Raw genomic sequence first — 453,782 nt, forward strand, 5'->3', positions numbered from 1 at the left:
CGTTCGATTCGGGAGGAAATCGATGCCTTGCGGGTGCTCGGCATCGACCCGGTTCAGCGTCTGGTGGTTCCGCGGCTGCTGGCCATGCTGATCGTCGCGCCGATGATTCTCGCGACCGTGATCCTGGTCGGTATTGGCTCGGCTTACCTGGTGGCGGTCACATTTGGCAATGTCAGCCCGGGCAGTTTCTGGTCCTCCTTCGGTACGTACGCAACGACTACCGATCTGTGGTTCGCCCTGTTGAAGGTGTTGGTCAGCGGGATCCTGGTGGTGATCATCAGTAGCGTGCGCGGCATGGAGACGCGCGGCGGTCCGCTGGAGGTCGCGGAGTCGGTGAACGCCGCGGTGGTGCTGAGCATCGTGGCCAGCGTGTTCGCGGTGCTGGCATTGACGCAGCTGCAGAACATGTCCGCGACGGGGCACTCGGCATGACGGTCTCGGTTGCGCGTCCGGCATCACCTGATTCGACGCTTCCGGCACCATCGTTGCTGGCGCGCACCGTGGTGTCACCGATCGAAAACTGGCTGACCAATCTGGGGCGCTTCGTCATCTTCGTGGCACAGTCACTGTGGTTCTTACCTGCCACGTTAAGGGTTTATGGAAAGCAGACGTTACGCGTCTTGCACAACCTCGCATGGGGGCGCGGTGTGCTCGTCCGCGGTGGCGTGGTGTCGACGATGCTGCTTTTAGGATTTGCCATCGGCGCCGTCATGGCCATCGAGACATACGCCGGACTGGATACCGTCGGCTTCGGCGCGCTCACCGGGGCTGTCGGCGGTTTGGCGAGTGTGCGCGAGATGGCGCCCATCGCGGCCGGCGTCGCGTTCGCGGCACAGGCGGGTTGCCGTATGACGGCCGAGGTCGGCGCGATGCGGGCATCGGAAGAGCTCGATGCTCTCGAGGCGCTGGGCATCCGCTCGATTCCCTTTGTGGTGGGCACGAGGCTGGCGGGCGGGATGATCTGCGTGGTACCGGCCTTCCTAGTGACTCTCTTGCTGAGCTTTATGGTCAGTCGATTGCTTGTGACCGTGATCAGGGGCCAGTCGGTAGGAACGTACAACCACTATTTCGTTCAATTCATTGACCCGCGCGACATCCTGTTCGCGACCATCAAGGTTCTGATCTTCACGGCAGCGGTGACCGTCATCCACTGCTATTACGGGTTCTTCTCCAGCGGTGGTCCCTCCGGGGTGGGGGTGGCCAGCGGCCGGGCGGTGCGGGCCAGTCTCGTGGTCATTATTTTGCTCGACATGTCCGTGACGATTGTACTGTGGGGCTTCGTACCGTCCTATATTTTTCGGGGCTAATAATTCCGTGAGAAATAGAGTGGGACGCCTTTGTATGCGTTCCGCTCTATTTCGTTTCTAGACGCTCTCTACTGGCTCGGAACGACATGAACGGTGAATGCCCCAGGAGCTTCGGCGGTCGACATGGACGCATCGAGAAGTCGGCTCACATCGAGTGTGGCAAATGCACTTGCGGTCGCTTGCATGGGCGGAAGTAGAGGGTTGGTAAAGTTATACATATTGAGATTTGTGTCATCGGAGAATTTGATCAGACGATTGATCAGTGGTTTGGTGCCGTTCTCGAGGTATTCGGGATAGTCCCCCGCGTAGAGCAGCGCGATGATGGTTTCCACCATGGTCTGAATCTGTCGGCCCAAATCCATCGTTGGTCCTGCCATGTTTGGCAGCACCGCCTCGACGGTCCCGGTGTTCTGTAGCAGCGTCTGAGTTTGGCTGAGGATATTGCGCAGCTGGTCCTTGTTGTTGGCGATGTCCTCGCGCAGCTTGGCGCTTGAGTTGGCGATGAGCGGTACCACCGACGCGTCGGAAAGTGCGGTGTTCAGCTCCTCGATCACCGTGTTGATCCGCGTCGGTTCGAGGTCACGCAGCAGCCGGGTGGCCGCCACGATCTGTTCGCCGATGGCGCCCGCGACGGTCTTGTCGTCGGCGACAATCTGCTGGCGGTCGGCGAGCACCGGGCCGCTGTCGCTGTTGGGTTTGATCGACAGGTATGCCTCGCCGAGTACGGACAGGCTGTCAATGCGAAATGCGCTGTCGACCGGCAACCGCACGCTGTCCGGGTACCAGAACCGCACGGATACACCGTCCGCGGCAGGTTGCACACGTGCCACCTCGCCGATGGGTACTCCCCGCAGCAGCACCCGGGAGCGCGGCACCAAACCGTTCGCGTCGCGGACGACGAGCGTGGCCTCCATCCGGTTCCTGGCGGTGCTGAACCACGAGATCCCTTGCTGCCAGTAGGCCGCCAGCGACCCTACGAGGATGGCGAGGAGTGCCGCGATGGAGATGACGTTGCGTCTCATTGGCCTGCTCCCAGTGCCTTTCGTGCGTATTGGGTTTCCGCAGTGGTCCCGTCGGGATTGGTGACCCGCGTGATGTCGACCCTGGGGTCGGCGATGAAGGGCAACAGCGCCTGGTTGGTGAATCCGTCCAGCTGCCAGCCAAATTGGACGGGGTCCACACCCGATGCGCCGAACTGCTCCAGTGCGTTCGACGTCGAATCCATCACCGGGATCAACCAATATCCGTTCTTCACGATGTCACCCATGCCGGGGATGATGCGGATGATCAGATCGGCTGACTTGTCGAAGCGCTCCCAGTAGGTGACACCCTCCTCGGTGAAGAGGGTCTGGATGTCCTCGCGATGCTCGCGGGTGATCTGCCCGATCTGACTCAGGCTGTCCAAGCTGCGATCGATCTGGTCGCTATTCGATGCCACGCCTTTGAGATTGGACGTCAGGATGGCGGCGGCCCTACGGGACTCCTCCACCGACTTGGGCAGGTTTTCCTTGATGCGCTCCAAGGATCCCTGCAATTGCTGGATCGACCCACCGCCGATGAACGACGACACCGTGGTCAGCATATCCTCGACCGATGTCGCGGGAAGCGTGTGGTCGGCGGTGATCAGCCCACCCTCGGTGAGCGGCGGAACCGTGTTGGCTGCCCCGGATGCCCGGGTGAGCCGGATGTACGGATCTCCGAGCACGGTTTCCTGGATGATGGCCGCGTTCGCGTTGTCGGGGACCTGCGCGTCCGAGTTCAGCAGGACCGTGACGTTCGCGACGCCATCGCCAAGCCCGATGTCGCGGACCGAGCCGACGTCCACGCCTTCGAACGTCACCTTGGCGCCGGTCGGTAGGTTGAGGGCGTTGGCGAATTGGATGGTCGCCGCGAAGCCGTTTGTCGAGATGTCCGGCATCCTGATTCTCGCCGGATTCACCGAGCAACCCGAAAGCGCCACGGCAGCAAGGATTGTCAACGCAGCGATCGGCCTTCTCACGGTGGGTTACCTTCCTTGAGTACCTTGACGAGGACGTCGATAGTGTTGATCTCCTCGGGCACGCCGTAGAAGTACCCGCAGTGGTCCTCGCCGTTGGGGGCGACACGGGAACACACCATTCCGTTGTCCTGCGGCCCGGCATCGACCCGACTGGATTTCACCGGTTCCGGACGTGCACGCAGCCGGTAGTAGAACCCTCGGACGCCGTCCGCGATGTTCGGCAGGGTTCCTGCGTACGTGGTGAAGACGCCCGTGTGCTCGGAGAGCAGGCGAAGGCTGTAGGCGGCGGTGTCCAGTGAGGCCCATACTTCGCCGCGGTACTCCGTTGCCATGTCGTATGCCATCCGCGTCAGCGTATTGACCTGTGGCCCAAGGATTCCGTACAAGGTGGGCATAAGGGTGCGGGCGGAGACCGAAATGACGGGCAGCGCATGCTCCAGCACCGTGTTCATATCGCCGGAGTTCGCATTGAGGTTCGACAGGGAATCCGAGGCACTCTTGAGCAGATTGTCAAGGGATGGGGGTTGCGCGTCCATGGCGCCGACGATGTTGGTGAGGCTGTCGCGGATGACGGCCCCATTGCCCTTCAACTGGGTGCTCAACGATCCGAGGGTGCGGTCGAGCTTTTCCCCTCGTCCCTCGGTGGTGAGCTGGTTGAGTAGCCCGGTCATCGCGGCCGCATTCTCGGATATCGTCTTGGCCACCGCCGTTCGCTCCAAGGGTATGCAGGAGCCGGGGGAGAGGCGGCCCGTGGCCGAGTCACCGTTGATCAGCTCGAGGCTGCGATCGGCGAGGATGGACGGTGCACGACTGACCGCGGTCACCAGTTCCGGGACGGTGGCATCGGTGTCGATCGAGAAGTTGACCCGCACCGACATGGTGTCGGACACCACGCCCTCAATCTTCCCGATCCGCACACCCTTACGGGTGACCGGATTGCCTTGGTACAGGCCGGTGGCGTCGGAGAGCACAGCGCAGTAGCCGGTGATCTTCGGCGAGCGATCGAGCAGTCCGCAGGCCGACGAGGAGACGAGCAATCCGGCTGAGAGCGCCACCGCAAGTATCGCTCTGGCGGCGGGCGTCCCCGTGGCCATGCTTCGGGTCAGCATGAGCGACCCGGCATGGGGACGCAGAAATCTGACGCAAGGAGATGGTCTTCGATGGGCTGGGGGCCCTTCGGGGAGATCATGCTTCGTATGTCATTCACGAAATTGCCTAAATTCCAGATCATTCGGGGAAAATCGGTGTTGACGACGTTCAGTGCGTTGGTGGTCCGCTGGAGTATGTCGAGCAGCCAGTCGCGGTGCGAATCGTAGAAGTTCGCCACGCCCATCAACGTCTTGACGGCCTTGAGTAGTGGCGGCAAGGCCTGCTGGAGTTGAACTTTCACATTGTCTACTATCGTGATGAGGATTGCCGCCTTGTGCAGCACGTCGTTGAAGAACTCCTGATTGGCGGCGGCCGTGCGCGCGATTTCCTGGCCGACATCGAGCATCGTTTGCAGCTGGCTCTTTTGGTGCGTGACGATGTCGGATACCTTCCGCATGGCATCCACCATGGTGGTGATGCCGTTGGGGTTGGCGTCCATCATGGTGGACAGCCGGTCGAGGCTCGAGCCCAGTTGGCTGACGTCGATGTCCTTGACCTTGTCGGTGCCGCTGCCCAGGAGTTCGGGCAGCCGATATGGGGGGCGGGTGCGCAAAGCAGGGATCGCGTTATTTCCCAACGCCTTATCGCCTGCAGAGATCAGATCCACGTAGTAGCCACCCGCAGCGGTGATCATGCGGATTTCCACCGATGTCTGATCGCCCAAGTAGATGTCATTGTCGACCGACAGCTGAACCGTGACGGTGTCATTGACCAGCCGTACAGAATCGACCTTACCCACGGGCCATCCCGCTACCTTCACTTCATCACCCGGCCTGATCGCCGCGCCATCGGTGATGGTGAAGCTGACGGGGCGATGCCCGAGCTGCCAGACATACGTGGTGCCCAGGACGGCGACGATTACGGCGATCAGTAGGCAGACCAGCACACCAATGACCTTGTGGCGTCTGTCCTGCCCGGTAAACCGATGACCCATGCGCGCGCCTACCGTCGGCATAGCGTCACCTGCTGACCGCTCATGAATACCTTGAGCGTCGGCGGCACGGCCATGATGCCGTTGAGGCAGCCGAAATCGCTTCCCCCGTCGTCCATGATGGGTTTGAGGCCGTTGTAGAAACCGGGAAGTCGCTCGAAGAACTCGGGGACGCGATACAGATTGGCGCGCAGCACATCGAATTTGGCGTTGAAATCTGTTTTCTCGTCTCCACGGAAGAGTGATGTCATCCGGTTGGCGGCGATGGCGAAGTTGGGTCCGTACTGCGCGAGCTCGATGAACTTGTCTTGTACGGAACTCAGGCTCAGCACCATGTTGCTGATGTTCTTCAGGACCTGAAAGAGCTTCTCCGACTTGCCCTGCGCATTCTGGGCGGTGACAGATAGGTTCTGTACCAGCGTCTTGAGTATCTCCTGCTTATTGGCGGCCTTGTCGGCGATACTGCTGAGACTGCCTAGGAGATCGGCTGTGCCCGTGCCGTCTCCGTTGATGAAGGCGGTGAGCTTGTCGGTCAGGTCGTTGACGTCGGCAGGTTCGAGAGTGCGAAAGACCGGGGCCAGCCCTTGGAAGATCGCTGTGATATCAAAAGATCCCGTTGTCTGTCCTACGGGAATCCGGGAGATCGACTGCGGATTAGGGACGTTCTCGTCGCTGATGTCGATGAATCGGACACCGGCCAGGTTCTGAAACTTCACGGCCAGGTGGGTTGCGGTGGTTACTGTTTGGCTCTTCGCGAGCTCCAGCTCGACCTGGGCGAGGTTGACGTCACCCGCACGGATGACCTTGATGGAGTTCACCTTGCCCACCGGTACGCCGTACCGACGGACGTCGGATCCGGGACGAAGACCGGAGACGTCATCGAATGTTGCGGTGTACTGGGTGGTGTCACCCGCTATCGGGTTGCGGATGCCATTGACAATGAGCACGTACGCCAGCGCCGAGCAGAGCGCCGCGACCAGTAGACCGATGAGCGGTTTCTTGACTGAGCTCATCGGCCGGCCCCCGGCAGCTGGGCGTGGGCATACTGCGGGCCGGTGTCCTGCATGTTAGTGGGATCCTGTGGCCCGGCATCCGGTTGACCGGGGGGATATGGTTCCCCGGCGGCTGCGGGTCCACCGGTTCCGTTCGGCCCGGTCGAGAGCGGGGGAAGCGTCGACTGGAAGACGGGCAGGGGCTCGAGCATCACGCGAAGCTTGACGGCCTTGGCGCCTTCGTCGCCCGGGTCGGCAGCGGAGTACGCCGTCTGCAGTCCCGCGAGCAACCTGTCGATACGTACACCGCCGCGGGAGAACTCGAGCTGCGTGCTCAGCGAGTCGGCGAAGGATCTCGCGATCTCGGTTGCCGGCCCGGCCGCGACCCGTGGGCGCGCCAAGGCCACGGCGGCAGGCCCTATCACGCCTTCGCCCTGGACCAGGGTGAGACAGGCCAGCACATCGGGCCATCGGTCGATAAGAGCTTCGCGGCCTTTGAGCGTGTAGAAGTTGTGTTGTGTCGTGAGGATGGTCTCCGTCAGATTGGGCATGGGTTGCAGCAATGTGCCCAACTTCCGCATCGTCGTTCCGGCGTCCACGGTCTGGGTCTGCAGGAGCAGATTGGTGAAGACGAAGCCGGTCTCGATAAGTGGCATAAGGGCGTTTGTGTATTGGGCGGCGCGAAGGATCGACTTGACCATCGTGTCGGTGACGACACCATTGACGACGGTCGAAGCGTTACTCAGCAGTTGTGCCATGGTGGCATTGACTTCGGGGCCTCGGTCAATCCGCTGCCCGTCAGACAACGGGCTTCCGGAGCCTCGCGGTATCAGATTGACGACGGACTTTCCCAACAGGTTCGCGGGGCGGAAGTCATAGCCGAGCGAGTCGTTGAGTCCCTGGGCAACGTCTTTGTCGACACCCAAGGTCAACTCGGATACCGCGTCATTGCGGGTAACCGATGTGACAGTACCCACGACGACTCCGCGCAACATGACCGGGGAGTGATCGCGAATACCCTGCCCGACAACCGGTGTGGACAGCGTTACTTCGACGGTATGTGAGGGTTTCCACCGTGGCATGACGGTGATACCGACAGCCACCGCAGCAGCCAGAGCGACAACCGCCACACCGGTGCGCCGCATGACCCGGCTCTGATGCTGCGCGTTCCCCGCTAACAGTTCGGACATCTGGTGACTACTTTCCCGCTCTCATTGCCGAGTCGACTCCGCCGACATCCGTGATGATCCAGTTGTCTTTCGAATTGATGGTCACCGTGTACGTGGCGGTGGACTGAACTCCATTGGGCGCCTGCACATTTTTGGTCATCACGCTGAGAAAGCTATTGACCACGAAGGTCCCGTCACGCTCGGAACGGACCGCTGAGGTGATCGGAGTGGGGGCGGACACCCACTGGAGGGGGACGATGATCTGTTCCATGGACGTTGCGGCATCCTTGAGCTTCTTGGTGAGCTCCGGAGATGTGTTGGCGGTCAGCCGCTTCGTCCAGGCTTGCACGTCTTTGTAGTCCATATCCGCGGCGCCGCGCGAGTAATCGAGTGCGATCTGTTCGGCGCGCTGTCGGGCGCTCGCGGCGTCTTGCATCGACGCCAGGGCGGCGCGCGCTTCGCGTGCCGATCGCTCGCTGTCGTGTAAGGACCAACCCAACACGCCGATGCTTGCAGCGGCGACGACAGCGAGCACCGAGAGGATCAGTGACCGCCGCAAGAGAATGCTGAAGACGTGCAGCGGCACGCTGCCGTCGTCTCCTTCGGGCTTCTCGACTTTCTGGGGCGATTCCTCATCGGAATCGGCCTCGATCGGCTCTTTATTCTGTTCTACCACAGTGGAATCCAGCTCCGCACTCACTGGGTGTGTCCTGTCGGGGAGGCTGCCCGCTGGTACGAGTCGATCACCTCAGCAGAAATCCTGCCGTGGGCCGCGACAGTATGGCCGTTGCGCCTAGCCCAGTCACGAATGGCTTCGCTTCGGCGGCGGTCGATGGTCGTGCGTCGCCGCCGGCTGATCTTCGGGCCGCGATGTTCCTGGGATTGCATTCTTCGGGCTTGCCTTATCCATACTGATAGTTCGTCGCGCAGCCGTTCCGCGTTCTCGGACGACAGATCTATGTGGTAATCGACGCCGTCGAGTTCGAACTCAACAGTCTCGTCCGCTCGCGCCGCGCCGTCGAGATCGTCGACGAGAGTGACGGTTACGCGCTTCGCCATGTTCGAGGCCTCTCCTTCGGGTAGTGCGACGGAGACGGCCAAAGCCGGAAGCTCTGGCCGTCTCCGCGGCTCTGTCTAGGCGAGGTCGTCTGCTGCCTTGCGGGCATAGATCGCGTAGAGAACGGCGTCCTCGGCCTCTTCGATCGCCGAGAGCGCAACCTCGATTGCGTAGGACGCATCGTCCTCGGCGAGGTCGGCTTCCTGCGCGGCGAGCTTGGCGTCGAGCTTGGCTTCCTTGGCGCTGAAGTCGCTCTTGACCTTCGAAACATGGCTGTTCCAGCTGTTTTTCAAGTCTGACCATGCGGAGCTGGCCTTATCCTCGGCGGAGTCCACCTTGGCCTCGACGTTTTCGTGGTGAGCCTTGGCCTTGGCCTTGGCAGCGTCGACGTCCTGCTGAAGGTCGGCCTTGGCCTTGCCCTGCGCGGCCTCTAGGTGTTCTTGTCCCTGCTTCGCGCGGTCAACGAGGCCGTTGAAACGGTTCTTCAGTGTCATGTTTGTTCCTTAACTCGTAGAGGATTTCGTGAATTGGTGGAGAACTAGACCCAGACGGGATCGGAAGAGCCCTGCGGACCAACCACCGGGTAGCCCCCGAGGCCTTCCCAGTGGCCGGGTGTCTTCGAATAGGTGATGCCGGGTTCCAGACGCACATGCCTTCCGAAGGCGGAACTCAACTCCAGACCATCAGGCAAGATCGCCTGGTGTTCGGGCTTCTTGAGTGACTCGGTGACGTAGTCCGGGTCGAAGACACCGAGCTCGGAGTACCACATGGAGAACCGTGACAACGACGTCCGCACGTGGTAGCTGCCACCGTGCTTTGCCCGGAGTATCAGTGCAGCAAGAACTCCCGCACTGGTGAGGTACCCGGCCAGGTAGTCGTTGAGGATCACGGTAGGTGGCAGCAGCGGCTTCTCGGGTGACCCTTCCAGCGTCGTATAACCCGTGACGCAGTTGGCATCCATGTCGAAGCCGCCGCGATCGATCCATGGCCCGTCCCAGCCGAAGCCGCGGACTGACGTATAGATGATTCCCGGCCTGGCGTCCGCGACCGCCTCCGGCGAGAATCCGAAGTTCGCGATCTTGCGCCCGCGGTAATTCTCGACGAATACATCGGCACCCTTGATCAACTGCAGGGCCTGATCCCGATACTTCTGCTGGTTCAGGTCCGACCATGTGGACCGGGCACCGAGATGGCAGTCCTCGACCAGGGCCTCATATTCCACGGCGGGGTTGGACAGGTCGAGAACCTGAGCACCCTGTTCGGCAAGTACACGTCCGACGACCGGGCCCGCGATGACGTGTGTCATGGCGGCCACCTTGATGCCCGACAGCGGACGGTTGGGATTGGTCAGCGCGGGCAGCTCGGGATCTGAATCGCCGATCTTGACGATTTCGATCATGGGCGTCTGGGCCAGATACTGGCCCTGCGGATGTGCGTACCATTCCTCGGGAGTCCGACACATCGCGCCGATCATGCCCTGCGCGCCGGCCGCATCCTCCAGATCCTGGGCATTCCACTGACTGATCGCCTGCCCCACCGACTTCGCGTCGAACCCGGATTTGAGGAGGCCCAGCCATTGCAGGAGAGCCTTGGGGTAGACCGCGGTGGGCAGATACCACCGATCGTCTTTGGTGGGATAGATGCTGAACCCGAACGGGTTTGCCGTCGCGGCCGCGGGGAGCATCGCATACCCGCCGACAGTCGGCGCGAAGTTATAGGTGGGATTGATGTGGGCCACCGCGCGCCGCAGATCGACAGAAAGGTCCTGTGCTGGTCCGCCCCGCAGGCGGTACAGGATCTGGGTGGCGACTGCGGGTGCCATCATGCCCATGGACATGATGGCGCCCAATCGATGATTGCTGGGGAGGATGGGGTCCTCTCCAGTGAAGGTCACTTGACCGCCGGTGTCAGCGATGTTCAACTGCAGACCCTCAAGCAGGTTTGCGAAATCTCTCGAGATGTCGGGCGCGGCAGTCAGATCACGCTGGATAGGTACAGATGTCATTACTCGTGCACTCTCCTGGTAGCTGTGAGTTCGATGGGTTGCGTGTCCGATTAGTTCTCGAAGCGGCTTTCGATGAAGTCCGTGACCTGGCCGGTGCGGCGCTTGAGCTGAATGGCATCGATGACCTGCGCGATGCCGATGGCAATGAGCCAGATTCCGGAGACCAGCGCCAATGTGGCGATCGAGTCGGCGGGATAAACGATCAGGACGATGCCGCCCAGGCTGAGCACAACCCCGAGTAATACGGACCAGCCGCTGCCCGGCGCCCGTGTGGCGAAGCCGGCCACGATGCGCCCGATGCCGGTGATGATCCAGCCTGCGCCGATCCAAACTGCCAGGAGCAGAACAGATTCCAGCTGATCGCGCAGGCAGATCACGCCGAGGACGATGGACAGGATGCCCGTGATGACGTTGACGAACCGGGTCCAGCCCCGCAGGTGCGGTGCGAACGCGAGGATGATCTCCACCAGGCCGCTGAGCAGCAGGTAGATTCCAAAGAAGACGCCGAGAACCAGCAGAGTCTGCCCTGGCCATGCCAAGACGATGGCGCCAGTTGCGATGGCGGCAACTCCCAGGCCGAGGACGTAGAGCCAGGCATTCTTTGCAAAACGCTTAATCGGCGAATCTTCCAGATCAGTTGCTGTATCGGTCATTTCTTACCCTTCTCGAATGTTCTGAACTCAGATGCCCTAAAAAGTGGGGAAGGTTGACGCTCGTTCCCCGCGCTGGCACTCAGGCTGTATCCGCGCCGAGGCCGCCGTACCGAGCAACTGCACTAGCGAGGCACCGCCGCCTGGGGAATGTGCGCGCCTGGTGAACAACAGATATAGCGAATGTGGCGCATCAGCCCTCCCTTGTTGTCTTGCAGCCCAATCCAATTACGCTTATGTGGCTAATTGTCTCGGCTGCTGAAGTTATCACGCGCCCTGGCGGCGCGCTCCGCGATAATATTTCCAATCCAGCAACACTGTGTTTCGGAAACAGGAACAATTCAGCCCCGGCGAAGTACTCAAACTGGGTAACGCTCGTATATTGTTTCGACGTGAGTCACGGCCGTCCAGATGTCTACGACCTGAGGTGTTTTGTCGCGGTCGCAGAGAGATTGAGCTTTACCCAGGCGGCCAAATCGCTTTGTGTGTCACTTCCGCCGCTGAGCAGACGGATTCGCGATATGGAAAATGCGCTGCAGGTACGGTTGTTTATTCGTGATACCCGGCGTGTTGAACTGACCAAGGACGGTGCTCGTCTGGTTCCTGTCGCGCGGCATATTCTCTCGCTCTTTGACGAGCTTCCGAGGCTTGCCATGGAACGCTCTGCATGGAACTCTGTGCGCTCGATTGTTTGTGGAGTGCCCCCACTTCTCCATCCTGAGCTGCGTAAAAAGCTGATCGATATCGAAGTGCGCGTCGATGAGACTGCGTTCGCCGCTGTACCGCAGTTGACCAGCGATATTCTGGTCGGAGTCCGACGCGGGGAGCTCGCTTTTGGACTGATCCGGCAGCCCTTAGACACGATGGGTCTCATGGGCGAGGTGGTCCATGAAGAAGAAGTGGGCGCCCTGCTGTCGAGGTCCGAGTACGGATCCAGACAATCAATTTCCGCTGCGGAATTATCCCAAATGACCTATGTGAGACCCGCGGGCGACGTGGGGGCGGAATTCGGTCAACAACTCGAGCTCGATCTGGGGGCAGCGGGAATTCTGCAGTCTGCCGCGCGATCCGATCATGGGTCCGGTCCTCAGCTTATTGCCTTGGGCATCGGATTTACGCTCGCACCTTTGTCCATTTTCAATAGTGCTAAAGCATATGCTCCTAAAAGGGAAGTATGGCTTCCGATTCGTGATCTGGAAATCTCGATTGCGACCTGTCTTGTATGGCGTCAGGATCTGCCCGAAACCGATCCGGAGCTATACGAAATTGTAAAGGTGGCCCGATCTGTATTTAGTTCGTACTGCGTGCACTGAGTATGCAAATAGCAAATGGGCGAATCTGATCGTGCTATAGGTAGCTGCCGACGAGTGCGCTAAAGGGCTGGTGTCTGGTCCCGGTGTCGGAAACCGCGTTGCGCATACCGCTCCGCATGTCTGTCGTAGAACCTTATAGTCACACTGTGGAGTTCAGCACAGTCAGACCGTCGAGTCAAGCTGATCTGGGAATTGTTGTTACCAAATCCGAAACAAAGAAACACGGGCGACGACACACCGCGGATGACTTGCTGGACGCGGCCCTTCCGACGGTTGCCGCGGTGGGATTTGGGTCGGTCACGATGGAGCAAATCGCCGAGGGCTCCGGTACGACAAAACAGACTCTGTACGCCCATTTCGGCAACAAGGACGCGCTGCTGGAAAAGCTTTTCGACCGTGAGTACGCCCGGGTGTGGGACGCGGTCGGGGCGGCGGTGGAGAACAGCTACGACCCCGGTGACCCCACCGAGTCCTTCCGTCTCCGAATTGCACCCATCTATGCGTACGTTGCCGAGCATCCCCATGTCCTGCGGTTGCTCCTGGACCCGAACAGCCCCAACGGCCATCGCGGCGGACAGGCCATCGTCAACGAAACAATTCGCCGCGGACTTCTTGAAGCGGCGTCGACCACGTCCTATCTCGATGAGAGGGCCCGCGTAGTCGCGCTGACGTGTGTGCCGATGATCGCGGCGGTGGTTTCGGCCAACATGAAGGCGGTGCTGGATTCGGGGGCGGACTCGGCCATGGCGGCAGAGTTGACCGCAACGTTCCTTGGGGGCGGCATCCGCGCCGCCAACGCACTCATTGCCAGCTGGGGAAGTTAGGCCCCGCATTGGTGCCCCGGGTGATTTCGTGAATCGAACCACGGTGATTCCCCAACTGTGCGGATCCGGGGCCCAGCGACGTGATCGTTGGGGCGTCCTAGTGGGGGATCAAAGCAGCCCGTGCGCGCGTAGATCGGATATGTACTTGGCGATGAGCGCGCGGTCGATATGTGGAATGTCGGCGCTGTCGCCGTCAGTCCCGATCCTGTAGTCCCGCACTGCTTTGCGGAACATGTCGGTGGGTGTATCGGCGCCGCGCCGCGGGTGACCCGGCGCGCGATAGGCGTCTAACAGGGGGAGCACCGAGCTGCGTCGTAGCTCGTCGGGCAGGCTCCGTAGCGCCGTCTCGAAGCGAGACAGCCATTCGTCGTAATCGTCGATGATGTCGATGGTGTGACCGTCTTCGATAAGCCAGTCGACGAAGGTGTCTACGGATATGCCATCGTCGTGCGGGTTCATAACGTCGTACGACCGGAATCCCTCGGCGTTGGCCAGACCCAGAGTGGTGATCGCCTCGGTGACGAAATCTACCGGCAGCCCTTCGTAGTGCGCGCGTGGACGGCCTCCGTCGGCGCCTCCTTGGTAGAAGCTGCGCGGTGCGATTCCGGTGAGTACGAGGCTCAACAGCATGCGGGTAAAGGCGTCGGTGACGTTGAGCTGACCGCTGTACAGACGGTGGGTGAGGATCATGTCGGAGCGGAAGACGCTGACCGGCATGCCGCACAAATCGTGAGCCTCCCGCAGCAGCACCTCCCCGGCCCACTTGCTGTTGGCATAACCGTTGGCGTAACCCGCGCCGATATGGCGGGTCGGGCTCACCGTGCGGATATCCCCGTCCTCCTCGAAGTCGGGCACCGCCATGGCGACGGCCATCGTCGACAGGTAGGTCACCGGCTTCATTCGCGTGGTTAGTGCCAAGCGGATAATCTCTGCTGTGCCAAAGACATTGGGGCCGAAAAGCTGATTGTAAGGGAGCACATGGTTCACCAGTGCGGCCGGATGGACGATCTTGTCGACCTCGCGAGCCAACTGTTCCCAGGTCGCGTCATCTACCCCGAGACGAGGCTGGGCGATATCGGCGGCCACCACCCGCAGATGTCGCTGAGCCAGCGCACGGAATTCGTCGAGCAGTGCCTGATCAGTGTCGCCGTACGCGTCCTCAAGACGGGCCAGCGCGTCGTCGTTGTCATCACCGCGGACCAGACAGATCAGTTTCCCATCGGACGGTGCCAACCGTTGCAGCCACTCCAGGCAGAGGAACCTTCCGAGATACCCGTTGGCGCCGGTGAGGAGAACCGTCTTCACTACGCCGGACGGCGCGGGAAGTGTGGAGGCCCCGCTGAGCGTCTCGGCGTCGATGAACTTGTCGAGAGTGAGTTCCTTGGCGTTGATGACGGTCGCATCCGACCCGTGCACGCTGGCCGCGGTGGCGGTGTTACTTTCGCGTGCGGCATCGATGTAGACGGCGAGCTTGCGCAGATCGGCCGAGGGGCCGGTGATCACACCGACAGGCACTTCGACGTCGAACAGATCGCGCAGCAGGTTGGAAAAGGTCAGCGCCGACAGCGAGTCTCCGCCGAGATCGATGAAGTGGTGGTCGGGACGCACCGCGTCCGAGGACATGCCGAGCAGTGCCTGGGCGGCCTCGGTGACGGTCTCGATGACCGGTCGCCGCTGAGCGGTATCGCGCAGCTGCCGTAGCTCTTGGACGCGGGCCTCGGCGAGGTCGACGTACAGCTGCTCAAGCCGATCGCCGTAATGCTCGATCATCTTGGGGCGTATCGGCTTGCCCACGGCCGCGAGCATGCCGCTCTCGATGGTGAACGGGGTGGTCTCGATGATGAAGTCGGCGGGAAGTTCATACGAGTGCAGGTGATTGGCGCGCGCGGTCCGCTGTAGCGACTCCCGGATCGAGTTCTTCATGTCGATGGGCGAATTGGTGTAACGCTGCAGTGTCTCTTCGGTGGGCACGATGACCGCCAACAGGTATGCGCGTTCACTGTTGCCGTAGACAAAGATCTGGCGAACCAGCGGCGCGCCGACGTACACCGTCTCCAGATTTGCGACCGCGACGAACTCGCCCTGGGCGAGCTTGATGACGTTGTTGCGCCTGTCCACGTACACCAGCTCGTCGGGCGCGATCTCCGCCATGACGTCGCCGGTTCGGTAATAGCCATCGGCATCGAATACCTCGGCGGTGACCTCGGGGCGCTTGTAATAGCCGGGCGTCGCGGTGGCGCTCTTGACCAGCAATTCGCCACGCGGATGGGGCTTATCGGTGGTGTAGTACCCGAGCTCGGGGACGTCGACGAGTTTGTAGTCGAGTACCGGCGGACGGGAGATCTTGCCGTCCCGGAACACGCCGCCCACCTCGGTCAAGCCATACAGATCGAGTAGGTGGAAGTTGAGGGAGGACTCCAGGAAGGTCTTCATTTCGGGGGACAGCGGCGCCGTGGCGAGCATGCCCGCGATCACACGCCCACCGAGAACGTGCTCGCGCAGTTCGGTTTTGGCGGTGCGGTCGGCAGACGCGGCATCGGCTCCGTCGGCCATGAGTGCGTCGACACGGGTTTGGTAATGCTGGAAGAGCATGTCGACCACCCGCGGCACCACGCCCATGTGAGTGGGGCGCACCAGCTGCCAATCCTCGAAGAGCGTGGATAGATCGCTCTCCGGAACGAAATAGCACGTGCCGCCGGGAATGAAGGCGGTCAGTAGCCCAACCCGGCCCGCGAGGTGGTTGAGCGGCAGGAAATTGACGTTGATGATCGGGGTGTCCCGGTTGGGGGCCGCACCCGAGGACCAGAAGCGGGTCACCGTCCACTCGGTGAACATCGCACCCTTGGGCGCCCCGGTACTGCCGGAGGTGTACATGATCAGCGCCGTACGCTGATCGTCTCCGCCGGTGTACAGCACGGGCTCGGGCAGCTGCCGCCCCTTCGCGATAATCTCCGCGAGCGGCTCGACGACGACCTCCATACCGGCTGCCCGCAGACGGTCCCTTGCCGCGGTGAGCTTCTCGCGATGATCATCGGTCTCCGGCCGGTAGTCGAACACCACCACACGCCGCAGATCCGCAAGCCCCAGTGCTGCCTCCACCGCGAAGTCGAGACTGTCGGCGCTCGCCGCCACCAGCCGGGGGCTGGTCTCTTCGAGCATCATGCGCAGCTGGGTCACCGATGCGTTGTGTTGCAGCGGAATCGACACCGACCCATTCATGAGCGTGGCAAGGTCGAGGGTGACGTAGTCGGGGCTGGAGAAGCCGATGGTGGCAACGAAATCATCGGCGCCGACGGTGTTGGGGCCGTGCTGCCACTCGGCGAGAATGGCCGAAATGTTGTCGCGGAGCTCTCCATAGGTGATGGTCTCGAAGGCAGGGAGCAGCCGATCGACCGTGCGGCCCGTGGTGGGGTCTACGACCGATTCGCGTGACCGGAATCCCATGACCGGCCGGTCGGCGTAGCCGGTCAGTAGCGCGTGCAGCACCTGCGACAACCGCAGGCCGGGCGCCAGCAGGGAATCCATCACCTCCAGGTCGGGGATGGCCGCCTGAAATTGGGGGTCGGACTCGAACAGCTCCGCCACGCGAGCCGCCGCACCAGCCGTCATCTGCGGCTCACTTTCTGTTGCTTGAGGATGGCTGGTTTACCGGTCCGGCAGTGGACGCTCGACGATAACGCTGCGGCCCAGTGGTTCCCGTTCACGACGCTTAGCAGCCAGGTACACCTGAGCCGTTTCATCGGCAACGGTGGCCCAGTCGAAGTCCGCGGTGAGCCGAGCCCGTGCCGCGACGGCCCGTTCGGCGGCAGCGACGGGGTCATCGAGGGTGCGTTTGACCGCATCCGCGATGCCTGCCACATCGCGCGGGGTGAAGGACAATCCGGTCTCGCCGTCGATGACGGCTTCGCCGAGCCCGCCGACGGTTGAGGTCACCAGGGGAGTGCCGGCGGCCGCGGCTTCCAGCGCCACGATGCCGAATGGCTCGTAGTGGCTGGGCAACAAGATGGCGTCGGCGCGATGCAGCCATTGCAGCAGTCCCTCGTGGTCCAGGTTGCCGAGAAACTGAACCGACTTGACGACCTTGTGCTTGCGTGCCTGTTCGAGTAGCCAATCCTGTTGCGTGCCATCACCCGCGACCGCCAATACCGTTCCGGGGTGCGAGCGGCGAATCTTGGGTAGTGCCGCGATGGCGTCGTGGATGCCCTTCTCGTACTCGAGCCGTCCGACGAAAAGCAGCACCGGCGCGGACCCGCCGGAGGGCAGTCGGGGAGCGAACACCCAACGAGTGACATCAATTCCGTTGCGAATGACGTGCACCTGCGGCAGTTCCGGCCCGAACAACCGGCTTACTTCGTCGAGCATCGAGGCCGAGCACGTGATCAGCGAGTCCGATTCGCGCGCCAGCCACCATTCCACTGAATGCACCTGCCGGCTGATGCGTCCCGATACCCAGCCGCTGTGCCGCCCGGCCTCGGTGGCGTGCAGCGTCGACACCAGCGGCACGTCGAAATGCTCGGCCAGGGTGATCGCCGGGTGAGCCACCAGCCAGTCGTGGGCATGAACCACATCAGGGCGCCAATCGCCGGACCCCTTGAGGGCCAAGGCCAGTCCGGCGCGGACCATCGCATGCCCCATCGCCAGCGTCCAGGCCATCATGTCGGTGCCGAAATCGAAATCGTGTGGATCCTCGGCGGCCGCGACCACCCGGACGCCTTCGGAAATCTCGTCGGAGGTCGGGTGGCTTGCCGGGTCTGTGCCTGAGGGGCGACGGGTAAGCACCACCACGTCGTGTCCGGCCGCAGCCAGCTCGGTCGAGAGGTGGTGCACATGCCGGCCCAGCCCGCCGATGACCACGGGCGGGTACTCCCACGAAACCATCAGAATTTTCATCGATGAGCCTCTCGGGCGAAGATCGTTTTCATCGCGGGAGCCTCCGAGCATCAAGCGCGCCGAACAGTCCGTCCGCGCGGTTCCAACCGTCCGCCAACCGGATTGCCGCATCGTGCCGTCCGCCGGCCAGTGCGTCGGCAATCTCACGGGTGGCGTGTGCGTGCAGATGGGCGCGGTAGCGCGCATAGTCGGCGGCCGAATCCTTACTGACCATGAACGGCCAGTCGCTGGACACGGTCAGCAGTGCCTCGCGCAGGATCTGGTCGGCAACCCGATTTCGGGTATGCGGTGCGGGTTGTTCACCCAGGGCCTTGTCCACCGCGGTGAGGGCGGTGTCGACCACCTCGGTGTTCAGCTGCACGAGGTCGGCCACCTTCTCGCCGTTCCACACGTGCCAGTCCTTACCGGAACCCCATGAGCTGGCAGGTAGGTCGAAGGGCTTGCCCACGTAGCCCCGTTCGCGGGCCTGCTCCAGGGTGCCCACGTGAATACCGGCTTCGGGCAGGGCCCTTAGCACACGTTCGAGCCACATCGGCCCCTCGTACCACCAATGGCCGAACAGTTCGGTGTCGAAGGCGGCGATGACGTGCGCGGGCCGCCCGATGCGGTCGGACTCGGCGATGAGGCGCTGGCGCACCGTATCCACGAAGTCGCGGACATGGACATCGATGGCGGCGTCGGCGCGCTCGGGGTCATACGGCGCCTTGGCTTCCGGGGCCACGTTGCGTCCGGTGACTCTGGCGGGCTTGAGGCCGGTGTCGTGGTCGTAGGTGTGGAAGTCGCGGTATGCGGCATGGCCGGGATACCCCGACTTCGGTGACCACACGCGGTAGCTCACCGTCAGATCGCGGCCGAAGGCGACCACGTCGGAGTCGCCCACCGGGCGTCCCAGTGAGGTATCGCCCTGAAGGGACGGGCCGTCCACCATGAAGTGGTTGACCCCGGCGGCCGCGTAGCCCTCCTCCATGCCCGGGGCGTAGGCACATTCGGGCGCCCAGATGCCGGTGGGTGCATGCCCGAAACGCTGTGCGGCATCGGCCAAACCCTCGCGCAGCGCGAACTCGCGCAGCCGGGGGTGTAGCAGTGGCTGGAACGGATGCGCGAGTGGACCACCGAGCAGCTCAATGGCCTTTGCGTCGATGAGACCGCGTAACGGGCCGCTGCCGCCATGGCGCCAGTATCGGTCGAATTCGTCGAGAGCGTCTGTGGCACTGCGGTACTCGCGAACGCCAAAGGCTCGCAACATCTCCGGGCTGGAAGCAGTGCCGGGCTCCGCGTCGGTACTTGTGATGGTGGCCGCCTCGAAGGCGCGCAGCCGCCAGTTGGCCAGCCAGCTGTGCAGCCCGGTCAGGCAGTGTGGGTCGTCGAGCTGCGCGGCCACCACCGGGGTGATGCCGAGGGTGACGAGGCTCTGCCGGCCCTCGGCCGCCAGCGTCCGTAGTGCCTTGAACAGCGGCAGGTACGACGCCGACCAGGATTGGTACAGCCATTCCTCGCCGACGGGCCATCGCCCGTGGTTGGCGAGCCACGGTAGGTGCGTGTGCAGCACCAGGGTAAATAACCCTGGAACAGCACGATTCTCCGTCACGCGATCACCGGTCTATCACCGCTATTGAAACCAGATCCAGACTCTGGTCGATGTCGCGTTCCCCCGCGTCGACGATCTCAAAGTCTTCGGTGGTCAAACCCGTGATGTCTGCGAGCAGGTCTTGCGGCCACGGCGCGCCGGCGACTGCGCGCTCGATCTGCGCGTCGATGATCGAACCGCCGTACTTGGCATCGAGTTCACGAAGCCGTGGCCCGTGAAAGACACCATAAACACCGTTAACCGTAAACCCGTTGTCCACAAGGAGTTCGGTGAGCTCTGCGGCATTCAGCTCGCGGGTGTGGAACGGGTTTAGCGGGGTATCGCGCCCGGGGGAGAAGGTGATGCGATTCGGGGTGCTGATCAGCAGCGAGCCGCCCGGGCTGAGCACACGCGCGCACTCACGAATGAACTGGCCTTGATCCCATAGGTGCTCGATGACCTGGAAGTTCACCACCACATCCACTGCGCCGTCGACGAGCGGCAGGTCGGTCAGGTTTCCGGCGCGCATGTCCACGCGGGGATAGCGGGTCTTGACGTGCGCGATCGCGGACTCGTCATAGTCCAGCCCAATGACGTGCTCGGCCACGCCCGCCAGCATGTTGGCGCCGTAGCCCTCACCGCTGCCTGCCTCCAACACCCTGCGGCCCGCACAGAGGCTGCTGAGCTGCTCGTACACCACTTCGTGGCGACGAAACCAGTAGTTCTCCTCGGCGATCCCGGGCACGGTCCGCTCCCCGGTCAGCGCCAGGGCGTCCGGGTCATCGGCTGCTGAGCCGCTTGCGCGAAGACGGTCAGCCGGGGGCGGGTCGGTCAGGTGCGAGTTCATTGTTTGGCAGGCTATCGGGTGAACGCCGTGTCTTAATACTGGTGGCCCAGATCACAGGCCGGAAACCGGGAGTGAACCGGTTATGGTGTACGGGCGAACTCCGTATATTACCCGTGAGTAACTTTGTTCGCCGGATTAGTCACGAAACGTGACAGTGCGACCGGCGTAGTACGGGCGCGCACGGAACTACCACGCAGATAGCTAGCAGACAGCGAAGAGGAAGGACGATCGGAGACTTATGACGAACATCGCGGTCCTGATCAAGCAGGTCCCAGACACCTGGTCAGAGCGCAAGCTCACCGACGGTGACTTCACGCTCGACCGGGAAGCCGCCGACGCGGTACTCGACGAGATCAACGAGCGTGCCGTCGAGGAAGCGCTGCTCATCAAGGAGCGCGAGGGTGGCGACTCCGTGGTGACCGTCGTCTCGGCAGGTCCGGAAAAGGCCACCGAGGCCATCCGCAAGGCTCTGTCTATGGGTGCCGACAAGGCCGTTCACCTGCTCGACCCGGGCCTGCACGGGTCCGATGCCATCCAGACCGGCTGGGCCCTGGCCCGCGCGCTGGGTCAGGTCGAGGGTGTCGAGCTGGTCATCGCCGGTAACGAGGCCACCGACGGCCGTTCGGGCGCCATCCCCGCGATCATCGCCGAGTACCTGGGTCTTCCGCAGCTGACGCACCTGCGCAAGCTGACCGTCGAGGGCGGCGTCGTCAAGGGCGAGCGCGAGACAGATGAGGGTGTCTTCGAGGTCGAGGCGACTCTGCCGGCCATCGTCAGCGTCACCGAGAAGATCAACGAGCCTCGCTTCCCCTCCTTCAAGGGCATCATGGCCGCCAAGAAGAAGGAAGTCGCCGTACTGACCCTCGCTGAGATCGGGGTTGAGGCCGACGAGGTGGGTGTCGCGAACGCCGGTTCGACCGTGCTGTCCTCGACCCCCAAGGCCGCCAAGACCGCGGGCGAGAAGATCACCGACGAGGGCGAGGGCGGCACCAAGGTCGCCGAGTTCCTGGTTGGCCAAAAGATCATCTAAGACTGCCCACATACGAGACGAGAGAGAAAACACAGATATGGCTGAAGTACTTGTGCTCGTTGAGCATTCAGAGGGTGCGCTGAAGAAGGTGAGCGCCGAGCTCATCACCGCTGCCCGCGTCCTGGGTGAGCCCTCGGCCGTGGTGGCTGGTCCGGCCGGCACCGCCGCGCCGCTGATCGACGGTCTCAAGGAGGCCGGCGCCGCCAAGATTTACGTCGCCGAGTCCGACGTCGTCGACAACTACCTGGTGACTCCGAAGGTCGACCTGCTGGCCTCGCTCGCTGAGACCGCAAGCCCCGCCGGCATCCTGATCGCCGCGACCACCGAGGGCAAGGAAGTGGCCGGTCGGCTGGCCGCACGCCTGGGCTCGGGCCTGCTGACCGATGTCATCGAGGTGCGCGAGGGCGGCAAGGCCCTGCACTCGATCTTCGGTGGCGCGTTCTCCGTCGAGGCCCAGGCCAATGGCGACGCCCCGGTCATCACCCTGCGTCCGGGTGCCGTCGAGGCCGCACCGGCCGCCGGTGCGGGCGAGCAGGTCACCGTCGAGGTGCCCGCGCCTGCCGAGAACGCCACCAAGGTCACCTCGCGCCAGCCCGTGGTCGGTGGAGATCGTCCGGAGCTCACTGAGGCCAACATCGTCGTGTCCGGCGGTCGTGGTGTCGGTAGTGCTGACAAGTTCAGTGTGGTCGAGGAGCTCGCCGATTCGCTGGGTGCCGCTGTCGGCGCCTCGCGTGCGGCGGTCGACTCCGGGTACTACCCGGGTCAGTTCCAGGTGGGCCAGACCGGCAAGACGGTGTCGCCACAGCTGTACGTGGCGCTGGGCATCTCGGGTGCCATCCAGCACCGCGCCGGTATGCAGACCTCCAAGACCATCGTCGCGGTCAACAAGGACGAGGAAGCCCCGATCTTCGAGATCGCCGACTTCGGTGTGGTGGGTGACCTGTTCAACGTCGCACCGCAGCTCACCGAGGCCGTGAAGGCTCGCAAGGGCTAATTACCCCCACAATGGAGCCCTGGAGCCGCCCCGCCGGCGACATCCAACCTCAGGGGGCGGCTTACGGTACGCCACTGGACAATCCAGAGCCTCGACCACCGCGTCGAGTGCCCTGGATAGTCCTTTCGGCGTTTCTGGGCATCCTCGTCGTGGGGCTGGTGGTTGCCGTCGTCGTCATTGGATCCCAGCGCAGCATCACGGGCATGGCCATCAGGGCGCCGGGAGAGTCCCCGATGGCGTCGAGTCGCGCGACGGTGCCTCCCGTGTCGACCCCGGGGGTGATTCCTCCTCCGAACGGGTCGCAGGGGCCGCTCGGCGGCGCGACGTATGGGCCGGGCGAGAAGCTTCAGCCCATCTCGATGCCCACCTACGTAGCGTTCGATTTCAACCTGCCCGCGGGATGGGGGTGCCTGCATACCGATAACAAACCGCTGGACAAGCGCGTCACGTGCATGGACGAAGCCAACAAGGGGGGAGCGGCCGGCTGGATCGGGTCGAGCCGGTGTGCAGACGGGTGCGGACAATCCACGCAGAACAAGGTGCGCGCGAAACTGCCGGTCGATGCGCAATCCTGGAAGCCGGTCGACGATGTCACGTCGTATGCCCGGATGACGGGCACCCTCGGAAACGGTATGCGTGTGGTCCGCGTCGCGATGACATGCGCCTTCGCATCGGCTTCCGGCGGATCCCGCGACACCCTGGCGGTCGCCATGCTCACTGGCCCGCCCGAGACCGAGGACACCCTGCAGAAGATCGCGAACGAACTACGTGGGCGAGTTCCGGCCTAGTGCCCGTTGCGCAGCTGCCTGCGTGAGGTGATGCCGCGCTTGGCGAACACCTTCCTCAGATGCCATTCCACGGTGTGAGAGCTGATGAACAACTGGGCGGCGATCTCCTGATTGGTCAAACCCTGACCTGCCATCCGGGCGATCTGTGCCTCCTGAGCCGTCAGTGCTTGGGCAGAGGCAGAAGACGAACTGGCGGAACGTTTCCGCACTTTCGCGCCCGTCGCGAGAAGCTCACGCTGCGCCCTCTCGGCGAAAGCCTCGGCGCCCATACCGACGAAACTTTCGTGGGCCACCGCGAGTGCCGTGCGGGCGTCGGCTCGCCGATGGCAGCGGCGTAACCATTCTCCGTAGATGAGGTGCGCACGGGCGAGGTGGACGGAAATCCTTGTGTTGGAAAGCCGTTCGATGGCCTCGCGGTAGCAGGCGTCCGCGTCATCGTCGACGGCGAGCAGCGCCCGGGAACGTGCCACCATGCCAACGGCCCAATCGCTATCACCGGCCAGCGCCCGCTCTTCCAGTTGGCCGAGCGCCTTGGCGGCGGTGTCATGTTCGCCGCAGCGTGCGGCCGCCTCGATCAGTTCGGTGAGGCACCAGCAGTACAACCCGAGATCCTCGTGCTCGCAGGCCCTTCGCGTCGCGTGAAACGCGAGCTCGTAGCGACCGAGGCCGTTGTTGAGGACGCCTGCCGCATAACCCATTGCGCCGAGCAGCCGCCCCTCGCCCCTGGCTGCGCCATCCCGCATGGCGGCGTCGATGAGTGGTACCGCCTCGGGTTCCGTTCCGCGCCAGGCCGCCAGGACCAACGAGTGATACCTGATCGGTGTGTGGCCTGTTGCTGCGGAGATGGTGTCGGCCTCCTGGACAAGCTCTGCTGCCGCATCAAGCTCGCCGGCATGCACGTGCACTCCGGCGCGATAGATCAGTGCCGACGGGAGAACCGACAGCGCGCCGACGTCACGGGCGATTTGTACCGCGCGGGTTGCCAGGTGGTGCCATATCTGGTCGTCCCACACCTCATGTGTGGCTGATTCGAGGGCAATGGGGAACGCGTGCCACATCCAGCTCGTGTTGCCTGGACGGTCGGCCTCACGGCGGATCAAATCGAGGGCATCGCGCAACGTCTGGGCACTTGCCGCCGCGCCGTCGGTGATCCGCATCGCCAGGCCGTCGAGCAGAAGATCAGTCGGCCGTGGAGGCTGTAACCCGGGCGGTGCCAGCCGTGCGGGTTCGGCCACCTCGACCGCGCCACCGCGCGGACAGAGCCGGCCGCCGTACATCGCCGCCCCCACCGCGTCCAGATAGGTTTCCCGGGCCAGGTCGTCGTCCAGATTCTCCAAGCCCTTGGCGGCATCCAGCAGGCCGATGGCGGCGTCGGACACCGTCGTGGAGCCGTCCGTGCACACCCGGCTTTCCGCGAAGGCGATCTTCGCACGCAGCCGTGCGGCTCGTGCCCGCGCCAGCGGATCAAGGGGAGCCATGTCTGCGATGGCGAGCAGCTCGCGGGAGGCGTCGTAGGCCGCCGCATCGTGCTTTGCCTGGGCCGCGGCCAGCGCGCGTAGCCCGCGGAGCACCGGATCCGAGGTGAATTCGGTGGCTCGTTGCAAAAAGGCTGCAGCCGCCAGAATGCCGCCTCTGGCCTCGGCACGGCCGGCCGACTGCTCAAGTTCGGTGGCGATCGTTTCGTCGGTGCCCGCCGCAGCGTGTGCGCGATGCCACGCGCGGCGATCCGGATCGGTTGCCGGATCTGTGGCCTTCGCCAGAGCGCCATGAATTCTCCTGCGCTCCAACGGCTCCGCGTTTCTGTAGATGGCGGACCGCACCAATGGATGGCGAAAGCGGACCCGCGTGCCCACCTTGATCAGATCGGCGGCCTCGGCGGGTGCGAGTGCATCCATCGAGATACCAAGCCGTTCGGATGCGCGCGCCAGTAGCGCCGCATCGCCAAGGGAATCGGTCGCCGCGGTGAGGAGCAACGTTTGCGTCTCGGCGGGCAGCTGCTGGACCCGCCGTAAAAAGGCCTGCTCGATATGTCCGGCCAGGGGACCGCCGTCGGGCCACCCGAATCCACCCGCGAGTTCCTCCGCGCTCAGACCCCGGGGCAGCTCCAACAGGGCAAGTGGATTGCCCCGTGTCTCGGCCACGATGCGGTCGCGTACCCGGTCATCGAGGAGCCCCGGAATCGCAGAGTCCAGCAGTGCGCCGGCGTCGGGCGCCCGCAGGCCGCCCACCATGAGCTCCGGCAGTCCGGTGAGTTCATCCTCGGTGCCGCCGCGCACCGCGAAGAGCACGGCTGCCGGTTCGCCCGCCAATCGCCGGGTGACGAAGGCCAGTGTCTGCAACGAGACTCGGTCGAGCCACTGGGCGTCGTCGACCACACACAGCAGGGGCTGATGTTCGGCCGCCGCAGCCAGCAGGCTCAGCACCGCCAACCCGATCAGAAAGCGGTCGGGCGCAGGCCCGCTGCTTACCCCGAAGGCGATGTCGAGCGCCTCCCGTTGTGGGCCGGGCAACGCCTCGCGGTGGTTCGACAGCGGCACACAGAAATGTTGCAAACCCGCGAACGCAAGTTCCATCTCGGATTCGACGCCCGCGGTGCGAACGACGCGAAATCCCTGCGCCTGTTCGATCGCGTGCCCCAGGAGCGCGGTCTTGCCGATTCCGGCTTCACCCCTTAGGACGAGTACCTGACTGGGGCCCGACCGCGCGACAGCGATGAGTCGCTCGAGTGACGCGCACTCGTGTGCTCGACCGCGCAAACGCGATCCCGGGTAACTGTTGACCAAGTGCTCCGCCGAATCCGATGAATAGGGTGGAAGTTTACCGAGCAGCCGATCCGCCCCGACGACTACGTGCTTTCCAGGGTTCGAATCCCGCGCCGAGCTGCGAACGTTGTACGCGAGACGAGAAAGGTAATCGCACAATGAAAATCACAGTTGTTGGTGCCACCGGCCAAATCGGTTCCCGGGTGGTTTCTTTGCTCACCGCCGACGGACACGAAGTGGTGGCGGCATCGTTGTCTTCCGGCGCGAATGTGTTGACCGGCGAGGGGCTGGTGAACGCGCTCACCGGATCGAATGTGGTCATCGACGTTGTCAATTCTCCGTCGTTCGAGGACGGGCCGGTGATGGACTTCTTCACCGCCTCGGCGCGCAACCTCGTTGACACGGCGAACCAGACGGGCGTCGGTCACTACGTCGCACTGTCCATCGTCGGCGCGGACAGTCTGCCGGACAGCGGATATATGAGGGCGAAAGTGGCGCAGGAGAACATCATTACCGAATCCGGATTGCCATACACGATCGTACGAGCCACTCAGTTCCAGGAATTCGCCGAGGCCATCACCGACACGCTCGTCGTCGGAGATGAGGTTCATGTGCCCGATGCGAGAATTCAGCTGATCGCCGTCGACGATGTGTCCGCACAGGTGGCCCACGCCGCGGAGGCCGAGCCTCGCAACGGCGTCATCAATATCGGTGGGCCAGAGAAGCTTTCGTTCGCCGAGATGGCGCAGGCGGTGCTTGACGCGCGCGGTGACGACAAGCCGGTGGTGATCGACTCCGCCGCTACCTACTTCGGGACTCCCGTGGACGACTTCAGTTTGGTCACCGGCGATGACGGCGTGCTGACGTCGACGCGATTCGCCGATTGGATGGCTCGCCGGTGATGGCGAACGACGACCTGATGAGTGCACTCACGGTGCTGCAGACCGTGACGCCACCGGCGATCCCGACCGACGCCCACGTGGTGACGGTGGAGATCGAGTGGCCGGCCGGTAGCCCCGGTACGCCACCGCATCGTCATCCGGGCGGTCCGGCGTTCGGATACGTGGTTGAGGGAGAGATGCTCTTCGAACTCGAGGGCCAGGCGCCGCGAGTGGTCAAGGCCGGGGAAGCGTTCTGGGAGCCGGGCGGTGACGTCATCCACTACTCGGATGCCAATAACCGCGCGGACTCGGTGCTGCGCTTCGTGGTCACCATGATGTGCACACCCGGCGAACCCATGTTGGTGCTGGTCGAGGAGGAGGAACTTCGGCAGCGCGCCGGTGGGCGAGTGCCCGCGTAGCTTCCGTTAGCTCCGCGTTTGCCTTGGGGATTTACTGACGCAAGCACGCATTTGGCGTACTGAACGCCGCTATTAACGGATCGTGCATGGACACGACACGCTTCCGATGCCGTTCCGCCGCATAACTCCGCGAATCTCGCAGTCATGAGTACAGCTTCAGTTCTCATCGCCGCAGATCAATCCATCTCAGACGTAGCGGGGGAAACCGGGGAAGCTCCATTGGGTCCTCGGTACACCCTGTTGCTGTCGAACGATCCCGCCGATATCGATGCCGTGCAACGGCTTCGATACGACGTGTTCAGCAGCGAGCCGGGATTCCAGCTCGCGAGCACTCCGGCTGCGTTCGAGGGACGCGACGCCGACCGCTTCGACGAGCACTGCGATCACCTACTGGTACGCGAGGACACCTCCGGTGACGTGGTGGGCTGCTACCGGATGCTGCCTCCGCCCGGTGCTATTGCCGCTGGCGGACTGTACAGCGCAACGGAATTCGATATCAGCGGACTCGACGCGCTGCGTCCACAGCTGGTGGAGATGGGGCGCGCGGTCGTGCGGGGCGATCACCGCAATGGCGCGGTTGTGCTGCTGATGTGGGCCGGAATTCTGGCCTACCTGGACCGCTGCGACTACACCTACGTCACCGGATGCGTATCGGTTCCCATGCAGGACAACCCGGAACAGGCGCCCGGCAGCCAGGTGCGTGCCGTGCGCGACTTCGTCATGAAGCGGCACGCCGCGGCGCCGGAGTACAAGGTGCGCCCTTACAACCCGGTCGTCGTCGACGGGATGGGCCTCGATGACATCACCCCACCCGCCAAGGTGCAGGTCCCCGCGCTGATGCGCGGATATCTGCGGCTGGGCGCGAAGGTTCTCGGCGAGCCCGCGCATGATCCCGACTTCGGCGTGGCCGACTTCATGGCACTGCTCAACAAGGACGAAGCCGATGTGCGTTATCTCAAACGGCTGAGGTCCGTGGGGGCGGCGTCAGAAATCGGTGCGGCGGCGGCCGGCCAGGAATAGTGATGGCACCCGAATTCGCTCACGCCTGGTTGCCAAAGGCAACCTGTGATGACAGCTGCATGCGGGCCACTCACATCGACGAGCCAGGGCGGCTGACGCGAACCCTGCGAACCACGACGCGGATCGCCATGGCGATCACGTTGTTGACCCTTGCACCGCTGCTGGGGATACCTCTTCCCGGGCGGGTGCGCTGGCAGCGCGGCTATTGCCGGTTGATGCTGCGCTGCCTTGGCGTGCGCATCTCCGTCTCCGGCGGTCCGATCCGCGATATCCGGGGCTCCCTCGTGGTCGCGGGTCATGTGTCCTGGGTCGACGTGTTCGCCATCGGCGCGGTGCTGCCGGGGTCGTTCGTCGCCCGGGCAGACCTGATCGATTGGCCCGGCCTGGGCGTCATCGCCCGGATGATGCGGGTCATCCCGATCGAGCGGGGAAACCTGCGCAGCCTGCCGCGGGTGGTCGACACCGTCGCGGCGCGGCTCCGGGCCGGTCAGACTGTGGTGGCATTCCCGGAGGGCACCACCTGGTGTGGTCGTGCGTACGGGTCATTTCGCCCCGCAATGTTTCAGGCGGCCATCGATGCGCAGCGGCCGGTACAGCCGCTGAGGTTGACGTACCACCACCGCAGTGGCGAGCTGTCGACCGTGCCGGCCTATGTCGGCGAGGACACCCTGATGGCGTCCATCCGCCGGCTCACCGCGACGCGGATGACCGTGGCGCATATCCAGGTGGCAGGGCTGCAATTGCCCGGTGAGAGCCGCCGTGATCTGGCCGCCCGCTGTGAGACCGCTGTTCGGGCCGGTGACCGAATCCCGCAGATCCACAGCCACCCGGAGCACCCGGAGCCGATCGCGGCCTGACGCGATTGGACGAGCCCACCTGGGTGGGACCTATCCTGGATGCGTTATGTCTGCTGCTCGAACCCCAGCTGAAGGTCTTCGCCCGGATGGCGCATCCGCGGTGTACCTAGACCACGCCGCTACCACCCCGATGCGCCCCGCTGCCATCGAGGCGATGGCAGCCACCATGGCACGGACCGGGAACGCCGCTTCATTGCACGGATCCGGGCGTGATGCGCGGCGGCGGGTGGAGGAATCACGGGAGTCGATCGCCGCGGCCCTGGGCGCCCGACCGTCGGAGGTGATCTTCACCGCCGGTGGCACCGAGAGCGACAACCTCGCCATCAAGGGCATCTACTGGGCACGCCGAGACGCGGACGCGCGACGGACGCGCATCATCGCCAGCGCTGTGGAACATCATGCCGTGCTTGATGCGGTGCAGTGGCTCGCCGATCACGAGGGGGCCGAGGTGACATGGCTGCCGGTGGACGACGCCGGCACCGTTACTCCCGCGGCATTGCGCGCGGCCCTTACCGACCATGACGACGTTGCTCTCATCACGGCGATGTGGGCCAACAACGAGGTTGGCACCATCAATCCCATCTGTGAATTAGCTTCCATCGCCGCAGAATTCGACGTTCCCATGCACAGCGATGCCATCGGGGCGGTCGGCCAGCTCGATATCGACTTCGCCGTTAGCGGACTGTCGGCGGTGAGCGTGGCCGCGCACAAGTTCGGCGGCCCGATGGGGGTCGGCGCGCTGCTACTGCGACGTGAAACCGCCTGTGTTCCATTACTTCACGGCGGCGGACACGAACGAGATATCCGTTCGGGTACCCCTGACACCGCAGCCATCGTGGCGATGTCGACTGCACTCGTGGAAGCCGTTGCGGAACGGTGCGAGGGTGCCGCCACCCTGAAAACACTGCGGGACGAGCTGATCGCGCAGGTGCTGACCCGGATCGAGGGTTCTGTCCTCAATGGTGCGGCCGGCGGCGGCAGATTGCCCGGAAACGCGCATTTCACCTTTGCCGGATGTGAGGGCGACTCCTTGTTGATGTTGTTGGACGCCAACGGTATCGAGTGCTCCACCGGATCGGCGTGCACGGCAGGCGTGGCGCGCCCCTCGCATGTGCTCATCGAAATGGGTATCGATCCCGAAGTCGCACGGGGATCGTTGCGATTCACGTTCGGGCACACCTCCGTTGCCTCGGATGTGGTACGTGCGGTCGAGGCCTTGCAGGTCGCCGTTCCGCGTGCGCGGGCAGCCGCCCTCGCCAGTGCCGGGGGCCGGTCATGAGGGTGCTTGCCGCCATGAGCGGGGGAGTGGACTCCTCGGTCGCGGCCGCGCGCATGGTGGACGCCGGACACGATGTGGTCGGCGTGCACCTGGCACTGTCGGCGGCACCCGGCACGTTGCGCACCGGCTCCCGCGGATGCTGTTCGAAAGAAGACGCCGCCGATGCCCGCCGTGTCGCCGATATGCTCGGAATCCCTTTCTACGTCTGGGATTTTGCCGATCGATTCAAAGAAGAGGTCATCGACGACTTCGTCGAGGCGTACGCCGAGGGGCGTACACCTAATCCGTGCGTGAAATGCAACGAGAAGATCAAGTTCGCGGCGCTGGCCGATCGTGCCATCGCGTTGGGCTTCGATGCCGTTGCCACCGGCCACTACGCGCGGCTGCGGGACGGCAGGTTGCGCCGCGCGGTGGACGAGGACAAGGACCAGTCCTATGTACTAGGGGTGCTGACACCGCAGCAGCTGAGCCGTGCACTGTTCCCGATCGGAGACAGTTCCAAGCCCGATATCCGGGCCGAGGCCGAGCGGCGCGGTCTGCTCGTCGCGAACAAGCCTGACAGCCACGACATCTGCTTTATCCCCTCTGGAGATACCCAAGCGTTCCTGGGTGCACGTATCGGCGTGCGGCGCGGAAACGTCGTGGACGCCGACGGAAGTGTGTTGGCCACCCATGCGGGGGTGCACGAATTCACCATCGGTCAGCGCAAGGGGCTCGGGCTGGTCGGCCCTGCGGCGGACGGCCGTCCCCGCTACGTCACATCGATCGACGCCGAGACCTCCACCGTTCGCGTGGGAACCGTTGAGGACCTTGAGATTTGGGAGTTCGGGGGTGAACCTGTGGTGTGGACCGCCGGTCAGGTTCCGGCCGGGCCCATCGAGTGCCAGGCGCAGGTCCGGGCACACGGATCGGTCGTGGATGCGGTTATCGACCCTGCGGCCGAGCGGATTCAGGTCCGGCTGCGTACCGCCCTGCGGGGTGTGGCGCCCGGGCAGACGGTGGTGCTCTACCGGCCCGATGCCGAGGGTGACGAGGTGCTCGGCAGTGCCATCATCACGCGCGACTAGATGTCCTAGATCCCGGCGGAGCGCATCGCGATAGCAATGCGCTCGGCGACATACTGCCGTCCCGGCGCGGTCGGATGCATCGGAATTCCTTCGTCGCCGGCGCCGGTACCCGTCATCGACACGTAGCGCTGGAAATCGGCCGCGCACACGCTGTGGTCGCTGCTGGTCGCCGGGATGACGGGAGTGAATCCCGCCTTCGAGGATTCGGCGACGATCGTGTCGTTGAGCTGACGCTGCAGACCATTGAGGAAGGCGATGGTTTCTTGGGTGTTGATCAGCCCGACCAGGCATCCCTTGGCATCCGGGGGGAGGATCGGCAGGTAGCCGACCGTAAAGACGCGCGCATTCGGAGCGGCTTGTCGTATGGCGGCGTACGCGCCCGTGAGCTTCGGGCCCACCGAGGAGACATTGGCGCTGAACTGGGCCTTCTTCTCCGGAGGGCAGCTCAAGGCGAACAGGCAATCGGTGGCGATCTGCTCGAAGCCGGCGTCGTTGCCGCCGACGGATACGATCGCCACCTTGGTGGCGGGGGACAGCCCGGTGTTCTGCGGGCCGCGGGTGGAGGGCGTGTAGACGTCGGTGGAGAGGGCGCCCACACAGGAGTAGTCGGCGAATGTCATCTGGGGGAATGACGTGGCCACCAGATGCGCGACGTTATCGGTCGCCTGATTGCAGGCGGTGCCAACGGGGCCGGTGATACCGGCGGCGTTCGAACCCGCCGCCATGAACGAATCTCCTATCGCGACCAGCTGGGCACCAGCGACAGGTTCGGCCGACGCGATCGAGGAGCCGGCCACTGTGGCCGCCAGCACTGTGGCCGCCAGCACCGTGGCGATGCCGATCACCGTCGAGAGCGTCTTTGTCGCGCGCATGTATTCGTCTCCTCCCGCCGGCCGGCAGGCGGCCCCGATCAATGGTACTGAACGGCATATCGCCGTTTGCCCACGTCGGCGTTACGGAGAGTTACACCTTGGCGGCCTTGCGTTCGGCGCGCCGGGCCTGACGCTCCAGATACTTTGCCTTGACCACCTCGAAGTCGGTGGCGGTCTTCTTGAGGTCGGTGATCAGGCGGTCGAGATCTTCGCGGTACCACTCGCCCTCGCCGGTGATGTCGTCGCGCTCGAAGATGCGCCACTTGCGCAGGACCGGCTGGACGACTTCGGCGAGGTGCGACTGCGGGTCGTAGACGCCGCCGGTAGCGATGGTGACGGCATTGCGGCGGAATCCGGGGATCGTGTAGCCGGGCATCGTGAAGTTGTCCAGAACCTTGTGAATCGACTTCACGGCCTGGTTCGGCGCGATCTCGAGACCGGCCTCGACCATGTTGCGATAGAAGATCATGTGCAGGTTCTCGTCATTGGAGATGTGCTTGAGGAGTTCCTGGGCGATGGGCTCGGCACAGGCGACGCCGGTGTTGCGGTGTGAGACGCGGGTGGCCAGCTCCTGGAATGACACGTACACCACCGAGTCGAACAGGCTGTCGGCGAACATGTGACCGCCACCCTGACGGTTCTGGCCGGGGGAGAAGCCGCGGGTCATCTGCTCCACACGCAGCTTCTCCAGTTCCACCGGATCGACCGAGCGGGTGACGACGAGATAGTCGCGGATGGCGATGCTGTGACGCTGCTCTTCTGCCGTCCAGCGGTTCACCCAGGTGCCCCAGGGGCCGTCCATGGTGAAGTTCATCGCGATCTCGCGGTGATATGCGGGCAGATTGTCCTCGGTCAGCAGGTTGGTGACCATGGCGATCTTGGCCACCTCGGAGAGCTTGCACTGCTCGGGATCCCAGTCCTGGCCACCCAATGCCTTGTAGTTCTTGCCTTCGGACCACGGGATGTAGTCATGCGGGTTCCACTCTTTGAACACGCCGAGGTGGCGGTGGGTGTTCTCCTCAACCACGGGCTCGAGCTCGTGGAGCAGCTCGCGATCGGTGAATTCTTTCTGCGGCATGGATGCGGTCCTCGCGGTTAGTTATCTGTGTCTGGAAGCGACACTTATATTTGACGGGGTGGCCGCACGCGCCTCTAGTGACAAAGGTCATCGATCCGGGGTGGAAAGTCCCTCCTGCCACTGGTTCCTGAACCGGACGCAGAGTGCGAGCCTGACGCGGAAATCGCCGCGAAATCCCGCGTCAGGCTCGCGCTCGATTCCGATGGGCGACGGGCAACCCGGGCCTGTACTTTCAACGGCTATGAATGGCCTCGTGGACCGGTACCTCCGGATCTCTGAGCGGCAGTCGACGTTGGGGCGGGAGGTACGCGGCGGAATCGTCACCTTCTTCGCGATGGCCTACATCGTCGTGCTCAACCCGCTCATCATCGGTGGGGAGCCGGGCCGCGCGCATAACGCCGACGTGCTGGGCCATGTGTTGCCGGTGGGCCAGGTAGCGGCAGTGACGGCGCTGGCCGCCGGAGTGATGTCGATCCTGTTCGGGTTTATCGCCAACTACCCGTTTGCGCTTGCCGCCGGGCTGGGCATCAACAGCCTGCTCGCGGTGTCGTTCGCCTCGCAGATGAGCTGGCCCGAGGCCATGGGATTGGTGATCGTCGATGGCCTCGTCATTGTGGCGCTGGGCATCTCCGGTTTCCGCACCGCGGTATTTCATGCCATTCCCGGCGAGCTGAAGGCGGCGATCGCTGCCGGCATCGGGTGCTTCATCGCGTTCATCGGTTTCGTGGACGCGGGTTTCGTGCGGCGGATCCCCGACGCCGCGAACACCACGGTGCCGGTCGGTTTGGGAATCGACAACTCGGTGGCCACCGTTCCGACCCTGATCTTCGCCGCGGGTGTGCTGCTGATGGGAATCCTGGTGGTGCGCAAGATTCGTGGCGGACTGCTCATCGGAATTGTGGTGATGACGGGGATTTCCATGATCGCGCAGGCGCTGACCGAGCGTGGTGCGCAGCCCGTCGACACCAACGGATGGAATCTCACCGTGCCGGACTGGCCGTCTTCCGCGGGCGGCATCCCGGATCTGAGTCTGCTCGGTCAGGTGGACATGTTTGGCGCGTTCACTCGGGTGGGTGTGCTGTCGGCCACGGTGCTGGTGTTCGCGCTGGTGCTCTCGAACTTCTTCGACGCGATGGGAACCATGACCGGTCTGGGCAAGGAGGCTGGGCTGACCGACCAACACGGCACACTGCCGGGTATCGGGCGGGCACTGTCGGTGGAGGGCGTCGGTGCGGTCCTTGGCGGTGTCTCGTCCTCGTCCTCCAACACCGTGTTCGTGGAGTCCGCTTCGGGCATCGCCGAGGGCGCCAGGACCGGGCTGGCCAACGTGGTGACCGGTCTGCTGTTCCTGGCAGCCATGTTCTTCACCCCGCTGTATTCGGTGGTACCGCTGGAGGCCGCGGCGCCGGCGCTGGTGGTGGTGGGCGCCATGATGATCGGCCAGCTCCGCAGCATCGACTTCACCCGGTTCGACTACGCGCTGCCCTGCTTTCTGACCGTAGTGACCATGCCGTTCACCTACTCGATCGCCAACGGCATCGGTGTCGGGTTCATCAGCTGGGTGGTGCTCGCCGTCGCGTCCGGTGAGCGCGGCGCTCGACGTCGTGCCGTGCATCCACTGCTGTACGTGGTGGCCGGATTGTTTGTCGTCTACTTCGCCAAGGGGCCGATCGAGTCGCTCATCACCTAACGTTCAGCATGTGAATGTATGGGCGAACGGAACTGGGGTCGGCTCCTGGCCGGGTCAAGAGGCACGTGCCGCAATCGAGATCGTGGTGGCCGAACTGGCGCTGCCCCACATCGTGGAGCTGCCTGCGCGCGGCGTGGGTGCCGATCTGATCGGCCGGGCCGCGGCCCTGCTGGTCGACATCGCCGTCGATGTGTCACCCACCGGCTACCGGACTACCGCCCGGCCCGGCGCGGTCGTGCGGCGGGCCCGCGGATTTCTGGACGAGGACATGGATGCACTCGAAGAGGAATGGGAGCGCGGCGGGTATCGGGGTAGCGAACGCGTGGTGAAGGTGCAAGGCCCTGGCCCGGTAACGCTGGCCGCACAACTGGAACTTCCCAACGGTCATCGCGCGATCACCGATCCCGGGGCGGTGCGGGACCTGGCGGTATCCCTGGCAGAGGGGCTGGCTCAGCATCAAGCCACGTTGTCTCGCCGGCTCGGTGTCCCTGTAGTGGTACAGCTTGATGAACCCTCCCTGTCTGCCGCGCTGGACGGCAGGCTGTCCGGAACCAGCATGTTCTCGCCGGTGCATCCGGTCGACGTGCCGACGGCTACCGCGTTGCTGAACCAGTGTGCTGAGGCGGTGGGCGGTGAACTGGTGGTGCATTGTTGCGCCGCAGATCCGCCCTGGGAACTGTTGCGTGGCGCGGATATTCGTGGGATCGCGGTGGATGGCGCATATCTGATGGATGCGCAGGCGCTCGATGGACTGGCCTCGGTGCTGGACACGGGGAAGATCGCGCTGCTCGGTGTGATTCCCGGCTCCCCACCGTCGGTGCCGATATCGTCCGACGTGCTGGCAACTCGCACCGCGGCGCTCGCGGACAAACTGGGCTTCGGGCGTGCCGTGCTGCGGGATCGCATCGGCATCAGCACCGGATGTGGGCTTGCCGGTTCAGATCTTCAATGGGCGCGTACTGCAACCGAATTGACGCGCAAGGTCAGCGATTTGATCGACGCCGACCCGGACGCGCTGTGATGGATGTCTATCAGGCCATCGCCACCCGCCGCGATGTGCGCGCCGAGTTTACCGGGCAGGTTGTCGACGACACTACGTTGATGAAGCTGCTGCAGGCCGCGCACCGCGCGCCCAGTGTGGGGAACAGTCAGCCATGGGATTTCGTGGTGGTGCGCGACTCGCAGACACTGGAGAAGTTCGCGGCGCATGTCGCCGAGCAGCGCCAAAGATTCGCCGACAGCCTTCCGGAGGAACGACGAACCACCTTTGGCCCCATCAAGATTGAAGGCATCTGCGAAAGCGGTACCGGTGTGGTGGTCACCTACGACCACGGCCGTGGTGGCCCGCATGTTCTAGGCAGACACACCATTGCCGACGCGGGCCTGTTCTCGGCGGTGCTCGCCATCCAAAACCTGTGGCTTGCCGCGGTCACCGAAGGGGTCGGCGTCGGCTGGGTTTCCTTCTACGAGGAACAGTTCTTGGCCGAATTAATAGACGCACCAACGCATATCAGGCCGATCGCCTGGCTATGCGTCGGACCGGTGCGTGAGTTCGCCGAGCGCCCAGACCTAGAGCGCTTCGGCTGGCGTAGCGGGCGCCCCCTGGAGGACGCCGTGCACTGGGGCCGCTACCGGGTTACCTAGCGTCCCTTGAAATCGGGTTCGCGCTTCTCGAAGACCGCGCCGATGGCTTCCTGCAGGTCCTCTGATGGCAGGAACGCGGCGTTCCAGGTCGAAACGTACTTGAGTCCGTCGGCGACGATGTTCTCGCGTTCGCGCCCCAACACATCCTTGACACCCTGCACCACCAGCGGGGGGTTCGCTGCGATCTCGGCGGCAGTGGCGTGCGCGGCCGCCAGCGTTGCCTCGGGAGTGTCGAACACATCGTTGACGAGTCCGATTTTCTCGGCCCGAGCGGCGTCGATGTCCTTGCCGGTGAACGCCAATTCGCGCAGGTGGCCGTCGCCGATGATCGGTGGAAGACGATGTAGTGAGCCAATATCGGCCACGATCGCCACCTTGGCCTCCCGCACGCTGAACTTCGCCTCGGCGCTCGCGTACCGGATGTCGGCGGCCGCGATGAGGTCGACGCCGCCGCCGATGCACCAGCCTTGTATCGCAGCGATCACCGGCTTGCGGCAGTCCGCGACGGCGGTCACCGAGGCCTGTAGCCGGCGTATCTCGTCGAGGAAGTCGGTGCGTGGTTTGGCCAGTGCCTTCTCGGCCAGCAGCGGCATGAACGTACCGGCCATCGCGGGCAGGTCCAATCCGTAACTGAAGTGGGAACCGGTGGCGGCGAGCACAACCGCCCGCACCTCCGGATCCGCGTCGAGCTCGGTGAAGATCAGCGGCAGTTCCCGCCAGAAATCGGGTCCCATCGCGTTGCCCTTGCCGGGCCCGATGAGGGTGACCTGGGCGATGTGCCCGGTGGTCTCAACGGTGAAGGCTTTCCAGTCGCTGGCCGATGAGCCGCTTGCGCGAAGAGAATCAGACATGGGCGTGAGCCTACGGGTTCAGGCGGGTAGCAGGCCCTTGCGGTCCTCGCGAAGTTGCTTGACCACCGACGGCCACGACATTGCCCAGGACTGCACGTCATCGCCGGACTGGCTGGTCATGAAACCGCGAATGATGCCGACGAGCACGGTGCGGTCGCCGACGTGCGTGTACACCGGACCTCCGGAATCGCCCTTGGCGATCACCGGGCCGTTAAACCTGAACCATCCGTTGCCAAGTCGCGTCACCGATCCGCATGCATCGCCCGTGGTGAAGCCGGTGCGGCAGACAGGCATTCCCACGTCGGGAGCGACTGTGTCGTCACGTTCGAGCCGTTGACCGTTCGCCAGGACGTCGTTGACGGGCAATCCGTCATCGATCGAGATGGCCTCGTAGTCGATGGTGTACTCGTTCTCGTACACCGGGCCCTCGGGGGGACGGTTGTCGTGGGCCAGGATCTTGTGTCCTACCGCCGCGAAGTCTCCGTTGCGCACGACGCCGTCACCGTTGAAGCAATGCCCGGCCGTGATGCCCACGCGAAGACCGGGATCGACGTAACCGAGCGTGCAGCTCAGCGTGCCCTGGTAGATGAGCATGCCGGGATACACCAGCGGCGGGTCGGCATGTGCAGGTGCGGGGTTGGCGGCGGGAAGCGCGCACAGCACAGCGACGATGGTCGTTATCCATAAGAACTGGCGCATGGCGGCTAGGGGACAACCATTCTCGCGGGACCGGACGGGCGGTCATCGGAGGGCGCCGGAGGCAGGACCATCGGCGGCGCCTGCGGATTGACGGCCACGGGGCTCGCGGTCTCGGGGCGGCGCGTAGCCGCCGCAATGTCATCTCGGATCTGCTGTTGCACCGTCGGCCAGGACAACGCCACGGTGGACTCCCGGCGGGTCTGGTTAGCGGTGAAGCGCGCGCTCACGATGCCGACGATGGCGGCGTTGCCGGGCGAGGTCACGGTGTAGACGGCGCTACCGGAGTCGCCGTGGTCGGCGGGCAGGCCGTCCACGAGGAACCAGCCATTGCCGATTCCGGAGATGGAGCCGCACGCTTCGCCGGTGGTGATCCCCACTCGGCACACCGCCAGGCCGTCTCGGGGGACGACAGCGGCATCCACCCCGAGACGCAGTCCGTTGGGCAGCACGTTGTTGATCGGCACGCCCTCGTCGAAGGCAATGCCCTCGTAGTCGATTCGGTAGTCATCGCGGGCCAGCGGCCCTTCGGGCTTGATATTGGACTGGGCCACCGCGAGCTGCCCGATGTGGACGCCGTCGCTGGTGAACACCGGTCCATTGCCGCCACAGTGACCCGCGGTGACGCCGACGCGGGCGCTGGGATCCACGAAACCGAGGGTGCAACTCAGCGATTCCCTGCCGGGTGGGCGTTGGATGATCTCCATACCGGGGTAAATCAGCGGGTCCGCATGTGCCGCAGCCGGGTTCGCCAGGCCAAGACCACTCAGCACGGTGAGCACAGTGATACACGCAGCCAACCGTCGTCCCCGCAGGTCGGTCTGCCGACCGTTGTCGCCGACACTGGTCACGCCGTAGCTCTCTGTCTGCCACGTTCACCGTCAACAAAGCCCGACCAGCGTTAGGAGAGCACGCGGCACGACTCTCCGTGTCGCTATGAGCCTATGCGAATTGGGTGTCTTGTGGTGCAGGAAGTGCCGTCGGTGGTGGTGAATCCGCAGGTGGCGGGGGAGCATCGGGTGATTTTTCGAGGTCTTCTCGTAATTGATTGAGGACGGTTGACCAGGAAATCGCGGTGGTTTGAACCACACCGGTGTCAACGCCGCGGGTGGTTCCACGGGCGATTCCGACGATGGCGCCGTGTCCGGGCGAGGTGATCGAGTACACCGGGCTGCCCGAGTCGCCATGGTCGGCGGGTAGTCCGTCAATCTCGAACCAGCCATTGTTGACCGTGGTGACGGTGCCGCAGGCCTCGCCGGTGGTGACGCCGTTACGGCAGACCGGCAGGCCGGTCTGCGGCTGGATCCCGCTGCCTCGCTCAAGCCGAATCCCGTTGGGGAGTACGTCGTTGATCGCTACGTCCTCGCGGAATTTGATGGCCTCGTAGTCGATCAGGTACTTGGTGCCGTCGATTCGCTCGCCGTCGCTGAGGTTCGAGCCGGCGATGACAAGGACGCCGATGAGTTCGCCTGCAGAGTCGTACACCGGGCCATCGGTATCCATGGCGCAATGGCCCGCGGTGAGACCGAAACGTGCGCCGGGATCGACGAAACCGAGCGTGCAGCTCTGGGTTCCCTGGATGATCTCCATCCCGGGAAACACGAGGGGACCATCGGCGAGGGCCGGTGGCGCCAGGGTGATCGCGGTCAGCGCGGCTGCGCCAAGGGCACTGCACAATCTATTAGCAACAGACAATTTGCATCCCAGCCTGTCTCTGTGAGTGGTAGGCAAAGCGTGAACTGAGTGTAGGGATTGTCCAAGGATCAGTCGCGCTGATCAAGCAGCTTGATCAGCCTCTTGGTGGCGATTAGTCGGTACGAGGCATCGAGAAGCTCGGCAACCTCGTCCCAGTCGACATCGGCGGTGCTGAAATCCAGTCCGAGCCAGCCGTAGGGCCCCATGTAGGCCGGGTAGTAGAAGCGTTCGTCCTGCAGGAGCGCGGGGCGCTCAGAATCGTCCACCTTGACCAGCACCGAGTATGGGTAGGCGATCATTTCGCCCCGGGTCCCGCCCTTGGCGTTCCCGCCGAACATCGCGAAGATCTTCCCGGACTTGAAGACGGGTCGGCCCCAGGAGATCTGTTCGGTGGCTTCGGGCAGTGCGAGAGCCAGCTCGCGTAGCTCTACCAGACCCGGATCGTCCTCGGTGAACATAATCGGGTGTGTGCCCATGGGCACATCGTAGGGTTCGGGCGCTGTCGGGTGGGTCCGTTAGCCTGCGGGTATGGATCCCGATATCCAGCGCCAATGGGGTGAGCTGGCCGAAGAGGTGCGCGGCCACCAGTTCCGCTACTACGTCAAGGACGCCCCCGTCATTTCCGACGGCCAGTTCGACGCACTGCTGAAGAGGCTCACGGCGCTGGAAGAGCAATACCCGGAGCTGCGCACTCCGGATTCGCCGACGCAGCTGGTGGGCGGGGCAGGGTTCGTCACGGAGTTCAGATCCGTGGATCACTTGGAGCGAATGCTGAGCCTGGACAACGCATTCAGTTCCGAGGAGCTGGCGGCCTGGGACGCACGGGTCCGTGGCGATATCGGCGCGGAACCGGAATACCTGTGCGAGCTGAAGATCGACGGCGTGGCGCTGGCGCTGGTCTACGAGAACGGTGTGCTGGTGCGGGGGGCCACCCGTGGGGACGGGCGTAGTGGTGAGGACGTCACCCTGAACGCCCGGACCATTGAGGATGTTCCGGAAAGGCTCACCGGTTCAACGGAATACCCGATACCCGCGCTCCTGGAAGTGCGCGGCGAGGTGTTTTTCCGGCTGGAGGATTTCGAGGCGCTCAATGCCTCCCTGGTGGAGGAGGGCAAGCCGCCGTTCGCCAACCCGCGTAACAGTGCCGCGGGCAGCTTGCGGCAGAAGAACCCGGCCATCACCGCCAGACGCCGGCTGCGGATGATCTGTCACGGGCTGGGCCGTGCCGAGGGCTTCGCGCCGGAAAGCCTGCATGATGCCTATTTGGCGCTGGGGCAGTGGGGATTACCGGTATCCACTCACACCACCAAGGTGCGGGGCATCGCGAAGGTCCAGGAACGTGTCGACTACTGGGCCGAGCACCGTCACGATGTGGAACACGAGATCGACGGCCTGGTCGTCAAGGTCGACACGGTGGCGCTGCAACGTCGCCTTGGCAGTACGTCCCGTGCCCCGCGCTGGGCCATCGCGTACAAGTATCCGCCCGAGGAAGCGACGACCGAACTTCTCGACATCCGGGTGAGCGTGGGCCGCACCGGGCGGGTCACACCCTTTGCGTACATGACCCCGGTGAAGGTGGCCGGATCCACGGTGTCGCTGGCGACTCTGCACAACGCGTCCGAGGTCAAACGCAAGGGTGTGCTGATCGGCGACACCGTGGTGATTCGCAAGGCCGGGGACGTCATCCCGGAAGTGCTAGGGCCGGTCGCCGATTTGCGCGACGGTTCGGAACGTGAATTTGTCATGCCCATAACATGTCCGGAGTGTGGCACCACACTGGCCCATGAGAAGGAGGGCGACGCCGACATCCGCTGCCCCAACGCGCGTAGCTGCCCGGCGCAGCTGCGTGAGCGGGTCTTCCATGTGGCGGGGCGTGGCGCCTTCGATATCGAGGCGCTCGGTTATGAGGCGGCGATCGCGCTGCTTTCGGCCGGGGTTATCGAGGACGAGGGCGACCTGTTCAGTCTCAGCGCCGATGATCTGTTGCGCACCGATCTGTTCACGACCAAGAATGGGGCGTTGTCCGCCAACGGAAGCCGGCTGCTGGATAACCTGGATAAGGCGAAACAACAGCCGCTGTGGCGTGTGTTGGTGGCGCTGTCGATCCGCCACGTGGGCCCGACTGCGGCGCGCGCCCTGGCCACCGAGTTCGGTGAATTGGAAGCCATCGAGGGAGCGTCCGTCGAACAACTGGCTGCGGTCGAGGGTGTGGGAGCCACGATCGCCGCGGCCGTGGTGGATTGGTTCACCGTTGACTGGCATCGCGCCATCGTCGACAAGTGGCGTGCTGCGGGCGTACGCATGGCCGACGAGCGCGACGAGTCGATACCGCGCAATCTGGAAGGCTTGTCGATTGTCGTAACCGGTTCGCTCCCAGGATTTTCGCGTGATGAGGCCAAGGAGGCCATCATCGCCCGCGGCGGCAAGTCCGCGAGCTCGGTGTCCAAGAAGACGGCCTTCGTCGTCGTCGGTGACGCGCCGGGCTCCAAATATGACAAGGCCGTTGAGCTGGGGGTGACGATCCTCGACGAGGACGGCTTCCGTGCGCTGCTGGCCGACGGGCCACCCGAGCCGCCAGCGTCGTGACGCCAGCCGCCGAGTGTGAAGCTATGGCGAGAAATCTCTCGGTATCCCGCCATGACTTCACGCTCGGTGCTCATCAGGGTTTCGGCGGCACCGCCAGGTCGAACACCCGCAAATCACCGTAATCCTTTGAGGAGAAGTGGGTTTCGACCCACTTCTGGACCTCGTCGGCCACCCGCTCGGTATCGCCATCCTTCTGCGGTTGTTCCTCCTGCTTGTCCTTGTCCTTGACGGACTCGGCATAGAACTCGACGGTGCCATCCTGCGTGTAGTCGATGAACTGCTGCAGGGTGATGGGGTTGTCGCGTCCGGAGAACCCGCCGATCGCCATCACGGGCGCGTTGGTCTCCAACTGGATGGGTGCGGCCGTGCGGGTATTGGTCGTCGCCACCGGCCACCGGGCGTCGGAATCTCTGATCAGCGCCGCCAGGGCGGGATCGAGCGGCTTGGGCTCCCGCCCGCCGAACTTGTCGTCGTCGGGCATCGCCGGGCCGGAGGTGGACAGCCCGCCGACCTTGGGCGTGGTGACGTTCGCGATGGTGAAGGCGATCGACCCGCCCAACGAAACCGCAAGGGCCAGTATGGCAATGGCATAGCGCAGCCGGGCGTTGCGCTCGAGCGCGCCACGTGCGAGGGCAATGGCCGCGGCGATACCGCCGATCAGCAGAACCCAGCGCAGCCACGGTAACCAGGCAGGTATGCGCCGGAGCAGGACGAACGCCATGATGGTGGCGCTGAGCGTGAGCGCACTGAGCCCCAGCTTGCCGAGCCGTTCGGACCGGTGCCGCCAGACCAGGACAGTGCCAATGGCCAGGGAAGCGGCAATAGCGGGGGCCATGGCCGAGGTGTAGTAGGGATGGAACTGCTTGGCCATGTAGCTCAGGATCACGTAGTTGGACACCATCCAGGTGCCCCACAGAATGAGCCCTGCCCCTGCGGGATTGGTGGTGATCGCGCGCAGGCGGCCCAGCCAACCCTCGGTCTGTGGGGTCCTGCTGACGAGGGCGAGTCCGAGGATCAGTGCGATGAGCGCCGTGGGTAACAGCCACGCGATGTGGTCGGCCTGGGTGTCCTGGAACAGACGGAAGATGCCCGGGGTACCGGAGAACGAGGGTCCGCTTCCGCGGCCGCCTTCGCTCATTCCCTTCGAATCGTCGCCGAGCAGGCGATCCAGTCCGTTGTAGCCGACTGCCAGGGTCCATTCGCTGTTGTCGGTGGAGTTGTCGACGTACGGACGGCTGGCCGCAGGAGTCAGTGCGACCGCGGCCATCCACCATCCCGACGAGACCAGCAGAGCGGCGCCGGCACCGAGCAGATGTACGAGCGTTGTCTTCCAGGGCCATTTCGCCGACACCAGATAGGCGAGGAGCAGCGCGGGAGCCACCAGCAGCCCTTCCAGTGTCTTGCACAGGAACGCGAACCCGATGCCCACGCCGGCCAGCGCCAGCCACCCGGCCGCGGCCCGAGAGCGCTCGGAGTCGATTGCGCGCGTGGTGAAGTATGCGGCCACCACCATGCCGAACACCATCGGTGCGTCGGGGTTGGAGTGCCGGAACATCACCGAGACCACGGGGATCAGCGCGAATAGGGCCGCCGCGAGCAGACCTGCGCCCGGACCGGCCTGGCGCCGGACTGTGGCGCGTATCAGGGCGGCACTCACAATCGCCAGCACAGCGTGGGGAATCAGCATGCTGGCGCTGGAGAAGCCAAAGATTCTGGCGGATAACCCCATCAGCCAGAGACCACCGGCGGGCTTGTCGACCGTCACGTAATTCTGCGGATCGAAGCTGCCGAAGAACCAGGCTTTCCAGCTTTCGCTGCCCGATTGGACGGCCGCCGCGTAGAAGGCATTGGACCAACCGTTGTGGCTGATGCCCCAGAGGTACACCACAGTGATCGTCAGCAGAATGGCGGCGAAAATGAGTCGTTCACGAGTCCTGCTCATGGACGCGTCGATATCAGTCACGCCAGTGAGTGTGCCGGGCGATTCCGGGAGACGGCTGTACCGTTCCTGTGAACCGGCCGCTACCGCACCAAGGTTGCGACGATGCCTGCCAGATAGCCCAGACGGGCGACCTCCGAGGGCCGGAACTCCGGGCCGCCGGGACGGCCCAGCACCACGGCGGTGTCACCCGAACCCAGCGGTGCGGCCGCCAAGGTGGTGTCCATGTCCTTCCAGAGTTGCGGTACCCATTCGGCAGCGCTGTCGAGGACCTGCGCCCGGCTCAGCGGTAGCCAGGGGGCCGAGGTGGCCTGGGTTTCCGGGGCCCCGGAACTTCCGGCCACCCGAATGAAGCCGGCCCCGTCCTGCCGCACCACGGTGCACCAATTCGAGCGCAGTACATGCGGTGCCTCTTGTGCGAGCACCTCGAGGCGGGCGGATGCGGCGGCGGCAGCCACCCTGTCGATGAGTTCCAGCTCGCGATGCGCCTCCAGAAGGCCCGTGTGCGGGCGGATGGAATGCACATGCACGCCGTTCAGCGCTTCCGCGGCCGTGATCAACGAATCGGGCATGGCCCCGGGCGGCAGGTCGATGACGAGGTCGTCGATGGCATAGCCCGGACCACGCTCGACGACGTCGAGGGACAGGATGTCTGCGCCCACCGTGCCGAGAGCGACGGCGACCGATCCCAGACTGCCGGGACGGTCGGCAAGCTGCAAGCGCAGCAGATAAGACGGCACGTCCAACACTGTGGCACAGGTCAGGCAGTGCCGCCCTCTAGGCTGTCTAGCCGTGAGCGCCATATCCCGTGACGAGGTCGCGCACCTGGCCAGACTGGCCAGGCTTGCGCTGACTGACGCTGAGCTGGACGGATACGCCGGGCAACTCGATGCGATCCTCGGCCACGTCAGCCAGATCAGTGCCGTTTCCACCGATGAGCTCGATGAGGTCGACGCGACGAGTTCTCCGCTCGATGCGGTCAATGTCACACGGCCCGATGTGATTGCCGATTGCCTGACTCCGGATGAGGCGCTGGCACAGGCTCCGCGGGTGGCAGAGGGGCGTTTCGCGGTGCCGCAGATCCTGGGGGAAGAAGCGTGACCGATCTGATCAGGCAGGACGCCGCGTCTCTGGCCGCGTTGATTCATTCAGGCGAGGTGTCATCCGTTGAGGTGACACGTGCGCATCTGGATCAGATCGCCAGCACCGACGAGACCTATCGAGCCTTCCTGCATGTGGCGGGAGAGCAGGCCCTCGCCGCCGCCCAGGACGCCGACGACGCGATATCGGCCGGTTCGGTGCCGTCGCCGCTTGCCGGCGTTCCGCTGGCGCTCAAGGACGTCTTCACTACCAGGGACATGCCGACCACCTGCGGGTCCAAGATCCTGGAGAACTGGGTTCCGCCCTACGACGCCACCGTCACCGCGAGGTTGCGTGCGGCCGGGATTCCGCTTTTGGGCAAGACGAATATGGACGAGTTCGCGATGGGTTCCTCCACCGAGAACTCCGCGTATGGGCCCACCCGCAACCCGTGGGACATCGAGCGAGTGCCGGGTGGCTCTGGCGGTGGTAGCGCGGCCGCGTTAGCCGCCTTCCAGGCACCGCTGGCCATCGGTACCGATACCGGCGGCTCGATCCGTCAGCCCGCGGCGCTTACCGCGACTGTCGGGGTCAAGCCCACCTATGGAACGGTTTCTCGTTACGGCCTGGTGGCCTGCGCGTCCTCACTGGATCAGGGCGGGCCCTGTGCGCGCACGGTTCTGGATACCGCGCTGCTGCACCAGGTGATCGCCGGGCATGATCCGCGTGACTCCACCTCCGTCGACGAGGCGGTACCCGATGTCGTGGCCGCCGCTCGCGCCGGTGCCACCGGTGACCTCAAAGGCGTTCGCGTCGGAGTGGTCTCGCAGTTGCGGGGCGACGGGTATCAGCCGGGCGTGATGGCATCGTTCGACGCGGCCGTCGAACAGCTCACCGCGCTGGGCGCCGATGTGGTGGAGGTGTCCTGTCCCCACTTCGAATACGCCCTTCCGGCGTACTACTTGATCCTCCCGTCCGAGGTGTCCTCCAACCTGGCTCGGTTCGATGCCATGCGGTACGGCATGCGCGTCGGCGACGATGGAACGCACAGCGCCGAGGAAGTCATGGCGCTCACCCGGGCTGCGGGCTTTGGTCCAGAGGTCAAGCGGCGCATCATGATCGGCACGTATGCGCTATCCGCTGGGTATTACGACGCGTACTACGGCCGGGCGCAGAAGGTGCGCACCCTGATCAAGCGTGATCTGGAGCAGGCCTACGAACAAGTGGACGTGTTGGTCACCCCGGCGACGCCCACCACCGCGTTCCGGCTGGGGGAGAAGGTTGATGACCCGCTGGCCATGTACCAGTTCGATCTGTGCACCCTGCCGCTGAACCTGGCCGGGCACTGCGGGATGTCGGTGCCCTCGGGGCTTTCGGCCGATGACGGGCTCCCGGTGGGGCTGCAGATCATGGCTCCCGCACTCGCTGACGACCGGCTGTACCGGGTAGGAGCGGCGTACGAAACGGCGCGCGGCCCGCTGCCGTCGGCGCTCTAGGGATTCACAGGTAACTATTAGCGTTCTGTACGCGCGCTGGCCGTAAGGGCTGTCATATTTGCATATATGCATATGAGAAGTCCGTATGGCGGTGCGTTGATCGCCGCCGGTGTGGTGGCGGCGATACCGGGCGTGGGGGCGATTTCCCAGGCCGTGCCGGCTACGCAGCAGGTAACGGTTCGATGCTCGGTGCAGACCGACACCACCTGCGATCATTCCGGCGATCCGCACCTGACCGCGCGACCGAACCCGGACAACGTGGTGCCGCGGGCGACCATCCCGCAGACGAAGACCCGTCCCAGCACCGTCTTGCCGCGACAGTGACGAGCATGCAGAAGGTGTCGATCCGTCGGATAGCCGCAGTGGGTGCGTGCGCGATGGTTCTCACCGGTGCGGTGTGGACGAGCCGCATCGTGGTTCCCGAGTCAGTGGTCCAGGTGAAACCGGCGGATTGCGGAGGATCGGTGGACCGTGACTGTCTTCCTCTCGGGGAACGTCACCTGTCGTCGGCGCCCGACCCGGGGAACGCTCCGCCGCCCGCCACCATCGTGACGACCAGGCCGGGCCCCACGACGGTGCGCCCAGGGCGGTGAGGTCTGGCCCCTGGGGCTAGGTTGGCATCCGTGGCAGCGGCGCCGAAGCGAGTAAAAGTCAACAGTGGTGTGGTTGAAGGCTTTGTGCGGCGAGGCATGCGCCGTTTCCGCGGGATTCCCTACGCCGAACCTCCGGTGGGGCCGTTGCGGTTACGGGCGCCGCGTCCCGTACAGGCATGGGAGGGCATCCGGCGCTGCACGAGATTTGGCGCGGTGCCGTACCAGCCGAAGGTGTTCACGCCGCAAAAGCGGCGCAGTGAGGACTGCCTGTCCCTCAATGTGGTGACGCCGCAGGAATTGCCTGATGGTCCGCTGCCGGTGATGTTCTACATCTACGGCGGTGGGTACTTTCTCGGCTCCAGCGCCTCGCCGCCCTATGAGGGTTCGATACTGGCGCGCCGCGGATGCGTCTACGTGTCGGCGAACTATCGGGTGGGCGCACTGGGCGCCTTCGATCTGTCCTCGCTGTCCGATGCCGAGCATGTCATCGAAAGCAACGTGTACCTGCGTGATCTCGTGCTGGCCCTGCAGTGGGTCCGTGACAACATCCGCGCTTTCGGGGGCGATCCGGACAATGTGACCATCTTCGGCGAGAGCGCGGGTGGCAGTGCTGTCGAGACATTGATGGCCACCCCGGCCGCTGCGGGGCTGTTTCATCGCGCGATTATCCAAAGCACCGCCAGTGGCCTCGCCGCCCATGCTGGCGCGATCGCGCATGACGCCCGCCGTTTCGCCGAACTGCTTGGCGCCACACCCGATAATGCGGCGTCAACGGTGATCAATGCCTCGCCCAAGCAACTGCTGCGCGCACAACGCATGTTGATCGCCGAGGGCGGATTCCCGTTCGGTCCTTCAGTCGACGGTGATTATCTGCCCAAGCCTCCCGTGGAAGCCATGGAACATGGTGAAGCGCAACGAGTTCCACTGATCATCGGCAGTAACGCCGATGAGGCCAGGCTTTTCACGAAGGTGATCAAGGCGATGCCGCTGTCCGAGCCCGAGCAGCAGGACATTCTGGCGCGCGGTGGGCCCGGTTATCGGGAACGGATCCTCGCGGTCTATCCGGGATATCCGTCGAGGGAAGCGCGGTTGCGGCTCGCGGGGGACATGTTCTTCACGTCCTCGGTGTGGCGGATCGCCGCGGCGCATCAACAGTTCGCGCCGGTGTACGTCTATCAATTCGACTATGCGCCCTGGACTGTGCGGGCCGCCGGTTTGAAGGGGTCGCACGCTACCGAGCTGTTGGCGGTCTTCGGCAATTATCGCGGTCCGGCCGGGCCGCTGTTGGCCGGCAGCCTCACGCTCCGGGATGCCTCACGTGTCGTTGACGACGTGCAACAACGCTGGGTGGCTTTCGCGCGCAACGGCGTTCCGAGCGAAGACTGGCCGCTGTACCGCGGTCCGGACTGGCCGGTGATGGTCTTCGACCGTGAGACACGTGTCGAGCGGGACCTGGGCGCCGACCGTCGTGGGGTGTGGGCCGGGTTCATGCTGAGCGTTCCGAGTCGCCTGCCGAAGGCTCCGTAGCGCTGCCGTCTCACCGGCTCACGGGCATGATGGGGGCTATGCGTATCGGAGTGCTTACCGGTGGAGGAGACTGCCCAGGGCTCAATGCCGTCATCCGTGCGGTGGTCCGAACCTGCGCCAACCGCTACGACTCGCAGGTAGTCGGATTTCAGGACGGCTGGCGCGGTCTGCTGGAGAACCGGCGCATCCAGCTGGCCAACGACGACCGCAACGATCGGCTGCTGACCAAGGGCGGCACGGTGCTCGGCACCGCGCGCACCAATCCCGACAAGCTGCGTGCCGGGCTGGACCAGATCAAGCAGACTCTCGATGACAACGGGATCGATGTGCTCATCCCGATCGGCGGGGAGGGCACGCTCACGGCCGCCAGCTGGCTCGCCGATGAGAACGTGCCGGTGGTGGGGGTGCCCAAGACAATCGACAACGATATCGATTGCACCGATGTCACTTTCGGGTTCGATACGGCGCTGACCATTGCCACCGATGCGATCGACCGGCTGCACAGCACGGCCGAATCTCACCAGCGCGTCATGCTGGTGGAGGTAATGGGCAGGCATGCGGGGTGGATCGCCCTGCACGCCGGGCTGGCCTCCGGTGCCCATATGACGCTGATCCCCGAAGTGCCGTTCGACGTGGAAGAGGTGTGCCGCCTGATCAAAGGCCGCTTCCAGCGGGGGGATTCGCATTTCATCTGTGTGGTGGCCGAGGGCGCCAAGCCGACCGAGGGCTCAATGGAGTTGCGCGACGGGGGAATCGACGAGTTTGGGCATCAGCGGTTCACCGGTGTGGCCCAGCAGCTGGGGGCTGAAATCGAGAAACGCATCAGCAAGGAGGTCCGCACCACGGTGCTGGGCCATGTGCAGCGCGGTGGCACCCCGACGCCGTTCGACAGGGTGCTCGCTACCCGGTTCGGCGTGAACGCTGCGGACGCGGCTCACGCCGGCGAGTACGGGGTGATGGTGTCGCTGCGGGGCCAGGACATCGGGCGGGTGCCGTTGTCGGAGGCGACTCGCCATCTCAAGCTGGTCCCGAAGAATCGCTACGACGACGCGGCCGCCTTCTTCGGCTGAGAAACGTGCCCGTATTCCGGTGTCAGATCCACCGCTCGACGGCGGCCACGGTATCGGTGGGCACGGTGTTGAAGCAGATCTTCGCGTGCGGTGCGTGCGCGTGGACCACGTTGAGCACCGTTTCGAAGAGCTCGAGGTTCGACGGCATGGCGCGTATGCCCGCCCCGATGATCACGCAATCCCACCGCCGGGCGTCCAGTGCCCTCTTCAGCTGTGCGGTGACCTCGTCGGGCATCAGGCCGATCAGGCACAGTTCGGCGGTATAGCCCTCGGCATTGAGGGTCGTGGCAGATTGGTCCAAGCCCTTCTGGATGTCGTCGGCAGACAGGCCCGTGTCGGCGAACTCGGACATGCTGAAATCGATCAGGTACGGATCGATGCCGATGACCACCACGCTGCCGCCCATAACGGCGACCGTACCCGCGAACAGACAGATAATGCGTGCATCACCTGCGTTTTCTGTGCAACAAGCGTCTGCTCGGCCGGCAAAGCCGACCCATTAGGATCGCAGCATGACAGAACTGCTGGACTACGACGACGTACTGACCCGATACGAGCCGGTGCTCGGCATGGAGGTCCACGTCGAACTGTCCACAGCCACCAAGATGTTCTGTGGCTGCCCGACCGCGTTCGGCGCGGAGCCGAACACGCAGATCTGCCCGGTCTGCCTGGGCCTGCCGGGCTCGCTGCCGGTGGTCAACGAGAAGGCCGTCGAATCGGCCATCCGTATCGGACTGGCGCTGAACTGTGAGATCGCCCCGTGGGGCCGGTTCGCCCGCAAGAACTACTTCTACCCGGACCAGCCGAAGAACTACCAGATCTCCCAATACGACGAGCCCATCGCGTTCAACGGTTACCTCGATGTTCCGCTGGACGACGGTACGACGTGGCGGGTGCAGATCGAGCGCGCTCACATGGAAGAGGACACCGGCAAGCTGACGCATATCGGTGGCGAGACCGGCCGCATCTCCGGGGCCACTGAATCCCTGCTCGACTACAACCGCGCGGGAGTGCCGCTCGTCGAGATCGTTACCAAGCCCATCGAGGGCACCGGGGAACGAGCCCCGGAGATAGCCCGCGCATACGTGACGGCACTGCGGGACCTTTTGCGCGCCTTGGACGTTTCCGACGTGCGCATGGATCACGGGTCGATGCGCTGCGACGCGAATGTGTCGCTGATGCCCACTGGCGCCGATGAGTTCGGTACCCGTACCGAGACCAAGAACGTCAACTCGCTCAAGAGCGTTGAGGTAGCGGTCCGCTACGAGATGCGCCGTCAGGCAGCTGTTCTGGATGCGGGCCAGGAAATCATTCAGGAGACGCGGCACTTCCTCGAGCAGGACGGCTCCACGAGTGCGGGGCGCCGTAAGGAGACTGCCGAGGACTACCGGTACTTCCCGGAACCCGACCTGGAACCGGTGGCACCCAGTGCCGAGCTCATTGAAAGCTTGCGCGGCACCCTTCCCGAGCTGCCCTGGCTGCGGCTGGGGCGCATTCAGCAGGAATGGGGTGTCTCCGACGAGGTGATGCGCGACCTGGTGAATAACGGTGCCGTCGAACTGGTGCAGGCTACCGTCGCCGAGGGGGCCGGCAGCGAAGAGGCACGCTCGTGGTGGGGTAACTACCTGGTGCAGCAGGCCAATTCGCGCGAGATCGAGCTGCCCGAGCTTCCCATCACGCCGACGCAGGTGGCCGCCGTTGTCGCGTTGGTCAACGATGGCAAGCTGTCCAACAAGTTGGCGCGACAGGTGATCGACGGGGTGCTCGCCGGTGAGGGTGAGCCCGAGCAGGTGATGACCGCCCGCGGGTTGGTGGTCATGCGCGACGATTCGGTGATCCGGGCCGCCGTCGACGAGGCACTTGCCGCCAATCCCGATGTCGCGCAGAAGATCCGCGATGGCAAGGTGGCGGCTGCGGGCGCCATCGTCGGTGCGGTGATGAAGGCCACCAAGGGTCAGGCCGATGCCGCGCTGGTCAAGGACCTGGTTCTGGCCGCCTGCGGCCAGGGCTAGCTAGTCCAGGTCGTCGTTGGCGCGGGGGAATCCGCCGCCCTTCGGGAACAACGGGAACACCACGTCCTCGGTGTCGGTGGCGGTGCCGAAGTCCTTGTTGATGGAACCGCCCCAGACGTTTCCATCAGCCGAGAGCTTCAGCGCCCGGACGTGACCGTGCTGCTCCTTTTGGCGGAGCACTTCGGGGTCGCCGGTGACCGCGCCGGTCTCGGGGTTCTGGCGCACCACCACGGTGGTCTGGTTGAACACCAGGTTGACCATCACCGAGCTGTCCAGGGCGGCGCAACCGGCCACCCCGGGCTTATCGGGCCAGGTCCACACCGTGGAGATCTTGCCGTCCTTGGTGAGCTTCTGCAGCCGATCGCCCGCGGGCGCGCGGTCGGTGACATACAGCGTGCCGTTGGCCGCATCCACGCACATGGCGCCGCCGTCGCCGAGGCCGCTTATCGCGGTCGTCGGTGCGGCCTGGTCGATGGTGGTGGGCTGTTCGATGCGGATCACCTTGCCGGCCAAAGAGTTCGGATCATTGGCTGCTGCCGCGTTGCCGCCGGTGCCGGTCTGTACCACCAGCGTGGTGGGGCTGATGAACGCCAGCGATCCCGCATTGCCGTTGGGGCCCTTGGGTATTCCGGTGAGGATTTCCTTGGGCACGTCGCCGTCGGCGACACGTATCACCCGGTTGTCGGTGGGGGTGCTGATGTAGGCGTACATCAGCCGGTCCTGCTGGTAGGAGGGGGAGAGCACGATATCGGACAGTCCGCCATCCCCTGACGGGTCGACGGGAATGGTCGTCTTCACCTTCGGCTCGGCGCTGGTCGCGATTTCCTTGATGGCACCCGTTGCGCGCTCGGCGACCAATGCCGTCTTGCCGTCACTGCCCATGATGAGCCCACTGGTGGCTTCCAGGCATCCCTGCATCACACCGTCGGCGGGGCACTGCTTGGGAAACGGCTTACCCGGCAATGGTGGGGGCGGGGTCGTCGTGGTCTGGGCCACCCCGCGCCGGGGAACCTCGGTGAACGGCTCATCTTGGGTGGGATCGAACCGCACACATCCTGATAGCAGCGTCACCGTCCCGGCCAACGCCGCCACCGAACCGACAATCAGTCTTTTCCCCGATGGCTCATTGGTTGGTCCCGTCGCGGGATTTGGCCGAATGTCGCCGGCCCTGCGGCTCCGGCAGCGAATGAGCATGCCCGCAAGATTACGGACCTTACGGCGTTGCTCGCCACATTCGGGCCTCCAATGGACTTACGCTGGGGCCGTGACCGGTCATTCGGACGATCCGCATGTGTGGCGTAAGCCGCCAGAGCTGGTCGACCCTGAAGACGATGTGCCGTCGGCCACCTATGGCGGCGATTTCGAGACCACGGCAATCCCGCATTACCAGGCGGAGAAGCTGACGAGCTCCCACGATGTGAAAGAGGTTGGACCGTTGTACGATCCAGCGCCGCTGCCCTATGCCGAACCTGCCACCACGCAAATATCTTCTGAGGCGGTGCAGGCGCGACATGCCGCGCCGTGGGGCACTCAGGACCCCACGGGTGACCGTCGTGGCACGCAAGATCTCGGACTGTTGTTGCTGCGTGTCGGCGTGGGCGCGGTACTCATCGCGCACGGGCTGCGCAAGGTTTTCGGCTGGTGGGGCGGGACCGGACTCAACGGTTTCGAAGCAACACTGAGTGACCGGGGTTTCAAATACGCCGACATCCTCACGTATATCGGCGTCACGGCGGAGCTCGGCGCCGGGGTACTGCTGGTTCTCGGCCTGCTCACGCCACTGGCCGGTGCGGCCGCGCTGGCCTTCATGGTCAACGTGCTGCTGTCCGACATGGTGTCCGACAAGGCGAACCGATACGCGATCTTTTGGCCCGATGGGCACGAATTCGAGCTGTTGATGATCGTCGCGATCCTCGCGGTGATCCTCGTCGGCCCTGGTCGGTACGGGTTTGATGCCGGACGTGGCTGGGCCCGCCGGCCGTTCGTAGGCTCCTTCGCCGCCGTACTGCTGGGTCTGGGTGCCGCGGCGGCCATCTGGGTGTTCCTCAACGGAACAAATCCGCTGGCCTAAATCCGCCCTTCCGCGCCCACACGCCGCGTTGTGCGTCGGCCACTGGAGGAATGCGTCGTCCCCCCCGGAGTTCGCATCCGGTGCAGCAGGTCAATGCTCGTTCGAGCTTGTTATGGAATCCAGTGCCTGAAGGTGCTATCTCAACGAATTCCGCTCATGTTGGGCGAAAACTCAACGGAAACCGTATTCTGCTCGCATTCCGCCGAGCAGGGAGACGCGTATGAGTTCAGACACCCCCGTCGAGAGCAAGGGGCTCAAGGGCGGCGCGATGGGGCTGCTGTCCAGCGTCGTCGTTGGGCTCGCCTCTACGGCACCGGCCTACAGCCTGGCCGCCACCCTGGGTTTGATCGTCGCCAGTGGCGGCGCGCTGCTGGCCGGGGTCAAGGCGCCCGCCATCGTGCTGATCTCGTTCATCCCGATTTACCTGATCGCGGTGGCCTATCAGGAGCTGAACAAGGCCGAGCCGGACTGCGGCACCACCTTTACCTGGGCGTCGCGCACCTTCGGGCCGATTGTCGGATGGCTGGGCGGCTGGGGCATCATCGCCGCCGATGTCATCGTGATGGCCAACCTGGCTCAGATCGCGGGCGCCTATTCGTTCACGTTCGTCGGTGATCTGGGGTGGACGGCGGCGGCGACTCTGGCCGATAGCACCCTGTGGTCGACAGTGGCGGGCGTTCTGTGGATCGTGATCATGACCTACATCTGCTACCGCGGTATCGAAGTCTCGGTGCGGCTGCAGTACGCACTCTTGCTGGTCGAGATGGTTGTTCTGGTGGCCGTGTCGATCATCGCGTTGATCAAGGTCTACGCCCATAACGCCGAGACCTACTCGCTGCTGCCGTCGTTGTCCTGGTTCTGGCCCGGGGGCATGGATTTCGGCACCGTCATCGCACCCGCCGTGCTGACGACGATCTTCATCTACTGGGGGTGGGATACCGCGGTGGCCTGTAACGAGGAGTCCGATGACCCGGGACGCACGCCCGGGCGCGCCGCGGTGCTATCCACGTTCCTACTGCTGGCCACCTATGCGCTGGTCAGCGTGGCAGCCGTGGCGTTCGCGGGCGTCGGCACCGAGGGGATAGGCCTGGGCAATCAGGAGAATGCCGCCGATGTGTTCAAGGCCATCGGTCCTGAACTGTTCGGCGATAGCTTCCTCGGGCATGTGGGGATGCTCTTGCTCTCCGCCTCCATCCTGACGTCGGCCTCGGCCTGCACCCAGACCACGATCCTGCCGACTGCCCGCACCACCTTGTCGATGGGTGTCTACAAGGCGCTGCCGGATTCGTTCGCATCGATCCACCGCAGGTATCTGACGCCCACCACCTCCACCGTGGCGATGGGTGCGGTCTCGATTGCGTGCTACGTGCTCTTTACGATCATCAGCACCAATCTGCTCACCGCCCTGATCGGATCGGTCGGCCTGATGATCGCCTTCTACTACGGTCTCACCGGCTTCGCGTGTGTGTGGTTTTACCGTCGGACACTCACGCAGAGTGCGCGCAATTTCATGATGCGTGGTGCGATCCCGCTGCTCGGCGGAATCGCGCTGACGGTCATCTTCGCCTACGGGTTGGTTCAGTACGCCAAGCCCAGCTGGCTCATCGATGACGCCGGTAACAACGTCACCGTCTTCGGAGTCGGGGCCGTGGCGGTGGTCGGTATCGGCGCGCTGGTGCTCGGCGTCGTGCTGATGCTGCTATGGCGGGTGGCGGCGCCGCCGTTCTTCCAGGGGGCGACGCTGCCACGGCGCAGTGCCGATCTGGTGCTGGCTCCCGCCGGGGCCACCACCCATTTCGGCCTGCCCGATGCGGTCGAGGCACAGCAGACCGTCATCGCCGGCGACCTGTCCAACCTTCCGGAAGGGGAGGTCGCGGTGAATCCGCACACCGGTGAGGAATTCAGCAGGGATTAGAGCGAGGCAAGTGCCGTGCCGGCCGCCGCGGCGGCGTCATAGTCGGGAATCCAGTTGCCGGTGAGGATTTCGACGAGCTGTGCCGCTTGCTGCTGCGGAGTCAGGTCGACGGCGCGATAGACGTGCCCGGACTGACGGGCATTCCGTTGAACTCGGGTGGTGCGATCACGCCGCAACGACTCGTACACGGCCAGCCGCCGGGGGACGTCAGCAGCCGAGGCGCCCGCCAACACGGTGGCCATCACGACGGCGTCCTCGATCGACATGTTCGCGCCCTGGCCGAGGTGCGGGGTCATCGGATGCGCGGCGTCGCCCAGTAGCGCGACGCGATCGGTGGTCCATCGGCTCAATGGCCTCCGGTCGTACAGGCCCCAGCGGAAGGTCTCCGCCATCGCCTCGACGACGCGCTGTACCGGCCGATCCCATCCCGCGAACTCGGCAGCCAACTCCGTGACATCGCCGGGGGCGGTCCAGGATTCCTCTGCGTCGAGATTGCTCGGGGTGAAGGCAACCACGTTGAGCAGCCGGCGTTGGGAGACCGGATAGATCAGGAAGCTGCGCCCGGGACCGAGCCACATCTGCATGCTGTCCAGATCGACCGCGCCACCGAGGCGTTCCGCTGGGATCAAGCCGCGATAGGCCATGATGCCATCACTGGACAGCTCAGCCGGGTCGGTCACTACGCGCTGCACCACCGAGTGGATACCGTCGGCTCCCACTGCGATGTCGGCATGCTCCTCGGAACCATCGGCGAAAAGGATGCGCACCTCGTTGCCCGTCTCGATGATGTCGTGGCAGGGGCGCCCGAGATGAACGGTTCCCGCGGGCAATGCGCTCAACAAGGCTTGTTGGAGTTCGCCGCGGTGTACGGGCAGGGAGGTCACCGGGCGATCGGGGCTTACCGATGGCCATGCCGTGGGCACCGGCACGCCCTCTCCCTGCCACGTGTGCCAGAGCGTGCGCGCGATCGGGGTACCCACAGCGCGCACGCGCTCGCCAAGGCCCACCGCGTCGAGTGCGCGCAGACCGTTACTCGCGACGACAACGCCCGCGCCCACCTCGCGCAGTTCGTGCGCCTTCTCATAGACGACGACGTCGATCTCGTTGGCGCGCAATGCCGCTGCTGCGGTCAGCCCGCCAATTCCGGCGCCGATGATCGCTACTCGCATGAGTTCGTCCTTCCCTGGGCTTCGTGGCATAACGTTAGCATGCTAACTATTGTCATGCTAACCCTTAGACTGTTGGGGTGTCAGGACAACCGAGTGGAAACAGTGCGCGCGAGATAGAAGAGCTTGTCGCGGCCACGGATGCGCTGTACTTCGCGATGCGCCGGGGGCGAACGTCGCCCTCGGGTATTCAGGCGGGGATGAGTCGCTCGCAGCTTGAGCTGATGGCGCCGCTGCTCGACCGGGATTCGATGTCCGTGAGTCAGCTCGCCGGGACGGCAGGAGTGGCGGTGCCGACGGCCACCCGGGCACTCAAGCAGTTAGAAGAGCGAGGGGTGATCCAGCGCGCTCGTTCGTCATCGGATGACCGTCTGGTCCTGGTGGGCTTGACCTCTACCGGGCGTGCACAGGTCATTAAGGCGCAAGCGGCCTTTCGGGCGCGGCAGCACGGGGTCTTCGCGGAACTGGCCAGTGCCGATCGCCGTGCCATGATCGCCAGCCTCACCCGGCTCGCGGCGCTCATCAACGACAACGTTGACGCGCGGTTCTAGCGTTTTGCGAAAATAATTCGATGCCAGTCCTTTTCGGCGCTTCCGGTGATATCGCTCATGACGTGCTTGATGGTGAGGTACTCCTCAAGGGAGTAGTCGGACATGTCCTTGCCGAATCCGGACGCACCGAATCCGCCGTGCGGCATCTCGCTGACGATGGGGATGTGATCATTGATCCATACGCAACCCGCCTTGATCTCCCGCGATGCGCGCTGCGCACGGTAGACATCCCGTGTCCATGCCGAGGCGGCAAGACCGTAGGCGGTGTCGTTGGCCTGCCGCAGGGCGTCGTCATCATCGGTGAATGAGCGCACGGTGAGCACCGGGCCGAAGATCTCGTCGCGGTAGGCCTCCGAGGTTTCCGTGACATCGGCGATCAGCGTGGGCCGGTAGAAGGATCCCGGCAGATCGGGAGCGCTTGCACCGGTGACGATTCGGCCGCCCTGAGCGGGGGAGCGGTCCACGATGCTCGATACCTTGGCGCGCTGGGCGGCCGAAATGAGCGGTCCGATATCGGTAGTGGGGTCCATCGGATCGCCGACGACGACCCTGCTCATCAGCTCGCCGACCCCGGCGACGAAGTCGTCGTACAGATCGCGGGCGACGATGGCCCGCGTTGCGGCCGTGCAGTCTTGGCCGGAATTGATGATCGCTCCGGCGACGGCCCCCTGGATTGCGGCATCCAGGTTGGCATCGTCGAACACCACGAAGGGGGCCTTGCCGCCCAGCTCCAATTGTGTTCGATGGCCATGAGCTGCCGCTGCCGCCATCACCTTTCGGCCGACGCCAGTGGACCCGGTGAAGGTCACCAAATCCACGTCGGGATGGCCGGCGAGTGCGCCACCGGCGCGATCGCCCCGCCCGGTGACGACGTTGAGCACGCCAGGAGGCAGCCCGGCCTCGACGGCCAGGCGTGCCAGGGTCAGCGTGGTCAGGGGTGTCAGCTCGCTCGGTTTGATCACCACCGTGCATCCGGCCGCCAGTGCGGGCAACACTTTCCACACCGCCATTTGCAGTGGGTAGTTCCAGGGGGTGATGGTGGCGACCACCCCGGCGGCCTCCCGGCGGATGCTGGAGGTGTGCTCGGCCGAGTATTCGGCGGTCGCCTTACCCTCCAGATGTCTTGCCGCACCGGCGAAAAACTCGACATTATCGATGCTGCCGGGCACGTCGAACTCGGAGGCCAGCCGTACGGGTTTGCCGGTCTGGGCGACCTCCTCGGCCACCAGCGTGTCGGCATTGGCGGTCATCACGGCAGCGAGTTTGGCCAGGACATTCGCGCGGTCGACGGGTGTCGAGGAGGCCCAGCCGGGCCCGGCGGCCCTGGCCGCCGACACTGCTGCATCCACATCGGCGGGCGTGGCGAGGTCAAGTTCCGCGACGGTCGCACCGGTTGCCGGGTTGATGACGCGGTGCGCATCGCCATGGGTCGTGACGGGGCGGCCATTGATCCAGCTGCTGGGAACGATCACCTGGCCACGGTATCGAAAACCGATGCCGAAATCCACGGATTCCATCGTTAGCAGCTTATTTATTGAGGTAATTCGTCGTAAAATGTTGCATAGAACGATGAAATCCGTGCACAATCAGCGCGTGGCCAACACGAAACGACGTTTGTTGCGGGTCGCGGATTCGGGTAACGGCTCCGCGGCATTCCAGCTCGATGATGCGTCCAAGGCGATCGTCGAGGAGCTTCAGCAGGACGGTCGGCGTCCGTACGCGACCATCGGCAAGACGGTGGGGCTCTCGGAGGCGGCCGTGCGGCAACGCGTGCAACGCATGATCGACGCCGGTGTCATGCAGATCGTGGCGGTGACCGACCCCATGCAGCTCGGGTTCGCGCGCCAGGCCATGATCGGCATCAAATGCTCGGGTGACACCACCGAGGTGGCTGATCGTCTGGCAGAACTGGATGCCGTCGACTACGTGGTGCTGACCGCCGGAACCTTCGACGCGATCGTCGAGGTGGTCTGCGAGGACGACGACGACCTGTTGGTCCTGCTGAACAAGCAGATCCGCGCGGTGCCCGGCGTGACGTCCACGGAAACCCTGGTCTACCTGAAATTAGTTAAACAGCAATACAATTGGGGCACACGGTGACAACCGTCGATGTAGCACAGGATATTTCCGGCGACCTGCAGCAGAAGGCGTCCCGCCATCTCTGGGGTCACTTTGCCCGGCACGGTGAGGGCATCTCCGTGCCCATCATCACTCGCGGTGAGGGGGTGAGGATCTGGGATGATCGTGGCAAGAGTTACCTCGACGGCCTTTCCGGATTGTTCGTCGTACAGGCCGGGCATGGCCGCGCCGAATTGGCGCAGGCCGCGGCCCGGCAAGCCGAGAAGCTTGGCTTCTTCCCGCTGTGGTCCTACGCCACCCCGACCGCGATCGAGCTGGCCGACCGCATCGCCGGGTACGCCCCGGGCGACCTGAACCGTGTCTTCTTCACCACCGGTGGAGGGGAAGCGGTGGAGAGTGCGTGGAAGCTGGCCAAGCAGTTCTTCAAGCTGACCGGGAAACCCGGTAAGCACAAGGTGGTTTCGCGTGCCATCGCCTATCACGGAACCCCACAGGGCGCGCTGGCCATCACCGGCCTGCCGGCATTCAAGGCGCCCTTCGAGCCGCTGACCCCGGGCGGGTTCCGCGCGCCCAACACCAACTTTTATCGGGCACCGGAGCCGTATGCGCACGATGCCAAGGCATTCGGGCGTTACTGTGCCGACCGGATTGCCGAGGCGATCGAATTCGAGGGACCCGATACCGTCGCGGCGGTGTTCCTCGAACCCGTGCAGAACGCGGGCGGTTGTTTCCCGCCGCCGCCGGGCTACTTCGAGCGGGTGCGCGAAATCTGCGACGAGTACGACGTGCTGCTGGTGTCCGACGAGGTGATCTGCGCCTTCGGTCGCATCGGATCGATGTTCGCCTGCGAGGATTTCGGATACCAGCCGGACATCATTACCTGTGCCAAGGGCATGACATCCGGATACTCGCCGATCGGGGCGATGATTGCCACAGACCGTCTGTTCGAGCCATTCAACGACGGAAAGACGACTTTTCCGCACGGATATACCTTTGGTGGACATCCTGTTTCGGCAGCGGTGGCGCTTGCCAATCTCGACATCTTCGAACGTGAGGGACTCAACGACCGGGTGCGTGAGAACGCGCCGGTGTTCCGGGCCACCCTGGAGAAACTTCACGACCTGCCGATCGTCGGTGATGTGCGCGGCGAGGGGTACTTCTACGGGATCGAGTTGGTCAAGGACAAACAGAGCAAGACGACGTTCAACGATGAGGAGAGTGAGCGGCTGCTCCGCGGTTTCCTGTCCTCGGCGCTCTGGGATGCGGGCCTGTACTGCCGCGCCGACGACCGTGGCGACCCTGTGATTCAGCTGGCGCCACCGCTGATTTCCGGGAAACCGGAGTTCGATGCGATCGAGGAGATTCTGCGTGGCGTGCTCACCGAGGCGTGGGCCCGGTTATAGGTATGAGAGTCCTCATCGTGGGTGCCGGGGGAGTGGGCAGCGCGGCCGCGTTCATCGCGGCCCGTCGAGAGTTCTTCGAGACGCTGGTGATCGCGGACTACGACATGGCACGGGCGCAGGCGGTGGTGGATCGTCTCGGCGATCCACGGTTCGCGGCGGCCCGCATCGATGCCTCCTCGGCTGACGATGTCGCGGCGCTATGCCGCGAGCATCGAATCACCCATGCGCTCAACGCGGTTGATCCTCGATTCGTCATGAGCGTCTTCGGGGGATGTTTCGCCGCAGGGGTCACCTACCTCGATATGGCGATGAGCCTGTCGCATCGCCATCCCGACAGGCCCTATGAGCTGCCCGGGGTGATGCTCGGTGACGAACAGTTCGCCGTGGCCCAAAAGTGGGAGTCCGCGGGATTGTTGGCGTTGGTGGGCATAGGAGTGGAGCCGGGTCTTAGCGATGTGTTCGCGCGGTACGCCGCCGACCACCTGTTCTCTGAGATCGACGAGCTGGGCACCCGGGACGGCTCCAACCTGGAGGTACAGGGTCACCGGTTCGCCCCGTCGTTCTCCATCTGGACGACCATCGAGGAATGTCTCAATCCGCCGTTGATCTGGGAACGCGATAGGGGGTTCTTCACCACAGAACCCTTCAGTGAACCCGAGGTTTTCGACTTCCCGGGAGGTATCGGCCCTGTCGAATGCGTCAATGTCGAGCACGAGGAAGTGGTGCTCATGCCGCGCTGGGTGAACGCCCGGCGGGTGACGTTCAAGTACGGGCTCGGTGCTGAGTTCATCAATGTGCTGCGCACTCTGCGTCTGGTCGGGCTGGACAGCACCGACCCGGTGAGCGTTCACGCCAAGGGCGGCGATGCCGCCGTCAGTCCACGCGATGTGGTGGCGGCGTGCCTACCTGATCCGGCGGGGCTGGGGCACCTGATGCGCGGGGCCACGTGTGCGGGTCTGTGGGTCACCGGCACCGGTAAGGACGGCAGACCGCGCGAGGTCTATCTGCACCACGTCGTCGACAACGAATGGACGATGGCCCGCGACGGCGCGCAATGTGTGGTGTGGCAGACCGCGGTGAACCCGATTGTGGCCCTGGAGCTGCTCGCCGAGGGTGCGTGGAGTGGCTCGGGTGTGTTGGGGCCGGAGGCCTTCGACAGCGTGCCGTTCCTGGAACGACTCAATACCTTCGGCGCGCCGTGGGGCATGCAGGAGCGTGTGGCCGCTTAACCCCGCTCGAGCCCCTGATAGGGATTCGGCACCCGGCCATTGCTGGCCGCCGACAGGATGGGCAGCGTCGAGAAGGTGACCGCCGGCAGCCGCAGCGAGGTGCCGTCCACCAGCTCTGCCCGTGCCCAGGCGTGCTTGTCGAATCCGATCCCCTTGACCTGCGTCCAGGGCAGCTTTCGGGTAGTGGTCAGTGTTCGTACCTGCACCGATTGGGTGTCGACCGCTGTCTGATACCGGAAGACCGTGTAGGAGAAGACGACGGGGATTACCAGCAGCGGCGCGAGGATCGGGAGGTACAGGACGAATGGCAGGATGCCGAGGGCCAGAAACCCGGACATGAAATGCGCCATCGGCGACGTCCTGATGACTGTGCGCTTCTCCTCGGTCATCAGCCCATTGTCGCCGACGGTGAAGCCATGGCGAGAATTCGGCCCAGAACCCGCCGTGGCTTCACGCTCGGCGAGCCGCTCTTAGCAGGGATTTGACTCGGACCTCCGGAAACGACTACCGTACGCGGTGTGAACAACCCCGCCTTGCTCGTAGTAATCGGTATGCGCGTCGACGCGTAGCCCGAGTCCAAGGCAACTCGCGCACACTCGACGCGCAACCCTCGTACAGCAGACCGCTGGCGGGGGTTTTTTGTTGCCATAGGTTTTCGGTACGGACACAACAGGGTTTTAGAACAGTAAGGACTGAGCACCATGAGCGCACCTGCAAAGCCCAAGCCGGCTTCTGCTTCTGGGCTGGCCCCAGCGGCAGCTCCGGAATCGAACACCGTCGCACCCCAGCGCGTCACCGGCGCGCAGTCGGTAGTGCGGTCGCTTGAGGAGCTCGGCGTCGAGGTCATCTTCGGCATTCCCGGTGGTGCGGTGCTGCCCGTGTACGACCCGCTGTACGACTCGGTCAAGGTCCGGCATGTCCTGGTGCGGCACGAGCAGGGTGGCGGGCACGCCGCCAGTGGGTACGCACATGCCAGCGGCAAGGTCGGCGTCATGATGGCCACCTCCGGCCCGGGTGCCACCAACTTGGTCACCCCGTTGGCCGATGCGCAGATGGACTCCATCCCGGTGGTCGCGATCACCGGGCAGGTGGGACGGGGCCTCATCGGCACCGACGCCTTCCAGGAAGCCGATATCTCCGGCATCACCATGCCGATCACCAAACACAACTTCCTGGTGAACAACGCCGAGGACATCCCACGGATCATCGCCGAGGCCTTCCACATCGCCCAGAGCGGTCGACCCGGCGCGGTCCTGGTGGATATCCCCAAGGACGTCCTGCAGGCGCAGACGACATTCAGCTGGCCGCCGCAGATCTACCTGCCCGGCTACAAACCCGTCACCAAGCCGCATGGCAAGCAGGTCCGTGAGGCGGTCCGGCTGATCGCCGCCGCCAAGCGTCCGGTGCTGTACGTCGGTGGCGGCGTCATCCGCGCGGACGCTGCACCGGAACTCAAGGAATTGGCCGAATTGACCGGCATCCCCGTCGTCACCACCCTTATGGCGCGCGGTGCATTCCCCGACAGCCACGAGCTGCACATGGGTATGCCCGGGATGCACGGCACCGTCGGCGCGGTGGCAGCACTGCAACGCAGTGATCTGCTGATCACTCTGGGCGCGCGTTTCGATGACCGTGTCACCGGGCAGCTGGATTCATTCGCGCCGGACGCCAAGGTAATTCACGCCGACATCGACCCCGCCGAGATCGGTAAGAACCGCCACGCCGATGTGCCGATCGTCGGGGACGTGAAGAACGTCATCGCCGAGCTGACCGAAGCCATCCGCAATGATCGCGCGACCGGCGCGACCACCGACCTGTCCGAATGGTGGGAGTACCTCTCGGGTATCCGCTCGACCTACCCGCTGGGATACGACGCACAGCACGACGGCAGCCTGGGCCCGGAGTTCGTCATCGAAACGTTGGGCAAGATCGCCGGACCCGACGCGGTCTACGTGGCGGGCGTTGGGCAGCATCAGATGTGGGCCGCCCAGTTCATCAAGTACGAGAACCCGCGTACCTGGCTCAACTCCGGTGGCCTGGGCACGATGGGCTTCGCGGTGCCCGCGGCCATGGGTGCCAAAATGGCGCGGCCCGAGGCCGAGGTGTGGGCCATCGACGGTGACGGCTGCTTCCAGATGACCAACCAGGAGTTGGCCACCTGTGCCATCGAGGGCGTGCCCATCAAGGTGGCGCTCATCAACAACGGCAACCTGGGCATGGTGCGGCAGTGGCAGACCCTGTTCTACGGCCAGCGCTACTCGCAGACCGACCTGGCGACACACTCGCGTCGCATCCCCGACTTCGTGAAGCTGGCCGAGGCGCTCGGCTGCGTCGGATTGCGTTGCGAGCGTGAGGAAGATGTAGCGGACGTGATCAATCAAGCGCGGGCCATCAACGATCGCCCGGTGGTCATCGACTTCATCGTCGGTGCCGATGCCCAGGTGTGGCCGATGGTCGCGGCAGGCACCAGCAATGACGAGATCCAGGCGGCCCGGGGCATCCGGCCGCTGTTCGATGATGATGAAACTGCGGAGCAGGAAGGGTCACGATGACCAGCACCCACACCCTGAGCGTTCTGGTCGAGGACCGTCCCGGTGTGCTCGCCCGTGTTTCTGCGCTGTTCTCGCGGCGCGGCTTCAACATCGCGTCGCTGGCGGTGGGCCCGACCGAACTCAAAGGTATTTCGCGCATGACAATCGTCGTGACCGTCGACGATTTTCCGCTCGAACAGGTCACCAAGCAGCTCAACAAGCTCATCAACGTGATCAAGATCGTCGAACAGGACGAGGAGAATTCGGTTGCCCGCGAGCTGATGCTCGTCAAGGTGCGGGCCGATGCGACGGTGCGCGCGCAGGTCATCGAAGTGGTGAACCTGTTCCGCGCCAAGGTGGTGGACGTGTCGCCGGAGTCGGTGACCATCGAGGCGACGGGCACTCAGTCCAAGCTGGATGCTCTGCTGCGGATGCTCGACCCGTACGGTATTCGGGAGATCGTGCAATCCGGCGTGGTCGCGCTGTCGCGTGGCCCGCGGTCCATCGCCGCCGCGAAGTAATACTTAAAAGAGAAGGTAAGAAGGGAAAAGCACTGTGGCAGTTGAGATGTTCTATGACGATGATGCGGACCTCACCCTGATTCAGGGGCGCAAGGTCGGTGTCATCGGGTACGGCAGCCAGGGACACGCGCACTCGCTGAGCCTGCGCGACTCCGGCGTCCAGGTGAAGGTCGGTCTGCGCGAGGGTTCGAAGTCGCGCGAGAAGGTGACCGAGCAGGGCCTCGAGGTCGACACTCCCGAAGCGGTCGCCAAGTGGGCCGACGTCATCATGATTCTGGCGCCCGACACCGCGCAGGCGCAGATCTTCACGAACGAGATTGAGCCGCACCTCAAGGACGGCGACGCGCTGTTCTTCGGGCACGGCCTGAACATCCACTTCGGTCTGATCAAGCCCCCGGCCAACGTCACCGTTGCCATGGTCGCCCCCAAGGGACCCGGTCACCTGGTGCGTCGCCAGTTCGTCGATGGCAAGGGTGTTCCCGCGCTCATCGCCGTGCACCAGGACCCCAAGGGTGAGGGCCAGGCGCTCGCGCTGTCCTACGCCAAGGGCATCGGTGGCACCCGCGCCGGCGTCATCAAGACCGACTTCAAGGAAGAGACCGAGACCGACCTGTTCGGTGAGCAGGCCGTGCTCTGCGGTGGCACCGAGGAACTGGTCAAGACCGGATTCGATGTCATGGTCGAGGCCGGATACGCCCCCGAGATGGCGTACTTCGAGGTGCTGCACGAGCTCAAGCTGATCGTCGACCTCATGTACGAGGGCGGCATCGCCCGCATGAACTACTCGGTGTCTGACACCGCGGAGTTCGGTGGCTACCTGTCGGGTCCCCGGGTCATCGACGCAGGCACCAAGCAGCGGATGAAGGACATCCTCAAGGACATCCAGGACGGCACCTTCGTCAAGCGCCTCGTCGCCAACGTCGAGGGCGGCAACAAGGAGCTCGAGGGCCTGCGCAAGGAGAACGCTGAGCACCCGATCGAGGTCACCGGTAAGAAGCTGCGCGACCTGATGAGCTGGGTCGATCGGCCGATCACCGAGACCGCCTAGTTTCTCGCTGTCTCAAAGCCCCCGGCATGCCATCGCGTGCCGGGGGCCTTTGCGTCTCTTAGCGGTTGATGCGCAATGGGAATGGTGTCATTCGACTATGCGACGGTAGTCATGCCGGGGTTCGGTGGATACTGGAACTCGATGACCACCTCCCGTTCGACCTCCGTCGCTTCCCGGCTAGTCGCCCCCGCCGCTGTCGCGGGCGTGACGACAGCGGGTTGTGTGGCCGTGTGGTTCGGTGACCCGACAACGCCTGGGGGAGTGCTCCCGCTCTGCCCGTTCAAGGCACTCACCGGTCTCGACTGTCCCGCGTGCGGCGGTCTGCGCATGGTCTATTCGGTGATGCACGGCGACGTGCTCGGTGCGTTGCACTACAACGCGGTTGCCTTGGTGGCCTTGGGATTTCTCACGGTGTGCTTCGTCGCATGGACGCGCAGCCGCTGGCGGGGCGAGGCCGACTGGAATCCGCCATGGCTGCGCGGATGGGTGCCGGCGATCATCGTGGTGGTGTTCGTGGCCTGGTTCGCCATCAGGCTGATTCCGATCGCACCGTTTACCGCACTACGGGTGTGACTCCCTACGCGGACTGCTCCATAAGCTCGCGAGCATTCTCTCCCAACGTAATACCGTCATCGCCGATGAACAGGCGGGAGATCTCGCGGGCCAGCGGCTCGAGTGTGAACGGTACGAAGGCGGGCTGCGCAAGTCGCAGGAGCATCGCCAGCACCGGGTCGGCGATTCGGGGAATTCCCAAATGGCGCCGTACCTTTGGCGGCACCACCGCAACGGACGGCACGGCGGTGATGAGGGTGATCGCGGCGACCGCTGCCGCTGTCAGCCCGCCGAAGCCACGTGCGTTTCTGATCACCGACAGTGCGAATCGCATGCCGCCCGGCACAAAACCCTTCACCATCCGGTACTCGGATTCGATTGAGGCGTAGTAGGCCTCCACCTCCTCGGAGGTGACCGGCACCGTGTCCGGATCGGCCCCCATGAGCTCGGCGAACGTCTTGACCTCTGAAAAGAATTGGTCGCGTTCGGCTTGGGGGAGGCGCCGTGGGATAAGGCGTCCGGGTGCGGGTGTGTTCTCGTAGATCCGCAGCGCCGCATGCATGATCGTGACGTGGGCGAAGAGGACCAGCGCCGGGCCCTGCGCGTCGTAGGGCCGGTCGGTGCCGGGAATGACACCCTTCATATTGCGGTGGTAATGGCGTAAGTGTGCAGAGAGGGCATCAGCGCTCGCGGTGTCGCCGAAGATAATCGGTATCGGGACTCCGGCCGTGCGCTGAATGCGTTTGACGGTGTCATCGAAGTCGATCTGGTTGCGCTTGCTCTTGGTGAACACCGGATCGTGGTTGATCTCGACGGCCTGCAGCCCCTCGTGGCTGCCCTCTAGGAGCGCGGTCACCAGGACGATCATCGGTGCCACGGAGGGATGCAGAAACACCTTCCAGGTCACCGAGCCAGGGCCGAAATAGCCGTAATCAGGGCGTCCGTCGGGGCCGGTGCGTTGACCGGCAGGAGTTGGGCCGTCCCCGCGGCGCCAAATCCGGGCCTTGGCATCACCTCGTGGCGGCATACCCGCCGAGCGTGGTGTTGTGGCGTGTGTAGCTGTGCTTGGCATCGTTGCCTCCCAGGGAGCGGTTCACTTCCCCCTATTGGAGACGTTAACAACGCCAGTTGTCAACAGTGGTGGCGCAACAGTTATGGAAGTGGCCCAGCTTTGCAATCTCGGCCGGCTACCGGCGGTTGGCGTCGATCAGGTCCAAGCCCAGTGCGGTGGCCTGGTGAATGACCGCTTTGCCGTCGCGGCGGCTGCGCACCAGCCGCGCCTGCCGCAACGCCGAAGTGTGTTCGGATGCTGACGCCGGGCTGATACCGATGTCGCGGGCGATGTCGCCCGTGGTGTGCTCCTCGCCCAGCACGCGCAGCACAGCCGCTCGGGTAGACCCGAGTATCGCTGCGAGTGAGTCAGATTCGGCGCCGACAGCGAGATTTAGGTCGATCGGCGCCGGGTAAGCCAGGACGACTGGCTGGTCGCCGAGCTCGCCGACTAGCGGTGGCCCCGCCCAGAAAACGCTGGGTGTCAACACGAGTCCACGGCCGCGCAAATCGATGGTGTGGCGCTGTGGGCTGTCGATCTCCAGGCAATCGCCATTCCATCGTGCGCCGGGGACGATTTTGCCGAGGGTGGCCCGCACGCCGTGGCGCGCCATCATGCGCCCCTGCCTGACAAGTTCAATCTGATGGTTCGCTTGGATATCGGGCCAGTAGGGTTCCAGCACCGCTCTATAGGCGTTCTTTGTCGTGCGCCCCAACGCCACGTTGGCTGCGCGATCGCCGGCGATGGCGTGCCGGAGATAGTGTGGCGCACCGGGACCCTCGGTGGGACCGCGTCCGAACGCAGCCAATTCCGCATGTGCTTGTTGCTGAGTCAGCTCTTGGACGGACTGCATACCCTCATCGAAATTGTGGCCAAGCACCGTTGGCGACAATGACCACGAAAAGTGGCTCACCAGTGCTCGTTCTGGCGGCGCCGATATGGGGAATGCCGCCAGCGCGTGACAACGCCACCGCTCGCCCCACGGTGTGCGAATACCGCGCCGCAGCGCTCGCGCTGCGAACTTCATCTCCAGCAGGGGAGCGGGCATTGGCAGAAACCGCGTCAAAGCAAGGTCATTCGCGGTGAACATGAGTTGCAGCACGCTGGCCTACAACCCGCTGCGGACCGCTTTGACGAGCATCTCAACACAATATGCCCTTATCTTTCGGTAGACCCCTGAAACGTCGCGTTGCCTGGAATCGTGCGGAGCGCTCACCGTGTGGTGAACGTTTCGGTGTCGGTCGAAACGTTTCTGCTGTTCGCGGGCGTCGCGGTTCAATCAACCAAGCGGACACCGGCGGGCGAGGAAGCCGATCGGTGGCGCATGTCGAGCGCTGGGTAGGCCAATGGGACGCCCGCTGGTTGCCCTGACGACTCACGAGAGGGGGCAGTCATGAACGTTAATCCCAGCAGGACATTGTCGTCCTTGGATCTGCTCGACGACGATGAGCACGTCCAGCTTGCTGCGTGGGGTAACCAGGCGGTATTGAAAGAGCGACCGGAAGCGGGGCTGTCGATTCCGGCGGTGTTCGCCCAGCAAGTAGAGCGTGCTCCAGAGGCGCTGGCGCTGACTTTCGAGGGCCGGTCCATGACGTATCGCGAGCTCGACGAGGCCGCCAATCGGTTGGCGCACTTGCTTGCGGGGAAGGGCGTGGGCCCGGGACAGTTTGTGGCGCTGCTCTTTTCGCGATCAACCGAGGGGATTGTGGCGATCCTTGCGGTGCTCAAGTCGGGAGCGGCGTACCTACCGATCGATCCGGCGCTTCCGGCCGCCCGGATCGAGTTCATGCTCGGCGACGCGGCCCCGATTGCCGCGGTCACCACGGCAGCGCTGGCTGACAAATTGCATGGGTTCGGGGTGCCCGTGTTTGACGTCGACGACCCCGCCGTGTGCACCCAGCCCTGCACGGCGCTACCGGCGCCTGCTCCTGATGATCTAGCCCACGTCATCTACACCTCGGGCACCACCGGTGTTCCCAAAGGTGTTGCAGTGACTCAACACAACGTTGTCCAACTATTCGTCGATCTGGAGATCGGTGTGGAACTGGCGCCGGATCAGGTGTGGACGCAGTTCCATTCCTACGCGTTCGACTTCTCGGTGTGGGAGATCTGGGGTGCGTTGCTGCATGGCGGCCGACTGGTGGTGGTGTCCGACGCGGTGTCGCAGTCACCGGAGGATTTCCACGCGTTGCTGGTCGACGAGGGTGTCACAGTGTTGAGTCAGACTCCCTCGGCGGCAGGCACGCTCTCACCGGATGGGCTGGAGTCGACGGCGTTGGTGATCGGTGCGGAGCCGTGCCCGCCCGAGCTGGTCGATCGGTGGGCTCCGGGCCGGGTCATGGTCAATGTCTATGGGCCGACAGAAACGACTATGTGGGCGTGTAAGAGTGCGCCCTTGAAGGCTCCGTCGGAGGGTCGGCCGGTGCCGATCGGCTCACCGGTGGCACGGGCAGCATTCTTTGTCCTCGACGGGTGGTTGCGGCCCGTGCAGGATGGGGTGGTCGGCGAGTTGTATCTGGCGGGCGCCGGGGTCGGATCCGGCTATTGGCGCCGTGGGGCGTTGACTGGGGCGCGTTTTGTGGCCTGTCCTTTCGGGAGCCCGGGCGACCGGATGTATCGGACCGGGGACTTGGTGTCGTGGGGGACCTGCGGGCAGCTGGAGTATTTCGGCCGGGCCGATGAGCAGGTGAAGATTCGCGGGTATCGGATCGAGCTGGGTGAGATTCAGGCCGCACTGGCGTCGCTGGATGGGGTGGAGCAGGCGGTGGTGATCGCCCGCGAGGACCGCCCCGGCGACAAGCGCCTCGTCGGGTACATCATGGGGAGCGCCGATCCGGTCGAGGCCCGCACCGCGCTCGCGGAAAGGCTGCCGGCATACATCGTTCCGGCCGCGGTGGTGGTGCTGGAAACGCTGCCGTTGACGGTAAACGGCAAGTTGGACAAGCGCGCCCTGCCCGCACCCGAACATCGCAGTGTCGGTGCGGATTACCGGCAGCCGTCCACTCCGGTCGAGAAGGTTCTGGCCGGCATATACGCCGACGTGCTGGGTATGGATCAGGTCGGCGCCGACGACTCGTTCTTCGATCTCGGTGGCGACAGCATTCTGTCGATGCAGGTGGTGTCGCGAGCGCGGGCGGCCGGGGTGTTGTGCCGGCCACGTGACATCTTCGTCGAGCAGACGGTGGCCAGGTTGGCCCGAGTTGCGACGCTGGCCGACAGCGAGACAGGGGTCGTCGATGAGGGCATCGGACCGGTCGCGGCGACCCCGATCATGCACTGGCTGCGCGGCTTGCAGGATCCCGGTGGCTGGGTGGCCCAGTTCAATCAGACGGTGGTGCTGCTGGCCCCGGCCGGTACCGCCGAGACCGAGATAGTCGCCCTGCTTCAGGCGCTGTTGGACCGGCACGCCACCTTGCGACTCCGCGTGCGGGAAGATGCGGCCAACAATGATGACGGCTGGTCATTGCACGTGCCCGACAAGGGGGCCGTCGATGCCCGTGCGTGCATTCGCACCGTTGAGGTGTTGTGTGACGAGGCCTTGGTGGCGGCGCGTTCGAGGCTAGACCCGGCGGCCGGGATGATGCTCAGCGCCTTATGGGCGCCCGACACGGGCCAGCTGGCGCTGATGATTCATCACCTCGCCGTGGACGGGGTGTCGTGGCGAATCATATTGGAAGACTTAAATATCGCGTGGATGCAGCTTCGCGACGATCAAGACGTGATACTGCCTGCCGGAGGGACATCGTTTGCACGGTGGGCGTCGCTGCTCGAAGAGCACGCGCGTGGCGCGGATGTGGTGGAGTTGGCCGATGCCTGGCGACGGGTGTCCGGGGTTCCCGCGGCGTTGCCTGCGGTGCAACCCGGCCTGGATACCTATGCCACAGCCGGCTCGTTGTCGGTATCGCTGGACCCCGAGACCACGAGGTTGTTACTTGGTGAGGTACCGGCGGCATTTCATGCCGGAGCGCAAGACATTCTGCTGATTGCGTACGGATTGGCATGGAACGAATTCCTGGGTACAGCCGGGACGCCGATAGGTATCGACCTTGAAGGCCATGGCCGAGCCGAAGAACTCATCGCCGATGTTGACTTGTCACGCACGGTGGGATGGTTCACCACCAAGTACCCGGTAGCACTGTCTGTGGGTGCGCTGCCGTGGGCTCGGGTAATCGACGGCGGATCGGCCCTAGGCCCGGTTGTGAAGGCAGCCAAGGAACAGCTTCACGCACTCCCGGACCCCCTGACCTATGGCCTGTTGCGCTATCTGAATCAGGACGTCGACCTATCCGGCCCGGACCCAACGATCGGATTCAATTATCTTGGGCGCCTTGGTGCCGGTGCTACCGATATTTCCGATGGGTTGTGGCGGATCAGCCATGAGAATTTGTCGTCGAGCGACGTATCTTCGGCGGTATCGATGCCCATGACGCACACCGTGGAAGTCAACGCCGGCATCTTGGAAACACCTGCGGCGACCGGTGCACGTCTGCGGGCGAGCTGGACGTGGGCGCCTTCGGTGTTTGACGCGACTCAGGTACGGCGATTGAGCCGGTTGTGGTTCGAAGCTCTCACGGGGATGTGCACTCATGTTCGCAACGGCGGTGGGGGACTGACGCCGTCTGACATCCTGCCCGCCCGATTAACGCAAGACCAGATCGATGAGCTGGCGCACCGGCATCACATCGCTGACGTGCTGCCGCTCACCCCGGTGCAGCAGGGCCTGATGTTCCACTCCACCATCGCGGCGACTGCCGGCGATTCCGTGGTGGGTTTGCCGGTCGGTGATATCTATGCAGTTCAGCTGGATATCGCCGTCACCGGCGCCCTCGACCCGCCCCGGCTGCATGACGCGGTGAACGCCGTGGTGCAACGGCACCCGAACCTGGCGGCTTGTTTCAGCACCCAGTTCGGTGAGCCAGTACAGATCATTCCGGCGGATCCCGTGATCTGTTGGCAGTACGCCGAAATCGGATCCCATGAGGAGGTCGATCGACTGTGCGCCGCTGAGCGTGCCGCTGTGTGCGATCTCGTTGACAAGCCGACTTTTCGGGCAGCATTGATGCGCACCGAAGGAAACAAATACCGGTTCGTTCTGACCTTCCACCACGTGGTGGTCGACGGGTGGTCGCTGCCGATTCTGTTGCGGGAGATTTTCGCACATTACTTCGGACAGCATCTTTCGGCGCCGGTGCCATACCGTAGTTTCGTCAGCTGGTTGGCCGACCAGGATCGTGATACCGCACGCACGGTGTGGACTAGGGCGTTAGAGGGTTTCGGGACGCCCACTCTCATCGCTCCGTCGGCGACTCCGGGGCCGCGCGGCGTCGAATCGTATCGTGTGTCGGCCGAGATTACCCAGGCCCTGGGCGAATTGGCACGGTCACAGCACACCACGGTCAGCACGGTCCTGCAGGCGGCGTGGGCGCAGCTACTCATGGTGCTCACCGGTCAGCACGACATCGCGTTCGGCACTGTGGTGTCGGGCCGCCCGGTGGGGTTGGCCGGATCCGATGCGATGGTGGGGCTGCTCATCAACACGGTGCCGGTGCGGGCACGTGCCACGGCGATCACCACGGTGGCCGAACTGCTGCGGCAGATGCAGAGCGCCCACAACGACACCCTGGAGCATGAACATCTGGCGCTCAACGAGATTCATCGCCTCTCTGGTCATACCCGGTTATTCGACACCCTGTTTCTATATGAAAACTATCCAGTGGACACCGCTGCGTTCCTGGGCGCGCAGGAGTTGGCGATCACCGAGTTCATCAGCCGCGAATACAACCACTACCCGCTGTCGGTGATGGCGCTACCCGGCGGCGAGCTGGGTCTGCGCGTCGAGTACGACACCGCCTTGTTCGATGTGGCCGGTATCGACGCGTTGGTCGAACGGTTCCGGCGGATTCTGGTTGCCATGACCGTCAGCCCCACGCAGCGGGTCCGGTCGATCGATGTGCTGAAATCCGATGAGCATGATCGTCTCGACAGCTGGGGCAATCGGTCGGAGTTGACGCGGCGGCCACCGGCCTTCGGTTCTATCCCGGAAATGTTCGCCCGCCAGGTCGACCGTGCACCGCAGGCAGCGGCGCTCTCGTTCCGGGGCCGCTCGATGACCTACCGCGATCTCGACACGGCCGCCAACCGATTCGCGAACCTATTGGCCTCATTCGGTGCCGGACCGGGAGAGTCTGTGGCGCTGTTGATTCCACGTTCCGATGCCGCCGTCGTCGCGATCCTGGCGGTACTGAAAACGGGCGCTGCCTACCTGCCGATCGATCCGGGCGTGCCGAGGGCCCGGCTGGAATTCATGCTCACCGATGCCGCACCCGTCGTCGCCGTGACGACGGCAGAACTTCGCGTCCGCTTGGCCGGATCGAGTGTGCCCGTTGTCGATATCGACGATCCCGATGTCCATCACCGGATGAGTGTCGCGCTGCAGGCGCCGGAGCCGGAGGACATCGCATACACGATCTACACCTCCGGTACCACGGGTGCCCCGAAGGCCGTGGCCATTACGCACCGCAATGTCATCCAACTGCTGGAGTCGCTGCCTACGAACTTGCCCTCGGGGCCCGGTGAGGTGTGGTCGCAGTGGCATTCGCTGGTTTTTGACGTTTCGGTGTGGGAAATCTGGGGTGCCCTGCTGCACGGTGCACGGTTGGTGGTTGTACCCGAGTCGGCGACGGGCACACCTGCGCGCCTACACGATCTTCTGGTAAGCGAAAAGGTCAGCGTTCTGCACCAGACACCCTCTGCGATAGCGATGTTGGACCGGGACGGCTTGGACAACATGGCGGTGGTGGTGGCAGGCGAACCCTGCCCGACTGAGGTGGTAGATCGGTGGGCATCGGATCGCCTGATGCTCAACGCCTACGGCCCCACGGAGGCGACGATCTATGCCGCGATCAGCGCGCCGCTAGTGCCTGAAACAGCCCTGGTGCCCATCGGTTCGCCGGTTACTGGCGGCGCGACGTTCGTTCTCGACGACTGGTTACGGCCGGTGCCACCCGGTACGGTCGGCGAGCTGTATCTGGCCGGGAGGGGAGTGGAAGTCGGTTACATCCGTCGGGCTGGATTGACCAGTTCACGTTTTGTGGCATGCCCGTTCGGGGACCTGGGAGCACGGATGTACCGCACCGGAGACCTGGTGCGGTACGGCGAAAACGGTCAGCTGCAGTACTTGGGGCGCACTGACGAGCAGGTCAAGATCCGCGGATATCGCATCGAACTCGGTGAGATCCAGGCGGCGCTCGCCGAGCTGGACGGCGTGGATCAAGCGGCGGTCATCGCCCGTGAGGACCGACCCGGTGACAAACGTCTCGTCGGCTACATCACCGGAATGGCCGACCCGGCCACGTTAAGAGCCAAACTGGCGGGGCGACTTCCGGCGTACATGATCCCTGCCGCGGTGGTCGCGGTAGGGGCAATGCCCCTGACGGTCAACGGCAAGCTCGACAAGCGCTCACTGCCCGCACCCGTATATCAAGACACCGCCCATTACCGGGCGCCGGCGAACGCATCCGAGCGGACCATCGTCGATATCTACGCCCACACGCTCGGTATTGAGCAGGTGGGAAGGGACGACTCCTTCTTCGACCTCGGCGGGGACTCGATCTCGGCAATGAGAGTCATCGCTGCGCTCAACACCGCTCTCGGCGCCGACCTCGCGGTGTGGACGCTCTTCGAGGCGCCGTCGGCGCGAAGCCTGAATGCCCATCTGAGCGGCGCCGCGTGCTCGGTGGCAACGGCCGAAACCACGGGACCGAGCTTTGCGTCCGTGCACGGCCGGGCAGTGACCGAGGTGCGGGCAAGTGATCTCATGCTCGACAAGTTCATCGATGACGCAACGCTTGTGGCCACTCCCTCCCGACCACGTTCGAGCGGCAGCGCCCGGACGGTGCTGCTCACCGGAGCCACCGGGTTCCTCGGTCGCCACCTGGTGCTGCACTGGTTGAAGGAGATGGAGCGTGTCGGCGGCGCGCTGATCTGCGTGGTGCGAGCTCCCTCGGATGAAGACGCGCGGCGGCGTCTCTACAGAACTTTTGACAGCGGCGACGCCGAGCTGGTGGCACGCTTCGAAGAGCTGGCCGCCAACCGGCTGGAGGTTATCGCCGGCGACAAGGGTGAGCCCAATCTGGGACTGAAACATCAGATGTGGCAACGGCTTACCGCATCCGTCGATCTGATCGTCGATTCGGCGGCTTTCGTCAATAGCGTCCTGCCATACAGCGAGCTTTTTGCGCCCAACGTCGTCGGTACCGCCGAGTTGATCCGATTCGCACTCACCACGAAGCTCAAGCCGTACACATTCGTGTCGACATCAGATGTCGGTCGTCAGATCGACGCGCCGAGGTTCACCGAGGCTGCCGATATTCGAGATATCAGTCCCACGCGGACTGTCGACAGCAGTTACGCCAACGGGTATGCCAACAGCAAGTGGGCCGGCGAGGTGCTCCTCCGGGAGGCGCATGACAGGTGCGGGTTGCCGGTGTCGGTGTTCCGCTCAAGCATGGTGATGGCCGGCACCAGCTACGCGGGCCAACTGAACGTGACCGATACGGTCAGCCGGATGGTGCTGAGCATCATGGCCACCGGTGTCGCCCCCGAATCGTTCTACCGGCTCGACGCTCACGGGAAACGACAGCGTGCACATTTCGACGGGCTGCCGGTGGAATTTGTCGCAGAGGCCATTGCCACATTGGGTGCTCAAGTCGTCGACGGGTTCGAGACCTATCACGTGATGAACCCGCACGACGACGGCATCGGGATCGACGAGTACGTCGACTGGTTGATCGGGGCCGGTCATCCGGTTGAACGCATCAGTGATTTCGGAAACTGGCTGCTGCAGTTCGAGGCCGGACTGCGCGCGTTGCCGGACCGGCAACGTCAGGGTTCGGTGCTGCAGATGCTGATGCTGTTGAAGCAGCACGGGCCGCTGCGGGCGCCGGAGCCGGCACGTGGTTCCTACGCTCCGGCCGACCATTTCCGGGACGCTGTGCGACAAGCGAAAATTGTTTCATACCAGGATATCCCACACATTTCAGCGCCGATTATCGTCAAGTATGTCACCGATCTTCAGCTACTAGGATTGTTGTAGCCGTGCGGACGAGAGCGCGGCGGTGGCAGCAATATCTAGATGCGGAACCGCATGGGGATGCTCAGCGGCCCGCGGATGGCTGGTGTGTCGCGCCAGCTCACCGGACCGGTGATCACCGGTCGGCGTGCCAAGATCTCGCGAAGGGCGACCGTGGCCTCCAGCCTCGCCAGCGCCGAGCCCAGGCAGTGATGCGCGCCATACCCGAAGGCCAGCGGCGGTGTGTTCTTGCGGTCTAGCCGGAATTCGGCGGGATCGGCGAACACCTGCGGGTCGCGGTTCGCGGCCGCGATCGCGATGAGTACCGTCTGGCCCTCCAGAATCGTGGTCCCGCCGAGGTCATGGTCCTGGGTCGCCACGCGCGCGGTGCCTTGCACAGGGCCGTCAAGTCGGAGTAGTTCGGTGACGACTGCGGGGTCGTCCGGGTCTATGTGATCGGCCAGCCGGGTTCCGTCGGCGCGCTCCGCGAGCAGCCGAAGCATGCTTGCCCCCAAGAGATTTGCCGTCGTCTCATGACCCGCTATCGCGATCGTGAACGTCATGGTGACCACGTCTTCCAACGACAGATCGGTATCGGATGCGATCAGGCTGAGCAGATCGTCACCGGGATGCGCGCGCCGATCCGCGGCCAGGGGTAGCAGCTCGGTAGCGAGGCTCGCCCCGGCCGCGGTGCCGGCCATGACGGTCTCGACGTCGGCGAAGGCGCCCAGCATCTGAATGATGATCGGAGATTCCTCGCGAAGGACCGCCGACGATGAGTCATCCAGGCCAAGCCATTCACCGATGATGGCGATCGGTAGCGGCAAGGCGATATCGGTCATGAAATCGAAAGGCTCTCCTGCCACGTGGTATTCGATGACGTGAGCGGTGATGGACTGCACGCCCTCGCGTAGGCCGGCAATGAATCCGGGGGTAAATACGTCGCGGACAGCGCCCCTGAGTTCGGTGTGGTCCGGTCCGTCGGCGAAGAGTATGTTTCTGCCGAAGTTGGACAGATCGAGGTACTCAGGGGCCGATGCCCGCATCTGAGGGCTGGCGAGTGGATCGCTCGACCAGCCGGCGCCGCCCAGTACCTCGCGGGCCGGGCGATAGCCGAGAACCACCCAGGTGCCGGCTTTCTCGTCCCATACCACGTCGCTGCGAGCTCGGAGGTTTTCGTAGTAGAGGTACGGATCCCTTGAGTCCCAGGGGATCCGCGGTGCGACGGGGTTAGCGGTGGTCATGGTGATCCAATCCGAAGGGCAGGCCGCGGTCACGGACCCAGGCGACATGCTGTTTACCTAGTGGGGAAACGGGTTCGGCAACACCGTCGAGGTCGTCGAGTAGCGCTCGGGTGTGTGCGGTCGCGTTCAGCGTTGCCGACAGGGCGCTGATATTGAGATTGATCCTGGCCAGGAAAATCAAGTCGCTGGGTATCGACATCTGATGCAGCGTCTGGAAATTGAGCAGGGACCGGGTGCCATTGTTCGACACTTCACGCGTGAATGTCACGGGTTGATCGGCGCGGATGTCTTGCACGGTCGACCCGAGCCAGTCAAAGATGTCCTGTTCGGAAAGTGGAGAATCGATCGGGAAATAGCCGGCGTCGACCATGAGCTGGCGCAGATCTCCCCGGCGTTCCTCGGCAGCCGCGCGAATCATCTGCACGAGCCGGTAGCGCAAGGTCTCGGGCACCACCTTGATGCAGCCGAAATCGACGAAGCCGACCGACCCGTCCATGCCGAATCGATAGTTCCCCGGATGTGGATCGGCATGAAACAGATTGGCATGCCGAAACGACCCGGTGCTGAAACGCCAGATCGTCTCCACCCAAATGTCTTTGAGGTCCTGATCGGCCTGTTGAGCCGCCGCCCAATCCAGTCCGTCCAGGTATGTCATGGTGAGTACCCGATTGCCGGACGCTTCGGAAATCACCTCGGGTATCCGGATAAACGGATGGTCCCGGTACAGCTTCGCAAAGGTCTGAATGTTGGCGGCCTCGTGCCGGTAGTCCAACTCCTCGGAAATGCGTGCGGCCACTTCGTCCGCCATCAGGCGATGGTCCAGCTGTGGCCTCGGTCCCGCGATTCCTGTCGCGAAGCGCAGAAAGGTGGCCATCAGCTCTGCGTTCGATAGATCGTTCCTAATAGCATGTGCCACACCGGGATACTGGATCTTGACCGCAACCGGACGCCCATCGTGAAGGGTCGCCCGATGCACCTGGCCGATCGATGCCGCGGCGATCGGATCATCGCTGAATTCGGAGAACAGGTCCTCGATCGACCGGCCGAGATCCTCTTCGAGGGCCTGGCGCGCCAACAACGGATGCATGGGTGGTGCGTCGGCTTGCAGCCGCGTCAGCGCGTTCTGATACGGAGACAGCTGGCTGTATCCGTGGGATGCGATATCGGCGACGGAGAAGATTTGGCCGGCCTTCATGAGGACGCCTTTGGAGTGCCCGAGCAGTTCTGTGTAGCGCTCGGCGGTGCGTTCGTGGAACCGTTCGACGGCTCCGGTATCTCCGGCCTTTTCGCGTAGGCCCGCCACGAGTCGTCCGCCTGCGGCGCGGGCGGTAAAGCCGGCCAGTGGCATGGTGCGCCGGATTCGGCCGTGGGGGATCGGGCTGGATGTCGCAGGCTTCGCGGCTCCGAGGTTGTCGCTCATAGCTGGGCACCGACCTTTGGTTGTTCCCGGGGTTCCAAGCCGAAGGGCAGTCCACGTTCACGTACCCAGGCCACATGCTGAATGCCCAGGGGGGTACTGGGCTCAGCGACACCGGTCATGTCCTCGACGACGGCGCGCGCGTTCACCGTGGCTTCGAGTTTCGATAGCGTCGACCGCACGCCGAGCGGAACCCGGACGAAGTAGATGAGGTCGGGCGGCAGCGCAATACGGGCAGAAAGGGAATCGGGGCTGCTGGTATCTAGCGTGGCCAGGTTTCGGCTGATCAGCTGGGCGTTGTAGGTAACGGGTTGCGGGCCAACAACATCCGGGTTGTTCTGATCCATCCATCGGTGCACTTCCTCCGTCGTCATGGTGGTTCCGGCGGCGATGAACCCGGCTTCCGTCATGACTGCGTGAAGGTCCGCTGTGCGTTCCTGCAGGTTGGCGACGATCATCTGCAGCCATGCGAGACGAAGGCGCTCGGGAATGACCTTCACGGAGCCGAAGTCGACGATCCCGATGGAGCCATCCAGGCCGAACCGGTAGTTCCCCGGATGCAGGTCCGTGTAGAAAGCCGACGCATGTTGCAGGGGTGACAGACTGAATCTCCACAATGCCTCTCCCCAAATGTCTTTGAGGTCCTGGCTGGATTCCTGAGCCTGAGCCCAGTCGATTCCGTCAACGTAGGTCATGGTGAGCACCCGGTCGCTGGACAGCTCCGGGAGGGCCTCCGGCACGCGGATGAACGGATGCCCACCGAACAGCTCGTGGAAAGCGGTGATGTTGGCGGCCTCGCGGCGATAGTCGAGTTCCTCCGCGATTCGTTCCGAGATGTCTCGTGCGGTGGCGCGCAGATCTATCGCGACACTGCGGCCGAGCAGTGACAGGAAGGTCCGGAGGAAGGTCGTGACGAGTTCGGTGTTGGCAAGGTCATCCTGGATCGCCTGTGCCACACCGGGATATTGGATCTTCACGGCGACCTCACGGCCGTCGTGAAGGACGGCACGGTGGACCTGGCCGATGGATGCCGACGAGATTGGCTCATCGGTGAACTTCGCAAACGCCTGGTCGGTTGGCAGTCCCAGTTCCGATTCGAGGATGCTGCGTGCCAACGCGGGGGCCATGGGCGGCGACTGGGTCTGGAGCCGGGTCATTGCCCGCTCGTACGGGGAGACGCGGCCATCGCCGAGAGCGCTGCTGTCGATGCTGGAGAAGATCTGGCCGGCCTTCATGAGCACGCCTTTGGAGTGTCCGAGGAGTTCGGCGTAGCGCTCGGCGGTCTCCTCGTGAAAGCGATCGACGGCTCCGGTGTCACCAGCTTTTTCGCGTAGGCCCGCGACGAGCCGTCCTCCTGCGGCGCGGGCGGTGAAGCCGGCCAGCGGCATGGTGCGCCGGATCCTGCCCCTGGGTACTAGCTCCTCTGCCATGGCTGCCTCCTACCGGTGACCCATCCGAGCTGTTAAAGTACTCACTGAGTCACACTAAGTGATTACTTTGGAGGCGTCAATGGGTGAGATTTCCACCAAGGAGCGCCTGGTCACCGAGGCCATGCGGTTGTTCGGCGAGCAGGGATACAAGGCCACCAGCGTGGCGCAGATCGAGAAGGCCGCTGGCCTCACGCCGGGTTCGGGCGGGCTGTATCACCACTTCAAGTCGAAGGAGGCGCTGCTTGAGGCCGGTATCGACCGTCAGCTCGATCGGCGCAGCGCTATGCGTGACATCCGCGCACTCTTCGGCGGTCTCGGAGACCTGCGTAATGAACTGACCATGATGGGGCGCTACATCCTGGCGATCCTGGACGAGGAATCGCAGTTGTTGCAGATCGTCTCCAGTGTGCCGTCTGGCCGGCCGGCGCGGCTCGATGACGCCTACGCGGCGCTGTTCGACAGCCTGTACGGAGAACTGACCGACTGGGTACGGGGCTGGGCGCCCGGCATCGGTAAGCAGGACGCGGAATCGATTGGGGTACTTGGTGTCAATGCGCTCCTGGGCAAGCGTGCGACCAACGCGGTGTTCCGGCGGCCCGGTCTCGATATTGCCGACGAGGACTACATCGCGGAATGGACGGCCATGCTGGCCACGAGGATCGAATCGCTGCGTTAGTCTCCGCCGGTGGCCTTGACACCGGAGACCGTACCCGCCGCGCCCGTGGTCCCGCGCAGCCGAATCGTCATTGCCTCCATGGTGGGCACGAGCATCGAATTCTTCGACTTCTATATCTATGCCACCGCGGCCGTGCTGGTGTTCCCAACATTGTTCTTTCCCAAGGGAGATGACACCGCCGCGCTGCTGTCCTCATTCGCCACGTTCGGATTGGCCTTCGTCGCCCGGCCGGTCGGATCCGTGCTGTTTGGACACTTCGGCGATCGGATCGGACGCAAGGCCACGCTTGTTGGATCACTGATGACGATGGGAGTGGCGACCTTCGCGATCGGGCTGTTGCCCACCTTCGAGGCCGTGGGCTACTGGGCTCCGGCGCTGCTGTCGCTGCTGCGCTTTTGTCAAGGTCTGGGATTGGGTGGGGAGTGGTCGGGTGCGGCGCTGCTGGCGACCGAAACCGCCGAGGAGGGCAAGCGGGGCTGGGCAGCGATGTGGCCACAGCTCGGTGCCCCGATCGGCTTTTTCTTCGCCAACGGCACCTTCTTGGTATTGATGCTCGTCATGGGCTTCGATGCCAAAGCTGCTGCGGCCAATCATGCGTTCTTGTCCTGGGGTTGGCGGGTTCCCTTCCTGGCCAGCGCGGTTATCGTGGTCGTCGGGCTGTACGTGCGGCTCAAGCTCACCGAGACGCCCGTGTTCACCCAGGCGGTCGCCGAGGGCAAGAAGGTGCGTGCACCGCTGGCAGAGGTGGTCAGTACCTCGTGGCGCCAGCTGGTGATCGGCACCTTCGTCATGCTGGCCACGTACACAATCTTCTACGTCGTGACGACCTGGGCGGCATCGTACGGAACAGGGAAAGTGGTCGACAAATCCGGGGTCAAACTCGCGATCAGTTACGTCGACTTCCTGCGGATGCAACTGATTTCGGTGTTGTTCCTGGCCGCGTGTGTGCCGATATCCGGTCGGCTGGCGGACAAGTATGGCCGCAGGCCGGTGCTGCTGACGTCCACTGCCGGAATCATCGCGTTCGGGCTTTCGTTCGGCTGGTTCCTGAACCCGGCGACTGTGGACAAGACCATGATGCTGGCGTTCCTGAGTCTGGGAATGGCATTGATGGGCTTGTCCTTTGGGCCGATGAGCGCCTTGCTGCCCGAGCTCTTTCCGACGAATGTGCGTTACACGGGGTCGGGGATCGCCTACAACTTCGCCTCCATCATCGGCGCCGCCGTCGCGCCGTTCATCGCGACCTGGCTGGTGCATGACGTCGGCGTTGGCTGGGTGGGGGTGTACTTGGCGGTCGCCGGAGTGCTGACTTTTGTGGCTCTGCTGACGGTGCGTGAGACGCGCGGTGTCGATCTCGCCGAAGTATGAAATCACTTCTGTCCCAATAACTTCACTGGCAACAATTGGCGGCTAGTTGTCGGTGGGCGTCTTTAGAGTTGGCACATGAGTTCGATTGAGATGTTGAAGGTGACGGCCGCAGCGGTCGCTACCGAGACATTCGATGACCTCAACTGCGCGGAGCGGCTCCGGGTGTTGGCGGATCTGGAAACGATTCAACGCCAGCTCCTGTCTGCCTCCCACACCCTGACCGCGGGAATCGTGGCGCAGGGTTCTCCCATTGAACTGGGCGGCACCTCCTTTCCTGACGTCATCTCACGGCGGCTGCGCATCAGCAAGGGTGCGGCCCGTCGCCGCATCGCTGACGCACAGCAGTTGGCGCCCCAGCGGGCCTTAACAGGTGAGCGGTTGGCGCCGGTGCTGCCGAATATGTCCGCCGCGTTGAGTCGGGGTGACATTGGCGAAGAGCATGTCCGGATCGTCCGGCAGTTTTTCGACAAGCTCCCTGCGGTAGTCGATGCGGTGACGCGCGAGGCTGCAGAGGTTCGGCTCGCCCAGATGGCGGCCCAGTTTGGACCTGAGCAGCTGCGCATCGGCGCTGAGCGGATGATGGCGTTGTTGAACCCGGATGGGGAGTTCTCCGATATCGATCGGGCGCGACGCCGCGGCCTGACGATCGGACAGCAGGGCTTTGATGGCATGTCTCCGATTTCGGGGTTGTTGGATCCGGAGACGCGCGCTTGCCTGGACGCAGTCTTCTCGAAGTTGGCCGCACCCGGTATGTGCAATCCTGCCGACCAAACACCTGTGGTGGAGGGCGATCCGGCGCCCGAAGCTGCTGAGCGTGATACCCGGACCGGTGCGCAGCGCAATCACGACGCGGTCAAGGTGATGTCGCGCATGGCGTTGAGCTCCGGTGAGCTGGGAAGTCACCATGGCCTGCCGGTGACCGTCGTGGTGTCCACGACTCTTGCCGAACTCGAGTCGGCTGCGGGCTATGCCACCACGGGCGCCGGGGCGGCATTGCCCATGCGGGACCTGATCAGGATGGCTACCCACGCATACCATTACCTCGCGGTTTTTGGCGATGACGGCCGGCCGCTCTACCTGGGTCGCACCAAGCGGATCGCCACTGCGGATCAGCGAATCATGCTGCACGCCAAGGATCGTGGTTGTTCTGCTCCTGGCTGTGCAGTGCCCGGGTATCTGTGTGAGGTGCACCATGTCGATGAATGGGCCGATGATTATGGGCCGACCGACATCGACAACCTGACTTTCGCCTGCGGACCGCACCACCGGCTCATCAAGCCCGGCGGGTGGGTCACCCGTAAGAGTCGGCGCACCGGACGCACCGAATGGATACCGCCGCCACATCTGGACTTGGGCCACACTCGCACCAACGACTTCCATCACCCGGAGCTGTTTGCCGATAGCGACTAGGGTCGCTGTGTGGCTGTGCTGTGTAGTCGTCGCGGGTTCCTCCTTTCGGGTGCAGTTGCGTTGACGGGTCTGGCATTGTCAGGGTGCGCCGGCAAGAAGACCGGACGCATCATCAGCCGGGGCAGTAGCGTTGCTGAGTTCGCCAGAAAGCTCCCGGACCCTGCCGAGCTGCAGCGGCGCTGCCGGGTGGTGTCGATGTTGGACGCGTTGGTCGAGGGAAAGCCCGTCGCTAAGGGGGATATCGGCACTGTTTACCAACCGAATTGGCGTCCCGGCGATGATCTCGTCAAGTACGCGGATGGAGGCGGCAACGAGTGGTCGATCATCTTCTCGGTGAAGGACGGCGTCTTCATCCGCGGGTTCGACCACGAGTCCGATCTGAGCACCTATAACGAAGACGGCTACTGGCCGGGCCTCGTCGGCGACCTGCCGGAGCCCTTCACATCAGATCTGAAAAACCCCGATTTGTACGACTATTACGACGGCGCGCCACAAATGACCGTCTGTGTCTGGCGCGGTCCCACGGACGTCGCATGGCATCACGGAAATCCGGAGCCGACGCAGTGGGGCTACCAGGGCTACGGAGGTGAGGGCTTGTTCGAGCCGCTTGTTGACTGGCGAGCATCCAAGGAGCTGGACTGGTTGTACCCGGCGAAGGGCCACGTTCTACCGGAGCCCGCTGTACAGCAGGTCATGAAACAGGCGCCATTGACTGACGAGCTTGCGCGCGCATTTCACCCCAGCCCGGACATCGCCGCGCTGCATGCCGAGGCGCGGCGGATCGGGTACTAGACCAGGTGTGATGTAAGCCTCGTCCTGGTCGGCACTAGGCTATGGCGACGTGAGCGAACGTCCAGTCGTGCTGATTGCCGACAAACTTGCCCAGTCGACCGTCGAAGCACTTGGTGATGGTGTGGAGGTGCGCTGGGTCGACGGCCCGGATCGCCCCGCGCTGCTGGCCGCGGTACCCGATGCCGACGCCCTCTTGGTGCGCTCGGCCACCACGGTGGACGCCGAGGTGTTGGCCGCGGGCACCAAGCTCAAGATCGTCGCGCGCGCCGGCGTCGGACTCGACAATGTCGATGTCAAGGCCGCAACCGCCCGCGGCGTGCTGGTGGTCAATGCACCCACCTCCAACATTCACAGCGCCGCCGAGCACGCCGTCACGCTGCTGCTCGCTACCGCACGGCAGATCCCGCCCGCGGACGCCTCGCTCAAGGCGCACACCTGGAAGCGCTCGTCGTTCAATGGCGTCGAGGTGTTCGGCAAGACCGTCGGCGTGGTGGGCCTGGGCCGCATCGGTCAGCTCGTCGCGCAGCGCCTCGCCGCGTTCGGGACGCACATCGTCGCCTACGACCCCTACGTCTCGGCCGCCCGCGCCGCTCAGCTCGGTATCGAGCTGTTGACCCTCGACGAACTTTTGGGTCGCGCAGATTTCATCTCGGTGCACCTGCCCAAGACTCCGGAAACCGCCGGGCTCATCGGCAAGGACGCACTGGCCAAGACCAAGCCGGGCGTCATCATCGTCAACGCCGCACGCGGTGGGCTCATCGACGAGGCGGCGCTGGCTGACGCGATCCGTAGCGGCCATGTCCGTGGCGCCGGGCTCGACGTCTTCGCCACCGAGCCGTGCACCGACAGCCCGCTTTTCGAGCTCGAGCAGGTAGTGGTGACCCCGCACCTGGGCGCCTCGACCAGCGAGGCGCAGGACCGCGCCGGTACCGACGTGGCCGCGAGCGTGCAGCTGGCCCTGGCGGGCGAGTTCGTACCCGACGCGGTCAACGTCGGCGGGGGAGTGGTCAGCGAAGAGGTCGCCCCGTGGCTGGAGGTCGTGCGCAAGCTCGGCGTGCTCATCGGTGCCGTTTCTGAGCAGCTGCCCACGTCGCTGTCGGTCGACGTTCGTGGTGAGCTGGCCTCCGAAGATGTTGCCGTGCTGAAGCTTTCAGCGCTACGCGGGTTGTTCTCCTCGGTGATCGAGGATCAGGTGACCTTCGTGAACGCTCCGTCGATCGCTGAGGAGCGCGGCGTGAGCGCCGAGATCACCACGGCCACCGAGAGCCCCAACCACCGAAGCGTGGTCGATGTGCGCGCCGTCTACGCGGACGGCTCGGTGATCAACGTCGCCGGCACCCTATCCGGCCCGCAGCAGGTGCAGAAGATCGTCCAGATCAACGGCCGCAACTTCGACCTGCGTGCCGAGGGCGAGAACCTCGTCATCAACTACGCCGACGTGCCCGGTGCGCTCGGCAAGATCGGCACCGTGTTGGGCGCCGCCGATGTCAACATCCAGGCCGCGCAGCTGAGCCAGGACGCCTCCGGGGCGGCAGCCACCATCATCCTGCGTATCGATCGCAGCGCACCGGATGCGGTGCTGGACGAGATCCGTGCCGCCGTCGGTGCCACAACCCTTGAGCTGGTTGATCTTTCATGACGAAACTTGCGATCATCGCTGGCGACGGCATCGGGCCTGAGGTTATCGGCGAGGCTGTCAAGATTCTCGATGCGGTGCTGCCCGGCGTCGACAAGACCGAATACGACCTGGGTGCCCGCAGGTACCTGGCCACCGGTGAGCTGATGCCCGATTCGGTGCTTGACGAGCTCCGCGGCCACGACGCGATCCTCCTTGGCGCCATTGGCGATCCATCGGTCCAGAGTGGAGTGCTGGAGCGCGGTCTGCTGCTGCACACCAGATTCGCACTCGATCATCACATCAACCTGCGTCCGGCCAAGCTGTACCCGGGCGTGACGGGACCATTGGCCGGCAACCCGGCCATCGACCTGGTCGTGGTGCGCGAGGGAACTGAGGGGCCGTACACCGGCAACGGCGGTGCCATCCGGGTCGAGACCCCGCACGAGGTCGCCACCGAGGTCAGCCTCAACACCCGCTTCGGGGTGGAGCGCGTGGTGCGCAACGCGTTCCAGCGTGCCGAGGCCCGCAGCAAGAACCTGACGCTGGTGCACAAAAACAACGTGCTCAAGTACGCCGGCTCACTCTGGACGCGGACGGTCAACGAGGTGGCCGCCGAGCATCCGGACGTGCAGGTGTCCTACCAGCACATCGATGCCGCCACCATTCACATGGTGACCGACCCGGGCCGGTTCGACGTCATCGTCACCGACAATCTGTTCGGTGACATCATTACCGACTTGACGGCCGCCGTCACCGGTGGAATCGGTTTGGCCGCAAGCGGAAACATCGACGGTTCGGGTAAGAACCCGTCGATGTTCGAGCCCGTGCACGGTAGTGCGCCCGATATCGCGGGCCAGGGGATCGCCGATCCCACCGCCGCAGTCGTATCGGTTTCGCTGCTGCTGGATCACCTCGGCGAGATCGAGGCAGCGGCCCGGGTGGAGAAGGCCGTCGAACAGCATCTGGCCACCCGTGGGCAGGAGAAGCTGTCCACCTCGGCCACCGGCGATCGGATCGCCAGCTTCCTCTAGTCCTCATCGAGTGCGAGCCTCACGCGGAAATCCAGCCGGAAATCCGCGCGAGGCTCGCACTCGGCGTTTAGCGGGCGGGCCGTTCCAGCTTGACCGGCACCAAACCGACTGCCGCCAGGGGAAACAGTGCGCAGATGGCGAACGCTGCCGAGAAACCTGCCACCGTGGCCACCGCACCGAAAACCGGCGGTGCCACCGCGGCGGCCAGCAGCTGACCGGTGTTCTGCGCGCCCAGTGCGCGGCCACTCCAGAACGGTCCGGCGATCTCCGCGATCGACGTGTAGGCCAGGCCGTTATCCGACACGGTGATCACCGAAGCCACGAGCATGACGACGACGCTGATCGACCAGTCCAGCTGATTGGTGAGGGCCAGTAGCGCCATGGTCGCCGACGCGGCAAGAGCGATGAGACGGATCGGCCGCATACGCGAGCCCCAACGGTCGGACCACATTCCGGCGACGACCCGGCCGAGCGCGCCCACGACCTGTGCGACGGTGACCATGATGCTTGCGGCGCCGATGCTCCAGCCTCTATCGGTCACCAGCCACACCAGGGTGAAGGTCCACACCACCACCTGGGGGACCACCAGCAGTACCGAGACGCCGTGGATGAGCCACAGCACCCGTGATCCGCGATAGGGATTGGCCAGGTGTTCCTCGGGAGCCTCCGCGCGAGGGAGGCGGGGTGGGTCGATGATGCCCACCAGGCACACCGCCGAGGACACCGCGCATACGACCGCTGGGAAGATCAATGCCGTTGCAACACCGTGGCCTTCGGCGATACGGGGAATGACCAGGGCGCCCAGGGCAACCCCCAGCGGTTGCGCCATCTGGCGGATGCCCATCACCGTGCCTCGCTGATTCGGCGGAAACCACCCGACCACTACGCGGCCGCTGGCCGAGTTACATGCTGCTGCGGCAGCTCCTCCCAACAGCAGGAAGACGCCCGTGATCACCAGTGACGGCGCCTCGGCCGCGGCGAATGCGGCCAGTGCCGTCAGCGCCAGACCGCTCACCAACGCGATCCGCTCGCCGAACCTGTCGATGAGCGCGCCCCACGCGATGAGCGTCAGCACCATCCCGAAACTGGGCATCGCCGACAGCAGTCCCGCGTTGGCGAGGTCGAGTCCGCGCTCGGTGTGCAGGGCGGGTATGAGGAATGCCACACCGTTGATGAAGACATTCGCACCCGCCGTGGACCCCAGGGCAATGGCCAGCATCGCCCAACGGCGTGTTGTACCAACCTCATCGACACGAACCATGACCGTCATGGTTCCACATTCATCTCAAATTGTTGAACTATTGTCTCAATATATGAGACTGCCTAACTGGCCGTCGCGAGCTTGTCATGCTGCCGGTACGTGCGGTCGCCACCGGTCTGGGCCATGCCGCGCGAGACGATCTGACGCCGCGCAAAGTGACCAAATTCCTCGCTGATGCGTGTCATGCCAGGCAGCACATTGCGGCGTTCGAAGAACCAGTTGACCACCGACGTCCCGAGGACCGCAGCCTGCATGGACTTGCTGTCGATAAGCCCCAAGTGATCAGCATGCGTCTTCCCGAGGATGAGACGGCTGTAGGACGACAGGTATGCACGGGACAGCCGCATGAACACCGGCTCGTCCTGTGTGGATCCGTGTAGCGCCTGCGTCAGCGAGTACGAATCCTCGTCGGGCAGGAACTCGGTATCGGCTTCCAGCCAGAACAACCGCCAGGTGTCCTCCTCGCTGGTGGGTACGAGCTCGGGGTGAATTCCCATGAGCTGTCCCACGTATCGCCAGAAATGGAAGACTGCCTCGCGCTCGGTGTCGGAGAAGCTCATGCCCATGGCCTGACATCCCGCCAAGTTGGCCAGCGAGAAGAGCATCAGCGTCCCCGCCATCTGAATCTGGTTGATCGGGGTGTCCCAGTTCTCGTAGTCCCAGTCATCGCGCCGGTTCATGGCGCCGCGAACCAGCGCATGCATCAGACGGACCCGAGGAATTCCCTTGAAACCGGCGGCGAATCGCTCAAGTCCGCCGGGGGAGGTGACGTCGATGAGCCATTGCGCCGTCTCGTGCAGTCGACGGGGAGCCGCGGCTTGCAGATTCAGGTTGCCGGTACCGACCAGGGGTTTATCGGCACGGGACGAGAGGTAGCCCCCGGTGAGGGCAAGGCCGGGCAGTGCCAAGCCCAGCCCGACGACTCCGGTGCGCATGCTGACCCGGGCGGCCAGCTCAAGCTTCGCGTCGTCGAGCCAGTAGGGCCGGGCATCCACCTGTGCGAAGAACGCAACGAGTTCCTCGGGGGGATTGTCGACCGATTCGATGCCGGATTCCAGGGCCGTCTCGAACATCCGGCGCCCCTGACCTGCTGGGAACCGCGCGAACATCGCGACCACCGCATCGGCGAGCGGGTCGCCGACGTGCGCGTACTGGCGGAAGGTTTCCCGCTGCTCGGCGGTCGCGCGGATGTCCCGTCCGGCCAGGAAGCGAGTGAACACATTGAACGGAAACTCGCGAAGCTGCGGCGGGTTAGGGAGCTTCTGCCAGTTCGAAGCCATGGGTGAGGTCCTTTCCTCGTTGAAAGCGTCCATCTGGTGACACGACTCACCATCTGGTGAGAATCATCACCAGAAAATGTCGTGAGGTCAAGGACCACAGTGCGACAATCGGCAGATGCCATCCCGGACCTATGGCGGCGCTACATCCGGTGAACGACGCGCACGGCGACGCGCGGCGCTCCTGGACGCTGCTCTGGACCTGGTCGCTGCTAACGGCGTGAAGGGGCTGACGGTGCGCGGTGTATGCGCCGAGGCCCGGCTCAACGATCGGTACTTCTACGAAAGCTTCCGCAGCACCGATGAGTTGGTCCTCGCGATGCTGGACGAACAGATGCTCGCGGGCTCGGCCGCCATTATCGAAGCCATTGCGAAGAGTTCGACGTCCAACGATCCGGTGGTACGCACACGTGCTGCCGTGGGCAGTGGCCTGCGGTTCCTTACCGCCGATCCACGCCGGGGCAGGCTCCTGGTCGAATCGCAGGCCACCGAAGGGCTGGCTGCGCGCCGACGCGATCTGGTCAAAACGCTGGCGCAGGTGATGGCCGATCAGGGACGCGTGCTCCTCCCGGCCGATGACGCGCTGGACCCGGATCTGGACCTGGCCACGTTCACACTGGTTTCCGGTGGGCTGGACTTGGTGACCACGTGGTTTCGCGGCGAGCTCGACATCACCCACAGCCGGTTGGAGGATTTCCTGGTGGCGTTGGTCACTCGGGCCAACATCCGGGAGGACCAACACGAGGACCAACACGAGGACGCCGAAGAAGCCGCAAAGCCTGGCAACTAGGCTCATATGAATGCGCCTAGGACGTATTGCCAGCCCAGACGGTGTCGCCTTCGTCAGTATCGAGGGAGAAGACGGCTCCGAGACCGCCCGTGAGATCGCCGAGCATCCCTTTGGGACGCCCACCTTCACGGGGCGGCAGTGGCCACTCGCCGATGTCAGGCTGCTGGCGCCGATCCTTGCCAGCAAGGTAGTGGCGATGGGCAAGAACTACGCCGCCCACGCTGCCGAAATGGGCAGTGCCCCTCCGGAATCCCCGGTGATCTTCATCAAGCCCAACACCTCCATCATCGGCCCGGGTCTACCGATCCAGCTGCCGCCCAGCGCATCCGAGGTACACCATGAGGGTGAGTTGGCCATTGTGATCGGCCGGCCGTGTAAGGACGTCCCCGCCTCCCGTGCGGCCGAGGTCATCCTCGGATACACGATCGGCAACGACGTGTCGGCGCGCGATCACCAGCGTGCCGACGGCCAGTGGACCCGCGCGAAGGGGCATGACACGTTCTGCCCACTGGGGCCCTGGATCGTCACCGATCTTGACCCCTCGGACCTGGCCATCCGCACCGAGGTCAACGGCGAGGTCAGACAGAGCAGCCGCACCTCGCTGCTGTTGCACGATGTCGGAGCGATCGTGGAGTGGGTGTCCGCTGTGATGACGCTGCTGCCGGGTGACGTGATTCTTACCGGAACGCCCGAGGGCGTCGGACCCATCGTCGACGGCGATACCGTCAGTGTCACCATCGAGGGAATCGGCACGTTGGCCAACCCCGTTGTGCGGAAGGCGAAGTGACCATGAGTGACACCACTGGATCTGACCGGGTCCGGGTTCGTTTCTGCCCGTCGCCGACGGGCACCCCGCATGTCGGGTTGATTCGGACCGCGCTGTTCAACTGGGCGTACGCGCGACACTGCGGAGGCGACTTCGTGTTCCGCATCGAGGACACCGATGCCGGCCGCGACAGCGAGGAGAGCTATCTGGCGCTGCTGGACGCGTTGCGGTGGCTGGGCCTGGATTGGGACGAGGGGCCCGAGGTGGGCGGGCCGTATGTGCCCTACCGGCAGTCGCAGCGCAAGGAGCTGCACCTTGATGTGGTGCGCAAGCTGCTCGAGTCCGGGGATGCCTACGAGGCATTCTCCACCCCCGAAGAGGTGGAGGCCCGTCACCTCGCTGCGGGGCGCAACCCCAAACTGGGGTACGACAACTACGACCGTGACCTCACCGATGAGCAGCGTGCGGCATTCCGGGCAGACGGGCGCAGCCCCGTTATTCGCCTGCGAATGCCCGACCACGACATCACCTGGAACGACCTGGTGCGCGGGGAGACCACCTTCGCGGCGGGCGTGGTGCCCGATTTCGCTCTGACCCGCGCCAACGGAGATCCGTTGTACACCTTGGTGAACCCGGTCGACGACGCGTTGATGAAGATCACACACGTGTTGCGTGGCGAGGATCTGCTGCCGTCGACGCCGCGGCAGATCGCCTTGTACGAGGCGATGATCCGGGTGGGAGTGGCGGATTCGATACCTGTGTTCGCACATCTGCCGTCGGTGCTGGGTGAGGGCACCAAGAAGCTGTCCAAGCGCGATCCGCAGTCCAATCTTTTCCTGCATCGCGACCGAGGGTTCATTCCCGAGGGGCTGCTGAATTACCTTGCGCTGCTGGGATGGTCGATCGCCGACGATCACGACATCTTCAGTCTGCAGGAGATGGTGGCCGCCTTCGACGTCGCCGACGTCAACTCGAATCCGGCGCGGTTCGACCAGAAGAAGGCCGACGCCATCAATGCCGAGCAGATCCGGCTGCTGGCCCCCGAGGAGTTCGCGGCGCGGCTGCGGACCTTCTTCGCCGCGCATGGGTACGAGCTCGGGCTCGGGGACAGCGCCTTCGCGGTGGCCGCAGATCTGGTGCAGACGCGGGTCGTGGTGCTGGGGGATGCCTGGAGCCTGCTGAAGTTCCTCAACGACGACGTGTACGCGATCGACCCGGGATCGGCCCGCAAGGAATTGGGAGAGGCCTCGCTGCCCGTGCTGGATGCGGCGATCGGTGTGTTGGAGTCCATCGATGCATGGAGCACCCGGGCCATCGAAGAGGCGCTCAAAGGCGCGCTTATCGAAGGGCTCGAACTCAAACCCCGGAAGGCATTCGGGCCGCTGCGCGTCGCGGTCACCGGTGCGACCGTGAGCCCGCCGCTGTTCGAATCGATGGAACTACTGGGCTCCGACCGCACCCTGCAGCGGTTGCGAAACGCGCGGACCTGGGAAAATAAGGTGCAGAGCCAAACCGATTCGGGTTAATCGCCGTTGGTTTGGTAGTCTGCTCGTCGGCTCCAAAGTCCGCGGTCAGCGCGCTGACCTGCGGTTCTGCGAGGCCAATGGGGTATGGTGTAATTGGCAACACAGCGGTTTCTGGTACCGCCATTCTAGGTTCGAGTCCTGGTACCCCAGCGCAAATCATTTGCACAACAAGTGATTTGGTGTGATGCACGCCGGTGAGCTAGACTGTCAAGTCTGCGCGCCTCGCGCGTTGCACGGAATGTTCTAGCCCCCGTCGTCTAGCGGCCTAGGACGCCGCCCTCTCACGGCGGTAGCGTGGGTTCGAATCCCATCGGGGGTACCAGCTCTCAATGCGAAATCTATAGCCAGCTTTCGGCGCGGTAGTCGCCCAACATGCGCAACGCTTCCTCGGTCAGTTCGGGATGGCGTCCCCGCAGGGTCCAGATCACAAATTTGCGCGCTTGATGCGCGCCGGCCTTCTTGACGTCCACCTCGATATCGAGGGTTTCGGCGCACAACTCACGGATCCGATCGTCGTGCTCTCCGGTCGTCTCGCCGGTATCGAGGTGGTGGACCAGCGCGTCGCTCAATGGTCGCTTGATTTTTTTATGCCGCAGACCCTCGCGAAAAGAGTCGAACGCATCGCGTACGAGCTGGCCCACCGCCGTACCTACTGCTGCGGCGCCGTCGACCCGCCGAGTGGCATCGCGGGCAGGCCGAGCTTGCGGTGATCCCAGGACCGGATGCGGGCAGGTCGCACCCGGACGGCGATGCGCTTGTTGAGCATCGCCTCGACGATGGGTTTCATCTCTTCGGTGTACGGCGCGGTGTAGCGCTCGAAGACGCTGATGCCGACCTCGAAGAGTTTGTCCGCGTCCTCGACGATCTCGGCCTGGCCTTCGATCGATACCCCGCGCAGCGTGTCGTAGGTGAGTCCGTCTTCGATGAGGCAGGTGATTCTCGGATCGCGTTTGAGGTTGACCACCTTCTGCGACTTGGCCTTGGTCTCGAACCACAGCTCGCCATCGATCACGGCGTACCACATGGCCACCAGGTGCGGCTGACCGTCGGCGCCGATGGTGGCCATGGTCGTGGTGCGCGAATTATTGATGAAGTCGGTGATCTCTTCGTCGGACATGACGATCTGCGAGCGCTGATTGCTTCCCATAATCGGAGCTTAAAGCCGGGCAGTTATGGCCTCGGAGGCGGCAACGAGATCGGCGGCCCAGCGTGCTCCTGGCCGGCGGCCCATCCGATCGATAGGCCCGGAAACCGATATCGCGGCAACGACATTGCCGTGCCGATCGTGAACGGGCGCCGATACGCTGGCGACTCCGGCCTCGCGTTCGGCCGCGCTCTGCGCCCAGCCCCGCTTGCGCACGTCGGCCAGGGCCCGGTCGGTAAACGTCGCGCCGGGGAGTACCGCCGCCTGAGTGGCCGTATCACTGTGGGCAAGCAGTACTTTGGCGCCAGATCCGGCAGACATGGGCAGGCGTGAACCGACCGGCACGGTATCGCGAAGCCCCGCCGGCGGTTCGAGCGCCGCCACGCATATGCGTACCGTGCCTTCCCGGCGGTAGAGCTGCACGCTCTCGCCGGTGATCTCACGCAGTTTCGGCAGCACCTGGGCGCTGGCGCTCAGCAGCGGATCGTTGACGTGCGCGGCGAGTTCGGTCAGCCCGGCACCGAGCTGCCACTGCCCGGCACTGTCGCGGGACAGGAATCGGTGCACCTCCAGCCCCGCTGCCAACCGGTGGGCGGTGGCGCGGGGGAGTCCCGTGCGTTCGCACAATTCGGCGAGTCCGCAGGGAGAGTCGCCGATGGCGGTCAAGACCTGCACCGCTTTGTCGAGAACGCCGATACCGCTATGCTGTCTCACGGAACGATACTAGCGTTCCAAATAATGAGACGCAATGAGCACGGAGCCAATGATGACTAGTGTCCAACAGCCCCGGACCCTGGCAGAGAAGGTCTGGGACTCCCACGTAGTGGTACGTGGAACCGGTGAAGGTGAGGCTCGCGAGCCCGACCTCATCTATATCGATCTCCATTTGGTCCATGAGGTGACCAGTCCTCAGGCCTTCGACGGTCTGCGGCTGGCGGGGCGCCCGGTGCGCCGGCCGGATCTGACGATCGCGACCGAGGATCACAATGTGCCGACGATTGATATCGACAAGCCGATCGCTGATCCCGTGTCACGCACTCAGGTAGAGACGCTGCGACGCAACTGTGCAGAATTCGGCATCCGCCTACACCCGATGGGCGATGCCGAACAGGGCATCGTGCACGTGGTCGGTCCACAGTTGGGTTTGACCCAGCCGGGCACCACTGTCGTGTGCGGCGACAGTCACACCTCCACGCACGGAGCATTCGGAGCGCTGGCCATGGGCATCGGGACTTCCGAGGTCGAGCATGTGATGGCCACGCAGACCTTGCCGCTGAGGCCATTTCGGACCATGTCCATCAACATCGACGGACCCCTCCCGACCGGTGTTACCAGCAAGGACGTCATTTTGGCGGTCATCGCGAAAATCGGCACCGGTGGCGGTCAGGGGTATGTCCTGGAGTACCGAGGGCAGGCCGTCGAGGAGATGTCGATGGAGGCCCGAATGACTATGTGCAATATGTCTATTGAGGCGGGCGCACGGGCGGGGATGGTCGCTCCCGACGCGACGACATATGCCTATCTCAAGGACCGTCCACACGCGCCCAAGGGCGAGCTGTGGGATGCCGCTGTGGCCGAGTGGGACTCGCTGCGCACTGACGATGGCGCCCGGTTCGACGCCGAAGTGCATATCGATGCCAGTACTTTGACGCCTTTTGTCACCTGGGGCACCAATCCGGGTCAGGGGGTGCCCCTGAACTCCGAGGTTCCCGATCCAGAGCAGATGGTCGACGAGGAGGAGCGGCTGGCTGCCGAGAAGGCGTTGACCTACATGGATCTCACACCGGGTACCCCGATGCGTGAGATCCCGGTGGACACCGTGTTCGTCGGATCCTGCACCAACGGGCGGATCGAGGATCTGCGGGCGGTGGCTGATGTGCTGCGGGACCGGAAGGTGGCCGACGGGGTCACCATGCTCATCGTTCCCGGATCGATGCGGGTGCGCGCGCAGGCCGAATCCGAGGGGCTGGGCCAGGTATTCACCGCTGCGGGTGCTCAATGGCGTCAGGCGGGCTGCTCGATGTGTCTGGGCATGAATCCCGATCAACTGTCTCCGGGACAGCGGTGCGCCTCGACGTCGAACCGAAACTTCGAGGGGCGCCAGGGCAAGGGTGGTCGTACGCACTTGGTGTCCCCGGCCGTTGCCGCGGCCACCGCGGTGCGGGGAAAGCTCTCATCGCCAGCTGATTTGGCAAAATCCGCGCTCTAGACCTGCAGGGAGAGGAAATAGTGGAGGCATTCGACACTCACACCGGAATTGGTGTGCCGCTGCGTCGTTCCAACGTCGATACCGATCAGATCATCCCGGCGGTGTACCTCAAGCGTGTCACCCGAACGGGTTTCGAGGACGGGCTCTTCGCCGCCTGGCGTAACGATCCCTCGTTCATTCTCAATCTGGAACCGTTCAATCGGGGCAGCGTGCTCGTCGCAGGGCCCGATTTCGGCACCGGATCGTCCCGCGAGCATGCCGTGTGGGCCTTGATGGACTACGGATTTCGAGTAGTACTGTCGTCCCGTTTCGGAGACATCTTCCGGGGCAACGCCGGTAAGGCCGGTCTGCTTGCAGGACTGGTGGATCAGTCCAACATCGAGCTGCTGTGGAAACTGATCGAGCAGAATCCAGGTTTGGAACTCACTGTGAATCTTGAGGATCGGACAGTGACCGCTGGAACAGTGGTGGTGCCGTTCGATATTGACGACTACACCCGGTGGCGGCTCATAGAGGGATTGGACGATATAGGCCTTACGCTGCGAAAAGTCGACGAAATTACGGCTTTTGAAGCGTCGCGACCGAAGTTTAAACCCCGTACTTTGGAGCCTTCTGAGTAGCTGATTGGGCCCCCTTGGGGGGCAAGGGCATTCCTTTTGGTCGGCATATGGCCTGGCGAAAAGCTCAGAGAATTTTGCCGAAATTACGCGTGGCACTTGGAAATCAGGTGCAGTTGGGTTTACCGTGTTCGAAGTCGGTTCAAAGTGGACCACTGGCTTCGGAGGGTTTTACATGAACAAAGCAGAGCTCATCGACGTTCTGACACAGAAATTGGGCTCGGATCGCCGGCAAGCCACCGCCGCGGTGGAGCACGTCGTCGACACCATCGTTCGCACCGTGCATAAGGGTGAGAGCGTGACCATCACCGGATTTGGTGTTTTCGAGCAGCGCCGCCGTGCCGCGCGCGTCGCCCGTAACCCGCGCACCGGTGAGACTGTCAAGGTGAAGCCGACGTCGGTTCCGACGTTCCGTCCCGGTGCACAGTTCAAGGCGGTTGTCTCTGGCTCGCAGAAGCTTCCGGCCGACGGTCCCGCTGTGAAGCGTGGATCCACCGCCGCCCCGGCCAAGCGTGCCGCCGCCAAGAAGGCCGCCCCGGCCAAGAAGGCTCCTGCCAAGAAGGCCGCTCCGGTCAAGAAGGCAGCGGTCAAGAAGGCTGCTCCTGCCAAGAAGGCTCCGGTCAAGAAGGCCGTGACCAAGGCTCCCGCCAAGAAGGCCGCGACCAAGGCTCCCGTGAAGAAGGCAGTGGTCAAGAAGGCCGCTCCCGTCAAGAAGGCCGTGACCAAGGCTCCCGCCAAGAAGGCCGCGACCAAGGCTCCCGCCAAGAAGGCTCCGGCCAAGAAGGCTCCCGCCAAGAAGGGCCGCAAGTAGTTTCAGACAACATCGGGTCCCACCTCAGGGTGGGGCCCGATGTTGCATTTCCGAGGAAGTGCGGCAGTCAGCTATTGCACGTCAGGGGGCTAGTCCCCATACGCATTTCCGGGGAGTGCGGTAGTCAGCTATTGCACGTCAGGGGGCTAGTCCCCATACGCATTTCCGGGGGAGGGCGTGCCTCTCAGCTCCCGGTGGGCAGTGGGCTGGCCAGATGATCTGCGGCCAGCAGCTTCTGGCCGTGCATCGACAGCACCCACATGCTGCCCTTGCGGTTACGTGACTTGTCGGGGCGGATGCCGTCGCGATCGGCCCACCATTCGATGAGATCCGGGATGACCCGTCCCTGAGTGCATACCACCCGTACGCCGTCCGATCCGGCGATTTCGAGAATTCTGCGGTGTGCCCGCTTCCGGTCGGCCCAGTAGGCCTCTTCACTGAGCGCGGGCTCGCTGTAGATCACCGTGTTCAGTTCCTCGGCAAGCGGTTCCACGGTCTGTCGGCAGCGTAAACGATCGGCAGCGTGAATGGCGCTCGCGCCGAATGCGAGTAATTGGCTGGTAAGCGCCTCGGCCTGGGCGCGGCCTTTCTTGTCCAGTGGCCGGAGGGCGTCATCCCCGGAATAGCGTTCCTTTCGCCCTGCTTTTCCGTGGCGCACGATGATTAATGTCCGAGTGTCAATGTCATGCTTTGCGAAGTTTCGCAGCACTTTCCGGTCGACGGCGTAGCTGACGGTCTTGATTGCCCGTGCTATCGGCAGCCATTGAATCTCATCGACTTCATGGTTGGCCTCGAACTTGCCGTCCAAAGCTTGTGCCGCCCAGTATTTGACGCGTTTGGTTCCCTGCGCCACCGGATAGCTCACCGACGGCAATCGTCTGCCGAGCCGCGCGGTGAATCCGGTCTCTTCGGCGATCTCACGGACCGCGGCGATTGCCGCCGTCTCACCAGGGTCGAGCTTTCCCTTGGGTAATGACCAATCGTCGTACCGTGGGCGGTGCACCAGTGCTACTTCGATGGCGCCGGCAGTGTCATCCTGCGCAGGGTTTTCCTGGTACCGCCAGAGCGCGGCTCCGGCGGCAAGGACCGCCGCACCGGTCCGGGTGGTCGGATCGGGCACGAAAGCTCCTTCGGGGGAGAGTTGTTCAGGCGGAAGAACCTGGCTAGCTCACGTCTGCGAGCGATGCCGTTTCATCATTTCGACCTGATGGTCGCGTACCTCCTCGCCGTCCGCAGGCGAGGCCAGCCACTGGCCGTCGGACTGCAGTTCCCAGCAGCGGGTTCGGGAGTCCAACGCGGAGGTGAACATGTCGTCGAGCTGTGCGGTGAGTTTCGGATCGGTGACGCGTGCCAGGACCTCGACACGTCTGTCCAGATTACGGTGCATCATGTCCGCGCTGCCGATCCAGAATTCGTCGATGGCGTTGAAGTGAATGATGCGCGAATGTTCAAGGAACCGGCCGAGAATGGATCGCACGGTCACGGTGCCGGAGTATTCAGGAACTCCGGGCCGCAGCGCGCAGATCCCGCGCACCACCACCTCGACGGGAACTCCCGCCTGGGAGGCTCGGTACAGCGCATCGATGACCTGCTCGTCGACCAACGCGTTCATCTTCAACCGGATTCGGGCGTCTTGTCCTGCCCGATGCGCAGCGATTTCATGGTCTATGCGGTCGATGATCCCGGCGCGAATTCCGTGCGGCGCCACTAACAGGTTGCGGTAGGAGACCTTCCGCGAGTACCCGGTGAGGGAGTTGAACAGGTCGGTGAGATCCGCACCGATCTCGGGTGCGCTGGTGAGCAAGCCGACATCCTCATAGAGCCGGGCGGTCTTCGGGTTGTAGTTTCCCGTACCGATATGGCAGTACCGGCGGATGGCAGAACCCTCGCGGCGTACCACCAGCGCTGTCTTGCAATGGGTCTTCAGGCCGATCAAGCCGTAGACCACGTGCACACCGGCATCTTCCAGCGCGCGGGCCCACTTGATATTGGCCTGCTCGTCGAAGCGCGCCTTGATCTCCACCAGGGCCACCACCTGCTTACCGGCCTCTGCGGCGTCGATGAGTGAGTTGACGATGGGAGAGTCGCCGGAGGTGCGGTACAGCGTCTGTTTGATGGCCAGCACCTGCGGGTCGGCGGCCGCTTGCTCGATAAATCGTTGCACGCTGGTGGAAAACGAGTCGTAAGGGTGATGCACGAGCACGTCACCGTCCCGCAGGGTGGAAAAGATGCTCTTCGGGGTCTCGCCCTGACCGAACGCGGGATGGGTCGCCGGTACGAACGTCGGGTCCTTGAGCGCAGGACGATCCACGCCATAGACCTGCCACAGGCAGGACAGGTCGAGCAGCCCGGGCACCTGCACCACATCACCCGGATGCACGTCCAGCTCGCGCAATAGCAGTTCGAGCATGTGCTCGGTCATATCGTCGGCGACCTCGAGCCGCACCGGTGAACCGAACCGCCGTCGGGCCAATTCCCGTTCGAGTGCCTGCAGAAGATCCTCGTCGCGGTCTTCCTCGACCTCGAAATCTGCGTTCCGCGTGATGCGGAACGCGTGATGCTCGACAACTTCCAGGCCCGGGAACAGCGCCGACAGGTGTGCGGCGATGAGTTCTTCCATGGGCAGGAAGCGTGAGGTGTGGGCGGCCTGCGCGGACTCGGCTCCGTCGGGGCTGCGCAGCCTGACGAATCGATCGACATTGTCAGGCACCTTGATTCGGGCGAAATGCTGCCCGCCCGTCTCGGGAACCTGGACGGTGATCGCCAGGTTCAGGCTCAGGCCGGATATATAGGGGAACGGATGCGCCGGGTCGACGGCCAGCGGGGTCAGTACCGGGAAGACCTGGTCGGTGAAATATGAGGAGAGATAACTCCGCTCGTCCTCCGATAGGTCGGCCCAGGTGACGACGAAGATGCCGTTCTTGGCGAGCTCGGGCCGTACCGAGTCGCTGAATACCCGGGCGTGCTGGACCGAGATCTCCTGTGTGCGCTCGCCAATCAGTTTCAACTGCTCTCGTGGCGACAGGCCGTCGGCCGAGCGCACCGACAATCCCGTCTCGTCACGGCGTTTCAGACCGGCGACGCGGACCATGTAAAACTCGTCCAGATTGGACGCGAAGATCGCCAGGAACTTGGCGCGTTCCAGGATGGGCAGGGATTCGTCAGCTGCCAGGGCGAGCACGCGGGTGTTGAAATCCAGCCATGAGAGCTCCCGGTTGAGGTACCGGTCTTCGGGCAGCTCCTCGGCCGACGCGATCGTGGTTGCGGCCGGGGGAACGCTGGGTGTGGTCACCCTTGTGATCATAGAGTTACTGGACCGGCTCAGAGTGGTAGTGCGGCCCCCAGCTCGCGGGCTGCGGCCAGATCTTCCAGGGTGTCCACGTCACAGCGCAATCCGGGCCAATCCCCGGCGAGCTGGACGGCTCCTGAATCACGGTGCCGCTGTGCCGAATCGATTCCGAACAACGGGTTCAGATCGCCGTCGGTGCTGAACAGTGCCGCAGTGCCGGTGCCGTGCCGGTCTGCGACAAAACTGCGCGAATGACTTCGCGCGGCGTGCATCGCGGCCGCGAACTCCTGGGCCGTGACCGCCGGAAGGTCGGCCTGCAACACAACAAGATTCGGCGACGACGCGCGCAGCTGCGTGGCGGCGCTGCGCAATGCGTTGTTCAGCGGATCGGGGTGATCTGCGGACGTGTCATCGAAGATGAACCGCGCCCCGGCCTGTCCCGCCGCCGCCTTGGCTGCCGGGTCGGGACTGATCACCGCGACGGTACGGGCGGCGGTGAAGGCCACAGAAATGGCGTGCGTCAGCATGCCCAGCACCAGCCGTTCCCGGTCGGGTGCGGTAAGCGAGGGTGCCAGGCGGCTCTTCGCGGTCGCCAAGTTCTTGACCGCGATGATCACGCCGAAGTCCGTGCCAGCCCGTCTGCCCACATGCTCCATGGTGCCAGCCCCGGCTAGGGTGTCTGCCATGGCCACGGCTGCGGTGATGGGTGCTGGTTCCTGGGGGACCGCGTTGGGCAAGGTGCTTGCCGACGCAGGTCACGATGTCCGGTTATGGGCACGCCGATCCGAATTGGCCGATGAGATCAATGCGACGCACCGGAACTCGGTGTACCTCAGTGACGTGGATCTGCCCGCCTCGATAGTCGCCACAGGGGTGGCGGAAGAGGCCCTCCACGGCGCCGAGTTGGTGCTGTTGGCGGTGCCGTCGCAGTCTCTGCGCACCAACCTGACCCCCTGGGCCGACCTCATCGAACCTGGGTCCTCGGTGGTAAGCCTGGCCAAGGGCATCGAGGTGGGCACGCTCATGCGGATGAGCCAGGTCGTCACGCAAGTGCTGGGCACCGATCCGAGCCGGGTCGCGGTGCTGACCGGCCCGAATCTGGCCAGTGAGATCGCCGCAGGCCAGCCCGCCGCCACCGTCATCGGGTGCACCGACTCGACCAGGGCTGTCGCCCTACAGCGCGCGTTCTCCACGCGCTACTTCCGCCCCTACACCAACGCCGATGTCGTGGGCTGCGAGGTGGGGGGTGCGTGTAAGAACGTGATCGCCCTGAGCTGCGGCATGGCTGCCGGGGTCGGGTTGGGGGAGAACACGATCGCCACGATCATCACCCGTGGCCTGGCCGAGATCACCCGGCTGGGGCTGGCTCTTGGCGCCAGCCACACCACCCTCGCGGGTTTGGCGGGCGTGGGTGACCTGGTGGCCACCTGCACCTCGACACATTCGCGGAACCGGACCTTTGGCATGCGGCTGGGCAATGGTGAGACGCTGCAGGAGGCGCGTAACGCCGCCGGCGGTAGGGTCGCGGAGGGAGTCACCTCGTGTGAGTCCATCCTGGCGCTGGCATCGAGCTACGACGTCGAGATGCCGCTCACCGAGGCTGTTCATGGCGTCTGTCATCGCGGACTGAGCGTCACCGATGCCGTCGCTCAGTTGTTAGGGCGCAGTACAAAACCGGAGTAAGCACATGCCAGAGCCAGGGATTTCGACCCGGGCCGTTGTGGCCGCCACCGCTGAACCTGTTGCGGGCCAACCGTTTCTTGCGGGGCCGGTATTCGCCTCCGCGTACCACCTACCGGTACCCGAGGACGACTCGCTGGACACCTACGGGCGCGCGTCCAATCCCAGTTGGAGACAATGGGAATCAGGCTTGGCCGCACTCGAGCGCGCCGACAATGCACTGGTGTTCGGCTCGGGTATGGGCGCGATCGCCTCGACGTTACGAGCATTGATCCGTCCCGGGCAGACGCTGGTGGTCCCGGAGGACGGGTACTACCAGACACGGCGCTACGCGACGGAAAACCTTGCAGCGATCGGTATCAACGTGATCGCTGCCAGGTCGGACCAGATTGTCGCCGCTGCTGCGCAGGCCGATGTGGTGGTGGCGGAGACCCCCTCAAATCCGAGGCTCGACGTCGTCGATCTGGCCCTGCTGGCCCGCGAGACGCATGTAGGCGGTGGTGTCCTGGTGGTGGACAACACCACGGCCACCCCGATGGGCCAGCTGCCTCTGGAGTTGGGCGCCGACCTGGTGGTCGCCAGCGCGACGAAGGCGCTCTCGGGCCACAGCGACCTGATCGCTGGATACGTCGCGGGTTCGCGTGAAGATCTCATGTCGGCCGTTGCACAGGAACGGTCGCGAGCCGGCGCGATCTTGGGTCCGTTCGAGGCCTGGCTGGGGGCCCGCAGCCTGGCCACCGCCGGATTGCGATTCGAGCGCCAATGTCAGAACGCGATCGCGCTGGCGACGATGCTGCGCGAGCATCCGGCGGTGGCATCAGTGCGGTACCCGGGGCTTGCCGGCGATCCATCCCATCCCGTGGCATCCGCCCAGATGAGCCGGTTCGGTTCTTTGGTGTCGATAGAGCTGGCCAATGCCGCTGCCGTACATGCGCTGGTGCACGGCAGCGAGTTATTGGCGGCCTCGACGAGTTTTGGTGGTGTGCACACCTCGGTGGATCGCCGGGCGCGCTGGGGAGACGCGGTTCCGGAGGGATTCGCCCGGATCTCTCTGGGCATTGAGGACACCGACGATCTGCTGGCCGACATCGAGACCGCGCTCGCAGCCGGTACGGTCTGACACTGTGAATGACTCCCGGATCAAGGTCGCGCTCGTCTTCGGTGGACGGAGCAGTGAGCACGCGATCTCCTGTGTGTCCGCCGGCAGCATTCTGCGCAATCTCGACCAGGACACCTACGAGATCGTCGCGGTCGGGGTCACCCCTGAGGGGGGCTGGGTACTCACCGATGGCGACCCCGCGCAGCTGGCGATCAGCGACCGCACGCTGCCGCAGGTCACGGATGCATCCGGAACCGAGCTGGTACTCGCCACCGATCCGCGTCGTGCCGGCCAATTGGTGAACGTTGATTCGAGCGCCGCGGGCCAGGTACTGGCCGCGGTGGATGTGGTGTTCCCGGTGCTGCACGGGCCCTACGGCGAGGACGGCACCATTCAGGGACTGCTGGAGCTGGCCGGGGTGCCCTATGTGGGTGCTGGTGTGCTCGCGAGTGCGGCCGGTATGGACAAGGAGTTCACCAAGAAACTGCTGGCCGCCGAGGGACTTCCGATTGGCAAGTACGCCGTGATCCGTCCGCGTGATGCCACGCTGACCCTGGATCAACGAGAGGATCTGGGGTTGCCGGTGTTCGTCAAGCCCGCTCGGGCGGGCTCGTCGTTCGGCGTCTCCCGGGTATCGGCCTGGGCGGAACTGCCTGCTGCGATTGCGCACGCGCGCCAGTTCGACCCGAAGGTGATCGTCGAGGCCGCCATCATCGGGCGGGAACTGGAGTGCGGTGTACTGGAATTCCCCGACGGGGACATCCGGGCCAGCGTGCTCGGCGAAATTCGCGTCGAGGGCGTCGATGAGGTTCAGACGGGCGTGGGTGCCTTCTATGACTTCGAGACCAAATACCTGGACGACACCGCTGAGCTTGACGTGCCGGCCAAGGTCGATGACGACGTGAGCGACCAGATTCGTGAGTTGGCCGTAGCGGCCTTCCGGGCGATCGATGGCCAGGGTCTGGCCCGCGTGGACTTCTTTCTCACCAACGACGGCCCGCTGATCAACGAGATCAACACCATGCCCGGATTCACCACGATTTCGATGTATCCCCGGATGTGGGCGGCCACGGGCGTGGACTATCCGGCGCTGCTGGATGCAATGGTGCGCACCGCGCTGGCACGGGGCACCGGGCTTCGATGAGCACTCGCGCGAAGACCATGTAGCGGGTGAGCGCTCGCGCGAAGATCGTGTAGCGAGTGAGCGCTCGCGCGAAGTTCGTCTAGCGAGGTGGGTCAGCGGGGCAGCGGCACCGGGTCGGGTTTGACGGCGGGCAGCGCCTTGGCGATGGCGTCAGACATCTCGATCAGCGGCTCCGAACCCAAACCATCGGGCATGGTCAGCGCGATATAGACGCCGCGGTCCACGGCGAACCAGGTGGTGGTCGCAATGGCGGCGTCAGTGACCCGAAACCACTGCACGGAGTTGATCTGCTCTACGGAGGTCCCCACGGCGAACTCGGCCGGTCGGTCGACACCACAGCGTGCGACCACCGAATCCTTGCCCCGGCGCCACGCGGCGGTGGCAGGCGGTTTGGGCTCGACGATCTGTGTTCGCTTCCAATCGCCTGCCATGTTGCCTGGGTATGCCCTGGTCATATCTATGCACAGCGGTGAATTAGCCTGTGTTGCAGGAATATTTGTGACCGCCATGGGTTTCTTGTCGTCCTGGAACTGTGCGAACTTCAGGACACCGAAGAGCACGGCGAGGGCCGCGACCGCTCCGAAAACCGCGATACCGATGAGGAGCTTGCGTGGCGGGCCGTCTTCGGATTGCACGGGCCTACACTAACCGAGTGCCAAATCTGGGTGATACCGGCGAGTTCGGTGTGATAAGCCGGCTCACCGCGGGTCGCGTGCCGGGCGCCGACATTGAACTCGGCCCGGGTGACGACGCCGCAGTGGTCCGTGCGCCGGATAGTCGAGTTCTGGTGTCGACGGATATGTTGGTGCAGGACAGACATTTTCGGCTGGAATGGTCTTCGCCTTCTGATATCGGCCGAAAAGCGGTGGCGCAGAACGCGGCAGATATTGAGGCCATGGGTGGCCGGGTCACGGCCCTTGTGGTCGCGGTCGGCACGCCCGCCGAAACCGATATCGCGTTCCTTGATCAGCTCAATGAGGGAATCTGGGCCGAAGCGGCGCGGGTCCAGGCCTCGATCGCGGGCGGAGATCTGGTGTCCGCGCGCGAACTGGTGGTCTCGGTGACGGCGCTCGGTGATCTTCAGGGGCACGCACCGGTGACTCGCAGCGGAGCCGGCGTGGGGGAAACGGTGGCCGTCTGTGGTGCGCTCGGCACCTCGGCGGCGGGCTTCCGGTTGTGGCAGGACGGGATTGATCAGTTCCCTGAGCTGCGTCAGGTGCACCTGGTGCCGTCGCCGCCGTACGGGCAGGGACGTGTCGCCGCGCTGGCCGGAGCGACGGCGATGACGGACGTCTCCGACGGGCTGTTGGCCGATCTGGGGCATATTGCGATATCGAGTGCGGTACACATCGATCTGAGCTCGCCGAGTCTGGAGCCGTATCTGGTGGCGGTGGCGGGGGCCTCGGGGTTACTCGGGGCCGATCCCTGGGAATGGATCTTGACCGGCGGGGAGGACCACGCGCTGGTTGCGACCTTTCCTGGGAACGTCCCCGCAGGCTGGGTCGCGATCGGTGAGGTGAGGGCGGGGGACCCCGCTGTAACGGTCGACGGCGTTGCGTGGACGAAGCGGATGGGATGGGACTCATTCGCCTGACGTCTTCGCGCAAGCGGCTCATCCGTGAGCTAAGTTGACTGTTCGTGACTGCCCGACCCCTCGCCGAGCTGGTTGATCCCGGCTGGGCCGATGCGCTGGAACCCGTTGCCGATCAGGTGACCAAGATGGGGGAGTTTCTGCGCGATGAGAACTCTTCAGGTCGCGGATACCTGCCCGCTGGGGCAAATGTGTTGCGCGCCTTCACTTATCCGTTGGACGATGTTCGGGCACTCATCGTCGGGCAGGATCCATACCCCACGCCCGGGCACGCCATGGGCCTGAGTTTCTCGGTGGCCGCCGATGTGCGACCGGTGCCGCGCAGCCTGGCCAACATCTTCGAGGAGTATCAGAGCGACCTTGGCTTGCCCAAGCCAGCCAGCGGCGATCTCACCCCGTGGTCACAGCAGGGCGTGATGCTGCTGAACAGGGTGCTGACGGTACAGCCGGGCAACCCCGCCTCGCATCGAGGAAAAGGCTGGGAGATAGTGACCGAATGCGCGATCCGGGCGCTGGTCGCACGGGACACACCCTTGGTCGCCATTCTGTGGGGACGTGACGCGGCGACGCTCAAGCCGATGCTGGGGCCCGGCGTGCCCACTGTCGAATCGGTGCATCCCTCGCCGCTGTCCGCCTCGCGCGGGTTCTTCGGCTCTAAACCATTCAGCCGCGCCAACGAACTGCTCGCCGGATTGGGCGCCCAGCCGATCGACTGGCGGCTGCCGTAATGCGTTGGTCGACGGGCGCATTGACGGCGGCGGGTGGCCTGACGGCAGCCCTGGCGACCGGTGGTGCCGCGCTGCGTACCCCGGCCGTGGTAGACCGGCTCAACGCCTGGGCGGCCCGCCGTCTCACGGAGGAACAGCGGGCCGACCCGTATTCGGCGATCCTTCCGACGCCGATTGCCGGCGACGACTTCTACGGCGACCCAGGTGATTTGAGCCTGCTGGCGCCGGGCGAGGTCATTCGTGCCGATCGGGTCTCGCCGCGGCTTCCCTTGCGCAGGGCGACCATGCAGCGAATCATGGTGCGTTCCACCGATACCGCAGGCAATGCCGTCCCGGTGACGGCGGCATTGATCGAACCGGATCGTCCGTGGCATGGCCCCGGTGCACGTCCGGTGGTGGTACGTAATCAGGCGATCAACTCCCTGGGACTCAAATTCACACCGTCGTATCGTCTGGCGCATCTCTGGTACCGGGATAACCCACCGATGTTCCCGTTCCTGTCCGCGCAGAATTACGCCGTGCTGTTCCCGGATCACGAAGGGCCCCGGATGTCGTATGCGGCCGGGAAGATGGCGGGGCATGCGGTGCTGGACTCGGTGCGTGGAATGATTTCGGAGCGGCCGGATCTCGCTAATTCTTCGATTGTCATGCACGGATATAGCGGTGGCGCCATCGCCACCGTGTGGGCCGCGCAGCTGCAGCCGACATACGCACCGGAGCTGCGCATCGCGGGTGCGGCTGCAGGAGGCACCCCTACCGACTACGCCCTGCTGCATGGCAGCATGAATCGCGGTCTCGGCGCAGGACTTTTCGCCGCTGCCATCATTGGGCAGGCTCGCGAGTTCCCGGAGTTGGCAAAAATTTTCGGCGACTTCGCGCTCTACGGTGCGATTCGGGCCAAGGACTTTCCCCAGCCCCCGCTGGCCGCGGCGGGTCTGCTGCGATTCGACTTGGACCTGCTCTCGGCGATCGAGGCACCATTCGAATCGGAGCTGGGGCAACATGTTATCCGCGCCAACAGGCCGGGGGAACTCACACCCACGATGCCGGTGCTGCTCTATCACGGCTCGCGCACCAAGGCGATCGGTGATCTCTTCATTCCCGAAGAAGGCGCCCTGGCGCTGCGCGATACCTGGCGCGCCAACGGTGCCGATGTGGACTACTGGGCTCTGCCCGGTGAACACATCACGGCAGATATGTTCGCGATCCCGTGGGTCGTGAACTGGATTCGCAAGAAGCTATTGGGATGAGCGCGTGCGCGATGAACGTCGAAGTCGGCCAGGTCTTACGGCCAGACGGGCTTGCGCTTGCCGACGAAAGCGTCGACACCCTCGATGCCCGTAGGACTGACCGAGGCCTCGGAGATACTGATCTGCTCCAGGTCCAGCTGTGCGTCCAGGGTGTTGTTCGCGCTCAGGCGCAGCAGCCGGCGGATGCGGTTCTGGGCTTCACGCGGACCGGCGGCGAGTTTCTCGGCGGCGGCCACGGCGGTTACCTGCACCTCATCATCGGACACCACGCGGCTCAGCAGCCCGATGGAGAGCGCCTCGGGTGCCTCGACGACGCGATCCGTCAGCAGGATGTCCGCAGCACGCGCCTTACCGACGACACGGGGTAGTGCCCACGACATGCCGCCGTCAGAGGAGTACCCGATTCCCGGGTAGGCGGCGCGCAGTTTGGTCGACTTGCCACCGATCGCGATATCGGCCAGCAGCACCAGGCTCAGCCCACCACCGGCGGCCCACCCGTGCACGGAGGCTACCACCGGACGATCTGCGGCATCCACCGCGCGCACGAACTCATGTAGGCGCCCCGCGAGGTCGTTGAGCTTGGCGGCCCGGTCCTCGGCGGCGGCGAAATCACGCACATTGCCGCCGGCGCAGAAATTGGCCCCGCTACTGGTCAGCAGGATCGCGCCCACCTCGGCGGGCAGATCCTGCAGGACGGGAACCGCAGCGTCGACTCCGGCGAAGTCCAGCGAGGTACCGGCCGCCGCGGTGGCGATGGTGATGTGCAGAACGCCGTTGTGAACGGCGACGTAGTCAGCAGACTGCGAAGGCGTGGAAGACACGGTGGTCACGGCCTATGCGCTGCGGACGACCTTGCCGGCCTTGATGCAGGAAGTGCAGGCGTTAACGCGCTGCTTGTTGCCACCCGGGGAGGTGACGGCGTGCACCGTCTGGATGTTCGGGTTCCAGCGACGGTTGGTACGCCGGTGCGAGTGAGAAACCGACTTGCCGAAGCCGGGTCCCTTGCCGCACACGTCGCAGACGGCAGCCATAGTGAAACTCCTCAAGTTCGCGATTACGGCCGCCTTCTCAGCTCTTCGCGCAAACGCTCATCACGAAGCCAGAGCCGGGGCGGCCCACAACCCTGCAAGGATAGCCTGACCGGCCCGTGAACTCCAAAATAGGCGCCGATGGGCTCTCCGCCAGCGGGGGATCCCCAGCTTGGGCGAGACCATTCAACTCTGTCGCCTTCGATAGATAGGCTTTCTCACATGCAGCTCTCGGTATTGGACAGCGCTGCGCTGCTCCATTGGGCGCGGGCCTCAGTCGACGGGCTGATCGCCCGCAGCGACGAGATCAATCGGCTGAACGTCTTCCCGGTCGCCGATGCCGATACCGGTACCAACATGCTGTTCACCATGCGTTCGGCGGTGAACGCTGCCGAGGCCCTGGGGGAAAGCGGCACGGTCGCGCAGGTCGCTGCGGCGCTGGCGCGGGGCGCAGTACATGGCGCCCGTGGGAACTCGGGGGTCATCCTGTCGCAGATTGTGCGTGGGATCGCCGATGCCGCTGCCGACCACGACGCCATCGGAGCCGAGGTGGTGCGCCGGGCGTTGAGACAGGCGTCGCAGTTCGTGATCGCTTCGATGAGTACTCCGGTCGAGGGCACGATTGTGTCGGTGCTGGCCGCTGCCGCCGAGGCAGCTGATCGAGCCGCCGCCGATAGCGCGCATGCCGACGATCTCCCCAGCCTCGTCATCACCGCCGCCGATGGCGCGGTGGCCGCCCTGGAGAAGACGCCTAATCAGCTCGACGTCCTTGCCGACAACGGTGTCGTCGATGCCGGGGCTCGCGGTCTCGTCGTCATCCTCGACGCCCTGGTGTTGGTGGTGGCCGGGGAGCTGCCTACGCGCCGTGAGTACAGCCCGTCACCACCGAAGAACGCTCCCTCACAGGTGTGGGTGGCAGGACCCGGGCGCGGTTCGGGCGGCCTGAACCTGGATCCGCCACGGGAACTGCCGCCGGAGTTCGAGGTGATGTACCTGTTGTGCGGGTGTGATGAGCTGCAGATCGCAGATCTGCGATCGCAACTCGACGGGATGGGTGATTCCATTGCCATCGCCGGAGACGGTGACATGGGGTACTCCGTACACGCACACGTGAACGACGCCGGGGCGGCCATCGAGGCCGGGATGAAGTTCGGTATTCTGCAATCGATCCAGATCTCCTCACTGCGCGGTGACGCCGGTGGGGGACATCACGATGGGCGTCACCGGCATCGCCGGGTGTTAGCGCTCGCGGAGGGTGACGGTGCGGCCACGCTGTTCTCCAGCGAAGGTGCCCAGGTGTTGCGCGTCGATGAACCTCCCGCGAGCGCGAAACGTCTGCTGGATGCGGTAGTCGACAGCGGCGCGCACCAGATCATGGTGCTGCCCAATGGATTGATGTCGCCTGAGGAACTGGTGGCGGTCTGTGCCGCGGCGCGCGGCTGGGGGATCACGGTCATTCCGCTGCCCTCGGCGTCCATGGCACAGGGGCTGGCCGCGCTGGCCGTGCACGATCCAGAGCGCATGGCAGTCGATGACAGCTACACCATGGCGCGGGCCGCGGGAGCTACCCGGTTCGGATTGGTGCGGGTGGCCACCGAGCGTGCGCTCACCTGGTCCGGAACCTGCGAGCCGGGAGATGCGATGGGCATCATCGGCGACGAGGTGCTCGTGCTGAACCACGACGTAGCCAATGCCACAAAGGCTTTGGTGAGCATCATGTTGTCCTCCGGTGGAGAGCTAGTGACGGTGCTGCTGTCGGACAAGGCGGATGAGTCCCTTGCCGATGCATTGATCGAGCACACCCGATCGCACCACGGCGGTGTCGAGGTGATGATCTATCGCACCGGGCAACACACCGACGTCGTTCACGTTGGTGTGGAGTGAGAGGTCATAGCAGGGGATAGATGGCGCAACTTTCCGATCGTCTCGATCATGTATTGGGGCACAAGGCATCCGACGTTCTCGACGCTGAGTTCGGTCTGCTGACCGTCGAAGACCTACTCCACCATTACCCACGCCGATACAGCACCGATTTCAGTCTGCGCGACGAGCAGGACGGTGAACGTGCCAAACCCGGTGAGCACACCACGCTGGTGGGGTTCATCACTTCCGCGGAACTCAAGAGTATGCGCAACCGCAAGGGGCAGTTTCTCTCAGTCATGTTGGGAAGCGCCCCGCATGCCGTGCAGGCCACGTTCTTTCATCCGCACAAGGTGAAACGCGATCTGCAGGTGGGCAATCGGGTGATGCTCTCGGGCGCGGTCGGGGAATTCCGGGGTAAGCCTCAGCTGACCCATCCCGACTATCTGGTGCTGGAAACCGCACTCGGTGAGAGCACCGAAGCGCGAGGGAGTACTGCGCTGCGCGGTATCGCCGGAACAGCGCGCGATGCGTCTACGGCCATCTCGGCGTTCGAGCGCAATGTGTTTCCGATCTACCCCGCGACCAAGAATCTGGAAAGCTGGGACATCTACCGGTGTATCGACCAGGTGCTCGTCCAGCTGGATCCGGTGCCCGAGGCATTGCCGGAAGACGTGCTAGCAGAGCACAACCTGATGTCCCTGGACGAAGCGCTGCACAAGATCCACATGTCGGAGGACGCTTCAGAACAAAAGCAGGCGCGCAGGCGCCTGGCATTCGACGAGGCGCTGGGCCTACAGCTGGCGCTGGCCGTACGGCGCGGCAGTGATATCGGGTCGGCGGGCCCGTCGATGCCGCCCGCCACCGGGAGGCTGCGCGAGGATTTACAGCGCCAGCTGCCGTTCGAGCTCACCGAGGGGCAGCAGCAGGTTGTCGCCGAAATTGGGGACGACCTTGCCGGGGTCAAGCCAATGAACCGGCTGCTGCAGGGTGAGGTGGGTTCCGGTAAGACCGTCGTCGCGCTGCTCGCGATGATGCAGGCCATCGACGCCGGGTATCAGTGCGCACTCTTGGCTCCCACCGAGGTACTGGCCGTTCAGCATGCTCGCTCGTTGCGCGCGATGCTCGGATCGTTGGCCACCGCAGGCGAACTCGGGGCGCCCGATGACGCGACCAGCATCGCATTGCTCACCGGGTCGATGTCACCGGCACTCAAGAAGCAGGTCAAGGCCGATGTGGCGACCGGACTTGCCGGCATCGTCATCGGGACCCATGCGTTGCTACAGGACTCAGTGGATTTCCACAATCTGGGTCTGGTCGTCGTCGACGAGCAGCACAGGTTCGGTGTCGAACAGCGGGATCGGTTGCGGGCCAAGGCCCCCGAAGGGATCGTGCCGCATCTACTGGTGATGACGGCCACCCCGATCCCGCGCACGGTGGCGCTCACAGTGTTCGGCGATCTGGAGACCTCGACACTGCGGGAGCTGCCGCGTGGGCGCCAGCCCATCACCACTACCGCGGTGTTCACGCGCGAGAAACCGGGCTGGCTCGCGCGCGGTTGGGAGCGGATTGCCGAGGAGGTGGCCGCAGGCAGGCAGGCCTATGTGGTGGCCTCGCGTATCGACGCCGACGATAAGGATTCGGGGCCGGAGGAGGCGGAAGAGAAGCGTCCTCCGCCGGTGCCCGTCACCGAGTTGTACGAGACGATTCGTGGCTCGCTGCTGCCGGGCCTGCGCATTGGACTGCTGCACGGTCGGCTGCCGTCGGAGCAGAAGGATGCCGTCATGACGGCGTTCAACGCGGGCGAGATCGATGTTCTGGTGTGTACCACGGTGATCGAGGTCGGCGTGGACGTTCCCAATGCCACCGTGATGCTGATCATGGATGCGGACCGATTCGGCATCAGCCAACTGCACCAGTTGCGCGGTCGCGTGGGCCGTGGCGGCAACAAGGGTTTATGCCTCTTGGTAAGTCCCTGCAGCCCTGCGGGTTCGGCGGGGCGGAGGCTACGTGCGGTGCAGGACACCCTGGATGGGTTCACCCTGGCCGAGCTGGACCTGCAGGAGCGGCGCGAGGGCGATGTGCTGGGCCGCGACCAGTCCGGCCGCGCGGTGAATCTACGGCTGCTTTCGCTGATGGATCACCGCGACATGATCGAGACCGCCCGGGACATGGCGGTGCGGGCTTGTGCCGAGGATCCCGCGTTGACGCGACAACCGGCGCTGGCGGGTATGGCCCAACGTTTCCTGATCGCCGATCAAATCGAGTACCTGGACAAATCGTGAGGAACCGCACCGTTCTCATCGTCGCGATCGCTGCGGCGATCGCGGTGGTGGTGGCATACCAGGTTTCGGCCAGATACCGGCTCCAACGTGCGAATGCCGTTGCCGGGCAATCGAATATGCCGACTCTGACCCCCGGGCAAGATCCGCTGAGCGGTGTGCCCCTGGTGGCCAAGCGTGTACGGGGCACGGACTACCAGCGCGCCGAGTTCGGCGATGCCTGGTCCGACGACACGGATGCTCCGGGTGGACGCAATGGCTGTGACACCCGCAACGACATCCTGAATCGCGACCTGACTGACAAGAGCTTCGTGTTCACCCGGAGATGCCCCAATGCGGTGGGTGCCGGCATGCTGCACGATCCCTACACGGGAGCGCAGGTGGCGTTTTCTCGCGGGCCGAAAAGCGGTGAAGCGGTCCAGATCGATCACATCGTTCCGTTGGCGTACGCGTGGGATATGGGCGCACGGGACTGGCAACCCTCGATGCGCTGGCGCTTTGCCAACGATCCCGCCAATCTCATCGCGGTGCAAGGCCAGGCCAACCAGGACAAGGGTGATGCGGGGCCCTCGGGATGGATGCCGCCGAATAAGGCGTTCTGGTGTCAGTACTCCATGCAGTTCGCGGAAGTGGTTCGTGGATACCATCTTTCGCTCGATGAGCGGTCGGCAAAAACCATCCGCGAGTCAGCACGCACCTGCCCGCACTGACTCCTGCGGGCTTAGGTTGGTTCCGGCAAATGCCGTAGGACGAAGAACGGATGTCTCTCCGGCTCGGGTGTTCTGCGATGGAAGGGGAACAGTCCGAGTCTGATTGCGCGTTTTCGCGCAAGGCGGTGACGCTGAGCCGCTGCCGCTCGAATGGACCTACCTGTGCGGGCCGCGACATCGCCATCAGTCAGCGTTGGGTCACCGAGGAGTGCTCTCTCGGCGGCCGACCAGTGCCTGGACTCGGTCATGTCCGGCTACGGAGCAGATTCCCGGACCGCCGACTTGCCGCGTACTCCCGGCTGTAGAGAGATTCCCTGTCGTAAATGCCCAATCTGCGTCCCAGCACCGGGAGGGTGCGGGTAAGCCACGCTATGAGCTTTGTGGTTCCGGTGGCGAATGGCAGCATCTGCATGAGGGCGGCCAGGAAGTCCTGATCGGTATCGATCCGCGCGATCCGCCATTCTCCGCCCTCTTTACGGAGGATGTACCTATCGACGCCACAGCCGCGAACAGGCTTGCGTGGCCACGGGATTGTGTTGCTCCAGAAGAATTGTGTAGATCCCGAGTACGGGAAGGCCGCTCGTACCTGACCGTTGAAGAAGTCGTAGTAGGGCAGATGAGTGTCTGTTCCGTCCCATGGATAAAAGCCGAGTTCTCGTGCGAACAGATAGCCGAATCGCGCGAAGTCGCCGGTGTAGCTGCGGCCGTGAAATTCCAGTTGGCCTGTGTTGGACATGGTCCACACCAGGTCTTCGGCCCAGCAATCCTCGAGTGCTTCGGGGGAGTCGTCGTTCCACGCCGCGAACCACTTGCGCCAGAACTCTGCAATCCCTTCCAGCGGGAAACCGGCGGCGACGTACATGTCTTCCTGCTCCTTGCAACGACGCAGAAATGGTTCGACGAGTGCTTCGGATTCGGCGACCGGCGCGTGAACCCGGCCCGGGGGAGCCTTTATGCCCCAGTCCGAACGGGACGAATTCTGGTTTCTCGACTCGGTGTTGGTCACGTCGTTTCTTTCTGTGATGGCTTGTGCGAGAGGTCTTTACACTTTGGTGATGGTGGCGGGCACGCCGCCCTTGACTAACGTCGATAAGCTGAAGAACTGTTGGGGTTGCCAGCCTGGCCGCAGATGCAGGCGATAGCGCTGGAAGATGATCGTCAACAAATACTGAGCCATCATGTAGGCCATACCAGTGCCCATGCAGTGATGTGGTCCGGCGCCGAACGCTTGGAAGGCCAGACGTGGACGCGCAGTGACCCGGTCTTGATCGAAGAATTGCATCGGGTCGTACACCTCAGCGTTCTCGCCCCACCACCGCGGATCGCGGTGAACCACGTATAAAGAAGTTGCTACCAAGGTGTATTTGGGGATGGGATAGCCCCCGAGTTCGGTGTCCTCCATCGCGTATCTCGGGTTGATAGGGGCGCCCTGGAGCCGTTGTCCCTCATCGAAACATGCTCGTGCCCAGGGTAACTTGGGTAAATCGTCGGGCGTAGGCATGTTTCCGCCAAGAACCGCGATCTCCTCGTAGAGGCGCTCCAGGTGTTCGGGATGTTGCAGTAGTAGCGCCAGCGTCCACGACATCGATGCGACGATCGTTTCGTAACCACCACCAATCGCCGACATGATCTCCGAATACACGTCGATTTCAGTCAATGGCTTACTGCCGTCGCTACGCGCGGCGAGCAATATGTTGAGCAGGTCCGCATCATCGGTGGGATTGGCGCGTCGGTCTCGGATCATCTTGCGGATGGTTCGCAGGAGATGAACCCCGGACACCGTCAGATTTTCCTTGCCGCGTAGCGGGAAGATGTTCGGCGGCGTCGCCAGAAATAATCCGGACGCGATGGCGCGCATCACCGATCGGGTCGCGGTATCGGCATGTAGGACTTCGTCATCGGACAGTCTCGTCGAGAACATGGCGTACATGAATGCCGGGAGCACGATCTTCGGTAACTCGGCTTGAAGGTTCACCTCCTGGCCGGTACCAGCGAGTGCGAGCCATCGGTCGACGCGATCGGAGAACACCTCCACGAACTTGTCCGACACCACCGCGAGGTGCTTCTTGCCGAACATGGGCATGAGCTTTTTGCGTCTGTCGCGAAGTGCCTGGCCTTCGAGGACCTGGACTGGACAGCCCACGGTCGTTACTGCCTGTTGAATTCGCCGGCCTTGGAGCGGAGCAGACATGCTGTATTTGAGTTCGGTGTCCTCCATGAACTCGCTCACCAGGTCGGGGTGGTTGGCCAGGACTAACGGATGTATCGGTAGCGGCACCCGATAGATGTCCCCATATCTGTGATGGCAGTCCTGCAGGAATTTGTACGGGTTGCGTGCCATGGGAATCGCGGAGCCGATGAAGGGCAATCCGACGGGACCGGGTGGAATAGGCCGGTCGCGGCCGCGACCGGTGAGCAAGCTGAAGGATGCACGGAGTGGCTTGCGGGTGGGCCAGAACGGATCGTCCTTCAAGGACGCGATCACCGCACGACGGCCGGTGGCCCACCGAGGTGACGGCACCGCTTGAGGTCCATAACCATTGTCGACCGCTTCGGCATTGTCGTTGCGGCGGTGTGCCGGGCAATGGGGCGCAGCACTAGTCAACATCAGTCCTTTCCGCGCTGGATCTCAATGGCCCCCGAGGGGCAGATCTGGCTGGCTTTAGTTGCATCGTCAAGTAATTCGTCATCGGCCGTACCGGTCACGGCACTTGTGCCGTCGGTGTTCTCCATAAACAGCCGCGGATAGGAGCGGTAGCAATATCCGGCGCCCATGCAGACGCCGTCGTCCACCGTGACGGAGAAGAGTTGTTCCTGCATGAGACATTGAACTGTAGATGTAACAGTGTCTCTACGTCAAGAGGTAACATCATCGACCGTGGATCTAGGCGCGATGTGGTCACAGTGGTCTTCTGGGCAGGTAGCCCCGGGGGATGAGGAGCGGGAGCGGCTTCTCGATGCCGCGCGTGCAGAGTTCGTCGCGCACGGTTTCCGCAGGGCGGCCGTGGCAGATATTGCTAAGCGGGCCAAGGTTTCTCGACAGACTCTGAACCGCCGGTGCGGTGATAAGGACGACATGGTGTCGTCTGTCGTCGGTCGTGAGGTGCTCCAGTTCTTTCTCCAATTGGCGCCGCTACTGGATATGGGTGACAAGGTCGAGGACCAAGTTGTCGAGGTATTCGTCACCGGAATGCGCGAGTGTCGGGTAAATCCGGTGGTCGCGGCTCTCAAGGAATACGAGGCCGAATCAATGTCGCTGAGACTGTTCGAGACCGAACACGGCAACTATCAGGTGGCCCTTTCGGTTCTCGCCATGCGATTGATGGGGGACGGGTATCCCGAAGCGGGCGCTAAGCAGGCTGCCGAACTCATCATGCGGATTACCGCGACTCTTTTGCTGGCCCCGTCGAAGGTTCTGCGCGCGCAGACGGATGACGAGGCGAGGAATTTCGCCGTCACCTACTTCGTTCCGGTGTTGAGGGCGGCGCGTTCCGTTACGGAATGAGGCGTGCCCTCACGGGCATGTTGTTCGACGCTTGTGGTGGCCCTGGTGAAGGCCCATTGGCGCCGGGCGGAGGGTGCTCAACGTCATCTTCACTGAATATGGCCTGATTCGGGTGTCACTCGCGGAAGTGGTTCGTGGATAACATCTTTCGATCGATGAACGGTCGGCAAAAGTCATCCGTGAGGCAGCGCAGACCTGTCCACAACCGTTGAATCTGTGGTAAACAGGGACGGGAGCGCGAACAGGTGGTGGTTGTGAATGAAGAGAGTTCAGTGGGGCTGGCTACTCGCCGTCGCGGTGGCGTGCGCACTGTTTAGTTCGCCCGTCGGTGTTCCGTCCGCGGCAGCGGCTGCGTGCCCCGACGTTGAGATCGTGTTCGCGCGGGGCACCTTTGAGCCCCCGGGCGTCGGCGGCACCGGCGAAGCATTCGTCAGCGCGCTGCGTGCGCGCACCAAGGGCAAGTCGGTGGAGGTCTATCCCGTCGAATATCCCGCGTCCTTGGCCTTTGCCACGGCGGCTGATGGCGTCATCGATGCCAGTAACCGCGTCAAGGACGTCGCTGCGCGGTGCCCGAACACCAAGATCGTGCTGGGCGGTTTCTCGCAGGGTGCGGCCGTCGTCGCCTACACCACGGCAGACGTGGTCCCCCCGGGCTTCGAGCTGCCGGAGGGGATCACCGGGCCGATGCCGCCTGAGGTGGCCGACCATGTCGCGGCGGTGGCGCTGTTCGGCAAGCCGTCCACCGGATTCCTGCAACGCATCGACAACACGGCCCCTCCGATCAATATTGGGCACCTCTACGCGGCGAAGACTGTCGACATGTGCGTCCCCGAGGACCCGATTTGTTCCCCGGATGGCAGCGACAACACCGCGCACGGCTCGTACGGAGACAACGGGATGACCAACCAGGCCGCCGATTTCGCGGCGCGGGCCATTAATTCACCCGCGGAATCGGTTACCGCGTCTGGATAAGTTCGATCGTCGCCTCGATCACCGCGATATCGGACGCCCCCGGCACGAGGATGAATTCGTCGAGCCCCGCCTCCTCGGCTCCATCGAGGGTGCGGTTAAGTGCGTCGGCCCCGAAGTTGGTCAACGTCTTCGGAACGTTCTCGGCTATCTGAGGTCCGAAGATCGCGAGGTAATCGCTGGTGAACTGTTTGAGTTCGGACTCGGCATCGCGGATGCCCAGTGTGTAGAAGCACCCGCTCGACAGCAGTGGTGGTTCGGTGTGACCGGCCTCCTGCCATGCCGCGCGTGCGGCCCCGGTGGAGTAGGCAAGCTCGGAGGGCGCCCCGGAAACGCTGAAACCGGTGATGCCGTCGGCCCACTGTGCCGCGCGGGCCAGCGATTTCGGACCGATTGCGGCCGCGACGATGGGAGGGCCGCCGGCCTGAACAGGTGCGGGGCCCACCGGGTCGGCGCCCTCGAACGGGGGTTCACCCCGCCAGAGCCGCCGCAGCTCGGCCACCTGGTCATCGAGGCGCTGGTGGCGTCGATCGAAGGATGCGTCCAACGACCGGTAGTCGTGTTCACGTCCGCCAACACCCACGCCCAGGGTGAACCGGCCCTCGGACAGCACATCCAGCGTCGCGGCTTGTTTCGCGACCAACGGCACCGGATGCGCTGGCAGCACAGAGACATTCGCGAGTATCCGGATGCGTTCGGTGACTGCCGCGGCCGCCGCGAGCGTCACCCACATCTCCTGGTTGTGATATGAGATCCGCTCACCGGAGGAGATCGTGGAGAACGATCCCTCCTCGGCGAGGCGGGCCCAGGTGATCGTCGACTCGCGGGTGTAGTGCCGGCACATGAAGGGCAGGGCAATGCCGATATCCATACCGGCAGCCTAGGAGTACTCGCTACGGTTACGTCGTGAGCCCTTTACGCGACCTCGCCCTGCGTGTCAGCACCGCCGCGACACCGCACATTCCCCTGGTAATTCGACGAGCCATGGCCGGTCGCCAGGTGATCGTCGATGGCAACATCCTTGACCCGTCGACCCAGCTGCTGTTGCGCGGAATGGAGCTCATGGGGGAGGGCGAGATCACCAAGGGCGACGATGTCGAAGCGAGTCGCGCCAACATCCGAAAGCAGTCGGCGCTGCTTTCGTTCAGCACCCCCGTCGGGCAGGTGCGCAACTTCTCTATTCCCGGCCCTGCCGGACCCATCCCGGTTCGGCACTACCGCCCCGTCGTCGAGAACACCGGTGCCGTGCTGGTGTTCTTCCACGGCGGCGGCTGGGTGATCGGAGATCTGGAGACACATGACCAGGCCTGTCGACAGACTTGTCGTGATGCAGGTGTGCCGGTGTTGTCGGTCGACTACCGGCTGGCTCCTGAACATCCGGCGCCTGCCGCGGCCGAGGACTGTCTGGCGGCCTATCTGTGGGCCGTCGAGCATGCCGGCGAACTCGGCGCCGCACCCGACAGGGTCGCGGTGGGCGGTGACAGCGCCGGCGGCAATCTCGCCGCCGTCGTTTCACAGCAGGCGCGTGACACCGGGGCACAGCTGCCGCTGCTGCAGTTCCTGATTTATCCGGCCGTCGATTTCACGGTGCGCCGGCCGTCCCGTGATCTCTTCGCCGAGGGCTTCTTCCTCACCAAGGCGGCCATGGACATGTTCGAAGGTCACTATTTCGACGGGTCCGATGTGGACAAGTCCGACCCCCAAGTGTCACCGATTCTGGCCGCAGACCTGGCGGGGCTGCCGCCGGCGCTCATCACGACCGCCGGTTTCGACCCGCTGCGCGATGAAGGCAACGAGTATGCGGAGAAGCTGCGGGCCGCCGGAGTGCCGGTGGACCTGCGGGTACAGGGTTCGCTGATTCACGGCTTCTACAACATGGCCCGGCTGCGCGGGGCGCCAGCGGCGGCCGTGGACGAGCTGACCTCGGCGCTGCGCGCACACCTGTCTCGCTAATTTCTGCCCGGTAGGCTGTGCGCGTGGCCAAACCGAAGCAACCTCCTAGCTACGACCTCAAGAAGGCGGAGCAGCGCCGAAGCCAGCTGATTCAAATCGCGCTCACGGCGATCGTCGTGTTGTTCGCCGCGGGGCTGGTCGGTTTCATCGTCGTCAAGAACAAGAAGGACCCGGGGCCGCCCGCTCCGCCCGCGGGTGAGGTCAAGGCGATCGAGGTGGTCACCCCGGGGCCGGCCAAGCTCATCACCAAAGAGGGAACCACCGACCCCAAGGTCGTTCTCACGCTGATCGAGGATCCGATCTGCCCGGCGTGCGCCATGTTCGAGCAGGAATTCGGGCCCACCGTCAAGAAGCTCATCGATACCGGTGCGGTGCGGGCCGACTTCAACATGGTCGGGATCCTGGATGTGCCCCGGCTCAAACGTGACTATTCATCACGGGCGTCGGCGGCGGCCTACTGCGTGGCCGACCAGTCCGACGAGCTGTTCCTCAAATTCCACTCCGTGCTCTACGACCCGAACAAGCAGCCCGATGAGGTCAACGCCAAGACCTGGCACGACGACAAGTGGTTGATCGATCAAGCCAAGGCCGTGGGCGCGTCCGATGCGGTATCCAAGTGCATCAAGGACAAGAAGTACATCAACATGGTCAAGGAGCTCGGTCCGAAGCTCAACATCCAGGCCACGCCGACAATCCGGATCAACGGCAAGGACTGGGAGATCGGGAGAGACACCAAGCCGGCAGATCTGATCAAGGCCGTCACGGACATCACCGGACCTGTTCCGGGCCTGACGTGACGGTCCGCCCCGCGACTGCCTGGTACGTCCTGGCCGCCGGAGCGGCCGGGCTGGCCGCCGCGCTGGCCCTCACCATCGAGAAGATCGAGATCCTGCTCGACCCGGCGTATGTCCCGTCCTGCAGCCTGAACCCGGTCATTTCCTGTGGTTCGGTGATGACGACCGAGCAGGCCTCCGCCTTCGGATTCCCCAACTCGCTCATCGGCATCGTGGCATTCACGGTGGTGCTGGTGACGGGTGTGCTGGCGGTCGCCGGGGTGGAGCTGCCGCGCTGGTACTGGGGCGGTCTGGCGATCGGAAGCCTGCTGGGGGCCGTCTTCGTCCATTGGTTGATGTTCCAGAGTCTGTATCGGATCGGCGCGCTGTGCCCGTACTGCATGGTGGTCTGGGCGGTCACGATTCCGCTGCTGGTAGTCAGTGCATCGATTGCTTTGCGGCCATTGAGATCTCATCGCTGGGCGAGGGTTCTCTACCAATGGCGATGGTCGCTGGTGGCTTTCTGGTACGTCGCGGTGATCCTGGCGATTATCGAACGATTCTGGGATTACTGGATCACACTCGTCTGAACCGAATTGTGAACTTGAGCGGACGCGCGTTCGCTCAATCCTCACGGTACGGTCTGTGACTATGTTCTCGAAGGTTCTTGTCGCCAACCGCGGTGAGATTGCGATCCGGGCATTTCGTGCCGCCTATGAATTAGGTGCCGCGACCGTCGCTGTCTACCCGTATGAAGATCGCAACTCGGGTCATCGGCTGAAGGCCGATGAGGCGTACCAGATCGGCGAGAAGGGGCATCCGGTCCGCGCCTACCTGTCGGTCTCCGAGGTGGTCAATGCGGCCAAGAACGCCGGCGCCGACGCGATCTACCCCGGTTACGGATTCCTGTCGGAGAACCCCGACCTGGCCGCGGCATGTGCCAGAGCGGGTATCACCTTTGTGGGTCCGCCCGCGGACGTCCTGGAGCTGACGGGTAACAAGGCCCGCGCGATCGCCGCCGCGCGTGAGGCGGGCTTGCCGGTGCTGGCGTCCTCACAGCCCTCGGCCTCGGTCGAGGAGCTGTTGACAGCCTCTGAGTCGATGGAGTTTCCGGTATTCGTCAAGGCGGTAGCCGGCGGCGGTGGCCGTGGCATGCGCCGGGTCGCCGAGCGGGAGCAGCTGCGTGAGGCGATCGAGGCGGCCAGCCGGGAGGCGGAGTCGGCATTCGGAGACCCGACGGTCTTTCTGGAGCAGGCCGTCATCAATCCCCGGCACATTGAGGTGCAGATCCTCGCGGACACCGCGGGTAACGTCATCCACCTCTATGAGCGCGACTGTAGTGTGCAGCGGCGCCACCAGAAGGTCATCGAGCTAGCCCCCGCCCCCAACCTGCCCGCCGAGCTGCGCGAGCGGATCTGTTCGGACGCTGTCGCTTTCGCCCGTCACATCGGATACAGCTGCGCCGGCACCGTCGAATTCCTGCTTGATGAGCGTGGCAATCACGTCTTCATCGAGATGAATCCGCGGATTCAGGTGGAGCACACGGTGACCGAGGAGATTACCGACGTGGACCTGGTGGCGAGCCAGCTGCGCATCGCCTCTGGCGAGACGCTGGACGACCTTGGCCTGCACCAGGAAACGTTGGCGCCGCCACGCGGATTTGCCCTGCAGTGCCGGATCACCACCGAGGACCCGGCCAACGGTTTCCGCCCCGACACCGGTCGCATCACTGCCTACCGCAGCCCGGGCGGCGCGGGTATCCGCCTGGACGGTGGGACGACGCTGGGTGCCGAGGTGGGCGCGCATTTCGATTCGATGCTGGTGAAGCTGACCTGCCGTGGGCGGGACTTCCAGACCGCGGTGGCGCGAGCCCGCCGTGCCGTCGCCGAGTTCCGTATCCGTGGTGTCGCCACGAATATCCCGTTCCTCCAGGCGGTTCTGGACGACCCGGACTTTCGGTCGGGACATGTCACGACGTCATTCATTGAGGAGCGTCCGCAGCTGCTGACGGCGCGATCCTCGGCCGACCGTGGTACGAAGATCCTGAATTACCTGGCCGACGTCACCGTCAACAAGCCTCACGGAGCCAAGCCCTCGAAGGTGTACCCGCATGACAAATTGCCGGCGGTCGATCTGTCGGCGCCGCCGCCGGATGGTTCGCGTCAGCGGCTGTTGGCCCTGGGCCCTGAGGGATTCGCCAAGGCGCTGCGTGAACAGAAGGCGGTCGGTCTGACCGACACCACCTTCCGCGACGCGCACCAGTCACTGTTGGCCACCCGGGTGCGTACCACCGGCCTGCTCGCGGTCGCGCCATACGTGGCGCGGCTTACCCCCGAGTTGCTTTCGATCGAGGCCTGGGGCGGCGCGACGTACGATGTGGCGCTTCGCTTCCTGAAGGAAGACCCGTGGGAGCGGCTTGCCGAGCTGCGTGAGGCTGTGCCGAACATCTGCCTGCAGATGTTGCTGCGTGGTCGAAACACCGTGGGATACACGCCATATCCGGAGACGGTGACCAAGGCATTCATTCGCGAGGCGACCGCGACCGGGGTGGATATCTACCGAATCTTCGACGCGCTCAACAATATCGAGGCTATGCGTCCGGCCATTGACGCCGTGCGCGAGGTCGGCGGCTCGGTGGCCGAGGTGGCCATGTGCTATACCGGTGACCTGTCCAACCCCGGCGAGAACCTGTACACGCTGGACTACTACCTGAAGCTCGCCGAGCAGATTGTCGACGCGGGTGCCCATGTGCTCGCGATCAAGGACATGGCGGGCCTGTTGCGTCCGCCCGCCGCGGCGACTCTGGTGACGGCGTTGCGGTCGCGGTTCGACCTGCCGGTGCATGTGCACACGCATGACACTGCGGGCGGGCAGCTGGCGACCTACCTGGCGGCCTGGCAGGCCGGCGCCGATGCGGTGGACGGTGCCGCGGCACCCATGGCGGGCACCACCAGCCAGCCGTCGTTGTCGGCGATCGTGGCAGCGGCCGCGCATAGCGAATACGACACCGGCGTGTCACTGACCGCGGTATGCGACCTGGAACCGTACTGGGAGGCGCTGCGAAAGGTATACGCCCCCTTCGAATCCGGGCTCCCGTCACCGACCGGCCGGGTGTACACGCACGAGATTCCCGGCGGTCAGCTCTCGAACCTGCGTCAGCAGGCCATCGCGTTGGGCCTGGGTGACCAGTTCGAGGAGATCGAGGCACGATATGCCGCCGCCGACCGGATGCTCGGACGTCTGGTGAAGGTGACCCCGTCCTCCAAGGTGGTAGGCGACCTGGCGCTGGCACTGGTGGGTACCGGTGTGAGTGCCGACGAATTTGCCTCGGATCCAGGACGTTTCGATATCCCGGAGTCGGTGATCGGATTCCTGCGCGGCGAGCTGGGTGACCCGCCCGGCGGCTGGCCCGAGCCGTTCCGAACACGCGCACTCGAAGGTCGCGGTCCCGCTCGTGCGGAGGTCGAGCTCACGGCAGATGACGCGGCACAGCTCGATGGCGACAGCGCAACGCGGCGGGCGGCGTTGAACCGCCTGTTGTTCCCCGGACCGACCAAGGAATTCCTGGCCCACCGCGAGCAGTACGGTGACACGTCACGGCTTTCGGCCAACCAGTTCTTCTACGGCCTGCGGTACGGGGAGGAGCACCGCGTCAAGCTGGAGAAGGGCGTCGAGCTGCTCATCGGGATCGAGGCGATCTCGGATGCCGACGAGCGCGGTATGCGGACCGTCATGTGCATCCTCAATGGTCAGCTACGCCCCGTGCAGGTGCGTGACCGGAGCATCGACAGCGCAGTGGCTAGTGCCGAGAAGGCCGACCGGACCAATGCTGATCATGTGCCCGCGCCCTTCGCAGGTGTGGTGACGCTCAATGTGGTGTCGGGCCAGGAGGTTACGGCGGGGGAGACCATTGGCACCATCGAGGCCATGAAGATGGAGGCCTCCATCACCGCGCCCAAGGCGGGAACCGTCGCACGGGTGGCGTTAACTGAGACCTCTCAGGTCGAGGGTGGGGATCTGCTGGTGGTGATCAGCTGACCCGGATCATCGCCGGTGCCGCGGGAGGACGCCGGATCGCGGTGCCGCCTAAGGGAACCCGGCCCACCACGGATCGGGTGCGGGAAGCGCTGTTCAGCATGCTGCAGGCGCGCTTGGACTTCGACGGGATCGCGGTCCTCGATCTGTTCGCAGGCTCCGGTGCACTGGGCCTTGAGGCGCTCTCACGCGGTGCGGAACACGTGACGTTCGTGGAGTCGAACGCCGCCGCATCGAAGGTGATCTCGGCCAATATCGCGACGGTGTGCCTGCCCGGTACTGAGCTGCGGCAGTCTGCGGTATCGGCGTTCCTGTCGACATCGCCCAACCGTGCCTACGATCTGGTCCTTGCCGATCCACCGTATTCGGTTTCTGCCGAGGAGGTTTCGGCTCTGTTGTCGCGCCTGACCGATCATTGGGTCAACGACGAGGCTCTTCTGGTACTCGAGCGTGACGCGTCGGGGCCCGAGGCGGTGTGGCCGGATGGCTGGGAGGTGACCTCCCGCAAGTACGGGGGAACGCGGCTAGAACTGGGATCTCTGTAACCGTCCAGGTAATCCACAGCGCGCGTTCACCTATCGGGCGCACACTTCTGCCCATGACCCCGCTGCAGCGGTACATCGCCGAAGAGATCGCCACCGACCATGTCGAGGGGCTGCTGACGCGCCGTGAGGCCATACGTCGGCTGGCGTTTCTGGGTGTGGGCACCGCCGCCGCGAGCGCGCTCATCACGGCCTGCGGCAGCGACACCAAACCTGACAACAAGCCCGTCACCGCTCCGACATCGGCGTCCACTCCGCCGCCCCCGGGTAAGGACAAGACGGTCGCGACGGAGCCGAGTACCTGGAGTGGGCCCCACGGCACGCTCCAGGGGGCATGGGCGCCGGCAGCCCAGCCGCGCGGCTCGGTGCTGGTTATCCATGAGAACAAGGGCCTCAATGATTGGGTCGGTTCCATCGCGGGACGGCTTGCGGGCATCGGATATTCGTCGCTGGCCATCGATCTGCTGTCGGAGGAGGGCGGCACGTCGACGTTCAAGGACCCGGCCGAGGCGACAGGGGCGCTGGGCAAGGTGTCGCCGGAGCGCTTCGTCGCAGATCTGAAGTCCGGTGTGGATGAAATTCTGCGCAGGGTGCCCGGCAAGCCCGCCGGCGCGGTGGGATTCTGTTTCGGCGGTGGCCTGGTTTGGCAGCTTCTGGCGTCGGGGGAGCCGAGGCTCGGCGCGGCTGCGCCGTTTTACGGGCCCCTTCCTGAAAACCCGGACTTTTCACGGTCGAAGGCGGCCGTCCTGGCCTTCTACGGTGAGCTCGACAAGCGGGTTACCTCGTCGAAGGATCAGGCGGCCGCAGCGTTACAGCGGGCGGGACTGGTTCACGAGATTGCCGTGGAGCCCGGCGCCGACCATGCCTTCTTCAACGACAGTGGGCCGCGCTACCACCCCGGCGCGGCAGCGGATGCTTGGCAGCGCCTCACCGCCTGGCTCGGCCAGCACATCGGCTAAATGGCGCCTAGGCTGCTCGTCATGTGGTGTAGAGCGGTAGTTGTCGCCGTGGCCTCCGGCGCGGTATCGGTGGCTGCTGCCAGTCTCGCTCTGGCCGATGATGGGGATGCGCCGGCGCCGCCCGTGCCTTCCTCGCCCGTGGCGAACCTCTTGCCGGGAGGGTCGAGGGCTCCGATAGGTCCATCGGATGCCGGAGACGCGTTGTCCGCCGGACTACCGGCACCGATTGCGGGACTGGGATCCCCGGGTGGTCCACTCTCCGCGCAAGGCCCGTTGCTATCTCCCAACGGTCCGTTATCGGCTAACGGCCCCTTGACGGCGGCGGGTGGCCCACTGTCGACGGATGGTCCCGTGCTCTCGCCAACCAGCCCGGTATCACCGCTCAACGAGATCTGTGGGTCCGGCAATCTCCTGAAGTCCGTGACGGACAGGTTCGCCGGCGTCATCCCGGACAGCACGCTGGCGTCGATGCAGAACCAGCGCCCGGTCGGCACCGGCAAGTGCCCCGCGACTGTCCCGCCCGACGATCAGGCTCCGGCGGCCGATCAACCGGGAAGCTAGTCCCTTAGCTAATCTGCACTGCCAATCCCAGCGGCGGCGCGGTTCCTGTCTTCGCGGACCATTCTGATTCCCGATCGAGACGCTTAACAACCATCCGGACGCTCCTTGATTCGGTCTGCTCCGAAACGTCCGTCCCACCCTTGATTTTGGGTCGCACCGGGAGCATCATCACATTTCCGATATGGAATGAGTCACAGTCAAGATGGCGGTGATCGTGTGATGGGGGTAGCCGATCGGCTATCCGAGGCTGGGCGTGTGAACGGCCGTGCGCTGAGTTAGCCAAGTAACGGGTATCGGCAACGCAAGGAGTTTGACGTGGTGGTCCGGGGTATCAAGGCGTTTAAGAAGATCATGCAGACAACATTTGATCCAGAGCTGGTGATTCCGGAAGACGTCAGAGTGACAGAATTTACCGGCGATAACAGTTTGTCACGGAAAGACCTTCTTCAGCATCCGATTCCTGCTGGTTCCTTGATATGGAAGTACTGGGGGCGCTTTGACGTGATGTATTTCGGCAGCGGCGTGCTGGGTCCCATTGCGGGGGCATGGCCGCAGATGGGGAGAGCGACCGCGGGTTCCGTTCTTTTCAATGGTGACAGTTCTTTCGGCGCACGTGCCAAGATATATAAGAAACGGCGCCAGAGATCCCGTGAGTACATTTATGGCTCGGTATACGACGCTCCGGAAGAGGCCAAGAAGTACGGGCTGAAGACTCGGAATATGCACAAGTCCGTCAAAGGCACTCTGCAGGAAGGCACGTTTCACGCTTTGAATGCGGAAACCTTCTATTTCGCGCACGTGACCTTCTTTTATCACCATTTGATAGTGGTAACCGAGCGTCTGCATTTCGGCGGGGCCATGCCACGGGCGGTGAAGGAGCAGATATTCGAGGAGTCCAAGGAGTGGTACAGCATCTGGGGGGTAGACGATAGTCCTCAGCCGGATACGTACGATGATTTCGAGCGGTATCTGGAAAACATCGAACATAACCATTTGGTGAGCTCGCAGGTAACTCAGCTCATGCTGGAGCAATTCACGGAGCGCAGCCTGGCTCCGCGGTGGTGGCCTCCGGTCATGAAGAAGTTTGTGTGGCCCTGGCTGGTGGGGCGGCGGCAAGTCGTTGTCAGTAGCTATCCGCCTCATGTGCGGGAGCTGTTCAACCTAGAGTGGACCCCCGAGGACGAGGACATGCTGCGCCGCTTTACGGACATGTATCGGCGGTCCTACGCGGTTCTTGAGCGTCTCCTCCCGCTGAAGTTTTTCTACTTGCCGATCGCGCTGAGGGGCTTTGAGCGGGAAGGGATCGATCCACGCAACATCACCGTGGAATCCGCACAGCGAGCACTGCGGGAGAGCCGAGCCCGCCGTGCCACGCGAGAAAGTGCACCAATAGACGAGGCGAGCGAGGTGGTGGCTTCCGGCTGACAAGTTTCTGGGCCACCGTTTCACCCCCGGCCGCAATCAACGGGAAGCTTGCCGCTCAGCTAATCTGCGTGAGTGGGTTCAAAAGGGTGGATATCACTGAGCGCAATCGTCGCCGTCCTGGTGCTCGGGCTGTCGTACCTTTTCGGTCAGGCCTACTGGAGTACGCGCGCGATTGTGGGAAATCCCGAGCCTGCGCATGATCTGCCCGCTTACGCCGAACTTCTGGTGCCGGTGCATGCCGAGCGTGCGGGTCAGCTGCCTCGCCCCGAGAATGCCGCCAGGTGGAGCGTGGACGGCATCAAACTGCCCGAAGGGCACCTGATTGTCAGTCCGACAGGCCGTTCGCTGGCTTGGGTGAGCAACGCGGCGGTGGTGGACATCCAGTCGCTGTGGTTGCGGCTGGCCGGCCGTTTCGATCGAACAGGGCTGTGGCCCTTGGCATCCCGTGGACTGAGTGGCGACCTGCGCCGCCCGTGGGCGAACCCCGACGACCTGCGGCACTTCGCGGATCCGGCGGATGTCAATGCGGTCGACGCTAAATCCTTCCTTGCCAAAGAGGTCTCATCGGCCGGCTCCGATCCTGAGGCTACGGCCGTCGACGTACCCGTCGCGCCCATCACGCTGGAGCAGCGCACGCAGCCGCCCCAGCGTGCGGTCGCTTTGACCGGGGATCACCTGGAGCAGGGCTCGCTGCTGATGCTGGTGCCTACGACACGTCCGGCCGACGCGCTCAATGCCCTCGGCTGGACTCACGGTGTGAATTACGACGTTTCCGAAGCGGAGCTATCGGCCGTTCTCCGATCGTGGGAGGACCGGTTCGGGGCGGTGCTGACGGCGGTGGATTTCGATGCGATCGACGTGGAGGTGGCGCGTCCACCAGGTGCCGATCTTTCGGTGCCGGTGGGCTATGAGCACTATGGGTTCTGCCCGGACAACATCGATCAGGGCGCGGGCACCTTGAGCGCCTACGCGCGGGGCATCACCGGCGCGCGAACGTGGAGCTTCTGGCGGGATTAGCGCTACCGACGTGGCCTGCGAAATCTTCTGCAGGAGAGATCAACACATGATTCAGTGTCATCCGATCATGGTGTCGAATTAGTCTGAACGTGATTATCGGAGACGTTGGCGGGAGGGTGCAGATGCATTACGGCGGTGCGGTGGTGACGGGTGGCGTCGTGTTGGCTGCCGTGTGCCTTGTCGGCTGCTCGTCGGGCGGGGGCTTGCGGCATGACGCGCAAGCGAACAATCCGGTATCCAGTTCGGCACCCGGTGTGCCCGCCGCCGGACCACGTGTTGTGGTGGATGGAGTTGCCCGATCGGTGGAGAGTCGGGTGGAGTGCGTTACCGCGGCCGATATGACCTTCGTGAACATCGGCAGCGTGAGCGATGGGATTGCCGCCACGCTTGCGGCGGGCGGGACCCCAACGCTCAAGAGCCTGACTCTTGGTGTCATTGATGGCCACCCAGTGACCTATCACTCGGGGCATGGTGCGAGCGAACCCACGGTGACGAAGTCTGGGCAGTTCTACAAGATTGCCGGCGCCGCGACGGCAGGCCTGAGCACGCCTGCGACCTTTGAACTCGAGTTCACCTGCCCAATCAGGAGATAACAGAATCATCGTGAGCCTGTAACGAGCCGCACGAATCGCCGCCTATAAGTCCCCGCCGCCGTCGCAGAGGAATACCCTTAGCGACATGACTACAAGTGTCGGGCAGGACCTCGTCAAGCATCTCTGGAAAACGGCGGTGGTATCAGGAGTTCTGGCGGTAATCGTTGGCGCCGTGGTACTGATATGGCCTCAAGTCACCGTGCTTGTCGCCGCATACGCTTTCGGCGCATATCTCGTGATATCAGGTATCGCCCAGGTCGTCTTTGCCTTCACCCTGCCGGTGTCATCCGCTGGCATGCGGGTGCTGTTGTTCCTCACTGGCGCAATTTCCTTCGTCCTTGGTGTGCTGTGCTTCAAAGATGAGCTGAATTCGATTCTGCTACTGGCCATCTGGATCGGCGTCGGCTGGATCGCCCAGGGCATCGCGGGCACCATCACGGCCATCGGCGACAGGGACCTCCCCGGGCGTGGCTGGCAGATCTTCAGCGGGATCATCTCGACGATCGCGGGCATCGTGCTCATCGTCTATCCGATCAGCTCGATCGTCACCCTCACCCTCGTTGTCGGTATCTGGCTCATTGTGATCGGTGTGCTGCAAATCGGAAGCGGCATCGGCATTCGCTCGGCCACTAAATCGTCCGCATGACGGGAGCCGTCTGCCCGGGCTCGTTCGATCCGGTAACCCTCGGGCATCTGGATGTCTTCGAACGAGCCGCGGCGCAGTTCGACGAGGTCATCGTCGCGGTGTTGGTCAATCCCAATAAAGCGGGCATGTTCACCATCGACGAGCGCATCGAGATGATTCGCGAGGCCGCCGCCGACCTGCCCAATCTGCGCGTTGAATCGGGGCAGGGTCTGTTGGTGGACTTGGTCAGAGAGCGCGGTTTCAACGCGATCGTCAAGGGACTGCGTACCGGCACTGACTTCGAGTACGAACTCCAGATGGCTCAGATGAACAAGCACATCGCGGGGGTAGATACCTTTTTTGTCGCTACCGCCCCCGCCTATTCGTTCGTTTCGTCCTCGCTTGCCAAGGAGGTGGCCACCTACGGGGGAGATGTCTCGGCGTTGCTGCCTCCGTCTGTTCATGAACGACTTCTCGGGAAACTGCGTGGCCAGGCACAATAGAAAACGGGCCGCGCAGAAATAGCCGACACACCGGTCAGCTAGCACGGTCACAGCAGTCACACCAGGCACACTGGTAACAGTGGAAACTCGCGTGAAGGGTGTAGCCGTGTACCGAGTATTTGAAGCGCTCGACGAACTGGGCGCCATTGTGGAAGAAGCGCGCGGTGTTCCGATGACCGCCGGATGCGTCGTGCCTCGTGGCGACGTCCTGGAACTCATCGATGACATCAAGGACGCCATCCCCGGCGAACTCGACGACGCACAGGATGTCCTCGACGCCCGCGATTCGTTGCTGCGTGAGGCCAAGGAGCATCACGAGACGGTAATCGGCAAGTCGAATGCCGATGCCGAGCAGACACTCAGCCATGCCCGCAACGAGGCCGACCGGCTGCTGGCCGACGCCAAGGCGCAGGCTGACCGCATGGTTGCCGAGGCGCGCAACCACGCCGAGCAGACCGTCAACGAGGCACGGGAAGAGGCGGCCCACACACTGGCCAACGCCAAGCGTGAACAGGAAAGCACCGTCGCCCGTGCCAAGGCGGAGGCGGATCGCCTGGTCGATTCGGGTAATGCGTCCTACGACAAGGCCGTGCAGGAGGGCATCAAGGAGCAGCAGCGCCTGGTGGCTCAGACCGAGGTCGTGCAGGCGGCCAACGCCGAGTCCACCCGACTGATCGACGCGGCCCATGCCGAAGCCGACCGGCTGCGGGGCGAATGCGATATCTACGTTGACAACAAACTTGCCGAGTTCGAGGACTACCTGAACGGCACGCTGCGCTCGGTGGGCCGTGGGCGTCACCAGCTGCGTACCGGCGCTGGTACTCACGACTACGTGCAGCGTTAATATTAGGTCTATGCCGGGACCTTTTGTTCTTGATGTCCTGGCCCTTGGGCTTGGGCGGCGTCCCGGGTCGATGCAGGAGATTGAGCGCACCGTTGCGAGCCCGGTGCGCATCGGCAACGACCTGATCGCGATTCCCGAGGGCGCGGACGTGGATATGGATCTGCGGGTGGAATCGGTTTCGGAGGGCGTTCTCGTCACCGGAACGATCGCCGGGGATCTCGCTGGGGAATGTGTACGCTGCCTGGGGCCGGTTACTGGCCATGCGGATGCGTACCTCACCGAACTGTTCGCGTACCCGGACAGTCGGACCGAGGCGACCACCGAGGAAGAAGACATACACCGTGTCGTCGACGGCCTCGTCGACCTCGAACAGACCATCGTCGATGCTATCGTGCCCGACCTGGAGCTGACGCCGGTGTGCCGGCCGGATTGCCCAGGGCTCTGCCCCGATTGCGGAATCGCTTTAGCCACAGCCGAACCCGACCATCAGCACGACAAGATTGACCCGCGGTGGGCGAAGCTCGCCAACTTCGGTGACGACCAGTGAGTTCTGCCCCAGCAGATCGGTACGACGATCTGCGCGCCGCGATTGGTGTGCGGGTCGGTGACGATCTGCTCACTCTGGCGCTCACACACCGCAGCTACGCCTACGAAAACGGTGGCCTGCCCACCAACGAAAGGCTGGAGTTCCTCGGGGATGCCGTTCTTGGACTGACGATTACCGAGACGCTGTACCACACCCACCCCGACCGCCCGGAGGGCGATTTGGCGAAGCTGCGTGCCAGCATCGTCAATACCCAGGCGCTTGCGGGGGTGGCACGTGGCCTGACCGATGACGGGCTGGGCGCACATTTGTTTCTCGGCAAGGGTGAGGAGAACACCGGCGGTCGCGACAAGTCCAGCATTCTCGCCGATGGCATGGAGTCGATTCTCGGTGCGGTCTACGTGGAATACGGGTTGGAGGTCGCCCGCACGGTAGTACTGCAGTTGTTCGGCCAACTGCTGGAGACCGCGCCCAAGCTCGGCGCCGGTCTGGACTGGAAGACCAGCCTGCAGGAACTGACCGCGGAAAAGGGCTGGGGCGCACCGTCGTATGCCGTCACCTCAACAGGGCCCGATCATGACAAGGAATTCACCGCCACCGTAGTGGTCAATGACACCGCGCACGGGGTGGGCGTCGGCCGCTCTAAGAAAGAGGCCGAACAGAAGGCCGCCGCGGAGGCGTGGACGGCCATTAGCAGCGATGAGCCCCTTGGGGGAAGAGCCGATGGTAGCGATGAGCCCCTTGGGGGAAGAGCCGATGGTAGCGATGAGCCCCTTGGGGGAAGAGCCGATGGTAGCGATGAGCCCCTTGGGGGAAGAGTAGAAGATACGGCGGGTGCCTGAGCTTCCTGAGGTGGAGGTGGTCCGCCGCGGATTGCATCATCACCTTGTCGGCAGGACCATCGCGTCCGCGTCCGTGCACCACCACCGGGCGGTGCGCAGGCAGCCTGGAGGTGCTGTCGAACTGACGGGACTGCTTGCCGGACAGCAGATCAGCGGTACCGGTCGCCGGGGCAAGTATCTGTGGCTCACGCTGGGCGAGGGGCAGGCACTGGTGGTCCACCTGGGGATGAGCGGCCAAATGCTCATCGGACCCATTTCCAGGCCACAGCATTTACGTATTGCCGCGACGCTCGACGACGGATCGGTGCTGAGCTTCGTCGATCAGCGCACCTTCGGCGGCTGGATGGTGACCGATATCGTCACCGTCGACGGAAGCGAACTTCCCGAGCCGGTCGCGCATATCGCGCGGGACCCGCTCGATGAACTATTCGACGTATCGGCCGTGGTTACCCGGCTACGCGGTAAGCACACCGAGATCAAGCGCGCGCTGCTGGATCAGACCGTGGTGTCCGGTGTCGGAAACATCTACGCCGACGAGGCACTCTGGCAGGCGCGTGTACACGGCCGCCGCCTCACCGATGGCATGACCCGCGCCAAGCTCACCGAGGTGCTCGATAGCGCGGCGGGCGTCATGCGTCTGGCGCTCGCGCAGGGTGGGACCTCATTCGACGATTTGTACGTGAATGTGAACGGCGAATCCGGCTACTTCGAGCGCTCTTTGGAGGCGTACGGACGCGAGGGTGAGCCGTGCCGCCGCTGCGGACGTGCTATGCGCCGGGAGGCGTTTATGAACCGGTCGTCGTACTTCTGCCCGAGCTGTCAACGGCTGGTTGAAGCCCGTAAATAGCGCGTCAAGAGCCCCGACGGACCCGTCAGGGACGCGTAAAGAACGCAGGTAGTGCCCTTAGTGGGGATCATGATTCCTGCGTGGTTGATTTCTGGTACCTGGTCCTGACGGTCGTGGGCTTCGTCTTGTGCGTAGCCGTCGTACGCGGATTGCAGGCGCATTCGTGAGCATCAATGCCGTGATCGATTCGGTGCTGATCGTCTTGTCGGCCGCGCTCGTCGTGTATTTGGTGGTCGCGCTGCTCGACCCGGAAAGGTTCTAACGGTGAATTCCGCTCTGGCGGCCGGTCTTCAGATCGGCTTCGTCATCTTGGTGCTCGCCATCGCTTATGTCCCATTGGGGGACTACATGGCGCGCGTCTTCACAGGCCCTCATTCTCTTCGCGCAGGCGGGTCATCGACCGTCAGGCACTCGCTCGTCGAGCGTCTTATCTACCGCACCGGACGGGTGGATCCGGAGACCGAGCAGACCTGGGTGGGCTACACCCTGTCACTGCTGGGTTTCTCGTTCGCGAGCGTGATCTTCCTCTATCTGCTGCAACGCATCCAGGGGGTCCTGCCCCTCTCGGGTGACCTGGGCGCGGTGAGTCCCGCGGTGGCCTTCAACACCGCCGTCTCGTTCGTCACGAACACCAACTGGCAGTCGTACACACCCGAGACCACCATGACCAACCTGACCCAGATGGTCGGGCTGGCCGTACAGAACTTCGTTTCTGCTGCAGTGGGCCTGGCGGTCGCGGTCGCACTGATTCGCGGCATTGTGCGCACGACGGCCGGGGGAGAGCTCGGCAATTTCTGGGTTGACCTGGTGCGGGCAAGCCTGCGGATCCTGCTGCCGCTCTCGTTCGCCGTCGCACTGATCTTGTTGTCGCAGGGCACTATTCAGTCTCTGTATACGCACTTCACGGCGACGGGGCTGGACGGTGCGGCGCAACACATCGCCCTGGCCCCGGTCGCCTCGCAGGAGGCCATTAAGGAAGTCGGCACCAACGGCGGTGGCATTCTGGGCGCCAACTCGGCACACCCCTTCGAGAACCCGACACCCCTGTCCAATATCATCGAAATACTCGCCATCCTGATCATCCCGGTCTGCCTGACGCGGACCTACTCGACGATGGTGGGGGACAAGCGTCAGGGCCTGACCGTCCTGTCGGTCATGGCCACGCTCTTCGGCGGCATGCTGGCCTTTGTCACGTGGGCGGAGTCCACCCCGCGTGGTGTCGCCGCACAGGCGGCCGGCGCCATGATGGAGGGCAAGGAAGTCAGATTCGGCATCCCCGCGTCGACATTGTTCGCGGTATCTACCACTGGAACCTCCACGGGCGCAGTCGATTCTGCCCATGATAGCTTCACGGCGGCCGGTGGTGGCGCATTGATTCTGAACATGCTGTTCGGCGAGATCGCGCCCGGTGGCGTCGGCACCGGCCTGTACGGCATCCTGGTGCTGGCCATCATCGCGGTGTTTGTCGGTGGCCTGTTGGTGGGCCGCACTCCGGAATTTCTGGGCAAGAAGATCGGCCGGCGCCAGATCACCATGGCCGCACTGTCCGTGCTTGTCATGCCGGCGCTCGTGCTCATCGGTACGGGCATCTCGGTGGCGCTGTCCACGACGCCCGGGTACCAAGGAAACAGCGGTGATCCGGGCACCCCACAGTCCATACATGGCTTCTCCGAGGTGCTGTACGCCTACGCCTCGGCCGCCAACAACAACGGCAGCGCCTTCGGTGGCCTCACGGTGACCAGCCACTGGTTCCAGGCCTCGCTCGGCGTGGCGATGTTGTTGGGCCGCTTCCTGCCCATCATCTTCACCCTGGCGCTGGCTGGATCGCTTGCCACCCAGCAGAAGACCCCGGCATCGGCCGGAACCCTGCACACCCACGGCCCCATGTTCGCCGGATTGCACACCGGCACAGTCCTCTTGGTGGCCGCACTCACCTTCTTCCCGGCCCTGGCGCTGGGACCGATCGCCGAGGCAGTTCTATAGTGTCCAAGAGCTCAAATAGGGTAGTAAGTACCGGAGTCTTCGACCCCATCCAGTTGGTCAAGGCGCTACCGCTTGCCGTGCGCAAGCTCGATCCCCGGCACATGGCTCGCAATCCGGTGATGTTCGTCGTCACTGTCGGCTCTGTGGCCACCACGGTGCTCGCTGTGCTCCATCCGTCGATCTTCGCGTGGGCCATCACGGCCTGGTTGTGGTTCACGGTGGTATTCGCCAACCTGGCCGAGGCCGTCGCCGAGGGACGCGGGAAGGCGCAGGCGGCGAGCCTGCGAGAGGTCAAGCGCGACACCGTGGCCCGCAAGTTGGTGGGGGATGGCAACGGTAACGAGACCGAGGAAGAGGTGCCTGGCAGCGTGCTGCGACCGGGAGACCGGGTCGTGGTCGAGGCGGGACAGGTGATCCCCGGTGACGGCGACGTGGTGGAAGGCATCGCCACGGTCGACGAGTCGGCCATCACCGGTGAATCGGCGCCCGTGGTGCGGGAATCCGGCGGCGACCGATGTGCCGTCACCGGTGGCACCACAGTGCTGTCGGACCGGATCATCGTGCAGATCACCGCGGCGCCGGGTGAGTCCTTCGTCGACAGGATGATCGCGCTCGTCGAGGGTGCTTCGCGCCAGAAGACTCCGAACGAGATCGCGCTGAACATCCTGCTGGCCTCGCTCACCATCATCTTTCTGTTGGCGGTCGTCGCACTGGGACCGATGGGAAACTACGGTGGTGAGCAACAGGATCCGATCAAGCTCATCGCCTTGCTGGTCTGCTTGATCCCTACTACCATCGGCGCTCTGATGTCGGCGATCGGCATCGCGGGCATGGACCGGCTGGTGCAACACAACGTCCTTGCTAAGTCGGGCCGCGCGGTGGAGGCGGCTGGTGATATCGACGTCCTTCTGATGGACAAGACGGGCACCATCACCTTTGGCAACCGACAGGCGACTGAATTCATTGTTGCGCCGGGTATTTCGTATGACGCCCTCGCCCAGGCGGCGCGGGCTTCCAGCCTTGCCGACGAAACCCCCGAGGGCCGCAGCATTGTGGAATTGGCCGCGGAGGCGAGCGAAGCGACGGGGGAAAGAAGCGGCGAGGATTCGATCGAGGGCGATTTCGTGGCTTTCACCGCGGCCACCAGGATGAGTGGGTTGGATACCGTCGCGGGCAGGCAGATCCGCAAGGGTGCCTCCGATGCGGTGTTCACCTGGGTGGCAAGCCTTTCCGGCGTTCAGGAAGACGACCCTGCGGTGGTTGCGGTACGAAAGTCCGCCGACCACGTGGCCAGTGAGGGCGGCACGCCGCTGGTGGTCGCCGACCATGACAGCACAGGCACTCGCTTGCTGGGAGTGATCCGACTCTCCGATGTGGTGAAACCCGGTATGGCCGAAAGGTTCGCCCAGATGCGCGCCATGGGCATCCGCACCATCATGGTGACCGGAGATAACCCCTTGACCGCTAAGCAGATAGCCTCTGAAGCCGGCGTCGACGACTTCGTCGCGGAGGCCACTCCGGAAGACAAGCTGGAGCTACTGCGTAAGGAACAGCAGGCTGGACGCCTGGTCGCGATGACCGGTGACGGTACCAACGACGCTCCGGCGCTGGCACAGGCGGACGTGGGCGTGGCCATGAACACCGGCACGTCGGCAGCCAAGGAAGCCGGGAACATGGTGGACCTGGATTCTGACCCCACCAAGCTCATCGACGTGGTAGCCATCGGTAAGCAGCTGCTGATCACCCGCGGTGCGTTGACCACCTTCTCACTGGCCAACGACCTCGCGAAGTACTTCGCGATTCTGCCCGCGCTGTTCAGCGGCATCTACCCGCAACTGAACTCGCTCAACATCATGCGACTGGCTACTCCGCAATCAGCGATTCTCTCGGCGGTCATCTTCAACGCCCTCGTGATCATCGCGTTGGTTCCTTTGGCGCTCAAGGGCGTCCGATATCGGCCGGTGGGGGCCGGGGAGCTGCTGCGGCGAAACCTGTTGATCTATGGCTTCGGTGGCGTGATCGTTCCCTTTGTGGGGATTTGGCTGATCGATCTGGTCGTGCGTTTTATACCGGGAATTGGGTGATCTGGTGAACAAGGTTGTGATCGCGTGGCTGCGTCAGAGCGTGGCAGGCCTGGTGGTGCTGCTGGGACTGACCGTGATCCTCGGCATCGCATACCCGTCCTTCGTATGGGTGTTCGGACGCATCGACTCCAGATCCGCGGAGGGCTCGCCTCTCACCGACGGTAACGGCTGTGTAGTTGGTTCCGCACTTATCGGCGTGGACCCGCAAGCTGGATCCCCTGGGCCGGGTGCGGACCCCTTCTTCCACACCAGGGCCAGCGGTGATCCCGCCGCGGGGGCGCCGTCCAACCAGGGACCGAACAGCGAGAAGCTCACGGTGGATATCAACACTCGTCGTGCCACCATCGCTCAACGCGAGAGCGTCGATTCCGCACGGATTCCCGCCGACGCGGTGACAGGATCGGCTTCGAGCCTGGACCCGGATATCAGCCCGGAGTATGCGGCGTTGCAGATACCGCGGGTGGCGGCGGCCACCGGATTGAGCCAGGCTCGCGTGAAACAGCTCGTGGATGTACACACGTCCTCGCGGCAATGGGGCATCCTGGGAGAGCCGCGCGTCAATGTCCCCACGCTGAACGTGGCACTGGGCCTCACCGGCCCGCCCTGCCGATGAAGGAGAGACGGTGCCTGACGGTCTTCGCGCGCGCGGGACTTTACGGATCTATCTTGGGGCCGCACCCGGAGTAGGGAAGACCTACGCCATGCTCAACGAGGCTCACCGCCGGGCAGGACGGGGCACCGATGTGGTCGCGGCAACAGTGGAGACCCATGGCCGGTCCAAGACCGCCGAGCTGCTCGACGGTTTGGAGCTCATTCCGCCCAAGGAGACGACCTACCGCGGGACACTTATGCACGAGCTGGATGTCGACGCGGTACTGGCACGCAGGCCGGCGCTGGTACTCATCGACGAGATGGCGCACACCAACGCTCCAGGCAGCCGGAATCCGAAGCGGTGGCAGGATATCGACGAGATCCTCGATGCCGGGATCGACGTGCTGACCACCATCAATGTGCAACATCTGGAAAGCCTGAACGATGTCGTCGAGCAGATCACCGGGATCGTACAGCGCGAGACCGTGCCCGATGCAGTGGTGCGCCGTGCCGAGCAGGTTGAGCTCGTGGATATCACGCCGGAGGCATTGCGGCGCAGGATGGTTCACGGCAACGTCTATGCGCCTGAGAAGGTGGGCTCGGCACTGAGTAATTACTTTCGGACAGGCAACCTGACGGCTCTGCGCGAGCTGGCGCTGCTCTGGCTCGCGGACCAGGTGGATGCCGCACTCGCCAAATACCGGTCGGACAACAGGATCACCAAGACCTGGGAGGCGCGTGAGCGCGTCGTGGTCGCGGTCACCGGTGGGCCCGAATCGGAGACGCTGGTACGCCGGGCCAGTCGCATCGCCGCCAAATCCAGTGCCGAACTCCTGGTGGTGCATGTGGTGCGTGGCGACGGACTGGTCGGGGCGTCGACAGCCGTCATGGCACGGGTACGCCGGTTGGCCAACGATATTGGGGCTTCGGTGCAGGCTGTCACCGGAGACGATGTGCCGCAGACATTGCTCGACTTCGCTCGTGGTGTCAACGCCACCCAGCTGGTCATGGGCACCTCCCGACGCTCGCGGTGGGCCAGGATCTTCGACGAGGGTGTGGCCGCGGCTGTTATTCGCGACTCTGGCGCCATCGACGTACATATGGTGACGCATGGACAGACCCGGTCGGCGCCGCTGCGCAGCTGGTCGGTACCGGCGGAAGGGCGCAAGCGGCTTGTGGTCAACTGGCTCGCGGCGATCCTGGTGCCCGCGGCCACCGCATTGTTCATTCACTTCTTTGACGCCGCGCTCGGGTTAGGTAGCAAGAGCGCTCTGTTTCTCATTGCGGTGCTGGGTGTTTCACTGCTCGGTGGTGTATCGACCGCGCTGGTGTCCGCGGTCATCTCCGGCTTGCTGCTCAACTACCTGTTCGTCTCACCGCGGTACAGCTTCACCATCGGAGAAACCGATAACGCGCTGACCATCTTGATGATCATGGTGACTGCCGTCGCCGTCGCGGCCTTGGTCGATGCGGCCGCCACCCGAGCGCGGCAGGCACGCCGGGCGGCCCGGGAAGCGGAACTGTTGGCGCTCTTCGCCGGTGGCGTCCTGGTGAATTCGGACCTCTCGGCCCTACTGGAACGGGTGCGCACCACCTACAACCAGACGGCGGTGAGTCTGCTGTGCGCCGAGGGACCGGCCGTTGCGAGTGTGGGCGAGCAGCCACCCACGCGGGAGTCGGAGGCCGACTCGGTGTTCCGGGTGGACGATGGCGCGTACGCATTGGCGCTCAATGGGCCACCGGTGCCATCCACCGATGCGCGGGTGCTGCAGGTGGTCGCCGGAACCGCGGTGGGTCTGGTTCGTTCGGCACGCCTGGCCGAGGAGGCGTCGCAGGCCTCGGCTCTGGCCGAGGCCGACCGGTTACGTCGGGCGCTGTTGTCGGCGGTGAGCCATGACCTGCGTACACCGCTCGCTGCGGTCAAGGCCGCGGTGTCCAGCCTGCGCAGTCCCGATATCGAGTTCTCGCCCGAGGACACCGCCGAACTGCTTGCCACCGTGGAGGAATCGACCGATCAACTCACCGCTCTGGTGGGCAATCTGCTGGACTCGTCGCGGCTCGCAGCCGGGGTAGTCAAACCTCGTGCGGTGCCGGTGTACGTCGAGGAAATCGCGCACCGGGCGCTGTTGGGTACCACCGAGAACGACCGCAAGCGGGTGCACCTGGACTTGAACGGTGCGGTGGTTCGGGCAGATCCGGGCCTGTTGGAGCGCGTATTGGCCAACCTTGTCGACAATGCGCTGCGATACTCACAGGCAGACGTGCGGGTCGACTACGAGGAGGTAGAGGACCGCACGCTGGTGATCGTCGCCGACCACGGGAAGGGGCTGGAAGCGTCAAAACGCGGTGCGGCCTTCGATGCCTTCCAACGTCTCGGCGATCGTGATAACACAGTCGGTGTGGGGCTTGGTCTTTCGGTGGTAAGGGGTTTCGTGGAAGCAATGGAGGGCACGGTGAACGCGACCGACACGGCCGGCGGCGGTCTGACCATGATCGTCGATCTACCCAGTGCTGGTTTCTCCGCTGCCGGGGGGTTCCGGTGACGCGAGTACTGGTGGTGGATGACGAGCCGCAGATCCTGCGCGCCCTGCGGATCAACTTGTCGGCGCGCGGTTACGACGTGGTGACGGCCTCCTCAGGGGCGGGTGCCCTGCGCGCTGCCGCCGAGACTCAGCCCGAGGTGGTGATCTTGGACCTCGGGTTACCGGATATGGATGGCACCGAGGTGCTGGCCGGGTTGCGCGGCTGGACCGAGGTTCCGGTGATCGTGCTCTCGGCGCGCACCGATTCGGCAGACAAGGTCGAAGCACTCGATGCGGGTGCCGACGATTACGTGACCAAACCCTTTGGCATGGATGAGTTCCTGGCCCGGCTGCGGGCCGCGGTGCGCCGTGGCACACCGGACAGCGCCGAGCCGGTGGTCCATACCGAGACCTTCGACGTGGATCTTTCCTCGCACAAGGTGATTCGCGACGGCAGGGAGGTGCACCTGACGCCCACCGAATGGTCGATGCTGGCGGTGCTGGTACGCAACCGCGGGAAGCTGGTAGGTCAGAAGGAACTGCTACACGAGGTCTGGGGCCCCGCGTACAGTTCCGAAACTCATTATTTGCGTGTGTATCTGGCGCAGCTACGACGCAAGCTGGAGATCGATCCGGCTCATCCCAAGCATCTGCTCACCGAAGCCGGAATGGGATACCGCTTTCAGGAGTGACGCGGCGAGACGGCTAGAAGGGCGGACGCCCGAGGTCGATCTGCTGGACGTCCGGATCGCACCCGGGCCGGTAGTTGGGGACCAGCTTGCCGTAGCTTGCCTTGAATTGATCCGCGCCGATCTGCTCGACGGTTTCCGGCTTGGCGAGCAGCAGGTAGATGCCCATCGGTGTGATCCGCTTGGTGAAGCAGGTGTCCACGACCGTATAGGTCTGCCGCATCGCCGATGTCGGCACTATCTTGGGCTCACCGGGCGGGATGTACACCAGCTCCTCGATGCGGGGAGCCCAGGAACCAGACAACAACTGCGCCCGTACCTCGCTGTACGGACGCAGCAGAAGCGACTCTAGCGTCACCACGGGCTCTGCCGCAGCGTTTGGCGCCAAGAAAAATGAAGCACCGCTAATCGCCGCGGCCATCATGGCGGCGGCGATTACATAGCATTGCGGGCGTGACGTCATTATGGGTAGAGCGTACGGGCAATCGCCGCTACACGGGACACAGCTCGCGAGGTGCGCAGGTGCTGATCGGGTCGGAGACCGTCGACGGGGTATTCACTCCCGGAGAGCTCCTCAAGATCGCCCTCGCGGCCTGCAGCGGAATGTCCAGCGACCAGCCTCTCGCACGCCGCCTCGGCGAGGACTACCAGGTGCGGATCGACGTCAGCGGCCCCGCCGATCGAGAGCAAGAGCGTTACCCGGTACTCGACGAGAAGATGGTCATCGACCTGAGCGCACTGACGCCCGAGGAACGTGCGCGGGTGCTCACCGTCGTGGAACGCGCCGTCGACCAGGTGTGCACGGTCGGACGCACCTTGAAGGCCGGAGCCGAGGTGAACTTCGCGGTGGACGACCGCTCCGACGAAGACGGTTAGCAGATGTCGGACATCCGTTTATCCGCGTGGGTGCACGGCCACGTCCAGGGCGTCGGGTTCCGCTGGTGGGTGCGATCCCGTGCTCTTGAACTCGGCCTGACCGGATATGCCGCCAACACGCGCGACGGGCGGGTGCACGTCGTCGCGCAGGGGGGCAAGGCCGCGTGTGAACAGCTTCTTGCCAGGTTGAACAGCGGGGAAACGCCAGGTCGCGTAGATCTTGTGGTGGATAGCTGGCAGGAGTCCGGCGAGCCCATCTCCGGGTTTACCGAGCGTTAGCGCTAAGACCGGTATTCTGGCCCGCTGTGCACCTCAAGAGTCTGACGCTGAAGGGCTTCAAGTCCTTTGCTTCGCCGACGACTCTGCGCCTGGAACCGGGTATTACCTGTGTCGTGGGGCCCAACGGTTCGGGTAAGTCCAATGTCGTGGACGCCCTGTCCTGGGTGATGGGCGAACAGGGCGCCAAGGCCCTGCGCGGCGGCAAGATGGAAGACGTCATCTTCGCGGGTACGTCGACCCGCGCGCCGCTGGGGCGCGCCGAAGTCACTCTGACGATCGACAACTCCGACCACGCGCTGCCGATCGAATACTCCGAGGTCTCGATTACCCGTCGGATGTTCCGGGACGGCGCGGGCGAGTACGAGATCAACGGCCAAAGCTGCCGGTTGATGGACGTGCAGGAACTGCTGTCCGACTCGGGTATCGGGCGTGAAATGCACGTCATCGTCGGGCAGGGGCGCCTGTCGCAGATCCTGGAATCTCGACCGGAGGATCGCCGCGCCTTCATCGAAGAGGCGGCCGGTGTACTCAAGCACCGCAAGCGTAAGGAAAAGGCGGTCCGCAAGCTCGAGTCGATGGCGGCCAATCTGGCCCGGCTCACCGACCTCACCACCGAATTGCGCCGTCAGCTCAAACCCCTTGGCCGCCAAGCGGAAGTCGCGCGCCGTGCTGCCACGGTGCAGGCCGATCTGCGAGATTCGCGACTGCGTCTGGCTGCTGATGACCTGGTTGCTCGTCGGGCGGATTTCGACGGAACCAACGATGCCGAGACGACGCTGCGCAAGCAACACTCGGAGATCACCGAGAAGCTGGACGTGGCGACCGCGCTGCTGGCCGAGCATGAGACCGCACTGAACGAGCTGATGCCGCAGGCCGAGCTGGCCCAGCAGACCTGGTTCAGGCTCTCCGCGCTCGCCGAACGCGTCAGCGCCACGGTCCGGATCGCTGGTGAGCGGGCCAGCCACCTCGATGACGTGGTGGCCGCGCCGACGGGGCCGGATCCAGAAGAGCTTGAGGCACAGGCGGAGCGCGTCGCCGAGCAGGAGCGGTTGCTGATCGCCCAGTTGGAATCCGTGACCGAACAGCTGGCCTTGGCGAAGGCCGAGCTGTCCGCGAAGGAGGCCGCGGTCGCCCAGGCACAACGGCAGCATCTGGCTGCCGTCGCCGCCGAGGCGGATCGTCGCGAGGGCCTTGCCCGGCTCACCGGCCAGGTCGACACGATGCGCACCAGACTGGAATCGATTGACGGCCAGGCGCAGCGACTCACCGAGGCAATCGGGGAGGCGACACTGCGCGGCGAGGCCGCGCAGACCGAATTCGACACCGTCAAGGCGCGCGTGGCCGCGCTGGATCAGGGCGAGGTCGGGCTGGACGAACAGCACGAGCGCTCGGTCTCGGCGTTATCGATCGCCAATGAACGCGTCGCAGAATTGCTGTCGGCCGAACGCCAGGCAGAACGGCAGATCGCCTCGCTCAAGGCGCGTATCGATGCGCTGGCCATCGGTCTGGAACGCAAGGACGGATCGGCCTGGCTTACCCAGAATCGCAGTGGGGCTGGAATTTTCGGGTCGATCGCACAGCTGGTCAAGGTACGTCCCGGCTACCAGGGGGCCATCGCGACAGCGATGGGGCCGGCCGCCGATGCGGTGGCCGCGGAGAATCCCGCCGCGGCGCAGGCGGCTGTGGCCGCCCTGAAGGCCTCCGACGGCGGGCGCGCGGCGATCGTGTTCGGGGAGTGGCCCGCGCACACGCAGGTACGCCCCGCGGTCAGCCTGCCTCCCGGTGCGCACTGGGCGGCCGACTTGGTCGAGGCGCCCGAGCGGCTGGCCACGGCGGTGTCGGCGATGCTGGCCTCGGTGGTGGTGGTCGATGAGCTCGGCGCCGCGATCGAGGTAGTGCTGGCCAACCCGCTGCTGCGGGCCGTGACCATCGACGGGGACCGGGTAGGTGCCGGGTGGGTTGCCGGCGGATCCGATAAGAAGCAGAGCACCCTGGAGGTCCAGGCCGCCATCGAGGCTGCGGGAGAAGAGCTGCGGGCTACCGAGATTCAGGTGGGTGAGATCTCCGCCGCGTTGGCCGGCGCGCTCGACGAGCAGACCGTGCGTCAGGACAACGCCGAGCAGGCCTTGGCTGCCCTCAACGAATCCGACGCGGCCATCTCCGCGGTGTACGAGCAGCTGGGCCGTGTCGGGCAAGACGCCCGCCTTGCCGCTGACGAGGTGAGAAAACTTACCCTGCAACGCGATCAGCTCGAGCTCGGCCGCGCCAAGACCATGGAGGAGCTGGCCGAGGTCGAGTCCCGGTTGCGCAATGCCGAAGAGGCGCCCAACCTGTTTGACGACGAGCCCATTGATCGCGACGATATGGCCATCGAGCTGGAAGAGGCGCGTTCGATCGAGATCGAGGCGCGGCTGACGGTACGCACCTCCGAAGAGCGAGTGAATTCCGTTCGTGGTAAAGCTGATTCGTTGCGCCGCGCCGCGACGGCCGAACGCGAGGCGCGAGCACGCTCCGAACGGGCGGCGGCGGCCCGGATGCGGGCGGCCGCTGTCGCGGCCGCTGTGGCCGAGACAGGACGTCTGGTTGCCGCCCGTCTTGAACATGTGGTGGCCACCGCGTCCGCGCGCCGGGATCGGCTCAGTGCTACCCGCGCGCAGCACACATCGGCGCTCGGCGCCGTGCGTGACCAGGTCCGTGAGCTCAGTGCCGCCCAGGCTCGTCTCACCGATGCGCTCCACCGCGACGAGGTCGCCAAAGCCCAAGCGGCGCTGCGTATCGAGCAGCTTTCGGAACAGGTGCTCGAACAGTTCGGTATGGCCGCCGACGACTTGATCGCCGAGTACGGCCCGCATGTCGAGCTGCCGCCCACCCAGCAGGAGATGGACGAATACGAGCAGGCTCGTGAGCGTGGGGAGCAGGTGAGCGCCCCGCAGCCCATGCCGTTCGACCGGGAAACCCAGGAGCGCCGCGCCAAGCGTGCCGAGAAGGACCTGCGCGAGCTGGGCAAGGTGAATCCCCTTGCCCTGGAGGAGTTCGCGGCGCTGGAGGAGCGCTACAACTTCCTGTCCACACAACTAGAAGATGTCAAGGCCGCCCGCAAGGATCTGCTCGATGTGGTTGCCGACGTGGACGAGCGTATTTTGCAGGTGTTTACCGAGGCCTACGCGGATGTGGAGCGCGAGTTCAGGGGCGTGTTTTCATCGCTATTCCCTGGCGGCGAAGGCCGGTTGGTACTCACCGACCCCAATGACATGCTCACCACCGGTATCGAGGTGGAGGCGCGGCCGCCGGGCAAGAAGGTGAAGCGCTTGTCACTGCTCTCCGGCGGAGAGAAGTCGCTGACCGCGGTTGCGATGCTGGTGGCGATCTTCCGGGCGCGGCCCTCGCCCTTCTACGTCATGGACGAGGTGGAAGCCGCGCTCGACGATGTCAACCTGCAGCGCCTGATCGGTCTGTTCGAGCAGCTCAGGGAGAAGTCGCAGCTCATCGTCATTACCCACCAGAAGCCGACGATGGAGGTAGCCGACGCGCTCTACGGCGTCAGCATGCGTGATGACGGCATCACGCAGGTGGTCTCGCAGCGCATGCGTGGGCTAGAGACCCAGCTCGCGGGACAAGACACCTAGCGCCTCAGCGCGTTTGGCAGGATCGCCGAGCACCTGGATGGCCACCTGGGTGGCGCCGGCATCCCGATGCTCCTGCAGACGCGTCACGATCTGTTCCAGAGTACCGTAAGCGACAAGCGAATCCACCAGTTTGTCGCTGCCGGGCCTGGCCAGATCCTCCTTGCTGCCCGCGAATCGCTCCAGCATGGTTAGGTAGTTGGTCAGACCGAGATACATGTCCAGGGCCTGGCGGCCGATCGCCCGCGCCTCCTCGGCATCGGTGGTGAGTACCACCTTCTGCTCAGGGACGATGATCGCGCCCGCTCCCAGAAGCTCACGGGCCCAACGGGTATGCGACGGCGGTGTGAGATATGGGTGTGCGAGTGCCGAGCGTTCAGTGGCAAGCTTGAGCGATTTCTCCGCGAGCGCGGCCAGGCCCCGGCCCTCCCGGGGAACTCCGGCCTCGTCGAGCACGTCGAGATACTCGACCAGCCCGGAGTACGGCTTGTAGGGGGCGCCGCTGTCGATCTCGGGGTGGCCGGCACCGATACCGAGAATGAAACGGCCGGGGTGAGCGGCTTCGATGCGCTGCCACGATTGACCGGCTTCCCGCGCGGGCGCGGACCAGATGTTGACGATCGCGGTGACGATCCGGATGCGCTCGGTGGCACCAAGAAGCGGTTCAACCCATGGCAGATCAGCGGGGGGCGAACCACCCAGCCACGCGGTATCGAAACCAAGATCTTCGACGGCGCGCAAAAGATCTGCGTCCACCGTCGCGTAGTGAGTGAAGAACCCGTACGGGGCGAACTCCGGTGTGGTCACCTCACGGCGAACGCACTCACCCGCCGCTGATATTCCCCGGGGCTACTTGTCGGAACCGCAGGTGCAGTTGGATCCACACTGACAGTCGGTGCAGGTGCAGTTCGGGTTGTCGCAACTCCCTGCCTTCTCGGGTGCGACGGTCTCATTGCTAGTCATGCATATGATGCTACGCCCGACGGGCTAATTCCTCGGCGGTTCCGAAACGTTGGTGCGCCACCAAATGGCCGCGCCAACCGCCGCCAAGCCGAGAACGAACAACCATGGCCAGGCACCGTGCAGGTACACCCAGCCGGAGATCGCTCGCTGAATCTTTCCGGCCGCGTTGACGATCGGGTCATCCGGGTTGCCATTGGCGTGGAACAACCTGACCTCGTAGCTGCCGTAGTAGCCCACGTAGGCGCCAACCACAAGGAGGATGGCGCCGCTGATCCGGTTCAAGTAGGGCAGGGCACGGCGCATGGCGTTGAGCAGCACCGTACTGGCCAGTGCGGTGGACACGGCCAGCGTGCCCACCACGAGGGTGATACCGGAGGCGTATGCCAGGTAGACCATGACACCGTCGAACAGGGAGCCACTCTCGAAGGTGGTACTGGTCACCGCAAGGAAGGGGCCGATAGTGCAGGACAGCGAGGCGACCGCGTATCCCACGCCATAGCCGAACATCGAGCCCAGCCGGGTGGTGGGAGCGTTCGCATCGAGCACCTTGGGCATGAGTGCGATGATGTCGCGGCCCGCCAGCAGCCACAGTCCGAGAATCACCAGGCCGATTCCGAAAACCACTGTCACAAAAGGCAAATAACGCTGCACCACGGACGCCACCGACACCGTCAACAACCCGAAGACGGTAAAGACCGCGACGAACCCGGCTGCCATGACCACGGTGGCAATGACGGCGCGGCCAAGCGCCCGCGACTTCCCGATCTCGGCACCGGATCCGCGCACCACGAGTGCGAGGTAGACCGGGAGCAAGGCGAAACCGCACGGGTTGAGTGCCGCGATCAGCCCGGCTGCGAAGGCCAGAGATGTCAGGTGAGTGCCTTCACCCGGTCGCTGAGCTCCTGCTCGGACATCGATGACGTCGGATTGTTCACAAAGTCCGAGGTGCCGTTGGAATTGATGAACAAGTACGCCGGTTGCCAGGGCACTCCGAACTGCCGCCACAACGAACCGTCGGCATCATTGAGGTTCGTGAAGTGGAGGTTATAGCGCGAGATGAATCCCTCCATATCTCCCACGGAACCGCGGCCGGAGATGCCGACGAAGGTGACGCGCGGATTAGCCGCGGATACCGCACTCACATGCGGTCCCTCGCCGTTGCAGAACGGGCAATACGCGGCCCAGAACCACAACACAACCGGCTTGCCCTTGAGGCTGGCCCCGTTGAAGGGTGCGCCCGAGACGGTGGTACCGGTGAAATCGAGTAGGGAATCGGCGCGCGCGGTGGGCGCTCGGACGATGCCGGCCGATATCAACAACACAGCGACGGCGACCGTAAGAGTCCTCGTCAGTGCCCGAATCCGCTGGGCTTGAACCTTCTGGGCCCGAACCTTTTGGGCTTGAACCTCCTGGGCCCGAAACTTATTACGTCCCCCGAATTGGATATTCATGCCAAGAACCTCCTGGGACGAGAAGTGACTCCCGCAGTGTATGACGGGTTTCCTCCGTTTAGCGGGGACTTGAACGGGGACGCAGTGAAATTCGCCGGAGACCCGCGATCGTGTTGACGTCCGCGCAGTGCATGGCGATGCGTAGCTCGTCGAGGAACTGTTCGAGCCAGGCGATCACCGCCTGCGGTGATTGCACCGCGGGCGCCAGGAGGGGCAGGGCGACGGACACAACGCTCGCTCCCAGCGCGATCGCCTTGGCGGCGTCCATGCCGGTGCGTATGCCGCCCGAGCCGATCAGGGGTAGATGCGGCAGCTCGGCATGCACCTCGACGAGTGCCTCAGCGGTCGGGATGCCCCATTCGGCGAGTTCAGGTGAGGTAATGGTGCCGAACCGGACGAACTGCTCGACCCGCGCCCATGATGTGCCGCCCGCACCCGCGACGTCGATGGCTGCCAGTCGGCATCCGCCGAGGCGGCGCGCTGCGGCCCCGCTGATCCCGTGACCGACCTCCTTGAGTAGCACGGGGAAATGGACAGCATGGGTCAGCTCTGCGAGCCGGTACACCTGACCGGCGAAATCGGTATCGCCATCGGGCTGCACGGCCTCCTGCAGCGGATTGGTGTGCACTGCCAGCGCATCCGCCCCGACCCGCTGCACCAGGTCGTTGAGTTGCGTGGCGGCGGCGATGTTGCCGAGCTGCGCCAGCCCGATGTTGCCGATGAGCAGGATGTCGGGTGCCACCTCTCGCACCGCGAAGGTGCCGGCGCTCTCGGGGTCGACCAGCATCACCCGTTGAGAACCGAGCATCATCCCGATACCCAGCTCTTGGGCGGCGGCCGCGAGGTTGCGATTGATGGTTGCCGAAAGTTTCGCGCCGCCCGTCATGGCGCCGATGAGGACGGGAGCGGCTAATCGCTTGCCCAGAAACTCGGTGGACAGGTCAACCCGGGCGAGGTTGGAGTTCGGCAACGCCATATAAGGCAGGTCGAGTCGTTCCAGGCCGGTGGTTCGAGTGACGTACTGCACTGGATCGCTCAGGCAGGCGTCAATGTGGCGCTTCTTGCGTTCCTGTAACAATGCCCTGGTGCCTCTTGAAGTGTGGATCGCCGTAGCGATCGTCGCCGTCGTGGTTGTTGCCGCATTGGTTTTCGGACTGGTGCGTTACCGCTCCCGTCGTATCAGCCTGACACGTTCCGACAAAAACACCGGGATCACCCAGGGCGCCACACCGGCCGACCGTTCCGGCGGGTACACCGCCGGCTCCACCATCACCTTCAGCGAGGGCGGTGCGCAAGCAACCCCGGTGCCCAGCGTGGGCGATGACGCCGAAGTACCGCGGGACGCGCCCCGGCGCACCATTTCCAATGTCGAGCTGCCCGAACCGGCCCCGGAACCCGAGCCTGTCGCGGCACCCGAACCTGAACCCGAACCTGAACCTGAACCCGAAGCCGCCCCCGAGCCGGTACCCGACGTGCCTGAACCGGAATCGGAACCCGCACCGGTACTCGACGAGATCGCGCCGGTGGCGGGACGCCTCGATCGGTTGCGGGGACGGCTGGCCAGCTCGCAGAACGCTGTGGGCCGCGGTCTGCTCGGGCTGCTGGGCGCCGGAGACCTCGACGAGGAATCGTGGGAGGAGGTCGAGGACACCCTGCTGATTGCCGACCTCGGCACCGCAGTCACCACCTCGATCGTGGACCGGCTGCGCAGCGAGATGGCGGCACGCAGCGTGCGCACCGAGCCGCAGGCACGCGCACTGCTGCGCGAGGTGCTTATCGACGAGTTGCAGCCCGACCTCGACCGGTCGATCAAGGCGTTGCCACACAATGACAAACCGTCGGTGCTGCTCATCGTCGGGGTGAACGGAACGGGTAAGACCACCACCGTCGGCAAGCTGGCCCGCGTGCTGGTTGCCGACGGACGCCGGGTGGTGCTCGGGGCCGCCGACACCTTCCGGGCCGCAGCGGCCGATCAGCTGCAGGCCTGGGGGCAGCGCGTGGGTGCTCAGGTGGTGCGCGGCGCTGAGGGGGCCGATCCCGCATCGGTCGCGTTCGATGCTGTCGACGCCGGGATCCGGGAGGGCGCCGATGTCGTGGTGGTCGATACCGCCGGACGACTGCACACGAAGACCGGCCTCATGGATGAGCTCGGCAAGATCAAACGTGTCGTAGAACGCCGCGCCGAAGTCGACGAGGTGCTGCTGGTTCTCGATTCCACGATCGGGCAGAACGGTTTGGCGCAGGCGCGTGTGTTCGCTGACGTGGTGGACATCACTGGCGTGGTGCTCACCAAACTTGACGGAACAGCCAAGGGTGGCATTGTTTTTCACGTACAACGTGAACTCGGCGTGCCGGTGAAGCTAGTCGGCCTCGGAGAGGGGCCCGACGATCTCGCTCCGTTCGAGCCGCCGGCCTTCGTCGACGCCCTGTTGGGATAGCTCGCCGGTCATCCCTGGTCGCTTCGCGCGCCTCGGGACGCGCAAGATTCCCCAGCCCGCCAAACCGGTAACAGGCGCGAAACACACGCGCGCCCTCTTGGAAACATCCGCTGCGCACTCTGCATGGGCAGAGTTCAAGCTTCAAGATCCCCGAGAGGAATGCCGCTAGTGGATGGTTTCCCAACAATGGGTGTCCCGAATACCGGGGATACCGCGTGGATGCTGGCCAGCGCCGCGCTGGTGTTATTGATGACACCCGGCCTGGCCTTCTTCTACGGCGGCATGGTCCGCGCGAAGAACGTGCTCAACATGATCATGATGAGCATCAGTGCGATGGGCCTGGTGACCGTGCTCTGGGTGCTCTACGGCTACTCGATGGCGTTCGGGAACGACGTCTCGGGCCTATTCGGCAACCCGACGCAATTCTTCGGGCTGAAGGGTCTCATCGGCGGCAATGGGGCGGACGCGGTGGCGGCCGACCCGGCCAATGCCGTTGATGCGGTCGCCGCCGTCCATATCCCACTGGTGGGCACCCTCCCGGCCACGGTGTTCGTGGCTTTCCAGCTCATGTTCGCGATTATCACCGTTGCCCTCATCTCCGGAGCGGTGGCCGACCGGTTGAAGTTCGGCTCCTGGCTGCTGTTCGCGGGTCTGTGGGTGACCCTCGTGTACTTCCCGGTCGCGCATTGGGTTTTCGCATTCGATGGCGCGGCCGCCGAGAAGGGCGGCTGGATTGCCAACCAGCTCAAGGCAATCGACTTCGCCGGTGGTACTGCCGTGCATATCAATGCGGGTACCGCCGGTCTGGTGCTGGCGCTGATCCTCGGCAAGCGCAAGGGCTGGCCCGGTACGCCGATGCGCCCGCACAATCTGCCGTTCGTCATGCTGGGCGCCGGTCTGCTGTGGTTCGGCTGGTACGGGTTCAACGCCGGCTCGGCAACCAGTTCCAACGGTTTGGCAGGGTCGACGTTTGTGACCACCACTGTGGCCACCGCCGCTGCAATGCTCGGCTGGCTACTTACCGAGCGCATTCGTGACGGACACGCCACTTCGCTGGGTGCCGCCTCGGGAATCGTGGCGGGCCTGGTGGCCATTACGCCGTCCTGCTCGTCGGTGAATGTAGTTGGCGCCCTTGCTATTGGGGTCATCGCGGGCATTCTCTGCGCGCTCGCCGTTGGGCTGAAGTACAAGCTGGGATTCGATGACTCGCTGGACGTTGTCGGTGTGCACCTTGTCGGCGGTATCGTCGGCACCCTGCTCATCGGTTTGTTCGCCGCACCCGAGACCGGCGCGGCTGTGGCCGGTCTGTTCTATGGCGGCGGACTGGAACAGCTGTGGCGCCAAGCCGTTGGCGCCGGGGCGGTTCTGCTCTATTCGGCAATTGGCACCGCTATCGTTGCTGTCATCGTGAAGTACACCATTGGCCTGCGCATCAGCGACGAGGGAGAGGCGGCAGGCGCCGACGAATCCCAACACGCTGAAGGTGCATACGACTTTGTCGCGCTGGGAAGTGGTTCGGTCATCGGCCGCCACAGCAGCTCAGGCAACTCGGACTAGGGAGAAAGAGGAAGACATGAAGCTGGTCACCGCGATCGTCAAACCGTTCACGCTGGAAGATGTCAAGACTGGTCTGGAGCAGGCCGGCATCCTCGGCATGACGGTCAGCGAGGTGCAGGGCTACGGCCGGCAGAAGGGCCACACCGAGGTGTATCGCGGCGCCGAATACTCGGTCGACTTCGTGCCGAAGGTTCGCGTCGAGGTCGTGGTGGACGACAGCGCCGTCGACAAGGTGGTCGAGGTCATCGTGACCGCCGCACGCACCGGCAAGATCGGCGACGGCAAGGTATGGGTGAGCCCCGTTGACTCGGTGGTGCGGGTGCGCACCGGCGAGCGGGGGACCGACGCTCTGTAGGGCTTGGGCCCTCTGACCGCTCGAAACGATAAACGGAACGGTAATCACATGGGCGCCGCAACGGACCTCGTGGCCGCTAGGGCGCAGCTGCTCGGTGATGGCAGTCGGCTCAACGCCGGTGCGATTCGTGAGGCGATGACCGACCTCAATGAGCTGTGGCTGACGGCCAAGGCCGCCGAGGTCGGCATCACCGACTCCAGTGGCTTCGCCATCGTGGCACTCGGTGGCCTGGGCCGACGAGAGATGCTGCCGCACTCGGATCTGGATCTGGTACTCCTGCACGACGAGAACATCGCGTCGGAGACTCTCAGTGAGGTCGCCGACGGCTTGTGGTACCCGCTGTGGGACGCCAATATTCGGCTCGATCACAGTGTCCGTACGGTTGCCGACACCTTGCATGTGGCCGGGCAGGAGATGTCGGCGGCGCTGTCGCTGCTCGATGCCAGGCACATCGCCGGGGACGCGCAGTTGTCCAGCCTGATGATCGGCGGGGTGCGCCAGCAATGGCGTTCGCAGATCCGGACACGACTCGACGAGCTGATCGAATACACGCACGCGCGATGGCGGCGCAGCGGCGAGATCGCACACCGCGCCGAACCTGATCTGAAGTCCGGCCGCGGCGGTCTGCGTGACGTTCAGCTCCTGCGCGCGTTGGCCATTGCTCAGCTCACCGACAGCGGCCTGGCGAAGTCGTTCGACGGCGCGCATTCGGTCATCCTGGATGTCCGCACCGAATTGCATCGGGTCTCCGGGCGAGAACGCGACCAGCTGCTGGCCCAGTTCGCCGACGAAATTGGTGCGGCGCTGCGCGTCGGCGACCGGTTCGATCTGGCCAGGATGCTGTCCGACGCGGCCCGCACCATTAGCTATTCGGTGGATGTCGGACTGCGCGCGGCCGCCAATGCAATTCCCCGGCGGGGTATTTCGGTGCTACGGCGCACGGTCCGACGTCCGATCGATGAAGGGGTGGTGGAGCATGCCGGGGAGGTGGTGCTTGCCCGTGACGCCCGCCCGGAACGCGACCCGTCGCTGATCTTGCGTGTGGCAGCGGCATCGGCGACCACCGGTCTACCGATCTCCGCGTCCACATTGGGTCGGCTTGCCGAATCCGCTCCCGAGCTTCGCGCACCATGGCCTCGAGAGGCACTCAAGGACCTGCTGGTGCTCCTGGAGGCCGGTCGTCACGCGGTGGCCACCATCGAGGCACTGGACCGAACTGGGTTGTGGGGCAGGCTTTTTCCTGAATGGGGCCCGGTGCGGGACCTGCCGCCGCGCGACATCGTGCACATCTGGACCGTCGACAGGCATCTGGTCGAGACGGTCGCGCAGGCGAGTGCGTTCACCACCAGAGTCTCTCGGCCCGATCTGCTAATTCTCGGTGCGCTGGTGCATGACATCGGCAAGGGCCGCGGCGGTGATCACAGCGTTGTCGGCGCGGAGCTGGCCGTGCAGATCGGCACCCGGTTGGGTATGTGGCCCTCCGACGTCGAGCTGCTGTCCAAGATCGTGCGCTATCACCTTCTGCTGCCCAACACCGCGACGCGGCGTGACCTCGCCGATCCGGAAACCATTGACACCGTGGTCAACACGCTCGGTGGTGATCTGCTGCTGTTAGAGCTGCTGCAACAGCTCGCCGAGGCAGACTCGCTGGCGACCGGCCCCGGGGTGTGGGGCGATTGGAAGGCGTCGCTGATCGGGGAGTTGGTGCGCAAATGCCGGATGGTGATGCGCGGTGAGCAGCTTCCCGAACCCGATCCCATTGACCCGGAACTGCTTTCGTTGGCAACCGACGGGGGAGTGCAGGTACGGCTAGTGCCCGCGGGATCGCCGCACATGTACACCGTGAGCATGATCGCGCCGGATCAGCGCGGGCTACTCTCCAAGGCCGCAGGGGTGCTCTCGCTGAACTCATTGCGCGTGTTCTCGGCCTCGGTGGCCAGCCATGCGGGATCGGCGATCAACACCTTCGAGGTATCGCCGCGGTTCGGTTCACCTCCGGCTGCCGGGTTGCTGCGTCAGCAGCTGATCTCGGCTCTGGACGGCGATACCGACATCATCGCGGCACTCGACGAGCGCGAGCGGGAGTCCGCCCAGTTCGGAAGCGGCCTCGTCGGGGATGCCACACCTGCGGTTCCCACCAATTACGCGCCCGCGCCGCCGCGCATCCGCTGGTTCGAGCCCGCCGGGAACGTCGATCAGCAGATCGTGGAGATTCGCACCTCGGACGCGCCGGGGCTGCTGGCGCGCATCACCGCGACCCTGGAGCGGCACGGCGTGGATATCGCGTGGGCCAGGGTCAACACGCTGGGTTCCTCGGTGGTCGACACTTTCTGTCTGAGCACCGGACCGGAGCAGGCGGTACTGGAGGCGGCCATCGCCTCGGTGTTGCCGGCGGCCGCACCCGAACCGAAGAAGGCGGCCAGCTAGCAGCAAAAGGCCTAGCAGCAAAAGGCGTGGACAACACGTTGTAGACCGATCACCGAACTCATCGTCCCGGCGGGGCCAAGATAGGCTGGTCCACGTGTTTGAATCGCTGTCTGACCGGTTGACCGATGCCCTTGCTGGCCTACGGGGCAAGGGACGTCTGTCCGAAGCCGATATCGATGCGACGTGCCGCACCATTCGGCTGGCGCTGCTGGAAGCCGATGTCGCGCTGCCCGTCGTGCGCACCTTCATCGGGCGCATCAAGGAACGTGCCAAGGGAGCCGAGGTTTCCGGTGCGCTGAACCCGGCGCAACAGGTCGTCAAGATCGTCAACGAGGAGCTGGTCGGCATCCTCGGCGGGGAAACCCGTCAGCTGGCCTTCGCCAAGACCCCGCCGACCGTTGTCATGCTCGCCGGTCTGCAAGGTGCCGGTAAGACGACCCTTGCCGGCAAGCTCGCGAAATGGCTTAAGGGACAAGGACATACACCACTTCTGGTGGCCTGTGACCTGCAGCGCCCCGGGGCGGTGAACCAGCTCCAGGTGGTCGGTGAGCGCGCCGGAGTCGCCGTCTACGCACCCCACCCGGGCGCCGCGCCCGGTGGGCTGGAGGTCGGCTCGCTCGTCGGCGATCCGGTGGCGGTGGCCCGCGATGGTCTCGCCCACGCCAAGGCTCAGCACTTTGACGTGGTGCTCGTCGACACCGCGGGCCGTCTCGGCATCGATGCCGAACTGATGGACCAGGCGGCCCGGATCCGTGAGGCCGTCGATCCCGACGAGGTGCTGTTCGTCCTCGACGCCATGATCGGTCAGGACGCGGTGAGCACCGCCGAGGCCTTCCGCGCGGGTGTCGGGTTCACCGGTGTGGTCCTGACCAAGCTCGACGGTGACGCCCGCGGTGGCGCCGCGCTCTCGGTGCGTGAGATCACCGGTACCCCGATCTTGTTCGCGTCGACCGGCGAAAAGCTTGAGGACTTCGACGTCTTCCACCCCGATCGGATGGCAAGCCGCATCCTGGGCATGGGCGACCTGCTGTCGCTCATTGAGCAGGCAGAACAGCATTTCGATGCCGAGCAGTCTCTGGCCGCCGCCGAGAAGATCACCTCCGGAGAGCTGACGCTCGAGGACTTCCTGGAGCAGATGCTCGCGATCCGCAAGATGGGACCCATCGGCAACTTGCTGGGCATGTTGCCCGGCGCCGGCCAGATGAAGGATGCGCTGGCCGCCGTCGACGACAAGCAGCTGGACAGGGTGCAGGCCATCATTCGCGGGATGACACCCGCCGAACGCACCGATCCGAAGATCATCAACGCCTCGCGGCGGCTGCGGATCGCGAACGGTTCCGGGGTCGCGGTCTCGGAGGTCAATCAGCTCGTGGACCGCTTCTTCGAGGCGCGCAAGATGATGTCGTCGATGGCGGGCCGTATGGGCATGGGGGCCATTAATCGCAAGAGCAACCGCAAGGGTGGCAAGAACACCAAAAAGGGCAAGAAGGGCTCACGGGGTCCCACCCAGCCGAAGATTCGGGGCGGATTCCCGGGGATGCCTCCGGGCATGCCGGCCGGATTTCCCGATCTCTCCGGGATGCCGGAGGGGCTCGGCGAATTGCCACCCGGTCTGGCCGATATCGACATCTCGAAGCTGAAGTTCCCCAAGAACTAATGGCCGCGTGCGCCCGATTGCACGTCAGGGGCCGAGCTCTTCCGTCCGAAGAGCCGATCGATCTGTGGGTGCATGACGGCGTCATAAGCCGGGAACCGATCGCGGGTGCCGACACCATTTTCGACGGCGGTTGGCTGCTGCCCGGACTGGTCGACGCGCACTGCCACGTCGGTGTCGGGCCGCACGGTCCGACCTCGCTTGATGAGGCGGTCGCGCAGGCCGAGACAGAGCGCGACGTGGGCGCACTGTTGTTGCGTGACGCCGGATCCCCGGTGGACACCCGCGGTTTCGACGAGCGAGAAGACCTGCCGCGCATCATCCGCGCGGGCAGGCACCTGGCCAAGCCCAAGCGCTACATCCCCGGACTGCCCATCGATATCGAGGATGAATCGCAGCTTCCGGAAGCCGTGGCCCTACAAGCGCGTTGGGGCGACGGCTGGGTGAAGTTGGTGGGGGACTGGATTGATCGCTCCGTCGGTGACCTGGCTCCACTGTGGTCGGACGAGATCCTTGAACAGGCCATCGACGCCGCGCATGCCAACGGTGCGCGCGTCACCGCGCACGTCTTCGGCGAGGAAGCGCTGCCGGGCCTGGTTCGCGCCGGGATCGACTGCATCGAGCACGGCACCGGCCTCACCGATGACACCATCGCCCTGATGGTTGAGCATGGCACCGCGCTGGTTCCAACCGTCATCAATATCGAGAACTTCCCCGGAATCGCCGACTCCGCGGCGAAATACCCGGTCTATGCCCAACACATGCGCGACCTGTACGCGGGGCTGCACTCAACCTTCGGGAACGCATATGACGCCGGAGTTCCTATTTACGCGGGCACCGATGCCGGCGGCGGGATTGCACACGGCCGCATCTCCGATGAGGTCGCCGCGCTCACACGTATTGGCATGGATCCCACCGATGCGCTGGGCGCTGCGTCATGGCGTGCCCGGGAATGGCTGGGACGGCCGGGACTGGAGCACGGCGCACCCGCCGATCTCGTGGGGTATCGCGAAGACCCGCGCGCTGGTGCGCATGTGCTGTCGCGGCCGGACCTCATCGTGCTACGCGGCCAGGTCAGATAGGGTCGCGTCATGCGTTTTGCTGTGGCATTGATGATGGGCCTGGGCCTGCCGATGGTGATGCCCGCTGCGCCGGCGCATGCCGACGTGTTGTGCTCGGAGTTCATGGGGATGGACGGGGGCGCCAAAATGGCGGCGGTTCAGGAGGCGGCCGTGGCCGGCAACGCGGTGGCCCAGATCTCACCCAAGGACGCCGTCGCACTGGCGATCGCTATGTGCCGGGTGCGCGTGGGCGAAACAGTGCTTCAGGTGCTCAATTCCAAGGCTTAGAGCGAACCGACAGTGACCTGACCGTCGTTGGCGAAGCCCCAGTCGAACAGGCTCGCGGCCTGATCCCAGTAGGTCGGGCCGCCCTCGTGCACCAGGCCATACATCATCGCCACGACGAGCCGCTTGCCGTCGCGCTCGGCGGCCACGACGTAGGTCTTGCGAGCGATATCGGTGAAGCCCGTCTTACCGCCGATCACTCCTGGATAGCGATACATCAGCTCGTTCTGGTTGTGCAGGACGCGACCTGGAAAGTCGGCAGTCGTCTGGCGGGTGATATCCGCGAACACCGGATTGGCCAGTGCCGCACGGAAAATCACGGCCAGATCGTGCGGGGTGGAGCGCATGTCCATGCCCGGCGCATCCAGTCCGGAGGGGGAGGCGGTGTGCGTTCCCGTCGCTCCGAGCGCCGCCGCCTTCGCATTCATCTTCTCGACGGCCGCCTCGCGGCCGCCCAGCATGTGGGCGAGCGTGTTGGCGGCGTCGTTGCCGGATTCCAGCAGCGCGCCGGCGAGCAGATCATGGGTGGTGTAGACCTGCCCCGCCTTGATGCCGACACAGTTGCATTCGGCGTGGGAATCGGCGGCATCTGCAACCACGGTGGCGTCCAGGGGCAACTCGTCGAGCGCCACCAGGGCCAGTAGGACCTTGATGGTGCTCGCGGGTGCGTGCGTCGCATTGGGGTCGCGGGCGGCGAGAATCTGGCCGGAGTCCAGATCTGCCACCAACCATGCCTGCGCCGGCCCCTCAGGTGGCGTCGCAGCCGTATCCGCGTGGGCCACACTGGCGCCCGCGAGGGCGAGGAACAGGGCGCTGAACACCGCGAATGCGCGATAGCCAAGGAATGGCGGCAAGGAAGACATCGGCTCCGAGACTAGCGCGGAGGGTATCGGGAACATAACCGGACTGCGGTCCGTTTATACGGTCATGACGAACGAAGTTCAGTTTGGTTTGGACACCTTTGCCGATGTCCCCGCGGGGATGACCAATCCGCAAGCGATCCGCGCGGTGGTGGAGGAAGGCGTGCGTGCCGACGAGGTAGGCGTCGATATCTTCGCCATCGGGGAGCATCACCGCACCGAATTCGTAGGGGAGTCCCCGGAGATGATGCTGGCCGCGATCGCGGCGCGCACCGAGCGGATCACCCTCGCGACCGCCGTCACGGTGCTCAGCACCGACGACCCGGTGCGGGTGTATCAACGATTCGCGACCCTCGACGGAATCTCCGATGGCCGCGCCGAGGTGGTGCTCGGTCGGGGGTCGTTCACGGATTCCTTTCCGCTGTTCGGATACGACCTTGCCGACTACGACGAACTCTTCGAGGAGAAGTTCGATCTCTTGGCCAAACTGCTGCCGGGGGACCCGGTGACCTGGTCGGGAAAGCTGCGATCCTCGTTGGACGGCGTGGACGTTTTCCCGAAAACCGCCGAGGGTCTGCGGGCGTGGGTGGGGGTGGGCGGATCGCCGGAATCGGTGGTTCGCAGTGTGCGCTACCGCATACCGATGATTCTGGCGATCATCGGCGGCGACCCGATGCGGTTCGAGCCGTACGTGGACCTCTACCGTCGCGCCCAGGACCAGCTGGGGGTTACCGAGCCGATGCCGTTGGGCATTCACAGTCCCGGGCATATCGCCGAATCCGATGAGGAGGCGATCGCGCAGTATTGGCCGGGGTTCCGGGAATTGCGCACCACCATCGGGCGCGAGCGTGGTTGGCAGCCTCCGCGGTACGAGGAGTATCTGGCCGAGGTGAAGTCCGGCTCGCTTTATGTCGGCTCGCCCGACACCGTGGCGGCCAAGGTGGCCAAGACCATTCGTGGTCTCGGTGCTGACCGGTTCAGCCTGGTGTACCAGGCCTCGCAACCCGGCCTGGGCATGCAGAACGTCGAGTTGTACGGCGGCGAGGTCATTCCGCGGGTGCGGGAACTATTGGCCCGCGACAAGGTGGGAGCCGCCTAAGCGAAGTTGTATGTGGCCAAAGCCTTCGCCACCACCTGGCCGGTGGTATCGGACACGGTGACCTCGATATGGGAGAGCCGCTTGCCGCGGTGGACCACGTGGCCCACCGCGGTGAGGTCGGTGGCGTCGGCGGCGGACACATAGTTGACGGCCAGCGAGGCCGTGGAGCCGCCGAGCTTTTCGGGTGTCGCGTCGTCGGCCCACGCTGCCGCCATGGCCGCGGTGTCGGCGAGGGTCGCGATCGCGCCGCCGTGCACGGTGTGGCCCATGGTTGCCAGCTCGGGCTTGTACGGCATGTTCAGCACCGCCCGATCATTGCCGATTTCGGTCAGCACGATGCCGAGATGCTGACACAGCGGGGAGTTCGGGACGAATTGCGTGATGATTTCGGTCCGAGTGGGCATGCTCACAAGCTATGACATCCGCGTGGACCCTCGACGAAGTTTCCGACCGCCTGCAGATCCAGCAGCTCTTGGTCGATTACGCGACCGCCATCGACACCCGCCAGTTCGACGACCTGGACGAGGTGTTCACCAATGACGCGTACATCGACTACCGCGCGATGGGTGGCGTCGATGGCGAGTATCCGGACGTCAAGGCGTGGTTGACGCAGGTGCTGCCGGCATTCCCGATGTATGCACATATGTTGGGAAACATCTCGATCCGTTTCGACTCCGAGGGCGGCGCGGAGCGGAGCTCGGCCACCGTGCGCAGCTTGTGTTTCAACCCGATGGTTCCGGGCGGGGACACCGAACAGGTACTTTTTCTTGGACTTTGGTACGACGACGAGGTGGTGCGGACACGGCACGGCTGGCGGCTGACGCGACGCGTCGAGACGAAGTGCTTCAACAGGTTGATCTAGACCGCCGACAGGATTTGGGCTGGTAGGCCACGCTCTGGCACAATGGCAAACCGTCCGTTACGCGGCAGCATTGATGCTCTTGGCATAAGCGCTCATCGCCAGCCGTCGGCGGTCAGACCCACGCGAGGCAAAACCGGATCGTGCATGTCCGCACGTGTCGCCGAATTGCCGCGTGATAACTCAAGGAGAAGTTGTAGACATGGCTGTCAAGATCAAGCTCGCCCGCCTCGGGAAGATCCGCAACCCGCAGTACCGCATCCAGGTCGCCGATGCGCGCACCCGCCGTGAAGGCCGTGCCATCGAGGTGATCGGCCGGTACCACCCGAAGGAAGAGCCCAGCCTCATCGAGATCGACTCCGAGCGCGCGCAGCACTGGCTGTCCGTCGGCGCGCAGCCGACCGATCCGGTGTTGGCTCTGTTGAAGATCACCGGTGACTGGCAGAAGTTCAAGGGCCTCCCCGGCGCCGAGGGCACCCTGAAGGTCAAGGAGCCCAAGCCCAGCAAGCTGGAGCTGTTCAACGCCGCCCTGGCCGAGGCCGACGGAGCCCCCACGGGTGAGGCCATTCAGCAGAAAAAGAAGAAGGCCCCGAAGAAGGCCGAGCAGGACGAGACCGCCGCCTCTGCCGAGGCTCCGGCCGCGGAAGCCGCCGAGGCTCCTGCTGAATCTGCTGACGCCGCAAGCGAATAGGACCTCAGATGAGTTCTGTCGTGGTCGACGCCGTCGAGCATCTGGTACGAGGAATCGTCGATAACCCCGATGATGTCCGCGTTGACCTGGTGACGAATCGTCGCGGCCGCACGGTAGAGGTTCACGTCCACCCCGACGATCTCGGAAAGGTGATCGGCCGGGGCGGGCGTACCGCCACCGCGCTGCGCACCCTGGTCGCGGGTGTGGGTGGCCGCGGCATCCGGGTCGACGTGGTGGATACAGACCGGTAGCTCCGATGGAGCTTGTAGTCGGGCGTATTGCCAAGGCGCACGGCGTCACCGGCGAATTAGCGGTAGAGATCCGCACCGACGATCCAGACGAACGTTTCGCCGCCGGCTCGGTGCTGAATGGTCGGCTGCCCCGTGGCGGTGGCAGCCGTGAGTTCATCATCGAATCGGTGCGTGAGCACAGCGGACGGTTGCTGGTCAGATTTACCGGGATCTCCGATCGTGACGCGGCAGATGCCTTGCGCGGCACCCTTTTCACGGTGGACACCGCCGATCTGCCGGAAATCGAGGATCCTGACGAGTTCTACGACCACCAGCTCGAGGGGCTGACGGTGCGGACTCGGGACGGTGCGGCCATCGGGACCGTTTCCGAGGTGTTGCACACCCCGGGTGGTGAGCTCCTTTCGGTGAAGCCCGGGAGCGGGGACAGGCAGGACGAGATTCTCGTACCGTTCGTCTCCGCGATCGTCACATCGATCTCCCTGGTGGACAAGATGATCGAGATCGATCCGCCAGAAGGCCTGTTGGACCTGTCGTGAGAACCCCGGCATGAAGATAGACGTCATCACGATCTTCCCGGACTATCTGCAGCCGGTGCGGCAGTCCTTGCCGGGCAGGGCCATTGATGCAGGGCTGGTTGACGTCGCGGTGCATGATCTGCGGCGCTGGACACACGATGTGCACAAGTCGGTCGATGATTCGCCCTATGGCGGCGGGCCCGGCATGGTGATGAAGCCGACGGTGTGGGGCGATGCCCTGGACGAGATCTGCACGCCGGAGACACTTTTGGTGGTGCCAACACCCGCCGGATATCCCTTCACCCAAGAGACCGCCCGTCACTGGTCCACCGAAGATCATCTGGTGATCGCGTGTGGACGCTATGAGGGAATCGATCAGCGGGTCGCCGACGACGCCGCTACCCGGATGCGGGTGCGCGAGGTGTCGATTGGCGATTACGTGCTCAATGGCGGGGAGTCAGCGGCGCTGGTGATGATCGAGGCGGTGCTGCGACTGGTTCCCGGTGTGCTGGGCAACGCGCTTTCCGCGCAAGAAGATTCACACTCCGAGGGAATGGCCAGCCTCTTGGAGGGACCGTCCTATACCCGGCCGCCGAGTTGGCGGGGGATCGACGTGCCGCAGGTGCTGCTCTCTGGTGATCACGCCAAGATTGCGGCCTGGCGGGCAGAACAATCACGTCAGCGGACGGCGCAGCGGCGCCCTGACCTACTCGGCTTCGATTCGCCCGCCGGGGAACATGGCGGCGACGGCCTGAGTTAGCGTGTTGCGCGCCGTCACATCGTTGGCGGTCTGCAGGGATGACACCACCACGATGAATCGCCGATCGGGGCCTACCACCCCCGTCGAAAGATGCATCCATGCGGACCCGACACAGCACATCCAGCCCTGCTTCACCGCGACAGGTTCACCGGGAATGCCGTCCGGGATCCCGAAACGCTGGGGATAGCCGTCGATGCCGTTGGGCGTTGAGCGGGCGAGGTCGTCCATGATGATGTTCGCGCGCTCGGGAGGCAAGCCGCCGGCGCCGGAGAGCAGCATGTCGTAGTACTGCACCAGGTCGTTTGCGGTGCTGATGGTGTTCCACCACATCCCGTCCGAAGGCACGTTGGTGGAGGCGAGCCCGTATCGCGCGGCGACGCGGGTGATGATCGAGTTGCCGCCCCCACGCTGCCAGAAGATTTCGGCGGCGCTGTCATCAGAGGACTGCAGCATCCGGTCGAAGGAGACGCGATCCGCGGGTGTCAGGGTGACGTCGCCGGTCGATTCCCGCATCAGCAGGTCGTCGGCGATGAACAGCTTGGCCACCGAGGCGATGGCAATGGTGCTGTTGTTGCCATTGGAGACCACGGCGCCGGAGGAGCGGTCCTTGATCACCGCGGTGAGCACGGCGCCGGCACTCTTGGCCTGGGCAGTTGCCGTGGTAGTGCGCTCGGGCAGGGTATCGAACGAAGGAGGGGTTTCCACCGCGAAGACCGGCGGTGGTTCGGCGGGAGCGCTCACGACCGCCAGCACAGGGGTAGCTGGATCGCTGCGTACCGATGCCACACATCCCGAGGTCAGGGTGGTCGCCGCGGTGAGTGTCAAGCCCACCAACAGGTGCTGGCCGCGCATCACATAGACCCCCTCCGCGGTCAGACTTTGCTTTTGTTACCTGTGTGGCAGGTGTTCCGGTCTCGGTAGCTTACTAGTACTGTCTGGATGGCCGCTGCCCAAGGGGTACCCGGGTGGGCGATTTCACTGGAAGGGTCCCTGTCTGGCACAATTGACTAGCTGTCTGCTGGCGTTTGGCCAAAGACCAGACAGAGCCAAGCAATTACTGATCGGCTGAGGTGCATACCCCGTATGCGACCCGGCCGCGCGATTGAGTCGAGAGACCAAGAGGGAAGTACACCGATGAACACGTTGGACTTTGTCGACCAGGCGTCGCTGCGCCAGGATGTGCCTGACTTCCGTCCCGGCGACACCGTCAACGTGCACGTCAAGGTGATCGAGGGCTCCAAGGAGCGCATCCAGGTCTTCAAGGGTGCCGTGCTGCGTCGCTCCGGTGGTGGCGTGGGCGCCACCTTCACGGTCCGCAAGGAGAGCTACGGCGTCGGCGTCGAGCGCACCTTCCCGGTGCACTCGCCGAACATCGACCACATCGAGATCGTGACTCGCGGTGCGGTCCGTCGCGCCAAGCTGTACTACCTGCGTGAACTGCGCGGCAAGAAGGCCAAGATCAAGGAGAAGCGCTGACCGAGTCGGCGCTTTCGTGACAGTACCGGTGTCCGGAGAATCAGGGTCGTCTGAATCGTCCGCGCAGACCACCGCCGACACTCCCGAAGCCGAACCAGCCGCTGAGGCGTCGTCCGCCGCGTCGTCGAATGACGAAGACAGCGGCTCCGGGATGCTCAAAGAGGTCGGCGTTCTACTGCTGATCGCTCTCGTGCTCTACTGCATCACGCAGAATTTCATCGCCCGCCCGTATCTCATTCCGTCGGAGTCGATGGAGCCGACCTTGCACGGCTGCCGTGGTTGCACCGGTGACCGGATCATGGTCGACAAGGTGGTGTTCAGGTTCTCCGATCCGGAGCCCGGTGACGTGGTGGTGTTCAAGGGGCCGCCCGAGTGGAACGGCAATTACCGGTCGATCCGATCGGACAACACCGCCGTCCGATACCTACAGAACACCCTGTCCTTCATCGGTGTAGTACCCCCCGACGAGAACGACTTGGTGAAACGAGTCATCGCTACCGGTGGGCAGACCGTGGAATGCCGCTGGGACACAGGCCTAACAGTCGATGGCAAGAAGCTCAACGAGCCGTATCTGGATCCGGAGACCATCGGTCCTGGCAGCGACATTGACCCCGCCAACGCCTGCTGGAGTTTCCAGTTCGGCCCGGTCAAGGTGCCGGAAGGCAAGCTATGGATGATGGGGGACAACCGGACCCACAGTGGCGACTCGCGCGCGCACTGCCAGAGCCTCGAACGGGACGCCAGACCAGGGATCGATGAGCGTCAGAGGGTCTACTGCACCGGAGATCCGAACATCGGCACCGTGCCCGTGGATAACGTCATCGGCAAGGCGCGATTCATCGCATGGCCGCCCGGACGGTGGGGCGGCGTCGCATCGGTGAATCCCCAGACGTAGCTCTAGCGGTATGACTACCAGCTGGCCACCGCGCACGGTGATTCGCAAGGCATCCGGATTGCGGACCCTCGAATTGACGCTTGACAGAGTGGGTTTGGGACCGGTTGCCGGTGTCGACGAGGCCGGGCGTGGAGCCTGTGCGGGGCCGTTGGTGATCGCTGCGTGTGTGCTGGGTTCAAACCAGCGGAAAAGCCTTGCCGCACTCGATGACTCGAAGAAGCTCAGCGAGAAGATGCGCGAGACGCTGTTTCCGCTCATTTGCCGGTATGCCGAGGCGTATCACGTGGTGTCGGTGCCGGCAGAAGAGGTGGACCGCATCGGTGTGCATGTGGCGAACATCGAGGGAATGCGCCGGGCGGTCGCAGGTCTGGGCCTCAAGCCGGGGTACGTGCTGACCGACGGATTTCGGGTGCCGGGCCTGCCGGTGCCCTCTCTGCCTGTGATCGGTGGCGACGCCTCAGCGGCGTGTATCGCTGCGGCCAGTGTGTTGGCGAAGGTGAGTCGGGATCGAGTGATGGTGGACATGGATGCCGATCACCCCGGGTACGGATTCGCGGTGCACAAGGGGTATAGCACTGCCGTCCATACCGAGGCATTACAGCGTCTGGGACCGTCCATTCAGCATCGACAGTCGTTCGTGAACGTGCGCAATGCTGCCTTGGGGAAGTTCGCCGATGAGCCGCTTGCGCGAGGAGAATCGGGTAAGCGATGAGCCGCTTGCGCGAAGAGAATCGGGTAAGCGATGAGCCGCTTGCGCGAAGAGAATCGAGTACAGGGGGGATAATGGACAGTCTATGAGCGCTGAAGACCTCGAAAAGTACGAAACCGAGATGGAACTCTCGCTGTATCGCGAGTACAAGGACATCGTCGGGCAGTTCAGCTACGTGGTGGAGACTGAGCGACGATTTTACCTGGCCAATAGCGTCGAGGTGATTCCGCGGAATACCGACTCCGAGGTGTACTTTGAGCTCCGGCTTTCCGATGCCTGGGTGTGGGACCTGTTCCGCCCCGCGCGCTTCGTCAAACACGTGCGCGTGATCACCTTCAAGGACGTCAACATCGAAGAGGTAGACAAGCCCGAGCTGCGCCTCCCGGAGTAGATCTCCGAAAGACGCAGCTCGGCCGATCGTGGTTTACGGGATGCTGACGCAACCCACGTTGTCGACGCACCCACTGCCGCCACCGGGGCCGCCGTGACCGCCGCCGACGCCGGGGATATTGCCTCCGCCGCCCTCGGGTCCGCCCCCTCCCGTGGGACCGCCCGGGATGCTGCCGCTCCCGCCTCCCGGCCCGCCGCCGCCTGTGGGACCGCCTGGGATGGCGCCGGAGCCGCCCTCAGGACCGCCGCCCCCGGTCGGGCCGGGTGCCGGCGTGCCTTCCGGTGCACCGCTGGGTGCAGGGATGGTCGTCGTGGTGGTTGTGGTGGTGGTCGTCGTGCTGGTGCTTGTCGGACCGTTGTCGGTGCTGGTGCCGCATCCGGAAAGTGCCGCGCCAAGGACGATGACACATCCGGCAAAGACCTTGGTGGGCTTAACTATTCGTGTTTTCATCTGACGCTTCCGATCTAGATGTGGGGGGCCTCTTTGATCTTGCTGTTCTCGTTGCCGAGCGTCTTGCAATAGGCCATCGCGGAATTACGCGCTGCCGTGGTTTGCAGCCCGCTGGGGTCTTGCTGGTTCTCGTCCTTCAGCATCTTGGTGACGGCTTCGTTCTGCGTGCCCTCGTCTTGCGTGAGGTATTCCTTGCACGTGGTGTCGCCACCTTGGTTGATGACGCTGGAACAGCCCGCCAGCGAGATGGCCGCGGCGATGCCGACGGCCACTGCAAGCTTCTTTGATATGGACGGAATCACTAGGGTCCCTTCTGTCGTGGACTGCCGGAATCGGTTGTTACTCATCGCCGGCCACTGACAAGGCGCACGAGAAACAAGAGAACGCACGCGCCTGCCAGCGCCGTGACAAATGTCAGAACCCAGCCGAAGCCATAGGTGCCGACGTCGAGCAGGTTCAACAGGAATCCGCCCAGCAGCGCGCCCACAATTCCCACGATGATGTTGAGCAGGAGCCCTTGCTGGCCGTCGGTGCCCATGAGCTTGCTGGCCACCCATCCGGCGAGTCCGCCGATGACGATCCATGCGATCCAGCCGATGCCAAAGCCGAGGTGGGCTGCCGCAACATCAGCGGCCATAGGTGAAATCATGTGTGGTTTCCTAATTCTCGTTGGAGTGGGGGCGAGCTGCTACGACGATCTGCGCTACTTCTCGGCGTCCTCGCGGGCCTGGTGCACGGAAGCCTCGGCGCGGGCCTTCTCTGCCTCTGCTTCCTTCGTGGCTACCTCGCGCTGAGCCTCGGCCTTGTCCTGCTGTGCCTGGCCTTCACGCTCCAGCGACTCGTCGTCTGTGAGCTTGCCGAAGGCCTCCTTGGCCTTGCCCTTGACGTCTTCGACGACGCCCTTGATGCCGGCCTCGATACCGCTGTCCTTGTTGTCATCGCTCATGTGTCGCTCCTTGTCAGTGCGTGTGTGCGGTGCAACCGCCCGGTGTCACCTCGTGGTGAGGCGATAAATCCACCGTACCAAGGGTTGTGTACTACGTAAACTACCTAGTAAACAAACAGGTGCTGGCCAGGCGTTTAGCCGGCAGAGGTACCGTCGTGTGGACGGCGAAGCCGCCACGGGGACGCCGTCATGGCCCGGGCCCAGAAATACCCAGCGGGAGTGACGGACGCAGTGGACGAGACGGAAAACCGAACAGGTGCAGGCAACCCCGAGGGTCGCCGGCCACGATCGCTGACTCGTGCCGAGATCCTCGATACCGCGATTGAGTTGGTCGACCGTGACGGGTTGGATCAGCTCACCATGCGGCGGCTTGGTTCGGCCTGCGGTGTCGAGGCGATGGCGTTGTACCGCCACGTACACGGCCGCCAAGATCTGCTCGGCGGAATTGTCGACCACCTGGTGGAGAAGCTCTACGACGATCAGCTCGCAGCGCGTCGGCAGGAAGACGGTTGGCAGGACTATCTCGTCAGGCTCGCGCATGGAGTGCGGGCGATTGCGATCGAGCATCCGCATCTGTTTCCGACATTGGCGACTCGCCCACCCGAGGCCCCCTGGGTCCGGCCGCCGCTGCGGAGCATGAAGTGGATGGAGACCTTCCTGGACACGCTGATCTCCTACGGCTTCGATGATCGCAGCGCGGTGACCGCCTATCGCGCGTACACCACATTCCTGCTGGGTCAGCTCCTACTGGAGGTGTCGGCGCGCGGAGTTTCGTTGAGCGCAGTGGAAGACGAGCTGCCGGAGAAGACTCTGCGGAGTTTGTCGAACTATCCGAACCTGAAACGGATGCAGAAGCAACTCAGCGAGAACCACAGCGCGACAGAGTTCGAAGAGGCACTCGAATCGCTCCTTGATCGGCTCGAAGGCAACGCACCGGACTAGGTTGTGCGGCGATTCCTTGCCACTGGTCCGTCTGGACCTGACAGATTTTGGCCACTGTGACGGGAATTACCATCCAGCGGAACACCGTTCGAGTTGCGAAAGTGGTGCGCCTGGCCCATTCTCTGCCGATGGGTATTTTGCTGATGAGGGCGATGGCGATGGTCGTACCGGTGATTGTGGTTGCCCTGCCGCTGGACTCGCCGGATGCGGCCGTGTCCGAGCCTCAGGTGCACTGTGCGCCGTCCAAGGCGAGTAAGGCTGTCTGCGCCGCGACGGATGATGTCGAGATCAAGTCGGCTCCCAACTCGAAGGATCTGCCTGGGCCCGCGTCGGGTGCGATAGGCAAGGTTGCACCAGTAGTCCATCCGGTCAAGATGTGGAGCTAGTGAGCTAGCTGCGCTAGCGCAGGAGGCGCTCGACGACTCGCTGGATGTATTGCTCTAGTTCGGCGATGTTGGCCTTGTGATACGCCGGATCCGGCACGAGGACGAGTGACATCGCGGTTCGTATCAAGACATCTGCGACAAAGCCCGCGGCCGAAGTCGGGTAAAAGATCTTGCAGCTGTGGATCAATGCCCGAATGTGGATAACCCTCATCCGTGAGGTATCTGGGCAGAGCATGTGTCGGTATCCGTACGGATGGTGATGGCATGACAACCAGCACACGTGCACAGATCGGTACCCGTGGAGAGAATCTCGCCGCCGACTACCTCAGAGGTGGCGGGTTCGCGATCCTCGATCGCAATTGGCGGTGCCGCTACGGAGAACTCGACATCATCGCTGCCGATGGCGAGGTGCTGGTCTTTGTCGAGGTGAAAACTCGAACCGGCCGTGCGTTCGGAACGCCCGCGGAGGCGGTGACGCACGCCAAGCTACGTAGGTTGCGGCGGCTGGCGGGCATCTGGCTCGCGGCGCAGGGCGGTTCATGGCCATCAGTGCGGATCGATGTCATCGAAATCTGTTTGGGCGGCTCCGCTCCTGAGGTCACTCACATTCACGGGGTGAGTTGAGGTGGCGTTAGGGAGAGCGTATTCCGTTGCGGTCAAGGCGGTAACCGGCCAGATGGTGGAGATCGAGGCCGATATCAGCGCCGGACTCCCCGGAGTACATCTGGTTGGACTGCCCGACGCCGCACTGCAGGAATCCCGTGACCGAGTACGTGCGGCAATCACCAACTGCGGGTTCACCTGGCCGGCTTCGCGCCTCACCTTGGCTCTATCGCCCGCGACGTTGCCGAAGATGGGGTCGGTGTATGACCTGGCGCTCGCCACCGCCGTGTTATCGGCCAGTAAGGCGATTCCGCCGACGAGGTTGGAAAAGGCCGTGCTACTAGGGGAATTGGCTCTCGACGGCCGGGTCCGCCCGATCCGCGGTGTACTTCCGGCGGTGTTGGCGGCCAAACGCGACGGGTGGCCCACCGTGGTAGTACCCCAGGCGAATCTTGGGGAGGCGGGGCTGGTCGACGGTATCGAGGTATTGGGTGCTCAGACCTTGCGGCAACTGACGGCCTGGCTGTGCGCAGACGGTGAGTTGGATCCGGTAGTGCAGGTGGACATGCCATGTGAGACCGACATTCCGGATATGGCGGACGTGGTCGGCCACACCGACGCGCGATTCGCAGTCGAGGTGGCGGCGGCAGGCGCACACCACCTCATGCTGACCGGGCCGCCCGGCATCGGTAAAACCATGCTGGCGCAACGCCTGCCGGGTCTACTGCCACCGCTGACGGATGGCGAGGCGCTTGAGGTGACGGCTATCCACTCGGTGGCGGGCCTGTTGACAGCACAGCAGCCGTTGATCACCCAACCACCATTTGTGGCGCCGCACCACACATCGAGCGTCGCCGCGCTCGTCGGCGGTGGCTCCGGCATGGCCAAACCTGGAGCTGTGAGCCGAGCCCATCGCGGTGTGCTGTTCCTCGACGAATGTGCCGAGCTCTCGACCCCTGCGCTGGAGGCGCTACGTACGCCCTTGGAGGATGGGGAGATTCGGTTGGCGCGGCGTGACGGTGTCGTCGCCTACCCGGCTCGATTTCAGCTGGTGCTGGCCGCTAATCCGTGCCCATGTGCACCGGCGAATCCACGGGATTGCACATGTCCCTCTCAGCTGCGCCGTCGGTACCTCGGTAAGTTGTCGGGTCCACTTCTGGATCGGGTGGATCTGCGCGTCAGGATGCACCCGATCAGCCAAGCCGCTCTGAACGAGGCTGCTGAAGGCACAGCCCTCGTGCGTGAGCGTGTGGTGCTGGCTCGCGACCGGGCAGCGCGTCGATGGTCGGAGTACGGTTTTCACGTCAACGCCGATGCCCCTGGTCCGCTGTTACGCAAGGAGTTTCGACTGTCGAGGACAGTCATGGAGCCGCTACGTAGTGCTATGGAGCGCGGGCTCATCAGTGTTCGTGCTTTGGATCGTTGTCTACGGGTCGCGTGGACACTAGCCGATCTTGGCGGGCGTGATCTCCCGGGCACCGAGGATGTGAAGCTCGCATTGACCTTCCGCGACAAGCGATGAGCGGCGCACCGGCCGACTGGGCCTACCTGTCACGTGTGGCCGAGGCGCCGAGTGCGGAACTTGAGGCCATGGTATCGGTGTTTGGCGCGCACGAGACCGCCGAGCGCGTCCGGCGCTTAGATGTACCGGACGGGTTGCGGGCCATCGTGCGGGCCCGGCACGATATCGACCGCAGCCGCGAGGACCTGCAGGTTTTGTCTCGGCTGGGCGGGCGTCTGGTGACACCCGACGACCCGGAATGGCCGGGCTGGCAATTCCAGGCTTTCGCAATGGTCGACACCAAGCGGATGCCCAGTGGGCGAGCACCGCTCGCACTCTGGGTAATTGGTGAGCACTCCCTGTCAGAGGTTACGTCGCGGGCCGCGGCACTCGTCGGTACCCGCGCCTGTACCGGCTATGGCGAGCATGTGACGGCCGAACTCGCAACAGGTCTGGTGGCCCATGACATGGCAGTGGTCTCCGGTGGCGCGTTCGGGATCGATGGTGTCGCGCATCGGGCCACGCTGGCCTCCGAGGGCATTACGATCGCGGTGCTCGCGGGGGGTGTGGACGTGCCGTATCCGGCCGGTCATTCCGGGCTGCTCTACCGAATTGCCCGGCACGGACTGGTGATCAGCGAGTATCCGCCGGGCGTGCGTCCCGCGCGATACCGATTTCTCATCCGAAATCGTCTGGTGGCAGCCCTCTCCGGTGCGACCGTGGTGGTGGAGGCCGGCATACGCAGCGGAGCCGCCAACACCGCCGCCTGGGCGCGCGGGCTCGGCCGGCCCGTTGGTGCGGTACCCGGGCCGATCACGTCGGTGGCGTCGGCGGGCACCCATATTGAGATAGCCGAGCGCGGGGCGCGGCTCATTGGCTGCGCCCAGGATGTGATCGAGTTGGCAGGTCGATTGGGTGAGTTCGCACCTGATCCGGAAAGAACCACCAGTGTCGTCGACGGGCTGGGCGAGGACGAGAAGCGGGTCTACGACGCACTTCCCGGCCGTGGTGGCGCCTCAGTCCAAAAGCTGGTCGTCGAATCGGGGTTGAGCGCGACCCGAGTGCGGGGCGCGTTGGCGATGCTCGAGCTTGAGCAGTTGGTAGCGGACTCGGACGGTGACTGGAAGATCACCCGCCGCGGCCGGTTGCGGCAGACCTGAGGGCAGTGCAGCGAAGCGGCGCAGTCTGAGCATTTCCTGTGAACGGCAGGGCATACGGGATTCAGGTGCGCAGCTGCATCACTCAGCAGGTGAAATAGATTCCACTGCTATATCTTTCGGCGATGTACCGTACCGGCAGCTCGGTGAGGCGAGAGGTGCTCGAGTTTGTGGTGGCCGTGGATGGTTGCCAGCTGATTGCGGGTTGACGTTGCAGCATCCGTGGATTCCAGGCATATTGGAATCGGGTGCTTTCAATGTTGCGACGCTCATCGGAGAGGTCTGCTGGCGCCGTCATGGTCGGTTGCGGGGTTGGTAAGCCGACGAATTCGCTTCCGGCAGTGCGCATATCGGCGAATCAAGGAAGTGCTCTGACCCCCTCGCGAGTCGACCTCTGGTTGAATTAATTCAACTCTGTGTTGAAGATCACAGCATACCCATACCCCGGTAGGGTATGAAGGAAATATGAGATCTGATCCGAAGTCCGCCTGGAAGGCGCTCGAAGAGGGTAACCAGCGTTTTGTTGGTGGTTACCCGCAGCATCCGAGTCAGAGTGTTGTGCGTCGCGCCGAGCTGGCCAATGGTCAGAATCCGCATGTGCTGTTGTTCGGCTGCTCTGATAGCCGGGTGGCCGCGGAGATCATTTTTGATCAGGGCCTGGGTGACATGTTCATCGTGCGTACCGCCGGTCAGGTGATCGACTCGGCGGTGCTGGGTTCGATCGAGTATGCGGTGGCGGTGTTGGGGGTGCCGCTGATCGCGATCCTGGGGCATGACTCCTGTGGCGCGGTGGGCGCCACGGTGGCGGCCCTGGACACCGGTGAGGTACCGGATGGGTATATCCGTGATCTGGTGGTGCGGGTGATGCCCTCGATTCTGGGTGGCCGCAAGGACGGGCTGACCCGGATTGATGAGTTCGAGGCCCGCCATGTCGAAGAGACCGGTATCAAGCTGCTGCAGCGCTCGCAGGTGGTGGCCGATGCGGTCAAGGCCAAAAAGCTTGCCCTGGTGTATCTGACCTACAAACTCGCCGACGGACGCGTCGTTCTACACGGCCACGTCGGCGACATCGATAAGCCCTGAGTTGGCCGCCATGAGTCAGAAGAGCGGTAGCGGTTCCGCAGCTGTAGAGATCGGACCTGAGGACGACATGGAAATCGACAATCGCAAGGGTGGCGACGCGGCGTCCAAGACTGCCGATGCGGTGATAACCCGTGAGGCCGCAGTCGGTGGCGAAGCGCGGCTCTCCTGGTTGCTTTCCGGGCTGGCCGGAATGGTTGGTGCAGTGGCCTTCTTGCACAGCGCAGGCTACTTCGTCACGTTTATGACCGGAAACACCGAGCGGGCGGTGCTGACGTGGTTCAAGGTCACGGACAAACAGCAAGTGGCGGGTGCGGGCCCGATTGCCGCCATCTCGATGATCGCGGCCTTCCTGTGCGGGGTCATCGTGGCGTCTTATTGCAGGCGAAAATTTTGGAAGAACCACCCGCACGGGGCGACCGTCCTGACGACCTTCGGTCTTCTCGCTGCGGCGGCTGTCGACTTTTATCAGGACCGGAGTTTCACGGCGAACATCGACGTGCACTTCACACCGATTTTGCTGTTGGCCTTCGCGATTGGAGCTTTGAATACATCGTTCGTCAAGAAGGGCGAAACGGCTATTCCCTTGAGCTATGTGACGGGGACGGTCGTCAAACTGGGGCAGGGCATCGAACGGCATCTTTTCGGCAAGGGCTCTGTCTTTGAATGGCTTGGGTACGCAATGCTTTATCTGTCCTTCATCTTGGGCGCTGCCACCGGCGGGGTCATTGCGTCGCTCTATAGCGGGTCCAAGGTAATACTCATTGTCGGATTGATCTGTGGAGCAACGACTTTAGTTACCTTCTTCCACTCCGACCGAAAGACCATTCTCGGTTGAGCGGTGCCGCGATTCTTGCCGTTTCGCTCCGTTGATCGATGTACCGGATCAGTTGTTCCATCAAGCTAGAGAAAGGATGCACGTTATGGAGCCTGGATTTCAGATATACGCCCACCGGAAGGCCGAGCCGGACAGTCCCATCGAGCGCATGAACGACCTCGTTACGGCGATGATCATTGCGGTCCTTTTCATCTCGCTGGGGATCGCCAAATTCGGGCCCCTCTGGGGCATCAACTACTGACTATCGCAGGGACACCACTTTTACCCGGAGTAGCGCCTAGACGCTGTTTCGAGTCAGGTCAGCCATACCATTCGAACGCGACAAACACCGCAAGCACGATGAGAATCACGTTGACGGGGGCCAGCTTCCATTCGTTACGGCGAACGTGAACACCAAAGGCCCCCGCCTGCAACACCGCGAGGCCGGCTGCGGCAAGCGGGCTCAATACCGGGGCGATCCCCGTTGCATGAGGGAGCGCCACGCCGATTGCGCCGAGCACTTCCAATCCGCCGATCGCCTTGACGACGTTGGGGGTGAAGTCGTTAGCCCAGGCCAGGTTGGGATTGGCGGCGATCCTCTCGTGCGGGGTGAACAGTTTGAACAGACCCGCGCCGAAGTGCACCACGGCGAGCACGCCGGCACAGATCCACAACCAGGTATCCATCGCGTCAGTATGCCCGCCCGTAACGGTGGCGTTTAGCGATCACGATAAAGATCATGACCGCTGTGCGGAAGTCCTCACCACGGTTGCCGGTGGGTGGGGGGATGATGGTTGTAGAGGAAGGATGTGGCGGATTTCGTGACTGAAGCCGGTGAGCTGACGCGGCGCCCTCGTGGCCGGCCGCGCAAAGGCGGGGAAGGAGTGTCGGCCGACGCAATCTTCACCGCGGCGCTACAGGCCTTCGCTACTCACGGCTATCAGGGCATGTCGATGCGCACCCTCAACCGCGAGCTGGGGGTGAGCCACAATCTGCTGCATCAACGGTTTTCGTCCAAGGAACAGCTCTGGTACGCCGCCATCGACTGGGGATTTCAGGCGATCGTCGACAAGGTTCTGGCGGACGACGACGAGAGCTTGAGCTCCTCCGAGCGGATCAAACGATTCATCAAGATGTTTGTGATCTTCGCTGCCGAACACCCCGAATTGATCCGCATCATGGACATCGAGGCGGGCCAGGACAGCGAGCGGCTGCAGCACATCTGTCAGTCCTATGTCATCCCCATGCAGGAACGGCTCGGCCCGGTCTACGAGGAGGCGGTCAAGGCGGGAGAGCTCCGTGATGTACCGCTCCAGACCAGCTTTTTTCTCATCACGTCCGGCACCGCAGCCTTGTTCAGCAGCGGGGCGCTGGCACGGACAGTGTTCGGGGATGCCGTGTTCGATCCGGAGCAGGTTCAGGCTCACGCCGAAGCCGCCGCCGAGCTGATCGTCAGGGGCATGTTGCCGTGATGGAGGCGCCCATTCGCAGTGATTCCTCCGTATAGTCAAGGCAATTGACATAGAGGATTCGACGCAGGAGGCGATATGGCACGCCCGCTACACGAGTTGCAGGTGGTCCGGACCGAGCAGGTGACTCCCCATATCACCCGGGTGGTGCTCGGCGGTAACGGATTTGATGGTTTCGAGGCCACCTCAGACACCGACAGCTATGCCAAGCTGGTATTCCTTCCGGAGGGCTACGACGGGCCGGGTCCACGGGATATCGACCAGGCGCGCGACATGCAGGCCACGGTGCGCACTTACACCATCCGCTGGGTAGATGCCGACCGCCGCGAGATCGCCATCGACTTCGTAGTGCACGGCGATACCGGCGTGGCCGGCCCATGGGCTGCGCGCGCCACACCCGGAGACAGGCTGTACGTGACCGACTCGCACGGCGCGTACTCGCCTGACCCCGCCGCTGACTGGCATCTGCTGGCAGGCGACGAGTCGGCCATCCCGGCCATCACCGTCGCACTGCAAGCACTTGCAGCGGGTGACCGCGCCAAGGTGTTCATCGAGGTTGCCGGTCCGCAGGACGAGCTCGAGCTCGATACCCGCGGTGATGTCGAGATTGTCTGGGTCCACCGCGGCGCCGGTGCCGACGAGGTCGATGAGAACCTGGCGGGGGATAACGCCCCGTTGATCGCGGCCGTGCGCTCTGCGGAGTGGCTGCCTGGGCAGGTGCAGGTGTTCATCCACGGCGAGGCTCAGACCGTCATGCACAATCTGCGGCCATACATTCGCAAGGAACGCGGTGTCTCACCAAAATGGGCCGCGTCGATTTCGGGCTATTGGCGTCGCGGCCGCACCGAGGAGACTTTCCGCGTGTGGAAACAGGAGCTGGCGGCCGCCGAAGCTACCGTGAGGGAGTGACGCCGCAGCTGACCGCGATTCTCGACGAGTTCGCCGAACATCTGGCGCTGGAGCGCGGGCGGTCAGTGCATACTCAGCGCGCCTATCGCGGAGATCTCACCTCATTATTCGATCACCTGTCGGCGGCCAATCCGGAAGCCACCCTGGCCGACCTGTCCCTGCCCGTGCTGCGGTCATGGCTCGCCGCGCAAGCTCGGCAGGGCGCGGCACGTTCCACCGTCGCGCGGCGTACCTCGGCGGCGAAAATCTTCACTGCCTGGGCGACCCGCCGCGGGCTACTGGAATCAGATCCCGCGATTCGCCTGCAACAACCTAAGTCTCGTCGCATCCTGCCCGCGGTGCTGCGGCAAGACCAGGCAGCCGCGGCGATGGAGGCAGCGCATTCCGGTGCCGAACAAGACGATCCGATGGCATTGAGGGATCGGCTGATGGTCGAGATGCTCTACGCCACCGGGATCCGCGTCAGCGAGCTGTGCGGCCTGGATGTCGACGATATCGACCGGTCGCGAAAAGTATTGCGTGTCTTGGGTAAGGGCGACAAGGAGCGCACCGTGCCGTTCGGTGGCCCTGCCGCTGATGCTCTGACCGCCTGGCTGGACCGCGGTCGGCCACATCTTGCCAATTCGGGTTCTGGTGCGGCGCTGCTCCTCGGCGCGCGTGGGCGGCGCATCGACCCGCGCCAGGTGCGCACCGTGGTGCACCAAACCATGTCCGCCGTGCCCGGTGCTCCCGATATCGGCCCGCACGGGTTACGGCACAGCGCCGCAACGCATCTACTCGAGGGCGGAGCGGACTTGCGCGTGGTTCAGGAGCTGCTCGGGCACTCCACGCTGGCCACCACTCAGCTGTACACCCATGTCACCGTGGCGCGCCTGCGGGCCGTCCATGATCAGGCACACCCGCGAGCGTGACGGCGTCACGCGGTCTCGCGTGGCCTCTTTCTCCATCGGCACATCCGGGCGGGGTTGACGCGAACCGCCCAGCGCAGCCGTCGCGTACGGCGGGTCCTGGCCGTCATATCCGCTTTCTCTTGTCGTGATTGCTTGCGCATCACGCGGTTCACCTCGCGCTGGTAGTAGCTCATCGATCCGTTACCACCTGATGCCCACAGCGCTAGCACCACTAACAGCAGAAGCACGACGGCGAACCCGGCTCCCGTGGGCACGGCTGTTACTCGCGATTCCAAGAGTGCGGTGTGACGACGCGAACCTTCAGGGGGCCAAAGTTCAGCTCATACCTGCCGCGCGTGAGACGTCCTGTGCCGAGGTGCATCTCCAGTGACGTGTGCGGCCCAACGGTTGTCGATATGTCACAACTGCACATGTGGTTCACCTGCCTCCCGCGGCCACGAGGTGACCTTGATCGGGCCTACCCGCGGCCGTAGCGCTGTCGGGAATCCGGTCGCGACTGCCGGCTCGGTCGTGCACCACCACGGGCCACCAGAACCAGCGGCCTAGCAGGGTCGCGATGGCGGGCACCAGGAACGACCGCACAATCAGCGTGTCAATGAGCAGGCCGAGGCCGACGGCGGTGCCGAGCTGAGCGATGTTATGCGCAGGAGCGACGATCATCGCAAACATGGTGAACCCGAACACCAGACCCGCGGTCGTCACCACACCGCCGGTATTGGCCATGGACCGGATGATGCCTGTCTTGATACCGGCGTGTAGTTCCTCCCGGAACCTGGCCACCAACAGCATGTTGTAGTCGGCGCCGACGGCGACAAGGAACACAAACGACAGTGGGGCTACCGACCAGTGCAGCGGATTGCCGACGAGGTCCTGCCAGACGAATACGGTCAGGCCCAGTGCCGACACATAGGACAGCGCCACCGTCCCGATAACCACCATCGCGGCGACGAGGCTGCGCAGCAGGATCAGTATCACGCAGAACACGAAGGCGAACGCCGCCACGGCGCTGGTGATGAAGTCCTCACGCGTGAACGCCTCGATGTTCAGCAGGGTGCCGCCCGGCCCGCCGATGCTCACCGTGCTGCCCGCCAACGACGTGCCCTTGATGGCCTGTAGCGCCGTCGGGATGATCTTGGAGCTCAGTTCCATGGCTTCCTGGCTGAACCCCTCTCTTTCCGGGGTGACGACCATCCGCGTGACCTTGCCGTCGGCTGAGAAGAAGTACGGCATAGCGCTTTTGAAGAGCGGGTTCTCAAATGCCTGTGTGGGTATGAAGAAGGAGTTGTTCGGGTCACCGGCCGTGAAGCTCTTGCTCAGGTCATCGGTGAACGCGGTGATCTCGGTGACCTGGGGCAGCAGAACCTGCAGGGTGCTCTGCAGCGGTGCGACAACCGCGTTGACCTGGGTGATGAAGTCCTTGAGACCCGGCAGCTGCGAACCGAGTGCCGGAAGTGTCTGCGCCAGCGCTCCGGTTCCGTTCACCAGATTGCCGACGAGCCCGTCGAAACGGTGCAGGTCGTCGAAGAGTGAGAAGCCGGTGAGTGCGGCTTGGCAGTAGTCGTTATCCCGGCAGTTGGGGATCCCGCCGATGAAGTCCTCGGCGGGTTTGGCGGTCCCGCGCAGCGAGTCGACCTTCTGCACGACGGCGGCCAGGCTGGTGCGTAATTCTGTTGCACCCGAATGTATCTGGGTGGCCCCTACCGTGCCGGTCTGCAGCGCCTGCTCAAGGCCCCGCACCGTCAGTGACAGCTGACCTACTCGGCCGCTGAGCGCGGTGAGATCTTCGATGCGCTGCTTGAGCAGATTGGTCATCTGGGTCAGCCGTCCGCCGACATAACCTGCCTGCGCGGGCAGCGTCCCCAGTTCCAGTGGGGCGGCCAGCGGCCGGGTGATGCCTTGTACATTGCTGATTCCGGGAATGTTCAGCACGGCGGTGCTCATTTTTGCGATGGCGATCAGGTCGGCCGAGTTGCGCATATCGTGATCCGATTCCACGATGAAGACACTGGGCGACATGATATTCGGCGGAAGGTGGCGGTCCGCGGCGGCGAAGCCCACATTGGCAGGGGAGTCGCTGGGCTGGGCCTGCCGCTCGTTGTAGCTGGGCCGGAATCCGGGCACAATCAGAAATGCGATCGCCAGGACGGCCAGACTGCCCGCCAGCACTGGCCCCGGCCACCGCACCACGTAGGTGGCGATGCGTCTCCACCGGCGCTGTGACTTCTCTTCGCGCGGTTCGAAAAACCCGAATCGGCTGCCCACGGCCAGTGCTGCGGGTGCGAGGGTCAGTGCTGCGGCCAGGGTGACCACGACCGCGACGGTGCAGGGCAGCCCGGATGTGCTGAAGATGGCCAAGCGGGTGAAGACCATGCAGGCCGTCGCTCCGGCGACGGTGAGTCCCGAGGCGATGATGATGTGCTGTACGCCGGCAAGTGCCGTGTAGTACGCGGTCACCGGGTCTTCGCCGGCCCGGCGTGCCTCCTGGTATCTGCCCAAAAGGAAGATGCCGTAGTCGATTCCGGCTCCCAGCACAATCACGGCCAGCAATGCCGATGCAAAGATCGATACCCCGATGACCTGGTGCTCACCCAGGAACGCCACGATCGGGCGCCCGACGGCGAGTCCGGCGCCCGCGACGAGGAGTGGCAGCGCAATGGTTATCGGCGATCGATACACCACCAACAAGATGAGGCCGACCAGCCCCGCACACGCGACCAGCAGGATCAGTATCGAATCGTTGATCGACACCAGTTCGTCGTTCACCACCGCGGAAGGGCCTGTCAAGTGCGCGGTGATTCCCTTGGGCGGTGGGTATTGGGCGATGAGCTGGCGAATCTTCGCGGTGGACTCCATGGCCAGGGCAGTCCCCATATTGCCCTTGAGATTGATCAGGACGTAAGCGGCCTTCCCGTCAGCACTCTCGTTGGCCGGTGCGAACTGCGGGTCCGACCACAGGTCCATGGACGAGTTGACATGCTTCTTGTCCTGGTTGATCCGGTCGAGGATCGATGAGTAGTACTGATGCGCTTCGGTGCCGAGGGGTGAGTCTCCCTCGATAAGCAGGTAAACGAAGTTGTTGGTCCCAGCCCCGCCGAAATAGTCGCCCATCTTCGAGATGGCCTGTACGGAGGCGGCGTCATCGGGCAGGAAGGAGCGGGCGTGCTGCTTGATCACCGTCTCCAGCTGGGGCACAGCGAGATTCAGAATGCCGGCGGCGCCGAGCCACACGACGAGAACCGGTACCGAGAACCGGTAGAGCAACCGGGCCAGAAACGGCCGCGCGGGCGCGGGCGCTACGTCGGCTCGGTGTGCCCACAGCCTGTCCCATATCTGCACCCGAAACTTGTCGAGGAGATTCATGCCACAGTCACCTGGCAGGAGACGGCCGATGCATCGGCCACGCTTTGATTACGTATCAGCCCGTTGATGGTGATGCGGCACGACATTTGTTCCGAATTGGATTGGGCGACAAGGCCCACCGGGACGACAAGTTGTTTCGCGTGCAGGGTCGTCTGCCAGGGCAGTGTGCCCGACACTTCGCGTACCGCACCGTCGACGTCCAGATAGGACGCTTTGACCGTGCTGCCCGCCGGCCCATCGAGCCGGTACTCGACGACCTTGTCCCGCGGCTTGCCGATTTCCGGGGGCTTGAATGAATGGCCGATGGCGGGGTCGGGGATCTCGCTCAGGCGCAGATGGGCGATGTATGCCCCTGCGATACAGAGTGTCGCTATCGACACCAGATACACCCATACGCCACGCATTCGGAGCTCCTCATTGGTCCGTTGGTGATCGTTGACGTTAACTGGCCGATCGTTAATTTAACAGTTGGTCATATCAACATCACACCGATCGGTCTACTGTGATGCGGGGCACACCAATACTCGGCACTGAGTGGCTCGGAACTGGTACAAGGGACTGGTGACACGGGCAGGCACCAAGGGCATGCCCCGCGCCGAGCGGGAGCAACAGATCCTGGATGCCGCATGTCAGGAGTTCGGTCGCAGTGGGTATGCGGGCATGTCCCTGGCGGCGGTGGCGTCGGCCGTCGGAGTGTCCAAGCCCATGGTGCTGGCGTATTTCGGATCCAAGGAGCAGCTCTATGTCGCGTGCGTACAGCGCGCGGGAGCAATCGTGGGTGACCACATCGAGGCGGCAATGGAGGCAGCCCCGCCCACACTCGCGTTGCCGCGCGCTGTGCTGCAGGCTGTGTTTCAGTCCCTCGCGCCGCGCCCCTCGGACTGGCTGGTCATCTGGGATCAGACCCTGCCCGAGGAGAGCGAAGCACTTGCCGCGGCCCGGGTCGCCAGAACACGGCTGGCCGCACTGGCCGGCCAGGGTGTGGCGGCGGTGGGAAGTGCGGCCACGCAGCTGCGCGACCCGCAGGACATCGGGGTGCTCACGCAGGGCTGGATGGGGATGGTCGGCGCCATGATCACCTGGTGGATCCGGCATCCCGAGCAGAGTGCAGAGCAGATGGCCGAGCGTGCTAGTCGGCTGATCACCATCATCGCCAGTGCCGGGGTATCCGAGGCGGAGTCGCCCGACGGGGCTGCCGCGCCACGGCCCGGCAGGCCCGTGCGCGGCTCCGGTTCCGGGCAGCCACTCAATGCGGCATTCGACCTTTTCGGTCGACGTTGGGCAATCCTGGCACTGTGGGAATTGCGCTCCGGCACAAAGACTTTCTCGGAGTTGAGGCGGGACATGGGAGGAGCGGTAGAGGTGTCGAGTGCCGTGCTCACCACACGTCTCGAGGAATTGACCGCCGCACATATCGTGCGGAGCCGGGACGGGGAGTACTCGCTGACGGCGGTGGGCAAGGCGCTACTCGTTGCGCTGGCCCCGCTGGAATTGTGGGCAAGAGCCTGGTCGGTATCGGTCCGATGACTACAGTGCCAAGCATGCGCGCCGGAATTCTGGTGGCGGCCACCGCCGCTGTGTTGAGCCTCGGAATCATGGCACCGGGAACGGCGCTCGCCGATGTGTATCCGCCGTGGTGGGTGTGCATGGCCAACGGCGGCCAGATGCGCGCGTTCTACCAAGTGGTGACCGAGCAGGACGCGCTCGACCGTTTTCACGATGCGGTTTTCAGGCTGTCGCAGGCCACCGGAAAACCCGCGCACGTCGATATTTGTCAGCCCGCGTAAGCGGCTTCAGTCATGCGCTAGCGGCTTGAGTCGCAACGGTGTCGAGGCTAAAAGTCCCAGCGGGTCCAGATAGTCCGCGCCCGACGCGGGGCCGCGCAGGGCGCCCCAGTGCAGGCACGCCGCCCCGGGGCAGCCCGGATGCCCCGGCAGCAGTCTCCCGATGACCGTGCCCTCTGTTACTCGCTGACCAGGCTTGACCAGTGGGGTGACCGGCTCGTAGGTGGTACGCAGGCCGCCCGCGTGCTCGATCGAGATCAGCGGCCTACCGGCGAGCGATCCGGCGTACACCACGATTCCCGGTCCGGCCGCAACCACACGCTGATCGGGGGTGCCGGCCATATCTACCCCGCGATGGCCTCGGTTCCAGCGCTCCGCAGGAGCATTGAAGTACCGGGTTATCGCAGCTCGTGGGCGTAGCGGCCAGTTGAATCGGTCGCCTGCATCCCCCGGGGTGGCGGCCGCCAGAGGGGTGGCGGCCACCACCAGAGTGAGGATCAGGACAGGACAGCTGAACCCTCTGAACCACACGATGTCATCGTGACCGGACTGTGGCGGTGCGGGAAAGAGTCGATTCGGCTCTGTGGATAACCGCCGGGTCCCTGGCGCGATGCTGCGACGCGTGGCGAAAAGCACTCGTCGAGGCATGTAAACTCATCACCGCAACTCGCTTAGCGGGTTGACTTCGCGCGTCTGCACACGACTTCGTGATCAGCATGCCGGGCGGTCCTGTTCTTGAGCTTCTGAGGACGGGTTCCGGCAAGCAGCGGGCGCTAGGGCTCAGGATCACCCGATCCCGGGCGACAACCGACATAAAGGAACCATGGAATCATGGCTGTAGTAACAATGAAGCAGCTGCTTGACAGCGGCGCGCACTTCGGGCATCAGACCCGTCGTTGGAACCCCAAGATGAAGCGGTTCATCTTCACCGACCGCAACGGCATCTACATCATCGACTTGCAGCAGACACTGACCTACATCGACAAGGCGTACGAGTTCGTCAAGGAAACCGTCGCCCACGGTGGTTCGGTCATGTTCGTCGGAACCAAGAAGCAGGCTCAGGAGCCGATCGCCGAAGAGGCGACCCGCGTCGGCATGCCTTATGTGAACCAGCGCTGGCTGGGCGGCATGCTCACCAACTTCTCGACCGTGCACAAGCGGCTGCAGCGCCTCAAGGAGCTGGAGGCCATGGAGCAGACCGGCGGCTTCGAGGGACGCACCAAGAAGGAAATCCTCATGCTCACGCGTGAGAAGAACAAGCTCGAGCGCAGCCTCGGCGGTATCCGGGATATGCAGAAGGTGCCTTCGGCGATCTTCGTGGTGGATACCAACAAGGAGCACCTCGCTGTTGCCGAGGCCCGCAAGCTGAACATCCCGATCATTGCGATCCTGGATACCAACTGCGATCCCGATGTCGTCGACTACCCGATCCCGGGTAACGACGATGCGATTCGCAGCGCTGCGCTGCTCACCAAGGTCGTCGCTTCCGCGATCGCCGAGGGCCTGCAGGCTCGCTCCGGTCTGGCCGGTGGCGACGAGAAGCCAGAGGCCGCCGAGCCGCTCGCCGAGTGGGAGCAGGAATTGCTTGCCTCCGCCGTCGCAGAGGCCCCGGCCGCTGAGGCTGCAGAGGCTCCTGCCGCCGAAGCCGCTGCTACCGAGAGCGCCGAGACCACCGAAACCACAACCGAGGAAGGCTAAATGGCGAATTTCACTGCTGCCGATGTGAAGCGGCTCCGGGAACTGACCGGTGCCGGAATGCTCGACTGCAAGAACGCCCTGGCCGAGTCCGATGGTGATTTCGACAAGGCCGTCGAGGTGCTGCGCATCAAGGGTGCCAAGGACGTTGGCAAGCGTGCCGAGCGTGCGACCGCCGAGGGCCTCGTCGCCGCGCGTGACGGTGTGCTCGTCGAGCTGAACGCAGAGACCGACTTCGTCGCCAAGAACGCCGAGTTCCAGGGGCTCGCCGACGCCATCGTCGGTGCGGCCGCGGCCGGCAAGATCGGCGATCTGGACGCCCTCAAGGCCGCGAAGGTCGAGGACGGCCGGACGGTTGAGCAAGCCATCGCCGACCTTTCCGCCAAGATCGGCGAGAAGCTGGAGCTGCGCCGGGTGGCGTACTTCGACGGCACCGTGGAGACCTACCTGCACAAGCGTGCAGCGGATCTGCCGCCCGCGGTGGGTGTGCTGGTCGAGTACACCGGATCTGGTACGGAGGCCGCGCACTCGGTCGCATTGCAGATCGCCGCGCTCAAGGCCAAGTACCTGACGCGTGAGGACGTTCCGGCCGATGTGGTCGAGAACGAGCGTCGCATCGCCGAGGAGACCGCGAAGTCCGAAGGCAAGCCGGAGCAGGCTCTGCCCAAGATCGTCGAGGGTCGCGTCAACGGTTATTACAAGGATGTCGTGCTGCTGGATCAGGCATCGGTGTCCGACAGTAAGAAGACCGTCAAGGCTTTGCTTGACGAGGCCGGTGTCACCGTGACCCGCTTCGCGCGGTTCGAGGTTGGACAGGCTTAGTTTTTTGGGCGCTTCGTCCAACCATATTCGGCCCCGCCAGGATTCGTTCCTGTGCGGGGCCGAATTGTTTGTGCGCTAGCCTCGGGCAATGCCAGCTGTCGGGCGATATGCCAAAGGGGAGGCCAAGCGCCGGGAAATCCTTGATGCTGCGCTGACGGTGTTGGAGCGCGACGGGGAGGCGGGCGCCTCGATGCGCGTCATCGCCAAGGAGGCCAACATCAGCCTGGCCGGGCTGATGCACTACTTCCCGACGCGGGACGTGATTCTCACCGAGATCCAGCGCGGCGCCGATGCCACATTCGAAGAGCGGTACCGGAACTCGACAGCAGAGATCGATCCGGGTGAGGTGCTGGCGCAGGCCATGCTGGACAAGGCGAGTAAGCCCGGCTCGGGGACGGTGTATCTGTCGCTGGCGGCCGCCGCGGCCGTCGATCCGCGGCATCCGGCCGGGGCGTACCTGCGCGACCGGTACGAGAGGATGCGTGCCCGCATCGCCGACTACGTGCGGGGCCGTCAGGCCGACGGCACGGTGCCCGCGCATGTCGACGCGGAATTTGCGGCCACCGCGTTGATCGCCGCCGCCGACGGCATTCAGATCCAATGGATGTCGGACCCGTCGATCGATATGGGTGAGCACATGCGCCGGGTGTGGGAGCAGCTGCTGGACTAAAACCATACGGTGTATGGTTTTAATCATGAAGTGGTGGAGCGCCGTCATGGCATCGGCAGTCGTGTTCGCGGTGGGGTTGACCGCCTGCAGCCCGCGGCAGGAGGGCGCGGGGGATGACTCCGCGTGGGACCGTGGCTTCTATTGGGGCACTGCGACCGCGGGCTACCAGGTGGAGGGGAGTGCCCCGGATAGCAATTGGCGCCGCTACGTCGATCGCACCGCGGGCATGCCCGCGGTGGCCGATAAATCCAACCCCCTCGCGGACGGGCCCGTCGACCCGTACCGGCAGGCTGACGATTTCCGGCACCGGTACGCCGAGGATATAGCTAACGCACATGCCATGGGCGTCAATACATTTCGGTTTGGACTGGAGTGGTCGCGGGTCATGCCCGAGCCGGGCAAGTGGGACGAGAAGGAACTCGCGTACTACGACTCCATTGTCGCCACGCTGCGTGAGAACGGCATGACGCCGATGATCACGCTCATGCACTGGGTGTACCCGGGCTGGGTGTCCGATAGCGGCGGGTTCATGAACAACGTCGGGGCATTCGAGGACTTCGCCAGGGCGATCACCAAACGCTATGCCGGGCAAGGGGTGCTGTGGGTCAGCATCAACGAACCGCTGGCCTTCGGAGCGATGGAGGTACGCACCGGCGCGATCAAGCCCGACCAGTTCGATGGATTCCTGGACCGGGTTGCCGAGGCTCACCGCGCGGTGTACCGGGCCGCTCACGAGGCGGACCCCAAGGCCAAGGTGACGACCAACGAGGCCTATATCCCGCCGGATGTGTTGGCGCAGTTCGCAGGTTTCGGGGTGAAGGGCATCGAGGGATCGTTCTTCGACCGGGTCGCCGGCAGCCTGGATTACCTGGGGTTCGACTATTACACCGGTACTGCGGCAGATAACCCCGCCTCGGCGCAGAGCATGGCTGCGCGCTGGAACATCAAACTGCAGCCCGAAGACATCTACTACGTATCGCGGCATTACGCGCAGCGATACCCCGGGCTGCCGATCTACATCGTCGAGAACGGGATGGTCACCGATAACGGAAAACCGCGGTCGGATGGCGTGACCCGGTCGCAGTACCTCAACGACACCGTCTTCTGGCTGCAGCGGGCCAAGGCCGACGGCATCCCGATCATCGGATACAACTACTGGTCGTTGGTCGATAACTATGAATGGGGAAGCTACCGGCCACGTTTCGGCTTGTACACCGTCGACGCGCTGGGCGATCCGGCGCTGAAGCGAGTGCCCACCGATGCCGTCCAGGCCTACACACAGATCACCCGGGACGCGGGCACATCACCCGGCTATCGCCCGGTGATCCCGGCCGCGAAATGCTCGACGACGGTGGGGCAGGACAGCTGTGCGCCACTCGATCCGAAGGGGCCGACGGTTCCGCTGCGTTAACCGCTGAGCAGGAAGTAGCGGTCTGGGTCATCCGGTACCACCTCGGGGTTACCGTCGACGGTGATGTCGGCGCGTTCCGCGGTGGGATCCTGGCGGAAGTGCTGGTCTTCGGCGTCAATCCACAGTCGCCAGAACTCACGGAGCTCCGCGCCATCGCGAGCCTCGGCGCGGCGACGGCGGGTTGTCTGGTCGGTCTGTACCCAGATCAGCGAACTTAACTGGCCAGCAGCTGCCGAGCGGCCGGACCCGACGCCCTCGAGAATCAGCACCGATGGTGGTGGGCACTGCTCGTGCGGGCCGAACTCACGGGTCTCCCAGTCGTAACGTCGATACTGGGCAGTCTTGCCGTGCGCCCAGGGCGTCAGCACCTGCTCCTGGAACCGGGGCCACCAACCGAAGAACGTGTCCCAGGACGCGAAGTCATCGGTGTGCAAGACCACCGTCGACGGGGTTGTCGCCGACAGTGCGGTGTGTAATCGCGCAGCAAAGGTACTCTTGCCGGCGGCGCCCCTGCCGTCGACGGCGACGACGCGCACGGCACCGCACTGCGGCTCGCTCTCATTGATGAGTCCGGCCAGCCACGAGAAGCTCCGTAGCCGGGCCGGTGTCGCCATGGCGCGAGCTTACTGGTGCTCGGCTAACCTGTTGCGGTGGACTGGACTGAGCTAATTGGCAGCATGGCCGGTGTGCTGTTCGTCGTCCTTGCCGTCCGCCAGAATATTTGGACCTTCCCGGTGGCGATCGTCAGCTCTCTGTTCTACATCGTGGTCTTTGCCCGGCAGACCCTGTACGCCGATGCTGCCCTGCAGATCATGTTTATTGCGCTCGCCGTGCAGGGTTGGTATCTGTGGCGCTGGGGGAGCCAGAGTCGTCACGGGGTGGCAGTGCGGCGGACGCCGGCATGGGCATGGCTGCCCTTGGCAGTGTCCTTGGCAGTCCTGGTGGCGGGACTCTACGCATTCCTGGTCACCTTCACCGATTCCAATGCCCCTCAGCTTGATTCGGTCATCACTGGGTTCAGCGTCGTATCCCAATTCATGATGAACCGAAAATGGGTAGAGAATTGGGCCCTGTGGATCGTCACCGACGCGTTCTCGGTGGGTGTCTATCTATTCAAGGGCCTGAACCTCACAGCGGGCTTTTACGCGTTCCTGACCGTGATGGCCGCGGTCGGCCTGTGGAGCTGGCGAAAAGAGCTGCGGCCGACGGCGGTCGCCGACGCGATATGAATAACCCGCCCCTTTCAACATATATCGGACAGGGGGGCTTGCGGCAAGACCCCGGTCATACCGCACAATCGCAGGCTGAATATCGCAGACTGAATGTCAGATGCCATGAATTAGAACGAAAACGGGGAAAATCCGGTTGACGACATACGAAGAAGAACTGGAATCCGAGCGGGAGTACATCGCCGGACTCTACGAGCTGCTGGACGCCGAACGTGCGCGCGTCAAGGGGCGATACCGCAGCGCCCTGCGCGGGCCGGTCGATCAGCAGAACGGCGCCGCGATGGTCGAGCGCGATGACGAGGTGCGCGCACTGGCCCGGCAGGCTCAACGCTTGGATGTCGCCGATGACGGGCTGTGCTTCGGCCGGCTGGATACCCTCACGGGGGAGCACTCCTACGTCGGACGCATCGGCCTGCTCGACAAGACGAACGACTATGAGCCGCTGCTGATCGATTGGCGGGCCCCGGCGGCGCAGGCTTTCTATACCGCCACGGGTGCCAACCCGGAAAACACCCGACGGCGACGCCAATTCCGGACTCGGGGACGTCATGTTGACGCGTTCGCCGACGAGACCCTGGGGCGGCCGGACGGTGAAGACCGCGACGGTGAACGCGGGAGCATGAGTGATGCGGCGCTGCTCGCGGCGGTCAACGCACCGCGCGGCAATGGGATGCGCGACATCGTGGCGACCATTCAGGCCGAACAGGACCGGATCATCCGGCTGGATCATCCTGGCGTGCTGGTCATCGAGGGTGGCCCCGGCACGGGCAAGACCGTCGTGGCATTGCACCGCGTCGCCTACCTGCTCTACACCCAGCGCCAGCGGATGGAACGCCACGGCGTGTTGGTTGTCGGCCCGAATGCGGCCTTCCTCAGCCATATTTCGAGAGTGCTGCCGTCGCTGGGTGAGACCAATGTGGTGTTCTCGACGGCGGGAGAGCTGTTGCCGGGTCTGAAGGTCACGGCAGAGGATGGGGCCGATGCGGCGCGGCTCAAGGGCTCGTTGCAGATTCTCGACGTGCTCGCGGCGGCGGTTGCGGATAGGCAGCGGACCCCTGTGGAGCCACTGAGGATCCAGCTCACCGACGTGGCGGTGAACATCGACGTCGATATCGCGCAGTGGGCCATCGATGAGGCGCGTGCGAGCAGGCTTCCGCACAACGAGGCGCGGGCCGTCTTCACCGATGTCCTGACGTGGGCGCTCACCGAGCGGGCGATCCCGCGCATCGGCAAGGGATGGCTCACGCGTGAGGACCGCAAGGCCTGGGAGCATCTGCGTGCGGAGCTGTTGGACGAATTAGGGGATCACGAGGGATTCGCCGCCGCGCTCGACGATCTGTGGCCGACGTTGACACCTGAGACGCTGTTGTCGGAGCTGTACACCTCACCGGAACGGCTGCGCGCTGCCGGTGCGGACCCGGCACTGGCACGGACTGTCGGTGACGCCTGGACGGTCTCAGACGTACCCCTGCTCGATGAGCTGGTCGATCTGGTGGGCCGCGATAAGGCGGCGGAAGAGGCCGCCGAACGCGAACGCAGGGCCGAGGCCGAGTACGCCTCCGGTGTGCTCGACATGATGACCGGCCGCGAGGACATGATGGACGACGAGGATCACCTCTTCGCCACCGATCTGCTCGGTGCCGAGGACCTCGCGGAACGCTTCACCGAACGCGATACCCGCGACCTCGTCGAACGTGCGTCGGCCGACCGGGACTGGACATACGGGCACATCGTGATCGATGAGGCACAGGAACTGTCCGAAATGGACTGGCGAGTGTTGATGCGCCGGTGCCCGAGTCGTTCGTTCACCGTGGTGGGGGATCTGGCTCAGCGCCGATCGGTGGCCGGCGCCACTTCCTGGGATGCGATCCTGGCTCCGTATGTACCGGGACGCTGGCTGTACCGGCCGTTGTCGGTGAACTATCGCACTCCCGCCGAGATCATGGCCGTCGCCTCGGCGCTGCTGGCAGAGTTCGCGCCGGGTACCCAGCCGCCCGAGTCCGTTCGTTCATGTGGCGTCCTGCCCTGGTCCAGGCGCCTTGCCGAGGACGAATTACCAACAGCCATTGAGGAATTCATACATGACGAGGAATCTCGGGATGGCACGAGTGTAGTGATCGGGCCGCCGGGCGTGCCGGGTACGGTGCCCGCTTCGGAGACCAAGGGCCTGGAGTTCGACGCCGTCCTGGTGGTGGCACCGGAACGAATCCTGGCCGACGGCCCGCGAGGCGCGGCCGAGCTCTATGTGGCGCTCACTCGCGCCACCCAACGTCTTGGGGTGCTGCACGTGGCGCCGTTGCCGCAGGCCCTCGTCGGCCTCACCGAAAGCACAACCGGCGCGGGCTCGGTTCGCCGGGTCGTGCCAACGAGCGTCGCCCAATAGGGCAGGATAGACACCGCCGTCGCGGCCTTCCGATGAGCCGCTTGCGTGAAGAGCGGAAGCAGGCCCGATGGCTGTGCTTTGTGCACCGGCTATGTCGAACCCGTACCGAGGAGGCGTGATGACTCGCGATGTGAGCCGCACCGGATATAAGCGGGTGCTGCTCAAGCTCGGCGGCGAGATGTTCGGCGGGGGAGCCGTCGGCCTTGACCCCGATGTGGTCCACAGGGTGGCCAGCCAGATTGCTGAGGTAGTCCGCAGCGGTGCCGAGGTCGCGGTTGTGATCGGCGGCGGCAACTTCTTCCGCGGCGCGCAGCTGCAGCAGCGCGGCATGGAGCGGACGCGCTCGGACTACATGGGGATGCTCGGCACCGTTATGAACAGCCTTGCGCTCCAAGACTTCCTGGAAAAGGAAGGCATTGTCACACGTGTGCAGACCGCCATCACGATGGGGCAGGTCGCCGAGCCGTACATTCCGCTGCGGGCCAGAAGGCATCTGGAGAAGGGACGCGTCGTCATCTTCGGCGCCGGTATGGGACTGCCGTACTTCTCCACCGACACCACCGCCGCACAGCGTGCTTTGGAGATCGGCGCTGAGGTGGTGCTCATGGCCAAGGCGGTCGACGGCATCTTCACCGATGACCCCCGCGCCAATCCCGACGCCGAGTTCCTGCCGGAGATCACGCATCGCGAGGTCATCGACCGTGGCTTGCAGGTCGCCGATGCCACCGCATTCAGCCTGTGTATGGACAACCGGATGCCGATCCTGGTGTTCAACCTGCTTACCGAAGGCAATATCGCCAGGGCGGTCGCAGGTGAGAAGATCGGAACGCTGGTAACACCATGAAACGGTGGTAACACCATGATGGGAGATCAATCGTGATTGACGAGGTTCTTCTCGATGCCGAGGAGAAGATGGAAAAGGCCGTGGCGGTCGCCCGCGATGACTTCGCGACGATTCGCACCGGGCGTGCCAACCCCAGCATGTTCCAGCGGGTAGTCATCGACTACTACGGCACGATCACCCCCATCACGCAGGTCGCCGGCATCAACGTGCCCGAGGCCCGCCTGGTGGTCATCAAGCCGTACGAGGCCAATCAGCTCAAAGCCATCGAGGATGCGATCCGCAACTCGGACCTGGGGTTGAACCCGAGCAATGACGGCAGCATCATCCGTGTCGCCGTCCCACAGCTCACCGAGGAACGTCGCCGTGAGCTCGTCAAGCAGGCCAAGGGCAAGGGCGAGGACGCCAAGGTGACCTTGCGCAACATCCGGCGTAAGGCCAATGACGAGCTCAACCGGATCAAGAAGGACGGCGAGGCCGGCGAGGACGAAGTGGGCCGCGCGGAAAAGGACCTGGACAAGACCACGTCCCAGTACGTGACCCAGATCGACGAGTTGGTGAAGCACAAAGAAGGCGAGTTACTGGAGGTCTAGGGGCCCCGGTAATGACGACCATGGGAGATACCGACGCAGCTCCGGCCCCCGGCAGCCCTGCGCCCCCTTCGGGGGCGAAGTCCCGAGCCGGCCGCAACCTGCCCGCCGCCATCGGTGTTGGCGTTGTCCTGGCCGCCCTGATCATTTTCTCGCTGCTGTACCAGAAGGAGATCTGGGTCGGCATCATCTCGGTCTTCCTCGGGATCGCGATGTGGGAGGTGACCAAGCGGCTGCGCCAGGCCGATATCTCGGTGCCGTTCATCCCGCTGTTCTTCGGCGGGCAGGCGATGATCTGGCTGACCTGGCCGTGGGGCACGGCCGGTGCACTGGGCGCTTTCGGCGCAACCGTCGTGGTCTGCATGATCTGGCGTCTGGTTGGGCACGGCTTGAACCAGCAGCCGGTGAACTATCTGCGCGATGTCGCCATCACGGTGTTCGTTGCCGCGTGGATCCCGCTGTTCGCGTCATTCGGCGCGCTGCTGGTCTACCCGGAAAACGGTGCGGAACAGGTGTTCTGCCTGATGCTCGGTGTCACATTCTCCGATATCGGCGGCTACGCGGCGGGTGTCTTGTTTGGCAAGCATCCGATGGCGCCCGCCATCAGTCCCAAGAAATCCTGGGAAGGCTTGGCGGGCTCACTATTGGTGGGAACGACCGCGTCGACCCTGGCGGTGACGTTTCTGCTCGGGCATCATCCGTTCGTCGGTGTTGCCCTGGGCATCATGCTCGTCATCACCGGAACGCTCGGCGACCTGGTCGAGTCCCAGGTGAAGCGCGACTTGGGTATCAAGGACATGGGCACGTTGCTCCCGGGACACGGCGGCATCATGGACCGGCTCGATTCCCTGCTGCCCTCGGCCGTCGCCACCTGGATTGTGTTGACTCTCTTTATCTAAGCTGCGTTCGCGGCGGCGGCACGTCGGTACAGCTCCGTTTGATAGATCCCGCTCACCGTTGCGGCAATAAGGACTGCGGCCGCGACGCAGACCCCTCCGCACAATCCGAGTACGCCGGAGAGCGCTCCGCCATTCACTGCGGCTGCACCAAATAGCAGACCCACGCCGGGCAGCACCAGCACGAGGGTGAAGACACGAAGACCTATCTGGGCCAGGACGTTCTTGGCCCACAGGTGCCTGAGCATGTTCTTGGCGGCCTTGATGGCGCCTACGGTGCCGACGTCTTGCAGGACCATTGCCGGAAGCACCTGGAACGAGGCCGCGCGCCACATGAGGTCGAGAAACCGTCCGATGAAGAGCACGTGCAGGACGTTTCCGACATATAGGAGATTCTCGTCGACGACACCTATACCCCAGGTGACGGCGGTATCGACGAGAGCCCAGGGCAGCAGCCGTTTGCGGTAGTGGACGGCCGTCGAGAAGCCGTTGGCAACGCTCAGCGCTCTGCCCTCCAGCGCGTCCTTGGCATGCGCGATGAGAGCCGTGAGCCAGAACATCACGAGATACACGAGGATGGCGTAATCGACGGTCAAGGCAGCACGGACGAACTGCGGCGCGGTCTTGTCGATGTTCGGCGGTAGCAGCAGGCCCAGGGCTACCAGAACCACGATGAACAGCATGGCGGTGAGGGCGGCCGCGACGGGGAACAGTACGAGCGCCTTGTGGCGGCGCAGGAGGCGTATCGAAATTCGGAATATGTCCCACGATGTCGCCAGAGCGTTGGATGAAGCCACCGAGTCCCCTGATAATTCGTTACCTTGTTACACAAGTTATCAGTGTGACGCGTGAGGTGTAAGGAAGCATGACATGTGCCCGGCGCGCCGGTGCTGTTTTAACGACGTTTAGCGAGTCTTGAGCGCTTGCCGCAGGTCTACTCCGGCGAACGGTCCCGGCACCTGACCGTCCACCGTGAACCGGTACAGGGCCGTCTGGAAAATCCCGGTCAGCGCTGCACCGATGATGGACGCGGCCAGGATCCACAGCACGCCCAGTGCTGCGAAGACGCCCGTCACGGCGCTCACATTCGCCGCGATCCCCAGGTAGACCAACCCGATTCCGGGCAGGGTCAACATTGCGGTGAAAAAGTTCAGTCCCACAATGCCCACGACGTTCTGGCCCCAGGCGTTCTTGAGTGTTTCCTTGGTCTTCTTGACGGCATCGATGGCGCCGAGGTTCTGCAGCACGATCGTGGGCAGCACCTGGAAAGAGACCACGCGCCACGCGACCTCGAGGAATCGCCCGATGAACGGCACCCTTTCCTCGACGGCGCTGATGATCCAGGAGACGACGCCGGTGATGAGAACCCAGGGCAGGAGACGCCCGCCACGCTGGGCCGCCGCCGAGATGCCCGCGGCGACACCCGGATCTCCACCCTCCAACGCAATGTTCGCCTGCGAAATGAGTGCCGCCTGCCAGAAGGTCGTGACGTACATCAATACGAAGTACCCGATGGCGAAGACGGGGTAAAAGAGCGGCGGTACCGAATCTCCGGTCGTCGCGGGCAGTAGCAGGACTCCGAGGGCCACCATCCCGATCAGCACCAGCAATGCGGTGAGCCCCGACAAGATGGGGAAAACGGCGAGCTCCTTGCGCGAGCTCAGTACCTTCGCGGATGTCTTGAAGATTTGCCACGCTGTCGACAGCGTACTGGTGAAGGCCATCAGATTCCCCCTGGTCATTGACTGATAGTGAGGCCCAAGATACCAGTGTGGTAGCTGCTCAGCCTGGTGGCTGGTTTGATGGAAATATGTCTCGCCGCGATGTCTATATTCCCACGCCTGACGGGCAATGCCCCGCAACCCTGCACGTGCCGGATGAGCCCGGACCCGCCGTCATCGTCTATCCCGACGCAGGTGGCGCCCGCGAGGTCATGCGGGAGATGGGGGACCGGCTCGCGGCGCTGGGATACGTGGCACTGGTGCCCGATGTCTACTACCGCGAAGGTGACTGGAAACCATTTGATCTGGCGACCGCTTTTGGAGACCCGGAGGAGCGTGCCCGTGTCTTCGCGACGATGGGGACGCTTACCCCCGACCGGATCGATGCCGATGCGGGCGCCTTTCTGGAGTTTCTCGCCCTGCAGCCCGAGGTGACAGGCAACACCGTAGGACTGACGGGCTACTGCATGGGCGGTCGGATCTCGTTGCGGGTGGCGGCGACTCACGCGCCCAGGGTGGGTGCGGCGGCCTCCTTCCACGGTGGCAATCTCGCCAATGCCGAGGACCCGAACAGTCCGCACTACCTCGCCGACCGCATCACGGGTGTCGTGCTGGTCGCCGTCGCGGAGGAGGACGCATCCTTCCCGCCCGTGCAGGAGCAGCTGCTGGCCCGGGTGCTGACCGATGCCGCGGTGCGGCACACCATCGAGACGTATCCCGCCAAGCACGGGTTCGCCGTCACCGACAACGCCACCTACGACAAGGAGGCGGCCGAGCGACACTGGCGAGCCCTCGAAGGGCTCTACGGTTCACACCTGGGGATCTAATGCTGTTCGAGCCAAGGCTGCGGGCCGGAATCCACGACGACACCATTTCGGTGGCCTACCGGCGCTGGAAGCGTCCGCAGGTGAAGGTGGGCGGTCGTTACCGTGTCGGCTCGGACCGCATTCGTTCCATAACCGAATTCGACTTCATCGAGGTCGATGCCGTCCGGGAGATCACCGCGCGCGATATCGACGATGCCGATGCACTGTTGGCCGGGTATCCCTCGGCCACGGCGGCGCGAAGCGATGTCGGGGCGAGTGGATCTGATCCATTGTACCGCTTGGCATTTCACAAGATCGTGATGGCCGACCCGCGAGCGGAGCTGGCCTCCTCGGTGGCGCTCTCGGACGACGACGTCGCGGACATCGACGCGCGACTGGATCGGATGGACCGCAGCGCCACACCCGGGCCCTGGACCCGTGAGGTGCTGAGAGAGATCGCCCGGCGCCCGCAGGTGCGGGCCAAAGACCTCGAATCCTGCTCGCGGTGGCCCGATGTGGCGACCTTCAAGGTGCACGTGCGCAAGCTCAAGAACTTGGGTCTGACCCTGAGCCTGCCCGTGGGCTATCGGCTCTCACCACGCGGCCAGGAGTACCTCGCCCGTTCACGGGGCTAGCAGCTGAATTCCCGACCGGTCCCGTCGGTCGGGGTGACCTCTTTCAGGCAGCCGAACGGCCCGATTCCGGCGTCGCTGATCCGGATGGCGGACCTTGTCTTGGTGTTCTCGCAGAACAATCCGGAAGTCTCGCTGCGGCAACCGAAGTCTCCGAATGTCAGGCGGCCACCGTAGTCGAGTGGGTTTCCGTCACCGCTTTGGAAGGGGCCGGGGTCGCCGTGCAGTCCGCCCACCGTGACCTGGTGGCCACGGAAATCGGTCCACCCGCCGACCCAGTTCCCCTCGGTGTCGGCAGGCCGCTTCGGCGGGTTCGTGAGGTTGACCAGGCACGATAGCGTGTCCGGCTCGATGTTGCTGGTCATGCACCGCGTCTTGCCCGACGGAGTCTTGAACGCGACGTTGTCGCCGAGGTCGGTCTTCTGGCCGTCCTGGCTGGTAGCCGAGTGGAAATTGGCGACGTCCACCGGCGCGCCCTTGGAAATCCATTGCGCCACAGCGTCATACGGCGCACCTGCCACGGGTTCCGGTAATTCGACGGGAGTTTTCGTGGTGGTCGAGGTGGGAGCCTTGCCTGTGGTGCTGCTTGATGGCGGCGCACTCGATGAGGGAGCGGTCGGAGAGACCGATGCCCCCTTCGAGCATCCGGCGACCAGGAGCAGTGCTCCCAGCATGGTCAGACCACCGAGTAACAGGGCACGCATGCAGCCAGGCTAGCTGGCCGCCACCGGCTGACAGGTAGGCGCGGCGGCCACTACCTCGATTGTGGAGTCCTCGTGAGTCGTGGCGGGTCGGCTGGCCCGCGCGTTCAGCCAGCAGGCGAGTGCACCGAGCACCAGGCCGATACCGATGCCGACATCGCCCCGCTGGCCGAGGATCGCCCACGACAACAGGCCCGATAGGGCCGGGATGACGCAGAACAGCATGGCCACCGCGGAGGCGCCGAACCTGCTGACGGCGTGGACATATGTGGAGATGCCGATGACCGCACTGAACACCACCATTGCGCAGACTGCCCAGGTGGCCTTCCAGGGGTCATGCACAGCGGTCGGCGTCAGCAGGGCCAACACACCGGCAGGCACCAGCCCGGCGATGTTCTGGATGGTGCAGTTGGCGCGGAAATCGACATCGGAGCAAAAACGCTGCTGATAGACCCCGCCCGCGGCCAGGCCGAGTAATGCGACCAAGAGCAGCACCAGCACCGTGTCGACGCCGCCCGTCGCCAGCAGCCGGCTGGCGCACGCGGCCAGCACTGCCACGATGCCGAGTGCCAGGGCCAGGATTCGCCACCCGTTGAGCCGCTCACCGAGAAACAGGGCAGCCAGCACCGCTGTGACAACAGGATTCATCGAAATGACCACCGCGCCCAGTACCGCTGGCGCCCCATGCTCCAGTGCCTCGTATAACGCGCAGAACTGCACGGCCTGCATCAACAAACCGGTGATGACGACATGCCCGAGCTTGCGACCGGTCGGCCAGGCCGCTTTGGCCAGCAGGGCCCAGGTGGCGACTATCAGACCGGCGAACGTGAAACGCGCGACCAGTACCAACATGGGCGTCATGGCGGATACCGCGAGCGCACCAAGCGGGTAGCCCAGTGCGTAGAGGAATGTCAGCATCGACGCGAACCACATCGGCATCTTCTGCATGACAGCCATGGTCGCCGGTCCGGACGGTTGATGTCCAACGATAATTACTGATCAGAATCAATCAGTAAACGTGATCGATTGATATCAGCAGTACCCGCCAGAGCGGTATTCGACGTGCGACTGAGGAAATATTGATCAAATATCGTGATCGGACTACGGTGGCGATATGGCCAGTTCGACCCTCGACATCGCGCCGCTGCGGTCACTGGTCGCGGTCGCGGATTGCGGCGGATTCCACCGGGCCGCAGCCGTGCTGCACCTGACCCAATCTGCGGTGAGTCAACATGTGCGCAAGCTCGAGGCCGCGATCGGGGAGCCGGTGGTCCGGCGTTCGGGACGAGGTGTGGTGCTCACCGATCAGGGTGCCCAGCTGCTGGCGCATGCCCGTCGCATTCTCGCCGCGCACGATGCCGCGGTAGACGACCTGATTGCCGGTCAGGAGCGCACGCTGATTCTCGGGGTCACCGAGCACGGCGCGGACTTGATATTGCCGAGCATCACCACGGCGCTGCGCAGTCACCTGCCGGACTGGTCGATGCGGGTGCGGTTCGATCGCAACGTCTATCTCGCCGAGTCCGTCGACCGGGGAAGCATGGACCTGGCGGTGATTCTGGACGGGTCGGGCCTCGATCGTGCCAACGCGGTGGGTACGGTTCGCCTGCAGTGGGTAGCGGCGCGTGGTTACAAGGCGAGTTCCGCTGGGCCCCTGCAGATCATGACCTTCACCGAACCATGTACCTTGCGCGCGCCCATGTTCAGTGCGCTGCACACACTGGGCCATCGGTACCAGGTTGTCGGTGAATCACCGGATTTGTCGGGGCTGTACGCGGGCCTGCGCTCGGGGCTGGGAATGGCGCTGCTGCCCATCATCGGTTGGCTGCCCGACGGCATCGCTCCAGTGGAGGCCATGCCCGCGGCGAACCTGGCGACCCTCTCGGTCGTCGGCCGCCGCGGGCTCGACCCCGCTGTGTTTGCAGCCGTGGAAGATGCTGCGCGCGAGGCTCTTTCGGGTGAGTCCGCCGCTATCGCCTAGGGTGTTTACCCGGTGGGCTTACGCTCCGCACGCAGTACCGTATCCGCTATATCGAACTCTTCGTCGTCTCGGGTGAAGGTGCGATTGCGCGACTCGGCGACAAGGACGCTCCACTGCTCCGGATCGAGGGTGTCGGCGATGTCCTCGGCGGTGAAGTACCAGTCGGGCAGGTCCGGGCGCCCGATCGCCGCTTGGATGTCCGAGGGATGGTGTCCGACAATCAGCAATGTGCCCCCCGGGGCTACTGCTGCGGCCAGCGTCGTGAACACGGGCTCACGCAGCTTTGTCGGCAGGTGCATGAAATGTGATGTCACCAAATCGAATCGACGACTCGGCTGCCATGTGGTCAGGTCGGCCTGCATCCAGGTGATCCTGGTGGCGAGCTCGGGGTCTGCCCGGGTGGCATTGTCTGCGGCACGGCGCAGGGCGGTCTCCGCGAAATCCATTCCGGTGACCTGCCAACCCTTCTGGGCGAGCCAGATCGCGTCACCGCCCTCGCCGCAGCCGGCATCGAGCGCGGTGCGTGGCGGCAAGGTCGAAATCTCATTCACCAGTTGCGGATTGGCATTGCCGCTCCATAGCGCGTCATGCGACCGATAGAACTCATCCCACGACTTCTCGTCGGATGGCGGGTTGTGGTGATCAGACATGTTGTAACTCCTGGGCGTCTGCGACCGCGAGGTCGGCGTTGATGATGGCGGCGACCTCGGTTCCGGCGGCCGCCGATGTGATGACCTGCGCCTTGACGTCGGTGACGTTCCCCGCGGCATAGATCCCCGGCGCTGCGGTGGCGCCTCTGGTGACCGGCAGATACGTCCCCAGTAGGTAATCCCCGAGTCGCATGTCCTGCGCCGTGAGTCCCACGGGCGCAAGCATGTCGATGCGTGCCGATACCACCGTCGCGACGACCAACGCATCACACGGAACCGTGCCGCCGGCTTCCAGCTCCACCCCGGTAAGTGCGTCATCGGTGATCTGCAGCCGAGTCACCGGTCCGGCGACCACGCCGACGTCTCGGCGGGCCAATTGCTCGGCGTCATCGGGTGACAGGGGAAAATCGTTGTGTCGCACCAGGGTGACGTCAGCGCTGAGCTGGCGGAAGATGAGGGCATGATGCACCGCCAGGGGGCCGGTGCCCAGCACCACGATGGCGCGATCGCGCACTTCCCAACCGTGGCAGTAGGCGCAGTGCAGGACGTCACGGCCCCAGCGCTGCGCCAGTCCCTCGATATCGGGTAGTTCATCCACCGCTCCCGTGGCCACCAGGACCCGGCGGGCATGGACCATCGTGGTGGTGCTGTCCGGCATATCGACCGCCACGTCGAAATGGTTGTCCGCGTGGGATACCGACGTGACGCGCGCGTCGCGGAAGGCCGCGCCGTACTGTGCGGCCTCACCGCGTCCGATACCGAACAGCTCAGCGGGAGCCGTCGACTCGCGCCCGAGGTAGTTGTGAATCCGATCCGCCGGCGCGTTACGCGGGTGGTGATCGTCGATCACGACGACCGACCGCCGCGACCGAGCGAGAGTGATGGCCGCCGACAAGCCCGCGGCACCGCCACCGATGATGGCCACATCCCAGAGTTTGTTCATGACACCACTATTGGGCCGCATCTGCGAAACACGCAAGCTTTCTTGCCAAAGTGGCAATTTAGTTGTCACTATGGTCGGCGTGGACGATCAGATTCAGCGGCTAGAGGCCGTGCTCGATGCCCTGGGGCCGCGGCTGCGGGCTTTGCGCCTGCATCGTCAGGTCACCTTGGCGCAATTGTCCGAAACGACGGGCATTTCCGAGAGCACGCTGTCCCGCCTGGAATCCGGTCAGCGCCGACCCACCCTGGAACTTCTTCTGCTCCTTGCCGAGGCGCACCAGGTGCCGCTCGACGAGCTGGTGAACGCACCCGCGACGGGGGATCCGCGCATCCATCCCAAACCGTTCAAACGACATGGATCGGTCTACCTACCGCTTTCCCGCCGACCCGGCGGGGTGCAGTGCTACAAGCAGATCATCCCGCCGCACTCGCCGAAGGGGGAACCGAATCTGAAGGTCCACGAGGGCTATGAGTGGATGTATGTGCTCTCCGGGAAGGTTCGCCTGCTACTCGGTGAGCTGGACCTGATCCTGCCCGCCGGTGAGGCTGCCGAGTTCGATACGCATATCCCGCATTGGTTCGGCAATCCGACCGACAAACCCGTCGAGGTTTTGCATATTTTCGGCCCGCAAGGGGAGCGGATGCATGTGCGGGCACGTTCTGGTTCGGGGATCTAGCATCGGCCTGGGATACTGAATCGGTTATGTCTGCCGACAACAAGCCCTTGCCGCTGGTCTTCGACGCGCCGCGCCGGGCCATGCCGCCGCGTCACCTGGCGGATATGACCGCTGCCGATTGTCGTGACGCTGTGTTGGCCCTGGGGCTTCCGGCGTTTCGTGCCAAGCAGATCGCGAACCAGTACTACGGACGGCTGGTGGGCGACGCGGCGGCGATGACGGACCTGCCGGCGGGTGCGCGCGAGGGTGTGGGTGCCGAGCTGTTTCCCCCACTGCTCAACCCGCTGCGCCAGGTGGCCTGTGATTCCGGTGACACTCGAAAGACCTTGTGGCGCTTACACGACGGCAGCACCGTCGAATCGGTTCTCATGCGCTATTCCGACCGCAATACGCTGTGTATCTCCTCTCAGGCCGGGTGCGGTATGGCCTGCCCGTTCTGCGCCACCGGTCAGGGCGGGCTCACGCGCAACCTGTCGGCCGCCGAGATTCTGGAACAGGTCCGTGATGCCGCGGCATCGTTGCGCGACGGCGAGCTGCCGGGTGGGCCCGGCCGGTTGTCCAACATCGTCTTCATGGGCATGGGCGAGCCCCTGGCCAACTACAACCGGGTACTCACGGTGCTGCGCAAGATCACCGCGCCGCCCCCCGACGGTTTCGGCATATCGCAGCGCGGTGTCACGGTCTCGACCGTGGGACTGGCACCGGCCATTCGCAAGCTGGCCGACGAGGGGCTGGGGGTCACGCTCGCGGTGTCGCTGCACTGTCCCGATGACGAGCTGCGCGACACTCTGGTGCCGGTCAACACCCGGTGGGCGATCGGTGAGGTGCTTGATGCCGCGCGCTATTTCGCCGATGTCACCGGACGGCGGGTGTCCATCGAATACGCGCTCATTCGCGATGTGAACGACCAGCCCTGGCGTGCCGACCTGCTGGGCAAGAAGCTACGAAAAGCGTTGGGCCAGCTCGTTCACGTCAATCTGATTCCGCTGAACCCGACGCCGGGTAGTCAATGGGATGCCAGCCCAAAGCCGGTTGAGCGGGAGTTTGTGCGACGCGTGCGCGAGCAGGGAGTCTCCTGCACGGTGCGTGACACCCGTGGTCGGGAGATCGCCGCCGCATGTGGCCAACTGGCGGCGTCCGAGCGCTAGTTAGCGGATGCGGCCCGAGCGTCGGCCGAAGTAGTCGTTCGCAGTGAACGCCAGCACGATGACGGCGAAACCGACGCAGAAGATGTCTTCGACCTTGCCGACGTGATTGCCCTTGAGCAGCAGCAGCAGGAAGGCCGCGATGGCGAGGCCCAGGATGTGGAAGACGCGAGGGTTCTGCCCCGAAAGCCCGGGCCCGAACGCTGCGGACGGCACGTCCTCGACGTCGACTCCGTCGTGCTTGACAACCTCAGTCGTGGCCACCGCCAGCCCTCCAATCTCAGACGTCTACTACAGCCCATAGTCTGCCACGCCCATCTGCTCCCAGGTTCAGGCGGCACCCCCGTGCCACGGGGGATTTAGAGAAGTGACACTTGTGGTGACACCAAAATGGTGTCACCATGACATCATGGATTTGCAACCGTATGTCGACGCGGTGCGTCAGGAACTCGTCGTGGCTGCGCGGGCCGGAGGGGTGCAGGCGGAGGAGCTCGCGGATCGGCTGACCGCCCCGCTGGAATCGGCGTTCCGGCTCGCACTGCTGGACGCGCTGTCGGCGGCGGCAGAGCAGATCACGCAAGAGCTCGCGCCCGCTTCCGTCGATCTGCGGCTGCGTGGCCGCGAGCCGGAATTCGTGGTGAGCCGGCCGGTGGATCAGCACGCCGAACCAGCCGTCGCGATCGACGAGAGCGCCGGCACCTGGCGAGTGACGCTGCGGCTACCGGAAAGCCTGCGCGCCATCGTCGAGTCCGCCGCCGGGAACGAGGGAGTCTCGCTCAATGCCTGGCTGGTACGCGCCGCCGCGGCTGCGGCCAAAAAGTCTTCTAGCTCAACAACATTCGGCACAGGCCGCACCATCAGCGGCTGGGTCCGCTAACAAGGAAAGGGAACACCATGACTGCTCTGCCGGAATTCGAAACGCTTGACCCCATCGCCGCGAAGGTTGAACTCGCCCGCGGCACACTTCAGATCGTCGCGAGCGAGCGCACCACTACTGTTGTGGACGTCCGGCCACGTGATGCCGCCAAGGCGTTGGACGTCAAGACCGCCGAGCGCACCAAGGTCACCTTCTCCAAGGGGGTGTTGACTGTGCTTTCTTCACAGGGGCTGACCTTCCGCACCGGCACCATCGACATCATCATCGAACTGCCTACCCAGTCCATCCTGGACATCGCGGTGGCCTCGGCCGAGGTGCGCGCCGACGGCGCGTTCGGCGATGTGCAATTCCAATCGGCAAGCGGTGACTTGGTGATCGACACCATCACCGGCGATGCCCGCATCAACACCGCATCTGGTGGGGTATCGATCCGTGAACTCACCGGTGATGCCGGCTTCAACACCGCTCGCGGGGAGCTCGCCGTGAAAGAACTGCGCGGCAACATCACGGCGGCGTCGTCCTCGGGATCGGTGACCATCGGATCCGCGGTTGTCGGTGGACTGATCTTCGACACCGCCAGTGGCGATACCTCCATCGGTATCGCGACGGGCACCGCCGCCCGGCTGCAGATCGACACCGCCAGCGGGGTGCTCACCAACTCGCTGGACTCGGTGGAAGGGCCATCGGCGGGGGACGAGAAGTTCCTCGTGAAGGTGCGCTCGGCCTCCGGTGATGTCGAACTGCACCGTCCGGTGGGGGTCTCGGGCTAGCGCAGGCCGCACAATATCTAGGTGACACGTAGTTCAGAGGTCTGTCGGGTGCTCCTGCTTGGCAGCACGGGGTCCATCGGGACCCAGGCGCTCGAGGTCATCGCCGCCAACCCCGATCGCTTTGAGGTGGTCGGCCTGGCGGCCGGCGGCGGCAACATCGACCTGCTGCGTCAGCAGATCGTCGGCACCGGGGTTACCAACGTCGCGGTGGCCGACGAGAGTGCCGCCGAACGGCTCGGCATACCCGTATTGAGTGGGGCAGGTGCCGTCACCGAGCTGGTGGAGAACACCGAGGCCGATGTGGTGCTCAATGCGCTCGTCGGCGCTCTGGGACTGCGTCCCACCCTGGCCGCGCTGAAGACAGGGGCACGACTGGCGCTGGCCAACAAGGAGTCCCTGGTGGCCGGGGGGCCGCTCGTCACCAAGGCCGCCGCGCCCGGTCAGATCGTCCCGGTTGACTCCGAGCATTCCGCGCTCGCGCAATGTCTGCGCGGCGGAAGTCGCGGTGAGGTCGCACAGCTGATCCTGACCGCGTCGGGCGGACCCTTTCGGGGCTGGACCGCACAACAGCTCCAGGACGTCACACCCGAACAGGCCGGTGCGCATCCCACCTGGTCGATGGGACCGATGAACACCCTCAATTCGGCCTCCCTGGTCAATAAGGGGCTCGAACTCATCGAGACGCATCTGCTGTTCGCCGTGCCGTATCGGCAGATCGGCGTCGTCGTGCACCCGCAGTCGATCGTGCACTCGATGGTGACGTTCACCGATGGGTCGACGCTGGCGCAGGCCAGCCCGCCCGATATGAAACTGCCCATCGCCCTGGCGCTGGGCTGGCCGGACCGGATACCCGCCGCGGCCCTGGCTTGCGACTTCAGTACCGCCTCTACCTGGGATTTCGAACCACTTGATGCCCGGGTTTTCCCCGCCGTGGAGCTGGCCCGCAGCGCGGGAGAAGCAGGGGGATGCATGACTGCTGTCTACAACGCCGCCAACGAAACCGCGGCGGCCGCCTTTCTGGACGGACGTATCGGATTCAGGTCCATCGTGCGAACAATTGCCGATGTACTCGATGCGGCAAGCCAATGGGAGGGAACCTCCGCAGAACCCGCTACCGTTGACGATGTACTCGATGCGCAGAGCTGGGCTGACCAGCGGGCTGCGCAACTCATCTCCGCGGAGGAAAATCGAACCTGATGGCTGCGTACGTGATCGGAATCGCGCTCTTCGCGCTGGCGATCTTGGTGTCGGTGGCGCTGCATGAGTGCGGGCACATGTGGGTGGCGCAGGCCACCGGCATGAAGGTGCGCCGCTACTTCGTGGGATTCGGTCCGACGCTGTGGTCGACCAAGCGCACGAGCAACCGGCCGAATAAGCAGGGCGCCAACGACGTTGTCGAATACGGCTTCAAAGCCGTCCCGTTGGGCGGCTTCTGTGATATCGCGGGCATGACCTCGGTGGAAGACCTCACTCCGGAAGAGTCCGACCGCGCCATGTACAAGCAGAAGGTCTGGAAGCGGGTCGCGGTGCTGTTCGCCGGACCGGCCATGAACTTCCTCATCGGCATCGTGGTCTTCTACGGCGTCGTCCTGTTCTGGGGCCTGCCCGACAACAACGCGCCCACGCATCCGGAGATCAAGCAGACAAGCTGTGTGGCACCGCAAAAGAGCGCGGATCCCAAGGACATGGCGACGTGCAGCGGGGAAGGGCCGGCGGCTCTCGGGGGCCTGCGCGAGGGTGACCAAGTACTCGCCGTCGCCGGCAAGCCGCTCAGCACATCCAGCGACATGGTTTCCGCCATTCGAGAGCTGCGCGGTCCGCAGGTGTTCGAGATCGTCCGCGATGGCAAGCAGCAATCGCTCCTGGTGACCGTCACCGAGACGCAGCGCTGGGATGAGAAGGCAGGCAAGCTCATCTCGGTGGGTGCCGTCGGTGCCTCACTGGGCACCTATGTGCCGCAGAAGCACTACAACCCGTTGACCGCGGTTCCCGCGACCGGGAACCTCATCGGGACGGTCGCCGTGGAAACCGTGAAGGCCATCGGGAAGATCCCGACCAAGGTCGGCGCCCTCTGGGACTCGATCACCGGCAGCGAGCGGGCGATGGACACTCCGATGAGCATCGTCGGCGCGAGCCGCATGGGCGGCGAGACAGTAGAGCACGACATGTGGATCATGTTCTGGATACTGTTGGCGCAGCTCAACTTTGCGCTCGGCGCCATCAACTTGCTGCCGTTGTTACCGTTCGACGGTGGACATATCGCGGTGGCTACCTACGAGAAGATCCGCAACATGATCCGGTCGGCGCGCGGCCTCACGGCGGGCGCGCCAGTCAACTACATGAAGTTGATGCCGGCGACCTACCTCGTCCTGGTGGTGGTTGTCGGTTACATGCTGCTGACGATCACCGCCGACATCGTCAATCCGATTAGACTTTTTCAATAGCGATCCAATTGGAGGATCACATGACCAGCCTGGGCATCCCGAGTGCGCCGCCGCCGACACTGTCGCCGCGGCGTAAGACACGTCAGCTCATGGTCGGAAACGTCGGGGTGGGCAGCGATTCGCTGATCTCGGTGCAGTCGATGTGCACCACCAAGACTCACGACGTGAACTCGACCCTGCAGCAGATCGCCGAGCTGACCGCCTCCGGCTGCGACATGGTGCGTGTCGCCTGCCCGCGGCAGGAGGATGCCGACGCGCTCGCCGAGATCGCGCGCAAGAGCCAGATCCCGGTGATCGCCGATATCCACTTTCAGCCCAAGTACATCTTCGCCGCGATTGACGCCGGCTGCGCCGCGGTGCGCGTGAATCCGGGGAACATCAAGGAGTTCGACGGCCGCGTCAAAGAGGTCGCCAAGGCCGCCGGTGACGCGGGGATCCCGATCCGCATCGGTGTGAACGCCGGCTCGCTCGATCCGCGCATTCTCGGTAAGTACGGCAAGGCCACGCCGGAGGCGCTGGTCGAGTCGGCACTGTGGGAGGCCGGCCTGTTCGAGGAGCATGGTTTCGGCGATATCAAGATCAGCGTCAAGCACAACGACCCCGTGATCATGGTCGCCGCCTATGAATTGCTGGCCTCGCAGTGCGACTACCCGCTGCACCTGGGTGTTACCGAGGCCGGCCCGGCATTCCAGGGCACCATCAAGTCGGCCGTGGCGTTCGGCGCGCTGTTGTCCAAGGGCATCGGCGACACCATCCGGGTATCGCTTTCTGCGCCCCCCGCCGAGGAGGTCAAGGTTGGCAACCAGATCCTGGAGTCGCTCAACCTGCGGCCGCGCGGGCTGGAAATTGTGTCCTGCCCATCCTGTGGACGCGCGCAGGTAGACGTCTACACGCTGGCCAACGCGGTGAGCGCAGGCTTGGAGGGGCTGGATGTGCCGCTGCGCGTGGCGGTCATGGGCTGTGTCGTCAACGGACCGGGGGAGGCCCGCGAGGCCGACCTGGGCGTGGCATCCGGCAACGGCAAGGGGCAGATCTTCGTGAAGGGCGAGGTCATCAAGACCGTGCCGGAGGCGCTGATCGTCGAGACGCTCATCGACGAAGCCATGCGTCTGGCCGAGGAGATGGGCCTGGAGAACGGCACGGAGATCGGAACCGACGGAACTCCTACAGGCCAGCCGGTCGTCACCGTAAGCTAGACGAAGCTCGGCGTAACGGGACACACGGGAGCGATTGCCGATGACGACAACACTGCCGGCGCCTGGAGCGCCCGGTGCAGCGTCGTCCGACGCGGTTCGTGTGCTCGGGTTATCCGATACCGAGGCGGTACGTGCCGTCCTGGATCTCGACCCGGTGGCATCCTGCATGCTTGCCGCTCGCGTGGAGGCCCGGGGCGCCGATCCCACGGCGATCGGCGGCGAAATCTGGTCGACGGGAGCGTTGACGGACTCGCTGTGCTTCGTCGGCACCACGATCATTCCGTTGGCGGGTGGGCCCGCGGCCACCCGGCTGTTCGCCGAACGTGCCATCGAGCAGCACCGGATCTGCCCTTCCCTGGTCGGCCCGGCCGATGTGGTTCTCGACATGTGGTGTCATCTCGACCCGGTCTGGGGGCCTGCGCGCGAGGTTCGCGCCTGTCAGCCGCTCCTGGCGATGCTCGATGCGCCGACAAGTGCCGTTGACCCCGCCGTACGACAGGTGCGTGCTGAGGAGCTCGACCAGTATCTGAACGCGTCGATTCAGATGTTCATCGGCGAGATGGGTGTCGACCCGCGTAACGGCGACGGAGGCCGCGGGTACCGACGGCGGGTGGCCGGTCTCATCGAGGCGGGCAGGGCGTGGGCACGTTTCGAGGATGGACGGGTCATCTTCAAGGCTGAGATCGGATCGCAATCGCTGTCCGTCAGCCAGATTCAGGGTGTGTGGGTTGACCCCGAGTTTCGTGGCCGCGGACTCGGTACCGCGGGAGTGGCGGCGGTAGCTGCGGCGGTCCGCCGCGGCGGGCGGATCCCGAGCCTCTACGTGAACAGTTTCAATGAGGTGGCCCGTGCGTCCTATGCCAGGGCGGGATTCACCCGTATCGGCACGTTCGCGACGGTTCTCGTTAGCTAATCCCCCTTACACCCGTGTGCCTGCGAGGTTTTGAAGCCTCCCGGTCTTAGCATCGACCCGATGTTCAGACGTGTTTGGTCCCTGCCGTTGTTCGGCACCGCGCTACTGGTGGCCGGGGCGGTTGCGTGTACCCCACGCCCGGATGGGCCCGGGCCGGTGGCAGAGAAGTTTTTCGAGGCATTGGCCAGTGGTGACACCGCCTCGGCCGCGAAACTGACCGACGATCCGGATGGCGCGAAAGTGGGTCTGGATCAAGCATTCTCGGGCCTGCAGGCGACGTCATTCAAGGCCGCCGTGAACGGATCGCAATACACCCAGGACACGGGCAGCGCCGATGCGACATATATCTGGCAACTGCCCAAGAAGCGCACCTGGACCTACAACGGGCGCCTGGAGATGCTGCGTACCGGCGGCAGTTGGCAGGTGCGCTGGGCGCCGAGCGATCTGCACCCCAAACTCGGTGAGCGCCAATTGCTCTCGTTGCGTACGGATCCGGCCAAGCGGGCAACGGTCAACGAGGCGGGTGGCACAACGGTCCTGGCCCCGGCCAACCTGTACAAGATCTCATTCGATGCGTCGCAGGCCGGTAAATCGCTGATGAGCACCGCCACCGCACTGGCTGACGCGATTCGGCCCTACGACGACCAAATGAACGCCGCGTCCCTCGCCGAGCAGGCGAGTGCGCAAACCTCGCCGATGAACATCATCACGCTGCGCAAGGATGATTGGGACAAGGTGTCCATTGCGCTGGAGACCCGGCCGGGAGCATTGCGGCCCGGTGTCGTGATGACGCCGATTGCCGACCTGCTGCCCACCGATGACACCTTCGCGCCCGATATCGTCGCTCAGGTCAAGAAGGCAGTGCTCGACGAGCTGGACGGTGAGGCCGGCTGGCGGGTGGTGAGTGTCAACCAGAACGGTGTGGACACCGCGGTGCTCAACGAAGTGAAACCCACTCCGGCACCGTCGAAGACGATCAGCTTGGACCGCGCCGTGCAGAATGCCGCGCAGAACGCCGTCAACTCGCGCGGTCAGAAGTCCATGATGGTGGTGATCAAGCCGTCGACGGGGGAGATTCTGGCGGTTGCGCAGAACGCTGCCGCCAATGCGGATGGACCGCTGGCCACCACAGGGCTGTTCCCGCCCGGATCCACCTTCAAGATCATCACCGCGGGTGCCGCACTCGAGCGCGGGATGGCTACTCCGGACACCATGCTGGGCTGTCCTAAGCGAGTAACCATCGGAGATCGCAGCATCCCCAACTACAACGAGTTCGATCTCGGTACGGTGCCCATGTGGCGGGCCTTCGCGAATTCGTGTAACACCACCTTCGCGAAACTGGCCAGCGAGATGCCCTTGGACGGTTTGACCGTCGCCGCTTCGCAATTCGGCATCGGTCCCGACTACGACGTCGCGGGCATCCCCACCATCTCCGGGGATGTGCCGCCCACCGTCAATCTGGCTGAACGCACCGAGGACGGTTTCGGCCAGGGCAAGGTGCTGGTCACGCCCTTCGGCATGGCGTTGGCCGCCGCGACCGTCGCCAATGGTAAAACGCCTGTACCGCAGCTTATTTCGGGTCAGACCACCGGAATCACGGGTGAGCGGCCGGCAGTGACTTCGACAATGATCGACGGCCTGCGCGGGATGATGCGCGAGACGGTGCTCAGCGGTACCGCGATGGATCTCAAGGGCGAGGGTTCGGTCTTCGGGAAGACCGGCGAGGCCGAGTTCCCGGGCGGATCACATGCCTGGTTCGCGGGGTATCGCGGTGATATGGCGTTCGCGACACTGATCGTCGGGGGCGGCGGCTCGGAGGCCGCGGTGCGGGCCACCCGGGTCATGTTCCAGTCGCTGCCGCCGGATTACCTGGCCTAGCCGGGACTCGACGCCAGGACGCAGAACTCGTTGCCCTCGGGGTCGGCGAGCACAATCCAGCTCGAATCACCCTGACCGATGTCAATCGGGGCCGCGCCCCGCGCCAGGAACCGATCCACCAGTGCTTGCTGGTCGTCACCCCGAAAATCCAGGTGCAATCGGTTCTTGGCCACCTTCTGATCGGGGTTGGCCAGGAAGAACAACGAGGGCGGATGCCGGTCGGGCTGGAAGACCTCCACGTCTCCGTCGCCGTCGATCGAATATGGCCATTCCAGCGCGTCGGCCCACCATCGGCCCAGTGTGGCCGCATCATGGCAGTCGATCACAATCGCTTCTAGTGTGAGTCCGGTGGACAAGCCCATGAAGCCGATTGTGCGCGTTGTCGCTAACGTTCCGCCAGAAGATTACGAACTACCATGTAGTAAAACAGCATCCAGGGAGGATCGAGAGCTTGCGCAGAGCATTTCGGAGTGTGCTTGTGGTGACCGGGCTCGCCAGCCTCCTGATGAACATGGCCATCACCGCACCAGCGACCCTCGGCCACGCAGCGGCCGCATCGTCCAGCGGAGTGGCGTCCGTCTCACCCACGCCGGGGCAGACGGTCGGGGTGGCCATGCCCGTGACGATTCATTTCGCGGCCCCTGTCGCTGACCGGCCGGCCGCCGAACGAACCATCAATTTCTCCGCGTCGAAGGTTCCGGCCGGGGTCTTCAGCTGGGTCGACGATGCGACGGTCCGTTTCACTCCCAGCGAGTACTGGCCCGCGCACTCGACCATCACCGTGTCCGTGAACGGTGTCAGTGGGATGAAGTACAAGTTCCAGACCGGTTCGGAGGTGCTGGGTATCGGCAGCATCAGTGCCCATACCTTCACGGTCAAGATCGACGGCACCGTCATGCGCGAGATGCCCGCATCGATGGGAAAGCCCAAGCACCCCACACCGGTCGGTTCGTTCACGGCCCTGGAGAAGCAGAGTCCCGTGGTCATGGACTCCCGGACCATCGGCATTCCGCTGAACGATCCGGAGGGTTACAAGCTGACCGTCTACTACGCGGTCCGGGTCACCTGGGGCGGCGTCTACGTGCACAGTGCCCCGTGGTCGACAGGAGCGCAGGGTAATTCGAACGTCAGCCACGGCTGCATCAACCTGAGCCCCGACAACGCGTCCTGGTATTACAACACCGTCGGCATCGGCGACCCCATCGTCATCAACGCGTAGGGGTCTCTACGGGCCCGCTACGCTGCCTTCATGACTGTGCCTGATTCTCTTCGCGCGGGTGGCTCATCGCCGCGTGCCGCACTGCGTCCGGGAACGCTGTCCCCCGAGCGCCAGGTTCCCGTGTCGATTGACCGCCCCGAGTACGTGGGCAAGTCCGAGGTCGCGGAAGCCATCGGGGAGCCGTATGTCCAGACACCCGAGGTGATCGAGAAGATGCGCGTCGCGGGCAGGATCGCGGCGCAGGCACTGGCGCTCGCCGGCGAGGCCGTCGCCCCTGGCGTCACCACCGATGAGCTGGACCGGATTGCGCACGACTACATGGTTTCCCAGGGTGCATACCCGTCGACCCTGGGGTACAAGGGATTCCCCAAGTCATGCTGCACATCGCTCAACGAGATCATCTGCCATGGGATACCGGATTCGACCGTGATCGAGGACGGCGACATCGTCAACATCGATGTCACTGCCTATATCGATGGTGTGCACGGAGATACCAACGCCACGTTCCTGGCCGGGGATGTCTCCGAGGAACACCGCCTCCTGGTCGACCGGACCCGGGAGGCCACCATGCGGGCCATCAACGCCGTCAAGCCGGGCCGGGCCCTGAGCGTCGTCGGCCGGGTGATCGAGGCCTACGCAAAACGGTTCGGATACAACGTGGTTCGCTCCTTCACCGGTCATGGCGTGGGCCCGACGTTCCACAACGGACTCATCGTGCCGCATTATGACGACCCCAACCTGGACATCGTCATCGAGCCGGGCATGACGTTCACCATCGAACCGATGATCAACCTCGGATCGCTGGACTACGAGATCTGGGATGACACCTGGACCGTGGCGACCACCGACAAGCGATGGACCGCGCAGTTTGAGCACACCATGGTGGTCACCGACGACGGAGTAGAGATCCTGACTCTGCCATGACCTGCGCCGTGTCCGGCGCAACATCCGGCGCGCTGCTGGTGGGGGGCGTCAGCTCCGACGCCGGTAAGAGTCTGGTAGTCACCGGCCTGTGCCGGTTATTGGCCCGCAAGGGGATTCGTGTCGCGCCGTTCAAGGCGCAGAACATGTCCAACAACTCCGTGGTGACGACGGACGGCGGCGAGATCGGTCGCGCCCAGGCATTACAGGCGCGCGCGTGCGGGCTGGAACCATCGGTGCGGTTCAATCCGGTGCTCCTCAAGCCCGGCAGTGACCGCACCTCGCAGCTGGTAGTACGCGGGCAGGCGACAGGAAACGTCAGTGCTCGTTCCTATATTGAGCATCGCGAGGAATTGCGACAGGTGGTCGCCGAGGAATTGCGGGCGCTGCGTGCGGAATTCGACGTGGTGATCTGCGAGGGCGCCGGCTCGGTCGCCGAGATCAACCTGCGGGCAACAGATATCGCCAACATGGGCCTGGCGCAGGCCGCAGGGCTGCCGGTGGTGCTGGTGGGCGATATCGACCGGGGTGGTGTATTGGCGCACCTGTTCGGGTCGGTGGCCGTGCTCGAGCCCGCGGACCAACGACTCGTCGCCGGATTCATCGTCAACAAGTTCCGCGGTGATCCCACGCTGCTGGAGCCGGGGCTGGAGCAGCTCGCTGTGCTGACTGGGCGAACCACGTATGGTGTGCTGCCCTACGACGACCAATTGTGGCTCGATGCGGAGGATTCGGTGTCTGTAGTGGCGTCGGCCCACGTGGGGCGCCCCGCTGCCCCGGTCGGGCAGGAATGGCTGCGGGTGGCCGCGGTACGGCTGCCCCGAATCTCGAATTCGACCGATATCGAGGCCATCGCGTGCGAGCCGGGGGTCATCGTCCGGTGGGCGGCCGATCCCGCCGATATCGCCGACGCCGATGTGGTGGTGGTCCCGGGTACCAAGGCCACCGTGGCAGATCTTGCCTGGATGCGGCACAACGGCATCGCCGATGCGGTTGTCGCACACGCCCGTTCGGGTGGGCCGGTGCTGGGTATTTGCGGTGGATTCCAGATGCTCGCCGCCACGATCGACGATCGCGTCGAGTCCGGCGCCGGCACCGTCGAAGGGCTGGGCCTGCTCGATGTCGACATTGCCTTCGAACCTGCCAAAACCCTGCGCCGCTGGCAGCCGCCGGGCCTGACCGGATACGAGATCCACCACGGAATCGTCACCCGGTCAGCAGTGGCGCCGTGGCTGACCGACTACAACGAGGGCGCCGTCGACGGTGCGATCCGGGGCACCCATTGGCACGGGGTATTGGACAACGACGAGTTCCGGCGCGCATGGCTCACCGAGGCGGCAATCGCGGCGGGACGTTCCGGATTCACTGTCGCGGCGGACACCAATGTCGGCGACTGCCGCGCAGCTCAACTGGACAGATTGGCTGATCTCGTCGCCACCCACGTCGACGTAGGTGCTCTCCAAACGGTGTGGGAAGGATCCGGGCGTCCGCATTCTGGCCCGTCATACCCGGTAATTGCGGCGCGGGTCGAATAGCCTGTGCGGGTGCATCGGGGCCTCAGGAACATCACAGCTATCGCAGCATCCACGCTGGCGCTTGCGGGTTGCACCCAGACGGTGCCGGGTACGGCCACGTGGCCGGGGGCGCGGATCGCGCAATCGCTGCTCACCGCCGATGAGTTGCCGCAAGGCACCAAGTACGACAGGGTCGTCGCCGATCTGGGACCCGTGACCGTCAACAACCAGCAGGTTGTCGGTGCAATGCCCTCGAATCCGCAGGGGTGCGCGGACGGTTTGTCTCCCAGGTTGGCCAACGCCGGCAGAGCAGGACCCGAGAACACCGCGCGGTATATCGCCCGGTTCAACGGCGCGAACATCATCATCAGCCTGTTGCGCGACACCATCGACCTGGCCAACGTCAAGGATGTGGCGGCCCGGTGCGCGAAATACGACGTGTTCTTCGACAAGAATTCGCCCGGAACGCAGATGATCACCGAGCCGGTACAGGGCGGGCCCGTCGGCGTCCTCACCTACAAGCAAACAATGATCATGCCCAAGGGCAGCACGTCCCGGTACATGGCGTTCGCGAATGTCCAGGGGGTGGCGATGGTGGCGACATCCTTCGACCTGCGCGATCCATCGGTCAAGGCCACTGCCACCATGCCCCAGACATTCCTGGATATCGTGGCCAAACAGGTCGACAAGATTGAACGCACTTAACAGGTTCGGGCGAAAGTTTCGTGAAAGGGCTGGTTAAAAGCCCAACCGGATCGGTCGTACTCAGGTACCGTGCGCCCATGCCCAAGGTCTTCGCGCAAGCGGCTCATCGATGAGTCCGACGCCTGAGCTTCGTCGCCCGCGCCCGGGGCCCCCACCTGCGCGCGACGGTGAGTTGCATCAGGTCGTCACGATTGACGGCCGAACGGTGCAGGTCAATGTGTCGGGGCCCGATAAGGGAACCACCGTCGTCATGCTGGCCGCGGCCGGGCACTTCGCGCTCAGTTATCGCTCGGTATGCGAGCGGCTGCACACCGCGGGCCTGCGTACCGCGGTGATCGGTCACGACCCGCATCTCCACGCCAAGGCCATCACCGGAGTGCTCGACGATATCGGCGTCAAGGTGGCGCTCTTGGTGGGGGACCGTGCCGGCGGTGAACTGGCCTGGGATCTGGCGGCCAGCAAACTTGACAGGTTCATCGGTCTGGTGGCGATCGACCGCGGACATCCGCGGGTGGCCGACCGTGCCGGGCTGATCCGCGATAAGCACTGCCCGCCGGTGGAGATCAACACCACGGTCTTGGTCACCTCGGACGCCACCCGGGCCATCGCCCGCGCCAGCCAGCGCTTCGTATACGGCGACTACCGGATTGTCGAACTGATGGGGCGCCGCTCGGCGACGCGCGACCTCACTCCGGAGCTGGCCGCAGAGGTGGTGCTGCGCAGCAGCTCATGGTGAGTTAGCTGCTCGCCTCGTACCAGTCCAGCCAGGAATTCAGCTCCTGGTAGGCCCGTGCGCGTGGGTCCATGACCGATAGGAACACATCGTGTTTGGCGTCGGGGATGGGGATGACCCGTTGCCGGTTGCCGATACACCCCGCCCAGCGCGCAATTTGCCGAACATCCAGGACCGCGTCGCCGTGCAGTGCCGCCGCGGGGTCGACATCCCCGGGGAGGCTGCGATCCGAGCGCAGGATCAGGTTGGGCACGCCGACATCCAGGCCGCGGTGTAGCTCGGCATGTCCACGCCGGATGGCACTGATCCACCCGAAGCGCACCGGGAACCCGCCGATTGGCTTCCACTCCAGGTTGTAGTCGAACTCTCCGTGGAAATCCTTGTGCAGACTCGCGCCGTAGGCGCCCTCGTGCGGTAGCGGGATCGCCTGTTTGGCGCGAAACCGCGAAATCGCGTTGACGGCCGCGGTGGTGCCGCCGCTGCGCAGAAGGGCACGGCCCTGAAGATCCAGCCAGGGGCTGTTGAGAACGAGGCCCGCGATATCGCCAAGGCCGTCGGCCATCCGCAGACGGTTGAGCCACAGCGAGACGATCAGACCGCCGGCGGAGTGCCCATAGACGAGTAGCGGTGCGGCCGCCTTCTGTCCCTCGATCTCCCCGGTGGCGATGTTTACCGCGGCGTTGAGTTCGGCGTCGTAGAGCGACAGATCGCTGATGAAGTGCGGCGTCTGGTGCGCGTGGCGAGAACGTCCGCATTTGCGCAAGTCCAGCGCGAAGAAGCGATAGCCGCGCGCCAGGAAATGTTTGGCAAGCTCGGTGTGGAAGAAGTAGTCGGTATATCCGTGCACCATGAGCACCGCACGTCCGGTATCCGGCTGACGTTCAGGACGCACCAGTGTGGCGGTAATTACACCTTCGCCGTCAGGGTCAATGCCCAGTTCAATGGTCTGACGAAGGTAGCCATCGAGGACATCGGATTCCCATGTCACGGGCATAGCCTAGTTGAAGGAATGACTTAATTACCCGCGCGATAACCTGTGTGTACTCCCCGGTAGTGGCGAAGCGTTGCCACTCCATCAGATTCGAAAAGGACAGTGAACGGTGTCAAAAGCGCAGGTGGAGCAGACAGACGTTGCCCTGATTGGATCAGGCATCATGAGCGCGACGCTCGGCGCCTTGCTGCGGTTGGTCGAACCGGACCTGTCGATCACCTTGATCGAACGCCTCGATGCGGCCGCTAGCGAAAGTAGCGACCCGTGGAACAACGCGGGTACGGGTCACTCGGCGCTCTGCGAGCTCAACTACACGCCGCAGAAGGCGGATGGCTCGATCGACATCACCAAGGCCGTCACGGTCAACGAGCAGTTCCAGGTATCGCGCCAGTTCTGGGCGTACGCCGTGGAGAACGGTGTGCTGCCCGACGTCCGTGGGTTCCTGAACCCCATCCCGCATGTGAGCTACGTGCACGGAGCCGAGAAGGTCGAGTTCCTGCGTAAGCGTCACGACGCCCTGGTTGGTAACCCGCTGTTCGCGAAAATGGAGTTCATCAACGACGACGACGAATTCGCGCGGCGCCTGCCGTTGATGGCGGCCGGACGCGATTTCTCCGATCCGGTGGGATTGAACTGGAGCCAGGATGGCACCGACGTCGACTTCGGCGAGCTGTCAAAGCAGTTGGTCGGCTTCGGAGTTCGCAGCGGCACCGGTGCGATCTTCGGCACCGAGGTTCGCAATATCAGCCGCGAAAGCGACGGCGGATGGATCCTCAAGCTGGTCAACGGACGCACGGGCGAGAAGCGCAAACTCAAGGCCAAGTTTGTGTTCGTCGGGGCCGGTGGCGGGGCGCTGGGTCTGCTGCAGAAGGCCGGGATCCCGGAAGCCAAGGGCTTTGGCGGATTCCCGGTGAGTGGCGCGTTCCTGCGCACCAACAACATCGACCTCACCGAGGGACACAAGGCCAAGGTGTACGGCTTCCCGCCGCTCGGCGCTCCGCCGATGTCGGCGCCGCACCTGGACACCCGTGTGATCAACGGAAAGGAATGGCTGCTGTTCGGGCCGTTCGCCGGATGGTCGCCCAAATTCCTCAAGATGGGCAAGATCACCGACCTGCCCGCATCGGTGAAGCCCAACAACCTTGCGTCGATGATCGGCGTTGGCCTCACCGAGTTCAAGCTCGCCACCTTCCTGCTCAGCCAGCTGCGTCTGACTCCGGATGACCGGATCGACATGCTGCGCGAATTCGCGCCCAAGGCACAGCGTTCCGACTGGGAGCTGATCACCGCAGGTCAGCGTGTGCAGGTCATTCGGCCGGCCAAGGGCAAGGGTGGTGCGCTCGAGTTCGGCACCATGGTGCTCAATTCGGCCGACGGCAGCATCGCCGGCTTGCTCGGCGCCTCTCCGGGTGCGTCCACCGCGGTGCCGGCCATGCTGGACGTCATGCAGCGTTGCTTCCCTGACCGGTTCGCGAACTGGATGCCCAAGCTCAAGGAAATGATCCCGTCGCTGGGTATCAGCCTGTCGGATGAGCCCTCGCTGTTCGGTGAGGTATGGGACTGGGGCACACAGGTTCTCGGCCTGGAGTCGTGACGCCGCCGGCCGTGCCGGCACAACCGCGGTGGTCTTGGTCGGCTGACCTGGACGCCACGACGCTCTATGGACTGCTGCGGCTGCGCGCCGAGGCGTTCATCGTCGGTCAGAACTGCGCCTATCAAGATCTCGACGGTCGCGATCTCGAACCACAGACTCGGCACTTTTGGATCACGAACGAGGACGACGATGTCGTCAGTGGTCTGCGGGTGCTTGTGGATCCAGAGGGCGGGGGCTTCTGGATCGGCCGGGTGTGTACGGCGGCCGGCGAACGTGGCCGTGGGCATGCGGCGCGATTGGTCCGTGCTGTGCTGGCCGAGATCGGCGATGCGCCCTGCCGATTGAATGCGCAGGCCCACCTGAGGGATATGTATGGCAAGCTGGGTTTCGTGGTCTCCGGTGACGAATTCCTCGAGGACGGGATACCGCACGTGCCCATGACCTGGATGGCCGGGAAATGACCAGCACCACAGGCGTTCCCGGATACCCGCTCAGCGCGATAGTCGGGCACGACCAGTTGCGGTTGGCGCTCGTACTTTCTGCGGTGCGCCCCGATATCGGCGGAGTGCTGATCCGCGGAGAGAAGGGTACGGCCAAGTCGACGGCGGTGCGCGCCCTGACCTCGGTGCTGGGTTCTGTCGATGGCGGGCGTCTGGTGGAACTCCCGATTGGCGCCACCGAAGACCGGGTCGTCGGATCGCTTGACCTGCAGAAGGTGTTGCGCGACGGCGAACACGCTTTTTCCCCAGGGCTTTTGGCGCGGGCCAATGGCGGCGTGCTGTACGTGGACGAGGTCAACCTGCTGCACGACCATTTGGTCGACGTGATCCTCGATGCGGCGGCAATGGGGCGGGTGCACGTGGAGCGTGACGGCGTATCCCATTCCTATGACGCGCGATTCGTACTGATCGGCACCATGAACCCCGAGGAGGGGGAGTTGCGGCCGCAGCTGCTGGATCGCTTCGGATTCGCGGTGGATGTACACGCGTCCCGGGAGGTGCCGGTGCGGGCCGAGGTCATCCGTAGGCGACTTGCGTACGAGGCAGACCCCGCCGGGTTCGTCTCGCGTTACGCATCGGAGGAGGCTGAGCTGGCGGCGCGGATCGCCGATGCCCGGCAGTTGTTACCCCGGGTCGCCTTGCCCGACGCGGAGTTACAGCGCATTGCGGCCCTGTGTGCGGCCTTCGATGTGGATGGGATGCGCGCCGATCTGGTGGTGGCCCGTGCCGCCGTCGCGCATGCGGCATGGCGTGGTGCCGAGGTGGTCGGCGAGGCCGATATCAGGGTGGCCGCTGAGCTGGCGCTGCCGCACCGGCGGCGCCGAGATCCGTTCGACGAGCCGGGCCTGGATCCGGAGCAGCTCGACCAGGCGATGCGCGATAGCGCGCCGCCGCAGGATCAGGATCCCAGCGGGGATGACCCAGACCCCGATCCGGATGGTCCCGGTGGTGGCGCACCCGAGCCTTCCTCGGATCCAGCCAAAGCCGATGACTCCCAGCAGGATTCAGTGTCTACGCCGGCGCCGTCTCGGCCCAGCCCGGCGCCCTCGGCGACTTTTCGCGCCAAGACGTTCCGGGTGCCGGGTGTTGGCATGGGCGCCCCGGGACGACGTTCCGCGGCGCGCAACCGCACCGGCAAGGTGATCGCGCCGAGCCCCGATGAGGGATTCGGGGTGCACGTGATCGGCACGCTGATGTCCGCGGCGGGCCGGGTGACCGAGCCTGGCAGGCTACCCAAACCGGTGCTCTCCGATGTGCAGTGGGCAATCAGGGAAGGGCGCGAAGGCAATCTGGTGATTTTTGTGGTCGACGCCTCCGGGTCGATGGCGGCACGCCAGAAGATGTCGGCGGTCAGCGGAGCCACCTTGTCGTTGCTGCGAGATGCCTATCAGCGACGTGACAAGGTTGCGGTCATCACCTTCCGCGGTCAGGAAGCGGCGATGCTGTTGGCGCCGACAAGTTCGACGCATATCGCGGGGCGCAAGCTGCAACAGTTCGATACCGGCGGTAAAACGCCGCTGGCACAAGGGCTTTTGGCGGCGCGCGATCTCGTCTCCCGCGAGCGTGGCCGTGATCCGCATCGCCGCGCCCTCGTCGTGGTGCTCACCGACGGACGCGCTACCGGCGGTCCGGACCCTTTGGGTCGGACTCGTCGCGCTGCGGGAATGCTGCGCGCCGAGCAGGTCGCTTGCGTGGTGGTCGATTGCGAGACATCCTTCGTGAGAATGGATTTGGCGGTAACGCTGGCTCAACAGCTTGATGCACCGGTGATCCAGCTGGACCATCTGAATGCCGACCGGCTTGCCGGCGTGGTCCGCGGCGCCACTGCCGCCGCGTGAGATAGCGGAGGAGGCTCGATGCCACAGGGACAACCGCTGGTGGTGCCAGAGGACGGGCTCACCACGAAGGCGCGCCGTAATGCCCCGGTGCTTGCGGTGCACACTGGCGCCGGAAAAGGCAAGTCCACCGCTGCCTTTGGTATGGCACTGCGTGCCTGGCATCACGGTGCGGACGTCGCGGTGTTCCAGTTCGTCAAGAGTGCAAAGTGGCGAGTGGGGGAGGAGTCGGTCTTCGGTGAGCTCGCCAAGCTGCATGATGAGCACGGGATCGGCGGCTCGGTGCAGTGGCACAAGATGGGGTCGGGCTGGTCCTGGTCACGTCGGGCAGGTACCGAAACCGACCACGCCGCCGATGCCGCCGCCGGATGGGCCGAGATCGCGCGGCGACTGGCCGCGGAGGAACACGGCTTTTACGTGCTCGACGAATTCACCTATCCCCTCAAGTGGGGCTGGGTCGATATCGACGAGGTGGTCTCGGTGTTGCGGAGTCGCCCCGGCATGCAGCATGTCGTGATCACCGGACGTGATGCACCACAGCAGCTTGTGGATGCTGCCGACTTGGTGACCGAGATGACCAAGGTCAAACATCCGATGGACCAGGGCCGCAAGGGCCAACGCGGTATCGAATGGTGATCGGACGGTAGGGCGTGGTGGCCACTAGCGTTCCCGCGATCGTGATCGCCGCGCCCGCGTCGGGCAGCGGAAAGACCACGGTGGCCACAGGTTTGATGGGCGCGCTGCGGCGCGCGGGGCACCGCGTGGCGCCGTTCAAGGTGGGGCCGGATTACATCGATCCCGGATATCACAGCCTGGTGACCGGCAAGCCGGGTCGCAATCTCGACAGCGTGCTTGTGGGCAGCGATCTGATCGGACCACTCTTCGGGCACGGCTGTCACGGCGCTGACATCGCCGTAATCGAAGGAGTGATGGGGCTTTTCGACGGCCGGATCGGCGATGCGGAGGGTTCTACGGCCCAGATCGCGGCGTTGCTTGGGGCACCGGTGGTGCTGGTGGTAGACGCGAAGGGATACAGCCAGAGCATGGCTGCACTTCTGCATGGTTTTGTGGCGCATGCAGCCGAGGCGGGGATCAGGATCGCCGGTGTCATTCTGAACCGGGTCGGGTCACCGCGGCACCGGGAGATCCTCACGGCGGCAGCCGACCGTGCCGGACTTACCGTACTCGGGGCGTTGCCGCGTACCGAGGAGATATCTGTTCCATCAAGACATTTGGGACTGGTGACGGCTATCGAGCATGGCCAGGCCGCACGTGACGCGATCGAGGCCATGACACAACTGGTCGGCGCCCATGTCGACATACCCGCGATTGTCGCCGCCGCCCGCAGTGACGTGACGGCCCCCGCGTGGGATCCGGGAGAGGCCGTCGGCGCCCGGGTGGTCGGGGAGCCTGTGGTAGCGCTGGCCGCCGGTCAGGCGTTTACCTTTGGCTACGCCGAATATCGCGAGTTGTTGGCTGCGGCGGGCGCGGCGGTGGCCGAGTTTGACCCGCGCCGGGACGCGCTTCCCGACGAGACCTCGGCCCTGGTGCTGCCGGGTGGTTTTCCGGAACAGTTCGCCGCCGACTTGTCGTCCAATGAATCACTACGCCAGCAGGTTCGTGACATGCCGGGGCCGATTCACGCCGAATGCGCGGGGCTCACCTACCTGTGTAACGACCTCGATGGCGTGCCGATGTGTGGGGTGATCGACGCGCATGCGCGCTTCACCGACTCACTTTCCCTCGGATACCGAGACGCGGTGGCTGTCACCGGCTCCGTCCTGTTCGACGAGGGAGAACGGTTGAGCGGGCACGAGTTTCATCGCACCACGGTCGACTACCACGACGACGCTGCGTATCGCGCCTGGGCCTGGAGCACCTCCGACGGTATCCGTCGTGAGGGCGTGGTGGCGGGGGATGGCCGCATCCACGCCTCATATCTGCACACGCATCCGGCAGCGCACCCTCAGGCGGTCGCCAGATTTGTGTCGCGGGCGACGAGGTAGGGGCATAGACTGCGACTCTGAGCCGAGGGGGCATCGTGACAGATCCGCAGAATCCAGAGATTCCACATCCGGGCTACCCGCCCTATCAGAGTCTGTCTTACCCGCCACCTCCGCACTATGCGCCCGTCCCGGCGCAGTATCAACCGCCATACGGCGCACCCGGATATCCCTACCCGCCGCCCGCAGTCAACATCGCGATGTACGGCCCAGCGATCCCACGGAAGAGTTCGGGTGTCGCGATCCTGCTCTCGTTCCTCTTCGGGCCACTTGGGATGCTCTATTCGACGGTCAGTGGTGGACTGATCATGCTCGGGGTCAACTTCATGATCTTCATACTGGGGTTTCTCTCGGCTGGTCTCGCGTGGATCCTATGGTTCTTCACCTGGATCGGCGGCATGGTCTGGGCCTACACGGCTGCCGAAGAACACAATCGTCGGATTACGCCCCCATACCGCTGACGCATACGCCTCAATCTGCTTGTGGCAGCAGAAATAACTGTGACAGAAGGTGTTTCGGGGACAGCGGGTCCGGAGCCCGGAGCTGCGTAAATTTGCCTGGTACCATCGTTGACATGCAAGGTTGCGGGGTGCCCAAATACCGACTGTGCTCCGCGGTCGTGCTGGCGATCCTGTGCTTGTTCGCCGGGGGCGCTTGCTTGCTGTCCAGCGAGAGTTCGGACTTAGTACAAGCGGCGACCTCGGTATCGTTGTATGACACTGCCGAGGTTCATCATTGGGAACCGGTGCAGCACGGCATGGCCATCACCCGTGCTCGCTACGGGCTGGTTGTGCAGCCGGTCTGGCTGCCGCTCACCGTGTCGGTCTTTGCATTTGGTGGCGCGGCGCTGCTGGTCCTGTTGATGACACGGCGTAGCGCGTTACTTTCGCATGCTTCGGATAATGCTGGCTGGCAACGACTTTTGTATTTGGGGATCAATCGGCGCTGAGGGGCCGCTGAGACGGCAATTGCTGCCGTCTTGCGTGTATCAAACCTTCACTAGCCGTGCGACGCCCGTTACCGGGTGCATGGGCGGCTCCGTATCTGCTGATTGGACCGGTTCTTGTGGCGACTTCTGCCCCTGTCTATAGACCCTCGTTGTTTGTGAACGTGCGACACCGTGTGCTGGCGCCTCCCTCTCCTTCCCCGGTGGCATCCCGCTTGCGCATGGAATGGCGGATTTCATGATTGCCCGCCTCATAAGTACAGGCTTCTTCATGGCCGCATGTGGGCTCACAGATGCGGCCACGGCCTTCGCAGAGCCAAAAGATATGGCGCCGCAGCAATACTCGAGGGTCACCCGGGACGGATGGCATCTGGAGATCCGGCTGGACAACGAACGTGTGAATTCCGTGCCCAACCTGGCGGCGGCCACGAACTCACGCGAGGCCTTCATTACGCTCTCGGGCACGGCAACCGCGACCGGTGGCACCAACCCGATCACGGACAGCCTCTTCCTCATCGGCTACCAGCTCGGCTGCCAATCCGATGTGTCATCGGGATTGCAGATCGGCGGATCCGCCGGTGTCGCACCGTCGGTGAACGTCGGCGTGCTTCCCTTGCAAACGGTCGGAGTGGGAGGCAGCGCTGGAGTGAGCGGATTTGTGCAAACCGTGGTGCAACCGGGCGTCATTGTGAACTTGCCGCTGGGCAATATGGTTCTGTCGCGGGGTAATACGGCAGCGTTGGATTTGGACAACGTCCATGTGAAGGCGGATGCCTGCGGAGGGGATGTCACGGTCCGGTCCTTTGCTTCGTTGCGTGTGTCCACCGAGACCGGTCACACCGAATTCGCCATCTATGGCGACCCGATCAAGATCTGATGATGAAATTCATCTGCGGGGCAGCAGTATTGGCATGTTCGTTGTGCGGGACACCGGTAGCTGCGGCGGACCCGCTGCCGATAAACCCGATGCCCGCCGTGCCGGTAACAGTGCCCGGGGGTGCACCCAATAATCATGCGGCCCTGCCGTCGCAGCCATCCTTTGGACTATCGCCTCCGCCACAGCGCGGTACCAAGATATCGGCGGGGCTCGGCACGGGGTATACCGCTCGAATCGGCGCCGGGATGACATCCGGGCAGTTGGAGGACCCGCGTGGGATAAGCGAAGGAACGGCTCCATGATTCGAGCATTATGTGTGGCCACGATCTTCATCGGGCTTGCCGTTGTGCCCACCACACCTGCATCGGCGGAGCTGCCGTCGCCTCATCCTGCTCCCTATGGCCCGGTTGTCGCTCCAGGGCAGTTGCCTGCGTTGAACATGTCGCGCGGGACCCGGCTGCCGGCTTCGATGTCGGGGTCGCGTGGGCCGCAGATGTCCGGTGGGTTGGACGGGGCTGGAGCATCCGGCGGGGTCAAGGTGAGCGCTGGGTTCGGAGACGGGAAGCTGGGTAGACCCTGAATGTTGGTCAGGTGAGCCCTCTGCTCTGACATCCTGCAGCTGGTCTCGTCGGTAGGCGCGTGTTGCGGCTACGTCGGCGCGCCAATCAGCGGACTGTCTGTCATACTGATCGATAATGAAAACCGTTACCATCATGGCTCAACCGGCCACCTCGATGCGTGATCGAGAGTAAGTTTCGTTAAAGAGCCGCGGCGCGCGATGAAACGTGACTCAAATACATTGAGCGGAAAGGCGATTGGCTGATGGTATGGCACGGACTGTTAGTGAAGGCCGCATCAACGGTGGCAACCGGTGCGGTGGGAGTCGCCGCCTACGAAGTCATGCGCAAGACCGCGGCCAAGGTTCCGGTCCGCGACGCCAGTGTCGTCGTCACCGCCTGGGGTTTGCGGGGTGTGCGTAAGGCCGAGGAAGGCGCCGAGCGCGCACGATTGGCGATCGGCGATGTCGTCGCGGAGGCGCGGGAGCGCATCGGGGAAGAGGCGCCGCCGCCGGTGGTGGGGGAAGCCGGTCACGACCACGAGCACTGAGCCGCACATGGTCACCGTCGTGTCGGACGCGGCCGGACGTCTGCGTGCTATCGCGACCGAGCTCAGCGGCGATGTGCGGCGGGCCGTGCTGATCGAGGATACGCTGCAGCATGTGCAGGGAGTGCGTGCCGTGCACGCATACCCGCGCACGGCCGCGGTGGTGGTGTGGTACTCGAAGGCAAGTGGCTCGGCCGACGACATCATCGCCGCACTGGCCGGTGCCCTCGATGCCCCGTTACCGGAATCGCTGACCCGGGAACCGCATTCGTCCGATGTGCGCAATGGTGACGTGCTGCGCATGGCGGTAGGCGGTGCGGCCCTCGTGGTGCTGGGAGTCCGTCGGTATCCGCTGCGGCGGCCGCCGCTGCTGGGGCCCACGGGCCGGCTATTGGCAACGGCAGTCACGATTTTCAGCGGCTATCCGTTCCTGCGGGGTGCACTTGCCGCACTACGCAGCGGCAAATCGGCAGGCACAGACCTGTTGGTGTCGGCGGCCACCGTGGCCAGTTTGGTGCTGCGCGAGAATGTAGTTGCCCTGACCGTGCTGTGGCTGCTCAACATCGGCGAGTATCTGCAGGATCTCACGCTCCGGCGTACCCGTCGCGCCATCGCGGATCTGTTGTCGGGCAGCCAGGACACCTCGTGGGTGCTTCTGCGCGATGGCACCGAGGTCCAGGTCGCCACGGCATCACTGGTGGTCGGCGATGAGGTGGTGGTGCACGAGCAGGTGGCCATTCCCGTCGACGGCACGATAGTGCATGGTGATGCCATCGTCGACCAGTCGGCCATCACTGGCGAGACCTTGCCGGTCAGTGTCGTGGCCGGGGGACAGGTGCATGCGGGTTCGGTCGTCATGCGCGGCCGCATCGTCGTGCGCGCCGCAGCCGTCGGCGGACAGACGATCATCGGCCGGATCATCACCCGGGTGGAGCAGGCGCAGCGTGACCGGGCCCCGATTCAGACTGTCGGGGAGAACTTCTCGCGACGATTCGTTCCGGCCTCGTTCCTGCTGTCGCTCGGTACCCTCGTGGTGACGAGGGATGTGCGGCGCGCGATGACGATGCTTTTGGTGGCCTGCCCGTGTGCGGTGGGCTTGTCCACTCCCACCGCCATCAGTGCGGCCATCGGCAACGGAGCCCGCAGGGGAATCCTGATCAAGGGCGGTTCGCATCTGGAACTGGCCGGACGAGTCGACGCGGTTGTGTTCGACAAGACCGGGACGTTGACCATCGGACGGCCGGTGGTCACGAATATCGTCGCCTTCAAAGAGGGTTGGGAACCGGAGCAGGTGCTCGCGTACGCGGCGAGCTCCGAGATCCACGCTCGGCATCCCTTGGGGGAGGCGGTCATTCGCTCGACCGAGGAACGCCATATCGTCATCCCGCCGCACGAGGAGTGTGAGGTGTTGGTCGGCCTGGGGATGCGGACCCGTGCCGACGGACGCACCCTCCTGTTGGGCAGCCCTGCGCTGCTGAGCAAGGAGAACGTCCGGGTGACCCCGGAGGCCGACGAGTGGGTGGCCAAGCTGCGCCGCCGCGCCGAGACCCCGCTGCTGCTGGCGGTGGACGGCGCCCTCGTTGGGCTCATCAGTCTGCGTGACGAGATCCGTCCGGAGGCCGCCGAGGTGTTGGCGGCACTGCGGTCATCGGGTGTCAAGCGGGTGGTCATGCTGACCGGCGACCACACCGAGACGGCGCGTGCCGTGGCGGAGGAACTGGGAATCGCAGAGTGGCAGGCCGAGGTGCTTCCCGAGGACAAGCTCCAGGCCGTGAGCCGGCTGCGCAGTGACGGGCATGTCGTGGCGATGGTCGGCGATGGTATCAACGACGCGCCCGCACTGGCGGCGGCCGATATTGGAATTGCCATGGGACTCAACGGAACCGATGTGGCAGTGGAAACCGCTGATGTCGCCTTGTCCAGTGACGACCTGCGTAAGCTGCTTGACGTGCGCGCTCTGGGCGGCCGGGCCGTGACCGTTATCCGACAGAACTACGCGATGTCGATCGCCGTCAACGCGATCGGGCTGGTGGTGGGTGCCGGAGGTGCGCTCTCGCCGGTTCTCGCGGCGATACTGCATAACGCGTCTTCGGTCGCGGTCGTCACCAACAGCTCCCGCCTCATCGGCTATGAACTCGTCTCTGGCCGTTCGCTCTCGTCGACGCAACACCGGCAGCCGCCGGTGGATCCACCTCCCGCAGCGCCCTGACTTTCAGTTAGAAATAATTGTGCCAGAAGGGATTCAAAGCTCTACCTGGGGCCGGTAGGGCCCTGAACCAGGGGGAGGATTACGTCGTCGACCATGCGGCGCATGTACGTCTCGTCGATGACAGTTCTTTTGAGGGCGGCGGTGAGGCTGAGGCCCAGCGGTATGTCGTAGACCAGTGAGAGGTCGCGGTCGCGGGCTATCTCGCCGCGTTCGACGGCGCGGGCGAAGACGAGTTCCATCCGCTTCTGGGTTTGCGACACCAGCAGGTCGTCCAACGCCGCCGCCAATGTGGAGTCGTTGACGGCCTCGGCGATGATACCGGCCAGCAAGTTGCCCGTGAGGATGTCGTTGTCGCCAAAATCCCTTGCCTCGTAGAGAGCATGCAAGTCGCCGCACAAGCTCCCGGTATCCGGAACGTCGTCGAGCTTCCCGAGTGAGGGGCGCCCGTGCAGGATGGCATCGGCGGTGAGCGCAGCCTTCGACGACCAACGCCGGTAGATGGCTGCCTTGCCCACACCGGCACGGGCCGCGATCACGTCCATGCTCATCGCGTCGTAGCCCTGCTCGGCGAGCACGATGAATGCCGCCTCCAGGATAGCGAGGTCCAACGACCTGTTCAGCCGTCCGGGAGTTCGTTGTCGTTGAATAGCAGTATTTTTCGTCATGGTGTTCGCGCAGTGGTGTAGTTGCGGAGGTTGAGCGGCCACCAGAACCAGCGGCCCAGCAGTGCGGCGATGGCCGGGGTCATGAAGGACCGCACGATCAGTGTGTCGAAGAGCAGTCCGAGGCCGATCGTCGTTCCGAGCTGCCCCACGATGCGGAGGTCACTGACGATCATGGCGCACATGGTGAACGCGAACACCAGGCCCGCGTTGGTCACCACCTTGCCACTGCCGCCCATGGCCCGGATGAATCCGGTCTTGAGCCCGCCATGCAGCTCTTCCTTGAAGCGTGCGATCAGCAGCAGGTTGTAGTCCGAGCCCACGGCCAAAAGGATGATGACCGACAACGGCACCACGAACCAATGCAAGTCCATACCCAATAGATCTTGCCAAATCAGCACCGACACCCCGATGGATGCGCCCAGTGACACCGCCACCGTGCCGACGATGACGAGCGCCGCGACGACGCTGCCGGTGACCAGCAGCATGATGATGAAGATCAAGCACAGTGACGCGATGCCGGCCAGGATGAGGTCGTACTTCGCTCCTTCCTGCAGGTCCTTGTTTGCGGCGGCGGTTCCTCCCAAGTAGACCTTGGCGTTCTCCAGCGGAGTGCCCTTGATCGAATCCGCCACTGCCTCTTTGATATTGCCGACGGTCGAGATTCCCTCCACGGAGGCCGGGTTCCCTTGATGGGAGACGGTCATCCGGACGGCCTTCCCGTCGGGGGACAGGAACATCTTCAATCCGCGTTTGAAGTCGGCGTTCTCGAACACTTCGGGCGGCAGGTAGAACGAGTCGTCGTTCTTGGCCTGGTCGAAGTATTTACCGATCAGGGTGGAGTTCTTGGTGCTCTCATCCATCTGATTCATGATTCCGGACATGGTGCTGTGCATGGTCAACAGCGTGCCGTGCATGGACTTCATGATGGCGATCATGGGGGGAAACTCAGCGAGCATGCGCGGCATCAGGACATCGACCTTGTCCATGTTCACCAGCATGCCGTCCATATCTTCCACCATCGCGTCGACACCGTCGAGGGCATCGAACACCGTCCGGCTCGCCCAGCAGATCGGGATATCGGCGCAATGTTTTTCCCAGTAGAAGTAGTTGCGAATCGGCCTGAAGAAATCGTCGAAAGTGGCCATCAGGTCGCGCATGTCGTGCATCTTGCCTTGCATGACCTTCATCTGTCCGGTCATGTCGTGCATGATGTCGGTGAGTTCGCGCATCATGTCGTACACACGTTCCATGGTGCCGATCAAGGTTCCCATTTGATCGGCCATGGTCAGCATGTCGGCCATGCGGTCCTTCATGTACTTCATATTCTGGATCTGTCCTGCGCCCTGCAGACCGATCTGGAACGGTATCGAGCTGTGTTCGATGGGCGTCCCCAGCGGCCGGGTGATCGCCTGGACTCGGCCCACCCCGCGGGCATGGAATGCGGTCTTCGCGATTCTATCGATGACCAACATGTCGGCCGGATTGCGCATATCGTGATCGGCTTCGATCATGAGCATTTCGGGGTTCATCCGGGCGGGCGAGAAATGCCGTTCCGCGGCGGCGTAGCCGACCTTCGAGGGCACGTTATCCGGCATGTACTGACGGTCGTCGTAGCCCGGGGTGTATCCCGGCAGAGTGAGTAACCCGATGAGTGCAATCCCAATGGTCACAATGAGAATCGGCCCCGGCCAGCGTACAACCGCCGCACCGATACGCCGCCAGCTGCGCTCGTCGTGTTTGCGTTTCGGCTCGAAGAGCCCAAAGCGGCTACCGACCGCCAGTACCGCGGGAGCCAGGGTGAGTGCCGCCGCGACGATCACGAAAATGACCAGCGCACAGGGCACGCCCATGGACCGGAAGAGTGGCAGGCGCGTCAAGCTCAGGCACAGGGTCGCGCCCACGATTGTCAACCCCGATCCCAAGATCACGTGCGACACGCCGGAATACGCGGTGTAGAAGGCCTTCTCCCGGTCTTCTCCGGACTGGCGTGCTTCGTGATATCGGCCCAACAGGAAGATCACGTAGTCGGTGCCTGCGGCGATGCCCAGCATCGTGACCATGCTGACGGCATAGGTCGACAGCCCGATCACATTGAGATTGCCCAACGTGGCGACCACTCCCTGGCCCGCCATCAGTTCCACCGCGACGACCACCAGCGCCAGAAACATCGTTATCACCGAGCGGTATACGAAGAGCAGCATCACGACGACGACGCCCACTGCGATGAGCGTGGTCTTCTGCATGCTCTTGTTGCCGGCCGTTCCCGTGTCCGCGCTTGCGGCAGTGCCACCGGTGACGTACGCCTGTACACCATCTGGGCCCGGGGTTTCGGCGATGATTGTGCGGACGGCATCGACAGATTCATTGGCCAGGGTGGTGCCTTGGTCTCCGGCCAGGTTCACCTGAACGTAGGCGGCTTTCCCGTCGGCGCTCTGGGCCCCGGAGGCGGTAAGTGGATCACCCCAGTAGTCGGAGATGTGTTGCACGTGAGCCGGATCGGCCTTCAGCTTTTTGATGATCTCGTCGTAGAAACGGTGCGCCTCGTCCGCCAGCTCCTGCTTTCCCTCGAGCACGATCATCACTGAGCTGTCGGAGTCGAACTCCCCGAACACCTTTCCGGTGTGCATCATCGCGATCATCGAGGGAGCGTCCTTGGGAGACATGGATACCGAATGTGCCTTGCCCACTTCATCAAGGGAGGGCGTAACGACATTGAGGATGATGGCAATGCCCAGCCAGAAGAGGATGATCGGGATCGACAAGGTTCGGATAATCCGCGCGATTCGTGGAGGCCGCACGGCGTGATCGCCGCCGCCGTGCCTCATGCGGACTTCACCAGGCAGTAGATGTAGGCGTTGTGCTCGTTGGAAACTCGTTCCACCTTGACCTCGCCGTTGACGATGATTCGGCAGCCGATGCGGTCGCCGTCACCTTGGGCGACGATGTTTCCGCTCAATGACGGCAAGATCGAGACGATCTTGAACGACCAGGGCAGCTGCACGGCGTCGACGCGTGTCGGCTGCGCGTCCTCGTTGAAGTAGTTCACATCGGCCATGGCCCCAGGTTCTCCAAATACCTCGTATACGAGTGTCTTTGGGTTGTACGGGACGGCATCCTTCGCGTTGTTGTCGGCAGAGGAGATGAAGGAGTCCGAGCCGAAAATCCCGCGGACCCGGAGTACCGCGAATCCGCCCACCGCCAGTATCGCGGCGATCAGCAGTGGCATCCAGATCCGTCGTATCACACGAAGCATCCCAAACCCCTTTGCGCTCAATATGATTGGCACAGCACTGACGGTCTTATGTTTTGGGACTGCCGCAGCTGGTCGAGATGGGCGTCATTGCCCCACGCGGAACTTAAGTTCCGCGTGATGGTCGGGACGGTACCCCACTTCGGCTCGGCGCGCGACACGGGCGAGCTAACTATGGGGCTGCGCGGAGCGTCCTGATTCCCCCAGCGGCCGCGGCATGCCCGCGGAGGCTGCGCGGGGACTCGGCGTGAGGTGAACGCCGCCGGGATCTTGGGGCGCCTGGTCACCTCACCAGTCACAAAAATAATGACAAGTATGCGCGGATCTTGATCCGGCGCCGTATTGGATCTTGATCGACGGAAGGGGGCGGGGAATTTAGGCTCACGGTGAGTAAATAGCATAAATATTTCATAGAGATGATCACGCTAAATATTCTCCTAATGTGAGCCGTTCGCAAACTATGGAAACCGCTGTGAATATTCTGTGCAGCAGAGCCGGAGTGCATGAAAGATGTTTGTTATCAACATAACAGGTGTAACAGTGGACGCCGCGATGTCGGCTGTATCGCCGGAAAATGTCGATGTGGCGAATAGTTACGGACTCTGTTTCAATTGTGAATTTCTTGTTTCCCGGCTATCAATGGGCTGTTAATGCGGCGGGAAGTGGGCGCTTGAAAGAGGCCATTGTGCGATGTCGCGAGACGGCTTGATGCGGGGCAATGTGATCCTGATCTCCCGAGTCGCGAATTACTTTCGCGCACCTTATCTTTAGATCTGTCGGGTTCTACTGCTAGTTGTCTCCGGTTCTACTACCAGGCAGGTTGTCGTGTGCGAGGAGGACGTAGCAAGATGAAAAACGCGTCTGTGACCCCAGTTGCAGTTATCGGGTTGGGGTGCCGGCTCCCGGGTGGGATCGAGTCACCCGAACAGTTCTGGCAGGCGCTGCTGCGGGGTGAGGACTTCATTACCGAGGTGCCTCCCGCGCGGTGGGACTTGAGCGAGTACTACGACCCCGAGTCCGGTGTACCGGGTAAGTCGCCCTCCAAGTGGGGTGCCTTCCTGGAAGACGTGGGTGGTTTCGACGCGGACTTCTTCAGCATCAACGAGCGTGAGGCCGTCTCGATCGATCCTCAACATCGCGTTTTGCTTGAAACGTCCTGGCAGGCAGTGGAACATGCGGGTTTGAACCCTCGGACGCTCGCGGGTTCGCAGACCGGGGTGTTCGTCGGGGTGACTCATAACGACTACCAGCTTGTGGCCGCGGACGCGGGAGATCTCGGCGGTGCCTATGGATTTGCGGGTACGAACTTTTGCATGGCATCGGGCCGTATCTCGTACGCACTGGGAGTGCACGGACCGTCGTTGACGGTCGACGCCGGATGCGCCGCGGGATTGGCGACGGTGCATATGGGATGCCAAAGCTTGGCGGCCGGCGAAAGTGATCTGGTACTGGCCGGCGGAGTCAACCTGGTCTTGGAGCCGCGCAGGTATGTCGGGGCCTCGCAGCAGCGCATGCTGTCTCCGACCGGACGCTGCCACACCTTCACGGGGGAGGCAGATGGCTTCGTGATGTCCGAGGGCTGCGTCATGATCCTGCTGAAGCGGCTGGACGATGCGGTGCGGGACGGCGACCGGATCTTGGCGGTCGTGCGCGGTACGGCATCAAATCAGGACGGGCGCACGGTGAATCAGTCGACTCCATCCTCGGATGCACAGGCGGCCGCATGTCGCACGGCGCTGGCCGCCGCGGGCATAGACGCCAACACTGTCGGGCTGATCGAGGCGCACGGTACGGGAACGCCCGTGGGTGATCCCATCGAGTACACGGGCCTGGCTCAGGTGTACGGAGTTGACGGGCCCTGCGCGGTGGGATCGGTGAAGACCAACTTCGGACACACCATGTCGGCGGCCGGTGCGCTGGGGCTGATGAAAATTGTTCTCGCGGTGGAGCATGGCATCGTGCCGCCGAACCTGCACTTCACGGGGATTCCCGACAAGCTCACCGGACTCAAGACAAACCTTTTTGTGCCGCAATCGGCCACCCCGTGGCCGGGCCAGACTGAAGGCCCTCGGCGGGCGGGGGTATCGGCATACGGAATGTCGGGCTCGAACGTCCACGCGGTGGTGGAACAGGCACCATCCGTGGCGCCTTCTGTGGCTCCTGTAGTGGAATCGCCTCTCGGATCGCAGCTCATCTTCCCGGTGTCCTCGACGTCTGCTGATGAGCTACGCCGAACTGCGGGCAGGTTGGCCGAATGGGTGGCCGAGCGCGCCGACGTCGCGATTACGGACGTGGGGTACACCTTGGCGCGCCGAAGGGCGCACCGGCCGGTACGCGCCACCGTGGTGGCCACCGGCGTCGACGAACTGGTGGCCGCGCTGCGCGCGGTAGCCGACGACGAAGCTCCCCATCAGGCCGCAGTTGCCGAGGATGACCGCGGTCCGGTGTGGCTGTTCTCGGGACAGGGCTCGCAATGGGCAGGCATGGGGGCTGAATTACTCAGCAAGGAACCGGTATTCGCCGCGACCATCGCCCGCCTCGAGCCGCTGATCGCTGCGGAATCCGGATTCTCGGTGACCGAGGCGGTCTCGGCGGCGGAGACGGTTACGGGTATTGATCGTGTCCAGCCGACGTTGTTCGCCATGCAGGTCTCGCTGGCCGCCACGATGGCCTCCTACGGTGTGAAGCCCGGAGCGGTGATCGGGCATTCGATGGGCGAGGTCGCCGCGGCCGTCGTGTCCGAAGCGCTGTCGCTGGAAGACGGTGTCAAGGTCATCTGCCGTCGTTCCCAATTGATGCTGCGGATCTCGGGCGCCGGTGCCATGGCGTCCGTCGACCTGCCGGCTCAGCAGGTCGTCTCCGAGCTGGCTGATCGGGAGATTCACGATGTGGTGCTGGCCGTGGTCGCTTCGCCGCAGTCCACAGTTGTGGGCGGAGCCACGGAAACGGTTCGCCAGCTGATCGCCGAATGGTCGGATCGCGGTTTGATGGCCCGCGAGGTGGCCGTCGATGTCGCATCGCATTCACCACAAGTCGATCCGATTCTGGATGACCTGGCCGACGCCCTCGAAGATCTGACACCGCGGACCCCCGTTGTGCCGCTGTATTCTTCCGTCGCATTCGACCCGCGCGAAAAGCCGATCATGGACGCCGATTACTGGGTGGACAACTTGCGTCACACGGTCCGCTTCGCAGCTGCGGTGCAGGCGGCGCTGGATGACGGGTATCGCGTTTTCGGTGAGCTGGCACCGCACCCGCTGCTGGTGTATCCGGCGGAACAGACCGCGCGCAGCGTGGACATCCCGATGGTCGCGTTGGCTGCTATGCGCCGCGGGCAGGAATTGCCGCATGGCCTCCGAGATTTCGTGGGAGACGTGTATGCGGCGGGCGCCGTGGTGGACTTCTCGGTGTTGTATCCGTCCGGGCAGCTGGCGGATGTGCCGCTGCCCAGTTGGACCCGCCAGTCATATCTGTTGGATCTGTCCGCACAGACGCAGCCGGGCCAGGGCGGTCACACCGTGGCCGTTCACCCCCTGCTCGGCGCACATGTACGGCTGACCGAGGAGCCGGAGCGCTACATCTGGCAGGCCGATGTGGGCACGGAGGCGCAGCCGTGGATCGCCGACCATCAGGTCCGTCATGTCGCGGTGTACCCAGGTGCCGCCTACTGCGAGATGGCGCTCTCGGCGTCGGCCGCCGTGTTCGGTGAAGACGCTGTGGTCGAGGATGTTTCGTTTGAGCAACTGCTGACGCTGGGAGAGGCGACGCCGATCTCGGCGACGGGCACGGTGAAGTCCCCGGACGTGATCGAGTTCGTGGTGGAAACCCATGACGACGGTGATACCGCCAAACGCGCCACGGCAGTTTTGGGCCGTGGCGGCGCATCCGACACACCCGTGACATACGACCTGGCGGTCTTGCGCGCGGAGCACCCTCATCAGGCGGCGGGCGACGAGCTGCGAGAATCGTTCGACGACAGGGGAGTCCAATACGGACCGGCGTTCCAGGGCCTGGCCGCGGCATACCGCGGCGACGAGTCCGTCAGGTCGGTGCTGGCGGAAGTCTCGCTGCCCCGGTCGGTTCGGGCGCAACAAGGCAGCTACATCGTTCACCCCGCACTTCTGGACGCCTGCTTCCAATCCGTGATTGCGCTCCCGGATGTCCAGGAAGCCAGCAAGAACGCGCTGCCGCTCCCCAAGGGTGTGCGCAGTCTGCACGCATACGAATCTGCGCGTTCCACCCGGTACTGCTACACCAGGGTGACCCGGGTGACCGGGAATGAAGTGGAAGCCGATATCGATCTGCTGGACGAGCACGGCGCCGTCCTGGTTGCCGTGCGGGGCTTCCGCTTTGGCGCCGGAGCCTCCGATGACGAGCAGCGTGACCAGCTGCTCAATAACCGGCTGCTGGCGATCGAGTGGCAGCAGCAGCGTTTGCCCGAGGCCGTATCGAACGCGCCGCGCCGCTGGCTGCTGGTCAGCACCGGTGAGACCGTGGACCCGTGGGCGACGGAGCTGATCGATTCGCTCAAGCTCCGCGACAGCGAGGTGGCACTGATCCAGTGGCGCCCGAACACCGATCGTGTTGCGGCGCTGAAGCTTCTGTATGACCAGCTGGAGGCCGGTGGATTCGACGGCGTGCTCGTCGTGACGGCCCCGGAGGTCGATGGCGGTGCGGATCGGCTCGCCATGCAAGGTGCGGACCAGGTTCGCCATCTGGTGCGGATAACCCGGGAGTTGGTGGACCTGCCCGGCGAGCCGCCACGGCTGTATGTGGTGACGCGCAACGCACAGACCGTCGCACCCGGCGATGTGACCAACTTGGAGCAGGCCGGATTGCGGGGCTTGGTGCGTGTCATCGGCGCCGAGTACCCACACTTGCGTGTCACCCACATCGATGTCGACGGCCACACGGCAGCCCAGAATGTGGCGGGGGAGCTGGTCTCCGGTTCGGAGGAGGACGAGACCGCGTGGCGTGATGACCACTGGTACCGGGCGCGTCTGAACCTGGGTCCGCTCGGCCCCGACGATTGGCGCAGTACCGTTGCGACACCGAACAACGAAGGCGTGCGGTTCGAGGTTCGTACGCCCGGTGATCTGGAGTCGCTCGGATTCGTCGCATTCGACCGGGTCGCGCCCGGGCCGGGACAGATCGAGGTATCGGTCACGGCCACCAGCATCAACTTCGCCGACGTGCTGAATGTGTACGGCCGATACTCGAGTTTCGAAGGCCGGCAAGAGCTCGGCGTCGACTTCGCGGGCGTGGTGACGGCTGTCGGCACGGGAGTGACCCAGCATCACGTCGGTGACCGGGTCGGCGGTATGACGACCACCGGCGCCTGGAGAAGTTTCGTCGTGGTCGATGCGAACCTTGCCGCGACCCTTCCGGCGGAGGTGCCCGATAGGGAGGCGGCCGCTGTCCCGGGTGCGCATGTCACCGCGTGGTACGGGTTGCACGAGCTCGCGAGGATCTCTGCACGCGACAAGGTGCTGATCCATTCCGGCACCGGTGGTGTCGGGCAGGCGGCGATTGCCATCGCGCGTGCCGCGGGGGCAGAGATCTACGCCACCGCGGGCAGCACGGAACGACGGGAACTGTTGCGTAGCTGGGGAATCAAGCACGTCTACGATTCGCGCAGCACGGAGTTCGCCGAGCTGATCCGCCGCGATACCGACGGCTACGGGGTCGACATCGTGCTCAACTCGCTCACCGGCGCCGCACAGCGGGCAGGTGTGGAACTGCTGACCTTCGGTGGACGCTTCATCGAGATCGGCAAGCGCGACATCTACGGAGATACCCGGCTGGGGCTGTTCCCGTTCCGCCGCAACCTGTCGTTCCACGCCGTCGATCTCGTCCTCGTCGCGAAGACGCGGCCGGAGGCGATCTACCGCACTCTCACCGCTCTGTATCAGCAGATGGCGGACGGCGTGCTCCCCTTGCCGGAGATCTCCTCATCTCCATTGCAGGACGCCGCCGAGTCGATCCGTGTGATGGGTGCCGCGGGACACACCGGAAAGCTCGTTCTGGACCTGCCGAAGGCGGGAGAGGTCGACGCGGTGATCCCGGCGTCGCATGCGCCGGCGTTCCGCCGGGAGGGTGCGTACGTGATCACCGGTGGCCTCGGCGGACTGGGCTTGTTCCTGGCGAGGAAACTGGCAGCGGCCGGGTGCGGGCGGATCATCCTCAACGGTCGCAGCGCCCCGAAGCCCGAAGCGCTGGACGCCATCGAGCAGATCCGGCACAGCGGCGTCGAGATCGACGTGGTGCTCGGTGATATCGCGGAGCCGGAGACGGCACAGCGTCTGGTGGCTGCCGCCACGGAGACCGGGAAGCCTGTGCGCGGCGTGCTGCATGCCGCGGCGCTGGTGCACGATGCCACGCTCGCCAACATCACCGACGAGCTGATCGACCGTGGTGACTGGCGGCCCAAGGTGCATGGTGCCTGGAACCTGCACGAGGCCACCGCCGATCAGCCGCTGGACTGGTTCTGCTCCTTCTCGTCGATCGCGGCGCTGGTGGGCTCACCGGGGCAGGGTGCCTACGCCGCGGCCAACAGCTGGCTCGACGGATTCACGCACTGGCGACGTGCACAAGGACTGCCGGCAACCGTCATCGCCTGGGGTGCCTGGTCGGAGATCGGGCAGGGCACCCACCTGGCGGAGAACGCGGACGCGGCCATCCGGCCGGACGAGGGAGCCTACGCCTTCGACACGGTGCTTCGGCACAACCGGGCTTACACCGCCTATGCGCCGATGGCCGGGATATCGTGGCTGGCAGACTTCGTCGAGCGCAGTCCGTTTGCGCAGGCATTCCGGGATGCAGGTCAAACTCAAACGGAGACAAACAAATTCCTCGACGAGCTCAACGCGCTGCCACGTGAGGAGTGGCCGACTCGGCTCCGGAAATTGGTCGCCGAGCAAGTTGGCCTGGTGCTGCGTCGATCCATCGACCCGGACCGGTCCCTTCCGGATTACGGCCTGGACTCGTTGGGCAATCTGGAAATTCGTACCCGTATCCAGGCGGACACCGGCGTCCGTATCGGTCCGGCCGATGTGTCGACAGTGCGCTCATTGGCGTCGCATCTGTACGACAAGTTGGCCGAGCAGGAATCCGAAGTCGCATCGTCATAAGGGGATTGAAAATGCGTGGTGGACCAGTAACGGTGTCGTTGACCGACAAGTGGGAACCCTCCTCGGGGTCGGTGATTACCTGGCAGCCTTCACCGGCGTCATACGCGAAGGCACTCGAAGCGCCGGTCAGCGAGATACCGCCGAGCTTCATGCAGGTGCAGCATTTGCGCACGTACCTGCGGCAGGCGGCGAAGGGGCTCGACTTCTCGAGGGTGCTCGTTTTCACGCTGGATATGCCGGGCCGGTGCGACAAGCGCGCCATGGGTCACGTGATCAACGCGCACCTGCGGCGCCACGATACGTACCGGAGCTGGTTCTCACTCGACGAGGAACAGAACATCGTCCGGCGCACGATCGCCGATCCGGCAGACGTGGAGTTCGTTCAGGTCAAACTGGGTGAGATGACCTCCGACGAAGTGCGGGAGTTGGTGGTCTCGGAGACCCCGGACCCGTTCCGGTGGGACTGCTTCCGTTTTGGAATCGTCCAGAGCTCAGGCCATTTCACCTTCTATTTCAGCGTCGACCATCTGCACCTGGACGCGACCTTCGCGCGTCTGCTGATCATGGAGATCCTGATGGGATACAAGGCGCTGGTCCAGGGCGGCGCCCCGATCGAGCTTCCGCCCGCGGGCAGCTATGACGATTACTGCATCCGCCAGCACGAATTCCTTTCCGGATTGACCCCCGACTCCGAGCCTGTGCGTGATTGGGTTCGGTTCGCCGAGAACAACCGTGGCAGCCTCCCGGATTTCCCTCTGCCACTGGGGGATCACTCGGTGCCCTCCGGGACCTCGATCATCACCGAACAGCTGTTGGACGAGCAGCAGGCGCTGACGTTCGAGTCCATCTGTGTGGAGGCGGGTGCCCGGTTCATCGGCGGTGTGATGGCGGCGCTCGGATTCGCCGAGCGTGAATTGACCGGCACCGATACGTATTATGGGATCACCCCGAGTGACGCCCGGGCGGAAGCCGATATGTTCACGACGGGTTGGTTCACGGGGCTGGTCCCGATAGCGGTGCCGGTTGACGGGACGTTCGGTGCTGCCGCCGTGGCGGCACAGGAATCCTTTGACCGCGGCAGGCAGCTGGTGAATGTTCCGTTCTACCGGGTGCTGGAATTGGTGCCGGAGCTGAACTGGCCCCGGCCGTACCACCCGATGATCAACTTCTTCGATGGTGGCGCTCCGCCACTTTCGCAGTTGTTCACCAACCCGCTGCTGGTCAGTAATCCCATCGGACTTTACGCGGAGAGCAAGTCGGTCTACCAGCTGACGATCTTTATCTCGCGTTTCCCGACGGAGACGACGCTGATGATCGCGTACCCGGAAAACCCCATCGCCCGGGAATCGATCACCCGCTACGTAGACCTCGTGAAGTCCATATTCACGCGGGTCTGCCAGCAGAATGACGTTGTGCCCGCGCGGTAGTCATGTGGACCATCGTTTTGTTGATGGCACTGGGGGTGAGCGTTGAGCCCACCCGGCTGGGACTGACGGTCGTGATGCTCAACAGGCCGAGACCGCTGTTGCAGCTGTTCGTCTTTCTCTGCGGTGCTTTTGTGATGGGGTTAAGCCTGGGGCTCACATTGCTGTTTGTCCTGCGCGTGTCACCGATGGGTAATTCAGACGTCTCAGGGCCCTACATCCAAGTCGCGCTTGGTGTGCTCGCGTTGTTGGTGGCGGCGGTGTTGGCCATCACGGCTTCGATGCATCGGCCCGCCGCGGCGCCACGTGCGCCGCGGTCAGGTTTCGCGGAGAAGCTGACGACGCGAGTCCGTGGCTTCTTGCGGAACAACTCATTGTGGGTGGCAGGGGTCAGTGGACTGGGAATTGCCTTGCCGTCGGCGGACTTTCTCGCGGTGATCGCACTGATCCATGCCTCGGGCGCCACGCAGCCCATACAGTCCATGGCGCTGCTCTTCTTCAACGCGGTGGCCTTCTCGATGGTCGCGCTGCCGCTGCTGAGTTATGCGGCCATGCCGGCACGGACTTACGAGATGGTGTCGTCCCTGCACACCTGGGTTCGGTCGCGCCGACGGATCGACGTCGCGGGGATTGTGGCAGTCCTCGGTCTGATCATCCTCACTCTAGGAGCGATCGGGATTCTTCGGGCGTGACACCAGAGGACAGGCTCATCACGGAGTTCAGCAACTGCGGACAGTCGCTGAGCGACTTGAACGCAATCGGTTCCCCCGGAGAAGCACGGCTGCTAACCGCTACTCACCATGGGTTGCGGTAGTCGTCATCCTCGTCATCCGCGGGGTCATCGCTCTGCTGAACAAAGTTGCGCCACTCGTGCTGGATCTGGCGGTTGCAGTCTTCCTCGATGCGCCTTTGTACGTCGGCGGGGACGCTATTGCCGTAGTCGGGGTTCTCATCGAGCCAATCGACGACCCGCTCAGCAACCAAGGCGTGAAATCGCTCCCGGAAACGCTCGGCGTCCTTAGACTCCTGTAGCTCCGCTTGGGGATCTGCCAAACTCGGCGGCAGCTTTCCGTGGCGGAGCGCGTACACCACATCATCGGGCAGATGTGAAAGATCAGCCATCCCTACACCGCCTGTGCGGGCCAGCCTGGCGTGGATACCGGGCTTTTGTCGATCACGGGCTGGCGTTCAATGCATCGGTTGTCGGCGGCGTGGCTGTCACCGTCATAGCCCCTGTAGGTGGCGTACCAATCCCCGAACACCGGCACCGAGGGGGCACGGGCGGGGCCTTTCTGATTTGTCGGGGGCGGAGTACCCACGCGGTGATAACGCAACGTGATCCCAGTTATGCCGGGTGCGTCTTCCTTCATGGGATTGATCGACACGTACGAGCAAATGAAGGCGGTCACGGTGTTATCGGGGTGTTCCTCGAAGCTCAGCACCCGCCGTGTGGTGTATCCGTAATAGGGCTGGTACACCCCTAAGGTTCTACCGTTGGTCTGGCGGTCAGCTTGCCGGTAGCCCGGGTAGGGGGCATCTTCGGGTCGGCTGAAAAGCTGTACTTGCTCTGACTCCATGAAGGCGCGGATGAAGGTGCCATCGGGGCTCATCAAATCCACTGCCGGGCTGGGTGTCCAATGCTCGGAAAACTGAACCAGATCCGGCACCTGATACCCCGGCGGCGTCGGCGACGTGGATGTCGCCGCGGGTGTGCTAGTGGGTGAGGAGCCGGTGCAGCCGGAGACGACAGCCAATGCGAGCGCTATTGTCGCGGCCAGCAGCATACGGGGGGCGTGGGTTCTCATCAGCGCGGCGGTTCGATGGACGGTGGCCGATCCACGGGCAATGGCGGGGCCTTGTAGGGCTCTTCGATGTTGGTCTCCGTTAGTCCCCACTGATATCCGTTGGTGCCGTTATTCCAATCGCCCAGCGGCAGCTGATTGAACTTGTCGGCGAAGGCATCGTTGTATTTGTTGATGGTGTCCCAGTTGGGTTTTCCTTGTGGGTCAACAAAATCGACAGGCCCGCCGGGCGTTGGAACATTGCGGAATTGCCCGATGGCGTCGGGGTTGGTTGCGAGGTATCCGCTGGTAAGGCTGTATTGGTGATACGGTCCGCCGACCGTGCCCTTGAAGTCGTTTTGGACTGCGGTCATCGCTTGTTGCCATTCGTTGTCGGAGGCACCGGGGCCCAGGCTGCCGAGTACTTCGAGTTTGGCTTGCGGGTTTACCGCATCGATCCCCAGATTGATCCACGAGGCCGCTTCGCTGCCGACTCCCGGAATCAGTTTCAAGCCGTTGGTGATGACGTTTTTTGTGCTGTCCCAGTCGGCGCCTGCGTTGCCGAAGTTCTGGATGTCTTGCCAGCGTTGCTGATCTTTGAGGGTGTTCAAATGTTCGACATCGGCGGTATTGATGGCTTGGGTGATGTTGCCCGCCGCCTGGGCCAGGCTGGATCGCGGGTTTTCTCCGTACTCGTGGGCGAAATAGTTTTCCCACCCGGCAGCGACCACGTGTAGAGCTTTGGAGGCTACCGGGTCGGTGTTGAACACCTTGGCCAGGTTCGTCAAATCGCGGGTGGTATCGAACGCGTCGATGGTGCCGCCATGGATGCCGGGTGCCTGTACATCGACGAGGTTCCCGAAGAACGGGGTCAGGTTCGCGACCATGGTGCGGGTCAATTCGGGGTTGACCCGGCCCAACGCGTGATCGCCCCCATCAACGCCCAAGATTTTGACGTTCTCGGACAACAGATGGGCGGTGGCGCTGGCTGAGGCAGCCGCATTCTGCCCTTCCAGGCCCGGTGTGTGCGCGGCTGCTCCTTGCCAGCCGAACATGTCTTTGACCCCGGTCTGGCCGGCCTCGAACTTGTGGGTGGCCAAATCCAGAAACGCCTGGTTGCCGCCGAAATGGCCGTCGGTGGCTCGGCTCATCGCCGCCGCACCGGCCTCCAGACGGGCACGAACCTCCGGGTCCTGTACCGCACCCGGTGCGGTTTGGGCGTGATCGGCAGCGGTCAGGAAATCGGTCACCGCCTGGTGATCGACATTGGCATTGGTAATCATGCCGTTGAGGACCTTGTTGACCTCATTGTTGGGTGTCCAGCCATCGGCTGATTTCCCATTGTTTTGGGCCATGTCGATGACATCGACACCCTTATTCATGGCGCCAGAAATCTTCGCAGACTGACTCAGTAGCGCTCGATCAACATCCGAACCTTTCGCCAGCGCTTTGTTGCTGGGGTCCAGCATCTTGTTCAATGCGTTGAACTCCGATAGCGGCACCATCAGTACCCTGGTGCCGGGCTTTATGTCGTTGGTCAGCAGACCGTGCACTTTGTCGGGCAATGTATCCAAGCCTCCATGGCTGCCCAATGCAGTCTGCAAGCCGGGGTTGCCCATCATCCGGATACCGTCACCCATGGCGCCCTGCAACCCGTACTTCTCCATCGCCGAGTTGATGTCCTGCACCGATTTGCCGTTCATGGATTCCATGAACGATTTGAGGTAGTCGTACTGGCCTTGCGGCATATCGGCCGGTTTACCCTCGGCCAACGCCGCTATCTGCTCGGGTGTCCATCCCGTCAACGCCGCCCGCGCCCGGGCAATCTGCTGCGGCGTAGCCTTGCCATCGGCGATGGCCTTGCCATCATCGATGGCTTGCTGCCCGCCCACCAATCCGGCCTGCAGGGGAGCCGACGCGCTGATGTCGTTCTTGGCGGCCACAATCGCATTTTTGGTGTTCGTGTCAGCGGTACCAAGCTCATTGGCGAGCTTCTGCAGATTCGTGGTTCCGGTGTCTGCTTCGTTGCCTCGCTCTTTTTTGAGCCTGTCCATCTCAGCCTGGGCATCTTCGTCCGTCCAGCCGACAAGCATCAGAACCGTTTTGCCCATGTCGTAGTTGAACTTGTCGGTGACCTTCCAGTCTTCTGACACATCGAAATTGTCGTCCTCGAAGCCCTTGCCCTGGGTTCGCAGGCTGTCGATCATCGGCTGCATGGTGTTTTTGCCGTTCTCGTAGGCCTTGGCTAGCGCCTCATACCCGGCTGCGATCTTGCGGTCCTGCGCTAATTCGCGGTCCGCACGCCCATCACAAGCCCTTTGGGTGTCGCCCTTCCAATCCAGCCCGTAGACGGCGTTGCGGACCTTCTCGGCCTGCTCCAGCATCTTGCGGCCGACCTCGCGCGTCGGGGCGGCCAAATCGCCCAACGGGGTCGCGTTCGCCGCGTACACCTTGCTCTTTTGCGGACGCCCCACCGCGTGTCCTCCCCAGTTACCAATTCAGTTCAGTAGTCAAAGTCCTGGCGCGTCATGTCGCCGAGTTGAGATCGCCCATCGCCGTCATCGACTTGCCCACCTGCTTCGTCAGTATTTCCTGTCGCTGTGCAGGCGGAAATATTTGATCAACCAACTGGAATGCGGTCACCGCGCCGCGGATCAGACCGGCCATCTTCTCGTAACGGCCTCCGATCACACCCAGCGAATCAGTGACCGATTCCTTCACTCCTGTCAGCGCTCCGGCTGTCTCGAATCCGCCCAGCCCGCCGCTGGCGCCTGAGGTATCCGGTGACTGAATGCCCGCTACCGCCGTCTTCGCCCCGTCGATGGTGGCAGCGCCAGCGTTAACATTTTGAGGATTCACCTCTAGCCCGGCCATATACGTCCCCTCCGCAGTGAGTGAGCTACTTAACTGGACACTACTACACCTCGGCAAAATGCTGGTTAGCTACGAGCCAGACGTAGGCGCCCCCGCTAGCGACCAAGAGGAGAGTCACGAACGGCTGGATCTAGCCGAGCAGCACCGCGAGCGCGAAGACGCCGATGAGCACCGCCGCGGCAAGAGCATCACGCCACCCGGGATAGATGGGGTGCGCGGAGATGCGGCCCGCACCGCCGCGTGCGGTGATGGCGTCACCCATCTCAGTGGCACGGCGCAGCGAGACGACCATCGCGGCGGTGCAGAGATCGATGACTTCCGCACGCCGAGAGGGCTTCTCCGGCTGCGGCGGCTGGAGTCTGCGCGCGGCTGCTAACAGCCGGAACTCTTCGGACAGCATGGGGAACATCCGGAATGCCAGGGAAATGGTGACCGCCCAATCATCGACAGGCACCCGCAGGATGCGCAGCGGCCGACACAAAAGCGCTACTGCGGGAGCGATATCGGCGACCTGGGTGGTCCACGAGATCACCGCGCCGAGGCCGATCAGGACCAGGCCCAGCGATGTGACGCGCAGGAAATCTAGAAAGCCGCCGACGCCGATGGTGGCGGGCCCGAGCTTCAGCTCGGGAGCGCCCCCGTTGACGATCGTGAACAAGCTGCCCGCCACGACGAGCAGCCCTACCCAGCGCGGAACCGACGGGATGCAGGTGGGGGAGATCCCGGCGAGCCCGGCCGTGACGAGAATGAGCAGGGCAACAAGCCCGATCGCCGTCCAGGACGGCATGACGGTCAGCAACAACGATATCGCCAACACGGCAATGAGTTTCGTCCCAGCCCAGAGCGCGTGGACGGGCGACGGTCCGGGCACCGGCCGCATCAGCATCAACGGGCGTCGCTGGCTCATTGAGCGGTCACCAACTCACCCTGTTCGAGACGAATGGTGCGAGGACACAGCGGGGACAGGCTGTCGGTGTCGTGGGATATCACGATGACCGCCTGCCCCTGGTTGCGGATGCGCACCAACAGATCGATGAGGTCGGCCTGTGCGTCGACATCCAGACCCGCCAGCGGCTCGTCGAGAATCAGCAGCCGTGGCGAGCGGGCCAGCAGTCCGGCCAGGGCGACCCGCCGCAGCTGGCCGCCGCTGAGCCGATCGATAAGCACCCCGGCAATGTTCGGATCCAGACTGACCGAGGCCAAGGCCCGAGCAATGCTGCCGGTGTCGGAGGCCGAGTATCCGGCCAGTGCGGCCACCGCGGCCCCGGCGTGCCCACGCAGGAGTTGCAGTCTGGCGGCCTGGAAGCACAACGCCACCGCACCAACCTGTTCCGAGGCGGGCCGGCCGTCGAGCAGGCACTGTCCCGTTGAGGGATCCAGCAGGCCCGCCATGATCCAGGCCAGGGTGGACTTGCCGGAACCGTTGCTGCCGCAGAGCAGTATCCCGTCGCCGGCATGAACCTGAAATGAGACGTCTCGCAAGACGGATTGTGACCACAGGGTCCCCGCCGCGTAGTCGAAAGAAACTCCCCGCACATCGAGAATCGTTTCAGCGCCGACAGATTCGATGGGGGATGGGCGTTCCGCAGGCTCACGGGTGCCCGCGTTGCCGCCGCGCCCGAGTGACACCACCCGATCGGCGGCATTCGCCTCCTGTGGGTAATGCGTGATGTGCACCAGCCCCAGACGGTGGTGGGCGGTAAGTCCGTCGAGCACGTTGATGAGTGTCTGCCTGCCACTGTCGTCGACCATGGTGGTCACCTCATCGGCGATCAGGAGAGCGGGTTCCCGGGCGAGCGCCGAGGCGACCGCGAGCCGCTGTAGCTCTCCGCCTGAGAGACCTGCGGTGTCCCGATCACCCATCCCGCTCAGACCCACCTCGCCAAGCAGGCTCTCGATATCGATCTCGCGGTCGTGCGGCAGCCCCCAGACGATGTCGTCGCTCACACGTAGCCCGAGCACCTGACTCTCGGGGTGCTGCAGGACCAACGCGGTCCCACCCACCTGGCCCAGCCCGACGCCCGCGGGGCGTTCGATCCTCCCGGTGGTGGGGGTGATGCCCGCCAGAATGCGCATGAGGGTGGACTTGCCGGAGCCGTTTGCGCCGGTCACCGCGATGTGTTCGCCGACGTCGACGCTCATAGAGACCGGGGCCAGGGCATCCCGGTCGGCTCCGGCGTATCGATAGCCGGCGTCGGTGAGCACGGTCGGCAGCGGGCCGGGCGGAGCGTCCTCGTGTGGAGCGGGCAGCGTGCCCACCGATGCTAGGTCGGTCACTTCCTCGAGCCGGCGCAAGACAGGAGTCAGGACCCGCCATCCGAACGAGGTACCGAAGATGACGATGAGCCATACCGAGACACCAAAGAACCAGGGCCAGTGCACGATCCAGCCCTGCACGGCATGATCCAATCCCATTGCGGCGCTGCCGAGAAGGGGAACGCCACTCAGCAGCGTCGCGAACCCGCCAACATTGGCGGCCACCGCACCCAGAACAACCTCACGCAGATTTCTCAAAGCCGCGAACACGCCGACGCAGAAGGACGAGACCAGCACACCCCACAGCGCCGCGACAGCCAACATGGTTGCCGCACCGCGATTTCGGCGCCTGACCTGACCGGCAATCGCGCCCATGTATGCGCAGGTCAGCGCCGAAACCAGCCCGCCGAAACCGGCGATCAGAAAGCTGATGAGGCCAGCGGCGACACATGCGGCCAACGCCACCCGGATGCGATGCCGGTAACAGAGCACTCCCATCGGGACGGCCCCCAGCCAAGCGAACACCACCGCACCCGGCAGCACGATGGAGACCACGGCGATGGCCCCCATGAGGGCAGCAGTCATCGCGGCCTGGGCCAATTCCGCGGGTTGCATACGGTTCGGTTGCACTGGGACCGATTAGAGCATGGCTAACCCAGCCCCGTGATTCACGTCCACGTAAACTCGCGCGGTGACTCATGACGCCTACCTCGTCGGCCTTCGCCTCGCGGGACGCAAGGTCGTGGTCGTCGGCGCCGGATCCGTCGCGCAGCGGCGCCTCGGACTGCTGATCGCCAGCGGCGCCGATGTCCACGTGATCGCCCCCAGCGCCACTCCGGCTGTCGAAGGCATGGCCTCGATCACCCTCAACCTCAGGCCGTACCAGGACGGCGATCTGGAGGGGGCGTGGTACGCCATTGCCTGCACCGATGACGCGGCCGTCAATGCCGCGGTGGTGTCCGAAGCAGACCGGCGTCACGTCTTCTGTGTCCGGGCCGATTCCGCCCGGGAGGGCACCGCCGTCACTCCTGCGTCCTTCAATCACGACGGCATCGCGGTCGGTGTCTTGACCGGTGGACAGCACAAGCGGTCTGCCGCCCTGCGGTCGGCCATTCACGAGGCGCTGCAGCGCGGGCTCATCACCGAAATTGCCGAAACCAGACCGGAGGGCGTGGCACTCGTCGGCGGGGGACCGGGTGATCCTGATCTCATTACCGTGCGTGGGCGCCGGCTTCTGGCCCAGGCCGATGTGGTTGTCGCCGACCGCCTCGCGCCCGCCGAACTTCTCGCCGATCTAGGTCCCCACGTCGAGGTCATCGACGCCGCGAAGATTCCCTACGGCCGCGCGATGGCCCAGCAGGAGATCAACCGGGTGCTCATCGAACGGGCACAGGCCGGCAAGTTCGTCGTCCGTCTCAAGGGCGGAGATCCGTTCGTCTTCGCCCGCGGCTACGAGGAGGTCCTGGCCTGCGCCGAAGCCGGCGTCCAGGTGACCGTCGTACCCGGTGTGACCAGCGCAATCTCTGTTCCGGCGGCGGCCGGGGTGCCCGTCACCCATCGTGCGGTCAACCATGAATTCGTGGTCGTCAGCGGACACGTCGCGCCGGGACATCCGGAATCGTTAGTCAATTGGGATGCGCTCGCTGCCTTGAAGGGGACCATTGTGTTGCTGATGGCCGTCGAGCGCATCGAGCAGTTCGCGAAGGCTCTCATCGAGGGGGGACGACCTGCGGATACCCCGGTATTGGTGGTGCAACACGGCACTACTGATGAGCAACGCGTGCTACGTGCGGACCTTGCCAGTGCGCCGGAGCGCATTCGCTCGCAGGGTATTAGGCCGCCGGCGATCATCGTCATCGGCCCCGTTGCTGCTTACGGCACCCCCTCGGCGTGAGAATGTGACCTAAGGGCACGTTAAGAGGACGGTAAGGTGTCCTCCATGCCTGCCCTCAGCGTCGAGCAGCTCACTCAAAAGGCGCGAGAATTCCTGCCTTCCCGGCACTATCTGTATGCGGTCATCGCGATCGCCGGTATGCAGTTTCTGGCGACCATGGACGGCACCATCGCGGTTGTCACGCTGCCCAAGATTCAGGCCGAGCTGCACCTCAATGACGCCACCCGAAGCTGGGTCATCACCGCATACATGCTGTCCTTCGGCGGCCTGATGCTGCTCGGCGGACGGCTTGGTGACACCTTCGGCCGTAAGCGGGTATTCATCGGCGGCATCGCGTTGTTCACCCTCGCTTCGATCGGGGTAGGCCTCGCGCAGGAGGACATCGGTCTGGCCATTTTCCGTCTCATCCAGGGTGTGGGCGCGGCCGTTGCATCGCCCACGGCGCTGGCGCTCATTGCGACGACCTTCCCCAAGGGGCCGCTGCGTACTGCCGCTGTCGGGGTGTTCGGCGCCATGACGGGTGTGGGTTCGATCGCCGGACTGATCGTCGGCGGCGCGCTGGCCGAGGTCTCCTGGCGTTTGGCCTTCCTGATCAACGTGCCGGCGGGTGCGCTGATGATCTACCTCGCCGTGCGGTCACTGACCGAGACAGAGCGTGAACCGATGAAGCTGGATGTGGCAGGTTCCGTGCTTGCCACGCTCGGCTGTACCGCCGCGGTGTTCGGATTCACCCAGGGGCCCGACCGCGGCTGGGACTCGCCGTACACGATCGTGTCGCTGATCGTCGCCGCCGTGCTCCTGATCGCGTTCCTCTTCGTGGAACGCACCGCCGAGAACCCGGTGCTGCCCTTCAGCCTGTTCACGGACCGCAACCGGGTCGCGACGTTTGCAGCTATCTTCATGGCCGGCGGTGTGCTGTTCACCCTCACCATCACCATCGGTCTGTACATGCAGGATCTGATGAAGTACAGCCCGCTGCGGACTGGAATCTCTGCCATTCCGTTCGTCGTCGGCATGGGAATCGGGTTGGGCCTGTCCTCCCAGCTTGTCACCCGATTGGCGCCGCGGGTGCTGATCCTGTGTGGTGGGGTCGTCGTGTTCGGCGCGATGCTCTACGGCTCGACAATCGACCGGACCATCGCGTACTTCCCGGATTTCTCGACGGCCATCTTCGTCGGCGGACTCGGTATCGGCACCATCGTGGTGCCGGTGATCTTGTCCGCCATCACCGGAGTGGATGCCGACCGCATCGGGCCGCTGTCCGCTATTTCCCTCATGTTGCAAAACTTGGGTGGGCCAATCGTTCTGGTGATCATCCAGGCGATCATCACCTCGCGCACGCTCTACTTGGGCGGCGCCAAGGGCCCGGTGCAGAACATGAACCAAGCGCAGCTGCACGCCCTTGACCACGGCTACACCTACGGCATGCTGTGGATTGCCGGGACAGCCGTGCTGGTGGGGGTGGCAGCGCTGTTCATCAGCTACAGCGCTGCCGATGTCGCGCATGCGCAGAAGGCGCAGAGCGCGCACGACCAGGGGCTGGACGAAGAACTACCGGCCTAGCAGTCCTGCGGGGTGTAGTCCCCGGCGCGGAACAACAATCCGTTGGTGACGGGGATGCCGTCATTGACGGTGATGTGACACGACATTCGGAACACGCTCGCAGGCCCGGCCGCGGTCACGCGAAGCACCGGCGGAGCTCCGTTGAGTGTCACCGTGCGTTCCCAGTAGTACCCGGCGAACGTGTGTCCGGACTCCTCCCGGAGCTGATTCCCGTCTTGGTACGAGACGGTGAAGTCGGCATTGCCGATGCCGATGGCCGACAACGAGTACTTGACGGTGACAGGGGCGGCGTCGGCCGGTGCCGCGACTCCCACACCGAACATCGCCACTGCCGGAATGATCGCCCACGCACGCATGCGCTCGATGCTAGCCGGAGGCTTCGGCGGCGCGCCGATATGCTGTGCAACCGTAACTGACGTTCTTCGCCCGAGAGGCTCATCAATGATCACCCGGCTCTCCGAGCTATTCGTACGCACGCTGCGCGACGACCCGGCCGACGCCGAGGTTCCCAGCCACAAGCTGCTCATCCGCGCGGGCTATGTGCGCCCCATCGCGCCGGGTGTGTACAGCTGGCTACCGCTCGGCCTTCGGGTCCTCCGCAAGATCGAGAACATCGTTCGCGAAGAGATGAATGCCATTGGCGGCCAAGAGATCTTGCTGCCCGCTCTGCTTCCGCGCGCGCCCTACGAGACCACGAACCGATGGACCGAGTACGGCGATTCGCTGTTCCGGCTCAAGGATCGGCGCGACAACGACATGATGCTCGGCCCCACCCACGAGGAGCTGTTCGCGCTCACCGTGAAGGGGGAATACAGCTCCTACAAGGATTTCCCGGTCATCCTCTATCAGGTCCAGACCAAGTACCGGGACGAGGCGCGTCCGCGCGCGGGCATCCTGCGTGGGCGCGAATTCGTCATGAAGGACTCCTACTCCTTCGATACCTCCGACGACGGGCTCAAGACGGCCTATCACGCCCACCGCGAGGCGTACCAACGGATCTTTGGCCGGCTCGGCCTGGACTACGTGATCGTCGCCGCCACGTCTGGAGCCATGGGTGGTAGCGCGTCCGAGGAGTTTCTCGCCGAAAGCCCCACCGGGGAAGACACTTTCGTACGGTGTGTGGAATCCGGATACGCCGCCAACGTCGAGGCGGTCGTCACACCGGCACCGCCGGCACGGCCCGTCGAGGGACTTCCCGAAGCCGTCGTGCATGAGACGGGTGACACTCCGACCATCGCAACGCTGGTGGACTGGGCGAACTCGGCCGATCTCGGCAGGTCCGTGACGGCGGCCGACACTCTCAAGAACATTCTGCTGAAGGTGCGTCAGCCCGGTGGCGAGTGGGAGCTGCTCGCCGTGGGTGTGCCCGGGGATCGTGAGGTTGACGACAAGCGCCTCGGCGCCGCGCTGGAGCCCGCCGAGTACGAACTGCTCGGTGATGCGGATTTCGCCAAGCATCCGTTCCTGGTGCGCGGATACATCGGACCGAAGGGATTGATCGCGAACGGTGTGCGCTACCTGGTCGATCCGCGGATTGTGGAGGGCACCAGCTGGATTACCGGTGCCGATGAGCCGGGTAAGCACGTGGTCAACCTTGTCGCCGGCCGAGACTTCACCCCCGACGGCACCATCGAGGCCGCCGAGGTGCGTGACGGTGACCCCTCGCCCGACGGTGCCGGGCCGCTGATGTCGGCGCGCGGGATCGAGATCGGCCACATCTTCCAGTTGGGCCGCAAGTACACCGACGCATTCACTGTTGACGTGCTCGGTGAGAACGGCAAACCGGTACGGCTCACCCAGGGCTCCTACGGCATCGGCGTCTCGCGGCTCGTGGCCGTCGTCGCCGAACAGCAACACGATGAGCTCGGGCTGCGGTGGCCCGCCGCCGTCTCGCCGTTCGATGTGCACGTCGTCATCGCCAACAAGGACCAGGCCGCGCGGGCCGGGGCCGAGGAGCTTGCCGCCGACCTGGATCGGTTGGGTCATGAGGTGCTGCTCGACGACCGCACCGCTTCTCCTGGGGTCAAGTTCAAGGATGCCGAGCTGCTCGGTGTGCCCTGGATCGTCGTGATCGGCCGCGGTTGGGCCGATGGCACTCTTGAGCTGCGTAATCGGTTCACCGGCGAGGCGCAATCCATCGCGGTGGCCGATGCTGTGGCGTCGGTCACGGCGTCGATTCGGTAGGCGATAGGGTATTGGTCATGCCGTCTTTTAAGCTTGCCCCGTTGGTCGAAAGCGATTTCGACACAAGCGATTTCGTGTATACGTTCTCCACGCCGCTGCCGAGAGACGCGGCAACGGTGTGGGCCGAACTCAATGGTGAAAGCCCGCTGCACTGGTGCAAGGCCATCAACAAGATCAGCTGGACTTCGCCGGAGCCGCGGGGCGTGGGCTCCACCCGCACCGCCAAGCTCGCGCTTCCCGGCGCCGCGGTCAACGAGCGGTTCGTCCTGTGGGAGGAGAGTCCCGAGCGGTACCGCAATGCGTTCACCGTCGAAACGGCGACCTTCCCGGGCACCAAACGGTTCGGTGAGCTCTACGAGGTGGTGGGCACCGCGACGGGCTCGCTGTTCACCTGGAGCTTCTTCATCGAGCCGTCCCTTGGCTTCACCCGCCACCTCAAGCCGGTGATCCGTCGCGGGCTGTCCGGTCTGATCACCGACACCCAGAAACATTTCGCCTAGGTTTCGGGCCCTCCCGGGAACGCGACGCTGGCGGGCGTGATGTCGGCGGCCACTCGCCACCGGGCCGCGCGGATCGCGCTTTCGGTGAGCATCCGTACCGCGAATCCGCGGTCGTCGCCGTTGTCGGCCTGCTCGGCGACCGCGCGCCAGCGCGCCGCGGTGTCCGCCTCAACCTGCAACGCCAACTTGGTGGCATCGGCGGGGGTGTTCACCGGGAACGGAACCGTGTAGCCGGCTGCGGCTACCGGTGCGGCCACGGAGCGGCCATGCAGCTTGGCGATGCACTCCTCGCGGCACTGCCGGTGCTCGATGAGGCACTCGGTGACCAGCCAGTTGTTGTCGGGCACCGAGTGCGCCGACACCAGCCCGTACGCGTAGATGGCTGCGTGCTCGTTGGCCAGGGCGTCGGCCAATGCGGTGTCGTCGGCCGAGGAAGCCGGCTGCGGTGTGGGTTCGGTCGTTGTCATGGCAGGTCAACCCCGGCCGCCGAGGCGCAGGCGGCACTGATCGAAGCCAGCAGTCCGGCGCGATATCCGCTGTATTTGGTTGCCAGGTCCATCGCTGATCTCGATGAGCCCTTGAGTTGGGTTTTGATCTGCTCGAGCTGCGGCGGTGCTGCCGGCGATGTTGTCGTGGTGCTGGCCGCAGGCGTGGTTGTGGACGCGCCCGGGACGCGGGCGAGCTCTTTGGTCAGCGCGACGCCGTGCGCGCGACGGATTGCCGCGACGGCTGTCAGCGCCGGGGCCAGCTCGGCATCGGCGGTGGCCGCGGCGGCCGCCGATGTGGCATCGCGCTGGGCGAGCTCGAGCTGGGCGAGTAGGTCGTCCACCTCGGGTTTGGCATCGGGAGTCTGCTGGCACGCGGCAGCCACGACGACGACGCCGAGTGCAGCGCCGCCGATCAACAGGTCGCGGCGCGACAGGCTTCTGGGCATTCGCTCATCCTGCCAGTGCGCGCGGTTAGCGCATGACAGCCCTCGCCGGGCGTAAGGTGGAGTGCTGGTCAGGACGAGAGTCCGGCTAGTGTGTGCAAGCTGAACCGCCCGACAACTCAAGATGAGGAGCCACAAACGCCATGGGGCTGCCATCCGATGACCAGGTGATCGAGCTGCTCGTTCCCGAGTTCTCCCGGTCAGGCGTCGACATCGAGAGTGCCGTCGTCAATGAAATGACGGTTCCCGCCCGCATCACGGTCGTTGTCGACTCGGATTCCCCGGTGGACTTGGACGCGGTCGCCGCGTTGAGTCGCACCGCATCGGCATTGTTGGACGAGGCGGACACAGGCTGGGAAGCCTACGAGCTGGAAATCACCACACCCGGAGTTGACCGGCCGCTGACCACGCCGGTGCATTTTCGACGCGCCCACGGCAGGCTGGCGCAGATTCGCCTCGCCGATGGTGACGATCTACTCGGCCGCATCGGCATCGCGAACGATGACGGGATACAAGTGGTGGTGCGTAAACCGGTCAAGGGCACCGGCTGGACCGTGCGAGATCTTGCGTTCTCCGACATCGAGAGCGCCGTCGTGCAGGTGGAGTTCACAACGCCCAACCCGCAGGAACTCAATCTGGCTGGGGCAGCCGAAACTGGAGGTGGCGCATGAATATCGATCCCGCAGCGGTAAATCTGATGGCTGCCGATAAGGGCATCACAGTCGATGAGGCCATCGACATCATCAAATCGGCGCTGCTGACGGCCTACCGCCACACCGACGGGCATGAGCCCAACGCGCGTATCGAACTCGATCGCAAGACGGGTGTGGTCCGCGTTCTGGCCCGCGAGACCGACGAAGACGGCAATCTCATCACCGAATGGGACGCCACGCCTGAGGGATTCGGCCGGATTGCGGCCACCACCGCACGGCAGGTATTCCAGCAGGGTGTGCGCGACGCGGAGAACGAGCACAAGTTCGGTGAGTTCTCCACGCGCGAGGGCGAGATCGTCGGCGGAGTGATCCAGCGCGATGCCCGGGCCAATGCGCGCGGGCTTGTCGTAGTCCGCATGGGTAGCGAGACCAAGGGATCCGAGGGGGTCATCCCGGCGGCCGAGCAGGTGCCGGGCGAGGATTACCGCCACGGAGATCGGTTGCGCTGCTATGTCGTTGGCGTATCCCGGGGCGCGCGTGAGCCATTGATCACGCTGTCGCGGACGCACCCGAATCTGGTGCGCAAGCTGTTTTCGCTCGAGGTTCCGGAGATCAGCGATGGTTCTGTGGAAATTGTCGCGGTGGCCCGTGAAGCGGGTCACCGGTCCAAGATTGCCGTGGCCTCGAAGGTTTCCGGGCTCAACGCCAAGGGTGCCTGTATCGGACCGATGGGGCAGCGGGTGCGCAACGTCATGAGCGAGCTCGCCGGCGAGAAGATCGACATCATCGATTACGACCCGGATCCCGCGCGGTTCGTCGCGAACGCCCTCTCACCCGCCAAGGTGGTGTCGGTGTCGGTCATCGATGAGGCGGGTAAGGCTGCCCGCGTCATCGTCCCCGATTTCCAACTGTCCCTGGCGATCGGCAAGGAGGGGCAGAACGCCCGGCTCGCGGCGCGTCTCACCGGATGGCGCATCGACATCAGAAGTGACGCAGACCCCGAAAACTAGCACCGCGTAGGACTGCATAGCGGTAGGTACTGACCAAAGTCCCTATCGGCACATAACTTGCATCTCGTATACAAGTTATGTGCAACTAACGCGATTCACCGACCTGGGTCTGCGCATTGTCATGCGGCTGGCCACTGAAGGGCCTGGCGCTCAGCTGCACACCGGTGATCTTGCCGCCCAACTTTGCGTGCCCTATACGCATGCCACGAAAGTCGTTGCCCGGCTTTCGGAAATGGGCGCAATTGAGTCCATCCGCGGACGCCATGGGGGAGTGCGCATCACGCAAGGCGGGCTCGACCGCCCGGTGGGATCGTTGGCCCGGAAATTGGAGCGCGACGGCGAGGTCGTCGACTGTGAGGGCCCCGTGCCCTGTCCCCTCCGGCGCAACTGTCGCTTGCGCGGTGCGCTCCGCTCGGCGCAAGAGGCATTCTTCGCCGAACTCGATCAGTGGACTGTAGCCGAAATCGCCGGTCCAACAATGGAAAGGAAGTAGCCACGTGCTATCAGCAGAGACACTGGCAGTCATCCGTCAAACCCTCCCCGCGGTGGCGGGGGCGATTGACGAGATCACACCGTTGTTCTACTCCAAGATGTTCGCGGCGCACCCGGAACTGCTCCGCGATCTGTTCAATCGGGGCAACCAGGCGGCGGGGGAGCAGCCGAAGGCGCTCGCCGCATCCATCGCGTCGTTCGCCGGGATGGTACTGGAAGGTAATGGTGCCCAATATGATTCGGTGCTGGACAGGATCGCTCACAAACATGCCTCGTTGGGAATTGTTGCCGAACAGTATCCGATCGTCTACGAGCATCTGTTCGCCGCGATCGCCGAGGTGCTGGGGGACGCGGTGACCGAAGAGGTTGCGAAGGCCTGGAGCGAGTTTTACTGGCTCATGGCCAATGAATTGATCGCGCGCGAGATGGCGCTGTACGGCGCTGCGGGGGTTGCGCCGGGCAAAGTGTGGCAGCAGGTCAGGGTGGTACGCCGCCAGCTGGAATCGGCAGATGTGGCCGGGTTCGAGTTACGTGCGGTTTCCGGTGACTTGCCGAGTTTTCTTCCGGGACAGTATGTCTCGGTACAAATTACGTTGCCGGATGGCGCGAGGCAGATTCGTCAATACAGTTTGTCGCGTGGCACCCATGAGGGTGACTGGCGTATTGCCGTCAAGCGAATCAGTGGTGGTGATACTCCTGCGGGTGAGGTGTCGAACTTCATCTACGACAATGTCTTCGAGGGACAGCAGTTGCGGGTGTCGGTACCTATGGGCGAGTTCACCCTCGACGATTCGACGGATCCGTTGGTCCTGGTATCCGCAGGCATCGGCTGCACGCCGATCATGGGAATGCTGCAAGAGCTCGTGGCCATGCGGTCGCCGCGAGAGGTCGTGGTCCTGCACGCCGACCAGTCGGCGGCCGCGCACGCTTATCGACACGAGTTGGCAGATCTCGTGGGCCGACTGCCCGCAGGCCGGCTGCACACGTGGTACGAACGGGCACATGTGGAGCTTTCCCCGCACGGCATCGGTCGCATGAGCCTGGACCGACTGCCGCTCAACCGGCTATCTACGGTGTTCGTCTGCGGCCCCCGGCCGTTCATGTCGGCCATCAATGAAGACCTGGTGTCTCTCGGGATCCCGCAGGAGCAGATCAATCACGAGCTGTTCGGACCATTGGCTTCGGCTATGGCATGACACGCATAGACGTTGTTGTAGCCGCGCTTGCCGCATTCTGGTTGGGCCTGGTGGTGGCGATCTCGTTCATCGAGGCGCCACTGAAATTCCGGGCGCCTGGGTTGACGATCCAGGTGGGACTCGCGATAGGCCGGGTGGTGTTCCGTGCGCTCAACGCGGCGGAATGTGTCCTGGCGTCGGCCCTGGTAGTGCTGATGGTGGTGGGCGATCTTTCCACCGCTGCAGTCGCCGCGGTAACCGCGGCATGCGGGTGTCTTGCCATCCAGTTGGTGGTTGTGCGGCCGGCCATGATGCGACGAACCGATGCGATCCGCGAGGGAGCGGAGTATGCCGGGCGCAGCCGCTTACACCTGGCCTATGTCGCGGCCGAGTGCATCAAGGCGCTGGTTTTGATCGGTGTGGTGGTGCTCGTCGCGGCAGGGGTTCGATGACCGGAATACAGCCTTGTCATTCGAGGCTGTGGCCCGATTCATAAATAAGGTGTCGCGGACGGTAGACTAAGCCGTGATCCAGCGCGAGACTTCGGTGTTCGCACCTGCCCAGACCGGTAAACCGGTACGGACATGTGTTGGCTGCCGGGGACGAGAGTTGGCTGCAGATCTGCTTCGTGTGGTTGCTACGGATGATCGACGCGTTGTTATCGACACCCGTCGCAGACTGCCTGGCCGGGGTGCGTGGTTGCATCGGTCGGAGCAGTGTTACCACCTGGCGGTAAAGCGGCGAGCGTTCGCGCGAGCGCTCCGGATCAGCGGAAACCCGGATACCTCCGCGGTTTTCGAACTTGTTGAGCAATACCAAGAGATTGGCAACGACAAACAATGAGCACACCGTGAAGCGTCGATGATGATCGTCCATCACAGCTAACACGAGGCACGGCGCCTGAAGCCGCTGCCTCGCAGACAGGAGAGCAGTGGCAGGCAAGGCCCGGGTACACGAGTTAGCTAAAGAACTCGGTGTGACCAGTAAAGAAGTTCTCGCCCGACTGAGCGATCAGGGCGAATTCGTTAAGTCCGCATCCTCGACGGTGGAAGCCCCCGTCGCGCGGCGTCTTCGTGAGGCATTCGGTGGTGGCGATAAGCCCGCTGCCGCCGCATCCAATGGCGCGTCCACCGAGACGGCGGCCCCTCCGAAGAAGACCGAGAAGACCGAGAAGACCGGTCCCAAGCCCGGAGCGCCCAAGCCGGCACCGAAGAAGGTTGCTGAGCCGGTTGTCGAGGCGCCCCCTGCGCCGGAACCTCCGGCGGTATCCGCACCTGCACCCGCCGCACCAGTGGCTCCCAAGCCGAGTGCCGCGACGCCGCCGGCAGCGGACGCACCGGCACCAGCACCTGCGCCGGCACCCCGTCCAGGTGCGACGCCGGGCCCCAAGCCCGGCGCTCCCCGGGCGCCGCGCGTCGGCAACAACCCGTTCTCCTCGGCACAGCCGGTCGAGCGTCCGGCACCGCGTCCTCCGGCGCCGCGTCCCGGAGCTCCCCGTCCCGGTGGAGCCTCGCCAAGTAACATGCCCCCGCGCCCGTCTCCCGGCTCCATGGGTCCGCGCCCGCCGCGTCCCGCTGGTGGTCGTCCGGGTGGTCCCGGTGGTGGCCGTCCCGGTGGTCCCGGCGGTGGTCGTCCCGGTGGTCCCGGTGGTGGCGGCGGCGGTAACTACCGCGGCGGCGGTGCCGGTAGCGGCGCTCCAGCTGGTGGTCCTCCCGGCGCTGGTGCCGGTGGCTTCCGCGGTCGCCCGGGCGGCGGTGGTGGTGGCCGTCCCGGTCAGCGCGGTGGTGCGGCCGGTGCGTTCGGCCGTCCCGGTGGTGCCCCGAAGCGTGGTCGCAAGTCGAAGCGGGCAAAACGCGCCGAGTACGAGAACATGCAGGCGCCGGTCGTCGGGGGCGTGCGGTTGCCGCACGGCAACGGCGAGGTCATTCGCCTCGCGCGTGGTGCTTCGCTGAGCGATTTCGCAGAGAAGATCGACGCCAACCCGGCTTCGCTGGTGCAGGCGCTGTTCAACCTCGGCGAGATGGTGACCGCCACGCAGTCGGTGGGCGACGAGACCCTGGAGCTGTTGGGCGGCGAGATGAACTACGTCGTCCAGGTCGTGAGCCCCGAGGACGAGGACCGCGAGCTGCTGCAGTCCTTCGACCTCACCTATGGCGAGGACGAGGGTGGCGAAGAGGATCTGGAGATCCGTCCGCCGGTGGTCACCGTCATGGGCCACGTCGACCACGGCAAGACCCGACTGCTCGACACCATCCGGCAGGCCAACGTCCGCGAGGGCGAGGCCGGCGGCATCACCCAGCACATCGGTGCCTACCAGGTCTTGACCCAACTGGACGGCAACGAGCGGCTCGTCACCTTCATCGACACCCCGGGTCACGAGGCGTTCACCGCCATGCGTGCCCGTGGTGCCAAGGCCACCGATATCGCAATCCTGGTGGTCGCCGCCGATGACGGCGTCATGCCGCAGACGGTGGAAGCCATCAACCACGCCCAGGCGGCCGATGTGCCGATCGTGGTCGCGGTCAACAAGATTGACAAGGAAGGTGCCGATCCGGCCAAGATCCGGGCACAGCTCACCGAGTACAACCTGGTTGCCGAGGACTTCGGTGGCGACACCATGTTCGTCGACATCTCGGCCAAACAGGGCACCAATATCGACGCCCTGCTGGAAGCCGTCCTGCTGACCGCGGACGCGGCACTGGACCTGCGCGCCAACCCCGATATGGAGGCCCAGGGTGTGGCGATCGAGGCGCATCTGGACCGCGGTCGCGGTCCGGTGGCCACGGTGCTCATTCAGCGCGGCACCCTGCGTGTCGGCGACTCGATCGTCGCCGGGGATGCGTACGGCCGCGTGCGGCGCATGGTCGATGAGCATGGCGAGGACGTCGAGGAGGCGCTGCCATCGCGTCCGGTCCAGGTCATCGGTTTCACCTCGGTGCCCGGTGCCGGCGACAACCTGCTTGTCGTCGACGAGGATCGCATCGCCCGGCAGATCGCCGACCGCCGTAGTGCGCGCAAGCGCAATGCGCTGGCCGCCCGTAGCCGCAAGCGAATCAGCCTGGACGATCTGGATGCCGCGCTGAAGGAAACCAGCCAGCTGAACCTGATCCTCAAGGGCGACAACGCCGGTACGGTCGAAGCCTTGGAAGAGGCGCTGCTCGGTATCGCGATCGACGACGAGGTGCAGCTGCGGGTCATTGACCGCGGTGTCGGTGGTGTCACCGAAACCAACGTCAACCTGGCCTCGGCCTCGGATGCCATCATCATCGGCTTCAATGTGCGGGCCGAGGGCAAGGCGACCGAGCTGGCCAACCGCGAGGGCGTGGACATCCGGTACTACTCGGTGATCTACCAGGCCATCGACGAGATCGAGAGCGCGCTCAAGGGCATGCTCAAGCCGGTCTACGAAGAGGTCGAGCTGGGCCGCGCCGAGATCCGGGCACTGTTCCGTTCGTCCAAGGTCGGCAATATCGCCGGCTGCCTGGTCACCTCGGGCATCATCCGGCGCAACGCCAAGGCCCGACTGCTGCGCGACAACATCGTGGTCGCCGAGACGGTCTCCATCTCCTCGCTCAAGCGGGAGAAGGATGACGTCACGGAGGTCCGCGACGGTTACGAGTGCGGTTTGACGCTGACCTACAACGACATCAAGGAAGGCGACGTCATCGAGGCGTACGAACTCCGCGAGAAGGAACGGGTCTAAGGTGGCCGATCCGGCTCGCGCACGGCGACTGGCGAAGCGGATCGGGGCCATCGTCGCCTCGGCGATCGAGTACGAGATCAAAGACCCGAGGCTGACGATGGTCACGGTCACCGATACCCGGGTGACCAACGATCTTCACGATGCGACCGTGTACTACACCGTGATGGGGCAGACTCTGTCCGACGAGCCGGATTACGCCGGCGCGGCGGCTGCGCTAGAAAAGGCAAAGGGTGTGCTCCGAACCAAGGTGGGTGCCGGGACAGGGGTGAGGTTCACGCCCACCCTGACCTTCGTGCTCGACACCATCGCCGATACCGCGCGGCATATGGAGGAACTGCTGGACCGGACGCGTGCGGCCGATGCCGCGCTCGCCGAGGTCCGGGACGGAGCCGTGCATGCCGGTGACGCCGATCCCTACAAGGCGTCCCCCTCCGAGGAACCCGCACCCGACGAGGACGATGAGCGCCGTCCCGATTGAGACGGGTGCCGTGGGGGCACGCGTCGACGTAGAGGGCGCCGTGGCGCTCCTGGCCAAGGCCAGGAGGGTGGTGATCATCTGCCACGTGCACCCCGACGCCGACACCGTGGGCAGCGGGTTGACACTCGGACAGGTGTTGGTGGCCAAGGGCGTTGACGTCCAGGTGAGCTTCGGAGCACCGGCGTCGCCTCCGGAGTCGGTGGGAACCCTGCCCGGGGCAGAGCTGTTGGTCCCGCCGCACGAGCTGCGCAGAGACCCGGATCTGGTGGTCACGGTCGACAGCCCGAGCGTGCGGCGGCTCGGTCAGCTGAGCCAACTGGTTGAGGGCCCGGCACCGGTGCTGGTCATCGATCACCACGTGTCCAATGAACTCTTTGGTACGGCGAATTACGTTGATATCGAGGCTGATTCGACCACGATGATGGTGGCTCGACTGCTCGATGCCTGGGGGGTGGATATCACCCCCGAGATGGCGCACTGTTTGTACGCCGGTCTGGTCACCGACAGCGGGTCTTTCCGCTGGGCCACCGCGCAGGGGCACCGGCTGGCGGCCCGGCTACTGGACTTGGGTGCCGACGGTGTGAACATCACCCGGGCCTTCATGGATTCACACCCATTCGTCTGGCTGCCGATCTTGTCGCGCGTGCTCGGCACCGCGCAGCTGATTCCCGATGCGGTCGGGGGCGCGGGACTGGTGTATGCCGTTGTCACCCATGATGTGTGGTCCCGCGCGCGCACGGAGGAAGTCGAGTCGATCGTCGACATCGTCCGCACCACCACCGAAGCTGAGGTCGCGGTGGTGTTCAAGGAGATCGAGCCCGAGCATTGGTCGATATCGATGCGGGCCCGTTCCGCGGTGGACCTCTCCGCGGTAGCGGGCACCTTCGGTGGCGGTGGACATCGGCTGGCCGCCGGGTTCTCGGCGACCGGCCCGGTCGACGAGGTGGTGGCGGCGCTGGTTCGCGCCCTTGACTGACGCCACCGGCGCGGCCGGAATGTCTGGGCTGGCCCGTCGAATCATCGCTTTGGCGGTGCCCGCGTTGGGTGTGTTGGCGGCCGAACCGCTGTATTTGCTTTTCGATATCGCCCTGGTGGGCCGTCTGGGGGCGGTGCCCTTGGCGGGTTTGGCCGTCGGCGGCCTGGTGCTTTCGCTCGTCGGAACGCAGTTGACCTTCCTGTCGTACGGCACCACTGCCCGCGCTGCACGATTGTTCGGCTCGGGCGATCGCCCGAGCGCGGTCCACGAAGGTGTGCAGGCGACATGGTTGGCACTCCTTATCGGGGCAGCCCTGGTCCTCATCGTGAATGTGGTGGCCGCACCGGTGGTTCGTGCCATCGCCGCGGCACCCGACGTGGCCGCTCAGGGTCTGACATGGGTGCGTATCGCCATCTTCGCGGCGCCCGCAATTCTGGTCTCGCTCGCCGGCAACGGATGGATGCGGGGAGTGCAGAACACTGTCAGGCCGCTGCGGTATGTGATTGTCGGCTTTGCGGTTTCGGCAGTGCTGTGTCCGGTGCTGATCTACGGACTGCTCGGGGTGCCACGAATGGGTGTGGTAGGGTCTGCCGTCGCCAACCTGGTGGGGCAGTGGCTGGCCGCGATCCTCTTCTTGTGGGCCCTGTACGCCGAGCATGTTCGGCTCCGGATGGATCCTCCGGTGCTGCGCGCGCAGTTGGTGCTGGCGCGTGATCTGCTGGTGCGTAGTCTGGCGTTCCAGGCCTGTTTCATCAGTGCCGCGGCGGTGGCCGCACGGTTCGGGGCGGCGGCGCTGGCGGCGCATCAGGTGGTCTTGCAGATGTGGAGTTTTCTTGCGCTGGTTCTTGATTCACTTGCCATCGCGGCGCAGACCCTCGTCGGTGCCGCGCTGGGAGCCGGTCGGGTACCGGAAGCCAAGTCCGTGGCGTGGCGGGTGACGGCGTTCTCGCTGGGTTTTGCGGCAGTACTGGCGGCCCTTCTTGCCGTCGGCGCTCCGGTCTTGCCGGGACTGTTCACGTCCGATGCCACTGTGCTGCATCAGATAAAGGTGCCGTGGTGGTTCCTGGTGTGCCAGTTGCCGATTTCGGGTCTTGTGTTCGCGCTGGATGGGGTGCTGCTGGGTGCTGCTGACGCTCGGTTCATGCGTAACGCCACCATGACCAGCGCGCTGTGCGGGTTCCTGCCGCTGGTGTGGTTGTCGCTGGCCTTCGGATGGGGGCTCGCCGGAATCTGGTCCGGGCTCACCCTTTTCCTGGTGCTGCGGCTGCTGTTGGTCGGATGGCGCACAGCGTCGGGTCGCTGGGCCGTGCCGGGCACCGGCTTGTGATCAGCTCACCGGCGGGTACTGCGGATACTGCGGCTGCGGGTATCCGGCCGGTGGGTAGCCCTGGTATACCGGCGGCTGGGCAGCCAAACGTCGAATCTGCTTGATCTGACTCATATTTCCGAAGATAGCGACCCAGTTCATGACCAGGATGGACAGGAAGCTCCACCACCCGGCGGCCAGATTGTGGGTCTGTGCGTCGCTGTAGGCGGCCTCGCACTGCTCAAGCGTTCCCGTGATCGTGTACGTCCGGGTGCTGAACATGATCAGCATCCCGGTGTGCTTGGTCAGCCGCACCTGAAAGTACCTGGGCGCAGCGGTCGGATATTGCTGTGGATACGACATGATTTCTCCCCCTGGTCGTGTAGCTCACCCGATGATATCCGGGGTTTGCCAGCACTTGGCTATGTGATCCAGGTCACTTGCGGAGTATTCTGGGACACGCTGGATGAGGAGGTGTTTCGAATGAATCTTGATCGATTTGCCGTGTGGACCGGCTACTTCCTTGGGCTGGTATCGGTGACGATCACCGCGTTGGGGCTGGCGGCGTTGGCCTCCGGACACCACGGCTGGGGAATGGTCGCCGCCATCGCGTTATTGGTCACCGCAGGCCTTGGATTCGCGGTGGTTGGCGGCACGGTGCACCACGACCACAAAGTCCACAAGGAGACCCCGCATCTGATGTAGGGGTTACGGGCCGCCTCGGCGGACGTTCGTAGAATGTGGACTGACCATGCGCAGTATCGATCGAACGGAGCCGCCGGGCAGATGAACATCCCCGCCGGTTTCCGCATCGTTCGTGAGATCACGGAGGTGGCGGCCGAGGTCGTCGCGGCCGGTCCGCCGCCGCTGCCGTCCTTCGCCGGCACCCGCTACGGGCTACGCCCCGTGGATCCCGAGGGTACGGACCCGGAGCTGCTCAGTGAATGGTTCTCCCGTCCGCATCTGCGGGAAACCTGGGACCAGCCGTGGTCTGTCATGCAGTGGCAGGAGGATTCCTCATACCGGCTGGCCGGCCACTACTCGCGGCCCTGCATTCTCTCGGTGGACGGCGTCGAGGCGGGTTACGTGGAGATGTACCGCGCCGCGCGGGACGAGATCGCCCGGATCTACGACTCCCATCCGCATGACACCGGATTTCACATAGCGACAGCGTCCACCGAACACCTGGGGCGCGGCGTCATCTCCGAGTGGATCCGGCTACTGCCGTTCGCGGTGTTCGCCGCCGACCCCGCATGTTGCCGGATGATGGCAGAACCAGCGGCCGGCAACCCCCCGATCCGCAAGGTACTCACCCGGCTCGGGTGGGTTGGGATGGGCGAATTCGATATTCGGCCGGACCGCCGGATCGCCCTGTATCGCTTCGAACGTTAGGTGTTCTGGCTGCGACCGCGCGCCATGATAGCCGCGCGACGTTCTTCCACGCCCTCGGCGATGGAGTTCTGCTCGATCCACCGATGGGCGTCGTCGAGGGCCACCTGCAACCCGTTGCCGACCAGCTCGGCCTCGATGCGGCGGTAGGACGCCAGGAGTTCACGCACCGCGGGCTGGTTGTTACCGGCGATTGTCGCGGCGAGCCGCTTGGCCGCCGGTAATAGCTCCTCATGGGCAACCACCTCGGTGATCAGGCCGGCACGCAACGCATCCTCGGCGGACAGGTAGTCGCCGGTGAGGCTCATCCGCCGTGCCAGCCCACGTCCCACCGAGAGCGGCAGCAGGGTGGTCAGCCCCCAGGTGGGCAGGATTCCCACACGTGCGTGAGTATCGGCGAAACGTGCCTTCTCCGAGGCGATCAAGATGTCGCAGGCCAGCGCCAGCTCCAGGCCACCGGTGACGGCGGCTCCGTTGATGGCGCCGATGACGGGCTTGGACAACTCTGGCCACCACGGGTCGAGGGTGTCGGCACGGTCGCCGCTGCCCAGTTCCTTGAGGTCGACACCTGCGCAGAACACCGGGTCGGCGGCGGTCAGGATCATCACGTCAATATCGTCGTCGGCGTCGGCCGCGGTGACGGCCTTGACGATCTCCTCACCGAGCGCCTTGCTCAGTGCATTGCGGGCCTGTGGCCGGTTCAGCGTGATAGTGCAGATCCGGTCTTCGGTCTGCGTCAAGAGAATCTGTTCGGTCATGCGTCGATAACCTCCTTGGCGATACGTTCTGCGTGGACGGAACGGCCTCCGAAGAGTGCCGAATTGCTAACGGCTCGTTTGTAATACAGATGGGCGGGGTGTTCCCAGGTGAATCCGATGCCGCCGTGGCTCTGGATGGCTTTGGCGGTTACCTCTACCGCACCCGCCGATGCCACCTGTTGGGCGATGCTGGTGGCCAGGGCGGGATCGTCAAGGTTCGGATCGTCATGTGACCAGGCTGCGTGATAGGCGGCACCACGCACGTTCCCCGCCGCCGCGGCCATATCGGCGAGGCGGTGTTTGACCGCTTGGAACGAGCCGATGGTCCGACCGAACTGAATTCGGGACTTGGCGTATTCGGTTGTCACATCCAGCATGTGGGCGGCGATTCCGGCTTGTTCGGCCGCCAGTACGGTTGCGGCCACATCGAATGCCTTGGTCACGACATCCGAGCCTCGACCCTGCTCGCCGACGACGCGAGCGGAAGCGGAGTCGAAGTGGATGTTGGCCTGACGTCTGGTCAGATCCAGGGTGGCCAGGGAGTGCCGGTCGACACCCGGTGCGTTCCCGTCGACTGCGAAAAGTGTTGGACCCGAGTCGGTATCGGCGAGCACCAGAATCACGTCGGCGGTGGCCCCGTCGGGAACATGCTCGGTGTCGCCGGTGAGCTTCCATCCGTCGGCGTCGGACTCGGCGGACACGGTGATCGCGTCGGCCAGCCGGGTGCGGCCACCGGCCAGCGTGATCGTCTTGTCGCCGGAGGCCAGCGCGGGCACCCATTCGGCAAGGGCGTCACCGTCGCCGCTGGCCGCCAGCGCGGTGGCGCCCAGCGCCGCACTCGATATCCACGGCAGGCATGCCAGCGCGCGCCCGAATTCCTCTGCAACGATGGATAATTCGATAACACCCAGGCCACCGCCACCATGCTCTTCGGGCAGGCTCAGTCCCACCACGCCCAGCTCGGAGCCCAGAGTGTGCCAGGCGTCCAGGTCGACGGTGCCGGCCTCGGCGATCTGGCGCACATGCTCGGGTGTCCAGACACGTTCGCACCAACTACGCACGAGCGAACGCAGGTCGCCGTGCTCTTCGGTGAACTCGAATTCACTCATCCGCGGGGCACGTCCTTCCATGCTTTGTCGGTATCAACCCGGATATCGCCGGGTAGTCCGAGAACGCGTTCTCCGATGATGTTGCGCATCACGTCGGAGGTGCCGCCCTCGATGGTGTTGGCCTTGGACCGCAGGAACGCCCACATGGTGTCGGCGCGGCGATCGTCCTCAACGACGCGTCGCATGTCGTAGGAGGCGTACAGGGTTGCCTCAATGCCCAGCAGCTCGACGCAGAAGTCGTAGATCTGCTGGTTGAGCTCTGCGCCCATCAGCTTGCCGATCGACCCCTCCGGTCCCATGGGGGCGTCGTCCTGGGCGGCGATCCGCATCTGTGTGCCGTAGCGGTTTCCCTCCGAGCGCACGAACAGATTCGTCAGCTTGGCCCGTAGCTCCGGGGTGTGCAGATCGGGTCGCTGCTTCCAGAGATTCAGCGCGTTGCCGATCGAACCGCCGCCACGGCCATGGTCGAACGCCCCGCCCAGCGCGCTGCGCTCGTTCATCAGCGTCGTCATCGAGACCCGCCAGCCATCGCCTTCATTGCCCAGGCGATATGCGTCCGGGATGCGGACATCGGTGAGGTACACCTCGTTGAACTCGGCGTCACCGGTCATCTGGCGCAGCGGACGGACCTCGACGCCGGGATCGGTCATATCGACCACGAAGTAGGTCAGGCCGCGGTGTTTGGGCACGTCCGGATTGCTTCGCGCCACCAGAAGCGCCCAGCGCGCCTGATGGGCGCCCGAGGTCCACACCTTCTGGCCGTTGATGACCCAATCGTCGCCGTCACGCACCGCTCGGGTGGCCAGGCCCGCGAGATCGGATCCGGCACCGGGCTCACTGAACAGCTGACACCAGAGCTCCTCACCGGTGAACAGCGGACGCAGAATCCGCTGGGTCAGTTCGGGCTGTCCGTGTGCCAGCACGGTGGGGGCAGCCATGCCGTACCCGATCACGTTGATAAACAACGGGTCTGGCATGCCCGCTGCGCGCAGGATGGTGTCGGAGACGGATTGCAGCGCGGGTGGTGCGTTGAGACCGCCCAGGCCAACCGGGAAGTGGACCCAGGCCAGGCCCGCGTCGTAGACGGCGCCGAGCAGCTCGGTGACCGGGGTGGAGGCAGGGGGATGTGTGGCGAGAACCTCGTGCGCGGCGGCGGCGAGCCGGTCGCGTTGCGATGAACCGCTCGTGTGAAGAGCGTGGGACCCCGCGCTAGACGGCTCCGATGACGTCACTGGCATGACTTACGTATACACGCGCATGCAAACTAACCAGTGGGTGGGGCATGGCGTCTTCCGCATTGTCTTCCTACTGTCATAGATATGTGCAGGAACATCACCGAACTACGTGGACTGGAACCTGCCGCGACCGACCAGGAGATTGAGGCGGCGGCGCGGCAATACATCCGCAAGATCAGCGGGATTCAGAAGACTTCCGATGCCAACAGGGAAGCGTTTGAGCACGCGGTGGAGGAGGTGACGGCCACGACGATGCGTCTGCTGGCGTCATTGCCGGCGCGTCGGCAGCCGCCCAAGACGGTGCCTCCGCTGCGGCGTCCGGAGGTACAGGCCCGCATCGCGGCGCGGGGCTAGCGCGCCGAGCGCCGACTCGGCTAGAAGCGATAGGCGGGCGCGAGAATGTTTGCGACCCGGCGGTTTTCCACGAGACAGCCGGGGCCGTCGGGGGAGTACTTCTGAGATGCGTAGTACAGCGACTGCTGGACCACGCCGTAACTCGTCTTGAAGGTGATCATGCAGGACACCCACCACTGGTTGTTCCAGTCCGTCGGTTTCATGATGTTGTACTCGGCCGCGCGGTGCCCCTGGATGGTCGTCTCCACGCCATCGGCAGGCAGTGAGTCTTCATAGGTGCGCCATACGATCGCCTCGACGGCCAACTGGTAGTTGTTGCGCGAGTCGTACCGGCAGCGCAGGCCCTCTTCGGGAGCGGGCGGCGTCTGATCGAGGCCCGCTGCGGCGATGACCGAGCCGGGGATGTCATAGCAGGGATCGAACGGGCGAGGATCTGTCACCGGGACGACCGGCCACTTGATCGTGGTGGTGGCCCCGGTGTTCGCGGGGCCGGTCATGGGTGCCGTGGAGAAACGCAACTGAACCGGTGCGCTCATCGAGACGTCGGCTGGGGCGGTGCGCAAGACCGCAAGACCGCTCAGCACCAATGCCATCAGGGCAGCGCCGACTCCAACTCGGGCAAGGCCTACCCGTTGGCCCATACGAATCCACCTCAATCTGATTGCCCGCGGTGCGCCGAAGTCTAGCCGTGCGTATCGCGGTCTCCTACGGAACACCGAAAACACTAGAACACGTTCTAGTCTCGGAGTAGCGTGACGCCATGGCACGAATTGGCAATTACGCGGACGACGATGTGGCCGGCTGGCTGATGGGTTCACCGGAGATGGCGCCAGGCTTTGCCGGATTTTCGGACGCGGTGTACAACCGCAGCCGGCTTCCGCTCGGCGTACGAGAGCTCGCACGCATGGCTGTGGCCTTCGCGAATGAATGCTCCGTCTGTCAGAACACCCGCTTCGTTCAGAGTGGGGAGCTGGACGGCGATTTCTATGCGGACGCCGACCAGTGGCGCACCTCGCCCCGGTACAGCGAGACGGAGCGAATCGCCGCCGAGTTCGCGCACCGCTTCGCGACCGATCACGTGGGGCTGCGTGAGGACGAGGAATTCTGGGAGCGGGCGCGCGAGCACTTCGACGACGGGCTGTTGACCGACCTGGCATTGTCCTGCGCCTTCTGGGTGGGAAGCGGACGTGCACTCCGGGTTCTCGACGTGGGGCAGAGTTGCAAGATAAACCTGTAGGTACATTGGCCGGATGACGCAGGAACGTGAGCCCACCTTATGGGCCATCAGCGACCTGCATGTCGGACAGTCGGCCAACAAGTCCGTTCTCGAAGAACTACATCCGGCCTCACCCGAGGACTGGTTGATCGTCGCCGGTGACGTCGCCGAGAAGACCGACGACATCCGGGCGGCGCTGGATCTGCTGCGGCGCCGGTTCGCCAAGGTGATCTGGGTACCGGGAAACCATGAGCTCTGGACGACGGCGCGCGATCCCATGCAGATATTCGGGCAGTCCCGCTACGACTATCTGGTCAACATGTGCGACGAGATGGGCGTCGTCACACCGGAGCATCCATATCCGGTGTGGATAGAACAAGGTGGTCCCGCGACCATCGTGCCGATGTTCGTGTTGTACGACTACACATTTCTGCCGGAGGGGGCCGATACCAAGGCCGAGGGACTGAAGATCGCCCGGGACCGCAATGTGGTGGCAACCGATGAGTTCCTGCTTTCCAGTGAACCTTTCGCGACTCGTGATGCCTGGTGCCGGGACCGGTTGCGGTACACCAAGAAGCGGTTGGATGATCTGGACTGGATGACGCCGACGGTCCTGGTGAACCATTTTCCGCTGGTGCGCGAACCCTGTGATGCGTTGTTCTATCCCGAATTCTCACTGTGGTGCGGCACTACCGAGACTGCGGACTGGCACACTCGCTACAACGCGCTGTGCTCTGTGTACGGCCATCTGCACATCCCGCGGACCAGCTGGTATGACGAGGTGCGCTTCGAAGAGGTCTCGGTTGGATATCCGCGGGAATGGGCACAGCGCAAACCGTATTCATGGCTTCGGCAGATTCTTCCTGTCCCGCACTATCCGCCCGGCTATCTCAACGAGTTCGGAGGTCATTTCGAGATCACCGAGCAGATGAGAGTGGCGGCCAAGCGGTTCCGTGAACGGCTTGCCAAGGAGCGTGCCAGTGACTGATGAGCTTCTCGCGCGAAGAGGCGACAATACTGACCAGTTGATCGCCGCGGTGGTTCCCGACGTGCTGTCCTCGGCCGAGCTGTATGAGGATCCGCCCGGATTGGAGCCGCTGCCCGAAGAGGAACCGCTGATCGCCAAATCGGTGGCCAAGCGGCGCAACGAATTCATCACCGTGCGGTACTGCGCGCGGCAGGCCCTCTCGGTGCTCGGCGTGCCCGAAGGGCCGATCCTCAAGGGGGACAAGGGACAGCCACTGTGGCCCGATGGGGTGGTGGGCAGCATGACGCACACGGAGGGATTCCGCGGTGCGGTGGTGGGACGCGCGGGGGAGGTGCGTTCGGTGGGGATCGACGCCGAACCGCACGACGTGCTGCCTAACGGTGTGCTCAAGTCGATTACCCTGCCGGTCGAGCGTGAGGAGCTCGCGGTATTGCCCGAGGGTACGCACTGGGACCGATTGTTGTTCTGTGCCAAGGAAACGACCTACAAGGCGTGGTTCCCGTTGACAACTCGCTGGCTCGGCTTTGAGGACGCTCACATCACGCTTGACCCTGATGGGACATTCACATCGCGAATCCTGATAGACGGCAGGGCTAATGATGGCAGTGTGTTGTCGGTGTTCGACGGGCGATGGATCATCGACAAGGGTTTGATCTTGACCGCGATTGTGGTGCCGTGACCGATCCCTTGGATCGTGCGGGCCTCGTGATTGTCGACAAGCCCGCCGGGATGACGAGCCACGACGTGGTATCGCGGTGCCGGCGACTGTTCTCCACCCGCAAGGTAGGGCATGCCGGGACGCTCGATCCGATGGCGACGGGGGTGCTGGTGATAGGCATCGAACGTGCCACCAAGATCATGGGACTGCTGACGCTGACCACCAAGTCGTACGCGGCCACCATCCGTTTTGGGCAGAGCACCAGCACCGATGATGCCGAAGGTGAGGTGCTGCAAACGGTTTCGGCCTCTCATGTCGCCGATGAAGATGTTGAGGCGGCCGTGGCCCAGCTGCGTGGGGACATCGAGCAGGTGCCGTCCTCGGTCAGTGCGATCAAGGTCGACGGACAGCGCGCATACAAGCTGGCGCGGGAGGGGCAGCCGGTCGAGCTGGCGGCCCGGCCCGTGAATATCTCGAGGTTCGACGTGCTGTCGGTACGCCGGCAGGATGCTGGGTATGTCGATGTGGACGTGGAAGTCGATTGCTCCTCGGGGACGTATATCAGGGCACTGGCCCGCGATGCCGGTGCCACGTTGGGTGTAGGTGGACATCTGACGGCATTGCGCCGTACCAGGGTCGGCGATTTCATGTTGGAGCGTGCGCGCACGCTCGAGGAGTTGGCTGCGGACGCGACGTTGACCCTGGACCTGGATACCGCGTGCAGGCAGGGATTCCCCCGGCGTGATCTCGGTGCCGCGGAGGTCGACTCGGTGCGCAACGGGAGGCCGCTGTCGGCCGCCGGTATCGAGGGCACCTACGCGGCGGTGGATTCCGACAATCGGGTCATTGCGTTGTTGGCGGATAAGGGTTCTCGGACTACGTCGGTCGTGGTCCTACGCCCGGCGAATCTGTAGCGGTCAGTCGGTCGGTCGGATCCACCGGCTCGGCGGGTGCAATTCCCTGGGCATCCACATCATGGGCTGCCGGTCGGCGAAATGCGGATCCAGCTCGGGGTTACCCGGGAAGCGGCCTTCGCCATCGGGCCAGAGAATCTGCAGGTACCGCACGTGGTTGGTCCGGTTGAACCACAGTCCGAACCCGAATTCGTTGTGATACCAACTCGGATCGATGGGGGAGAGCTTCACCTGGTAGTCGTCCACCTCGGGCAGCGCGAGGACATCCTCGAATGTCTCCCCGATCTGCAGAACCCGGCCTTCTCGTGCCTGCTTGGCAACAGCATTGAGGGCGCGCTGCATCATCGTGATGTCGTTGACTCCGTAGATCGCGAGCTCGGGCAGGCGCATGGTGTGCCACAACCCCACGGTGTACGCGAACGGCGGGCTTTCCTCCGACGATGTGGGGCCGATTCCCAGTGCGCTCCAACCGTATTCGGTGACACTACCGATAATGTCACGATCGCTGTCGTTGTAGCCGTGGCGGTCGCCGTAGTCGACGCACAGAAGGCACTCACACGCCGTGTGATCGGCCATTTCAGTCGAGTACAACCCAAATTGATTGCGCTGCAGGATTTCCCAGCTCTAGCTTCTTCTCGCCGTTGGTGTCATCGATGGACACTGAGATGGTTCCGGCGAAGTCGCGTCGCTCGTCGACCGTCACACGGGCATCCAGTGCCACCCCGACGGTGTCGAAGTAGCGCAGCATTTCCGGATCTGAATCGGAGATCCGGGCCACCACGCCGGTGTCGCCGTTGGCGCAGTCCGACAGCTGGCGGGCGGGGGGAGTGGGCACCTGCCCGTCAGGGCCGGGAATCGGGTCGCCATGCGGATCGCGCTGGGGGTGACCGAGCTTTGCGTCGATCTTGGCCAGCAGCAGATCCGACACGGCGTGCTCGAGTACCTCGGCCTCGTCGTGCACCTCGTCCCAGCCATAGCCGAGTTCGTTGACCAGATAGGTCTCCAGGAGCCGGTGCCGGCGCACCATAAGTACCGCGGCTTTCCGTCCCTGGCTCGTCAACGTGACGGCGCCGTATTTCTCGTGATCCACCAGACCTTGGTCGGCCAGCTTGCGGATCGATTCGGATGCGGTGCTAGCCGACACGCCCATGCGTTCGGCCAGCATCTTGGTGCTCACCTTCCCGCGCGACCACTCCTGCGCGGTCCAGATCACCTTGAGGTAGTCCTGCGCGACCGTCGTCAGGTCGATATCAGTGGATCCGGCGGGCCGGTCGGATCGAGTGGGGCTCACGATGCTTAGCCTAACCAGGCAGCGACAGACGAAAGGCAAGTCGGCCTTCTCGCATCTTCCGAAGTAGGCTTTAGGCCGTGCAACGCTGGCGCGGGCAAGACGAAATCCCGTCCGACTGGGGTCGGTGCGTCCTGACGATCGGTGTGTTCGACGGTGTACACCGAGGCCACGCAGAACTCATCGGACGCGCGGTGAAGGCCGCACGTGAGCTCAATCTCAAGAGCGTGCTGATGACCTTCGATCCGCACCCGATGGAAGTGGTGTTTCCCGGAGCCCATCCTGCCCAGCTCACGACCTTGACCCGGCGCGCTGAGCTGGCAGAGGAACTGGGCGTCGACGTCTTCCTGGTGGTGCCGTTCACGCCCGAATTCATGAAGCTCTCACCCGAGCGATACGTCCACGAGCTGCTGGTCGAGCGTCTGCACGTGGCCGAGGTGGTGGTCGGGGAGAACTTCACCTTCGGCAAGAAGGCCGCCGGTAACGTCCACATGCTCAAGAAGGCGGGCGAGCGATTCGGCTTCAAGGTCGACGCCGTCTCCCTCGTAACCGAGCATGCGGTCACCTTCTCCTCGACATACATCCGGTCCTGTGTCGACGCCGGCGACATGGTGGCGGCCACCGAAGCCCTTGGCCGTCCCCACCGGGTCGAAGGCGTCGTGGTCCGCGGTGACGGGCGAGGTCGGGAACTGGGGTTCCCGACAGCCAACGTGGCGCCGCCGATGTTCGCCGCCATTCCCGCCGACGGCGTGTACGCGGCCTGGTTCACGCTGTTGGGACACGGACCGACCATGGGCACCGTCGTCCCCGGTGAGCGCTACCAGGCGGCCGTCTCGGTGGGGAGCAACCCGACGTTCTCCGGCAAGGCCCGCACCGTCGAGGCGTTCATCATGGACACCGCGGCAGACCTGTACGGCCAGCATGTGGCCGTCGATTTTGTGGCACGGGTGCGCAGCATGGAGAAGTTCGCTTCGGTGGATGAACTCGTGGAAGAAATGGGGCGCGACGCCCAGAAAGCCCGCACGATTTTGGCGCGGGGCTAACCCGCCGGTAGACTCCAACTTCGGTGTGAGCTGCAGTTCGCGGTGGCCCACCAGAAACATTCGACGCGAACCCCAGTGTATGGAGAAGCTTGCCGTGGCATTGACTACCGAGCAGAAGAAAGAAATCCTCACTCAGTACGGGGTGCATGAGACCGACACCGGTTCTCCCGAGGCCCAGGTTGCGATGCTGACCAAGCGCATCGTCGATCTGACCGAGCACCTCAAGACTCACAAGCACGACCACCACAGCCGTCGTGGGCTGCTGCTGCTGGTCGGCCGTCGCCGCCGTCTGCTCAAGTACATCGCAAAGGTCGATGTCGCGCGCTACCGCTCGCTGATTGAGCGCCTGGGCCTGCGCCGCTGACTTTGGCTTCTCCTCGACTGGGTCGCTCTGGAATCTCAGGTGCGATATCCATCGCTCTTATCGTTGTCGGCGCGGCCCTGCTGTCGGCATGTTCGATGGCAGCCGCCACCGATGACTTGGCGGTCGGCGACTGCGTCGACCTCAGTGGTTCCGATCAGCACGCCAAGATGATCAAGGAGCCGTGCGGCAGTCCCAAGTCCAATTTCAAGGTCTTTGCCAAGGCTGCGACGGATGCGGATTGCCCACGTGATGCCGACTCCTCCTACTACGCCAAGCGCGGTTTCGGTCGCAAGAGCCAGGCTCTGTGTCTGGACATCGACTGGGCGGTCGGCGGCTGCATGAGCGTCCCCGATAAGGGGGACGGTGACCCCGTGCGTGTTGACTGCAACGACGGCAACGCTCAGAACAGGAAACGCGTCACCCAAGTCCTGCAGGAAGTCTCGACGGCCGACGAGTGCATCACCGGACTTGGCTATCCCTACGTCGACCGTAACTTCACCGTGTGCGTGGAGGAACTGCCCTGATCAAGCTGCATGGCCGCAAACGCCGCAGGTGATAGGGTGTCTGGGTTGTCATGCTGGTCCCGCCGGGTAACGGGCGGTCTTCGGTAGTGGCTGCCGGGTTCGGAGCTTGTGCGCTTCGCGCACGTGGTTCATCGATACCCCGGCCGCTTCGATCGAACGGCCGTGGCCGATCACCTTCCGGGTCCACTTCGCGCTGGTACGTCCGCGCGCTGACCGCGTGATGGCGCATATGCCCAAATACAGCCACGTGCTGCCAACTGAGAACGTATGAGAGGTATTTCAGAACCCATGTCTGCTACAGAAATTGAAGAAGGCGTCTTCGAGTCCACCGCGACCATCGACAACGGCACCTTCGGCACCCGCACCATCCGGTTCGAGACCGGGCGGCTGGCCCAGCAGGCCGCCGGCTCCGTCGTCGCCTACCTGGATGACGAGACCATGCTGTTGTCGGCCACGACCGCCAGCAAGAGCCCCAAGGACCATTTCGACTTCTTCCCGTTGACCATTGACGTCGAGGAGCGCATGTACGCCGCGGGCCGCATCCCCGGCTCGTTCTTCCGCCGTGAGGGACGTCCCTCTACCGACGCCATCCTGACCTGTCGTCTCATCGACCGGCCCCTGCGCCCGACCTTCGTCAGCGGGCTGCGCAACGAAATCCAGGTTGTGGTGACGGTGCTGAGCCTGAACCCTGCCGACCTGTACGACGTGCTGGCCATCAACGCCGCGTCGGCATCCACCCAGATCGCCGGCTTGCCGTTCAGCGGCCCCGTCGGCGGTGTCCGGGTGGCCCTGATCGACGGCCAGTGGGTCGCCTTCCCGACAGTCGAGCAGCTGGAGACGGCAGTCTTCGACATGGTGGTCGCCGGTCGTAAGACTGCCGACGACGTGGCCATCATGATGGTCGAGGCCGAAGCCACCGACAACGTGATCGCTCTTGTAGAAGGCGGAGCGGTGGCTCCCACCGAGAGCGTGGTCGCCGAGGGGCTTGAGGCCGCTAAGCCGTTCATCGCTGCACTGTGCACCGCACAACAGGAACTGGCCGAGAAGGCCGCCAAGCCCGTTGGTGAATACCCCTTGTTCCCCGACTACCAGGACGACGCGTTCGCCGCCGTCGCGGCGGTGGCCACCGAGCCCCTGTCCCAGGCCCTGTCCATCGCGGGTAAGGCTGAGCGCGACGATAAGACCGACGAAGTCAAGGTCGAGGTTCTCGGCCGTCTGCAGGAGGGCTTCGACGGCCGCGAGAAGGAGATCGGCGCGGCATTCCGTTCGCTCACCAAGAAGCTCGTGCGCCAGCGCATCTTGAAGGACCAGTTCCGCATCGACGGCCGCGGTGTCACCGACATCCGCGCCTTGTCGGCCGAGGTCGCCGTGATCCCGCGGGCGCACGGTAGCGCGCTGTTCCAGCGTGGCGAGACCCAGATCATGGGCGTCACCACCCTCGACATGGTGAAGATGGCCCAGCAGATCGATTCGCTGGGGCCGGAAACCTCGAAGCGCTACATGCATCACTACAACTTCCCGCCGTTCTCGACCGGTGAGACCGGCCGCGTCGGCTCGCCGAAGCGTCGCGAGATCGGGCACGGTGCCCTCGCCGAGCGTGCGCTCATGCCGGTGCTGCCGAGCGTCGAGGAGTTCCCGTACGCCATCCGCCAGGTCTCGGAGGCGTTGAGCTCCAACGGATCCACCTCGATGGGTTCGGTCTGTGCCTCGACCCTGTCACTGCTGAATGCCGGCGTGCCGCTGAAGGCTCCCGTGGCGGGTATCGCCATGGGCCTGGTGTCCGATGACGTAGAAGTCGAAGGGCCGGCCGGCGTAGAAATCCAGCGTCGCTTCGTTGCACTCACCGACATCCTGGGCGCCGAGGATGCCTTCGGCGACATGGACTTCAAGGTCGCCGGCACCAAGGACTTCGTCACGGCCCTGCAGCTGGACACCAAGCTCGACGGCATCCCGTCGCAGGTGCTGGCCGCCGCGCTGTCGCAGGCCAAGGATGCTCGCGCCACCATCCTCGAGGTGATGGCCGAGGCCATCGACGCTCCCGACGAGATGAGCCCGTTCGCACCGCGTATCACCACGATCAAGGTGCCGGTCGACAAGATCGGTGAGGTGATCGGGCCCAAGGGCAAGATGATCAACTCGATCACCGAGCAGACGGGCGCCAGCATCTCCATCGAGGATGATGGCACCGTGTTCGTGGGCGCCTCCAACGGCGAGGCAGCGCAGGCTGCGATCGACATGATCAACGCGATTGCCAACCCGCAGCTGCCCAAGATTGGTGAGCGCTTCCTCGGAACGGTGGTGAAGACCACTGACTTTGGAGCTTTCGTTTCCTTATTGCCGGGCCGTGACGGACTGGTGCACATCAGCAAGCTCGGTAAGGGCAAGCGGATTGCCAAGGTCGAGGACGTGGTCAAGGTCGGCGACAAGATTCAGGTCGAGATCGCCGACATCGACAACCGCGGCAAGATCTCGCTGGTTCCGGTCGGCGATGATGACACCGCGGACGCTTCCGCCAGCAATAACGGTGTGGCCGAGGCCAAGCCGGCAGATGCCGTCGCGGAGTAGCGTTCCGAACGCGGTACGCCGCACGGTCCTTCCTGGTGGTCTCCGAGTGGTCACCGAGGCAATGCCCTCGGTGCGCTCGGCGTCCGTCGGGGTGTGGGTCGACGTCGGGTCACGCGATGAGGGGCGCAGTGTCGCCGGTGCGGCGCACTTCCTCGAACACCTGCTGTTCAAGTCCACGCCCACACGGTCGGCGGCCGATATCGCACAGTCGATTGATGCCGTCGGCGGTGAGCTGAACGCATTCACCGCACGCGAACAGACGTGTTACTACGCACACGTGCTGGACTCCGACCTGGAGCTGGCGATCGATCTGGTTGCCGACGTGGTGCTGCGCGGGCGATGCGCGAGTGAGGACGTCGAGGTCGAGCGCGACGTCGTGCTCGAAGAAATCGCGATGCGTGACGACGACCCTGAGGACCTGCTGGGGGAGGCTTTCCTCGGGGCGCTGTTCGGTGACCATCCGATAGGCCGCAGCGTGCTCGGCAGCTCGGAATCGATATCGACGATGACACGGGCACAATTGCATTCGTTTCACGTACGGAGATACCGGCCCGAACGCATGGTGCTGGCGGTGGCCGGGAATGTCGAGCACGATCGCGTAGTGCGGTTGGCGCGCAAGTACTTCAAGTCGCATTTGGACTCATCGGTGACAACGGTGGCGCCACGCAAGGGGAGCGGCCGAGTCACGGCCAAGCCGGGACTGGAATTGGTATCGCGCGATGGTGAACAGGTGCATCTGTCGCTGGGCGTGCGTACTCCGGGACGTGGTTGGCAATACCGATGGGCGCTGTCGGTGCTCAACAGCGCACTGGGCGGCGGGCTCAGTTCTCGCCTGTTCCAAGAGATCCGTGAGCAGCGTGGGCTGGTCTACGCGGTGTACTCGACGGTGGATACCTTCTCCGACACCGGCGCATTGTCGGTGTACGCGGGCTGCTCGCCGGAGCGGTTCGACGAGGTGTGCAAGGTGACCTCGCAGGTACTGGGGTCGGTGGTCGAGCACGGTTTCACCGCAGCGGAGATCGACCGGGCCAAGGGCGCCCTGGCGGGTGGACTTGTTCTGGGGCTTGAGGATTCGGCATCCCGTATGAACAGAATGGGCCGCAGTGAGCTGAACAACGGTAAGCACCGCACAATTTCGGCGACCCTGGACAAAATCGCCGCCGTGACGGCCGACGAGGTCAATGGCATCGCTCGTCAGTTGCTCAGCAGCTCGGCGGGGGCGGCGGTGGTGGGCCCCTATCGGTCCAAGCGGACGTTGCCACGCGCACTGCGAACGATGATTGAATCCGCACGCTAGGTGAACATCGGCAAGATATTCTCTAGCTGATGGCCGTCAACGCGATCCAGCGCGTCAGAGAACTGGCGGCTGGCAGATACACGGGGATCGCGGCCGCGGTCATCCTCTTGTCGTGGTTGGGTTTCGCGTTCCTCCCGCAACATGGGACCAGCCACACGCAAACACCCACTACCGAGCATATGCACGGCATGGACCACGCGAGCATGGCACCGATGGCCACCCCGATCGTGCATCAGCCTGCGCTGTGGGTCGCGATGGTCTCCTGGATCGTCATGACCGTCGCGATGATGGGACCGGCCACGTTGCCTGCGGTCCAGTACGTCGAGCAGAACACTCCGCGGGGTCGTGGGCGCGCGCTGGCGCTTTACGCGGCAGTCTGGCTCTCGCTGTGGACGGCCGTTGGCCTCCTCATCACCCTCGCGCTACCGGCGGCCGCCAACGCCAACCGATGGTGGGTCTTCGCGGGTGTGCTCCTGATTGCTGCGGTCTGGCAGCTCACCCCCGTGAAATGCCAGGCGCTCGGCGATTGTCACCGGTCGACACCGCTGACGCCCGGCGGATGGCCGGCGGCCAAGGGCCTCATGCGGTTCGGTGTAGTCAGTGGGTGGGCGTGCATCCGCTCCTGCTGGGCCATGATGCTGACGATGGCGGTGGCGCCCTCGGCGCACCTCGTGTGGATGGTGCCGTTGACGGTTGCGGTCACGTGGGAGCGATTCACCGGGTATCCCCGCCGGACGGCACGGATTCTTGCGGTCCTTTTTATGGTGACGGCTGCCGCGGTCGGGATCTTCGCGGCCGTCCCATAGGGTTCGGGCATGGATATCAACGGCAGCGTCGCCATTGTCACCGGAGCCGGTTCGGGAATCGGACAGGCTCTCGCCTGGGGTCTGGCGGATGCGGGTGCCAAGGTCGTCGCCTCCGATATCGACGGAGATGCCGCTCTGCGTACCGCCGCCGTGGCGGACCCGTTGAACATCATCGGACAACAAGCCGATGCCAGTTCCGTCGCCGATATCGAGAATCTGGTCGCCTTGGCGGAGAAGGAATTTGGCCCCGTTGACCTTTACGCCGCCAATGCCGGTGTCGCCGGTGGGCTCGGTCTCGATATCGGGGAAGCCGCGTGGGATCTCACCATCGACGTGAACCTGCGCGCGCATATCAGGGCCGCTACTGCGCTGGTTCCTGGTTGGCTGGAACGCGGACACGGCTACTTTCTGTCGGTTGCGTCGGCGGCCGGGCTGCTGACACAGATCGGTTCACCCGCCTACTCGGTGACCAAGCACGCGGCCCTCGGGTTCGCTGAGTGGTTGTCGATCACCTATGGCGGCAAGGGGATCGGAGTGAGCTGCTTGTGCCCGATGGGGGTTAAAACCGCGCTACTGGACGGCCTCACCGAGTCCGATGACCCGGATGTGCAAGTGGCAGGAACCTCGATCACTGCCGCAGGCGAGGTGCTCGAACCGGCGGCGGTTGCGGCGATGACACTCGACGCGATCCGTGCGGGCACCTTCCTAGTGCTGCCGCATCCGCAAGTGCTCGACATGTATCGGCAGAAGGGTGCCGACTACGGCCGATGGATCGCTGGCATGCGCCGCTACCAGGGTGTACTCGAAGAGCAGCTCAAGCCCCGGTAACGCTACGGCAGCGCAGCATGCTGTGACTTACATCACATACTTGCCATAGCTGTGACTAACTTGTCCCTTGTCGTATCACGCCCTCAGCCTGCTAACGTTGACGTAACTTAGTAATTCGTCAACGAAAATGAGGGTGGTATCCGCACACATGGCAGTCAATAACCCTGTTGACGTTGTGGTCATCGGAGCGGGCATGGCGGGCCTGGGTATGGCCGCCAGATTGCGCCAGGCCCGGATGGAAAGCCTGCTGATCCTCGAACAGGCGCCTGAGGTTGGCGGTTACTGGCAGCGCAGCTCATTCGCTTCCGTCATCGGAGACGAATTGGCCGTCCAGCAGTCGTATGCGTTTTCACCCAACACGTCCTCCCGTTCGGTGTGGGCCGGCCGCGACGGTGTGCTGTCCTATCAGCGCGACCTCATCGCGCGGCATGACCTCGAGCCGGTGCTGCGATTGCGGCATCGCGTGACGGCACTTGCCTTCGAACCCGCCAAGGCCACCTGGCGGATCACGGTGGCGGGTAAGAAGTCGATCGTCGCACGGCGCGTCATCCTGGCGATTGGCGCCGGAACATCACCGGTGCCACCGGAACTCGACGGTATCGAGCAGTTCGACGGCCCCGTCTTGAGCACCGCGGACTGGGACCCCGACTTCGATTTCACCGGCCGTAATGTCGCGGTGATCGCGGCGGGGTCCAGTGCCGTGCATGTGGTGCCCGAACTGGTCAAGAAGGCGGCGCGCGTGCGGGTGTTTCAGCGCACCCCCGACTGGGTGCTGCCACGCTGGGGTGGTGAATCGTCGAGCGCGGTCGGACGCCTCCTCTCCCGCGCGTCGGGATCCATTGCGGGACGGGTGGCGAGCCGCTCGCACGAGGCGCTGCGCCGCGGTCTGGTGTGGCGCGGCGTGGGCACCCGGTTAGTGGAGGCGGTGGCCGAAAACCACCTCAACCGCAATGTGAAGGACCCTTGGCTGCGTCGCAACCTGTTGCCGGCGTACCGTGCCGGCAGCCGCCGGATCCTGTTCTCCGATGACTTCTATTCGGCGGTGCAGCAAGACAATTGCAAGCTGGTGCCGTGGCCCGTCACGGGAGTGAGCGCCATCGGGGTGCGGTCGGCCGATGCCATGACCCACAAGGCCGACTGCCTGGTGTTCGCGCTCGATGCGCCCGAGGTGCTTGTCGAAGCGCCCTTCGCCATCAGGGGGGTGGACGGCTCCACACTGGATGAGCATTGGGGTTCCCAGCCGAAGGCCTTCCGCGGTGTGAACGTGCCAGGATTCCCCAATCTGTTCTTGCTCAGCGGCCCCGGTTCCGGGTCCAACGCGTTGGCAGGCCTTTCGCATATCGAGGCGCAAATCGATTATGTGACAGCGTCTTTGTCATTGGTTGATTCATTGGCGTTTGTCTCCATCGACGTACGCCGGGAGTCTCTTGAACGTGAGCAGGCGGGTGCGACGAGACGGTTCGATCGAACCACCTGGCGCGATGGCGCGTTCCGCTGGTACAAGCCTGCTGAAACCGTTGCCAGCGAGCTCTTCCCGGGCACGACAAGTGAATTCCGGCGCGCGCTAGCCGAAGTCGACGCCGCCGACTACAAGATCCTCACCCAACAGGAACTCGATTCCGTCAATTCCGCGAAGTTAGGGGTAGCCCAATGACCGCCGTACTCCCAGACGAGCTGACCAGAGAGAACACCAAGGACATCTCGAAGAACGACGAGTTCTTTGAGAATGTTCTCGTCAAGATCAAGGCCAGGCAGTGGACACTGGCGGACTTCGATTGGGACAAGCCCGGGGCCGAGACCATCAACCCCGAGCAGTTTGACGATCTCAAGCAGTTCATGTCGGATTTGGTGTGGATCGAGCACATCGGCGGCCGGATGATGGGCACACTCGGTATCACCGCGCCGAGTGACACGCTGCGGGAGATTTACAGCTACTTCCACGCCGAGGAACAGCGGCACGCCAATGCCGAGATCGCATTGATGCGCCGGTGGGGCATGCTGGAGGAGGGTGAAATTCCGCCGCAATCCGGGGATATCAAGGCGCTGTTGCAGGCGCTACGCGGGTTCGACAACCTGGGTGACCGGCGTCTCCCATTCGTCTACATGGCCACCGTCATCCCGTTCTTCGAGGTGGGACTCGATGGCGCCGTGCTGAAATTCCTATCCGGCGAGGTGGAGGATCCGCTGTTCCACGAGGTGTTCGCCAAGATCAACTCTGACGAATCACGCCACCTGGCAATCGGTTTCGCGGTCATGGACATGCTGGGCACCCGCAAGTTCTCCAGGATGCTGGTGGAGGATGTGGCGCCGCTGCTCAAGCCGGTGACCATCGTCCGTGCTGTCGGGCTGGCCAATCCTCACGTCATCCGGTTCGCGGGGTTCCTGACCCGGGTGGGTGACGCGATGAGGAACATGGGTATCGACACGATTCTGATTCAGCGTGCGTTCGATCGTTATGCGGAGTCGGGCGGCCGGAAAAGCAGCAACGCCAGCCGGTTGCCGATCTTCCGGGTGCTGCGGTACCCCATTGTCAACAGCACCTACTTCACCGACTTCGATCATCCCCTGCATAAGGTGGGGCGCGCGGTGAATAGGTTCAACGACAAAGTGCCGTATCGCAAGAAGATCAAGACGCCGACATGGACCAACGACCTCACTGCCGAGACGGCGGTGTAGCTCTAAATCAGCAGTTCCGCCGGGTCGGTGAAGGACAGCTCAAGATCCTCGGCGACATGCGCGTTCAGCAGTGCACCCTCGTGTGTCGAGAGTCCCTTAGCCAGTGCGGCATCCTGGCGGCAGGCCTGCCGCCAGCCCTTGTCTGCCAGTGCCAGCACATACGGCATGGTGGCGTTGGTCAAGGCGAAGGTGGATGTCCGTGGCACCGCGCCGGGCATGTTGGCCACGCAGTAGAACACGCTGTCATGTACCGAGTAGGTCGGTTCGTCGTGGGTGGTGGGACGCGAGTCGGCGAAGCAGCCTCCCTGGTCGATCGCGATGTCCACCAGTACTGAGCCCGGCTTCATCTGGGCCACAAGTGAATTCGATACGAGTTTGGGTGCTTTGGCGCCCGGGATGAGTACCGCGCCAATCACCAAGTCGGCTCGTTTGACGGCGCCCTCCAGCTCCAAAGTGGACGAGTACCGAGTCCGGACGGTGCTCCCGAACTCGGCATCCAGTTCACGCAGTTTGTTGAGGTTGACGTCGAAAACCGTGACGTGAGCACCCATTCCGGCGGCGATCCGCGCGGCGTTGTATCCGGCGACACCCCCGCCGAGGACCACCACGTCGGCAGGTCCGACACCGGGGACGCCGCCCATCACCAGGCCGCGGCCGCCCACCGGAGTCATCAAGTGGTAGGCGCCGACCTGCGCGGAGAGCCGTCCGGCCACTTCACTCATCGGGGCCAACAGGGGGAGTGCGGCCGATCCGTCTGAACTGACGGTCTGCACGGTCTCATAGGCGATCGAGGTGGCTTCCGACTTCAGCAGCGCCTCCGTGCATGGCAATGATGCGGCCAAGTGCAGGTAGGTGAAGAGAGTCTGGCCGCGGCGCATCAGGGCGTATTCGGGTTCGATCGGTTCCTTGACCTTGAGTAGGAGATCGGCCTCGGCCCAGATTTGTTCGGCGCCGTTGATGACCTGTGCGCCAGCGGCTTTGAAGTCCACATCGGATATCGAGGAGCCCTCGCCCGCGCCGGCCTGGATGATCACCTCGTGGCCGCGGCGGGTCAGCTCGGCCACACCCGCCGGAGTGGTGGCTACGCGGTACTCGTTGTTCTTGATCTCGGTCGGAATTCCTACGCGCATCTTCTTCTCCTGTTCAAAACTAAGTCTCACGTTCAAGTGTGAAGAAGCGTCGATAAAGGCGCAATATTTGTGTGGAAGATTCGGTATATTGCAAAAATGGCCGCAAAATCACCGGAATCTCGGTTCGACATGCCACCCGCGCCGAATGATGTTCGGCGGGCGGATCTCGATGACGTGGACCGCCGCATTCTGATGGAACTGCACGACGACGCACGAATACCCAACAGCGCGCTCGCCGAGGCAGTGGGAATCGCGGCATCCACCTGTCACGGACGGGTTCGGCGTCTTCAGGAAACCGGGGTGATCCGTGGATTCTTCACCGACATCGACCCGGCCGCTGTCGGCCGACCACTGCAGGCGATGATTTCGGTCAGCCTGCAGGCCAACGCGCGGGGAAAGATTCGTACGTTCATCCGGGATATCCGTGAGCTGCCACAGGTTATCGACGTGTACTTCCTGGCGGGTGCCGACGACTACATCCTGCACGTGGCGGCCCGCGACACCGAGGACCTGAGGTCCTTCGTGGTTGAGAAACTCAACGCACAGCCCGATGTCGCGGGCACGCAGACGTCATTGATCTTCGAGCATCTACGCGGGGGAGCTCCGCTATAGACGTCGCCGGTCAGCTGATGGCCGGGGCAGGGTCCTCGACAACATCATTGGCGTTGCCGTCTTGGCCCACGATCCCGTTCTCATCCACCTCGTACACGTGCGCTTCGGCGATGTTGAAGAACGTGCCGACCACACGCACCCGCCCGGACACCACGGCCCCGGCGAGGATTGGGTGGTGAACGAGGCGTTCCACCTGGATTGCCACGTTCACGACGCCGAGCTGATCGACTTCGTTGAACCCGTGTGCCTCGGCGCTGGCTCGTGCCGGGTGGTGTTCTTGGAATGCGATGAGGCTGTCGCGGGCGTAGTCGAGCCAGCGTCCCACCGGAGTGGTGGGCGTATCGGTCGATTCGGTCAGCAGTGCCTTCATCGCCCCGCATGACGAATGCCCGCACACCACAACTGAACTCACGTTCAATTGGTTGATCGCGAAGTCGAGCGACGCGTCCACCGAGCCATCGGCGGGATCGGTAGGCACCACATTGCCCACATTGCGGATCGTGAACAGGTCGCCCGGTCCACTGGCGGTGATGACATTGGGCAGGATGCGCGAGTCGCCGCAGGTGAGGAAGAGCGCATCGGGATCCTGGTAGTCGGCCAGCTCGCTGACATGGGGTCGCAGCGCACCGGAACCGCGGCTGTTGTACTCGTTGATGCCATCGATGATCGATGCGCCCGCGCCGTCGTTCTCGCTGCGACGCCACGACCGCCACGGCACCAAACCAACAGCGCGCGAAACGAAATGCCGCTGCGGTCGGGTGGTGTGGGCGTGGTGCAGCTTGGCGTGTGAGGATTCGACGATCATCACGGTGCCGCCGGCGGCCTCATGGGCGCGCTTCCAGTCGGAGATGGCCTCCGAGATGGCGTGGTCGACGTAGTCGGCATTGATCGCCAGCGTGACGTGTGCACCCGGCGGAACTGTGCTGAGCGTCTTGGTCAGCCGGGGCAGTGACAGGAAGCTCAGCGTGCCGTCGAGCTCGACATGCCACTGCCGCGATCCCTCGGTGCCGAACGGGCGGGCGTCCATGTGCGCCCGCATGACCCGGCCCACCAGGATGCCGATGGCCACCACGAGCCCGATGCCGACACCTTCGAGCAGGTTGAGGAACACAACGCTGATCATGGTGATGGCGTAAACAGCCAAATCGCCTGTGCGCCAAGCGAGCTTCATATGAGCCAGCTTGACCAGCTGCACACCGATGACGATCAGCAGCCCGGCGAGCGCGGCCTTGGGGATGAGCTGCACCACGCTGCTGAACAGCGAGGCGAACAGTAATACCCAGAAGCCGTGCAGGATGGCCGAGGCGCGGGTCTTCGCGCCCGCGGCGACGTTGGTCGAGCTGCGGACGATCACGCCGGTGATGGGCAGGCCGCCGAGGAAGCCGGACACCATGTTGGCGCTGCCCTGGCCGATCATTTCCCGATCGAAGTTGGTCCGGGGTCCGGTGTGTAGCTTGTCGACGGCGACCGCGGACAGCAGTGACTCGACACTCGCGATGAGGGCGATGGTCAGCACACCCAAGAGCACTCCGGCCCAGTCGCCATTGGCTGGTCCTGTCAGGGTCGGCAGGCTGAGCGCGTCAAAGAAGTCACCCGACAGGGAGATCCGTTCCGCCGGCGAGTTGGTGAGGACCGCGAAGGCGGTCGCGGTCACGATCGCGATCAGAGCGCCGGGGATCATGCGAATCTTGGGGGGCAGCTTGGGCCACAGCAGCAGGATCGCGATCACCAACACGCCGATGATGACGTCGGGCAGATGGTGGTTGAGGACGCCCTGGGGCAGCGCCTTGAGGTTCTGCCAGGCAGAGCTCTGCGATGTGCCGCCCATCAGGACGTGTATCTGCTGTAGTGCGATGGTCACGCCGATGCCGCCGAGCATGGCGTGCACCACGACCGGTGCGATGGCGAGCGCGGCACGGGCGATCCGGCTCAGTCCGAACAGGATCTGCAACAGGCCCGCACCAACGGTGATCAGGCAGGTCATCTGCCAGCCGAACTTGTTGATGAGCTCGGCCACTACGACGGTCAGGCCGGCGGCCGGGCCGCTGACCTGAAGCGGTGAACCGCCGATGGCGCCGGCGACGATGCCGCCGACCACAGCCGCGATGAGACCCGCCATCAGCGGGGCTCCGGAGGCGATCGCGATACCGAGCGAAAGCGGCAGCGCGACGAGGAATACGACGAGGGAGGCCGGGAGGTCGTGCCGCAGATTCTGCAGTAACGACGGCTTCGAAGCCTGCTCGGTGACGGAAGTCGTCATGACAGTAAGCCCTATCGGGAAGAAGGGTCGCGGCAGCTGCAGCTAAACGGGCGTGCGCGACAAGTGGATAGATCAGTGAACGAGACGCGTATGACGGCGTCGTTGCCGTCACGGGCACGGCTCAGCGTCGATCTATCCCGAGGGTGATAAGGCGTTGTCGTCCCAAATTATCGGGCGCTCGTGAGAATACGAAGCCCCGTGAGACCAAGAGTGCCAACAGGGTGGCACCTAACAGCGCCGTCATGACGAGTGCGGCCGGAACCGGTATCGAGCTGGGTTGATGGCGGATCCGCGTAGCGGTCGCGGTCAGCGGGCTCTTGACGTGCTCATGGGCCTCTTCGGGTAGCAGGTTCGATGCTGGCGAAGTTCCGATGACCGCCGTTCGCCACCCGAACATCTGCCCATGTGTGGCCGGTCCGAGGAAGCAGAGGGCCGCAAGGAGTGCGATGGCGACGCCCCCCAGACGCGCGTATCGCTTGCGGCCCGACATGGGTTCTAGAGTACCAGTGGATGCCTCAAACTGGACGTATCGCAGCTAGGGATATGTTTCTGAGAGGAACCTGAGAGTGCGGCGTGACCCCGGCAAATGGTTGCCAGAGCGGTGACCACCATCACAACTGGTTGCTCGGCCGAGGAGGATTACACCCGATTGCGCACCCAAAAAAAGGCTCAACCAGGAGTTGACATCGGTGCCTGGCAAATCGATCGAGTGATAGACATTTCGTAGCTCGAGTAGATGCCGAGTGGCGTCCCGGTGAACTTCCGCCGGTTCGGCAACATGGGCGTCCTGATGCCGTCGGTTTCGGCACGCATAGTCGGGCGCCGCATCTGCCGTCTTAGCGCCGAGGATTAGGGTGACCGGCGTGACTAATATCGCGACCGGAGTGCTCGGAGCGCAGGGCAAGGTTGGCCAGGCCATGTGTGAGGCCGTTGAGGCGGCGGACGATCTGGACCTGGTGGCCGCCGTCGACAAGGACGACTCGCTGGAGGCGCTCACTGCGGCACGCGTCGTCATCGACTTCACCCATCCCGACGTCGTCATGGACAATTTGAAATTCCTGATAGGCAACGGTATTCATGCCGTTGTGGGCACCACCGGCTTCACCGACGAGCGGTTGGACCAAGTGCGTGGTTGGTTGGCGGACAGCCCGGGAACGGCGGTGCTGATTGCCCCGAACTTCGCGATCGGTGCCGTGCTGTCGATGAAATTCGCCCAGCAGGCCGCCCGATTCTTCGAATCGGTGGAGGTCATCGAGCTGCATCATCCCAACAAGGCGGACGCTCCCTCGGGGACAGCGACGCGAACGGCACGTTTAATCGCCGAGGCGCGCAAGGGATTGCCGCCGAGCCCCGATGCCACCAGCACAGGTATCGAGGGAGCTCGCGGCGCCGATGTCGATGGGGTACGGGTGCACGCGGTGCGAGTCGCCGGACTCGTCGCCCATCAGGAGGTGCTGTTCGGGACCACCGGTGAGACGTTGACCATCCGCCACGACAGCATCGACCGGTCGTCTTTTGCGCCGGGTGTGCTGTTGGCGGTGCGTAATGTCGCGGCTCGGCCCGGCCTCACGATCGGCATCGAGCCCCTGCTGGAGCTGTAGTGTCCGCCGCAGCCCGGATCAAGATCCTCATCGCGCTCATGTGCGCGGCGATGATCGCGTACTTCCTGATCCTGGGTCGGATGGGTGTCGCATTGATCCAGGCCGGGAAGCCCGCGGCGATCGGCATGGGTATCGGCGTGCTGATTCTTCCGTTCATTGGTCTGTGGGCGATGATCGCCACTCTCCGTGCGGGTTTCGCACATCAGCGTCTCGCAGGCCTCGCCACAGAGATGGGGCGTGATCTCGATGTGAGCACCCTGCGCAGGACGCCGTCGGGGCGCGTCAATCGCGAGGACGCCGATGCACTCTTCGCGACCGTGAAGGCAGAGGTCGAGGAAGAACCCGACGATTGGGTGGGGTGGTACCGGCTGGCGCGCGCGTATGACTATGCAGGGGACCGGGGCCGCGCGCGCGAGACCATGCGCACCGCCGTGCAGATGCAGCAGGACGCGGCCGGATGAGCCGTCTGCTGGTGGTGCACCACACCCCGTCACCGGCTACCCGCGAGCTGTTGGATGCGGTGCTGTCGGGTGCGACGGACCCCGACATCACCGGGGTCGAGGTGGTCACCAGGCCCGCTCTTGCCGCGACGATCCCCGACATGCTGGACGCCGACGGCTACCTGTTCGGCACCACCGCGAATTTTGGGTACATGTCCGGTGCCCTCAAGCATTTCTTCGACACCGTCTACTACCCGAGCCTGGACCATGTCGCCGCACGCCCTTACGGCCTGTGGGTGCACGGCAACAACGACACGGTGGGCGCGGCGTCCGCGGTGGACAAGATCGCGACCGGGCTGGCGCTGGAGAAGGCGGCCGATGTGCTTGAGGTGGTTGGGCCGATCGACGCATCCGTGCGCGAGCAGGCCTATAACCTTGGCGGCACGCTCGCCGCGATCTTGATGCACTGAGGAGACTGGCATGCCCGGACTTGCTGAACTCGCCCTGGGGGCCGCACCCATCGCCGGGGGTGCCTTGCTGGGAGCGGTAGCCGGCAATCTCAAGCCCCCGGACTTCCGCGCGTTGATCGCCAAAGACCTCGATCTGCTCGATCGCATTCCCGAGGAGCAGACCGAACGTCGTGCCGCATTCCAGCGCACCATCGATCACCGGATCGACGATCTGATCGCCAGCACCGATCGGGGCCGTTCGCTGCGCGAGGCCGCTCTCTCCTACGGCGGCAGCTGGCGCGACATCCTGGTGTTCGTCGGGGCTGTTCTGTTCACCGTGATCTGGTGGAACATCGAGCACACCCGGACCAACTGGCTGGTCATGTTCCTGGTGATGCTGGCGTTGACCCTAGTGGCAGGCTTCTATGCACTGCGCACGACGCTGCGAGGCCTGCAGGTCCTGGGCGGAAGATTGCGACATCGATCTCAGGGATCCTCGGAAACCCCATAGCCGGCGGGCTTGTCATCCGGTGGCAAATTCGAATCTGTCATATTCGGAATAGTCTGTTAAATCGGCCATCGGAGATTACGCGATATTAATAAAGCCGAATCTCTGGATATTCGGAATATCCACCTGGTGGACATAGAGTATGGCTTGTCTATTCAGTCCATACGAAATCGGAATTCGCCTTGAACGCCACATTACGCACGGCCGAAACCGTTGACATTCAGCGGATGCTCTCGGCGGCAGAGTCGGAATTGAACCACCTGCGCAAGTACACGACCATCTGGTACGTGGCCTGGCTGCGGGGTGGCCTGGACGTGGCCGCATTGAGTGCGGCAGCGACGGCCTTACAACGCAAGCACCCTTTCCTTGCGGCACGGGTCGATCCCGTCGGCCGCCGCTTTCGGGTCACCACCGAGTCCGTCCGCGCCTCCGTGGTGTCCGTGCGGGCTGAGCCGCTCGATGATGTCGCAACACTGCCAGTGCTCTCGCTCGATGACGGAACGTTCGCGGTCCTGGTCCATCCGCGGGAAGCCGGCAGCGCGGTCGCGGTGGGAGTGGATCATTCGATCGCGGACGCACGCCTGACCTATGTGTACTTCTACGAATTGTGGGAGCTCTATACCCGGATCGTGATGACAGGCGAGGCTCCCCAAACGCAGCGCCAGCCGATGCCCGTTTCTCCGGAATCCGCAATGGAGGGTCGGGGCCTGCGGCGAACGGCCCTTCCGGACAAACACTGGTTCGGTGCCACGGTCTGGGGCGGCCAGCAGCCGAAAGGCCCCACCGCGCCGCGAACCGTGCTGGGGTGGAAGCAACGCTTCGATTCAGAGGTATCCGCCGCGTTACGTGCGGCAGCGCGGCAACGTCACACGACCGTGAACACGCTCATCACCGGTGTCATCGCACTCGCGGAACGCGCGTTGATCCCTGCCGGCGACGACGAGCCGGTGAACCTGGGATTCGAATCGCTCGTGGATTACCGCAAGCACCTGACACCTCCCGCCGAACTCGGTGAGATTGCCAACGGAATCATGATCGCGCGAAGCCAAGTGACGGTCCGCGTGAACGATGACCCTGTGCGCATCGGCGCCGACGTGGCGCGTCAAATCAATGAGGATATTGACAGCGGATTTCTGCTGCAAAGCGTGCACCACATCGGTGACGGATTCCTGGCGGGCCATTTCGGGCCATTCATCCGGATCACCAATCCTGGAATTCTGCCCATCCCGTCCTTGCCGACGGACCTGATCCTGGAAGACTTCGACGCCCAGCTGACCACACCGCGAACCACGAACACGGGTGGTGCATCCGTGCCGCAGGCATCCCGCTACGAGGTCTACTCCATCGGCGACGAGTTCACCATCGTGTGCAAATTCCCCGCCGGATCGCTTACCGATGCACAGGCGGGCGCGCTGCGCGCAGACATCGTCGCGCGAGTGGAAGCACTTGCCAAACAGTAGGAGGTGCTGTGTGCCGGGTGCTCTCGGTGCGTCGGGGACCGGGGATCGTCGTAGCCGCGAAGTAAGCTAGCTGCGTGCCCGTACCCACTCCTTACGAGGACCTGTTGCGTCTCGTGCTCGACCAGGGCACACCGAAGTCGGATCGCACCGGCACCGGCACTCGCAGCGTCTTCGGCCACCAGCTGCGGTACCGCCTGGACGACGGCTTCCCGCTGATCACCACCAAGAGGGTGCATCTGAAATCGGTGATCTACGAACTGCTGTGGTTCCTGCGCGGCGAATCCAATGTCCGGTGGCTCCAAGAGCACGGCGTCACCATCTGGGACGAGTGGGCATCGGAGGCAGGAGAGCTGGGCCCGGTGTACGGGGTGCAGTGGCGGTCTTGGCCCACCCCGTCGGGGGAGCACATCGACCAGATCAGCGCTGCGCTCGACCTACTGCGCACCGATCCCGATTCGCGCCGCAATATCGTCTCGGCCTGGAATGTCGGCGAGATCCCACAGATGGCGCTGCCGCCCTGTCACGCGTTCTTTCAGTTCTATGTGGCCGGCGGCAAGCTGAGCTGCCAGCTGTATCAGCGCAGTGCCGACCTGTTCCTCGGTGTTCCGTTCAATATCGCCAGCTACGCGCTGCTCACCCACATGATGGCGGCGCAGGCGGGGCTCGGGGTGGGCGACTTCGTGTGGACCGGTGGTGACTGTCATATCTACGACAACCACGTGGAGCAGGTCACCGAACAGCTCAGTCGCGACCCTTATCCGTATCCCAGACTGATTCTGGCGCAGCGTGATTCGCTATTCGACTACGAATATGCGGACATCACGGTCGAGAACTACCAGCATCATCCGGCCATCAAGGCGCCTGTCGCGGTATGACGGGAACCATCGGGCTGATCTGGGCACAATCCCGTGACGGCGTCATCGGTGCGGGTGGCGCCATACCGTGGCGGCTACCGGAGGATCAGGCGCGCTTCAAACGAATCACCATGGGGCACACGGTGATCATGGGGCGCAAGACCTGGGAGTCACTGCCCCCCAGTGTGCGGCCGCTGCCAGGTCGGCCCAATATCGTGCTGACTCGGGATGCGTTGTTCGAACCGGATGGCGCGTTGGCCGTCGGATGCGCCGATGCCGCGCTGGCTGCTTCCGATGAGGCTCCCTGGGTCATCGGAGGCGGCGAGATCTACCGGCTGTTCCTGCCCTTGGCGCGGCGATGCGAGGTGACTGTGGTGGACGCGGATGTGCCGGGCGATGCCCTTGCGCCGGAGCTCGACGAGAGCTGGGTGGTCGAGGATTGCGCTGGTGACAAAAGTGAATGGCAGACAAGTGCATCCGGATTGCGATACCAGTTCCTGAGTTACCGGAAGGTCGACGTGTGAGGCGTGTGCTCCTCGGGGTGGCCATCCTGATGGCCACCGCGGTGCTGATGCTCACCGGCTGCAGTCGCGTCGTCGACGGAACCGCATCGGCACCCGCGGAAGCCGCGGGCTGGGGGAGCAGTCAGGGCGCTGGCGTGACGGTCGGCGGTGCCGGTGACGTGGCAGCGGGAATTACCGTGTTCGTCGATTTCCAATGCCCGTTCTGTCAGCGATTCGAAGCCGAATACGGCGAGGAGATCACGAAGTATGTCGCCGAAGGGCGGCTGCAGGTGGTCTATCGACCGGTGAGCTTTCTGGACCCCATCTCGGCCAGTGGCGACTACTCGTCGCGGGCGGCGGCCGCCCTGTTCCTGATCGACGAGTCCGGCGCCCCGGACGCCGTGATCCTGGGCTTCATCGGTGAGATGTTCCGAAGACAACCGGCCGAAGGCATCGGGAACCTCACCAATATGCAGATCAGTGACATTGCCGGCGGGGCCGGAGTGACGGGCGATGTGCTGCGCGAGATTTCATCTCTTCAGGTCACCGACGCCGATCGCCAACGGACGGCGGGCAATGAGCAGCAGCTGGCAGACCACGGCCTGGGCGGCGTACCTGGCGTCGTCGACAGCTCGGGGGAGATGGTTGACCCGTCCGGCCCCGACTGGTTGGCCCGCCTCCTGGGAGCCCGGTGAGCCGCTCGACGTTGAACATCGCGCAGGCGCGTCGCGTCGCGATCGCGGCGCAGGGTTTCGCCGGACCGCCCGTGACTTCGGTAACCCGCGCGCACCTGCGCAAGATCATCTCCAGAATTCAGGTGCTGCAACTGGATTCGGTGTCGGTCGCGGTGCGCGCCCACTATGCGCCGGTGTTCAGCAGGCTCGGGCCCTACGATCGCACGCTTCTCGACGACGCCGCCTGGAGTCACAGCGCGCGCGTGCCACGGCTGCTCATCGAGTATTGGGCACACGAGGCGGCGCTGATGTCCATCCAGGACTGGCCGCTGATGCGATGGCGTATGCGTGAGTATCGGCATGGGCGATGGGCGCGAAAGTTTGTCGAGGAGAATCCGCGCCTGGTCGACGAGGTGCTCGCCGCCGTCGCCGAGCTCGGGCCGTGCACGGCCGGACAGATCGAGGCATACCTAGAAAGAGAAGCACCGAGCCGCAAGGGTCCATGGTGGGACCGTAGCGAGACCAAGTGGATCGCCGAAGCCCTGTTCTCCTCGGGTGAGCTGACCACCGACAAACGTATTGGGTTCTCGCGGCATTACCAGCTGGCGCACAAGGTGATTCCCGCCGATATCTACCAGCGCGAAGTCTCCGACGAGGAGGCAGTGCTGGAACTCACGCGCCGCGCGGTGCGCGCGCTGGGCTTGGGGACCGAGACTGACATTCGCGACTACTTCCGGCTCTCGGCGGGACAGATCAAACCCGCACTGGCCGCGCTCGCCGACGCGGGCGACGTGGAGAAGGTGGTCGTAGACGGATGGACTGCGCCGGCATATCTGGCTGCCGGGCAGACGATTCCACGCGTCGACCGGGGCACTGCGCTGCTGTGCCCCTTTGATCCGCTGATCTTCTTCCGTCCCAGGGTCGAGCGGCTCTTCGACTTTCACTATCGCATCGAGATCTACACACCGGCACCCAAGCGGCAGTTTGGCTATTACGTCTGGCCGTTTCTGCTCGACGGGCATCTCGTTGGCAGGGTCGACCTCAAGGCCGACCGGACGGCCGGGACGCTCAATGTCGTCGGGGCGTTCGCGGAACAGGGGCAGGATCCGTCGCGCATCGCCGGGCCTTTGGCCGAACAGCTCCGCACGATGGCGTCTTGGCTGGGGCTTGAGGGCGTCGCCGTCGGGAAGCGCGGTGACCTGGTCAAGCCTCTTGGCGGGATCCTTCGAACGACACGGTGACCAGGTCGGTGACCTTCAGCGATCCCATCGCCATCGAGAACGGCTTCACCTGGTAGGCCCGCTGTGATACCTCCGTGGTGAGGCTCAGCTGCTGGCTGTCGCCGTCCTCGGCAACGGCAAGGCCGACATCGACAACGTGGGTTACTCCATGAATGGTCAGGGAACCATGCATGCGGTAGCCCTCGGCCGCCTCGGTGATCTTCTCGGCATGGAATTCGATAGTGGGAAATCGCTTGGCGTCTAGTGTCTTCAGCGCGTTGGCCCGCACTACCGCCTTCTCCGGCACGGTCAGCGGAGTCAGTCCGCCCTCGCCACTGTCGACCCGCAGGGAGTTCACGTCGACAACGAGGCGGGCGGAGGATGGCTGGCCGTCGGTTTCGTCGACGCAGATGGTCCAGGAGTCCATGACGATCGTGAGGCGGTGACCCATGCGTGCCGCGCGCCCGGTGACGCCGGTGCGCAGGGTCAGCGTGCCGTGCTCGGGTCCGAGTGTCCAGGAGCTCACCGGCCGATCGTAAAGGGTGCCGCCTATCGGGCAGGCCGGGAGCCGACCGGCAGCGGTTTGCGCCACTGATCGGCGTGCACTTCGATCCTGGCCTTCCCCGACCCGGACCACGACGTGTTCAGGCCGAAGTGCTGCGCCAGCTGCACAATGCGGCGGCCCACGACCGCATCGGTACGTTCGTGAACCTGGGCCTCGGCGCCCGGGTCGCCGCGCTGATACGCCTCCAGCAGGCCTGTCGGCAGCCCAGGGTGGGCGCGAAACGCGCTGTACCCCAAGTAAAGAATCGGATTGTCGGCGGCAAGGCGCAGCGCATCTTGCTCGTGGAAATACGTGTACGCCCATTGGTGGTAGCCGTACCAATCGGGCGGGTCCGGATTGATGGTGCGCTCGCCGTCGATCTCGGAGGTGGCGCAGGTTCTGCAGCAGGCGAAGCACATGCGCGCGAGGATGCCCTCGGTTTCCAGCTGGGTGAACGTGTACTGGAGCCGGCCGTAGTCGCCGGTGTCGGCCCACGTCGCCTGTTCGGCGAGGCGTTCGTTCCACATCGCGTGCACCAGTGCCGCCGCCTCGTCCGGATCGACCTGGCCGGAATCGTCCAGCCACTCGGCGACAGACTCTTCTACCTGGTCTCGTGACCAGAAGCCGGCGACGAGGTACTGGCGGATGAAGCCCCGCAGCTCATCTCGATCGCCAGTTTGCCATTCGAGGATGCGCACACGTCAAAGCTAGCTTGGGGCGTTGCGGAATGCATCTCGAGACCGTCGGCGGACTTGTGCCGGTGATCGGTTGGCCACGACCGCCGATAGGGTGTGGCGCGTGGCAGAGATCGTGCCGCTGCGCGTGCAGCTGATAGCGAAGACCGACTTCATCGCACCTCCGGATATCGACTGGAGCACCGATGCCGATGGCGGCCCGGCGCTTGTCGAATTCGCAGGCCGGGCCTGCTATCAAAGCTGGTCCAAGCCCAACCCGCGCACCGCCACCAACGAGAGCTATCTGCGCCACGTTATCGAGGTGGGACATCTCTCGCTGCTCGAGCACGCCTCGGTCACCTTCTACATCACCGGAATCTCCCGGTCGTGCACGCACGAGCTGATCCGACACCGCCACTTCTCCTACTCGCAACTCTCGCAGCGATTTGTCCCCGAGGCGGATTCCAACGTGGTGCTGCCGCCTGCCGTCGAGGACGATCCAGAGCTGGTGGAGCTGCTGCGCAAGGCCACCGATGCCAGCCGTGCGGCCTACGTGGAGCTTCTGGAGAAGCTGGAATCCAAGCTCGCCGACGTCCCCAATGCGGTGTTACGGCGCAAACAGGCGCGACAGGCGGCCCGGTCGGTACTGCCCAACGCCACCGAGACCCGCATCGTGGTCACTGGGAACTACCGGGCCTGGCGGCACTTCATCGCGATGCGCGCCAGCGAGCACGCCGACGTGGAGATTCGCCGGCTGGCGATCGCCTGCCTGCGGCAGCTCGCTGACCTGGCGCCGTCGATCTTTGGCGACTTCGACATCGCAAACCTCGCCGATGGCACCGAGGTCGCCATCTCCCCGCTGGTTTACGAGGGATAAGACACACGGGTCACGGCATATTCACTTGGTTGCGGCGGGTATTCTCATGCCGTGACAGCAGGTGAAACAGTGACGCGGCTCGGCACCGTGCTCACCGCGATGGTGACTCCTTTCGATGCCGATGGCGCCCTTGACGTCGATACCGCGGTCCGGCTGGCCGCGCACTTGGTCGACGCCGGGTGCGATGGCCTCGTGCTCTCCGGCACCACCGGTGAGTCTCCCGTGACGTCCGACGCCGAGAAGCTGACACTGCTGCGCGAGGTGGTGGCCGCCGTGGGCGACCGCGCGAGTGTCATCGCCGGGTCTGGCACCTACGACACCGCCCACAGCGTCAAGCTCTCCCGTGAGTGTGAGGCCGCCGGGGCCGATGGGCTGCTGGTCGTCACGCCGTACTACTCGCGGCCCTCACAGGCGGGACTACTGGCGCATTTCACCGCAGTCGCCGACGCGGTGAACGTGCCCGTCATCTTGTACGACATTCCGCCGCGCTCGGTCATCCCGATCGACTTCCACATCATCCGTGAGCTCGCCGCACACCCGAACATCGTGGCGGTCAAGGATGCCAAGGGCGATCTGCACGGGGGCGCCCAGATCATCGCCGGTACCGACCTCGTCTACTACTCGGGTGACGATCCGCTCAACCTGCCGTGGCTGTCGGTGGGAGCAGTCGGATTCGTCAGCGTCATATCGCATTTCGTCGCGGGTCCGCTGCGCGAGCTGCTCGCTGCCTACAACGCCGGCGATGTCGAGACCGCCCGCAAACTCAATGCACAGGTCGCGCCGGTGACCGAGGCCTGTAGGCGTCTGGGCGCCGTCGGAGCTGTGAAGGCCGGACTCCGGTTGCAGGGCATCGAGGTGGGCGATCCCCGCTTGCCGAATGTCCCGCCGAGCCCGGAGCAGATCGAGGGATTGGCCGCGGATATGCGCGCTGCCGGGGTGTTGTAGGTGGCTCTCACCCCACCCGAGAACCTGCGCGCGCCCGGAGTGCTCGCCGATGGTGCGCTGCGCGTCACGGCACTGGGCGGCATCAGCGAAATCGGCCGCAACATGACGGTTTTCGAGTTGCGCGGCCGGCTGCTCATCATCGACTGCGGAGTGCTTTTCCCGGGCCATGAAGAGCCCGGCGTGGACCTGATTCTCCCGGACATCCGCCATATCGAAGATCGCCTTGACGATGTCGAGGCGCTGGTCCTCACGCATGCGCACGAGGATCACATCGGGGCCATCCCATTTCTACTCAAAATGCGTCCCGATATCCCCGTTGTCGGTTCGGCTTTCACGCTGGCACTGGTCGAAGCCAAGTGCCGGGAACACCGCATCACCCCGCGGTTCGTGAAAGTTGCCGAGGGGCAGCGGTCCACCCACGGCGCCTTTGAATGTGAGTATTTCGCGGTTAACCACTCCATTCCGGACGCCCTCGCCATTGCCGTGCACACCGAGGCCGGAACCGTCCTGCATACCGGCGATATCAAGCTCGATCCGCTGCCCCCGGATCGCCGCCCGACCGATTTACCTGGACTGTCCGGGCTGGGAGACCGCGGAGTCGACCTCTTCCTGGTCGACTCCACCAACTCCGAGATTCCGGGGGTGGGCCCGTCCGAGAGTGAGATCGCCCCGACGCTCAACCGGCTCATCGAGACCGCCCGCGGACGAGTGATCATTGCGTGTTTCGCCAGCAATGTGGCGCGGGTGCAACAGATCATCGACGCCTCGGTGGCACACGGCCGTCGCGTCGCACTCGTGGGCCGATCGATGGTGCGCAATATGGGCATCGCACGCGATTTGGGCTTTCTCGATGTCGATGACCGCCATCTCATCAACGTGGAGGCTGCGAACGAGCTTGCGCCGCAACGGGTTGTGATGATCACCACCGGTACACAGGGTGAGCCGATGGCTGCGCTGTCACGAATGGCACGAGGCGACCACCGCCAGATCACACTCACCACCGATGATTTGGTCATCTTGTCCTCCTCGTTGGTACCCGGCAACGAGGAAGCGGTCTACGGCGTCATCGATTCCCTCGCGAAGGTGGGCACCCGGGTGGTAACGAACACGCATGCGCGGGTACATGTTTCGGGCCACGCCTACGCGGGAGAGCTGCTCTACCTGTACAACGCGGTGCGGCCACGCAATGTGATGCCGGTGCACGGCACCTGGCGGCATCTGCGCGCCAATGCGGGGCTTGCCGTCAAGACCGGTGTGGATGATGACCGGATCGTGTTGGCGGAGAACGGTGTGAGCGTCGACCTGCACAATGAGCGCGTCCGCATCTCCGGCCGGGTACCGGTGGGCAAGATGTTTGTCGACGGTCTGGTAGACGGAGACGTATCCGATGCCACTGTGGGGGAGCGCCTGGCCCTGGGTGGCGGGGGATTCATTGCGATCACCGTCGCGGTGCGCAGTGACGGGCGTACCGTCGGCAGGCCGCAGCTGTTCTCGCGCGGCTTCTCCGATGACGCCAAGGCACTCGACCCGGTGACCGAACTCGTCATTGCGGAGCTGAATTCACTTGCCGAACAGTCGGTTACCGATACCGGCCGCATCGCGCAGGCTGTGCGGCGCGTGGTGGGCAAGTGGGTCGGCGAGAAGTACCGTCGCCAGCCGATGATCGTGCCGACCGTGCTGACTGTCGGCTAGATCTTTTCGGCGAGCACGGTCCGTTCCAGTTCGGTCGTCGAGAGGCCGCGTCCGGCGGGTATCAGATAACGCTCCCGGAAATCGGCACCGCTGACATCCTCGAGCACCCGCCAGCCGTATTCGGCGAGCAGGGGTGCCACCGCACCGGGTGCGAGGCCGAACATCCATACCTGGCTGCGCATCCGAAACCGTTTGTACAGCATGGTGTTCCCGTGCAGGTTCGAACCGTCGATGAAATCGCGTTGCACATAGGTGAAGGCGAGGCGGCTACCCGGTATCGCTGTGCTCAGGTAGTCGAGTGTCGACCGGACCGCGGGCTCGGGAATGTACTGCGTGACGCCCTCCCAGATGAAGAAGGTGCGGGCGGTGACATCGTGCCCGGCCCGGCGTAGCGCGTCGGCCAGATTGTCGTGCTGGAATTCGACAGGAACGAGGTGAACCGACGGCGGTAGCGTGCCGACCGCCCGCTGGATCGCGCGCCGCTTGGCCGCGATATTCACCGGCTGATCGACCTCGAACACCGGTATCGGTGAGGCTCGGGCCAGCCGGCATCCCCGGGTGTCCATTCCAGCACCCAGATTGACAATCGCTTCCAATGTGCCCGTCCACGAAGCGAGTTGGTCATCGATGTAGCGCTTACGACACACGAAGATCGACCAGGCGCCCTGGCCGCTTCGTTCACCGAGCCCGATCAACAGTTTCCGCAGCCCCGTCCATGCCGTGGCACGGACAAACCACCGCAATCCGGCGGGCAGGATCCGTGCCGCCAGATCGTCATCGACGATCCGGGACTCGCGCGGCTCGTGCTGCTCGATCGCCACGATGGCCATGGGGCCGTATGCGGTCTGTGCTGCGGGGTTTGTCCGTGTCATGTCTAGCGCCTGTTGGTGAACCCGGCGTCGACAGGGAGCGCGACACCGGTGACGTACCGGGCGTCCTCAGACACCAGCCAGGCCACCGCGTTGGCCATGTCCTCGGGAGGCATGAGAACCACTGGCAAGGCGTGGCCCGTATCGGACATACCTTCGGGCGCGCCGTTGGCGAACAGTTCCTCCGTCACCGGGTTCACCAGCATGGGTGTCGCGACACCTCCCGGGTGAATCGTGTTTACCCGAATATTTTGTGGCGCAAGCATGTTCGCATAGGACCGCATGAGCCCGACCAACCCATGTTTGGCGGCGGTGTAGGCCAGCCCGCCGGGGGTGTTCATCACCATGCCGGTCAGGCCGGCCACCGAGCTGGTCAGCACGATCGAACCGCCGGCTCCGCGTTCCACCATCGACGGCCGGGCGACCTCGATCGTGTGATAGACCCCGGTGAGATTGACGTCGAGCACGTCGGTCCAGCCCTCCTCGCCGCTCTCGGGAGTCAGGGTGGCGATGCCCGCGTTCGCGACCACGATGTCGACCGGCCCGAGGGCCTCGACACCGGCATCGAAGGCCGCTTGCAGCGCAGCCCGGTCACGCACATCGGTCTCGTGCGCCGAGATGGCGCGCCCCAGGGCATCGACCTCCTTGACCGTGACGTCGAGATCCTGGGTGGTCGCCATTGGGTACTCGACCGAGGGGATCTGTGCGCAGATATCGACCGCGATGATGTTGGCTCCCTCGGAAGCCAGCTTGATCGCGTGGGCGCGGCCCTGTCCGCGAGCCGCGCCGGTGATAAAGGCGACCTTGCCGTCTAGCTTGCCCATATCAGTGCGTCAGATCGCCCTTGGCGGGATCGCCTGCTGGAAGTGATTCGGCGACAACGATTTCCGGAGCTTGGCTGAGCAGCGGACCTACTTTGCCGAACATCGCGGTGACGGCGGGCGCTTTCCCGTGTTCGGCCAGCGCCTCGTTGCTCGCCCAGGATTCCACGAAGACGAAGCGATCATGTGCCTCATGCAGCGAGTAGAGATTGCAGCCCGGCTCGTCGTGGACCTGGGGGATGGTCTCAAGAAGCGCGGTGCGAACGTCGTCGCGCTTGTCCGGCTGGGGATACAGGAACGCCACCACAGTGGGCATGGAACACCTCTCGTCGTTGGGAGTCGATCGAATTCCACCGTACCGAAACAGTGTCGAGTGGCCGTCGGTCGATAGGCTGTGCGGGTATCAAGGGAGGGATATGACCGATCAATACCCTGCGACAGGGCTACCGATCCGCACCGAAATTGTTCTTACCGAGGACGGGCGGGGCAAACTTGCAAAGGGGGCCCTCCACACGGTGGCACGTTCACGGGGCATCTGGATTCTGCTCGTTGTAGCCGTGCTGTACGTGGCCTTCTTCTTCGTTTTTGTTGCGGTTCCCGCCGGTGTGGTGATCCTGATCGTCGTGGTTGCGGCGGCAGCCCTCATCGCGTCGAGAATTCGCTTTCGTACTCGGCTTTCCATGCAGGCGATACCTGTCGGGACGGTGCAGCGCGCCGAGTTCGGAGTGTCGGATTTCACGTTCTGGGTACTGCGTCCAACGACGAATGCCCTACTCGGGCAATCGTTTCTGACCACTCGGCTCATGATCCTGCGTGACTACGCCGAGATCAAGAACGTGGTGGTGAACGACAACGCTGTGGGCATCTTGTTCTCGGCTCGGCCGGGAACACGTGAAGCCTTCCCCCGTGAACTGTTTCCCGACCAAGCACTCGTGCTGATGTCCCGCTACACCAAGGTCACGGGGAAGTGGTCGCCTCCACTGGCACCGACGAATTGACCCAGACCGAGTACTCGTCGAGTGCGGCATTGAGACGCTCGCGATCGACACGCGTGCCGATCTGTTGGGCCCCGACCAGGACACTGAATCCGATGCGGGCCAGTGTGTCCGCCCGGCCGGGCTCGAACCCGGCCTCGATGTAGTGCTTGGTCAGATGCTTGTGCCGTACCTGGTCCACGCGGTGCTGTGCCGCGGCGACATAGCGGTCCGCCATCGCCCAGGCGCGAATGGCCTTCTCGACCTCGTGATCTGCTTCGCGCGCGGCTTGTTCCAGTACGGCCAGCCGTTCTCGCGGGTTGGCTACCTCGTCTACGCGTCGGCGCTGTGCGGTAGCGACGTCGTTCTCCCAGTAGTCGATGACGGCCCGGTAGAAGCCGGCGCCGCTGCCGAAGTGGTGGTACAGCGAGCCTGTTGTCACGCCGATCCTTCGACATACCGCCGTCGTGGTGAGCGCAGGTTTCCCGCCCGCGGCCAGTAGTTCGAACGCGGCAGTGAAGTAGTCATGACGGGAGACCTTCTCGGTCATGTATCCGACCATAGATGAATCTACGTGCGAGGGGACGGTGAAAGCTCAAAGGTAGCTGCGCCTATTTGGATGGGCTTTTCAGTTAACTATTTGTGTATGATTTATCAAGTGGTACTGCACGCGAAATGCGTAGTGCAGCGATACTGGGAAACAGGGGAGGTACAAGCGATGTCGCAAAAGTGGTTTGCGATGGTGGGCGCGGTAGCAGGTTTGGCGATGTCGGTGGGGGCGGCGTTGCCCGCTGCGGCGGACCCGCCGAAGAATCCGTACCCGGATACCAGCAAGTACGCCAAGCTGGATTTCGAGGGGTTCCGTATCGCCGACAAGCCCGGCCTGTGGTTCTCCACGCCGTTCGGCCTGGACTGCGGGATCTGGGAGGACAGCAGCTTCGGATGCACAGGTGCCATATCGGGTGCCCCCGGCGGCGCCAACCAGGTTGGCTGGTTCAGGGGAGAGTCTGCGGCGCACTTCGATAACACAGGGCAGCCGCGGTTCTCGTCGGGGCAGGCACAGCGTGTGTTGTCGGCCAACAACTACATCGAACTCGGCAGCACCCGCTGCGCCACGACGCCGGAGAACAACGTGTACTGCACCGGTGGCGGCAACTATGCGAGTTACTCGAACCAGTTCATGGTGTCACCCGGCAAGACTTGGCTGGGCGCCCAGAATTAGGCGCTGACGCGTGGGGCGTGCGGCACCGGGCATCCCGCCGGTGTCGCCGCCGTCGCATCGTGGTGGGTGTACGACGTGTCGGTCATCCCGCCCAACGTGGCCAATGCCTGATTGACCACCGTCGCCGACCGCCACAGCAGCTCGCCATTGCGTTGTCGTGCACGGTGTTTGGCGCCGGGCAGTCTGTCTGTCAGGCGCCGGAACTGGACATTGGCGTGCACCGCTATGCCCGTCAGCGTGGTCCACGGTTGCAGCCGGGCGTCGTGCAGGGGAGTGGCGCGCACGAGTGCTCGCACCAGATCTTCACCGCCGTAGTAGGCGGCGATCCCGAGAACCGGAGTGAAGACCAGCCGGCCAATGCGTCCCGCAACTCCCTTGTCCACGAAGCCGAATGCCGCACTCATCATGACGTCGGTCCATTCGGAGGGGCCACCGGCATAGGCGACCATGTAGTCCATCGTCTCCATCCCCTCGGTCACGGACTTGGGGATCAGTTCCTCGGCTACACCGAAGACGTAGGCGATGTACGCCCAATACATCACGGCGGCCTCAAGATCGGCCATGCTACGAGTGCGGCCGTGCTGATGGTCGATCAGCGGCGGGATGAGCCCGAAGGTCATCGCGGCCCCCATCATCATGGAATTGGAAATCGGGTTGCCGTGGTGGGCGAATTGTTCGTCGCCCCAGGAGCGCCGGAGTCCGGCACGTACTTGTGCGTGCATCAGACGCACCAGGACGGTTTCCTTGAATGGCTGCGAAAAGCGTTCCAGAGCACCGCGATAGGTCATCTTTCGGAACCACGCGGTGGTTTCCAGGTTGCGGCGCAGGGTGTCGTTGACGAATCTGCCGGTCGCGCCGGTGGCGTAGGCGACCTCATCGCCCACAAACGTGCCGAAGGTATCTCCAAAGCCCATACCGAACTTGGCCGCCAGCGAGGAGTTGTTCCACAACTGGCGCCCGCGTTCCCAGAGCGCCGGGTCATACCACGCGGGTGGATTGTCGAGTTGCTCGAACAGCGCGACAAACTCTGCGGGCGGATTCTCGACCGATTCAATGCCATGGTCCAGGGCCCGGGTGAGCATCGCCCGGCCCTGGCGAGCGGGCATCTTGCGGATGCGGTCCACGACCGCGTCCATCAGTTCATCACCCTGCCAGAGGTGGTCGGCGAGCAGTCGGGTGCGCGGCGTCTCGTGGGGGATCTCATGGAAGTCCATCCACGGGGTCAGGATGTCACTGCGCGATTGAGTCCACATGGCATCGAATCGCAAGCGCGCAGGTGCAGGGCGTAGATCCATGCCTGCCCGCCAGTAGTAGTCGTTGGGGTGCGTACTGGTCGTCGATAGGGCGCCGTTGCCACTCATGAGGACAGGCTAGCGAGCACCGGGGCATGTTGGCAACACTCATTGTCAAGTGTCTGGCCGGTTTTCCCACGCCGAGTCGACGGCGTCAATACAATCGGCCTCGCTATTTTGCTGACTCAGTAACCACGAATATCGGGAGGGGTTGGAATGCGGCTGCGGACTCGGTTGGCGGGCATCATCGCGCTGACGCTGGGATTTATCGTCGGATCGTCGGCCGCCGCGATGGCGGATCCGGACATCTCGGGGGACCCGAATCCGTATCCCGACGTCAACAACATCACCAAGTTCAAACAGGCCGACTTCGAGCCCTTCCTGCGTGATGACACGGACGGGGCGTGGTTCGCGACGCCGCGCGGGTTGACCTGTGCGATCTGGATCGACGGGAGCTTCGGATGCAACGGTTCCTTCCCCGGGGCACCCGTAGGCACCAACCAGGTGGCCTGGTTCCCGGGCGATTGGCGTGCCCATTTCGACACGGCCAGCGAGCCGCAGTTCACTCCGGCGACACGTCCGCCGGTGCTCACACCGGGTAACTACTTCAACTACCGTGCCGTCAAATGTGCCGTCACGAAGGACGAGGGCGTTTACTGCTTCCGGGGTCATTCGGCCAGCAGTTACAACGGCGACCAGTTCTACATCGCCGCGAATCAGTCCTGGCTGGGCGAGACCAAGCCGCGTCCAGACCGCTAGGCCGGGTTCTCAGGTCACGAGGCGGTCTCAGGGCGGCCTCGCGTAGGTGACAAAACATTTGCTTACTAGCGGTTTTAGCCGTGTTGCAGATGGTGCGGATGTGACTGTTGCGACTAGGCTGTCGCCCATGGCGAGTAAGACTGTCAGCCGTTCGCGCAGCCGGAACACCAAATCGGGACCCCGGTCGCGTAACACCGCGCCGACCCGTCGTCCGGCACCGCGCCGCCGCAATCAGCGTCGTAACCAGCACTGGACGACGCCGCTGGTGGCGTTGGGGCGCGGGGCGCGCACGGGGTGGCATGCCTGCGCCCATGGTGTCGGGTCGTTGTTCCGGTCGGTGGGCCGGGCTCGTGACATCGAGCATGGGCACCGGCGCGACGGTATCGCGCTAGCGTTGCTGGGCCTGGCCTTCGTGGTGGGTGCGAGCTCATGGTTCCACGCCGCCAAGCCGGTCGGCGGCTGGATCGACGATGTCTTCCGTGCGGTCGTGGGTTCCGGTGTCGCGCTGGTTCCGATCGTCGCTCTTGTCATCGCCGTGTTCTTGATGCGCACCGAGCCGTACCCGGAGGAGCGTCCGCGCCTGCTACTGGGCTTCGCCATGGTCGCGCTGCCGATCCTCGGTTTGTGGCATTTGTTCGCGGGTTCCCCCGATTCTCCCGAGGGTCGCTCAGCCGCAGGCGGATTCGTCGGCTTCGTGATCGGCGGACCGCTCGCGCAAGGCCTCACCGCGTGGATCGCCGCCCCGCTGCTCGTGATGGCGATCGTTTTCGGCGTACTGTTGCTGACGGGCACCACGATTCGCGACGTCCCGGACACGCTCCGAAACATGTTCTCTCCCCGCGAGTATGACGAGTGGGATGAGGAAGATCTGGACTCGGATTGGGACGAGGAGGATCAGGAGCCGGAAGACGACTATGAGGCGACTCGCGAATTCACGCGCGGGGCAACGCCGATGGAGAACTACCCGCTGGAGGAAGACGCAGCCGCGGCCCCCGAGCCGCCCGCTGCACCGGCACCCAAGCCGGTGCCTGTGGTCAAGCCGACCAAGAAGTCCAAGCCGAAACCGCAGATGCCCGTTGTCGATCGGGTAGTCGAAGGCCCGTACGTGCTGCCCTCCCTGGATCTACTTATCGCGGGAGACCCGCCGAAGGAGAGCAGCGCGGCCAATGACGACATGATCGCCGCGATCACCGGAGTGCTGGAGCAGTTCAAGGTCGACGCCGCGGTCACGGGCTTCAACCGGGGCCCCACCGTCACGCGCTATGAGGTCGAGCTCGGACCCGGTGTCAAGGTGGAGAAGATCACCGCGCTGCAACGCAATATCGCGTACGCGGTGGCCACCGACAGCGTGCGCCTGCTGGCGCCGATCCCCGGTAAGTCCGCGGTGGGCATCGAGGTGCCGAATACCGACCGGGAGCTGGTGCGGCTGGCCGATGTGCTGACCGCACCCGAGACCCGCAGGGATCACCATCCGCTGTTGATCGGCCTGGGTAAGGACATCGAGGGCGACTTCATTTCCGCCAACCTGGCCAAGATGCCGCACTTGCTGGTGGCCGGTTCCACCGGTTCGGGTAAATCGAGCTTCGTCAACTCGATGCTGGTCTCGCTGCTGGCACGCGCCACCCCGGAAGAGGTCAGGATGATCCTGATCGACCCGAAGATGGTGGAACTGACGCCCTACGAAGGTATTCCGCACTTGATCACCCCGATCATCACCTCGCCGAAGAAGGCGGCCGCCGCCCTGGCGTGGCTGGTGGAGGAGATGGAGCAGCGCTACCAGGACATGCAGGCCAGCCGGGTCCGGCACATCAACGACTTCAACGCAAAGGTGCGCTCCGGCGAGATCACCACACCGTTGGGCAGCCAGCGTGAGTATCGTCCGTACCCCTTCATTCTCGCCGTCGTCGACGAGCTCGCCGATCTCATGATGACGGCGCCCCGTGATGTCGAGGACGCCATCGTGCGCATCACCCAGAAGGCACGCGCGGCCGGAATCCATTTGGTACTGGCAACCCAGCGCCCGTCGGTGGACGTCGTCACTGGTCTGATCAAGACGAATGTGCCCTCGCGCCTTGCCTTTGCGACATCATCGCTGACGGACAGTCGCGTCATCCTGGACCAGCCCGGTGCCGAGAAGCTCATCGGTATGGGCGACGGATTGTTCCTGCCCATGGGGGCGGGGCGTCCCATCCGCATGCAGGGCGCGTTCATCACCGACGAGGAGATCTCGGCAGTCGTCAACGCTGCCAAGGAACAGGCCGAGCCCGACTACACCGAGGGCGTGACTGCCGCCAAGGTCGGCGGCGGCCCCGGTAAGGACGACGTCGATCCCGATATCGGTGACGATATGGACGCCTTCTTGCAGGCCGTCGAGCTGGTGGTGTCGAGTCAATTCGGCTCGACCTCGATGCTGCAGCGCAAGCTGCGGGTCGGCTTCGCCAAGGCGGGCCGCCTCATGGACCTGATGGAGACGCGCGGAATCGTCGGCCCCAGTGAGGGATCCAAGGCGCGCGAGGTCATGGTGAAACCCGAGGATCTCGGCAGCGTGATGGCCTCGATCCGTGGCGGTGGGGGAGCCGACGAGGAGGACGAAGACGACGGCGGAGTGCCCGAAGACTTCTAGGTCCCGGGTGTCTTTCCTGGGTGCCGATTTGTGCGAGCCCGGGCGTGGCGACGACGGTCTCCTCCATTGCTATAGCAACAAAGGAGACCTTGGCGAGTGCTTCCCTGAGTGTGCGTAACGTGCTCCGGTAGGCGGGGAGCCTGTTGGGTTTTCATCACGCAGGACTGGATACGGACATTAGCCACAATTGCGCGGGTCGGCGCGGCGGCAGTAACTATTTTTCCGAGTCATCAGCAACTTCTAACCAATGGGCTATCCCTGTTGTCCGAGAAATTCCGGTGCCATAGGGCGGCTGCGCCTGCGATCGTGAGTTTCTCATTTACACAGCTAAATAGGCATAAATCTAGTTTTGTGCTATTGCGTTGCCGACTCAGTGAGACGATCAGAGCGCTTGTAGTATGGATAAATCCCGCTGTCAAGGCCTCGGCGGAGTGACGATTGACACACCATTCAGCAAATTAAATTCCCTTGGATGGCGGCTGACATTGTGGGAGTGTTCCTCCCCGAGTGGCGTGTGACTTAGATCGCACGGATGCTGACATGTGGTTCTCGCCATAGTGGAAGGCTGCTTGTATGAGGCTCTCGAGATCGCGTCTGGACAAATCTGCAGCTAATGCAGCCGATGGCGGATGGGCGGACAGCCCGCTGGCGCCGCTAGTTCCCGGATCCCCCCTGTTAGGGAGCATCCCTGCGTTCCGCCGGGACATTCTCGAAGCGACCCGGATCGGGTGGGAACGCTATGGGGGAGTGGTCCGCTACCGTCTTGGCCCATTGCAGGTTTACTGCGTCTCGGACCACCAGCTTGCCGCCGAAGTACTTGCCAACACGGCTGTTTACGGCAAGCTCGGCAACACCAGCCCGCTGCGTTTGGTGTTGGGGCAGGGGTTGTTGACGACCGCCGACCATGAGCACTGGAAACGCAATCGCCGGATGATGCAACCCCTTTACTCGCGGCCCAGCATCGCGGGGATGTACTCCACGATGGTTGAGTGCGTGCAGGCCATGCTTGCCGATCTGGCGGAGGTTTCCCGAAGTGGAGCTGCCGTGGACATCCATCCAGTCATCACCCGGACGACCCTGGATATTGTGTCGCGCTGCATGTTTGGCATGAGGGCAGCCGATGCTGAAATTATCGTTACACCGGAATCGGTCGAGGAGATCCTGACCTACGCATTCAACCGGCAGCAGAATCCATTCAGTCCCCCGTTGGTCGTGCCGACTCCGGCCAATCGGCGATTTCGGGAGTTGATGGGTTCTTTCGACGATTTTGTGTATGGGCTGATTCGGTCGCGGCGGCGGGGGCCTGGGTCGGGAGGTGACCTGCTTGACATGCTCCTCAATGCGCGGGATGCCGACACCGGAGAGGGGCTCAGCGATATCGAAATCCGGGACGAGGTGATCACGACCTTCGCCGCGGGCCACGAGACGATGGCACAGACCCTGACCTGGGCGCTATATCTGCTCTCGCAGAACGACAATGCGCGCGAAGTGCTGGAGGCGGAAGTAGATAGCGTGCTGGGCGGCCGCCTGCCCACGCTTGATGACCTGGCGCGCCTGCCCTACGTGCAGCAGGTGGTGAGCGAGGCGTTGCGGCTCTATCCCTCTGCGCCAATCCTGCCGAGGCTGGTCAGTCAGGACACCGTACTCGGGGGCTATCGGATCCCCAAGGGCGCGCGGCTACTGATCAGCGTCTTCAATATCGGGCGTGATCCCGAGCAGTGGCGCGACCCCGGACAGTTCGACCCTGCTCGTTTCATTGGAGACAAACCAGCTGGGGTTCACCACCGTGCGTATGCGCCGTTTGGCGGTGGCCCCCATGTCTGCATAGGTAAGCATTTCGCATTGATGGAGGGCCAGCTGGTGTTGGCTGCGCTCATTCAGAACTATCGGTTCGAACACGACTCCGGGCACCGAGTGGAGATGTTGTCGAAGATAACGCTCCGCCCCAAACATGGTATGCGCCTGGTGATATCCCCAAGAAGGTCGTTGACGGGAGCCATCCATGTCGGTTAGCGGCGGCGTCTTGGTGGGCGGCATTGATCTGGGCGATCCGGTGCTTACACAGATCGCGCGGCAAGGACTCCAGGATGTGGAGCGGCGGTTCGCCATTGAGCTGGATGACTACGACGGGCGTGTCCTGGACGCAGTGTCGCATCTCTCGCGGGCAGGCGGGAAGCGCTTCCGCTCTCTGTTCACGTTACTGGCGGCGCAGTTCGGACCCGGTGCCGACGATCCTCAGGTGGTGCTAGCGGCGGCGATGATCGAGATCGCTCATTTGGCGACGCTCTATCACGATGACGTGATGGATGGCGCGCTGGCGCGCCGCGGCGTGGATTCAGCGAATGCGATGTGGAACAACAAGATCGCGGTTCTCGCAGGCGACTATCTGATTGGTCGTGTACTGCGGATCGCGGCCGCCTTGGGGGAGCATGCGATGGACATCATCGGTGTGACCTTCACGGAGCTGGTGGCGGGGCAGATGCAGGAGACGATGGGGGCTCCTGCGGAGTCAGATCCGGAGGCCCATTACTGGATCACCATTCGGCGCAAAACAAGCGTGCTCATTGCGGCCGCAGGTCAGTTGGGCGCGCAGTTTGCCGGTGCCCGTAAGGAACATGTCGACTGTCTGTACCGATTTGGCGATCTGCTCGGAACGATGTTTCAGATCTCCGACGACATCATCGACGTCTCTTCTGATTTCGAGCAGTCAGGCAAAGCCATCGGTACTGACTTGCGGGAAGGGATCATCACCCTGCCGATGCTCTATGCCATGCGTGATGACAGCCCTGCCGGCCGGCGGCTGCGTGAGGTACTCCACGGGCCGATCGACGACCCGCGTCTCGTCGATGAGGCACTGTTTCTCATTAATGAGGCGCAAGGAGTGAAACTCGCTGCACAAAAGCTTGTTGAACTGGGCGGCCAGGCGCAGAGCCACTTGTTACAACTTCCGGAAAATCCTGCACGCCAGGCATTTTCGAATCTCATTCAGCATATGGCGACTCGTGTCGCATAACCGCAACGGATGCCCGCGCTAGGAGAGTGATCACACAATGGTTCAGCTCGCCCACGAAGAGGCGCCGACATCATGGCGTACTCGTCTGCGGTACTCCGTACACATCCGTCGTCCAGAGTTCCTCTCCAGCACCGTCGCAACCATTCTGGTTGCCGGGTTTCTCAGCGCACATTCGTGGACGGACCTAGTGTCCCTGCCATTCTTGGCTGCTGCGGTGCTGGTCATTCAGGGCGAACAGATATGCAATATGGTGAACTGCCTGGCTGACCGCGACCAAGACCTCGCGCACAAGTCGCGGCAGGCCACTGCGGTGTTCGGTTTGGGTGAAACGCGCGTACGGCGTGAAATCAACGCCACTATTGTGCTCTGCGTAGCGCTCGGGTTGTACCTGATGTTCACCACCCGGCACTGGGATCTGGTTGGTATTGGCCTGGTGGCATTGTTCTTTGGAACCCAGTACTCGTTGCCGCCGCTACGGCTGAAAGGCCGGGGGATCTGGCAGATTCCCGTGCTGAACATCACCCTCACGATCGTGCCTGGGCTGATCGTCATTCGTTCATTGCCGTACTCGATCGAATGGTTCACGCTTGTGGCGATTTTCGGAATGGGTCTGACTCTCAACGGCGTGATGGTGGCCAAAACAGCCGAGGACATTCCCGAGGACGAGCAATTTGGTGTGCTTACTTCTGTTCGCGCTCTTGGTCTTACCCGTGCGTTCGTGCTAGGAACCGTTCTGGTAGGTCTTGGCGCCGGTCTGGTCACGTGGGCGGTGCTCGAGCTTGGCGGATTCTCGTGGGCGCTGCCGCCGTATGGACTCGGTGTCGGTATTGCGTTGGGGGTCAACGCCAGCATCTTGCGGCGCGTGATCGGTAAGCCGGTCGCCGACGGTGTCGACGTGGTGCGCTCATACACGAAGTACTTGCCGTACTATGCGCCAATTCTGGCCTGGTCGACCGTGATACCCGCCGCCTACGTCCTCATCAGCAGATAGTTACGCAGGAGAACACCATGCTTACAGCACCGTCGGTGCCCTTTCTCGACCTCTTGAGTCGGGACTTCGATCTCGCCTCGGATGAGGTTGATCGGGCCCGCGAGCAGTATTGGTTCGCGCAGAGTCCACAGGGTCCGGTTGTTCTGCGCTATGAAGAATGCGCCGAGCTTCTCAAAGATCCTCGCCTGGGGCTTGACGGTCGCCGATTCCTGCGTATGAACGGGGTCACGTCAGGTCCGATGTATGACTGGTGGATCGCGACGGTGCGTAACACCCCACAGGAAGACCACCTGCGTCTACGGTCCGTGGCCGCTCCGGGCTTGAGCCCCAAGCGAGTGGAGGCGCTGCGCCCAGCGTTGCGGACATTGGCACAGAACCTGGCTCAGGATATGCCGGGCGACGAGATCGTCGACTTCGCGGAGCGATTCGGATCCCCCTATGCCAGCGGGGCAATCGCGCGCTTGCTGGGTGTTCCGGATGGCGATCATGAGATGTTCCGATTGGTGTCGAAGGATGCCGGTCTGGTGTTCGTGTGGAGTGACCTGCCTGCGGTGTTGCCGATCATTGATCAGGGTATTGAGCAGCTCAAGAAGTACATCCATGGTCTCTTTGAGTTTCGTCTGCGCGAGGCTGGTGAGGATTTCGTATCGTTCCTTGCCGCAGAGGTTTCCCGAACGAACTTGCTGAGCAGGGCAGAAGCGGAGGGGCTTGTCCTGGATATCGCCTGGGCCAGTCAGGAATCGGTGGCCCGTCAGCTGGGTCGGGCGCTGATCGCATTTCACCGCCACCCGCGGCAGTGGGAGTTGGTTCATCGGAATCCGGATCTGATCGGCCAGGCGGTCGACGAGGTGCTGCGTTTTGCGCCGCAGATCCGTGCGATTTTCCGCTTCGCCACGGAGCGGATCGACTACCGTGACCTCACCCTTGAACCGGGCCAGTTCATCATGTTCTGCCCGCCGAGCGCGACCCGGGATCCGAGAGCGTATGACGGTGCGGGCACCTTCGACATTCTGGCCAAACACCAGAAGCGCCAACTGATTTTCGGTGGTGGGATATTCCGTTGCCTCGGCTCCGGCTTGGCCCGAATCGAATTGGAGGAAGCACTGGTGGCATTGATGCAACGATTTGCCTGCCCAGTACTGCCCGACCCGGCCACGTGGCGGGCGGCTCTGCCGATGGTCAACATTCGCGACGCCTTGCCGATTCGTTGGGAACGGCGCAGCAATGACTGACGACGTGGTGCTTCTGGATGACGCGGGGCGCGCGTGCGGCATCGCACCCAAGGCGACCGTGCATGACAACAACACTCCACTGCACCTTGCCTTTTCCTGCTATCTGTTTGATCCGTCATACCGGTTCGTGCTCCTTACCCAACGCGCCTGGAGTAAGCGGACCTGGCCGGGGTTCTGGTCCAACAGCTGCTGCGGACATCCGCCTCCGGGCGCGGATATCTCCGAATCGGTCATTGAGCGGGTGCATTACGAGCTCGGTGTCCAGATGTCAGCGCCGCAGCTGGCACTGCCAGACTTTCGTTATCGGGCAGCCATGGAGAACGGCGTGGTTGAGAACGAAGTCTGCCCGGTCTATGTGGGCACGATCGCAGAGGTCCCGACTCTGAACCCGGACGAAGTGGCCGGTTACCGATGGCTGCCGTGGACGCAGCTGTGCGACGAAGTGCTCGCCGGTACCCGCCCGGTGTCACCATGGTGCAAGTTGCAGGTCGCCAAGCTTGCGCAAATACGAGACTTACATTCTGGTTCAAGGGAATTGGTGCCATTCCAGGCTAGTGGGCGCACCACGACGCGGACCGTTACGGTGCGCCATAATTTCGAGACCGCGCATCGGCTGCCCATCCTCGGCGGAAAGTGCGTCAACCTGCACGGGCATTCCTGGTGGACAGAGATTACGGTGGCCGGGGCACTGAACGAGGAAGGGATCCTCGTCGACTTCGGGATACTCAAGGCGCGGCTGCGGGACTGGATCGACGCCAATCTTGATCACGGCGCGATGCTCGGACACGCGGACCCGCTTGTGCCCGCACTGCGCGCAGAGCGATCGAAGCTCTTTCGATTTGGCCTCGATGCCCCATCGCACGGTTTGGAGTGGCCCACGGTCGAGAACGTATCCGAACTGCTGGCCCGGGTCACCGCGGGATTCATCGCCGAAGCCGGTTGGTCGAATGTCACGGTCCACCGCGTCAAGGTGACGGAAACACATGTCAATGCCGCGGAATTGACCGAGTCGCCGTCGTGGAGCGCATGAATAGAGAGGGGAGCACAGTTCGATGATCGATGTGGAGAAGGTGAAATCCGCCGTTACCGATCTACTGCTGGCGACTGGAGTCGGCAATGACGAGCACACGGAGGACACTCCAGGACGGGTGGCCAGGGCCTGGGCGGAATCGCTTGCCGGATACGACGAGGACCCCGCCGTCCACCTGCGCCGGCGCTTTCCGGCGCCGAGCGATCCCGGTCTGGTGATCGTGGCTGGGATACGGCTCGTCTCCACGTGCGCACATCATCTGCTGCCCATCACCGGGGTCGCGACTGTTGCCTACCGGCCCTGTACAGGTAGCGAGGTTGTCGGCCTCTCGAAGCTGGCTCGGGTGGTCCACGGTTATGCGCGGCGCCTGCAGGTGCAGGAGCGTATCGGATACCAGGTAACAACCGCAGTGCAAGAAGAACTTTCACCGGTCGGCGCCGCCTGCTTCATCACCGCTGCCCACGGCTGCATGGAGACTCGAGGAGTCAAGGAGCCAGCCAGCGTCACCACGACACATGCGATGTCGGGTCAGTGGGTACCTGGCCACCCCGACGTTGTGGCGGTGCTCGCCGAGCACGCACAGATACGACGCTGAGTCACTACTCGTCTCGCCGCAATGCGATGGCATCGCCCACGTCGAAAGACGTGAATCCCTCGGGCGCGGCGATCTCCACGATCGGCTCGTCGCGGTTGTCCCATTCCAAACGCAACGCCGTGCTCATCACCGCATGCATTTCGTACATGGCTGTGATGTAGGTGAGCTCCAGGATCTCCTCGTCGGAGAGGTGGGTCTTCAGCGCGGTAAACACCCCGTCGGGTACTCGGCCGCCGTCCAGCACCAGGCAGTCGGTGTAGGCCAGCACGGCGCGCTGCACCGGGGTGAAGCAGTCGGCGGTGCTCCACGACGGGATCGCCGCGATCATCTCTTCCGTGATGCCGACAATGCGGCACGACTTGCAATGCTGGGAGAAGACGAACTGGCTGCGGCGTGCCCAGCCGGCCCGGGTCTGCCCGAGCTCACGCAGCACCGGGTCCAGCTTGCGATCGGGGCTGCGGTAGAACGCGAAACCCTGGACCGAATGCTTCAGGGCGTCGGGTACCAGCGCAAAAACCGTCCACCAGTCACCCGGTGTGCCGGTGGTGGTTCCCGGAGCGGTGACCGGATCGCGGTCACCGAAAATCTGGTCGTACATGCGATGGACAAGTCGGTCGTCGGTTTCGGCGCGGGACACTTGGCGCAGTCGTGGCATGCCTCGATCATGGCCGACGATCGTGCCCAGAAGGCGCCGATACGCGGAATCAAAGGTGGACGAGCATCCGGGTATTGCCCAGCGTGTTCGGCTTCACGTAACTCAGGTCGAGGAACTCGGCCACACCGGTGTCGTAAGACCGGCACATTTCCTCGTATACCTCGGCGGTCACCGGAGTGCCGTCGATCTCGCGGAATCCGTGTTTCGTGAAGAAGTCGACCTCGAAAGTCAGCACGAACACCCTTTTGAGTTCCAGGTCCCGCGCGACATCGAGCAGGCGGCTCACGATCGCATGCCCGACTCCCGCACCCTTGAGGCGGGGATGCACCGCGATGGTGCGTACCTCGCCGAGATCCGACCACAACACGTGCAGGGCGCCACAGCCGACGATCTCCCCGTTGAGGTCGGCCACCCAGAACTCCTGGACCGCCTCATACAGCGTCACCAGGTTCTTCTCCAGAAGGATGCGCCCGGCGTAGACGTCGATAAGGGCCTTGATGGCGGGCACATCGGAGGTGCGGGACCGGCGAACGGTCACTGGGGGGGCCGTGTGATCCGGGTTCCCTGAGATGCCGGATGTGCCATCAGCGCTCATGCGTGAACAGTAGCCAGCTCCAGAACAGATAGGGTGTTTGACGTGCCGATGCCACCGGAAACCCAGCCTGATTCCGAGGCTTCGGCTGCGCCGGTGCCGCTGCTGAACATTGCCAACATCCTGACGGTGCTGCGCATCGTGCTGATACCGGTGTTCATCGTCGTCCTGTTCACCGAGGGCGGGCACCAATCTTCCTGGCGCATTGCCGCTTTCGGCGTATTTGCGCTGGCCATCGCCACCGACCGATACGACGGCGTACTGGCCCGTCGCTACGGGCTGGTCACACCCTTCGGCCAGCTCGCCGACCCGATCGCTGACAAGGCGCTCATTGGTGCGGCGCTGGTGGGACTGAGTGTGCTCGGTGATCTTCCGTGGTGGGTGACCACGGTCATCCTGGTGCGTGAAATCGGGATCACGGTGCTGCGCTTCTCGGTGCTCCGCCATGGCGTGATCCCGGCAAATCGGGGCGGCAAGCTCAAGACCATGGTCCAGTCGTTGGCCATCGCCGGCTATCTGGTGCCGTTGACCGGGTATTGGCACACTGCTGCGGTGGTCCTCATGGGGCTGGCAGTGGTCCTCACCGTTATCACCGGCATCGACTACCTGGTGCAGGCGCTACGTCCTCGTCCCAAATCTGCATAACCCGGGCTCAGTCAGGCGAATGTGACACCAGTCAGCTCCTCGGACACCCGCCATAGCCGCGATGCGTTCTCATTGCTGCGCAACGGTTTCCACAGCCTTTGCGCCCCAGGAGGGCCACCCGCGTTTCCGGGCCACTGCGGACCGTAGAAACCGCCGTCTGTGACATCCGGTGCGACGGCGGCCATCAGGGCGGGGAGTTTTGCGCTTGTCACGGTCCCCACGACGAGTCCGCGCGCCGAGAGCCAGCGAATCATGCGCACCTCTGTGGTGTCCCTGGCGCGTCCGACCTCCGGCCGGGCCGCCAGGAGGCTGGTCGGGGCCACGCCTGGATGAGCGATGTTGCTCGCGATCCCCCATCCCGCGGCGCCGCTGAGGCGGCTGAGCTCGAGACCGAACAACCCGCACGCAATCTTTGATTGCCGGTACGCGCGCATGCCGTCGTATTCACGCTCCCAATTCAGGTCGTCCCAGTTGATCTCGCCGCTACGCGCCGCGATGCTCGTCTGAGAGACCACGCGCGCACGCCCGGTCCGCAGAAGAGGGAAGAGGTGTCCGGTGAGAGCGAAATGGCCCAGATGATTGGTGCCGAACTGTAGCTCGAACCCGTCGGCCGTGATCTGCCTCTCGGGTGGAGTCATGACACCCGCGTTGTTGATGAGCAGGTGGATCGGAGCTCCAGCAGCACGCAGTTTCTGTCCCAGGGCAGCGATCGACGCCAGCGAGGACAGGTCTAGTTGCTCTAGCGTCAGTTTCGCCTCCGGATGCAGCTCGCGAATCGTTGCGACGGCCGCTTCGCCCTTGCTCAGGTTTCGGACCGGCATGACCACCTCGGCACCTGCGGCGGCGAGTTCGGTCGCGATTCCGAGTCCAATTCCGTCACTCGCTCCCGTAACCACCGCTCGCTGCCCGGAGAGATTGGGCATGGTGATATCGGACGATTTCTGAGGCACGGCTACTCCTGACGTTGACCTGTGATGTGGACCTGTTCTGGCACCTGAGACGAGCGTCCCTGATGTCACGCGAGTTATCCACGGACTGATGATCAGTGGCTCAGCGGCGCGGTGCGGGAGAAAATGCACGCATGATCGATCGCGCGGCACTGGCCGACTTCCTCCGTACTCGCCGCGAGGCGCTACAGCCGGAGGATGTGGGGCTTCCTCGTGGGCAGCGTCGTCGGACCCGCGGGTTGCGACGGGAGGAGGTTGCGGCGCTGTGCCACATGTCGACCGACTATTACGCGCGCTTGGAGAGGGAACGCGGTCCGCAGCCCTCGGAACAGATGATCACGTCGATAGCGCAAGGGCTCCACTTGTCACGTGATGAGCGCGATCATCTCTTCCGGCTCGCCGGACATCAGGCGCCCTTGCCGGGCGCGGACAGCCAATACATCAGCCCCGGTTTGATGCGAATTTTCGACAGGCTCGCTGCCGATACCGCGGCCGAGATCGTCACAGAGCTGGGCGAGACGCTGCGGCAGACGCCGCTCGGCATGGCCCTCGTCGGGGACTTGACCCGGTACGCCGGTCCAGCGCGGAGCATCGGATACCGGTGGTTCACCGACTCGTCAGTACGCGCCGTGCATCCGCCCGAGGATCATCTGTTCTACTCGCGCATGTACGTTTCGGGGCTTCGGCGAGTCCTGGCGATGCGTGGCCCCGGCTCCAGAGCCGCTCGCTTCGCGGAGTTACTCAACGCTCAGAGCGAGCAGTTCCGCACCCTCTGGAAAGAACACGAGATCGGTGTTACACCGAAGGAAATCAAGCGATTTCAACACCGTGACGTCGGATTGCTTGAACTGAACTGTCAAATCCTGCTGGACCCGGTGGAGTCAACCTCGCTGCTCGTCTACACGGCGGTACCGGGCAGTGAGAGCTACGAGAAGCTGCAGCTCTTGTCGGTGATCGGAGGAGGGGCGACGTCCGGTATTCATGCTGGGAAAGCCGGAACACTCGATACCCCACTGGATTAACCCGTCTGTAGGTTCTCACGGCAGTGGTGACTTGCGGGCCTGGGTTTCTCACGAACTTGGCCACGGGGAACCCAGCCACCTCGCCGAGAGGGTCATCTGGCACTCGGGGGCGTTTGGGTTATCCAGTCGGCGACGTCATTGATGACTTGTGCGTCGACGTGGTGTGGTTCTCGGTAGCTGGCCGGTGTGGAGATCTGTGTTCCGGTGAAGAAGTAGTGATCACAGTCAGGGTAAATACACATCCGCACGTTGGGATGGCCAGCCAGCGCGCGCTGCCATGCACGCAGATCCTCTGTGGTGACTTGATAGTCGCGGCCGCCTTGCAGGAACAGCATGGGCAGTTCGAGCTGAGCCGCGGTGCTGAGGGGCTCGTGGGCGCGTAGATCGAGCCAGTAGGCCGCCGGAACCGCGAAGGGCAGGTCGCGGGCCGGTGTCGATTCGGACAGGTTCTCGTCATCGACGATGGCGGCTTGTCGGATGAGCTCGGCCACCATTTGTTCAATGACGGCATTGGGTGGGGTGTCGAGTCTGGCGAGGTATTGCAGTTGGCGAAGGGCAGCATGGTGGATGGGTTGCGCGGCAGCAGCCAGGCAGATCAGGCCTGCGAGAACGGGGTGGTGCAGGGCGATGCGGGGCGCAACTGTGGCGCCTTGGCTGTGTCCTAGAAGGAAGATTCGCCGACTCTGGAGGGCGGGATGACAACCCAGAAACGCGATCGCTGCTGTTGCGTGAGTGAGGTATTCGTCGGCGACGGTGAAGCTGGACTGAGCAGCGACCGTAGCAGGGTGGACGTAGGTGACTTTGTCGAAGCGCAGGGTGGCAATTTCGTGGGTGGCAAGGCCCCAGGCGAGGTCTTTGAACGGCTTGTTCGGACCGATGGTGCTGTCGCGGTCGGTGAGCCCTGAACCCGGCAGTAGGACGACACCTGCCACCGGCGCATCGCAGCTAGGGAGGCACAGCGTTGCCGGGACAGCCAGCCCAGCCGGCCCGATGGTCACCTCGGATTCGGTGAACACCGAGGGCGATCCGTAATTAGGTGTAGTCCATAGGTCTGGACCTGGGCAGCCCGTCGGTTCACGCACCGGCGGTGGATGGACGGATGTGACGCGACACGTGGAGTTGACAGTCGCGCACAGGTGAAAAGGTCGATACTCGCAGCGTACGGCGATCGTCGCGGCCCTGCCGCTTTGTGCCTGACTGACTGCGGTCAGAACGCGTAGGAAACCACCAAGACAACTATCGAAAACCCAAGCATGCTCAGGCAATTCAGCCAGAACTCCTGTTTGAGGAACTTGGCGCGGTAATGGGCGTAACTAGCGCACACAAAGTAGGCGACAACTCCAGCGTTCGCGGCGAAGCCGACTCCGGGGTATTTCAGCCCGAGAACAAGACCGGCGGCAGCCAAGAGTTTGATGACGACGAGTGTCCACCACCAGTCGCGCGGAAACCCCACTCCATCAAGGCATTTCTGAATGAACACTGGCGGCCGGACTGATATCAGGGCATCGCCGAAGAGGGCGAGCGCCAACAGTGCGGTGAGCCACCAGAAGTGAGGTGTTCCGATCATTTTTTTCCTCCTGTGTGTGAGATGACAAAACCGACGACATCTCGTAGCCGGTCGATCGATGTCTGCATGTCGACGGCGCCGTTGTTCATGGTCATAATGATTCCCAGATACGCGAAATAGATGACCCGAGAGCCTTGCTCGGCCTCAGCGCGGGTGAGCCCGGTGCGCAACAGCACCTCTTCGATCTCGGCCACGAGGGATTCCGCGAGGTTCTGAAAGATCGCTGATTCGTGCGAGCCGCGAGCGATAATCGCTGCGTATTCACCTGAAAGCTCTCGATCACGTGCGAAATAGTTGATGAACGGTTCAAACACGTCCATCGCATCCAGAACGGAACCGGAGCCGCGGACAGCGCGACGGTTCGCGCTCCGCCCATCGTGCACGGCGCCAATCCAACCGTCGAAAATGGCGACGAGTAGCGCGGCCTTATCGCCCACTGCCATGACAGTCCCCGTGCTGACTTCCGCATCGGCTGCGATCTGGCGAACGGTGGTCGCGCCGAATCCTTGCTCCCGAAAGAGTCTTTCGGCCGCAGCGAGCACCCCGAGGCGCGTCGACTCCCGCTTCTCGGACCTAGACTGAACATGTTCAGTGAACATGTTCAGAAGGTTATCACCGGCGACTAGCTCGGGGAAACTGGCCTCCACATAGGTTCGGAGACATAGGTCACGTGACCTTCATGACTATTGACATCGGGAACCTCCGCGTGCGCGGCAACGTTGAGCAAGGCAGACTCAACTACTACGCGGTATGGACGCCGACGTTCAGGACGCAAAGGAGAAGGACATGGCGCTGTTGCTTCGAGAGGCCATCGGCGACACCCTGCGGCACGCTCGATCCGGGCAGGGGAGGACCCTGCGTGAGGTGTCGGATTCCGCCCGTGTCAGCCTCGGATACCTGTCCGAGGTGGAACGCGGTCGCAAGGAAGCCTCCAGCGAGCTGCTGGCCGCGATCTGCGGCGCGCTTGAGGTCCCGCTATCAGCGGTGTTATCCGAGGTCAGCGAGCGGATGGCCCGTCGCGAGGCACCCGCCGCGGCTCCACAGCCCGCGGCGACATCGGCAGCCCGCTCGCTCAGCGGGATCGATGTCGCTACCAAGGTGGTCATTCCACAGGTTCGCGCAATGGCGGCCGCCTAACTACTGTGGCGGTCGCATTGTTTTGCGCCCCCGTAGGGGGTGTGGGGATCGGCGTGCAACAGATAGGTTGGGACCCACGCAGTCGTAGGCAGCGACGACTACCGGCATCCAAGCAGAAAGCGGATCGATCTCATGGCTAACCCGTTCGTCAAGGCGTGGAAGTACCTGATGGCACTGTTCAACGCGAAGATCGACGAGAACGCAGACCCCAAGGTGCAGATTCAGCAGGCCATCGAGGAGGCCCAGCGGAACCACCAGGCGCTCTCGCAGCAGGCTGCGTCGGTGATCGGGAATCAGCGTCAGCTGGAGATGCGGCTCAACCGTCAGCTCGCTGATGTCGAAAAACTTCAGGTCAACGTTCGTCAGGCCCTGACTCTGGCAGACCAGGCCACCGGCTCGGGTGATGCCGCGAAGGCGACCGAATACAACAACGCCGCCGAGGCGTTCGCCGCCCAGCTGGTCACCGCAGAGCAGAGCGTCGAGGACCTCAAGGCGCTGCATGACCAGGCGCTCGCCGCCGCGGCCCAGGCCAAGAAGGCCGTCGAGCAGAACGCGATGATGCTGCAGCAGCGCATCGCCGAGCGGACCAAGCTGCTGAGCCAACTGGAGCAGGCAAAGATGCAGGAGCAGGTGTCCGCCTCGTTGCGGTCGATGAGTGAGTTGGCTGCCCCGGGTAACACTCCGAGCCTGGATGAGGTGCGCGACAAGATCGAACGCCGCTATGCCAACGCTCTAGGCTCGGCGGAGCTGGCGCAGAACTCGGTGCAGGGACGCATGATCGAGGTGCAGCAGGCCAGCGTGCAGATGGCCGGGCATTCGCGCCTGGAGCAGATCCGCGCTTCCATGAAGGGTGAGGCCCTTCCCGCGGGTGGCACCGCGACGCCGGCGCCCGCGACGGCACCCGAGCAGGCCAACCCGGCCAATCCCCTGGGCCAGTAGTAGCTTCTCTTCTTCAATCGGCTTCCGTCCGCCGAGTGTGAGCGTTGTCGCTCGCACTCGGCGGATTTTGTTATAGGGGATATTCGTACTCGGCGACCGCGAAATTTTCGGGCACAATGTCAACATGACACCCCCGCCGCCCCGCCGCGCCGCGGTGCAAGGAGGCTGGGAGCAGCTGCTGCGCCGCGTAGCCAACAACGTCAATGACCTTGGCGAGGAACTCGCCGCCCGCATGCGTGCGATGTCCGACAAACGCGAGAAGCTGCTGCGGAAACGGCTGCGGGCCAAGCGCTGGAGTATCCGCTGGGCGCTGGCCTGTGCGGCCGGCCTGCTTGTCACGACGGTGCTCGCCACTACCGGTGCGCCCCCATGGCTGCTGATCATTCCGGCGCTACTCACCGCTGGCTGTGCCATCCCGGCGACGTATCTCTTTGTGCGGTACCGCTTCCTCAAGGCTGAGCCGTTGCCGCCACCACGTCCCGGAGTGGAGCGACGGCTGCCGCCGCTGGGTTCGGCGGCACGCCCGCCCATGGCCGCTTTGGATGCCGCCGAGCGTGGGCTGTTCTCGCTACTTGGAGTGGTGGAGCGCGGCAACATGATTCCGGATAGCGAGGGGCGGCAGATTCTTGCGGCGGCCAACCAGGCTGCGTACGTGATGGCCGCGACCGCCAAGGAAGTGGTGTCGATGGAGCGGGCCGCATCTGAGGCGCCGCACACCCGGGAGTATTTGCAACCGACCATCAAGGCGTTCACCGCACAGCTCGACACGGGTGTGCGGCAATACAACGAGTTGGTCACCGCGGCAGCGCAGTTGGTCTCGGCCGGAAACGGCGGGGCGGTCATGGCATCGCCGATGTCGCGCGGCCCGCTCTTCGAAGATCTGGTGTCGGCCACCGATCGCCTTACCGGCTGGGCGGGGGCGCTCGACGAGCTCGGCCAGCTGTCAGGGTAATCCCCGATCTTTCCCTGATCTTCGGGTTCCGGGGTTCCTCAGGTACCAATTCGCCTGCCAGGCTTGCTCTATCGCAGCAAGTCGAGAGAACGGTGGGTATCCGTGTTGTGGAAGATCATTGGCGTGTTGCTGGTCGTGTGGCTGGCATTCCTTATAGTGGGCGCCATCTTCAAGCTCTTGGTCCCGATACTGGTGGTGGGTGTGCTGATTCTCGGCGGTGTGATGCTGTACCGCGCGGTGGCGGATGCGGACAAGACTCAACTGCCATGAGGCTCAGAGTTTCGGGCGCAGAGCGGGGAGCACGGTTCCGAGGATGCCGCGGACGAGGCCCTTGGCAATGTTCCAGACGTCGGCGTAGTCACGCCAGAGCGTGACCTTGCCATTGTCGGAGAGCTCGGCGACACCGCAGACCCAGAACGCAATATGCACCGGGCCCACGATGACGACGTCGGTGCGTTCGGTCATCACCGTGTTGTCTGTGGCGGTGATCCGGTGAATCCTGACGTCGAAACCGGCGCCCGGCAGATTCAGCGAGGACAGTGCCCGCATCACCGTGGCGCGCCCCCGGACCGTGGGCAGGCCCACATTTTCCCAGCGAACGGCGTCGTCGAGCAGCGCATCGAGGGCCGCGAGGTCGCTGCGGCGCATCGCGTCCCAGAATCCCTCGACAATCCGGATGGGGGCAGTGGTGCTGGGCGTGTCCGTCATGGGGCAACGGTAAACACGCACCGCGGATTAGAGAAGGGGTGTGGCGGGATATCGGGCTGCGGCCCAAGGCGGGTCGGACCGGTTCGTAGGCCGCCTAGCGGTCAGAAACTTGGGCGGTCAGAAACTTGGCCGCAGTGCGGGAAACGGGATGCCCACCAATCCTCGGAGCGTGGCCTTGAACATGTCGAACATGTCGAAGTAGTCGCGCCACAGGGTGATGGTGCCCTGGTCGGAGACCTCGAAGACGCCGCAGACCCAGAATTGCAGGCGCAGCGGGCCCAGGACGATCGCATCGTGGCGTTCGTTCATCACGGTGTTCCCGTTGGTGGTGGTGCGGTGGATCTGCACCTCGAAACCGAACCCCGGGCGTTTGAGCGGCTCGAACACCTTCAGCGCCGCACGACGTCCGTTGATCGTCGGTAGGCCCACGTTCTGGTAGACCAGATCCTCGGCCAGGACACTTTCTGCGAACTCGGTGTCACCGTTCTGGGCGGCTTCCAGGAAGCGGGTGACGGTCTGTGCCGGGGTGAGCGCGGCCAGTTCCAGCGTGCTGTAGGTCATGCGTTTCACGGTAGTCCGAATCGCTGTGACAGGGTAGGGCGGTGCGTGTCGCCGTGGTCGCCGGTCCCGATCCCGGGCATGCCTTTCCTGCCGTCGCGTTGTGCCTGAAATTCGCCGCCGCCGGTGACGATCCGGTGCTGCTGACGGGTACTCGGTGGCTGGATCAGGCTCGTTCGGCAGGTCTGGAGTCGGTCGAGCTTCTGGGGTTGCAGCCGCGGGCCGGGGACGACGACCTGGACTCCGGAACCAAGATCCATCAGCGTGCCGCATACATGGCGACGGCCAATGTTGATCAGCTGGGTGAACTATCGCCGGACCTGATCATCTCCGACGTGATCACTGCCTGCGGTGGCATGGCTGCCGAGTTGCTCGGTGTGCCGTGGGTGGAGCTGAATCCGCATCCGCTATATCTACCGTCAAAAGCTTTGCCGCCATTGGGAAGTGGGCTGTCTCCCGGGGTGGGGCTGCGTGGCCGGCTGCGCGATGTGCTGATGCGCAAGATGACCCAGAAGTCGATCAACGAGGGACTGCGTCAACGTTCCCAGGCGCGGGTCGGCATCGGATTGTCCGCCAGAGATCCCGGGCCTGTGCGACGGCTGATCGCGACGCTGCCGGCACTGGAGGTGCCGCGCCCCGACTGGCCGGAGGAGGCGGTACTGGTCGGGCCGTTGCACTGGGAGCCCACAGAGGTTGTGCTGCAGCCACCCTCGGGCTCGGGACCGGTGGTTGTGATCGCACCGTCGACGGCCTTTACCGGGGCGGAGGGGATGACCGAACTGGCATTGCAAGCCCTGGGATCGGCGGGCGCGCGGGTGGTTGTCTCTGCGCTTGAGCCGCCGGCGTCGGGACTGCCGCCGTGGGCCATCGCGGGGCTAGCGCGTCAAGACCTACTGCTGGCCGGGGCTGACCTGGCCATTTGTGGTGGGGGACATGGCTTTCTGAGTAAGGCGTTGCTGGCTGGAGTGCCCGCGGTGGTGGTTCCCGGTGGCGGCGACCAGTGGGAACTGGCGAATCGTGTTGTCCGGCAAGGTAGTGCCGAGCTGGTCCGTCCGCTCAACCGAGATTCACTGGTCGAGTCGATTGGCCGTGTTCTGGGGGAGCGGCGCTACACCGAGGCCGCTCGCCGGGCCGCCGCTGGTGCCGTCGACGTCAAGGATCCGGTACGGGTGTGCCAGGACGCGGTGGCGGCCCTAAAGTGACCGTGTGCGTCTGACGGAATTTCATGAGCTTGTCACCGGTCGATTCGGTGCGGTCTACGGCTCGTCCGTGCTGGTCGACCACGTGCTGACCGCGATGGGCGGACGCACCGCGGCGCAGGCCGTCGAAGACGGGGCAGAACCCCGTGACGTGTGGCGGGCGCTATGTGCCGACTTCGACGTCCCGCGTGATCAGTGGTGACATTCGGCCAATCTCGCCGGCACTGACGGCCAGGCCGTTTCGGTGCGGAATCCGCAGCCGCGGTGTCATCGCCCCCATCCGTCTGTCGTCGCGGTGTGGTCGTCCTGGCCTGACTCGTGCGGGCCGCGACACGCCATTCGGCGCGCCTCCTTGAATCGAACAGGTGTTCGCTTTACGGTAGTCATGTTCGAGCACGATGGTTATGCGAACCAAAGGCGGTTTGGGCAGGTCAAGCTCACTTGTCGGACCCCTTGCCTAGCGTCTCCCTCAACCGATCGGGAACCCGATCTTCGAACACACCGATACGAAACGGAGAACACCATGGCGCAGGCACCGGATCGCGAGAAGGCTCTCGAACTCGCGCTCGCACAAATCGACAAGAGCTTCGGTAAGGGCTCGGTCATGCGGCTGGGCGACGAGGTGCGCCAGCCCATCTCCGTGATCCCGACTGGATCCATCGCGCTGGACGTGGCACTCGGCATCGGCGGCCTGCCCCGTGGCCGTGTGGTCGAGATTTACGGGCCGGAATCCTCCGGTAAGACCACCGTCGCGCTGCACGCGGTCGCCAATGCGCAAGCCGCTGGCGGTATCGCCGCATTCATTGACGCCGAGCATGCGCTCGACCCGGAATACGCCAAGAACCTCGGTGTCGACACTGACTCGCTGCTCGTGTCCCAGCCGGATACCGGTGAGCAGGCTCTGGAAATTGCCGACATGCTGGTGCGTTCCGGCGCCATCTCCCTCGTCGTCATCGACTCGGTGGCCGCGCTGGTACCGCGCGCCGAAATCGAGGGCGAGATGGGCGACAGCCACGTCGGTCTGCAGGCCCGCCTGATGAGCCAGGCCCTGCGGAAGATGACCGGTGCACTCAGCAACTCGGGCACCACCGCGATCTTCATCAACCAGCTCCGTGAAAAGATCGGTGTGATGTTTGGTTCGCCCGAAACCACCACGGGTGGTAAGGCTTTGAAGTTCTACTCGTCGGTTCGCCTTGATGTGCGTCGTATCGAGACGCTCAAGGACGGCACCGATGCGGTGGGTAACCGCACTCGCGTCAAGGTGGTCAAGAACAAGGTGTCGCCGCCGTTCAAGCAGGCCGAGTTCGACATCCTCTACGGCAAGGGCATCTCCAAGGAGGGGTCGCTCATCGATATGGGCGTGGAGCAGGGCTTCATCCGCAAGTCCGGTTCCTGGTTCACCTATGAGGGTGAGCAATTGGGCCAGGGCAAGGAGAACGCCCGCAACTTCCTGTTGGAGAACGCCGATGTCGCCAACGAGATCGAGAAGAAGATCAAGGAGAAGCTCGGTATCGGAGCGGTGCTGACCGATGACGAAGTTGTCCCGGCCCCAGTCGACTTCTGATTCCCCTGCCAGGGAATCCCTAGACGAACTGCGATCCCGGGTCGCGTCGGTACCCGAAGCCCCGACGCGTGAACCGGTTGACTCGCGGGACGAGCAGGCGTGGTCATATTGCCTTCGCCTGTTGACAAGTCGGGCGCGTACCCGCGCCGAGCTGACCGAAAGGCTAACTCGGCGCGGGTACCCCGATGAGGTTTCCGATCGAGTTATGGAACGGCTAGCCGCCGCCGGACTGATCAACGACGCCGACTTTGCAACCCAATGGGTACAGTCCCGGCATACCTACGCCGGAAAAGGCAAGCGTGCCTTGGCCGCAGAGCTTCGGACCAAGGGAGTGTCTGCCGAGAACGCCGCCGCAGCACTCGCGCAGATTGACGGAGACGCAGAGCGCTCGCGCGCGGCGCAGCTTGTCGCCAAGAAACTTCGGTCAGAAAGCCTTGATGACGGCGGAATCAAGGCGGCGCGACGATTAGTGGCCATGCTCGCGCGCCGTGGATACGGCCAATCCATGGCCTATGACGTGGTGAAGAACGCCCTTGCTTCCGAACAGGACCGCCGTAACGTCGGGTGACGACTGACGGCGCCGTCTTAGAGGCCGAACGGGCGAGCCGGGGGATTGGGCGGGGGGTCGCCCTCATCCGGTGCGTTGGATCGCATGCTCATCGATGCTTCGGCTGTCGGCGACTGCACACCGGGTAGGCACGGGACCTGCCGGGAGATCGTCTTGAATGGCCCGATCTCGGTGTCTTCGTTCAGCATGGGGAGTGGACCGCAGTTCCCCTTGAAGTGTGCGTCCATGGTGAACGGAGTCGGATTCACACAGGTGAGATTCATTCCGACCGGCGTCGCGACCTGCAGGCAGTCGAAGTTCAACGGAGCTCCGTAGGCCACCGGCGCACCCGTGAGTGCCGCCCCCGCGCACGCCGCTCCGAAAACGGCAGACACGCCAACGGCCAATACGATGTTTCGCATGGGACTTATGGTAACGAAGTGATACCTGTTACGTAATACTTGGATTGTGATAGTTGAGTAAGAATCGGCCCTGTGATGCAGCTGTGAAAGTTGATCACGTGTTTTTGGCGTAATGGCGCGCGGCTTTTGCCCTATTCCCACAGGTCGCCATGGAGTGCCACCGGCGAGCCCCGTTTTTTGACGTGTCGTAGAAGAACAACACGCACTGCGGGTGTGCGCACTGTTTAATCCGATCGGGAGACTCGGCCAGCAAGGTGAGTAGGTTGTCGGCGGCGAGCCAGCCGGGAAGCCAATGTGATGCGAGAACCTCAGCCGTATCGACCGGTCCGTCAGCGGTCAGGCGACGGCGGATCGCTCCGTGGGATAGCACCGTATTGATTCCATCGATCTGGGAATCCTTTACCGCGCGGTAGATGGCGTCACGTGCGAGGACCAAGGCCTCTCGGGTCTTGTCGTTGGCCACGCACCGCTCGTGAAGATTGTTGGTGTGCAACCAGATTGGTAGACCGTTGGCAGTGGTGAGCAGATCTTGTGGTCCATCGCCGCTCATCCACCGGGTATTCAGCAGATCCAGTGCGAGCGGTTCGCCGAGGTGGGGACGTGGATCGGACATGGCCTGAGGCTAGCCGCCTCCTTTCTGGGTGGGCGCGTCTCCCACATTCTAACCGGTAAAGATAAATAGATGGTTGACAAAGCGGACTCGTGAGAATTACGGTCTAACCGTCAATATATATTTACTGGTTAGGGAGGATTTTCATGGGAGCCGCCATCACGCCCCGTGTCGTCACCGGTCATGTCGGACTCAACGTCAGCGATCTGGAGCGATCGGTGGCGTTTTACCGGCGAGCGTTCGGATTCGACCAGCTCGCGGCGAGTATCGACGGCGCACAGCGATTCGCGTTTCTCGGATTCGACGGCACCCCGGTGCTTACGCTCTGGGAGCAGAGCAGTGGGGAATTCTCGGCGGCCACACCGGGCTTGCACCATTTGTCCTTCCAAGTGGATTCCGTGCAGGAGGTGCAGGACGTGGAGGAGGTACTGAAGGAATTGTCGACGGTTTTCGCACGCGACGGCGTGGTGGCGCATCAGGAAGGTGCGTCATCGGGTGGGATTTTCTTCGCCGATCCCGACGGGATCCGTCTCGAGGTGTTCGCGGCAACAGGGGTCGAGCGGCATGAGGCACCTACGGCCGATGCGCCGACGTGCGGGTTCTTCTGAGATGATCTATCACTCCGGCGAGCTTGCCGTCCAGCATCGAATGGGGCAGTCGGACAGCGCCATTCGAGTGGGCCGGATAATTTCGGCGCAGATCACCGAGGTTGCGGCGGCCTTTCTTGCGACTCAGCCGCTGGTGTTCGTGTCGGCCCGGGACGACGGCGGCAGGATGTGGGCGAGTCAGATCGTGGGGCCGCCGGGGTTCGCGCATGCCACCGACGCCCGAACCATCGCGATTGACGGTGTGCCTGTCCCGGGCGACCCACTGGCCGAGCCACTTCGCTCGGAGCGCAAGATCGGCATGATCGCATTGCAGCCGCAACGGCGGCGCCGGATGCGCGTCAACGGTACGGCTGTGCCGGCGGGACGGGGCCTTATCCTCACTACCGAACAGGTGTATTCCAACTGCCCCAAGTACATCGCGCGCCGCGACGTCTCCGGGATCGGCGCCGGATTGCCCGGGTCGCCGCGCCACACGACCGCGCTAAACAACGAGCAGCAAGGGACGGTCGTGACAACGGACACCTTCATCGTCGGCACTGCCGATGGAGAAGGCAACGCCGACGCATCGCATCGTGGCGGGAATTCCGGCTTCCTGCAGGTGCTTTCGCCGAACGAACTACGCTGGCCCGACTACGTGGGGAACTCGATGTTTATGACACTGGGGAACCTGCATGTCGATCCCCGGTGTGGTCTGCTGATCCCGAACTGGCACACCGGATCGACCCTGCAGCTCACGGGGACCGCGCGCCTCAATTGGGACGAGGGCACCTTCGCCCCGGGTGCACAGTGCTCCGTTGACTTCACCATCGACGAGGTTGTCGAGACCGTCAATGCCAGCCCATTGCGTTGGAGCGAAGCTGAACCTTCACCCGCTAATCCGCCTCTCTGACAAGGAAAGACACATCATGCGCCCACCGTTGCCACCGTTCGACATCGATTCCGCCCGCGAGAAGGTGCGGGCCGCCGAGAATGCCTGGAACACGCGCGATCCCGAGCGCGTCGCGGCCGCTTACACCGAGGATTCGGTGTGGCGAAACCGCGACGAGTTCATCACCGGGCGCGCTGAGATTGTTGCCTTCTTGAGCCGTAAGTGGGCCAAGGAGAACGGGTACGCGCTGCGCAAGGAGCTGTGGGGGTTCCGGGAGAACCGGATAGCGGTGCGTTTCCAATACGAGTGGTATGACGAGACCGGGCAGTGGTGGCGCAGCTACGGCAACGAATTATGGGAGTTCACCGCGGAAGGGCTGATGTCACGGCGCGAAGCCAGCATCAATGACACTCGGCTCGCCGAAGAAGAACGCCGCATCTTCGGCCCCCGCCCGGCCGGTGACGAATCGCCACTACCGATCCGGTGACTACTCGCCGTAGTCCCGTCGCAAGTCTGTGTGTGCGGGATCCACACCGCGTGTCTCGAGGAGATCTTTGGTGGCCAACCCCGGTTCGGGTTGTGCGTGGGGAACCTCCAAGAGGCTCTTCTTCTTGCGGCCTTCCCGTAGCTGCCGCTCGATGTTGGTGGCCAGTGACGACAGCGCGAAGTTGATGACGATCATGATGATCGCGACCACGACGAGCGCCGGCAGATAGTTTCCGTAGTACGACGCCGAGCGGATGCCCGAACGCACCACCTCGATGTAGCCGAATGCATAACCCAGCGCAGAGTCCTTCAGCGCGATGACCATCTGGGAGATGAGAGCGGGCAGCATCGCCGCAATCGATTGGGGGAGCAGGATCAGCCGCATCATCTGCGACTTGCGCATGCCCAGTGCCACGGCGGCCTCGGACTGCCCCTTGGGTAGCGACTGGATGCCCGAGCGCAGGATCTCGGCGATAACTGAGCCGTTGTACAGCGACAGTCCCGTCACCACTGCGGCGAATGCCAGATACTCGGACGGAAAAATGGCCTGCTGCCCGTACAGGTAGTACGAGAACACCATCAAGATCAGCACGGGGATCGCGCGGAAGAATTCGACGAGGGCGCTCGAAATCCACCGCACCGCGCGGTGTTCGGAGAGCCGGCCGATGCCGAGCACCGCACCGAGAATCAGCGCGAAGACGATCGACAACGCGGCCGCGGTGATGGTGCCGAACAGCCCGGGCAGGATGTACGTCGTCCACGTGTCCAGATGCAGGAAGGGCGACCACTTTTCGGCCGTGAGCTGTTCATTGGCGACGAGGGTCCAGATCACCCAGGCCGCAGCCCCGCCCACCACGACCGTGAACGCGACAGCGATAATCCGATTGACCGCACGGGCCTTCGGGCCGGGTGCGTCATACATGACGGTGGCACTGCCGGTCATCGCTTCACCGCCAACCGCTTCGCGAAGTATCCGAAGGTCAACCCGATCGTCAGCGTGATCGCCATGTAGCCCGCCGCGATGACGAGGAAGATCCAGACAATCTGGTCGGCGAACAGCTCGATCTCCGATCGCATCAGCAGGGCGGCCTCGGCGACCCCGATCGCGGAGGCGATCGAGGTGTTCTTCACCAGCGCGATCAGCACGCTGCCCATGGGTGCCAGGACCGACCGCATGGCCTGCGGTAGCACGATGAGCGTCAAAACCCTCCAGAACGGCATGCCTAGGGAGCGCGCCGCCTCGGCCTGGCCCAGCGGAACAGTGTTGAACCCGGAGCGCAATGTCTCGCACACGAAAGTTGCTGTGTACAAGGAGAACCCAAGAACAGATAGCCAGAAGTTGTTGTTTTTGATGAAGTTGGAGTTTTCGGGCGCCAGTGCGATACCGAGATTCTGGTAGAGCCCCACCGAACAGAACAGGATGATCAGGGTCAGCGGGGTGTTCCGGATCAGGTTGACATACCAGGTGCCGAAGATCCGCATGATCGGCACCGGCGAGACCCGGCATTCCGCCAGGAGTGTGCCCCACACCAGTGCGCCGACGGCCGAGAAGAATGTCAGCTTGAGGGTTGTCCAGAACGCGGGCCACAGCTGTGGCCCCATGTTCGCCCACAGCACGTTCATGTGGCCTCACAAGCCTTGTCGGCGACGGGCTTGGCGCTGGTGATCTTCTCGATCGCGGCCAGTGAGGGGTCGGGCAGCAGGCCGTAGGTGCCGCTCTCGGCGCGCTTCTCCCAATCGTCGATGGTGCTGTTGCCGAGGGCCTCCCGCAGATCGGCATCCCAGGCCCCGCTGGCGATCATCTTGTCGAGCGCCCGGTCGATGGCCTCGATGGCGGCGGTATCACCCTTTGCGAGACCGATCCCGTACACCTCCCTGGAGAACGGGTCGCCGTTCTTCTTCTGTTTCTTGGGTTTCCCGATGCACAACGGCTTGCTCAGCTCGTAGTTCATCTGAATCAGCTTGAACTCGCCCTCATAGCGCTTGGCGTACCCGGCCAGGATCGTCTCGTCGGTGGTGAGGGCATCGACCTTGCCCCGTCGCAGCGCCTCCACGCAGGAGGAGTATGAGTCGAACTCCTGCAGTTGGGTGCCGGTCAGCAAGTTCTTCACGTTCTGCGCGGGCGTCGATCCGGATACCGAGCACAGCTTCTTGCCCCGGTTCAGGTCGTCCAACGTGGTCAGTGAGTCATCCGCCTTGCGCACCAGAAGTCCCTGGTAGGTAATGAGATACGGGCCGGCGAATGACACCTTCTGGCCTCGGCTGTAGTTGACCGAGTAGCTCCCGGCGATCATGTCCACGGTGCCGTTGTCGATGAGTTGCTCGCGCTGTGCCGACGGCGTCTCATACCAGCGGATGGTCGGGTGCGTGACACCGAGTTCGTCGGCGATGGCGTTGACGACGTACTCGGAAATCTTGACGTCGAATCCGCTCATCTTCTTGTCGGGGTGCTGCAGGCCAACCCCGGGCTGATCGAATTTCGTCCCGAGGATGACGGTGCCGCTCCGAATCGATCCGAGTAGTTGCCGTGGCTCGGTGCTGCCGCAGGAACTGATCAGGGTGGCCGCCAAGGCCACAACCGCCACCAGTGCGGTGTGCCGTCGCATCAGTGCTTGAGCTTCGTCGCGCAAGCGGTTCATCAATGTCCGAGGATCTTTCCGAGGAAGTCCCTGGCGCGTTCGGACTTCGGGTTGGTGAAGAAGCTCTCCGGGTCCGTGTCTTCGACGATGGCACCGTCGGCCATGAAGATGATCCGGTCGGCGGCCTTGCGGGCGAATCCCATCTCATGGGTGACCACCAGCATGGTCATGCCGTCCTTGGCCAGCGCCACCATGACATCGAGAACCTCGTTGACCATTTCGGGGTCCAGCGCGGAGGTGGGCTCGTCGAAGAGCATGACCTTGGGGCCCATGGCCAGGGATCGCGCGATCGCGACGCGTTGTTGCTGCCCGCCGGATAGCTGCGCCGGGTATTTGTCTTTCTGACTGGCGATCCCGACGCGTTCCAGCAGTTCGATTGCGAGCTTGCGCGCGGTTTCCTTGTTCTTCTTGCGCACCTTCATCGGTGCGAGGGTCACGTTGTCGAGAATTGTCTTGTGTGAGAAGAGGTTGAAGGACTGGAAAACCATCCCCACTTCCGCGCGCAGGTTGGCCAGCGCGCGGCCCTCCTCGGGGAGTGCTTTGCCGTCGATTCGGATGGTGCCGGTGTCGATGGGCTCGAGACGGTTGATGGTGCGGCACAGCGTCGACTTGCCCGAGCCGGAGGGGCCCAGGATGACGACGACCTGCCCACGGGGGATCTCGAGGGTGATGTCCCTGAGCACGTGCAGGTCGCCGAAATGCTTGTCGACATGCTCGAGGGAGATCATCGGGACGCTTGTTGCGGGGGTGTTTTCCCCACTCGTTGAGGTGTCGGTGCTCACCGGCATGGTCAGACAATACGGGTTCCCCACACATTTGCAGCGTGGAACGAGCGGGTACGCGCATTCGGCGATATGTGATTCGACGCACCGTATGATCGGGTTCAGCAAACATCTGCCATACTGGGTGAATGTGGACGCGACGGCGGCCCTCCTATGAGGGTCCGCGAATCAAGGCCTTCGCGCGTGTCATCACATCTGTGCTGTTCATCACGTCGTTTCCCGTCGCGGTGTTGAGTGGGGCAACGCCCTGGGGCTGGGTTATGGCAAGTTTCGGGCTGGTTTTCGGGCTGTGCTTACTGCCCAGCTCGCTAATGCGTTTCGCCACGCCATCGAGGCAGGTGACGGTCAATGCGGGGCTGCACTTCCGCGACGGTGAGATTCTCGAGCGACCACGGCCCAGGCGAGATATCTCGTTCGTGATCGTTATCGGGCTGATCGGGGGCATCGTCGTCATGACCGTTCGCGAAGCGTTCGTCCAGCCCGGCTTTCCTGAATCGTGGGTGTGGGCCGGCTGGTGCGTGTGGGTGGGCGTCAATGCCGTCTACGGCATCGACGATTGGTGGCAGGGCTGGCACGTGCCAGAGCGGACACGATGAAGAAGCGGTCGTGGAAACGTCGTCAATTGGCGACGGAAACCGCCTGAACGCGGGCACGTACCATAAGCCGGTGACCAGTACCGTGACTTCCGATGTATCGGCGGTCCGGACGTACCAGGTCCGCACCTACGGCTGCCAGATGAATGTGCACGACTCCGAGCGGGTGTCGGGTCTCCTGGATGCGGCCGGATACGTCAAGGCCCCCGACGGCACCGATGCCGACATCGTCATCTTCAACACCTGTGCGGTGCGTGAGAACGCCGATAACAAGCTGTACGGAAACATCAGCCATCTGGCACCACGCAAAGCCGCCAACCCGAACATGCAGATCGCCGTCGGCGGCTGTCTCGCCCAGAAGGACCGCGAGGGCATGCTCAAAAAGGCGCCGTGGGTCGACGTCGTCTTCGGCACGCACAACATAGGATCGCTGCCCACGCTGCTGGAGCGGGCACGTCACAACAACGAGGCCCAGGTCGAGATCGTCGAGGCCCTCGAACACTTTCCGTCGGCGCTGCCCGCCACCCGCGAATCGGCCTATGCGGCCTGGGTGTCGATCTCGGTGGGCTGCAACAACACCTGCACCTTTTGTATCGTTCCCTCCCTGCGCGGCAAGGAGATCGACCGTCGACCCGGTGACATCCTCGCCGAGGTACAGGCTTTGGTGGATCAGGGTGTGCTGGAGGTGACGCTGCTCGGTCAGAACGTCAACGCCTACGGGATCAACTTCGCCGGTCCCGACATCGCCCGCGACCGAGGTGCTTTCGCCGATCTGTTGCGGGCCTGCGGCCGCATTGAGGGACTGGAACGGGTGCGATTCACCTCCCCGCATCCGGCTGAATTCACCGATGACGTCATCGAGGCCATGGCACAGACTCCGAATGTGTGTCCCCAGCTGCATATGCCGCTGCAATCTGGTTCTGACCGCATCCTCAAGGCTATGCGCCGGTCCTACCGGTCCGAGCGCTTCCTGTCGATCATCGACAAGGTGCGTGCGGTCATGCCGGACGCCGCCATCACCACCGACATCATCGTGGGATTCCCCGGCGAGACCGAAGAGGACTTCGCGCAGACACTTGAGGTTGTGCGTCGCGCACGCTTCTCCAGTGCCTTCACCTTTCAGTACTCGATACGGCCGGGCACCCCGGCGGCCGACCTTCCCGATCAACTGCCGAAAGCCGTTGTACAGGAACGCTATGACCGGCTCATCGTGCTGCAGGAGTCCATCACGCTGGAAGAGAATAAGAAGCAGATCGGTCGACAGATCGAGGTGCTGATCGCCACCGGTGAGGGCCGGAAGGACGGCGAGACCGCACGCATGAGCGGGCGCGCCCGTGACGGCCGTTTGGTGCACTTCCGGCCGCAAGGACAGCTCGACGGGGAGCTGCGTCCCGGCGATGTCATCACCCTCGACGTCACCGGCGCGGCACCGCATCACCTGATTGCCGACGGGGGAGTGCTGAGCCATCGGCGCACCCGGGCCGGTGACGCGCACGAAACCGGCAAGAAGCCGTCTACATCAGGAATTGGCTTGGGCATGCCCGCAATTGGAGTCCCGAAGGCGGCAGAGCAGATTGAGGTTGCAGGGTGCGGGCTATGAGTGACGCGGAATCCGGAAAAGAAGACCCCGAGTTGGAGGAGTTCGCGGCGTTTCACAAGGACATCGACGCGGCCGAGAAGAAGGTCGCGGGGGAGATCGATCCGGGCGCCCGAGCCCTCGTGGTGGCCGTCCTGGTCTTCGTACTGCTTCTCACCTTCGTACTGCCGCACACCGGGCATGCCAGGGGATTCGACGTTCTGTTCAACGGGGCGATAGCGGACCAGGAATCTGTGCGGGTGCCCTCCCGCATCTTCGTGTGGCTCGCGATGGTCTTCGGTGTCGGGTTTTCCATGCTGGCGTTACTGACCCGCCGCTGGGTGCTGTCCTGGATCGCGCTGGCGGGGTCGTTCGTCGCCAGTGTGATTGGCATGCTCGCCATTTGGACGCGTCAGACCGCCGGGGCCGGACATCCCGGTCCGGGGATCGGGTTGGTGGTCGCCTGGATCGCCGTCATTCTGTTGACCTTCCACTGGGCGCGGGTGGTGTGGTCGCGTACCGCGGTGCAGCTTGCGGCCGAGCAGGAGCGGCGTGAGGCCGCCAAGCGCGATCAGCGCACTTTCCTTGACGACGCCTTCGAGGACGACGGCGACGCGCAGTAACTAGCGCGACCGGCTCTTGACCGCGGCCACCGCCGCATCGGCCCATTCCTGCCACTGCTTGGCGCTGGCACGAGCCTTCTCCGCATCCTTGGTCTTGCCCGCCGCCTCTGCCTTGGCGGCCTGCTCTTCGAACTGGCGCGCGCGATTGCGGAACTGCTCGGCTCGTGCCTCCGCCTCGGGGTCGCCCCAACCGGATTCGCCGGCTTCGCGCACCTTCTTCTCTACCGCACGCAGCCGCCGTTCCAGATCGGTCTGCTGCTCACGCGGCACCTTTCCGATGGCGTCCCACTTGTCGCCGATGGCCCGCAGCGCCGCCCGGGCGCCGTCCACGTCGGTCTCCGGATCGATCTTCTCGGCCTCGACCAGCAGCGCACGCTTGGCATCCGCGTTGGCCACGAATTCAGCATCGCGGGAGGCGGATTCGGCATTGCGGGCTGCGAAGAACTTGTCCTGAGCGGCCTTGAAGCGGTGCCACAGGTTGTCGTCCGTCTCCCGGGGGGCCCGGCCGGCGGCCTTCCAGTCGTTCAGCAGATTCCGGAATACCGCCGAGGTGGCGCCCCAGTCGGTGGAGTCCGAAAGTGCCTCGGCCCGCTTGCAGAGTTCTTCCTTCTTCTCCCGCGCCCCGGCGCGTTCGCGATCCAGTTCGGCGAAATGCGCACCGCGCCTGCGGTTGAACGTCTCGCGTGCCGTCGAGTACCGCTTCCACAGGGCATCGTCGGTCTTGCGGTCGACGCCATGGATGGATTTCCACTCGTCGAGGATGGCCCGGATCCGATCACCGGCGGCCTTCCACTGTGTGGAATTGTTCGCGAGCTCCTCGGCTTCGGCGGCGAGCTCTTCCTTGCGCGAGATACTCGCTAAGCGGGCCTCATCACGCTGCGCGCGCGCCGCGGCGGCCTGGGCGTCCGCGGACTCCAGGAGTGCCGACAATCGTGCCGAGAGTGAGTCCACATCGCCGAGGACGGCGGCGGTGGGCAGCGTCTCTACGAGGTGCTCAGCGGCAGTCCTGATCTTGCGAGCGTCGCCGGAACCCGAACTGAGCCGCAATTCCAGTAGCTGGATTTCCGTCTCAAGGTCTTCGAACCGACGGCCGAAATGCGTATAGGCCGCGTCGGCGTCTCCAGCCTGCCACGACCCGATCTGACGCTCACCGGCGGATGTGATCAGCCACACGCTGCCGTCGTCATCCACACGGCCGAACTTGTGCGGATCAACATGGTGGGCCGCGGGAGCGGGCGCCGATGCCGCGGGACGCCGCGGTATCGGATGAGGTTTCGGCCCCGGCCGGGGGGCGGGGGCAGCTCCGGGCTGGTGGACGGGAGCAACGTTCTCTTGCTGTGGTGACTGATCCGGCATCGAAACCTCTTCCTACAATTGTTGCCGCGCAACACGGCGCCCTAAGCTCACTACACCGTTCATTCAAACAGGTGTCATCGCCGCACGGGCGAACATATGCCAGATGATTCCGCGAGGAGGCCGCGATGTCCGAGACGGATATCGCGTCGGCACTCGCCGTCGGAGCACCTGCCTGCGACGCATTTGGCGATGCCATCCAGCAGGTCGTCCACCGGTGGCCAGCGTATCCCGGGCCGGGCCGAGCGAGGGGAAATGCTGTGCCTCCTACCCCGAAGGCCACCTAGCGTCGTGGACCTTTCGATAGCGATCTGCCCATCGACCCCGCTGCTGGTGCCCGAGCTGGGCGGCGAGGCTGCCAACGAAACCGCTGACCTGCGTGAGGCGGCGATCACGGCGGCGCGAAGCCTGCCCAGCCGATGGATCGCGATCGGAGCAGGGGATGGCCGGTACGGCAGCGACGTGTCGGGCACATTCGCCGGATACGGGGCTGACGTGCGTGTTTCGCTCTCCTCGATGCCCGCCGCCGCCGTCGACCTGCCATTGGCGGCGCTCATCGCCGGGTGGTTACGGGCACGTGTGGCGTCCGCGGAGGTACAGGTGCGGTTTGTCGGTGTCTCCGACGCGGACGGCGCCGTCTGTGGGCGCGCGTTGCGTGACGAGATCGAGGCGTTACCGACACCCCCGGGTGTACTTGTCATCGCCGACGGTGCCAACACCCTCACCGACAAGGCGCCCGGGGGGTATCGGCCGGAGGCCGGGGCCGCGCAGCAGGGACTTGTCGACGCGCTCGCGCAGGGGGATGCGGCCTCATTGCGCCATTTATCACACGTCATCGGCGGGGGCGCCGTCTATCAGGCACTTGCCGGGTTGGTGGGTTCGGATGCCGTTCAGGCCCGGTGCCTTTACCAAGGAGCCCCGTATGGGGTTGGTTACTTCGCAGGCACCTGGCGGGTTTCGTGATGCGACCCATCGCTGTCATCGGCCCCACCGCCACCGGCAAGTCGGCGCTCGCGCTCGATCTCGCCGAGCGATTGAGCGGCGAAATCGTCAACGCGGACGCCATGCAGCTGTACCGCGGTATGGATATCGGTACGGCCAAGGTGCCGGCGGTGGAACGCCGGGACATTCCACACCACATGCTCGATGTGCTCGATGTGACAGAGACTGCCACCGTCGCGACCTACCAACGGGAGGCCGTCGCGGCCATCGATGCCATCCGGGCACGAGGACACGTGCCCGTGATCGTCGGTGGGTCGATGATGTATATCCAAGCATTGCTTGATGATTGGACGTTTCCGGCAACGGATGCGCAGGTACGGGCGCGCTGGGAGCAGAGGCTGGCGGAGATTGGCGTCGCCGCGTTGCACGCCGAACTCGCCACACGCGACCCGGCGGCGGCGGCGGTCATCTTGCCTACCGACGGGCGTCGCACGGTGCGGGCGCTGGAGGTGATCGAACTCACCGGACAGCCGTTCGCCGCCTCGGCGCCGACGATCGGCCCTCCGCGGTGGGACACATTGATCGTGGGATTGGACTGGCACACGGAGAAACTCGACGAACGGATCGCACGGCGCACGGATCTGATGTTCGAGCAGGGACTGGTCACCGAGGTCGAGGCGCTGCTGGATGTCGGGTTACGTGACGGCGTCACCGCATCGAGGGCCATCGGATACGCCCAGGTGATCGCGGCGCTGGACGCCGGAGGAGGCTCCGACGATCTGGCACAGGCGCGTGAACTGACATTCGTGGGCACCCGGCGCTATGTGCGCCGTCAGCGATCGTGGTTTGGCCGCGATCACCGCATCATGTGGCTGGCGGGCGGCGGCGGTGACGCAGCCGGACTCTGCGGCGAAATCGAGTCGCGGTGGCGCCTATCCTCGAATACGTGAAGTTCACCAAGGGCCACGGCACCCAGAACGACTTCGTGGTGCTGCCGGACGTCCACATCAAACGGGATCTGTCGGTGCCCGCCGTCCAGGCGTTGTGTGACAGGCAACGCGGTCTTGGCGCCGATGGCGTGCTGCGCGTGACCACCGTGGGCGCTGCACTCGAGGGCGGGGTGCTGGCTGAGAAGCCGGTCGGGGTTGGCAGCGAAGACTGGTTCATGGACTACCGCAATGCTGACGGCTCGATCGCTGAAATGTGCGGTAACGGTGTCCGGGTGTTCGCGCACTATCTGCGGTCGGTGGGGCTGGAACACCGCGACGAGTTCGTTGTCGCATCGCTGGCCGGTCCCCGGCCGGTGCGTATCAATTCCTGGAGCCAGCTTGCGGCCGATGTGACCGTCGACATGGGGCCGGTGAAGGAGTTCGGCGCCGGCGAGGCGAGTGTCGGCGGCCGACGGTTCTCCGGTCTGGCCATTGATGTGGGTAATCCGCATCTGGCCTGTGTGGACGCTGATCTGACGGCTGAGGATCTGCGCTTGCTCGACGTGGGTGCCCCGGTGGAGTTCGGCGAAGAGCTGTTTCCCGACGGGGTCAACATTGAGGTGCTGACGGCCCCCGTGAACGGCACTGACGGTTCCGTCGGCGCGGTGCAGATGCGGGTCCACGAACGTGGCGTCGGCGAGACACGTTCCTGCGGAACAGGAACCGTGGCGGCCGCCTATGCGGCATTGCGGCACCTCGGGCAGTCGACCGGCGAGATTGTGGTCAACATCCCCGGTGGACAGGTTCGGGTGACGGTCACCGCTGAGTCCAGCTTCCTGCGCGGGCCTTCGATGCTGCTTGCCGACGGCGAAATCTCCGACGAATGGTGGGGCGGCATTGGCGCCTGCGGATAATGGGGATGCGATCGATGAGCCACAGGTGGGAGCATCAGTGCGCGATGAGCGACGTGCGCGAAGAGCAGACAGCAGAGACATGAATTCGACATCCTTTCCGACACCCACCGACGGCGAACTTGCCCTCGAAGACCGCGCCGCACTTAAACGTGTGGCGGGGCTCTCCACCGAACTCGCCGACGTCACCGAGGTTGAGTACCGGCAGCTGCGCTTGGAACGGGTTGTGCTGGTAGGGGTCTGGACCGACGGAACCTCGCATGAGGCCGACGTCAGCATGGCTGAACTGGCGGCGCTCGCCGAGACCGCCGGGTCCGAGGTGCTCGAAGCGTTGATTCAACGCCGTCAAAAACCTGATCCGGCAACATATATCGGATCTGGCAAGGCGATCGAGCTGCGTGAGATCGTGTTGGCCACCGGTGCCGACACCGTGATCTGCGACGGTGAACTCAGCCCGGCGCAGCTGGTAGCGCTCGAGAGGGCGGTGAAGGTCAAGGTCATCGACCGCACCGCGCTGATTCTGGATATCTTCGCCCAGCACGCCACCAGCCGCGAAGGCAAGGCACAGGTGTCCCTGGCGCAGATGGAGTACATGCTGCCGAGGCTGCGTGGCTGGGGTGAATCGATGTCGCGCCAGGCCGGTGGCCGTGCCGGCGGCGCCGGGGGCGGTGTGGGTACTCGTGGCCCCGGTGAGACGAAGATCGAGACGGACCGGCGCCGGATCCGCGAACGCATGTCCAAGCTGCGTCGTGAGATCCGTGAAATGAAAACGGTTCGTGACACCAAGCGCAGCCGTCGACTCGAGAGCGATGCTCCGTCGATTGCCATCGTCGGCTACACCAACGCCGGTAAGTCGAGCCTGCTGAACGCGATCACCGGCGCTGGGGTACTGGTTCAGGATGCGCTGTTCGCCACGCTCGAACCGACGACGCGACGCGGAACATTTGATGACGGACGCGAATTCGTCATCACCGATACCGTCGGTTTCGTGCGGCACCTGCCCACCCAGTTGGTGGAGTCCTTTCGGTCCACTCTGGAAGAGGTGGCTGACGCGGACCTGCTCGTCCACGTGGTGGATGGCTCAGATTTGGCGCCGCTGGCCCAGATCGAGGCGGTGCGCGCGGTGATCAGCGACGTCATCGCCGACAGTTTGGGTAACACAAGCTCGTCGTCTCCAGAATTATTGGTGATCAACAAGATCGACGCGGCCGGTGATCTTGCTTTGGCGCAGCTGCGTCGCGCGCTGCCCAAGGCGCTGTTCGTGTCGGCGCACACCGGTGACGGGATCTCCCAGCTCCGGGAGGCCATTGCCGAGACGGTGCCTCGCGCAGACGTGCCCGTCGACGTGGTCATCCCTTATGACCGCGGTGAACTGGTGGCCCGAATCCATACCGAGGGTCAGGTGCACTCCACCGAACATCTGGCAGAAGGCACGCGTGTAGTGGGCCGGGTGCCTCGGGCGCTGGCCGCGCTCCTCGCCGGGCTCTAATCGTGCGGAACGATCCGCGGCGGGATGTGCGCCCGGATCGGAGGCGGTGATCCCTCGAACCGCTCGATCTGCACCAGCACGTGCTGACCGGTGCAGCCCTGTGCCAAGGACGAGGTTCCCGAGTCGTCGGTGAGGACATTGGGATTGCCATGTGCGCAGGCCGAATCCGGATCAGAAGGATCGATCGGGTCGTACCACGCGCCGGTGGCCAGCTGTACCACCTGGCGCCGTACGCCCTCGTCGAGAACCGCCCCGGCCAGGCAGGCACCGCGGTCGTTGAACACCCGCACCACGTCGCCGTCGCCGATGCCACGCTCGGCGGCGTCGGCCGGATGTATGCGGATGGGTTCGCGTCCCTGCACCTTCGAGGCCTGGCTGGTGGCGCCGAAATCGAGCTGGCTGTGCAGCCTGGTCCGCGGCTGATTGGCGATCAGGTGCAGCGGGAAGTCTTGGGCGCGTTCGCCGTTCAGCCATTCCACCGGTTCGTACCACTGCGGGTGTCCACCGCAGTCGGCGTATCCAAAACCGTCGATGGTTTCCGAGAAGATCTCGATGCGCCCGCTCGGAGTGTGTAGCGGGTGCGCGTCTGGGTTTTCGCGGAAGTCGGACAGCAGAGTCAGACCGGGATCGGTCGGCAACTGCAGATAGCCCTGCTCCCAGAAATCGTCGAAGGATGGCACCGCGAAATCGCGGGCGCCGGCCCATTCGGTGTAGATGTGGCGTAGCCACTGCGCGGCGGTGCGTCCCTCGGAGAACTGCTCGCCGAACCCGAGCCTCTCGGCGAGCGCCGAGAATGTCGTGTAGTCATCGCGCGAGTTGGCGTAGGGCGGTGCTGCGGCCTTCATCGCCACCAGCAGTGGGTCGTTGCGGCTTCCGGAGAAGTCGTCGCGTTCCAGGCTGGTGGTAGACGGCACCACGATATCGGCGTGCTTGGCCATCGGCGTCCACACCGGATCGTGGACCACAACGGTGTCGACGCGTGCCAGCGCGCGGCGCAGTCGCGGCAGGTTCTGATGGTGGTGAAACGGATTGCCACCCGCCCAGTAGACGCATTTGATGTCCGGCAGAGTGAGGATCTGACCGTTGTAGGCGAGTGTTTCGCCGGGCCGCAGCAGCAGCTCACTGATGGCCGCCACCGGGATGAACGTCTCGACCGGGTTGGGGCCCTGGGGGAAGGTCGGCAGTGGGCAGCTGACCGGCGCCAGCCCGGCCTCGTTCATCGAGCCATAGCCGTGGCCGAAACCGCCTCCGGGAAGACCGATCTGGCCGAGCATCGCAGCCAGGGTGAGCCCCATCCACGGGGCCTGTTCGCCGTGGCGCACCCGCTGCAGCGACCAGCTGACCGTCACCAGAGTGCGTCCGGCCGCCATGCGCCGCGCCAGCGTACGCAGCTCGTCAGCGTCCAGGGCGCTGATGCTTGCTGCCCATTCCGGGGTCTTGGGCACACCGTCGTCGACGCCCAGGAGATAGCGCTCGAACCGTTCGTAACCGGTGCAGTAGGTGCGTAAGAAGGCCAAATTCGCGAGACCTTCACTGGCCAGCACATGGGCCAGAGCGAGCATGACCGCGACATCGGTCCCAGGAACGGGCGCGTGCCACTCGCATTCGCCGTCGATGTCATCGCGCAACGGGCTGAATGACACGATGCGCCCACCGCGGGCGCGGAACCTGTCGAGGGCATCACGAGCCGGATGCGCGGTGGTGCCGCCATGGTTGACACCAGTGTTCTTCAGGGCGATTCCGCCGAACGAGACCAGTAGATCGGTGTTCTCGACGATGACGTCCCATGACGTCGACCTCTTGAACAGCTCGTCGTGGGTGCCGACGACGTGCGGCATGATGACCCCGGTTGCACCCAGGCTGTACGAATGACGTGAAAAGGTGCACCCACCAAGCAGTTTCAGGAAACGGTGCACCTGACTCTGGGCGTGGTGGAATCGTCCGGCACTGGCCCAGCCGTACGAGCCTCCGTAGATGGCTTCATTGCCGTGGGTGTCGGCGATGCGGCGCAGTTCATCGGCCAGCAGTTCGGTGAGCTCGTCCCAGGACACCTCGACGTACTCGTCGGCGCCACGCGCTGTGCTGGGGCCGGGTCCGTCTCGCAGCCAGCCGCGCCGTACGGATGGCGCGGTCACGCGGGCCGGGTGGCGGATCGATCCGGGAATGTTCTGCAGCAGTGGGGAGGGGTCCAGATCGGTCGGGATGGGTGTGACGCCAATCACTTCGCCGTCGTGGACCTCGGGGGTAAATGCGCCCCAGTGAGTGTGGGAAAGCGCCAGCTTGGTCACCCCAGTCAGCCTAGGCTTTCTGTCCGTCGAAACCCGGTAGGCGAGTATCGACCGACCAGTGGGTTGGTATACATTCTGCCGAGTACGTAAATCCAAACCGGAAGGTGATCATGGCCGGCGCCGTTAAGTTCAAACGCACCATTTTCGAACCCGAGCACGAACTGTTCCGTGAGTCGTTCAAGACCTTCCTGGAACGGCACGCCGAGCCGTACCGGGAGGAATGGGACGAGAACAAGATCGTCGACCGCTCTCTCTGGGTCGAGGCGGGCAAACAGGGCTTCCTGGGCACTGACATGCCCGAGGAGTTCGGCGGCGGTGGACTCGTCGATTTCCGCTACAACGCCATCATCGGCGAAGAGATCACCAAGGCTCGCCAGTCGGGTATCGGTTTCACTCTGCACAACGATGTCGCTGGTCCATACTTCCGGGATCTGGCCAACGACGAGCAGAAGGCTCGCTGGTTCCCCGGCTTCTGTTCCGGTGAGTTGATCACCGCCATCGCCATGACCGAGCCGGGCACCGGAAGTGACCTGCAGGGCATCAAGACCCGCGCGGTCAAGGACGGCGATCATTACATTCTCAATGGGTCCAAGACCTTCATCACCAACGGCATTAACGCAGACCTGGTCATCGTGGTCGCCCAGACCGATCCTGAGAAGGGCGCGCTGGGCTTCAGCCTCATCGTCGTGGAGCGTGGCATGGAGGGCTTTGAGCGCGGCCGCAAGCTCGACAAGATGGGCCTGGACGCACAGGACACCGCCGAGCTGTCCTTCACCGATGTCCGGGTGCCCGCTGCCAACATCCTCGGTGAAGAGGGCCAGGGCTTCATCTACCTCATGCAGAACCTGCCCCAGGAGCGCATGTCCATTGCCGTCGTAGCGGCCGCGGCGATGGAAACCATGCTTGAGTCGACAATCCAGTACACATCCGAGCGTAAGGCGTTCGGCAAGCCGATCAAGAGTTTCCAGAACAGCCGCTTTGTGCTGGCCGAGCTCGCCACCGATGCCACGATGATCCGGATCATGGTCGACCAGTTCATCACGCTGCTCAACAAGAAGGAACTGAGCGTCGAGCAGGCCGCGATGGCCAAGTGGTACAGCACCGAGAAGCAGGTTCACCTGATCGACCGCTGCCTGCAGCTGCACGGTGGGTATGGCTTCATGCGCGAGTACCCGGTTGCCCGGGCGTACATGGACTCGCGTATCCAGACGATCTACGGCGGAACCACCGAGATCATGAAGGAGATCATCGGGCGCTCGCTCTAGCGCCTCATGATCATTCGCGACGCAGCCGCCGATGACGCGGCTGCCTGTGCGGCAATCTACGCGCCGTATGTCACGGATACGGCCATCTCGTTCGAGGAGGTGCCGCCGTCGGATGCCGTTCTGGCCGAACGCATCCAGACGGCGGCGCACCGCCATGCCTGGCTGGTCGCCGACGACTCCGGAGAGATTCTGGGGTATGCCTATGCGGTGCCGTGGAAGTCACGCACCGCATACCAGTGGGCGTGTGAGGTCAGTGTGTATGTGGACGGTACGCGCCGGCAGCGCGGCGCCGGCCGACAGTTGTACACGGCATTACTGGACCGGCTGCGCTCTCTCGGTTATCGCACGGTGCTGGCCGTCGTCGTAGTTCCCAATGCGCCGAGTGAAAAGCTGCATCGGGCAATGGGATTCGAGCAGGTCGCGCTCTACCGGCGGATCGGTTACAAGTTGGGCAGCTGGCACGACGTGGCGCATTTCCAGCTGTTTTTGCCGTCCCTGGACGGCGGGGCAGAGGACGAGAGTGCTCCCGGGCCGCCGCCAGGTGACGGCTAGATCTTGCGGAGGACGGTGACGACCTTGCCGAGGATGGCGGCGTCGTTGCCCGGGATCGGCTCGAACAGTGGATTGTGTGGCATCAGCCAGACCTGACCGGCGGTCCGTTTGAATGTCTTGACGGTCGCTTCGCCGTCGATCATCGCCGCAACGATGTCGCCGTTATCGGCAACGTTCTGCTGGCGGACCACTACCCAGTCGCCATCGCAGATCGCGGCGTCGATCATCGATTCGCCGACCACCTTCAGTAGGAATAGTGACCCCTCGCCGACGAGCTCGCGGGGGAGCGGGAACACATCCTCGACGGCCTCCTCGGCCAGGATGGGACCACCGGCGGCAATTCGTCCCAGGACGGGTACGAACGTGGGCTCCGGAAGGTCGCCGGAGCCAACCACGTCGGTGGTGGCCGATGGGCCGCGGGAATCATCCATTCCTCGAACATCAACGGCGCGTGGACGATTCGGATCGCGCCGCAGGAAACCCTTCTGTTCGAGAGTGCGTAGTTGATGGGCGACCGACGATGTCGAGGTTAGCCCGACGGCGTCTCCGATTTCGCGGATGCTCGGGGGATAGCCCCGCTCATTCACCGACGCGCGGATGACCTCCAGGATGGTCCGCTGGCGCTCGGTCAGTGAACCGGTGGCGGGTCCCTTGCTGGGTGTATCGCTCATGGGCCCGAATCTAGACCTGTCGACGACATTTATCAAACATGTGTTCGATGCGTGTCGCAAATAGCGCCTGATGGGCTGGTGGTGGATCAGATTTATGCAGCTCAGAGCCACTTGTCGGTGGCGGATGCTACAAATCGATCACATGTTCGGACATCGAACACATGATCGAGTACATTCGAACATAAGAGCGAACGGGCCTCCCGATCGACAGGACAGGAAGGGCACACAGATGAGCACAAACGTTCTCACCACGCCGCGTTCTCGCGCTGCCGAGTACGCGTCACGCGATTACGCCCCGCAGGCACGTGCCTATAGCGCGGAGTACCCGCTGACTCAGCGTCGGGCGCTACCGGTGCGCACCGTCGCCTACCGGAGGCCTGCCGGCCGGCCGGTCGCGTACAGGGGCACCGGGATCCGACTCTCGGTAGTGCCGCATCGGGTGCATCGCCGTCGTCCGGTGAGCCTGAAGGCGACCATTGTCGTCTCGGTGGGTGCCGCGGTGGCGACAATGTGGCTGCTGATGCTTGGCCAGGTCAGCGCTGCCGGAATGGGGGGAGTTGGCGTGCCGGATCGCGTTGCGGTCGTCCAGGTCGCTCCCGGAGAGACTCTGGCCGACGTGGCGTCGCGTGTCGCGCCGGATGCCCCGCGCTCGGCGGTGGTGTCCAAGATCCGTGAACTCAACGAACTTGACTCGGCGACAGTACAAGCCGGTCAGACGCTGGTTTCCCCCGTCGGCTGATCGGCGGACGGACGTGACCTTCGAACGTGTGGGAGCACGGGTATCCTCAAGACCGGTCTGGGCGCGCTGCACTGTGCGGCAACCCGCTCAGCCCAGTGACTTGGAGTCCAGAACCGGCGAAGGAGCAGTAATGCACTGTCCGTTCTGCCGCCATCCTGACTCACGCGTTGTCGATTCTCGTGAAGCGGATGAGGGTCAGGCGATACGTCGGCGGCGATCGTGTCCGGAGTGCGGCCGTCGTTTCACCACTGTGGAAACCGCGGTGCTGGCCGTTGTGAAACGCAGTGGTGTTACCGAGCCCTTCAGTCGGGACAAGGTCATCAAGGGTGTGCGCCGGGCTTGTCAGGGCCGCGACGTCGACGACGATGCGCTGAATCTGCTTGCCCAGCAGGTCGAAGATGCGGTCCGGGCCGCCGGGTCACCAGAGATTCCCAGTAATGAGGTGGGTCTGGCTATTCTCGGCCCGCTGCGCGATCTGGACGAGGTCGCATATTTGCGCTTCGCCTCGGTGTATCGCGGATTCAGCTCCGCCGAGGACTTTGAACGCGAGATCGCCGCATTGCGCGCGCATCGGGACGCGCCGACTGGATCCTGACCCCAGGTCGAGGGTCACGCGGTGCTAGCTCAACGTCAGCGATTGATCGGCGACGACATGGCCACCGATCGTCACCCAGCCCTCCGGGCTCCACTGCGTAAGAATCTGCGATCCCTTGCCCTGATTGACGATCAGGTCACGGCTCAACAAGTCGGTCATCCGTGCCGCGACAGACCCGGTCGCTTCGTCCTCGTTGACGCCCAGGTCGAAGGCAAACACCCGTGATCGCACCAGGTTTGCGTTGCGGTCCTGCCACGCCCATACGCAATGCAGCAGTTCGTCCGTGTAGTCGGAGGGATCGGCGGCGTCCACATCGCCGGGGGAGTCCAGCTCGTGGAAATCGGTCTCCGGGGCCCAATCGGACCGGGCTCGTATCCACGTGCGGTCGTCATAACTGACCTGGAGTACGCCCGCGGGAACTTGAAGGGTGTTGACCGGTGTCCCGCGTTCGCGTAGCCACCACGCCAATCCCACCGTCGGATGTCCGGCGAAGGGCAGTTCGGAGGCCGGGGTGAAAATCCGCAGGTGTGCGGTGTTGGACCCTTCGGCAGGGAGGTCGACGAAAACCGTCTCGCTGAAACCTAGCCGGGTGGCGATCTCTTGGCGGTCCGCCGCGGCAACGTCGGTACCGTTGACGATTCCCAGAGGATTTCCGAAGTTGCCTGTCTCGTCGGTGAATACGCGCACAACCGCGACATCAACGCTCATTCCCCGACTCTACGTCCCTCGGGCGCTGCGCACTCGGGTACCCCGTGAATTGCGCAAACCTCTGATAGCGCTTGAGCTCTCGTGGCTAGGTGGCGCTGCGCTCGTCCGTGCCCATGGCATCGAGCACCGCCATCCGCGTGCGCGCGGCGCCGCTGATCGTGCCCTCGGTCACCCCGGTGCGCAACAATCGGCGCAATTCATCCTCGTCGTATTCGGCGGGCTTGGTGGAGGCGATGAATTGGCGAACGACGGCGATGAATCGTTCGGGGTCGTCATGGAACGGGAAATGTCCGGAGCGGTCGAAGATCTCCAATGTTGCCCCGGGCATCGCGGCGTGTGCCAGATGGCCATGGCTAACGGGGATCACCAGATCATCGCTGCCCCAGATGAGCTGCACAGGAACAGATTCGGTCAAATAACATCGGTCCAGCATGGTCACCACCTGGCCGCGCCAATCCACCACGGCGCGCAGTGTCCGGGTGAATGCGGCCGAGGCCCGGGGTTCGGGTAGATCGGCGAGAACGCGCAGAACATCGGGGATGTCGCGGGCCATTCCTGCTCTTCCCAGCGTCGCGCGTGCTACCGCGCCGCCGAGCCGGATCATCGGCATGGCCAGCGGTAGCCGTAGCAGCCCAATTGCATCTCCGACGAAGGGCAATGATGCGCAACGCAATACGATGTTGACATCCTTGGTTACCCCGCCCGGCGAGACCAGGATGAGCCGTTCGACCAGATGGGGGAACTGGTAGGTGAATTGCATCGCGACGCCGCCGCCCAGCGAGTGCCCGACCACGGTGACTTTCTCGATGTCCAGGACGGCCAGCAAGTCCCGCATCCCGTTGGCGTAGGCCGCCACCGAATAGTCGGCGCGCGGTTTGTCAGACTGCCCATGGCCCAGTAGGTCCGGGGCGATCACGGTGAAATGCTCGGCGAGCCGTGCATGCACGCTGTCCCAGGTGGCCGAGTTATCGCCGATCCCGTGGATCAGCAGCAGCGCAGGTCCTGATCCCGCAATCCTGAAGGCGCGTCGGTAACCGTGGATGGTGCGGAACGCCATCCGGGGCCGCGTTGTCGTATTGGTAGCGGGTTGGGCTGTGTCGTCACCGTCGGCGTGCTCGGTATCCGGCACCGGACGCAGGAGCCGCGGTGGTGGATTCATGTGGAGTATTTTGACCCGTCGCGGCAAATATTGCGCGGCGAGCGCATAACCGGGTCAGAGAATCGGGCCGTCCGTGGGCGGGTCTTCACCGAACTTGGCCTGTTCGGCGAGGAATCTCTCGAATTCTCCGGCCAGCTCGTCGCCGCTCGGCAACTCCTCGTCGCGTGCCAACAACGAACGGTTCTCCTGCGCCGAGACAAAGGCGTCGTATTGGCGTTCGAGCGCATGGACCACCTGCGTCACTTCCTCGCTACCGTCCACCTGATCGTTGATCTGGTTACGCACCTTGGCGGCAGCCTCGGTGAGCTCCTGCAACGGAAGGTCCAGCTCGCCGGTCCTTGCGACTTCTTCCAGCAGGCGTTGCGAGGCCTCCGGGTAGTCGGTCTGCGCCAGGTAGTGCGGCACGTGGACGGCGAAGCCGATGACCTCGTGACCATGCTGGGCTAGCCGGAATTCCAACAGGTTGGATGCGCTACCCGGCACCTGAACCTCATCGATCCAGCCGGGATGTTCATCGAGCGTCTTGCGGTCGTTGCCATGGGCGGTCAGGGTGAGGGGGCGAGTATGCGGAACCGCCATCGGAATTGCACCCAGTCCAATCGTTTTACGCACACCCAGCTGCTCGGCAAGGAGCCTGATCGCAGTGACGAACCGTTCCCACTTCAGATCTGGCTCAAGCCCGGCCAGCAGCAGGAACGGTGTGCCCTTGGTGTCTTTGAGCGCGTACAGGTTGAGCTCGGGGGTGGCGTATTCGGTGAAGTGATCGCTCTTGAACGTCATCACCGGCCGGCGAGATCGGTAGTCGAGCAGATCGTCGATGGCGAAGGAGGCAACGAGCTCGCTCTGCAACGTCTCACGCAGATGCGCTGCGGCCAGCTTCACGGCGTGGCCGGAGTCGGAGAAGCCTTGCAACGCGTGCACCAGAACTGGGCCGCGGCCGTCAGCGGATGCCAGCTGCGGACCCGGGAACTCCAACTCGTACATGCCGCTCTGATCCGGTCTGTACGGCTGCTGCTCTCCGTCATTACTGCTTGCCATGTTCGCCTCCCTTCGCCCTCGTCCCACCAGTGTCCCTTACCGGCAGGCAAACGGCGAATGCACCTAACCGTCTCAACGGCCCAGGCGGGATGCTAATTCCGGTTTCTTCAGGAGGACGGGCGCTATTCGCTCAACGCGAAATCTCTCAGGCCTTGAACTGGTTGAGCGCGCGAATCTTGTTCATCACGTCGAGTGCGGCAACCTTGTAGGCCTCGGAGAACGTCGGGTAGTTGAAAACCGCATCGACCAGGTATTCGACGGTGCCGCCGCAGCCCATGACGGCCTGTCCGATATGAACCAGGTCGGTGGCATCAGAGCCGAATATGTGTACCCCGAGCAGCGTGAGGTCCTCGGTGGACACCAGCAGCTTGAGCATGCCGTAGGAATCCCCGGCGATCTGGCCGCGCGCCAGCTCGCGGTACCGCGAGACGCCCACCTCATAGGGGATGGCGTTCTTGGTGAGTTCAACCTCGGTGGCGCCCACATAGGACACCTCGGGAATCGAGTAGATGCCGATGGGCTGCAGGTCGGTCATGCCCTTCGACGGCTCGCCGAACGCATGGTAGGCGGCCAGGCGGCCCTGGTCCATCGAGGTCGCTGCCAACGCCGGGAAACCGATCACGTCGCCCACCGCGTAGATGTGATCGACCTTGGTCTGAAAGTTCGCGTCGACCCAGATTCGGCCACGGTTGTCGGCCTCCAGCCCTGCCTGGGTGAGGTCCAGCTGATCGGTCTGGCCCTGCCGCCCCGCGGAGTACATCACGGTATCCGCGGGGATCTGCTTGCCGCTGGCCAATGTGGTCATGGTGCCGGAGTCATTGACGTCGACGGTGGTCACCTCCTCGCCGAAGCGGAACGTCACCGCCAAGTCCCTCAGATGAAAGCGAAGGGCCTCGACGACTTCGGGATCACAGAAGTCGAGCATCGAGTCGCGTTTTTCCACCACGGTCACCTTGGTGCCCAGGGCGGCGAACATGGAGGCGTACTCGATTCCGATGACGCCCGCGCCGACCACGACCATCGACCCCGGGATGAAACGCAGGTCCAGGATGCCGTCCGAGTCGAGGACGCGCCGCTCGTCGAAGGCCACACCGGAAGGACGGGCGGGTTTCGTGCCGGTGGCCAGCACGACGTAATCGGCGTGCAAAGTGGTGCGCTCGCCGCGGGAGGGTTCCTCCACGATGACGGTGTGCGCATCGGCGAACCGCCCGATGCCGGTGATCAAATCGATGCGGTTACGCATCAGCTGGGCGCGCACCACCTCGATCTCCTTACGGATGACGTGCTCAGTGCGCGCCAGTAGGTCCTCCGGGGTGATGTTGGCCTTCACCCGGTAGCTCGCGCCGTACAGCTCGCGCTGGTTCATGCCGGTGAGGTACAGCACGGCCTCGCGCAGGGTCTTGGACGGGATCGTTCCGGTGTTGGTGCAGACACCGCCGAGCATGTTGTCGCGCTCGATCACCGCGACCGATTTACCCAGCTTTGCCGCCGCGATGGCGGCCTTCTGGCCGCCGGGACCGGAGCCGATGACGACGAGGTCATAGCTGGGCGTGTCGGCCCTGGATGAGCCGCTTGTGCGAAGGCCGTTGGTCATGGTTGTACTCATACGCCGATCCACCGAATCGTGCATGCCGTGCGTGTCACGACCACATGAACAGTTGTCCCCGCCGATTCTCGCGCGCGCCTCCTGGGGCCCTGGGTGTGCCGATGGCAGCATGTGACCGTGGCGGCATCGCGGCTGGTAGCGACGATAGTTGTGGCTGGATGCTGTGCGGCGTCAGCTCCCGCGTGCATGCGGGAGATCGACGGCTCAGCCGTCGAGGCATCAGGTGGTACATCGTCCCCGCTGACCGCCACCACGACAGCCCTTCAGGCGCCGACGGGGCCCGTGGGCCCGCTGCTACTGGCGCCTGCGGATTTCCCGCACCAGTACCCCGCCACCACGCTCGATCCGAATGCGGCCGGACTCGCGCTCCGCGATATCCGGGGTGTGCCCGACGGGGCGACGGTGGCCCCGAATACCTGCGCACCCGGACCCCTTCCGGCCGTGCCGCAGGACGCGGCGGTGGCGGTGGGCACCAACGAGTCCGATAGTTCGACCATCACGGTGGCGGTGCTTCGCGTGCCGCAGCCGCTGGCCACGTACAAGACCCAGTTGGAGCGCTGTACCTCGTTCACCTTCACCGGCCCGGGTCAGACCCCGAGCACGGTAACGGCTTCTCAGGCCGTTGCTCCGCCCATCAATGCCGATGATTCCGTTGCGGTCAATCAAACGGTGGCCCCGGCCGCGACGGGGAGCGGCACACAGACAACCTTGTCGCTCATCGCGCAGATTGCCGATATCCGAATCCAGGCCACTTACATGACTTTTCAGGGCATCGAACCCGATGCCGTGCTCCTGGATCAGGCCTTCACCGCGGCAGTACTGAAGGTGCACGACAACTTCCGCTGATAGTGGCTCCGGTGCAGTTGTATCTGTGCGGCGTTAGCGGGCGGTCGAGACCTGGATCGGTACGGGTACCTGGGGTGCGGAGGAAAGGCCTAGGTGCTCGATCTTGGTGACGAAGGGCGACGTCATGGCCCGCACGAGTGCGCCGTAGGCGACACCGAAGTGGATCTCGTCACCGACCGCGGCGGGGTGATCGCCGAGGTTCACTACCAGGTGATCGCTGCTCATCCCGAGGATCGTGATGCCCGCAGGTGGTTGTAGACCATCAGGGTCCACGTCCTGGCGACCGAGCGCCAGGATTGCTTGGTGCACGCTCCCGCTGCCGGTGCGGACTGGCGTCTCGCCGAAGGCCGCCTGGGCGCGGTCTCCCCAGGGTTGGGCCGGTTTCATGGCGACCTCGATGACCTCGGCGGTCAGGGTGAAGACATCCGTGTGCAGGCCGGGAAGTGGTGTTCGGTACAGCGGATCGACGCCGAGAAGGATGGCTTCGCCGAGTCGGAGCTCATCGATCCGGCCGACGTCGTGGGTGTGTAGCGCCCAGTTCAGGTTGGCCGAGTTGCCGCCCGAGACGATGTCGAGCGAGATCCCGTGCAGTGCCTCGATATCGTCCGCGAGCCCGGTGAGGATGCTCATGTTCTGGTCATCGGGCACGACACCGTTCTGGCAAGCGAGATTGGCGCCCAGCCCGGCGAGCCGGAGGGAGGAATGAGCGAGGACGGCCCGTACGGCTTCGGGGGCGTCGTCCAGTGCGATGCCCTCGCGTAAGTCACCGAGCTCGACCATGAGCACGACGGCATGCATCTGCTTCTGGTGGGACGCGGCCTGATCGAGCGCCGCCAGCACCACGGCCTCGGTGTTCAGACTGACGTCGGCGACGTCAACGACCTCTGCGACTTGGCTGAGCATGGGAGAGCGGATCAATGTGCGTAGCGGTGCTCGGTCGAGCCCGCTCAGCCGAACGAGGTTCGGCACCCGGGAATCACCGAGGCCGCGGGCGCCGCCACGCAGCATCGCCGCACCGATTCCCGGCGAGCCCAACACAGCCTTGGTGATCCCGGTCACCCGGATGCCCGCCGCGGCAAGCCGGTCAACCAGGATCCGGGTGTTCTGCTCGACCTTGTCGAGATCGGTTTCGATCCGAAGCGTCACGCCGGGGTGGTCGCGTCGGCTTTCCCTGCGAGCTTCGCCGCGAGCGCAGGGAAGGCCGTCAGCACCATGTCGACCAGATCCGACGCGGGGCGCGTCAGGGGGTCGGTGACCGGGACGCCTAGTTGCGCATGATGCTCGGCGATGGCCTTGCTCAGCTCGTCGTCGGTCATCTCTTCGTGGTTGATCGTGACCCCGATGACACGGGTGTCGGCGAATGCCTCGATCAGGGCGATCTCGCTGGCCGCGGTGGGCATCGCCACCATCGGGAAGTCGCCGAGGACTCTGCGCTTCGGGGCGTGCTGCACGATCACGCCGGCCGGTTGGCTGCCACGCAGAATGTGCGCCGAGGTGATGTACGCGGGGTGGCTGAGCGCGCCCTGGCCCTCGACCACGATCACATCGGGGTCCTCACCCTCGAACGCGGCGACAACCTGGTGCTCGACCTCACCCGAGCAGAACTGGGGGACCAGCGCATCCAGCGCGACGCCGTACTTCCCGCCCTGGATCAAGGTGGTCTGACCGGTGCCGACCATGACCGCGTTGATGCCGCGTGCGTTCAGCGCCTGGACCAGCAAGGTGGCGGTGGTGCGCTTGCCGATCGCCCCGTCCGTGCCGAGGATCGCGATCCTGGGGCAGGTGACGTTAAAGATCCGGCCGGAGAACAGATGCAGGTCGCGCTTGGCCTTCGGTTGGCGGACATCGGTGATGGTGACGCCGGCGATCACGGCGGCCGCCACGAACTCGGCGTCGTCGTTGAGGAACTCGTGCAGACCGTTGATGATGTGCATCCCGCGGGCGATGCCGTCGAGCAGAACGAGCCGCTGCTCGTTCGACAGCAGGCCGTCGGCAGGCGCCAGCCCACAGATCAGATAGTCGGGCACACGGCCGGCATGCGCGATGGACTCGGCGAGCGATGCCAGCACCGGGATGCCGTTCGCGGCGTCGTCGAGGAATTTCCCGGCATCTACTCCGGCCCGGACGCTATCGATGACGCTGAGGATCTCGTACTTCTCCGAGTGCCTGACCAGGCCGTTGGCGGTCTTCCCGTCCTGCTCGCCGAACTGGCCCTCGCAGTAGACGACCGCGGTGGAACCAGTAGGCATCGGGAAGGGAGCTGCCAGAAGGACCCCTGCGCTCCGTTCGGACGCATCGAGAAAGGGGGTATCGCTTGCGAGTGAAGACATAAGATCCTCTGAGAAGTCTCAGAGAAGGCGACGGGATCGAGGCGGGGCGGTAAACCCAACGTCCAGCGAGTGGTCTGCCCTGAGGGTCGGCAAGATTACCGACGTGTTAATAGTACCCGATCTGTAATGACCGGGCCTGTTTCCGTCGGCGGACATGGGCATCTTGTCCACAATTGCGGCGGTATCCACAGATCCCCGGCCGCACGTTCACAATGCGAGGTCGCCGTCGGTGCGGTGACGGTCCTCGCTGTCACGGTGCGGGCATGACATCGCTGATTCCCGGGACCCCTGGTCGCCCCGACTTTCGATTGAACCGGCCCTCGGCTCTGATCGCCGCACTACCGGCGATGCTGGGGTTCATTCCCGAAGACTCCCTCGTCGTCGTCACGCTCGCCAATGGGCTGGTCGAGGCGATACTGCGCCGGGATCTGGACGACCTGGACGACGCTGATAACGCGGCGCTCGAGGTACTGGCCGAGGTGTTGAGTCCCGGGCCGGCCGAGGCGGCGATCGCGGTGGTCATCAGCGCGGACATGGACGAGCGGGATTCCGGCGACATCATTCGCCGGCTGGCTAAACATCTTGAGCATCAAGGTATTTCGTTGATCGCCGGCCATACCGTGGACCGGGTCGGCCTGGAAGGATGGTGGCGCTGCTATGACGGATGCGGTGCCGGCGGGCCCGTAGATGATCCGGAGTGCTCGCCGCTGACCGCGGCCGCGGTACTGGCGGGCAGGACCGTACATCGCCGCCGCGAGGACCTCGTGGCGCTGATCGCGCCCACCGACACTCGCCGCACCTGCGCGCTGGCTGCCTCCTTGCGGCGCCCCTCTCAGGGGCGGGCCGACAATGCCACGGCCGACCGGCGCGCCGTGAATCGAGTGATGCGGGCGGCGTGCCGGATGGCGGAATTGCGTCCGCTCTCGAACCGCGAGTTGCTTGCCATCGCTCGCTCTCTGACGGTCGTACGCGTTCGAGACACGGTGTGTGCCTTGGCTGTCGGCGCGCTGGCCGATGATGCGGAACGGCTGTGGCTGGCGCTGAGCCGACTACTGCCTGCTCCCTGGCGTGCAGAAGCGTTGGTGTTGTTTGGCTTTAGCGCTTATGTGCGGGGCGACGGTCCGCTGGCGGGTGTGTCGCTGGAGGCCGCGCTCACGGTCGAGCCGGATCATCGCCTGGGGCAGCTGCTGATGTCCGCGTTGCGCGCCGGCATGCGCCCCGATGAGATTCGTACCCTTGCCGATACCGGTTTCCGGCTCGCTCATGAGTTGGAAATCAGCCTTCCGCCCAGGAGCATCGAGCGATCGGGACGAGTGTGCTAGACCTTCTCCACCATGACGGCATGGGCCATCTCATGCGGCAACTCGACACTTTCGTGACCGGGAATGACGATGATGACGCCCTCGGGGGAGGACTCCACGGTGACGCGGGCATTCGGCACGATGCCGGCGTCCTTGAGACGCGTCAGCAGATCGGTATCGGCCTGGACGTGCTCGGCCAGACGGCGCACCACCACGGCAACCTGTGAGCCACCGGCGATCTCGGTGAGCCGCACCGCGCTGGCGCTCTCGGACCGGTCGTTGGCGACACCCAGCTCGGACAGGCCGGGAATGGGGTTGCCGAACGGTGAGGTGGTGGGGTTGTTGAGCACTGTGAGCAGCCGACGCTCGACGTCCTCGCTCATGACGTGCTCCCAGCGGCACGCCTCGGCGTGTACGTCCTCCCACGGCAGTCCGATGATGTCGACCAACAGGCACTCGGCGAGCCGGTGCTTGCGCATTACCGAGACCGCGAGGGCGCGGCCCTTATCGGTGAGTTCAAGGTGGCGATCTCCGGCGACGTTCAGCAGGCCGTCGCGCTCCATCCGCGCCACCGTCTGGCTGACGGTCGGGCCGCTCTGCTCAAGCCGTTCGGCGATACGGGCACGCAGCGGCACCACGCCCTCTTCTTCAAGGTCGTAGATCGTCCGCAGATACATTTCTGTCGTATCGACAAGATCGTTCACTACTCGCCCCTTACGGTCGTGCTCAGTCTACCGACCTACAACGCAAATCGGGGCGCTGCGCTTCCGGAACGCAGCGCCCCGAGGGCAGGGTAGTAGGTCAACTAGCTCGCGTACGAACGCAGGCGCTCCGCGCGGTCGCCGTGGCGCAGTTTCGTCATGACCTCGCGCTCGATCTGACGCACCCGTTCGCGAGACAGTCCGAATAGCTTGCCGATCTGATCCAGTGTGCGGGCCTGTCCGTCATCAAGTCCATACCGGAGCCGGATGACCTGCTGCTCACGCTCGTCGAGAGTGGACAGCACGCTGCGCACGTCCGAGTGCAACAGCTCGGCGATGACGGCATTCTCCGCGGACATGGCCTCGGTATCCTCGATGAAGTCACCCAGAGGTGCTTCCTCGTCGGTGCCGACCGGCATGTCCAGGCTCACCGGATCCCGGCTGTGGTCCAGCAGATCTCCGATCTTCTCCACGGGAATGCCGGACTCCTCCGACAGTTCTTCGTCGCTGGCCTCACGGCCGAGCCGCTGGTGCAGTTCGCGCTTGATACGGGCCAGCTTGTTCACCTGCTCCACCAAGTGCACGGGAAGGCGGATGGTGCGGCTCTGATCGGCCATGCCGCGGGTAATGGCTTGGCGAATCCACCAGGTGGCGTAGGTCGAGAACTTGAATCCCTTGGCGTAGTCGAACTTCTCCATCGCGCGGATCAAGCCCAAGTTGCCCTCCTGAATGAGGTCGAGCAGCGGCATACCGCGACCGGTGTAGCGCTTGGCGAGGGAGACGACCAGGCGCAGGTTGGCCTCCAGCAGGTGGCTGCGTGCCGCGCTGCCTTCGCGCGCGATGGCGGCCAGGTCCTTCTTGCGGGCCTCACCGAGGCGTTTCTTGGTGTTCAGAAGATGTTGGGCGTACAGCCCCGCCTCGATCCGTTTGGCGAGCTCGACTTCGTCCTCCGCGGTCAGCAGCGCAGTCTTGCCGATGCCGTTCAAATACACCCGCACAAGGTCCGCGGCTGGACTCTGGGCGTCCAGATCCTCGGACTCGATGGTACGAGCCGGACGGGTGGTGGCGTTTGCCATCGCTGCCTCCTAGTTGATCCGTAAGTCTCATGTGTTGCAACGCTTGGTTGGCCCAGAAAGTTCCTGAGGTTCCCAAACGACGCGGTCACTGACCTGCGGATTCGCCGTCGGCAGCTGAGAATGTCCTGAGAATTGACATAGCTGTCCCTAAGACGGGCCAGCTGACCCTTCCGGCGGGGTGGGCGGTAGCGGCGGAGGAGTGGGATCAATCGCTCTGCGCTCAGCCGTGGGAAACAGCGAGTGACGATGTTCCTGGGGTCCGTACCGGCGTGGCTCCTCGGCCTTGCGGGCAGGGCGATCGTTAGCGATGAGCACCGCCATCCAGGGCAGAGGGATCGATGCTGCCAAGATCGCCAGCGAGATCCACCCGTTGTGCCACACGCTGTAGGCCCAGGCGGCGCCCAGAAGCGCCGGAAACCGGAACGCCATCAGCGTCAAATAGCGGCGTACCCGGGCGCGGTGCTGTTCTTCGACCGAGACCGCGGCCGCCGTGATGAGTATGGGGTGGCCGTCGTCATCGAACGACAGCTCTTTTCTCATATCTCCACAATGTCACAATGTAGGGATGGACACGCAGACGATCGAGCGTCCGGACACCACCGTCGACGAGAGCACAGACAGTGATACGCCGAAGGTCTTTCACTACGTCAAGAAGGACAAGATCGTGGAGAGCGCCGTCATGGGAAACCATGTGGTCGCCCTCTGCGGTGAGGTTTTCCCTGTTACCCGGTCCGCCAAGCCCGGCTCTCCGGTGTGCCCGGACTGCAAGCGCATCTACGAAATGATGAAGAAGGGCGACTAGCGGCCCTCGGCTGTCCTGTCGGGAGTGGCCTCGTCAGAGCCGTTGTCGGCACCGTTCTGACCGTTTTGTGGGCTCAGCCATTCCCGCAGCTGACGGGCGTGCGTCGCCCCGGCGGGCCAGTGTTCCTCGATGGCGGCGTTCAGTTCGGCTCCCAGCACGATCGCGAAGCCGAGCATGAACGCGAACAGCAGGAACGCGATGGGGGTGGCCAACGCGCCGTAGGTGTATCCGGTCCGCGTGATCCAGTTCAGGTAGAACCGCAACCCCAGACTGGCGATCACAAAGAACGTCACCGCCAGCAGCGCGCCGATCAACAAACGGTGTGACGGCAGCGGTTTGGGTAGAGCTACCCGGTACAGCAGCGTCACCAGGGCGACCAGCGCGATACCCAGCAGAGGGAAGTAGCCGTACCGCAACAGCGCGTTCCACGAGTCGGGTACTACCTCGGCGATCCGCTTGGGTCCGAGGGCGATCACCGGCAATGTCACCACCGCCATCGCCAGCGCGGCGACGTATAGGCCCAGCGCAAAGAACCGCTGACGAACGGGGTGCCGCAGCGGTGTCTGATCGTGTGCCTCGACGATGGAGTCCACGAAGCTCGATATCGCCGAGGAGCCCGCCCACAGCGAGATGACGAATCCGATGGACACCACCTCGCCACGCCCGTCACGCATGATGTCGATGATCGTGGGTTCGATGATCTCGGCGACCACGCTCTTGCTGAAAACGCTGTTGGCCACCCGCAGGAGTCGCTCTTGGATCTCGGGCAGCGTGTCCGGTCCGAACAGCGGCCCGACGAACGTCAAGCTCCCCAGGATGCCCAATAGCAGAGGTGGTAGCGATAGCACCTGCCAAAAAGCGGCTTGGGCCGACTGCGCGAAAATCGAGTCGTCCCAACTCTTTACAGCGGTACGACGCATCACGTGCAAGACGTCTCGACCTGTCGAAACATGGCGTGGCTTCTCACTCATGGCCACACCAGCATTCCTGATGGGATGGTCAGCGGTCGTTACCGGGGGTGAAACCGCGGTGACTAATCCTCGACGGAGGAGCTGATGTACAGCACGGCCGACATGGCGCTGAGCTTCTCGGAGTGCTCATTGGCATGATGCTGGCAAAAAAGCAGCTCGGCTCCGGACGGGAGTGTGGCGCGGACCCGGGCAGCCGCTCCGCAACGATCGCAGCGGTCAGCCTTCGTCAGCTCTGGACTGGTCAGAGTTGCGTACATGGCTCCTCCGTATCTCTCCTGAGCTTTGCGGTCCGGTGAACCGCTCGGCGCCTATGTATGTACTTTGTCAGACGTTTGGGGGGTTTCGGTTGTTCCCCATGTGTGTCCGGTGTGTCGCGGCTCACGTCCGGGGCGTTACAGGGCTGAGGGCGGCCGATGAGACCCCACACGTGCAGCTTGGGTGAAGAGGATCAGATACTGGTGTGATGCAGTCGATGGTGCCGGGCGAAGCCGAACTCGTTCACATCTGTTCCGTCGAGGAGTGGGCGTTGGCACGCGAACAGGGGGAACATCGGCCCACGTCACTGGAAGAAACGGGATTCATTCACCTTTCTGCGCCGTACCAGGTTCACCTTCCGGCCAACCGCTTGTATCGCGGGCGGTGTGATCTGGTCGTATTGTCTGTTGCCTCGAATCTGCTCGACTCTCCGGTACGTTGGGAACCAGGTGTGCCCAGCGACCCTGAATCGATGCTGTTTCCTCACTTGTACGGACCGCTGCCGATTGCCGCAGTTACTTCTGCGGCGAGTTTCCGGCCGGGACCGGACGGCTATTTTAAGCCGCTGGCACCTAGCACTTCCTAAGCTATCAACGTGGTAGCTAGACTGGCTTAACTCGTCGGTCTTGAGATAAGGGGGTAACCGCGGTGGCCTCTTCAAATCACCCGCTTACGACCGTGTTGGCCGACGAGCCCGTAGTCGGTGCCTCATGGCGTCCCGAGCTTGCTGCCATGTTCAACCAGGGTGCCGTCACCGACGACACCCTCAGCCTCGCCTTCACCGAGATCGTCGCTGAGAATTTTCGCCCCGGACAGCTGCCCGCCGAACTGATGCGCCTTCGTGAGTCGGGCACCGTTGTCGTGCCGCACGGCGTGTCTCTGGGCCTCGCCGGGGCCGATCTGCCCGACGCCAAGCGCGTGAAGCACCTGGCCGCTCTGGCCGCGGAGCTGAACGCTCCGATGGTCAGCGAGCATGTGGCGTTTGTGCGGGCCGGCTTTGAGAACGGGCGGCACAGCGGTGTGCTCGAGGCGGGTCACCTGGTAGCTCCTCCGCGCACCACATTGGCCCTGGATGTCCTGGTGGACAACGTGTCTCGCGTTCAGGATGATCTCGGGGTGCCGTTGGCGCTGGAGAACGTGGCCACCACCCTGCAGTGGCCCGAAAACGAACTCAGCGAGCCCGACTACCTGCGTGAGCTTGCCCGGCGCACCGGCTGCTGGCTGGTGCTCGATGTCGCGAACCTTTACGCGACTGCGGTGGCCTCGGGGACCGACCCTGTCGCGCTACTGCGCCGTTTCCCCGTTGAGCGCGTCGCATACGTGCACATCGCGGGTGGCCGGTTCGAGGGGGATCTGTACTGGGATACCCATTCCGACACCATCATCGATCCGGTGGCCGATCTGCTGACCGAGCTCGTGGTGCTCACCGCCGGCCGCGCCCTGGGTGTGCTCATCGAGCGTGACGGGTCGATCGACGAAGCTAGTGTGAGCGCCGATCTTTCGGTGGTGCGGCAGGCGATCAAGGCGGGTGTTGTGCATGCTTGACAACCGCGAGATGCTGCGGCGCCGTCAGCTGTCGGTGCTCTCGGACCTGCTTGCCGGTAATGCCCCGTCGGGATTCGACGAATACACGGCGCTGACCGCGGGTGCGCAGCTGCGGATCAAGCGACGCTTCGACATGGCCAAGGCGGTGCCGTGGCTCGCGGAGATGCCCAACTGGGAGCACGAGTTCGAGCGGTACGCGCGGGTGCACGCGATGCGGTGCTGCGTACTATGCGACGCCAAGGAATTCCGCGAGTACGCCTATGAGCTCCCACATCTGCGCGACTGGATGATGGATCGTGAGGTCGCCGAGGGGCTTCGTCGTATCGCCCTGGTGCGTCGCGGTGGCCGTCGGGAGCTTCAAATCGCATTTGGAAAGAAGTTGCGGTACTTCGCATTACGGCCGGAGCGGGCTGACGCGTGACCGTCGCCATCATCGTCATCGTGGCGGTGATAGTCACGCTGATCGGCGTAGCCATTTTTGTCGTGTCAGCCAGTTCCGGAAGCCGGCCACGCAGCGGGGATGGTTCCTCGAGTAGCGGATATACCGGCTACTCGGGTAGCGGCTGTGGCGGCGGCAGCAGCGACTCCGGCAGTGGCCATAGCGGCTGCGGCAGCGGCTCGAGCGGTTGTGGCGGGGGCAGCAGCTGCGGTGGCGGAAGCTGTGGCGGCGGAAGTTAGCCGGTTATGCTGGGAGCGTGCAGATTTCGCACCGTAGGCGACGACCGCACCTGTTGTGGATCCGGGTACGTTCCTAATAGGCGGTCGGCGGTCCCCGAGCTGGTGACGGTGAACCAGTAGTTCTCATTCTTGAAATGGTGGTACCGGTGGTTTCGCCAGACCGCCCGATAGATCGCGTGACGCGGTTTGTAATCGGTATGGACGAGGTAGTGCGTCCACTCGTAGAACATCAGGAACAACGCCACGGTGAGCGCGAACGTGAGCCCAAGTCCGGTGCGCGGGAATGCGAACAGCGCGGCCAGGGTCAATCCGGTGATCACCACGACCAGGCTTGGCCACGGGATGAACACCAGCGGGATATCCCGCGGATCCTGATGATGCAGACGGTGGTCGCGGGCCAGGCGCGAGTCGAGTTTCACCGGCCCCACCGAGCGCGGGCGCCAATGCAGGATCCCGACATGGATCAGCCATTCGGCGAAAGGGGAGATGACCACGAGTGCAATGGGCGTGATGGCATCGTCGATTGTCCAGCCGCCCAACGTGATTCGAGCTCCTAGTAGTGTGGCAGACCATGCCAGAAGCATCCATGGGGTGGGGTGCTTGATGAATTCGGCAAGGGCATCGCGCAGCGTCATCCCCTTGCGGGTGGTGCGGGTCATTTCTGGCCCCCCATTTCGCGCAGGAGTTTGTCGAAGGCCTCGGTGCCCAAGGCCAGCATCGCGGCGGCCGCCTCTTGTGCCGCGTCGGGATCTAGCGCGGCAATGGCGTCGGCGAGTGCCCGGTAGTGGCCGATGTCTCCGACCTCAGCGGCCATGACATTGACGAGCACGTCCAGGGCCCGGACATATGAGTCGCGCATGGTGTTGAAGACCAGGCGGAAGGCAATCGAGTCGGCGGTGTCGATGACCAGTTCCCAGAACTCGAGTGCCTGCCACATCCGTTGTAAGGGATCGTTTTCCGACTCCAGCTCGGTCGTCATGGCGTGCAGGCGGTCGGCAACACCCGGGTTCTGTCCTGCCCGCTGCGCGGCCAATCGGGCCACCTGCGGGCCGATGATGGCACGAGCTTCGATGACGCTGGACAGGGTGCGGCGGTCCACATCGCCGCCATAGGCAAGCAGTAACGGCAGTACGTCGAAACCGGCGTTGCTGCGATAGTCCCGGATCACCGTCGACCCGCCCTGGCGGATGTGAATCAGGCCCGAACGCTCCATGCGGCCCAATGCTTCGCGGACCGCGGTGCGAGACACCCCGAGGGCCTCGGCAAGGGCTCGCTCACTGGGCAGGGTGTCGCCGGGAGTGCGGTCACCGGTCAGAACCTGCGCTGCGAGCTGACTGAATATCTCATCGGGTATCGACTGACGGGCGATCGGCTGCAGTGCCATGCCGCGACGGTAGCACCACGATTGGTAGGAGGTCTAGTGGTCTGACCAATTTACTCCACGATGGCCTCGGCCTCGATCTCCACCAGCGGCGCCGGATCGATCAGTGCCGAGACCTCGACCATCGTGGCTGCCAGGCGGATGCCGCCAAAAAACTCGCCGTGGGCCAAACCGACCTCGCGCCACCGCCCGATATCTGTGACAAAGATGCGGGTTGGTATGACATCGCGCAACGAGGCACCCGCCTGGCTAAGCACCGACTCGATGCGGCGCAGTGCCTCGCGGGTCTGTTCGGCGATGTCATCCCCGCCGACGGGTGACTGGCCCTGGCGTGCCGCCGTGGTTCCGGCGACGGCGACGTGACCGCCGGCCCGCACCGCGCGGGAGTAGCCGACCGCGGCTTCCCATTCACCGTGCGACGAAATATTCACCCGTTCCATGGCGGGCAGCGTAGGCGGCGGGAATACGTGCGGCGATCGAATAATTGGACTGCGATGTGACAGGACGCATTCGCATCGGAATTCAGCTGCGGCCCGCCAAGGCGCAGAACTACAAGCAGTGGCGCGACGCCGTGCTGCGCGCCGAGGACAAAGGAGTGGATGTCATCTTCGGCTATGACCACTTCCATTGGCCCGCCGGCACCCTCAGCAGTCAGGGAGTGGTGCTCGATGAGGTGCAACCCGATGTCAACAATTTCGAGGGCTGGACCGCGCTGGGATCGTGGGCTGAGGTCACCTCGCGTGCGGAGATCGGGCTTCTTGTCACCGGCGTGGGCTATCGCAACCCCGATCTGCTGGCCGATATGGCCCGGACCGTCGATCACATCAGCGATGGCCGGCTGATTCTCGGCGTGGGTGCCGGCTGGTATGAAAGGGACTACACCACATACGGATATGAGTTCGGTACGGCAGGTTCGCGATTCGACCTGTTCGAGGAGAGCCTGCTCCGGATCGAGAACCGGCTGGGTCAGCTGCTACCCGCGCCCGTGCGCCCGATACCGATCCTGATCGGTGGCGGGGGAGAGAAGCGCACCATTCCACTGGTGGCCCGGCACGCCCATATTTGGCATGCGTTCGCCGATATCGACACCTACCGGCGCAAGAACGACATCCTCATCGCCGAGACCGAACGAATCGGCCGCGATCACAACGAGATCGAGCGCTCGACCAGCTGGGGGCTGGATCCCGAACGAGGGTTGACGGCGGCTGAAGCAGACGCCTATGCCGACGTGGGTGCGAGATTGTTCACCGTGGGGATCGATGCCGACAACGATTACGACCTGTCGGTGCTCGATGCGCCGCTGGCCTGGCGCGACTCACGCTCCTAGCGGTTGAATCAGGCAGTACTCGCCGATCTCCCGTGCGGCGGGTACATCGGCCGTCACCACAGTGGGCGCGGCAGGTGGTGCGATCCGATTCTCCGGGCGCCACGTGACGTCGGAGGGCACCAGGATGAACAGGCCGTCGTGGTCACCCATCGGGCCGAACCCTGGCGCGGGTTCACCGAAGGGGAGTACGCCCAGCGTGTCGCACAGGAGCCTTTGGGTTTCCGGCACGTCGGACACCCCCACACCGACCTCGCTGAGAGAACGGATGTCGCCGGCACCGAAGGGGTGGTCGATCCGGTTATCGAGGATGTTGCGTTCGATGAGCTCGAGGACAGCATTGTCGGGACCGGTGAAGTAGATGCTGCGGGCCTGCCAATGGGGCGCGCAGCCGAATTCGTCGTGCCATTGGTCATCGGTCTGCAGGGTGACGCGCTGCGACAGCCACGCCTTGGCCGCGCTCAGGCTTCCCGCGGGAATGGTGAACGCAATGTGATGCGCGCCGTGATACGCGGGGCCCGAAACCATCGTGAGCGTGCTGTCCCCAATATAGACCGTCGCCCGCTCGTGATCGAGTTGTACTGGTAATTCAAGAGTTTCGGAGTAGAAGCGCGCAGCGCCGGATACGTCGGTAGCAGTGATCCGCACATCGTGAATCTTCATACCCGGATGCTAGGAGCTCACGCGCACTTGAGGTCAAACGAGTGGCTGGAGCTCGCCGAGGACGGTGGGCAAGAACTCCGCCACCGTGGGGTGAATGTGCATGGTGCGCTGAAGCTGTCGCGCGGGAACGCCGTACTGCATGGTGTCGAGCAGGCAGTGCACGACTTCGTCGCCGCCCACCCCGAGGATGGTCGCGCCCAGAATGAGATCGGTGTCGGCATCGACCAAAATCTGTATGTAGCCGTCGGTTTCGCCTTTTTCGATGGCGCGGCCCACCTGGCTCATCGGTTTGCGGCCGACGAGTACGGAGCGTCCCGAGGCGCGCGCCTGCGTCTCGGTCATGCCGACCCGGCCCAGCGGCGGATCTGTGTATAGGGCGTAGCAGGGCAGCCTGTCGGTGACTCGTCGTGGATCGTCATCGAGCAGGTTCGCGGCGACGATCTCGAAGTCGTTGTACGAGGTATGGGTGAAGGCCCCGCGACCGTTGCAGTCGCCCAAGGCCCAGATGCCCGGCACATTGGTGCGCAGCTGATCGTCCACCGTGATGTACCCGCGGTCGTCGGTGGTCACGCCTGCATTCGCCAGGCCCAAGTCGTCGGTGTTCGGTCGGCGCCCCACCGCGACGAGTACGTGAGAGCCGGTGACCTCTGGGGCACCCCGGATGCAATCGACGCCAACTCCGACGCCGTCGTCTCCGCGGGACAGGCTGATACAGGAGGCGTTGAGGCGAAAGGAGATTCCCTCACGTTCCAGGACTTTCTGAATGATGGCTGAGGCCTCAGGGTCTTCGCGTTCGACGAGCCGCGGGCCGCGATGCACCACCGTCACCCTGCTGCCGAACCGGCGGTAGATCTGCGCGAATTCCAATCCGACATAACTGCCACCGATGACGATGAGATGTTCGGGGACTCCGTCGTACTCGATGAGTGAGCTGTTGGTGAGCAGCGGAACCTCGTCGGCACCGGGCCAATCCGGAACCACTGCCCGGCCGCCGACGTTCAGGAAGATTCTTTCGGCGGAGATGATGTCGTCACCCACCGCGAGCTGGGTGGGAGTGATGAAGCGTGCGTGCTCGTGGTAGATCGTGCAGCCAAGGTCCTTGAGCCATTTTTCGCCACCGTTGCGCGACGGGAGGATCACCGAATCCTTGCGTTCCCGTACGCGGGCCATGTCCATGCTCACCGGGCCGTCGACGACTACTCCCCACCGGGCCGCGTCGCCCGCCATGTGGGCAGCATGTGCGCTGGCGACCAGCGCCTTGGTGGGGCGGCATCCGGTGTTGACGCAGGTACCGCCGAACAGATGTCGCTCCACGATGGCCACCGTCATCCCCGCGCCACGGAGCCGGGCGGCCAGGGAGGGGCCCGCCTGGCCGGCGCCCACGACGACGGCGTCAAAATGCGTGCTCACGTGGCGAGCACCAGGGTGATCGCAAGAGCCGCGGCGACGGTGACCGCATCCTCCGTCAGCGCGGCGGGCAGATCCTTACCGAAGACCCCGGCCAGCTTGCCGCGGGCCCATGCCCCGCCGAGCGTGCCGATCACCGCACCGACCGCACCGAGCAGAAGGCCGATGAGAAGTCCGGGGTAGGTGCCGCCCGCCAGGGTGCCGAACACCGCTCCGTAGAAGGCGCCGAGTACTACGCGCGCCGCGAACGCGGGCGGCGCCTTGCGGCTCGGAGTCTTGGGCAGTTTGTCGTTGACGATCTCGCCCACGGCCAGCACCGTCGCGATGATGGCCACGACCAGACTGGCCAAGAATGACGCCCAGGTACCCTCCACCAGAAGACATTTGGCGAATGCTGCCCAGCTCAACACGGCAAGCGGAGTCATCGCGCGCAGACCCGCGACGATTCCGATGAGAAGGGCAGCTACATACAAACCGGTCATGAGGTCTCCCGATGCGTTGGCCGGATCTTGATGCGCTAGAGCGTAGACCCGCGATGTGTCTTTCGCGTCAGAACAGTGTGGGGTCGTCGAAACCGGGGGTGTGTTCGAGTCTGAGTAGTTCGCGCTTGGTGACGACGCCGCCGTAGGCGGAGAAGCCATGCAGGCTGTGATCGGCGGCCAGCACCCGGTGGCAGGGGACGAGGAGTGGAATCGGATTGCGGCCCAACGACTGTCCGATAGCCTGCGCGGCGCCCGGCGCACCGACGGCTGCCGCCACCTCACCGTAGCTGCGGGTCGTGCCGGGACCGATGGCCCTGGTTGCCGCGTATACCTCGCGATCGAAATCGGTGACGCCGTCCAGATCCAGCCGAACCCACTGCAGATCGTCGTTCTCGCCGGCCAGGACGCGCTTCAGGCCGTCGATCGCCTCGGCCACGAAGGGCGGCGGCGCCACTTCGCTTGCCGCGGGACGCCGGATCCCGGCCAGGGTGGCAGCATCGTCATGTTCGGGCAGCTGCAATGCGACGATGCCGTTGTCGCTCCACGCGATGGCGCAGGTGCCGATGGCGGTGTCGAAGAAGCAGTGGCCCACGGTGCTCACGCTGCCCAGTATGGCCGGACCCACCGACAGGTTGCTCTTGCCGGTGGGTCCGCGCCGTGGGTGTCACGCCGTCATTCCAACGTGCGCCGCAGTTCCGCGATCGCGGCGGCCTTCTCCTCGGCGGTCAGATCTGGATCGCTCGCGACGATCTCGATCTTGTGCTCGATGAACGCGCGGTCATCCGCTCCCTCCCGGTGTCGGCGGCTGAGTTCTTCGAACTCCTGCCGCCGGTCGGCGATGGGGCCGTTACCGGGAGGGGGAGGCGATCCGTCATCACTCATGATCGGCTGCTCCTCGCTCGGTCAACTCTTCACCACGAAAGAGTAATTCGGGTCCAGGAACAGTGGCGAGAATCCATGTCCGTCATTGCGTATGGTCGAGTCGGCCGCACGCAACAGCGCCCATGGTCCCCAGTTGCCCGCCGCATCGCGGCCCACCAGCATCGTGTTGAGAAATCCAAGCCAACGCGTGTTGGTGTAGCTGTTCTGGAATGTCTCGACGATCGGGCCCCAGCTGCCGACCCAGCCGGAGGTCTGTTCGGCGGTGGAGGATTGATAGTCGAAGCGGTACACGAGATCCCAACGGTTCGCCGCACGGTTGTGGAGCAGCACCTCGTTGCGCCACCGGTTCGGTGCGATTTCGAACGATTGATTCCACACGAGCAGTGTCTGCAGGCCCCACCCGTGTGATGAAGTGCTGCGCAGGTACGACGTCAGATTCGCGAACGGGATATCGGTCTGCCAGTGATCCGAGCGCGCCCAGTCGAACACCTTGAATCGGGCGATGTCCTGCGCGTGGTAGGACACGAACGCCTCGACACCTTTTTGTGCCCGGTTGGTGGCGGTCAGATACAGGTAGTCGGCCACGTTCCCGCCGGGCTGGTGTGGGCAGACGATCTCGTAGTAGAACGAGGTGCCGCGCGCGAAGCGAGTGCGAAAGCTGTTCGTGTAGAACATGCCGTAGCCGACTCCGCCCGGAGGCGGGGTTATCCCGGCGGCGAGTTCAGCGATGTCCGCCACCCCCGCGGCCTCGGCCAGCGTTGCCTCACCCTCGCGGCGGGTGGCCGCCGAGAGCTTCGGATGTGATTGCAGCACAGCCAGCTTCGATGCGAGGAACGCCCGTTCTGCGTACGGGTCCTTGCTGCTCTCGGCGGTGAGCTTGCGGAACTTGCTGCGTCGATCGGCCACCTCACCGTCCAGGGGCGGCGGCGCGGTCACTTCTGTGTCGAGTGTTGCGGTCATGGTGTGTCCTTCGATTCCAGCCCGATGACTGTCACCGGGTTGGCACCATGCTGTGCGCGCGGACATCCGCTCGACATGCGTAGCGGGCTACTCCATTCCCGCCTCGATCGCCGCGGGCCCGCTTACTAGCTGCTACTTCGGTGCGGCAGCGATATCGTCGCCGGGCGTGTCTGCCAGCGCCCGTTGGGGTTCCGCGCTCGCTGCAATCTCACTGAAGTCTCCCGCGGCTTCGGTGGAGGTGAGCGTGGCCTTGCGCCACGTGTACGCGACCAGCGCGGCCCAGGCGATGACAATCACCAGGTAAATGGGCGTGCGCACCGAGTCGGGAGTGTCGAAGTACCGCAGCAGTGTGCGGGTGTTGGTCAGCACCAGTACACCGCCGACTGCGGTGCCGAGCACCACCGAGTTGACGCGCGAGACAAGCCAGGCCGCGATCGGCGCGGCGATCACACCGCCCAGGGCGAGCCCGGCGATCACGATCAAATTGTTGAAGAATTCAGAGCCGAGCCCGAACAGGAAGCCGATGCTCGCCGAGACGGCGACGATGAACTCCGAGGCACTGACCGAGCCGATCACCGTGCGGGGAGCGGCCCTCCCGCTCGTGAGCAAGGTGCTGGTCGTGATGGGCCCCCAACCACCGCCGCCGGAGGCGTCGATGAATCCGCCGAACAGGCCCAGCGGGGCCAGGAACCTCGCCGAGAACGGTGTCGTCGGCGCGTAGTTTCCACGCGGCGGGTTGGTGCTGAATCGGTAGATGAGGTAGACGCCGATGGCCAGCAGGATCCCCGCCGTGATCGGGGCGGCGGACTCGGTGGACAACCGTGACAGCACGGTGGCCCCGAGGAACGCGCCGATGCCGCCGGGTATGCCCAGCCGCAGCAGGACACGCTTGTCGACATTGCCGAACCGCCAATGGGAGGCACCCGAGGCCAGCGTCGTGGCGACCTCGGCAAAGTGCACCGCGGCGCTCGCATGGGCGGCACCGACACCGGTAAAAACCAGCAGGGTCGTCGCCGTCACCCCGAACGCCATACCGAGCGTCCCGTCGACGATCTGGGCGCCAACACCCACAAGGGTAAAGACGAGAAGTTTGATCACGGCAGGGCTCCTGGCGGGTATTTATGCGTCTAGCAGGAGTTTCGACAGTAGAGGTGACAGCTTCCGAATTCGCCAGTTGTTCTTACCGTGAGCGAAACCTGCGACTTGTCTGTCAACCCGCTGTGAGCTCCCGCAGTGCCCGTCCCAGCCAAGCGTGAAAGGTTTAGTCGAGGTAGTCCCGCAGCACCTGTGAACGGCTCGGGTGGCGCAGCTTCGACATGGTCTTGGACTCGATCTGCCGGATGCGCTCACGGGTCACGCCATACACCTGACCGATTTCATCGAGTGTGCGCGGCTGGCCGTCGGTCAGGCCGAACCGCAGGCGCACCACGCCGGCCTCACGCTCGGAGAGCGTCTCCAACACCGACTGCAGCTGATCCTGCAGCAGGGTGAAGGACACCGCGTCCACGGCGACCACGGCCTCGGAATCCTCGATGAAGTCGCCGAGCTGCGAATCGCCCTCGTCACCGATGGTCTGGTCCAGCGAGATGGGTTCACGCGCGTACTGCTGGATTTCCAGCACCTTCTCCGGCGTGATGTCCATTTCCTTGGCCAGCTCTTCGGGCGTGGGCTCGCGGCCCAAGTCCTGCAGCAGCTCACGCTGAATGCGGCCGAGCTTGTTGATGACCTCGACCATGTGCACCGGGATACGGATGGTGCGGGCCTGGTCGGCCATCGCGCGGGTGATGGCCTGGCGGATCCACCAGGTGGCATACGTCGAGAACTTGTAACCCTTTGTGTAGTCGAACTTCTCGACCGCACGGATCAGGCCCAGGTTGCCTTCCTGGATGAGGTCCAGGAACGCCATACCGCGGCCCGTGTAGCGCTTGGCCAGCGACACCACTAGGCGCAGGTTGGCTTCCAGCAGGTGGTTCTTGGCACGATCGCCGTCACGGCAGATCCACGACATGTCGCGGCGCTGCGCGGCCGGGAGCTTCTCGCCCTTTTCGGTCAGCTCGGTGACGATCTGGGTGGCGTACAGACCGGCCTCGATCCGCTTGGCCAGCTCAACTTCCTCTTCGGCGTTGAGCAGGGCCACCTTGCCGATCTGCTTGAGGTAGGCGCGCACCGAGTCCGCGGAGGCGGTCAGCTCGGCGTCCTTGCGGGCCTGTCGCAGCGCCTCGGATTCCTCTTCGTCCCAGACGAAATCGCCTGATGCCTTGTCCTTCTCGGAAGGCTCGTCGCTTTCGGCTTCCGCTTCGGGCTCGGGCTCTACGGCAACCTCGGCGAGGTCGGCCTCGATATCGGCGTCGGCGAGGTCGGGCTCGATATCCTCACCGGGCTCGACCTCGGCGTCCTCGGGGGTGCCCTGCGGCTCGAGAGCGGGATCGAGTGCCTTGCCAGCCGCCTTCTTGGCCGGTGCCTTCTTGGCGGGCGCAGCCTTCTTCACGGGTGCCTTGGCTGCGGCCTTCGCGGGTGCCTTCTTGGCCGGTGCCTTCTTCGCGGGTGCCTTCTTGGCCGGCGCCTTCGCGGCGGTGGACTTCGAAGGTGTCGCGGCGGTGGCCTGCTTTACCGGCGCTGCTTTCGTGGCTGCCACGTACGCCCTTTCCTGGATGCTTCTTCGACGCGCATGGGCATGCAAAATCGAGAATTTGGCTATCTGCTTGATGTTCGTCGCTGCCGGGGAACACCTGCGTGGCCCTGCGTGCGGCTATCTGACTGCCATTGTAACGACAACAGCGCAGAACCTGTGAAAAAGCTAAGGTGAAACGCCAGCGTGTGCGGCCATCGCCGCGCCGACGATCCCCGCCGTGTTCTGCAATGCAGCGGCCACCACCGGGGTTCGGTTCGTCAGCAGCGGCACCCATTTATCGGCCTTGCGGCTGATGCCGCCGCCCACGATGAACAGGTCGGGCCACAGCGCGTTCTCCACGGCCTCCAAGACCTTGGTGACCTCGGGTGCCCACTGCTTGTAGCTCCAATCGTTCTTTTCCTTCACGGACGACGCCGCACGATGCTCGGCTTCCATACCGCCGACTTCGATATGCCCGAACTCTGTGTTGGGCAACAGGATTCCGTTATGAAGAACGGCGGAGCCGATCCCGGTTCCGAACGTCAAGAGGACAACCACGCCGGACTGATCCTTGCCCGCGCCGTACCGGTCCTCGGCCATCCCGGCGGCATCGGCGTCATTGAGCACGGTGACGGTTTGGCCATCTAATTCGGCGCTGATGATGTCGTGGACGTTGACGCCCAACCATGATTTGTCGACGTTCGCGGCGGTGCGCGCCTCGCCGTGCACGATCACGCCCGGATAGGTGACGCCGACGGGCCCTGTCCAGGAGAAATCACGCACGACTGTGGCGATGGTCTCCGCGACGGCGGTCGGCGTGGCGGGCTGGGGAGTGGGGTATTTGACCCGTTCGCCGATCATCTCGCCGGTTGTCAGATCGACCATCGCGCCCTTGATGCCGCTGCCGCCGACGTCGACGCCGAACGCTCGCTGCACGGTCTCGCCGGCTCCCGTCGCGGGTGCGAACGGTCCGGATTCGGTGGCGGTCATCGGCGCTCCTTGGCCCTGGGTCTACATGGCTGGCGAACACGGTCGAACACAGCCGGAACAGACTGAATGCGAGTGACACCCTAATGCCCCGGGGGACGCCGCGCGTGAAGCCTGTGGCTGTGCTGCGATAGAGGCGTGGGAACCGAACCGGAAGCGTTGCGTTCAGTAGCGGTGCGGCTGGCGTCCGAGGCCGCCGAGTTCGTGCGTCATCGTCGCGGAACCGTCGATTGGGCGGCCTCCGTGCGGACCAAGAGCTCCGAAACAGATCCTGTGACCCTCGTCGACACCGAATGCGAACGGCTGCTGCGCCGACGTCTGTCGGCGCTGTGCCCCGAGGACGCGATCCTGGGGGAGGAGGACGGCGAGACCACCGGCGGCGCCCGCGGCTCAGCGCCCGTGCGCTGGGTGATCGACCCGATCGACGGCACGGTCAATTTCGTCTACGGCATTCCCGCGTATGCCGTGTCGGTGGCCGCTCAGGTGGACGGGGTATCGGTGGCGGCCGCGGTGGCCGACGTCGCGGCAGACCGCGTCTTTTCGGCGGCCTCGGGTCTTGGCGCCACCGTGCGCGAGGCCAATGGCCTGCAGTGGCCCTTGGCGTGTAATCCGGTCCGGGAAGCGCGGCTGGCTCTGGTGGCTACAGGCTTCGCATATTCGACCGTGCGGCGAGAACGTCAGGCTCAATTGGTCGCGCAGCTCTTGCCCAGGGTGCGTGACGTGCGGCGGATCGGTTCGGCAGCGCTGGACCTGTGCGGGGTCGCAGAGGGGCGCGTAGATGCCCAATACGAGCATGGGCTGGGGCCGTGGGATTGGGCCGCCGGCGCTCTCATCGCCCGCGAGGCCGGCGCGGTGCTGGTGTTGCCCGACGCGGACGCCCGGAGCCCGGAGGGCGCCCTGATCGCAGCCATGGCACCCGGTATCGCCGAGGAGTTCGGGCAGCTCTTGACCGATATCGGAGCGACAGCGCCGATTCCCGGCTAACAGGTGCTCTGCCGCGCCTTGAGGATGAAATCAGAATTGGCCTGGTTACCGGATTTGAGGCTGTTGAGCGCCGAGGTCACCGCGTTTCCGGAGGCAAGCTCGGTGAACTCGCTGCCGAGCGCCAGGTCCACCGAGTCGCCGGATCGCTTGTCCTCGATGAACTCGACGCACGGCGCCACCAGCGAGAGCGTCAGGGCGTTCGCGTACCCGGATTCCCCGAAGCGGATCTGTCCGACACAGTTCAGACGGGAGCCGCTGGGGTAGAAGGGGTCGTTATCGGCGCTCGGTGAGGGGAATCCCAGATCGCGCAGCGCAGTGGATACGTCCCCGGCCTGTCCGGCCTGGCCGTTGGCGTTGAGGACGCGTGCCTTGACGTCGTTGAGCGTGGCCGGCGTGGTTCCCGACAGCGAGGAGCGTGATACCGGCTTACCGATGGTCCCGGATCCGGGCTCGGTCTGCTGGGCGGGCGGGTTGCATGCCGTCGCTTCCTTGACCGGTGCTTCCCGGGTGAGCGCTGAGGCCCAGACGAACACCGTGACGACCAGGAGCACTATTCCCACACAGAGGGCTGGCAAATAGTTCCGGCGGCGGAACGGGCGCCCGTCCTTGTCTACCGAGGTGCCCTCGGTGATGTCTGCGACCACGGATGGCACTCTAGGCCAGCTGACTTCTGCGCGACAGACGACGAAATAGAAGAGATGTCCACTGCCGTGTGATGCAAATCACACAAAGAACCGGCGGGATCCGGGCACTAATAGTTTGTGGTGTCCGTTTCAGCCTGGTACAAAGCCTTGCTGCGCCTAATGCAGAAGCTTGAAGACGAGATGGTGATTGGGGATGGACGCATGGCTACCGACTACGACGCTCCGAGGCGAAATGACGCCGACGATGTGTCAGAGGACTCGTTAGAGGAGCTCAAGGCTCGTCGTAACGAAGCACAGTCGGCGGTGGTCGATGTCGATGAGGCGGAAACCGCCGAATCGTTCGAGCTACCAGGTGCCGACCTGTCCGGTGAGGAACTGTCGGTACGGGTCATCCCGAAGCAGGCCGACGAGTTCACTTGTTCGAGCTGCTTCCTGGTGCACCACCGCAGCCGGCTGGCCAGTGAGAAGAACGGCCAGCTGATCTGCACCGACTGCGCGGCCTGAGAGTGGAGCTAGTCGCGGCTGGTCGCGGCTTGGCCGCGTACTAGCTCCGTAGGGCAGCCAGTACCCGATCGGGATGGCGGCTGCTCACCAGCCAGTACGGCGTCGGATCTTCCGGGTCGTCGAGTACCACCAAGACCAGCGGGCCGATCCATGCTCGGTGCACCACGAAGGCCGCCGGATCAAGCTGACGGCCGAGCGCCGAGCTCTTCGCGGTGGCCGGAATTGCCGCGGACTTGGCGATCACACTGACCGGCAGATGTGCCGATCCGGCGCGCAGCTCGGCCGCACCATCGGGTCCGGTGGCAACCTCCACGCGGATCCTGCTGAACCACAACAAGACTCCCGCGACTATCGCGAACAGGATCGGGTACGGCACCCAGCTGGGAAGCTGCCGCATGCTCTGATTGATTTCCAGCCCGAGCAGCGTTGCCGCACCAAAGCCGGGCAGCGTCCACCACCACGGAACCCACAGCCGCTCGAGGTAGCGGATATCGGTCGTGTTGTTGGGGGAGGCCGTCACGCGGCCAAGGGTAGTCTGGGCGATCGTGCCCACACCTACGAGATTGGCGATTGTTCGCCTCGATCGAGAGCTTCCCCTGCCGTCCCGTGCGCATGCCGACGATGCGGGGGTCGATCTCTACAGCGCCGAGGACGTCGTGCTCGAGCCCGGGCGCCGGGCTTTGGTGGGTACCGGTATTGCCGTGGCCATCCCGACAGGGATGGTCGGATTGGTGCATCCGCGCTCCGGCCTGGCTGCGCGCGTGGGCCTTTCAATCGTCAACAGCCCTGGCACGATCGATGCCGGGTATCGTGGCGAGGTGAAGCTCAGCCTGATCAATATGGATCCAGAGACCCCGATCGTCATCGCCCGTGGCGACCGGATCGCGCAGTTGCTGGTTCAGCAGGTTGAGTTACCCGAGCTGGTTGAAGTGGATTCCTTTGACGAGGCCGGTCTGGCCGTGACCACCCGCGGTGTGGGCGGACACGGGTCCAGCGGCGGACATGCGAGTTTGTGATGGCTTTACACCGAAGTGGTGGTCTCAACGACCTGGACGACACAGCCGATGCCTCGTCGGAATCGTCGGCTTCAGGCGAAACATTTGACGGCCCATACGAAATCGAGGACTTCGACAGTCCGGAGGACGCGGGAACCGGGCGCTTGGACCTGGGCTCGGTACTCATCCCGGTACCCGAAGCCGGACAGATCCAGGTCGAGTTGACTGCTTCCGGTACTCCGGGCGCGGTCTTTGTGCTGACACCCAACGGGCGCTACTCGGTAGCCGCCTACGCCGCGCCGAAATCCGCCGGACTGTGGCGCGAGATCGCGGGCGAACTGGCTGAATCGCTGCGCAAGGAAGCTGCCGAGGTCTCCATCGCCGACGGTCCGTGGGGTCGAGAGGTCGTCGGCGTCGCCGAGGGAGGCTCCGTGCGCTTTATCGGGGTCGACGGCTACCGGTGGATGATTCGCTGTGTGCTGCAGGGGCCCGCCGAGACCTTCGACGCTCTGGCGCAGGAGGCGCGCGACGCGGTCGCCGATACCGTCGTCCGCCGCGATGACAGCCCCTACCCGGTGCGTACCCCGTTGCCGGTCGTGCTGCCCGAACCGATGTTGGAGCAGCTGCAGGCGGCTCAGGCACAGGCGATGGCCCAGGCAGAGGCCGAGGCCGCCGCCGAGGAACCGGCTCCGCAGGATGATCCGACCCCCGTAGCCCGCCGCAGTGTCTCCGGGTCGGCCATGCAGCAGCTGCGGTCCACGATCACCGGCGGCTAGATTCCACGGGCGGTACCGAGCGACCTCGGGGATTTAGTCGGGATCGAACCGAAACACCGACAGCGTGCCGGCCAGGGCTTCGAACTCGTCCGGGGTCCCGTGACGGACCAGCCCGGCACTTTTCGCGAACCGCACGCCCACCGGAACCTTCAGGGCGAATTCGCGTAGCGCGCGCCGCGCCGTCTCGGGCGGCACGCTGATGATCCTGACGTGCTGGACACGGTTTCGTCGGGTGAGAGTCCCGGAACCGGCCGCGGCGGCATTGCGTGGCCAATCCGCGCCCGGATAGCCGCCCACGGCATAGAGGTGACCGTCCATCTCGAACGGTGTGATCGGCGTGGGGCGAGGATGTCCCGTCTTTCTGCCGGGGACGGTCAGCACCATCGCCGGACCAGTGGGTATGCCGAGACGGTGAAATGCCCGCACCACCTTGTTCATCGGTGTGAGCCACCACGGTGGGCTACTGGTCATTGCCGTCATCCCTTCTGAGGTGCGAACTCGGCACGTGCGAACGTGGCCCGGAATCTGTTGGCCCATGCCGCGAATGTCTCTGCGGGACGCTCGAGTATCCGGTCCACCTCGTGTGTGACAACCGCAGGCACGGTCACCGTGGCTGCCTGCATGGCCAGGTACGCGTCAGCGAATCCCGCCGGAAAGCCCAGGCCGGCGAAGCGCTGACGGACGAGGTCGTCGGAAACCTGTTGGTATTCCAAGGGGCGATGCAGAACGTTCCCGAGCACCGCGACCAGGTCGGCATTGGTGAATGCCTGCGGACCCGTCAACGGGATGCACTGACCGACGAGATCGTCGCCGAGCAGAGCATGTGCTGCGACCTCGGAGATGTCCCGGTCCGCGATGGGAGCGGCAGAGGCGGCCGCGTACGGTCCGCGGACCACATCGCCCGCCGTGAGCTGGCCCGACCACATCCCGAGAAAGTTGGAGGCGAAGACGGACGGACGCAGGCTCACCCACTCCACTCCGGAACCGACGGCATACTGTTCCACCTCCTTGTTCCGGTCGCCGCGGAACCGTGATGGTTGCCGGGAGAAGTCGTCATCGCAGTTGATCGCCGATAGCGCGACCAGGCGGGTAACCCCTTCGCGTACAGCCTGATCCACAACATCTGCCAGATCCTCGCCGAGTGCACGGGAATTCAGGAAGACGGCGGTGGCACCGCTGAGACCGGCCCGGGCCGTCTCGACTGTTTTCACCTGGGGCGAGAAGTCTGCGTGCCCAGGGTGACGGGTGACCGCGCGTACGTCGGCGCCCGCCGCGCTGAGCAGGTCCACAAGCGGGCGCCCCACATTGCCTGTTGCGCCGGTGACGAGAATTGTCATGTCGGTTACTCCAATTCGGGAGGTTCGGATGGCTTTCGATATTTCGGCCACATGAGTACGACGGGGCGCGGGCGCGAAAAGTTACTGATGCGGTCGGTAACTTTTCGGGCTGCGGAATCGTCGTAGTGACATGGATTCCTCGTCTTCGCGCGATGCGCTGGTGGCCGCGGCCTGGCGTGAGCACTATCCCTACCTGGTGAATCTGGCCTATCAAATGCTCGGAGACATCGGGGATGCCGAGGACTGCGCTCAAGAAGCGTTCGTGCGGCTGGCGCGCGCCGACGAGACGGAGATCGACGAGCCGCGGGCCTGGCTATCGGTGGTGACCGGCCGGTTGTGCCTGGACCAGCTGCGTTCGGCGCGGATGCGCCGCGAGCAGACGGGCGTCGCATCGACGGTGGAATCCGCTGCACCGCTGCATATTTCCGTGAGTGCTGATCCCGCGGACAGGGTCACTCTGGACGACGAGGTGCGTGGTGCTCTGCTGGAGGTGCTGCGCACGCTGAGTCCCGGCGAGCGAGTCGCGTTCGTCTTGCACGACGTATTCGGCGTCCCGTTCGAGGAGATCGCGTCGACAGTGGGCCGTCCGGTGGGCACGTGCCGCCAGCTCGCGCGGCGTGCGCGCACTAGATTCCAGCAGTCCGCGTCGCGCACCGGCGATGTCACCGGTGCCCAGCACCAGCAGCTGATCGAAAAGTTCGTCACCGCGTGCGCCAACGGTGATCTGACCGGATTGATGGCGGTTCTGGACCCCAGCGTCTGGGGGGTCGGCACCATCATCGGAGATCCCGCGCTCCCTCCGCAGGTGAACCGTGGACGCACCGATGTCGCCACCAACCTGCTCGTTTACCTGGGCCACGGCGCCACGCTGGTCGGTGGACCATTCGGGCAGCCAGTTCTACTCGCCTTCGCGCAGCGCAGGCTGTTCGCGGTGGTCACCCTGTCGGTGCGCGACGGCCTGGTGCTCAAGATCGAGGCCACGGCCGATCCCGCGGCCCGCGGTCTGTGACTCAGATGTCGTTTAGCGCACCGACACACGCCTGACCCAGACAGGACGGGTCAGCTCCCAGCTGATCGAGAGTGAAGGTGCGCAGTGCCGCGCGGGGAGCCCAGGACGCCCAGTCCTGGCCGACAGCGAGCGGATGTATCGGGTCATCGGTGGCCGCTGCCACCGCCAATGGCACGGTCAAGCCGCGGATATCGTCGGCAGCCGGGTTCTCGAAGGCCGACACTTCCTCCATGGCATTGGGCAGGCCCGGCCATTGCCCGGCCCACGACCGGGTGAGCTCTGCCGCAAGCCAGGCCGGGCTGCTGGCCTGCATCGCGGCGGTCACTGCCGCCAATCCGTCGGAGCGCAGCGACTCCGCAGTGACCCGGGCGGATACCGAGGCCGGCGAGTTATCCGGCTTGCCGGTCCACGCAGGCATGGCGGCTAGCACCGCCACCGCTGCTCCGGGGTTCTGCAGAGCCCACGTCAGGGCGACAGCGGTCCCGATGGACACCCCGCCGACGACGATCGGCCCACTTCGCGCGGCCCGATCGAGCGCCCGCACATAGCCGCCTACTAGGTCGTTCGGTTCCGGACGGACCGCGACCAGGGTGGCCCCCGCACTGCGCAGGGCAGGCCCGAAGGCCCGCGTGATGAAGTCGTCGTCGGAGCCCGTACCGGGCATGAGAACAGCCGTGTGGCCATCAAGTTCTGGGGATATGCCGCTTGCGCGAGGACCGTCGAGGGGCGTCACGCACCTGATCTTGCCCGGTGTGCGGGACACCCCGGGGGCCGCCTGGCATCGGGGCGTGCAAAGGTCTACCGTGGCGGTTGCACCGATGAGCCGCTTGCGCCAAGTGACTCCACGAGCGATCACACGATCGGGCATGTTGAGAGGCCAGGACTAGAAGTGGCTACCACCGGCGGTTATCTGCGTCGACTGACTCGTCGGCTGACAGAGGACCTGGACCAAGTAGACGCCGAGAAGATCGGTGACGACGCCGCCGCCACCGGTGCTCAGCGCGTTATCGATTGTCAGCGCGGCCAAGAGGTCACCATGTGCGGAACGTTGCGCACCGTGGAGACCAACTCCAAGGGATGCGTAGCCGGCGTGAAGGCCGAGCTGTTCGATGGCACCGACACGGTGACGCTGGTATGGCTGGGGCAGCGCCGCATCCCCGGTATCGAATCGGGCCGCACCCTGCTGGTGCGCGGTCGGCTCGGCAAGCTTGAGAACGGCGGCAAGGTGATCCACAACCCGTACTACGAGATTCAGCGCTAAGTGCCAGAAACCTCATCGCACGAGCCCGACGGCTCGGGCGGCGCACATGTCGGCTCGGACACCGCGGAGGGCCCGCAGCTGAAGTTCAGTGTGCCCGGGACCAAACCCGAGGAGCCGGGAAGCTCTCCGCTGCACGAGATGTGGCACCAGGCCGGGGGATGGCAGGGAATCGTCTACTCGTCGATCCCGGTGATCGTTTTCGTTGTCGCGGTCAGCGTCTCTTCGTTGATGCCGGCGCTCATCGCCGCGCTGGCCGCCGCGACCCTGGTCTTGATCTGGCGTCTGGTGCGGCGTGAATCGCTGCAACCGGCGGTCTCGGGATTCATCAGCGTCGGCATCAGCGCGCTGATCGCCTACCTGCTGGGGGAGGCCAAGGGCTACTTCCTCATCGGGATCTGGGCCAACTTCTTCTGGGGCACGGTGTTTTTGGTATCGATCATCATCCGCCGCCCGATCGTGGGTTACGCCTACAGCTGGGCCACCGGTGGCGATATGTCGTGGCGCGGTAACCGGCGCATCCTGACCGCCTTCGATATCGCGACGGTGGCCTGGATCGCATTGTTCGCCACCAGATTTGTCGTGCAGGAGTGGCTGTACCTCGCGGGTAACACGGCCTGGCTGGGCGGTGCGAAGATCGCGATGGGCTGGCCGTTGACGGCCGTCGGTGCCCTCATCACCCTGCTGGTGATTCGCTATGTGCGCCGCCACACCGACAATGCGGCCGAGGAATCCCCGGCGGGCAGCTAGTCGCCGACTACTGCGGCAGGACTGCGCGGTGTAGCTCGTCCTCGATATCCGCGGTGGCCACCAGGATTAGCTCGTCGCCGCCTTCGAGAGGCTCGTCGGGCTGTACCGGGATGACCCGCGATCCGCGCAGAATCGCCACCAGCACCGCATCGCGGGGCAGATCCAGCTTCCGGACCGGCTTACCGCCCCAGGGGGTGTCGTCGGGAAGGGTGATCTCCACCAGATTGGCCTGACCGCGCCGGAACTCCATGAGCCGCACCACGTCACCCACGGCGACGGCCTCCTCGACGAGGGATGCCAGCATGCGCGGTGTCGACACCGCGACATCGACGCCCCAGGCATCGTCGAACAGCCACTCGTTGCGCGGATCGTTCACCCGGGCCACGACGCGTGCCACGGCGAACTCGGTCTTGGCCAGCAGGCTCAGTACCAGATTGGCCTTGTCGTCGCCGGTAGCCGCGATCACCACGTCGAAGGTGTGCAGTTCCTCGGCCTCCAGCAGGCTGATCTCGCAGGCGTCCCCAAGCCGCCAATGCGCCTCGGGCACCGACTCGGGATCGATGTGATCGGGATTGCGTTCCAGCAGGGTGACGTCGTGGCGGCTCTCGATGAGCTCGCGTGCGATGGAACGCCCGACAGCGCCGGCACCTCCGATGGCGACCTTCATCGGGCACCCCCGTGGTCATCGTCGGCGTCCTCGCCCGGCGGCTGCGCAGCGATCGCCATGGCCTCGGCGGCGCGTCCGGACACCGCTGATACGTATACCTCGTCACTGTCCTGGATGACCGTCTTGGCGTCGGGAAGCACGCCCGTGCCGAACCGGATGATGAAGGCCGCCCGCGCACCGGTAGCGGTCTCCAGCGCCGTGACGCGCTTGCCTATCCACTCTTCGTGCAGCGCGAGCTCGGTGACGACAACCGAACCGGATGGATCACGCCACTTGGTGGTGTCGCTTTCCCGGGTGAGGGCATGCAGCAGACGATCGGTCGTCCACGGCACGGTGGCGACGGTCGGAATACCGAGGCGCTCGTAGACGGCGGCGCGTTTGGCGTCGTAGATGCGGGCCACTACGCGCTCGACGCCGAAAGTCTCGCGGGCCGCCCGGGCCGAGATGATGTTCGAGTTGTCGCCTGAGGAGACCGCGGCGAATGCCTGTGCCCGCTCGATCCCGGCCCGCAATAAGACGTCGCGATCAAATCCCATGCCGACGATGCGTTCACCGGTGAATTCGGGGCTGAGCCGGTTGAACGCGGAGGCCTCCTTGTCGATGATCGCCACCTCGTGGCCAATCCTGGCCAGGCCCCCCGCCAGCGCGGCACCTACCCGCCCGCAGCCCATCACCACTACTCGCACCGGTAGACCCTTCTGGATAGGCGTTCGTCTCAGTACTTGACGCAATGCCGAACGCCGCGTCACGGCACCCGACACAGCGATGTCAAGTGAGACCGTACCGCGATTGCTCGCGTGGCCTAATGTTGGCGTTCGTGTCTACGCTTTCCAAGCTGTCGACGGCGGCTCGGCGTCTGTTAATCGGCCGCCCGTTCCGCAGTGACAGCCTTGGCCATACCCTGCTGCCGAAGCGCATCGCGCTACCGGTTTTCGCCTCCGACGCATTGTCCTCGGTGGCGTATGCGCCCGAGGAAATCTTCCTGGTGCTCTCGGTCGCGGGCATGTCTGCCTATGCGTTGACGCCGTGGATCGGGCTAGCGGTCGCCGCGGTCATGATGGTCGTGGTCGCGAGTTACCGGCAGAACGTGCACGCCTATCCTTCCGGTGGCGGCGACTACGAGGTGGTGACCACCAATCTCGGGCCTACCGCGGGCCTGACGGTCGGCAGCGCCCTGCTGGTGGATTACGTGTTGACCGTTGCCGTTTCCATGTCTTCGGCGATGTCGAACATCGGCTCGGCTATTCCGCTTGTCGCGCAGCACAAGGTCACCTTCGCGGTGGTCGCCATTGTGATCCTGATGTCGATGAATCTGCGCGGTGTCCGCGAATCCGGCGCCGCGTTCGCAATTCCCACGTACGCCTTCATGGTCAGCATGTACCTCATGTTGGGCTGGGGGCTGTTCCAGATCTACGTACTCGATACCCCGCTGAAGGCGGAGTCGGCCTCCTTCGAGATGCATGGCGAAGGCAACGGCATCCTGGGCTTCGCGCTGGTGTTCCTTGTCGCGCGGGCTTTCTCGTCGGGGTGTGCGGCGCTGACGGGTGTGGAAGCGATCAGCAATGGTGTGCCGGCATTCCGGAAACCCAAGTCACGCAACGCGGCCACCACGCTGTTGCTCCTGGGCGGCATCGCCATCACCCTCTTCATGGGGATCATCCTGCTGGCGGAACGCACCGGAGCCAAGATCGCCGAGGACCCCGCCACGCAGCTGGTGGGTGCCCCCGCCAACTACCACCAGAAGACCCTGGTCGCCCAGCTGGCCGAGGCGGTGTTCGGTGACTTCCGGATCGGCTTCCTGTTCATCACCGTGGTGACGGCGCTCATCCTGGTGCTGGCCGCCAACACCGCGTTCAACGGTTTCCCGGTGCTCGGATCGATTCTGGCGCAGGACCGCTACCTGCCGCGTCAGCTGCACACGCGCGGCGACCGGCTGGCGTTCTCCAATGGCATCATCTTCCTATCGGCCGTCGCGATCCTGTTCGTGGTGGCTTTCAAGGCCGAGGTGACCGCGCTCATCCAGCTGTACATCGTCGGTGTCTTCGTGTCCTTCACACTCAGCCAGATCGGCATGGTGCGGCACTGGACCCGGTTGCTCACAACCGAGACCGACCCAGCGGTACGCGGCAAGATGATCCGCTCGCGCGTCATCAACACCATCGGTTTTATCATGACCGGGGCGGTGCTGCTGGTTGTCCTGGTCACCAAATTCCTTGCCGGAGCATGGATCGCGATCCTGGCAATGGGCCTGCTGTTCGTGCTCATGAAGATGATCCACAAGCACTACAACACGGTGGCCCGCGAGCTGGACAACCACGAGGGAGAGGTGGTGCTGCCCAGCCGCACCCATGCGGTCGTCCTTGTTTCCAAGGTGCATCAGCCGACGCTGCGCGCCCTCGCCTACGCCCGTGCCACCCGGCCCGACGTGCTGGAGGCAATCACCGTCAGCGTTGACGATCGGGACACGCGAGAGCTGGTCAGGGATTGGGAGACAAGCGATCTCAGCACTCCGTTGAAGGTGATCGCCTCCCCATATCGTGAAATCACCCGGCCGATCCTCGATTACGTCAGACGCATCAGCAAGGAAGCGCCACGCACGGTCGTTTGCATCTTCATCCCGGAGTATGTGGTGGGGCATTGGTGGGAACAGGTGCTGCACAACCAGAGTGCGCTGCGACTCAAGGGGCGTCTGCTCTTTGTCCCCAATGTCATGGTCACGTCTGTTCCCTGGCAGCTTGACTCATCCGAACGTCGTCGGGAGCTCGACGAGCAATCCGCACCCGGCGACTCGCGTCGCGGTTTCGACTCGTAAATGGCAATCGGCGAAATCCTCGAGGTCCAGACCGGCGGGCCTGCCAACGGGGGCAGCGTGGTGGCCCGGCACGACGGACGCGTCATCTTCGTCAGATACGCGTTACCGGGCGAGCGGGTGCGTGTCCAGATTACCGACGACCGGCAAGCCAGCTTCTGGCATGGCGCTGCCATCGACGTCCTCGACCCGTCGCCGCACCGCATCGATCCGATATGCCCCATCGCGCACGGCAGTGGCGAATCTGGTTGCTGTGACCTCTCTTTCGTCGACCCGGGGTATCTGCGTGAGCTCAAGGGCGATGTGGTGAGCCAGCAGCTGGCTCGGCTCGGCAAGTACGACTGGCAGGGTGTGGCCGAGCAGGTTGGGGCCGGAGACTCCACGGGGTGGCGGACTCGGGTGCGTTTGGACGTGAATGCCTTGGGTCAGCCCGGCTTTCATCGGTATCACAGCGACGAGCTGGTGACGGACCTGCGCTGTGCACAGGTCGTGCCGGGGTTGCTCGATGGGCTGGATGAGCCGGATCTCGGTTCCGAGGGCCCGCTGCACGCGGTGATGGACGATCAGGGACGCCGACATGTGGTGCGCGGCCGTTCGGTTGTCGAGGGCGAGGACGTTGCGGTTCAGAAGGTGGGGGACCGGCACTGGTTGGTGCCGGTTACGGCCTTCTGGCAAGCGCACCGCGACGCGGCGAGCACGTACAGTCGGCTGGTCTCCGAATGGGCTGAGCTGGAGCCGGGGATGAATGCCTGGGATTTGTACGGCGGCGTCGGGGTCTTCGCCGCGGTGCTGGGGGAGGCAGTGGGACGTACGGGACGTGTTGTCAGCGTCGACACCTCACGTCCAGCGTTCCGTAGCGCCAAGAGTGCGCTGGGAGATCTGCGGCAGATCACCATGATCTGCGGTTCGGTACGGCACGCCATGCGCGACCTGGGTAAGGCCGATGTCGCGGTGTTGGACCCGCCCAGGGCGGGTGCCGGACGTGAGGTCATCGGGCGAATCGCCGATGCCAGCGTGCCGAGAGTTATCCATATCGGTTGTGAAGCAGCGGCATTCGCGCGCGATGTGGGCCTGTATCTGGAGCGCGGGTATCGGGTGCGTGAACTGCGGCTCTTCGATGCTTTCCCGCTGACCCATCACATCGAGAGCTTCGCGCTGCTCACCCGATGAGACGGCGCCAGTCGTAAAGATCTTATAAGGTAACTCTTCGGGTGTGCCGGGAAGTCTGGTCGGCGGTACTTTGCCCTGCCAGCAGAATGGACACGCACCCATGCGCCTGAGCCAACGCGTCTTCACCCGCGGATCGTGGGCGGAGTCATCTCGCGTCGCCGGGATTCTGCGCAAAGAAACCGTCGGCGGAGTGCTGCTGGTGGTGGCGGCGCTGATCGCACTGCTCTGGGCGAACTCGCCGTGGAGTGCGTGGTACTACCGGCTGGGTGCCATCACCGTGGGGCCGGAGCGATTGCACCTGAACCTGACTCTCGCGGGCTGGGCCACCGATGGGCTGCTCGCGATCTTCTTCTTCGTGGTGGGCGTGGAACTGAAGCGCGAATTCGTGGCGGGGGATTTGCGGGATCCTGGCCGCGCCGCGTTGCCGATTGTCGCTGCTATAGGCGGCATGGTCGTGCCGGCCGCCATCTATCTGGCGGTGAATGCCTCCGGTGGTGGCGAGGCGATGCGCGGCTGGGCAATCCCCACCGCCACCGATATCGCCTTCGCGCTCGCCGTGCTCGCCGTGATTTCAACGCATCTGCCGTCCGCGCTGCGCACATTTCTGCTCACCCTGGCGGTGGTGGATGATCTGCTGGCCGTCATCGTGATCGCGGTCTTCTACACCGATGAGCTGCATTGGGGGCCGTTGGGCCTCGCACTCATTCCCCTTGGGCTGTTCGCGCTGGCGGTGCAGCGCCGCCGCCGAGAATGGTGGCTGCTGGTGCCACTGGCACTGTCCACCTGGGCATTGGTGCACGCCTCGGGGGTACACGCCACCGTGGCGGGTGTGCTGCTGGGATTCACTGTTCCCGTCTTGAGGCGAGATGGTCGTACCGATGTGCACGGGATGGCCGAGCGCTTCGAGCATCGGCTGCGACCGTTGTCGGCGGGTGTCGCGGTGCCGGTGTTCGCGTTCTTCGCTGCGGGTGTCACCCTCGGCGGCTTCGCCGGGCTGTGGCAGGCGCTGCGGGACCCCGTTGCTTTGGGCGTGGTGTTGGGCCTGGTGGTGGGCAAGCCGATAGGGATCTTCCTGACGACGTATCTGTTGGCGCGGTTCACGCGGGCCAGCCTCGATGACGATCTGAGCTGGATGGATATCGCCGGCGTGGCACTGCTCGCGGGGATCGGCTTCACGGTGTCGCTGCTCATCGGCGAATTGGCGTTCGGTGCGGGGTCGGCCGCCGAGCACGTCAAGGTCGGCGTGCTCGCCGGATCGCTGACATCGGCGGCCGTGGCCTCGGTCGTGCTGAGGCTGCGTAACCGGGCGTATCAGCGCATCGAGGCCAAGGAGAGCCTTGATGCCGACCACGATGGAGTGCCCGACGTTTTTGGCTCCGCTTCAAGCGACCGAATCTGAATCGCTGCGTAGACTGACCTGATGCTTGACGACATCAGAGGACCGGGTGACCTGCAGGGTCTCTCGAAGCGAGAGCTGGACTTGCTCGCGGACGAGATTCGCGAGTTCCTGATCCACAAGGTCGCCGCGACCGGCGGCCATCTTGGACCCAACCTGGGTGTTGTCGAATTGACGCTGGCCCTCCATCGCGTGTTCGAGTCCCCGTATGACCCGATCGTCTTCGACACCGGTCATCAGGCGTATGTGCACAAGATCCTGACTGGACGCTCCGGAGACTTCGACACGCTGCGCCAGAAGGACGGCTTGTCGGGGTACCCCTGTCGGGCCGAGAGCGAACACGATTGGGTGGAATCCAGCCACGCGTCGACGGCACTGTCCTACGCCGATGGACTCGCGAAGGCATTCGAGCTGACCGGGCAGCGCCGCCGCCACGTCGTCGCGGTGGTAGGCGATGGCGCGCTCACCGGCGGCATGTGCTGGGAGGCTCTGAACAACATTGCCGCCGCCGATCGGCGCATCATCATCGTCGTCAACGACAACGGGCGAAGCTATGCACCGACCATCGGTGGGCTCGCCTCGCACCTGGCCGGGCTGCGGCTCACGCCCACCTACGAGAAGGTGCTTGACGAGAGCAGGAAGCTGCTGCGCGGTATGCCGGTGGTGGGACCGTTGGCATACGCCTTGATGCACAGCCTCAAGGTGGGGGTCAAGGACGCGGTATCTCCGCAGGTGATGTTCACCGATCTGGGGATCAAATACGTTGGGCCCGTTGATGGTCACGACGAGCATGCGGTGGAGGATGCGCTGCGCCGTGCCCGCGGTTACGGCGGCCCGGTCATCGTGCACGTGATTACCCGCAAGGGCATGGGGTACGCGCCTGCCGAGGACGACGAGGCCGAGCAGATGCATTCCACCGGCATCATCGACCCGAAGACCGGCCGCTCCATCAAGGCTTCGGCTCCTGGCTGGACGTCAGTGTTCTCCGATTCACTGATCGACGTGGCCAGCGAGCACCGCAATATCGTGGCGATCACCGCGGCCATGCCGGGTCCGACCGGGCTCAGCAAGTTCGGCGAGCGTTTCCCCGATCGGCTGTTCGATGTCGGTATCGCCGAGCAGCACGCCGTCACCTCCGCGGCCGGGCTCGCGATGGGCGGCCTGCACCCCGTGGTGGCGATCTACTCCACCTTCCTGAACCGCGCGTTCGATCAGGTGATGATGGACGTTGCGCTGCACCGGCTTCCGGTGACATTCGTGCTGGACCGGGCGGGAATCACCGGAAGCGACGGTGCCAGCCACAACGGTATGTGGGATCTGTCGATCCTGAACGTGGTGCCCGGAATGCGGGTCGCCGCGCCGCGCGATGCCGCGCGGCTGCGTGAAGAGCTGACCGAGGCGCTGGCAATCGATGATGGCCCGACCGCGCTGCGTTTTCCGAAGGGTGACGTCGGCGACGATATCCCGGCGATCGAGCGCCGCGACGGCGTCGACGTGTTGGCCCGGCCGGCAGGCGGCTTGCACGCCGATGTGCTGCTGGTTGCGGTCGGCCCGTTCGCGTCGACGGCATTGGCGACGGCAGAGAGGCTCGGCAAGCAGGGGATCGGGGTCACCGTCGTCGACCCCCGGTGGGTGCTACCGGTGCCTGAATATGTTGTCGGGCTGGCCCGCCAGCATCGGCTGGTGGTGACCCTCGAGGACAGCGGCGTGCACGGCGGTGCGGGTAGCGCAGTGACCAAGGCGATGCAAGACGCCGATGTGGACGTGCCGAGTCGGGGTATCGGTGTGCCGCAACAGTTCCTGGACCACGCGTCCCGGGGGCAGGTCCTTGAGCAGCTCGGTTTGACCGACCAGCACATCGCCCGAAAGATCACCGGTTGGGTGGCCGCGATGAGCCGCGAGCTCGGGGACAGCACCGTGAACCCGGCCACGCAGCAGGTCGACTAACCCCGCACCCAGTCCGGAGTGGCGAGGATTTCGCGCAGGTCTTCCACCAGACGCGCGCTGTGGAATCCGTCAGCCGCCGCATGGTGAATCTGCACTGCCAGCGGCATGATGGTGCGACCGTCCCGCTCGTGGAACTTGCCGACGGTGAAGATGGGAGCCAGATGTTCCCAGCCGGGGGCGATGGTAAGCGTGAAGCCGGAAAAGCTCGTCCATGGGATGCTAGAGATGTCGAATACATTCCGGGGCCGGGGCAATCCTTGTGGGAAAAGCGTTGAGGAGTAACGATATTCGGCCAGGAGGTCGACGACTTCGGTGTGGAATGCGTCGAAGTCGGTGGTGTAATTGGCGCTGATACCCGCGAAGGTCTCGCGATCGGGATTGAACACCGTGAATGCCGGGTCCACGATGTCCCAGATTCCTGGATTTCCTTGATCGTCGAGGGCCATGCGGAACTCCGGATAACGATTCACGACGGTCGCCAATGCCCAGATCTGTGTGGGATATGTCTTGCGGCCGGCTGCGCGAATCGCCTTGAGAAGGTCGGTGACGTTCAGCTCTACTGTCATCGAGTAGTAGGTGGGACAGCGGTCCCGATAGTGCGTGAACCACTCGTTTCGTGGCCACTGCTGCATATCGATGAGTTCAAGTGTCGCCATGGAGACCAGCAGAGCGTGTCCCGCGAGACCGTGCAACTCAGTTTTGGCCGGCGGCGAGATCGCACTGGTTAGTCGGCCAGCGCCTCGGTGAGGATGGGCGCCGCCAGCTCTCGTTGCCATGCGCGTGCGCCGTGGCCGGCGAGCAGTTCCTCGACATCCCCGTTTCCGTCCCAGTCCCAGCAGAGCCGGCGCACGATCTCCGGGGTGACGATGTTCTCCACGGGCACCGTGATCTGCTCGGAGAGCGCCGACAGGGCTGCGCGCGCGGCCTCCAGGCGCGCGTAGGCCTCGGGTTTGCGTCGCGACCATCGCGATACCGGCGGTGGCCCGACCGTAGGTTCGTTGACCGGCGGAGGGGTGGCAGCGTCGCGGGCCTTCGCCAGCGCCGCGAGCCAACGGTCGGCCTGCTGTTTCTGCCGGGGCCCGCCGAAGACCGGGAGGGCGATCAGTTCGTTACGTGTCTTCGGATCGGCCATCGCGGCTTCGACGATCGCCGAATCGGGCAGCGTCCGGCCGGGTGCAACATCGCGTGCACGCGCCAATTCATCACGGCTGAGCCATAATTCGCGGACCGCGGCCAACTGTGCGGGTTTGCGCACCTTATGGATCCCGGAGGTGCGACGCCAATTGTCCCGTCGCGTCGCGGATGCCGGCACATGCGCGAGGTACTCGAACTCCTGCCGAGCCCATTCGGTCTTGTCTTGCTCGGCGAGAACTTCGGCGACCTTCTCACTCAGCTCGATGAGCACTTCGACGTCCAGCGCCGCGTAGTTGAGCCAGTCGTCCGGCAGGGGGCGTTTGGACCAGTCGGCGGCGCCGTGTCCCTTGGCCAGCCCCAAACCCAGCAGTCGGTGCACCATTGCGGCCAGATTGACCTTCTCGAAACCGGCCAGCCGGCCGGCAAGTTCGGTGTCGTAAAGCGACGGCGGTCGCATGTCCAATTCGGCCAGGCACGGTAGATCCTGGTCGGCGGCGTGCAAGATCCATTCGTCGGCGCCCAGCACCTCGACGATCGGTCCCAGCGCGTCCGGAACATTCGTCGGATCCAGCAGCACCGTCCCGGCACCACGCCGGCGAATCTGGATCAGGTAGGCCCGATTGGAGTACCGGAATCCCGAGGCTCGCTCGGCGTCTACGGCAAAGGCGCCGGTTCCGGACGCCAAACGTTTTGCAGCCATGCGGATTTCATCCGTCGAGGCGGTGAGTGGCGGCACCCCTTCGGCGGGACGAAGCAGCGGCGTCGGTTCGGGAAGCTCAGAGTCGGTGTCCATATCTGAATCAGCAGCGTAGGCCCTAGGCGCGGTGGCGCGACCCCAGATCGGTCACACCCACCGGCGGCAGGCCGGCCGCATGCTCTAGCACCTCGCAGAACGCCTCGACGTGGGTTCCGATATCGGTGCCGGTGGCGGTCCAGGATGCCCGTAGCTCCAGCTGGTGAGCGCGCCCCGGCCCGGCGATATCGCCATAGCGGACCGAGGTGGTTGCGGTCACTGTTCCGCCCAACGCCGTCACATCCGGGGTGCGCGTATTCAACGCGTCCACCAGCCAGCTCCACGCGACCTCCGGCAGCAACGGGTCCACGGCCTCGGAGGCGTCCAGGTCCGCCTGGATGTAGGCGACCAGCCTCATGGTGCCGTTCCACGCCTCATCACCCTCGGGATCGTGCAGCAGGATTAGCCTGCCGAAGGCGTCGCCTTCGGATTGTTCGGGCACGTTATCGGTATCGAGGTGCTTGATCTCGGCGCCGAGCGCGTAGCTGAACGGAGCCAGCCGCTGCGGGGGACGAATGGTGCCCAGCTCGATCTCCGGACGCGCGGTCACGGAGTTCATCGCGTCGACCGCCGCGCGGAACGGGGCTGGTTCGGCAGACGTCACAGCAATGGACGGTAGCGCGCCGGGCCGACATGCTCCCGAAGGCGCGCCGTAGGAGGTTGCCATGGCAGCATGGGCAGTGATGACCGGATTGAACGAAGATCGCGCGACGGAGAGAAATACCCGTCGTGAGCTGCCATTTTCCCCCTACCTCGCGGCCGCCGCGGGCAGGGCTCCCAGCCACCCTCCGGTGTGGTTCATGCGGCAGGCCGGGCGTTCGCTGCCCGAGTACCGGGCGGTGCGCGCAGATCACGCCATGCTGGACGCGTGTTTTAAGCCTGAACTGGTTTGCGAGATCACGCTGCAGCCGATCCGCCGGCACCAGGTTGACGCCGCCATCTTGTTCTCGGACATCGTGGTCCCGCTCAAGGCCGCGGGGATCGATCTGGACATCGTTCCCGACGTGGGTCCCGTGATCGCCAACCCGGTCCGCACCACTGCCGATGTGGCGGGGCTGCCGCGCCTGGAGCCCGGACAGGTCGAGGCGGTCAGCGATGCCGTGCGACTGCTGGTCGCCGAGCTGGGCGCCACCCCGTTGATCGGCTTCGCCGGTGCCCCCTTCACGCTGGCTTCCTACCTTGTCGAGGGTGGCCCGAGCCGTCACCATCAGCGCACGAAGGCGCTGCTACAGGGTGATCCCCAGACCTGGCATGCGCTGATGACGGCGCTGACCGACATCACCATCGCGTTCCTGCGCGCACAGCTCGACGCCGGCGTGGACGCGTTGCAGCTGTTCGATTCGTGGGCGGGCGCACTGTCGCTGGCCGACTATCGATCTGCGGTATTACCGCACAGCACAAGGATTTTCGATGAATTTGCTAGTGCCGGCGTGCCCATGACGCACTTCGGCGTGGGCACCGCCGAGCTGCTGGGCGCGATGGGGGAGGCCGGCGCCACGGTGGTCGGTGTGGACTGGCGCACTCCGCTGGATGTCGCGGCAAGCCGGGTTGGCGCCGGAAAAGCCTTGCAGGGCAATCTCGATCCGGCAGTGTTGTTGGCCGGGTGGCCGGTGGTGGAGCGTGAGGTGCGCCGCATCGTCGGCGAGGGGCGCCAGGCCGTGGCCGACGGTGCCGCCGGGCATATTTTCAATCTGGGGCACGGAGTGCTGCCGGATACCGATCCGGCGGTACTGACCGATGCGGTGGCGCTGGTGCATTCGTTGTGACCTCCGCGGCGTCGTCGGCCTCTCCCTCCATTGCCATTGTGGGGGGCGGTATTTCGGGGCTGGCGGCCGCGTACCGGCTGCGGTGCGAGCTCGGCGATGGTGCGCGCATCACCGTGTACGACCCCGCCGAGCAGCTGGGTGGGATCCTTCGGACCATCACCCTCGGTGAACACCGGATAGATATCGGTGCCGAGGCATTCATCACGCGCCGCCCCGAGGTGCTGGACCTGCTGGACGAACTGGGACTGGCCAACCGCAAGCTCGACACCACTGGCGCGCGCCCCCTGCTCTATGCCGGGGGCGGTCTGCATCCGCTGCCCACGCGGACGGTGAACGGCATCCCGGCCTCGGCGTCATCGGTGGTCGGGCTGGTCGACGACGAGACCGTGGCACGCATCGACAGCGAGCCCCACCGCGATATGCACTGGACCATAGGGGCCGAACCCACCGTCGCCGACCTGGTCTCGCTGCGGTTCGGGCCGCAGGTGGTCGCGCGCATGGTCGATCCGCTGCTCGGCGGCGTGTACGCGGGTTCGGCCGCGACGACGGGACTGCGTACGGGGGCGCCCGGTATCGCCCGGGCGCTCGATGAGGGGGCGGGCAGCTTGCTCGCCGCGGCCCGGCAGGCGTTGCCGCCGATCTCGGACACCGGCATCTTCGGTGCCATCGATGGCGGTTACACGGTGCTAGTGGAGGAACTTTGGCGCCGCGCCCGTGCCGAGCATCGGCAGGTCGCGATCACCGGTATCGCGCGTGATGGCGATGGGTGGGCGGTTGTCTGCGGCGAACACGCGGACACTACGGCCGATCATTGTGACGCGGTCATCATCGCAGTGCAGGCGCCCCGCGCCGCGGGGATTCTGGATGCGGTGGCACCCGAGTCGGCGGCGGCGGCGCGGACCATTCCGATCGCTTCCTCGGTGGTCGTCGCGCTGACGCTGCCCGCCGATGCCCCGATTCCCGCGAATTCCGGTGTGCTTGTCGCATCGGGAGAAGCCTTGCACACCAAGGCCATAACGTTCTCGACCGGCAAATGGGGATTGCGCGGACGGAGTACCCAGGTGGTGCGGTTGTCCTATGGGCGCTTCGGCGACACGGTGGCGCGGGCCACCAGCGATGATCAACTACGGCACTGGGCCGTTGTCGACCTGGAAACCGTACTGGGGGCGTCCGTCACGCCGATCGATTCGGCGCTGGCCCGCTGGATCGACGCCATGCCGCAGTACGGTCCCGGCCACACCGAGGTCGTGGACGCGATCCGCGCCGGGCTGCCATCGGGAATCGCGGTGGCGGGCTCGTACCTGGACGGGATCGGGGTGCCGGCATGTGTGGCCTCCGCCTCTCAAGCGGTGCGAGCCACCGTGGCACGATGGGGACATGGCTAGCCTCGATTTCGACACCCTCAACTCCACCATTCGCTACCTGATGTTCTCGGTGTTTCAGGTACGCGGCCAGGGACTGGGCGAGGACCGCGATGCCGCCGCCGACGAGGTGGCCACCCTGATCAAACGGCATGAAGATGACGGTGTCGTGGTGCGCGGCATCTACGACGTGGCCGGGCTGCGCGCCGATGCCGACTTCATGATCTGGTCGCACGCTGAATCCATCGAGAAGCTGCAGGCGCTGTACAGCGACTTCCGTCGCACCACCGCGCTGGGCCGGGCCTGCACCCCGGTGTGGAGCAACGCGGCCCTGCACCGGCCCGCCGAGTTCAACAAAAGCCACATCCCGGCCTTCCTCGCGGGGGAGGAGCCCGGTGCTTACATCTGCGTGTATCCCTTTGTGCGGTCCTACGATTGGTACCTGCTGCCCGATGAGGAGCGGCGCAAGATGCTCGCCGATCACGGCATCGCCGCACGTGCGTACAAGGATGTGCGTGCCAACACCGTGCCCGCCTTTGCACTCGGCGACTATGAGTGGCTGTTGGCATTTGAGGCGCCCGAGCTGCACCGCATCGTCGACCTGATGCGCGATTTGCGTGCCACCGAGGCGCGGTTGCACGTTCGGGAGGAGACGCCGTTCTACACCGGCCCGCGTGTCTCGGCCGAGGAGCTGGTCGCGCGCCTTCCCTAGGGGTTATCGGGCGGGCTGCAACGTCAGCGAGATGGAATTGATGCAGTACCGTTGATCCGTCGGCGTGGGATATCCCTCGCCCTCGAACACATGCCCCAGGTGGCTGTGGCAGTTGGCGCACACGACCTCGACGCGACGCATCCCCAGCGAATCGTCGGTCTTCAGAATCACCGCATCCGAGTCGGCCGGGTCGAAGAACGACGGCCAGCCGCAATGGGATTCGAACTTCTCGGTGCTGCGGAACAGCTCGGCCCCGCACGCCCGGCAGGCGTACACGCCTTCGGTCTTGGTGTCGGTGTACTCGCCGACGAATGGTCGTTCGGTGCCCGCGCGGCGCAGCACCGCGAACTCCTCAGCAGTCAGGCGCTCCCGCCACTGCTCGTCGGTCAGGTTCACCTTCGGATCGTTCGATGTCGTCATCGGTCGCTGACTCCTTAGTGCCTATCCCAGCCCTCATCCAGTCTGGATCCAGCCCGTTGTCCAGTGTGCCAGCGGCCTTGGCATCGCGGTAGCGAAGCACCAGCACCATCATCACCACGATCAGCAGCAGGCACCATCCGTAGGTGATCTTCAGGTACTCCAGGGCGCGGCCCGTCGTGGGCCAATGCCCCAGCAGCCAGCGGTCCATGGAGAAGAACCCGTAGATCGCCAGCCAGGCCGGCCAGTTCCGCAGCACCGAGTTGGGCAGCACGATCGTCATGACGAACGGGAACAGCGCCATCGAGTAGTAGCCCTGGCCCAGCCCCAGCAGCAGGAACGAGGCGGTCAGCACCACACCGCCGGTGGTCAGTGCCCAGAACCGGGGGTCGCGCCGGCGGTAGTACTTGTAGAGCAGCCACACGCTCACCAGGGCGATCAGCAGGAACGCGATGCGCAGGAAGCCGATCAGCGGCTCGGGAAGCCCGTAGTACACGCCGTTGCCCGCGATCGAGCTGTTGAAGTAGTCGCGGGTCACCGTCAGGTACTTCATGGTGCGCCGGAAGTAGTCCCAGCCGTCGACGATCCTGACCTTGTGGGGGCCGAACATCGCGACGACATTGAAGAACGCGGGGATACCGATCGCGGCGGCGAAGACCCGCCACTGCCGGTTCAACAGCGGCAGCAACAGCAAGGGAGCCAAGAGCGGTTTGATGACCAGCGTCAGGCCGATCGCGACGCCCGCCCACCACTCGGAGTGCTTGTTCCCGTCCAACAGCCAGCGGAAGAACAGCACCTCCAGCAGCAGCACCACGCCGTTGATGTTGGTGAAAACGAGTGTGTTGGTCACGCTTTCGGTGCAGAACATGGCCAACAGCAGTGCGGGCGCGGCCACAGAGGCCAGCGTGAAGTTGAACAGGCGCAGCAGGAAGTAGGCCGCGATCACGATCGCGATGGTGTTGATGGTGATGAACCAGTACCGCGATGCGTCCACGGGCAGATATCCGAAGGGCGCCAGCAGCAGCGTGCCACCCGGCGGGTAGATGTAATGCGGGTCGACGTAGCCGAAGTTCTCGTTGTACACCGGCAGGTGCCGCTTGAAGGCGATGACGGCGCGGTAGACGGGCCCGAAGTCGTCGGTGATGTAGCCGTTGGTGCCCAGCACGTAACTGCGGTGGATGACCGCCATGATGGCGACGGGCCACAGCACCGACCGCAGAATGGTCGCGACCGAGGGCGGTGCAGTCGGAGGTTTCAGTGCCCGCGAGACAGAGTTCTTGAAGCCGTCCATCAGGCTTGAAAAGGACGTATCGACTGACACCACGCAGGCACCGTACCTTGAGCGCCCGGCGCAGTTCCGGCAAGTACGACTAGGCCGGGCAGAACGTGTCGGTCTCCGGGAGCTTTCCGTCGTTCAGGTAGGCGAGGGCCGGCGGCTGTGCGCATGCGGTGTAGACAATCGCACCGTGACCGATGCCCTGCCACATGACGCGCTTGCTCGCGGCCTTGGCGTTGATGATCGCCGCGGCGGTCGCCGACACTCCCTCGCTGCCGGAGATCGGGTCGTGTTGTCCGCCGAGGATCAGCACGTTGATCTTCAAGTCCTGTGGCGGGTTCGGCTTGGATCCGCTGGGCCACTGCAGGCAGTTCACCAGTTCTAGGGCTGAGGTGCGCCCGAACAGCGGGTACTGCTTGCCCCAGGCCACCACCAGCTCGCGCACCCGGTCGGGGGTGGGCCGTGCCAGCGCGTCGCTGCAGGAATTGACGAACTGCCCATCGGAATCGCGCAACGCGTTGGCCCGGTCCACCAGGGGGGTGAGCGCCTCACGGTCGGTACCGCGCGCCGCGTTGAGTGCGTTGGCAAGGTTCTGCACGACGGCGGTACCGTCGCCGACCGGATACGCCAGTGCGGTGGAGATAGCCCTTTCGACTGTCGCCCGCGACCACGGCAGTCCGCCGTTCTGGGCGCGGTTCAGCAGGTCGCCGACGGCCCCCGCGGGATCCGGCCCCAGCGGGCAGTTGTTCGCGACGCACTGTGCTGCGAACGCGTCGAATGCCGACTGCTCGCCCTTGAGCCGCTGCTCGGCGGCCGCCTCGGCGGCGATATCAGCGGCGACCGGTGAGTCGAGCAGCAGCCGGGCCAGCTTGTTGGGGTGGGATCCGGCGTAGGCCAGGGCAACTCGAGCGCCGCTGCCAACGCCCAGTAGCGCGAGGGCGGGCACATCCCATTGGGCACGCAACGCCTCGAGGTCCTCTGCGGCATGCGCGTCGTTGTACGCGGAGTCGCCGGGGGAGATGGTGTCGGTGCAGTTGGTGGTCGCGGTCTCGACGATCTTGCCCAGGCTTGCGACGGGATCGTCACCGCCGCGGTTCTGCGCCAGGTCACGCATATCCCGCAGGTCCCAGGTGTCGCGGCACGTGATCGCATCGGATCGCCCGATACCGCGGCGGTCGACGGCCACCACGGGGCGCTGCGTGAGCACCTGCGCGCCCGGGCCGTTGAGCCACGTTGCCAGCTGCACCGAGGACGGCAGATCCGAGCCGGTGGTGAATACCAGCGGGCCCGCATCGGCGGGTGTCTGGGAGGTCTTGGCGCGCACCGCGCCCAGCGTCACGCTGCCCGGCGCTCCGTTGATCGGGTCCAGTGGCGCCTTGTACTCGGCGCACTCGAGCGTGAACGTCGGCGATGTGGTGATGTTGGCGCTGCCGAGCACCTCACGGGTGCAGTCCTGCCACGACAGGTCGACCTTGGGTTTGTCGATCGAGGGCGGGCCGCTCGGCGGCGGTGCCGTGGCGGGGCCCACATTTCCGCGGCCGTCGTCCATGGCGAAATGCGGTCCCGCCGAGGGGCCGGGAGCGCACCCAGCCAGCACCCCGGTCAGCAGCTGGGCAACCGCCATCGCCCCCATCAGCCGTGCACGCATGCCGACCACAGTATCGGGTGAATCTCACTCAAGCCCGGACGTGCCGCGCGAACAGGTAGCCGTCGGCATCGCCGAGCAGCAACACTCGCCGCCACGACGTGGGCACCTCGGCGGGGCTTGTCGTGATCCGGCTGCTGCCGCCGCCGACCGTGGTGGGCGCGATGGTTACGCACAGTTCGTCGACGAGCCGCATCGTCAGCAGGGTGCCCAGCAGAGACGGGCCTCCCTCGCACAGCACGCGGGAAAGCCCGCGGCCGTGCAGCTGCGCCAGCGCCGCGCGCAGGTCGACCTTCCCGGCGTCATCGGCGACGAGGACCTGCAGATCCGACACCCGGGACACGACGTTCGCTGCCCCGGAGGCCGAGGTCACCACGACCGGCGCGACCTCGGACTCGGTGAACAACGGAATGGTTGGGTCTACCGCGCCCGAGGCCGTGACCACGGCAATCACCGGAACCTCGCTCTGCCCGCGGCCCTGTCGGCGCTGGCGCAGACCGGCCGGCAGATGCGCGCCGTGATAGCGCTCGGCCCTCACGGTCCCGGCCCCGACAAGAATCACATCGGCATTGGCACGCATTGCCGCGAACACGGCCCGGTCGCTCTCGCCGCCGAGTCCGCCGGACAAACCGGTTAGTGTTGCGGCGCCGTCCAGGCTGCCAATCATATTGGCGCGCAAGCAGAGTCCATCGGCTCGCGGGTAATCGTAAAGGTCGACCAGGTCGCCGGCATCCACCGGCGCCCCGGTGGTCAGCTGTGTGAGCTGTATCCCAGCCGGGCGCCGAATCGCCTGTTCACCGTCACTGTGGGCCACAAGGAGATCTCAACACGCCGCTACGCTGCCCGTGTGACTGATCCGCAATCGAGTGCCGCTCCGGGCCATTCCCCGTCGCTTCGCTCGCCCGGGAACCCGCAGCACCTTGCCGACCGGCACCCCACAGTCTCCAATGAGCGGCTGATTGCCCAGTTGGTGCCGCCGCCCACGTTCACGTCGGTGAGTTTCGACTCGTACCGTCCTGACCCCAACGAGCCGACGCAGGCTGCGGCCGTGGAAGCATGCCGCGCCTTCGCGCACGAGGCGACCACCCGCCGGGCGGGCAAAAAGAAGCTGTTCGGCAAGCGCGAGGTGCTGCCCGGGGTCGGGATTTATCTCGACGGCGGGTTCGGCGTCGGTAAGACCCACCTCTTGGCGTCGATTTATCACACCGTGCCCGGCCCGAAAGCATTCGCCAGCTTCGGTGAACTGACGCAGGTGGCAGGGGTTTTTGGCTTCCTGGAGTGCATCGAGCTGCTCGCGGACTACACGGTGGTGTGCATCGACGAGTTCGAATTGGATGACCCGGGCAACACGACGCTGGTGTCGCGGCTGCTCTCGGAGCTGGTGGCGCGCGGGGTGTCGATCGCCGCCACCTCCAACACGCTGCCCGAGCAACTGGGCGAGGGCCGCTTCGCGGCACAGGACTTCCTGCGCGAGATCAACACGTTGTCGGCGATCTTCAACACGGTGCGCGTCGAGGGCCCCGATTACCGCCATCGCGACCTGCCGCCGGCCCCCGAGCCGCACACCGATGACGAGCTTCGCGAACTGGCGGCCTCCATCGACGGCGCCACCTTCGACCAGTTCGACGATCTGTGCAAGCACCTGGCGAGCATGCATCCGTCGCGGTATCTGACGCTGATTGAAGGCGTGTCCGCTGTCTTCGTTGCGGGCGTGGAGCAGGTGCACGATCAGGCGGTGGCGCTGCGGATCGTTGCCCTGACCGACCGCCTCTACGACGCGGGTATCCCGGTGGAGGCTTCGGGGGCGAAGCTGGACACGATTTTCGACGACGAGATGGTTGCCGGCGGGTTCCGCAAGAAGTACCTGCGTGCCACCTCACGGCTGCTGGCGCTCAGCGCGGCTCCGCTACCTGGCCGCGACTGATCCGGCACTGATCCGGCACTGCATGACGTAATCGTTCTCCAGGCGCTCGCCCACCTGGAAGGTTTTCGTGCCGCTGCGGTTGAAGCCGTGTTTGGCGTAAAAGCGTTGCGCACGTTCATTTTCCTGGTTGACACCCAGCCAGACCCCGATCGCCCCGCAGGCGGCGGCTTCGGTAAGGGATGCGGTCATCAACGCGCCCGCCACGCCCGCCTGGTGGAATTCGGGCAGCACGTACATCTTGGAGAGCTGCATCGCGGGCCGCAGCGTGACGGCCCGCTGTACGTCGGGATCCTCGACCACGCCGTTGACCAGCATCGAGTACCCGACGATGACCTCGTTCTCGCGTGCCACCAGCACGCGGTGCGCGCGGATGTACTCGTCGAACTTGCCCGTGCTGAGATTGGCCGCGATGAATGCCGCGATGTCCTCCGCTGTCGACGACGCGGGACACGCGAGGGGGAAGGTGCGGGCGGCGACGGTGGCGAGTTCGGCGCTGTCGGCAGCCGTCGCGCTGCTGACCTGAATCGGCATGACCGGCACGCTACCTATACTTGGCGCGGTTCCGAGACTGCGACCATGCTGACCAACCCTGAGGAGCACCATATGACGCGGCGCGTGACGGCCTTCGGCGAGATTCGTGACGCCGTGGTGGGGCAGGGCCTGCGCACTCTCGCTCGCACCACACCGTGGGTGGAAACCGAGCTGGTGGGTATCGCGCAGGTGGTCAAGCCCGGGGACGTGTGCCTCGATGTGGGTGCCGCTGCCGGCTTCTACACCGCGGAGCTGGCGCGTCTGGTGGGCGCCGACGGCCTGGTATACAGCCTGGAGCCGCTGCGGTTCGCCCACGCCACGTCGTCGGCGGCCCTGGGGCTGCGTAGCGCACAGAATGTGCGCCGTCACGCCGTGGCGCTCGGCACCAACCCGGGTGAACAGGTCATGAGCGTTCCACTGCGCAACGGCAAGCCGATCACCGGACGGTCCTTCGTCGATGCCGGGGCCGACGGGCTGGGGTCGAATGCCGAGTTCGATGAGCACATCCGGGTGGTCGTGGATACCGAGACGTTCGATGGGTTCTGCGACCGGCTAAGCATCAAGCGGATCGATTTCGTGAAGATCGATGTCGAGGGTGCCGAACTCGACGTTCTGGTCAGCGGTGAGAAGACCCTTGAGCGGACCCGTCCGGCGATGATGCTGGAGGTAGAGGATCGCCACATGGAGCGGTTCGGGCGCACCGCCGAGGACATCGTCGCGTGGTTTACGGCGCGGGATTATCGGATGTCGGTATGGAGCGCAGACTCCTGGCGGCCCGTGGACAAGGTCACCGAGAACTTCCGGAACTACCTGTTCCAACCCCGCTGAGAGATCAGAGGTCCCACTGCGCCAGGTGGACTTGGGTCTGCGACGAACGCAGCACGATGTGGCGCACCGGTCCGCGGTAGACGTCCCAGTACACCGCCCCGCTCACGCTCGAACCCTGTGGCGCGTTTCGCAGGGCATAGTTCAGATCGTCGGGCTCGTCGGTGCGCTGGGGCTCGTAGGCATCCCCGGTTTCCGGTGAGACGCCGCCGAGCTTGAGCGCCATCAACAACGCATACGCGTTGGGTACCTTGGTCGGCCGGATGGTCACGTACGCCTTCCAGATGATGCCGCGTGGGGGAGCCATTCCGGCCGGGACACCGGTGGGTTCGATGTTGTGCACGGTGACGTCGGCGCCGATGGTGCCGTAGTCGAAATGCAGCGTCTCGCCGATATGCCCGATGGGTGCCGCCCGCTCGGGTTGTGCGGTCGCCGTCGGAGCCAAGGCCAGGGCGATGGCGGTGAGCACGGCGATGAGCTGGAAGGCAGGGCGTAGACGCACCCAGCGATCTTGGCACACGTCGTGCCCCGGCCGGTGCGGCATGGCTCTTCGGCATTCGCCCGGTAGGAACGCGCTGACAACCTACGATGTCCTGATGGGAGCGGTCCGCCACACCGGAGGGGACGTGAAGTATGCGCGTATTGGTCACTGGCGGTACCGGATTCGTGGGCGGATGGACGGCGAAGGCCATTGCCGATGCCGGACACCAGGCCCGCTTTCTGGTGCGTAAGGAAGCTCGCCTGCACACCACGGTGGCGACGCTCGGGGTCGACGTATCCGACTACACCGTCGGCGATATCACCGATCGGGGCTCGGTCGAGGCCGCGCTCGAGGGATGCGATGCGGTGCTGCACAGCGCGGCCATGGTCAGTACGGATCCCCAAGAAGCCGACCGGATGATGGCCGTAAATCTTGAGGGCACCCAGAACGTTCTCGGGACGGCTGTCGACCGGGGCCTCGATCCGATAGTGCACGTTTCCAGCATCACCGCGCTGTTTCGGCCCGGTCTGGAAACCTTCGAGGCCGACCTGCCCGCGGCCGGCGGTAGCGACGGATACGGCCGGTCCAAGGCGAAGGTCGAGCTGTACGTGCGCGACTTGCAGAAGTCTGGTGCACCGGTGACGATCACCTACCCCGGCATGGTGCTGGGTCCGCCCGTCGGCGATCAATTCGGTGAGGCCGCCGAGGGCGTGCGCTGGGTCCTGCTGATGCGGTCGGTCCCGGGACGCAGTGCGGCATGGCTGGTGGTCGACGTCCGAGATCTTGCCGCCGTGCACGCCGCACTGCTGCAGCCTGGGCGGGGTCCGCGGCGGTACACCGCGGGCGGTCATCGGCTGGAAGTGGATGAGCTGGTGAATCTGTTGACCGATGCGGCCGGCAGTACGGTGCTGGCCGTCCCGGTGCCCGACTTCGCGCTGCGCGCGGCGGGGACGGTGATGGACCAGATCGGCCGATACGTGCCGCTGGGAACCCCGATGACAGAGGCAGGCATGCAGTACTACACGCAGATGCCCGCGTCCGATGACTCACCCAGCGAGCGCGAACTGGGCGTTGCCTACCGCGACCCACGGGAAACGTTGGCGGACACCATTGTCGCGTTGCGCAGCCAGAAGACCGCCTCGAGATTGTTTGGCTTATGGCCCTTCTCCGAATAGAGCGCACCAGTGCGCTGTCCGCCGCCCAGGCATTCGCGCGGATCACCGACTGGGCCCGGCACAGCGAGCACATTCCCCTGACGACAGTATCCGTGACGAGCGATCCACCCACGGGAGTGGGCACCACGTTTGTGGGTCGAACAGGGCTGGCGGGCATAGGTTTTGACGACCCGATGACGGTGACGCAGTGGCAGCCGCCACAGGAGGAGAAGCCTAGTCGTTGTCGACTGGAGAAGACGGGGACGCTGATCCTCGGGTGGGCTGAGATCGAAGTGCAGGTGCAGGGCGATGGCTCACGCGTCGTCTGGACCGAGGAGGTGAGCATTCGAGGCCTGCCGCGCATCTTCGACCGGTTGGCACAGGTCGGCGGGCAGTGGATGTTTGGTCGCGCGATCGACCGCCTGCTGCATGTCTAGTCACGTGCGTAGCCGGTCATATCCAGATAATATCGCTATCTAGATTATCGGGACGGGCAGATCGCTTCGCCTCTGTCGAGGATTGGAGAATGCTGTTGGCTACTCGAAAGGTCCTGACACGTGCTGAAAGTCAGGCTCAGACCAAGCATGAGCTGCTGGATGCGGCCGAGGCTCTGTTTCTTGAGAAGGGTTATCACGCGACGTCGATCTCTGCCATCGCGGCCGAGGCGGGCCGCACTATCGGGGCGGTGTACAGCAATTTTGATAACAAGGAAGAGCTGTGCTTGGAGGTGCTCAAGTCCAGATATTTGAACGAGCTGACCCGATTCATGAGCAAGGTGGCCGAGTCCGATGGCTCGGTGGAAGGGCGACTTGCCGCACTGACGTCATGGATTTCAGAACTGACCGATGAGACGCGATTTGTGATTCTCACGGCCGAATATCTGACCAGCACCTTCAGCGACGAGGGTCAGACTGCCGCCAACCGCGAACTCCTCGATCGCATCAGGGGTTCGGTGGGTGTGATCATTGAGGACGCACTCCCGGACGATGTGGCTGTATCCGATCCGCTAGTGCAAGAGGGGATTAACAGCACACTGTCAACGGCTGTTGGCCTGGGCGTCAGTAGGGCCGCAGGCCTGATCGACGGCGACGCGGTGGCTACGATGATGGCCGGAACGCTTCGAATGTGGATCGATCGCATCCGGCAGGAGTCGTGAGACCTTCATGCCGAAGTCCGCATGTTCGGGTCAACGGCACGTGGCACGCCGATGCGATCTCTGATGAACGCGGCGATGTCTGCCACCGCTTGACGTGCATCCGGTATGACGTCGGCAGCAACCTGGAATACGTGAAACGCGTTGTCCCATATCTGTAATGTGACCGGCACGCCCGCCTCGGCGCACCGTTGTGCGAGTTGCTCGGCGTCCACCCTAAGCACCTCGGTGGATGCGACCTGGATCAGCACCGGGGGTAGGCCGGCCATCTGGTGATTGACCGCAGACCAGGCGGGGTCGAGTACACCTTCGATTTCCACGCCCCATTTGACCGGCAGCGCATAGGCGCGCGCAGGCAGCAGTGCATCGGTGCGGTCGTTCGGGTGCGCGATGCGCGCAGCTGAGTCGTAGTCTGCCCAGGGAGCGAGCGCAGCGATACCGCCAGGCATCGGTAACCCGCGGTCACGCAGGGCCAATGCCAGCGAAAATGCCAGCCCGCCGCCCGCCGAATCGCCGGCGATCACGATGCGCTCGGCGGGAAAGCCTTGAGCGAGAAGGTATACATAGGCATCAAGGCAGTCCTCGAGGGTTTCGGTAACGTGAGCCTGCGGTATTTGCCGGTAGTCCACGTTCAGCAGCGCTACCCCGGATTCCCGTGCGATTCGTGCAACGTGGCGGCGATGGCTATTGAGCCCGCAGGCGATCAGCCCGCCGCCGTGCAGGTACAGAATCGCCGATTCCTGTGATGTATCGGGGTCGGCGGTCTCCTTGTCCCACACCCATTCGGCACGAAAGTTCGGAAATGTGACACGGCGTAGTCGGGTTCCCCGGCGCGGCCGCAGAGGGTAGAGCACCGGGTCTGCGAATCGGCACACGAACACGAGCGCTTGTGTCGGTACCAGCTGATGCTCGTCGATCCAGACGGCGAGTTCCATAAACCGCCGGGCGGTCGCGTAGAGCGCAGCGCCGAGCATCCGGAGTCGCAGGCTGGCCCGGCGCGGAACCTCGGCGGTGACCCACTGCCGTGGCAGTCCGGCAGGGAGGTCGGTGGAATGGGTCATGGCGGATCTCCATTGATCGAGGAGCCGGCCTTCGGCGCCTACGGCGAGTTGGATAGTGCAGTTATACAGATAATGTCATGATCTGTACGGCGGATTGCCCGATGTGGTCGCATCTCGCGCGGCTCTGCCCCGCCGTCCGTCGTTGCGTTTACGCAACATTGCTGCCATAGAGCGGACTAATTCCTCGGAACCTGCGCATTGGCCTGCATGCTGCCACCTTCGCGGCCAATCGTGCGTAGGTCGGTGTTGGTCGTACGGTAGGAGGCCTCGAGATTTCAAAAAACTTAGTAATCCGGATTGTATGATTATCCGAAGGGCGCTATTGTCCGTGGGGAGCGATCACGTACACATGACGAGGGAGTCCTGAATGACCGTGGCAGTGATAACGGGTGCCGGGAGCGGGATTGGCCGGGCAACCGCGCAGCGTTTCGCGCGCAAGGGGGCTGTCGTGATCGTCTCCGATATCAACGAGATGACCGGCAACGAAACGGTCGAGCTGATCAGGGGAAAAGGCGGCAACGCGGTATTCCGTCGCCTCGACGTGGGCAATGTGCAGGAGTGGGAGGCCTTCGTGGCGTGGGTGTGCGCCGAGTTCGGCGTGCCCGACGTCGTGGTCAACAATGCCGGAATTCTGATTGGCGGTGGTTTCCTGGAGCAGACCGGGGATGACTGGCGCCGTATGACCCAGATCAATCTGATGAGCCCCCTAATCGGCTCCCGGTTGTTCGTCGAGCGCATGGTCGAAGCGGGAGTTCGCGGGCACATCGTGAACGTGGCGTCGGTCGGCGCCTTCCTGCCGAACGCCATCGCGCCGTCCTACGTCACGGCCAAGGCCGGCGTGTGGTTTGGCTCGCAGGCGCTGCGCTCCGAATTTTCCCCTCAGGGGATAGGCGTCAGTGCCATATGCCCCGGACTCATCCGAACCAGTTTGGGTGCCAACGGAACCCGGGGTGGTACGAACCGTCTGGAAAGTGAGGCATGGTCGGCAAAACTCGCTGCTGCGCATCGTCTTTGGGTGCGACCTCCTTCTCGGGTGGCCGCCGCGATCGATCGCGCGGTGCGGTTCAACCTCGCCACGGTACCGGTGGGGGCAGAAGCATGGCTGATTTGGTTCCTCTACCGCTTGTCCCCGGCACTCGTGCGCCGCAGTAGTTCGCTGATCCGAATGTCCCTGGCCGACAAAGCGGTCGAATTCTCCGACAAGGTCTTGGGAGGCAAGCGATGAAAACTGTCATCATCACCGGGGGTGCGGCGGGGATCGGCAAGGAAACCGCGAAGTTGTTCGCCCGCAAGGGCAACCGAGTCATCATCGCCGACATAGACGAGGCGGGCGCGGAGAGCACCGCCGCCGAGATCAAGGCCGCGCATGGTCATGCCGTGCCCTACCGACTGGATGTGAGCAGCGAAAGCGAGTGGGAGCACTTCGGCACCTGGGTCCAGACACAGTTCGGTACCGCAGACGTGCTCGTGAACAACGCCGGAGTGATGGACCTCGGTGGCTTCGTGGAGACCTCGGCGGCGCAGTGGCAGCGGACGATCGATATTGACCTCATGAGTGTGGTCTACGGGTCAAAGGTGTTCGCGCGGCAGATGATCGATCACGGCGTGCGGGGTCATATCGTCAACATCGCCTCCGGGGCGGCTTTCCTGCCCTCGAAGCTCATCAGCGCATATGGCGTGGCCAAGCATTCGGTACTGATGGCATCGCAGTCGCTGCAGGTAGAGCTGCGACAGCACGGCATCGGTGTCACCGCGATTTGTCCCGGAGCCATCCGCACCAACTTGATGGCACACGGCGAACGGCACGGCCTCACCGGGGACCGGCGAGAAGAGTGGCGCGCGGACATGGCTTCGGTGCAGACCGGGTTGGCGATGGCGGGGCCGGAGAAGGTCGCCCGTGTCATCGAGCGCGCGGTGCGGCGCAATTGGGTAGTCGTACCGGTCAATGTCGAGGCGTGGGTTGGCTATTACGTGATCCGGCTCTCACCGGGTGTCATCCGTTTTGTCACCACGCATCTTTCGTTTGATTTTCTGGAAGGCTTGCTCGAACGCGCCCGGCCCATCATCCATCGCATCGGCAGCAGGGGGTCACGCGCATGACTCAGCACATCGACCATGAGGTCCTCATCGTAGGAGCGGGTTTCGGTGGTATCGGCGCCGCCGTGCAGCTCACCAAGGAGGGAATCGACGACTTCCTCATCATCGACAAGAACGCCGGCATCGGAGGTACCTGGTGGGCCAATACCTACCCCGGTGTGGCGGTCGACATCCCATCCATCTACTACAGCTTTTCCTATGAGCCACCCAAGAAGTGGACGCGGATGTTCGCGCCGGGTCACGAGGTGCAGCAGTACGCAGAACAGGTCGTAGACTCCTTCGCCCTGCGCCCCAAGATTCGATTGAAGACGGCGGTTATCGGCGCGGACTGGGATGAAGACCAACATGTGTGGCGGGTCCAGTTGGACTCTGGCGACACCTTGGTGGCGCGCTTCGTGATAGGGGCGGTCGGGGCGCTGGAAGTGCCGAATCTGCCGGACATCAAGGGGGTCGGCACCTATGGAGGCAAGATCGTTCATACCGCGAGCTGGGATCACGACTTCGACTACCGGGGCAAGGTGATTGCCGTGATCGGCACGGGAGCCACCGCGCTGCAGTTGATTCCCGAGCTGGCGGACCGGGCCAGACACCTCACGGTGTTTCAGCGCACGCCGATCTGGGTTGCGCCGAAGCCCGACTTCCCGATACCGGACATCGTGAGCGCCGCATTGCTGCGGATGCCGCTGGTACGACGGGGGATTCGCGCGGTCGTCACTCTTGCCATCGACTTTGGTCTTACCGGTATCGGAGTGTTTCACGAGCGCGTACCGTTCGTGGTCGATGCCCTGCGGCGTGGCGGAGCGGCCGGATACCGTCGATGGTTGCAAGGCAATCCCCAGCTTGCCGAGCAGCTGACACCGAGTTACGCGCCCGGGTGTAAACGGCCGTCGGTGTCCAACCGGTATCTCCAGACCTTCACGCGGCCCCATGTAGACCTCGTCACCGAGCCCATCCGCGAGATTACCGAGACCGGAGTCATCACCGAGGACGGGCTGGTGCACGACGTCGACGTTCTGGTGTGCGCCACCGGATTCAAGGTTATGGCCAAGGGCTACACACCGCCCTTCCCTGTCCGTGGTGTCCACGGTCTCGATATCAGCGACTACTTCCACAACAACCGCTACCAGGCATACCAAGGCGTGTCGGTGCCGCGGTTTCCGAACTTCTTCTTGATCACCGGCCCTTATGGGTTCGCCGCCGGGTCGTATCTTGCGATGATCGAATGCACCAGCCGGCATGCGGCGCGTGCGATAGCGGAAACCCGACGCCGGGGATCAACACGGGTAGAGATCAAGCAGAAGCCGCACGACGCCTACTACGAGAAGAGTCGTCGCCGTGCCGAGCAGACCATGTGGCTGTCACCGGCGTGCGAGGGCTCCAATACGTACTACGTGAACTATCAGGGTGATGCTGCCGCGATACGGCCGAGTACTCATCTCGAAATGTGGTGGGGTAATAAGCATTTCCCGTTCGATCACTACTCATATGCTCGTTTGGCCTCCGGTACCGATGGTTCGGCCGACAGGCAATCGGCCGTCGTCGGGTCAACGAACTGATACGGCTAAGAAACTCATCGGAGGTAGGACTGTATGACCGAAGCTAGTCAAGAGCCACAGTATGAAGTCGCAGTCATCGGTGCCGGTCCGGCCGGTATTGCCGCAGGGGCGAAGCTGCGAATGGCCGGTATCGACAACTTCGTGATCATCGAGCGTTCCGAGGACGTCGGCGGTAGCTGGCATGAGAACCATTATCCCGGCTTGGGCGTCGATATACCGGGAATTGCGTACCAGTACTCGTTTGCACGGAACCCCAAGTGGTCCAGGTTCTTTCCATACGGCGCCGAGGTCAAGCAATATCACGTAGACGTCGCGGATCGCTTCGGGTTGTATGAGCGCACACGCTTCAATTGCAATGTCGAACGCGAGGTCTGGGACGACGCGGGGCGTTTCTGGACGCTGCACATGCACGACGGAACAACCGTCACCGCACGCTTCCTCATCAGCGCGGTAGGTGCCTTCGTGCGCCCTAAGGAGGATGTTGGCATACCAGGTGCAAAATCGTTCAAGGGCAAGGTGTTGCGGCCCAGTTCGTGGGACGACAACTATGACCTGAGTGGTAAGACTGTCGGCATCATCGGCACGGGAGCCAGCGCGGTGCAGATTGTTCCGTCAATTGCGCTCCAGGTTGATTCCCTCACCGTGTTCCAGCGCACCCCGGTATGGTCGATTCCGAAGCCGGACTTCGTGGTTCCTCGGTATCTGCAGCGTGTGCTGTCCATTCCCGGCCTGGTCAAGGTGGTTCACGGCGGCGCGCTCGTGGTCATGGACCTGCTCTTCCGGGCGGTGTCCAAACCACCTATGCCGGTGATTCGTCCTGTGATGGACAAATTCGATGCGCTGACGATTGCCGCCTACCGTCGATACGTCAACTGGGTGGTGACCGATCCCGCAACGGCCGCCAAGCTCACGCCCAACTTCGGGGCCATCGCCAAACGCCCCACCATGTCGAGCACATACCTGAAGGCCTACAACAGGGCGAATGTTTCGCTTGTCACCGATCCGATCGAGAAGATCACGCCGACCGGCGTGAAGACCCGTGACGGCGCGCTGCACAAGTGCGACGCCCTGATCCTTGCCACCGGCTACGAGGTGTTCTCCGATCCCGAGACCTACCGTCCGGGAACGATTGTCGGTCGCGACGGCTTCGATCTGGCAATGTTCTATCGGGAAGAAGGACTGCAAGCCTACGAGAGTGTTTCGGTGCACGGGCTGCCCAACCGGTGGACGCTCGTCGGGCCGTACTCGTGGACCGGATCGGGCTGGCACTCCTTCGTCGAGATGACAGCCGACCACGCCATACGCGCGATCACCGAGACGCAACGGCGGGGTGCCGCCGTCTGCGAGATCCGCAGGGATGCTGCGCAGGCCTACCACCACGAGACGCTCGCGCGCACCGAAGGGTTCCGGTACTACATGGCCGAACTCAATGGTCACGTACCGACCTACTACCGAAACTCGCAAGGGGACACGACGTATCTGCGCCCGGCGGGCTTCTTCGAGGCCAGCCGACGTAATCGTAGGTTCCCGCTCGATGACTACCGCTACGAGGTCGCGGTCGAGCATTGGGGCCCAACCGAACTCGTAGCGAACACGTGACGTCGGAAGAAGCCATGGCATCTCCCGGTATTCTGCAGCGTCATTGGCCGACCGAACCGGTCGATGACTCGACATTTGAATCGGCGCCGCTGGTCTTTATATCCGAGGTCGTCTTCAATGCCCCGGTCGACGTTGTGTGGGAAGTGTTTGACAGCGATGCGGCGTGGGAATGGCTGCCTTTCTCATGGCTGCAACTGTGCGGCGCGGGCGTCAAATACCTGACGCCGGAACGCGGTGTCGGAGCGATCCGTGAGATGGGCAGTGTGCATGGCATCTGGCGCAATTGCTGGATCGAGCACGAAAGGTTCTGGCGGTACGAACCGTACACGCGCGTGTCTTACGGCGTGGTGAGCAGCAACTGGATGCAGCACGCCTTTGTGCGGCAGTATGCCGAACATCTCTGGTTCGACGACACAGCTGACGGACGCACGCGTGTCACATGGCAGATCGCGCTGAAGCTGCGTGGTGTGTTCAGACTCGGCCACTATCTCGGTCCCATCTTCAGATTCGTCTATCGCTTTGCACTAGGGCAAGCACGTGGATAGATCGCCGAACACCGGCGACTGCTGGAGCAGTAGCACGGCATGGCAACAACGATGTTGGAGGTCTGAATTGATGTTCAAGATACGTCTGAAGGGCGACGTGGGCGCGACGGACGGTGCGGCGATTGTCGTCAAGACCGTGCACAATTTTGAGTTCACTTCGGACGAGGTGTTCGAGGCGATCGATAGCGACGAGGCTTGGCGGTGGCTGGCGCCGTGTTGTGGGGTCCAGTACCTCACGCCCTCCCACGAGGGGGAGCGTCGCGGTGTGGGGATGACGCGCCACATGGGTGCCGTTCGGCGGCCACTGCGGTGGGTGTGGCGCCAGCACGAAGTATTCACGGCATATGAGGCGGGCAGGCGGGTCAAATACGAAGCGACACAAGCCACATGGCCGCTGCTACGGCTATGGGTCGAGGAGTACGTCGTCGAACCGACATCACCGACGTCATGCAGCTTGACCTGGACAGTCTGGTGGACGCCCATTCTCATCGGCGGGCTGCCGCTGAGGTGGACCGAGCCGATCATGCGGTGGATCTTCACGCTGTCGATCCGCCCGGGCCTGCGCAGGCTCGTCCGAAGGCGAACCCGCCTCCGCGCGGCGATTGGTCGCACCGAGACAAAGGAGTCACCTTAGTGGTCGGGAACGGTCAACGCCCGCAGCCCGATGTCGAAGTTGCCGTCATCGGCGGTGGCCTCAGCGGTATCGCGGCAGCAGTCAGTCTGAAACGTGCTGGAATCAGCGATTTCGTGGTCATCGAGCGGGCCGCGGATATCGGCGGAACATGGCGCGACAACACATATCCGGGCGTTGCGGTCGATATCCCGTCCATCGCTTACCAATTCAGCTTCTATCGGAACCCCAATTGGTCCCGCGTCTTTGCCCCAGGCGCGGAGGTGCACGCCTATCACCTAGACGTTGTCGACCACTTCGGAATCCGCGCCCACTTCCGTTTCGGCCGTGAGGTTTTGTCGGAAGTCTGGGACGAAGAACAGCGATGGTGGCGGTTGGAGTTGGAGGGAGGGGACACCCTTACCGCGCGATTCGTGATCTCCGCGCTGGGTCCGTTCATCAATCCCAAGCCGGTCGGCAACGGCATCGAGGGTTTCGAGGCCTTCGAGGGCGACGTGCTTCTACCCGCGCACTGGCCGGATGGCTATGAGGTCCGGGGAAAGCGTGTTGCCGTGGTCGGTACCGGAGCGACCGGCGTGCAGCTTGCGGGTCATATCGCCGATGAGGTCCAAGCGATGGCGGTGTTCCAGCGGACTCCCGTCTACTGCGTGCCAAAACCCGACTTCGCCGTTCCACGGTGGCTGCGCACGGCACTGCGGATTCCGGGCGTGAGCACCGGGATGCATGGGATCGGGCTGGGGATCGTGCACGTTCTGTCGTGGCTGCTGCTCAATATCCCCGGAGCGGTTATGCGACCGCTCATGCGCGGATTCGACTCCGGCGCGCGGCGCCTATACCGAAAGTATCTGCGGGCCGTCGTGAACGATCCGCTCACCGCTGACCGACTGGCCCCCACCTTCGGGCTTTTCGGCAATCGTCCAACATTGAACTCAACATTTCCGCGGGCCTTCAACCAGCCGGGGGTTGACTTGGTGACGGTGCCGATCGACCGGGTTGTTCCGCGGGGCGTACGGACAGTTGACGGGGCAGTCTTCGAATGCGACTGCATCATCAGTGCCACCGGGTGGCAACTGTTTAGCGAACCTGCGACATATCCGTCCGGGCGTGTGGTGGGCGTCGACGGTGTGGATCTGGGCCAGTGGTGGGGTGAGAACGGGATGCAAGCGTACGAGTCGGTGGCGGTGCCCGGCTTCCCGAATCGATGGATCATCGTTGGTCCGTATTCGTGGACCGGCACCGGGTGGCATGGCCTTGCTGAGAATGCGGTGCGGCACGCGGTGCGGGCGATCGGCTTGGCTCGACAGCGGGGAGCCGACCGGATGGAGGTCCGGCGAGACGCGCTACGCCGGTTCATGGACCTGATGTGGCGCAACGGAGAAAACCTCCGGTACTACTTCACCGAACTGAACCGTGGGGTGCACTCGTATTTCGTCAACAGTGCGGGCGAGATCCCTATCCTGCGTGCGACTTCGATCCTTGCCGCACGCAGGGCGTCGCGGCGCTTCCCTGCGGATGACTACGAATTCGCGGCCCCATCAAGGTTCCTGACGTTGGTGCCGGAGCAGACAGGAAATAATGTGAAATCTGCCCGTGGGCTTGGTTCACTGGACGAGCCGTCCGTCGAACGGAGCATCTGAGATGTTGTCGCGATTCACAATTGACGGACAGAGTATGGCGTACACCCGTACGGGTGCGGGCAAGCCAATACTCTTCCTGCACAATGGCGGCACCTCAAAGGAAATCTGGACCGAGCAAGTAGCGGCGCTCAGCGGTCAATACGAGGTGATCTGCTTGGACCACCTGGGCTTCGGAGAGTCCGATATGCCCGAGACCGGGTACACGATTGGCGATTATGTGTCCCGGCTGTCCGCGTTCATCGATCATCTGGGATACGAACGCATTTCGGTCGTGGGTACCTGTATGGGTAGTGCGATGACGCTCTTGCTGGCCGAGCAACGCCCCGAGGTCTTCGATTCCTTGGTGCTCATCAATCCGCTGTCGGAGAACACCGCGCGCCGGGGTGTTATCGGGTGGGTCATGCCCGTCGCTGCCCGGTTTCCGAAGCTTTCCATGGCGATCGCGCGGCGAGTGTGGGTTCCGCGCATGCTCACCAACCTGGTTGTCGTCGCTCAGTGCGCCCCGCGAAACTGGTTGCGGGCCATCCGCTCGCCGCTTGCGGGTATGCGAGCAGCCGGGCGCGGCTGGAGTGTCCGCGGCCGGCTTGCCTCGATGGCCGAGATGTTCGCAAACCCGTCGGCGCTCGGAGCGGTCGACCGGCTCCGGCCAGGCACGGACTTTCCACGCTTCGCGGTGGTGTGGGGTGCGTCCAACCTGGGGCTCTCACCCGCGGCCGGCCGTGCGCTCAACGTGACGTTGCGCCCCGACCGTGTGGAGTTCTTGCCCCAGTGCGGTCATCTGCCGATGATGGAAGCTCCCGGCAAGGTGAGCGCGATCATTCGCGAATTCGTAGGCGCCGCACCGGCACGTGGCCGCGACGCTATCGGCGAGACTCGCGCCACTGCGCAATGATGCGCCCGACTTCGGTGGCCGGCGGCTCGTCGTAGATCCACTCGCGGGCGATGCGATGCCAGTTTCCGGTGACATTGAGTTGGCCGAGCACGCCGAAGGTGTAGAAATCCGCGCGACGCGAGAAGATGTGCTCAGGAGGCAGGTTTTGCCTGCGCATTCCTGCGAATTCACTGGAACGTGGGTCTACCGCGAGAATCATGGCGCTCGAAGCGATTTCCGGAGTGATGGTCATTTCCTCGTCGACAAGATTCCACCCCGAGGCCGCATGGCAGTACTCCAGACAGTCCTGGGGGGTGACGTCCGAATGGGGGTCGACGACCCCGCGTCCCACCATCGCGTCGTACATGTCCTGGGCGCGGCCCTCGGTGGCGGCGCGCATGATCGTCCGTTCGAAGTCGACGTGTTCGGGGTTCATTCGGTTGTACAGCCCGAAGTCCACGAATCCGAGAGTTCCGTCGGCCGCGCGCAGAATGTTCCCCGGATGGGGGTCGCCGCAGAAGTCGTTGTCCTGGAACAGTGACCCGATATAGAAACGGAAGATCAGTTCACCGATCCGGTCGCGTTCGTCGTCGTCGAGTGTCTGCATGAAGGGAAAGGACTGCCCGTCAATGAACTCTGTTACGAGAACCTGTGACGTGCACATCTCGGGTACGCAATGGGGGATGACGATGAACGGATGCCCGCGGTAGCGTTCGGCGATCTCGTGTTGCGTGCGCGCTTCGCGCGGATAGTCGAGCTCGCTTTCCAAATTCATGGAGATTTCGTCCATGAAGGCCGAATTCGACAGCGTCGGTAGCGCTTTACGCCAAAACTTCGTGAACAGCGCGAGGTTCTGCATGTCCGCGTGCACGGCCTCGTCCACCCCGGGGTACTTGACCTTGACCGCGACCTCGCGCCCGTCGTGCAGGACGGCTCGGTACACCTGGCCGATGGAGGCGGCGGCGACCGGAGTTTCGTCGAAATCACGGAAGTTCTTCTGCAGCAAGCCCAGGTTGGACTCGATGATCGGGCGCATCACCGAGAACGGCTCGCGCGGCGCCTGATCGCGCAGACGGGCCAGCTTCTGGCGGAAGCGCTCGCGATGAGCCTCCGGCACCATGTCCACTTCCAGCATGGAAAGCAGTTGGCCGAGCTTCATCGCCGAACCCTTGAGGCCGCCCAGCACGGTCACGAGCTGATCGGCCGCCTGCAGCGTAGAACGTTCTGCGAGCAGCTCGCGCGCCTTTTCGGATCGCCCGATCATGGACAGTCGACTGCTCGCGGTGCGTACCGCCTGCCCGGCCGCCAACTTGCCGAGCGCACGTCCACGGGTGATGCGTGCCAGGGGAACCCCGTCGGTCATGCGGTGCCGCCGTGCGTGCTGGTGAACGCCAGGTGCAGCGGCCGGTCGGGATCAAGGGTCAGGCCGTTGAACTCGGCGATCGATGCGGCGAGCCCGGAGAGAACGGTGGTCAGGTACTCCACGAATCTCTCGATGGGCATCGGTTGGGCACGTTGCTGATTGGGGCCCAGGAACCATTCGGTGGCGGTGCCGATGGCACCCGCGGCAGAGCTGACCGCCAGGTCGGCGTCGTCGATGTCAACCGTCTCGTCGTCGATCGCATTCGACAGTATTTCGGCGATATCGTGCGTCATCTGCTGTGCGGTCTCTACCAAACGCTCGGTACCGTCACTGGAATTGACGAAATGACCATGGACGATGAAGCGCAACACATTCGGGTGATCCGAAATCATGCGCGCGTACTCTTTGGCGCCATGCTCGACTAACTCGCGGGCCGAGTCGGCCATCAAATTGATCCGATCCATCGCCGCGTTCCAGACCATGTCCTGTACGCGTTCCAGCACGGCACTGTGGAGATCGGCCTTGTCTTCGAAATAGCGGTACAACTTTGGTTTGGCGACCCCGGCCTCCCTGGCGATGTCGTCCATACTGACGGTGGAGCCGATGGCGTCGATGGCGCGAAACGTGGCATCCAACAATTCTTCTCGGGCGACCTTGCGGCGGTCGCCGCGCCGGGCGGCGACAGGGCCGACCTTCGACGCGATGGCTGTGCTCACGCTTTCCACGCCTCTCATCACCAGTGATGGTACGTGTGCCCGGCCCCTGGTTCGCCAGTTCGGGCCGGACACACATGTGCTGCCTATTGTGCTACCGCCGTGCGGTATGGATACTACCAGTAGTACTCGGAGTACTAGTAAGAAATCGCCAGGTCAGACGTCAATGGAGACGTCCCAGGAAGGAGTTCCGTCATGGCTGTTGTCGAGCAGGGGCGGCGGGGAGTTGCGGCACGCGAGTTGCCCAAGGTGCGCCGGATGAACTTCCGGTTCGGTGAGCCGGCCCCGATGAAGAAGCACTACGTCGAGGGCGACATCGTCTTCAGTCACTTGGTGTCGCTGCTTTCCGGTGCGTTTCCTCCCGGTGAGGAGTCCTTCATCAGGTCCGTGCGCAACTACGCAGACCAGATCACCGACCCGGTGTTGAAGAAGCGGGTGGCGGCTTTCATCGGGCAGGAGGCCATGCACGGCCGCGAGCACCGCAAACTCAACGAGAAGATCATCGATATGGGCTACCCCTTGGTCCGGATCATGAACTTCGAGGAGGGCAGTCGGCGCGAGAAGTTCGTCATCGCGCTGGAGAAACGTGTCCCCAAAATCGCGCATCTGGCGATGACTGCTGCCGCCGAGCATTACACGGCGGTGCTCGCGCAGCGAGTGCTCTCCAGCGCTGAGCTGCAAGAGATTCCGATGTCGGACGAGGTTCACCACCTCCTGAACTGGCATGCGATGGAGGAGCTGGAGCATAAGTCGGTCGCCTTCGACGTATACCGCGCAGTGGGCGGGCCAGAGTCGGTGCGCGTTGGCGTGATGTCACTGATTTGGGCGGGCACGCTGCCCTTGATGACCCTGGCCGTCTTGACGTCCATTCTCACCGACCCGAGTGGCTGGAAGCCGTCGGCGGTGCTGCGGCAGACCATGGATCTGTACCGCGGCCCGCTGGTGAAGGGTTTGATGGGCGATATCGCCGAATACATGCGTCCGGGATTTCATCCTGATGACATCGACACCGAAGAGCTGCTCAAGACATGGCAGGGAATCCTTTTCGGTTCCGAGGGTGAGCTCAATGATCGCTTGCCGGGGCGCCGTGCGGTGGGCCGGTGACCGCAGAAGCCATCCGGGTCACCGGCGACGACACGACCGGGAACGCGGTCCTGGAGGTTGAGATCTACGGCAGCACACATGTTTTGGACTGGCCGAGGGGCAAGAAGCTGCTCGACGTACTCCTGGACGCGGGGATCGACGCACCCTATGTGTGTCGCGAATCGGCCTGTGCCACCTGCATGTGCTCGGTGCAATCGGGTCAGACGCGGATGCTGATGAACGAGTCTCTCATCGACAGCGAGGTGGCCGAGGGGTTCACGCTGGCCTGCCAGACGCTGCCGGAATCTGACCGGGTGCAGATCTTCTTCGACGCGTGAGCAGGGACCTCGCGCCTTGTGGCGCCCGTGAAGGCACAGCCGGGCCTTCACAGGTGGGCATGAATCAGCACAGATAAGCTAGGTATCTGCTGATCGAATGAGGTGGATCGACTATGGCGACATTTGACCTGCTGGTGCGTGGCGGCCTGGTGTTCGACGGGACGGGTGCACCCGGCCAAACTCTGGACGTCGGGGTTCGTGGCGGCAAGGTGGTGGCCATGGAGCCTGGGCTGTCGAGTGCCGACGCCGACGAGGTCATCGATGCCGACGGCAAGTGGGTCATCCCCGGAATGGTCGACGTGCATACCCACTACGACGCCGAGGTGCTTGTCAGTCCGGGGCTCGGCGAATCGGTGCGACACGGCGTCACCTCCGTCATCTACGGCAATTGCTCGATGTCGGCGGTGTATGCGGATCCAGAGGATGTCGCCGATCTCTTCGCCCGGGTCGAGGCCCTGCCGTGGGATGCGGTTCATTCAGCCCTGAAGGAGCACAAAGACTGGGACGGACCACGCGGATACCGCAAGGTCATCGAGTCACTTCCATTGGGCGCCAACGTCGCGACACTGATCGGGCACTCAGATATCCGTGCGGCGGTCATGGGTCTTGCGCGTGCGACCGACTACGACGAACGCCCCACATCCGAGGAGCTGGCCCGGATGCGGGCCATGGTGGCCGATGCGCTCGACGCCGGTTTCGTCGGCCTGTCCACCGACAGGCTGCGTTTCTCCAAACTGGAGGGCACCCGGTTCGCGGGTCGACAGTTGCCGTCCACCTACGCGACCTGGCGTGAGTACGGCGCGCTCTATGACGTGGTGCGCCGGCGCGGCGCGGTGGTGCAATCGAACCTCGACGTGGAGAAGCGGCCCGAGACGGTCATGCACTTCCTGCTCAGCGGTGCTCGGCCCTGGCGGCGTGCGCTCAAGACCACGCTGCTGGCGGCCTTCGACCTGAAGAGCAACCGGTCGGTGATCACGCTTCTGAAGGCGGCAACCGGTGCCCTGAACCCGCTGCTGCGCTCGCAGGTCAACTTCCAGCTGCTGGCGGTGCCGTTCCATCTGTACTCCGACGGCATGGATTTGGTGATCTTCGAGGAGTTCGCCTCGGGCACCGCGGCATTGGATATCCGCGATCAGCTCCAGCGGGTCGATCTGATCAAGGACGAGGGATATCGGCGACGGTTCCGCAAGGAGATGGCTCAGAAGTACGGCGTGGTGGCATGGAATCGCGATATGTACGACACGGAGATCGTTGGCTGCCCCGACGAATCGGTGGTAGGCAAGTCGTTTGGGCAGGTGGCAGACGACCGTGGGGTGCAGCCTGTCGACGCCTTCCTGGACCTGGTGTCCGAGTACCCGGGGAAGGTGCGCTGGCATACCACTATCGCCAATGACCGAACCGACGTCCTGAACGAGGCCATCAAGTACCGCCACTTCCAGCTGGGCAATAACGACTCAGGTGCGCACCTGCGCAACATGTCTTTCTACAACGCGGGGCTGCGGCTACTCAAGCGTGTGAAGGAGGCCGGCGAGGCGGGCGTGTCCTTCATGCCGCTGGAAGCGGCGGTGCACCGGCTCACCGGCGAGCTCGGCGGGTGGTACGGCCTGGACGCCGGCCGCCTGCGGGTCGGGGACACAGCCGATATTGCTGTGATCGACCCTGCGGGCCTTGATGATTCGCTGGAGGAGTACCACGAGCGGTACATGGACGAGTTTGGCGTGTCCCGGCAGGTGTGCCGCAATGACAAGGCGATCGCGGCCACGGTCGTCGGTGGGCAGCGGGTGTACTCCTACGGCACCTTCGTCGAGGGCTTCGGCAGCACGGTCAAGGCTGGCCGGTTCCTGGCCGCGAGCTAGCTCAACCAGCCCATGTTCTTCCCGAAGGTCTCGGCCGCCGGAGACAGTGAGCCCAGCTCGCTGCTGCGCTGCACATAACCTTGGATGGCAACCATGAACTGCATCGGGTTGTAGACGTCTTCCTCGTTGGCCCATTGGTTGTCGCCGGCGTAGCGGAAGATGCTGATATTCGCTGCTTCCCAGATGCTTCCGTCGCCAGGATCCTTCATCCGGTTGACCAGCTCGCAGATGACCCAGCCGTGTTCCTCGTCGACCACATGCCAGTTGGAGAAGTAGTGCGGCATCTCGGCCCCGGGGAACTCCGACATGGTCTTGACCATGGATTCGCGGATGGCCTCGCGGCCCTCGAACGTTCCGTAGGTCGGTTCGATATAGCTGGCGTCTTCGGCGAACAGGTCGGCGTATGTGGCCCACTCACCCTTGGGCCCTATCTCATCGACCACCCGAAGGTGATGGTCGAACATGCTCTGCAGCTCGTCGCGTGACCACTGTCCCATGGCGGGACACTAACACCGGTCACGAATCCGAATCCGGGCTTTTGCCGGTATCACTCCGGAATTGAAAGCGGCGCACAGAAATTCGCGTGACTACAGTAGGCCGAGCTGTTCGAGGTCCGTTGCGTACTTGACGATAAGATCCTGGGTGAGGTGGGGGATGTCGATGTCCTGGACGGCCTGGACGCCTTCGCGGAATCTGGTCGCGGGTATGAAAGCCCCGTTGTGCGCGTGCTGCGGGTACCGGTACGCGTGCAGCAGGGGGAGCAGGGAGTGCTGTTTTTGTTTTTCGGGTAGGCCGCGGATGGCGGTGTCGAAGCGGTCGAACCACTGGCTGTAGTTGTCGATGCGCTGGATGGGGTAGCCGGCGTCGATGAGCCAGTCGACGAAGTTGTCCAGTGAGATGCCGTCGGAATGCGGGTTCACCGAATCGTAGGTCTGAAATCCTTCAGACGACCCAACCGCGGTGCCGAGGGCGGTAATGGCTGATGCCGTGAAATCGGCTGGCAGCCCGTCATAGTGGGCGAGCGGACGCTCACTCGTCGCCTGTTTCTGGTAGAACGAGCCGGGGGCGATGCCGGTGGCGATGAGGCTGAGGATCAGGCGGGTGAACTGGTCGGGGACGTTGAGCTGGCCGGTGTAGTGGCTGTGGGCCAGGATCATGTCGGAGCGGAACACCGCGACCGGCAGGCCGCAGAGGTCGTGCGCTTCCCGCAGCAGCACCTCGCCGGCCCACTTGGCATTGCCGTAGCCGTTGGCGTACCCCTCGTCGATGGGCCGGACCGCGCTGATGGTGCGGATGTCGGAATCCTCATCGAAGACCCCGGGATCCACCGACATGGCCACGGCGACAGTGGACAGATAGGTGACAGGCTTGATCGTGGTGGTCAGCGCCAGTTTGATGATCTCCGCGGTGCCAACGACATTCGGGCCGAACAGCTGGCCATAGGGGAGCACGTGATTGACCAGGGCCGCGGGGTGCACGATGACGTCGACGGTGTCGGCCAGGCGCTGCCAGGTGTCCGCATCGAGCCCCAGGTTCGGGTCGCCGATATCGCCGGGTAGTACCTCCAGGTGTTTTTCGGCCAGCGCCCGGAAGTGCGCCAGCAGCTGCGCGTCGCCGCTGTCGAATGCCTCTTCCAGACGGCGGTAGGCGGCGTCGGCGTCCTTGCCGCGGATGATGGCGATGAGCGTGCCGCCGGTTTTGTCCAGGCGTTCAAGCCATTCCAGTGTCAGGAACCGCCCCAGGTAGCCGTTGGCTCCGGTGAGCAGCGCGGTCTGCGGGACTCCGACCGCTCGGGGGAGCGCGGGGGCCGCCCGTAGCGTGGCTTCATCGATGAACTTGTCCAGGGTCAGGTCCGCGGCGCGGATCTCGGTATGCCCGGCGCCGTGCACCGTCTCGGCGGTGGGCCGGGCCAAATTCCCGTCTGCTTCACGGCGTTTGTCAATAATGCGCGCGATGGCGGTCACATCGTTCGCGGCGCTGACGATATCGCCGACCGGAACGTCGACGGCGAAGATGTCGCGGAGCAGATCCGAGAATGACAGGGCAGAGAGCGAATCGCCGCCGAGGTCGATGAAATGCGCGTCCGGGCTAACCTCTGCCGCGGACAGCCCCAGTAGCGCCGTCACCGCACGTTGCACGGTGTCGAGGACTGGCTTGCCCTCGTGTCCGGCCGCGTGCAGCGCCTGAAGTTCGAGCGCCTGGGCGCTCGCGATATCGGAGTACAGCTGTTCGAGACGGGCACCGTACTTCTCGTGGAGCTTGGGGCGAGCCAGCTTCGCGATACCGGTCAACAGGCCGTTGGCGGCCGTGAACGGCTCTGTCTCCAGCAGGAAGTCGCGGGGCACCTCGTAGGGTTGGAGCTCGGCATCGCGGGCCACCTGCTGAAGTGACTCGGCGATCAGGCGTCTGAGTAGTTCGTCATCGCCGTGGCTTAGCTCGAACGCCTCGGAGGTCGGTACCACCACGGCCAACAGGTACGATCGCTCGCTGCTTCCATAGACGCAAATCTGGTGCACCAGTGGGCTGTTGGCATACTCGGCCTCCAAGTTGGCGATCGCGACGAACTCGCCCTGCGACAGCTTGATGACATTGTTGCGCCGGTCGACGATCTGGATCTTGTCGGGTTCAAGCTCGGCGACGATATCGCCGGTCTTGTAGTACCCATCCGGATCGAACACATCGGCCGTGACGTCGGGACGCTTGAAGTAGCCGCCGAACACCGACTCGGCCTTGACGAGCAGCTCACCGCGCGGGTGCGGCTTGTCGGTGGAGAAGTAGCCCAGCTCGGGCACATCGATCAGCTTGTAGTCGATGACGGGCGGACGCTGGATTCGTCCGTTGCGCACAATGACCCCGGCCTCAGTGGATCCGTAACCGTCGGTGATGCGGGCATCCAGGCAGGATTCGATGAATGCGGCGAGCTCTTCGGACAGCGGCGCCGATCCGCAGACGATGGTCAAAACGCGTCCACCGAAAAGGTTTTCACGTATCTCGGCCTTGACCTCCGCGTCGAGGTCGTCGAGGTCGGCCGCCGGATCCACCCCGGCACGGCGTTCGACCTCATTGCGGTAACGCTGAAAGAGCATGTCGCACACGCGGGGAACGAGCGTCACCACCGTGGGGCGGGTAAGGGTGATGTCTTCGAAGAGGGTGGACATATCGCTGGACGCCGCGAAGTAGGCGAGGCCACCACAGGCCAGCGCCGTCACCAGGCTGCCGCGTCCCATCACGTGACTCATCGGCATGAAGTTGAGGTTGATCAAAGGAATTTCGGCCTTCGAGCTCAGCGTATCGGCTCTCAGCCAGGGTTTGGCGACCATCTTCTCGGTGTATGTCGCGCCCTTGGGGGTGCCCGTGCTTCCCGAGGTGTAGATCACGAGAGCCAACGGGTCGTCGCCTTCGGCGGCGGTAAACAGGGGAGCCTCCGGCAGGGCGCGCCCATGCCCGACCACCGCGGATATCACGTCAACGGAAATCGGCAGACCGGCTTCGGCGATCCGGTGCCGAGCCGATTCGATGCTCTCGCGCTGCGCATCGACACCGGGGTGGTAGTCGAAGACCGTGATATGCCGCAGGGACGGCGTAACAAGTGCCGATTCCGTTGCCGCGTCCAACAACTCGGCGCTCACGGCCAGTACTGACGGCTCGGATTCGGCAAGGATCGCGGTCCAATTGGATGCGGGTGCGCTGGTCTGCAGCGGTACCGCCACAGCGCCCAGATGGATGCACGCGAGATCGACCGCGGTGTAGTCGACGCTTGTGAAGCCGAGCATCGCAACAAAATCGCCGGCCCGCACCGGAGCGAGGGCATCGTGATACCAGGCGGAAGCCAGTGCACGGGCCATACCCCACAGCTCGCCGTAGGTCACGGTCTCGAACTCGGGGAGCGGACGTAGCGTCGAGCGCCCCGCCTCGCCGGTGACGAGCTCCTGGGCCCGGTGTCCGAGGGCGGGGCGGTCGGCGTACCCGTCCATGATGGTGGCGACTACCTGTGCAAGCCGCAGACCGGGCACCGCGACGGCGGCGTCCACCGCAGTGTCGGGTTTGGCGGCACAGAACTGTGGATCCTCGGTGAAAAGACGCCTCACGCGGTCACCCAACCGCTGACGACGTGCTTCCTTCGTATGAGCAGCGGTGGCGTCGATCGTCATATCGGGCAGCTTACGAAACCGTAGATTCTGTAAGCGCGCGGGCTCGCCTGGACCTACAGGAGACCGAGCTGTTCGAGGTCCTTGGCGTACTTGACGATCAGCTGCCTCGACAGGTGGGGAATGTCGGTCGTGCCGTCCTGCCCGACCGTACCGAGTCCCGCCGCTTGCACCGCGTGCTGGAAACGCTTGGCCGGAACAACCCCGTGGTCTTCGGCGCCGGAGGGCTGTTCGAACGCGTGCAGCAGGGGGAGCAGGGAGTGTTGCTTTTGTTTTTCGGGTAGGCCGCGGATAGCGGTGTCGAAGCGGTCGAACCACTGGCTGTAGTTGTCGATGCGCTGGATGGGGTAGCCGGCGTCGATGAGCCAGTCGACGAAGTTGTCCAGTGAGATGCCGTCGGAATGCGGGTTCACACAGTCGTACGTGACATACGCTTCGGGGCCCTCCGGCACCTGCGTGCCCAACGTGGTGATCGCCTCGGCGGTGAAGTCACCCGGCAGCCCGTCATAGTGCGCGCGCGGGCGCTCGCCCGTCGCCTGTGCCTGGTAGAATGAGCCGGGGGCGATGCCGGTGGCGACCACGCTGAGGATCAGGCGGGTGAACTGGTCGGGGACGTTGAGCTGGCCGGTGTAGTGGCTGTGGGCCAGGATCATGTCGGAGCGGAACACCGCGACCGGCAGGCCGCAGAGGTCGTGTGCCTCTCGCAGCAGCACCTCCCCGGCCCACTTGCTGTTGCCGTAGCCGTTGGCGTACAGCTCGTCCACGGGGCGCACCGCGCTGATGAGCCGGATATCGGACTCTTCGTCAAAGGTGGCAGGGTCGACATATGCCGCGACCGCGACCGTCGACAGATAGGTGATGGGCTTGATCGTGGTGGTCAGTGCCAGTTTGATGATTTCGGCGGTACCAACGACATTCGGGCCGAACAGTTGCTTGTAAGGCAGCACATGGTTCACCAGCGCCGCGGGGTGCACGATGACGTCCACGGTGTCGGCCAGGCGCTGCCAGGTATCGGCCTCCAGTCCGAGGTTCGGATCACCGATATCACCCGCGAGCACCTCGAGGTGCTTTCCGGCCAGCGACCGGAAATGCGCCAGCAGTTCGGTGTCGCCGGTGTCGAACGCCTCCTCAAGGCGCCGGTAGGCGGCGTCGGCGTCCTTGCCGCGAACGATGACGATCAGCTTGCCGTCGGTCTTATCTAGGCGTTCAAGCCATTCCAGTGCCAGGTAGTGGCCCAGGTATCCGTTGGACCCGGTCAACAGCACGGTCTGCGGGACCGCGACAGCTCTGGGGAGAGAGGGGGCCGCCCGCAGCGTGGCCTCGTCGATGAACTTGTCCAGGGTCAGGTCCGCGGCGCGGATCTCGGTATGCCCCGCTCCGTGCACCGTGTCGGCGGTCGGCCGGTTGCCGCCGGAATGACGTTGCTCATCAACGAACTTCGCGATGCCACTGAGGTCGTTGGCGGCACTGACGATGACGCCGACGGGTACCTCGACGGCGAAGATGTCGCGCAGTAGATCAGAGAAGGAGAGGGCAGAGAGCGAATCGCCACCCAGGTCGGTGAAGTGTGCATCCGAAGGCAGCACATCGAGTTCAGCCGAAGAGACACCCAGCAGGGCCTGTGCGGCCTTGAGCACCGTCTCCAGCGCCGGCTTCTCGGGATCGTAATCGGAGCGCAGCCGGTGCATTTCCAAGCTCTGCTGCTCGGCGATGTCGGCGTACATCTGCTCTAGCCGATCGCCGTAGTACGACTTGAGATTCGGGCGCGCCAGCTTGGCAATACCGGTCAGCAGGCCGTTGTCTTGGGTGAAGGGCTGTGGCTCGATGATGAAGTCACGCGGGATCTCGTAGGACTGCAGTTGGTTCTCCCGGGCGATGTCCTGCAACGAGTCCGCGATGGTCGCCTTGAGTGCTGCCTCGTCGCCCTGGGCGGCCGCGACGGCCTCCGGTGTCGGCACCACGACAGCCAGCAGGTAGGACCGCTCGCTGCTGCCATACACGTAGATCTGATGCACCACAGGGCTGTTGGCGTACTCGGCCTCCAGCGTGGCAACCGCGACAAACTCGCCCTGAGACAGTTTGAGCACATTGTTGCGGCGATCGATGATCCGGATGTTGTCGGGTGCGAGCTCGGCCACAATATCGCCGGTCATGTAGAAACCGTTCTCATCGAAGACGCCGGCGGTCACCTCGGGACGCTTGTAGTAGCCGAGGAACATGCCGTCGGTCTTCAGCAGCAGTTCGCCGCGCGGGTGCGGCTTGTCGGTGGAGAAGTAGCCCAGTTCGGGCACGTCGACGAGCTTGTACTCGATAACCGGCGGGCGTTGCACGACTCCGTCGCGGAACACCATGCCGGCCTCGGTGGATCCATAACCGTCGGTGAGGCGCAGCTCGAAACAGGACTCGATGAATTCGCCCAGTTCTTCGGACAGCGGTGCGGAGCCCACCATGACCGCCAGCACGCGGCCGCCAAAGAGGTTGTCGCGGATCTCGGCCTTGACCTCGGCGGCCACCGCTTCCGGATCAGCGGAGTGACCGCTGGCGAGGCGACGATCCACCTCCGTCTGGAACCGCTGGAACACCATGTCGCAAACGCGGGGTACCAGGGCGAGTGCGGTGGGGCGGATCAGCTCCATGTCTTCGAAAAGCGTTGACATGTCACTGGATGCAGCGAAGTACCCGAGTCCACCGGTGGACAGGGTCGAGGTGAGTGTGCCGCGCCCCATGATGTGGCTCATCGGCATGAAGTTCAGGCCGATCATGGGCAGGTTCTCGGTGCCGGCCATGACGTCTTCACGAATCCACCAGCGGCGCACGATGTTCTCGCTGTGCATGGCACCCTTGGGGGCCCCGGTGCTGCCGGAGGTGTAGATCAGCAGCGCCAGTGGATCGTCGCCGGGGGAGGGTGCGTAGAGCGGGGCCGCGGGAAGCTCCGCGCCGCGGGCGATCACCGCATCGAGTGTCTCGATGGCGATTCCGGTTCCCGCGAGCTGTGCACTGGCGGCGTCGAAGGCTTCGCGTTGCGCATCGACCTCGGGGGTGTAGTCGAACACCACGACCTGCTTGATCGACGGGGTGGCGAGTACGGATTCCAGTGCGGTGCCGATCAATTCGACGCTCACTGCCAGGGTGTTGGGCTCGGCCTCGGCAAGAATGGTGGTCCATTGCGAAGTCGGCGCGCTGGTCTGCAGAGGAACCGCGACCCCACCCAGAATCATGATCGCCAGATCCAAGACGGTGTAGTCGATGCTGGTGAACCCCAGGGTTGCCACCAGATCGCCGCCCCGGACGGGATGGATCGGGTCATGGTGCCATGATGCAGCGACAGACGTTGTACGGGACCATAATTCACCATATGTGGTGGTGTCGAAACGGGGGAGCAGACGCAAGACGGTCCGGCCGTCATGGTCGGTGACCAATTCCCGTGCACGTTCGCCCAATGCGGGGCGCTCGGCATATCCGGTCATCAACGTTGCGATGGCCTCAGAGAGGTGTAGTCCTGGGCGCAGCACCTGCTCGGCGACCGCGGGGTCGGGCTGGGTGGCACCGAACTGGGGATCGCTCTCGCGCAGATTCTCGATACGACGGGCCAGCTGCTCCAGCTGCGGGTCGGTCTCGTTGGTCACGGTCATGGGCAGCCTCACATCAACAGGGTGTTCTTTGGAAGTCTGAAAAGTAGATTACCTAAACTAACGATATCTCCCGATATGGTATTCCTCACACGGGCTCCCACTGTCCGGGAGGCGCATGCACCGTCAGCCTCGACGTGAGGACGGTTTGCGCACATGTCAGCCAATGCGACGGATTATCTCGCCACGAGCCATGGCGGAAGGTGTCATGGCTCATGCAGAGGTTGCTGACCAGAATCGACCGGGCGCCGAGCGCTCCAGGGTCTGAGTGAAGAGCTGGCTGGGACTCAGAGGTCCTCGGTGTCAGGTTCGGGTGAACTCTACGATGTCGCGCCACCGGCTTCCGGTCGCGGACGCAAAGGCGAAACCCGCTGGTTCGGCGAGCGCGCGCAGTTCGGAGATGCCCACGCGATCGGGGTCGAGGAAGATCTCCTGGAAGACCAACCGTCCGCCGGGCTTGAGCGCCTTGTGCAAAGACCGGATGCACGCCCCCTTATCGGGGACCTCGCCGAGCACACTGGCGAGGAAGGCGACGTCAAACGACTTGTCGGGGAAGGGAAGTCCCTTGCTGGCGTCGCCCGAGTGGAATCCCGCGTTCCGGTAACCGGCCCGGTCGAGCTTGTGTCTTACCTTCTCCAGCATCTCGGGCTGCACGTCGAACAGGGTGAGATGGCCGGAAGGGAGTCGGGGGGCGATCTGCACGCTGAAGATTCCCGGCCCGGGGCCGATCTCCACGACTCGTTCGTCGCCGCGTAGCGCTAACTGCTCGGCGACGCGCGCGGGATTCACGAACTTTCGATGAATCGGGTTATCGAGCATGAAGGCCGCCTGGTGTGGAAACGGGAAGTCGCCGACCCTGCGCACCTGGCGTACCACGGTGTCCATCCATGTCGTAGCCATGAAATAAGGGTACCCTTATTTCATGCCTGGGTGGGGCTCTCGCTAGTGGTGGCCGCCACCGCTGCCGCCACCGCCGCTACTGCCGCCCGAACTGGGTGCCTGTGTCGCCGTGCTGTACGCCGGTGCCTCCCGTGTCGGTGCTTCGCGCGATGGTGCCTCACGCGTAGGGGCCTCCCGGGCGGGTTCGGGCGCCGACGCACGTGAGGGAGGTGTCTCCCGCTCGACGGGTGCCTGCTTCGTCGGAGCCTCGGTAGGAGCCGGCTCTGCTGTCGCCCGCGGTGCGGGTGCTTCGGACGTCGGGGCCTCATAGGTTGGCGTGCTGCGCTGCTTGGTCGGTTCGGGAGCAGTCGACGGTTCGGGCGTCTCCGATGGTGGTGTGGTGGCCGTTTGACGCGGAGTCGTCACCGGCGTTTCGTGAGTCGGAGCCGCCGATGTCGTCACGGGTGCGGATGTCTCGTCCTTCGGCGTGGGTGCCGGAGGCGCCGAAGTCGGCGCGCTGGTGGTAGCACTGACTGAAGGCCCGGATGTCGGGGCCGGTGCGTGTGACGGCTCGGTCGACGGGGCCGGACTTGAGGTGCTGGACGTCGCGCGCGGCTCCGTGGATGGGGCCGGCGTCAGTGGCGGGACTGTCGGCAGTGACGGGGGCGTGAAATCCTCGGGCACTTGCTTAGGCGGCACGGTAGGCGCTGGCGCCGTCAATACCGGTGGAGCGGAGGGCTTTACCTCGGCAGGGGATGCCGGTGTCGGAGACTTCTCAGGAGCCGGGGCGGGATTGCCGAGTTCCTTGCTGAAGTTTCGGACCGACTTCGTCGACAGATCCTTGATGAGATCCCCGGATGGGCGTGCCGACTTGTCGTCGGTGATGAATTGCGCGAGTGACGCATCGAGGTTCACCACCGGCTCGGCCAGCGCCGGGTGGTCGGCGACGCGGGCGGTGCTGGCTACGGGTGACCAGTCCCGCTCTAAGGGGTTGTCCCAGCTGCGATTCAGGTTCCAATCCCGGTACTGAGTGGGATCGATCCCATGCGCCTGATCCCACAGGTTGCGGCTGTACACCGGGTTGGTGTTCTGGAACTTCCACTCGTAGTACTCCCGATACGGGTGGTACCTGTCGTACCAGCCCTGGTCGCGGGGGTCGTCGTCACGGAATTGTCCCCACTCGTTGCGCCCGTCTCGATCGCGGCCGTCGCGGTTATAACCCGACCAGTTATAGCCGTCCCAGTTGTAACCCGACCGGTCATAGCCCCACCGGTCATAACCCCACCGGTCATAACCCCATCGATCGAAGCCCATGAAGTCGAATCCGTACCGGTTGAAGCCGGACAGACCCCAGTTGAACCAGTCCAACACGTTGTATCCGTAAAGCAGAGACCACGACGGGTCATAGCTGCCCAGATCGAGCAGGTTGGGCGTCAACGGTGGCGCGACGGGAGCCGGCCAGTCGGCAACGGGATCGACAGGAATTCCGGGAGGCGGGGGGGCCGAATAGGACTGCGGTGCGGGGCCGGGTGCGCTCGCGGCGGTGGCATAACCCCAGCTCGGCGGCGATGGGGCCGAAGCGACAGGTCCCACGTTGGCGGCCAAATTCGCGTCGGTATTCACCTCCGGCGGCGCGGGCAGCGCGGGAAGCTGCTGGGCCTGTTCCGGCGTGTACTGGCGCAGCTGCTGAGTGAGCTGCAGATAGAGGTTCTGCAGCGTGGTGCGCTCATTGGAGGCGGAGACGAACTCCAACCCCCGTTTGGCCTCGTTGAGCGAGGTCCGGGCCTCGGTGAGCTGATCGGGTGAGGGCTGCTTACCGTTGCCCAAGATGTCCTGGGCCTTCTTGAGTGGGGAGACCACGGCACGCACCGCGACGTCCTGGGAGTGGCCGGTGAAGACGGTTCTGTTCAACGCCCACAACGACTCGCCGGGTTGGGCGCCGTAGGCCGCGCCCATAACCACCGCTACCAGCAGGCCGATCAGTGTCCCGAAAGCCGCGGCACGCAGCTGTGACTCACCGGGTACGTACTGGCTCCATTGCGCGGGTGGTTCGGGGTCGCCCTCAGGGAACTCCCAAGCCCGCATCGCCGTGTCCTCGACGGGAGGCGGAACAATCGTCATGTCAAACCCTCTGCACTACCGGCGCCCCCGCCATACCGGGCGGAGACAACTATCAGCACCAATACACACCGAACTCTAGGTATTCCATCGCCAGGGTAGTCGGGGTCGTTACCGATTCTCAGCGATCCGATGGGTGCGCCATCAGCGACGTTGGCGCGCAATCAGTCCCGGTACATCGCCCACAGCGTCGGGCCGTCGGGCGCCGGTTTGATCTCGTCGACCACGGTGAAACCGAACCGTTCGTAGAGCGGGTTGTTGCGGATATTGGAGCTCTCCAAATACGCCGGACCTTCGATCTGGTCGATCTGATGTTTGATGAGCGCTGAGCCGATGCCTCTGCCGGGGACGGCGGCACCGATGGTCGCCAGATACCAGTGCGGGTGCTTGGGCCGGACGGCCGCGGCAGCACGCGCCAGGGCAATACCGCGGAAGACGCCAAGCCGCACCGCGCCGAGCAGCAACGGGATGGCCCGCATCCTCTGCGCGCCCGGCGGCTCCCAGCGCGGGGGATCCCAATGCGCGGCCCCGACCGCCACGCCGTCCTCGTACAGCAGGTACTCGCCTTGGCCCGAGCCGTGCAGGGCCAGCGAGATCCCGCGGAATATCCCTTGGTCACGCCGGGGGTCGGAGTTCACCCATCGGACCACGGGATCGTCTGCGAATGCCGTGGCGATCACCCGGTGGGCAACGGCCTCATTGGTGGAGTCGAGGTCTCGGATCTCGCGGGTCATATGTGTTGTACGAGTCCGGCGCGCCGAAGGTTCCCGATCAGGTGTCGCTGTGACGCATCACAACGGCGGCCGTGATCGCGGTGGCCACCAGGACCAGCGTCGATACCCCAGCCACCGCGTGGATTCCGTCGGTCCACCCGGTCCTCGCGAGCTCGGCCGCGGCGGCGCCCGCCTCACCACCGATGTCCTTGGCGCGCGCCATCGCCTGCCCGAGTGTCTCGCGCACATGGGTGCGCGCGGCGAAGATCGCCGAGGCGAGGGCACCGAACAATGCCAGTCCGAAGGCCGTCCCGAGCTCAAAGCTCATCTCGGAGATGCCGGTGGCCTGCCCAGCCCGCTCGGTCGGGGCGGCATTGAGTGCCACGGCCGAGACGAATGTGAACATGACACCCGCACCGGCGCCGACGATCACCGTCGCCGCGATGTAGACGCCCACCGGCCCGTGCGGGCCCAGCGCCAGGAGTACCGCGTTGCCGGCGGCCATGGCCAGCAGAGATACGACAAACGTCCAGCGCTCCCCGAGTAGACGCTCGATACGCGCCGCGTCCATCGAGAAGTAGGCGACGGTCAGTGCCATCGGCAGTCCCAGGAAGGCGGCGGCCAGCACATCGAAGCCGAGTACCGACTGCAGGTAGAGCCCGGTCAGGTAGGTCGTGGCGCCGAACGTCGCCATCGCGGCGACAGTGCCGACGATTGCCACGGTGAAGGTCCTGTTGCGGAACAGGTCCAGCGCGAGCAGTGGGTGCGGGCAGCGCATCTGCTGCCGGACGAACACCGCCAGGGTGGCGACGCCGATCACGCCGGTGATCGCGACTGATAGCGAGAGGCCATGCGTAGCGGCGGCTTTCACGGCATATACCAAGGTCATGATTCCGGTCATCGACAGCGCGACGCCGGCGAGGTCGAATGGCTCCAAAACTGGGTTCCGGTATTCGGGGATGAGTGCGTTGGCGGTGAGTAGTAGCACGATCAGCACCGGAACGTTGATGAGGAACACCGAGCCCCACCAGTAGTGGTGCAACAGTAGGCCGCCGATGACGGGCCCGACGGCGGCTCCGAATGAGAAGGCTGCGGCCCAGATGCCGACCGCGAGCGCCTTCTGGCGGGCGTTCGGGAACATGACCCCGATGAGCGCCAGGCTGGCGGGCAGCAGCGTGGCTCCGCCGATACCCATCAGCGCGCGTGCCGCGATCAGTGCCAGCGGGGTGGGTGCGAATGCGGCGATCACCGATGCGATGCCGAAAAGAGTTGCACCCCAGAGCATGAGACGCCGGCGCCCCCACCGGTCGCCCAGGTTGCCCATGGTGATGAGCAGTCCGGCAAGCAGGAATCCGTAAACATCCAGGATCCAGAGCTGTTCGGCCGCCGACGGATTCAGCGACTCGGACAGCCGTGGCATCGCCAGGAACAGCACCGAGACGTCCATGGACACCAGGAACACGGGCAGCAGGAGAGTGGCCAGCCCGAACCAGGTACGGCGTCCAGCGCGGGCGCCTTCTGGCGTCGCGTTTTCGGGCGCAGTGCTCTTGCAGCTGGTCATGGGGTATCGCTCCGGTGATATTGGGGCGCGTACGGCGTACGCAGTAGACTGGGTACACTGTACGCAAATTGGCGAAGCCGGTCAATCGAGTTATGGAGGGAGCATCGTGACCGATCCGCGTCTCACGCTGGAATCGATTGTTGCCAAGGCCATCACGATTGCCGATGCGGAAGGCCTGACCGGTGTGTCCATGCGCAAGATCGCCGAGGCCCTCGGAGTGGGCGCCATGTCGCTATACCGCCACGTCGCCGACAAGGATGCGCTCCTGGTCGAGATGACCGCGGAGGTCACCCGCCGATTCGCCTACCCCGCCGACATGCTGGGTGACCCTGACTGGCGTGCGCGGGTGCGCGTCGCCGTCGAATACGACTTCAATCTGTACAGCACCCATCCCTGGGTGTTGTTGGCGTACGCGGTGCCACGCAACGGGATGCAGCCCGACACCCTGGTGTGTTTCGACTGGTTGCTAGAGGCCTTCGGTCATCTTGGGGTTCCGGTGCCCGAGGCTGCGGAATTGGCGTTTCAGGTGTGGAGCTACTCGCAGGGCGTCGGCCTCGGTGCGGTCGGTGGGCAGCTCGTGTCCCCGGGTGCACGCACCGACTTTTCGGGTCTCTCCGAACTGATCGGCGGCAACGCCGAGCTGCCGGAGTCGCCGCGGCTGGCCGCGCTGGTGGGGGTGGGCGACCTGCCGCAGGTGACCAATCCGCGTGAAGTGATCGTCAAGGGTGTGGAGATCCTGTGCGACGGCATCGCGCGGCGCTACGGGTCGCTATAGGTACCCGGCGATGACCGCGGCCTCCACGCGCAGCAGCGTGGCGGCCTGCGCTTGACCGAGCGTGTCATAGCGCTCGGCTTCGGTGGCACGGTCATCGATCTGTGCCTGCAGGATGGCACGCACGTCGGCGGGGGAGAGCACCCGGCGCGGCACCTCGGCCGACCCGAGACCTCTTGTCGCACCGGCGATATGGGTGTTGTTCGGCGTGCTTTGCCCTGCGTCGTCCATTGACTCGGCGTTGTCGATCGCGGCGATTGCCGTCCGCAGTGCGCTCACGGCTAGGCTATTGCGGGCCTTCATTGCGGCGGTGAGATCGGTGCGCATGGTTGTGCGCAGTACATGTGGGTCGTGGGCCGATGTCATGGGGTGTCGAGTTCGGATCGGTCAGGCGTCGCCGTCGCGTGGCTCGTCGTCGGAACTGTTGCGCCACTGTGAGAACCGACGTCGCACATCGGTGGCGACATCGGTGACGCCTTGGCCGACGACATTGGCGACGCCGTCGAGCGTGGATCCGAAGTTGCGCAGCGCGGAGATCAGCGGGTCGGTCGAGGAATCGAAATTCTCCTTGTATGACCTTGCCGCGGAGCGGAGCTCGAAACCCAGATCGGCCTGCGCGTCCTCTTCACGTCGCGGATAGTCCCCGCTGAGGATCGTGCCGTACTCGCCGCGGTCGATCCACTTGCTGAGCTCGGCGGCCCGCAATACGGAGAACGGGTGCGATTGCAGTTCGAGATTGAGCAGTTTGAGTACGCCATCACGCATGTCTCCGGTGCGCTCGTACTCTGCCGCCTGAGCCAGAAAGCGTTGCGTATCCATCTCGTCGAGGCGTGAGCCCCCGGCCAGCTTCATCTCCACCCGGATCGCGGTGTCCACGTCCTGACCGCAGAGCATTCCGGCGCGGTCTCCGGAGAGCTCGGACTTGCGTTGCCATTCCATGAGCGCGGCGACGACGGCGCGCAGCGCCCATCCGCCGATCGGCATCCAGCCGAGGTTCCCCGCCAGCCGCATGAGGTGCATCAGCATGGTGCGGTACACCGCATGCCCGGAGAGTGCGTGCCCGAGTTCGTGGCCGATGATGAAGCGCAGCTCCTGCTCGTTCATCAGGTCCAGCAGGGCCGAGGTCAGCACGATGAACGGTTGGTCCATGCCGATGGTGTACGCGTTGGCGTATGGCCCCTGAATGACGTAGAGCTCCGGGGTTTCGGGGGCGTCAAGGACGCGGGCGCAGTCGTTGAGAGTGTCGTGCAGTGACGTGAACTGTCGATCATCGACGCGGATGGCGGTCGCCAGATACATCAGCCGGTGCTGGCGTTCCCGCAGTAACGCGGCCAGTGCCTTGAGGATGGTGTCGAAGCCTTTGAGGCCGCGCAGTGTTTGCAGGGCAGCCCGGTCAGCCGGGTGTTCCCAGGCGCGGGTGCTGATTCCGGGAAACTCGGCATAGGTGCGAGTAGGCAGATCGGACATGGCATTCAACCTATCTGGTTACCGTGGTTATCGGGTGCGTCCGGGGAAATCGGGGCATGCGACGGCTATTAGCGGGTGCCGTGCGGACAAGCCCCGTCTTGATGTCATGTGTCCCCCCGGAAGCCCTCTTGTTAGGTCAGACGATCGCGCACGCGTTGTGGTTCCCCGGTGCGCTTACGGATGCGTGCTCCGGAGTTCCCTTTGGTACCACTCCGACTTGGTTCTCACCGCGTCCATCAGGGTGGGGTACTGGCCGATCCCGTTGGGGCCAGTACCGCCGAGCTCGAACACGGTGCCCGGCTCGTCACTGAAATATGAGTGGGCTACCGCGATGATCATGACGTAGTCGTCCTCGGCGCCGAGAACCGGAATCAGTTGGTTGAAGGAGTGGGCACCGAAGTGTTCGGGAGTCAGCGATGCCCCTTCGATGTACGCCTTCATGTCGTCCCAGCTCCTCGAGCCGGGCGCCGAATCGGCGAGTGAGAACAAGTCATCGAAGCCACAGAAGGCGCGCAGGCCGTCGGATATCTGGAGCAGTTCCCGGTGGTCGGCATCGAGGTACAGGCCCCACTGCCGTTCCCTTGCGCGGATGTTGTTGCGAGTCGTCGGTGTGAGTGTGCCGGGAAGGCCGTACAAAGGGTCCTTGTCGTGCAGAGCCTTTTGCTGGTCGGCGAGCATCGACACGAGCGAAGACCATTCGTCATGCCGGGCGGAGCTACGGGGGGACACACACGCACAGACGAGTGCGGCAACGAGAATGACTGTCGCGCTGAATCGCATACGACCCCCAAAACTTGCGCCCATCAGCAACGATAGCAAGCAGTAGGAAGGCGGGACGCGGAAACTTGGCATCGCGGCCGCAGCTTGACAACGAATGATGCCAACATGATCATTGCTCGTGGCGACAGACCCCGGCTCTGCCGGTGCAACGCGAAACAGTCAGCAGCACACAAGCTATGGGAGACCCGATGCGGGCCGTCAGACACCTGATCAACGTTCTCACGAAACCGGTCAGCATCAGCTACCCATGGACACCGACGCTGTCCGAGCGTGTGGGTGGCCGCACGGTGTTGATCACCGGTGCTTCCAGCGGGATCGGCCGGCGGCTGGCCGAGAGGGTCGCGGATGCGGGCGCTTGTGCGATTGTCACCGCACGCCGGGCCGATGAGCTCGACGACGTCGTGCGCGAGATCACTGCGCGAGGTGGCGTCGCGCACGCCGTGCCCGGCGATCTATCGACAGGTGACGGCGCGGATGCGGTTGCCAACGAGGTGCTCGAACGCTTTGCGGCACCCGATATTTTGGTGCTGAACGCGGGCAGATCGATCATGCGGTCGCTCGCGGACTCCGAACACCGGCTGCACGATTACGAGCGAACCGTAGCGATCAATTACCTGGGTGGTGTGGGCCTGGTGCTGCGCCTGCTGCCGGGTATGCGTGCCCGCGGCTCGGGGCATATCGTGCACAGCTCGTCGATTGGAGTACTGGGTAACCTGCCGGATTTCTCTGCCTATGTCGGGTCGAAGGCAGCCATGGATGCGGTGCTGCGCATCGCGGGCATCGAGAGCCGTGCCGACGGAGTGCGCGTCAGCAATGTTCATCTCCCGCTGGTCACGACCGACATGATCGCCCCGTCGGACTGGAGCCAGTACGCATCGCTCACGTTGGAGGAGGGCGTCGACATGGTCGTCGACGCGATCAGGCGGCGCAGTCGCGAGGTGAACAACCCCCTGGGCATCCTGTACCGCGACTCCTACCGCGTTCTACCGGGAATCGTGAGCCGGGTTCAGAACGATTACTACCGTTGGTATTCGAGCCGCGGCCGGAGTCCGGAAGCTCCGGTAGAAGCGGTGACGGGCCCGTTGAGGTAGACCCCAACTGGCCCCTCTGCGTGGATATACTCGCCGACCTATGGACAGCGTGCCTACCGCCCTCTCGGCGCCGAGCGGGTCGGCTGAGCGGCGTGGTGTGAACGAGTCGGGGCACCCTGACAAGCTCGACGCCGCACTGCTGCGGATCGCTGGCATCTGTGGTTTGGCCAGCGTCATGGCATTTTTGGACAGTACGGCTGTGGCGGTGGCTCAGCGCACCTTTGTCGCCGAGTTCGGTTCCAGTCAGGCCGTGGTGTCCTGGACCATCGCCGGTTACATGCTTGCCTTCGCAACAGTGATCCCGATGACCGGATGGGCGGCCGACCGTTTCGGTACGAAACGCCTGTTCATGGGTGCCGTCCTGGTATTCACCGTTGGCTCGTTGTTGTGCGCAGTGGCCCCAAACATTTTGCTGCTCATCATCTTCCGTGTGATTCAAGGCATTGGCGGTGGCATGTTGATGCCACTGGGCTTCATGATCTTGACCCGCGAGGCGGGCCCAAAGCGCCTTGGCAGAGTGGTCGCCATAGGAGCGGTGCCCTTCCTGCTCGGCCCGATCGGTGGGCCGATCCTGGGGGGATGGTTGATCGGCAGCTACGGCTGGGAATGGATATTCCTGATCAACCTGCCGATCGGGTTGAGCGCCATCATGTTGGCGGCCCTCATGTTTCCCGGGGATAACCCCGAGCCTTCGGAGAAACTCGATGTGGTGGGCGCACTGCTGCTCTCACCGGGCGTAGCGATGTTGCTCGTGGGGATGTCAGCCATTCCCGGGCACGACAGCATGGCCGACCGACATGTCCTGCTGCCCGTAATCATCGGTGCGGCACTGATTTTTGCGTTCGTTGTGCACACCAGGAACCGTGCCGCACATCCTCTTGTCGACCTACGGCTGTTCGAAAACCGTGTGGTCAAGTGGGCCAACATCACGCAGTTCGCCTTCGCCGCCACCTTTGTCGGCGTCAGCTTGCTTGTGCCGAGTTACTTCCAAGTGGTGCTGCATCAAACGCCGATGCAGTCCGGGATGTCCATGGTGGCGATGGGAGTCGGCCTCGTGCTGACCATGCCCCTCGCGGGGATCTTCATGGACAGACGCGGGCCCGGCACGATTGTGCTGATTGGTCTCCCGTTGATTGCGGTGGGCTTGGGCATTTTCACATTCGGTGTGGCGCGACAAGCAGGTTTCTCGCCGATGCTGCTGGCCGGGTTGATGGTCATGGGTATGGGGGTCGGTTGCACGTCGACGCCACTGTCGGCGGCGTGCGTCCAGTCGCTGGCGCCGTCCCAGATCGCGCGTGGCACCACGCTGCTGAGCGTCAACGACCAGGTGGGCGGATCTGTGGGGGCCGCGTTGATGGCAACGCTGTTGACCAATCAGTTCAATCGTGCCGGAGGCGGAATTGAGGTCGATCCGTTGTCCATAGCGGATGGAGAAACCGTCAATCGTGGAATATCGAGTAGCTCGGTCGTGAATCCCACTTCAGATTTTGCGATAAATGCGCCTCAGTGGCTTTCGCACGCGTACACGGCGGTATTCTTAGTGGCCGCTTTATTAGCGGTGTTCACCATTATTCCGGCGGTTTTTCTACCGAGGAAGTTGATGGTGGGCGCCGACGCCTGAGAACTTTCGCCACGCTGCGTTCCGTGTGCTCGTGCAGGTGAGAGGCCTGATGTCCGGTTCCCGCGTCGCTTCCCTCAGGTTAGGGAAGGCTTGCGTAACCTGTGAAACCCCTTAAGCTCATCTGCCAGTGGTATTCAATTTGTGGGCATAAGCCCCTGACCAGCGCTTAAGAGCTAAGGGGTCGTACATGCGCATTGTGTCGTTCGGATATCAGGTCTGGGGCTACCGAACCCTGCAGGCCTTGATTGACCTTGGGCATGAGGTCGTCCTCGCTGTCACGCACCCGGCCAGCGAGGAGTCGTACAAGGCGATTTGGTCGGCGCCGGTCGACGAACTCGCACGCGCACATGGTATTCCTGTGCATTTCACGAAGCGGGTCGATGCCGAAACCATCAATTTGGTCAAGGGTGCCGAGCCCGACGTCATCGTTGTCAATAGCTGGTACAACCGGATGCCCGTCGAACTCTATGATTTTCCTCCACACGGCACTCTAAACTTCCATGATTCGTTGCTGCCGAAATTCACCGGATTTTCCCCCGTTTTATGGTCGTTGATCAGCGGCGAGTCCGAATTCGGGTTGACCGTGCACCGCATGGATAGCGGGTTGGATACCGGTGACATTCTGGTGCAGCATTCGCTTCCGATCGGCCCCGCGGACACCGGCACCGAGTTGGTCCTGCGGGGTATGGACCTGATTCCGGGCGTGCTGTCCGAAGCGCTCAGTGCGCTGGAGTCCGGCAACGCTGTCTGGCGGCCGCAGAACAAGGCCGAACGGACATACTGCCACAAGCGTTCAGAGCGGGACAGCGCGATGGATTGGACATGGTCTGCCGAGGATCTCGAACGATTTGTCCGTGCATTGTCGGACCCGTACCCCCGCGCCTTCACCTTCTACGACGGTGAACGGATCGAGGTTTTGGAGGCGCGGATCTCCGAGGCCCGCTACGGCGGGACGCCGGGCCGGGTGATCGTCCAGGAGGAAGGCGGCGTGGTGGTGTGTGGGTCCGATGCGTACCGCGTTGGCAACCGCGGCTTGGTGATCACTCGTATTCGTTGCGCAGACGGGGCGGAGCGCAGTGGCGAAGAGTACTTCCGGCGCGGGGGATATCTCAACAGCCACACGTGATCCGGAGGCGGCAGAACCGGTGCTGAATGCGGCGCCGTTGCGCTCGGATCGTGATGATGAGGAAAATCGATGCAAACCAATCCCTTTGACGATGACAGTGGCAGCTTTCTCGTCCTGGTCAACGACCAGGAACAACACAGCCTGTGGCCGTCCTTCGCCGACGCACCGTCGGGCTGGCACGCGGTCTACGGACATGCCGGCCGTGCGGCGTGCCTTGAGTACATCGATGAGCAATGGCCCGACATACGGCCGAAGGACCTACGCCAAAGACTCGCGTAGAGGGCCTATTTCCTTGCACAACAAGGTATCTCAGCGCTGATTTCTCAGACGCCAGTACGCAGGCCCAGGTAGGGAGTTCGTTGTCCTCATGCTCAACTATGGAACGCAGTCCGATGTTCTTGGACCTCTGACAGCCGCGCAGCGGTCGATATGGGTCGCGCAACAACTGCGTCCCGAGGTTCCCTACAACTTTGCGGGATTTGTCACGATCGATCACGACGTGGACGCCGAAAAGCTGATGGTGGCCTGCGAATCGATGGCCGCACGGTTCGGTACGCCGTGCGCACGGCTGTCCATCGAGGACGGCGAACCGGTCTTCGTCGTCGATCGTTCGTTCCCAGAGATCATGCCCTGCATTGATTTACGCGCCGAGCGTGATGCTGTCGCTGCTGCTCGCCACTGGATGGACGAGGAGTACCGCCGCCCCATCGACTTGCTCAGTGAGCGTCTCACGCACTTCGTGCTCCTGCGGATAGCCGACGATGTGTCGTACTTCTACATGCGCACACATCACGTTCTCTTGGACGGGTATGCCACCAACAATCTGCTGAGGCATATCGCGGATGTGTACTCGGGGTCGGTGGCGGCCGAGACCGATGTCGATTTCTCGGAGTTTTCCGTGATTCGCGAGGCCGATCAGAAATATCAGCAGTCCGCGCGCAGCGATGCGGATTTCGAGTACTGGAAGAACGTCTTATCCCGTCCGATGGAAACGGCTGACCTCGCGGGTATGGAGCGTGTCGTCACGCCGCGGCACCCTCTGGTGCGCGACCTGGTGTGCGATGAGCTGTTGTCGCAGAACGGTCTTGGTCAGTTCGAGGTGGCCCGAGTCGTCGCGACGCTATCCTCCTTCTTCGCGAAGACGACAGGACGCCAAGGTGTTTCATTGTCGCTGCCGGTGTCGGGGCGTACGACGGCGGCGTTGAAGAGATGCGGCGGCATGGTGTCGAATCTGGTGCCGTTGTTTGTCACCGTCGATGATGGGGACACCATCGGAGCGCTGGACGACCAGGTCGCCAAGGCCGTGGTGGGCGCGCTGCGCCATCAGCAGTTCCGGCGCTGGCCGGAGCTGGTCCTCGATGCGGGACGTCGCGACACCAACATCGAATTCGGCCAGGTAATCAACGTTTTCGACTTCGCGGATGTGTTCTTCTTCGGACCGTCGGAGGCGGTGGTCAACGTGTTGACCACCTTCCCCGTCCAGGACATCGCGATCAATATCTATCCGCGCCCGGGCGGCGGCACGTCGCGCATCCAGTTCGCGTGGAATCCCGACAGGTACACCGTTGCCGAGATCGATAGGCACATAGCCCGTTTGGAATCACTCCTGGGGCGTCTTCTGGGGGCCGAGCGCTCGGTGGTCGTGGGCGAGGTCCCGCTGCTGGATCAGCGGGAACGTGATCTGGTGCTATCGCAGTGGTCCGGTGCGGGCGTACAGGCGCCGGTTGGTGTGGCGCCGCAACTGTTGGCCGCAGCGGTAGCCGCTTCCCCCGGGGCGGTGGCGGTGGTCGATGGTGGCCGAGAGTTGACCTACCGCGAGTTGGACGAATGGTCGACGCGATGGGCGCGGGTGCTGATCGCGGCCGGGGTAGGCCCGGAACGCGCGGTGGGTGTGGCGATGGACCGCTGTGCCGAGCTGGTGGTGGCGTGGTGGGCGGTGGCCAAGGCCGGCGGGGTGTATGTGCCGGTGGACAGCGCTCATCCGGTCGAGCGGGTTGCCACGGTTTTGGACTCGGTGGCGGCGGTGTGTGTGTTGACCTGCGGCTCCGACGAGGTTTCGGGGGCCGGTGCTCGTCCGGTGCTGCGCATCGACGGCTGCGACGTGTCCGGGCTGTCGGCCGAAACGATCACCGACGCCGATCGATCGGCAGCGCTGCGGGCGGAGAATACCGCGTATGTGATCTTCACATCGGGCTCCACCGGCACCCCTAAGGGTGTGGCGGTCGGCCATGCCGGGTTGCCGGGAGTGGCTGCGGCGCAAAGTGATCTGTTCGAACTGGGTGGCGATGCGCGGGTGCTGATGGTGGCCTCGCCGACATTCGACGCTTCGGTCTTCGAGGTGGTGTGGGCGGTCGGCGCAGGGGCCACGCTGGTGGTGGCACCGCGAGACGTGTACGCCACCGATGCGTTGACGGAGTTTTTGCAGGCCCAGCGAGTCAGCGCCGCGGTGCTGACCCCGACGGTGTTGTCGTCGCTGGACCGGACGCGGCTGGACAGTCTGGGCACATTGGTCACCGCGGGGGAGGACTGCCCGCGCGAGCTGGTGGATGACTGGGCGCCGGACCGGCGGTTGGTCAACGCCTACGGCCCGAGCGAGAGCACCATCTGGGCCACCTCCGCGCCGATGACGGCGGGGCAGCCGGTCGGCATCGGCGCACCGATTCCGGGCATGCGCACCCTGGTGCTGGACGCCGGACTGAACCCGGCGCCCATCGGTGTGGTGGGCGAGCTGTATCTGGCCGGTCCCGCGTTGGCCTCCGGTTACGTGGGCCGGGCGGTGCTGACGGCCGAACGGTTTGTGGCCAATCCGTACGGGCCGTCCGGGGCGCGCATGTATCGCACCGGAGATCTGGTGCGCTGGAACGCCGATGGTGCGTTGCAGTACATGGGCCGCGCCGACGAGCAGGTCAAGATCCGCGGTAACCGCATCGAACTCGGCGAAGTGCAGACAGTGCTCGCCGGTGTACACGGAGTGGAGCAGGCCGTGGTGATGGTCCGCGAGGACCGTCCGGGCGATAGGCGGCTGGTGGGTTATGTCACCGGTGCCGTCGACGCGGCGGGGACCCGCGCCGCACTCGGTGATCGGTTGCCTGCCTATATGATTCCGTCCGCGATCATCGTGTTGGACGCGCTTCCGCTGACCGCCAACGGCAAGCTCGACGTGCGCGCGCTGCCGGTACCCGAGATCGTCGCCGGTGCGTACCGCGCGCCGACGGACGAGGTTGAGCAGACGTTGGCCGCCGTCTACGCCCAGGTCCTCGGGCTCCCGCGGGTCGGCGTGGACGACTCCTTCTTCGATCTCGGCGGAGACAGCATCATGTCCATGCAGGTGGTGTCGCGGGCCCGCGCTGCCGGGGTGCTGTGCCAGCCTCGCGATGTTTTCGTTGAGCAGACCGTGGCGAGGCTGGCTCGAGTGGCCACCACCGTCATCGGCGACGTGGACGTGGACGATGACGGACTGGGCGAGGTGCTCGCGACGCCGGTCATGCGATGGCTGCAGGGCGTACCGGGCGAGGCCGACCAGTTCAACCAGACGATGGTGCTGACGATTCCGGCTGCGGTGACCGAAGCCGATGTGGTAGTGGTGCTTCAGGCCCTGCTGGACCGCCATCCCATGCTGCGGCTGCGTGCCGAAGACAACGGTGCGCGAGGGTGGTCGTTGACCGTTCCCGACGCGGATGCGGTGGACGCGCGCAACTGCCTGCAATCTGTGGATGTGTTGTCCGACGAGGCTCTGGTACAGGCCCGGGCCCGGTTGAGCCCGGCCCACGGGACGATGCTGAGCGCGCTGTGGGCCAGCTCCACGGCACAGTTGGCGCTGGTCATTCACCACCTCGCGGTCGATGGAGTGTCCTGGCGAATCCTGCTGGAAGACATGAACATCGGCTGGGCCCAGCGTCGCGCCGGACAACCGGTTGCCCTGCCGCCTGGCGGCACGTCCTTCGCCCGGTGGTCGGCATTGATCGACGACCAAGCGCGCACCGCCGGGGTGGCCGAACATGTCGAAGCGTGGAAGCGGGTGCAAGCGACCCCCGCACTGTTGCCGGCCGTGCGGCCAGCGTTGGACACGTACGCCACCGCCCACACGATGTCGGCGTCGCTGGATGCCCAAACCACCCGCATCTTGTTGGGCGCGGCACCCGCGGCGTTCCATGCCGGGGTGGGCGATATCTTGCTGATCGCGTTGGGCATGGCAGTCGCACAGCTCTCGGGAAACACCGGTGCGCCGGTCGGCATTGACGTGGAAGGCCATGGGCGCCAGGAGGAATTGGTTGCCAGTGGGAATTCACCGGTGGACCTCTCACGCACGGTGGGATGGTTCACCAGCAAGTACCCGGTGGCCTTGAGCCTCGGCCGACTGGACTGGGCGCAGGTGAGGGCCGGCGACCCCGCACTGGGCGTGATGATCAAGGAGGCCAAGGAACAGCTCCGCGCGCTGCCCGACGGCATCACGTATGGCCTGCTGCGCTATGCGAATCCCGAGGTGGATCTCGCTGGGGCGGAACCGGTTATCGGATTCAACTATCTGGGACGGCTGGGCGGCGTCGGTGAACACGGCGGCGACTTGTGGCTGCCGAGCCCCGACGCCGTGTCGGCGGCCGCGGTGGCCGCCGCGGTGCCGCTGGCGCTGGCACATGTCGTGACTCTGAATGCGGGCGTTCTGGAATCAAGCACCGGCACGGGTCCCTATCTGCAGGCCAATTGGACCTGGGCCTCCTCGATGGACGATGGGCACATCACCCGGCTGGGTCAGCTCTGGACTGAGGCACTGACGGGTATCTGTGTGCATGTGCGTGGCGGCGGCGGGGGATTGACTCCGTCGGACATCGTGCCCGCACATCTCACCCAGCAGCAGATCGACGAACTGGAGCGGCTGCACCGGGTTGCCGATGTGCTGCCGCTGACGCCGCTGCAGCAGGGGCTGCTCTTCCATGCCACCGCCCACGCCAGCAGTGACGACGTGTACGCGGTGCAGCTGGACCTCACCCTCGCAGGCCCGCTCGATGCACCCAGACTGCGCGACGCGGTACAGACGGTCGTGGCCCGGCACCCCAACCTGGCCGCCCGCTTCCATGCGCAGTTCGATCCGCCGGTGCAGAGCATCCCGGCAGACCCGGTAACTCCTTGGCAGTACCTCGAACTCGCGGGCACCGATATCGAGGGCCAGATCGCGCAGCGGTGTGCTGCCGAACGCGCAGCGGTATGCGACCTGACCAATCCGCCGCTGTTCAGGGTGGCGCTGATCGGAATCGGTCACGACCAACACCGCCTTGTTCTCACCAGTCACCACAGCGTCCTCGACGGCTGGTCGTTGCCCATCCTGTTGCAAGAGATCTTCGCGGGCTACGGAGGGCACAGCCTGCCGCCAGCCGTGCCCTACCGCAGGTTTGTGACGTGGCTGGCCGATCAGGATCGGGATGCGGCTCTTGCTGCTTGGCAGGACGTGCTGGCCGGATTCGAGACACCCGCGTTGGTAGGTCCGTCGCACAAGCTGGGATCAGGGCGGCGCGAGACACAATCGCTGCGACTGTCGGGGCAGGCCACGCGCGCGCTGACCGAACTCGCCCGCACCCACCACACCACCGTGAACACCGTTCTGCAGGCGGGCTGGGCGCAGCTGTTGGTCTGGTTGACCGGCCAACATGATGTGGCCTTCGGCGCCGCGGTCTCGGGCCGTCCCGCCGAGGTGGCAGGGGCGGAATCGATGGTGGGCCTGTTGATCAACACGGTGCCGGTGCGCGCACGTATCGCCGCGACGACCACCACCGCCGAGTTGTTGGAGCAGCTGCAGAGCGCCTCGAACCGGACGCTGGAGCACCAGCACGTCGCGCTTCCCGAGATCCACCGTGTCACCGGGCAGGACCAGCTCTTCGACACCCTGTTCGTGTACGAGAACTACCCGATCGACCCGGAGGCATTCGGGACGGTCATGGGGACAGGCGAATTGGCCATCGCGGGCTTCTCCAGCCGGGAAGCTACCCACTACCCGCTGGCCCTGCAGGTGACGCCGGGCCACGAACTGGTGTTGAGCATCGAACACGACACCGATGTCTTTGACGTCGAGAGCGTCGTGGTGTTGGCCGGTCGGTTAGAACTCGTGCTGGCGGCGATGGTGGCCGACCCGTTGCGGCGGTTGTCCTCGGTGGATGTCTTGGGTGCCGACGAGCGGGTGCTTCTGGACGTGATGGGCAACCGCGCGGTGCTGGATCAGCGGGCGACGGGGGTGTCGATTCCGGAACTGTTCGGGGCTCAGGTGGCCAGGACCGCCGATGCGGTGGCGCTGAGTTGCCGGGACCGGTCATGGACCTACGCTGCGGTTGAGCGTGATTCGAACCGTTTGGCGCACTTTCTGATTGGCTTGGGTGCCGGTCCGGGCCGCTGTGTGGCGGTGATGTTCGGACGGTCCGCCGAGGGGATCATCGCGATCTTGGCGGTGCTCAAGACCGGGGCGGCATACGTGCCGATCGACCCGGCGGTGCCCGATGCCCGGATCGATTTCGTGGTCGGTGACGCGAAACCGGTGGCGGTGGTCACGACCGCGACGCTGGCCGGCCGGTTCGGGGCACATGATGTCGTGGTTGTCGACATCGACAACCCGGCCATCGATGCGCAGACCGACGCATCGCTGCCGCTACCCGCTGCTGACGATGTCGCGCACATCATCTATACCTCGGGCACCACCGGTATTCCCAAGGGAGTTGCGACAACTCACCACAACGTGACGCAGTTGTTGGAGTCGTTGCATGTCGGTTTACCCTCGGGGCCGGGACAGGTGTGGTCGCAGTGGTATTCGTTTGCCTTTGACGCCTCGGTGGAAGAGATCTGGGGTGCGCTGTTCCACGGTTCGCGGCTACTCGTTATCCCGGAGTCGATCGGTCCGGATGAGTTCCAGGCCTTGCTGATTGACGAACATGTCACCGTGTTGCACCAGACTCCGTCGGCCGTGTCGGCGCTGTCCGTGGAGGCGCTGGAGTCTGTGGCGCTGGTGGTGGCCGCCGAGGCATGCTCGGCGGAGCTGGTGGACCGCTGGGCGCCCGGGCGGGTGATGACGAACGCCTATGGGCCTACCGAGACCACGATGTGCGTGACGGTCAGTAAGCCGTTGGCCGCGGGTTCGGGGACGCCGACGATCGGCGGGCCAGTATCGGGGGCCGCACTGTTCGTGCTCGATGCCTGGCTGCGACCGGTGCCGGTCGGTGTGGTCGGCGAGCTGTATGTGGCCGGGCTCGGGCTGGGGCTCGGATATGTGAGCCGGTCCTCGCTGACCGCGTCGCGGTTTGTGGCCTGCCCATTCGGTGCCCCAGGCGAGCGTATGTATCGCACAGGGGATTTGGTGCGCTGGCGTGCTGACGGGAACCTGCAGTACTTGGGCCGCGCCGATGAGCAGGTCAAGATCCGTGGGTATCGCATCGAGCTCGGTGAGATCCAGGCCGCCCTTGCCGACGTGGTCGGGGTCGAGCAGGCGGTGGTGATCGTGCGTGAGGACCGACCGGGCGATAAGCGCTTGGTCGGCTACGTCACCGAGTCTCCTGAAGCAGAGCTGGCCGGTGGAGTCGATACCGCCGGAGCGCGTGCGGCGCTGGGCGAGCGGCTACCGCCGTATATGGTCCCGGCCGCGGTTGTGGTGGTCGGTGCCCTGCCGTTGACGGTCAACGGCAAGCTTGATACCCGTGCCTTGCCAGTGCCGCAGTATCAGGAAACTCTTTACCGCGCACCATCGAACGCGGTCGAGGAGATCCTGGCCGATATCTATGCGCATGTGCTCGGCCTGGAACGTGTGGGCGTCGACGACTCGTTCTTCGATCTGGGCGGTGACTCGCTATCGGCCATGCGCTTGATCGCGGCCGTCAACAAGTCGATGAACACGCATCTGACCGTGCGCGCTCTCTTCGACACCCCCACGATCGCCCAGTTGGCCCCTGGGCTGCGGACGGATTCGGGCGGGCGGGCACCGTTGCTGCCCGCCGCACGGCCCGACGTGATTCCGCTGTCGTTCTCGCAGCGACGGTTGTGGTTCCTGGACCAATTGCACGGTGCCTCACCGGTGTACAACATGGCGGTCGCGCTGCGGCTGAGCGGGCAGCTCGACCTGGATGCATTGCGTGCGGCATTGTCCGACGTGGTGAGTCGTCACGAGTCGCTGCGCACCGTGTTCCGCGATGAGGAAGGTGTGCCGTACCAACTGGTGCTGGCAGCCGAAAGTGCGGAATTCGGCTGGGAGGTG

General features: G+C 64.2%; 449 protein-coding genes and 2 tRNA genes (2 of these 451 cut by a window edge). 276 read left to right on the forward strand and 175 right to left on the reverse strand.

The window, feature by feature from the left end:
* Positions 1-432, forward strand: partial view of an MlaE family ABC transporter permease gene (locus AC5Y5C_RS15035; protein WP_499973508.1) — the 3' portion only. Its footprint begins 423 nt before the window's first position; 432 of the gene's 855 nt are visible here — the last part of the coding sequence; the start codon falls outside the window, past its left edge; its stop codon occupies positions 430-432.
* On the forward strand, positions 429-1,307 hold the full coding sequence (locus tag AC5Y5C_RS15040) for an MlaE family ABC transporter permease (RefSeq protein ID WP_499973510.1): 879 nt from the start codon (positions 429-431) through the stop codon (positions 1,305-1,307). The genes AC5Y5C_RS15035 and AC5Y5C_RS15040 overlap by 4 nt, the downstream gene beginning before the upstream one ends.
* Positions 1,308-1,375: 68 nt before the next feature.
* Here AC5Y5C_RS15040 and AC5Y5C_RS15045 read toward each other — a convergent pair whose 3' ends face one another.
* From AC5Y5C_RS15045 to AC5Y5C_RS15095, 11 genes are all read right to left on the reverse strand, one after another.
* Positions 1,376-2,329, reverse strand: coding sequence for an MlaD family protein (locus AC5Y5C_RS15045; protein ID WP_499973512.1), 954 nt, complete (start codon positions 2,327-2,329; stop codon positions 1,376-1,378).
* Positions 2,326-3,306 (reverse strand): MlaD family protein, encoded by a 981-nt coding sequence (locus AC5Y5C_RS15050; protein WP_499973514.1) that lies wholly within the window; start codon positions 3,304-3,306, stop codon positions 2,326-2,328. The genes AC5Y5C_RS15045 and AC5Y5C_RS15050 overlap by 4 nt, the downstream gene beginning before the upstream one ends.
* Complete coding sequence (locus AC5Y5C_RS15055; protein ID WP_499973515.1) at positions 3,303-4,400, reverse strand: MlaD family protein; 1,098 nt, start codon at positions 4,398-4,400, stop codon at positions 3,303-3,305. The genes AC5Y5C_RS15050 and AC5Y5C_RS15055 overlap by 4 nt, the downstream gene beginning before the upstream one ends.
* Positions 4,401-4,408: 8 nt before the next feature.
* Complete coding sequence (locus AC5Y5C_RS15060; protein WP_499973518.1) at positions 4,409-5,410, reverse strand: MlaD family protein; 1,002 nt, start codon at positions 5,408-5,410, stop codon at positions 4,409-4,411.
* Entirely contained in the window at positions 5,398-6,399 is a 1,002-nt protein-coding gene (locus tag AC5Y5C_RS15065) for an MlaD family protein (RefSeq protein WP_499973520.1), read from the reverse strand. Before AC5Y5C_RS15065 ends, AC5Y5C_RS15060 begins: the two co-directional genes overlap by 13 nt.
* A complete protein-coding gene (locus tag AC5Y5C_RS15070; protein WP_499973521.1) occupies positions 6,396-7,568 on the reverse strand; it encodes an MlaD family protein in 1,173 nt (390 codons plus the stop codon). Before AC5Y5C_RS15070 ends, AC5Y5C_RS15065 begins: the two co-directional genes overlap by 4 nt.
* 7 nt (positions 7,569-7,575) lie before the next feature.
* The gene (locus AC5Y5C_RS15075) at positions 7,576-8,247 is read right to left on the reverse strand and encodes a hypothetical protein (protein WP_499973523.1); all 672 of its coding nucleotides are present in this window, start codon (positions 8,245-8,247) and stop codon (positions 7,576-7,578) included.
* Entirely contained in the window at positions 8,244-8,606 is a 363-nt protein-coding gene (locus AC5Y5C_RS15080) for a histone-like nucleoid-structuring protein Lsr2 (protein ID WP_499973524.1), read from the reverse strand. The genes AC5Y5C_RS15075 and AC5Y5C_RS15080 overlap by 4 nt, the downstream gene beginning before the upstream one ends.
* A 75-nt stretch (positions 8,607-8,681) precedes the next feature.
* A complete protein-coding gene (locus AC5Y5C_RS15085) occupies positions 8,682-9,098 on the reverse strand; it encodes a hypothetical protein (RefSeq protein WP_499973527.1) in 417 nt (138 codons plus the stop codon).
* Positions 9,099-9,142: 44 nt separating this feature from the next.
* Complete coding sequence (locus AC5Y5C_RS15090) at positions 9,143-10,609, reverse strand: CoA transferase (RefSeq protein WP_499973528.1); 1,467 nt, start codon at positions 10,607-10,609, stop codon at positions 9,143-9,145.
* Positions 10,610-10,659: 50 nt separating this feature from the next.
* A complete protein-coding gene (locus AC5Y5C_RS15095) occupies positions 10,660-11,262 on the reverse strand; it encodes an HdeD family acid-resistance protein (RefSeq protein ID WP_499973530.1) in 603 nt (200 codons plus the stop codon).
* Between the two features lie 389 nt (positions 11,263-11,651).
* On the opposite strand from AC5Y5C_RS15095, the gene AC5Y5C_RS15100 reads away from it, so the two are divergent.
* Together AC5Y5C_RS15100 and AC5Y5C_RS15105 are read left to right on the forward strand one after the other, a co-directional pair.
* Positions 11,652-12,572: a LysR family transcriptional regulator gene (locus AC5Y5C_RS15100; protein ID WP_499973532.1), complete on the forward strand. Its 921-nt coding sequence runs from the start codon at positions 11,652-11,654 to the stop codon at positions 12,570-12,572.
* A 146-nt stretch (positions 12,573-12,718) separates the two neighbouring features.
* Positions 12,719-13,396 (forward strand): TetR/AcrR family transcriptional regulator, encoded by a 678-nt coding sequence (locus AC5Y5C_RS15105; protein WP_499973535.1) that lies wholly within the window; start codon positions 12,719-12,721, stop codon positions 13,394-13,396.
* Between the two features lie 108 nt (positions 13,397-13,504).
* Here AC5Y5C_RS15105 and car (AC5Y5C_RS15110) read toward each other — a convergent pair whose 3' ends face one another.
* From car (AC5Y5C_RS15110) to AC5Y5C_RS15125, 4 genes are read right to left on the reverse strand one after another with little or no spacing between them, the layout of a single operon-like run.
* Positions 13,505-17,005 (reverse strand): carboxylic acid reductase, encoded by a 3,501-nt coding sequence (gene car / locus AC5Y5C_RS15110; protein WP_499973538.1) that lies wholly within the window; start codon positions 17,003-17,005, stop codon positions 13,505-13,507.
* Positions 17,006-17,041: 36 nt separating this feature from the next.
* The gene (locus tag AC5Y5C_RS15115) at positions 17,042-18,286 is read right to left on the reverse strand and encodes a glycosyltransferase family 4 protein (RefSeq protein WP_499973540.1); all 1,245 of its coding nucleotides are present in this window, start codon (positions 18,284-18,286) and stop codon (positions 17,042-17,044) included.
* A gap of 28 nt (positions 18,287-18,314) precedes the next feature.
* Positions 18,315-19,874 carry a 1,4-alpha-glucan branching protein domain-containing protein gene (locus AC5Y5C_RS15120; RefSeq protein ID WP_499973542.1) on the reverse strand — a complete coding sequence of 520 codons (1,560 nt, stop codon included), beginning with the start codon at positions 19,872-19,874 and terminating at the stop codon, positions 18,315-18,317.
* Between the two features lie 4 nt (positions 19,875-19,878).
* Positions 19,879-20,700: a class I SAM-dependent methyltransferase gene (locus tag AC5Y5C_RS15125; protein ID WP_499973543.1), complete on the reverse strand. Its 822-nt coding sequence runs from the start codon at positions 20,698-20,700 to the stop codon at positions 19,879-19,881.
* A gap of 238 nt (positions 20,701-20,938) precedes the next feature.
* Between AC5Y5C_RS15125 and AC5Y5C_RS15130 the strand changes: the two genes are divergently transcribed.
* The 3 genes from AC5Y5C_RS15130 to AC5Y5C_RS15140 all read left to right on the forward strand — a co-directional run bounded on the left by AC5Y5C_RS15130 (position 20,939) and on the right by AC5Y5C_RS15140 (position 23,512).
* The gene (locus AC5Y5C_RS15130; RefSeq protein WP_499973544.1) at positions 20,939-21,730 is read left to right on the forward strand and encodes an electron transfer flavoprotein subunit beta/FixA family protein; all 792 of its coding nucleotides are present in this window, start codon (positions 20,939-20,941) and stop codon (positions 21,728-21,730) included.
* A 37-nt stretch (positions 21,731-21,767) separates the two neighbouring features.
* Positions 21,768-22,724 (forward strand): electron transfer flavoprotein subunit alpha/FixB family protein, encoded by a 957-nt coding sequence (locus AC5Y5C_RS15135; RefSeq protein WP_499973546.1) that lies wholly within the window; start codon positions 21,768-21,770, stop codon positions 22,722-22,724.
* A 107-nt stretch (positions 22,725-22,831) separates the two neighbouring features.
* On the forward strand, positions 22,832-23,512 hold the full coding sequence (locus AC5Y5C_RS15140) for a hypothetical protein (RefSeq protein WP_499973548.1): 681 nt from the start codon (positions 22,832-22,834) through the stop codon (positions 23,510-23,512).
* Here the strand turns inward: AC5Y5C_RS15140 and AC5Y5C_RS15145 are convergent.
* A complete protein-coding gene (locus AC5Y5C_RS15145; RefSeq protein ID WP_499974557.1) occupies positions 23,509-26,226 on the reverse strand; it encodes a LuxR C-terminal-related transcriptional regulator in 2,718 nt (905 codons plus the stop codon). The two genes, AC5Y5C_RS15140 and AC5Y5C_RS15145, sit on opposite strands and share 4 nt — an antisense overlap.
* Positions 26,227-26,432: 206 nt before the next feature.
* On the opposite strand from AC5Y5C_RS15145, the gene AC5Y5C_RS15150 reads away from it, so the two are divergent.
* From AC5Y5C_RS15150 to mnmA, 6 genes are all read left to right on the forward strand, one after another.
* Entirely contained in the window at positions 26,433-27,176 is a 744-nt protein-coding gene (locus AC5Y5C_RS15150; RefSeq protein ID WP_499973549.1) for an SDR family oxidoreductase, read from the forward strand.
* Entirely contained in the window at positions 27,176-27,574 is a 399-nt protein-coding gene (locus AC5Y5C_RS15155; RefSeq protein ID WP_499973551.1) for a cupin domain-containing protein, read from the forward strand. The genes AC5Y5C_RS15150 and AC5Y5C_RS15155 overlap by 1 nt, the downstream gene beginning before the upstream one ends.
* Positions 27,575-27,718: 144 nt before the next feature.
* Entirely contained in the window at positions 27,719-28,594 is an 876-nt protein-coding gene (locus AC5Y5C_RS15160) for a GNAT family N-acetyltransferase (RefSeq protein WP_499973553.1), read from the forward strand.
* Between the two features lie 2 nt (positions 28,595-28,596).
* Complete coding sequence (locus AC5Y5C_RS15165; RefSeq protein WP_499973554.1) at positions 28,597-29,451, forward strand: lysophospholipid acyltransferase family protein; 855 nt, start codon at positions 28,597-28,599, stop codon at positions 29,449-29,451.
* A 46-nt stretch (positions 29,452-29,497) separates the two neighbouring features.
* Entirely contained in the window at positions 29,498-30,730 is a 1,233-nt protein-coding gene (locus AC5Y5C_RS15170; RefSeq protein WP_499973555.1) for a cysteine desulfurase family protein, read from the forward strand.
* Positions 30,727-31,797: a tRNA 2-thiouridine(34) synthase MnmA gene (gene mnmA / locus AC5Y5C_RS15175; RefSeq protein ID WP_499973557.1), complete on the forward strand. Its 1,071-nt coding sequence runs from the start codon at positions 30,727-30,729 to the stop codon at positions 31,795-31,797. Before AC5Y5C_RS15170 ends, mnmA begins: the two co-directional genes overlap by 4 nt.
* A 5-nt stretch (positions 31,798-31,802) precedes the next feature.
* Here mnmA and AC5Y5C_RS15180 read toward each other — a convergent pair whose 3' ends face one another.
* On the reverse strand, positions 31,803-32,669 hold the full coding sequence (locus tag AC5Y5C_RS15180; protein ID WP_499973559.1) for an SGNH/GDSL hydrolase family protein: 867 nt from the start codon (positions 32,667-32,669) through the stop codon (positions 31,803-31,805).
* Positions 32,670-32,760: 91 nt separating this feature from the next.
* Positions 32,761-33,747 (reverse strand): acyl-ACP desaturase, encoded by a 987-nt coding sequence (locus AC5Y5C_RS15185; protein ID WP_499973561.1) that lies wholly within the window; start codon positions 33,745-33,747, stop codon positions 32,761-32,763.
* 241 nt (positions 33,748-33,988) lie between these two features.
* Here AC5Y5C_RS15185 and AC5Y5C_RS15190 point away from each other — a divergent pair, with 241 nt between their 5' ends.
* Genes AC5Y5C_RS15190 through bluB form a run of 3 tightly spaced genes read left to right on the forward strand, consistent with a single transcriptional unit; the run spans position 33,989 to position 37,081 of the window.
* Entirely contained in the window at positions 33,989-35,437 is a 1,449-nt protein-coding gene (locus AC5Y5C_RS15190) for an NCS2 family permease (protein ID WP_499973562.1), read from the forward strand.
* Between the two features lie 10 nt (positions 35,438-35,447).
* Positions 35,448-36,458: a methionine synthase gene (locus tag AC5Y5C_RS15195; RefSeq protein WP_499973564.1), complete on the forward strand. Its 1,011-nt coding sequence runs from the start codon at positions 35,448-35,450 to the stop codon at positions 36,456-36,458.
* Positions 36,458-37,081: a 5,6-dimethylbenzimidazole synthase gene (bluB, locus tag AC5Y5C_RS15200; RefSeq protein ID WP_499973565.1), complete on the forward strand. Its 624-nt coding sequence runs from the start codon at positions 36,458-36,460 to the stop codon at positions 37,079-37,081. Before AC5Y5C_RS15195 ends, bluB begins: the two co-directional genes overlap by 1 nt.
* Here bluB and AC5Y5C_RS15205 read toward each other — a convergent pair.
* The 5 genes from AC5Y5C_RS15205 to AC5Y5C_RS15225 form a co-directional block, all read right to left on the reverse strand.
* Positions 37,078-37,932 carry a crotonase/enoyl-CoA hydratase family protein gene (locus tag AC5Y5C_RS15205; RefSeq protein WP_499973569.1) on the reverse strand — a complete coding sequence of 285 codons (855 nt, stop codon included), beginning with the start codon at positions 37,930-37,932 and terminating at the stop codon, positions 37,078-37,080. The two genes, bluB and AC5Y5C_RS15205, sit on opposite strands and share 4 nt — an antisense overlap.
* 18 nt (positions 37,933-37,950) lie before the next feature.
* Positions 37,951-38,631: an Rv1815 family serine proteinase gene (locus tag AC5Y5C_RS15210; RefSeq protein WP_499973574.1), complete on the reverse strand. Its 681-nt coding sequence runs from the start codon at positions 38,629-38,631 to the stop codon at positions 37,951-37,953.
* A gap of 5 nt (positions 38,632-38,636) precedes the next feature.
* Positions 38,637-39,479, reverse strand: a complete 843-nt coding sequence (locus AC5Y5C_RS15215; protein ID WP_499973578.1) for an Rv1815 family serine proteinase — start codon at positions 39,477-39,479, stop codon at positions 38,637-38,639.
* Between the two features lie 91 nt (positions 39,480-39,570).
* Positions 39,571-40,323 carry an Rv1815 family serine proteinase gene (locus AC5Y5C_RS15220; RefSeq protein ID WP_499973583.1) on the reverse strand — a complete coding sequence of 251 codons (753 nt, stop codon included), beginning with the start codon at positions 40,321-40,323 and terminating at the stop codon, positions 39,571-39,573.
* Positions 40,324-40,391: 68 nt separating this feature from the next.
* A complete protein-coding gene (locus AC5Y5C_RS15225; protein ID WP_499973588.1) occupies positions 40,392-40,799 on the reverse strand; it encodes an MmcQ/YjbR family DNA-binding protein in 408 nt (135 codons plus the stop codon).
* Between the two features lie 52 nt (positions 40,800-40,851).
* Between AC5Y5C_RS15225 and ligA the strand changes: the two genes are divergently transcribed.
* Positions 40,852-42,909, forward strand: a complete 2,058-nt coding sequence (ligA, locus tag AC5Y5C_RS15230; RefSeq protein ID WP_499973591.1) for an NAD-dependent DNA ligase LigA — start codon at positions 40,852-40,854, stop codon at positions 42,907-42,909.
* 73 nt (positions 42,910-42,982) lie between these two features.
* On the opposite strand, the gene AC5Y5C_RS15235 is transcribed toward ligA, so the two are convergent.
* Complete coding sequence (locus AC5Y5C_RS15235; RefSeq protein WP_499974560.1) at positions 42,983-44,851, reverse strand: ArnT family glycosyltransferase; 1,869 nt, start codon at positions 44,849-44,851, stop codon at positions 42,983-42,985.
* An 80-nt stretch (positions 44,852-44,931) separates the two neighbouring features.
* Positions 44,932-45,588: an ACT domain-containing protein gene (locus AC5Y5C_RS15240; RefSeq protein WP_499973594.1), complete on the reverse strand. Its 657-nt coding sequence runs from the start codon at positions 45,586-45,588 to the stop codon at positions 44,932-44,934.
* A 52-nt stretch (positions 45,589-45,640) separates the two neighbouring features.
* Here AC5Y5C_RS15240 and gatC point away from each other — a divergent pair, with 52 nt between their 5' ends.
* From gatC to AC5Y5C_RS15270, 6 genes are all read left to right on the forward strand, one after another.
* A complete protein-coding gene (gene gatC / locus AC5Y5C_RS15245) occupies positions 45,641-45,949 on the forward strand; it encodes an Asp-tRNA(Asn)/Glu-tRNA(Gln) amidotransferase subunit GatC (RefSeq protein WP_499973598.1) in 309 nt (102 codons plus the stop codon).
* On the forward strand, positions 45,946-47,424 hold the full coding sequence (gene gatA / locus AC5Y5C_RS15250; RefSeq protein ID WP_499973601.1) for an Asp-tRNA(Asn)/Glu-tRNA(Gln) amidotransferase subunit GatA: 1,479 nt from the start codon (positions 45,946-45,948) through the stop codon (positions 47,422-47,424). The genes gatC and gatA overlap by 4 nt, the downstream gene beginning before the upstream one ends.
* A gap of 72 nt (positions 47,425-47,496) precedes the next feature.
* The gene (locus tag AC5Y5C_RS15255) at positions 47,497-47,748 is read left to right on the forward strand and encodes a hypothetical protein (protein ID WP_499973603.1); all 252 of its coding nucleotides are present in this window, start codon (positions 47,497-47,499) and stop codon (positions 47,746-47,748) included.
* Between the two features lie 5 nt (positions 47,749-47,753).
* Positions 47,754-48,017, forward strand: coding sequence for a hypothetical protein (locus tag AC5Y5C_RS15260; RefSeq protein WP_499973605.1), 264 nt, complete (start codon positions 47,754-47,756; stop codon positions 48,015-48,017).
* Positions 48,018-48,047: 30 nt separating this feature from the next.
* Entirely contained in the window at positions 48,048-49,544 is a 1,497-nt protein-coding gene (locus tag AC5Y5C_RS15265; RefSeq protein ID WP_499973607.1) for a carboxylesterase/lipase family protein, read from the forward strand.
* A 38-nt stretch (positions 49,545-49,582) separates the two neighbouring features.
* Positions 49,583-50,614, forward strand: coding sequence for an ATP-dependent 6-phosphofructokinase (locus AC5Y5C_RS15270; RefSeq protein ID WP_499973610.1), 1,032 nt, complete (start codon positions 49,583-49,585; stop codon positions 50,612-50,614).
* 22 nt (positions 50,615-50,636) lie between these two features.
* On the opposite strand, the gene AC5Y5C_RS15275 is transcribed toward AC5Y5C_RS15270, so the two are convergent.
* Complete coding sequence (locus AC5Y5C_RS15275; protein ID WP_499973614.1) at positions 50,637-51,020, reverse strand: hypothetical protein; 384 nt, start codon at positions 51,018-51,020, stop codon at positions 50,637-50,639.
* A gap of 106 nt (positions 51,021-51,126) precedes the next feature.
* Here AC5Y5C_RS15275 and gatB point away from each other — a divergent pair, with 106 nt between their 5' ends.
* Positions 51,127-52,626, forward strand: a complete 1,500-nt coding sequence (gene gatB, locus AC5Y5C_RS15280; RefSeq protein WP_499973618.1) for an Asp-tRNA(Asn)/Glu-tRNA(Gln) amidotransferase subunit GatB — start codon at positions 51,127-51,129, stop codon at positions 52,624-52,626.
* On the opposite strand, the gene AC5Y5C_RS15285 is transcribed toward gatB, so the two are convergent.
* A complete protein-coding gene (locus AC5Y5C_RS15285; protein ID WP_499973622.1) occupies positions 52,627-53,820 on the reverse strand; it encodes a PQQ-dependent sugar dehydrogenase in 1,194 nt (397 codons plus the stop codon).
* A gap of 70 nt (positions 53,821-53,890) precedes the next feature.
* Here AC5Y5C_RS15285 and AC5Y5C_RS15290 point away from each other — a divergent pair, with 70 nt between their 5' ends.
* Together AC5Y5C_RS15290 and AC5Y5C_RS15295 are read left to right on the forward strand one after the other, a co-directional pair.
* A complete protein-coding gene (locus AC5Y5C_RS15290; protein ID WP_499973624.1) occupies positions 53,891-54,697 on the forward strand; it encodes a DoxX family protein in 807 nt (268 codons plus the stop codon).
* A gap of 220 nt (positions 54,698-54,917) precedes the next feature.
* Positions 54,918-56,612 carry an APC family permease gene (locus AC5Y5C_RS15295; protein ID WP_499973626.1) on the forward strand — a complete coding sequence of 565 codons (1,695 nt, stop codon included), beginning with the start codon at positions 54,918-54,920 and terminating at the stop codon, positions 56,610-56,612.
* On the opposite strand, the gene AC5Y5C_RS15300 is transcribed toward AC5Y5C_RS15295, so the two are convergent.
* Positions 56,609-57,781, reverse strand: coding sequence for an FAD-dependent monooxygenase (locus tag AC5Y5C_RS15300; protein WP_499973630.1), 1,173 nt, complete (start codon positions 57,779-57,781; stop codon positions 56,609-56,611). The two genes, AC5Y5C_RS15295 and AC5Y5C_RS15300, sit on opposite strands and share 4 nt — an antisense overlap.
* Before the next feature lie 155 nt (positions 57,782-57,936).
* Here AC5Y5C_RS15300 and AC5Y5C_RS15305 point away from each other — a divergent pair, with 155 nt between their 5' ends.
* Positions 57,937-58,329: a MarR family winged helix-turn-helix transcriptional regulator gene (locus tag AC5Y5C_RS15305; RefSeq protein WP_499974563.1), complete on the forward strand. Its 393-nt coding sequence runs from the start codon at positions 57,937-57,939 to the stop codon at positions 58,327-58,329.
* Here the strand turns inward: AC5Y5C_RS15305 and AC5Y5C_RS15310 are convergent.
* Positions 58,326-59,846: a gamma-aminobutyraldehyde dehydrogenase gene (locus tag AC5Y5C_RS15310; protein ID WP_499973632.1), complete on the reverse strand. Its 1,521-nt coding sequence runs from the start codon at positions 59,844-59,846 to the stop codon at positions 58,326-58,328. The two genes, AC5Y5C_RS15305 and AC5Y5C_RS15310, sit on opposite strands and share 4 nt — an antisense overlap.
* Before the next feature lie 76 nt (positions 59,847-59,922).
* On the opposite strand from AC5Y5C_RS15310, the gene AC5Y5C_RS15315 reads away from it, so the two are divergent.
* The 3 genes from AC5Y5C_RS15315 to AC5Y5C_RS15325 are packed head-to-tail and all read left to right on the forward strand — an operon-like array spanning position 59,923 to position 63,040.
* Positions 59,923-60,429 (forward strand): Lrp/AsnC family transcriptional regulator, encoded by a 507-nt coding sequence (locus AC5Y5C_RS15315; RefSeq protein WP_499973634.1) that lies wholly within the window; start codon positions 59,923-59,925, stop codon positions 60,427-60,429.
* Positions 60,426-61,811 carry an aspartate aminotransferase family protein gene (locus AC5Y5C_RS15320; RefSeq protein ID WP_499973637.1) on the forward strand — a complete coding sequence of 462 codons (1,386 nt, stop codon included), beginning with the start codon at positions 60,426-60,428 and terminating at the stop codon, positions 61,809-61,811. The genes AC5Y5C_RS15315 and AC5Y5C_RS15320 overlap by 4 nt, the downstream gene beginning before the upstream one ends.
* Before the next feature lie 2 nt (positions 61,812-61,813).
* Positions 61,814-63,040: a saccharopine dehydrogenase family protein gene (locus AC5Y5C_RS15325; protein WP_499973640.1), complete on the forward strand. Its 1,227-nt coding sequence runs from the start codon at positions 61,814-61,816 to the stop codon at positions 63,038-63,040.
* Here AC5Y5C_RS15325 and AC5Y5C_RS15330 read toward each other — a convergent pair.
* Complete coding sequence (locus AC5Y5C_RS15330) at positions 63,037-63,429, reverse strand: PH domain-containing protein (protein WP_499973643.1); 393 nt, start codon at positions 63,427-63,429, stop codon at positions 63,037-63,039. The two genes, AC5Y5C_RS15325 and AC5Y5C_RS15330, sit on opposite strands and share 4 nt — an antisense overlap.
* Before the next feature lie 312 nt (positions 63,430-63,741).
* Here AC5Y5C_RS15330 and AC5Y5C_RS15335 point away from each other — a divergent pair, with 312 nt between their 5' ends.
* The 4 genes from AC5Y5C_RS15335 (at position 63,742) to AC5Y5C_RS15350 (ending at position 67,713) form a co-directional block, all read left to right on the forward strand.
* The gene (locus tag AC5Y5C_RS15335) at positions 63,742-65,592 is read left to right on the forward strand and encodes an acetolactate synthase large subunit (protein ID WP_499973646.1); all 1,851 of its coding nucleotides are present in this window, start codon (positions 63,742-63,744) and stop codon (positions 65,590-65,592) included.
* Positions 65,589-66,092, forward strand: coding sequence for an acetolactate synthase small subunit (gene ilvN, locus AC5Y5C_RS15340; protein ID WP_078287463.1), 504 nt, complete (start codon positions 65,589-65,591; stop codon positions 66,090-66,092). The genes AC5Y5C_RS15335 and ilvN overlap by 4 nt, the downstream gene beginning before the upstream one ends.
* A gap of 46 nt (positions 66,093-66,138) precedes the next feature.
* A complete protein-coding gene (gene ilvC / locus AC5Y5C_RS15345; RefSeq protein WP_499974567.1) occupies positions 66,139-67,140 on the forward strand; it encodes a ketol-acid reductoisomerase in 1,002 nt (333 codons plus the stop codon).
* Positions 67,141-67,281: 141 nt separating this feature from the next.
* The gene (locus AC5Y5C_RS15350; RefSeq protein WP_499974570.1) at positions 67,282-67,713 is read left to right on the forward strand and encodes a DUF2752 domain-containing protein; all 432 of its coding nucleotides are present in this window, start codon (positions 67,282-67,284) and stop codon (positions 67,711-67,713) included.
* A 4-nt stretch (positions 67,714-67,717) separates the two neighbouring features.
* On the opposite strand, the gene AC5Y5C_RS15355 is transcribed toward AC5Y5C_RS15350, so the two are convergent.
* Complete coding sequence (locus tag AC5Y5C_RS15355) at positions 67,718-68,764, reverse strand: oxygenase MpaB family protein (RefSeq protein ID WP_499973650.1); 1,047 nt, start codon at positions 68,762-68,764, stop codon at positions 67,718-67,720.
* A gap of 115 nt (positions 68,765-68,879) precedes the next feature.
* Complete coding sequence (locus AC5Y5C_RS15360; protein WP_499973652.1) at positions 68,880-69,845, reverse strand: ArsR/SmtB family transcription factor; 966 nt, start codon at positions 69,843-69,845, stop codon at positions 68,880-68,882.
* Between the two features lie 291 nt (positions 69,846-70,136).
* Here AC5Y5C_RS15360 and AC5Y5C_RS15365 point away from each other — a divergent pair, with 291 nt between their 5' ends.
* On the forward strand, positions 70,137-77,837 hold the full coding sequence (locus tag AC5Y5C_RS15365) for a non-ribosomal peptide synthetase (protein WP_499973654.1): 7,701 nt from the start codon (positions 70,137-70,139) through the stop codon (positions 77,835-77,837).
* Between the two features lie 35 nt (positions 77,838-77,872).
* Here the strand turns inward: AC5Y5C_RS15365 and AC5Y5C_RS15370 are convergent, their stop codons facing one another.
* From AC5Y5C_RS15370 to AC5Y5C_RS15380, 3 genes are read right to left on the reverse strand one after another with little or no spacing between them, the layout of a single operon-like run.
* Positions 77,873-79,057, reverse strand: coding sequence for a cytochrome P450 (locus AC5Y5C_RS15370; protein ID WP_499973656.1), 1,185 nt, complete (start codon positions 79,055-79,057; stop codon positions 77,873-77,875).
* Positions 79,044-80,477 carry an ABC1 kinase family protein gene (locus AC5Y5C_RS15375; RefSeq protein WP_499973658.1) on the reverse strand — a complete coding sequence of 478 codons (1,434 nt, stop codon included), beginning with the start codon at positions 80,475-80,477 and terminating at the stop codon, positions 79,044-79,046. The genes AC5Y5C_RS15370 and AC5Y5C_RS15375 overlap by 14 nt, the downstream gene beginning before the upstream one ends.
* Positions 80,474-81,904, reverse strand: coding sequence for an ABC1 kinase family protein (locus AC5Y5C_RS15380; RefSeq protein ID WP_499973660.1), 1,431 nt, complete (start codon positions 81,902-81,904; stop codon positions 80,474-80,476). The genes AC5Y5C_RS15375 and AC5Y5C_RS15380 overlap by 4 nt, the downstream gene beginning before the upstream one ends.
* Before the next feature lie 79 nt (positions 81,905-81,983).
* On the opposite strand from AC5Y5C_RS15380, the gene AC5Y5C_RS15385 reads away from it, so the two are divergent.
* From AC5Y5C_RS15385 to AC5Y5C_RS15410, 6 genes are all read left to right on the forward strand, one after another.
* Positions 81,984-82,580 (forward strand): TetR/AcrR family transcriptional regulator, encoded by a 597-nt coding sequence (locus AC5Y5C_RS15385; protein WP_499973661.1) that lies wholly within the window; start codon positions 81,984-81,986, stop codon positions 82,578-82,580.
* Positions 82,581-82,595: 15 nt separating this feature from the next.
* Positions 82,596-83,948: an MFS transporter gene (locus tag AC5Y5C_RS15390; protein WP_499974571.1), complete on the forward strand. Its 1,353-nt coding sequence runs from the start codon at positions 82,596-82,598 to the stop codon at positions 83,946-83,948.
* A gap of 75 nt (positions 83,949-84,023) precedes the next feature.
* Positions 84,024-85,358 (forward strand): HNH endonuclease signature motif containing protein, encoded by a 1,335-nt coding sequence (locus tag AC5Y5C_RS15395; protein WP_499973663.1) that lies wholly within the window; start codon positions 84,024-84,026, stop codon positions 85,356-85,358.
* A gap of 111 nt (positions 85,359-85,469) precedes the next feature.
* Positions 85,470-86,150 (forward strand): hypothetical protein, encoded by a 681-nt coding sequence (locus AC5Y5C_RS15400; protein ID WP_499974572.1) that lies wholly within the window; start codon positions 85,470-85,472, stop codon positions 86,148-86,150.
* A 49-nt stretch (positions 86,151-86,199) separates the two neighbouring features.
* The gene (gene serA / locus AC5Y5C_RS15405) at positions 86,200-87,789 is read left to right on the forward strand and encodes a phosphoglycerate dehydrogenase (protein ID WP_499973665.1); all 1,590 of its coding nucleotides are present in this window, start codon (positions 86,200-86,202) and stop codon (positions 87,787-87,789) included.
* Positions 87,786-88,799, forward strand: a complete 1,014-nt coding sequence (locus AC5Y5C_RS15410) for a 3-isopropylmalate dehydrogenase (RefSeq protein ID WP_134145469.1) — start codon at positions 87,786-87,788, stop codon at positions 88,797-88,799. The genes serA and AC5Y5C_RS15410 overlap by 4 nt, the downstream gene beginning before the upstream one ends.
* 67 nt (positions 88,800-88,866) lie before the next feature.
* Here AC5Y5C_RS15410 and AC5Y5C_RS15415 read toward each other — a convergent pair whose 3' ends face one another.
* Together AC5Y5C_RS15415 and AC5Y5C_RS15420 are read right to left on the reverse strand one after the other, a co-directional pair.
* Positions 88,867-90,069, reverse strand: a complete 1,203-nt coding sequence (locus tag AC5Y5C_RS15415) for an MFS transporter (protein WP_499973669.1) — start codon at positions 90,067-90,069, stop codon at positions 88,867-88,869.
* Positions 90,070-90,122: 53 nt separating this feature from the next.
* Positions 90,123-91,340 carry an oxygenase MpaB family protein gene (locus AC5Y5C_RS15420; RefSeq protein WP_499973671.1) on the reverse strand — a complete coding sequence of 406 codons (1,218 nt, stop codon included), beginning with the start codon at positions 91,338-91,340 and terminating at the stop codon, positions 90,123-90,125.
* Positions 91,341-91,455: 115 nt separating this feature from the next.
* Here AC5Y5C_RS15420 and AC5Y5C_RS15425 point away from each other — a divergent pair, with 115 nt between their 5' ends.
* The 5 genes from AC5Y5C_RS15425 (at position 91,456) to AC5Y5C_RS15445 (ending at position 94,741) form a co-directional block, all read left to right on the forward strand.
* Positions 91,456-92,127, forward strand: coding sequence for a TetR/AcrR family transcriptional regulator (locus AC5Y5C_RS15425; RefSeq protein WP_499973673.1), 672 nt, complete (start codon positions 91,456-91,458; stop codon positions 92,125-92,127).
* A gap of 10 nt (positions 92,128-92,137) precedes the next feature.
* Entirely contained in the window at positions 92,138-92,914 is a 777-nt protein-coding gene (locus tag AC5Y5C_RS15430) for a fumarylacetoacetate hydrolase family protein (RefSeq protein WP_499973675.1), read from the forward strand.
* A gap of 2 nt (positions 92,915-92,916) precedes the next feature.
* Positions 92,917-94,419 (forward strand): glutamate--tRNA ligase, encoded by a 1,503-nt coding sequence (gene gltX, locus AC5Y5C_RS15435; protein WP_499973677.1) that lies wholly within the window; start codon positions 92,917-92,919, stop codon positions 94,417-94,419.
* A gap of 78 nt (positions 94,420-94,497) precedes the next feature.
* A tRNA-Gln gene (locus tag AC5Y5C_RS15440) sits at positions 94,498-94,569 on the forward strand.
* A 96-nt stretch (positions 94,570-94,665) separates the two neighbouring features.
* Positions 94,666-94,741: transfer RNA gene (locus AC5Y5C_RS15445), tRNA-Glu, on the forward strand.
* A 16-nt stretch (positions 94,742-94,757) separates the two neighbouring features.
* Here the strand turns inward: AC5Y5C_RS15445 and AC5Y5C_RS15450 are convergent.
* From AC5Y5C_RS15450 to AC5Y5C_RS15460, 3 genes are read right to left on the reverse strand one after another with little or no spacing between them, the layout of a single operon-like run.
* On the reverse strand, positions 94,758-95,060 hold the full coding sequence (locus AC5Y5C_RS15450; protein ID WP_499973679.1) for a hypothetical protein: 303 nt from the start codon (positions 95,058-95,060) through the stop codon (positions 94,758-94,760).
* A gap of 8 nt (positions 95,061-95,068) precedes the next feature.
* The gene (locus tag AC5Y5C_RS15455) at positions 95,069-95,566 is read right to left on the reverse strand and encodes a pyridoxamine 5'-phosphate oxidase family protein (protein WP_499973681.1); all 498 of its coding nucleotides are present in this window, start codon (positions 95,564-95,566) and stop codon (positions 95,069-95,071) included.
* Positions 95,567-95,575: 9 nt separating this feature from the next.
* Positions 95,576-96,277: an IclR family transcriptional regulator gene (locus AC5Y5C_RS15460; protein WP_499973683.1), complete on the reverse strand. Its 702-nt coding sequence runs from the start codon at positions 96,275-96,277 to the stop codon at positions 95,576-95,578.
* Between the two features lie 49 nt (positions 96,278-96,326).
* Here AC5Y5C_RS15460 and leuC point away from each other — a divergent pair, with 49 nt between their 5' ends.
* The 3 genes from leuC to AC5Y5C_RS15475 all read left to right on the forward strand — a co-directional run bounded on the left by leuC (position 96,327) and on the right by AC5Y5C_RS15475 (position 99,200).
* Positions 96,327-97,772 (forward strand): 3-isopropylmalate dehydratase large subunit, encoded by a 1,446-nt coding sequence (gene leuC, locus AC5Y5C_RS15465; protein WP_499974575.1) that lies wholly within the window; start codon positions 96,327-96,329, stop codon positions 97,770-97,772.
* A gap of 20 nt (positions 97,773-97,792) precedes the next feature.
* Entirely contained in the window at positions 97,793-98,392 is a 600-nt protein-coding gene (gene leuD, locus AC5Y5C_RS15470; RefSeq protein ID WP_499973684.1) for a 3-isopropylmalate dehydratase small subunit, read from the forward strand.
* A 172-nt stretch (positions 98,393-98,564) separates the two neighbouring features.
* A complete protein-coding gene (locus tag AC5Y5C_RS15475; RefSeq protein WP_499973685.1) occupies positions 98,565-99,200 on the forward strand; it encodes an HU family DNA-binding protein in 636 nt (211 codons plus the stop codon).
* Between the two features lie 184 nt (positions 99,201-99,384).
* Here the strand turns inward: AC5Y5C_RS15475 and mutT1 are convergent, their stop codons facing one another.
* The 3 genes from mutT1 to cofC are packed head-to-tail and all read right to left on the reverse strand — an operon-like array spanning position 99,385 to position 103,145.
* Positions 99,385-100,320, reverse strand: a complete 936-nt coding sequence (mutT1, locus tag AC5Y5C_RS15480; RefSeq protein ID WP_499973688.1) for an 8-oxo-(d)GTP phosphatase MutT1 — start codon at positions 100,318-100,320, stop codon at positions 99,385-99,387.
* A gap of 48 nt (positions 100,321-100,368) precedes the next feature.
* The gene (locus tag AC5Y5C_RS15485; RefSeq protein WP_499974576.1) at positions 100,369-102,525 is read right to left on the reverse strand and encodes an RNA degradosome polyphosphate kinase; all 2,157 of its coding nucleotides are present in this window, start codon (positions 102,523-102,525) and stop codon (positions 100,369-100,371) included.
* Complete coding sequence (gene cofC, locus AC5Y5C_RS15490) at positions 102,522-103,145, reverse strand: 2-phospho-L-lactate guanylyltransferase (RefSeq protein WP_499974578.1); 624 nt, start codon at positions 103,143-103,145, stop codon at positions 102,522-102,524. The genes AC5Y5C_RS15485 and cofC overlap by 4 nt, the downstream gene beginning before the upstream one ends.
* A gap of 46 nt (positions 103,146-103,191) precedes the next feature.
* On the opposite strand from cofC, the gene AC5Y5C_RS15495 reads away from it, so the two are divergent.
* Genes AC5Y5C_RS15495 through AC5Y5C_RS15505 form a run of 3 tightly spaced genes read left to right on the forward strand, consistent with a single transcriptional unit; the run spans position 103,192 to position 106,412 of the window.
* Positions 103,192-104,172, forward strand: a complete 981-nt coding sequence (locus tag AC5Y5C_RS15495; RefSeq protein ID WP_499974579.1) for an NAD(P)H-dependent glycerol-3-phosphate dehydrogenase — start codon at positions 103,192-103,194, stop codon at positions 104,170-104,172.
* Between the two features lie 37 nt (positions 104,173-104,209).
* Positions 104,210-105,289: a cystathionine gamma-lyase gene (locus AC5Y5C_RS15500; protein ID WP_499974580.1), complete on the forward strand. Its 1,080-nt coding sequence runs from the start codon at positions 104,210-104,212 to the stop codon at positions 105,287-105,289.
* A 4-nt stretch (positions 105,290-105,293) separates the two neighbouring features.
* Positions 105,294-106,412 carry a D-alanine--D-alanine ligase family protein gene (locus AC5Y5C_RS15505; RefSeq protein WP_499973690.1) on the forward strand — a complete coding sequence of 373 codons (1,119 nt, stop codon included), beginning with the start codon at positions 105,294-105,296 and terminating at the stop codon, positions 106,410-106,412.
* Between the two features lie 92 nt (positions 106,413-106,504).
* Here the strand turns inward: AC5Y5C_RS15505 and AC5Y5C_RS15510 are convergent, their stop codons facing one another.
* Positions 106,505-107,047, reverse strand: coding sequence for a DUF3515 domain-containing protein (locus tag AC5Y5C_RS15510; RefSeq protein ID WP_499973693.1), 543 nt, complete (start codon positions 107,045-107,047; stop codon positions 106,505-106,507).
* Positions 107,048-107,064: 17 nt separating this feature from the next.
* On the opposite strand from AC5Y5C_RS15510, the gene AC5Y5C_RS15515 reads away from it, so the two are divergent.
* The 3 genes from AC5Y5C_RS15515 to AC5Y5C_RS15525 are packed head-to-tail and all read left to right on the forward strand — an operon-like array spanning position 107,065 to position 109,981.
* The gene (locus AC5Y5C_RS15515; protein WP_499973695.1) at positions 107,065-108,006 is read left to right on the forward strand and encodes a thiamine-phosphate kinase; all 942 of its coding nucleotides are present in this window, start codon (positions 107,065-107,067) and stop codon (positions 108,004-108,006) included.
* Positions 108,007-108,050: 44 nt separating this feature from the next.
* Entirely contained in the window at positions 108,051-108,731 is a 681-nt protein-coding gene (locus tag AC5Y5C_RS15520) for a uracil-DNA glycosylase (protein WP_499973697.1), read from the forward strand.
* Complete coding sequence (locus AC5Y5C_RS15525) at positions 108,731-109,981, forward strand: lipase family protein (RefSeq protein WP_499973698.1); 1,251 nt, start codon at positions 108,731-108,733, stop codon at positions 109,979-109,981. The genes AC5Y5C_RS15520 and AC5Y5C_RS15525 overlap by 1 nt, the downstream gene beginning before the upstream one ends.
* 35 nt (positions 109,982-110,016) lie before the next feature.
* Here the strand turns inward: AC5Y5C_RS15525 and AC5Y5C_RS15530 are convergent, their stop codons facing one another.
* Positions 110,017-110,802, reverse strand: a complete 786-nt coding sequence (locus AC5Y5C_RS15530) for an enoyl-CoA hydratase/isomerase family protein (RefSeq protein ID WP_499974582.1) — start codon at positions 110,800-110,802, stop codon at positions 110,017-110,019.
* A gap of 12 nt (positions 110,803-110,814) precedes the next feature.
* Positions 110,815-111,012, reverse strand: coding sequence for a 50S ribosomal protein L28 (rpmB, locus tag AC5Y5C_RS15535; protein WP_499973699.1), 198 nt, complete (start codon positions 111,010-111,012; stop codon positions 110,815-110,817).
* Positions 111,013-111,231: 219 nt separating this feature from the next.
* On the opposite strand from rpmB, the gene AC5Y5C_RS15540 reads away from it, so the two are divergent.
* Genes AC5Y5C_RS15540 through AC5Y5C_RS15550 form a run of 3 tightly spaced genes read left to right on the forward strand, consistent with a single transcriptional unit; the run spans position 111,232 to position 115,861 of the window.
* A complete protein-coding gene (locus AC5Y5C_RS15540; protein ID WP_499973701.1) occupies positions 111,232-112,893 on the forward strand; it encodes a DAK2 domain-containing protein in 1,662 nt (553 codons plus the stop codon).
* A gap of 20 nt (positions 112,894-112,913) precedes the next feature.
* Complete coding sequence (gene recG / locus AC5Y5C_RS15545; protein WP_499973703.1) at positions 112,914-115,154, forward strand: ATP-dependent DNA helicase RecG; 2,241 nt, start codon at positions 112,914-112,916, stop codon at positions 115,152-115,154.
* The gene (locus tag AC5Y5C_RS15550; RefSeq protein ID WP_499973706.1) at positions 115,151-115,861 is read left to right on the forward strand and encodes an HNH endonuclease family protein; all 711 of its coding nucleotides are present in this window, start codon (positions 115,151-115,153) and stop codon (positions 115,859-115,861) included. Before recG ends, AC5Y5C_RS15550 begins: the two co-directional genes overlap by 4 nt.
* Before the next feature lie 244 nt (positions 115,862-116,105).
* On the opposite strand, the gene AC5Y5C_RS15555 is transcribed toward AC5Y5C_RS15550, so the two are convergent.
* The 3 genes from AC5Y5C_RS15555 to AC5Y5C_RS15565 all read right to left on the reverse strand — a co-directional run bounded on the left by AC5Y5C_RS15555 (position 116,106) and on the right by AC5Y5C_RS15565 (position 118,681).
* Positions 116,106-116,867: a nuclear transport factor 2 family protein gene (locus AC5Y5C_RS15555; RefSeq protein WP_499973707.1), complete on the reverse strand. Its 762-nt coding sequence runs from the start codon at positions 116,865-116,867 to the stop codon at positions 116,106-116,108.
* Positions 116,868-116,903: 36 nt separating this feature from the next.
* Complete coding sequence (locus AC5Y5C_RS15560; RefSeq protein ID WP_499974583.1) at positions 116,904-118,250, reverse strand: cytochrome P450; 1,347 nt, start codon at positions 118,248-118,250, stop codon at positions 116,904-116,906.
* Positions 118,251-118,468: 218 nt separating this feature from the next.
* Positions 118,469-118,681, reverse strand: a complete 213-nt coding sequence (locus AC5Y5C_RS15565) for a ferredoxin (RefSeq protein WP_499973709.1) — start codon at positions 118,679-118,681, stop codon at positions 118,469-118,471.
* A 58-nt stretch (positions 118,682-118,739) separates the two neighbouring features.
* Here AC5Y5C_RS15565 and AC5Y5C_RS15570 point away from each other — a divergent pair, with 58 nt between their 5' ends.
* Complete coding sequence (locus tag AC5Y5C_RS15570; RefSeq protein ID WP_499973712.1) at positions 118,740-119,366, forward strand: TetR/AcrR family transcriptional regulator; 627 nt, start codon at positions 118,740-118,742, stop codon at positions 119,364-119,366.
* Positions 119,367-119,624: 258 nt separating this feature from the next.
* The gene (locus AC5Y5C_RS15575; protein WP_499973714.1) at positions 119,625-120,338 is read left to right on the forward strand and encodes a cutinase family protein; all 714 of its coding nucleotides are present in this window, start codon (positions 119,625-119,627) and stop codon (positions 120,336-120,338) included.
* Here AC5Y5C_RS15575 and AC5Y5C_RS15580 read toward each other — a convergent pair.
* Positions 120,322-121,206: an LLM class flavin-dependent oxidoreductase gene (locus tag AC5Y5C_RS15580; RefSeq protein WP_499973715.1), complete on the reverse strand. Its 885-nt coding sequence runs from the start codon at positions 121,204-121,206 to the stop codon at positions 120,322-120,324. The two genes, AC5Y5C_RS15575 and AC5Y5C_RS15580, sit on opposite strands and share 17 nt — an antisense overlap.
* Positions 121,207-121,241: 35 nt before the next feature.
* On the opposite strand from AC5Y5C_RS15580, the gene AC5Y5C_RS15585 reads away from it, so the two are divergent.
* The 22 genes from AC5Y5C_RS15585 to AC5Y5C_RS15690 all read left to right on the forward strand — a co-directional run bounded on the left by AC5Y5C_RS15585 (position 121,242) and on the right by AC5Y5C_RS15690 (position 144,270).
* A complete protein-coding gene (locus AC5Y5C_RS15585) occupies positions 121,242-122,288 on the forward strand; it encodes an alpha/beta hydrolase (RefSeq protein ID WP_499973717.1) in 1,047 nt (348 codons plus the stop codon).
* 23 nt (positions 122,289-122,311) lie between these two features.
* Positions 122,312-123,085, forward strand: coding sequence for a DsbA family protein (locus tag AC5Y5C_RS15590; RefSeq protein ID WP_499973719.1), 774 nt, complete (start codon positions 122,312-122,314; stop codon positions 123,083-123,085).
* Positions 123,082-123,651: a vitamin K epoxide reductase family protein gene (locus tag AC5Y5C_RS15595; RefSeq protein WP_499973721.1), complete on the forward strand. Its 570-nt coding sequence runs from the start codon at positions 123,082-123,084 to the stop codon at positions 123,649-123,651. The genes AC5Y5C_RS15590 and AC5Y5C_RS15595 overlap by 4 nt, the downstream gene beginning before the upstream one ends.
* Before the next feature lie 61 nt (positions 123,652-123,712).
* A complete protein-coding gene (locus tag AC5Y5C_RS15600; protein ID WP_499973722.1) occupies positions 123,713-127,099 on the forward strand; it encodes a pyruvate carboxylase in 3,387 nt (1,128 codons plus the stop codon).
* Positions 127,096-127,641: a 16S rRNA (guanine(966)-N(2))-methyltransferase RsmD gene (gene rsmD / locus AC5Y5C_RS15605; RefSeq protein ID WP_499974585.1), complete on the forward strand. Its 546-nt coding sequence runs from the start codon at positions 127,096-127,098 to the stop codon at positions 127,639-127,641. The genes AC5Y5C_RS15600 and rsmD overlap by 4 nt, the downstream gene beginning before the upstream one ends.
* A gap of 53 nt (positions 127,642-127,694) precedes the next feature.
* Entirely contained in the window at positions 127,695-128,597 is a 903-nt protein-coding gene (locus tag AC5Y5C_RS15610) for a dienelactone hydrolase family protein (protein ID WP_499973724.1), read from the forward strand.
* Between the two features lie 21 nt (positions 128,598-128,618).
* Positions 128,619-129,158, forward strand: coding sequence for a hypothetical protein (locus AC5Y5C_RS15615; RefSeq protein ID WP_499973726.1), 540 nt, complete (start codon positions 128,619-128,621; stop codon positions 129,156-129,158).
* A gap of 351 nt (positions 129,159-129,509) precedes the next feature.
* Positions 129,510-130,583, forward strand: coding sequence for an oxygenase MpaB family protein (locus AC5Y5C_RS15620; protein ID WP_499974586.1), 1,074 nt, complete (start codon positions 129,510-129,512; stop codon positions 130,581-130,583).
* Positions 130,584-130,688: 105 nt separating this feature from the next.
* Positions 130,689-131,600, forward strand: a complete 912-nt coding sequence (locus AC5Y5C_RS15625) for a DUF4253 domain-containing protein (RefSeq protein ID WP_499974588.1) — start codon at positions 130,689-130,691, stop codon at positions 131,598-131,600.
* Between the two features lie 122 nt (positions 131,601-131,722).
* A complete protein-coding gene (locus AC5Y5C_RS15630) occupies positions 131,723-132,193 on the forward strand; it encodes a lipoprotein LpqH (protein ID WP_499974591.1) in 471 nt (156 codons plus the stop codon).
* Positions 132,194-132,278: 85 nt separating this feature from the next.
* Entirely contained in the window at positions 132,279-132,839 is a 561-nt protein-coding gene (locus tag AC5Y5C_RS15635) for an HdeD family acid-resistance protein (protein ID WP_499973728.1), read from the forward strand.
* On the forward strand, positions 132,836-133,321 hold the full coding sequence (coaD, locus tag AC5Y5C_RS15640) for a pantetheine-phosphate adenylyltransferase (protein ID WP_499973731.1): 486 nt from the start codon (positions 132,836-132,838) through the stop codon (positions 133,319-133,321). Before AC5Y5C_RS15635 ends, coaD begins: the two co-directional genes overlap by 4 nt.
* Before the next feature lie 106 nt (positions 133,322-133,427).
* Complete coding sequence (gene sepIVA / locus AC5Y5C_RS15645; RefSeq protein ID WP_499973732.1) at positions 133,428-134,165, forward strand: cell division protein SepIVA; 738 nt, start codon at positions 133,428-133,430, stop codon at positions 134,163-134,165.
* Between the two features lie 10 nt (positions 134,166-134,175).
* A complete protein-coding gene (locus AC5Y5C_RS15650) occupies positions 134,176-134,712 on the forward strand; it encodes a YceD family protein (protein ID WP_499973734.1) in 537 nt (178 codons plus the stop codon).
* A 29-nt stretch (positions 134,713-134,741) separates the two neighbouring features.
* Positions 134,742-135,551, forward strand: coding sequence for a ribonuclease III (gene rnc / locus AC5Y5C_RS15655; protein ID WP_499974593.1), 810 nt, complete (start codon positions 134,742-134,744; stop codon positions 135,549-135,551).
* Positions 135,544-136,398, forward strand: a complete 855-nt coding sequence (gene mutM, locus AC5Y5C_RS15660) for a bifunctional DNA-formamidopyrimidine glycosylase/DNA-(apurinic or apyrimidinic site) lyase (protein WP_499973736.1) — start codon at positions 135,544-135,546, stop codon at positions 136,396-136,398. The genes rnc and mutM overlap by 8 nt, the downstream gene beginning before the upstream one ends.
* A 163-nt stretch (positions 136,399-136,561) precedes the next feature.
* Positions 136,562-136,660 (forward strand): K(+)-transporting ATPase subunit F, encoded by a 99-nt coding sequence (gene kdpF, locus AC5Y5C_RS15665; RefSeq protein ID WP_499973737.1) that lies wholly within the window; start codon positions 136,562-136,564, stop codon positions 136,658-136,660.
* 2 nt (positions 136,661-136,662) lie between these two features.
* Positions 136,663-138,381 (forward strand): potassium-transporting ATPase subunit KdpA, encoded by a 1,719-nt coding sequence (gene kdpA, locus AC5Y5C_RS15670; protein WP_499973738.1) that lies wholly within the window; start codon positions 136,663-136,665, stop codon positions 138,379-138,381.
* A complete protein-coding gene (gene kdpB, locus AC5Y5C_RS15675; protein ID WP_499973740.1) occupies positions 138,381-140,465 on the forward strand; it encodes a potassium-transporting ATPase subunit KdpB in 2,085 nt (694 codons plus the stop codon). The genes kdpA and kdpB overlap by 1 nt, the downstream gene beginning before the upstream one ends.
* Before the next feature lie 4 nt (positions 140,466-140,469).
* Positions 140,470-141,078 (forward strand): potassium-transporting ATPase subunit C, encoded by a 609-nt coding sequence (locus tag AC5Y5C_RS15680; RefSeq protein WP_499973741.1) that lies wholly within the window; start codon positions 140,470-140,472, stop codon positions 141,076-141,078.
* Positions 141,079-141,088: 10 nt separating this feature from the next.
* Positions 141,089-143,599: a DUF4118 domain-containing protein gene (locus AC5Y5C_RS15685; RefSeq protein WP_499973743.1), complete on the forward strand. Its 2,511-nt coding sequence runs from the start codon at positions 141,089-141,091 to the stop codon at positions 143,597-143,599.
* The gene (locus tag AC5Y5C_RS15690; protein ID WP_499973745.1) at positions 143,596-144,270 is read left to right on the forward strand and encodes a response regulator; all 675 of its coding nucleotides are present in this window, start codon (positions 143,596-143,598) and stop codon (positions 144,268-144,270) included. Before AC5Y5C_RS15685 ends, AC5Y5C_RS15690 begins: the two co-directional genes overlap by 4 nt.
* Before the next feature lie 13 nt (positions 144,271-144,283).
* Here AC5Y5C_RS15690 and AC5Y5C_RS15695 read toward each other — a convergent pair whose 3' ends face one another.
* Positions 144,284-144,730, reverse strand: a complete 447-nt coding sequence (locus tag AC5Y5C_RS15695) for a hypothetical protein (RefSeq protein ID WP_499973747.1) — start codon at positions 144,728-144,730, stop codon at positions 144,284-144,286.
* Between AC5Y5C_RS15695 and AC5Y5C_RS15700 the strand changes: the two genes are divergently transcribed.
* From AC5Y5C_RS15700 to smc, 3 genes are read left to right on the forward strand one after another with little or no spacing between them, the layout of a single operon-like run.
* Entirely contained in the window at positions 144,721-145,143 is a 423-nt protein-coding gene (locus AC5Y5C_RS15700; protein WP_499973749.1) for an OsmC family protein, read from the forward strand. The genes AC5Y5C_RS15695 and AC5Y5C_RS15700 overlap by 10 nt on opposite strands.
* Positions 145,144-145,146: 3 nt before the next feature.
* Complete coding sequence (locus AC5Y5C_RS15705; protein ID WP_499973751.1) at positions 145,147-145,422, forward strand: acylphosphatase; 276 nt, start codon at positions 145,147-145,149, stop codon at positions 145,420-145,422.
* 26 nt (positions 145,423-145,448) lie between these two features.
* Positions 145,449-149,048, forward strand: a complete 3,600-nt coding sequence (gene smc, locus AC5Y5C_RS15710; RefSeq protein ID WP_499973753.1) for a chromosome segregation protein SMC — start codon at positions 145,449-145,451, stop codon at positions 149,046-149,048.
* Here the strand turns inward: smc and AC5Y5C_RS15715 are convergent.
* From AC5Y5C_RS15715 to fni, 4 genes are all read right to left on the reverse strand, one after another.
* A complete protein-coding gene (locus AC5Y5C_RS15715) occupies positions 149,016-149,852 on the reverse strand; it encodes a TIGR03620 family F420-dependent LLM class oxidoreductase (RefSeq protein ID WP_499973754.1) in 837 nt (278 codons plus the stop codon). The two genes, smc and AC5Y5C_RS15715, sit on opposite strands and share 33 nt — an antisense overlap.
* A gap of 180 nt (positions 149,853-150,032) precedes the next feature.
* A complete protein-coding gene (locus AC5Y5C_RS15720; protein WP_499974595.1) occupies positions 150,033-150,881 on the reverse strand; it encodes a cytochrome c biogenesis CcdA family protein in 849 nt (282 codons plus the stop codon).
* Positions 150,878-151,459 carry a protein disulfide oxidoreductase gene (locus AC5Y5C_RS15725; protein WP_499973756.1) on the reverse strand — a complete coding sequence of 194 codons (582 nt, stop codon included), beginning with the start codon at positions 151,457-151,459 and terminating at the stop codon, positions 150,878-150,880. Before AC5Y5C_RS15725 ends, AC5Y5C_RS15720 begins: the two co-directional genes overlap by 4 nt.
* A 58-nt stretch (positions 151,460-151,517) precedes the next feature.
* Positions 151,518-152,486, reverse strand: a complete 969-nt coding sequence (gene fni, locus AC5Y5C_RS15730; protein WP_499973759.1) for a type 2 isopentenyl-diphosphate Delta-isomerase — start codon at positions 152,484-152,486, stop codon at positions 151,518-151,520.
* Between the two features lie 22 nt (positions 152,487-152,508).
* Here fni and ftsY point away from each other — a divergent pair, with 22 nt between their 5' ends.
* From ftsY to AC5Y5C_RS15765, 7 genes are all read left to right on the forward strand, one after another.
* Positions 152,509-153,897, forward strand: coding sequence for a signal recognition particle-docking protein FtsY (ftsY, locus tag AC5Y5C_RS15735; protein ID WP_499973762.1), 1,389 nt, complete (start codon positions 152,509-152,511; stop codon positions 153,895-153,897).
* A 168-nt stretch (positions 153,898-154,065) separates the two neighbouring features.
* On the forward strand, positions 154,066-155,454 hold the full coding sequence (locus tag AC5Y5C_RS15740; protein WP_499973765.1) for an ammonium transporter: 1,389 nt from the start codon (positions 154,066-154,068) through the stop codon (positions 155,452-155,454).
* Positions 155,455-155,470: 16 nt separating this feature from the next.
* On the forward strand, positions 155,471-155,809 hold the full coding sequence (locus tag AC5Y5C_RS15745; protein WP_078287524.1) for a P-II family nitrogen regulator: 339 nt from the start codon (positions 155,471-155,473) through the stop codon (positions 155,807-155,809).
* 48 nt (positions 155,810-155,857) lie between these two features.
* Positions 155,858-158,236, forward strand: a complete 2,379-nt coding sequence (locus tag AC5Y5C_RS15750) for a [protein-PII] uridylyltransferase (RefSeq protein ID WP_499973769.1) — start codon at positions 155,858-155,860, stop codon at positions 158,234-158,236.
* A 94-nt stretch (positions 158,237-158,330) separates the two neighbouring features.
* Entirely contained in the window at positions 158,331-159,893 is a 1,563-nt protein-coding gene (gene ffh / locus AC5Y5C_RS15755) for a signal recognition particle protein (protein WP_499973772.1), read from the forward strand.
* Entirely contained in the window at positions 159,893-160,972 is a 1,080-nt protein-coding gene (locus AC5Y5C_RS15760) for an amidohydrolase family protein (protein WP_499973775.1), read from the forward strand. Before ffh ends, AC5Y5C_RS15760 begins: the two co-directional genes overlap by 1 nt.
* Before the next feature lie 9 nt (positions 160,973-160,981).
* On the forward strand, positions 160,982-161,239 hold the full coding sequence (locus AC5Y5C_RS15765) for a hypothetical protein (protein WP_499973777.1): 258 nt from the start codon (positions 160,982-160,984) through the stop codon (positions 161,237-161,239).
* Here AC5Y5C_RS15765 and AC5Y5C_RS15770 read toward each other — a convergent pair.
* On the reverse strand, positions 161,236-162,099 hold the full coding sequence (locus tag AC5Y5C_RS15770) for a D-alanyl-D-alanine carboxypeptidase family protein (protein WP_499973779.1): 864 nt from the start codon (positions 162,097-162,099) through the stop codon (positions 161,236-161,238). The two genes, AC5Y5C_RS15765 and AC5Y5C_RS15770, sit on opposite strands and share 4 nt — an antisense overlap.
* A 64-nt stretch (positions 162,100-162,163) precedes the next feature.
* Between AC5Y5C_RS15770 and AC5Y5C_RS15775 the strand changes: the two genes are divergently transcribed.
* Complete coding sequence (locus tag AC5Y5C_RS15775) at positions 162,164-163,195, forward strand: LLM class flavin-dependent oxidoreductase (protein WP_499973782.1); 1,032 nt, start codon at positions 162,164-162,166, stop codon at positions 163,193-163,195.
* Here the strand turns inward: AC5Y5C_RS15775 and AC5Y5C_RS15780 are convergent.
* Positions 163,192-163,599, reverse strand: coding sequence for a PaaI family thioesterase (locus AC5Y5C_RS15780; protein ID WP_499973784.1), 408 nt, complete (start codon positions 163,597-163,599; stop codon positions 163,192-163,194). The genes AC5Y5C_RS15775 and AC5Y5C_RS15780 overlap by 4 nt on opposite strands.
* A gap of 11 nt (positions 163,600-163,610) precedes the next feature.
* On the opposite strand from AC5Y5C_RS15780, the gene AC5Y5C_RS15785 reads away from it, so the two are divergent.
* The 5 genes from AC5Y5C_RS15785 (at position 163,611) to trmD (ending at position 166,271) form a co-directional block, all read left to right on the forward strand.
* Entirely contained in the window at positions 163,611-164,057 is a 447-nt protein-coding gene (locus tag AC5Y5C_RS15785; RefSeq protein WP_499973786.1) for a nuclear transport factor 2 family protein, read from the forward strand.
* Between the two features lie 199 nt (positions 164,058-164,256).
* A complete protein-coding gene (gene rpsP / locus AC5Y5C_RS15790; protein ID WP_499973788.1) occupies positions 164,257-164,745 on the forward strand; it encodes a 30S ribosomal protein S16 in 489 nt (162 codons plus the stop codon).
* Between the two features lie 8 nt (positions 164,746-164,753).
* Entirely contained in the window at positions 164,754-164,996 is a 243-nt protein-coding gene (locus AC5Y5C_RS15795; protein WP_005081564.1) for an RNA-binding protein, read from the forward strand.
* A 5-nt stretch (positions 164,997-165,001) separates the two neighbouring features.
* On the forward strand, positions 165,002-165,532 hold the full coding sequence (gene rimM / locus AC5Y5C_RS15800; protein WP_499973791.1) for a ribosome maturation factor RimM: 531 nt from the start codon (positions 165,002-165,004) through the stop codon (positions 165,530-165,532).
* Between the two features lie 10 nt (positions 165,533-165,542).
* Positions 165,543-166,271, forward strand: a complete 729-nt coding sequence (gene trmD / locus AC5Y5C_RS15805; protein ID WP_499973794.1) for a tRNA (guanosine(37)-N1)-methyltransferase TrmD — start codon at positions 165,543-165,545, stop codon at positions 166,269-166,271.
* Here the strand turns inward: trmD and AC5Y5C_RS15810 are convergent.
* On the reverse strand, positions 166,218-167,123 hold the full coding sequence (locus tag AC5Y5C_RS15810; protein WP_499973796.1) for a serine hydrolase: 906 nt from the start codon (positions 167,121-167,123) through the stop codon (positions 166,218-166,220). The genes trmD and AC5Y5C_RS15810 overlap by 54 nt on opposite strands.
* Before the next feature lie 282 nt (positions 167,124-167,405).
* On the opposite strand from AC5Y5C_RS15810, the gene rplS reads away from it, so the two are divergent.
* From rplS to AC5Y5C_RS15830, 4 genes are all read left to right on the forward strand, one after another.
* Positions 167,406-167,747 (forward strand): 50S ribosomal protein L19, encoded by a 342-nt coding sequence (gene rplS, locus AC5Y5C_RS15815; RefSeq protein ID WP_499973798.1) that lies wholly within the window; start codon positions 167,406-167,408, stop codon positions 167,745-167,747.
* A gap of 16 nt (positions 167,748-167,763) precedes the next feature.
* The gene (gene lepB, locus AC5Y5C_RS15820; protein WP_499973801.1) at positions 167,764-168,642 is read left to right on the forward strand and encodes a signal peptidase I; all 879 of its coding nucleotides are present in this window, start codon (positions 167,764-167,766) and stop codon (positions 168,640-168,642) included.
* 10 nt (positions 168,643-168,652) lie between these two features.
* The gene (locus tag AC5Y5C_RS15825; protein ID WP_499973803.1) at positions 168,653-169,354 is read left to right on the forward strand and encodes a ribonuclease HII; all 702 of its coding nucleotides are present in this window, start codon (positions 168,653-168,655) and stop codon (positions 169,352-169,354) included.
* Positions 169,355-169,436: 82 nt separating this feature from the next.
* Positions 169,437-169,742, forward strand: a complete 306-nt coding sequence (locus tag AC5Y5C_RS15830) for a DUF2469 domain-containing protein (RefSeq protein ID WP_005056986.1) — start codon at positions 169,437-169,439, stop codon at positions 169,740-169,742.
* A gap of 33 nt (positions 169,743-169,775) precedes the next feature.
* Here AC5Y5C_RS15830 and AC5Y5C_RS15835 read toward each other — a convergent pair whose 3' ends face one another.
* The 4 genes from AC5Y5C_RS15835 to mbp1 are packed head-to-tail and all read right to left on the reverse strand — an operon-like array spanning position 169,776 to position 171,138.
* Entirely contained in the window at positions 169,776-170,192 is a 417-nt protein-coding gene (locus tag AC5Y5C_RS15835; protein WP_499973807.1) for a hypothetical protein, read from the reverse strand.
* A gap of 14 nt (positions 170,193-170,206) precedes the next feature.
* Entirely contained in the window at positions 170,207-170,494 is a 288-nt protein-coding gene (locus AC5Y5C_RS15840) for a hypothetical protein (RefSeq protein ID WP_499973810.1), read from the reverse strand.
* A gap of 41 nt (positions 170,495-170,535) precedes the next feature.
* Entirely contained in the window at positions 170,536-170,841 is a 306-nt protein-coding gene (locus AC5Y5C_RS15845) for a GlsB/YeaQ/YmgE family stress response membrane protein (RefSeq protein ID WP_499973812.1), read from the reverse strand.
* A gap of 54 nt (positions 170,842-170,895) precedes the next feature.
* Positions 170,896-171,138: a microaggregate-binding protein 1 gene (gene mbp1 / locus AC5Y5C_RS15850; RefSeq protein WP_499973814.1), complete on the reverse strand. Its 243-nt coding sequence runs from the start codon at positions 171,136-171,138 to the stop codon at positions 170,896-170,898.
* A gap of 189 nt (positions 171,139-171,327) precedes the next feature.
* On the opposite strand from mbp1, the gene AC5Y5C_RS15855 reads away from it, so the two are divergent.
* Positions 171,328-172,080, forward strand: coding sequence for a TetR/AcrR family transcriptional regulator (locus tag AC5Y5C_RS15855; RefSeq protein ID WP_499973817.1), 753 nt, complete (start codon positions 171,328-171,330; stop codon positions 172,078-172,080).
* A 128-nt stretch (positions 172,081-172,208) separates the two neighbouring features.
* Positions 172,209-172,466, forward strand: coding sequence for a hypothetical protein (locus AC5Y5C_RS15860; protein ID WP_499973818.1), 258 nt, complete (start codon positions 172,209-172,211; stop codon positions 172,464-172,466).
* Positions 172,467-172,479: 13 nt separating this feature from the next.
* Here AC5Y5C_RS15860 and AC5Y5C_RS15865 read toward each other — a convergent pair whose 3' ends face one another.
* Positions 172,480-172,701: a hypothetical protein gene (locus tag AC5Y5C_RS15865; RefSeq protein WP_499973819.1), complete on the reverse strand. Its 222-nt coding sequence runs from the start codon at positions 172,699-172,701 to the stop codon at positions 172,480-172,482.
* A 29-nt stretch (positions 172,702-172,730) separates the two neighbouring features.
* Between AC5Y5C_RS15865 and AC5Y5C_RS15870 the strand changes: the two genes are divergently transcribed.
* From AC5Y5C_RS15870 to AC5Y5C_RS15895, 6 genes are all read left to right on the forward strand, one after another.
* The gene (locus AC5Y5C_RS15870) at positions 172,731-173,090 is read left to right on the forward strand and encodes a YraN family protein (protein WP_499973822.1); all 360 of its coding nucleotides are present in this window, start codon (positions 172,731-172,733) and stop codon (positions 173,088-173,090) included.
* Position 173,091: 1 nt separating this feature from the next.
* Entirely contained in the window at positions 173,092-174,591 is a 1,500-nt protein-coding gene (locus tag AC5Y5C_RS15875) for a YifB family Mg chelatase-like AAA ATPase (RefSeq protein WP_499973824.1), read from the forward strand.
* Positions 174,588-175,730, forward strand: a complete 1,143-nt coding sequence (gene dprA / locus AC5Y5C_RS15880) for a DNA-processing protein DprA (protein WP_499973827.1) — start codon at positions 174,588-174,590, stop codon at positions 175,728-175,730. Before AC5Y5C_RS15875 ends, dprA begins: the two co-directional genes overlap by 4 nt.
* A gap of 462 nt (positions 175,731-176,192) precedes the next feature.
* Positions 176,193-176,810 (forward strand): carbonic anhydrase, encoded by a 618-nt coding sequence (locus AC5Y5C_RS15885; RefSeq protein WP_499973830.1) that lies wholly within the window; start codon positions 176,193-176,195, stop codon positions 176,808-176,810.
* A 10-nt stretch (positions 176,811-176,820) separates the two neighbouring features.
* Positions 176,821-177,645 (forward strand): YoaK family protein, encoded by an 825-nt coding sequence (locus AC5Y5C_RS15890; RefSeq protein WP_499973833.1) that lies wholly within the window; start codon positions 176,821-176,823, stop codon positions 177,643-177,645.
* 85 nt (positions 177,646-177,730) lie between these two features.
* Positions 177,731-177,886 carry a hypothetical protein gene (locus AC5Y5C_RS15895; protein ID WP_499973835.1) on the forward strand — a complete coding sequence of 52 codons (156 nt, stop codon included), beginning with the start codon at positions 177,731-177,733 and terminating at the stop codon, positions 177,884-177,886.
* Positions 177,887-177,944: 58 nt separating this feature from the next.
* On the opposite strand, the gene AC5Y5C_RS15900 is transcribed toward AC5Y5C_RS15895, so the two are convergent.
* The gene (locus tag AC5Y5C_RS15900; protein ID WP_499973836.1) at positions 177,945-178,310 is read right to left on the reverse strand and encodes a DoxX family protein; all 366 of its coding nucleotides are present in this window, start codon (positions 178,308-178,310) and stop codon (positions 177,945-177,947) included.
* A 198-nt stretch (positions 178,311-178,508) separates the two neighbouring features.
* On the opposite strand from AC5Y5C_RS15900, the gene AC5Y5C_RS15905 reads away from it, so the two are divergent.
* The 3 genes from AC5Y5C_RS15905 to AC5Y5C_RS15915 all read left to right on the forward strand — a co-directional run bounded on the left by AC5Y5C_RS15905 (position 178,509) and on the right by AC5Y5C_RS15915 (position 180,913).
* Positions 178,509-179,096 (forward strand): TetR/AcrR family transcriptional regulator, encoded by a 588-nt coding sequence (locus tag AC5Y5C_RS15905; protein WP_499974599.1) that lies wholly within the window; start codon positions 178,509-178,511, stop codon positions 179,094-179,096.
* 75 nt (positions 179,097-179,171) lie between these two features.
* Positions 179,172-180,002, forward strand: coding sequence for a siderophore-interacting protein (locus AC5Y5C_RS15910; RefSeq protein ID WP_499973838.1), 831 nt, complete (start codon positions 179,172-179,174; stop codon positions 180,000-180,002).
* 8 nt (positions 180,003-180,010) lie between these two features.
* On the forward strand, positions 180,011-180,913 hold the full coding sequence (locus tag AC5Y5C_RS15915) for a tyrosine recombinase XerC (protein WP_499974602.1): 903 nt from the start codon (positions 180,011-180,013) through the stop codon (positions 180,911-180,913).
* Between the two features lie 417 nt (positions 180,914-181,330).
* Here AC5Y5C_RS15915 and AC5Y5C_RS15920 read toward each other — a convergent pair whose 3' ends face one another.
* Positions 181,331-184,273, reverse strand: coding sequence for an MMPL/RND family transporter (locus tag AC5Y5C_RS15920; RefSeq protein WP_499973840.1), 2,943 nt, complete (start codon positions 184,271-184,273; stop codon positions 181,331-181,333).
* Positions 184,270-184,677, reverse strand: a complete 408-nt coding sequence (locus AC5Y5C_RS15925) for an MmpS family transport accessory protein (RefSeq protein WP_499973843.1) — start codon at positions 184,675-184,677, stop codon at positions 184,270-184,272. The genes AC5Y5C_RS15920 and AC5Y5C_RS15925 overlap by 4 nt, the downstream gene beginning before the upstream one ends.
* A 157-nt stretch (positions 184,678-184,834) precedes the next feature.
* On the opposite strand from AC5Y5C_RS15925, the gene AC5Y5C_RS15930 reads away from it, so the two are divergent.
* Together AC5Y5C_RS15930 and AC5Y5C_RS15935 are read left to right on the forward strand one after the other, a co-directional pair.
* Positions 184,835-185,800: a TetR family transcriptional regulator gene (locus AC5Y5C_RS15930; protein WP_499973847.1), complete on the forward strand. Its 966-nt coding sequence runs from the start codon at positions 184,835-184,837 to the stop codon at positions 185,798-185,800.
* Between the two features lie 14 nt (positions 185,801-185,814).
* Positions 185,815-186,060, forward strand: coding sequence for a hypothetical protein (locus tag AC5Y5C_RS15935; RefSeq protein ID WP_499973851.1), 246 nt, complete (start codon positions 185,815-185,817; stop codon positions 186,058-186,060).
* A gap of 6 nt (positions 186,061-186,066) precedes the next feature.
* Here AC5Y5C_RS15935 and AC5Y5C_RS15940 read toward each other — a convergent pair whose 3' ends face one another.
* Positions 186,067-186,525: a M23 family metallopeptidase gene (locus tag AC5Y5C_RS15940; RefSeq protein ID WP_499974604.1), complete on the reverse strand. Its 459-nt coding sequence runs from the start codon at positions 186,523-186,525 to the stop codon at positions 186,067-186,069.
* A gap of 363 nt (positions 186,526-186,888) precedes the next feature.
* Between AC5Y5C_RS15940 and rpsB the strand changes: the two genes are divergently transcribed.
* From rpsB to AC5Y5C_RS15960, 4 genes are all read left to right on the forward strand, one after another.
* Positions 186,889-187,755: a 30S ribosomal protein S2 gene (rpsB, locus tag AC5Y5C_RS15945; protein WP_499973853.1), complete on the forward strand. Its 867-nt coding sequence runs from the start codon at positions 186,889-186,891 to the stop codon at positions 187,753-187,755.
* Entirely contained in the window at positions 187,756-188,574 is an 819-nt protein-coding gene (gene tsf, locus AC5Y5C_RS15950; protein WP_499973856.1) for a translation elongation factor Ts, read from the forward strand.
* Positions 188,575-188,662: 88 nt separating this feature from the next.
* Positions 188,663-189,244, forward strand: coding sequence for a TetR/AcrR family transcriptional regulator (locus tag AC5Y5C_RS15955; RefSeq protein ID WP_499973858.1), 582 nt, complete (start codon positions 188,663-188,665; stop codon positions 189,242-189,244).
* Positions 189,245-189,269: 25 nt separating this feature from the next.
* Positions 189,270-190,655 carry a family 1 glycosylhydrolase gene (locus AC5Y5C_RS15960; RefSeq protein ID WP_499973861.1) on the forward strand — a complete coding sequence of 462 codons (1,386 nt, stop codon included), beginning with the start codon at positions 189,270-189,272 and terminating at the stop codon, positions 190,653-190,655.
* Here AC5Y5C_RS15960 and AC5Y5C_RS15965 read toward each other — a convergent pair.
* Positions 190,652-191,269 carry a uridine kinase family protein gene (locus AC5Y5C_RS15965; protein ID WP_499973866.1) on the reverse strand — a complete coding sequence of 206 codons (618 nt, stop codon included), beginning with the start codon at positions 191,267-191,269 and terminating at the stop codon, positions 190,652-190,654. The two genes, AC5Y5C_RS15960 and AC5Y5C_RS15965, sit on opposite strands and share 4 nt — an antisense overlap.
* Positions 191,270-191,305: 36 nt before the next feature.
* Here AC5Y5C_RS15965 and pnuC point away from each other — a divergent pair, with 36 nt between their 5' ends.
* The 5 genes from pnuC to AC5Y5C_RS15990 all read left to right on the forward strand — a co-directional run bounded on the left by pnuC (position 191,306) and on the right by AC5Y5C_RS15990 (position 196,597).
* Positions 191,306-191,884, forward strand: coding sequence for a nicotinamide riboside transporter PnuC (pnuC, locus tag AC5Y5C_RS15970; protein ID WP_499973868.1), 579 nt, complete (start codon positions 191,306-191,308; stop codon positions 191,882-191,884).
* Between the two features lie 136 nt (positions 191,885-192,020).
* The gene (gene helR / locus AC5Y5C_RS15975; RefSeq protein WP_499973871.1) at positions 192,021-194,267 is read left to right on the forward strand and encodes an RNA polymerase recycling motor ATPase HelR; all 2,247 of its coding nucleotides are present in this window, start codon (positions 192,021-192,023) and stop codon (positions 194,265-194,267) included.
* Between the two features lie 118 nt (positions 194,268-194,385).
* Positions 194,386-195,111, forward strand: a complete 726-nt coding sequence (pyrH, locus tag AC5Y5C_RS15980; protein WP_030094003.1) for a UMP kinase — start codon at positions 194,386-194,388, stop codon at positions 195,109-195,111.
* A gap of 32 nt (positions 195,112-195,143) precedes the next feature.
* Positions 195,144-195,701, forward strand: coding sequence for a ribosome recycling factor (frr, locus tag AC5Y5C_RS15985; RefSeq protein WP_078287575.1), 558 nt, complete (start codon positions 195,144-195,146; stop codon positions 195,699-195,701).
* A gap of 20 nt (positions 195,702-195,721) precedes the next feature.
* Complete coding sequence (locus AC5Y5C_RS15990; protein ID WP_499974606.1) at positions 195,722-196,597, forward strand: phosphatidate cytidylyltransferase; 876 nt, start codon at positions 195,722-195,724, stop codon at positions 196,595-196,597.
* Here the strand turns inward: AC5Y5C_RS15990 and AC5Y5C_RS15995 are convergent.
* Both AC5Y5C_RS15995 and AC5Y5C_RS16000 read right to left on the reverse strand, forming a co-directional pair.
* The gene (locus tag AC5Y5C_RS15995; RefSeq protein WP_499973874.1) at positions 196,594-197,391 is read right to left on the reverse strand and encodes a DUF6159 family protein; all 798 of its coding nucleotides are present in this window, start codon (positions 197,389-197,391) and stop codon (positions 196,594-196,596) included. The two genes, AC5Y5C_RS15990 and AC5Y5C_RS15995, sit on opposite strands and share 4 nt — an antisense overlap.
* Before the next feature lie 108 nt (positions 197,392-197,499).
* Positions 197,500-198,336 carry a DUF6159 family protein gene (locus tag AC5Y5C_RS16000; RefSeq protein WP_499973877.1) on the reverse strand — a complete coding sequence of 279 codons (837 nt, stop codon included), beginning with the start codon at positions 198,334-198,336 and terminating at the stop codon, positions 197,500-197,502.
* A 68-nt stretch (positions 198,337-198,404) separates the two neighbouring features.
* Here AC5Y5C_RS16000 and AC5Y5C_RS16005 point away from each other — a divergent pair, with 68 nt between their 5' ends.
* Both AC5Y5C_RS16005 and AC5Y5C_RS16010 read left to right on the forward strand, forming a co-directional pair.
* Positions 198,405-199,142 carry a dienelactone hydrolase family protein gene (locus AC5Y5C_RS16005; protein ID WP_499973879.1) on the forward strand — a complete coding sequence of 246 codons (738 nt, stop codon included), beginning with the start codon at positions 198,405-198,407 and terminating at the stop codon, positions 199,140-199,142.
* Positions 199,142-199,756, forward strand: coding sequence for an ASCH domain-containing protein (locus AC5Y5C_RS16010; RefSeq protein ID WP_499973882.1), 615 nt, complete (start codon positions 199,142-199,144; stop codon positions 199,754-199,756). Before AC5Y5C_RS16005 ends, AC5Y5C_RS16010 begins: the two co-directional genes overlap by 1 nt.
* Here AC5Y5C_RS16010 and AC5Y5C_RS16015 read toward each other — a convergent pair.
* Together AC5Y5C_RS16015 and AC5Y5C_RS16020 are read right to left on the reverse strand one after the other, a co-directional pair.
* Positions 199,753-200,457, reverse strand: coding sequence for a hypothetical protein (locus AC5Y5C_RS16015; RefSeq protein WP_499973884.1), 705 nt, complete (start codon positions 200,455-200,457; stop codon positions 199,753-199,755). The two genes, AC5Y5C_RS16010 and AC5Y5C_RS16015, sit on opposite strands and share 4 nt — an antisense overlap.
* 9 nt (positions 200,458-200,466) lie before the next feature.
* Complete coding sequence (locus tag AC5Y5C_RS16020; protein ID WP_499973886.1) at positions 200,467-201,402, reverse strand: DMT family transporter; 936 nt, start codon at positions 201,400-201,402, stop codon at positions 200,467-200,469.
* A gap of 166 nt (positions 201,403-201,568) precedes the next feature.
* On the opposite strand from AC5Y5C_RS16020, the gene AC5Y5C_RS16025 reads away from it, so the two are divergent.
* Entirely contained in the window at positions 201,569-202,435 is an 867-nt protein-coding gene (locus AC5Y5C_RS16025; RefSeq protein ID WP_499973888.1) for a LysR family transcriptional regulator, read from the forward strand.
* A gap of 5 nt (positions 202,436-202,440) precedes the next feature.
* On the opposite strand, the gene AC5Y5C_RS16030 is transcribed toward AC5Y5C_RS16025, so the two are convergent.
* Together AC5Y5C_RS16030 and AC5Y5C_RS16035 are read right to left on the reverse strand one after the other, a co-directional pair.
* Positions 202,441-203,085: a class I SAM-dependent methyltransferase gene (locus AC5Y5C_RS16030; protein WP_499973890.1), complete on the reverse strand. Its 645-nt coding sequence runs from the start codon at positions 203,083-203,085 to the stop codon at positions 202,441-202,443.
* On the reverse strand, positions 203,078-204,028 hold the full coding sequence (locus tag AC5Y5C_RS16035; protein WP_499973892.1) for an NAD(P)/FAD-dependent oxidoreductase: 951 nt from the start codon (positions 204,026-204,028) through the stop codon (positions 203,078-203,080). Before AC5Y5C_RS16035 ends, AC5Y5C_RS16030 begins: the two co-directional genes overlap by 8 nt.
* 70 nt (positions 204,029-204,098) lie before the next feature.
* Between AC5Y5C_RS16035 and AC5Y5C_RS16040 the strand changes: the two genes are divergently transcribed.
* Positions 204,099-204,704, forward strand: a complete 606-nt coding sequence (locus AC5Y5C_RS16040) for a helix-turn-helix domain-containing protein (protein WP_499973894.1) — start codon at positions 204,099-204,101, stop codon at positions 204,702-204,704.
* A 26-nt stretch (positions 204,705-204,730) separates the two neighbouring features.
* Positions 204,731-205,852 carry a dual-specificity RNA methyltransferase RlmN gene (gene rlmN, locus AC5Y5C_RS16045; RefSeq protein ID WP_499973895.1) on the forward strand — a complete coding sequence of 374 codons (1,122 nt, stop codon included), beginning with the start codon at positions 204,731-204,733 and terminating at the stop codon, positions 205,850-205,852.
* Here the strand turns inward: rlmN and AC5Y5C_RS16050 are convergent, their stop codons facing one another.
* Positions 205,853-206,113: a DUF2631 domain-containing protein gene (locus AC5Y5C_RS16050; RefSeq protein ID WP_499973898.1), complete on the reverse strand. Its 261-nt coding sequence runs from the start codon at positions 206,111-206,113 to the stop codon at positions 205,853-205,855.
* A 145-nt stretch (positions 206,114-206,258) separates the two neighbouring features.
* Here AC5Y5C_RS16050 and AC5Y5C_RS16055 point away from each other — a divergent pair, with 145 nt between their 5' ends.
* From AC5Y5C_RS16055 to AC5Y5C_RS16085, 7 genes are all read left to right on the forward strand, one after another.
* Positions 206,259-206,726 (forward strand): histidine kinase, encoded by a 468-nt coding sequence (locus AC5Y5C_RS16055; protein ID WP_499973900.1) that lies wholly within the window; start codon positions 206,259-206,261, stop codon positions 206,724-206,726.
* Positions 206,727-206,743: 17 nt separating this feature from the next.
* Complete coding sequence (locus AC5Y5C_RS16060; protein ID WP_499973903.1) at positions 206,744-207,496, forward strand: DUF4097 family beta strand repeat-containing protein; 753 nt, start codon at positions 206,744-206,746, stop codon at positions 207,494-207,496.
* Positions 207,497-207,517: 21 nt separating this feature from the next.
* Positions 207,518-208,693, forward strand: a complete 1,176-nt coding sequence (gene dxr, locus AC5Y5C_RS16065) for a 1-deoxy-D-xylulose-5-phosphate reductoisomerase (RefSeq protein ID WP_499973905.1) — start codon at positions 207,518-207,520, stop codon at positions 208,691-208,693.
* On the forward strand, positions 208,693-209,940 hold the full coding sequence (locus AC5Y5C_RS16070) for a M50 family metallopeptidase (RefSeq protein WP_499973907.1): 1,248 nt from the start codon (positions 208,693-208,695) through the stop codon (positions 209,938-209,940). Before dxr ends, AC5Y5C_RS16070 begins: the two co-directional genes overlap by 1 nt.
* Positions 209,941-209,960: 20 nt before the next feature.
* A complete protein-coding gene (ispG, locus tag AC5Y5C_RS16075; RefSeq protein ID WP_499973909.1) occupies positions 209,961-211,136 on the forward strand; it encodes a flavodoxin-dependent (E)-4-hydroxy-3-methylbut-2-enyl-diphosphate synthase in 1,176 nt (391 codons plus the stop codon).
* 100 nt (positions 211,137-211,236) lie between these two features.
* Complete coding sequence (locus AC5Y5C_RS16080) at positions 211,237-212,049, forward strand: GNAT family N-acetyltransferase (RefSeq protein ID WP_499974609.1); 813 nt, start codon at positions 211,237-211,239, stop codon at positions 212,047-212,049.
* 60 nt (positions 212,050-212,109) lie between these two features.
* Positions 212,110-213,927: a penicillin-binding transpeptidase domain-containing protein gene (locus AC5Y5C_RS16085; RefSeq protein ID WP_499973911.1), complete on the forward strand. Its 1,818-nt coding sequence runs from the start codon at positions 212,110-212,112 to the stop codon at positions 213,925-213,927.
* On the opposite strand, the gene AC5Y5C_RS16090 is transcribed toward AC5Y5C_RS16085, so the two are convergent.
* A complete protein-coding gene (locus tag AC5Y5C_RS16090) occupies positions 213,924-214,289 on the reverse strand; it encodes a VOC family protein (protein WP_499973913.1) in 366 nt (121 codons plus the stop codon). The genes AC5Y5C_RS16085 and AC5Y5C_RS16090 overlap by 4 nt on opposite strands.
* A gap of 116 nt (positions 214,290-214,405) precedes the next feature.
* Here AC5Y5C_RS16090 and AC5Y5C_RS16095 point away from each other — a divergent pair, with 116 nt between their 5' ends.
* The 5 genes from AC5Y5C_RS16095 (at position 214,406) to AC5Y5C_RS16115 (ending at position 219,022) form a co-directional block, all read left to right on the forward strand.
* A complete protein-coding gene (locus tag AC5Y5C_RS16095) occupies positions 214,406-215,146 on the forward strand; it encodes a L,D-transpeptidase (RefSeq protein WP_499974612.1) in 741 nt (246 codons plus the stop codon).
* Between the two features lie 30 nt (positions 215,147-215,176).
* On the forward strand, positions 215,177-216,070 hold the full coding sequence (gene map / locus AC5Y5C_RS16100) for a type I methionyl aminopeptidase (protein ID WP_499973915.1): 894 nt from the start codon (positions 215,177-215,179) through the stop codon (positions 216,068-216,070).
* Complete coding sequence (locus AC5Y5C_RS16105; protein ID WP_499973917.1) at positions 216,067-217,602, forward strand: cobyric acid synthase; 1,536 nt, start codon at positions 216,067-216,069, stop codon at positions 217,600-217,602. Before map ends, AC5Y5C_RS16105 begins: the two co-directional genes overlap by 4 nt.
* Positions 217,603-217,656: 54 nt before the next feature.
* The gene (locus tag AC5Y5C_RS16110) at positions 217,657-218,286 is read left to right on the forward strand and encodes a hypothetical protein (protein WP_499974614.1); all 630 of its coding nucleotides are present in this window, start codon (positions 217,657-217,659) and stop codon (positions 218,284-218,286) included.
* A gap of 109 nt (positions 218,287-218,395) precedes the next feature.
* Entirely contained in the window at positions 218,396-219,022 is a 627-nt protein-coding gene (locus AC5Y5C_RS16115; protein WP_078287594.1) for an alpha/beta fold hydrolase, read from the forward strand.
* A 1-nt stretch (position 219,023) separates the two neighbouring features.
* On the opposite strand, the gene AC5Y5C_RS16120 is transcribed toward AC5Y5C_RS16115, so the two are convergent.
* A complete protein-coding gene (locus tag AC5Y5C_RS16120) occupies positions 219,024-220,013 on the reverse strand; it encodes an alpha/beta hydrolase (RefSeq protein WP_499973920.1) in 990 nt (329 codons plus the stop codon).
* 106 nt (positions 220,014-220,119) lie between these two features.
* Between AC5Y5C_RS16120 and mqo the strand changes: the two genes are divergently transcribed.
* The 12 genes from mqo to AC5Y5C_RS16180 all read left to right on the forward strand — a co-directional run bounded on the left by mqo (position 220,120) and on the right by AC5Y5C_RS16180 (position 231,078).
* A complete protein-coding gene (gene mqo / locus AC5Y5C_RS16125) occupies positions 220,120-221,604 on the forward strand; it encodes a malate dehydrogenase (quinone) (RefSeq protein WP_499973922.1) in 1,485 nt (494 codons plus the stop codon).
* An 11-nt stretch (positions 221,605-221,615) separates the two neighbouring features.
* On the forward strand, positions 221,616-222,065 hold the full coding sequence (locus AC5Y5C_RS16130) for a GNAT family N-acetyltransferase (RefSeq protein WP_499974618.1): 450 nt from the start codon (positions 221,616-221,618) through the stop codon (positions 222,063-222,065).
* Positions 222,062-223,942 (forward strand): VWA domain-containing protein, encoded by a 1,881-nt coding sequence (locus AC5Y5C_RS16135; RefSeq protein ID WP_499973924.1) that lies wholly within the window; start codon positions 222,062-222,064, stop codon positions 223,940-223,942. The genes AC5Y5C_RS16130 and AC5Y5C_RS16135 overlap by 4 nt, the downstream gene beginning before the upstream one ends.
* Positions 223,943-223,960: 18 nt before the next feature.
* Positions 223,961-224,575 (forward strand): cob(I)yrinic acid a,c-diamide adenosyltransferase, encoded by a 615-nt coding sequence (cobO, locus tag AC5Y5C_RS16140; RefSeq protein ID WP_499973926.1) that lies wholly within the window; start codon positions 223,961-223,963, stop codon positions 224,573-224,575.
* Positions 224,576-224,613: 38 nt separating this feature from the next.
* The gene (locus tag AC5Y5C_RS16145; RefSeq protein ID WP_499974621.1) at positions 224,614-225,945 is read left to right on the forward strand and encodes a cobyrinic acid a,c-diamide synthase CobB; all 1,332 of its coding nucleotides are present in this window, start codon (positions 224,614-224,616) and stop codon (positions 225,943-225,945) included.
* Positions 225,946-225,980: 35 nt separating this feature from the next.
* Entirely contained in the window at positions 225,981-226,403 is a 423-nt protein-coding gene (locus tag AC5Y5C_RS16150; protein ID WP_499973929.1) for a hypothetical protein, read from the forward strand.
* Between the two features lie 200 nt (positions 226,404-226,603).
* Positions 226,604-226,891: a hypothetical protein gene (locus tag AC5Y5C_RS16155; protein ID WP_499974623.1), complete on the forward strand. Its 288-nt coding sequence runs from the start codon at positions 226,604-226,606 to the stop codon at positions 226,889-226,891.
* 235 nt (positions 226,892-227,126) lie between these two features.
* Entirely contained in the window at positions 227,127-227,765 is a 639-nt protein-coding gene (locus AC5Y5C_RS16160) for an MspA family porin (protein ID WP_499973932.1), read from the forward strand.
* Positions 227,765-228,067 (forward strand): hypothetical protein, encoded by a 303-nt coding sequence (locus AC5Y5C_RS16165; protein ID WP_499973934.1) that lies wholly within the window; start codon positions 227,765-227,767, stop codon positions 228,065-228,067. Before AC5Y5C_RS16160 ends, AC5Y5C_RS16165 begins: the two co-directional genes overlap by 1 nt.
* Positions 228,064-228,345, forward strand: a complete 282-nt coding sequence (locus tag AC5Y5C_RS16170) for a hypothetical protein (protein ID WP_499973939.1) — start codon at positions 228,064-228,066, stop codon at positions 228,343-228,345. The genes AC5Y5C_RS16165 and AC5Y5C_RS16170 overlap by 4 nt, the downstream gene beginning before the upstream one ends.
* A 242-nt stretch (positions 228,346-228,587) precedes the next feature.
* Positions 228,588-228,872: a DUF1490 family protein gene (locus tag AC5Y5C_RS16175; RefSeq protein ID WP_499973942.1), complete on the forward strand. Its 285-nt coding sequence runs from the start codon at positions 228,588-228,590 to the stop codon at positions 228,870-228,872.
* A gap of 7 nt (positions 228,873-228,879) precedes the next feature.
* Positions 228,880-231,078, forward strand: a complete 2,199-nt coding sequence (locus AC5Y5C_RS16180) for a heavy metal translocating P-type ATPase (protein ID WP_499973945.1) — start codon at positions 228,880-228,882, stop codon at positions 231,076-231,078.
* A 41-nt stretch (positions 231,079-231,119) separates the two neighbouring features.
* Here the strand turns inward: AC5Y5C_RS16180 and AC5Y5C_RS16185 are convergent, their stop codons facing one another.
* The 3 genes from AC5Y5C_RS16185 to AC5Y5C_RS16195 are packed head-to-tail and all read right to left on the reverse strand — an operon-like array spanning position 231,120 to position 234,996.
* Positions 231,120-231,743, reverse strand: a complete 624-nt coding sequence (locus tag AC5Y5C_RS16185; protein WP_499973948.1) for a TetR/AcrR family transcriptional regulator — start codon at positions 231,741-231,743, stop codon at positions 231,120-231,122.
* The gene (locus tag AC5Y5C_RS16190; RefSeq protein WP_499973950.1) at positions 231,740-234,568 is read right to left on the reverse strand and encodes an MMPL/RND family transporter; all 2,829 of its coding nucleotides are present in this window, start codon (positions 234,566-234,568) and stop codon (positions 231,740-231,742) included. Before AC5Y5C_RS16190 ends, AC5Y5C_RS16185 begins: the two co-directional genes overlap by 4 nt.
* The gene (locus AC5Y5C_RS16195; RefSeq protein ID WP_499973954.1) at positions 234,565-234,996 is read right to left on the reverse strand and encodes an MmpS family transport accessory protein; all 432 of its coding nucleotides are present in this window, start codon (positions 234,994-234,996) and stop codon (positions 234,565-234,567) included. The genes AC5Y5C_RS16190 and AC5Y5C_RS16195 overlap by 4 nt, the downstream gene beginning before the upstream one ends.
* A gap of 845 nt (positions 234,997-235,841) precedes the next feature.
* Here AC5Y5C_RS16195 and pks2 point away from each other — a divergent pair.
* Genes pks2 through AC5Y5C_RS16210 form a run of 3 tightly spaced genes read left to right on the forward strand, consistent with a single transcriptional unit; the run spans position 235,842 to position 244,239 of the window.
* Complete coding sequence (gene pks2 / locus AC5Y5C_RS16200) at positions 235,842-242,123, forward strand: sulfolipid-1 biosynthesis phthioceranic/hydroxyphthioceranic acid synthase (RefSeq protein WP_499973958.1); 6,282 nt, start codon at positions 235,842-235,844, stop codon at positions 242,121-242,123.
* Positions 242,124-242,134: 11 nt separating this feature from the next.
* Positions 242,135-243,550: a condensation domain-containing protein gene (locus tag AC5Y5C_RS16205; RefSeq protein WP_499973960.1), complete on the forward strand. Its 1,416-nt coding sequence runs from the start codon at positions 242,135-242,137 to the stop codon at positions 243,548-243,550.
* A 2-nt stretch (positions 243,551-243,552) separates the two neighbouring features.
* Positions 243,553-244,239 (forward strand): GAP family protein, encoded by a 687-nt coding sequence (locus AC5Y5C_RS16210; RefSeq protein ID WP_499973962.1) that lies wholly within the window; start codon positions 243,553-243,555, stop codon positions 244,237-244,239.
* Between the two features lie 103 nt (positions 244,240-244,342).
* Here the strand turns inward: AC5Y5C_RS16210 and AC5Y5C_RS16215 are convergent, their stop codons facing one another.
* The 6 genes from AC5Y5C_RS16215 to AC5Y5C_RS16240 form a co-directional block, all read right to left on the reverse strand.
* Positions 244,343-244,669, reverse strand: coding sequence for a hypothetical protein (locus AC5Y5C_RS16215; protein ID WP_499973964.1), 327 nt, complete (start codon positions 244,667-244,669; stop codon positions 244,343-244,345).
* A 2-nt stretch (positions 244,670-244,671) separates the two neighbouring features.
* Entirely contained in the window at positions 244,672-245,352 is a 681-nt protein-coding gene (locus AC5Y5C_RS16220; RefSeq protein WP_499973967.1) for a hypothetical protein, read from the reverse strand.
* Complete coding sequence (locus AC5Y5C_RS16225) at positions 245,352-247,802, reverse strand: TPR repeat domain-containing protein (RefSeq protein ID WP_499973968.1); 2,451 nt, start codon at positions 247,800-247,802, stop codon at positions 245,352-245,354. The genes AC5Y5C_RS16220 and AC5Y5C_RS16225 overlap by 1 nt, the downstream gene beginning before the upstream one ends.
* Before the next feature lie 52 nt (positions 247,803-247,854).
* Entirely contained in the window at positions 247,855-248,202 is a 348-nt protein-coding gene (locus AC5Y5C_RS16230) for a hypothetical protein (RefSeq protein ID WP_499973972.1), read from the reverse strand.
* 130 nt (positions 248,203-248,332) lie between these two features.
* Positions 248,333-249,109: an energy-coupling factor transporter transmembrane component T family protein gene (locus AC5Y5C_RS16235; protein ID WP_499973973.1), complete on the reverse strand. Its 777-nt coding sequence runs from the start codon at positions 249,107-249,109 to the stop codon at positions 248,333-248,335.
* On the reverse strand, positions 249,106-251,073 hold the full coding sequence (locus tag AC5Y5C_RS16240; RefSeq protein ID WP_499973976.1) for an ATP-binding cassette domain-containing protein: 1,968 nt from the start codon (positions 251,071-251,073) through the stop codon (positions 249,106-249,108). The genes AC5Y5C_RS16235 and AC5Y5C_RS16240 overlap by 4 nt, the downstream gene beginning before the upstream one ends.
* A 76-nt stretch (positions 251,074-251,149) precedes the next feature.
* Here AC5Y5C_RS16240 and cobA point away from each other — a divergent pair, with 76 nt between their 5' ends.
* A complete protein-coding gene (cobA, locus tag AC5Y5C_RS16245; RefSeq protein WP_499973978.1) occupies positions 251,150-252,352 on the forward strand; it encodes a uroporphyrinogen-III C-methyltransferase in 1,203 nt (400 codons plus the stop codon).
* Positions 252,353-252,397: 45 nt separating this feature from the next.
* On the forward strand, positions 252,398-253,915 hold the full coding sequence (locus tag AC5Y5C_RS16250) for an MFS transporter (RefSeq protein WP_499973980.1): 1,518 nt from the start codon (positions 252,398-252,400) through the stop codon (positions 253,913-253,915).
* Here the strand turns inward: AC5Y5C_RS16250 and AC5Y5C_RS16255 are convergent.
* Positions 253,912-254,271, reverse strand: a complete 360-nt coding sequence (locus tag AC5Y5C_RS16255; RefSeq protein ID WP_499973983.1) for a hypothetical protein — start codon at positions 254,269-254,271, stop codon at positions 253,912-253,914. The two genes, AC5Y5C_RS16250 and AC5Y5C_RS16255, sit on opposite strands and share 4 nt — an antisense overlap.
* An 85-nt stretch (positions 254,272-254,356) precedes the next feature.
* Here AC5Y5C_RS16255 and AC5Y5C_RS16260 point away from each other — a divergent pair, with 85 nt between their 5' ends.
* Both AC5Y5C_RS16260 and AC5Y5C_RS16265 read left to right on the forward strand, forming a co-directional pair.
* On the forward strand, positions 254,357-256,099 hold the full coding sequence (locus AC5Y5C_RS16260) for a proline--tRNA ligase (RefSeq protein WP_499973985.1): 1,743 nt from the start codon (positions 254,357-254,359) through the stop codon (positions 256,097-256,099).
* 11 nt (positions 256,100-256,110) lie between these two features.
* Positions 256,111-256,599: an SRPBCC family protein gene (locus AC5Y5C_RS16265; RefSeq protein ID WP_499973987.1), complete on the forward strand. Its 489-nt coding sequence runs from the start codon at positions 256,111-256,113 to the stop codon at positions 256,597-256,599.
* Here the strand turns inward: AC5Y5C_RS16265 and AC5Y5C_RS16270 are convergent.
* Together AC5Y5C_RS16270 and AC5Y5C_RS16275 are read right to left on the reverse strand one after the other, a co-directional pair.
* Positions 256,596-257,066, reverse strand: a complete 471-nt coding sequence (locus AC5Y5C_RS16270; protein WP_499973989.1) for a ferritin-like domain-containing protein — start codon at positions 257,064-257,066, stop codon at positions 256,596-256,598. The genes AC5Y5C_RS16265 and AC5Y5C_RS16270 overlap by 4 nt on opposite strands.
* Positions 257,063-257,533, reverse strand: a complete 471-nt coding sequence (locus tag AC5Y5C_RS16275; protein ID WP_499973991.1) for a hypothetical protein — start codon at positions 257,531-257,533, stop codon at positions 257,063-257,065. Before AC5Y5C_RS16275 ends, AC5Y5C_RS16270 begins: the two co-directional genes overlap by 4 nt.
* A 140-nt stretch (positions 257,534-257,673) precedes the next feature.
* Here AC5Y5C_RS16275 and rimP point away from each other — a divergent pair, with 140 nt between their 5' ends.
* The 10 genes from rimP (at position 257,674) to AC5Y5C_RS16325 (ending at position 267,344) form a co-directional block, all read left to right on the forward strand.
* Complete coding sequence (gene rimP, locus AC5Y5C_RS16280; RefSeq protein ID WP_499973995.1) at positions 257,674-258,201, forward strand: ribosome maturation factor RimP; 528 nt, start codon at positions 257,674-257,676, stop codon at positions 258,199-258,201.
* Positions 258,198-259,193: a transcription termination factor NusA gene (nusA, locus tag AC5Y5C_RS16285; protein WP_499973997.1), complete on the forward strand. Its 996-nt coding sequence runs from the start codon at positions 258,198-258,200 to the stop codon at positions 259,191-259,193. The genes rimP and nusA overlap by 4 nt, the downstream gene beginning before the upstream one ends.
* Before the next feature lie 79 nt (positions 259,194-259,272).
* Positions 259,273-259,686, forward strand: a complete 414-nt coding sequence (locus AC5Y5C_RS16290; protein WP_499974000.1) for an RrF2 family transcriptional regulator — start codon at positions 259,273-259,275, stop codon at positions 259,684-259,686.
* 4 nt (positions 259,687-259,690) lie between these two features.
* Entirely contained in the window at positions 259,691-260,881 is a 1,191-nt protein-coding gene (locus AC5Y5C_RS16295) for a globin domain-containing protein (protein ID WP_499974003.1), read from the forward strand.
* Positions 260,878-261,312 (forward strand): hypothetical protein, encoded by a 435-nt coding sequence (locus tag AC5Y5C_RS16300; RefSeq protein WP_499974005.1) that lies wholly within the window; start codon positions 260,878-260,880, stop codon positions 261,310-261,312. Before AC5Y5C_RS16295 ends, AC5Y5C_RS16300 begins: the two co-directional genes overlap by 4 nt.
* 94 nt (positions 261,313-261,406) lie before the next feature.
* Positions 261,407-261,703 (forward strand): YlxR family protein, encoded by a 297-nt coding sequence (locus AC5Y5C_RS16305; protein ID WP_499974625.1) that lies wholly within the window; start codon positions 261,407-261,409, stop codon positions 261,701-261,703.
* Between the two features lie 88 nt (positions 261,704-261,791).
* Positions 261,792-264,563, forward strand: coding sequence for a translation initiation factor IF-2 (gene infB, locus AC5Y5C_RS16310; protein WP_499974007.1), 2,772 nt, complete (start codon positions 261,792-261,794; stop codon positions 264,561-264,563).
* 1 nt (position 264,564) lies between these two features.
* The gene (gene rbfA, locus AC5Y5C_RS16315; RefSeq protein ID WP_499974009.1) at positions 264,565-265,041 is read left to right on the forward strand and encodes a 30S ribosome-binding factor RbfA; all 477 of its coding nucleotides are present in this window, start codon (positions 264,565-264,567) and stop codon (positions 265,039-265,041) included.
* Positions 265,022-266,017 carry a DHH family phosphoesterase gene (locus AC5Y5C_RS16320; protein ID WP_499974011.1) on the forward strand — a complete coding sequence of 332 codons (996 nt, stop codon included), beginning with the start codon at positions 265,022-265,024 and terminating at the stop codon, positions 266,015-266,017. The genes rbfA and AC5Y5C_RS16320 overlap by 20 nt, the downstream gene beginning before the upstream one ends.
* Before the next feature lie 19 nt (positions 266,018-266,036).
* Positions 266,037-267,344 (forward strand): MATE family efflux transporter, encoded by a 1,308-nt coding sequence (locus tag AC5Y5C_RS16325; RefSeq protein ID WP_499974628.1) that lies wholly within the window; start codon positions 266,037-266,039, stop codon positions 267,342-267,344.
* Here the strand turns inward: AC5Y5C_RS16325 and AC5Y5C_RS16330 are convergent, their stop codons facing one another.
* Entirely contained in the window at positions 267,345-267,686 is a 342-nt protein-coding gene (locus AC5Y5C_RS16330; RefSeq protein WP_499974013.1) for a hypothetical protein, read from the reverse strand.
* A gap of 120 nt (positions 267,687-267,806) precedes the next feature.
* Between AC5Y5C_RS16330 and AC5Y5C_RS16335 the strand changes: the two genes are divergently transcribed.
* Both AC5Y5C_RS16335 and AC5Y5C_RS16340 read left to right on the forward strand, forming a co-directional pair.
* Complete coding sequence (locus AC5Y5C_RS16335) at positions 267,807-268,028, forward strand: membrane protein (RefSeq protein WP_030093939.1); 222 nt, start codon at positions 267,807-267,809, stop codon at positions 268,026-268,028.
* An 81-nt stretch (positions 268,029-268,109) separates the two neighbouring features.
* On the forward strand, positions 268,110-268,715 hold the full coding sequence (locus tag AC5Y5C_RS16340; RefSeq protein ID WP_499974630.1) for a GNAT family N-acetyltransferase: 606 nt from the start codon (positions 268,110-268,112) through the stop codon (positions 268,713-268,715).
* Here AC5Y5C_RS16340 and AC5Y5C_RS16345 read toward each other — a convergent pair.
* From AC5Y5C_RS16345 to AC5Y5C_RS16355, 3 genes are read right to left on the reverse strand one after another with little or no spacing between them, the layout of a single operon-like run.
* Complete coding sequence (locus AC5Y5C_RS16345; RefSeq protein ID WP_499974015.1) at positions 268,712-269,470, reverse strand: enoyl-CoA hydratase; 759 nt, start codon at positions 269,468-269,470, stop codon at positions 268,712-268,714. The genes AC5Y5C_RS16340 and AC5Y5C_RS16345 overlap by 4 nt on opposite strands.
* Positions 269,467-270,579, reverse strand: a complete 1,113-nt coding sequence (locus AC5Y5C_RS16350) for an acyl-CoA dehydrogenase family protein (protein WP_499974017.1) — start codon at positions 270,577-270,579, stop codon at positions 269,467-269,469. Before AC5Y5C_RS16350 ends, AC5Y5C_RS16345 begins: the two co-directional genes overlap by 4 nt.
* On the reverse strand, positions 270,576-271,817 hold the full coding sequence (locus AC5Y5C_RS16355) for an acyl-CoA dehydrogenase family protein (RefSeq protein WP_499974019.1): 1,242 nt from the start codon (positions 271,815-271,817) through the stop codon (positions 270,576-270,578). Before AC5Y5C_RS16355 ends, AC5Y5C_RS16350 begins: the two co-directional genes overlap by 4 nt.
* Positions 271,818-271,898: 81 nt before the next feature.
* On the opposite strand from AC5Y5C_RS16355, the gene AC5Y5C_RS16360 reads away from it, so the two are divergent.
* Positions 271,899-272,168, forward strand: a complete 270-nt coding sequence (locus AC5Y5C_RS16360) for a DUF2277 domain-containing protein (protein ID WP_499974021.1) — start codon at positions 271,899-271,901, stop codon at positions 272,166-272,168.
* 20 nt (positions 272,169-272,188) lie between these two features.
* Here AC5Y5C_RS16360 and AC5Y5C_RS16365 read toward each other — a convergent pair whose 3' ends face one another.
* Positions 272,189-272,809, reverse strand: a complete 621-nt coding sequence (locus tag AC5Y5C_RS16365) for a DUF3558 domain-containing protein (RefSeq protein ID WP_499974024.1) — start codon at positions 272,807-272,809, stop codon at positions 272,189-272,191.
* A 119-nt stretch (positions 272,810-272,928) separates the two neighbouring features.
* Between AC5Y5C_RS16365 and AC5Y5C_RS16370 the strand changes: the two genes are divergently transcribed.
* The 4 genes from AC5Y5C_RS16370 to truB are packed head-to-tail and all read left to right on the forward strand — an operon-like array spanning position 272,929 to position 275,944.
* Positions 272,929-273,405, forward strand: a complete 477-nt coding sequence (locus AC5Y5C_RS16370) for a carboxymuconolactone decarboxylase family protein (protein ID WP_499974029.1) — start codon at positions 272,929-272,931, stop codon at positions 273,403-273,405.
* 13 nt (positions 273,406-273,418) lie between these two features.
* The gene (gene pptH / locus AC5Y5C_RS16375; RefSeq protein WP_499974032.1) at positions 273,419-274,372 is read left to right on the forward strand and encodes an ACP phosphodiesterase PptH; all 954 of its coding nucleotides are present in this window, start codon (positions 273,419-273,421) and stop codon (positions 274,370-274,372) included.
* Between the two features lie 37 nt (positions 274,373-274,409).
* Positions 274,410-275,051 carry a 4'-phosphopantetheinyl transferase PptT gene (pptT, locus tag AC5Y5C_RS16380; RefSeq protein ID WP_499974632.1) on the forward strand — a complete coding sequence of 214 codons (642 nt, stop codon included), beginning with the start codon at positions 274,410-274,412 and terminating at the stop codon, positions 275,049-275,051.
* Positions 275,048-275,944, forward strand: coding sequence for a tRNA pseudouridine(55) synthase TruB (truB, locus tag AC5Y5C_RS16385; RefSeq protein ID WP_499974037.1), 897 nt, complete (start codon positions 275,048-275,050; stop codon positions 275,942-275,944). The genes pptT and truB overlap by 4 nt, the downstream gene beginning before the upstream one ends.
* A 3-nt stretch (positions 275,945-275,947) precedes the next feature.
* Here truB and AC5Y5C_RS16390 read toward each other — a convergent pair whose 3' ends face one another.
* On the reverse strand, positions 275,948-276,520 hold the full coding sequence (locus AC5Y5C_RS16390; RefSeq protein WP_499974040.1) for a DUF4262 domain-containing protein: 573 nt from the start codon (positions 276,518-276,520) through the stop codon (positions 275,948-275,950).
* A 1-nt stretch (position 276,521) separates the two neighbouring features.
* Positions 276,522-277,235: a manganese-binding transcriptional regulator MntR gene (mntR, locus tag AC5Y5C_RS16395; protein ID WP_499974043.1), complete on the reverse strand. Its 714-nt coding sequence runs from the start codon at positions 277,233-277,235 to the stop codon at positions 276,522-276,524.
* Between the two features lie 77 nt (positions 277,236-277,312).
* Between mntR and AC5Y5C_RS16400 the strand changes: the two genes are divergently transcribed.
* From AC5Y5C_RS16400 to AC5Y5C_RS16440, 9 genes are all read left to right on the forward strand, one after another.
* Positions 277,313-278,275, forward strand: coding sequence for a bifunctional riboflavin kinase/FAD synthetase (locus tag AC5Y5C_RS16400; RefSeq protein WP_499974045.1), 963 nt, complete (start codon positions 277,313-277,315; stop codon positions 278,273-278,275).
* Positions 278,276-278,369: 94 nt separating this feature from the next.
* Positions 278,370-278,639, forward strand: a complete 270-nt coding sequence (gene rpsO / locus AC5Y5C_RS16405) for a 30S ribosomal protein S15 (RefSeq protein WP_078287840.1) — start codon at positions 278,370-278,372, stop codon at positions 278,637-278,639.
* A 17-nt stretch (positions 278,640-278,656) separates the two neighbouring features.
* Positions 278,657-279,163 carry an LppU family putative lipoprotein gene (gene lppU / locus AC5Y5C_RS16410; protein WP_499974635.1) on the forward strand — a complete coding sequence of 169 codons (507 nt, stop codon included), beginning with the start codon at positions 278,657-278,659 and terminating at the stop codon, positions 279,161-279,163.
* Between the two features lie 288 nt (positions 279,164-279,451).
* Positions 279,452-281,728 carry a polyribonucleotide nucleotidyltransferase gene (locus AC5Y5C_RS16415; protein WP_499974048.1) on the forward strand — a complete coding sequence of 759 codons (2,277 nt, stop codon included), beginning with the start codon at positions 279,452-279,454 and terminating at the stop codon, positions 281,726-281,728.
* Positions 281,712-283,025 carry a M16 family metallopeptidase gene (locus tag AC5Y5C_RS16420; protein WP_499974049.1) on the forward strand — a complete coding sequence of 438 codons (1,314 nt, stop codon included), beginning with the start codon at positions 281,712-281,714 and terminating at the stop codon, positions 283,023-283,025. Before AC5Y5C_RS16415 ends, AC5Y5C_RS16420 begins: the two co-directional genes overlap by 17 nt.
* A 29-nt stretch (positions 283,026-283,054) precedes the next feature.
* Entirely contained in the window at positions 283,055-283,831 is a 777-nt protein-coding gene (locus AC5Y5C_RS16425; RefSeq protein WP_499974051.1) for a copper chaperone, read from the forward strand.
* 9 nt (positions 283,832-283,840) lie between these two features.
* Positions 283,841-284,659, forward strand: a complete 819-nt coding sequence (locus tag AC5Y5C_RS16430; RefSeq protein ID WP_499974055.1) for an SDR family oxidoreductase — start codon at positions 283,841-283,843, stop codon at positions 284,657-284,659.
* 133 nt (positions 284,660-284,792) lie between these two features.
* Positions 284,793-286,313 (forward strand): flavin-containing monooxygenase, encoded by a 1,521-nt coding sequence (locus AC5Y5C_RS16435; protein WP_499974057.1) that lies wholly within the window; start codon positions 284,793-284,795, stop codon positions 286,311-286,313.
* On the forward strand, positions 286,310-287,335 hold the full coding sequence (locus AC5Y5C_RS16440; RefSeq protein ID WP_499974059.1) for a hypothetical protein: 1,026 nt from the start codon (positions 286,310-286,312) through the stop codon (positions 287,333-287,335). Before AC5Y5C_RS16435 ends, AC5Y5C_RS16440 begins: the two co-directional genes overlap by 4 nt.
* Positions 287,336-287,337: 2 nt before the next feature.
* On the opposite strand, the gene ald is transcribed toward AC5Y5C_RS16440, so the two are convergent.
* Positions 287,338-288,465 (reverse strand): alanine dehydrogenase, encoded by a 1,128-nt coding sequence (gene ald / locus AC5Y5C_RS16445; RefSeq protein WP_499974060.1) that lies wholly within the window; start codon positions 288,463-288,465, stop codon positions 287,338-287,340.
* Positions 288,466-288,561: 96 nt separating this feature from the next.
* On the opposite strand from ald, the gene aldR reads away from it, so the two are divergent.
* Entirely contained in the window at positions 288,562-289,077 is a 516-nt protein-coding gene (aldR, locus tag AC5Y5C_RS16450) for an HTH-type transcriptional regulator AldR (RefSeq protein ID WP_499974062.1), read from the forward strand.
* A gap of 10 nt (positions 289,078-289,087) precedes the next feature.
* Here the strand turns inward: aldR and AC5Y5C_RS16455 are convergent, their stop codons facing one another.
* The gene (locus AC5Y5C_RS16455) at positions 289,088-291,337 is read right to left on the reverse strand and encodes a SulP family inorganic anion transporter (RefSeq protein ID WP_499974064.1); all 2,250 of its coding nucleotides are present in this window, start codon (positions 291,335-291,337) and stop codon (positions 289,088-289,090) included.
* A gap of 121 nt (positions 291,338-291,458) precedes the next feature.
* Positions 291,459-291,734: a hypothetical protein gene (locus AC5Y5C_RS16460; protein WP_499974637.1), complete on the reverse strand. Its 276-nt coding sequence runs from the start codon at positions 291,732-291,734 to the stop codon at positions 291,459-291,461.
* 475 nt (positions 291,735-292,209) lie between these two features.
* Between AC5Y5C_RS16460 and dapB the strand changes: the two genes are divergently transcribed.
* The 9 genes from dapB (at position 292,210) to AC5Y5C_RS16505 (ending at position 299,067) form a co-directional block, all read left to right on the forward strand.
* Positions 292,210-292,938, forward strand: coding sequence for a 4-hydroxy-tetrahydrodipicolinate reductase (gene dapB, locus AC5Y5C_RS16465; RefSeq protein ID WP_499974640.1), 729 nt, complete (start codon positions 292,210-292,212; stop codon positions 292,936-292,938).
* The gene (locus tag AC5Y5C_RS16470; protein WP_499974065.1) at positions 292,938-293,399 is read left to right on the forward strand and encodes a hypothetical protein; all 462 of its coding nucleotides are present in this window, start codon (positions 292,938-292,940) and stop codon (positions 293,397-293,399) included. The genes dapB and AC5Y5C_RS16470 overlap by 1 nt, the downstream gene beginning before the upstream one ends.
* A complete protein-coding gene (locus tag AC5Y5C_RS16475; protein WP_499974067.1) occupies positions 293,396-293,848 on the forward strand; it encodes a flavodoxin family protein in 453 nt (150 codons plus the stop codon). Before AC5Y5C_RS16470 ends, AC5Y5C_RS16475 begins: the two co-directional genes overlap by 4 nt.
* Positions 293,849-293,858: 10 nt before the next feature.
* Positions 293,859-294,338, forward strand: coding sequence for a hypothetical protein (locus AC5Y5C_RS16480; protein ID WP_499974068.1), 480 nt, complete (start codon positions 293,859-293,861; stop codon positions 294,336-294,338).
* A 179-nt stretch (positions 294,339-294,517) separates the two neighbouring features.
* Positions 294,518-295,795 (forward strand): phthiocerol/phthiodiolone dimycocerosyl transferase family protein, encoded by a 1,278-nt coding sequence (locus tag AC5Y5C_RS16485; protein WP_499974070.1) that lies wholly within the window; start codon positions 294,518-294,520, stop codon positions 295,793-295,795.
* 74 nt (positions 295,796-295,869) lie between these two features.
* The gene (locus AC5Y5C_RS16490) at positions 295,870-296,670 is read left to right on the forward strand and encodes a thymidylate synthase (RefSeq protein WP_499974072.1); all 801 of its coding nucleotides are present in this window, start codon (positions 295,870-295,872) and stop codon (positions 296,668-296,670) included.
* Entirely contained in the window at positions 296,667-297,173 is a 507-nt protein-coding gene (locus AC5Y5C_RS16495) for a dihydrofolate reductase (protein ID WP_499974074.1), read from the forward strand. Before AC5Y5C_RS16490 ends, AC5Y5C_RS16495 begins: the two co-directional genes overlap by 4 nt.
* 29 nt (positions 297,174-297,202) lie before the next feature.
* Positions 297,203-297,847: a DsbA family protein gene (locus AC5Y5C_RS16500; protein ID WP_499974644.1), complete on the forward strand. Its 645-nt coding sequence runs from the start codon at positions 297,203-297,205 to the stop codon at positions 297,845-297,847.
* Positions 297,844-299,067, forward strand: a complete 1,224-nt coding sequence (locus AC5Y5C_RS16505; protein WP_499974077.1) for a winged helix-turn-helix domain-containing protein — start codon at positions 297,844-297,846, stop codon at positions 299,065-299,067. The genes AC5Y5C_RS16500 and AC5Y5C_RS16505 overlap by 4 nt, the downstream gene beginning before the upstream one ends.
* Here the strand turns inward: AC5Y5C_RS16505 and AC5Y5C_RS16510 are convergent.
* A complete protein-coding gene (locus tag AC5Y5C_RS16510) occupies positions 299,030-299,572 on the reverse strand; it encodes a YceI family protein (protein ID WP_499974079.1) in 543 nt (180 codons plus the stop codon). The two genes, AC5Y5C_RS16505 and AC5Y5C_RS16510, sit on opposite strands and share 38 nt — an antisense overlap.
* Before the next feature lie 23 nt (positions 299,573-299,595).
* On the reverse strand, positions 299,596-300,288 hold the full coding sequence (locus tag AC5Y5C_RS16515; protein ID WP_499974081.1) for a DUF6891 domain-containing protein: 693 nt from the start codon (positions 300,286-300,288) through the stop codon (positions 299,596-299,598).
* A 100-nt stretch (positions 300,289-300,388) separates the two neighbouring features.
* Here AC5Y5C_RS16515 and thyX point away from each other — a divergent pair, with 100 nt between their 5' ends.
* From thyX to AC5Y5C_RS16530, 3 genes are all read left to right on the forward strand, one after another.
* Positions 300,389-301,141 (forward strand): FAD-dependent thymidylate synthase, encoded by a 753-nt coding sequence (thyX, locus tag AC5Y5C_RS16520; RefSeq protein WP_078287659.1) that lies wholly within the window; start codon positions 300,389-300,391, stop codon positions 301,139-301,141.
* A 69-nt stretch (positions 301,142-301,210) separates the two neighbouring features.
* Positions 301,211-302,086: a 4-hydroxy-tetrahydrodipicolinate synthase gene (gene dapA, locus AC5Y5C_RS16525; RefSeq protein WP_499974648.1), complete on the forward strand. Its 876-nt coding sequence runs from the start codon at positions 301,211-301,213 to the stop codon at positions 302,084-302,086.
* The gene (locus AC5Y5C_RS16530; RefSeq protein WP_499974084.1) at positions 302,087-303,778 is read left to right on the forward strand and encodes a ribonuclease J; all 1,692 of its coding nucleotides are present in this window, start codon (positions 302,087-302,089) and stop codon (positions 303,776-303,778) included.
* Here AC5Y5C_RS16530 and AC5Y5C_RS16535 read toward each other — a convergent pair.
* Genes AC5Y5C_RS16535 through AC5Y5C_RS16545 form a run of 3 tightly spaced genes read right to left on the reverse strand, consistent with a single transcriptional unit; the run spans position 303,775 to position 305,784 of the window.
* Positions 303,775-304,650 (reverse strand): SAM-dependent methyltransferase, encoded by an 876-nt coding sequence (locus AC5Y5C_RS16535; protein ID WP_499974085.1) that lies wholly within the window; start codon positions 304,648-304,650, stop codon positions 303,775-303,777. The two genes, AC5Y5C_RS16530 and AC5Y5C_RS16535, sit on opposite strands and share 4 nt — an antisense overlap.
* A gap of 2 nt (positions 304,651-304,652) precedes the next feature.
* Complete coding sequence (locus AC5Y5C_RS16540; RefSeq protein ID WP_499974088.1) at positions 304,653-305,471, reverse strand: mycofactocin-coupled SDR family oxidoreductase; 819 nt, start codon at positions 305,469-305,471, stop codon at positions 304,653-304,655.
* A gap of 1 nt (position 305,472) precedes the next feature.
* A complete protein-coding gene (locus AC5Y5C_RS16545) occupies positions 305,473-305,784 on the reverse strand; it encodes a putative quinol monooxygenase (protein ID WP_499974090.1) in 312 nt (103 codons plus the stop codon).
* A 100-nt stretch (positions 305,785-305,884) separates the two neighbouring features.
* On the opposite strand from AC5Y5C_RS16545, the gene AC5Y5C_RS16550 reads away from it, so the two are divergent.
* Positions 305,885-306,466: a hypothetical protein gene (locus tag AC5Y5C_RS16550; protein WP_499974093.1), complete on the forward strand. Its 582-nt coding sequence runs from the start codon at positions 305,885-305,887 to the stop codon at positions 306,464-306,466.
* On the opposite strand, the gene AC5Y5C_RS16555 is transcribed toward AC5Y5C_RS16550, so the two are convergent.
* Positions 306,426-306,992: a TetR/AcrR family transcriptional regulator gene (locus tag AC5Y5C_RS16555; RefSeq protein ID WP_499974097.1), complete on the reverse strand. Its 567-nt coding sequence runs from the start codon at positions 306,990-306,992 to the stop codon at positions 306,426-306,428. The genes AC5Y5C_RS16550 and AC5Y5C_RS16555 overlap by 41 nt on opposite strands.
* A gap of 168 nt (positions 306,993-307,160) precedes the next feature.
* Here AC5Y5C_RS16555 and AC5Y5C_RS16560 point away from each other — a divergent pair, with 168 nt between their 5' ends.
* Entirely contained in the window at positions 307,161-307,664 is a 504-nt protein-coding gene (locus tag AC5Y5C_RS16560; protein WP_499974099.1) for a hypothetical protein, read from the forward strand.
* Here the strand turns inward: AC5Y5C_RS16560 and AC5Y5C_RS16565 are convergent.
* Entirely contained in the window at positions 307,661-309,025 is a 1,365-nt protein-coding gene (locus AC5Y5C_RS16565) for an oxygenase MpaB family protein (RefSeq protein ID WP_499974104.1), read from the reverse strand. The two genes, AC5Y5C_RS16560 and AC5Y5C_RS16565, sit on opposite strands and share 4 nt — an antisense overlap.
* A gap of 147 nt (positions 309,026-309,172) precedes the next feature.
* Here AC5Y5C_RS16565 and AC5Y5C_RS16570 point away from each other — a divergent pair, with 147 nt between their 5' ends.
* The 8 genes from AC5Y5C_RS16570 to folE all read left to right on the forward strand — a co-directional run bounded on the left by AC5Y5C_RS16570 (position 309,173) and on the right by folE (position 319,199).
* The gene (locus AC5Y5C_RS16570) at positions 309,173-309,715 is read left to right on the forward strand and encodes a hypothetical protein (protein WP_499974108.1); all 543 of its coding nucleotides are present in this window, start codon (positions 309,173-309,175) and stop codon (positions 309,713-309,715) included.
* 127 nt (positions 309,716-309,842) lie between these two features.
* Positions 309,843-312,338, forward strand: a complete 2,496-nt coding sequence (locus tag AC5Y5C_RS16575) for an FtsK/SpoIIIE family DNA translocase (RefSeq protein WP_499974110.1) — start codon at positions 309,843-309,845, stop codon at positions 312,336-312,338.
* Between the two features lie 573 nt (positions 312,339-312,911).
* Positions 312,912-314,351, forward strand: coding sequence for a cytochrome P450 (locus tag AC5Y5C_RS16580; protein ID WP_499974112.1), 1,440 nt, complete (start codon positions 312,912-312,914; stop codon positions 314,349-314,351).
* A complete protein-coding gene (locus tag AC5Y5C_RS16585) occupies positions 314,341-315,351 on the forward strand; it encodes a polyprenyl synthetase family protein (protein WP_499974115.1) in 1,011 nt (336 codons plus the stop codon). The genes AC5Y5C_RS16580 and AC5Y5C_RS16585 overlap by 11 nt, the downstream gene beginning before the upstream one ends.
* Positions 315,352-315,388: 37 nt before the next feature.
* On the forward strand, positions 315,389-316,342 hold the full coding sequence (locus AC5Y5C_RS16590; protein ID WP_499974118.1) for a prenyltransferase: 954 nt from the start codon (positions 315,389-315,391) through the stop codon (positions 316,340-316,342).
* Positions 316,343-316,359: 17 nt separating this feature from the next.
* Positions 316,360-317,574: a cytochrome P450 gene (locus tag AC5Y5C_RS16595; protein WP_499974121.1), complete on the forward strand. Its 1,215-nt coding sequence runs from the start codon at positions 316,360-316,362 to the stop codon at positions 317,572-317,574.
* Positions 317,567-318,604, forward strand: a complete 1,038-nt coding sequence (idi, locus tag AC5Y5C_RS16600) for an isopentenyl-diphosphate Delta-isomerase (protein ID WP_499974123.1) — start codon at positions 317,567-317,569, stop codon at positions 318,602-318,604. The genes AC5Y5C_RS16595 and idi overlap by 8 nt, the downstream gene beginning before the upstream one ends.
* A gap of 22 nt (positions 318,605-318,626) precedes the next feature.
* Positions 318,627-319,199: a GTP cyclohydrolase I gene (gene folE, locus AC5Y5C_RS16605; RefSeq protein ID WP_499974124.1), complete on the forward strand. Its 573-nt coding sequence runs from the start codon at positions 318,627-318,629 to the stop codon at positions 319,197-319,199.
* A gap of 4 nt (positions 319,200-319,203) precedes the next feature.
* Here the strand turns inward: folE and AC5Y5C_RS16610 are convergent, their stop codons facing one another.
* Both AC5Y5C_RS16610 and AC5Y5C_RS16615 read right to left on the reverse strand, forming a co-directional pair.
* The gene (locus tag AC5Y5C_RS16610) at positions 319,204-319,854 is read right to left on the reverse strand and encodes a carboxymuconolactone decarboxylase family protein (protein WP_499974128.1); all 651 of its coding nucleotides are present in this window, start codon (positions 319,852-319,854) and stop codon (positions 319,204-319,206) included.
* A 49-nt stretch (positions 319,855-319,903) separates the two neighbouring features.
* On the reverse strand, positions 319,904-320,449 hold the full coding sequence (locus tag AC5Y5C_RS16615; RefSeq protein ID WP_499974130.1) for an amino-acid N-acetyltransferase: 546 nt from the start codon (positions 320,447-320,449) through the stop codon (positions 319,904-319,906).
* A 42-nt stretch (positions 320,450-320,491) separates the two neighbouring features.
* Between AC5Y5C_RS16615 and pgsA the strand changes: the two genes are divergently transcribed.
* Complete coding sequence (gene pgsA, locus AC5Y5C_RS16620; RefSeq protein WP_499974132.1) at positions 320,492-321,091, forward strand: CDP-diacylglycerol--glycerol-3-phosphate 3-phosphatidyltransferase; 600 nt, start codon at positions 320,492-320,494, stop codon at positions 321,089-321,091.
* 11 nt (positions 321,092-321,102) lie between these two features.
* Here the strand turns inward: pgsA and AC5Y5C_RS16625 are convergent, their stop codons facing one another.
* Positions 321,103-322,041 carry an SDR family oxidoreductase gene (locus AC5Y5C_RS16625; RefSeq protein WP_499974133.1) on the reverse strand — a complete coding sequence of 313 codons (939 nt, stop codon included), beginning with the start codon at positions 322,039-322,041 and terminating at the stop codon, positions 321,103-321,105.
* 131 nt (positions 322,042-322,172) lie between these two features.
* Between AC5Y5C_RS16625 and AC5Y5C_RS16630 the strand changes: the two genes are divergently transcribed.
* Positions 322,173-323,060, forward strand: a complete 888-nt coding sequence (locus AC5Y5C_RS16630) for a helix-turn-helix transcriptional regulator (protein WP_499974135.1) — start codon at positions 322,173-322,175, stop codon at positions 323,058-323,060.
* 92 nt (positions 323,061-323,152) lie between these two features.
* Here the strand turns inward: AC5Y5C_RS16630 and AC5Y5C_RS16635 are convergent, their stop codons facing one another.
* The 3 genes from AC5Y5C_RS16635 to AC5Y5C_RS16645 all read right to left on the reverse strand — a co-directional run bounded on the left by AC5Y5C_RS16635 (position 323,153) and on the right by AC5Y5C_RS16645 (position 325,226).
* The gene (locus AC5Y5C_RS16635) at positions 323,153-324,076 is read right to left on the reverse strand and encodes an alpha/beta hydrolase (protein WP_499974138.1); all 924 of its coding nucleotides are present in this window, start codon (positions 324,074-324,076) and stop codon (positions 323,153-323,155) included.
* Between the two features lie 191 nt (positions 324,077-324,267).
* Positions 324,268-324,627, reverse strand: a complete 360-nt coding sequence (locus AC5Y5C_RS16640; protein WP_499974140.1) for a DoxX family protein — start codon at positions 324,625-324,627, stop codon at positions 324,268-324,270.
* A complete protein-coding gene (locus AC5Y5C_RS16645) occupies positions 324,624-325,226 on the reverse strand; it encodes a TetR/AcrR family transcriptional regulator (protein WP_499974142.1) in 603 nt (200 codons plus the stop codon). The genes AC5Y5C_RS16640 and AC5Y5C_RS16645 overlap by 4 nt, the downstream gene beginning before the upstream one ends.
* A 187-nt stretch (positions 325,227-325,413) precedes the next feature.
* Between AC5Y5C_RS16645 and clgR the strand changes: the two genes are divergently transcribed.
* From clgR to AC5Y5C_RS16665, 4 genes are all read left to right on the forward strand, one after another.
* Complete coding sequence (clgR, locus tag AC5Y5C_RS16650) at positions 325,414-325,764, forward strand: transcriptional regulator ClgR (protein ID WP_499974146.1); 351 nt, start codon at positions 325,414-325,416, stop codon at positions 325,762-325,764.
* Between the two features lie 132 nt (positions 325,765-325,896).
* Positions 325,897-326,703, forward strand: coding sequence for a phage shock protein PspA (gene pspA, locus AC5Y5C_RS16655; RefSeq protein ID WP_499974150.1), 807 nt, complete (start codon positions 325,897-325,899; stop codon positions 326,701-326,703).
* A 124-nt stretch (positions 326,704-326,827) separates the two neighbouring features.
* Positions 326,828-327,655, forward strand: coding sequence for a phage shock envelope stress response protein PspM (pspM, locus tag AC5Y5C_RS16660; RefSeq protein WP_499974156.1), 828 nt, complete (start codon positions 326,828-326,830; stop codon positions 327,653-327,655).
* 102 nt (positions 327,656-327,757) lie between these two features.
* Entirely contained in the window at positions 327,758-327,925 is a 168-nt protein-coding gene (locus AC5Y5C_RS16665) for a hypothetical protein (protein ID WP_499974689.1), read from the forward strand.
* 3 nt (positions 327,926-327,928) lie between these two features.
* Here AC5Y5C_RS16665 and AC5Y5C_RS16670 read toward each other — a convergent pair whose 3' ends face one another.
* Both AC5Y5C_RS16670 and AC5Y5C_RS16675 read right to left on the reverse strand, forming a co-directional pair.
* Entirely contained in the window at positions 327,929-328,363 is a 435-nt protein-coding gene (locus AC5Y5C_RS16670; RefSeq protein WP_499974158.1) for a limonene-1,2-epoxide hydrolase family protein, read from the reverse strand.
* Positions 328,364-328,480: 117 nt separating this feature from the next.
* Positions 328,481-328,924, reverse strand: coding sequence for a limonene-1,2-epoxide hydrolase family protein (locus AC5Y5C_RS16675; protein WP_499974164.1), 444 nt, complete (start codon positions 328,922-328,924; stop codon positions 328,481-328,483).
* A 41-nt stretch (positions 328,925-328,965) separates the two neighbouring features.
* On the opposite strand from AC5Y5C_RS16675, the gene AC5Y5C_RS16680 reads away from it, so the two are divergent.
* From AC5Y5C_RS16680 to recX, 4 genes are all read left to right on the forward strand, one after another.
* Positions 328,966-330,123 (forward strand): glycosyltransferase, encoded by a 1,158-nt coding sequence (locus tag AC5Y5C_RS16680; RefSeq protein WP_499974166.1) that lies wholly within the window; start codon positions 328,966-328,968, stop codon positions 330,121-330,123.
* 4 nt (positions 330,124-330,127) lie between these two features.
* Positions 330,128-330,322, forward strand: coding sequence for a DUF3046 domain-containing protein (locus tag AC5Y5C_RS16685; protein WP_070940115.1), 195 nt, complete (start codon positions 330,128-330,130; stop codon positions 330,320-330,322).
* Between the two features lie 321 nt (positions 330,323-330,643).
* Positions 330,644-331,684, forward strand: a complete 1,041-nt coding sequence (recA, locus tag AC5Y5C_RS16690; RefSeq protein ID WP_499974169.1) for a recombinase RecA — start codon at positions 330,644-330,646, stop codon at positions 331,682-331,684.
* Positions 331,650-332,252 carry a recombination regulator RecX gene (gene recX / locus AC5Y5C_RS16695; RefSeq protein WP_499974170.1) on the forward strand — a complete coding sequence of 201 codons (603 nt, stop codon included), beginning with the start codon at positions 331,650-331,652 and terminating at the stop codon, positions 332,250-332,252. Before recA ends, recX begins: the two co-directional genes overlap by 35 nt.
* Positions 332,253-332,269: 17 nt before the next feature.
* Here recX and AC5Y5C_RS16700 read toward each other — a convergent pair whose 3' ends face one another.
* Together AC5Y5C_RS16700 and AC5Y5C_RS16705 are read right to left on the reverse strand one after the other, a co-directional pair.
* A complete protein-coding gene (locus tag AC5Y5C_RS16700; RefSeq protein WP_078331852.1) occupies positions 332,270-332,653 on the reverse strand; it encodes a hypothetical protein in 384 nt (127 codons plus the stop codon).
* A gap of 94 nt (positions 332,654-332,747) precedes the next feature.
* A complete protein-coding gene (locus AC5Y5C_RS16705; protein WP_499974175.1) occupies positions 332,748-333,266 on the reverse strand; it encodes a CGNR zinc finger domain-containing protein in 519 nt (172 codons plus the stop codon).
* Between the two features lie 143 nt (positions 333,267-333,409).
* On the opposite strand from AC5Y5C_RS16705, the gene AC5Y5C_RS16710 reads away from it, so the two are divergent.
* The 3 genes from AC5Y5C_RS16710 to AC5Y5C_RS16720 are packed head-to-tail and all read left to right on the forward strand — an operon-like array spanning position 333,410 to position 335,226.
* Positions 333,410-333,871, forward strand: coding sequence for a VOC family protein (locus AC5Y5C_RS16710; RefSeq protein WP_499974179.1), 462 nt, complete (start codon positions 333,410-333,412; stop codon positions 333,869-333,871).
* Between the two features lies 1 nt (position 333,872).
* Positions 333,873-334,760 carry a pyridoxamine 5'-phosphate oxidase family protein gene (locus tag AC5Y5C_RS16715; protein WP_499974183.1) on the forward strand — a complete coding sequence of 296 codons (888 nt, stop codon included), beginning with the start codon at positions 333,873-333,875 and terminating at the stop codon, positions 334,758-334,760.
* 13 nt (positions 334,761-334,773) lie between these two features.
* Complete coding sequence (locus AC5Y5C_RS16720) at positions 334,774-335,226, forward strand: nuclear transport factor 2 family protein (RefSeq protein ID WP_499974650.1); 453 nt, start codon at positions 334,774-334,776, stop codon at positions 335,224-335,226.
* Here the strand turns inward: AC5Y5C_RS16720 and AC5Y5C_RS16725 are convergent, their stop codons facing one another.
* Genes AC5Y5C_RS16725 through gluA form a run of 4 tightly spaced genes read right to left on the reverse strand, consistent with a single transcriptional unit; the run spans position 335,227 to position 338,592 of the window.
* Positions 335,227-336,168, reverse strand: a complete 942-nt coding sequence (locus tag AC5Y5C_RS16725) for an amino acid ABC transporter permease (RefSeq protein WP_499974187.1) — start codon at positions 336,166-336,168, stop codon at positions 335,227-335,229. It abuts the gene before it with no gap.
* Positions 336,165-336,848, reverse strand: a complete 684-nt coding sequence (locus AC5Y5C_RS16730) for an amino acid ABC transporter permease (protein ID WP_499974189.1) — start codon at positions 336,846-336,848, stop codon at positions 336,165-336,167. The genes AC5Y5C_RS16725 and AC5Y5C_RS16730 overlap by 4 nt, the downstream gene beginning before the upstream one ends.
* Positions 336,845-337,864 carry a glutamate ABC transporter substrate-binding protein gene (locus tag AC5Y5C_RS16735; protein WP_499974191.1) on the reverse strand — a complete coding sequence of 340 codons (1,020 nt, stop codon included), beginning with the start codon at positions 337,862-337,864 and terminating at the stop codon, positions 336,845-336,847. The genes AC5Y5C_RS16730 and AC5Y5C_RS16735 overlap by 4 nt, the downstream gene beginning before the upstream one ends.
* Positions 337,864-338,592, reverse strand: a complete 729-nt coding sequence (gene gluA, locus AC5Y5C_RS16740; RefSeq protein WP_499974653.1) for a glutamate ABC transporter ATP-binding protein GluA — start codon at positions 338,590-338,592, stop codon at positions 337,864-337,866. Before gluA ends, AC5Y5C_RS16735 begins: the two co-directional genes overlap by 1 nt.
* A gap of 182 nt (positions 338,593-338,774) precedes the next feature.
* Between gluA and AC5Y5C_RS16745 the strand changes: the two genes are divergently transcribed.
* From AC5Y5C_RS16745 to AC5Y5C_RS16755, 3 genes are all read left to right on the forward strand, one after another.
* Positions 338,775-339,242, forward strand: coding sequence for a hypothetical protein (locus tag AC5Y5C_RS16745; protein ID WP_499974193.1), 468 nt, complete (start codon positions 338,775-338,777; stop codon positions 339,240-339,242).
* A gap of 70 nt (positions 339,243-339,312) precedes the next feature.
* Entirely contained in the window at positions 339,313-340,839 is a 1,527-nt protein-coding gene (gene miaB, locus AC5Y5C_RS16750; protein ID WP_499974195.1) for a tRNA (N6-isopentenyl adenosine(37)-C2)-methylthiotransferase MiaB, read from the forward strand.
* Positions 340,836-341,438, forward strand: coding sequence for an Rv2732c family membrane protein (locus AC5Y5C_RS16755; RefSeq protein ID WP_499974197.1), 603 nt, complete (start codon positions 340,836-340,838; stop codon positions 341,436-341,438). Before miaB ends, AC5Y5C_RS16755 begins: the two co-directional genes overlap by 4 nt.
* Here AC5Y5C_RS16755 and AC5Y5C_RS16760 read toward each other — a convergent pair whose 3' ends face one another.
* Positions 341,439-342,701 carry a DUF349 domain-containing protein gene (locus AC5Y5C_RS16760; RefSeq protein WP_499974656.1) on the reverse strand — a complete coding sequence of 421 codons (1,263 nt, stop codon included), beginning with the start codon at positions 342,699-342,701 and terminating at the stop codon, positions 341,439-341,441.
* A gap of 381 nt (positions 342,702-343,082) precedes the next feature.
* On the opposite strand from AC5Y5C_RS16760, the gene AC5Y5C_RS16765 reads away from it, so the two are divergent.
* The 4 genes from AC5Y5C_RS16765 (at position 343,083) to hflX (ending at position 347,062) form a co-directional block, all read left to right on the forward strand.
* The gene (locus AC5Y5C_RS16765) at positions 343,083-343,754 is read left to right on the forward strand and encodes a class III extradiol ring-cleavage dioxygenase family protein (RefSeq protein ID WP_499974199.1); all 672 of its coding nucleotides are present in this window, start codon (positions 343,083-343,085) and stop codon (positions 343,752-343,754) included.
* Positions 343,754-344,683, forward strand: coding sequence for a tRNA (adenosine(37)-N6)-dimethylallyltransferase MiaA (miaA, locus tag AC5Y5C_RS16770; protein ID WP_499974201.1), 930 nt, complete (start codon positions 343,754-343,756; stop codon positions 344,681-344,683). The genes AC5Y5C_RS16765 and miaA overlap by 1 nt, the downstream gene beginning before the upstream one ends.
* The gene (dapF, locus tag AC5Y5C_RS16775; RefSeq protein ID WP_499974202.1) at positions 344,680-345,576 is read left to right on the forward strand and encodes a diaminopimelate epimerase; all 897 of its coding nucleotides are present in this window, start codon (positions 344,680-344,682) and stop codon (positions 345,574-345,576) included. The genes miaA and dapF overlap by 4 nt, the downstream gene beginning before the upstream one ends.
* 79 nt (positions 345,577-345,655) lie before the next feature.
* Positions 345,656-347,062: a GTPase HflX gene (gene hflX / locus AC5Y5C_RS16780; protein ID WP_499974204.1), complete on the forward strand. Its 1,407-nt coding sequence runs from the start codon at positions 345,656-345,658 to the stop codon at positions 347,060-347,062.
* Here hflX and AC5Y5C_RS16785 read toward each other — a convergent pair.
* Entirely contained in the window at positions 347,059-349,350 is a 2,292-nt protein-coding gene (locus AC5Y5C_RS16785) for a molybdopterin-dependent oxidoreductase (RefSeq protein WP_499974206.1), read from the reverse strand. The genes hflX and AC5Y5C_RS16785 overlap by 4 nt on opposite strands.
* 110 nt (positions 349,351-349,460) lie before the next feature.
* Between AC5Y5C_RS16785 and AC5Y5C_RS16790 the strand changes: the two genes are divergently transcribed.
* Positions 349,461-350,615 (forward strand): acyl-CoA dehydrogenase family protein, encoded by a 1,155-nt coding sequence (locus AC5Y5C_RS16790; protein ID WP_499974208.1) that lies wholly within the window; start codon positions 349,461-349,463, stop codon positions 350,613-350,615.
* A 6-nt stretch (positions 350,616-350,621) separates the two neighbouring features.
* Positions 350,622-351,167 (forward strand): GNAT family N-acetyltransferase, encoded by a 546-nt coding sequence (locus AC5Y5C_RS16795; RefSeq protein ID WP_499974210.1) that lies wholly within the window; start codon positions 350,622-350,624, stop codon positions 351,165-351,167.
* Here AC5Y5C_RS16795 and lexA read toward each other — a convergent pair.
* Positions 351,164-351,838 carry a transcriptional repressor LexA gene (gene lexA, locus AC5Y5C_RS16800; protein WP_499974212.1) on the reverse strand — a complete coding sequence of 225 codons (675 nt, stop codon included), beginning with the start codon at positions 351,836-351,838 and terminating at the stop codon, positions 351,164-351,166. The two genes, AC5Y5C_RS16795 and lexA, sit on opposite strands and share 4 nt — an antisense overlap.
* Positions 351,839-352,067: 229 nt before the next feature.
* Between lexA and AC5Y5C_RS16805 the strand changes: the two genes are divergently transcribed.
* Positions 352,068-352,577, forward strand: coding sequence for a LysM peptidoglycan-binding domain-containing protein (locus AC5Y5C_RS16805; RefSeq protein WP_499974214.1), 510 nt, complete (start codon positions 352,068-352,070; stop codon positions 352,575-352,577).
* Positions 352,578-352,707: 130 nt separating this feature from the next.
* The gene (gene nrdR, locus AC5Y5C_RS16810) at positions 352,708-353,172 is read left to right on the forward strand and encodes a transcriptional regulator NrdR (RefSeq protein WP_030093814.1); all 465 of its coding nucleotides are present in this window, start codon (positions 352,708-352,710) and stop codon (positions 353,170-353,172) included.
* Between the two features lie 24 nt (positions 353,173-353,196).
* Here the strand turns inward: nrdR and AC5Y5C_RS16815 are convergent, their stop codons facing one another.
* The 4 genes from AC5Y5C_RS16815 to sthA all read right to left on the reverse strand — a co-directional run bounded on the left by AC5Y5C_RS16815 (position 353,197) and on the right by sthA (position 357,671).
* Positions 353,197-353,880 carry a PhzF family phenazine biosynthesis protein gene (locus tag AC5Y5C_RS16815; RefSeq protein WP_499974217.1) on the reverse strand — a complete coding sequence of 228 codons (684 nt, stop codon included), beginning with the start codon at positions 353,878-353,880 and terminating at the stop codon, positions 353,197-353,199.
* Between the two features lie 85 nt (positions 353,881-353,965).
* Positions 353,966-354,937 (reverse strand): alpha/beta fold hydrolase, encoded by a 972-nt coding sequence (locus tag AC5Y5C_RS16820; RefSeq protein WP_499974657.1) that lies wholly within the window; start codon positions 354,935-354,937, stop codon positions 353,966-353,968.
* Positions 354,938-355,093: 156 nt separating this feature from the next.
* The gene (locus AC5Y5C_RS16825) at positions 355,094-356,077 is read right to left on the reverse strand and encodes a proteasome assembly chaperone family protein (protein ID WP_499974219.1); all 984 of its coding nucleotides are present in this window, start codon (positions 356,075-356,077) and stop codon (positions 355,094-355,096) included.
* Between the two features lie 145 nt (positions 356,078-356,222).
* On the reverse strand, positions 356,223-357,671 hold the full coding sequence (gene sthA, locus AC5Y5C_RS16830) for a Si-specific NAD(P)(+) transhydrogenase (protein WP_499974221.1): 1,449 nt from the start codon (positions 357,669-357,671) through the stop codon (positions 356,223-356,225).
* A gap of 123 nt (positions 357,672-357,794) precedes the next feature.
* Here sthA and AC5Y5C_RS16835 point away from each other — a divergent pair, with 123 nt between their 5' ends.
* Positions 357,795-358,529 (forward strand): hypothetical protein, encoded by a 735-nt coding sequence (locus tag AC5Y5C_RS16835; RefSeq protein ID WP_499974222.1) that lies wholly within the window; start codon positions 357,795-357,797, stop codon positions 358,527-358,529.
* 33 nt (positions 358,530-358,562) lie between these two features.
* Here the strand turns inward: AC5Y5C_RS16835 and AC5Y5C_RS16840 are convergent, their stop codons facing one another.
* On the reverse strand, positions 358,563-359,675 hold the full coding sequence (locus AC5Y5C_RS16840; RefSeq protein WP_499974224.1) for an alanine/ornithine racemase family PLP-dependent enzyme: 1,113 nt from the start codon (positions 359,673-359,675) through the stop codon (positions 358,563-358,565).
* The gene (locus tag AC5Y5C_RS16845) at positions 359,672-360,778 is read right to left on the reverse strand and encodes an N-acetyltransferase DgcN family protein (RefSeq protein ID WP_499974225.1); all 1,107 of its coding nucleotides are present in this window, start codon (positions 360,776-360,778) and stop codon (positions 359,672-359,674) included. Before AC5Y5C_RS16845 ends, AC5Y5C_RS16840 begins: the two co-directional genes overlap by 4 nt.
* A 344-nt stretch (positions 360,779-361,122) precedes the next feature.
* On the opposite strand from AC5Y5C_RS16845, the gene AC5Y5C_RS16850 reads away from it, so the two are divergent.
* Complete coding sequence (locus AC5Y5C_RS16850; RefSeq protein ID WP_499974227.1) at positions 361,123-362,181, forward strand: DUF4192 domain-containing protein; 1,059 nt, start codon at positions 361,123-361,125, stop codon at positions 362,179-362,181.
* Here AC5Y5C_RS16850 and AC5Y5C_RS16855 read toward each other — a convergent pair.
* From AC5Y5C_RS16855 to AC5Y5C_RS16865, 3 genes are all read right to left on the reverse strand, one after another.
* The gene (locus tag AC5Y5C_RS16855; RefSeq protein WP_499974228.1) at positions 362,178-362,864 is read right to left on the reverse strand and encodes an iron-dependent transcriptional repressor DtxR; all 687 of its coding nucleotides are present in this window, start codon (positions 362,862-362,864) and stop codon (positions 362,178-362,180) included. The genes AC5Y5C_RS16850 and AC5Y5C_RS16855 overlap by 4 nt on opposite strands.
* 101 nt (positions 362,865-362,965) lie before the next feature.
* Positions 362,966-363,937, reverse strand: coding sequence for a sigma-70 family RNA polymerase sigma factor (locus AC5Y5C_RS16860; RefSeq protein ID WP_499974229.1), 972 nt, complete (start codon positions 363,935-363,937; stop codon positions 362,966-362,968).
* A 147-nt stretch (positions 363,938-364,084) separates the two neighbouring features.
* Positions 364,085-364,477 (reverse strand): DUF3099 domain-containing protein, encoded by a 393-nt coding sequence (locus AC5Y5C_RS16865; protein ID WP_499974231.1) that lies wholly within the window; start codon positions 364,475-364,477, stop codon positions 364,085-364,087.
* Positions 364,478-364,502: 25 nt separating this feature from the next.
* Between AC5Y5C_RS16865 and AC5Y5C_RS16870 the strand changes: the two genes are divergently transcribed.
* Positions 364,503-364,739: a DUF3039 domain-containing protein gene (locus AC5Y5C_RS16870; protein ID WP_078304143.1), complete on the forward strand. Its 237-nt coding sequence runs from the start codon at positions 364,503-364,505 to the stop codon at positions 364,737-364,739.
* Here AC5Y5C_RS16870 and AC5Y5C_RS16875 read toward each other — a convergent pair.
* Together AC5Y5C_RS16875 and AC5Y5C_RS16880 are read right to left on the reverse strand one after the other, a co-directional pair.
* On the reverse strand, positions 364,736-365,710 hold the full coding sequence (locus AC5Y5C_RS16875; RefSeq protein ID WP_499974233.1) for a YihY/virulence factor BrkB family protein: 975 nt from the start codon (positions 365,708-365,710) through the stop codon (positions 364,736-364,738). The genes AC5Y5C_RS16870 and AC5Y5C_RS16875 overlap by 4 nt on opposite strands.
* Positions 365,711-365,772: 62 nt before the next feature.
* Positions 365,773-365,967, reverse strand: a complete 195-nt coding sequence (locus tag AC5Y5C_RS16880) for a DUF7455 domain-containing protein (RefSeq protein ID WP_499974236.1) — start codon at positions 365,965-365,967, stop codon at positions 365,773-365,775.
* A gap of 206 nt (positions 365,968-366,173) precedes the next feature.
* Between AC5Y5C_RS16880 and AC5Y5C_RS16885 the strand changes: the two genes are divergently transcribed.
* From AC5Y5C_RS16885 to AC5Y5C_RS16895, 3 genes are all read left to right on the forward strand, one after another.
* Positions 366,174-366,551, forward strand: a complete 378-nt coding sequence (locus AC5Y5C_RS16885) for a DUF952 domain-containing protein (RefSeq protein WP_499974240.1) — start codon at positions 366,174-366,176, stop codon at positions 366,549-366,551.
* A gap of 62 nt (positions 366,552-366,613) precedes the next feature.
* The gene (locus AC5Y5C_RS16890; protein WP_499974242.1) at positions 366,614-367,510 is read left to right on the forward strand and encodes an MbnB/TglH/ChrH family RiPP precursor modification enzyme; all 897 of its coding nucleotides are present in this window, start codon (positions 366,614-366,616) and stop codon (positions 367,508-367,510) included.
* Positions 367,503-367,931: an SCO6045 C-terminal-like domain-containing protein gene (locus AC5Y5C_RS16895; protein ID WP_499974245.1), complete on the forward strand. Its 429-nt coding sequence runs from the start codon at positions 367,503-367,505 to the stop codon at positions 367,929-367,931. The genes AC5Y5C_RS16890 and AC5Y5C_RS16895 overlap by 8 nt, the downstream gene beginning before the upstream one ends.
* A 253-nt stretch (positions 367,932-368,184) precedes the next feature.
* On the opposite strand, the gene AC5Y5C_RS16900 is transcribed toward AC5Y5C_RS16895, so the two are convergent.
* From AC5Y5C_RS16900 to AC5Y5C_RS16910, 3 genes are read right to left on the reverse strand one after another with little or no spacing between them, the layout of a single operon-like run.
* On the reverse strand, positions 368,185-368,847 hold the full coding sequence (locus AC5Y5C_RS16900; RefSeq protein ID WP_499974250.1) for a sterol desaturase family protein: 663 nt from the start codon (positions 368,845-368,847) through the stop codon (positions 368,185-368,187).
* Entirely contained in the window at positions 368,844-369,572 is a 729-nt protein-coding gene (locus AC5Y5C_RS16905; protein ID WP_499974254.1) for a FadR/GntR family transcriptional regulator, read from the reverse strand. Before AC5Y5C_RS16905 ends, AC5Y5C_RS16900 begins: the two co-directional genes overlap by 4 nt.
* Positions 369,573-369,622: 50 nt before the next feature.
* Positions 369,623-370,009: a RidA family protein gene (locus AC5Y5C_RS16910; RefSeq protein ID WP_499974257.1), complete on the reverse strand. Its 387-nt coding sequence runs from the start codon at positions 370,007-370,009 to the stop codon at positions 369,623-369,625.
* A gap of 56 nt (positions 370,010-370,065) precedes the next feature.
* Here AC5Y5C_RS16910 and AC5Y5C_RS16915 point away from each other — a divergent pair, with 56 nt between their 5' ends.
* Entirely contained in the window at positions 370,066-370,896 is an 831-nt protein-coding gene (locus AC5Y5C_RS16915) for an LLM class F420-dependent oxidoreductase (RefSeq protein ID WP_499974262.1), read from the forward strand.
* Here the strand turns inward: AC5Y5C_RS16915 and AC5Y5C_RS16920 are convergent.
* The 9 genes from AC5Y5C_RS16920 to ppgK form a co-directional block, all read right to left on the reverse strand.
* Positions 370,885-371,556 (reverse strand): VOC family protein, encoded by a 672-nt coding sequence (locus AC5Y5C_RS16920; RefSeq protein ID WP_499974266.1) that lies wholly within the window; start codon positions 371,554-371,556, stop codon positions 370,885-370,887. The genes AC5Y5C_RS16915 and AC5Y5C_RS16920 overlap by 12 nt on opposite strands.
* 33 nt (positions 371,557-371,589) lie before the next feature.
* Positions 371,590-372,966 carry an FAD-containing oxidoreductase gene (locus AC5Y5C_RS16925; RefSeq protein ID WP_499974272.1) on the reverse strand — a complete coding sequence of 459 codons (1,377 nt, stop codon included), beginning with the start codon at positions 372,964-372,966 and terminating at the stop codon, positions 371,590-371,592.
* Positions 372,963-373,445 (reverse strand): DUF4126 domain-containing protein, encoded by a 483-nt coding sequence (locus tag AC5Y5C_RS16930; RefSeq protein ID WP_499974277.1) that lies wholly within the window; start codon positions 373,443-373,445, stop codon positions 372,963-372,965. The genes AC5Y5C_RS16925 and AC5Y5C_RS16930 overlap by 4 nt, the downstream gene beginning before the upstream one ends.
* A 67-nt stretch (positions 373,446-373,512) precedes the next feature.
* Positions 373,513-374,070, reverse strand: a complete 558-nt coding sequence (locus tag AC5Y5C_RS16935; RefSeq protein ID WP_499974278.1) for a methylated-DNA--[protein]-cysteine S-methyltransferase — start codon at positions 374,068-374,070, stop codon at positions 373,513-373,515.
* Positions 374,071-374,117: 47 nt separating this feature from the next.
* Positions 374,118-374,327, reverse strand: a complete 210-nt coding sequence (locus AC5Y5C_RS16940) for a hypothetical protein (protein WP_499974280.1) — start codon at positions 374,325-374,327, stop codon at positions 374,118-374,120.
* A gap of 21 nt (positions 374,328-374,348) precedes the next feature.
* Positions 374,349-375,287 (reverse strand): hypothetical protein, encoded by a 939-nt coding sequence (locus tag AC5Y5C_RS16945; RefSeq protein ID WP_499974283.1) that lies wholly within the window; start codon positions 375,285-375,287, stop codon positions 374,349-374,351.
* Between the two features lie 132 nt (positions 375,288-375,419).
* Positions 375,420-376,385: a sulfite exporter TauE/SafE family protein gene (locus AC5Y5C_RS16950; RefSeq protein ID WP_499974284.1), complete on the reverse strand. Its 966-nt coding sequence runs from the start codon at positions 376,383-376,385 to the stop codon at positions 375,420-375,422.
* Between the two features lie 163 nt (positions 376,386-376,548).
* Positions 376,549-377,922, reverse strand: coding sequence for an RNA polymerase sigma factor (locus AC5Y5C_RS16955; protein ID WP_499974288.1), 1,374 nt, complete (start codon positions 377,920-377,922; stop codon positions 376,549-376,551).
* A gap of 162 nt (positions 377,923-378,084) precedes the next feature.
* Complete coding sequence (ppgK, locus tag AC5Y5C_RS16960; protein WP_499974290.1) at positions 378,085-378,888, reverse strand: polyphosphate--glucose phosphotransferase; 804 nt, start codon at positions 378,886-378,888, stop codon at positions 378,085-378,087.
* Positions 378,889-379,044: 156 nt separating this feature from the next.
* Between ppgK and AC5Y5C_RS16965 the strand changes: the two genes are divergently transcribed.
* On the forward strand, positions 379,045-379,869 hold the full coding sequence (locus AC5Y5C_RS16965; RefSeq protein ID WP_499974660.1) for an inositol monophosphatase family protein: 825 nt from the start codon (positions 379,045-379,047) through the stop codon (positions 379,867-379,869).
* On the opposite strand, the gene cei is transcribed toward AC5Y5C_RS16965, so the two are convergent.
* The gene (cei, locus tag AC5Y5C_RS16970) at positions 379,866-380,513 is read right to left on the reverse strand and encodes an envelope integrity protein Cei (RefSeq protein ID WP_499974291.1); all 648 of its coding nucleotides are present in this window, start codon (positions 380,511-380,513) and stop codon (positions 379,866-379,868) included. The genes AC5Y5C_RS16965 and cei overlap by 4 nt on opposite strands.
* Positions 380,514-380,714: 201 nt before the next feature.
* On the opposite strand from cei, the gene AC5Y5C_RS16975 reads away from it, so the two are divergent.
* Positions 380,715-381,017 (forward strand): DUF4193 domain-containing protein, encoded by a 303-nt coding sequence (locus tag AC5Y5C_RS16975; RefSeq protein ID WP_499974293.1) that lies wholly within the window; start codon positions 380,715-380,717, stop codon positions 381,015-381,017.
* A gap of 40 nt (positions 381,018-381,057) precedes the next feature.
* Here the strand turns inward: AC5Y5C_RS16975 and AC5Y5C_RS16980 are convergent, their stop codons facing one another.
* On the reverse strand, positions 381,058-381,570 hold the full coding sequence (locus AC5Y5C_RS16980) for a DUF3093 domain-containing protein (protein WP_499974295.1): 513 nt from the start codon (positions 381,568-381,570) through the stop codon (positions 381,058-381,060).
* Here AC5Y5C_RS16980 and dut point away from each other — a divergent pair.
* Both dut and AC5Y5C_RS16990 read left to right on the forward strand, forming a co-directional pair.
* The gene (gene dut / locus AC5Y5C_RS16985; RefSeq protein ID WP_499974297.1) at positions 381,563-382,033 is read left to right on the forward strand and encodes a dUTP diphosphatase; all 471 of its coding nucleotides are present in this window, start codon (positions 381,563-381,565) and stop codon (positions 382,031-382,033) included. The genes AC5Y5C_RS16980 and dut overlap by 8 nt on opposite strands.
* Positions 382,033-382,788: a DUF3710 domain-containing protein gene (locus tag AC5Y5C_RS16990; protein ID WP_499974301.1), complete on the forward strand. Its 756-nt coding sequence runs from the start codon at positions 382,033-382,035 to the stop codon at positions 382,786-382,788. The genes dut and AC5Y5C_RS16990 overlap by 1 nt, the downstream gene beginning before the upstream one ends.
* 33 nt (positions 382,789-382,821) lie before the next feature.
* Here AC5Y5C_RS16990 and AC5Y5C_RS16995 read toward each other — a convergent pair whose 3' ends face one another.
* Positions 382,822-383,226, reverse strand: a complete 405-nt coding sequence (locus AC5Y5C_RS16995) for a nitroreductase/quinone reductase family protein (protein WP_499974662.1) — start codon at positions 383,224-383,226, stop codon at positions 382,822-382,824.
* Between the two features lie 38 nt (positions 383,227-383,264).
* The gene (locus AC5Y5C_RS17000; RefSeq protein WP_499974305.1) at positions 383,265-384,125 is read right to left on the reverse strand and encodes an NAD(P)H-binding protein; all 861 of its coding nucleotides are present in this window, start codon (positions 384,123-384,125) and stop codon (positions 383,265-383,267) included.
* Positions 384,126-384,255: 130 nt separating this feature from the next.
* On the opposite strand from AC5Y5C_RS17000, the gene sigI reads away from it, so the two are divergent.
* Positions 384,256-385,134, forward strand: coding sequence for an RNA polymerase sigma factor SigI (gene sigI, locus AC5Y5C_RS17005; RefSeq protein WP_499974308.1), 879 nt, complete (start codon positions 384,256-384,258; stop codon positions 385,132-385,134).
* A gap of 1 nt (position 385,135) precedes the next feature.
* Here sigI and AC5Y5C_RS17010 read toward each other — a convergent pair whose 3' ends face one another.
* Positions 385,136-385,798 carry an alpha/beta fold hydrolase gene (locus AC5Y5C_RS17010; protein WP_499974663.1) on the reverse strand — a complete coding sequence of 221 codons (663 nt, stop codon included), beginning with the start codon at positions 385,796-385,798 and terminating at the stop codon, positions 385,136-385,138.
* Positions 385,799-386,023: 225 nt separating this feature from the next.
* Between AC5Y5C_RS17010 and AC5Y5C_RS17015 the strand changes: the two genes are divergently transcribed.
* Together AC5Y5C_RS17015 and AC5Y5C_RS17020 are read left to right on the forward strand one after the other, a co-directional pair.
* A complete protein-coding gene (locus AC5Y5C_RS17015; protein WP_499974310.1) occupies positions 386,024-386,395 on the forward strand; it encodes an OB-fold nucleic acid binding domain-containing protein in 372 nt (123 codons plus the stop codon).
* Positions 386,396-387,142 (forward strand): DUF3159 domain-containing protein, encoded by a 747-nt coding sequence (locus AC5Y5C_RS17020; protein ID WP_499974314.1) that lies wholly within the window; start codon positions 386,396-386,398, stop codon positions 387,140-387,142.
* 7 nt (positions 387,143-387,149) lie between these two features.
* On the opposite strand, the gene AC5Y5C_RS17025 is transcribed toward AC5Y5C_RS17020, so the two are convergent.
* The gene (locus AC5Y5C_RS17025) at positions 387,150-387,809 is read right to left on the reverse strand and encodes a potassium channel family protein (RefSeq protein WP_499974315.1); all 660 of its coding nucleotides are present in this window, start codon (positions 387,807-387,809) and stop codon (positions 387,150-387,152) included.
* Positions 387,806-388,495: a potassium channel family protein gene (locus AC5Y5C_RS17030; RefSeq protein WP_139360249.1), complete on the reverse strand. Its 690-nt coding sequence runs from the start codon at positions 388,493-388,495 to the stop codon at positions 387,806-387,808. Before AC5Y5C_RS17030 ends, AC5Y5C_RS17025 begins: the two co-directional genes overlap by 4 nt.
* A 119-nt stretch (positions 388,496-388,614) precedes the next feature.
* Between AC5Y5C_RS17030 and AC5Y5C_RS17035 the strand changes: the two genes are divergently transcribed.
* The 4 genes from AC5Y5C_RS17035 to dxs all read left to right on the forward strand — a co-directional run bounded on the left by AC5Y5C_RS17035 (position 388,615) and on the right by dxs (position 395,131).
* Complete coding sequence (locus tag AC5Y5C_RS17035; RefSeq protein WP_499974319.1) at positions 388,615-390,621, forward strand: APC family permease; 2,007 nt, start codon at positions 388,615-388,617, stop codon at positions 390,619-390,621.
* Entirely contained in the window at positions 390,622-391,788 is a 1,167-nt protein-coding gene (locus AC5Y5C_RS17040; protein WP_499974322.1) for a class I SAM-dependent RNA methyltransferase, read from the forward strand.
* A gap of 100 nt (positions 391,789-391,888) precedes the next feature.
* Positions 391,889-393,187, forward strand: coding sequence for a Na+/H+ antiporter NhaA (nhaA, locus tag AC5Y5C_RS17045; RefSeq protein WP_499974664.1), 1,299 nt, complete (start codon positions 391,889-391,891; stop codon positions 393,185-393,187).
* A 21-nt stretch (positions 393,188-393,208) separates the two neighbouring features.
* On the forward strand, positions 393,209-395,131 hold the full coding sequence (dxs, locus tag AC5Y5C_RS17050; protein WP_499974325.1) for a 1-deoxy-D-xylulose-5-phosphate synthase: 1,923 nt from the start codon (positions 393,209-393,211) through the stop codon (positions 395,129-395,131).
* On the opposite strand, the gene AC5Y5C_RS17055 is transcribed toward dxs, so the two are convergent.
* From AC5Y5C_RS17055 to AC5Y5C_RS17065, 3 genes are all read right to left on the reverse strand, one after another.
* Positions 395,128-395,787 (reverse strand): CatA-like O-acetyltransferase, encoded by a 660-nt coding sequence (locus AC5Y5C_RS17055; RefSeq protein WP_499974328.1) that lies wholly within the window; start codon positions 395,785-395,787, stop codon positions 395,128-395,130. The genes dxs and AC5Y5C_RS17055 overlap by 4 nt on opposite strands.
* A gap of 68 nt (positions 395,788-395,855) precedes the next feature.
* A complete protein-coding gene (locus AC5Y5C_RS17060) occupies positions 395,856-397,058 on the reverse strand; it encodes an HRDC domain-containing protein (protein WP_499974331.1) in 1,203 nt (400 codons plus the stop codon).
* A 22-nt stretch (positions 397,059-397,080) separates the two neighbouring features.
* Positions 397,081-397,617 carry a DUF3000 domain-containing protein gene (locus AC5Y5C_RS17065; RefSeq protein WP_499974666.1) on the reverse strand — a complete coding sequence of 179 codons (537 nt, stop codon included), beginning with the start codon at positions 397,615-397,617 and terminating at the stop codon, positions 397,081-397,083.
* A 124-nt stretch (positions 397,618-397,741) separates the two neighbouring features.
* On the opposite strand from AC5Y5C_RS17065, the gene hemE reads away from it, so the two are divergent.
* From hemE to hemQ, 3 genes are read left to right on the forward strand one after another with little or no spacing between them, the layout of a single operon-like run.
* Positions 397,742-398,824 (forward strand): uroporphyrinogen decarboxylase, encoded by a 1,083-nt coding sequence (hemE, locus tag AC5Y5C_RS17070; protein WP_499974668.1) that lies wholly within the window; start codon positions 397,742-397,744, stop codon positions 398,822-398,824.
* Positions 398,821-400,209: a protoporphyrinogen oxidase gene (locus AC5Y5C_RS17075; RefSeq protein WP_499974334.1), complete on the forward strand. Its 1,389-nt coding sequence runs from the start codon at positions 398,821-398,823 to the stop codon at positions 400,207-400,209. Before hemE ends, AC5Y5C_RS17075 begins: the two co-directional genes overlap by 4 nt.
* A complete protein-coding gene (gene hemQ / locus AC5Y5C_RS17080; RefSeq protein ID WP_499974338.1) occupies positions 400,202-400,897 on the forward strand; it encodes a hydrogen peroxide-dependent heme synthase in 696 nt (231 codons plus the stop codon). The genes AC5Y5C_RS17075 and hemQ overlap by 8 nt, the downstream gene beginning before the upstream one ends.
* A gap of 3 nt (positions 400,898-400,900) precedes the next feature.
* Here hemQ and msrB read toward each other — a convergent pair whose 3' ends face one another.
* The 4 genes from msrB to AC5Y5C_RS17100 all read right to left on the reverse strand — a co-directional run bounded on the left by msrB (position 400,901) and on the right by AC5Y5C_RS17100 (position 405,049).
* Positions 400,901-401,317 carry a peptide-methionine (R)-S-oxide reductase MsrB gene (gene msrB, locus AC5Y5C_RS17085; protein ID WP_499974342.1) on the reverse strand — a complete coding sequence of 139 codons (417 nt, stop codon included), beginning with the start codon at positions 401,315-401,317 and terminating at the stop codon, positions 400,901-400,903.
* A complete protein-coding gene (locus tag AC5Y5C_RS17090) occupies positions 401,250-402,605 on the reverse strand; it encodes a glycosyltransferase family 87 protein (protein WP_499974671.1) in 1,356 nt (451 codons plus the stop codon). The genes msrB and AC5Y5C_RS17090 overlap by 68 nt, the downstream gene beginning before the upstream one ends.
* Before the next feature lie 79 nt (positions 402,606-402,684).
* The gene (locus tag AC5Y5C_RS17095; RefSeq protein ID WP_499974347.1) at positions 402,685-404,238 is read right to left on the reverse strand and encodes an alpha/beta fold hydrolase; all 1,554 of its coding nucleotides are present in this window, start codon (positions 404,236-404,238) and stop codon (positions 402,685-402,687) included.
* A 28-nt stretch (positions 404,239-404,266) separates the two neighbouring features.
* Positions 404,267-405,049 (reverse strand): pyrimidine reductase family protein, encoded by a 783-nt coding sequence (locus AC5Y5C_RS17100; RefSeq protein WP_499974351.1) that lies wholly within the window; start codon positions 405,047-405,049, stop codon positions 404,267-404,269.
* Between the two features lie 33 nt (positions 405,050-405,082).
* Here AC5Y5C_RS17100 and zapE point away from each other — a divergent pair, with 33 nt between their 5' ends.
* On the forward strand, positions 405,083-406,159 hold the full coding sequence (gene zapE, locus AC5Y5C_RS17105; RefSeq protein ID WP_499974354.1) for a cell division protein ZapE: 1,077 nt from the start codon (positions 405,083-405,085) through the stop codon (positions 406,157-406,159).
* Here zapE and AC5Y5C_RS17110 read toward each other — a convergent pair.
* On the reverse strand, positions 406,142-406,690 hold the full coding sequence (locus AC5Y5C_RS17110; protein ID WP_499974356.1) for a GNAT family N-acetyltransferase: 549 nt from the start codon (positions 406,688-406,690) through the stop codon (positions 406,142-406,144). The two genes, zapE and AC5Y5C_RS17110, sit on opposite strands and share 18 nt — an antisense overlap.
* Positions 406,691-406,762: 72 nt before the next feature.
* Between AC5Y5C_RS17110 and AC5Y5C_RS17115 the strand changes: the two genes are divergently transcribed.
* Positions 406,763-407,518 carry an FkbM family methyltransferase gene (locus AC5Y5C_RS17115; protein ID WP_418039953.1) on the forward strand — a complete coding sequence of 252 codons (756 nt, stop codon included), beginning with the start codon at positions 406,763-406,765 and terminating at the stop codon, positions 407,516-407,518.
* 4 nt (positions 407,519-407,522) lie between these two features.
* On the opposite strand, the gene AC5Y5C_RS17120 is transcribed toward AC5Y5C_RS17115, so the two are convergent.
* Positions 407,523-408,017: a DUF1942 domain-containing protein gene (locus tag AC5Y5C_RS17120; RefSeq protein WP_499974359.1), complete on the reverse strand. Its 495-nt coding sequence runs from the start codon at positions 408,015-408,017 to the stop codon at positions 407,523-407,525.
* A 131-nt stretch (positions 408,018-408,148) separates the two neighbouring features.
* Between AC5Y5C_RS17120 and AC5Y5C_RS17125 the strand changes: the two genes are divergently transcribed.
* The 3 genes from AC5Y5C_RS17125 (at position 408,149) to AC5Y5C_RS17135 (ending at position 410,306) form a co-directional block, all read left to right on the forward strand.
* Positions 408,149-409,171 (forward strand): SDR family NAD(P)-dependent oxidoreductase, encoded by a 1,023-nt coding sequence (locus AC5Y5C_RS17125; RefSeq protein ID WP_499974361.1) that lies wholly within the window; start codon positions 408,149-408,151, stop codon positions 409,169-409,171.
* Positions 409,153-409,587, forward strand: coding sequence for an SRPBCC family protein (locus tag AC5Y5C_RS17130; protein WP_499974364.1), 435 nt, complete (start codon positions 409,153-409,155; stop codon positions 409,585-409,587). The genes AC5Y5C_RS17125 and AC5Y5C_RS17130 overlap by 19 nt, the downstream gene beginning before the upstream one ends.
* A gap of 89 nt (positions 409,588-409,676) precedes the next feature.
* Positions 409,677-410,306 carry a TetR/AcrR family transcriptional regulator gene (locus tag AC5Y5C_RS17135; RefSeq protein WP_499974366.1) on the forward strand — a complete coding sequence of 210 codons (630 nt, stop codon included), beginning with the start codon at positions 409,677-409,679 and terminating at the stop codon, positions 410,304-410,306.
* A gap of 5 nt (positions 410,307-410,311) precedes the next feature.
* Here AC5Y5C_RS17135 and AC5Y5C_RS17140 read toward each other — a convergent pair whose 3' ends face one another.
* The gene (locus AC5Y5C_RS17140; protein WP_499974368.1) at positions 410,312-411,364 is read right to left on the reverse strand and encodes an alpha/beta hydrolase; all 1,053 of its coding nucleotides are present in this window, start codon (positions 411,362-411,364) and stop codon (positions 410,312-410,314) included.
* A gap of 367 nt (positions 411,365-411,731) precedes the next feature.
* Here AC5Y5C_RS17140 and AC5Y5C_RS17145 point away from each other — a divergent pair, with 367 nt between their 5' ends.
* From AC5Y5C_RS17145 to AC5Y5C_RS17180, 8 genes are all read left to right on the forward strand, one after another.
* A complete protein-coding gene (locus AC5Y5C_RS17145) occupies positions 411,732-412,589 on the forward strand; it encodes an SDR family NAD(P)-dependent oxidoreductase (RefSeq protein WP_499974370.1) in 858 nt (285 codons plus the stop codon).
* Entirely contained in the window at positions 412,586-413,464 is an 879-nt protein-coding gene (locus tag AC5Y5C_RS17150; protein WP_499974373.1) for an SDR family NAD(P)-dependent oxidoreductase, read from the forward strand. Before AC5Y5C_RS17145 ends, AC5Y5C_RS17150 begins: the two co-directional genes overlap by 4 nt.
* Positions 413,461-415,017 carry a flavin-containing monooxygenase gene (locus AC5Y5C_RS17155; protein WP_499974375.1) on the forward strand — a complete coding sequence of 519 codons (1,557 nt, stop codon included), beginning with the start codon at positions 413,461-413,463 and terminating at the stop codon, positions 415,015-415,017. Before AC5Y5C_RS17150 ends, AC5Y5C_RS17155 begins: the two co-directional genes overlap by 4 nt.
* A 33-nt stretch (positions 415,018-415,050) precedes the next feature.
* Entirely contained in the window at positions 415,051-416,616 is a 1,566-nt protein-coding gene (locus AC5Y5C_RS17160; RefSeq protein ID WP_499974377.1) for a flavin-containing monooxygenase, read from the forward strand.
* Positions 416,613-417,161 (forward strand): SRPBCC family protein, encoded by a 549-nt coding sequence (locus AC5Y5C_RS17165; RefSeq protein WP_499974380.1) that lies wholly within the window; start codon positions 416,613-416,615, stop codon positions 417,159-417,161. Before AC5Y5C_RS17160 ends, AC5Y5C_RS17165 begins: the two co-directional genes overlap by 4 nt.
* Positions 417,162-417,231: 70 nt before the next feature.
* Positions 417,232-417,795 (forward strand): SRPBCC family protein, encoded by a 564-nt coding sequence (locus AC5Y5C_RS17170; protein WP_499974383.1) that lies wholly within the window; start codon positions 417,232-417,234, stop codon positions 417,793-417,795.
* A complete protein-coding gene (locus tag AC5Y5C_RS17175; protein WP_499974386.1) occupies positions 417,795-419,429 on the forward strand; it encodes a flavin-containing monooxygenase in 1,635 nt (544 codons plus the stop codon). The genes AC5Y5C_RS17170 and AC5Y5C_RS17175 overlap by 1 nt, the downstream gene beginning before the upstream one ends.
* A 1-nt stretch (position 419,430) precedes the next feature.
* Positions 419,431-420,321: an alpha/beta fold hydrolase gene (locus AC5Y5C_RS17180; protein WP_499974388.1), complete on the forward strand. Its 891-nt coding sequence runs from the start codon at positions 419,431-419,433 to the stop codon at positions 420,319-420,321.
* Here the strand turns inward: AC5Y5C_RS17180 and AC5Y5C_RS17185 are convergent.
* Positions 420,290-421,663 carry an ABC1 kinase family protein gene (locus AC5Y5C_RS17185; RefSeq protein ID WP_499974390.1) on the reverse strand — a complete coding sequence of 458 codons (1,374 nt, stop codon included), beginning with the start codon at positions 421,661-421,663 and terminating at the stop codon, positions 420,290-420,292. The genes AC5Y5C_RS17180 and AC5Y5C_RS17185 overlap by 32 nt on opposite strands.
* On the reverse strand, positions 421,660-422,388 hold the full coding sequence (locus AC5Y5C_RS17190; protein WP_499974674.1) for a TetR/AcrR family transcriptional regulator: 729 nt from the start codon (positions 422,386-422,388) through the stop codon (positions 421,660-421,662). The genes AC5Y5C_RS17185 and AC5Y5C_RS17190 overlap by 4 nt, the downstream gene beginning before the upstream one ends.
* 183 nt (positions 422,389-422,571) lie before the next feature.
* On the opposite strand from AC5Y5C_RS17190, the gene AC5Y5C_RS17195 reads away from it, so the two are divergent.
* From AC5Y5C_RS17195 to AC5Y5C_RS17205, 3 genes are all read left to right on the forward strand, one after another.
* On the forward strand, positions 422,572-423,480 hold the full coding sequence (locus AC5Y5C_RS17195; protein WP_499974393.1) for a metal-dependent hydrolase: 909 nt from the start codon (positions 422,572-422,574) through the stop codon (positions 423,478-423,480).
* Entirely contained in the window at positions 423,477-423,797 is a 321-nt protein-coding gene (locus tag AC5Y5C_RS17200) for a 2Fe-2S iron-sulfur cluster-binding protein (RefSeq protein WP_499974395.1), read from the forward strand. Before AC5Y5C_RS17195 ends, AC5Y5C_RS17200 begins: the two co-directional genes overlap by 4 nt.
* 113 nt (positions 423,798-423,910) lie before the next feature.
* Entirely contained in the window at positions 423,911-425,653 is a 1,743-nt protein-coding gene (locus AC5Y5C_RS17205) for an N-acyl-D-amino-acid deacylase family protein (RefSeq protein WP_499974398.1), read from the forward strand.
* Here AC5Y5C_RS17205 and AC5Y5C_RS17210 read toward each other — a convergent pair.
* From AC5Y5C_RS17210 to AC5Y5C_RS17240, 7 genes are all read right to left on the reverse strand, one after another.
* Positions 425,650-426,150 carry a nuclear transport factor 2 family protein gene (locus AC5Y5C_RS17210; RefSeq protein WP_499974401.1) on the reverse strand — a complete coding sequence of 167 codons (501 nt, stop codon included), beginning with the start codon at positions 426,148-426,150 and terminating at the stop codon, positions 425,650-425,652. The two genes, AC5Y5C_RS17205 and AC5Y5C_RS17210, sit on opposite strands and share 4 nt — an antisense overlap.
* 90 nt (positions 426,151-426,240) lie before the next feature.
* Positions 426,241-429,804, reverse strand: a complete 3,564-nt coding sequence (gene car / locus AC5Y5C_RS17215; protein ID WP_499974403.1) for a carboxylic acid reductase — start codon at positions 429,802-429,804, stop codon at positions 426,241-426,243.
* Positions 429,805-429,857: 53 nt separating this feature from the next.
* Positions 429,858-433,433 carry a carboxylic acid reductase gene (car, locus tag AC5Y5C_RS17220; RefSeq protein ID WP_499974678.1) on the reverse strand — a complete coding sequence of 1,192 codons (3,576 nt, stop codon included), beginning with the start codon at positions 433,431-433,433 and terminating at the stop codon, positions 429,858-429,860.
* Between the two features lie 300 nt (positions 433,434-433,733).
* Entirely contained in the window at positions 433,734-434,315 is a 582-nt protein-coding gene (locus tag AC5Y5C_RS17225) for a class I SAM-dependent methyltransferase (protein ID WP_499974680.1), read from the reverse strand.
* A 57-nt stretch (positions 434,316-434,372) separates the two neighbouring features.
* The gene (locus tag AC5Y5C_RS17230) at positions 434,373-436,430 is read right to left on the reverse strand and encodes a hypothetical protein (RefSeq protein WP_499974405.1); all 2,058 of its coding nucleotides are present in this window, start codon (positions 436,428-436,430) and stop codon (positions 434,373-434,375) included.
* Between the two features lie 161 nt (positions 436,431-436,591).
* Positions 436,592-437,161: a GNAT family N-acetyltransferase gene (locus tag AC5Y5C_RS17235; RefSeq protein ID WP_499974407.1), complete on the reverse strand. Its 570-nt coding sequence runs from the start codon at positions 437,159-437,161 to the stop codon at positions 436,592-436,594.
* A 37-nt stretch (positions 437,162-437,198) separates the two neighbouring features.
* Positions 437,199-438,701 carry an MFS transporter gene (locus AC5Y5C_RS17240; protein ID WP_499974408.1) on the reverse strand — a complete coding sequence of 501 codons (1,503 nt, stop codon included), beginning with the start codon at positions 438,699-438,701 and terminating at the stop codon, positions 437,199-437,201.
* 106 nt (positions 438,702-438,807) lie between these two features.
* Between AC5Y5C_RS17240 and AC5Y5C_RS17245 the strand changes: the two genes are divergently transcribed.
* Positions 438,808-439,476: a TetR/AcrR family transcriptional regulator gene (locus tag AC5Y5C_RS17245; RefSeq protein ID WP_499974410.1), complete on the forward strand. Its 669-nt coding sequence runs from the start codon at positions 438,808-438,810 to the stop codon at positions 439,474-439,476.
* Here AC5Y5C_RS17245 and AC5Y5C_RS17250 read toward each other — a convergent pair.
* The 3 genes from AC5Y5C_RS17250 to AC5Y5C_RS17260 all read right to left on the reverse strand — a co-directional run bounded on the left by AC5Y5C_RS17250 (position 439,471) and on the right by AC5Y5C_RS17260 (position 441,624).
* Positions 439,471-439,839 (reverse strand): GatB/YqeY domain-containing protein, encoded by a 369-nt coding sequence (locus tag AC5Y5C_RS17250; RefSeq protein ID WP_499974411.1) that lies wholly within the window; start codon positions 439,837-439,839, stop codon positions 439,471-439,473. The genes AC5Y5C_RS17245 and AC5Y5C_RS17250 overlap by 6 nt on opposite strands.
* Positions 439,840-439,860: 21 nt before the next feature.
* Entirely contained in the window at positions 439,861-440,940 is a 1,080-nt protein-coding gene (locus AC5Y5C_RS17255) for a M48 family metallopeptidase (RefSeq protein WP_499974412.1), read from the reverse strand.
* 174 nt (positions 440,941-441,114) lie between these two features.
* Positions 441,115-441,624: an SMI1/KNR4 family protein gene (locus AC5Y5C_RS17260; protein WP_499974683.1), complete on the reverse strand. Its 510-nt coding sequence runs from the start codon at positions 441,622-441,624 to the stop codon at positions 441,115-441,117.
* 284 nt (positions 441,625-441,908) lie between these two features.
* On the opposite strand from AC5Y5C_RS17260, the gene AC5Y5C_RS17265 reads away from it, so the two are divergent.
* The 5 genes from AC5Y5C_RS17265 to AC5Y5C_RS17285 all read left to right on the forward strand — a co-directional run.
* Positions 441,909-442,811, forward strand: a complete 903-nt coding sequence (locus AC5Y5C_RS17265; RefSeq protein ID WP_499974414.1) for an SDR family NAD(P)-dependent oxidoreductase — start codon at positions 441,909-441,911, stop codon at positions 442,809-442,811.
* 40 nt (positions 442,812-442,851) lie between these two features.
* Positions 442,852-444,432, forward strand: coding sequence for a DHA2 family efflux MFS transporter permease subunit (locus tag AC5Y5C_RS17270; protein ID WP_499974415.1), 1,581 nt, complete (start codon positions 442,852-442,854; stop codon positions 444,430-444,432).
* 187 nt (positions 444,433-444,619) lie between these two features.
* On the forward strand, positions 444,620-445,558 hold the full coding sequence (locus AC5Y5C_RS17275) for a methionyl-tRNA formyltransferase (protein ID WP_499974417.1): 939 nt from the start codon (positions 444,620-444,622) through the stop codon (positions 445,556-445,558).
* Positions 445,559-445,627: 69 nt separating this feature from the next.
* Positions 445,628-445,837: an MbtH family protein gene (locus AC5Y5C_RS17280; protein ID WP_499974419.1), complete on the forward strand. Its 210-nt coding sequence runs from the start codon at positions 445,628-445,630 to the stop codon at positions 445,835-445,837.
* Between the two features lie 88 nt (positions 445,838-445,925).
* Positions 445,926-453,782, forward strand: partial view of an amino acid adenylation domain-containing protein gene (locus tag AC5Y5C_RS17285; RefSeq protein ID WP_499974420.1) — the 5' portion only. It continues 4,227 nt past the right edge of the window; the window shows 7,857 of its 12,084 coding nt (coding positions 1-7,857); it begins with the start codon at positions 445,926-445,928; its stop codon lies beyond the right edge, outside the window.

Source organism: Mycobacterium sp. NGS15 (genome assembly GCF_059813245.1).

Bases quoted from the DNA above. Each gene is read 5' to 3' on its own strand.
- AC5Y5C_RS16755 (WP_499974197.1), top strand. From the start codon at position 340,836: ATGAGTGACGCGGAATCCGGAAAAGAAGACCCCGAGTTGGAGGAGTTC.
- AC5Y5C_RS16320 (WP_499974011.1), top strand. From the start codon at position 265,022: ATGAGCGCCGTCCCGATTGAGACGGGTGCCGTGGGGGCACGCGTCGAC.
- AC5Y5C_RS16175 (WP_499973942.1), top strand. From the start codon at position 228,588: ATGGTATGGCACGGACTGTTAGTGAAGGCCGCATCAACGGTGGCAACC.
- AC5Y5C_RS16735 (WP_499974191.1), bottom strand. From the start codon at position 337,864: ATGAACCGCTTGCGCGACGAAGCTCAAGCACTGATGCGACGGCACACC.
- AC5Y5C_RS17235 (WP_499974407.1), bottom strand. From the start codon at position 437,161: ATGACCCGCGAGATCCGAGACCTCGACTCCACCAATGAGGCCGTTGCC.
- AC5Y5C_RS17055 (WP_499974328.1), bottom strand. From the start codon at position 395,787: ATGGCGACACTTGAACTCATCGATATGCAGCAGTGGCCACGAAACGAG.
- AC5Y5C_RS16805 (WP_499974214.1), top strand. From the start codon at position 352,068: ATGAGCACAAACGTTCTCACCACGCCGCGTTCTCGCGCTGCCGAGTAC.
- AC5Y5C_RS16240 (WP_499973976.1), bottom strand. From the start codon at position 251,073: ATGCAACCCGCGGAATTGGCCCAGGCCGCGATGACTGCTGCCCTCATG.
- AC5Y5C_RS16820 (WP_499974657.1), bottom strand. From the start codon at position 354,937: ATGGCGTTCCGCACCATCCACGGTTACCGACGCGCCTTCAGGATTGCG.
- AC5Y5C_RS17065 (WP_499974666.1), bottom strand. From the start codon at position 397,617: ATGAACTCCGTGACCGCGCGTCCGGAGATCGAGCTGGGCACCATTCGT.
- AC5Y5C_RS16615 (WP_499974130.1), bottom strand. From the start codon at position 320,449: ATGAGCGCTGATGGCACATCCGGCATCTCAGGGAACCCGGATCACACG.
- AC5Y5C_RS16540 (WP_499974088.1), bottom strand. From the start codon at position 305,471: ATGGGCAAGCTAGACGGCAAGGTCGCCTTTATCACCGGCGCGGCTCGC.
- AC5Y5C_RS16705 (WP_499974175.1), bottom strand. From the start codon at position 333,266: ATGTCCGATCCACGTCCCCACCTCGGCGAACCGCTCGCACTGGATCTG.
- AC5Y5C_RS15350 (WP_499974570.1), top strand. From the start codon at position 67,282: ATGACCACCTCCCGTTCGACCTCCGTCGCTTCCCGGCTAGTCGCCCCC.
- AC5Y5C_RS16120 (WP_499973920.1), bottom strand. From the start codon at position 220,013: ATGCCCGTGACATGGGAATCCGATGTCCTCGATGGCTACCTTCGTCAG.
- AC5Y5C_RS15600 (WP_499973722.1), top strand. From the start codon at position 123,713: ATGTTCTCGAAGGTTCTTGTCGCCAACCGCGGTGAGATTGCGATCCGG.
- ligA (WP_499973591.1), top strand. From the start codon at position 40,852: ATGGATCCCGATATCCAGCGCCAATGGGGTGAGCTGGCCGAAGAGGTG.
- rimP (WP_499973995.1), top strand. From the start codon at position 257,674: ATGGGGCTGCCATCCGATGACCAGGTGATCGAGCTGCTCGTTCCCGAG.
- AC5Y5C_RS15305 (WP_499974563.1), top strand. From the start codon at position 57,937: ATGCGCCGGGGGCGAACGTCGCCCTCGGGTATTCAGGCGGGGATGAGT.
- AC5Y5C_RS15830 (WP_005056986.1), top strand. From the start codon at position 169,437: ATGAGCGCTGAAGACCTCGAAAAGTACGAAACCGAGATGGAACTCTCG.
- aldR (WP_499974062.1), top strand. From the start codon at position 288,562: ATGGCCGCAAAATCACCGGAATCTCGGTTCGACATGCCACCCGCGCCG.
- AC5Y5C_RS15925 (WP_499973843.1), bottom strand. From the start codon at position 184,677: ATGCGTGGCGTATGGGTGTATCTGGTGTCGATAGCGACACTCTGTATC.
- AC5Y5C_RS17160 (WP_499974377.1), top strand. From the start codon at position 415,051: ATGACCGAAGCTAGTCAAGAGCCACAGTATGAAGTCGCAGTCATCGGT.
- AC5Y5C_RS15235 (WP_499974560.1), bottom strand. From the start codon at position 44,851: ATGAGCAGGACTCGTGAACGACTCATTTTCGCCGCCATTCTGCTGACG.
- AC5Y5C_RS15300 (WP_499973630.1), bottom strand. From the start codon at position 57,781: ATGCGAGTAGCGATCATCGGCGCCGGAATTGGCGGGCTGACCGCAGCA.
- AC5Y5C_RS17170 (WP_499974383.1), top strand. From the start codon at position 417,232: ATGTTCAAGATACGTCTGAAGGGCGACGTGGGCGCGACGGACGGTGCG.
- rpsB (WP_499973853.1), top strand. From the start codon at position 186,889: ATGGCTGTAGTAACAATGAAGCAGCTGCTTGACAGCGGCGCGCACTTC.
- AC5Y5C_RS16255 (WP_499973983.1), bottom strand. From the start codon at position 254,271: ATGCGTGCGTGGGCGATCATTCCGGCAGTGGCGATGTTCGGTGTGGGA.
- AC5Y5C_RS15180 (WP_499973559.1), bottom strand. From the start codon at position 32,669: ATGCGCGCGACAAAGACGCTCTCGACGGTGATCGGCATCGCCACGGTG.
- AC5Y5C_RS17275 (WP_499974417.1), top strand. From the start codon at position 444,620: ATGCGCATTGTGTCGTTCGGATATCAGGTCTGGGGCTACCGAACCCTG.
- rpmB (WP_499973699.1), bottom strand. From the start codon at position 111,012: ATGGCTGCCGTCTGCGACGTGTGCGGCAAGGGACCCGGCTTCGGCAAG.
- AC5Y5C_RS15170 (WP_499973555.1), top strand. From the start codon at position 29,498: ATGTCTGCTGCTCGAACCCCAGCTGAAGGTCTTCGCCCGGATGGCGCA.
- AC5Y5C_RS15160 (WP_499973553.1), top strand. From the start codon at position 27,719: ATGAGTACAGCTTCAGTTCTCATCGCCGCAGATCAATCCATCTCAGAC.
- AC5Y5C_RS16790 (WP_499974208.1), top strand. From the start codon at position 349,461: ATGGCCGGCGCCGTTAAGTTCAAACGCACCATTTTCGAACCCGAGCAC.
- AC5Y5C_RS16185 (WP_499973948.1), bottom strand. From the start codon at position 231,743: ATGACGAAAAATACTGCTATTCAACGACAACGAACTCCCGGACGGCTG.
- AC5Y5C_RS15335 (WP_499973646.1), top strand. From the start codon at position 63,742: ATGAGCGCACCTGCAAAGCCCAAGCCGGCTTCTGCTTCTGGGCTGGCC.
- AC5Y5C_RS15165 (WP_499973554.1), top strand. From the start codon at position 28,597: ATGGCACCCGAATTCGCTCACGCCTGGTTGCCAAAGGCAACCTGTGAT.
- bluB (WP_499973565.1), top strand. From the start codon at position 36,458: ATGGATGTCTATCAGGCCATCGCCACCCGCCGCGATGTGCGCGCCGAG.
- hemE (WP_499974668.1), top strand. From the start codon at position 397,742: ATGACCGGATTGAACGAAGATCGCGCGACGGAGAGAAATACCCGTCGT.
- AC5Y5C_RS15890 (WP_499973833.1), top strand. From the start codon at position 176,821: ATGAGTCAGAAGAGCGGTAGCGGTTCCGCAGCTGTAGAGATCGGACCT.
- AC5Y5C_RS17270 (WP_499974415.1), top strand. From the start codon at position 442,852: ATGGACAGCGTGCCTACCGCCCTCTCGGCGCCGAGCGGGTCGGCTGAG.
- AC5Y5C_RS17035 (WP_499974319.1), top strand. From the start codon at position 388,615: ATGTTGGCGTTCGTGTCTACGCTTTCCAAGCTGTCGACGGCGGCTCGG.
- AC5Y5C_RS15310 (WP_499973632.1), bottom strand. From the start codon at position 59,846: ATGGAATCCGTGGATTTCGGCATCGGTTTTCGATACCGTGGCCAGGTG.
- AC5Y5C_RS16860 (WP_499974229.1), bottom strand. From the start codon at position 363,937: ATGGCAAACGCCACCACCCGTCCGGCTCGTACCATCGAGTCCGAGGAT.
- recA (WP_499974169.1), top strand. From the start codon at position 330,644: ATGGCGCAGGCACCGGATCGCGAGAAGGCTCTCGAACTCGCGCTCGCA.
- AC5Y5C_RS15185 (WP_499973561.1), bottom strand. From the start codon at position 33,747: ATGCCGCAGAAAGAATTCACCGATCGCGAGCTGCTCCACGAGCTCGAG.
- AC5Y5C_RS16340 (WP_499974630.1), top strand. From the start codon at position 268,110: ATGAACATCCCCGCCGGTTTCCGCATCGTTCGTGAGATCACGGAGGTG.
- pks2 (WP_499973958.1), top strand. From the start codon at position 235,842: ATGAAAAACGCGTCTGTGACCCCAGTTGCAGTTATCGGGTTGGGGTGC.
- AC5Y5C_RS17140 (WP_499974368.1), bottom strand. From the start codon at position 411,364: ATGACCCATTCCACCGACCTCCCTGCCGGACTGCCACGGCAGTGGGTC.
- AC5Y5C_RS15965 (WP_499973866.1), bottom strand. From the start codon at position 191,269: ATGGCGACACCGGCCCGGCTACGGAGCTTCTCGTGGCTGGCCGGACTC.
- AC5Y5C_RS17205 (WP_499974398.1), top strand. From the start codon at position 423,911: ATGGCGACATTTGACCTGCTGGTGCGTGGCGGCCTGGTGTTCGACGGG.
- AC5Y5C_RS16090 (WP_499973913.1), bottom strand. From the start codon at position 214,289: ATGGGCTTGTCCACCGGACTCACACTAGAAGCGATTGTGATCGACTGC.
- AC5Y5C_RS15225 (WP_499973588.1), bottom strand. From the start codon at position 40,799: ATGGGCACACACCCGATTATGTTCACCGAGGACGATCCGGGTCTGGTA.
- AC5Y5C_RS15260 (WP_499973605.1), top strand. From the start codon at position 47,754: ATGCAGAAGGTGTCGATCCGTCGGATAGCCGCAGTGGGTGCGTGCGCG.
- AC5Y5C_RS17000 (WP_499974305.1), bottom strand. From the start codon at position 384,125: ATGACAATTCTCGTCACCGGCGCAACAGGCAATGTGGGGCGCCCGCTT.
- AC5Y5C_RS16595 (WP_499974121.1), top strand. From the start codon at position 316,360: ATGCTTACAGCACCGTCGGTGCCCTTTCTCGACCTCTTGAGTCGGGAC.
- AC5Y5C_RS16670 (WP_499974158.1), bottom strand. From the start codon at position 328,363: ATGACGGACACGCCCAGCACCACTGCCCCCATCCGGATTGTCGAGGGA.
- AC5Y5C_RS15395 (WP_499973663.1), top strand. From the start codon at position 84,024: ATGAGTTCGATTGAGATGTTGAAGGTGACGGCCGCAGCGGTCGCTACC.
- ispG (WP_499973909.1), top strand. From the start codon at position 209,961: ATGACCAGCCTGGGCATCCCGAGTGCGCCGCCGCCGACACTGTCGCCG.
- AC5Y5C_RS17185 (WP_499974390.1), bottom strand. From the start codon at position 421,663: ATGACCGACGGGGTTCCCCTGGCACGCATCACCCGTGGACGTGCGCTC.
- pptH (WP_499974032.1), top strand. From the start codon at position 273,419: ATGACGCAGGAACGTGAGCCCACCTTATGGGCCATCAGCGACCTGCAT.
- AC5Y5C_RS15860 (WP_499973818.1), top strand. From the start codon at position 172,209: ATGGGTATTTTGCTGATGAGGGCGATGGCGATGGTCGTACCGGTGATT.
- AC5Y5C_RS16480 (WP_499974068.1), top strand. From the start codon at position 293,859: ATGCCCGGACTTGCTGAACTCGCCCTGGGGGCCGCACCCATCGCCGGG.
- AC5Y5C_RS15060 (WP_499973518.1), bottom strand. From the start codon at position 5,410: ATGCCGACGGTAGGCGCGCGCATGGGTCATCGGTTTACCGGGCAGGAC.
- cobO (WP_499973926.1), top strand. From the start codon at position 223,961: ATGCCACAGGGACAACCGCTGGTGGTGCCAGAGGACGGGCTCACCACG.
- AC5Y5C_RS15495 (WP_499974579.1), top strand. From the start codon at position 103,192: ATGGGTGCTGGTTCCTGGGGGACCGCGTTGGGCAAGGTGCTTGCCGAC.
- AC5Y5C_RS15065 (WP_499973520.1), bottom strand. From the start codon at position 6,399: ATGAGCTCAGTCAAGAAACCGCTCATCGGTCTACTGGTCGCGGCGCTC.
- AC5Y5C_RS15635 (WP_499973728.1), top strand. From the start codon at position 132,279: ATGACTACAAGTGTCGGGCAGGACCTCGTCAAGCATCTCTGGAAAACG.
- gatB (WP_499973618.1), top strand. From the start codon at position 51,127: ATGACAGAACTGCTGGACTACGACGACGTACTGACCCGATACGAGCCG.
- AC5Y5C_RS16930 (WP_499974277.1), bottom strand. From the start codon at position 373,445: ATGACCGGTTTGTATGTAGCTGCCCTTCTCATCGGAATCGTCGCGGGT.
- AC5Y5C_RS16365 (WP_499974024.1), bottom strand. From the start codon at position 272,809: ATGGGCCAACGGGTAGGCCTTGCCCGAGTTGGAGTCGGCGCTGCCCTG.
- AC5Y5C_RS16180 (WP_499973945.1), top strand. From the start codon at position 228,880: ATGGTCACCGTCGTGTCGGACGCGGCCGGACGTCTGCGTGCTATCGCG.
- AC5Y5C_RS17040 (WP_499974322.1), top strand. From the start codon at position 390,622: ATGGCAATCGGCGAAATCCTCGAGGTCCAGACCGGCGGGCCTGCCAAC.
- AC5Y5C_RS15365 (WP_499973654.1), top strand. From the start codon at position 70,137: ATGAACGTTAATCCCAGCAGGACATTGTCGTCCTTGGATCTGCTCGAC.
- AC5Y5C_RS16350 (WP_499974017.1), bottom strand. From the start codon at position 270,579: ATGAGTGAATTCGAGTTCACCGAAGAGCACGGCGACCTGCGTTCGCTC.
- AC5Y5C_RS16060 (WP_499973903.1), top strand. From the start codon at position 206,744: ATGACTGCTCTGCCGGAATTCGAAACGCTTGACCCCATCGCCGCGAAG.
- AC5Y5C_RS16575 (WP_499974110.1), top strand. From the start codon at position 309,843: ATGGCGAGTAAGACTGTCAGCCGTTCGCGCAGCCGGAACACCAAATCG.
- clgR (WP_499974146.1), top strand. From the start codon at position 325,414: ATGGCGCTGTTGCTTCGAGAGGCCATCGGCGACACCCTGCGGCACGCT.
- AC5Y5C_RS16825 (WP_499974219.1), bottom strand. From the start codon at position 356,077: ATGGCAAGCAGTAATGACGGAGAGCAGCAGCCGTACAGACCGGATCAG.
- AC5Y5C_RS15135 (WP_499973546.1), top strand. From the start codon at position 21,768: ATGGCTGAAGTACTTGTGCTCGTTGAGCATTCAGAGGGTGCGCTGAAG.
- AC5Y5C_RS17135 (WP_499974366.1), top strand. From the start codon at position 409,677: ATGCTGTTGGCTACTCGAAAGGTCCTGACACGTGCTGAAAGTCAGGCT.
- AC5Y5C_RS15070 (WP_499973521.1), bottom strand. From the start codon at position 7,568: ATGTCCGAACTGTTAGCGGGGAACGCGCAGCATCAGAGCCGGGTCATG.
- dxs (WP_499974325.1), top strand. From the start codon at position 393,209: ATGCTTGACGACATCAGAGGACCGGGTGACCTGCAGGGTCTCTCGAAG.
- AC5Y5C_RS15375 (WP_499973658.1), bottom strand. From the start codon at position 80,477: ATGAGCGACAACCTCGGAGCCGCGAAGCCTGCGACATCCAGCCCGATC.
- map (WP_499973915.1), top strand. From the start codon at position 215,177: ATGACTGTGCCTGATTCTCTTCGCGCGGGTGGCTCATCGCCGCGTGCC.
- AC5Y5C_RS17195 (WP_499974393.1), top strand. From the start codon at position 422,572: ATGGCTGTTGTCGAGCAGGGGCGGCGGGGAGTTGCGGCACGCGAGTTG.
- AC5Y5C_RS15990 (WP_499974606.1), top strand. From the start codon at position 195,722: ATGGGAGATACCGACGCAGCTCCGGCCCCCGGCAGCCCTGCGCCCCCT.
- AC5Y5C_RS15835 (WP_499973807.1), bottom strand. From the start codon at position 170,192: ATGAAAACACGAATAGTTAAGCCCACCAAGGTCTTTGCCGGATGTGTC.
- sthA (WP_499974221.1), bottom strand. From the start codon at position 357,671: ATGACCAACGGCCTTCGCACAAGCGGCTCATCCAGGGCCGACACGCCC.
- AC5Y5C_RS15045 (WP_499973512.1), bottom strand. From the start codon at position 2,329: ATGAGACGCAACGTCATCTCCATCGCGGCACTCCTCGCCATCCTCGTA.
- AC5Y5C_RS16330 (WP_499974013.1), bottom strand. From the start codon at position 267,686: ATGTCGTATCCACAGCAATATCCGACCGCTGCGCCCAGGTACTTTCAG.
- AC5Y5C_RS15695 (WP_499973747.1), bottom strand. From the start codon at position 144,730: ATGACGTCACGCCCGCAATGCTATGTAATCGCCGCCGCCATGATGGCC.
- msrB (WP_499974342.1), bottom strand. From the start codon at position 401,317: ATGACGACATCGAACGATCCGAAGGTGAACCTGACCGACGAGCAGTGG.
- AC5Y5C_RS16325 (WP_499974628.1), top strand. From the start codon at position 266,037: ATGTCTGGGCTGGCCCGTCGAATCATCGCTTTGGCGGTGCCCGCGTTG.
- AC5Y5C_RS16995 (WP_499974662.1), bottom strand. From the start codon at position 383,226: ATGAACAAGGTGGTGCGGGCATTTCACCGTCTCGGCATACCCACTGGT.
- AC5Y5C_RS17210 (WP_499974401.1), bottom strand. From the start codon at position 426,150: ATGGGACAGTGGTCACGCGACGAGCTGCAGAGCATGTTCGACCATCAC.
- ppgK (WP_499974290.1), bottom strand. From the start codon at position 378,888: ATGACCGCCACCGAATCCGGACCGTTCGCACCCGCGACGGGAGCCGGC.
- AC5Y5C_RS15900 (WP_499973836.1), bottom strand. From the start codon at position 178,310: ATGGATACCTGGTTGTGGATCTGTGCCGGCGTGCTCGCCGTGGTGCAC.
- AC5Y5C_RS15155 (WP_499973551.1), top strand. From the start codon at position 27,176: ATGGCGAACGACGACCTGATGAGTGCACTCACGGTGCTGCAGACCGTG.
- AC5Y5C_RS15475 (WP_499973685.1), top strand. From the start codon at position 98,565: ATGAACAAAGCAGAGCTCATCGACGTTCTGACACAGAAATTGGGCTCG.
- AC5Y5C_RS17010 (WP_499974663.1), bottom strand. From the start codon at position 385,798: ATGCCCGGTACGGGCTCCGACGACGACTTCATCACGCGGGCCTTCGGG.
- AC5Y5C_RS16215 (WP_499973964.1), bottom strand. From the start codon at position 244,669: ATGGCTGATCTTTCACATCTGCCCGATGATGTGGTGTACGCGCTCCGC.
- AC5Y5C_RS16590 (WP_499974118.1), top strand. From the start codon at position 315,389: ATGGTTCAGCTCGCCCACGAAGAGGCGCCGACATCATGGCGTACTCGT.
- AC5Y5C_RS15115 (WP_499973540.1), bottom strand. From the start codon at position 18,286: ATGAAAATTCTGATGGTTTCGTGGGAGTACCCGCCCGTGGTCATCGGC.
- pyrH (WP_030094003.1), top strand. From the start codon at position 194,386: ATGACTCGCGATGTGAGCCGCACCGGATATAAGCGGGTGCTGCTCAAG.
- AC5Y5C_RS15130 (WP_499973544.1), top strand. From the start codon at position 20,939: ATGACGAACATCGCGGTCCTGATCAAGCAGGTCCCAGACACCTGGTCA.
- AC5Y5C_RS15540 (WP_499973701.1), top strand. From the start codon at position 111,232: ATGCAGCTCTCGGTATTGGACAGCGCTGCGCTGCTCCATTGGGCGCGG.
- AC5Y5C_RS15255 (WP_499973603.1), top strand. From the start codon at position 47,497: ATGAGAAGTCCGTATGGCGGTGCGTTGATCGCCGCCGGTGTGGTGGCG.
- AC5Y5C_RS16630 (WP_499974135.1), top strand. From the start codon at position 322,173: ATGATCGATCGCGCGGCACTGGCCGACTTCCTCCGTACTCGCCGCGAG.
- AC5Y5C_RS15885 (WP_499973830.1), top strand. From the start codon at position 176,193: ATGAGATCTGATCCGAAGTCCGCCTGGAAGGCGCTCGAAGAGGGTAAC.
- AC5Y5C_RS16070 (WP_499973907.1), top strand. From the start codon at position 208,693: ATGGCTGCGTACGTGATCGGAATCGCGCTCTTCGCGCTGGCGATCTTG.
- AC5Y5C_RS16115 (WP_078287594.1), top strand. From the start codon at position 218,396: ATGAGTCCGACGCCTGAGCTTCGTCGCCCGCGCCCGGGGCCCCCACCT.
- AC5Y5C_RS15270 (WP_499973610.1), top strand. From the start codon at position 49,583: ATGCGTATCGGAGTGCTTACCGGTGGAGGAGACTGCCCAGGGCTCAAT.
- hemQ (WP_499974338.1), top strand. From the start codon at position 400,202: ATGGCTAGCCTCGATTTCGACACCCTCAACTCCACCATTCGCTACCTG.
- recG (WP_499973703.1), top strand. From the start codon at position 112,914: ATGGCGCAACTTTCCGATCGTCTCGATCATGTATTGGGGCACAAGGCA.
- AC5Y5C_RS16560 (WP_499974099.1), top strand. From the start codon at position 307,161: ATGTCGCAAAAGTGGTTTGCGATGGTGGGCGCGGTAGCAGGTTTGGCG.
- AC5Y5C_RS16495 (WP_499974074.1), top strand. From the start codon at position 296,667: ATGACGGGAACCATCGGGCTGATCTGGGCACAATCCCGTGACGGCGTC.
- AC5Y5C_RS16135 (WP_499973924.1), top strand. From the start codon at position 222,062: ATGACCAGCACCACAGGCGTTCCCGGATACCCGCTCAGCGCGATAGTC.
- ftsY (WP_499973762.1), top strand. From the start codon at position 152,509: ATGTGGCGCTTCTTGCGTTCCTGTAACAATGCCCTGGTGCCTCTTGAA.
- AC5Y5C_RS15775 (WP_499973782.1), top strand. From the start codon at position 162,164: ATGACGAACGAAGTTCAGTTTGGTTTGGACACCTTTGCCGATGTCCCC.
- AC5Y5C_RS15725 (WP_499973756.1), bottom strand. From the start codon at position 151,459: ATGAATATCCAATTCGGGGGACGTAATAAGTTTCGGGCCCAGGAGGTT.
- pspA (WP_499974150.1), top strand. From the start codon at position 325,897: ATGGCTAACCCGTTCGTCAAGGCGTGGAAGTACCTGATGGCACTGTTC.
- AC5Y5C_RS16920 (WP_499974266.1), bottom strand. From the start codon at position 371,556: ATGAAGATTCACGATGTGCGGATCACTGCTACCGACGTATCCGGCGCT.
- AC5Y5C_RS16010 (WP_499973882.1), top strand. From the start codon at position 199,142: ATGCTGTTCGAGCCAAGGCTGCGGGCCGGAATCCACGACGACACCATT.
- AC5Y5C_RS16030 (WP_499973890.1), bottom strand. From the start codon at position 203,085: ATGTCTGATCACCACAACCCGCCATCCGACGAGAAGTCGTGGGATGAG.
- AC5Y5C_RS15920 (WP_499973840.1), bottom strand. From the start codon at position 184,273: ATGAATCTCCTCGACAAGTTTCGGGTGCAGATATGGGACAGGCTGTGG.
- ilvC (WP_499974567.1), top strand. From the start codon at position 66,139: ATGTTCTATGACGATGATGCGGACCTCACCCTGATTCAGGGGCGCAAG.
- AC5Y5C_RS16815 (WP_499974217.1), bottom strand. From the start codon at position 353,880: ATGAGCGTTGATGTCGCGGTTGTGCGCGTATTCACCGACGAGACAGGC.
- AC5Y5C_RS15785 (WP_499973786.1), top strand. From the start codon at position 163,611: ATGACATCCGCGTGGACCCTCGACGAAGTTTCCGACCGCCTGCAGATC.
- AC5Y5C_RS17180 (WP_499974388.1), top strand. From the start codon at position 419,431: ATGTTGTCGCGATTCACAATTGACGGACAGAGTATGGCGTACACCCGT.
- idi (WP_499974123.1), top strand. From the start codon at position 317,567: ATGACTGACGACGTGGTGCTTCTGGATGACGCGGGGCGCGCGTGCGGC.
- AC5Y5C_RS17060 (WP_499974331.1), bottom strand. From the start codon at position 397,058: ATGGACACCGACTCTGAGCTTCCCGAACCGACGCCGCTGCTTCGTCCC.
- AC5Y5C_RS15565 (WP_499973709.1), bottom strand. From the start codon at position 118,681: ATGCAGGAACAACTCTTCTCCGTCACGGTGGACGACGGCGTCTGCATG.
- AC5Y5C_RS15410 (WP_134145469.1), top strand. From the start codon at position 87,786: ATGACGAAACTTGCGATCATCGCTGGCGACGGCATCGGGCCTGAGGTT.
- AC5Y5C_RS16580 (WP_499974112.1), top strand. From the start codon at position 312,912: ATGAGGCTCTCGAGATCGCGTCTGGACAAATCTGCAGCTAATGCAGCC.
- AC5Y5C_RS16645 (WP_499974142.1), bottom strand. From the start codon at position 325,226: ATGTTCACTGAACATGTTCAGTCTAGGTCCGAGAAGCGGGAGTCGACG.
- AC5Y5C_RS17115 (WP_418039953.1), top strand. From the start codon at position 406,763: ATGACGCGGCGCGTGACGGCCTTCGGCGAGATTCGTGACGCCGTGGTG.
- AC5Y5C_RS16250 (WP_499973980.1), top strand. From the start codon at position 252,398: ATGCCTGCCCTCAGCGTCGAGCAGCTCACTCAAAAGGCGCGAGAATTC.
- AC5Y5C_RS16025 (WP_499973888.1), top strand. From the start codon at position 201,569: ATGGCCAGTTCGACCCTCGACATCGCGCCGCTGCGGTCACTGGTCGCG.
- AC5Y5C_RS15425 (WP_499973673.1), top strand. From the start codon at position 91,456: ATGCCATCCCGGACCTATGGCGGCGCTACATCCGGTGAACGACGCGCA.
- AC5Y5C_RS15780 (WP_499973784.1), bottom strand. From the start codon at position 163,599: ATGCCCACTCGGACCGAAATCATCACGCAATTCGTCCCGAACTCCCCG.
- AC5Y5C_RS15370 (WP_499973656.1), bottom strand. From the start codon at position 79,057: ATGACCACCGCTAACCCCGTCGCACCGCGGATCCCCTGGGACTCAAGG.
- AC5Y5C_RS16940 (WP_499974280.1), bottom strand. From the start codon at position 374,327: ATGAGTGATGACGGATCGCCTCCCCCTCCCGGTAACGGCCCCATCGCC.
- AC5Y5C_RS16040 (WP_499973894.1), top strand. From the start codon at position 204,099: ATGGTCGGCGTGGACGATCAGATTCAGCGGCTAGAGGCCGTGCTCGAT.
- lexA (WP_499974212.1), bottom strand. From the start codon at position 351,838: ATGAGCGATACACCCAGCAAGGGACCCGCCACCGGTTCACTGACCGAG.
- AC5Y5C_RS16945 (WP_499974283.1), bottom strand. From the start codon at position 375,287: ATGACCGCAACACTCGACACAGAAGTGACCGCGCCGCCGCCCCTGGAC.
- AC5Y5C_RS15955 (WP_499973858.1), top strand. From the start codon at position 188,663: ATGCCAGCTGTCGGGCGATATGCCAAAGGGGAGGCCAAGCGCCGGGAA.
- AC5Y5C_RS16895 (WP_499974245.1), top strand. From the start codon at position 367,503: ATGCTTGACAACCGCGAGATGCTGCGGCGCCGTCAGCTGTCGGTGCTC.
- AC5Y5C_RS15795 (WP_005081564.1), top strand. From the start codon at position 164,754: ATGAGTTCTGTCGTGGTCGACGCCGTCGAGCATCTGGTACGAGGAATC.
- AC5Y5C_RS15455 (WP_499973681.1), bottom strand. From the start codon at position 95,566: ATGGGAAGCAATCAGCGCTCGCAGATCGTCATGTCCGACGAAGAGATC.
- hflX (WP_499974204.1), top strand. From the start codon at position 345,656: ATGAATTCGACATCCTTTCCGACACCCACCGACGGCGAACTTGCCCTC.
- AC5Y5C_RS15525 (WP_499973698.1), top strand. From the start codon at position 108,731: ATGCGTTGGTCGACGGGCGCATTGACGGCGGCGGGTGGCCTGACGGCA.
- AC5Y5C_RS17090 (WP_499974671.1), bottom strand. From the start codon at position 402,605: ATGGACGGCTTCAAGAACTCTGTCTCGCGGGCACTGAAACCTCCGACT.
- ilvN (WP_078287463.1), top strand. From the start codon at position 65,589: ATGACCAGCACCCACACCCTGAGCGTTCTGGTCGAGGACCGTCCCGGT.
- AC5Y5C_RS16885 (WP_499974240.1), top strand. From the start codon at position 366,174: ATGCAGTCGATGGTGCCGGGCGAAGCCGAACTCGTTCACATCTGTTCC.
- AC5Y5C_RS15580 (WP_499973715.1), bottom strand. From the start codon at position 121,206: ATGGATATCGGCATTGCCCTGCCCTTCATGTGCCGGCACTACACCCGC.
- AC5Y5C_RS16160 (WP_499973932.1), top strand. From the start codon at position 227,127: ATGATTGCCCGCCTCATAAGTACAGGCTTCTTCATGGCCGCATGTGGG.
- AC5Y5C_RS17230 (WP_499974405.1), bottom strand. From the start codon at position 436,430: ATGACGATTGTTCCGCCTCCCGTCGAGGACACGGCGATGCGGGCTTGG.
- AC5Y5C_RS15865 (WP_499973819.1), bottom strand. From the start codon at position 172,701: ATGCTCTGCCCAGATACCTCACGGATGAGGGTTATCCACATTCGGGCA.
- AC5Y5C_RS15910 (WP_499973838.1), top strand. From the start codon at position 179,172: ATGGCACGCCCGCTACACGAGTTGCAGGTGGTCCGGACCGAGCAGGTG.
- AC5Y5C_RS15760 (WP_499973775.1), top strand. From the start codon at position 159,893: ATGGCCGCGTGCGCCCGATTGCACGTCAGGGGCCGAGCTCTTCCGTCC.
- AC5Y5C_RS16500 (WP_499974644.1), top strand. From the start codon at position 297,203: ATGGCCACCGCGGTGCTGATGCTCACCGGCTGCAGTCGCGTCGTCGAC.
- AC5Y5C_RS16460 (WP_499974637.1), bottom strand. From the start codon at position 291,734: ATGTTCGGGTGGCGAACGGCGGTCATCGGAACTTCGCCAGCATCGAAC.
- AC5Y5C_RS15380 (WP_499973660.1), bottom strand. From the start codon at position 81,904: ATGGCAGAGGAGCTAGTACCCAGGGGCAGGATCCGGCGCACCATGCCG.
- AC5Y5C_RS16055 (WP_499973900.1), top strand. From the start codon at position 206,259: ATGGATTTGCAACCGTATGTCGACGCGGTGCGTCAGGAACTCGTCGTG.
- AC5Y5C_RS15355 (WP_499973650.1), bottom strand. From the start codon at position 68,764: ATGCCAAGCACAGCTACACACGCCACAACACCACGCTCGGCGGGTATG.
- AC5Y5C_RS16845 (WP_499974225.1), bottom strand. From the start codon at position 360,778: ATGCCTACTGGTTCCACCGCGGTCGTCTACTGCGAGGGCCAGTTCGGC.
- AC5Y5C_RS16260 (WP_499973985.1), top strand. From the start codon at position 254,357: ATGATCACCCGGCTCTCCGAGCTATTCGTACGCACGCTGCGCGACGAC.
- AC5Y5C_RS15090 (WP_499973528.1), bottom strand. From the start codon at position 10,609: ATGACATCTGTACCTATCCAGCGTGATCTGACTGCCGCGCCCGACATC.
- pspM (WP_499974156.1), top strand. From the start codon at position 326,828: ATGACACCCCCGCCGCCCCGCCGCGCCGCGGTGCAAGGAGGCTGGGAG.
- AC5Y5C_RS16005 (WP_499973879.1), top strand. From the start codon at position 198,405: ATGTCTCGCCGCGATGTCTATATTCCCACGCCTGACGGGCAATGCCCC.
- AC5Y5C_RS16725 (WP_499974187.1), bottom strand. From the start codon at position 336,168: ATGACCGGCAGTGCCACCGTCATGTATGACGCACCCGGCCCGAAGGCC.
- AC5Y5C_RS16710 (WP_499974179.1), top strand. From the start codon at position 333,410: ATGGGAGCCGCCATCACGCCCCGTGTCGTCACCGGTCATGTCGGACTC.
- AC5Y5C_RS16905 (WP_499974254.1), bottom strand. From the start codon at position 369,572: ATGGCACTGCAGCCGATCGCCCGTCAGTCGATACCCGATGAGATATTC.
- AC5Y5C_RS16455 (WP_499974064.1), bottom strand. From the start codon at position 291,337: ATGACGACTTCCGTCACCGAGCAGGCTTCGAAGCCGTCGTTACTGCAG.
- AC5Y5C_RS16570 (WP_499974108.1), top strand. From the start codon at position 309,173: ATGCGGCTGCGGACTCGGTTGGCGGGCATCATCGCGCTGACGCTGGGA.
- dprA (WP_499973827.1), top strand. From the start codon at position 174,588: ATGAGCGGCGCACCGGCCGACTGGGCCTACCTGTCACGTGTGGCCGAG.
- AC5Y5C_RS15325 (WP_499973640.1), top strand. From the start codon at position 61,814: ATGAGAGTCCTCATCGTGGGTGCCGGGGGAGTGGGCAGCGCGGCCGCG.
- AC5Y5C_RS16700 (WP_078331852.1), bottom strand. From the start codon at position 332,653: ATGCGAAACATCGTATTGGCCGTTGGCGTGTCTGCCGTTTTCGGAGCG.
- AC5Y5C_RS17025 (WP_499974315.1), bottom strand. From the start codon at position 387,809: ATGAAGGTCGCCATCGGAGGTGCCGGCGCTGTCGGGCGTTCCATCGCA.
- nhaA (WP_499974664.1), top strand. From the start codon at position 391,889: ATGCGCCTGAGCCAACGCGTCTTCACCCGCGGATCGTGGGCGGAGTCA.
- AC5Y5C_RS15285 (WP_499973622.1), bottom strand. From the start codon at position 53,820: ATGCTCATTCGCTGCCGGAGCCGCAGGGCCGGCGACATTCGGCCAAAT.
- AC5Y5C_RS15770 (WP_499973779.1), bottom strand. From the start codon at position 162,099: ATGTCTTCCTTGCCGCCATTCCTTGGCTATCGCGCATTCGCGGTGTTC.
- mnmA (WP_499973557.1), top strand. From the start codon at position 30,727: ATGAGGGTGCTTGCCGCCATGAGCGGGGGAGTGGACTCCTCGGTCGCG.
- AC5Y5C_RS16420 (WP_499974049.1), top strand. From the start codon at position 281,712: ATGCCGTCGCGGAGTAGCGTTCCGAACGCGGTACGCCGCACGGTCCTT.
- AC5Y5C_RS16440 (WP_499974059.1), top strand. From the start codon at position 286,310: ATGACCGCCGTACTCCCAGACGAGCTGACCAGAGAGAACACCAAGGAC.
- AC5Y5C_RS17265 (WP_499974414.1), top strand. From the start codon at position 441,909: ATGCGGGCCGTCAGACACCTGATCAACGTTCTCACGAAACCGGTCAGC.
- trmD (WP_499973794.1), top strand. From the start codon at position 165,543: ATGAAGATAGACGTCATCACGATCTTCCCGGACTATCTGCAGCCGGTG.
- AC5Y5C_RS15575 (WP_499973714.1), top strand. From the start codon at position 119,625: ATGAAGAGAGTTCAGTGGGGCTGGCTACTCGCCGTCGCGGTGGCGTGC.
- AC5Y5C_RS16990 (WP_499974301.1), top strand. From the start codon at position 382,033: ATGGCTTTACACCGAAGTGGTGGTCTCAACGACCTGGACGACACAGCC.
- rpsP (WP_499973788.1), top strand. From the start codon at position 164,257: ATGGCTGTCAAGATCAAGCTCGCCCGCCTCGGGAAGATCCGCAACCCG.
- AC5Y5C_RS15745 (WP_078287524.1), top strand. From the start codon at position 155,471: ATGAAGCTGGTCACCGCGATCGTCAAACCGTTCACGCTGGAAGATGTC.
- AC5Y5C_RS15080 (WP_499973524.1), bottom strand. From the start codon at position 8,606: ATGGCGAAGCGCGTAACCGTCACTCTCGTCGACGATCTCGACGGCGCG.
- AC5Y5C_RS15620 (WP_499974586.1), top strand. From the start codon at position 129,510: ATGCAGACAACATTTGATCCAGAGCTGGTGATTCCGGAAGACGTCAGA.
- AC5Y5C_RS15210 (WP_499973574.1), bottom strand. From the start codon at position 38,631: ATGCGCCAGTTCTTATGGATAACGACCATCGTCGCTGTGCTGTGCGCG.
- AC5Y5C_RS16355 (WP_499974019.1), bottom strand. From the start codon at position 271,817: ATGCCAGTGACGTCATCGGAGCCGTCTAGCGCGGGGTCCCACGCTCTT.
- AC5Y5C_RS16370 (WP_499974029.1), top strand. From the start codon at position 272,929: ATGGCACGAATTGGCAATTACGCGGACGACGATGTGGCCGGCTGGCTG.
- AC5Y5C_RS16345 (WP_499974015.1), bottom strand. From the start codon at position 269,470: ATGACCGAACAGATTCTCTTGACGCAGACCGAAGACCGGATCTGCACT.
- AC5Y5C_RS16975 (WP_499974293.1), top strand. From the start codon at position 380,715: ATGGCTACCGACTACGACGCTCCGAGGCGAAATGACGCCGACGATGTG.
- AC5Y5C_RS16220 (WP_499973967.1), bottom strand. From the start codon at position 245,352: ATGAGAACCCACGCCCCCCGTATGCTGCTGGCCGCGACAATAGCGCTC.
- AC5Y5C_RS16165 (WP_499973934.1), top strand. From the start codon at position 227,765: ATGATGAAATTCATCTGCGGGGCAGCAGTATTGGCATGTTCGTTGTGC.
- AC5Y5C_RS16610 (WP_499974128.1), bottom strand. From the start codon at position 319,854: ATGCCACGACTGCGCCAAGTGTCCCGCGCCGAAACCGACGACCGACTT.
- AC5Y5C_RS16000 (WP_499973877.1), bottom strand. From the start codon at position 198,336: ATGACCAGGGGGAATCTGATGGCCTTCACCAGTACGCTGTCGACAGCG.
- AC5Y5C_RS16390 (WP_499974040.1), bottom strand. From the start codon at position 276,520: ATGGCCGATCACACGGCGTGTGAGTGCCTTCTGTGCGTCGACTACGGC.
- AC5Y5C_RS15420 (WP_499973671.1), bottom strand. From the start codon at position 91,340: ATGGCTTCGAACTGGCAGAAGCTCCCTAACCCGCCGCAGCTTCGCGAG.
- AC5Y5C_RS16020 (WP_499973886.1), bottom strand. From the start codon at position 201,402: ATGCAGAAGATGCCGATGTGGTTCGCGTCGATGCTGACATTCCTCTAC.
- AC5Y5C_RS15295 (WP_499973626.1), top strand. From the start codon at position 54,918: ATGAGTTCAGACACCCCCGTCGAGAGCAAGGGGCTCAAGGGCGGCGCG.
- AC5Y5C_RS16675 (WP_499974164.1), bottom strand. From the start codon at position 328,924: ATGACCTACAGCACGCTGGAACTGGCCGCGCTCACCCCGGCACAGACC.
- AC5Y5C_RS17125 (WP_499974361.1), top strand. From the start codon at position 408,149: ATGCGCGTATTGGTCACTGGCGGTACCGGATTCGTGGGCGGATGGACG.
- AC5Y5C_RS15205 (WP_499973569.1), bottom strand. From the start codon at position 37,932: ATGTCTGATTCTCTTCGCGCAAGCGGCTCATCGGCCAGCGACTGGAAA.
- ald (WP_499974060.1), bottom strand. From the start codon at position 288,465: ATGCGCGTAGGAATTCCGACCGAGATCAAGAACAACGAGTACCGCGTA.
- AC5Y5C_RS16730 (WP_499974189.1), bottom strand. From the start codon at position 336,848: ATGAACGTGCTGTGGGCGAACATGGGGCCACAGCTGTGGCCCGCGTTC.
- AC5Y5C_RS15630 (WP_499974591.1), top strand. From the start codon at position 131,723: ATGCATTACGGCGGTGCGGTGGTGACGGGTGGCGTCGTGTTGGCTGCC.
- AC5Y5C_RS16535 (WP_499974085.1), bottom strand. From the start codon at position 304,650: ATGACACGGACAAACCCCGCAGCACAGACCGCATACGGCCCCATGGCC.
- AC5Y5C_RS17250 (WP_499974411.1), bottom strand. From the start codon at position 439,839: ATGACATCGGCCCACGACCCACATGTACTGCGCACAACCATGCGCACC.
- AC5Y5C_RS15190 (WP_499973562.1), top strand. From the start codon at position 33,989: ATGAATGGCCTCGTGGACCGGTACCTCCGGATCTCTGAGCGGCAGTCG.
- AC5Y5C_RS16270 (WP_499973989.1), bottom strand. From the start codon at position 257,066: ATGACAACGACCGAACCCACACCGCAGCCGGCTTCCTCGGCCGACGAC.
- AC5Y5C_RS15330 (WP_499973643.1), bottom strand. From the start codon at position 63,429: ATGACCGAGGAGAAGCGCACAGTCATCAGGACGTCGCCGATGGCGCAT.
- AC5Y5C_RS16550 (WP_499974093.1), top strand. From the start codon at position 305,885: ATGACCGATCAATACCCTGCGACAGGGCTACCGATCCGCACCGAAATT.
- AC5Y5C_RS16715 (WP_499974183.1), top strand. From the start codon at position 333,873: ATGATCTATCACTCCGGCGAGCTTGCCGTCCAGCATCGAATGGGGCAG.
- AC5Y5C_RS16335 (WP_030093939.1), top strand. From the start codon at position 267,807: ATGAATCTTGATCGATTTGCCGTGTGGACCGGCTACTTCCTTGGGCTG.
- AC5Y5C_RS15825 (WP_499973803.1), top strand. From the start codon at position 168,653: ATGACTACCAGCTGGCCACCGCGCACGGTGATTCGCAAGGCATCCGGA.
- nusA (WP_499973997.1), top strand. From the start codon at position 258,198: ATGAATATCGATCCCGCAGCGGTAAATCTGATGGCTGCCGATAAGGGC.
- AC5Y5C_RS16795 (WP_499974210.1), top strand. From the start codon at position 350,622: ATGATCATTCGCGACGCAGCCGCCGATGACGCGGCTGCCTGTGCGGCA.
- cofC (WP_499974578.1), bottom strand. From the start codon at position 103,145: ATGGAGCATGTGGGCAGACGGGCTGGCACGGACTTCGGCGTGATCATC.
- AC5Y5C_RS17280 (WP_499974419.1), top strand. From the start codon at position 445,628: ATGCAAACCAATCCCTTTGACGATGACAGTGGCAGCTTTCTCGTCCTG.
- sigI (WP_499974308.1), top strand. From the start codon at position 384,256: ATGGATTCCTCGTCTTCGCGCGATGCGCTGGTGGCCGCGGCCTGGCGT.
- AC5Y5C_RS16910 (WP_499974257.1), bottom strand. From the start codon at position 370,009: ATGGAACGGGTGAATATTTCGTCGCACGGTGAATGGGAAGCCGCGGTC.
- AC5Y5C_RS16015 (WP_499973884.1), bottom strand. From the start codon at position 200,457: ATGCGTGCCCTGTTACTCGGTGGTCTGACCATGCTGGGAGCACTGCTC.
- AC5Y5C_RS15750 (WP_499973769.1), top strand. From the start codon at position 155,858: ATGGGCGCCGCAACGGACCTCGTGGCCGCTAGGGCGCAGCTGCTCGGT.
- AC5Y5C_RS17255 (WP_499974412.1), bottom strand. From the start codon at position 440,940: ATGTCCGATCTGCCTACTCGCACCTATGCCGAGTTTCCCGGAATCAGC.
- AC5Y5C_RS15125 (WP_499973543.1), bottom strand. From the start codon at position 20,700: ATGAACTCGCACCTGACCGACCCGCCCCCGGCTGACCGTCTTCGCGCA.
- AC5Y5C_RS15055 (WP_499973515.1), bottom strand. From the start codon at position 4,400: ATGGCCACGGGGACGCCCGCCGCCAGAGCGATACTTGCGGTGGCGCTC.
- AC5Y5C_RS15705 (WP_499973751.1), top strand. From the start codon at position 145,147: ATGTCGGACATCCGTTTATCCGCGTGGGTGCACGGCCACGTCCAGGGC.
- gluA (WP_499974653.1), bottom strand. From the start codon at position 338,592: ATGATCTCCCTCGAGCATGTCGACAAGCATTTCGGCGACCTGCACGTG.
- AC5Y5C_RS15810 (WP_499973796.1), bottom strand. From the start codon at position 167,123: ATGCGCGGCCAGCACCTGTTGGTGGGCTTGACACTCACCGCGGCGACC.
- AC5Y5C_RS16105 (WP_499973917.1), top strand. From the start codon at position 216,067: ATGACCTGCGCCGTGTCCGGCGCAACATCCGGCGCGCTGCTGGTGGGG.
- AC5Y5C_RS16205 (WP_499973960.1), top strand. From the start codon at position 242,135: ATGCGTGGTGGACCAGTAACGGTGTCGTTGACCGACAAGTGGGAACCC.
- rplS (WP_499973798.1), top strand. From the start codon at position 167,406: ATGAACACGTTGGACTTTGTCGACCAGGCGTCGCTGCGCCAGGATGTG.
- recX (WP_499974170.1), top strand. From the start codon at position 331,650: ATGACGAAGTTGTCCCGGCCCCAGTCGACTTCTGATTCCCCTGCCAGG.
- AC5Y5C_RS15385 (WP_499973661.1), top strand. From the start codon at position 81,984: ATGGGTGAGATTTCCACCAAGGAGCGCCTGGTCACCGAGGCCATGCGG.
- AC5Y5C_RS15415 (WP_499973669.1), bottom strand. From the start codon at position 90,069: ATGACGGTCATGGTTCGTGTCGATGAGGTTGGTACAACACGCCGTTGG.
- AC5Y5C_RS17150 (WP_499974373.1), top strand. From the start codon at position 412,586: ATGAAAACTGTCATCATCACCGGGGGTGCGGCGGGGATCGGCAAGGAA.
- car (WP_499974678.1), bottom strand. From the start codon at position 433,433: ATGACCGTGACCAACGAGACCGACCCGCAGCTGGAGCAGCTGGCCCGT.
- AC5Y5C_RS15870 (WP_499973822.1), top strand. From the start codon at position 172,731: ATGACAACCAGCACACGTGCACAGATCGGTACCCGTGGAGAGAATCTC.
- AC5Y5C_RS16875 (WP_499974233.1), bottom strand. From the start codon at position 365,710: ATGAGTGAGAAGCCACGCCATGTTTCGACAGGTCGAGACGTCTTGCAC.
- AC5Y5C_RS16195 (WP_499973954.1), bottom strand. From the start codon at position 234,996: ATGCTTCGTGTGATACGACGGATCTGGATGCCACTGCTGATCGCCGCG.
- AC5Y5C_RS16425 (WP_499974051.1), top strand. From the start codon at position 283,055: ATGGCCGTCAACGCGATCCAGCGCGTCAGAGAACTGGCGGCTGGCAGA.
- AC5Y5C_RS16275 (WP_499973991.1), bottom strand. From the start codon at position 257,533: ATGCCCAGAAGCCTGTCGCGCCGCGACCTGTTGATCGGCGGCGCTGCA.
- AC5Y5C_RS16545 (WP_499974090.1), bottom strand. From the start codon at position 305,784: ATGCCCACTGTGGTGGCGTTCCTGTATCCCCAGCCGGACAAGCGCGAC.
- AC5Y5C_RS16085 (WP_499973911.1), top strand. From the start codon at position 212,110: ATGTTCAGACGTGTTTGGTCCCTGCCGTTGTTCGGCACCGCGCTACTG.
- AC5Y5C_RS15845 (WP_499973812.1), bottom strand. From the start codon at position 170,841: ATGATTTCACCTATGGCCGCTGATGTTGCGGCAGCCCACCTCGGCTTT.
- AC5Y5C_RS17110 (WP_499974356.1), bottom strand. From the start codon at position 406,690: ATGCCGATTCAGGTCAGCAGCGCGACGGCTGCCGACAGCGCCGAACTC.
- AC5Y5C_RS15430 (WP_499973675.1), top strand. From the start codon at position 92,138: ATGCGCCTAGGACGTATTGCCAGCCCAGACGGTGTCGCCTTCGTCAGT.
- AC5Y5C_RS15610 (WP_499973724.1), top strand. From the start codon at position 127,695: ATGACCCCGCTGCAGCGGTACATCGCCGAAGAGATCGCCACCGACCAT.
- AC5Y5C_RS15650 (WP_499973734.1), top strand. From the start codon at position 134,176: ATGCCGGGACCTTTTGTTCTTGATGTCCTGGCCCTTGGGCTTGGGCGG.
- AC5Y5C_RS15765 (WP_499973777.1), top strand. From the start codon at position 160,982: ATGCGTTTTGCTGTGGCATTGATGATGGGCCTGGGCCTGCCGATGGTG.
- AC5Y5C_RS16230 (WP_499973972.1), bottom strand. From the start codon at position 248,202: ATGGCCGGGCTAGAGGTGAATCCTCAAAATGTTAACGCTGGCGCTGCC.
- AC5Y5C_RS15085 (WP_499973527.1), bottom strand. From the start codon at position 9,098: ATGACACTGAAGAACCGTTTCAACGGCCTCGTTGACCGCGCGAAGCAG.
- mbp1 (WP_499973814.1), bottom strand. From the start codon at position 171,138: ATGAGCGATGACAACAAGGACAGCGGTATCGAGGCCGGCATCAAGGGC.
- tsf (WP_499973856.1), top strand. From the start codon at position 187,756: ATGGCGAATTTCACTGCTGCCGATGTGAAGCGGCTCCGGGAACTGACC.
- folE (WP_499974124.1), top strand. From the start codon at position 318,627: ATGATCGATGTGGAGAAGGTGAAATCCGCCGTTACCGATCTACTGCTG.
- AC5Y5C_RS17145 (WP_499974370.1), top strand. From the start codon at position 411,732: ATGACCGTGGCAGTGATAACGGGTGCCGGGAGCGGGATTGGCCGGGCA.
- AC5Y5C_RS17225 (WP_499974680.1), bottom strand. From the start codon at position 434,315: ATGGACACCGTGGTACGCCAGGTGCGCAGGGTCGGCGACTTCCCGTTT.
- AC5Y5C_RS16900 (WP_499974250.1), bottom strand. From the start codon at position 368,847: ATGACCCGCACCACCCGCAAGGGGATGACGCTGCGCGATGCCCTTGCC.
- AC5Y5C_RS15150 (WP_499973549.1), top strand. From the start codon at position 26,433: ATGAAAATCACAGTTGTTGGTGCCACCGGCCAAATCGGTTCCCGGGTG.
- AC5Y5C_RS17095 (WP_499974347.1), bottom strand. From the start codon at position 404,238: ATGCGTGCACGGCTGATGGGGGCGATGGCGGTTGCCCAGCTGCTGACC.
- miaA (WP_499974201.1), top strand. From the start codon at position 343,754: ATGCGACCCATCGCTGTCATCGGCCCCACCGCCACCGGCAAGTCGGCG.
- AC5Y5C_RS15095 (WP_499973530.1), bottom strand. From the start codon at position 11,262: ATGACCGATACAGCAACTGATCTGGAAGATTCGCCGATTAAGCGTTTT.
- rlmN (WP_499973895.1), top strand. From the start codon at position 204,731: ATGTCTGCCGACAACAAGCCCTTGCCGCTGGTCTTCGACGCGCCGCGC.
- AC5Y5C_RS16360 (WP_499974021.1), top strand. From the start codon at position 271,899: ATGTGCAGGAACATCACCGAACTACGTGGACTGGAACCTGCCGCGACC.
- AC5Y5C_RS16565 (WP_499974104.1), bottom strand. From the start codon at position 309,025: ATGAGTGGCAACGGCGCCCTATCGACGACCAGTACGCACCCCAACGAC.
- AC5Y5C_RS16585 (WP_499974115.1), top strand. From the start codon at position 314,341: ATGTCGGTTAGCGGCGGCGTCTTGGTGGGCGGCATTGATCTGGGCGAT.
- AC5Y5C_RS16190 (WP_499973950.1), bottom strand. From the start codon at position 234,568: ATGAGGCACGGCGGCGGCGATCACGCCGTGCGGCCTCCACGAATCGCG.
- AC5Y5C_RS16235 (WP_499973973.1), bottom strand. From the start codon at position 249,109: ATGAGCCAGCGACGCCCGTTGATGCTGATGCGGCCGGTGCCCGGACCG.
- coaD (WP_499973731.1), top strand. From the start codon at position 132,836: ATGACGGGAGCCGTCTGCCCGGGCTCGTTCGATCCGGTAACCCTCGGG.
- AC5Y5C_RS15615 (WP_499973726.1), top strand. From the start codon at position 128,619: ATGTGGTGTAGAGCGGTAGTTGTCGCCGTGGCCTCCGGCGCGGTATCG.
- AC5Y5C_RS15895 (WP_499973835.1), top strand. From the start codon at position 177,731: ATGGAGCCTGGATTTCAGATATACGCCCACCGGAAGGCCGAGCCGGAC.
- gltX (WP_499973677.1), top strand. From the start codon at position 92,917: ATGAGTGACACCACTGGATCTGACCGGGTCCGGGTTCGTTTCTGCCCG.
- AC5Y5C_RS16170 (WP_499973939.1), top strand. From the start codon at position 228,064: ATGATTCGAGCATTATGTGTGGCCACGATCTTCATCGGGCTTGCCGTT.
- AC5Y5C_RS16035 (WP_499973892.1), bottom strand. From the start codon at position 204,028: ATGAACAAACTCTGGGATGTGGCCATCATCGGTGGCGGTGCCGCGGGC.
- AC5Y5C_RS15935 (WP_499973851.1), top strand. From the start codon at position 185,815: ATGCGCGCCGGAATTCTGGTGGCGGCCACCGCCGCTGTGTTGAGCCTC.
- AC5Y5C_RS16850 (WP_499974227.1), top strand. From the start codon at position 361,123: ATGACATCGCTGATTCCCGGGACCCCTGGTCGCCCCGACTTTCGATTG.
- AC5Y5C_RS16555 (WP_499974097.1), bottom strand. From the start codon at position 306,992: ATGACCGAGAAGGTCTCCCGTCATGACTACTTCACTGCCGCGTTCGAA.
- rimM (WP_499973791.1), top strand. From the start codon at position 165,002: ATGGAGCTTGTAGTCGGGCGTATTGCCAAGGCGCACGGCGTCACCGGC.
- AC5Y5C_RS15040 (WP_499973510.1), top strand. From the start codon at position 429: ATGACGGTCTCGGTTGCGCGTCCGGCATCACCTGATTCGACGCTTCCG.
- AC5Y5C_RS16300 (WP_499974005.1), top strand. From the start codon at position 260,878: ATGACACGCATAGACGTTGTTGTAGCCGCGCTTGCCGCATTCTGGTTG.
- car (WP_499974403.1), bottom strand. From the start codon at position 429,804: ATGACGATCGACGCCACCGCTGCTCATACGAAGGAAGCACGTCGTCAG.
- leuC (WP_499974575.1), top strand. From the start codon at position 96,327: ATGATGACTAGTGTCCAACAGCCCCGGACCCTGGCAGAGAAGGTCTGG.
- AC5Y5C_RS16880 (WP_499974236.1), bottom strand. From the start codon at position 365,967: ATGTACGCAACTCTGACCAGTCCAGAGCTGACGAAGGCTGACCGCTGC.
- AC5Y5C_RS16870 (WP_078304143.1), top strand. From the start codon at position 364,503: ATGGACACGCAGACGATCGAGCGTCCGGACACCACCGTCGACGAGAGC.
- AC5Y5C_RS15960 (WP_499973861.1), top strand. From the start codon at position 189,270: ATGAAGTGGTGGAGCGCCGTCATGGCATCGGCAGTCGTGTTCGCGGTG.
- AC5Y5C_RS17155 (WP_499974375.1), top strand. From the start codon at position 413,461: ATGACTCAGCACATCGACCATGAGGTCCTCATCGTAGGAGCGGGTTTC.
- AC5Y5C_RS16430 (WP_499974055.1), top strand. From the start codon at position 283,841: ATGGATATCAACGGCAGCGTCGCCATTGTCACCGGAGCCGGTTCGGGA.
- AC5Y5C_RS16475 (WP_499974067.1), top strand. From the start codon at position 293,396: ATGAGCCGTCTGCTGGTGGTGCACCACACCCCGTCACCGGCTACCCGC.
- car (WP_499973538.1), bottom strand. From the start codon at position 17,005: ATGACGGCTGGTGCGGCGGCTCGCGTGGCGGAGCTGTTCGAGTCCGAC.
- AC5Y5C_RS16865 (WP_499974231.1), bottom strand. From the start codon at position 364,477: ATGAGAAAAGAGCTGTCGTTCGATGACGACGGCCACCCCATACTCATC.
- AC5Y5C_RS17130 (WP_499974364.1), top strand. From the start codon at position 409,153: ATGGCCCTTCTCCGAATAGAGCGCACCAGTGCGCTGTCCGCCGCCCAG.
- AC5Y5C_RS16640 (WP_499974140.1), bottom strand. From the start codon at position 324,627: ATGATCGGAACACCTCACTTCTGGTGGCTCACCGCACTGTTGGCGCTC.
- nrdR (WP_030093814.1), top strand. From the start codon at position 352,708: ATGCACTGTCCGTTCTGCCGCCATCCTGACTCACGCGTTGTCGATTCT.
- AC5Y5C_RS16745 (WP_499974193.1), top strand. From the start codon at position 338,775: ATGTGGACGCGACGGCGGCCCTCCTATGAGGGTCCGCGAATCAAGGCC.
- AC5Y5C_RS17240 (WP_499974408.1), bottom strand. From the start codon at position 438,701: ATGACCAGCTGCAAGAGCACTGCGCCCGAAAACGCGACGCCAGAAGGC.
- AC5Y5C_RS16415 (WP_499974048.1), top strand. From the start codon at position 279,452: ATGTCTGCTACAGAAATTGAAGAAGGCGTCTTCGAGTCCACCGCGACC.
- AC5Y5C_RS16210 (WP_499973962.1), top strand. From the start codon at position 243,553: ATGTGGACCATCGTTTTGTTGATGGCACTGGGGGTGAGCGTTGAGCCC.
- AC5Y5C_RS15855 (WP_499973817.1), top strand. From the start codon at position 171,328: ATGGCCCGGGCCCAGAAATACCCAGCGGGAGTGACGGACGCAGTGGAC.
- AC5Y5C_RS15275 (WP_499973614.1), bottom strand. From the start codon at position 51,020: ATGGGCGGCAGCGTGGTGGTCATCGGCATCGATCCGTACCTGATCGAT.